We start from the raw sequence: 461,373 nt of genomic DNA, 5'->3' as shown, positions 1-461,373 counted from the left end.
ACAGATAAGCTTTTCATGGAAATAGTCACCGCAGTTTGCTGGATCAATCCTTTCTTCCACCTGATTAAACGCGAACTGGCGCTGGTACATGAGTTTCTCGCTGATAAAAAAGCTGCCGGCGAAGAAATAGGCGGATATGCCCAAACCATCCTGCAGATGGCCTTCCAGACCAAACAGTTCAGTTTTACAAACGACTTTTTCCATCCGCCAATAAAACGAAGAATCCTTATGCTCACACAATTTCACACACCCCGGTTCAGCTACCTGCGACGTATCCTGGTACTTCCACTGGCCGCATTCATTTTTTGCTCCCTTGCATTTGTGGCAGATAAGCACCCGGCCGCCATCGGGTCGCTTATCACCACTGCGCCACCTCCCAGCACGGCAACGGTTGCAGTGACCGATACTACTCCCACCAAAGCAAAAGTGGCGAAAGGAGCAGTGAAACCTCCCCCCGGCGTATATACGTTTGTAGAAACGCCACCGGTATTTAAAGGCGGTGAAGACTCCCTTGCCACTTATCTCAGCCGCAATATCCGTTACCCGAAAACAGCCTATGAAAAAGGCACCCAGGGCGTGGTTTTCGTCCAGTTTGTAGTAGATAAAGACGGTATCGTTAAAAACCCTGCTGTAGTAGGCAGAAAACTCGGCAATGGCCTGGAAGAAGAAGCGATCCGCGTGATAAAAGGCATGCCTAAATGGATTCCTGGCAAAGAGAAAGGAAAAACAGTAGCTGTACAATTTAACCTGCCCATCCGTTTTACGCTACAGGAAGATGTTACCGTCAAACCAGCTGCCAACAGCGAGGTATTCACCTTTGTAGAATATCCCCCGGTTTTTCCGGGAGGCGAAGAAGCACTGGCCAAATATCTTTCTAAAAACATCCGCTACCCTGCCGAAGCACAGAAAGCCAAAGCCGGTGGTACTGTGTTTGTTCAATTTGTAGTAAAGTCAGATGGCAGCATTTACGATGTACGTACAGTAGGCGCCAAAAAAGGTTATGATCTGGAAAATGAAGCCATCAGGGTGGTGAAAGCAATGCCCAAATGGAAGCCAGGCGTACAAAACAGCCACCAGGTAAATGTGCAGTATAACTTGCCGATACGTTTTACATTACAGGAATAACACAACATAAAACAATCAATATGGAAAGGTCCCGGTATTTACCGGGGCTTTTTTTATGGAATTATATGGCTGATTCATCTAAGGAAAAAAACGTTATGATACTTATTTCCTGTTTGATCGCTTTTGCTATTTCGTCATCAGATACCAGCAGGAAACAGGTAATGGTTGAAACAGGTAATTGTATAATTTGTTTCATGGAGGAAGATCCCCCACTTTTCCCAGGTGGAGAAAAGGCACTCACCCGCTACCTTGAAAAAAATATAAAATATCCTTCGGCAGCATTGAAAGCAAAAATCAGCGGAACCGTCTTCGTACAATTTACTGTTGCGAAAACAGGTGCTATCTGCGATGTCCACACTGTTGGTACATACAAGGGATATAGCCTGGAAGAAGAGGCGATAAGAGTTGTAAGTAAAATGCCTAAATGGAAACCAGCCAAAATGGGTGGACAATATACTGACGTAATGTTTAATCTACCTATCCGCTTTATATTTCCTCCGGAAAAAGAAAATAAAAAAAGGCAGCCCAGTTAACCGGACTGCCTCACAATTATTTCTCACAAATATTAATACACAAATGTTCCAGCCGGTGCTTTCACCGTTACCTTCTTCTCTTCTGCGGCTTCTACCCTGCCTATAATCTGTGCATCTATATTAAAGCTTTTGGAAATGCTGATAATATCTGCTGCAATTTCTTCCGGCACATACAATTCCATTCTGTGTCCCATATTAAACACCTGGTACATTTCTTTCCAGGGTGTACCGGATTGTTCCTGGATCAGGCTGAATAATGGTGGTACCGGGAACAGGTTATCCTTGATAACATGCAGCTTCTCGATAAAATGCAACACCTTGGTTTGAGCGCCGCCACTGCAATGTACCATTCCATGTATTTGCGGACGGAATTGCTCCAGTACTTTTTTAATAACCGGTGCATAGGTACGGGTGGGAGATAATACCAGCTTGCCTGCATCCACTGCGCCAAATCCCGGGATATCGATTTTTTCCGTCAACGCCTTTTTGCCGCTGAATACCAGTTCAAAAGGAATATTCGGATCAAAACTTTCAGGGTATTTTGCAGCAATATCTTTACTGAATACATCATGACGGGCGCTGGTTAAACCGTTGCTGCCCATACCGCCATTGTATTCGGATTCATAGGTAGCCTGTCCGTAAGAGGCCAGTCCTACTACCACATCACCTGCCTGAATACGGTCGTTGGAAATTACATCTGCTCTTTTCATTCGGCAGGTAACGGTAGAATCCACGATGATGGTACGTACCAGGTCTCCCACATCAGCTGTTTCGCCGCCGGTAGAGTAGATACTGATACCATGATTACGCAGTTCAGCAAGAATTTCCTCTGTGCCATTGATGATGGCGGCAATTACCTCACCGGGCAGTAACTGTTTGTTACGGCCTATAGTAGAAGATAACAGGATATTATCAGTAGCACCTACACAAAGCAGGTCGTCCATGTTCATGATGATGGCATCCTGTGCAATACCTCTCCATACGCCCAGGTCGCCGGTTTCTTTCCAGTAAATGTAAGCCAGGGATGATTTGGTGCCGGCACCATCTGCGTGCATAATATTGCAATACGCATCATCGCCTCCTAAAATATCGGGTACTATTTTGCAGAAAGCTTTTGGGAAAAGCCCCTTATCAATGTTTTTAATGGCATTATGCACATCTTCCTTGCCTGCTGAAACACCGCGCTTGGCGTAAATATTATTATCCACCGGGAATTAAATAAATATGTAAATAAAAATTAAAGTAAATAAAGATGCCTCTCAGGCTGCAAAAGTAACAGATTCCACGCAGAATGCCCGCTGAATGTGTTAGATTTGCACGGCGTTTTTGATAGTATTGAATTATATGCAGGTTCACAGGGACTTAGACCACTTACCGGAATTCCGTAATGCTGTTATCACAATAGGCACCTTCGACGGAGTACATGCAGGCCATCGCTTCATTATCCAGCAACTGGAGCAGGCTGCCAATGATTGTGGCGGCGAAACCGTGATCATTACCTTCGACCCGCATCCCCGGGAGGTATTGGCGCCTAAACCCAATAATATAAGGCTTTTGACCACTTTAACGGAAAAAATAGCCTTATTGGAGCGTGCCGGTATCGATCACCTGGTAGTAGTACCCTTTACCAAAGCATTTTCGGAAATGCCTGCCCGCAGCTACCTGGAAGACTTCCTGGTAGCACGTTTTAACCCGCACACCATCATTATCGGCTACGATCACCGTTTTGGTCATAACCGCGAAGGCGGACTGGAACTGCTGGAAGCAGAACAGCAGCAATATGGATTTAAACTCATCGAAATTCCGCAACAGGTAGTACATGATCTCACGGTAAGTTCTACCAAAATCCGTAAAAGCTTACACGAAGGCGATATCAGCCTCGCCAATGAGTTACTTGGCTATACCTACTTTTTATCCGGCACCGTGGTACACGGCGATAAAATGGGCCGTCAGCTGGGATATCCTACCGCTAACCTCCATCTGACCGACGAAAGAAAACTGATCCCGGCAGAGGGTATCTACGCCGTACAGGCCGGACTAAAAGGACAGCCGGAGCTGTTGCCCGCTGTGATGAGCATCGGCTTCCGCCCTACTTTCAATGGTACCGACCTGCGACTGGAAGTACATATTTTTGACTTTAACGAAGATATTTATGGACAGGAGCTCACCGTATACTTTGTGGAGTATATCCGTTCCAACCTGAAGTTTGACCAGGTAGATGCGCTGATTGTGCAGATGGATAAGGATTCTGCGCAGGCAAAAGAAATACTGGCAGGACTTTAGCATTCTTCTCCCAATAATTCTATTTTCTTTTGCTATCAACACCAAACCTATCACCAGGTAAATAACTGCCAATGATATCCGCATTCCCGGCGGCAGCGGCTTTTTATGCGCCAACACACCTGATGTTCTTATACGCTGAAATAACCGGTAACCAAATCGCGCCAGGAGCGCGCTGATAGCTGGAAAAGCAAGTATCGTCACTATGCTGCCCACCCATTCTCCGGCGCCTTCCAGCTCCGCAAGGTTCACGATTATAAAAAGGTTGATAATACTCACAACAATGAGGGCTGCGGTTAGCATACAAAAAAAGCCAGGATAATTTTCAGTACAGCATAGGTACGCTCCATAGGTATATGAATATAAAAATTACGGGGTATTAATGCATCACCTTAAACATCAGTTCCTTCATCAGTTCACCATCTTCCACTCCACTATCGTTCACGCCTATACTCCGCAGGTTATACTGGTGTAATAACAGGATGGCTTTTTCAGTACCTTCCGGTCCGTACTGCCGGGCTGCATTCATATAATCCTTTACAAAAAAGGGATGTACCCCCAATGCAGCCGCCACATCTTTTTCTGCTCCTTTTACGCTGAAAATAAGGTTTACTTTGGCGAAGAAATTATAAAGTGCAGGCAAGGTCATTTGCATGGGAGCCGCCTTAGGATTGGCGGCAAAATAGGCGATGATCTTGAAAACCCTGGCTGTATTTTTTTGCCCCAGGGCGTTCTGCAGTTCAAATACATTGTATTCCTTGCTGATGCCCACATACTTTTCAATATCACCTTCATCGATCTTCTTTTGCGCGGGCAGGTTTACCAGTAGTTTGTCTATTTCGTTGGCGATGCGCGACAGGTCATTGCCGATATGATCGACCAGCAGGATGGCGGCTTTTTGCGAAATGGCCAGTTCACGGCTGCTTACATAGGATTCTACCCAGGCAGGCAGCTGGTTATCATATAATTTTTTGGTAGACAAGAGCACGCCCTTGTCTTTAATAAGCTTGGCCATTTTGCTGCGGCCATCGATTTTACCCTGCTTGTGCGCTACTACAAAAACTGTGGAACTCAGCGGGTTATCGATATAAGCTTCCAGTTTGAGCAAATCGCGCATGGCCTGCGCTTCCTTGAGCAGTACTACCTGTCTTTCGGCAAACATCGGATAACGACGGCAGGCGTTGATGACGGTGCTCCAGTCGGTATCTTTTCCGTATAACACGGTAAGATTAAAGCCTCTTTCCGATTCCGGCAGCAGTTCATGTTCCGCGTAGCTGGTTACCTGGTCAATAAAAAAGTCTTCCTCACCTTCCAGCCAGTATAATGATTTAAATTTCTGTTGCTTCCAATCCCTGATAATATCCTGGTAATCCATTACTTATAACTTTTGTCATTCAGCTGTTGGCTTTTGCCTACGGCAGATGCTTATTTTACGAAAACTATATCTTCCTCTTTCAGTGCCGGTAGGCGTTTGAATTTCAACAACAACTGGGCTACTGCGAGCACATCTTTCTGGCAATAGGCAGCTATGCGTACCAGGTCTTTTTGTTCCCAGTATACTTTGGCTACCATGCTGCCATCAATATCGTCTTTTGGCGTATTGATCCCCATCACGGCGGTGAGGAGCTTCAGGGAGATATAATGTTTAAAGTCTCCGAAGCGCCATAGTTGCAGCGTGTCCAGCATGGGCATTTCCCAGGGCTTAAAACCGTGCAGCTGTAAAGGCTGGGGCAAAGATAACTGATGGATGACAGACCTCCTGCAAATAAAAGGAATATCGAACTCTTTAATATTATGTCCGGCAAACTGGAACCGGGGATGCTTCGCATAGAACTTATTGATTAATTCTAAAAAACGGGTAAGTACAACTGATTCATCGTCATCATAAAACGATTTCAGCCTTAAAGTATACCGGTTATTTTCCACACTGAAGAAGCCTACCGAAATGCACACTATTTTCCCAAATTCGGCGTAAATGCCTGCTCTGTCAGCGTATGCTGTTTCTTCGTTTCCGGAAACTGGCGCAGTTTTTGCAATTTTGTCACGCCAGAGCTGTTGCATATTGTCAGGTAGTAGCTCCATCGTTGGAGCAGCCGGGGTAGTTTCTATATCCAACAGCAATAGCTGATCTAGAGCAATATTTGGAAGCACGATTGAAAAACTGGTTTTATATCTATGATAAAATAAGAATATTAATAAGTACTTTTGAATAACGATTTTTAACCATATAACTATTAAACATAAAACTCACAACTATGACGGAGAACACATTTAACACTCCTGCACCGGGATCGCCCGGACCAGAAAAGCCACGTAGCCGCAATGGTCTAATTTACGGTATTTTAATCGCAGCATTAGCCGGCACCTGGATATATATGTTATACGACAAGAATAAATCCAGTGAGCAAATCGTACAAAAAAACACGCAGATAGATTCTATCTCGTCTTCCCGTGATGCGTTACAACAGGAATATAATGCAGCCAATGCCCGTCTGGATGATCTGATTTCACAGAACACACGTATGGATAGTCTTGTTAAAACAAAAGATAAGGAAATACAGGATATGAAAGCCAGGATCTCCAGCATCCTGTCCAACAAAAACGCTACACAGGCGCAGCTGGCTGAAGCCCGTCGTTTGATTGAACAGCTGAAATCCAATATCGACGGCTATACTCAAACGATTGAGCGTTTAGAAGGCGAAAAGATTGTGCTGGCAGGTGAAAGAGATGTAGCACGTAAAGAGCGTGATTCTGTGTCAACAGTTAAAGACAGTCTGAATAAAAAAGTGGACCTGGGTTCTGTGCTGCATGCCTCTGACATCAAGCTGTTACCGATCCGTGTAAAACACAACGGCAAAGAGGTAGAAACCAGCAAGGCAAAACGTGCGGATATGATGCGTGTAACATTTGACCTGGACGACAACCGTATTGCGCCAACCGGCGACAAAGAAATTTATGTTGCGATCACTGCACCTGATGGCGCTCCATTAGCAGTTGAAGCACTGGGTTCCGGTCGTTTCACCTTGGAAGACGGCACCGAAAAATTATATACTGCCAAGAAAACTGTTTCTTATGTAACCGGCCAGAAACAAACTGTAAGCATGGACTGGAAACAGAATTCTGATTTCAAACCAGGCGACTATGCAGTGGAAATTTACCACAACGGCTTTAAAATTGGCCAGGGTAAGGTGACACTGAAGAAAGGCGGCTTATTTTAATAACATTTAGCTGTTAAACCAGGTGGATACCTGGAACAAAAGACCAGAGCGGATATATTATTCTTCGCGCTGGTCTTTTGTTTTTACAATAACTTTCCAATATCATCTCATTTCATGATGTTTTTTTCACTTATCTAATTTGTTAATGATTAGTTATTGACAAAAACATATATATAAAAATAAAATTAAATTAACGTTCTTTGCTTGCACAATAAAAGATAGCCGGAGCCCACTGTGTTCCCAGACCAATGCTTGAGAAGAAGAATGTGACAGGCAACTTATAATGCCCGACTAACCCGCGTTTTACAGTAAAGGATGATTGATTTCAGCGCTTGTTACCTACTGAAGTCACTGATGTTCTATATGTGTAAAAGCGGTATTCAAACAACGCGATTCTTCCCTCTTAAACACCGTCTTTGTACCACTCCCGCTATACCGGATAAGATAAGAAGCCCAATTAAAACCGAAGCATGGAAGACATGAATAAAATAGTGTACGTTGTAGATGATGATGAGATTTTTCATTTCATCATCAAAAAAATGTTGGGACAGCAAAGCAATCACCTGGTAGTTACCTCGTTTCTTTGTGCAGAGGAAGCGCTTGAGCAACTTTCCAACACCCCCCAGTCTACACTACCCTCCCTTATTATTCTTGATATGAATATGCAGCGGATGAACGGATGGGAATTTATCGAGGCTTACCGTGGATTGAAAACTTCGCTGCAAAACACCATCCCGATTATCATGTGTTCCTCTTCTGTAGATGTGCGGGATATGCAAAAGGTACAGCACACACCGGAACTGATGGCCTATATCACCAAACCACTTGATAAAAATAAACTCAAAGTAATAGAAGACTATTTATAGAGAAATTACGGATTATAAATTACGAATTACGGCCTTGTAAAATTAATAGACGCGAAAACATTCGCTGCTATCTTTTTACAAGGCCGTAATTCGTAATTTATAATTCGTAATTTCTTTTACGCCAATACCGCGTTACCGTACATCTCCTCACGCAGCGCTTTCACACGTTCATCTGCCAGGTACTCGTCAAAGGTCATCATTCTGTCGATGATACCTTTAGGCGTGAGTTCTATAATACGGTTCGCTACTGATTGCATGAAGGTATGGTCATGTGTGGTGAATAAAACCACGCCTTTATAATTGATCATACTTTCGTTGAACGACTGGATAGATTCCAGGTCCAGGTGGTTGGTTGGCTCATCGAGCACCAGCACGTTGGGATCCTGCAGCATCATACGGCTGGTCATACAACGTACTTTTTCACCACCGCTCAGCACGGAAGTTTTCTTCATGATTTCATCTCCACCAAATAACATCTTACCAAGGAAACCGCGCAGGAAAGGTTCATCCACATCGGTTACGTGCGGTGGCACATACTGGCGTAACCAATCCATCAGGTTCAGATCCTTGTTGGTAAAGAATTCGGCGTTATCGTTGGGCAGGTAAGCGCTGGTTACCGTAGTTCCCCATTCGAATTTACCGCTATCAGCCTGTGCTTCATTGTTGATGATTTGGAAGAAGGTGGTAAGCGCCAGGTGATCTTTTGACAGGAAAGCGATCTTATCTCCTTTGTTAACAGAGAAAGTCGCATCCGTAAAGAGTTTGCGGCCATCCGCCAGTTTCTCCAGTTTTTCTACGTTCAGGATCTGGTTACCTACTTCACGCTGTTGCTTGAAGATAATACCCGGATATTTACGGTTAGAAGGCTGAATATCTTCCACCACCAGTTTTTCCAGCGCTTTCTTACGGGAAGTAGCCTGTTTACTTTTGGAGGCGTTGGCACTAAAGCGGGCGATAAAGTCCAGGAGGTCTTTACGCTTATCTTCCATCTTCTTGTTCTTATCTGCGATCTGACGGGCCATCAACTGGGATGATTCGTACCAGAAAGTATAGTTACCGCTGAAGATCTGGATCTTGGCGCGATCCACATCGGCAACGTGCGTACAAACCGCATCCAGGAAGTGACGGTCGTGGGATACAACGATCACAATATTTTCGTAGTCGGCCAGGAAGTTTTCCAGCCAGCCAATCGTTTCCACGTCAAGGTCATTCGTAGGCTCATCGAGCAGCAGGATGTCCGGGTTACCAAACAGGGCCTGTGCCAGCAAAACACGCACCTTCAAACTACCGGCAATATCTTTCATCAGGGTACCATGCATGTCTTCCTTTACACCCAGATCGCTCAACAATACACCTGCATCACTTTCTGCGGTATAACCACCCATTTCACCATACTCTGCTTCCAGTTCGCCTGCACGCATACCATCTTCTTCGGTAAAATCCTCCTTGGCATAAATAGCGTCTCTTTCGGCCGCTATTTCCCAAAGTTTCTTATTCCCCATTAATACGGCATTCAGCACAGTAACCTCATCAAATCCAAAGTGATTCTGTGAGAGCACACTCATGCGCTCACCCGGAGTGATTTCCACAGTACCTTTATTCGGTTCTATTTCACCGGACAATATCTTCAGGAAAGTAGACTTCCCTGCCCCATTGGCCCCAATCACACCATAACAGTTCCCTTTTGTGAAATTGAGGTTTACTTCGTCAAACAATACTCTCTTACCAAAAGAGAGCGTTACGTTTTTAACACTGATCATGCTGGCTATGTAAATTTTGAAGCTGCAAAGGTACAGATTTTATGCGGGCTTTCCAAGCCGATAGCGATCTTCGCATGAGAAGGAAAAAGCATGTGCAATATGCTTTAAAATAATTTTTTATATATTTAGTTTAACCGCGCAGGTTATGGAAAGACAGCATACGCCCAGCGCCCCTGCAACGAAAAAATCAACAACAACATTTCGTTAATTTTACCGGCTTCCTTTTTTTATAACATACCGGCTCTCAAATGTATATGCTTTCTATACGTATCTTTAACGCACAAAAAACTGATATACGATGACAGCATATAACCAGATATTTGAGAACAACAGACGTTGGGTAGCTTCTAAATTAGCCACAGATCAGGAGTTTTTCGAAAAGATGGCAGACACGCAAACGCCGGACTATCTGTATATCGGTTGCAGCGATAGCCGGGTACCCACCAACGAAATCATGGGCCTTGAAGCAGGAGAAGTATTTGTGCACCGCAACATCGCAAACCTGGTACCCAACACGGACCTCAATGTAATGGGCGTCATTAACTATGCGGTAGTACATCTGAAAGTAAAACATATCGTTGTGTGCGGCCACTACAACTGCGGAGGCGTAAAAGCCGCCATGCAGGCCAAAGACCTCGGTATCCTGAACCCGTGGCTGCGAAACATCCGCGATGTTTACCGTCTTCATATGGATGAATTAAATGCCATAACGGATGAGCATGAACGTTATAACCGCCTGGTAGAACTCAATACCCAGGAACAATGTATCAATGTCATTAAAACGGCCGCGGTACAGAAATCCTATGTAGGAAATGGCTATCCCACTGTACACGGCTGGGTATATGACCTGAAAAACGGTATGCTGAAAGACCTGAAAATTGACTTTGAAGGCGTACTGCACGAAATTCAAAAAATTTATGACCTCACAGGTTCCGGCCTGATGCAAAAAGATACCGAATAATCATGGGTCCTATTGGTGTATTTGACTCCGGTTACGGCGGCTTAACCGTACTGAAAGAAATTATCAACGAGCTACCCGGATATGATTACATCTACCTGGGAGATAATGCCCGCGCGCCTTATGGCAACCGCGGCTTTGATACCATTCACGCCTACACGCTGGAATGTGTGCAAAAGCTGTTCGACATGGGCTGTCCGCTGGTGATTGTTGCCTGTAACACCGCTTCTGCAAAAGCACTCCGCACGATACAGCAGAAAGACCTTCCCCGCATAGCGCCCGACAACAGGGTGCTTGGCGTAATTCGTCCTACTTCTGAAATGGTGGGCACACTCACACAAACCGGTGAAGTAGGCATCCTGGCCACCAATGGTACCGTATCTTCCGAATCCTATCCACTGGAAATACACAAGTTTTTTCCACATGTAAAAACCTACCAGCTGGCCTGCCCCATGTGGGTACCGCTGATAGAAAATAATGAACATGAAAGTGAAGGAGCCGATTACTTCGTGAAAGAATACCTGGATAAAATACTATCTGTTGCTTCCGATATCGATACGCTGGTATTGGGTTGTACGCACTATCCCCTGCTGATGAAAAAGATCAGACAGTTTTTACCCGGTGGCATCAATGTGGTATCGCAGGGAAAAATTGTGGCGCATAGTCTGAAAGACTATCTGAAACGGCATCCTGAAATGGAAACAAGGCTGAGTAAGCAACAGCAGCAACAATTTTATACCACCGATGATCCTGCTATTTTTGATAAAATGGCGGAGATATTTTTTGGGAAAATGGTATCATCAAAGAAGATGCTCACCAAGTGATTTTTGTCTTACCCAGGATTAACGGTGATTAGGATGATTTTCAGGATTTTTTCTTTTAGATTTTTTAAAGATTAATGAAGATATATCCGCTTATATCTCCCTTAATCTTTAAAATCAAAAAATGGAAAAAAATCCTGAAAATCATCCTAATCACCGTTAATCCTGGGCAAGACAAAAAGCTATTTGCCTTCGAGCTTCAACAAAAACGCATAATCCAACGCCACTTCCTTTAGTGCGGTAAACCGGCCGGAAGCGCCACCATGACCGGCGTCCATATTGGTATGCAGCAGCAGGAAATGATGATCTGTTTTCAGTTCCCTTAATTTAGCCACCCACTTAGCCGGTTCCCAGTATTGTACCTGCGAATCGTGTAACCCTGTGGTGACCAGCATATTTGGATAGGCTTTCGCCGTTACATTATCATAAGGAGAATACGATTTCATATAATCATACGAATCCTTATTTTTTGGATTTCCCCATTCATCAAATTCACCGGTTGTTAAAGGAATGCTTTCATCCAGCATAGTGGTTACAACATCCACGAACGGCACTTGGGCCACGATACCATTGAATAAGGTGGGCGCCATATTCGCCACTGCACCCATCAGTAAACCGCCGGCACTGCCACCCATAGCGTACAGGTGGGCGCTGTCGGTATAATGCTGATCTACCAGGTAGTTGGCGCTGGCTATAAAATCAGTGAAGGTGTTCTTCTTCTTAAACATTTTTCCATCTTCATACCATTGCCGGCCCATTTCCTGGCCACCACGGATATGTGCAATGGCAAATGCGAAACCGCGGTCCAGCAAACTTAGCAGGCCGGAGTCAAATGTGGCATCCATACTGTTGCCATAAGATCCGTATCCATACAGCAACAACGGGCTTTTCCCATTTTTTTCAAAAGTCTTTTTGTACACAATGGAAATAGGAATTTTTGTGCCGTCTGTAGCAGTGGCAAACAATCTTTCAGAGGCATAGTCTTTCGGATCATAACCACCCAATACTTCCTGCTGACGCTTTAATTCGCTTTTGCCGGTTTCCAGGTTATAATCGTACACAGAATTAGGGGTAATCATGGAAGTATAGTTATACCGTAATTCCCTGCTATCCATTTCCGGATTGGTACCCACAGATGCGGTATAGGCCGGTTCTGAAAAAGACAGGTACTTTTCTGTATGCGTTTGTTCATTGATCACACGGATCATGGTTAAACCGCCTTTTCTTTCTTCCAGTACGGTGAAGTCTTTAAACAACTCCAGTCCCTCCAGTAATACATCGGGCCGGTTGGGAATAATTTCTTTCCAGCTTTGCCGGGAAGTCTTATCCAATGCGGTTTCCATCAAACGGAAGTTAAGCGCATTCCAGTTGGTGACAATATAGAATTTATCGCCGCGATGATCGATGCTGTACAACATTTCTTTTTCACGGGGCTGAAAAATGCGAAAGGCGTCGTTTGGCTTCGCCGCATCCAGGATGCGGCTTTCAGACGACAAGGTACTTTCGCTGTTGATAACGATATATTTTCCCGACTTGGTTTTTGACACACTTACATCAAAGGTTTCATCGGCCTCATGATATACTTCCTTATCGGCCGGTGTACCCAGCGTATGACGCATGATACGGTCGGCCCGAAGCGTTACGGTATCTTTACGTGTATAGAACAACGTTTTATTATCACCTGCCCAGGTGCTGGCAGCAGTAGTTTCCGGGATCACGTCTGTAAGCAGCTCGTTTGTTTCCAGGTTCTTAATGCGGATGGTATAACGTCTGCGGCTCACCGTATCTATGCCATAGGCCATCAATGTAGCGTCAGGACTGATACTGAGGCCTCCCACGTGGCAATAGGCGTGCCCCGCAGCCAGTTCATTTACATTGAGAATTACCTGCTCGGTGGCCTCGAGACTGCCTTTCTTACGACAGTAAACGGGGTATTCCTTTCCTGTTTCATAACGGGTATAATAGTAGTACCCGTTTTTGAGATAGGGCACGCTCATGTCTGTTTCCTTGATGCGTGATTTCATCTCATCAAAGAGTTTTTCCCGCAACATTTTCTCGGGCGACAAAACCGTGTCCAGGTAAGCATTTTCCGCGTTCAGCCATGCCAGCACTTTGGGGTTTTCGCGGTCATTCATCCAGTAATAATTATCGATGCGTTTATCACCGTGGATACTGAGTTCTTTCGCTATCTTTTCCGCTACCGGAGGTTTAATATCAGCCTGATCATTCATAGTATTCTTCTTTTCATTACAAGACAAAAGCACTGTTCCCAAAAGCAACCAAAAATTACCCTGGAAGTTTTTAAACATAGGAGATAGTTTTAAATAGTATGGTTTGTGTAAATAAGCACTACAAATTACGAATTCTCTTTACACTATTTTCATCGCCACGGGATCCCAATGCATCAGCTTTTTACTAAAATAGCTTTGGTTGCTGAGCAAGGCCGGACCGGCAGCGCGGAGGCCAAACACTGCATCTTCCACCACGGCTTTGCCGGTACGCATGGAATCGAAGAAGTTGGTAAAATGCTCCAGCCGGTCGTCGTACCCCTGTGGTGCTGCATAGGCAGTGGATGACTGCACCGGGTTGCCGTTGCTGCCCGGATATTTGGCGTTGTATTGCTTTACATATGCCGCCTGCTGGGCTTTGGTGAAAGTATTATAGGTATCCCATCCGCCATAACCGGGCGCTTCAGGGAGTTTGTGTTTCTTTATTTTAAAATCGTTCCAGCCCAGTTCCAGTACGCCTTCGGTGCCAATAAAGCGGGTATATTCACCACCACCGCTGCCGTCCGCAAAATTAACGCGTAACGTCATCTGGAAGGCAGCATGTTCTTTTGTTTCAGGGTAATCGAAAATGGCTACCACGGTATCCGGCACATCGCGGCCATCTTTCCACTGCACGAGGTTACCACTGGCGTAAACAGCCGTGGGACCGAGAGAACCGGTAATGAAATGCAGGCCGGAGATGAGGTGTACGAAAAGATCGCCTGGAATACCGGTACCATAAGCCTGGTAATTGCGCCAGCGGAAGAACCGTACCGGATCAAAAGGCATTTTAGCGGTATCTTTCAGGAAGGTGTCGAAGTCAACCGTGGCAGGAGAAGCATCCGTGGGAATAGAATACTGCCAGGCGCCCAATGCACTGTGGCGGTCCATGCGGGCTTCCACCACACTCAGCTGCCCTATTTCACCAGCCTGGTAACGTTTACGCGCCTCCGCTAATGCAACGCTGCTCACACGTTGGCTACCTACCTGGAACACTGCTTTGGTACGCTGTTGCGCTTCAATCACCCTATGCCCCTCTTCTATCTGCTGCACCATCGGTTTTTCGCAGTAAACGGCCTTACCCGCCTCCATCGCCGCAATAGCAATGGTATCATGCCAATGGTCGGGAGTAGCCACGATAATAGCATCAATATCTTTTCTTTTCAATAGTTCCCGGTAATCGCGGGTGGTATATACCTGCGGGCCAAACTCTTCCTTTATACGGGCCAGATGACCATCGTACAGGTCGGCAGCGCCTACAAATTCAACGCCGGGCACTTTGATGGCGGTTTGGACATCGCCAAATCCCATAATACCCATGCCAACACAGGCAATGCGGATCTTATCGTTGGGTGAAATTCTTTTTTCGGGTTGCAGCAACTGTACCTGTTCCTTTTCTTTGGCGATAGCCGCCAGCTGGCCTATACCCAGTAATGCAGCCGTGCTGCCTATGTGTTTGATAAACTTTCTCCGTGATTGTTCTGACATATACTATTATTTAAAGGGACACGTGGAAAAAACACATGATAGTAAAAAAATTTAGAAAGATGAATTTCAAAGGATGAACGGGGACTATGATTCCTATGATTATATTGATGCTCCTGATGAGCGGAGATAAAACAAAGAACCCGTTTGATCAAATATCAAACGGGTTCTTTGCTTTTATTATTAAATATCAATCTCCGCTCATCAGGAGCATCAATATAATCATAGAAATCACAGTCCTATTTTTCAGAAGAAAGGCCTGCACCGATAAACTCCCTGTTGAGGCGGGCGATATTGGTGAGGGAAATTTCTTTCGGACATTCTGCTTCGCAGGCGCCGGTATTGGTACAGCTACCAAAACCTTCCTTATCCATTTGCGCCACCATATTGAGGGCACGGGATTGTTTTTCAGGATGACCTTGTGGTAACAGTGCCAGCTGGGATACTTTCGCAGATACAAACAGCATGGCAGAAGAGTTTTTACAAGCGGCCACGCAGGCGCCGCAACCGATACAGGCAGCAGCAGCAAATGCCAGGTCTGCTTTGGTTTTATCTACCGGGATGCAGTTTGCATCCTGTGCATTACCTGTGTTTACAGAAATATAACCACCTGCTTCAATAATGCGGTCGAAAGCGGATCTGTCTACCGTCAGATCTTTGATCACCGGGAATGCGCCTGCTCTCCATGGTTCAACAGTAATAGTATCGCCATCCTTGAAAGCGCGCATATGGAGCTGGCAGGTAGTGGTTCCATCCCATGGACCGTGAGCACGGCCATTGATGTGCATCGAGCACATACCGCAGATACCTTCGCGGCAGTCGTGATCAAATGCTATTGGTTCTTTACCTTCATTGATCAGTCCTTCGTTCACCACATCAAACATTTCCAGGAAAGACATTTCTGAAGAAATGTTTTTAGCCTGAAGGGTTTCAAATCTACCCTGATCGTTTTTGTTTTTCTGCCTCCACACTTTTAATGTGAGGTTCATGTTATAATGTTCCATATACCTTGGACAATTATTTGATTTATAATCCTGGCTAACCGTTCAACGGTTTACCAATAACCATTATTTGTAGCTGCGCTGAGTAGGTTTACATTCTACGAATTCCAGCGGTTCTTTGTGCAGTTCATACTGGCCATCGCCTTTGTATTCCCATGCAGCAACATAGCTGAAGTTAACGTCATCACGTTGTGCTTCCCCTTCATCTGTTTGAGATTCTTCGCGGAAGTGACCACCGCAGGATTCGCGACGGTTCAGTGCATCGATACACATCAGTTCGCCGAGTTCGAGGAAGTCGGCTACACGGCCTGCCTTCTCCAATTCAGGGTTGAATTCGTCTGCAGATCCGGGAACACGTACCTCTTTCCAGAATTCAGCACGCAACGCTTTGATTTCTTCGATCGCTTCTTTCAGACCTTTTTCATTACGCGCCATACCACATTTATCCCACATGATCTTACCCAGTTTTTTGTGGAAGAAATCAACGGATTTGGAGCCTTTAATGGTCATGAACTTATTGATGGTTTCCTTTACTTTATTTTCTGCTTCCACAAAGGCAGGGTGATCTGTTGGGATCGCCTTGGTGCGGATTTCATCTGCCAGGTAGTTACCTACAGTGTAAGGAATAACGAAATAACCATCGGCCAGGCCCTGCATCAGTGCAGATGCACCCAGGCGGTTAGCGCCGTGATCAGAGAAGTTTGCTTCTCCCAAAGAATATAAACCCGGAACGGTAGTACCCAGTTCGTAATCTACCCATAAGCCACCCATCGTATAGTGTACCGCGGGATAAATACGCATTGGTAATTCGTAAGGATTTTCACCGGTGATTTTGGCGTACATGTCGAACAGGTTACCATATTTTTCGGCTACTACTTCCTTACCCAGTTTAATAATGTCTTCTTTGGAAACATTGGTCATCTGGCGTTTACCCACTTCAATGTTACCATAACGTTCAATGGCTGCGGCGAAGTCGAGATATACCGCCTGTTTGGAGGTACCCACGCCATAACCGGCATCACATCTTTCTTTTGCTGCACGGGAAGCCACGTCGCGGGGAACGAGGTTACCAAATGCAGGATATCTTCTTTCCAGGTAATAATCCCTTTCTTCTTCAGGAATATCGCTGGCTTTACGGGTATCGTTTTGTTTTTTAGGCACCCAGATACGACCATCATTACGCAGTGATTCTGACATGAGGGTCAGTTTTGACTGGTGGTCGCCGGAAACCGGGATACAGGTAGGGTGGATCTGTGTGAAGCAGGGGTTAGCGAAGTAAGCGCCGTTTTTGGTCGCTTTCCAGGCAGCCGTTACGTTGGAACCCATTGCGTTGGTAGACAGGAAGAACACGTTACCATAACCACCGCTGCAGATCAGTACTGCATGGCCAAAGTGGCGCTCCAGTTCACCGGTAATCAGGTCACGTGCAATGATACCACGCGCTTTACCATCGATTTTTACGATGTCGAGCATTTCATGGCGGTTATACATTTTCACATTACCCAATGCTACCTGGCGCTCCAGCGCAGAGTAAGCGCCGAGGAGCAGCTGCTGGCCGGTTTGGCCTGCGGCATAAAAAGTACGTTGTACCTGTGTACCACCAAAAGAGCGGTTACTTAACAGGCCACCGTATTCACGCGCAAAGGGAACACCCTGTGCCACGCATTGATCTATAATGTTACCGCTCACTTCTGCCAAACGGTGTACGTTGGCTTCGCGGGCACGGTAGTCACCACCTTTTACGGTGTCGTAGAATAAACGGAAAACAGAGTCACCGTCGTTCTGATAATTCTTGGCAGCATTAATACCGCCTTGGGCGGCAATACTGTGTGCGCGGCGCGGACTATCCTGAAAGCAGAATGCTTTTACTTTATATCCCAATTCACCTAATGAAGCCGCTGCGGAGGCCCCGGCCAAACCGGTACCAATGATGATCACTTCCAGATTGCGCTTATTGGCAGGGTTTACCAATTTGCAATGTCCTTTATAGTCTTCCCATTTGGAATTTAATGGTCCGGCAGGAATTTTTGCGTCAAACATATATCCTTACTTTACAGAATTATTTGAAATAGATTACAACGGGAATAATAGCAAAACCAACGGGGATAGCTATTCCAAACAGCCATACACCAATGAAGCTAAGTAAGCCGTTGTACTTTTTATGATTTAAACCAAAGGTCTGACAGGCACTTTTAAAGCCGTGGATCAGGTGGAAGGATAAACCGATCATACCAATTACGTACAATACAACCAGCCAGCCTTGTTTAAATGTTTCCTGAGATACCAGGTACAGATCCTTCAAAGGTTCTTCCTGACCGGGATACGTGTGGAGCGGCATTTCACCATAGTGGAATTTTGCCCAGAAGTTAGTCAGGTGAATAATAATGAAGATAAGGAGAATGCTTCCCATGATCGCCATCTGACGACTAAACCAGGAAGATGTTTGGTTACCCGGATTAACGGCGTATTTCACCGGACGGGCTGCCCTGTTGCGGAATGTGAGCTGCAGCGCAATAAATGCGTGCAGTACGATCACGATTTTAAGCCCCCAGGCAATAAACTGAATCAGGCTGTTATGCCCCATGAACGCAGCATATACGTTGAAGGCCTTGCCTTCATCATTGTACAATAACTGGAAGTTACCTGCCAGGTGTACAATAACAAAACTGCAAAGAAACAAGCCGGTAGCACCTACCAATAACTTCTTACCGATAGAGGTATTAAAGAACTGTGACCACTTCATAAGTAAAATTCTAAGCTTCCTAGTATAAAAGATGATTGAAACGTCGCGCAAATTTAGCGCAGGAAAAATAAAAAAAAATGATATTTATCAGGTTTCCATATAAATGAAGTAATGCATCAATATATTAACTATTGGTTATCAAACATTCATGCATAATATCTTTCATTTTTTTCTGAAAATTAAATATTATTCCAGCCGTTTCAGCATGATATTATCCACCATGTTAAACAGATGTAAAGGTTGATATGTTCGCCATTTATCGTCATCCAGCAGATGTACGTAATGGTGTAAACGCGCGCGCTCAAACTCTTCCCGCGTTTGTGCCGGCATATTCAGGCTCACGATCCAGCCGCCGTCATCGCGGATATCTTCCCACCATTCTTCATAATAACAATCATCAGAAGAGTGGAAATTCATCACATTTTCCGTAATCAGGATAAATTTTGTGATGCCCTGTGCAATCAGCGTGTCAATAATGTTGCGCTTCATGGTCATGATGTCGTTGTCAATAGCATCATTCCATTCTCCCAATAATTCGATAATGGCAAAATTGAACTGGTAATCCGTAAACAGGATCTTCATGTATAAGTTGCGTGAACCAAATTCATCCCATTGAGGATGTATATAATAATTATATACGGAGTTGGAATATTCGAATTCACTGTACTCCCTTCCATAAAAAGGAGAGTACTCATCTTCTTCTGCGGTGTATAAATGCCGCCAGTTGTAATATGGCTCTATGTTATGCATACCTGGTTTATCAATGATCCAAAGGTCCGCCTAAATCATTTTTTCACAAAATCGTCTACTGCTTTTTTTACGCTGCCAGCCTTCAGCAGCAGTTGTTGTGCCTGTTCATAATCGGTGAGCGACAATTGTTCCATCAGCATTTTCACACCGCGGTCTACCAGTTTTTCGTTGCTGAGTTGCATATTCACCATCTTATTATCTTCCACCCTGCCCAACTGTATCATCACGGCGGTAGAGAGCATGTTCAACACCAGCTTCTGGGCGGTGCCGCTTTTCAGGCGGGTGCTGCCGGTTACAAACTCGGGGCCTACCACCACTTCCACCGGGAAATCGGCTTCTGCAGATACAGGTGTTTCCGGGTTACAACTGATGCTGCCGGTAACAATACCGTGTTTGCGACATTCATTCAGCGCAGCTATTACATAAGGTGTAGTGCCGCTGGCGGCAATGCCTACCACTACATCTTTATCCGTTACATTATAAGCCTGGAGATCTTCCCAACCCTGCGTGCGGCTGTCTTCCGCGAACTCCACTGCTTTACGTATCGCGGTGTCGCCGCCGGCAATAATTCCTACCACGAGCCCCTGCGGCACGCCAAAAGTAGGCGGGCATTCCGAAGCATCCACTACACCCAGGCGGCCGCTGGTGCCGGCCCCCATGTAAAACAAGCGGCCACCTGCCAGCATTTTATCTGCCACCGCGGTGACCAGTTTTTCTATTTGCGGAATCGCCTTTGCTACGGCCAACGGAACCGTCTGATCTTCTGTATTCATGTTAACCAGCAACTCATTTACACTCATCTTTTCCAGATGACGGTAGTGAGAGGCCTGTTCCGTTACTTTTATAAATGACATATTTATTTGTTGAAATTATTAACGATGGTATTCCAGCAAGCCTTCCATAGGCGTACGCAGCACTCTTCCCATGGGCAATTCATAGAGTTCGCACAACTCGCTGAGAATATCGCGGAAATGCCAGGCGATCCCACCGGTAAAATGCAGTGCGGTGGTCCAGCTTTCGCGGTATTTATAAATATGGTTAAAGAAGAAGTCGTTCAGCCCGTCTTCCAGGATATTCTGGATCATGAAATGTTCGCGGTTTTCCGACAGGAACTCGGCAAATCCGGCCAGGTAGCGATTGGCTAACGGTTTGCGGTATACGTTTTCCAGTATCTCGTCTTTATTGGTATGATACTTATATTCAAAGCGGGAGTGCAGATCTTCATCAAAACTGTTGTAAAGGTAGTACTGCAGTACCTTCCGGCCCAGGTAGGCTCCGCTGCCCTCGTCGCCCAGGATGTAGCCGAGTCCGGGATTATTCTTTACAATCGTTTTTCCATCATAATAACAGGAATTGGATCCGGTTCCCAATATGCTGACCACGCCTTCCTTGCGGCCGCAAAGCGAACGGGCGGCACCCATCAGGTCGTGCTGTACATCGGAAACCGCCTCTGGCCATACAGCGCGGATAGCATCGGATACCAGCTCGATATTTTTGGGCTGTGAAAGTCCCGTTCCATAAAAATACACAGCGGTAACAGGGCTGCCGGCCGGCAATTGCGGTACCAGCTCTGTATCGAGGATGGCTTTAATCTGCTCTGCAGATTGAAAGTACGGGCTAACGCCCTGTGTTTTCAACACCACTGGTTCTCCTGCGCCCAGCACGCCCCACTCCGTCTTTGTTGACCCACTGTCTGCTACCAACTTTATTCCAGCACCCATATCCGGTAATTTATGAAATTAAAGAATCCTAAAAGTTTGCACCTGATTTATGCTATTTTTGTCACAATTTAAACAAAAGGGTTTCATATAAACAAATAGCTCCCTTTAACTTTAAATGATGATGATACATGTATGCAGCAGATTGCTTTCCGCCAGGTGCTAATACTACATGGATAAAGATTGGTCATATAAATTAGCGGGATAATAATCTGATTATGTCTAACAGGAAGTTGAATGTTTTTTTACCTCTTCTATTTGCAGTAGTATTAGCCCTGGGGATGTTCCTCGGTCATAAGATGCCTGGATCGAACAATGGAGGAGCCACTGTATTTTTTAATAAACCCAACAGAGGGCCCTTGCAGGAAGTAATGGACCTGATTAAAGCGAAATATGTAGATTCACTTAATACAGATGATTTACAACAGGAAGCGATAGAAGGTTTACTGACCCACCTGGATCCCCACTCCATATATATTCCCCCGGCAGAATTACAACGGGTTAATGAGGATATGGAAGGTAATTTTGAAGGTATTGGCGTAGAATTCAACATCACGGCCGATACGGTGAATGTAGTGAGTGTGCTGAGTGGCGGCCCTTCTGAAACCGCCGGCATTCAAACCGGCGATAAGATCCTCTCCGTAAATGACAGTCTCGTTGCAGGCAACAGCATTACACCGGATAAGATCCGCAAGTTACTCCGCGGCCCTGCCGGCTCCATCGTGAATACACTGGTACTGCGTCAGCAGAAACAATTAAAGATCCCTATCAAAAGAGGCGTGATTCCTTTATATAGCGTGGATGCCAGTTATATGGCTGCGCCGGAAGTAGGTTATATCAAAATCAGTAAATTTTCTGCTACTACCTATGACGAGTTTATGAAAGCGATCCACCAGCTGGAGAAACAAGGCATGAAGAAACTGGTCATTGACCTCCGTCAAAATCCCGGTGGCTACCTCGATGCCGCCACCCGGATCGCCGATGAACTGCTGGAAGATCAGAAACTGATTGTATATACCAAAGGAAAAGACTTCCCACGTACCGATTATAAAACCAAGCGTCCGGGAATGTTTGAAAAAGGCGCACTGGCCATTCTCACTGATGAAGGATCCGCCTCCGCCAGTGAAATACTTGCCGGCGCCGTGCAGGACTGGGACCGCGGTACCATTATAGGCCGTCGCACCTTTGGTAAAGGGCTGGTACAGGAACAATACGACCTCGACAATGGCGGCGCCCTGCGCCTGACCGTTGCCCGCTACTATATTCCGTCAGGTAGAAGTATCCAGAAGCCTTATGGCAAAGGACATGATGATTATGATGATGATATCGCTGAACGCTACCACCATGGCGAGTTGGTGAACAAAGATAGCATCAAAATCATTGATACTATTCCTTACAAAACGGCTTCCGGCCGTCGCGTGTACGGTGGTGGCGGTATTACACCGGATATCTTCATTCCGTTTGATACTTCCCGCTTTACACCTACCCTCACTGCCATCTATACCCGTAATACCTTCAGCAACTTTGCCTATTACTACTATACAGGCCATAAGGAAGTGTTCGGGCCATTCAGGGATGCAGGCGCCTTTGCAAAAGGTTTCCAGCTCAGCAATGAGTTAATGAATGATTTCAAAACGTACGCTAAAAAAGACAGCGTTCCCGGGTTGGACCATCTGACTCCCCGCGATGAAATGGAAATCCGCACCCGTCTCAAAGCTATGCTGGCGCGTCAGCTGTACAGAACAGAAGGATTTTATGAAACCATCAATGCAGATGATCCAATGGTGAAGAAAGCACTGGAAGTAGTGGAGAAAGAGAAATAGGAGGGGGATCGCCTTCGGCAATTGTCTTTGGGCAGGATTAAATTGATTTTGATGATTGTACTGATTTAAGTAAGTTTTGTTATAAAGATTTGGGGAGATAGAAACGAATTCGTTTCTATCTCCCCAAAATATTTAACGGCAGTGTTGATTAGAGACCACATAAAAAACTTCGGGAGATAACAGCTTAATCTGCTGCTATCTCCCGAAATCTTTATAACAAAATTCAATTAAATCAGTACAATCATCAAAATCAATTTAATCCTGCCCAAAGACAATTGCCGAAGGCGATCCCCCTCCGCTACTGATTCTTACGCTGCATTTTCGGCAATGACTGTACGATCAGGTCGTTCATTACATTTACCGCTTCATCCAGGTAGATATCTTTTGTTCTGATCTTGATCCAATCTTTGTTACGGGCTATTTTGGAGGAGTCTCCACCAAATTTCTCCATATCAGATTTGATGTTCACGATGCTAAGTTCTTTTACTTTATCGTTTACTGCATCATACTTTTTCAGGGCAGCGGTGTTAGACTTTTGCTCTGTTTTATATGTTTGCAGATTCAGTGAATAAGTTTCCTGTTTTTCCAGTTTCTTCAGGGTGCTCAGGTTTTCGTTGAGCAGCTTGAAAGCCGGGCTGGCAGCCATTCTCTTTTCGCTGTTCTTTTTCAGCGATTCTGTATTTACCGGGTTGTACCAGGCAGTGAAGCTGGCGCGTGGTATTTCATCCCAGGCCAGGGCGTCAGAATCTTTACGTTCAGCCACTTCATAATAAGGATCCGGCAATACGATATCGGAAGCTACACCTTTCAGCTGGGTAGAGCCACCGTCTGCACGATAGAATTTCTGCTGGGTCAGTTTCAGTGCGCCGAGGCTGCCGCCATCTTTTACAGGATAGAAATCATCCAGGTTAAAGAGACGTTGTACCGTGCCTTTACCAAATGTTTGGGTGCTGCCGATGATCACGGCGCGTTTGTAATCCTGCATTGCAGCGGCCATGATTTCAGAAGCAGAAGCGCTGTATTCATTTACCATGATAGCCAGCGGACCTTCATACTGCACATTTTTATCGCGATCGCGTAATACCACAGCGTCACCGCCCCTGGAACGCACCTGTACCACCGGGCCTTCCGGAATAAACAGGCCAGCCATTTGTACTACGTCCTGCAGTGATCCACCACCGTTGAAGCGGAGATCCAGGATAATACCTTCTACTTTTTCTGCTTTCAGTTTAGCGACTTCTTTAGCCACATCTTCGGCGCTGCGGGCGCCGTTGCGGTCGTTGAAGTCGGCATAGAATTCAGGCAGATAGATATAGCCGATTTTATGCTGACCATTAATGATCGCAGATTTGGCAAAAGTTTCTTCTGTTACGATTTCATCACGCACGATGGTGATGTCTTTTGTAGTACCGTCCACGCTTCTCACGGTGAGTCTTACCGGGGTACCTTTTTTACCGCGGATCAGTTTCACGGCATCTTCTACGGGGTACCCGGTGATGTCTACCGATTCGCTGTTTCCCTGTGCTACCTTCTGGATTACATCGTTGGCTTTCAACTGTCCCTGCTTCCAGCTGGGGCTGCCGGTAACGATGCTCACCACCCTGATTTTGTCGCCTTCTTCTTTCAGCTGTGCACCGATACCAAAGAATTTACCGGCCATTTGTTCTTCGAACGCGCGTTTTTCATCCGGCGGGAAGTAATCGGTATGCGGATCCATGGTAGTGGTGATCGCGTTTACGTAGAGGTTGAAGCGATCATTATCATTCTGCCTGTTTTTCAGGCGTTCAAAATAGCGGTCGTACAGTTGTTTTACCTTTACGCGGGCTTCTGCTTCCAGTTCGGTATCGGTTTTTACTTTTCCGCTGTCTTTTCCTTTATCCTTTTCGCGCATTTCCTGCAGGTCGGTCAGCTTTTCCAGCGTGCGGTATTTTAATACTTTGCGCCATGCTTCCTTACGTGCATTCTCATCTGCGGGATAATCCACCTTATCCGGATCCAGGGTTACTTTCTCATCCACTGTAAAATCGAATGGTTTGGAAAGAATTTCAGGATAAATAGCTGCTGCTTCGGCCACCCGCTGTTTAATCAGCGTGTTGATATTGCGGAAACAATCGATGGGCGCGCCTTTCAACTCGTCATCGATGTGCGTGGATAACGGCAAAAGTTTATCCACATCTGTTTTCAGGAAAAATTTCTTTTCCGTATCCAGGCTGCGCAGGTATTTATCAAAAACTTCTGTGGAGAATTTGTCGTCGATGGGTTTAGGTTGGTAATGTCCTTCTTTCAGCATCTGCCCTACCAGGTTCATGATCACCTCATAACGGCCGGGAGGATCTTCGTTATGTCCGAGCTTATTAAAAGCCAACACCCCTGCGGAGATGCTTAACAGCACAACCGGTATAATCACTTTCAGTCTCATATGTATCTCAATTGAACTTAAACGTTGTCTAATCAAATATAAAATAAAATCACCCGTTGGTCGTGCAATTTATTTCCTTTTAACAAAAAATTGGGCCAAACGGATGCTGGGAGAGATATGCGGCTGAAAAACAGCCGGAATTACCGCTACGCAGTACCTCTGCAAGGTTTCCGCTCCGATAACGGCTAAACGACATGAAATATTGGCTGCCGCTACTCTTTCACCAGTTTATAAACAGCGCCTTTAAACCCGGCCTGGCCGGAAGTACTCGCAAGCATATACAATTCGCCCTGTTCATCTTCGCCCCAGCTGAGTATCTGCATGTTATCGGCGGGGCGGCCGGATAATTCCAGGCTACTCCGCTCCCATTTGTTGCCTTTTGATTCCAGGAAGAAAGCTTTCCCGTTGTAGTCTCCAAAAATATACAATCCCTGCAGTGCCGGGATAGCGCTGCCCCGGTACACATAACCCCCGGTGATACTTATCCCCAGATCGTGGTTATATTCGTGGATAGGTGCAATCAGTTGTGACTTATCGGCGCCGGCGGGTACATTGTAGTCGTGGTAGCCCTCCAGGATACGCCAGCCATAGTTTCCTCCTTTTATAATAATGTCCACCTCTTCATACTTATCTTGTCCTACGTCACCGGCAAACAGCATTTTGCTTTTTTTATCGAATGAAAAGCGCCATGGGTTACGGAGTCCGTAGGCCCATATTTCAGGTTTGGCCCCCGGTTGGTTCACAAAAGGGTTATCGGCCGGTATGCTATAGGGTGTGCCATCGACATTTATTCTTAATATTTTGCCGAGCAGGGTGCCAAGATCCTGCCCGTTACCAATGGCGCCGTGTTGATCGCCACCACCGCCGCCATCGCCCAGACCGATATACAGATAACCATCGGGACCGAATTGCAATTGTCCTCCGTTATGATTGGACTGGGGTTCATCTATTTCCATCAGCACCCGTTTGCTGGCGGGATCGGCCAGATTAGGATTACCTGCAGCTGCTGTAAATTCCACGAGGCGGCTGGTATGATTAAATCCTGCTTTTTTTGAAGGGGAGCTGTAATACACATAGCACTTGCGGTTATTCCTGAAATCCGGATGAAAAGCCATACCCAGCAACCCTCTCTCATCATAACCGGGATCTACACTAACCATGTCCGCGCTTACATTGAGGAAAGGGGTGGGCAACAGCTTGTTTTGCTGTACAATCCATACTTTCCCTTCTTTCTGACAGATAAATAGCCTGCCAGAACCGTCGCCTGGCACGGCCATATTTACCGGGGAAATAAATCCATCTGTTACCAGCTGCAGCTTTGCTTTGCGCACTGCCGGCGGTGGAGCCGGATCATCTTTGGAAGAATTGCCCGCACAGGCGGCCTGCATAAACAATACCGGCAATAAGATCCGGAACATGATGGAAGGTAGTTTCATAGCATTGCGGTATTTGTGCAGAATAAAGATAGTGATTAAGCTTTTAGCCGTTAGCTTTTAGCTTTTAGGAAATGCGGCGAAGATCATACCATATCTTCTCCGACGCATTTCCTAAAAGCTAACGGCTAAAAGCTAAAAGCTATTCAATTTTGTATCTTCGCAAAAAATTCATCAGGTTGGACACAACGGCACCGAAAAAGAACGACCCATACGCTTCGCTACGCTTTCCGGAATTCAATTACTACCTTGTTATCCGCTTTGCGCTTGTATTTGCGCTGGCGATGCAGTTTGCCATTATAGAGTGGAAAGTATATGAAATTTCCAAGGATCCGTTTTCATTGGGATTGATTGGTTTGTCGGAAGTAATACCAGCGGTATTGCTGTCGCCCTTTGCAGGGCACCTGGTCGACAAAAGAGAGAAGCGGGGCATGCTGTTGAAATGTGTGATCGCCTACCTTGTTATCAGTACCGGTTTATTCCTGCTTACCTGGGACCAGGCCGTAGCCGGCATTTCCAGGCACTGGGTACTGAACCTCATATACCTGCTGGTATTCCTGGGTGGGATTGTAAGGGCCTTTACCAGTCCATCTAATTTTACCCTGATGTCGTTACTGGTGCCACGGGAACTATACGCCAATGCCTCTACGTGGAGCAGTTCTGCCTGGCAGATTGGCGGTGTGCTGGGCCCGGCACTCGGGGGACTGTTTATCCACTGGTTTGGCGTGCACTGGTCTATGCTGGTAGTGGTGTTTATATTCCTTGCTCCTTTATACAGTTTGATCCGGATAAAGCCGAAGCCTGTTTATTATAAACCCAAGAACGAGAGCTTTGTGACGGGGCTTACAGAAGGGATGCGTTTTGTGTGGAAAACCAAGGTGGTGTTGAATGCGATGGCCCTGGATATGTTTGCCGTATTATTTGGCGGTGCGGTAGCAATGCTGCCGGCTTTTGCCACAGATGTGTTGCATGTGGGTTCCCTGGGGTATGGCCTTTTGCGTTCTGCGCCGGCGATAGGTGCTTTGGTAACCATGTTTATACTTGCGCACAAACCATTGGTAAACCGACCAGGCATCAAGCTGCTGGCAGCGGTTTTCGGCTTTGGTCTTACGATCATACTTTTTGGTCTTTCCACCAGTTTCTATCTTTCGATATTCGCTTTGCTGATCAGTGGTTCGCTGGACGGTATCAGTGTTATTATCCGTCAAACCATTCTTCAGTTAAAAACGCCCGATGATATGCGTGGTCGTGTAGCCGCGGTGAGCTCTATGTTTGTAGGCTCCTCCAACGAGCTGGGAGCCTTCGAGAGCGGCTTTATGGCCAGGGCCATGGGGTTGGTGCCTTCAGTAGTATTTGGGGGTTGTGTAACATTAGGTGTGGTAGTAACAACCTATATTATTTCGCCGGCGATGCGGAAACTGGATCTGAAACCGTGATCCAGCTTTTAGCCATTAGCTTTTAGCTTCTAGTAAAAATGCAGCGAAGATGATTACTCTTCGCTGCATTTTTACTAAAAGCTTCCTATAATTTCATGGACTCCTTCAGGCGCTCCAGTACATAGTAAACAGCAGGGCATACGGTGCTGTTTTCATAGGTAATTTTCGGGCGTTTAAAGAAGTCGTAACTATCTGTGTATGGATAGTTGGCGCAGTCGCCGGGGCGAACATCATAAATACCGCAGTAGTTATCAGCGCCGAGGAACGGGCAGGGCGTGAATTTCACCACATAATCTTCGTCGCTGTCGAGCCGGAGATAAGTTTCAATAAAGTCGCCTTCCTTCATCCCCAGGTGTTTGGAGATACGTCTGATATCAGGGCCTTTGAAGCGGGGACTGATGGTTTTACAGCAATTTCCGCATTCGAGGCAGTCTATTTTACTGAAAGCTTCTTCATGTAGTTCCGGCAACAGCTTTTCCACCCCCTTACCGCGGCGGGTTTGCAGTTTTGCCAGAAACTGTTTATTAGCCTTTTGCTTATCCTGGGCCTTCTGTTCCCAGTCTTCTAATATTTTGCTCATTTGCTGCAAAGATAGGTAATTCGTGATTGGACAAAATTATGACAGAGACACCTTTTGATAATACATCAATTATCACTGTTTTCCCCCGCCAGTACTCATTGTTTGGCCGTTGCTTAAAATCTGCATAGCTTTGCGCATTCTATTTCAAATTACCTGCTTACATCATGAATCTTTTTGATATTCAACAAAATGAATTCGTGCACCGTCACATAGGGCCGAATGAAGGGGAGACCAACCAGATGCTGGACACCATTGGGGCCTCCGACCTGGACCAGCTGATCAGCAAAACAGTTCCGGGCGCTATCCGTATGCAACAGCCACTGGCTATTCCTGCAGCGATGAGTGAAAGTGATTATCTCCGCCACCTGAAGGACATTTCACTGAAAAACAAGGTATATCGTAACTATATCGGACAGGGTTACTTCGATACCATTACACCCAGCGTTATTTTGCGTAATGTATTTGAAAATCCAGGATGGTATACCCAGTATACTCCTTACCAGGCAGAGATTTCACAAGGCCGGTTGGAAAGTTTGCTGAACTACCAGACGATGGTATGTGACCTGACAGGCCTGCCTATTGCCAATGCTTCCCTGCTGGATGAAGCCACTGCCGCAGCAGAGGCGATGACCATGTTTTTCAATGCGTTGAACAAGGATCATGATCATGTAACCAGACCCCGCTTTTTTGTAGACGCCAACGTATATCCGCAAACGCTGGATGTAATCTATACCCGCGCTACACCTTTGCATATTGAAGTGGTAGTTGGCGATTACAAAACAGCTTCTTTCGATGAATCTTATTTTGGTGCGCTGATACAGTATCCTGACAATGTTGGGGCTACTGCTGATTACCGCGCATTTATAGACGGCGTGCATGCAGTAGGTGCATTTGTAGGTGTGGCTACAGACCTGCTGGCACTGACGCTGCTGACATCACCCGGTGAAATGGGTGCTGATGCTGCATTTGGTTCTGCGCAGCGTTTTGGTGTTCCATTAGGCTTCGGCGGACCACACGCTGCATTTTTTGCTGTAAAGGACGATTTCAAACGTTCTATTCCCGGCCGTATTATCGGCGTGAGCATTGATGCCACCGGTGGCCGTGCACTGCGCATGGCACTGCAAACCCGCGAGCAGCATATCAAACGTGAAAAAGCAACTTCCAATATCTGTACTGCCCAGGCATTGCTGGCTAACATGGCCGCTATGTATGCCGTGTATCATGGTCCGGAAGGCCTGAAAAATATTGCCACCCGTGTTTCCCTGCTGACCAACACCCTGGCAGGCAAGCTGAAAGCGAAAGGCCTGAAACTGGCAGCAGATAACTTTTTTGATACCATCGTGGTATTGGGCGCAGCAGATGTTAAGTCTGCCGCAGAAGCAACTGGTATTAACTTCCGTTACTTCTCCAATGGCAACGTAGGTATTTCCCTGGATGAAACCACTACTGTAGCGGATGTAAACGATATACTCCATGTATTCAGCGCAGGTACTACCGATACAGCAGCTGTTTCCGCCGGCACTACCGGCGTTCCTGCTGATTTACAACGTACCTCTGCTTACCTGCTGCACCCGGTGTTTAATACCCATCATAGTGAGTCGCTGATGATGCGTTACCTGAAGATGCTGGAAAACAAGGATCTTTCCCTGAATACTTCCATGATCTCCCTGGGTTCCTGCACCATGAAACTGAATGCAGCTACGGAGATGATTCCCTTGAGCTGGGCTCACTGGAGCAAAATGCATCCTTTTGCACCTTCCAACCAGGTAGGCGGCTATTTACAGATGGCTACCGAACTGGGTGAATACCTGAGCAAGATTACCGGTTTTGACGCCTGCAGCCTGCAACCCAACAGTGGTGCACAGGGCGAATACGCCGGTTTGCTGGTTATTCGCGAGTACCAGAAAAGCAGAGGTGAAGGCCACCGTAATGTGATGCTGATCCCTATCAGCGCACACGGTACCAACCCCGCATCTGCTGTAATGGCTGGCTTCAGGGTAGTGATTGTAAAAGCACTCGAAAACGGTTATATCGATGTAGAAGATCTGAAAGCAAAGGCTGCTGCACACAGCAAAGACCTCGCTGGTATCATGATCACTTACCCATCTACCTATGGCGTGTATGAAGAAAGTGTGAAAGAGATCTGTGCTACTATCCACGAACATGGTGGACAGGTATATATGGACGGCGCCAATATGAACGCCCAGGTAGGTTTAACTGCACCCGGCCTGATCGGAGCAGACGTTTGCCACCTGAACCTGCATAAAACCTTCGCTATTCCTCACGGTGGCGGCGGTCCCGGCATGGGCCCGATCTGTGTTGCCAAACACCTGGCGCCATTCCTGCCCGGCCACGTTACACTGAACGACGGCAAACCATCTAATGCCGTATCTGCAGCGCCATTCGGTTCTGCCAGCATCCTGCTGATCTCCTACGCATATATCCGTATGCTGGGCTTCAAAGGCGTGAAACTGGCTTCTGAATATGCAATCCTGAATGCCAACTACATGAAGGCAAGACTGGAAAAAGCTTATGAAATATTGTATACCGGTGTTAACGGCACCTGTGCGCATGAATTCATCGTGGATCTTCGTCCGTTTAAAGCAACTGCCGGTATTGAAGCGGAAGATGTGGCCAAACGCCTGATGGACTATGGCTTCCACGCTCCTACCATGAGCTTCCCGGTACCAGGTACCATCATGATTGAGCCTACCGAAAGTGAGGATAAAGGAGAACTGGATCGTTTTTGCGACGCCCTCCTTGCTATCCGTGCTGAAATCAGTGCGGTAGAACAGGGTCAGGCCGACAAACAAAATAACGTACTGAAAAATGCACCGCATACCCAACAGGTGATCACTGCTGACGAATGGACCCGTCCATATAGCCGTCAACAGGCAGCCTTCCCGCTGGAATATGTGAAAGCAAATAAATTCTGGCCTTCTGTAAGCCGTATCAACAATACGTTTGGCGACAGAAACCTGATCTGCACCTGCGAGCCTGCAAGCGCTTATGAGGAAACAGTAGTAGGCGCTTAGTTTACAGCTGAAAAATTACGAATTGGGAATTACGAATTACGGAGTTGTGAGAAGAAAAATTATGTACTGCTTTCTTCTCACAACTCCGTAATTCGTAATTCCCAATTCGTAATTTCTTTTTAATCCCCGGTGGTCAGTACCGGTTCCAGTACTTCAATGTGGCCGTCGATAGGCTGTGTGATATCCAGCCCTAGTATTTTTGCTACTAACGGATACACATGTATGTTTTCAAAAGTGGCAATGCGGGTATGGGGTTTAAATGCAGGCCCCCAGGCCATAAATACGGCATTCATGCCAGTGAGATTGTTGTCATAACCATGATGCCCCGGATGCACTTTTTTTCCGTTGATACTGAAAGCGTAATTGGCTTCTGCCAATAGTATAATATCGCCTATGCGGTTATAAACATCTTCCTGTCCGTAGTGCCACCTCTCCGGTGTTTCATTTTTCAGGTAAGTTGTATAGTGTTGTTCATGTTTTTTCAGATAGTCGTAAGCAGCTTTTATTTCCTGCTCATTTTTGCCATAGAGCATTACTTTTTCATTACCGGGCATTATTTTCAGTGGTTGCAGTTCAGGCGCGTCGGGTACATGGATGGTGTTTACCGTATCAGCCTGCATCATACCATGATCAGACACCACGATATAATTTACCGGCAGGTGGAGTTTATTCACCGCTGCCACCATTTTACCGATAGCGTTGTCAACGAACTGTACGGCACTGCGTACGCTGTCGGCATCCGGTCCATAGGAATGGCCCATATGATCTACTTCCGGGAAGTAGAAAGTGATCAGGTGCGGGCGCTGCTCTTCCGGTAGCTGCAGCCAGTTTACGACCTGCTGAATGCGTTTGTCGATACTTGTTTTTTCCTGGTATTTAAAATAGTAGGTTGGCCTTACGTTTTGTATGGCGCTTTCTGAGCCTACCCAAAAATAGCTGGCGCTGATCATTTGCTGTTTCTCTGCCAGCACCCATAGCGGCTGCCCATTGTACCAGGTGCCGTCTTCCACAGCAGCCCGGTTACCTACCTTATAAACGGAGTCTCTTTTACGATCGTAGAAAAGATTATCCACCAGTCCATGGTGTGCAGGATATAATCCGGTAGCGAGGGTATAGTGATTGGGAAAGGTTAGTGATGGAAAAGATGGCTGCATGGCGGTAGCCCGCACACCGGCGCCGGATAATTGCAACAGTTGCGCTGCGTTATACTTCTCAGCATAATCATACCTGAATCCATCGATAGAGATCATGATCACGTAGGGCTTTGTTTGCTGGGTAGCGCTGTTCTTCCGTCCTTCTGTTATTAGCTGGGTCGTGTCCTGTGCATAGTTACCGGTGCTGATCAACAGCAAGGCAACGGCAAATAAAAAAGTCCTTTTCACAATTGTCGTTTTATGATTAACCGCAAATAATATGGGGAAGAATAACAGATGATGGGTTATAATGGGTCGCAAATTAGAAAACTATTTTCACTGAAAATCACCTCAGTGATTATAAATACGTTAATAAAAGCGTAGAAATATGTTATCACATATGTATACATCTTCCAAAACATGTAATAATATTTTAACACATATTTTCTAAAAATGGCTGTAAACAGGCAAAACAATAACCACTGAATAAAAAATTATATATATAAATATAATTAATTAATTGTTTATCTATATATTAGCCTACTGAAAAACCATCAACAACTATGTCTGACTACACCTTTATTACGACTGAAGAACACTTTTTATTACAGGATGCGCTGAAGAGAAACAAACAACAGTTAACCAAATTTACCCTTATCGGTTTTGGGCTATTATTGGTAGCGGCTATTATACCTCAGATTTATTTGTATACCCACAATAACCTGGGCGATGCAGATGATTCACTCCTGTCGTTCAAAAATCTTTGGTTCTGGGTATGGCTGTTAAGCTTTGTAGTGGCGTTGATATTTGCATTGATTAAAGTAACAGACATCCGTTACTGGGCGATAAAGAAGGACCTGACCGCTTTGCAGAAAGCAACGCTGCACGCGCCTATGGAAGCGGTGTACCTGGAAAACAATGATTCACAAACCAATATTATGATCCTGCTCGAGAATAAGAAAAAACGTTTATTCTACTGGATGCGGGGGGCACTGGAAGGATATCGTGCAGGCCAGGAAGTGGAGATTACCTATGCAAGATATTCCCGTGTGATTATCAGTATTAATAAAAAATAAGGTTTATTTTTTCCCTGAAACGTCCTGTACATTACACCGATGTACAGGACGTTTCAGCATTATATAATCCTGCCCGGGATGACCTCTGCCAATGGGGGAAAGCAAAGACATAACAAAACGATCTAAGACAGATAAACAAGGTAAGACTTCAGAAAAGAGCAATCTGTTTTACCAGTTATTTATCCAGAATCCACTTTTTTATAATGCATCAACCTATGCAGCGATGCATTTTTCATTTGGTGAAAACAATACCCTTAAACTCATTGAAGAAAGAAGTTATACAGACTTCAGCTATAAATTTAATAGGGTCACCAATATGATAACCGAACAAAAAGAGACCGATATTTATCCTACTGCTCCCGGTGCAGTTACCATCTGCAAGTTCAGTTATATCAAGGTACAATAGCCGAAATAGATATCCTGAATCGCTATGTCATAATTTCCAAAAATTTACTGATTTTTGTAGTCAAACACCCGACTACAAAAATCAGTAAACCGCTACACTCATGAACCTAGCTCAATTCCAGGAATATTGTCTTTCACTGCCCGGCGTTACAGAAGAATTTCCTTTCGGAGATGAAACCCTGGTATACAAAGTAAGTGGTAAAGTATTTGCACTGAGCGGTCTCACCGAATTCGAAACCATTAACCTGAAATGCGATCCGGAAGAAGCAATAGAACTGCGCGAACGCTATGAGGGCGTGATTCCCGGCTATCACATGAATAAAAAACACTGGAACACTGTTGACGTGCATTCCGGTATTCCCAACAAACTCCTCCTGGAGTGGATCAAAAACTCCTATGACCTTGTTGTAGCCAGTCTCCCAAAAAAGGAACGTGAAAAACTGGGTCAATAACCGTTCCCCATATACCTGCCGGGCTATTTACATTTTTTCACTACTTTAGCCGGTATCTAAATCTTAAATAAACCGTTTATGAGAAAATGGCTGCTGCTGGCCTGCGCCGCGCTATTCCTGTTGCCCGTTGCCTGTAAAGCCGTTAACCAGGATTCCCTCTGGATGTACGAGCATTACACGAAAAAAGAATTATATATCACCATGCGGGATGGTGTTAAGCTGTTTACTTCTGTTTACCTGCCCAAAGATCAATCGGAAAAACATCCGATTTTAATGACGCGTACCCCGTACTCCTGTGCGCCTTACGGTGAAACCGTTTTTCGCCCGTTGTATAAAAACCACTATAACCAATACCTGAAGGAAGGTTATATTATGGTGATACAGGATGTAAGAGGCACCTGGATGAGTGAAGGTAAATTTGTGAATGTGCGTCCTTTCAATCCGGCTAAAAAAGGTAAAAAAGATATTGACGAGGCCAGCGATACCTATGATACTATTGACTGGCTGGTAAAAAATCTTGCCGGCAACAATGGTAATGTTGGCGTATTTGGTATTTCCTATCCCGGCTTCTACTCTACTATGGCGGCATTGAGCGGTCATCCTGCCCTCAAGGCAGTGAGTCCTCAGGCGCCTGTTACAGATTGGTTTATAGGAGATGATTTTCACCACAACGGCGCCTTCTTTATTTCTGACGCCTTTTCTTTTTATACCGTTTTTGATCATCCTCATCCGAAGCCAACCACCGAGGGGCCTAAAGGAATTGATTACTACACGCACGACAACTACAAATACTACCTGGAAACCGGCGCGTTGCCCAACTTCTCAAAAATTATCGGTGACAGTGTAGCCTTCTGGCATGAAATGTACGCCCACCCTACCTACGACAGCTGGTGGAAAGCCCGCAATGTGCGTAACTTCCTGCAGAACGTTAAACCGGCTATGCTGGAAGTAGGCGGTGTATTCGATGCGGAAGACTGCTTCGGCGCATGGAATACCTATAAAGTTATTGAGGAAAAAAGTCCGAATACCAACAACCGAATTGTGATGGGCCCCTGGTATCATGGTCAGTGGGCATCCAACGATGGTACCCACCTGGGCAATGTTCGCTTTGGCAGTAATACCGCTGAGTATTACGCTAATAACATTGAAATTCCTTTCTTCAATTATTATCTGAAAGGCAAGGGCCAGGCGCCGGATATCGCGGAAGCCACCATCTTTTTCACCGGTGAAAACAAATGGAAACAGTTACCTAAATGGCCTCCTGCGAACCTGGAGGAAGCGCCTGTTTACCTGCAGGAAAACGGTAAGCTGTCATTCACCAAACCAACTGCCAGCAACAGTTTCAGCGAATATGTAAGCGATCCGGCAAAACCGGTTCCTTATACAGCGGATGTGCATTTTACCCGCACTATTAACTACATGACTGACGATCAGCGCTTTGCCGCCCGCAGACCCGATGTAGCAGTGTTTGAAAGTGAAGTGCTTGACCACGATGTTACTCTTGCCGGTCCTATTGTAGCTGATATCATTGCCAGCACCAGTACTACCGATGCAGACTTCATCGTGAAGGTGATTGATGTGTTCCCGGATGATTTCAAATATGAAGAAGAAGTGGGTAGCGAACATCGTCGTGTGCCTTCATCCACCTACCCGATGGGCGGTTACCAGATGCTGGTACGTGGGGAAATTATGAGGGGTAAATTCCGTAACAGCATGGAAAATCCGGAAGCTTTTGTGCCCAATCAGCCTGCTACCGTGAAATTTACCCTGCCGGATGTTGCCCATACCTTCCAGAAAGGTCACCGGATGATGATCCAGGTACAAAGCAGCTGGTTTCCCCTCACAGACCGGAACCCGCAGCAGTTTATGGATATCTACAAAGCCACCGACAAAGACTTTAAAAAGGCCACTATCCGCATTTATCACGATGCACAGCATCCGTCGAATGTGATACTGCCGGTTGTAAAATAAATTATTGATTACCTTGCAGACATCATTAAAATCCTTATTTTAATACATTATCTGACAATAATTCGTTTATGTACAAAAAATACCTATTCATAGGGGCACTGGGATGCTTGTCTGCACAAGGTTTCAGTCAAACTAAACCTACACCTAAGAAACCAGTTATCAAAACTGCCGCGAAAACAACGGTACTAAAAAACCGCCTTGATTCTGTGAGCTATGGCATTGGGGCAAGTATCGCTGAAAATCTGAAAGCACAGGGATTGGATAATGTCAATACCGCCATACTGGCCAGGGCCATACAAGACGCATTGAAGAATCAAACTTTATTACTGTCAAAAGAACAATGTGATATGAGCATAAGTAATTATCTGCAGCAGTTAAAAGCTGACAAATCTGCCAAAAACCGTGAAGCAGGACTTAAATTCCTGGCTGAAAACAAAGTTAAACCAGGTGTGGTAACGCTGCCTGATGGTTTGCAATACGAGATCCTGAAAGCAGGCGATGGTCCCAAACCTACCCTCAACAGCAAAGTGAAAACACATTACCATGGTACTTTAATCGATGGTACTGTATTCGATAGCTCTGTGGACAGAGGAGAGCCTATCTCCTTCCCGGTGAGTGGTGTGATCAAGGGCTGGACAGAAGCACTGCAATTGATGCCTGTAGGCTCCAAATGGCGTCTTTTCATTCCTTCTGAGCTGGCGTACGGCGATCGTGGCGCGGGTCCGAAAATCGGCCCCGGAAGCACCCTGGTATTTGATGTGGAATTACTGGCGATCGAGCAGTAAGCGGATGTTGTCTTTCCCAGGATTAGACTGATTTTGATGATTTCCTGAGTTTTTTTAGATTAACTAGATTAAAAAAGATTAGCGAAGACGGAAGTTTTATATGCTTCTATCTTCGCTAATCTTTTTTAATCAAAAAAATCATCAGAAAAAAATCCAGGAAATCATCAAAATCAGTCTAATCCTGGGAAAGACAAAATCCGCGGTCTGCGTTGTTCCAGCAGCATGAAATCTGCCAGTACCATTGCCGTAACGGCTTCCAGTACTACGGGTACGCGCAATGCGATGCAGAGGTCGTGACGACCCTTTACACTGAAAGTTTCCACTTCGCCACTTTTTATGTTGAGCGTATGTTGTTCTTTCGGCGTGCTGGAGGTAGGCTTTACCGCGATACGGAATACCAGCGGATTACCGTTGCTGATACCGCCAACGATACCGCCGGCATGATTGGTAGCGGTTTTGCCCGTTTTGTCGATGATGGGGTCGTTATGTTCCAGTCCTTTCATTTTGGCAGCGGCAAACCCGGCGCCAAATTCAATTCCCTTAATGGCAGGAATGGCAAATACGGCGTGTGCCAGGGCGGATTCCAGGGAGTCAAAGAAAGGCTCTCCTAGTCCGATCGGCAATCCATTTACCACGCATTCCACGATACCGCCTACAGAATCTTTCGCTGCGATAGCAGCTTCCAGGCCTTCTTCCGGGTTGGCGTAACCACCTACTTCCGTGATGGTAGCATTTACCTGTATGTTATCGCCCAGTATTTTTTTGGCGATAACCCCTGCGGCTACCAGGTTCAGGGTAAGCCGGCCGCTGAAATGTCCGCCTCCGCGGAAATCTTCAAAGCCGCCAAATTTTTCGGTGGCTACAAAGTCCGCATGTCCCGGGCGGGGAAATTCGCGCAGCTTATCGTAATCGGCGCTGCGGGTATTATTATTTTCAAAAAGAATAGTCAGGGGGGCGCCGGTGGTGTGATCGTTGAATACACCGGACTTAATAAAAGGCAGGTCTTCTTCCTTGCGGGGCGTGGTGCCTCTGGACCCGCCCTTGCGACGTTCCAGGTCCGCTAAAAAATCTTCCTGTTTTAATGGCAAACCGGCAGGTATGCCATCTATATTTACGCCAACGCTGGCGCCATGCGACTCTCCAAAAACATTTACCCTGAATAATCTGCCAAAACTGTTCACACGCTGATGATTTAAAGTGAAAAAACAGCTTTTGCTGTTAGCCTTTCGGGAGATCCCAAACGCCAACGGCTAAAAGCTAAACGCTTACTGCAACCTTGCCGCCCAGCAATTCGAGGTGATCATAAAATTCCGGATAGGATTTATTGATCGCTTCCGCATTGTCGATCACCACCGGGCCATCGGCCGTGAGCGCTGCAACCGCACAGGCCATAGCAATACGGTGATCGTTATGTGAATGTACATGTGCTCCTTTGATACCGGTACCACCATGTACCAGCATGATATCGTCCTGCAGCTCTATCCGGATGCCCATCTTACCAAATTCGGCCTGCAGTGTTAAACCGCGGTCGCTTTCTTTATGTGCCAGCCGGCTTACGCCTTTTATTTTCGTAGTGCCTTTACAGTTAGCCGCCAGTGCTACCAGCGGGGGAAACAGATCCGGACAGTCGGTAGCATCTATTTCAAATGCATTCAGTCCGCCTTTCTCAATATTCACGGTAAATACACCGGACATGAGATGTGCACCTGCCTTTTCCAGTGCTTCCAGTATCGCTTTATCCGATTGTGCAGAAGCGATGTTGAGATGTTCTACTTCTGCCTTACCTGCTACTGCAGCTGCTACCAGCAGGAATGCCGCGCCGCTCCAGTCGCCTTCCACCGTATAGTCGCAAGGGTTATATGCCTGCTTTCCGCCGAAATGGAAGGTTTCAAAATTCTTTTCTGTTACCTGAACACCAAAATGTGCCATCAGTTGCAGGGTTAACGCAATGTATGGTTTGCTTTTCAGATCGGTAACGGTAATGGTTACGTTTTCGGCAGCAGCGCCATAGGCCATCAGCAGCCCTGTGAGAAACTGTGAACTCAGCGAACCATCGATGGTAATATTTTTAGGTTGTAAAGGGCCCTGTATATGCAGGGGTAATTTACCATTTTGTGTAGTGCATTTCACATCGAGCTGCGGCAATACTTCCTCGAAGAAGTCCATGGGGCGGGTAGTCAGGCTACCATGGCCCTCGATGGTAATGGGCAGTGACGACAAGGCTGCGATCGGTGTAAACATACGAATACCTAAACCGGATTCACCGCAGTTGATTTCATCATAAAATGGGGCTACACCATTGCTGGTGATCTCAAAATAGTCGTATTCCCGTTTGATTTTAGCGCCCAGATTCTCGGCTACTTCCAATGCTGCGAGACAGTCGTTGCTGAGGCCCGGGTTACGGATAATAGTAGTTCCCTTTGCCAGCAAAGCTGCTGCCACGGCGCGTTGCATCGCGCTTTTAGAAGGGTTCGCGGTAACGGTACCCTTAATAGTAGCTGGTGATACAGTAACTTGCATATGTATATTTCGTCCGCCTTTAAATTGATTAAAAAAATTTTACAACTCCTGCAGTAACAGCTTCAGTTCTGCAATAGGTATGGGCATGGTGGTAGCCTTACCTGTTTGCTCCAGTAATACAAAATGTATTACGTCCTTCTCCCGCTTTTTATCCAGTTTGAAGATATCAAATACTGCTTCCTTATCGGAAGTAAAAGCTACCGGCAATTGATAGTCGCTGATCAGCTTTATCAAACGGATAGTTTGATCAGCAGGATAATTCATCAGTTTTTCTGAAAACCGGGCTGCTGCTACCATCCCGATGGCCACGGCTTTACCGTGTGCAATATGCTCCAGCTTTTCTACGGCGTGTCCAAGCGTATGTCCGAAGTTAAGCCAGCGGCGCGGGCCTGTTTCCAGCTCATCTTCCAGCACTACTTTTGTTTTTGCTGCCACAGACTTTTCCACCAGGTATTCCAGTACGGCTACATCGCGCGCCAACGCCTTTTCCTTGTTTTGTTCCAGGAAATCAAACAGCGCTGCATCCATGATACAGGCGTATTTGATGATTTCGGCGAAACCGTTATGCCATTCCTCTGCAGGCATGGTAAGTGGTAACGTGTAGTCAAACAAAATAAACTGCGGCTGGCGGATAATGCCCAGCAGGTTTTTATGTTTACCATGACTCACCCCATTTTTGCCACCTATCGACGCGTCTACCTGTGCCAGCAATGTGGTTGGGACAAAGCCGAAAGGAATGCCACGCATATAAATACTGGCGGCAAATCCGGCCACATCAGTGATCATACCGCCGCCAATACCTACCAGGGTGGTTTTGCGGTCGGCCTCATGTGCAGTCAGTCCGTCAATGATCATTTCTACAGTGGCCATGTTCTTCACCTCTTCCCCTGCCGGCACCACAATTTTTTTCCAGTGCTGCAGATGATGACCGTGATATCGTTCCACATTTTCGTCTATTACCAGTACCGCCCTGTTAGCGTCTACATGGTTGCCCAGCTGCAACAGGCTTTCTCCTAAGAAATAGGTGGTTTCCTGTTGTTCAAACTGGTGGAGTTGCTTTAGCATTTAGCGGTTAGCTTTTAGCTGTTAGAAAAAGAAGATTGAAAAGGAAGTGCTGATCCGCTTTCAGAAAGCGTCTTTTCGGCCTTTAGCAGTCAACTACCAGCTAACTGCTAAAAGCTAAAAGCTGTTATATCTACTTCTCTTCGTTCATTACTTTGTTCTGACGGTTGATAGACTCCAGGTGAACCGCATCGAAATACTTCACGATGAAATCTTTGGTGAGGCCCAGTTTTTCGCCCTTGGCAACTGCGCGGTCCAGGATTTCATTCCAGCGATTTGTTTGCAGGATGGTGATGTTATTTTCTTTCTTGTATACACCGATCTTTTCTGCAATTTTCATACGGTTGCCGAGCAACAGCATAATTTCATCATCTACCTGGTTAATTTGCGCGCGCAGTTTTTCCAGGGCAGAGTTGAAGTCTTTTTTATCGGTATGTTCTCTTCTCCAAACAATACCATCCAGCAGTTCTGCCAGTTTTTCAGGAGTCACCTGTTGTTTGGCATCGCTCCAGGCATTATCCGGATCTACGTGTGTTTCCAGCATCAGACCATCGTAATCCAGGTCAATGGCTTCCTGTGAAACTTCCTGGAGGATATCGCGGCGGCCGGAGATATGCGAAGGATCGCAAATCATTGGCAGTTCAGGCATACGGCGTTTCAGCTCAATAGCCAGGTGCCACATCGGCGCATTACGGTATTGGGTATTGCCATAGCTGGAGAAGCCACGGTGGATCAAACCTACTTTGCTGATACCCGCTTTCTGGATTCTTTCAACAGCACCTATCCACAACTCCAGGTCGGGATTGATAGGATTCTTAATCAATACGGTAGTGTCCACACCTCTCAGGGCATCGGCTACTTCCTGTACAGAGAAAGGGTTTACTGTGGTGCGTGCACCTACCCACAAAATATCCACACCAAAGTGCAGGGCGTCTTCTACCTGTTTAGCAGTAGCTACTTCCACGGCTAAAGGCAGGCCGGTGATTTCGCGGGCTTTCTGCAGCCATGCGAGCCCCTTGGTACCGATACCTTCAAAGGAACCAGGACGGGTACGGGGTTTCCAGATACCGGCACGTAAAACGTCCACTTTACCAGTTTTTTGCAGGGCCAGTGCGGTGGCTAATACCTGCTCTTCGGTTTCTGCACTGCAGGGTCCGGAAATGATCAACGGCTTTTTATCGGAAGACGGATCTGAGAATTTGGTTTGAGATAAAATTTGTTCCATTGTCTGTACCATAGTATTGAAGTTAAGTAGATTATCAGAATTTAATTATTTCAGGATCTTCCTGATTTTATTGGATTTTTGGATCAATTTGTAAAAGGTATCGTAGTCTTCTGCTTCGAGCAGCGTTTTCATTTGCTGCAGCTGGCTGATATGCTCATCCAGCACATCCAGCACGTTATTCCGGTTATGCTTGAAGATAGGCACCCACATATCAGGAGAGCTTTTCGCCAGGCGCACGGTAGATTCGAAACCACCGCTGGCCAGTTCAAAGATGCGGCCTGATTCTTTTTCTTTCTTCAGCACCGTTAATGCCAGGGCAAAAGAGGTGATGTGGGAGATGTGTGATACGTAAGCGGTGTGCAGGTCATGCTCTTCCGCGTTCATATATACAGTACGCATCTGCAGTTGGTCTACCATATTCTCCACTACTTCCAGGGCGTCTTCATCGCTGTTTTTCACATCGCATAATACCATGGTTTTGTGTACAAAGAGGTTGCGTACGGCCGCATCGGGGCCGGAATACTCGGTGCCGGCCATCGGATGGGCAGCCACGAAGCGACCCCTGTTAGGATGACCGGCAACGAGTTGCAATATTTTTTCTTTTGTTGAACCTACATCCATAATTACCTGGCCGGGGCGTGCCTTGTCCATGATGCCGGGCAGCGCCTGCAGCACAGCATCTACGGGGATGGCCAGGATTACCAGGTCTGAACGAAGCATGGCGTCATCCAGGCCCGCGCCCTCATCGATGATATTCAGCTCCAGTGCACGCTGCAGGTGCTCCTGGTTCTGGTCTACCCCGATGATCCGCTCCGCCACGCCTTTTTCTTTCAGCGTGATGGCCAGCGAGCCACCTATTAAACCCGTTCCTATTATCGTTGCGATCATTGTATGTTTGTTTTGATGCGATCTATCGCTTCCTGGAAAACTTTTTCATCCTGGCAAAGACTTACCCTGATATAGCCGTTACCGTTACTTCCGAAGATGCCTCCGGGAGTGATGAATACACGGGCTTTTTGCAGTATTTCGTCAGTCAGCGTATAGCCATTTTCGTTAGTAGCAGGAATTTTCGCCCAAACGAACATGCCTACCTGGTTTTTATCGTATGTGCAATGCAGCAGGTCCAGTAACTGGAATACTTTTTCCCTGCGTGCACGGTAAATATTATTCAATTCATCGTACCAGTCTTTCCCCAGCTGCAAGGCTTTTACAGCGGCCATTTGCATGGGCTGGAACATGCCGGAATCCATATTGCTTTTAAAGCGCAGTACTTCTGCAATCCAGGCGGCCTTACCAACCAGCATGCCTATACGCCAGCCTGCCATATTGGATGACTTACTGAGAGAGTTCAGTTCCAGTACCACATCTTTTGCGCCTTCAAACTGCAGCAGGCTTTCCGGTTGTTCATTTAAAATGAAGCTATACGGATTGTCATGGCAAATGAGGATATTATGCTGTTTGGCAAACGTGATCAGTTTGGCAGCAAAGTCCCTGTTTACCTTAGCGCCGGTGGGCATATGCGGGTAGTTTACCCACATCAGTTTTACACGGCTCAGGTCTTTTTTCGCCAGGGCATCCAGATCAGGCAACCAGCTGTTTTCTTCGGTAAGGTCGTAATCCACTACGGTAGCGCCGCTCAGGTTTACGGCAGAACGGTAGGTTGGGTAACCCGGGTTAGGGATCAGTGCCTCATCTCCCTCCTGCAGGTAGGTCATGCAAATGTGCATAATTCCTTCCTTGGAACCGATCAGCGGCAGTACTTCTGTATCCGGGTTAAGGGTTACGTTATAATAGCGCTGATACCATTCCGCCATTGCTTTACGCAGGGCCGGAATACCTTTATATCCCTGGTAGTTATGGGTATTGGGTAATGCAGCATTTTCGTTTAATGCAGCTACCACAGAAGGATGAGGAGGCAGATCCGGGCTACCGATACCCAGGTTGATCACCCTGGTGCCGGTTTGGTTCATTTCCTCAATCTCCCTGAGTTTTTTGGAGAAGTAGTATTCTTCTGTGCCTTGTAATCTTTTAGCAACCTGTATCTGCATAAAACTGATTAATGTGTTTTTCCTTTTTTATAAATACCCAGCACAGTGAGGTGTTCTGTGAGTGGCTCGATCTTCGACAGCGCTTTTTCAAAATGAGCTGCGTTATCGAATTCCATATCAGCATGGAAATAATAGTTCCATTCTTTTGCCGGTATTGGGAATGACTGCAGTTTTGAAAGATTGATACCGGCTACCGCAATCTGTGTCAGCACCTTGGCCAGGCTTCCCCTGTCATGGCTGGTCTGAAAGTATACGGAGGCTTTGTTGGCATCTTCCGCTGTGGCAATAGGTGTACGGGATACTGCCAGGAAACGGGTATAATTGTTTTTATTAGTATGGATATTTGGCGCAATAATGTCGAGCTCAAAGATTTCTGCGGCGAGCTTACCGGCGATGGCAGCAGTGCTTTTCAATTTCTTTTGTCTTACATGCTTTGCACTGAGGGCAGTATCTTCTGTTTCCACCAGTTTAATATGTGGGTATTTCTCCAGGAAATCCATGCACTGTAATAAAGCCATCGGGTGAGAATGTACCTCCCGCAGGTCCTCCATTGTCTGACCAGGTAATACCATCAGGTGCTGGTTGATCTGCAGGTATATTTCACCGATAATATGCAGACCTGAGTTTTTGATGAGGCTGTAGTTTGGTAAAATGCTGCCGGCTATAGAGTTTTCGATGGCCATCATACCAGCATCCACATCGGGTTGTTGCTTTGTTTTCCTGACCAGCTCTGCAAAGGAGGCGCAGCACTCAATTTCGACCTGTTTACCGAAATATCCCTGGGCTGCTACCTGGTGAAAACATCCTTCAAATCCCTGTATGGCAATTTTCATGTGTATGTGATTGATTTTATTTGTTTATAGTTGCTGTAGCAACTAGCTATTTAAAACAGAAAGGGCCCCGTTCAGGGACCCTTCTGCGTAGTACTTTTATTTGTAAGTATATTATTGCAAACGAGTCCCCTGCTTCTTCGCATAAAAGAAGTAAGAGAAGTAATAAAAAAAGTAATTGCCTAAAGCTGGCTGTAACATATACTTACTGTTTCTGTTAATGTTATAAAAAAAGCCTTCCGATTTACCGGAAGGCCCTTTTGTAGTATCTTTTATTTTGTACAAACGACCTTCCTATTTCTGGTACCAGAAATAATAAAAGCCAAAAAATCCAAGAGTCGTTTGTTTCATGTAATTATTTGTATTCCTTTTGAGTGTAGAACAAAAATACGGCACGATTTTAATTATCCAAGGGGTTACATCAAAAAATAGGCTTTTTTCAACAAAAAGCACAGTTTTTTAAATAACTTTTAACAAACCGTCATTTTCAAATCAAGCGGACACAAAAAAACCGTCCAGGCCAAGCCAGGACGGTTAATTATAAAACCTAAAGTTAAATTAGTGATGAGCAGCAGCTGAATCTACAGTTTTAGCAGCAGAGTCAACAGTAGCTTTAGCAGCAGCAGCAACTGAATCTACAGCGTTAGTGCTTGCTTTAGCAGCTGAATCGATAGCAGAGCTAGCAGCAGTTGCAGTTGAGTCAGTATTAGTTTCAGTTTTTGCACCACCGCAAGCAACTGCGAAAATACCGAAAGACAGAGCCAGGAAACCGATTTTGATTACGTTCTTCATGTTACAATTATTTAAGTTGTTTTTTGAATGATTTAACCTTTATACCGGGATCACCCAAAAGGTAACCCAAACTTTTAAAAATATTTTTTTTTGGTACTTTGGGTTACCAAATGCCTAATAACTGTATTAAGAGTGAAGCAAAATCAAGATATAACAAGAGACAGGGAATTGTTGCTGGGACTGGCAAAAGGCGATGATAAGTCATTGGAAATCATCTATTCAGAGAATTTTCCAGTGGTTTTAAGGATGATCCTTCAGCATAACGGCTCGGAAGACGATGCCAAGGATGTATTCCAGGAGGCCATTATAGTCTTATATGAAAAGGTGCAAAGCGGAGATTTTACTTTAAGCAGCAGGCTTAAAACCTTTCTTTATTCGGTTTGCCGTCATTTGTGGCTTAAAAAAGTACAACGTACCTACGGACTATACGCCTTATCTCCTGAGCTGGAAGAAGTTATACCGGCTACGGAAGAACTGGAAGAACATAATGCCAGGGATCAGGAATTCAGGATCATGGAAGGGGCTATGAGCAGTATTGGTCAGCCTTGCCAAACCATCCTGGAAGACTATTATCTGCATAAAAAATCAATGCAGGAAATAGCGGAGAAGTTTGGATATACCAATGCCGAAAACGCCAAAAACCAGAAATATAAGTGCCTGATGCGTTTGAAGAAGCTATTTTTTGATCAGTACAAAACACCATAAGCAGAAAGCAGCCATGAAAGAAGACATGATCTTATTACGTGAAATTGAACGTTACCTGGAAGGGGAAATGAGCGAACAGGAAAAAACTGCTTTCGATGAATTACGCCGTACCAATCCGCTCATAAATCAGCAGGTAGAAGAACACCAGCTGTTCCTTCAGCATCTTGGTAACTACGGACAAAGACAACATCTACAGGCCAAACTGGATAAAATTCATCAGCAGCTGGATATGCCTACCCTCCGCAAACAGGCGCAGGAAAGCAACCAAACTGCAAAAAGATTACTCATCCGCCGCAGAACCATTACCAACCTGGCTGCTGCCGCCTGTATTGCACTCGTTACCTCCCTCTCTACCATCGCGGTGATACAAAACGTAGCGAGAAACAAATCCACTGCACAATATGAAGACGTAAGAAGAGTGCTGAATAACATTCAACGCTCCCAGAACGCCCTCATCAATGATATGAACAGCAAGAGCAAGGCGCCGTTAAATCCCGGCACCTATGGCGGTACCGGTTTTGCGGTATCCGGCAATGGTTATATAGTAACCAACTATCATGTAGTAGCCGGCGCCGATTCTGTATATGTTCAAAATAATAAAGGAGAAGCTTTTAAAGCTGTCAGCATATTTGAAGATATATCCAGCGACCTGGCTGTACTGAAAATTGCCGACTCCACTTTTAAGAGTCAGCCGCTGCCCTATGCTTTGAAACCCCAGAATGTAAAACTGGGTGAAGAAGTATTCACGATGGGCTTCCCCCGCGATGAAATTGTTTACGGCAAAGGATATATCAGCGCCAAAACAGGCTTCAATGGCGATACCACTGCCTACCAGGTATCTATTCCTGTAAATCCGGGCAACAGCGGCGCACCGCTGCTCGACGGTAAAGGAGATGTGGTAGGTATCGTAACCGGCAAACAGACTACCTCCGATGGTATTGCTTTCGCCGTAAAATCGGCCCACCTCAAACACCTGCTGGACGAAATGCCGAAAGACAAACAAATCCGCAGAGACCTGAATCACAAAAGTCACCTCGAAGGTATGAACCGGGTAGACCAGATTAAAAAACTGGAAGACTTCGTGTATATGGTGAAGGTTTATAATTGAGGGTTTCGTGGCAACTGTTAGCTTTTAGCCATTAGCTTTTAGCTTTTAGCAAAAAATGCAGCGAAATTTGTCTTGCTCAGGATTAAACTGATTTTGACGATTATTTGATTTTACTTTTTGATTTAAAAAGATTTGGGAAGATATAAGCGGATATGAATTCGCCTATATCTTCCCAAATCTTTTTAAAATCAATAAAATATCAGAAGTAAAATCAGGTGATCGTCAAAATCAGTCTAATCCTGCGCAAGACAAAAATTAGTTTTTCTTATTCTTCCACGCCTTATACTTATCCGTGATCCAATAGTACAGATCGTTGGTGTTAATGGTGCGCATGGTATTATAGTCCGGGTAATTGTCCCGCATAAAGTGCTGCAACGAATCGCCGGTTAAGCCGGTTACCTTGTTTACCAAAATTGGTGTAAAGCGGGAGTCGATATACTTTTCTTTTTCCATTTGCTCATAATTCTTCTTAAACTGCCGCTTTTGTTTTTCTTTTTTGGAAAAACGGGTGATAGGGCTTATTACAATACCGGCACCTTCGGGGGTGCTGCCACCCGCCAGCTGCTGATTGGGTTTATCGAGAATATAGCCATACTGGCTACGTCTTTCAATGGAATCTATCTGGTAAGGCGTGTACTGGGAAGTCACTTCCACTCCTTTCAGGAATTTACCCGCCGACTCCATCACCACATTAATGGTTTGTGTTCCATTTGCCTGGGTGATGATAACAGTATCTGGTTTGTACCCCACAAAGGTTACCACAATACGGTCGTTACGGTTACCATATATTTTATAATATCCGCCCTGATCAGAGAGGGCGCGTTTCCCGGAGTTGAGATTGCTGACAGTAGCATAGGGCAACACCAGTTTATTGCTGTCTGAAATCATCCCTGTAACAGTAACCTGCGCGTTTACCAGGGGCGCGAATGCCATGCTGAAAATACAGCCCAATGCTATGATGCGTAATAAAACCTTCATATAGAGTATAATAAATTTGACTGTTGAATCCCTTCCTCTGCCTTACAAACATATCTGTATAGACATTGTTCATATCATCATTGAAGGTACAAATTAAAGGAAATGCTACCGGGTTTAAAAAACAAATCCTTCTGCCTGCGGCAGAAGGATTTGTGGCAATTTATTTTGAGAATATATTTCAATCAGGCAGATTCCAGTAAACTGATCACTTCTTCACGGCTTTTACCCAGTTTCTGCTGGAGTTTTCCAATCAGTTTATCTTCCTGTCCTTCCTCATATAGCAGGTCATCATCTGTTAAATCGGCATATTGCTGTTTGAGCGTACCTTTTAATTCGTTCCACTTGCCTTTGATCTGTAACTTGTCCATAATACTTTAATTTATATGGTGATATAATCTGGTTACTTACAAAGGCGGTGTGCCAAAGACTATGCCATCGGGCAATGATTTACAGGGTTATCCGGATACGGGTATCAAACACCCTGCTCTCCCCTGCAGCCAGCTGAACCAGTCCAATCCCGTTGTTGAAGGCATCCGGCGCTCCGCTAAGATTCTCTACTGCGATGCTTGTACGGTGTGGCGGAATATATATCTGCAATATCGGGTAGTTGTTACCGGGATAAAATGCGATGTTGATATTTTTCTTCGGATCGTGGATCGTAGCCTGGGGCTGTGGCTTCTCCTGGTCAAGGAGGAAGGAGTTATCGAGCTCCACCCCTTTCAGCAGTTTGCCGGATACAAATTCTGTATAAGGAAGAAGATTACCCGTAGGGAGTAATTTTTCATTAAACTCTACTATCTGTTTCGATGCAAAAGTGAGCTCCAGTTCATCTACAGGTGTACCGGTAGTGAAGTAAGGATGCCAGCCGTCCATAACGGGAATGACTGTATTGCTCTGATTCACCACCTTAGTGCTCAGCTGCAGTTCATTGTTGGCGTGCAGTGTAAATGTAGCAATACAATCATAGGCGAAAGGATATCCTGCATCATCTGTTTGTTTAAAATGATGGGTCAGGGTAATGGCAGCCTGCTGATCGTTGGCCTCCTGTGCCGTTACTGTAAAGGCGGCATCATATAATAAGCCGTGGATGGCGTTACCGGGGGCAATCGTTTTCTGAATGCTGTAGTCGCTACCTTCCCAGGAATATTTTGCATCCTTTATGCGGCATGCATAAGGACTCAATTTTACGCTTTTGAAGCTGCTGCGGAGATTTGCTTCCAGGTCGGCCAGGTCTTTATAGCTATCTATCAGGTTGAGGGTTTCCTCTCCACGCTTTACTTTGAAGGCGTGCAGCAGTGCGCCATAGGCCGGAATAATTTCAACCTGTGTACCTGTTTGCAGATCCTGGAGTGCGATGATATCAAATCCTGCCTCTTGAAAAGAACGGATGCCAAATTTCATTGTTCAATATTTTGAATTCCAGACAAAGTAATAAAATTTTCTATTTGCCACATCATCAGATGCGGGTGTTAACCCTGTTTTCCATCCCTCCTGTTTATAAGGCCCTAAGACCATTTAACCAGTTGCCGTAAACATCGCGGTACTGCGATTGCAGGGCAGCATCCGGTTCTATTACCGACAGGCATTCCATACCACGGAAAGCATCTTCAGCGGTTACATACCCGGCTCCTATAGCGGCGCCACGGGCAGCCCCCTGGGCGCCATCGGTGTTATACAATTCTATGACTACGTTGGCAGTGTTGGCGAATGCTTCCCGGAATAGGGGACTCAGGAACATATTGGCATGTCCGGCTCTTACACGGTGAATGTTCAGGTCCATTTCCGCCATGATATCCATTCCATAATTAAGTCCGAATACAATTCCCTCCTGAACAGCGCGCATCATGTGCGACCGGTTATGCCGGTTGAAATTCAGGCGGCTAACGGAAGCGCCTACACTCCTGTTTTCCAAAATGCGTTCGGCGCCGTTACCGAAAGGAAATACCTGCAGGTCTGCAGCGCCAATGGGAGCCTGTTGACCCAGGGCATTCATTTCGGGATAGGTGATGTCTCCCACCAGGTTTTTGAGCCAGCTGTTGGCGATACCGGTACCATTTAAGCACATCAGCACACCATTTCTCGTATGTGCGTCATCGTTATTCACATGTACAAATGTATTGACACGGCTCTTTTGGTCGAAGCTGTTTTTATCATGCACAGCATATACCACACCTGAAGTTCCTGCTGTAGTAGCGGCTTCTCCGGGTTGCAGCACATTCAATGAAAAAGCGTTATTGGGTTGATCGCCGGCGCGGTAGGTGACCGGGGTACCCGGCGCCAGTTTCAGGGTGGCTGCCGCTGCAGCCGTTAATTGTCCCTGTAAACCGAAAGTGGGTACGATGGCCGATAGCAGGCTTTCATCGATGTTATAATGTTTCAGCAAGGCTGTGGACACTTTATTTTCTTCGAAGTCCCAAAAGGTACCTTCGGAAAGTCCGGAGACAGTAGTGCAGGCCTCGCCGGTAAGTTTCATGGCGATGAAATCGCCAGGCAGCATTACTTTATGAATGCGTTCGTAGATATGCGGTTCATTTTCCTGTATCCAACGGAGCTTCGAGGCGGTAAAGTTACCGGGAGAGTTGAGCAGGTGCGACAGGCAATATTGTTCTCCCAGGGCTTTAAATGCGGCATTACCGGTATCTACCGCACGGCTGTCGCACCAGATGATGGCCGGGCGTAAAACCTGTTGATTCTTATCCACACAAACGAGGCCGTGCATCTGGTATGCGATGCCAATTCCTTTGATCTGTGCTGTATCCACCGGAAATTTATCCAGCAAAATACCCGTGGCATTTATAATTTCCTGCCACCAGCTTTCCGGATTTTGTTCTGCCCAGCTCGGGTGAGGCACTTCAATGGCCATCTCTTTTTCAGGGCAGGTAGCAGTAGCTACGCAAACGCCGGTTTCGGCATTCAGCAAAGCGGCCTTAATAGAAGAAGACCCAATATCATAACCTATAAAGTACATAACGTGAATAATTAACAATCGTGTAAACTAAGCCGGGTATTCCAGGATTGGTAACCCTAAAATACCCGGCAACAAAATAAGAAAATGTTTTTGTTACCAAAATACAGTATACAATGCGATCAGTAAACCAACGATGAGCAATGCACCAACAGTGAAGCCCATATTGGGTTTAAACATACTGCTGTCGATCGCCAGTCCTTTTGGATTGTTGACGCTGGCCTTATCAGAAAGGGTAATGATCACCATACCTAGTACGCACACTACAAACACCAGTCCCATACGGTCAATGAAAGCCATTTCCCACAGGCCGCTATCGGGGTTTAATGCAGAGAAACCAATCTGGTGCAACGGCTCCAGGTTTACCCAGGCCGGCATAAATTTCAACAGGAAGGAAAGCAGCAAACCACCAATCATGGCAAACATCGCTGCATTGGAGGTCGTGCGTTTCCAGAAAAATCCGAGGGCAAACATGGCGAATACGCCGGGAGATACAAAGCCGGTGTATTCCTGGATAAACTGGAAACCACCTTTTTTATCGATACCGAGGAAGTTAGAAATAACGATCGCAATAATCATGGTCACAATTACCACTGTACGCCCTACGCTTACGATCTTCTTCTCATCGGCCTCTTTGTTGTATATCTTCTTATAAATATCCAGGGAGAAAATGGTGGAAATACTATTGGCTTTACCTGCCAGAGAAGCTACCACGGCAGCTGTTAAGGCCGCGAATGCCAATCCTTTCAAACCCACAGGCAGCAGGTTCAGCAATACAGGGTAAGCATTATCAGCATTCAGGGAACCACCTTTCATCATAGATTGTGCAAAATCGCCATGGTTCTGAGAGTACAGCACATACGCCGCAATACCAGGTAACACCACGATTACCGGCATCAGTAATTTGAGGAAACCGGCGAAGAGCAAACCACTGCGCGCAGTTTTCAGATCGGCGCCCAATGCACGTTGTGTGATATACTGGTTACATCCCCAATAGTTCAGGTTCACAATCCACATACCACCCACGAGTACGCTCAGTCCCGGCAGATCCAGGTATTTTGGATTCTCCTTATACAATATCATGTGGAAATGTTCGCTGGCATGCTGGGTCATCAGCGAGAATCCTTTCAGCACTCCTGTGGTGCCAAAATGTTCTGATACCAGTTGTAATGCGAGGTAGGTAGTTGCCAAACCACCCAGAATGAGGAAAAACACCTGGATAACATCCGTATAGCCAATCACCTTCATACCACCCAGCGTAATAAGGATCGCAAAGAAGGCCAGGGCCACCATACATACGTAGAAGTTGATACCGGAGATAGTAGACACCGCCAGGGCGCCCAGGTACAGGATAGAAGTGAGGTTTACCACCACATACAGCAGCAGCCAGAACACGGCCATAATGGTACTTACTGTTTGATTATACCTTCGTTCCAGGAACTGGGGCATGGTATAGATCTTATTTTTCAGGTAGATAGGCAGGAAAAATACGGCTACCACAATCAGGGTGGCTGCTGCCATCCATTCGTAAGTGGAAATAGCCAACCCTATGTTGAACCCGTTTCCTGACATCCCGATAAATTGCTCCGCCGAAATATTAGACGCGATCAGGGAAGCCCCGATAGCCCACCAGGTAAGGGATCCCTCCGCGAGGAAAAAGTCTTTAGAATCCGTGGTCGCCTTTTTCTTCCGGCGATAGATATAGTAGCCGTAGCCCGCCACTATTACGAAATATACCAGGAATACCAGGTAATCAAAGATGTGTAAGGATTTTGTTTGCATAACGTTCAAAACGTGGTTATAAAAAATTTCGCGGATCAATATACATAATAAATGTAAAAAGTACGCTTACAAATATTTTTTTAACGTGAAATATAAAACCGCGACAGCTGCCGCGGTTTTTTCCGGGTTATAAAACTATACATTTAAATTACTTGTCATAGCCCATTTATAAAAAAAGAAACAATTAATACCCTTTACTTTCACAAAAGGTACCTGTGAACATTAATAATAATTAATCTTTCAGCTTGATTTCCTTTCCATTAGGTGGGAGGGAATGGTCAACCGAATGCCTGATAGCGTGGAAATAAAATTTAAATATAGAAAAGAGAAGTTCGCGAAACAAGGTTTTTTTTGGGGCCTTTCAATTGTTTGCTGCATCCATCGCCATCATGGCGATCTGGTCGCCCACAATTGATCCGATGGCCACTCCCATCCCGCCCATACGTACGCCCATCACCACGTTTTTTGAATGGGCTTTTACAAGGGGTTGTTTGGTTTTGCCAAAGGCCATGATACCGGTCCATCTGTCAGCGATAGTAGCTTCGCGACCGGGGAGGATCACCGTATGCAGCAACTGTTCCAGCTCGTGTTGTATGCGGTCATTAAAGTGGAATTCTGTGGTGGTTTCTCCCGCAAAATCAAGCTGCCGGCCCCCACCCAGTAATACCCGGCCATCCAGCTCCCGAAAATAATAATACCCTTCGCTGAGATGGAAGACTCCTTTAAATGGCAGGTCTTTTACAGGTGCCGTGATGAGCACCTGTCCCCGGCCGGGTGTAACTTCTTCTTCCGGCAGCAACTGTTTTGTAAAGGCATTGGTACAAACCAACACTTTACGGGCGGTGAATACGATATCTTCTTTCAGGGTATGATGGGGTACTATAACGTTTACCCCCGTATGAAAATCATCTATATGACTGACAGGGCAGCCTGTTTTGATTTCCACTCCCATGTTGATGGCGGTGTCAATCAGCGCGCGCATCATCTTACCTGTATGCAGTTCTCCTTCAAAATTGTTGCGGATAAGCGCTTTTATATGCCTGGGGGAAAAGCCAAAGGGGGCTATTTGTTTATCGGTCCTTGTAAATGCCGGTTGACCATCAAACAGGTTACCGAGCATATTATTCACAGTAGCAATTTGATGCAACGCCCACTCTTCCCGGGTGCCGATTAGTTCAAAACTTCCGTTTTCCCGGTACGCGATCCGTTCATCACCCAGTCGCCGGCGAAGCAAACGTAAACCGCTGAGGCGGAGATTAACCAGGTTAAGTACTGCCTCGGCAGACATAGTTTGCAGGTCGGCGAGAATTTCCGTCAGGCTTCCGATACAGGCAAAGCCAGCATTTTTGGTACTGGCGCCGGTGGGTAATACTTCCCTTTCCAGCACCATCACCCGGCTTTGCGGCGCTCTTTCTTTCAGGCTGATAGCAGCAGATAAGCCAACGATGCCGCTGCCGATAATGATGTAGTCGTATTGCAGTAAACTTTGTTTTTCCCAGTAACTCAGCATACCTGCAATTTACGCCGTTCCCGCCGATCCGCCATCTACCCACAACACAGGTCCGGCTAAAAGGCGGACCTTCCGGGAGGGGATCGACTTGTGCATTATTTTTTGGCGACAGATCCAATATCTCTTCCCTGATAGCACAAATTACGTAGCTTAGGGACCTAAATTTTACATCATGATTGCAACAAAAGCTTACGCTGTGCAGGATGCCGCGTCGCCGCTGGGACCGTGGAACTTTGAACGCCGGGAACCGGGGCCGCACGATGTACAGATTGAAATTTTATATTGCGGTGTATGCCATTCCGATATACACCAGGTGAAAAATGAGTGGGGCAATTCCATTTACCCGATGGTGCCTGGTCATGAAATAGTAGGTCGGATTACAAAAGTAGGCGATCACGTAACCCGCTTTAAAGTGGGCGATCTGGCCGGCATTGGTTGCTTTGTGGATTCGTGCCGGGAGTGTGATCCCTGTAAGGCGGGCGAAGAACAATACTGTGTAACCGGTGGCGCCAGTACCTACAACGGATATGAAATGGACCGTAAAACGCATACCTACGGTGGCTACTCCACCCACATAGTAACCGACGAAAAATATACATTAAAGGTGTCTGATAAATTACCGCTGGAAGGTGTAGCCCCTTTGTTGTGTGCAGGTATCACCACTTATTCTCCCCTGCGTCACTGGAAAGTCGGTAAAGGACATAAAGTGGGAGTAGTAGGATTGGGCGGACTGGGTCATATGGCTGTAAAGCTGGCTTCGTCAATGGGAGCTGAAGTAACGATGTTAAGTACTTCACCTTCAAAAGAAGCTGATGCCAAAAGACTGGGCGCACATCATTTTGCGCTGATGACCGATAAAGAACAGGTAAAACAGTTGCGGAACAAATTTGACTTTATCATTAACACCATTTCGGCGCCACATGATTATACTACCTATCTGAATTTGTTGAATCTCGACGGTGTTATGATATGCCTGGGGGTACCTCCGGAGCCATCTATAGTACCCGCTTTCAACCTGATTATGGGCCGCAGGAGCATTGCAGGCTCACTGATCGGTGGCATCCGCGAAACACAGGAAATGCTGGATTACTGTGCAGAGCACAATATTACCAGTGATGTGGAAGTGATCAATATACAGGATATTAACAATGCGTATGAGCGTATGCTCAAGGGCGATGTGAAATATCGCTTTGTGATCGATACTGCAAGTTTAAAATAACCCAGGGTTATACCGAACAAAAAACACCCGTTACGATTGAACCGTAACGGGTGTTTTTTGTTATGCATTCGTTAAGCAGCACTTCTCATTTAATTTTGTTGATACTTTTACCGCAACTATATCCCTAAAACCCCGGGTAATGAAAACAACCTCCAGTAGCCATCCCAGACCGCGTCGTCTGATACCTGTTGCAGCCGGTTTATTGCTGCTTTCAACAGCGGGCGTAATTGCCTTCTATTTTATTCATCAGCCAGTCCCTGTTACGCTGAACGACTCCATCAATATTATGCCAGATGCTCCCCCTGAAGATACCAGTGCCGGCAAACACCTGCAACACCCTATCACCGCCATGGCATTGCAGAAACGCTATCTGGCAAATGATCCTGAAACTGATGAAAAGTATACCAATCAAGTAGTGTATATCACGGGTACTTTTATTGGCACAGGGCTTAATCCTATGGGAACAACATATATGCTGTTAAAAAGCAGTGACCGGCTTCATGCCATCAAATGTTTCCCGCCGGATAATAAGGAAATTAACATTGTAAAGGGCAGCCCCCTCTTTATAAAGGGATATTGCCGGGGACAGATCTGGGATCTCAAAATTGAAGATTGTGAATTGCTGGACATATCTTTAGCTGCCACTAAATAAAACAGGCCCCGGTCAGGGGCCTTACTCATTTCCACTTCATTTTACTAAAAGCTAACAGCTAATGGCTAAAAGCTATCACACCAAATATCCAAACAAGCTATCGTCCTTATTCAGTTCTGTAAACTGGAAATTTGATTTTTTGAAATTAGCGATCAGTTTATCATAGTCTTCGCGGCACTTGAGTTCTACCCCTACAAGTGCAGGACCAATTTCCTTATTATGCTTCTGGATATATTCAAAACGGGTAATATCGTCGGTGGGGCCGAGAATATGATTCACGAATTCTTTCAGAGCGCCCGGACGCTGGGCGAAACGTACAATAAAGTAATGCTTTAAACCTTCGTACAGGAGGGAACGTTCCTTTATTTCCTGCATACGGTCGATATCGTTGTTGCTGCCGCTGATCACACACACAACTTTTTTACCTTTTATTTCTTCGGCAAAATCGTCGAGCGCGGCGATGGACAAAGCGCCGGCGGGTTCCACAACAATGGCATCTTCATTATACAACCGGAGGATAGTAGAGCATACTTTTCCTTCGGGTACCAGGTGCATTTTTTCCAGTACCTCTTTACAAATAGTAAAAGGGAGGGCTCCTACTCTTTTTACGGCGGCGCCATCCACGAAGCGTTCAATTTCATCGAGGGTAACCGGGGCGCCATTTTCCAATGCGCGGAGCATGGAGGGAGCGCCTTCGGGTTCTACGCCAATTATTTTGGTTTTAGGGCTGTAGGTTTTAAAATAAGTACCTAAGCCTGCGGCCAAACCACCGCCGCCAACGGGTACAAAAAGGTAGTCGATGGATGGCTGGTCTTCCAGAATTTCCACGGCTACGGTCCCTTGTCCTTCAATAATTTTTGGGTTATCGAATGGCGGGATAAAGGTCATCCCGTTTATTTTGGTAAAATCCTGGGCTTCTGCCGAGCAATCGTCGAAGGTATCTCCAACAAGGCGGATCTCGATGTTATCGCCGCCAAACATATTTACCTGGTTAACTTTTTGTTTCGGTGTGATGACAGGCATGAATACCACGCCTTTGATGTTCATGGCTTTACAGGCATAGGCGAAGCCCTGGGCATGGTTACCAGCGCTCGCGCAGGTAACGCCTTTAGCGAGGATCTCCGCAGACAGGCTGCTGATCAGGTTATAGGCGCCTCTCAATTTATAAGAGCGTACAATCTGCATATCCTCTCTTTTCAGATATACATCACAGTTATAACGCCGGGAAAGGTTGGCGTTATACGTCAGCGGTGTACGGTTAACCACCGGCTTCAGTTTCACTGCCGCATCCAGGATATTCAGGGAGCTGACACTATTCGTTACTTCAGACATAAAATGTAATTAATACAAATGGCAAAGCATTTCCGGTATTATCGAAATCATGGAACCTGTACTCAGTATCAGAAAGATGTATTCTTCTGTACTAAATACCAGCACCAATAATTTCAATAATTCGAAAATGCTTTGCCATTGTAATTTATAATATTAGCTATTACGCGTTGTTAGGACGCAGCTTACGTACAGCCGCACCTGCCTGCCACATTTCGCTTTCGCGCAGTTCTTTCAGTTCTTCGTTCAGTTTTTCGCGATAGTCAGGAGTGCTGTTGGAAGCGATAGAGCGTGCAGCTTCTTTACCTGCAGCAACGCTGGCGTACAGTTCATCAAATACAGGCTGGGTAGCTGTTTTAAATTTCTTCCACCAGTCGAGCGCACCACGCTGAGCGGTAGTAGAGCAGTTAGCATACATCCAGTCCATACCGTTTTCTGCTACCAGTGGCATCAGGGACTGTGTCAGTTCTTCTACTGTTTCGTTGAATGCTTCAGAAGGTGAGTGACCATTCTTACGCAGTGTTTCGTATTGAGCAGCGAAGATACCCTGGATACAACCCATCAGTGAACCACGTTCGCCGGTGAGATCGGAGTATACTTCTTTTTTGAAATCTGTTTCGAACAGGTAACCGGAACCAACACCGATACCCAGTGCTACAACGCGTTCTTTAGCGCGGCCGGTAGCATCCTGGAAGATAGCGAAGCTGGAGTTCAGTCCCTGACCAGCCAGGAACAGACGGCGGAGGGAAGTACCGGAACCTTTTGGAGCTACCAGGATTACGTCTACATCAGCCGGAGGAATGATACCAGTCTGATCTTTATAGGTAATACCAAATCCATGGGAGAAGTACAGTGCTTTACCAGGAGTCAGGTGTTGCTTTAAGGTAGGCCACAGGGTGATTTGTCCGGCATCAGACAGCAGGAACTGAATAATAGTACCTTTCTGTGCTGCTTCTTCGATATCGAATAAAGTTTCACCAGGAACCCAGCCATCAGCTACTGCTTTATCCCAGGTTTTTGAATTTTTACGTTGACCTACGATAACGTTAAAGCCATTGTCTTTCAGGTTCAGTGCCTGGCCGGGACCTTGTACGCCGTATCCGATTACTGCAATCACTTCGTTCTTCAGCACTTCCCTTGCTTTTTCCATAGGGAATTCTTCTCTGGTTACTACTTGCTCGAGTACCCCTCCAAAATTGATGGTTGCCATGTGTAGTTTGTTTTAGCTGTTAGCTATTAGCAATTAGCTATTAGCTGAGGATTGATTTGAATGAATAATGATTTATAATTTGAAAGCTTTTACTTTTTACCGGTGTAGCGGAAAAATTAAAGGCCGTTTTCTGCTTCCTGTGCCTGCAGTTCTTTCAGGTGTTCGTGAAAGCGGCGGCTCCATTTTACGATGGCTACCCTGCCGCTCTTTGAATACTCTATCAGACCGTATGGTTCAAGTTTCTTGATAAAATCTGTCAGTTCCTGCTGATGGCCTGTTTTTTCAATCACAAAGTAGTCGGCTGTGATAGTAAGGATGCGCGCATTATTTTCGCGGATCAATCTTTCTATATCGCCGGTGTGCAACGACTTTGTAGAGATTTTGTACAATGCCAGCTCCTGGTATACAACTTCGTCTTCTTCATGTACGAAGGCGCGGTGTATTTCAATGAGTCTTTCTATCTGGCCAACCACTTTATCCAGTTTTTCACGGGTAGACATCACCGTTATGATGAACTTATATACACCGGGAATCTCTGTTTCAGCTGTGGTTAAGCTGGTGATATTGATGCCCCTGCGGGTAAATATAATGGTGATACGGTTGGTTATACCTATACGATCTTCCGTATATACCGTTACTGTATATTCTTTTTGCATATACCTGTTGTGAATTACAAATGATCAATATGAATCCTTCCTGCCTGACTACTCGAGCCTGATGGCGCTTATAGGGGCACCGGCGGGCACCATGGGGAATACATTATCTTCTTTTTCCACCACTACTTCGAGCAGATAAGCGCCCTGGTGAGCCAGCATTTCGTCGATGGCAGCGGATATATCTTCCCTTGCAGTTACTTTTTTGCCCGGGATATAAAATCCTTTGGCAACCTGTACAAAGTCGGGATTGACCATTTCTGTGGAAGAATAGCGCTTGTCGAAAAACAGTTGCTGCCATTGTCTTACCATGCCGAGGAAGTTGTTATTCAGGATCACTATTTTCACACCGATCTGTGACTGGTGTATAGTGGCCAGTTCCTGCAGCGTCATCTGGAAGCAACCATCACCAATGATGGCCACTACTTCTTTTTCGGGGGTACCGGTTTTAGCACCCATGGCTGCCGGCAAAGAGAATCCCATGGTACCCATACCACCGGAGGTGATATTGGTATTTGGATTTTTGAAGCGGTAATAGCGGGAAGCAACCATCTGGTGCTGACCAACATCTGTTACCAGTACAGCTTCGCCCTGGGTTTTTTCTGAGATGAGCCGGATTACTTCGGCCATTTTCAGTTCTCCTTGCTGCGGATACAGTTCAGCGTGTTGTACTTTTTCGTATTCTTTATCATGGGCGGCGCGGAATTCGGCCAGCCATGCGTTGTGTTCAGCAGGAGTTACCTCTTGTAACAGTGCCGCCAGGGCGTCTTTTGCATCGGCGTGAACAGGTACATCCGCTTTGATGATTTTATGAATTTCGGCCGCATCGATTTCGATGTGGATTACTTTGGCATTTGGAACATAAGAGGCTACGTCGCCGGTTACACGGTCATCGAAGCGCATACCTACCGCAATCACCACATCCGCTTCGCCGGTGAGTATATTAGGCCCGTAGTTGCCATGCATGCCCAGCAGGCCCACATACAGCGGGTGATCTACCGGTACAGCGGAAAGACCGAGCAGTGTGGATCCCATCGGGATCTGTGCTTTTTCTGCCAGGGCGATCAGTTCTTTTTCTGCGCCGGATAATAAAACCCCATGTCCAACGAGCAGGAATGGTTTTTTTGCGGCGTTAATGAGTGCGGCTGCAGCAGATACAGCATCCTGGCTTAATTCGGGTACAGGGCGGTAGCTGCGGATATATTCGCATTTCTTGTATTCATATTCGAACTCTCCGAACTGTGCATTTTTGGTGATATCCACCAGTACCGGGCCTGGGCGGCCGGAACGGGCAATATAAAATGCTTTGGCCATAGCGCCCGGTATATCTTCCGGACGTGTAACCTGTATATTCCACTTGGTGATGGGCATAGTGATACCGATCACGTCTGTTTCCTGGAAAGCGTCTGTACCCAGCAGTGCAGCGGCCACCTGGCCGGTTATGCATACCATTGGGGTACTGTCCATGTAAGCATCTGCCAAACCTGTTACCAGGTTGGTAGCGCCGGGACCGGAAGTAGCAAATGCCACCCCAACCCTGCCGGAGCTGCGGGCATATCCCTGGGCAGCGTGTGTAGCAGCCTGTTCATGCCGGACGAGTATATGACGAACCTGATCCTGGAAATCATAGAGGGCATCATAGATAGGCATGATCGCCCCGCCGGGATAACCGAAGATAGTATCGACCCCCTCTTCCACGAGGGCGCGGATCACTGCTTCAGAACCTGTAATCACAGGTTTTGCAGTTAACTGTTTATCTGCTATCTCAGGCTTCATCGGTAACACATCCTTCTGTTGCATTTTTAACAAGTTTTGCGTACTTAAATAGGATTCCATTGGATGCTTTCAATGCGGGTTGTATCCACTGTGCCCTGCGGGCGGCCAATTCTTCTTCACTTACTTCCACATTGATAAAATTCTTTACTGCATCTATTTCGATGATGTCGTTGTCTTTTACGAGGGCGATATTACCGCCTTCAAAGGCTTCCGGAGTGATATGTCCCACCACAAAGCCATGGGTACCACCGGAGAAACGGCCATCCGTGATGAGTGCCACGCTTTTGCCCAATCCCACCCCCATGATGGCGCTGGTTGGTTTCAGCATTTCGGGCATACCAGGGGCGCCTTTAGGGCCTACCTGGCGGATCACGACCACATCTCCTTCTTTTACTTTACCGGAGGTGATACCGGCAATGAGTTCAAATTCACCATCGAACACACGGGCCGGGCCTTTGAAGCGTTCGCCTTCCTTACCGGTAATTTTAGCGACAGACCCTTCTGTGGCCAGGTTACCGTAAAGAATCTGGATATGAGCGGTTGGTTTCAGTGGTTTTTCCAGCGGCACAATGATGTCCTGGGTGCTGAAATCTATGTCTGCCACGTCTTCCAGGTTTTCGGCGATTGTTTTACCGGTTACGGTCATACAGTTGCCGTGTATGAATCCTTTTTTGAGGAGGTATTTCATTACCAGTGGAACGCCACCAATATTGTGGAGGTCTTCCATCAGGTATTTACCGCTTGGTTTGAGATCGGCGATCAGTGGTGTTTTGTCGCTGATGCGCTGAAAATCTTCGAGTCTGACAGGAACGCCTACTGATTTTGCGATAGCAATGAAATGTAGTACAGCGTTGGTGCTGCCACCTAAAGCCATGATGATGGTGAGTGCATTTTCGAATGCCTCTTTTGTCATGATGTCTCTTGGTTTAATATCTTTTTCGAGGAGCAGGCGGATGTATTGACCTGCAGCGAGGCATTCATCTTTTTTATCCTTGCTCAACGCGGGGTTGGATGAGCTGTAGGGCAGGCTCATACCGAGTGCTTCGATAGCGGAAGACATGGTATTAGCGGTATACATACCACCACAGGCGCCTGCACCGGGGCAGGAATTTTGTACGATGCCTTTGAAATCGGCTTCATCCAGCTTACCGGCCATTTTCTGACCGAGTGCCTCAAAGGCGGAGATGATATTAAGATCCTGGCCTTTGTATTTTCCTGGTGCAATGGTTCCGCCGTATACCATAATGGAGGGGCGGTTGAGACGGCCCATGGCCATCAGGGAGCCCGGCATATTTTTATCGCAGCCTGGTACGGTGATCAGGGCATCGTAATACTGTGCTCCGGCAACGGTTTCAATGGAATCAGCAATCAGATCGCGGCTAACGAGAGAGTAGCGCATACCTGGCGTGCCATTGCTCATCCCATCGCTGACGCCAATGGTGTGAAAAATGAGTCCCACCAGATCATTTGCCCAGACGCCTTTTTTCACGTCCTGCGCCAGATCATTCAGGTGCATGTTGCAGGTGTTACCATCGTAACCCATGCTGACGATACCCACCTGTGCTTTTTTCAGATCTTCTTCTGTTAAACCAATTCCGTACAACTGAGCCTGCGCTGCTGGTTGTGTAGGATCCTGCGTGATCGTTTTGCTATACTTATTTAATTCCATTGCTTTTAGTTATTACCGGGGCTGCCAGTGTTTATAGTAACCCTATTTTAAAACTTCTCCACAAATTACCGGGTAGGGCGGTGATATTCAAACCAACAATTTCCAATTTACCGGTCTTCAAATCTGCCTTCCGCGTCCTAAAACCCTTTACAGTAAAGGGTTCTTTCTTTTTCGATTTACAGTATTCAAGGGTAGCTGAAAGCCGAAGGCATAAAGCAAAAAGCTATTGTCTTATCTGAAGCCCATTACCGTTGCTGCCACATATGGTAAAAGATATCCGCTTCAACAGCTTTTTGCCTTCTGCTTTCCGCATTATGCTTAAGCCAATTGTGCTTCGCGGTGAAATGCTTTACCCAATACTTTGGCTTTGTAAGCCTGCTGGAGCACTTTACCGAGTGATTGTGCCCATGGTTTGCCGAAAGGCTGACCATCCAGGGAATCGAGGCCGATAACTTCAGCTGCGGTACCGCAGAAGAAAGCTGCTTCGGCTTCTTTCAGTTCAGGAATGGTAAACAATTTTTCTTCCAGTGGGATATTCAGTTCCTGGCAAAGTTCGATAACAGTGGCGCGGGTGATGCCTGGGAGGATGTTACCGGCGGGAGGAGTGTAGATTTTGCCGTCTTTTTCGAAGAAGATGTTAGCGCCCGGGCCTTCTGCAACGTATCCATTCATATCGAGGAGCAGTGCTTCATCATAGCCTTTCTCTTTTGCTTCCTGGGAGGCGAGTATCGAGTTTACGTAGAGACCGGCCGATTTGGATTCTATTTTGAAGGCTTTAGGATTTGGTCGTTCGTAAGAAGAAGTCATTACGCGTAACAGCTTTTCTCCCAGGTAAGCTCCCCACTCCCATGCGCAGATCAGGATTTGCGATTCGGAGGCGGCTTTCAGCGTCATATTTGGCGGACAGAAAACCAGGGGTCTGATGTAGGCTTCTTCCATGTTGTTCATCTCCAGTACTTTGTAACAGGCAGCGATGAGCTCCTCGTTATCAAATTTGTAAGGGATGTGGATCAGCTCACAGGAGCGCTTCAGGCGATCGAAGTGTTCTTTCGCTTTAAAGATCTTTACTTCGCCGCTGGCTGTTTTGTAAGCGCGGATGCCTTCAAATACCGCATAACCGTAGTGGAGAGACTGGCCATACAGGTCTGTTGTCGCTGCGTTTGCCTTGGTGTACTCACCGTTGATGTAGAGAAAAGTGTTGTCGTTGTAATAGCTATACATAAAATTGAAATTATACCAGGAATATACAGTCCAAAAAAAAGCCTCCCTCTTTGCGGAGGAAGGCGTTATATTTTGTGATTATATGCACGTTTACCTATCCTCCATACTGGTGGCTAATAATGACAACGACGATAATCACGACCTTCGTGATAGCCCAGTTGAGCTGAGGTACGATGTGATTAAGTTTTATGTTGTCTTTATTTACCCACATGGGAGGACTTGTTTTCTTTAGTGTTTCTACAAAAGTATTCGTGAAAAAAATAAAAAACAATAACCTCCTCAATATTTCGTAAAAAATTAATCACATTAAGTGTTTTTGAAAATATTTAAAAAAAGATGTCAATAGTTGGGCTTTTTCTAAACAAATGAACAGATCGTTATAAATTAATCTACCAATTTTGTGTACAAAACACGCGGATTTTGTCTTTGCCAAGATTTTTTTTGCCCAGGATTAAACTGATTTGGATGATTGACAGGATTTTTCTTTTTTGATTTTAAAAGATTTGGGGAGAGATAGACGAAAATAGGTGTATATCTTCCAAAATCTCCTAAAAATCAATTAAAATCAAAAACAAAATCCTGTCAATCATCCAAATCAGTTTAATCCTGGGCAAAAAAAATCCCGGTGCGGAGAGCACCGGGACAAAATGATTTCATTTCATTTACTGTTCACGTTCTAAAAATGATTTCATTTACTGTTCACTTGTTACGCTGACGAGCAGGCATTTGTTGATGATTCCCTGCAGTACAGTTTCTTTTTCCATGAGCCGCTGCAGTAGAACCAGTTGGTTTTTAGCGCGGTTGTAGTTGTGTGTCGGATACTTGATCGGGTAGTATACATCACCATTCAGATAGTCGGTGAGGAACCTTATCCCCTGCATGTAGATCATGAACTTCCCGGCAAAGAACAGTTGTTCTTTTTCTACTTTGGTTAAAGTACCGCCAATCTCTGCGAGATACCCCTGCATAAGGGCTTCGTAGTATTCTTCGCGGATAACGATCTGGCTGAAATCATTTTCCTCTTCTGAAACGGGGCAAACATAGGTGCGGACCATGTCGCCGAGATCTGAGATGATTTTTCCGGGCATCAGGGTATCCAGGTCACATACACAAATACCTTCATAAGTATCTTTGTTAAGCAATACGTTATTGATTTTGGTATCGTGGTGCATCAGATGATCCCTGAATTCGGGATTTGTTTTCAGTTGTTCATACGTTACTGCGATGTCAGAATAGCGGAGGAATTCTTCAATCATCTCTTCTGCTGCAACTTTCCTGTCGTCCTTTGCCGTACGGATGGCTTCCTGGAAGGCGCTGTACCGTAGGGTCAGGTTGTGAAAGTTTGGAATGGAAGCTTTAAACGGCTTCAGGTCAATTCCCGAAAGGTAACTGGCGAGGCGGCCAAACTGTTTGGCTGCTTCAAACGCCTGCTTTGGGTTGTCGGCCTGATCTACCGTTACGGAATCCGCAATAAAAGGGATCATTCTCCAGTATTCGTTGTCAATTACAAAGAGCTCTTCCCCGTTAACCGTGGGGATCGGCGTAATAAACAGATAGCCGGGATGATGAACTGCCAGGAAATCTGCTGCCATTCTCTGGTTGGCGGCGATCACTCCTGGTTCCTTGAATACGTTTACATTGATTTTTTGTAAAACGTATCTACTGCCGTCCTGCTTTTTTTCCAGCAAAAAAGTGTTGTTGATGTGTCCTGATCCAAATCTTCGGACATTTAATCCTTCAGGCTCAAGTCCGAAAGCCTGAAGGATCCTTGTGTTTGGTTTTATTTCCATAAATTGTCTGGATATTCTCCATTCGCAACCAGCGCTGATAGGCTGGCCTGCACACCTGGTGCATCTTCTTTGTAGGTAACACCAAACCATTTTGCGCTGGTTGGCAATACCTTCACCACGCCCTTATCACGACGGATAAATTCATCAGCCACAATCGGAATAAAGAATTCAGATTTTGGGTTGCTGAGGTTTTTATCCAGGAATTCGTTGAAAAGGTCCTGGCTCAGTTCAAATACACTCGGATGAAAACCCCAGAAGTTCATGGATACCGGCGTATCAGCAGACAACGGATGCTTGCTGCCATCGGCTTCTTCATAAACGATCTGACCATTTTCCGGGTATATTTTTGTTCTTTCATTGATAGCAGACAGGTTACCAGCCGTATTCACCGCACATACGCCGCGTGATACAGAACCGTGTTCACTAACGGTTTTACCCAGTTCATAGCCTACTACGCTGTAAACATCCGGCTTGCAGTCGTTGTTAAGGAATGCAGCCATTTTAACAAAAGAGTCGGTACCATAGAAATCATCTGCGTTAATTACCGCAAATGGTTCATTGATAGCGTTTTTTGCGCAAAGGATAGCATGAGCGGTCCCCCACGGTTTGGTCCTGTCGGCAGGAACCGCATGGTCACCTACAAATGCATCCATTTCCTGGTATACATAATCAACAGCCACGCGGCCTTTGAGCTTTGGTTCAAAGATTTCTTTGAAATCAGCTGCAAAATTCTCGCGGATGATGAACACTATTTTTCCAAAACCGGCGCTGATAGCGTCGTAAATAGAGTAATCAATGATAGTTTCACCGCTGGGGCCAAATTCCTGGATTTGCTTTAAACTGCCGTAACGACTGGCCATTCCGGCCGCCAAAATCAATAAAGTCGGTTGCATTTTTATGATATTAGTTTATAATTTCCTATTATTTACCTAAAAATATCGGCGATAAATTTAATCGATTAAAAGTATTTTCACACTTTCTTTTTGTGGAGAACACATTTTTTAAAGATTAATTAAACGGAACAATGAAGAGATTACTAGTGCTGGGAGCCTTTGCCATGCAGCTTTTTACAGCTGCCAAAGCGCAACAGAAAACAAATCCTGACGAGATCAAAGAAAAAATGCAGTGGTTTGCCGATGCCAAACTGGGCATATTTATCCACTGGGGCATTTATTCCGTCAACGGAATCGATGAGTCCTGGTCCTTCCACAACAAAAAAATCTCCTACCCGGATTACATGCAGCAGCTAAAAGGCTTTACTGCAAGCAATTACGATCCGCAGGCCTGGGCCGATCTGATCAAAGCATCCGGCGCCCGTTATGCGGTAATGACCACCAAACACCACGATGGCGTGGCTTTGTGGGATACCAAATTTGGCAAACTGGACGTCGTTAACAGCACACCGGCAAAAAAAGACGTGCTTACGCCCTTCTATGCCGCATTGCGCCGCGACAGTATCAAATGTGGTGCCTATTTTTCCCTGATCGACTGGAGCCACAACGATTATCCCCAATTTCTGAAAGACAGCAACCGCTATGATATCAAAGCCCATCCTGAAAAATGGCAGCGCTTCCTGAAATATTATGAAGGACAGATGGCAGAGGTAATGACTAAGTTCAACCCGGACCTGTGGTGGTTTGACGGCGATTGGGAACACTCTCCTGAAGAATGGGAAGCCTCCAAAATGCGGAATATGCTCACCTCCCATAACCCTAAAACCATTATCAACGGGCGTTTACAGGGCTATGGCGACTATGAAACCCCGGAACAAAACTTCCCGGTTTCCCGTCCAAAGTACCACTGGTGGGAGCTTTGCATGACCATCAACAACAACTGGGGATGGCAGCCACAGGATAACAACTGGAAAACACCGTTCGAAATCATCACCATCTTCGTGGATGCGGTGAGCAATGGCGGTAACCTCCTGCTCGACATCGGTCCTAAAGCCGACGGTACCATCCCACAGGAAGAAGTGCATATGCTCAGGGAACTGGGCGCCTGGAACCAACGCAACGGAGAAGCCGTTTTTAATACCATCGCCGGTATACCACAAGGACATTTCTATGGCCCCACCACCCTCTCCAAAGATTCCAGCACCCTGTACCTGTTTCTGCCCGCCAAAACCAGCGGACAGGTAATGGTAAAAGGGCTATCGAATAAAATTGAAAGCATCACCGTATTGGGCAGCGGTAAACAGCTGACACACAAGGTGGTAGGCAAAATTTCGTGGAGCCCTGTACCCGGGCTGGTATTCATTGACGTACCGGAAACCGGTCAGGACAAATATATAACGGTACTGAAAGTGAAGCTGGACAAGGCCGTGAAGCTGTACAGAGGCCAGGGAGGCTTTTTAACGAATGACTGAGAAGCTGTTAGCCATTAGCTGTTAGCTTTTAGTAAATGCAGCGAAAATTAACTATTCGCTGCATTTACTAAAAGCTAACAGCTAATGGCTAAAAGCTATTTAACTATGCTCTCTTACAGCAATATCACTTTGGATGCATTCCATACACAATGGTTGCCGGATCATATCCAGGCAGCTATGTTGCGTTTGGATAAGCTCCATCCTGCCATTTCCGGTAACAAGTGGTTCAAATTAAAACACAATATCGAAGCGGCCAAAGCCGATAGATGTAATGGCATACTGACCTGTGGTGGCGCATATTCCAATCATATCGCCGCCACTGCGCTGGCATGTAAACTTGCCGGCCTGGGCGCACTGGGGATTATCCGCGGAGAAGAGCATCATGGCAATATGAGCCATACACTTACAACTGCCGACGAAAACGGCATGGGCCTGGTGTTTGTATCACGGGAAGATTACCGCAACAGGACTACTCTCCAGGCCTATGAAATACTGTTTCCTGACTACCATGTAGTTCCCGAAGGCGGCCATAACGCTCTCGGCGCCAGCGGTTGCGAAGAAATACTATCCATCCTCCCCACAACAGATTTTACACATATTCTTTGCGCAGCAGGCACCGGCACTACGCTCGCAGGGCTGATCAACAGCGCAGCCCCGGCACAACAGGTAATTGGTATACCGGTACTAAAGGGCGCCCGGTACCTGGAACAGGAAGTCCGGGATCTGTTACATCCCGCTAACACTGCCTCCTGGCAGTTACTACACGATTTTCATTGCGGTGGTTATGGGAAACATCCGGCTCATCTTATAGATTTTATCAATACTTTTCATGCGGCCACGGGCATTCCAACAGACATTATTTATACCGGCAAACTTGTCATGGCTTTCCGTGATCTGGCCCAGCAGGGCTACTTTCCGGATGGCAGTAAAGTATTATTAATACATACTGGCGGATTACAGGGCAATCTTTCCTTGGCACCTGACGTTCTATCCTTTTAAAAACTGTTCATTATATCTGAACGGTAGTGTATTTTTGCCAACTTAAAGAGCTCACGGAATAATCAGTATGAAGCAAATAGTGCGAATAACTTTTGTTATTGGAATATTTTTATTGACGGCATTTTCAGGGCAGGCGCAGGAACAGGAATACGTTCCGCCTGTATTACCCGACTTCTCAGCCTCCATTAAAACCGGTAAAATACAGCTGGACTGGATATCCGGCTTTCCACAGGTAAAAGAAATAGGTATACAGCGGTCGCTCGACAGCGTGTTGAACTTCAACACCATTGGCTACGCCAGCTATCCTACTCAAACAAGGAATGCCTACCTCGATAACAAACCGCTACCCGGTAACAACTATTACCGCCTGTTTATATTATTCAACAACGGCCGGTTTATTTACAGTAAAACGGTACTGGCCTTATCTGACAGCACCATCCGTGCTGATCAGAAACTTCAATATGCCGACATCAAAGATGCCGCCCGCGGACTCAGAGGCAAAGAACAGGAAAACAAAGAGCCGGAAAGAGCACTCTGGCATCCTTCCAACTATATTTATACTACTGCCGATGGTAATATCAACATAAAATTACCGGAGGCGCCGCAAAAGAAGTATTCTGTTAAATTCTATGAGCCTAACGGCGCGTTCCTTTTCGATATAGACCAGGTAAAGGCCCCTTTCCTGATCCTGGAGAAGGCCATTTTCCTGCATGCAGGCTGGTTTAACTTCGAAATATTTGAAGATGGGAAACTAAAGGAGAAATGGAATTTGTTTATTCCACTGAACTACAAAATGTAAGCGGATTTTTTCTTGCCCAGGATTAGACTGATTTTGATGATTAACAAGATTTTATTTTTTTGATATTGAGATAAAAGAGATTAGGGGAGATATAAGTAAAATACACTTATATCTCCCCTAATCTCTTTTTAATCATACAGGAAAAAATCCTGTTAATCATCAAAATCAGTCTAATCCTGGGCAAGAAAAAATCCGCATTAAATCATCTCTGCGCCAAACACCTCTCCAAAATGCTTAGTCAGCCTGGCTTTCACTTCTTCCATACTTACCTGGCGGTTTAGTTCCTGATCCAGTGAAGCCACTTTTTTATCGGCGATGCCGCAGGCAACGATATTGTTGAAGTAATCCATGAGGGTGTTTACATTCAGGGCGAAGCCGTGCATGGTTACCCAGCGGCTGCAGCGCACCCCCATGGCGCATATTTTACGCGCTTTTTCTTTATCGTGCGGATCGAGCCATACACCTGTTTCTCCCTTGGAGCGATCGCCGGTTACGCCATAATCTGCGAGGGTAAGAATGATCACTTCTTCCAGGAAGCGCAGGTATTTACCAATATCAGTAAAGAAATTTTCGAGATCCATAATCGGATAACCGACTACCTGACCGGGACCATGAAAGGTAATATCGCCTCCGCGATTGGTTGGAACAAAGCCTATCCCCTGCTCCTGCAGCTCTTTTTCAGAGATCAGCAGGTTTTCCATATGCCCGCTTTTACCAATGGTATATACCGGCGGATGTTCACAAAACAGGAGGTAATTGGTAGTGGGTTTGGGCAACTGATCGGCCGCCCGGGACTTCAACTGCACATTTTCCTTCAACAACTGTTCCTGGTAATCCCAGGCTGCCTGGTAATCTATCACCCCGAGGTCTTTTACGACAATCTGTTGCTTTACTTTTTCCATGGTCAATGTTGGTCTTTTCAGCTGCGCAAAGGTACGCCAAATCGCCGTGATACGGAACATTTGCGCAGATGGCCGCTAAACTGCCAACTAAACTTTACCTTTGCAAAAAATTATATTGATGGCTGAAGAATTGCTGGAACTGGAAGATGAGCTGGATAACGGTGATGGCAGCGAGGAACTATACGAGAAAATTAATATGGTGGTGGACAAAGGTCAGGAGCCGATCCGTATTGATAAATTCCTCACTAACCGCATAGAAGGCGCCACCCGCAATAAGATACAACAAGCCCTGGATGGTGAGATGGTATTGGTAAACGATAAGCCCGTTAAAGCCAATTACAAGATCAGGCCGCTGGACAGGATCGTTGTGTTTTCTAACCGGAACCCGGAGAATACCGACATTATTCCACAAGAGCTACCACTGAATATTGTATTTGAAGATGAGGATATCATGGTCATCGATAAACCTGCCGGCCTGGTAGTACATCCCGGCTGCGGTAACCGCGATGGCACATTGGTAAACGGATTGTCGTGGTACCTGGGCGATAAAACCCAGGTCACGGAACCGGAAATTCCGCGATTTGGACTGGTACACCGTATCGATAAAAATACCAGCGGGTTGCTGGTTATTGCCAAATCGCCCAAAGCGATGAATGACCTGGCCAAACAGTTTTTTGACCACACCGTACATCGCCGTTACATTGCGCTGGTATGGGGTGATTTTGAAGAAGACGAAGGAACGGTAGTTGCCCACGTAGGCCGTCACCAGCGGTTACGTAAAATTATGGACGCCTATCCGGATGGAGAACATGGGAAAGAAGCCATTACGCATTACCGTGTACTGGAACGCTTTAACTATGTTACCATGGTTGAATGCCGGCTGGAAACCGGGCGTACGCATCAGATCCGCGTACATATGCAGCATATCGGCCATTCGCTTTTTAACGATGAAACTTATGGCGGTAACCGCATTGTAAAGGGAACCGTGTATACCAAATACAAACAATTTGTGGAAAACTGTTTTGATATCATGCCCCGTCACGCGCTGCATGCGCAGCAACTGGGCTTCATACACCCTACCACCCGTAAACAAATGTATTTTGAAAGCGCCCTGCCTGCTGATTTTACCGGCGTTTTGGAAAAGTGGAAGCGATATATTTCAGCAAGACCGCTGAAAGATGATGAAGGACTGTGATTAATTTGATTATTAAACTATGATTAGTTTGATCATTATGATGATCCTGATTATCAAATTAATCATAGTTTAATAATCAAATTAGTCATAGTGTAAATATTCTACATACTTTAGGTTATCTTAGCAGCAATTACCATGTCATTGCATGAGAAGCCAAATGCCAAAATCCCTTCGACTCCTATATCTGATACCGGTTTTACTGGTAAACTGCCTCCTTGGCAACGATGTTGCCGCACAAGGCAAAACGCCATTCACTGTATCTTCTACCTGTGTGAACGACAGCTCTTTTTTCCAGATTCTTGCTCCTATGGGTATTGATTCTGTAAAATGGATTTTCGGCGATCCGTTGTCGGCTGACAAAGATTCGTCCAAAAGCATACGCGGCGCCTTTCACATCTACCAAAATACCGGTACCTATGCCGACACGCTGATAGCCTGGCGCAATGGTGTTGCTGACACCACTATACAGTCCATCACCATTGTTACACCTGTTATTTTTGACCTGGGTCCGCAGGACATTACATTATGCGAGGGCGCTACCATGACGCTGAACGCCCCCGTGATACCCGGCGCCACCTACCTGTGGCAGGACAGCTCCACCGGCAGCAGCATACTGGTAGATACTTCCGCTACCTATAAAGTAAAGATCAACGGATGTCCGAATCCTGATTCCGTAAATATTTTTTACACACCCATTCCTGTTATTGACCTGGGTAAAGATCTTATTTTATGTACCGGGGAACATATTGCCCTCGATGCCACGGCGCAGAACTGTACTTATCTCTGGAACACGGGAAATACCGAGCCAACGCAGGATGTTACCACATCCGGCACTTATCATGTAGATGTGTTTCCGAAAGGCTGTCCGCAGATGTCGGACGATATCACTATTACCTTCACCGGCGCCCCCTATCCGTTTTCACTGGGGCCTGATACCCTGCTTTGCCCGGGTGAATCGATCCGGGTAGCGCCCAACATTCCGGAAGCCACCAGGTGGGAATGGAGTACCGGCGCAGTTACGCCGGCAGTAACGATCAACTCCACCACCAACCTGTGGGCGTTGGTAGAAATTAATCATATCTGCAGTGTGGTAGATACCATTTTCATCAACTATAACCGGTTAAAGAAACTGGATCTGGGAAATGATACCACCATTTGTAAAGGCAATTTCCTCGTACTCACGGCCGATTTTGGTAATGGCCTCTACCGCTGGCAGGATGGATCTGACCAGGCGACCTATTATGTTACCAAACCTGGTTACTACTATGTGCATGCGCAGATAGGCCGTTGTGAATCGGACGACAGTATTGCCGTATCGTTTGAAGATACCCTGCGGGTAAACCTGGGGCCAGATACACTGCTGTGCAGAAATGAGGTATACCAGCTGCGTGCCACAGGTGCCGGCGGAGGTATTTATAAGTGGCAGGACAGCACCAGCACACCGATGTATACTGTAACCAGGCCCGGATTATATGCCATTGTAGCTTACAACAGTTGTGGTAAAACAGCAGATTCTGTAGTGGTGCAGTATCATGACTGTGCCTGCCAGTTATTTCTGCCTACAGCCTTTACGCCCAATGGCGACGGGCGAAACGATTATTTCCGGCCGGTATACCGTTGTCCCATATACGATTATTCCATCAGCATCTATAACCGTTGGGGGGAGCGTATTTTTTATACCACGGATCCGCAGGTAGGCTGGACCGGGCGGGTAAACGGTAAAACGGCGGATGTGGCTACCTACGTATGGATAGTGGATTACAAGGAAGTAAATACCAGGTTACCGGTGCATAAAACCGGAACAGTAACACTGATCAATTAATATTTCCAATAAAAAAAGCAGGCCGGCATCCAGGTGGATGCCGGCCTGCTTTTTTTATTGGCTGCTGAATTACTGTGCCGCTGTAAAGTTGAGGAACTTTGCCACAAAAATGGCTGTTTCCCTTTTCTTGAAAGGAACGTTCCAGGTACCGTTGTAGGTAACCAGCGAAGGTATGAGCAGATCGTTGAACCGTGTCATCTGTACGTTCATCTTTACGTTAAAGTCGAACAACATTGTTTTATAGGAGAGGTCGTATTTACGACCTACTATTTCGAAGTTATCTTTATTAAACCAGGTGATCAGTTCATCGATCACCACATCGGCGCGGTCGATACGATTCAGTCCTGGTTTGGTTTTGGCGGTAAACACATAGCAGGGGGTTCCATCCACATAATTTTGTGCGGTAATGGAGAAGTCGTAAAAGCGCATCACTTCACTGTTAAAGATGGCTACTTTCTGGCCTACGATGGGTACGCCGCGAATAGGTTTTCCGGGGTTGAAGATCAGTTGTTTCAATTGAGCTTTATGCCGGGCCAGGCTGCCATTGGAGCGTTCCGGAGATTCGCCGGATTCATCAACGCAAACGGTGCCTTTGGTAAAGAACAGGTTGGCGTATAATTCTGCGGTATAATAGTTATAATTGCCTTTGCGGGTATAAAAATCGCCGGTTACTTTTTCATCAGACACCTGCATGGTTCTGCATCTTCCCTTAACGTCCTGGTGGGTCTTATTAAAAAGCGAGGCCTGTACAGCGGCTTTCTTATCGAGAATCTGTATATCATTGACGGCATCAAACCCAACGATATGCAGATTTTTAAATGCGCGGTAAAAGGTGGTGTCATCTTCCACCAGTTTTATGAAACTATTAACGTCGAAGCCTATACGTTTTGCAGCAACAATAACTTCATCCAGGTTAACCGTCATTCCTCTATAGCGGGCTGTGTCCTGGGCTGATAGCTGACAGTACTGTAACAGGCAGAGCACTACGGTTCCGGCTATACTTTTCCATACATGTGACATGGCTGCAATTTAAGGAAAAAGCAGAAAGCGGAAAGCAAAAAGCAAAAAGCCATTGTAGCGGAGATAAAAGCGGTTATACTTTCTATAATACCGCTTAAATCTTCGCTACAATGGCTTTTTGCTTTAGGCTTTAGGCCTTCAGCCCTTCAAAAATCAACCAGGGATTTTCCCGGCCACATACATTTGTTCCATAGTTGGCGCCAGGGCACCACCTTTTTTCTCCAGGGTAATGGCAAACATTTGTGCTTTGCCGGTTACCTTCATTTTCTGGAGGAGGCTGGCCGTGTCACCCATTTCGAACACGCCCATATCAACTGGTTTGCCATCTACGATAGCCCAGAGTTGATACTGTTTGTCAGCGGTTGGTTCTGGCAGTTTATTAACTTTCAGATACACCTGCTGGCTTGACGGGTTCCAGAATACGGTGGCTAATGCTTCAGGGAACGCTTTGGTACCTGGCATCGGCACTTTCAATACTTTAGGATCCTGGATGATTTCCATAGATTCCTGCATTTGTTCTAAGCGGGTTTTGTAAAGATTGCTCTTTGACAAAATGGAGTTCTGAGATACGAGTAAAGACTGGTATTTGTCTTTGTACTCTCTGAATTCCTTGTACCGGTTAAAGAACACGTAATTGAGAATGAGACTGCCGACCAGCAACACGGCGGCGGCGGCGGCAATCCATTTCCAGGATGGACTTTTAGTTTCTTGCATGGATACTACTTTTGGTTGTTGCAGGTCTTCGTCGGGCACAGGCACACCCTCCTGCAGGTTTGGTTCATTATTGATTTGAGAGAATAAACTTGCTTTGATATCCGGTTGCGGATCTATACCCTGCATGGTCACATAGGTTTCCATACTGCGGCGGTAGGCTTCTACCTGCGCGGCCACAGCCGGGTATTGCGCCATGGCGGTTTCCAGCTCCCCTACCTCTTCATCGGTAGCGATGCCTGCCATGTATAGCTCAATAATTCCGGACGATATGAAATGTTGAGGGTCCACTATTACTAAAAATATTTACTTGTTTATAATGTTTCTCAATTGACTGATAGCGTTACGCATTCTTGTTTTCACGGTGCCCAAAGGAATCTCCAGTACCCTGGAAATTTCTTCCTGGGTACAACCTTTATAATATGCCAGATCTATCAGGGTACGCTGCTCCTTTGTCAGCTTCTCCAGTATACGGGAAAATCCTATGTAGTCGGTAGATGGGTGAACAGCCAGCGGGCCGTTAACAGCATGTACGTCGTCTATAATATTTTGGATTTTTTGTTCCAGCTTATGGGATTTGGAGCGAAGAATATCGATGGCAGTGTTACGTGCAATATTCAGCATCCAGGTAAAAAGCCGTCCTTTTTCCGGATCGTATTTGTCCAGGTGGCGCCAGATCTTTAGAAATACTTCCTGTAACACGTCTCCCGCAGAAGAGTTGTCGTTCAGTACTTTTACGATCACTCCGTATAATGCCGGTGAATACTGATCATATAAATAGCTGAAAACCTTCTGGTCGCGGGCTTTCAGGCCTTGCACCAGCTCATCTTCTGTATATGTTGGAGCGTATTCCAAAACAGATTGGATATAGTTTAGTCAGTGTTTGAATTGAAAACGGTTTTCAGTGCACAATCTAACGGTACATGGACATCATGACTTCAGTCTTCACGGATATTTCTCAACAGTTGTATGGTGGCTGAAAATAAATAATCAGGGGCTTATTTAATACAAGCATATACTGATTCCTGACAATCGGCAGATGCTCAAATGATCTCTTACTGCACTTTGGCTGACATACATACCTGGTCCATCGATGGTTCCTGGCTACCGCCTTTTCTTTCAAGTGTAACCGCAAAACCCTGGGCTACTGCAACGGCTTTCATTTGTTGTAATTGTTCGGAAACTTCGGCGCCGGTATTAAATACGCCGGCATCTACCAGTTTTTTATTGACGATTGCCCAGAGCTGGAACTGTTTACCGGCGGGAGGTTGCGGCATTAGCTGCGCCTGCAGGTAAACAGCCTGTGTGCGTGCATTCCATCCCACGGATACCGATTTACCGGCATAAGTGCCACCACCTTGTATCCGGGTCCATTTAAAGTCAGGATTGCTCAATGGGTCCGGATCTGCTGCAATGGGACTGGCTTGCTTTAAACTGGTTAATGCCTGTTGCTCTTTATCGGCCTCCAGTTTTTGTTTGGTGGCTATTAATGATTTATACCGGCTTTTGTAGTCTGTAGATTTTTGGAAGAAAAAGAAGTTCATGAACACGCTGCCCAGCAGTAATAAAACGATAGCAGCAGTAGCGATTTTCCAGATACGGTCAGACGATTTCCTGTTGGCAGGTAAATGTTTAACCAGTGTCTGGACCTCAGTTACTTTTTTTACAGGTGTTTTTCGGGCAACGGGCAGGCGCAATTCCTCCGGCAGCAGGTCATTGCCTTCTTCCGTATTTTCCTGGCGAATAATTTCTACCAGGCGTTCCCTGATTCCTGATGGAGGCGGAACAGCATAAAGTTGTACAAACCTTTCCTTGTCGAGCTGTAAGGAGTCAACCGCAGCTTTCACGTCGGGATATTGTAGCACAGCTGTTTCTACGTCACTCTGCTCCGACTCCGGCAACATACCGAATACGTAGCTTTCAAGAATTCCGGATGATATGTAGCGTTGTACATCCACTATTTCCTAAAATTACACTTGTTTTAAAAGCGTTCTTAATTGTATAATAGCATTGCGCATACGCGTTTTCACGGTACCCAATGGTATTTCAAGGGACTTGGCTATTTCTTCCTGGGTATGTCCCTTGAAGTAAGCCATGTCTATAATAATGCGTTGATCTTTCTGTAATTTTTCGATGACCTTGGTCAGCCCGAGGTGATCTACCGACAAATGTACCGCCAATTGCGGTTCATACATCAGCGCCACGCTGTTTACATCCTGTACCCGTTGTTCCAGTTTGTGATTTTTTGAGCGGAGACTATCGATAGCTGTATTGCGCGTTATATTCAACATCCAGGTGAATAAACGTCCTTTTGAGGCATCATAACGATCTATATTACGCCAGATTTTTACAAAAACTTCCTGCAGTACGTCTCCTGCTGCTGCTTCCTCTCCTACTACTTTGAGGGCTACCCCATATAACGCGGGTGAATAGTGGTCATACAAATAAGTAAATATTTTTTCATCCCTGGCCAAAAGGCCCTGAATCAATTCAACTTCAGTGTATGTTAAGGTCGCTCCCAAGTTTGAGGATATGGAGGTTATACTTTATGATACCAAAATAACGGGTTTTCTTTACATTACAAAATTATTTCCTATTTAGGGAAAGTCATTTTATAATCCACTCTGATTTTGCCTTTTGTGATATCATCCAGCTTGCTTTTCAGCATTCTGCGTTTTAATGGTTTGAGGTGATCAATAAACAATACGCCGTCAATATGATCATATTCATGCAGGATTACCCTTGCCGTTACACCTGTAAAAGTTCTCTCATGTGGCGTAAAGTTTTCATCAACATAGCTCAGGGTAACGGTTTCAGCGCGGTTTACATCTTCCCTTATCTTTGGTATACTTAAACAGCCTTCGTTGTATGCCCAGTCCTTACCACCGGTTTCCACGATATGTGCATTGATGAACACGCCTTTTACGCCTTCATCGCCAGGGTAGTCGTCCTTCTCGTCTTCTTCCAGGTTATGAATAATCTGTTCGCTATCTATCACGAAGAGGCGGATGGCTTTATTGACCTGGGGAGCTGCAATGCCCACGCCACTGGAGCCATACATGGTTTCCCACATATTGGCAATTAATTCCTTCAGATTGGGATATTCAGGTGTAATATCTTCTGCTACTTTCCTCAAAACCGGGTGCCCGTAAGCTACAATTGGCAAAATCATGTTCAAATACTTGGTTTAATCCGCGAAGATAGACATTTTCAGCTTCAGGGGATCTTTTCTTCCCCAATATTACGCTGATAATGCTGATTAAGCGGGTTTTTTATATATATTTTATTATATTTTGTTTTGCAGATACTCCTGCAGGATGATCGTGGCACTGATTTCGTCGACCAGGGCCTTATTACGGCGGTCTTTCTTCTTCAGTCCGCTATCGATCATGGTCTGAAACGCCATTTTTGAAGTAAAGCGTTCATCCACTTTCACCACGGGTATTTCGGGGAAATTCTTTTTTAAGATCCGGATACATTCGATCACCAGCGGGGTAGCATCGGTAGCGTTGCCATCGAGGTGCTTAGGTTCTCCTATGATAATGGTTTCCACCGGTTCGGTGGAGAAATACTTCTTCAGAAAAGGGATCAGTTCGTGCGTAGCAATGGTAGTAAGCCCGCTGGCAATCAACTGCAAAGGATCTGTTACAGCCAGTCCTGTTCTTTTCTTTCCGTAATCAATTGCCATTAAACGGGGCATGAAATAGATTTTAGGTGTTAGGTGTTAGCTTTAAGCTGTTAGCTTTTAGCTTTTAGCTTTTAGCTTTTAGGGAATGCGGCGGAGAGTAATTTTTGCCTCTACCGGTTTATACAAAAATGAGCATATCTGCAATGGCAAACACGGCAAAAACCACGCTGGCAATACCATTGGTGGTCATAAACATAATATTGACCTTACTGAGATCATCCGGCTTTACTAACAGATGCTGTGATACCAGCATCACCACAAATACGGCGGCGCCTATCCAGAAAACCCAGTGAAAATGACCGTTTATCCCGATAGTAACCACCAGGGCCGCTGCTATCACGTGTAACAGTTCCGAGAAACGCAGCGCGCCGGAAAGCCCCAGCCAGGCCGGGATAGAGTTTAATTGTTGTGATTTATCAAAATCCTCATCCTGCAGGGAGTAAATAATATCAAATCCGGATACCCAACATAACACCAGCAATGATACCAGTACCGGTAACAGGGCAAACTGACCCGTTACAGCCAGGTAGGCTCCAATGGGCGCCAGCGATAATCCTACACCCAGTACCAGGTGACAAAGGGCTGTGAAACGCTTGGTATAGCTATATCCCAGCACCACCAGCAACGCTACCGGCGAAAGGAAAAAACAAATGCGGTTTATAAACCAGGTGGTAACGATAAACAGCACCACATTGGCAATAATGAAGAAAAGGGCATTTTGGGGAGATATGATACCCGCCGGTATTTCCCTTTTCGCCGTTCTCGGGTTCAGCTTGTCAATATCCACATCCAGCCAGCGATTAAACGCCATAGCGGCACTCCGTGCAAACACCATACACAATATCACGAGCCCGAAGGTGGCCCAGCTAAAGCTTCCGCCTCCCCTGGTCACAGCCATGAAGAAGCCGGTAAGGGCAAAGGGCATGGCAAAGATGGTATGACTGAACTTTACCAGCGACAGGTATTTGTTAACCGTAGAAATCATGCTAGCTTTTAGGTTTTAGCTGTTGGCTTTTAGTATTAAAAAGACCGGCAGCTTTGAATGAATAGTATTTATTATACTGATAGTTAATATTGCGCTGATAGCTAAAAGCTAACGGCTAATTGCTAACAGCTTCACAGCTTTTAGCCTTTAGCTGTTAGCTTTTAGTGTTTAAAAGCCCCAACCGCCTTAAACTAATAGCTTTTATTGCACTGATAGCTAAAAGCTAACGGCTAATAGCTAACAGCTTCACAAAGATATCCCAAACCACAATACCGGTGCTCACCGAAATATTCAGGGAATGTTTCATCCCCAGCTGGGGAATTTCGATACAGCCGTCCACCAGCTTCATCACCTCGCCGTCGACCCCGCTCACCTCATTGCCAAAAACCAGCGCCAGCGGCTGATCTGCCGGTGGCTGGAACGCATCCAGCATATGACTGTTTACCGCCTGCTCGATGGCCATCACCTTGTAACCGGCTGTCTTCAGTTCCTGTACGGCACTCACCGTGGTATCAAAATACTGCCACTCCACCGTATCAGTAGCTCCCAGGGCTGTTTTGTTGATATCCCGGTGTGGCGGCACCGGTGTATAACCGCAAAGAATGATGCCCTGTACTAAAAAAGCATCAGCGGTACGGAATACGGAGCCTACATTATGCATGCTGCGTATATTATCAAGTACCAGTACTATAGGCGTTTTGTCGGCAGCCTTGAACTCGTCCACCGTTTTACGGCCCAGTTCATCCATGCTTAATTTTCTCATCACCTGCAAAGATAATAGGATGGGATGAGTTTTATATATTTGCGCCATGGCAAAAAGTAAAACGGAAGAAACACCGCTCATGCAACAACATAAGGCAATCAAGGACAAATACCCTGATGCCGTACTGTTGTTCCGTGTTGGCGATTTTTATGAAACGTTTAATGAGGATGCAGTTATAGCCGCCCGGGTTCTGGGCATCGTATTAACCAAAAGGGCCAATGGGTCCGCTTCCTATGTTGATCTGGCTGGATTTCCCCACCATTCATTGGATACTTATCTGCACAAGCTCGTCAAAGCAGGCTACCGCGTAGCCGTTTGCGACCAGCTGGAAGATCCCAAAACCGTAAAAGGCATTGTAAAACGCGGAGTAACCGAAATGGTCACCCCCGGCGTAGCTATCAATGATAAACTGCTGGAAAACTCCAGCAACAATTTCCTGGCGGCCGTACATTTTGGAGCCGATACCACGGGTGTATCTTTCCTGGATATTTCCACGGGGGAATTTTTTATAGCAGAAGGCAGCGAAGAATATGTGGATAAACTTCTGCAGAGCTTCCGCCCTGCAGAAGTATTGTTCGCCAAACAGCAGCAGAAGCATTTTAAAGCCACCTTTGGCAGCCGCTTCTATACTTACACCATGGATGAGTGGATATTCACCACCACCTATGCAGAAGAAATACTGCTCAAGCATTTCCAGACGCATTCCCTGAAGGGTTACGGGGTAGACGGTTTGCCTGCAGCGATCATTGCTGCCGGCGCCACGCTCCACTACCTGAAAGATACCGAGCACCCGCATCTCCAGCATATTACCCGCATGCAGCGCATCAGCCAGGAAGATTTTCTTTGGATGGACCGTTTCACCGTGCGCAACCTGGAATTGCTGAACAGCAGCGTGGAAAATGGACATACCCTCCTGAAAGTACTTGATAATACCGTGACGCCAATGGGCGCCCGTTTGCTCAAACGCTGGATGGTATTCCCCCTGCGCGATATCAAAGCAATTAATGAGCGGTTGGATACCGTGGAATACTTTATCAGGGAAACCGATCTTTCCAAATCACTGGTACATCACCTGAAACAAACCGGCGACCTGGAAAGACTGGTATCAAAAATCCCCCTGCGGAAAATAAATCCCCGGGAAGTGATGCAGCTGGCGCGCTCCCTCCAACAGGTACAGGAAGTACAAACATTACTGGCAGGCAGCAGCAACGACTACCTGAAAAGGCTGAACGAAAAACTGGACCCCTGTACTCCACTGCTGGACCGCATTCTCAATGAAATCATGGAGAACCCGCCGGTACTGGTAAATAAGGGAGGCTGTATTAAAGAAGGGGTGAACGCCGAACTGGATGAATTGCGCAACATCGCCAACAAAGGCAAAGACTACCTGTTACAAATTCAACAAAAAGAATCGGAAGCAACCGGAATCCCTTCCCTGAAAATAGCCTTCAACAACGTTTTTGGCTATTACCTGGAAGTGACCAACACCCATAAAAACAAAGTACCTGAGCGCTGGATGCGTAAACAAACGCTGGCCAATGCAGAGCGTTATATTACCCCTGAGCTGAAAGAATATGAAGAAAAGATTGTAGGTGCAGAAGATAAAATACAGGTGCTGGAAAGCAAATTGTTTGAAGACCTGGTGCTGGCCTTGCAGGAATTTATAAAACCAGTGCAGGAAGATGCACAGGTATTTGCGCGGATCGACTGCCTGTTATGCTTTGCGCAGAACGCTATCCAGTATAAATACCGTCGCCCTAATATTACCAATGGATTTGATCTCGTTATCAAAGAAGGGCGGCACCCCGTAATAGAAAGGGGTTTACCCGCCGGTGACACCTATGTAGCCAACGACCTGCAGCTGGACAAAGAAACACAACAGGTCATTATTCTCACTGGTCCTAACATGAGTGGTAAATCGGCCCTGCTGCGGCAAACTGCCCTAATTACCCTGATGGCGCATATGGGTAGTTTTGTACCTGCCACCAGCGCAGACATTGGTCTCACGGATAAAATATTTACACGCGTAGGCGCTTCTGATAACCTGAGCGGCGGTGAATCTACCTTCATGGTGGAAATGAATGAAACTGCCAGCATCATCAACAGTATTACCGCCCGCAGCCTGGTGATACTGGATGAAATAGGCCGTGGAACCAGTACTTACGATGGTATTTCCATTGCCTGGAGTATTGTGGAGTACCTGCACGATATGACGGAGCATCGTCCCAAGACCTTGTTTGCCACGCACTATCATGAGCTGAATGAACTGGAAAACAAACATGGCCGGGTGAAAAATTTTCATATCACCAATATGGAATCCGGTAATAAAATTATATTCCTGCGTAAACTGGCGCCGGGTGGAAGCCGTCACAGCTTTGGTATCCACGTGGCGCGGATGGCAGGTATGCCGCCGGAACTGATTAACCGTGCCAACGAAGTACTGGCTAACCTGGAAGAGAAACATATTGACGCGCCTTTGCAGAAAAATGTAAAGCAGCTCAGCACCCCCTCGCAGAAATTGCAGCTGAACATTTTTGATGCCCACAGCGATACTTTCAAGGAAATCCGTGAGAAACTGGATACAGTAGATATAAACCGGTTGACACCGGTAGAAGCATTGCTGAAACTGAGTGAGATCAAGAATATGATTGGATAAACTCTTTTGAACAGACAGATAAAAAAACGTCCCGGAAAATTCCGGGACGTTTTTTTATACTCACTAACCTATACGGTTATACTATTTTTTATCCCACCATACGCGGCCGGTAAAATCATTATCATTTGCTCCGTACTCCCCGGTTTTCTGCATATCAATGATTGCATTTCTCCAGTTGGTCTGGTTGGCAATAGACGGCTGAGGTAAAGCCCAGCGGCGCGGTATAGCTACCGTTTGTCCGGAAGATACCATTGGTTCCATTGGCAGGATACCATCTACTTTGGGAACGCCTGCCCTTTTCCATGCTCCCCATGCTTCCCATGGTGATTTGAAATGGTTCAGGAAGTTCTGGATATTGATTTTCTCCAGCAGCACATCTGTAGCTCCGGTAAAGGCAACCGCAGGGGTGGCGATATAAGCCTGCAAGGCCGCTGCATCGAGTGGTGCATAGTCCTGGATTTTTGCCAGGCTGCCCATTGCATCATATGCATTTACAGAAGCGGTGATACCTTTCTCATAATAGGTTTTCGCATCTCCTTCTGCCATGCCACGTACCGCCAGTTCTGCCAGCATAAAGCATTGCTCAGCATAAGTAAGAATAGGCTGTGTGTAGCGGGCTCCGTTGTTGGATCCGTTTTCGGCATCGAGGTTAAATAACCTGCGCTGAAGCGGAGATATTGTATCCGCATTTCTATTGATTGTTTTGCCGTTGAACACCATTGCATACTTCTTAACTGTAAATACATTACTGTAAGCAGGATTGGTTCTTTTATCGGGACTGGAAGGAAGCCCTACATAGCGGCGATCCACATATTGCGCAGTAGAGCTATAGATACCTGCCAGTTTCAGACTGTCGAACAGTGCTTTGGTATAACTGTTCTTTTCAAAGAACAGGTTCAGGCGAGGATCTTTGTTATCCACCATGTAATCCACCATGTTTTTGCTGGCAGACAGTGGGTTGTTATCCATTGACCAGTTACCACCGCGTGCAAAGTTGATAGCAGCAGAAACAAATTTCCATTCATCACCGTTTGATTCAAAAAGTCCTGCTTTGCTGGCTAATACATCCTTAGCCACTGCAGTTACTTTTTCAGGAGACCTTTTCAACAAGCGCATGGCAATCTTCAAACGAAGTACGTTACCTGCTTTAGCCCATTTGGCACCATCTCCGCTATAAAAGATATCATTAGCGCCATAACTTACCTGGGTAGGTAACCCGGAAGCCAGTGTTTCTACCGCCTTCTTCAATTCCGCATCCCAGGTAGCGAACATGAGCTCCTGTGTATCATATTTAGGCGTAAAATTAGCATCGCTGCGAGCCTGCCATGCCTCAGTATATGGAATACTGCCGTTGGCATCAGACACTCTCCAGGAAGAATATACTTTCAGTATCTGCGCAATAGCCACCAGGTTACTGTATTGCGCCTGCTGATCCTGTGGTTTCCTAGCTACTACATCCTGTATTTCTACCAGGTTACGGCCAATATTCTTATATAATGCGTTATAAAAATCGTTGGTATTAGTTGGGCTGAATAAACCGGTAGGAGATGTTCCCGGTGAAGCCACGCCAAACTGCATCCACTGCAACTGGTATTGATAAGCGTCGTAGAACCAGTCAAAGTCACGGTCTACAATGCTTTTCACGGATTGTGTAATTAATAATTCCGGTGGCGGATCTTGTGTGATGACCGGACTTGTATTCAGATCAGCGAAGTTCTTCGTACAGGAGCTCAGCATTAAGCCGGCCACTGCCACACCTATCCCCCATTTATTAACAGTTTTCATTTTCATTTTTTTTGTTGTTAAACGGTTATTAGAATCCTACCTGCACAGTTACGCCCATGTTACGAACAAATGGCACGGCGCCATATTCGGAGAATGCAGAAGTTTTGTTGTTACGTACTGCTTCCGGGTTAATATGATCCGGCAGGTTATTGAACAGGTAACCCAGGTTACGACCCACCAATGATACACGGAGGCTATTGAGCTTCCAGCGTTGAATCATATCTGTTGGGAGGGAGTAACCGAGAGATACTTCACGCAATGCCACATAAGAAGCATCAAATACAGAAGCCTCGCGGATACCGATACCCCAGTCGCCGATCATACCATAGTATTGCATTGGCGTAACGGGAGAAACATAACCTTTTTCGTAAGCCTGCTGGTAGGTCATACCATCCAACGTAATATTCTGGCCATCTTTATTGATCACAGTTCCCTGTGCAAACACACCATCCGGGATCATACCATCGTTACGTTTTACACCGGAACCGTCTGTATAGGAGATACCGCCGTGTTCAGCATCGCGGCCGTTCATGGTGTTAGCAGTATTACCTCTGCCGGTACCATACTGATGGGAAGCAGAGAAGAAGTCGCCGCCTATACGGGCCTGCACCAGCACACCGAGTGACCAGTTTTTATAAGTAAAGGAGTTTTGTAAACCGAGGTTAAAGTCGGGCATGATATTACCTACTATTCTGCGGCCACGAACAAATTTGTAAGGGAAATCGGAACCACCGAAAGTGATCAGGTTATTTCCGTTAGCATCCTTGGTGTAACCGTAGTCGGTGATCAGGTCGCCATAGGAACCGCCAACTTTGGCAATAGCTTGTACACCCTGATCTTCGTTGAGCTGCATCTGGTCTACTCCAGGTGTGAGGCTAACGATTTTGTTTTTGTTGCGGCTACCATTCAGGCTTACATCCCAGGTAAAGTTTTTGTTTTGTATTGGTGTGCCGTTGATCATTACTTCAATACCTCTGTTGATCATGCTGCCGGCATTAATATAGCGGGATACTACACCACTTTCAATGGTAGTTGGCAGGTTAATGATCTGGTTAGTAATGTTGGTACGATACCAGGCGACGTCAAAGCCTAAACGATTATTCAGGAAGCGTACATTTGCACCCAATTCCCAGCTTTTGGAGATAGATGGTTTCAGGTTCATGTTAGGCAGGATATCCTGGTTAAAGATATTTACCATTGGCAGGTTTTCACCTGTACCTGAGCCTCTGAAATAGTCAGAAGTGTAATAGCCCGTATTGATCTGGTATGGATCCAGGTCGCCACCCACCATTGCGTAGGAAGCGCGCAGTTTACCATAGTTTACCCACTCGGGCAGGTTATTTTTCAGTGTCTGGGTAAATTCCCAGGCAGCACTTACAGAAGGGTAGAAGTAAGAGTTCGTGGTATTTCCGAGGCTTCCCTTAGGATAAGTCAGCGCAGAAGACCAGTCGTTACGGCCGGTTACGTCCAGGAACAATTCATTGTTATAAGACAGGCTGGCTGCAAAGAACACAGAATTGATCTGTTTGCGGAGCAGCGGGTCGTTTTTAATCACCGATGCACCTGTGCTGTTGCTGATGTCATAAAGGAAAGGTATACGTAACCCTCCGCTGGTGTAGTTGTTGTATTGTTTACCGATACCGCTGTTCCAGGTTTCAGCTCCAAGGTTCAGGTTACCGTCGAATTTCTTACCCAATTTTGGGGTGATCATCGCCATACCGGTGAAAGTATACTGAGATTTGTTCACACCTGCAATAGAGTAAAAACCATCGCCGCCTGTAAAGTTGGTACCTGTACCTGCTTCCTTGCGTTCGTCGGTGCTTTGTTCAGAGCTAAAGTTGGCTTTACCTACAAATTTCAGCCAGTCGGTTGCAGTAGCCGTCAGGGAGAAGTTACCGGTGATCAGTGATTCCTTGCGGGACCAGCTGTTGTATGCCTGCTGGAAGAAGTAATCGGCGCCCGGATTGGTACTCAGGTTAGCACGACCACCTTGCGGGCCGGTGAAATTTTCCGGTTTGCTCCAGATTGCCGGATCGTAGTTACGTGGAAATACATATACCCATTTACGGCCAATATTATAGTTGGTGTAATCACCACCCTGACGATCAGGGTTCAGTGTTTTACTGGTAGCGTAAGTAACACCCGCATCTGCGCTCAATACTTTGGAGATCTGTGATGATCCGCGGAATGCGAAGGTATTTCTGCCAAAGCTGTTATTTGGAGACACACTGTTATTGTCCAGGTGGGAGTAAGATAAGCGGAAAGTTCCTTTATCGTTACCGCCTTCCATGGCTACGTTGGTGTTAAAATATTTACCTGTCTGATACAGGTCTTTCGCGTTGTTTGGTTTGGCAGTGTAGGGTACCTGCATGCCATTGGCGAGGGTTACCATGCTGCCGTCCATTTTAGAACCGAAGCTGTAACCACCTGCCGTATTATCATATTTACCATCGAGGCCCTGACCATAGGAGTTTTGCAGGTCAATAGCGCCGCGGTATACTTTTTCCATTTGTGCGGTCTGACTAACAGTAACGCCTATACCTTTCCTGGAAGTACCTTTTTTGGTGGTGATCAGGATGGCGCCGTTAATGGCGCGGGAGCCGTACAATGCAGTAGCAGCAGCACCTTTCAGTACGGTTACAGATTCATAATCGTCCGGGTTGAGATTTTTCAGTACGTTACCGAAGTTCACATCGTTGGCACTTTCATCATTTTCGAAGATCACACCATCCAGGATGAAGATGGGCTGATCTTTACCATTCAATGATTTGGCGCCACGCAGTACGATACGCGGAGCAGCGGCAGGACCGCCTGCTGCTGCGGAGATGTCCAGACCTGCTACTTTACCCTGCAGGGCTGATACCGGGTTGATGGAGTTGGTTTTTGCCACGTCCGCTCCTTTCAATTCTGTTACTGCATAACCAAGTTTACGCTGTTCGCGTTTCATGCCCAGTGCGGTAACTACTACTTCATTCAGATTCTTGTTGTCTTCTTTTAATACGATGTTTAAAGTAGTTTGTTCTCCAACAGCTACTTCCTGGTTGACAAATCCTATATAGGAAAATACAAGTGTGGCATTCGGCGCCAGCTGTACTTTAAAGGAACCGTCGGCTCCGGTCATCGCGCCATTCGCCGTTCCTTTTTCTTTTACTGTAACGCCAGGTAAAAGCGTTCCCTTTTCATCTTTTACGATTCCCGTAATAGCTTTCTTATCCTGCGCCCGTACAGCAATGCAGCAACATAAGAAAAGCAACGTGGTGAGAAGAAGTGATCTTCGCATAGCTTCCTTTTGGTTTAGTGAAATATAACAAGTGAATCAGACACATAAGCAATAAAGACACATAGTGTCCCCGCTATCACAGTTCCTGCATTGCACAGGAATCCTGATGATAATACGTAGTTTCCGTTTCCTAAATAAAAAATACTCTGTTTCCGTTTCCGTTTTCTAAATAAAATGGAATTACTCCATTGGCATTAATTGTAACGCTGACAGTACTGAAGTAGTAAAACGTTTTAGCAAAAAATCTTAAAAAAAAACCTGCGTATCGCTTTCACTTTTCAACTCACAACAAGTCTTCTATCTACTCAGAAATATCGATTTCAAACTTAGGGATAATTATGAGAAGTGCAAAAAAGATTTAACAATTTTTTTATTTCTGGTTAACAGCTCGTTAAGAAAGGGAAAATAATACTCTTCCTTATCAAAATAGCATTACAATGAGCGGGTACAATAAATTAAAAGTTGCTTAAAAAAATAAAAGTAGTCAATACGTTTAACCATTACGTTTATACTAAAAGCGATACAAAGGATGGCTGTTCGTTAAACGAACAGCCATCTTATTACTTACGTGAGGAAGATTCCCTGACAATGAGTTCCGGCGGTAATACCATTTGCTGCAGCGAACCGGAAGGATGATTCAATTCATTCATCAATACTTCCACGATATGTTTGCCGATTGTTGCAATAGGTTGCGAAACACAGGTAATGGATGGGCTATGCAGGCGGAACAGGTCATGATCATCGAATCCAACCAGGCCTATTTCTTTTCCTATCTGCCATCCGAGAGCGCGGATGCTTTCAATACCCGCAATACCAAGATAGTTAGTAGCAAAGAAAACAGCATCCAGGTCTTTTACAGATGTCAGGAATTTTTTTATTTCCGTATTAAAGGCTTCGCGATCAAGGTCAAAGGCCAAACGCTTCACCAGTGATTTGCTGAAGGGGATCTTATGATCTTTGAGTGCGGCGGTAAAACCATCCAAACGATCCTTCATCTGGGTTTGGTCGGATGCGATAGTAACAATAGCTATTTTTTTATAGCCTTGTTTCGCCAGGTGAGCGGTGGCATCATAAGCTCCTTTGAAATTATCGAGCACAACATAGTGGCTGTTTACATGCGGAAAGTAACGATCCATCAGCACCAGCGGTTTGGCGGCCGTTTGCAGGAGTTCTATTTCTTTATCCAGATTTTTAGTAGGCGTAATAATATATCCGTCTACCTGCCGGTATTTCAGTACTTCCAGGAGTCCTTTTGCTTTTTCGGTATTATCTTCTGTACTGCCATAGAGTACTTTATAGCCGTACTTATCGGCTTCATCCTCCACTACTTTTGCCAGGGAGGCGAAGAAGTTATTGGCAATATCTTCCACGATCAGACCGATAGTTTTGGTTTTTCCAGTACGCAAACCACGGGCAAGCTGATTGGGCTTGTATTTCAAACGGGCAGCAATTTTCTGGATTTTCTTACTTACCTGCTCACTAATCCTTTTCTCCTTTGCTTTGCCGTTTAGTACAAACGATACCGTTGTAGGAGATACCCCGGCTTGTTTTGCAATATCTTTAATAGAGATCCCTTTCATAGAAAAAAATGCTATATCGATTTAGCCTGCCGTAATTTACAAAATGAAGTTGGAAATTACGTTGTTGTACTAATTATTCCAAGCAAGTACTGAAAACTTATCAGTGTGCTTGTGTCAGTTTTGTATCACATAAAAAGGTTATTTTGGGGAGAATGATATTTTTTTAACCAATTTTTAATAATTTGGCAACATTCATAGGACGATCTTAATGCTACTCACCTGTAAGCCTCCCGTTCCACGAAGGGGGATTAATGGCTATGGTAATAAAGTATAGGACTGTCGCAGTAATATAGCAGCTTAAATTAATACATGAATGAAACCCATCCTTATTAAAGTTGGGGCTTTTGCCGATAATCAGATCACGATTATAGAGAGAAGTGATCCATATTTCAATACACCATTTCACTTCCACCCGGAGTGTGAGCTGGTTTATGTTACGGAGAGCCACGGGAAGAGAATAGTGGGGGATAGCATCGAGAGCTTTGAAGAAGGCGATATGGTGTTTCTTGGGCCTCATATACCTCATGTGTGGTATAATGAAGAAGAGTATTATAAGGGAGATGATAATCTGAAAGCCCGCTCTGTAGTGATCTATTTCCCGAAGGATATATTTGGGGAGAAGTTTTACGGATTACCGGAAACAAAAGCGCTCAGCGAGCTTTTCCACCGTGCCCAGCGGGGAATGAAAATTACCGGCGCCACCCATGAGTTGCTGAAACCTGAAATACTGGCCCTGCCCCGGAAAGAAGGACTGGACCGGATCATTTCCCTCCTGCATATATTAAAGACATTATCGGAAACGCGCGACTGCTATTACCTGGCCAGCACGGGTTATTCACATGCTTATAATGTAAAGGACAACCATAAGATCGATGAAGTATTCAAGTATGTAATGAATAACTTCTCCAAAGAAATATCACTGCAGGATGTAGCCAGTATCACTAACCTGTCGCCACAATCCTTTTGCCGGTTCTTTAAAAACCGCACCAAAAAATCCTTTGTACAGTTTCTGAATGAAGTGCGCATAGGCCATGCCTGTAAACGTTTAACAGAGGAAGACTGGTCCATCGCTGAAATCGCCTATTCCTGCGGCTTCAAGAACCTCTCCAATTTCAACCGCTTCTTCAAGGAGATAGTGGGCAAAACACCCAAGGAATACAAAAACGAGTTACGGCTAAAGGAAGCATGATAAAAATATAATTATTTTATATTTGGTTATTCAGTTATTTTAAAAAGTAGCTGCCCAAATATCAAAATATCAAATTTTTCTTCTTACATTCATTTTAGTAATTATCAACCAAAACGCTTAATTACTACTGTAATTCGATGTACAGCAGTTATTCAGATAACCAGTTAATATCGCTGCTAAAAAGCGATGATTGCGCTGCGTTCAATGCCATCTACGACCGCTACAGTAAACTATTGTATTTATTTATACACAGTAAACTGGATGCCGCGGAGATCAGCAAAGATGTGTTGCAGGAGCTTTTTATTTCCCTCTGGGAAAAGCGGCATTCAATGGTGCTGAAGGAATCGTTGAAAGCCTACCTCTACCAGGTAGCCCGCCATAAAATCATCGATATTTACCGGAAAAACGCTACTTACCGCAAATACCTGCAGCAACTGATCGAACATTTCGATGCGCAGCCGCATTCTATCACGGATACGGTAGACAATAAAGCCAGGACCCAGGAACTGTTTGAGGCCATTAATCACCTGCCGGAACGCATGAAAGAAATCTTTATGCTCAGCCGGTTTGAAAACCTCAGCGTAGAACAGATATCCACCCACCTTGGGCTGTCGCAGCAAACGGTTAAAAATCAGATTACCAAAGCATTGAAGATATTAAGGGCGAACTATGCCAAAACGGACCTGATCGTTCTTTTGCTGCTCCCTTATATTTTATCATAATATCAGCATCCGCTTTGCCCGCATGCCTGCATCCGGTGCAAAAACGATTAATCAATAAAAAAGAGGCGGGTACGATGGTACCTTTTCCACGTTATTACGACTTAAGAACACATAAAACGCCAACAGGTGGACACAGAACAGATAAAAATATTGCTGGAGCGATATAATCAGGGGAACTGCTCACCGGAGGAAGCGGCGATTGTAGATCAATGGTTTGAAAATATTAATCGTCACCAGTCCACCTACGTAGAAGAAAAGGAGCTCGACCAGGAACTTGATCAGATAAAACTACAGCTGAACCAGCACATAACACCGGCACCTAAAGTGCGCCGGATGCCTGTTCGTACCTGGTATGCAGCAGCAGCGGCCGCCATATTAGTAGCCGCCGGCCTCTTCTGGTTTAACCGCAGCCATACGCCCGCTACCACCGGCAACGGATCCACTCCGCTGGCGGCATTAAACAGTACCCGTGTGGTGAAAGATGGTTTTGTGGAAATCACCACGCGTAAAGGACAACCCAAAGAAAATATCACACTGGAAGATGGCAGTACACTGGAGCTCAACGCCGGCAGTAAAGTACGCTACCCCGAACATTTTGGCGACAGCAGCCGCACCGTGATCCTGGAAGAAGGAGAAGCTTTCTTCTCTGTGGCCACCGATCCGGCCAGGCGCTTTGTGGTAAATGCCGGTGAACTGGCTACCACCGCTTTAGGTACATCTTTCAATATCAGGGCCTATGCCAGCGAACATAAAGTGGTAGTAGCGCTTGTAAGCGGCAAAGTAAAAGTAGACCAGCTCAATAATAACGACCCTCAAACTGCGTCCCTGATCCTGCTTCCCAGCGAACAGATCAGCTACGACCGGGTATCACTGCATCTCGTAAAAACAAGTTTCAGCAAACCGGAAGAAATAACCGGCTGGAAACAAGGCTACCTGATATTTAAAGATGCCCCCTATAATGAAGTGGTTACCGGCATAGAAAATCGTTATGGCGTTACCGTTAGCAATGAAAGCGACAAAACAGAATGGAATTATAACGGCTCCTTCAAGAATGAAAACCTGAAAGAAGTATTGGATATCATTTGCCTGGCTAAATCACTTTCGTATACCATTAAAAACGACACCGTTCACTTGCAAAACAAAAACTAGTCCATATGAGGGTAAAGCCATGCCCCGTGAAATGGTTTGTATCCATGGGGTTGATGCTGACACTACTGTTGGCGGGGAGCTTGAACACAACGACTAGCGCAATCACGCAAACACCCGACCCGCCACCGACCGTTGTCACTATCCAGGTAAAAAATAAAAACCTGGAAGACGTAATGACCGAAATTTCGGTAAAAACAGGACTAAACTTTCATTACGACAAAACTGATCTTAACCTGAAGAAAAAGATAACGTTAAACTGCACCAAAACACCGATCGACGAAGTGCTCACGTTAATGTCAGTTCAATCCGGATTAAAGTTTACCCGCATCAATAACAAAATAATCGTAGGCGCAGCAATTGACACCGGCCCATCACCCACTGTAGATCTGCTGAATCACGTATCACTGGAAAGAGAAATAAGAGGAATAGTACGCGATAATAAAGGCACGCCGCTTCCCGGAGTTACCATTCAGATCAAACATACCAATAAGGGTACCCAAACAAACGCCGATGCTGGTTTTACACTAAAAGCCAGCACCGGCGATATGCTTGTTTTCAGTTCTGTGGGGTTTGTAACCCGTGAAGTGCCGGTAGGCACGGAAGAAGAGATTGACGTACGGATGCAGGAAAATGTGAAAGCGTTGAATGAACTGGTAGTAACCGCACTGGGCCTGCAGAAAAAGGCTAAAGAGCTCCCCTACTCCACGCAGCAACTGGACGGCGACGATCTGCAACTGGTAAAAGATGCCAACGTGATTAATTGTCTTAACGGGAAAACTGCCGGCGCCACCATTACCCGCAGCGCATCCGGCATTGGCGGCTCTGTGAGAGTGGTACTGCGGGGCAACAAATCTACCCGCGAAAACCAGCCGCTGTATATCGTAGATGGCGTTCCGTATGCCAACTATACCCCTTCCCAGCCAGCCGATGTATGGGGACAATCGCACAACATCATCGGCGCCGGTGGCAGAGATGGTGGTGATGGCATCTCCAATATCAACCCCGACGATATTGAGAGCATCAGCATACTCAAAGGCGCTTCCGCAGCAGCGTTGTACGGCAGCCAGGCGGCCAACGGCGTGATACTCATTACCACCAAAAAAGGTAAACCCGGCCGAAGCAAAATTGATGTTTCTTCCGATTATACCCGGGAAACACCTTCCCTCCTTCCTTCGTTACAATACCGTTACGCACAAACAGATCCCCCGGGTCCGGACCGTATAGGTACACCGCAACCCGGTTCCCTCGGCAGTTGGGGAAAACCAGTCCAGGTTCCCGACCACGTAAAAAACTTCTATAACACCGGTTCTACCTTTACCAATACCATCGCCTTCAGCGGCGGCACCGAAACAGCACAGAGTTATTTTTCATACGCCAATACCACCAACAAAGGCATACTGCCTACCAATAAATTTAACCGGCACACCGTCAATTTACGCGAAACATTAAAACTGCTGAATGAAAAACTCGTAATGGATGCCAACGTATCCTTTACTGCCCAGAATACCGAAAACAGGCTTTCTTCCGGCTTGTATTACAGCCCCATTTCCGGCTTATATACTTTTCCCCGGGGGCAGGATTTTGATTATTATAAAAACGACTTTGAATACTACGATACCAACCGTAACCTGTACATGCAGAACTGGTGGAATATCCGCAACGATAAAAAGTGGATAGGGCAGGATGACCAGCAAAATCCCATGTGGGCATTGCTGCGGAATCTTCGGCTGGATACGCGTTACCGGGGACTGGCCACCTTATCGCTCACCTGGCAGTTAAATGACTGGTTATCTGTAAAAGGACGCGGGAACTTTGACAAATCGCTCGATCAGTACGAGCTGGAAGCCTATGCCGGCACACAGATTGTGCTGGCTGGATCCAACGGCCGGTATACATTGGAAAAGGAATTCAATACCCAGTTGTACGGCGACCTGATGGTGACTGCCAGCGGGAAGGTAAACAAGTGGCTGCACCTTGCCGGTAATATAGGCGCCAGCATCACAGACACCCGGGCACATGAACGCACCTTTAACGGCTCCAACCCCAATGCTGATCCGGGTTTGATCTATCCCAATAAATTTTCTGTCTCCAACATTCTCAGCACCTCTATGGATGCGCAACATAGCGTGGATCAGAAACAACTGCAGGCATTGTTTGCCAACGCACAGATCGGGTTTAAGAATTTCCTGTTTCTCGATCTGACCGGCCGTAACGACTGGTCCAGCACTTTTGCTTTTACTTCCACGCGCGATAAAGGATATTTCTACTATTCTGCCGGTTTATCGGCTGTATGGAGCGATATGTTTAAAATGCCGGCGGCCATAGACTTTCTGCGTTCCCGTATTTCCTATGCCAGGGTGGGCAACGATATTGCCGCCTACTCTTCGCGGCCCGCCTCTTTTTCTTTGCAAACAATTGCCGGGGTGAGCCGGGTAGTATTGAACCAGCGGATCCTTTACCCCGGGCTTTACCTGGAACCGGAAGATAACCGGGCTTTTGAGATTGGCCTGGAAACACGTTTCCTGAAAAACCGGATCACTGCCGACATCACCTTCTACAAAAACAACAACTACAAGCAATACATGGAAGTGCCTGCGCCCCTCGGTTACAAGTACAATACCTATTATCTGAACATGGGTAATATACAAAACCAGGGCTGGGAGGCCACACTTACGTTAGTGCCTATACGTAATAAAGCTGCTTCCTGGACGAGTAGCATTAATTTTGCTGCGAATAAAAATAAGATCGTCTCCCTCTCGAATTCCAGGATCATGGGCGCCGACACCAGCAGCATGTTTGTGCTCACCGATTTTGGCGTTAATATGTTTGGCTCCTTTATTATGGAAGGCGGTTCCTGGGGCGATATTTATTCCAACAAGGAACTGGTGCAGAACAACAAAGGAGAATACATCCTGGATGCAGCAGGCAAACTGCAAACACGGAACGCTTTTAAAAAAGTAGGCAATCCTAACCCGGATTTTACCCTGGGTTGGAATAACAGCATCGACTATAAGAATTTTAACCTGAGCTTTCTGATAGATGGTCGTTTTGGCGGTAAAGTAATGAGCGTAACCCAGGCAGTACTGGATTGGTACGGCGTAAGTGAAGTAAGCGCAAAAGCACGTGATAAGGGTGGTGTAAATATCCCGGTAGTAAATAAAGATGGCAGTGCCTACTACGGGAAAATAGATGCACAAACATACTATACCACCATTGGCAGCAGGGCAGGTATCGGTGAGATGTATATGTATGATGCCACCAATATCCGCTTACGGGAACTAAGCCTCAGTTACCGCATCCCCTTAAAGTGGAAATGGATCCGCAATATGCGCATGGGTATAGTAGGCAGGAACCTGTTCTTCTTTGAGTTACATGCGCCATTTGATCCGGAGGTTTCCATGGGTACCGGTAATGGTTTGCAGGGTGTAGATGTATTTGGGTTGCCTCCTATGCGAAGCATGGGTATCAACCTGAGATTAGGAATTTAAAATTACTCACAAATGAAAAGCTGGAAAATAACCACATTATTTGCCCTGGTGGCTGTTATGATGGGCAGTGCATGCACGAAGAGATTTGATGAGATTAATAAAAATCCTTATGATTTTGATGAAGATGAATTAAAGGCCGACTACCGCCTGATGGGGGAACCATTATCGCAGGCGCAGTTAAACCTGCTTATTTATAACGATCCGCCTACTGCACAGTTGCAGCAGAACCTGAACGCAGATGTGTTTTCCGGCTATATGATGGCGCCTACTCCGTTTGAAGGCAATATCAATAACACCAACTACGGACTGCTATATTACTGGAATAACCGTCCCTGGGAAGTAACGTATAACAACGTTATGAAAACCTGCGATTTTGCGCAGATGAAATCCAAAGATACCTTCACCGATTTTTATGCGTGGGCACAGATCATTAAAGTGGAGGCCATGCACAGGCTCAGCGATATTTATGGTCCTATTATTTATACCAAATACGGTATCATGAATGACGAAATGGGTATTGATTATGATTCGCAACAGCAGGCTTACTATGCCTTTTTTAAAGACCTGGAACAAGGTATAGATACGCTCACCGCTTATATCAACAGGAAAGCACCGCAACGTATACAGGCATTTGACCTGGTGTACAAGGGTGATTATACCCAGTGGGTGAAATTCGCCAACACCCTGCGTTTGCGCCTGGCAATCCGTATCTCCGGTGTAGATCCTCAAAAGGCTAAAGCAGAAGGCGAAGCGGCCCTTAATCATCCGTTGGGATTACTCCAATCATCGCCCGACGACAATTTTGCGGTGAACATTGCACCTGTTACGCATCCGCTGAACATCATGTGCTATACCTGGGCGGACCTGCGGATGAGCGCCCCGATGGAATCCATTCTTACCGGTTACAAGGATCCCCGGCTGTCGCATTACTTTGTACCCACCGACGACAATGTGCATGTATATCATGGTATACGCAATGGCATTAAGATTTCAGCGAAAGAAGAATACAGCGGTTTTTCTTCTCTCGTAAGATTTGATAACAAAATACTTTTTATGACAACAGCGGAAGCCTGGTTCCTCAAAGCGGAAGCAGCACTTTATGGCTGGAAAGGTGCAGGCACGGCCGCTGCAAACTATGCAGCCGGTGTAGCAGCTTCTTTCAAACAATATAATATCAGCAATGTTAACAACTACCTGAATAATGCGGTGGATAAACCTAACCCCTATATTGATCCACAAAATGCAGACAACAACATACCGGCTGGCGACAAACACTTAAGCACTATTACCATAAAATGGAATGAAGGTGATAGTCCGGAGCGAAAGCTGGAACGTATTATCACCCAGAAATGGATTGCCATGTTTCCTGAAGGACAGGAAGCCTGGAGTGAATTTCGCCGTACCGGGTATCCCCGTTTATTCCCGGTGGTGATTAACAATAGTAATGGTACTATTCCTACCGAAAAATTTATTCGCCGCTTACCTATGCCGCAAAGAGAAACGAGTACAAATCCACAGGCAGTGGCCCGTGCAGTAGCCACCCTGAAGGGTCCCGATACAGGTGGAACACCGCTCTGGTGGGACCTCCGGTAGGATCTTAAAAAAAGTTAAAAATTTTTTAAAACAGGATAGTACTATTCATAACTATATACGACTCCTTCTCTGTAGCGCAACATTTCAGCGCTGATTTTAGCTATGCTGCCTGTTAAGCGAGAACGTTATAAAAAACAACATTTCATGTAAGAAAAACACGAAACAAAGACTGCTATGACTCAACCCGGATTACACATTGCCATAAGCAGTGAGGCTTTGCACGCCCATATGAACAGGTAACCGACAGCAAACAACATGATATAAGGACGCGAAGGATGGTGCACGCCATGCTAACGGCTCCGTATTTTCTAACAATGCACGTTTTATAAAATGGTCAGTTTTATTCAACAATACAAATCCCATTTATTAACCAAAAAAAAGGCAAGTATGAAAAAAAACCTACGCCTTATGAAAGTGTGTGCTATGACCGGTCTGGCGCTCACTTCCATATTAGCAGACAGCGCATATGTGAAGGCAGCCGGCAATACCTGGTCGCCCACATCTTCATTCCGTAGCACATACCAGGAAAAAGAAATCAGCGGCATCGTAAAGGATGCCAAAGGCACCGCACTTCCCGGTGTTTCCGTACAATTAAAAGGCACCGTAAAGGGCACACAAACAAATGCACAGGGTGAATACCACATCAGCGCCAAAGCGGGAGATGTGCTGATATTCAGCTCTGTGGGATTTGAAGCAACAGAAGCAACAGTAGGCAGCAGCGCATCCTTAAATGTAAAGCTGAGTGATAATGTAAAAGGATTGAATGAGTTGGTAGTAACCGCACTCGGTGTGAAGAAAGCGGCCAAGTCACTCACCTACTCCACGCAGCGTTTAGGCAATGAAGAAATCTCTACTGTAAAGGATGCGAACGTCATGAACTCCATCAACGGTAAAGCAGCCGGTATTACGATCAGCAGGAGCAGCTCCGGCGTGGGTGGTTCCGTAAAAGTAACTTTACGCGGTAACAAATCTGCGCAGAGTTCCAACCAGCCGTTGTATGTAATAGATGGTATTCCAATGACCAACTATACCACGCAACAACCTAACAGCACCTGGGGTGGCGATGGTGTAACCACTACTTCTCCCGGTCGCGACGGAGGTGATGGTATTTCCAACCTGAACCCGGATGATATTGAAAGTCTGACTGTACTGAAAGGCGCTTCCGCAGCAGCATTGTACGGCAGCCAGGCCGCAAATGGCGTTATCCTGATCACCACTAAAAAAGGCAAATCCGGTATTTCCAAAGTAGAAGCTTCCAGCGGCATTACCCTGGATAAAATTGCCTACTCTCCAAAATTCCAGAACTCCTATGGTCCTGAAACACCTAACTCTTCCCAGAGCTGGGGTAAAGGCATCAGCGGTGGCCATGACAATGTGAAGGAATTTTTCCGCACCGGTAATACCTGGATCAACTCCGTAAATTTCTCCGGTGGTACCGATAAAGCACAAACATTCTTCTCTTATGCCAATACCAGCGCCAGTGGCGTAATGCCAGGCAATGACCTGAAACGTAATAACTTTACTTTCAGAGAAACTGCCAAATTTCTGAACGACAAATTAGCGCTGGATGGTAACGTAAATGTGATCACTCAAACGTTGAATAATGGTCCTGTAAATGGATTGTATTTCAACCCGCTTACCGGTTTGTACCTGTTTCCAAGAGGTAATGATATTACGCCATTCAAAAACCAGTATACCCGGTTTGATAAAACCCGGCAGCTGGATCTGCAGAACTGGCCTTATGACGAAGATCTGCAGCAAAATCCTTGGTGGATCGTCAACAAAAATCCAATAGAAGCCAAACGTAACAGAACACTGGCCAGCGTTTCCGGCAAGTATGATATCAACGACTGGTTATGGGTACAGGCCCGTGGTAATATTGACCGCACCAACGATACTTACGATGCACATATGTATGCAGGCACACAAGGTACTTTGTCTGGTCCCAATGGCCGCTACATTACCAGCGATCTTACTACCACCCAATTGTATGGTGATCTGATCCTGAACCTGAATAAGAACTTTGGCAACTTTAAGCTGAATGCACTTGCGGGTACCAGCATCAACGACCAGCAAACAAAAGGTATGACCGGAGAATCTTTCACCGGCGACTTATCGGTAGCAAATTTCTTCGTGTTACAGAACATGACTGCCGGCAGCCAGATTAATACCGTTCCAAATAACCACTCACAATTACAAGCTGTATTCGGCAGCGCCAACCTGTCTTTCAAAGACCTGTTGTTCTTAGACGTTACTGCGCGTAACGACTGGTCCTCCAACCTGTCGTTCACACCGAATGGTTCTTATTTCTATCCTTCCGTCGGTTTATCCGCTATGCTGCACCAGTTGTTTAACATGCCGGAGCCGGTAAGTTATGCGAAGGTGCGTGCATCGTATGCGATGGTAGGTAACACGGTTCCTATTTATGTAACTAACCCGTTGAGCAGACTCGGTGCTGTTGGTGGTACTTTCGCCTTTAACAACCGTGCACCATTCAGCGATCTGAAACCTGAAAAAACAAAATCGCTGGAATTGGGTACCGAATGGCGTTTCCTGCAGAACAGACTTAGCCTGGATCTGACCTATTACAAAACAAACACCACCAACCAATATTTCCAGATAGCCGTACCACCGGGAACCGGTTACAGCTTCCGCTTCATCAATGCGGGTAATATCCAGAACGCGGGTGTAGAAGTATTGTTAGGTTACAACGTCATTAAAACAAGTCACTTCAGCTGGAATACTACTATCAACTATTCACAGAACAGAAATAAGGTAATTGAGCTGGCGCCAAACATTGATCAGTTTGTACTTACAGAAGCAGGTACCAATAACTACTCTTCTATCCTGGCCAAAGATGGTTCTTATGGCGACATCTACGGTACTATCCTGGCCCGTGATGAAAATGGTAAAGTGATCATCAATAAAGATGGTAAACCACTTACTGTTGCCAATAAGCTGATCGGCAATCCAACTCCGAAATGGCAGGGCGGATGGAGCAACAACCTGTCTTACAAAAACTTTACGCTGAACTTCCTGGTAGACGGCAAATTTGGTGGTAAGGTAATGTCACTCACACAGGCTATGCTGGACAAATACGGCGTATCTGCCGCTACCGGTGACGCCCGCAATAACGGCGGCGTAACGGTTGACGGCGTGGATGAAGTGAGCAAAAAGCCTGTTACCAAAGTGGATGCAGCTGCCTGGTATGGTGCAGTAGGCGGTCGTGACGGCGTTACCGGTGAGTACATGTATGATGGTACTGTAGTAAGATTGCGTGAAGCATCTCTTGGTTACAGTGTTCCATCCAGTGCACTGGGTCATGGTTTTGTGAAAAGCATACGTATGACGCTGATCGGAAGAAACCTCTGGTACATTTCCAAAAAGGCGCCCTATGATCCTGAAATCACCATGTCAACAGGTAATGGTCTTGCCGGGGTTGATATATTCAGTATGCCTGCTACCCGTAGTTTTGGCTTTAGTCTGAATGTTGGATTTTAATGATGTTCACCTTTAAATCAAAGCAGATGAAAAAGATCAGATTCAAACTATATACACCTTTAGCGGCTATTGCGTTGATAGCGGGTACCCTGGGCATGAGTTCCTGTACCAAAAATTTCGAGAAATACAACACAGACAATACAGGACTCAGCGAAGAAGACCTGAAAGCGGATTTCAACTTTATTGGTGGGTTCTTTCCCCAGATACAGTCTTCCATTTATTTCAACTTTGGTAATACCACGGCCGACTTCCAGTTACAACAGAACCTGAATGCGGATGCCTACTCCGGTTATCTGACCGCTCCGCACGACTTTCAGAGTAATCAGAACAACATGTCGTATAAGATGATTGATGGCTGGAATAACTCCACTTTCAACCTGGCTTATAACAATGTGATGGCGCCTATTTATGAAATCAAACGCAGAGGAGCACAAACCATTGCGCCGGATTTCTGGGCGATAGCGCTGATCCTGAAAGTAGAAGCCATGCATCGTGTAACGGACGTTTACGGTCCGATTCCCTACAGCAGTTTCGGCAGTGGCGGTACTACTTCTGCTTATGATCCTCAGTCGCTGGTATACGACCGGTTCTTTAAAGAACTGGATACGGCTAATACTACGCTGACGAATTTTGTAAAGGCGAATCCAAGCTTAACGCCTTTTGCAAAATTTGATATGATCTATGGTGGTGATTACAAGCAGTGGATCAAGTTTGCCAACTCCTTACGTTTACGTTTGGCGATCCGTATTGCAAAAAGAGATGGCGCCCGTGCAAAAGTGGAAGGAGAAAAAGCGTTGGCAGATGCAGGTGGCCTGCTGGAAATCAATAAAGACAACGTAAAGGTTTCCGGATTTGGCTTAAGACATCCTTTATTCACCATTGTTACGGCCTGGTCTGACTGTTCAATGGGTGCGGCGATGGAATCATTCCTGGTTGGCTATAAAGATCCCCGTATTTCCAAATACTTTGATCATGCCACGGCTTATGCGGGCAAATACAAAGGTATTCGCATCGGCAGTTACATCACACCGAAGCCTGATTATACCGGCTATTCAATACCTGCCGTAAATGAAACCAAAACTTTCACCAACAATACACCTATCCAGCTGATGGTAGCTGCAGAAGTTTATTTCCTCCGTGCAGAGGCTGCATTGAGAGGCTGGGCAAAGCCCGGCGGAAGTGCACAGGAACTCTATGAAAAAGGTGTAAGTGTATCTATGGGTCAGTGGGATGCAGATGCGGTAGCTATTTCCAACTACCTGGCCGACAATACCAGCAAACCCATTGATTATGTAGATCCACGGAATGCGGTGAATAACGCCAAAGCTACCACCAGTATCACTATCAAATGGAACGAAGCCGGTGGCTTTGAAGAAAAGCTGGAACGCATCATCACACAGAAATGGATTGCAGGCTTCCCTGAAGGACAGGAAGCATGGTCTGAATTCCGCAGAACCGGTTATCCTAAACTGTTTACGGTAGTAAACAACAACAGTGGTGGCGCCGTGAATACCGATATCCAGATCAGAAGATTACCATTCCCTAACACGGAATATACATCCAACAAAGCAGAGGTAGAAAAAGCAATACAGATGCTGGATGATAAAAAAGACAGTCCGGGTTCCCGTTTATGGTGGGATAAACCGTGATATTATTCAACTTTTTATTTTGAATCGCGTGCATAAAAAAGGCCGGTCCTGTTGAGGACCGGCATTCCATAAAAGCGGTTCTTTAAATATTTCGCTTAGCATTCAATCAACAAAGGTCACATTCAAATTACATCGCCGTTGGTATTCCTGCTGACGGATTTTTTTTAGAGAGAACAAATATTTTTTTTCATAGGAATTGGGGTTAAAAAAAGCCGGTCTTTAGTAAGACCGGCTTTTCTGTGTAATATCATTTATTAAAAAACTGGTGGAAGAACAACAGCTGGTATTTAATCGCATTGCCCCAGTATTGCCAGTTATGTTCTCCGGGCCTTTCCGTATAGTCGTGGTCAATACCTGCCAGTAATAATTTCTGATGGAGGTTTCTGTTCACGTCGATGAAGAAATCTTTCACACCGCAGTCGATCATAATAGCCAGGGTGCCTTGCTTCAGCCCTTCCACCTGTTTAATAACCGTATAGTCGGTCCAGTTAGCGCCGTCGGTTCCCGGGGGGCCGAGGCGTTTAGCCAGCTCCCAGTTTTTCGGGAAAGGGCGAAAATCCACGCCTCCGCTCATGCTGCCGGCAGCGCCAAACATATCGGGATGGCGAATGGCCAGGAACAGCGCGCCATGTCCTCCCATGCTTAAACCGGTGATGGCTCTGTGTGCCGGTTCTGGCAGGGTTTGATAATGCTGATCTATATAAGCAGGAATTTCTTTTGACACATAGGTTTCGAACCGCATGGAGCTGTCTACCGGGCTATCGAAGTACCAGCTGGTAACGGCGCCATCGGGGCATACGATCATGCATTGGTAGGCATCGGCCAATTCTTTTATTACCGGAACATTGTTTACCCAGTTGGCATAATTTCCGCCTGCGCCATGGAGCAGGTATAGCACGGGGTAGCGTTGTGTCGCGTTTTTATAGGAACCGGGGGTGATCACCACACATTTGTAGGCACGGCGCATTTTGGCGCTGGGAATATTAAGGGTATCCACATTGGCGGCCCTGGTGGTTTGTGCCAGGCATACCAGTAATAAAAGACAGGCTAGTTGCTTCATAACGTATGCTTTTAAGAAAGATCGCAAAAAATAAGGCGGCTGCCATCCGGGATGACAGCCGCCACAAAATATAAAATAGCTGCTTATTTTGTATTTGCTTTCTTCATGGGGTTATCGCCGGTAGAAGCGCCCCGTACGGTTCCGGCTGCCTTAAACAGCTCAAACCTGGAAGGGGTGGCCTCCCGCGGCCAGCTGTTATTGCTTTCATCGATATCGGCGGTTTCGCGTAACGGATCCAGTTTTACGGCTACTACCTGTTTGTCTTTCGCAAACACTTTGGTCACTTCATTTTCATCTTTCCGCCAGATATAGGCAGAAATGCGATCCGTTTCTTTGGTTCCATCGGCAAATGTCCATTCAATAATGAGTGGCATCACGAGGCCGCCCTTGTTGGAAAAGGTAAGCTGGTAGAAGTTTTTCCTGCTATCGTACAGGGCTTTTTCTTCCGGGCTTAAGCTGCTGTAGAACTGGTTATAAGCAGCTTTATCTTCCTGGCTTACTTCAAAACGGTTCCATTTACTGTAGAAGTCCTGCAGACTGGTGTCCTCGTCTACTGCATATTTCACACCGGCGGCTTTATTCTTTTGCCTGGCCACATGATCCATATTTTTATCATAGGCTGCTTTCTCGGCTTTGGCTGTTTCGTTCGGGTCTTTACCATCCATCCTGTACCATTTTACGCTGTCCAGGGAGATGTCTACCGGCTCGGTACCAAAGAACCATCCGCGCCAGAACCAGTCCAGGTCTACTGCGGAAGCATCTTCCATTGTACGGAAGAAATCCGCCGGGGTAGGATGTTTGAATGCCCAGCGCCTTGCATATTCCCTGAAAGCAAAATCAAACAGTTCACGTCCCATCACTGTTTCACGTAAAATATTGAGGGCGGTAGCCGGTTTGGCGTAAGCGTTTGGTCCAAACTGCACGATGTTTTCAGAGTTTGTCATAATCGGCTCCAGCTGATCTTTCGGCATCTTCATATAGTCCACAATCTTATGGGCGGGTCCGCGGCCGGAAGGGAAATTGCTGTCCCATTCCTGTTCCGCCATAAACTGGCAGAAAGTGTTCAGTCCTTCGTCCATCCAGGTCCACTGTCTTTCGTCGGAGTTCACGATCATAGGGAAGAAATTATGTCCTACTTCATGCGTGATGACGCCGATCATACCATTTTTGGTGGCTTCGGAATAAGTACCGTCTTTATCAGCGCGGCCGTAGTTAAAGCAGATCATCGGGTATTCCATACCATTGGCCGCTTCCACGGAAATGGCCACAGGATAAGGATAAGGGATGGTATGTTTGGAGTAGGATTTTACCGTGTGTGCCACTACTTTGGAAGAATACCGGCGATAGAGCGGATAAGCTTCGGGCCCATAGTACGACATGGCCATTACTTTATTGCCTTCCACGTTGGCGGCGAGTGCATCCCATACAATGCGGCGGGATGACACCAGGGCAAAGTCACGTACGTTCTGTGCTTCGTATACCCATGTTTTGGTACCGGCAGCGTTGCCCTGCATTGCCTTCCTGGCTTCGTCGAGGGTAACTACTTCCACCGGTTCCTTGCTGGTTTGCGCCTGTTGCCAGCGCTGGTATTGCGCGGGCGTGAGCACTTCCTTATAGTTCTGGCATTCGCCGGTAGCACCTACCACGTGGTCGGCGGGAACGGTCATGCGTACACGAAAATTACCGAAAGTGAGTGCAAATTCTCCCCTGCCGGTAAACTGTTTGTTTTGCCAGCCCTGAAAATCGGAGTATACTGCCAGTCGTGGATACCACTGGGCAATGGTGTACAGGTAGTTTTTATCTTCCGGAAAATATTCATATCCACCGCGGCCACCTACCGTCATACGGTCGGAGATGTTGTACCACCAGGATACTTTGAAGCGGTATTTTTCGCCGGGCATCAGTGGTTTAGGCAGATCGATGCGCATCATGGTCTGGTTAACCGTATAAGGCAGCGCTTTCCCGTCGGCATCCGTGAGCTTTACAATCTTCACCCCCAGGTCTTTCGTGGGCGGCAGCAGGCTATTCAGTGTAGCCATCGTCATTTTATCTGACATGCGGCTACCATCAAACTGCCGGTTATCACTTTTCGGATCGTGTTCATTTTCGTCGAGCTGCAACCACAGGTAGGTCAGCGGATCGGGGGAATTATTGAAGTAGGTAATCGTTTCGGCCCCGGTGAGCTTTTGCCTGGCGTCATCCAGCTGTGCGTCTATTTCGTAGTCAGCGCGTTGCTGCCAGTATTTTGGACCTGGTGCGCCGGAGGCCGAGCGGTACATATTCGGCGTTTGCAGCATTGTACCGAGTTGTTCAAAGCGGTTGCCATGATTGGAGCCCGGGTTATTCTGCGCGTTCAGCGATATTACGCTGCAACACAGTACCCCGGCGAGGTAAAGATAATTTCTCATAAACAGTATTAAAAAAAGAGTGCTCTTACGCCTTGTATCACCATTAAAAACGCCATTCCAAATGTTGCCGATGAAAGAAACATATTCCAATCACGGCGTTTTAACTGCCCGATTTTCACGATAATGGTCGACAGGAGCAGTATACACATCACAATGATGATTTGCCCGAATTCCAGCCCCAAATTAAATCCCAGGAGTGGTTTTACGATATTTGCCTGGCTGCCCAGCAAACTTTTCAGATAATTGGAAAAACCCAGTCCGTGAATCAGTCCGAAAAACAGGGCATAGAAATAGTTTAGTTGTAACTTTTGCGGTTCCTCATCTTTCCGCAGGATATTGGACAAAGCTGTAATACAAATAGTAACCGGTATCAGGAATTCTATAATTGGTCCGGGTATCCGTATAATATGTAATACGCTTAATGCCAGTGTGATAGAATGACCAATGGTAAAAGCTGTTACTAAAATCAGCACTTTTCTCCAGTCACACAGCAGGTAAATGGCGCTCAACGCTATTACAAAGAGAATGTGATCATATGCATCCCAATTTATAATGTGTTGCCACCCCAGCTGAAAATACAACTCGTCCATTGCCCTACTTTCTATAATTTTGGTAAGTATAAAGCGTAAAAGTTAAAATTTAAAAAATTTATAGTCCAGTGGGTTTATTATTATGTAAATGGTGGATGACCTTATGGCTTACTGCCTTCCATCCCTTTTATGCAAGTGTGACGGAGATTTCCCATAATGCGGATAAAAAAGAGCTGCAGGTGAGCTGCCGTATTTTTGCCGACGACCTGGAAAACACATTGAAAGCGCAGTATAAAACAACGTTCGACATCAGCCGCCCTGCCAACCGCAAACAGGTGGAAGATTACATTGCCGCATACCTGTCGCAGCATCTTATCATTACATTGGACGGCAAAAATGTACCGCTTCATTTTATCGGCTATAAGATAGAAGAGGACGCGGTATGGAGTTTCCTGGAAGCGGAAAACGTGACTACGCCGAAGAAAGTGCAGGTACGAAATAATGTTTTGTATGAGCGCCATCCAACGCAAACGAATATGGTGCATGTGCTGGTAGGCGGTGAGCGGAAAAGCGCGAAGCTGGATAACCCGAAGGATATGGCGGTGATGGGGTTTTAGCGCAGCTATAATAACATGATAATCATTATGATACATACTGTATCAGGCTTAAAAAAAATCGAAAATTTTCTCTTCCTTTTTAGTGTAGAAAAGACGAGATTAAATGAAATTCCGTAAATTGCAGGAATGAAACCAACAATAACAGTCATATCAAGAGAGAATAAAAAAGCGCTTGAGGCCATCAAAAGGCTTCATGAAGCTAAGTCTTCGTTGCGTGACTACATTGCAAAAGGTGGTTCCGTAAAAGACTATAATCCTAAGAAAAAGAAGCTTGGTTAAACCTTACCAATTCAGCTCTAATCCTTTCCCCATAGAAATTAACGTTGATTATCAGTTTGAGACATGTAATGGCCATATCTATAAGATTACTTTTATAGAGGCCACGAGGATTATTGACATACTTGATGATCTACCTGTAATTTCAAACGCAATTTATGTAATCGTAGATCCTGTTTACATTAAAGGGGACCTTAATCTGGATATAAGAATCGGCTCAACAATAATCAGCATCATTAAAAATTACCTGATTGGAATTGACCATTTTTCTATCCTGGTGTTCAATTGTGATATCTCCGATGGGCGACAAATAAAACGACATCACAAATTTGATCGTTGGTTTCGCACCTACGCAGCAGATCTTAATTTTGAAAAAATGGATGAAGAAATACTGGAGCCAGACGCCACCGGAAACGGCTACACATCCACATTCATTTCAATACTTTTCGCGGCCAATCATCCGCGCAGAACTATTATTTTAAAAGAGTTATCGATTCTGAGGTCTTCCATCGGCGCGGATAAACTCAGATAGTTTGTCTCAAAAAATTTTGGAGTTTCTTATTTATCCTTTGCAAAAAACATAAAAAGTCTCCCATGGCAAAGCCGTGTGCCTGGATGATCTGTATGTAAAACCTGCATATCGTGGAAAAAACATCGGTACCAACTGCGACCTTCCGCCACAGTAAACCCACTAATTCCTGTTATCAAGAAACTTCACCGGCTTACGGCTATTTTCCGGGAATTGCATCCGCATTATATCCTGCTGACTGGTATACCGCACCTGTGGTATCACCCGCAGTTTAGCCTGGAGATATGATTTTATTTTGCGGTCCATTTCTTCTGATTCTTCCCTGGGCCAGAGGTGTAACAGTATTTCATCTGTTCCCAGTTCGTTGGAAAACACTTCTACTACAAATTCTTTTACATCTTCCATATCAGCTAACAGGTCAAACAAAGCTGGTGGATACAGGGTGGTGCCTTTGTATTTGATCATCTGCTTTTTACGACCTATTACGGGAGATAGCCGTAATGTATGCCTGCCGCAGCTGCAGGTATCATAATGATACTGACAGATATCGCCGGTTTTATAACGCAGCAGGGGCATACCTTCTACGCCAAGTGTAGTAATCGTTACCTCTCCTTCTTCCCCGGGCGCTACGGGCTGGTTATTTTCATCCAGCAGCTCTACATACAGTAATTCGGGATGATGATGTCCCCCATTTCCGGCACTGCATTCTGTGAACGCCGTTTGCATTTCAGTAGACGCATAAGTGGAATACAGTTTAATATTCCATTGTTCTGTAATCTTCTTACCCAATACATTCAGCGAAAAATCAGTATTACGGATATTTTCACCAATACATATGGCTTTCTTCACAGAAGTGCGGTTAATATCTATCTGGTGTTCTTTTGCGTAGGCTATGAGCTTTACAATAAAAGAGGGCACGCCTACAATGGTGGTGGGTTGTATACGTTGTATATTTTCCCATTGCATGCTGGGGACGCCAGGACCCACACGCAATACGCCTGCGCCCAGTTTGCGGATGCCGTTGTAATAAGCCATGCCGGCCATAAACTGCCGGTCGAGCGTGAGCATAAGCTGGTATATATCACTGTCGGTGCCATCGGCGCAACAGAAAGAAATGTATTCGTTATAGCTTAAACGCTGCAGGTCTTTTTCAGTTAAAGCAATGATCACCGGCCGGCCCAAAGTACCGGAGGTTGTTGTGTATTCAGCGATCTTACTTTTATCCACACACAGGAACTCCCAGTTGTGTTCCTGCAGGTCTTCTTTGTTAACAGGAGGAATCAGGGAGAATGCTTCCAGCGACTGAACTTCATCGGCAGCAATACCATGCTTTTTAAACCACGCTTTATAGAAGGGTGAAAATTCACGTAAATAGCCCAGCAGGCGCATTACCTCTTTTTCCTGGTAAGCCCTGATAGCTGTTTTCGATTGTAGTTCAATGTCGGGTATATACATCTTTTGAAAATTACGAATTACGAATTACGTAATCCCTTTTATTAACCTTCTATAATAACCATCGCCACGGCGGCATTCTTTTCATGGGATAAAGAAACCCATATTGTTTTTATACCCAGCAGGGCATACCTGTCTGCACCTTTGCCAATTAAAAAAATCTCCGGCTTCCCGGCTGCGTCGTTACGCACTTCTATTTCATCAAAATTGATTCCGCCATTTCCCCAACCTGTTCCAAATGCTTTCAGCATGGCTTCTTTAGCGGCAAAACGGGCAGCATAGCTTTCTGCGGGCACGGCCTGTTGTTCGCAATAACTGATTTCAAAAGGGGTGAATACCAGGTTACGGAACCCCTCTCCTTTTGCCAGCTTTGCGGCGATGCGCGGTACTTCTACAATGTCTGTTCCAATACCAATAATCATGTAGCTGTTAGCTTTTAGATTAAGTTACTTTTAGCCTTTAGCTTTTAGCTTTCAGCTTATCCTTACAAAGCGCCAGTTGCTTCCGGATGTGATCTTCTTCTCCTTTGGTCGCAATTACTTTTGTTAAAGCAGTTTCATAATACTGTTTTGCAACAGCATATGCTTTGCGCTTCACCTCGTAGTCACCTGCCAGCACATATGTATGGTAATAGGCCGGATTGGCTGCTATCAAAGCGCTCACGTTCACCTCCTGTCCTTCCTTGATCTCGTCTCTCAGTTTACGGTAGGTGTTAAAGGCAAGGTAATCTTTTGACAGCAGAAAGCTGTCTGCTGCAATATTCAGCGCGCTGTCGTATACTTCGTGATCTGAAGTAAGACCGTGCATGCTAAAAATCTTATTCAGATCGTATGCCACAAACTGCCCTAATTGCCAGGGCGCCGTAGACACCCATACCAGCCCTTTCTTTGGCTCAAATACAATGGAGTGATGTGCTATCAACTGGTTGATCGCTTTTTCATTTCCCATGCCAATATCAGCGTTATGCAATCCGCCTCTGTCGCGCAGAATGCTAACGGTATTTTGAACGGTATTTGGTCCCTTCTTTTTCATTAGCTCTGTAAGCCGCTCGTAGCGGTATTCGGAAGCGCTTTCTTTTATCTGCAGTTTGTTGGAAGTAAGACTGCCCAGCGAATCGCCCTGGAAGTGATTGGTACAGGTAATAAAATTTTTACCGGAGCTGTACATATCCATGCCTTCCGGCGTTTTTTCAATGATCACCGCTTTGTTGTCTTCCGCAGAACCGATCAGGAATGATTCCGAGACAAACATCTTCCGTTTCCGGGCAATATCCCATGCCTCCTGGATATTTTTTGCGTACTGTAATATTTCGCGGGCCACCAGCGATACAGGTGTAGCGGCGGCAGTAGGCACGCTGGTTTTGGCAGCGTTAATAGTTACTGTTAATCCTTTGTCATTCATGCCCGACACCACGCCGGTAAATCCACCCCAGGTAACAAACATAAAATTGTGGCCTTTCTCCGGGTGATAAAAAACAACCATTTTTTCTTTCGCAAAGTCATCTCCCATGTAGAAGTCGAAATTGCGGCCTATGATCAGGTTGCTATCCGCCGACTGGTCGTTCCAGGTACCGAACGACGTACAACCCACCAGCATCATACCCTGCAGCGCATGACCTATATCATGGGCGGCATGATAGTTCATTAAGCGTGCATAGTTGGTGCCTATATAGTCGTAGTTGGAAGAAGCAGAGAAAGACTCCCCGTAGATCTCTTCCTTGAATTCTTCCGGCACATGATCACTCAGGTCACGGTTAAACCAACCAATAAAATATTTCAGGAAATGCAGGTAAAAAGTAGAAGGCACCATTTTGCTGAACTGCGCCACAAATACATCTTCCTGGCGACGGATCAGCTCCCCGGAAAGTTTGCCGTTGATCACCCCTCTTTCAAAAGGAGCTCCTTCCACGTACATTTCATATAAGCCACTATTACTTTTCCGAAACCAGTTGTTGCCCAGCGTATAACAGGTGCTGTCCAGCTCCGTACGTTTCAGCTGCAACGCGCGCTGATCCGCAATTGCCGGTGGCGGCATCCTGCTTACAATCACCAGGTAAACAACCAGGGCGATAAACAGCACCAGGAAAACACCGATGATATATAAAAGTACGCGTCCAAGTCTTCTCCAGCCGCTTCGTTTCTTTTTTTCCACTGTTATGTATGTATTGACTGATTAATTTCATCTACCAGGAAATCCATGCCCAGCAATTCCGCCGAGGTGATCACGCTGCTGATAGTTACCCCTAAAATTCCATGCAAGTTCAGGTTTTGACCGGTAAGATACAAATTGGATAGTTTAGTACGGGCTGAAACCATGGTGCGGAGCGGATCTGCACTGTCTTTGGCGATACCGTACATACTGCCGTCGCCGGTACCAATATAATCGCGGTACGACAAAGGCGTAGCCACATACCAGGACTGTATACAATCACGAAAGCCAGGAAACTGTTTGGCTACACAATCTATCAACAGGTGGGCCTTCTGCGCCTTAAAAGCCTCATAACCGGCTCCCCTGCTGCCTGCCTGCAACACGGTGTTAAAAGTATGCTGCCAGGGTTCCATTTCCTCGTAACGCATATAGGTCATCACCGACAAACAATCTGCCCAGGTTTCATGCCGGGAACTGGCAGATACATACATCGCGTAGGTTTGCGGCCATGCGCTGGTATCATAGTCAATCCCTGCCCAGGCATTGTTTGTAGCATGATAGTAATGATTATAGTTCAGATATTTAAAAGTGCCGGGCTTCAATACCACGTTCAGCACAAATGCGCCTACTGAGTTCTCAAGACTTTGTACCCGGTTGCGATAAGCACTGCGTAATGCGTCGCTATGGGTCATGGCCATGGTTTGCGCGGGATGCAGATTAGAAATATAATGGGTAGCCTGTGCCCGGGTACCATCCTGTAATACGATGTGATCCACCGCATCTCCTGCGCCCTGTATAGCAGTAACCGCCATGTTGCGGATAATATCGCCCCCGTTGGCCCGGATCTGCCTGCAAAGCAGCTTCCCTATCTGTGAGCCGCCGTCCACACACTTCCAGGAACTTTTCATATAACTGTTTACCACCAACGCGTGTACGTAAAACGGCGTTTTATGTGCCACACCCGCATACAAGAGGTTATTCCCTGCCAACACCTGCTGCAATTTTTCGTTATTGGTAATGCTGCGCAAATAGTCGGCTGTATTTAGCTGCAGTATGCCCCGTTTTTCCTCGTAGTCGCCGGTGCGCAGGTTATACAGCGGGAATTTACTGCATACCTCATTGATCTTATCACAATAAGCCCGCAGCGCGATGGCTTCTTCCGGGAAATAGTTTAGCAATGTACGGATAAAGTTTTCTTCTCCTTGTGCCAGCCGATATATAACATCATCGCCTTCAAAGCTGATATGGTCAAAACCATCCATATCCATGCGTTTCAGGCGAAGCTTATCATAGATCCCGATATACTTAAATACTTTATACAGATTTTCTCCCGGCGCCAGTCCGCCGATGTAGTGTACACCGGAATCGAAAATGACTTTTTCGCGGGAATAGGTTTGCAGACAGCCACCTGTTTGCCTGTTTTTTTCATAGATACATACACGATAGCCATTCTGGCTGAGGATAGCGCCACATACCAGGCCGCCAAGGCCGCTGCCTATAATGATCACATCATAATTGTGCATAATTTTCCCGGGGGAGTTTTTTTATCACAAATATTACATTCGATGTGTACCGGGTATTATCTATCTCCTCTGCTACCGCACCATATTTGCTGACCAGGTTACGCACATGTGCAGCTGAGAAAAAAGATAATTGCTTATGTTTCGTTTTGTTAAATCCAATTACCCTGGTCGACATAAACTCAGAGAACCTTGTGCCTTCATGCCTTTTAGCCCGGTCACTATCTCCATCGCGTACCAGGATCACCCCATCCGGTGTTAATCTTTCAATACATTGCTGTATCAGTATTTCCTGCTCTCCTGAAGGGAGGTAGTGTAATACATCGCTTAAAATAAAAGCGTCATACTTTTCTATGTTCGTGGCAGCAATATCGCCATGTATAAATTGCAGTTGACCGGGTTTTTGAAAACAATATGCCGCAGTAGCTATTTTGTCTTCATCATAGTCAATGCCGGTAATGTTTCTTCCGGGTGCCGTCCAGGTGAGCATATACGACATAAACCCATAGCCGCAGCCGATATCCAGGATACGCCCTTCCTGGGGTAACAGCTCATGGAATAACTCATAGTTATTTTCCATTTTTGTTTTTATCCGCATATACCATTCCAGCACCGGTCCTTTGTAGATAAAGTTGTACTTCAGCTGTTCACGGAAATATTTCGGCACTTCCGTTTCCGCCCTCAATATTTCATACTGTTGTTTAAAGTAACGGCTGATCGTTTTCGTACGTGCGCTGTAGTTATCTCCCCAGGATTTGTCGGCTGGTGTGATACGCGGCAGATACTTCACCGATACGGTGCCGTCTTTTAAGAGGAAATCGCCTTTACTCATCGTATAGGCGGTACCGTGAATAACCATGGGAAGTATATCCAGGCCCAGCTGCTCCGCGATGTAAAAAGCGCCCTTATGAAAACGCTTGATAGCCGGGTCGGGCGACCGGGTACCTTCGGGGTACACCACGATCGAGTAGCCTTCTTCCACCCGCTGCCGCAATTTTTCGATGGCGCCTTCCGCACCGTCTGCTACCGGGTAATAATCGGCCAGGCGCACCACCGATCCAAATACCGGCGAACGCCATACCCACTGGTTGGTGAGCAAAATTACCTTTGGATGCAGCATAGTAGATACCAATATATCCAGGAATGACTGGTGATTACTGATAATTACCGCCGGTTTCTCCAGTTGTTCGTTAGCCGGGTTAATAATGCGCTTCTTCACATTCCCCATAATATACAATACACTATGGGTATAGGCAGAAAGAATGCGATGATATAACACCTTTCCCTTTTCTTTATTAAAAGGATTCAGGCGAATGAGTATGGTACCGATAACGGTTAACAGTAAACAACCCGTGGTGAAATAGGTAAATGAAAACACAGAGAGTGTCCATCCTTTGAAAGTCCATGGCACATAGCCTTTCCGGACACGATTGGTGATCAGCCAGTTAAACAGGAAAGGAATCATCACCTGTGAAATCAGTACTACCGTGCCTATTCCGATAATGGAAATAAGGGCGATAGATTTCAGGGAAGGATGCTGTGCAAAGATCAGCACACCTAGTCCCAGGATGGTAGTGATGGCGGAAAGGAAAATGGAGGACTTGAAAGAAGACAGGGTCTTCTTGCCGGTTCTGTATTCCTGTAACAGCCCATCCATCATAAAGATGCTGTAATCATCTCCCAAACCAAAAATAAAAGTGGAAAGAATGATGTTCACAATATTGAACTTAATGCCAAACAGGCCCATGATACCCAGTATCCATACCCAGCTTATGGCCATGGGGATAAATGTGATCAATGCCAGTTCGATACGGCCATAAGACAACAACAGCGCGAAGAACACCAGCAGGGAAGTCATCCAGGCAATGCTGTTGAATTCGTCTTTGATCACTTCTACCAGGCGATTAGCGGCATATTGCTTATCCAGCACCGTAGTGTTGGGCAAATTTTCCAGGGCGTTGTATACCGCCTGTTTGTGTGCGGGGTCTACTTTGAGTAAGGTAACAAGTGAAGTGGCGCCGTTTTTCTGAATAATGAAATCTCCCAGGCTGCCATTGCGCAATATGCTTAGTGCTTCTTCATTCAGTGGCTGAAAAGTTTTATCAAGCATTCCTCCAAAAGCATCGAATGCGGCAGCACTAAACCCAAGGCTGCTGCCCTTGCTGCGCAGGTATTGCAACAGCTGCTGCTGCTTTTCCGCCGTCCAGTATTTATTCCAGCGGTCAATGCGTGCCTGCTGCTCCTTGTTGGATAACAGCAACGCCTGTACGCCGGCGTATTTCTTTACAATGCCTTTTGCCTGCAATTGCTCCACCACCGGCATCAGCTTTTCTTCATTCTCCAGTGCGCTTTCAAGATCATGTCCGTCAGACACGACGTAGACGGATTGCGCGATGTAGGTATTTATCGAATTAAGCTGTGCTTCTGCGGCTTTCAGCTGCGGCGACATGTAATTCATGCGCATCATATCGCTTTCAAAGGATACGTTGCGGGCAGTGTAAAAAAATACGATAGTAAGGAGGAAAATAGCACCTACCAGGTATTTATTTCTCTCCGGCTTATAGGCCGATAATTTATCCAGCCAGTTATCTGTGTGCGCAGGCACCGTTTGCGGTTTATGCCCGATCACGATCCAATGCGGCAGAAATATAAGGGAAAACAAAGCAGCGCCAACGAGGCTGAGTGCAGCAAACAGTCCTACATCCCGAAGCATGGGAGAATGTACAAACTGTAAACAAAGAAAGCCGCCCACCGTGGTAAAACTGCCCAACGTCATCGGCGTAGCCAGATCGTTGATCACTTCACGTATATCCTGTGAATGACGGAAGTGATTAAAAACATGCAATGAATAGTTGACAGCAATACCCAATACCACAGCGCCTGCTCCCATGGCCATTACAGAAATATGGCCTTTAATAACGTATATCCATGCCAGTGAAAATAACCCGCCGAAGATCACCGGCAGCATCACCAGCACGGGGGAACGTTTCTTCCGGAAAAATAACCCGATCAGTACTACCAGCAATACGATGGTGATGCCCTGCGTAAGAAGGGTATCCTGCCTGAGTTGGGTAGCATTTCCTGCGGAAACAGCAGTGCCACCAAAGTAGGAAGCAGCTATTGCCGGATGGGATTGATCAAGGCTATCTTTGATTTTATCCAGTCCCTTCAGGAACTGTGCGTTGATCTTTGTAGCGCCTGGCGGATTAGCCGGCGTAATAAAGATCATCACATGCTTGTGATCTTTTGTGATCACGTAGTTATCATATAATTCAAACTGATCATCGTATTGCAGGTGCTGCAATTTCTTTACGCCGATCCAGGAAATACCAACAGGATCGACCTGGATCATTTTCTTTAACACCAGCCCTGCCGGCGATATCAGTGTGTTATAATCGTATTGCAGTGTTTTTTCCAGTTGTGCTGTTTGCAGCAAACTATCTACTTTCACGTAGTCTTTTTCTTCCAGGAAGATGGGCAGGTGTTGTTGTATGACCTGCATCAATCCCATTACCATGGAATCTTCCGCCTGCGACTGGATTTGCCGGATATAGGGCGATAGCTGCGCACTTGCCGTAGCGGCCAGTTCTGCCGCATAGGCCGTTAAACTGTCGGGCTGCGCTTCTTTTGCAGTATCTTTTTGAGAGATGGTAACAATGAGTTTATCCGCAAAACGCGAGTCCTGGAATACCTGTTGCAGTTTGTCCAGTTTCTTATCCTGGGGTAAAATCTTCGTGATATCCTCTTCCAGCTTTATTTGTGCAGCAAAATATCCCACCAGCAGAAAGCTGGCAATGGTAGAAATCCACAGCCAGCTTTTATGCTTTTCAAAAAAATTGTATATCGCTACAAAAAAACTACCCATTTTTTCTTTCTTTTCTGAATATTGACAACATCCCCCAACTCACCGCCCATACCAGCAGGCCACCGAGAACAGCCAGCGTAATGGCGCCAAACACATACTGCAACATATTATCCTTAATGGTGTCAAAGTTAAATCCGTTTTTAAATATCAGGTCTTTCGCTGTTTGTCCCATCCAGATCCTGCCGGTGAGGAAACTGGCAAAGAGTACAAACGGCGTAAGCGGTGGTGTGCTGATATGTGCTGAAAGTAATACCAGCGCCTTGTTCAATTTTAATTTAATAGACACCAATATGGCCACCAGCAGTTGGAAGCCCCAGATAGGTATGATGCCCATAAATACGCCAAATCCAATAGCGATGGCTTTGCGCATATTAGACTCATCCGATTTCAGTACTTCTTCTTTCCACATTTTCTTCCAGTTTTCCTTTTTCAGGAGAAAACGGATAAAATCACGCGGCTTTATGTACAGGAATGTGGTCAGTACCAATATGATGTTTAGTATGGTGATCCGCGTTACATCAGGAACAGGGCGGAAATGCGATACCCGCTCTTCCGGCGGCGGATAATATACTTTTACAGGGGTCCAGTCCACCTTAATACCTTTCCAGGCGCTGCGTACCAGCACTTCTATTTCAAACTCGTATTTAGTACAGAAATAGTGCATACTTCCCATGCGGCGCAGGGGATACAGGCGGTAGCCCGACTGCGTATCGGGTCCTTTTAAACCGGTGGTTACATTAAACCAGAAGTTAGATACTTTATTGGCAGAAGTACTTTTTCCAGGCATATTTTCCTGGTGCAGGTTACGGGCGCCAATGATCAGTGCACCCGGATGTTCATCTATCTGTTGCAGCATAGATGGCAGATCAGTAGCAAAGTGTTGTCCGTCGGCGTCCATGGTGATCACATAATCGTATCCCTGCTCCATAGCATAAGCAAATCCGCGGCGAAGCGCAATGCCTTTCCCACGGTTAGGACTATACGATACCAGCTGCAGCGAAGGAAACTGTTGCAATATCGCAGGCGTTTCATCCGTAGCGCCATCGTTCACTACAATGACATGATGCGTATATTCCAGCGCATCGGACAACACTCCTGCGAGTGTACCGGCGTTGTTATACGTAGGGATGAGCACCGCTGCACGGTGCCTTTCAAAATGTTCGTTATGTGTAGGCTGCCTTGTCACTTAATTAAATATACCCTGGAACTTCATAAATGTTTTGTCTTCTCGTTTCAACGTGGCATTCACTTTCCATCCACCGTCTTCTTCCTTATAGCTCACCGTTACATCTACCAACGGCTGTTTCACCGGGTCTATCATATTCAGGAACTTCATCTGGCCTGCTTTCTTCAGCGTTACTTTCTGTTTTACAGCGCTTTCCAGTACTTCCGTAATGGTTTGCATCATGCATACCCCTGGTACTACAGGCTGCTCAGGGAAGTGGCCCTGAAAAATGGGATGTGCCGCGTTCAGTTCAATGGTAACGCTTACCTGTCCGGGCTCCTGTGATTGCGTTGTTACTGTATAAAAATTACCTGCTAACATGGACTATGGTTCGTATGATTATGATGATTAGTGTGACTGTTATGATGTTATTTTTCTACTTTCTGTAAAGAGATATTGAATTTGAAATGTTCATGGCGGATATTGATGGTATCCGGTACCCCGTTGCTATAGTGCTGCATCCACACGGTTACTGCAGGTTTGCGCCGGGACGATTTTTCGATGCGTACCAACGCTGTGCAGGCCGTATCTGTAATGTAGTAGTTGTTCCCTTTTTCTGTAGGTACTACGACATAGTGGTAATGGTTATCCGCTGCTGTATGCGCACCACTTAAATCGGGATGCAGCAATACAAGCGCAAAGTCCTGTTGCAGCGTTTTCACTACCGCTTTCTTGTTCATTTTGGCCAGCAGGTAGTGTTTGGTAAAATTGCCCTGTTTATCAAATTCAAAATCAAAGAACTTAAATCCCATCTCATTGGCAAACACGATGCGGATACTGCTATCCTGCATTTGTTTGAAGAACAGCAGGCCGCTGAGGTGATGTTTTAAAATATCTACCTGCGTGCTGTACAGGGTGGAGCTAAACTGCGGGCTAAACTGACGGATGCAGTTTACATCGCCCGGCACAGGTTGTAACCCCTTATACACTGATCTGCAGCTTCCCATCAGCAAGGCCAGGCCCAATATGCTACTTAGCAGAAAATACCGCATCCGGGATGTTTGAATTCAATTGTTTATGCAAAAAACTGATGGTGGTATCATCTCCTGACAACTCCGCCATCGTAATTTTTGATACAGAATAGTCCTGTTTATCTACCAGCAGAACAATGGATTTGAAATATTCTTTCATCACCTTGTTTACCGGCGCCATTTCCAGGCGGTAATACTGTGCATTCTCGGTGGCCTTGGTGGTAAAGTCTGCGTTATCCAGCACAGTGCCACGAACACAGTCGACCGTAATTTTATTGATCTGCTCGAACAGTTTATTACTCTTACCTGATACTTTATTTTCCTTCTGGGCATCTTTGATACGGATATCTTTTCCGTTGATGACCAGCAGGTAATAAGAAGGTTGCAGGTATTCCATTCTCACTTTATTATCTTTCTTAAACCAGAACTTCCCTTTAGAAACGATCTTGTCCGACAGCATGCTCAGGTTTTTCTCCTGTACAAAATCGCATTGAATACTTTGTGTTGCCTGGGCTGCCTTTGCAAACTGCTGTTTCAGCGGCGCCATATCCGCCACTGGCTTAAAACCTGTTTGCGCCTGTACCTGCAGGCTTACAATACAACACATCAAGGCTACTATCCATTTACACATATGCACGCACTTTTAACATTTTATCAATTCTTTCCAGCTGGTATCCCTGTTCCCGGATTCCGCGGATCAGTTGTGGCAATATATCGGCGGTTATCTTACAGGTATCATGCAATAAAATAACGGCCCCTGGTTTTAACTGCGCCAATATCCTGTTCAGCAGTTGTGTTTCATCTTTGGCAACGGTGTCCAGCGAGCGGATACTCCAGCCTACCGGCAGATAATTACCCGCTTTCACGGCTCTTGCCAGGTTCGGATTGGTAACGCCGTAGGGCGGGCGAAACAGGCGCGGATACAGGCCGGTAGCATCTACTGTGAGCGCATCCATCTGCTGCATGTCCGTGAGCATGTTACTCGATAATTTCATATCAAACCAGAAATGATGTGAATAGGTATGGTTACCGATTACATGTCCTTCTGCGTATATGCGTTTCAGTAAGTGCTCATTCCCTGTGATATTTTTACCGATACAAAAAAAGGCAGCAGGCACATTTTCGTGTTGCAGGATATCCAGTATCACCGGTGTATACCCGGTTTGAGGGCCATCATCAAAAGAAAGCGCCACTACCTTTTCGGTGGTATCCGCCTTACACATCACCTTCATAAAAAAACCGGCTTCTATATTCATAGCGCCGTGGATGGTGAGGGGCAGGAAGATCAGCACCGGCAATCCATAAGCCCAGAACGGCAGGTTATAGTGCTGTATCTTGTCCAGGTACAGCAGTACCAGGAAACTTACAGCGGCTATAATATTTACGGTTCTGTTGTTTAGCATGCGGTTAATAATACCAGGGAATGATGGGTTCCCTGGTGATGATTATATATTAATATGTTCTTTATTTTCTTTGGTGCGCGGCCAAAAAACGCGGCAGCTTCCGGTACTTTCTGCTCTGCGATAATGGCGTTGGCCATCCATACGCCGAAACCTGCAGCGGTAGGATATTCGCCGCAGAGGTGTTTAAAACAGGCTTCAGCATGTTCCGGGAACAGGGCCTCGGCTACTTCTTCGTATATCTCATCCTGGTCTATATCACCATTCCTGCCGGTAACGATCAGGTCAATGTCGGCCGGGGTATAGTTATTATCTTCCAGGAATTTCATGATATGCCCTATCACTTCCCCTTCCCATAGTGGTTTATACAATGTGCTTACGCCAGACAGCATAGCTACCGTGCCTGGCCCCCTGGTGGTGCCGAGTGTAAAAAACGCGGCGCCTTCGCCGGCAATTGTACCGGTATCGGGGCTGTTCAGCAGCTCCATGGTTTTCACCGGTGTTTTTTTATAGATCCCGAAACGCGACAGCAGCTGATGGCTGTAGTTGGTGATTTCATCCAGACCGCCAGCCAGTATATGTTGTGCGGAGCCTTCTTTGAGGATCATGATGGCATCCAGCAATGCGTTTTCAAAAGAAAAGCCACGGTGTACAAAGGTATTGTTATACCCGTTGCAACCGAGGAGCAGGGCAATTTGTCCGCCCACGGTATTATGTGTGCTTTGAATAAAGGCGGTAGGTGTCAGCATTTCTTCCTGCTGATGCACCATTTTTGTTAGAAACACGCCGGTATCATCGAGGCATCCGTAAGCGGTACCTGTGATGATGGCATCCGGAGCGGTGATACCTGCCGCCTCGAGACTGAGGTTAGCGGCGCCTACTCCCATTTTTACCACACGGCTCATCCGGCGGATCTGTTTCACATCAATCCACTGTTTATAATCCGGATCCACGGTGGCCAGGCGTACCTGTTCATATTCCCGGGGAGCGGCCAGCAAAGGGCCTCCCTGCGCAGTTTCCTGCGGAGAAATACAACCGGTGCCGAGTATGAAAATAGCCATATGTACTTGTTGAGCTGTTAGCCTTTAGCGGTTAGCTGTTAGCCTGCATTGTTTTAGCGGTTAGCCTTTAGCTGTTAGCTGTTAGCCTGCATTGTTTGTTTAGCGGTTTGCTTATATTGTTTTGAAAGCATTGCTTTTTGCTTTTGCTTTATGCCTTATGCTTTATGCCTTATGCTTTTGAAAAAATCAAACTGGAACAGTTACCACCAAAGCCAAATGAGTTAGACATAACATGTTGCAGATCATGACCGGTTGAATAAGCGGTGACAGGTGCAAATGGCAGTTCTTTCATCTGGTGTTCGAAGCGTGCGTTGGGATAGATGATGCCTTCCTTTACAGCGAGGGCTGAAAAAACGGCTTCTATGCCACCGCTGGCGCCCAGCGTATGTCCTGTAAACGATTTGGTAGAGCTCATGGCCGGGAAATGCGGTGCAAAGAGCCTGTTGATAGCGATTCCTTCAGATACATCATTGTTTTGCGTGCCGGTGCCGTGTAAATTGATATAACCAATTTGTTGCGGCTGTACGCCGCTCATATCCATGGCGCCTTTCATGGCCAGGTAGTTACCTGTGCCATCCGGAGAAGAAGCCGTTTGGTGATACGCATCGTTTGCGTTAGCGAAGCCACTAAACCGGCACCAGGGCTGCAGTTGCGCCGCCAGGCTATCGGATACCAGTACCACATAACCGGCGCCTTCGCCCAGGTTAAGCCCGGTACGGGTATCATCAAACGGCCGGCAGGGCTGCTGATCCAGGATCATGAGGGTATTAAAACCATTTAGTGTAAAGCGGGTCAACGCGTCGGTGCCGCCGGCAATCACCACATCCACAATATTGTTGCGGATCAGGCGGGAACCATACATGAGCGCATTGGCGCCTGAAGAACAGGCTGTGCTGATGGTAGACACATGATGCCGGATGCCCAGCATATCGGCTACCAGTTCGGTAACGCTGCCACATTCGTGATGCACTACCTGTTGGAGGCGGCCGCCACGTGAATTGGTAAGAAATTCCGGGAAAAAGTTTTCCGTTTTATCCATACCGCCAACGGTATTGCCGGACACAAAGCCCACGCGATAGCGGGAAATGTCGTCCAGGCCGCTGGATTTCCACGCTTCCCTGGCAGCAATCATACTGAGCAGCGCGGTTCTGCTGATATGTTCCGGCATACGGGCCATATCGGCGAGCGTAGCATTATCGGCTTTTACTTCCGCTACAGGAAAGGTATTACGATGAACAGAAGGCAGGTACTGCATAGCCGCCATTCCCGGCTGCATGTTCCGGAACGACTGTAAACAGGCCTTCAGATCCAGGCCTATGCCGCTAATCACCCCGCCGCCTGCTATCCACACCTTTTCACTCATGCCTTTGCAGTTTGATTTGCAGTAATATACTCTGCCATAGACCGCACAGAGTGAAAAATCTTTGGTCCTTCTTCAGGATTGGCAATGCGGATATTATAGTGCTGCTGCAGCAGTACAATCAGTTCCAGCGCATCGATAGAGTCGAGTCCCAGCCCATCTTTGGAAAACAGTGTTTGATCGTTGCCGATGTTTTCCGGAGTTATCTCCTGCAAATTCAATTGTTCTATGATCTGCGCCTTCAGATCCGACATCAACTTTTCCACGGTGATTTGATTAAAGTTATTAACTATTTGTTTGTTTGATATAATGACGATAAAGCCTCCGCTGTTAAGGGCCGGGCCATACCATCGGGTTTATTTTCCACGAGGAATAATGCTGCCTCGTATTGTTGTTCCATTACTTCTACCCAACCACAAATACAGGCCTGCAACGGTGTTACCGCCAGCAATTGGGCCGGGTAGCTGCTCATCAGCGCCGTATCAAAAGCATCTGACACAAAAAAGGTATTTTCCCCTTTAAAACCATGCCGGATGGATATTTCGCCCATTACAATATTGGGCAATGTATACACAAATAAGGCCGGGCTGGCAAAATCCTTTACTGTAGCATAGTAGCGCAGATCCGTATCCAGGCTGCTGCTGCGGTTCGATAATACCATACCCACCTGTTCCGGCGGCAATAAAGGTACGCGGGTATCTTTCAGCAGTACTTCCGCCGCCAGCCAGCCAAGCTTGCTGAGGGCGTCCATCTTATGAAATTTCGGATATTGCCCGGAAAACCGGTCGTATCCTGCCCGCAGAAATTCCGGCAATTCCAGCTCCTGACCTGCTTCCCATAACAGGCCGCCGTTCCCGTAAACCTTATTATGACGAATGATACAACTTCCTGTAATATATGCCGACTCACTATTCAATGGCTGAGCTGCTTTTTAATTTGTCTGTTAATTCTATTGTTCTGGCCAGCCGTTTTAAGGCGGTATCATGATTTTTCACAAAGGGATTACTCATATCCCACACATAACCAGCGAGTACGGAACAAATTTGTCCTTTGATAACCGGGTCTGCATCTTTTTTAAAGAAGATGGTATCGAGGATACCTTCGTACCAGGCCATTACATAGGAGCGGAAGGTATTTACGCCCTGCATGGTAGGTTCCATGTACTCTTTTTCCCAGTCTACCGCCTCGCCTTTCAGTTTCCTGATCACCAGCTTTGCAGCCGTTTGTGCAGAAACACAGGCCAAAGTTACGCCAGATGAGAAAATCGGGTCCAGAAATTCTGTTACATTTCCGGTGAGCACAAATCCATCGCCATAAAACTTATCCGTGGTAGCGGACCAGGATTGCAGTATCCTGGGTTCAAATACCAGCTCCACATCACGGAAACGCTCCCTGGTATAGGGTTCAGCTTCCAGCAATGCGCGATATTTATCTTCATCCGTGCCGGGATATTGTTCAAAAAATTCCGGATCTCCTACAAAGCCCAGGGAAGTGACCCCGGTGGCAAAAGGAATAATCCAGATCCAAACACCCGGTTTATGCACCACTGCGGTGATCCTGTTGGGCTCATCTGCCATGGAGCGGCGTGTATCTACTGTATGGGCAAATAATGCTTTACGCGGCTGCAGGTTGGAGTTTTTCTCCAGGTTAAACAATTTGGGTATCACCCTGCCATAGCCACTGCCATCCACAATAAACCGGGCTGCAATCTCCGATTGATGACCATCTTTATCTTCTACGGTAGTAACGGAATCTGATCCATTAAAACGTATACCCGTTACTGTTGTTTCATACGATACCGGCACCCCCATGCTTTCGACGGTATCCGCCAGTGTTTTATCAAAGTCAGCGCGGGTTACCTGCCAGGTCCAGGTCCAGCCGGGCGTATATTGCTCCTGGAAAGTAAAATCGCAGAGCGCATCGCCTTTTACAAACTTGGCTCCGAATTTCTGCTGAAAACCTTTTGCTTTGATAGCATCAATAAACCCGGCCTCTTCCAGCGCTTCCATACTGCGGGGCAAAAGGCTTTCGCCAATTACGAAGCGGGGAAACTTTTGTTTCTCCACCACTTTTACTTTATAGCCTGCCTGATGAATAATAGAGGCTGCCACTGTACCCGCCGGCCCTGCTCCTATTACCAATACATCAACTTGCTCAGTTTTCATAAGAGATCGATTTTGGGAGTTTATAGATTATGTGATACGCTATTTCTTTTTACATTTCAGCAATGTATAGTTCATTCCCATCTGGTCATTTTCTTCAATAATCGTCAGACCTGCGTCTTCAATGCATTGAAAGAAATCGTCGGTATGATACATCTGGCTGTTACCGTTGGCCATTGCTGTAAAATACAGGGAGGTCTGCTGCAGGCAAAAAGCGGCAGACTTAAACTGCTGGCGGTTCCAGAATGGTTCCAGTATATAAACGATACCATCATCGTTGAGCGCTTCGCGGCAACGTTTCAGGATAGATACAATTTCAGCTTCAGAAAAACAATCGAGGAACTGGCTCATCCAGATGGCATCAAAGCCTTTAGGGAATGGAATTTCCTCGTGCAGGATGTTGGCGATATGAAAATGCACACGGTTTTCCACACCGGCATCTTTCATTTTCTGTTGTGCCAGCGCCGCCTGTCCGGGTATATCAAAAATAGTTACTTCCACCTCCGGGTCTTTGGCAGTGCATGCCAGCGCCCATTTACCGGTGTTGCCACCTATGTCGAGCAAACGTTTTGGATGTTTTTCAAATACGATTTCCAGGGCCGCCGGTGTGGCCAGGTCGGAGTAGTAGTGATCAAAATCGAACCAGCTTTTGCCTATTTCAGGCGGCAGCAGCGACAAGCCGGGGTAAATAGTATCCCAGGGGCCCAGTTCGCGCAAACCGGCGGGTTTTCCTTCTCTAAGGCTTTCCTGCAGGTGATTCATGCCTTTATAGCAGATATCCTGCGAAAAGTCCATGTTAATACGGGTAAGCGAATCATGTAAAATAAAGTAGCCTGTTTTGGTAAGGGTATACCTTTTATCGTTGACGATGATCAGCTCCATTCCCAAACCGGCCTCCAGCAATACTCTTACTGCATAGCGTGACATTTTTGTTTGTTCCATTATTTCCTCAATGGTAATACCGGCAGAGCGGCTGTTGCTTACTGCCGTTAAAATGCCCATATCGCGCAATGCCCTGGTAGCCTGAAAAGCGACAGGAGCGAATGCGAGGCGTAATGCAGCTTCTTTCGCTTCCAGTGCTGTTTTTGTTTCTTTATTAAACACAAAAAAAATTTTACTGTGATTGATGCGGGTTTTGTCTTGCCCAGGATTTAACTGATTAGTTTGATTTTTGTGATTGCTATTTTTTGATTTAAAAATTTATGAAAAAATCTTCTTTCAGACCTCGTTAATCTTTAAAAAATCATAATAATCATAATAATCAGGTTAATCCCGGATAAGATTAAAGACCATGGCTGCATTACATCCTCCAAAGCCTGAAACAGTTTTCAGGAAGTGGGCAGATGAAGTATGCAGCAGGGTATTATTAACGTTTACCGGCATGCTTACACCGGCTGTTTCGTATCCTTTTGTTGGCAATACCACCCCCTGTTTCATGGCCTGCATACTGATGATGGCTTCTATCAGTCCTGCTGCGCCGAGGGTATGGCCGTAATAGCCTTTGAGACTGTTTACCGGCACCGTTGCCAAACCGGCGTGGTGCAAGGCTTTTGCCTCCATTTCATCGTTATACAAGGTGGCCGTGCCATGTGCAGATACAAATCCGATATCTGCCGTGGTTAGCCCGCTGCCTTTCAATGCCAGCTGCATCGCGGCAGCCAGTTCTTCGCCGGTACGGGAAGGGCCTGATATATGATTGGCGTCGTTGCTGATAGCACCGGCGCCTAATGAAAAAGCAGCGTTGCTGTTATCCCTGCTGAGGATAACGGTGGCAGCTCCTTCGCCCAGTGTAACCCCGGTGCGGTTGGCATCAAAGGGTTTACAGGGAATGGCGCTTACTGCCTGGAACGACTGGAATCCGGACAACACGAAGCGGGTAAGCACATCGGCGCCGGCAACTACTACATGATCATAGCGTCCGGCTTCAATGAGGCGCTTACCTGTTAAAATGGCTACCAGCCCTGATATACAGGCGCTGCTTACCAATAACGGTTGATTAGCGGCCTTAAAATGGCCTGCTATTTTTTTTGCCGTGGTAAACAACTGCATGTCGCCCAACGGCAATACAGCTCCTTCGGGTTGTTGTTCCAGTAATTCTATATTGCCTTTGGTAGTGGAGATAATAAAGCCGGTACGCTGATCCGCCAATGAGATACTGGTTTGCTGCAGGGCGCTTCGTACAGATGCGACCAGCAGTTTTTCAAATGTCGTGTATCCATCTACGTTATCAGCGGCGGTATAGGTATCCAGCTGACCGGGCGCCATCATAGCGCCATAAAAAGGGGCAGCGGCATAGGCTGCATTTTGCTGCAATCCTATGCCACTGTTACCCTGTAATACCTGTTCAAAATTTTCCCGGGTAGTACTGCCCAGCGGCCCCACAATATTATCTGCTACTACATACACCTGTTGCATAATACCCTTTGTTATACCAGTCCGTGTGTTTTTTTCCATTCACTGAAAAAAGCGGGGGTGATCAATTGCAGGGAAGATGTTTCTTTATCCAGGAATACCTGTACGGAAGACCCTTTTGCAACGATTTCACCGGTTGCCGGATTGGTAAGTATGTATTCAAATTTTATTTTCGCCGCCATATCATCCACATACTTTGTTTCCACCACTACCCGGTCGCCATAGCGCAGTGAGCGTTTATAGTCACATTGTACATTCACTACCGGTACTGTGTACCCTTCTTCAAAAATATCGAGGTAACGCAGGCCGTATTTTTCTCCGAAGGCTTCTCTTCCATCTTCAAAATACCGCACATAATGCCCGTGCCATACTATTCCCAGCGGATCTGCTTCATTAAATCGTATCAGTATGTTGGTGCTTGCGGTCAATGTTGTCATTATCCTTTTTTCTTTGGTTTCTTTGCTTCTTTTGTAGCCACGCCTGTTTTGGCTTCTTTCTTTTCAGCCGCAGGTGCTACTACCGGTTTTGGATCTTCCGCATCTTTAGCGTCTGCGTATTTGCTTCTCAGTTTGTTGTAGTCGTCGTCTACATCATCCAGCACGCTTTTAATGGTAGCGAGCCAGTAGTTACGCCATGCAAAGCTCCATTTCTGGCCTTTACCGATATAACGTTCTGTCATCAGTACGTTTTTGCGATCCAGGTCAATGACGGTTACCCACATAGACGCGCTTTTGGAGGTTTTGCTCATACCTTCCATCACGATCATTACGCCGATGCCATGTTTGCCGCTGAAATCGTAGGATTTTACCACTTTGGTGATATCTTCCGGTTTCAGACGCTCAAAATCGGCAGATTCGTCCGATTTCATGTTTTCTCCGTTGATGGCTTCGTTGCGTTTGTTTACCAGGGTAATGCTGGTATTATATTTTTCGCGGTGAAACGCGCCTGGCACATCATATTTTTTCTGTTCGTTTACGATCACCTGGTTGAGGGCTGTCAACTCATGGTCTACAATCGCGTCTGTTTTGGCGGCAGCGTCGCCGATCAGTTTTGCCTGGGTAAAGTCCACACCGAGCCAGAGAAAGGAGGAATCTTTATTTTCCAGGAAATTTTTTAGTTTCTGTGCATGTGCGGTCGTGGCGAACATGCTTAAAACCATCAAGGGCAGTACGATAAATTTTCTACAGTTCATATTCGATTATATTATGGGATTGGTAAAAATTTTCATTTCGCATTGTGCCATTACGCGGCCTTCAAACAATACTTTGCCGGTAACCATGGTGGCGTTGAATACTTCGCCGCCTATTTCGGTAACGGTTTCAATCATCTGACCGGCAGGGGGTAATTCCAGGATTTCCAGGTCTTTCACAGCGCCGATAAAACCCAGGGGTACAGGGGTATCCTGTTGTTTTGCGATGTACCCGATGCGGGCAGCGGCGGTTTGTGCGATATTTTCCATCAGGCCGGGAGGGGTTAGCACGCCATTCTCCACAAAAATATTATCTGCAGCGATGTGTAGGCCGGTCCGGGTTACAGGACCATTTACCTCCAGGATACCGCTGATCATGACGATAGGGGTGCGCTGAGGAATATACGCGGTGATATCATCTGTATGAATAAACATCTGCACAAGTTATTATTAAAAATGAAACACGAAATAAATAGAATTATACGAAATTATTAACAGTAAAAACACGCATTATTCCCAAAAATCGTAATAATTAAACCATTGTACCGGGTAACGCTGTACTTTTTCTTCTACCCGCGCTACAAAATCATGCAGGGCGGTTTCCACTCCCTGGTTGCGGCGTCCATGGTATTGACGGGGTTCGGTAGCGTAAAAGTGGTAATGGGTCGGCGATTCCTTGAAGGCAAATACCACGGAAACCGGCACCCGGAAGGTGGCAGCCAGCAGGAAGGGGCCTAACGGGAAACGGGCCTCTTCGCCTAAAAAAGAAGTGGTTTGGGTTTTATTACCAGGTAAGAAGCGGTCGGCATGCATACATACCATTTCACGGTTATTCAATGCTTCATTAATGGCGTAGATATGGGACAAATCGTCCTTAATGACAATAATATTCATGTTACGGTCGCCCGTAATGCCAGACAGGTAATCCTTGATACGCTGGTGTTCTCCGTCGAACATGACAATATTAATCCTGGTTTGCAATCGTTTAAACAGGTGTCCGGCTACTTCCCAGTTGCCCAGGTGGGCGCTTAGTAATATCCCTCCTTTGCCGCCGGCAATCATTTCACGCAGATAATGTTCTCCTTCAAATTCAAAGGTGAATTTATTGGCCATATCGGCCATCACCACCACTTTATCGATCAGCGTCTGGCCAAATACATGATAATTACGGTACAGACTGAGCAATGAACGCCATCTGCCGTATCCTATTTTTGTACGGAAATAATGATAGAGAGGTTTTGAGGAGCTCCAGGAAAATGCAAAGAAATAGAAAGCCACAAACCTTAACAACAGATAGGCGGGCATTACTCCTCCATGATTGAGCAGGAAAACAAAACAACTGTATCCAAATTTACTTCCTTTCGACTTTCCTTGCCAGGAAGGCATTATACCAGTTCTTTTTGTTGTACACGAGTGGCTACGTAATCGTAGAAATCCTGAAAAGTGACAATTGCCTGAAAATCTTCCGGATTTACTTTAAATCCGAAGTTATCTTCTATCACTACCACCATGTCGATATAGTCCAAACTATCCAGATCCAGTGTGGACTTCATATTTGCTTCAGGCGTAATTGTGTCGGGGTTTGCTTCAAACTCCTCTACCAGAAACTTATTCGTAACAGCTATTATTGTTCTAATGTCCATAAAGTGTGAAATCAGATATAGGTCGTTTTAAAATTTTTTTGATTGCATCCAGTTGGTCTAACGATCCTGATCCAGGGGTCAAAGTTAAGAATATTTACTTTCCGTTCCACCCTCTTACAATAAGAGAAGAATTAGTGCCGCCAAAACCGAAGGAGTTTGACAAAAATATATTAAAATTTTTATTAATTGTATTGGTTACAATATTTAACCTGGCCGCGTCTTCGTCGGGATTTTCCAGGTTAATATTTGGCGCTATAAACCCATGCTGCATCATGAGCATGGAGTATACTATTTCGCTGGCGCCAGCCATCCAGCATTCGTGACCGGTCATGGACTTGGTAGAGCTGACGTAGGGCCTGGAATCGCCAAACACTTCGTGAATGGCCCTCGCTTCGCTGGCATCGCCGGCGGCGGTGGAAGTGGCGTGGGCGTTTATATATTCGATGTCGCCCGGTTGTAATCCGGCATCTTTTAAAGCGATTTGCAGGGAACGTACGGGTCCGTCTACAGTAGGATTGGAAATATGCGCACCGTTGGAGGAGAAGCCGTATCCCAGCACTTCGCCTAAAATGGTGGCGCCTCTGCGCTGCGCGGACTCCAGGCTTTCCAGTATTACGGTTGCAGCGCCCCCGCTGGGTACCAGTCCGTCGCGGTCGCGGTCAAACGGTCTTGATGCACGGGTAGGATCATTTTCTCTCACAGAAAAAGCAGCGATGGCATCAAAGTTACCCATGGCATACAAATTTACCTCCTGGGCGCCACCGCAGATAACTGCATCCTGCATACCGTTCCTGATAAACATATATCCCATACCGATAGCATGGGAACCGCTGGCACAGGCGGCGCTGACGGTGAAGTTTACGCCACGGAGCTTAAAAATAGTGGCCAGGTTCATATTCACGGTAGAATTCATGGTCTGAAACACAGACCCCGAACCTACCAGCATGGTATCTTTCTTCGCCCGCATAATATCATTGGCTTCCACCACCGGTTTGGCAGAGCTGTCGTTACCGTATAAAAGTCCTATTGGTGTGGCATCAATATATTCCGGTGTTATACCCGCCTGCGCCAGGGCTTCACGGGTAGCCATATACGCAAATTCCGCCTGCTCTGGCATCATGAGCCTGGAGCGACGATCCAGCAACCCTTTGAGCTCGGGTCTCTCTATATGGCCGGTTAACCCGGACCGGTAACCAAACGATTTTCTTTCAGGGTCCAGCACTATACCGGATTTTCCCTGGTACAACGAATCTCTTACCTCCTGCATATCCTTTCCGATGCAGGAATAGATTCCCATTCCGGTGATCACAACTCGATTCATATCTAGCTTTTAGCTGTTAGCAGTTAGCAAATTTGATAAAACAGCTTTTTAGCAGTTAGCTGTTAGCTTTTAGCTGTTAGTAAATGCAGCGGATATCAACATAATATGAACTCTGCTGCATTTACTAACAGCTAAAAGCTAACGGCTAAAAGCTATTTTCCCCCCTATGTGTGCAGCCCTCCATTAATATTCAATACTTCCCCGGTTATATAACCTGCGGCCCGCGAAGTAAGGAAAGCGACAGCTTCTGCTACTTCTTCGGGTGTTCCGAAGCGGTTCATGGGTACCTGTGCAGCCAGTTCTTTTTCATTCAGTTCTGCTGTCATATCTGTTTTGATGAACCCGGGTGCGATAGCATTTACGGTAACCCCTCTTTTGGCAACTTCCTGGGCAAGGGCTTTGGTAGCTCCTATTACCCCTGCTTTGGCGGCGGAATAATTTGTCTGACCGGGCAAACCTTTTATGCCAGACAACGACACCATGTTGATAATGCGGCCATAGCGTTTCAGGAGCATGTTATTCAACACCTGTTTGGTCACATTAAAAAAACCATTCAAACTGATATTCAATACATTTCCCCACTGTGCCTCATTCATCCAGAACATCAGGGAATCTTCCCGGATGCCTGCGTTATTCACGAGTATTTCTATCTGCTGTTCTTTATTATTCTCTACCCAGCCGCCCAGTACCTGTTGTACTTCTGCGGCATCCCCCACGTTGAACTGCAGCAGTTCGCCGGTACTTCCTTTGGCTTTTACCGCCTCCAGCGTATCCTGTGCTGCTGCTTCATTCCCTTTATAGTTGATGAGTATATGATAACCTGCTTCGGCCAACCTTATACATACTGCCCTGCCTATCCCCCTGGATCCTCCGGTTACTAATGCACATTTCATGAATTACAAATTTCGGATTACAAATAACGGCTGTTAGAACTGCACCGGCATATTTTTCAGCAGGTATTCCTTAATTTTCTGAAGGTCTTTGTAACGAGGACTGTCTTCAATAAATTTAGGAAATATTGCTCTCACTTCCTCGTACACTTTGTGCGAGAAACCAGCCAGGCGATCCTGGCAATTCAGATAATCTACCGCCTGCAACATGGTCATTAACTGTATCGCCAATACCTGGAAGGTATTCTCTATGACTTTGCTGGTCATGATAGCAGCGTTACAACCCATGCTCACAATATCCTGGTTATCGTTGTTATTTGGAATACTGTGTACATACATCGGGAATGACAATGTCTGGTTTTCAGCAACGGTAGATGTAGCTGTAAACTGAACGCCCTGCATGCCAAAATTGAAGCCAAGTTTGCCGAGGTTCATAAACGGCGGGAATTTATGGTTCAGTTTTTCGTTCAGCAGGTAGTTTAATTGTCTTTCTGCGAGCATCGACAGTTTGGTAATAGAAATTTTAATTTTGTCCATTTCCAGTGAAACATAATCGCCATGGAAGTTTCCGCCATGGAAAACGTTTTCCAGGTGGTGATCCACTACCGGGTTATCGCTCACGGAATTGAGTTCCTGTACCACCAGTTTTTCTGCCTGTGCCAGCGTATCATATACGGGGCCCAGGATCTGTGGTACGCAGCGCAGTGAATAGTATTCCTGTACTTTATCTTTAAAAATTTCTTCTTCCAGCTCTTTATAGAGATGATCCGGACGATGGCGGACCATTTTACTGCCTTTCAGGATTTCCCGCATTTTAGCGGCAATCTGCTGCTGTCCTTCATGCTTTTTCACGGCATTTAGTTCGGCAGAGAGGTGATCATCAAAAGCTTCCACTATTTCGTTGATCATGGCAGATAACACCACCGACCATCCCAGCAGTTTTTTTGCTTCGATAAGATTTACCAATCCTACGCCTGTCATAGCGGAGGTACCGTTTATAATGGCCAGTCCTTCTCTTACGTGAATATCGATAGGCTTGAGGTTTAACCTGGCAAATACTTCTGCCGCAGGCTGAAATTTATCTTCATACCATACTTCTCCTTCGCCAATCAATACCAGCGCCAGGTGGGCCAGCTGTACCAGGTCGCCGCTGGCGCCTACACCACCGTGTTCAAACACACAGGGATATACGTTTTTGTTGATCAGGTCCTTTAACAGGTGTACCACCTCCGGGTGAATGCCGGAATGGGCCTGCATAAAGCTGCTCAGGCGCGCTATCATCAATGCTTTTGTATGTAACGGCGACATACAGTTACCTGCTCCGGAGCTATGACTGCGGATCAGGTTATACTGCAACTGAAAAGTATCTTCATCTGAAATGCGGTATTGGGCCATAGGACCGAAACCGGTGTTGATACCATAAATCAGCTTCTTTGCCGAAAATTTCTCAAGAAATAGAAAACTAGCTTCCACCTGCTGCAGAGCCGCTGTTTCCAGTGTCAGCTCTTCTCCGCCCAAAAGGACCCTGTACACTTCATCCAGGGACAGCGCCTTACTTCCTATTGCAACCATTTTATCTTAAATTAAATTATTTGTATATGTAAAAAAGTGCTCAAAATTAGCATAAAGCTAGATTTATCCAAATAAATAACAACCCCTTCCCACGAATTACGGGTAATTACGCATGCGGTTATTACTGATTTTGCTGGGGTATCAGGCTTATTCGGCTGTTGTTTGCGTTGGCGGTGTCACCAGTACCTTATCGATCCGGTGTGCATCCATGTCCACTATCTCGAACGTAAAATCGCGCCAGGTGAATTTTTCCCCCGTTTGCGGGATATGTTCCAGGTGGTGCAGGATAAACCCTGCCAGGGTATCAAAATCCTGCTCAAATTCAGTCATCCAGTCTTCCTTATCGAACTCTTCCAGGAAATCATAAAACGGTATCTGCGCATCTACCAGCCAGGTGCCATCTTCCCGCAATACCATCTCATAGTCATCGCTTTCAGCAGTTTCCGGCATATCGCCTACAATAGCTTCCAGGATATCGTTCAGGGTGATCATTCCCAGGAAGGTACCATATTCATCGACTATAAACGCTGCATGGAGGTGTGTTTCCTTAAACTTTTCGAGTACCTGGTAGGCGGTATTGTTTTCCGGCACAAACAGTGGTTTGCGGATAATATCAGCCAGCGGCGCTAATTTTCCGGCCACGGTATACAGGTCTTTGATGGTAACCAGTCCCTTGATACTGTCTATCTGCCCGTCACATACAGGGTATACCGAATGCAGGCTGCCAAGTATCTTTTCCTGGTATTCGCCCGGGGCTTCATTGATATCGAGCCAGGTAATATCATTGCGGTAGGTCATGAGCGACGTAATGTTACGGTCGCCCAGGTGAAATACACGTTCAATAATTTCCTGTTCTGTTTCCTCGATAGCACCCGAGCTGGTGCCTTCGTTGATAATGGCTTTTATTTCTTCTTCCGTTACGTGCGACTCACCGGATTTGAGATTGAATAATTTTACCAGTACCGTGGTGGAGGCAGATAACAGCCAGATAAAAGGAAAGGTAAACCAGGAAATCACCTGCATAGGCTTTGCCATCACTTTGGCAATGGCTTCCGGTTTGGCCATCCCGATACGTTTAGGTACCAGTTCACCCAGCACCATAGAAAAATAGGTAATGGTTACTACAATGATGGCAGTAGCTACCCCGCTGCTGTAGGGCTGTATTGCAGGAAAGGTATTGAGCCAGGCCATCACATCAGTTTTGATGTTTTCGCCTGAGTAAATACCTGTTAAAATACCGATCAGGGTTATACCGATTTGCACGGTAGAAAGAAAAGTGTCCGGATTATTGGCCAGCTTCAAGGCGGCCTTTGCTTTTTCATCCCCTTTATTGGCCTGGTTTTCCAAACGGATCTTCCGGGCCGAGACCAATGCTATCTCGGACATCGAGAACAGGCCATTCAATAAAATAAGGATGAGGATAATGACGACTTCCATATATATAGCCTAAAAATAAAAAATTATTCAAATATCATGGTAAGAAATGCCAAAAGCAGCCCCAGTGCTATGGCCATTACCTTTTTCCGGCTGAGTTCATGATGCTTGGTGCCGCTTTCATAAAAAATGGTAGTGGAAATGTGCAAAAATGCACCTACCACCAGCGCTACCACGTATAAAAGGTAATGCTGAACAATTTCAAAACGATTACCCAGCCATCCTGCAAGAACGGCTGCCAGCGGTGTTACCAGGGCAAATACCAGCAGTATCCGCCAGAGCTCCGCCCGCTTTTTATGCGCGTGCATCATTACGGTGATCAGCGTTAATGCTTCCGGTATTTTGTGTGCGGCCACCCCCACCATCAGTGAAGGCAGCGCTGAATGGTCATCATATTTAAATCCGAGCGGGATCCCTTCCATAAAGGCATGGATGGAAAGTCCCAGCAGCAGCGGCATTACTGCAATATGATGATGATGTTCCTGCGGTACATGCGTATGCCCGTGTTCCATTCCATGCGACAGCTGTTGCAGGAATACCTGTAAAAAGAAACCCGCCGCTATATAGATGCCGGCCTGATGCCCCAGCTCCTGGTATACTTCCGGCAGGAGGTGCATAATAATAACACCAAACAAGAAGGCGCCGGTAAAGGCGAGCAGGTAAATCGAAAAATTGGCATGAATACGCTTGACTGTCATGGGAATCATCCCACCCGCAATCGTAGCTGCCAGTATTAATATCAGATAGTTCCAGTTCATGATGTGAGTTCAGACTCCAGTCTTATACGGCGTTGAAAGAAACTACCGCTGAGCAGCCCGATTAAAATGCCCAGTATAGCACCACCGGCTACATCGAGCGGGTAGTGTACTCCTACGTATATCTGCGCATAGCCAATAACAGCGGCCCATGCAAAGAACAACCAGGTATACCGGCGAAAAGCTGATTTTAAAGTTATGAAACAAAATGTAGCCAGCGCAAAATGATTCGCCGCATGATTAGAGGTGAAACTTCCGCTCATGGGGCAATACACCACCAGCACACGGGCATAGTGCGATACCACGGGATCGCGGCAGGGCCGTATTCTTCCAACAGCACTTTTCAAAAACAGGCTGCTCTGGTCTGCCACGCCAAAGCACAGCAAAAAGAACAGTATCCAGAACAGTCCTTTCCAGCCATAGTTAATGGTTACAAACAAACCCAGGAAAAGATACAGGGGCGCCCATACAAACGGTTCCCGCAGGAAGGGCAGGATTACATCCAGTAAAGCGTTATGCCATTGTCCGTTTATGTGTAAAAATAACCGGAGGTCTTCACGTAATATCGATTCAAGCATGGCTATAATTTTGTAGCAACGATGATCAGGCGTGGCGAACGCTGCTCATCATAGCTGTTAAAGTGATAGTCGCCGAATATCTCCCTTATTTTCAGTCCCTGTTTTGCAAACATGGCCTCAAAATCCTGCCTGGTAAAGGCATTCACGCTTTCGGTATAGGAAGCGCGCCGCATTTTCTCCTTATCGAGAATACTGATCTGCTTTATAAATTTATGCGCTTTCAGTTCCCGGCGGATATCAAATACCACGTTGTCTTTTTCTTTCACTTCGTCATGTACCAGGTGTGAGGCTACGTAATTACTGTTTAAATAATCAAGTACCAGTTTCCCACCGGGCTTCAGCGCATTTTTCAATGTACGCAGGGCATTGTCGTTGTCGCGTTGCGATTCAAAATAGCCGAAACTGGTGAAAAAATTAACGACAATATCAAAGTAATTTACCCGGAATGGTAGTCGCATATCATGCTGAAAAAAGCTCAGGTGATCATTTTCCAGTTGCTTGGCGGCATTAATGCTTTCTATGGAAAGGTCGATCCCTGTTACATAATAGCCTTTATCTGCCAGGTATTTGGCATGTCGTCCCATTCCACAGGCTACATCCAGCATTTCCGCACCGGCAGCCGGTTGCAGGTAGGCCAGCAATTTATCAATAAAGGCCGCTGCCTCCCGTTCATCACGGTTGTCGTACAACAGATGATAGTAGGGAGAATTAAACCAATCTTTAAACCACAGTTTATCTAGTTCCATAAAGCGATGAGCTGTTAGGCAATGCAGTGGGATGATGTAAACCGGTGTGATAGTTTACATACAGACCGCCATCAGCACTATTTCTTATTGTTAAACATCAAATATCGGGTGCTTTCGTAAAAGCCGCGTGTTAAATTATCGAGGCTTTTTGCTGTATCCGCCTGTTCTGCACGGATATTTTTCAGCGGATCGCCTTTCAGGTCGTACAGCGCCGTTGCATCTGTGACCAGGTTAATTTCATACAGGTAACGGTCGCCTATCGTTGCATAAAAAGGCATCTGGTTACGCAGGTATGTCATAAAAACATACTTATTATTTACCCGGGTGCTGTCGAACAGGTCTACGCCCAATGTATAATTCCTGTATGGCATGCCCACCAGTTTTGCCATGGTAGGATATACATCCAGCAAGCTTCCCGGTGTGCTGATCACCTGTGGCGCCAGGTGTTTGGGACTGTACATGAATGCGGTTACATGCACCCCGCCGGTAGCCAGCTCATATTCCGGCAGCGGCATAAAGCTATACGGATTGAGCACACAGTTATGATCGCCAAAGAATACAAAAAGGGTATTATCAAGATACCCGTCTTTGCGGGCCATATCAATGATATGCCCTACGTTATAATCTTCATAGCGCAACGCATTAAACTGGTCTATTGACACGAAGCCCGATTTTTTGAACTTCGCCATGTCAATATCTTTCTCTGTGAGCTTTTTAAAATCTCCGGCCCCGCTGGTGGTGGTATATGGCGGATGATTATCGGCTAACTGCAGGAAAGCGACAAAAGGTTGTTTTTTGTTGTTGTCTTCCTTAAAGATGCCGCTGGCTTCGGTGATCAGGTCATAATCGGAAATGCCCCATACATCGGCTTTGGCCGATGTATACATGCCTTCCTCGTAAATACGCACTCCTTCCACGTTATTGGTAAACACTGCGCGGATGTTGGCCCAGTTGGTATTTCCACCCAGCAGGTACAGCTTATCATACCCTTTGAACTGGTCCATCACAATGCGTTGATCCAGCATTTTAGGATGACGGCTGGCGGTTTTCACCGCGGTAATATCCGGTAAACCGGTATGCACGCCAAAAACTGTTTTGGCGGTGCTGATAGCCGGCACATAAAAGTTTTTAAAGAGAATACCGCTGTCTGCCAGTCTTTTCATATTTGGCGTAGCCTGCATGGGGTTTCCATACATACTTGTAACCGCCGCCCCGGTAGATTCCAGCATGACCAATATTACATTCAGCCGGGGTTTGGCAGCGTCGCCGGCGATAGTACGCACATAATTCAGCTGGCTCACGCTGGCGCTGTCTACTTTCAGGTAATCCGCTATATAGGGATAATATTTCCTGGTGGCTTCCGGGCTGAAGGTGTCGCCTTTTACCGAGAAGTTGGAAACGAAGTAGAGGATAGGATTAAGTCCGAGGCTGGTTACGCCATTATCGCGGGTAAACATGGCCTGGCTCCAGCGGAGCGGAAAATAGGCGATATTACCATAGATGCCGGCGGCAAAGAGCAGTACCAGCCCTGTTACATAGCCCGTAAACGGCCAGTTACGCAAATAGATGAGGGGCTGGGCCGCAAATCTTTTCCAGGTAGCTTTTTGCAGGCGGTAAACGAGGAACATGAATATAAAAATGCCCAGGGCGCCCCTTACTACCGGGTAGCTTTGCCATACCATGCGGGCATTGTCGGCCCGCTCTCCTTTGGCCAGGAACCTTAGCACAGAAGGGTCGAGGCGCTGCCCCAGGTAATCGTAATGACCGAGGTCGAGAATATAGAGCAGTGTGAGCAGTAAGTATACAATAAAGAAATATATAAAGTTAAACCTGCGTATAGGCTTTGAAACAAAAAAATTATTGCGGGTGATCAGGGCCAGCAGGAGAATGGGGATCATCCCGTAAAGGGCAAGTCGCAGGTCAAATCTTACGCCCAGGTTCCAGGCTTTCGCTATTGATGCATGGTCGGTGATGGTGGTTTTGAAGAAAAACAGGTAAAATATCGCCCTGAACATCACCATCAACAGGAAGAGGTAAAGCGTTTGAACAAACACATAACGAATATACCGGGGTATATTCTTCCACGAGTATTGCATGTAACGTATAGCCGTTTTTTTAAAAGCGTAGCTGCAAAGATATTGAAAAAGCTTAAAGCGGAAAGCAGAAAGCCAAAAGCTACCGAAGCGGAGCCGTAAAGCGGAATGACTATTATTGGCGTTCTTAACCCGCTTCAGTAGCTTTTGGCTTTCTGCTTTCCGCTTTTGGTTTTTTCGTCATCTATTCATAATTAGGATTTCTGGAATGGATTTTTTTATATTTGCCTTCCTTTAAAAACAGAATCTTGTGGCACTGATCAAATCGATATCCGGCATACGCGGAACCATAGGCGGTAAGCCCGGCGAGGGACTTTCTCCATTAGATGTGGTAAAATTCACAGCGGCTTACGGCACCTGGCTGAGCCGTGAAACAGAGAACCGTAAGGTGGTAATAGGCCGTGATGGCCGTATTTCCGGCGAAATGGTGAAAAACCTCGTGGTATCCACCCTGAACGGACTGGGTTTTGATGTAGTAGACCTCGGTTTATCTACCACCCCTACCGTAGAACTGGCCGTAACCATGGAAAATGCTGCAGGCGGTATTATTCTCACTGCCAGCCATAATCCGAGAGAATGGAATGCGCTGAAACTGCTGAACAGCAAAGGCGAGTTTATTTCCGGCGATGACGGCACCCAGCTGCTGGACATTGCAGAACGCGAAGACTTCAATTTCGCGGATGTGAATAAACTGGGTTCCTATACCGTAGATGATTCTTACCTGCAAAAACATGTAGACCTGGTGGTAAACTACCCGCTGGTAGACGTACCTGCTATTAAAGCCCGCAACTTCAAAATAGTGGTGGATGCGGTAAATTCTACCGGCGCTTTATTTGTTCCGCCCCTGCTGAAAGCATTGGGTGTGGAAGAAGTAGAAGTACTGTTTGGGGAAGTAAACGGCAAATTCAGTCATAACCCTGAACCGCTGGCTGAAAACCTGACTGCGCTCTCCAACGAAGTAAACAAGTCCAATGCAGACCTGGGCATCGCGGTAGATCCTGATGTGGATCGTTTGTGCTTTGTTTGCGAAGACGGCAGCATGTTTGGTGAAGAATACACCCTGGTAGCAGTGGCAGACTATGTATTAGGCAAAAGAAAAGGTAATACCGTTTCCAATATGTCGTCGACCCAGGCGCTGAAGGATGTAACCCTGAAGCATGGCGGACAATACACCCCTTCTGCGGTAGGTGAAGTGAATGTGGTAAAGAAAATGAAAGATACGCAGGCGGTGATCGGCGGAGAAGGTAATGGCGGTATCATTGTTCCGGACCTGCATTATGGCCGCGACGCCCTGATTGGCATCGGACTTTTCCTGAGCCACCTGGCACACAGCAAAAAAAGCATCAAAGCATTGCGGAACAGCTATCCTGACTATTTCATCTCTAAAAATAAAATAGAGCTGGACAAAGGAGTAGATGTAAAAACCATTTTCGAAAAAATTAAGGTGAAGTATAAGAACCAGCCTTTAAATACAGAAGATGGTCTGAAAATAGAGTTCGACAAGGATTGGGTACATCTCCGTACTTCCAATACTGAGCCTATTATCCGCATTTACGCTGAAAGCCAGAATGAAACCACGGCAGATAATATTGCCAAAAGGATCATGGAGGATATTAAGGAGTTTATGCATTAGGGGGGATCGCCTTCGGCGATTGTCTTTGGGCAGGATTAGAAAGATTCTCGTGATTTGATGATTTGATTACGATTTGATATTAAATATTTAGGGGAGATGAAAGCGAATTGTATCACTTTCATCTCCCCTTATCTTTTTATCAAAATAAAATCAAATCATCAAATCACGAGAATCTTTCTAATCCTGCCCAAAGACAATCGCCGAAGGCGATCCCCATCAAATAAGCTCTTTCAATTTTGCTACCACTTTATCTACTTCTTCCCTGGTATTATTTTTACAGAAGGAGAAGCGTACGGCGATCTGGTTAGGATTGCTGTTGATGGCGCGAATAACGTGAGATCCCGCATTGGCGCCGGAGGTACACGCGCTGCCGCCGGAGGCGCAGATGCCATTGATATCCATGTTAAACAGGATCATTTCGCTTTTCTCTGACTTAGGGAATGCCACGTTCAATACGGTGTATAAACTCTTGCCATACAGGTCGCCATTGAAAGCTACTTCCGGGATATGTTGCTGTAACTGTTCCGCCATGTATATACGCAGGCCATTGATATAGGCGCTGTGTTCTTCATGCTGGGCAGTGGCTATTTCCAGGGCTTTTGCGAACCCGATGATACCATACAGGTTTTCGGTACCCGCACGCATATTACGTTCCTGGCTGCCTCCCTGTATGAACGGAGTTATCTTCACATTTTCGTTAATATATAGGATCCCCACTCCTTTAGGGCCGTGGAACTTATGTCCGGCGCCGGTTACAAAGTGTACGGGGGTATTCCGCAGATCAAAAGGATAATGCCCTACCGTTTGCACGGTATCTGAATGGAAAATGGCGTCAAACTCTTTGCAAAGGTTACCTACGGCATGTATATCCAGCAGGTTACCGATTTCGTTATTGGCGTGCATGAGGGTTACCAGGCATCTTTCAGTGGAGTTCTGCAGCAGTTCACGCAGGTGGTCCATATCAACATGACCGGAAGGCAGCACATTTACAAACGAAAGGGCTACTCCATCGTGGTGATGCAGGTATTCCACGGTGTGGAGCGTGGCATGGTGCTCAATAGGTGAAGAAATGATATGCCTGCAGCCCAGGTCTTTTACGGCGGCGTTGATGGCCGTATTGCTGCTTTCGGTTCCTCCGGAGGTAAAAAAGATCTCTCCCGGATGTGCATTTAATGCTTTGGCTACTGATTTACGAGCATTTTCGATGCCCAGTCTTGTTTCCCTGCCGTAAGAATAAATAGAGGAAGGGTTCCCGAACTTTTCTGTCATAAACGGCAGCATAGCGTCCAATACCGCGGGATCCAGCGCGGTGGTTGCTGCATTGTCAAAGTATATTCTTTCCAATGTTGGTGGTTTTTGATAAAAGAATAATAATTAATGGTGGTTGGTCGGCGAAGTTCCGAAAAAATTACGAATTACGAATTATGAATTACGGGGTTATGGGTAGACCGTCAGCTCAGTCTACCCATAACCCCGTAATTCATAATTCGTAATGCTTTCCTAAGAGTTCCTGTTAATCACATCATAAAACCGGTCCCTGTAACCATCGGAGATGGGGATAGACTGGTTAGCGATCATCACGGTATTTTTCTCCACACAGTTAATTTTATTGAGAGATACCAGGTAGGAGCGGTGTACGCGTATGAATTTGTCGGCCGGAAGGCGCGTTTCGAACGATTTAAGGCTGCGCAGTGTAAGAACGGGCAGGTTATGTGTATAGATCTTCGTATAGTCTTTCAATGCTTCGATGAAAAGAATATCTTCCAGATTGATTTTAATAATCTTGTACTCTGTTTTAATGAAGATGTAGTCATTTACCCAGGTGGCATCCATGGGCAGGGCGGTATTACCGGCGCTTACCGATTTTTGCTGGCTTACCGACCAGGTTTCACTGGCTTTTGCGGCAGCTTTCAGAAACCGTTCAAACGGCACCGGCTTCAGGAGGTAGTCTACTACATCGAGATTAAAGCCATCCAGTGCATACTCGCCGTAGGCAGTAGTGAATACTACCATGGGTGGGTATTTGAGCGATTTGAGGAATTGAATGCCGGTGATATCGGGCATTTTGATATCAAGAAATACCAGGTCTACCGGTTCGTCCTGGATAAAGCGCAGCGCGGTGGCTGCATTTTCGAATTTGCCTGCCAGGGTCAGGAAGGGAACTTTCCGGATATAGTCTTCCATGATTTCCAGCGCCAGTGGCTCGTCATCCACTGCAATACACTTTATCATTTTTTCAAACCGATTTTAAGATCAACAATAAACTGGTTTTCCGTTTCCCTGATATTAATCTCATGCTCATTTTCATAAAGCAGTTCCAATCGTTTTAATACATTGTCGAGGCCTACTCCCCCTCTTTCGGCGACGCGTTCTTTAAAGTGACTGTTCTTAACTGTTAGTCTGATCATATCTTCAGTTGTGGCAATATCTATATCAATAAAAGAGTCTTCTGTATAGCTGATACCGTGTTTGAATGCGTTTTCCACAAAGGGCACGAGTAACATTGGTTCTATCTTCAGTCCATCTGCGGTTCCGTTTAACCGGTAGTTGATCTGGATATCTTTTGGTAGCCGCAGCCGCTGTATTTCTATATAATCGTGCAGGTATTTCAGTTCCTGTGACAGTAATACCCTGGCTTCATTCGATTCATAGATCATGTAACGCATAATGGTTGACAGCTTCAAAATGGCATGTTCCGTTTGTGCCGATTGTTTATGCGCCAGCGAGTAAATGGTATTTAGACAGTTAAAAAGGAAGTGAGGATTAATCTGCGATTTTAAAAATTTTAATTCCGCATTCAACTTCTCTACTTTCAGTTCCTCACGTTGTTTTTCACTTTTAAACCATTCGAGTGCAATCTTTATAAATCCGCTCATGAACAACATCAGGAGCGCAAAAAAACCGGATCTGCGAAGTACCTCCGGAAAAAAGAGGTACTCCAGGATAGTTGGCGCATCCGGTTCCATTAAAGGATTGCCGGGATAGGCCACCGCAACGGCGGTATGTACGCTGGTATCAGGAAAAGCCTCACTCTTTCCGGAAACAGGAAGGGCGGTGGCATGAACTTCTCCCTGTTCTATCATCATACGACGATGGTGAAACGGAGGAAAGCCCGGCGATGTTACTTCCGGATTGTTAAATTTTTTATCCATGCGCAACGTCATCATCGGCGGACGAAGTGCGTAATTTTTAAAAAAGTAATAGTTGAGCGCTGCCTGCTGGGCGGTAATAAAAACAATCAGCAGCGCAATGCTGCACAGGTATACCACGATCTTCTTGCCGTTGAAATAACGGGGGATCAGCACATAGATATTGAGATAAAAAATGCCAATGAGAAACAGGTTATCTATCAGTTCTTTAATAAAAAAACCGGTATGTAAAATCTGAATACGATAAATGAAAAACGGGAAAAATAAAAAGCATGCCCATCCAAGGACGTGCAGTGAAATAAGGAAGGGACGACTTTTAAGTATCCGTTTAAAATTTAGCATCACATTATTTGATGCGATAAACTTACACCAGATAGGGTTAGGCTTGTGTTAAAATTTGTTAATCCTGTATAAGGGATTGTTAAATTTAATAAAGTTCTTAAAATCACCTTAAAATTACGGACACGAGGCTACTTTACTATCCTTGTTCTCATTTGAAAAACAGGATAGTAAAGTAGCCTCATTGTCTTTATAAATTTACTCCGCTTCGGTAATCTTCATGCTGATCAACTCCTGCTGCGTCATGGAAGGAATTTTATGATGGGTTAATTTTTCCATCACTACATTTCCTACCCGCAGTGCATTTTCCTTTGTGCGAAACACCCGGTTGCCGGGAACGCCCGGAATAATATCCTGGTAGATGTAGGTATGTCCGTCTACATTCACCCGGTAACCCCATCCGTCGCGTATTTCAAAAGGTTCCACCACTACTGCCAGCATATCGGAGCCGTTCTTTTCATGGTGATTTGTTTTCCAGGCAAAGAAAGCCAGGGCCATCACCATGATGCCGGCTGCGATAATAATATTACGCTTAGTCATTTTTGTTGTACTCTGCATTTGGATCAAATTCCCACATGTCATCGAGGTTGAGGCTGGAGCTTGCGCCCAGTACTACGAAACCGCGGTCTTTCACAGCAAAGCCGGTAGCGCCGGTACGGGCCGCGCCTTCGAAATCTGTTTTCTGTGTCCAGCGGTCAGTACCCGGGGTATATTCCCAAACTGCGCCGGAGTAGCTGCCCTTGATACCTGATACGATGTAACCTTTACCTTTCATGGCAAAAGACGCGGAACCGCTGCCCGCGAAGTTGTAGGCATCATCAAAGCTATCGTCGTTTACATTGGCGATAGGGTTCAGCGTTGTCCAGGTTTTGGTATCACCGTCGAATGAGTAAAAATCTGTTACCGCAGTAGAGTTAGCGGTACCCATGCATACATAGGCTTTGTTATCGATCACGAAAACAGAAGCATCTGTTCTTTTACCACTGTTCAGGCTCTGTACCTGTTCCCAGGTGTTGGTAACCGGATTGTATTGCCAGTTATCCTTTAACCAGTTACCGTCGTAACCGGTAGCAATATAGCCCAGGTCTTTCAACGAAAAGGCTACAGCGCCATAACGGGCGGTGCCTTTGAAATCAGCCTTCCTGGCCCAGCTGTTTACTGGAGGGGGCGTATACTCGTAGAAATCGTTCAGTTTATTTAATCCGTCGTAACCGGTACCCACATAGCCTTTGCCGGCCATCGCCATGCCTACCGCGTTACTGCGTGCGGGGCCGGAGAATGGGGTCATCTGTGTCCACTGGTTCTGATCTGCGTCGTACATCCAGAAATCCTGTAACCTGTTAGTTCCATCATACCCGGTTCCTACATAGGCTTTATTATCAATTACAAAAGAAGCGGCTGAAGTTCTGGCTACGCCTTCAAATTCAGAACGTTTAATCCAGTTCCCTACCAGCGTGGTGGTGTTTGAACTTTTCGAACAGGCCGCCAGGGAAGCCATCAATAATAATAAACTATAACCTTTTAAATATCGCATTAGCATGTTCTTTTACTGCAGCCAAAATTATCCGCAGGAGCATTCCGGCAAACAGGAAATAGCTGTTCCCGTCATTTTAGCTGACGGATACCGTTATTTCATCTACCAGTAGGATTCTTTGGCGGCAAATGCCCATTGCTGCGCCATCAGCGGCATAAAGAACATATTTCGTTATTCATCGATGAATTTTGGCCGTTGGCATATTAAAGGAACTGAAAGTATCGATCCTGTCTAAAATTGCGCACCATGAACAATACCATGGATCATTTATTTTTCAGGCGTTGCTGCAGGAGTATACGGAGGTTCTTCCCCGCATTGCTGCTCCTGGCGGCTATTTCCTCCTGCCAAAAAACCGGGTTTACCTATAACAACATTGTAGATAACAATCAGGCCACAGATTATATCCTTTCCGATACGCTGACGGTGCAGATGAAAACCGTTCAGCAGGACTCCATGCCTACTTCCGGATCGGAAGTACTGCTGACCGGTAAACGGATAGACCCGCTGTTTGGTACTTCCACCCTGCAATCCTTTTTCCAGATTGCGCAACCGGCTTCGGTGGAAATTCCCGTAAACGGCTCCAGGTATGATTCTATGGTGCTCATCATGCACCCTAACGGATACATAGCCGGCGACTCCCTGCTGCAACAGGAAATACAGGTATACCGCGTAACTGAAAAAATACAAACGGCGCAGAACTTCTATTACCTGTACAACAGCAGCAACTTCAAAACAGAAAGTACGCCCATAGGCAGCTTCACCGGTATTATCCGTCCTCACACCGATAAAACGGTTACCGTACATATGTCCGATCAGCTGGGCGGCCAGTTGTTTGCCATGCTGCGCGATAAAAGCGGTGATATCACCGCCAACAATACCTGGCTGGAATTCTTCAAGGGACTGAATGTAAGAGGAGGCGCCAACAGCCAGTCAGTAAGCGGCTTTGCAGCGAACGACACCAGCCTGGTAATGCGGCTCTACTATCATATCAATGAGCAGATCACTACCGTAAAATATGTTGATTTTAAAATGCAGGCGTCCAACCTGCAGTTCAACCGCGTAGTGACTGACCGTACCGGCACGCCCATTGCCGCGCTCACCGGTAACGTAAAGGTGTTGCCTTCCGCCAGCACCGGCAACCAGGGTTTTGCCCAGCCGATAACGGGAGCGGCTGCACGAATTGATATTCCCTACATCAAAAACCTCTCTGGCCTCGGACAATTCTTTAAGGTCATGAAAGTATATATGACACTGAAACCAGTCAGCGGCAGCTATCAGAACGACCGCCTGCCACCAAGAGTAGCCCTCTGCGAAGTGAACACGCTGAACCAGGTAACAGATACCCTTACCTACGGACAACTGACCATCGACCATCAGCTGAATGAAAACACCAACTATACCTTCGACATTACCAACTATGTCATCAAACAACAAACAGTGACTGATATTAATTCACGGGGGCTGTTGCTTACACCCAGCGCCACCGACGGCAGAACAACGCTGGACCGGCTGGTAATAGGCGACCAGCAGAACCTGAAGAACCGGGTTAAAATACAGTTATACTATCTGTTGTATAAATAAAGGATACTCATGCGAATAAAAATATATAGCGGTTTTATTATACTCCTGTTGTGCGGCACAGCAGCGAAAGCACAACACGGCCTTAATTCCATTTATTCTGCCTATGGAATAGGCGACCTGGAAACGAGGGATTACAGCCGCAATTTCGGGCTGGGAAGCACCGGCATCGGCCGTCGACATTCCGGCTATCTTAATGAGCTCAATCCTGCCTCCTACAGCGCCCTGCCTACCCAGAACTTCATGTTTGATGTGTCGCTGAAAGCACAGCAGGTCAACTACAGCGGCAGCGGCATTTCACAAAGTGCCGGCGACATCAACTTTAAACGCCTCGCCATCGGGTTCAAAGCCGCCAAATTCTGGGGTATCGGCGCAGGGATCAGCCCTTTCAGTACGGTAGACTATAAACTGCTGAACCAGCAGTTTGTGATAGGTACCGGGCAGCCTGTAACAGCTACCACCACAGGTACCGGCGGATTTAACCGGGCCTATATTTCCAACGGTTTCCAACTCAGCAAAAACTTTTCGGTAGGTGTATCCACCGCATTCCTGTTTGGTCCGCTGAATACCACCCAGTATATTGGTTCTGACTCCTTACAAACACAGCATAACAGGTACGGCTTTAAACCTAATTTTACCGCAGGCGCACAATACGCCGGAAAAATCAGCAAAGACTGGCAACTGGGTCTGGGCGCCACTTACCGGTTCCAGACCAAAATGAAACTGCAGGAAAAATTAGACATCGTAGATCAGAATGGCACCTCGCTCTATTCAAAGGACCAGGACCCTTCTTTCTTTACCCTGCCGGCAGAATATGGCGCGGGCCTTACGCTCACCAATGGTACTATCACCTGGGTAGCCGACTACCGCCATCAGCTTTGGAACAGCCTGAACGAAAAAGGAGCTACCTACAGCTACCAGGATGGAGAACGCTATTCTACCGGTATAGAATATACGCTGAAGCGTCAATACTACAACCAAACATTTGAAGGCGCCGTATTACAGGCTGGCTTTGCCTATAATAAATCTCCACTGGTGGTAAGCAGCACTCAGATCAAAGATATTTCCGGCTCTATCGGCATGTCGTTGCCCAGCAAGAACGGGCAACTCAGATATTATATTGGGCTTGAAGCCGGACAACGTGGCCAAACCGGCACAGCCCTGGTGAAAGAAACGTATGTAAACGCAATATTTAATTTCAGTTTGAGGGATATATGGTTCTTTAAACGGTTATCGCAATAGGTTGTTAGCAAAAATGCAGCGGAATTTGTCTTACCCAGGATTAAACTGATTTTGTTGATTAAATGATTTTACTTTTCTGATTTAAAAAGATTTGGGAAGATATAAGCGGATAAATGGAGTGCCGCCTAAATCTTCCTAAATCTTTTTTAAAAATCACAAGGAAAAAATCTTGTAAATCAACAAAATCAGTTTAATCCTGGGCAAGACAAAATCCGCGTCAATCCGGTGTATTATCAGAGAGCAGTTCCCGGAACCAGTAGCCGGAATCCTTGATGATTCGTTGCTGGGTTTCAAAATTTACGTGAACAAGACCGAAGCGGGCGCGATATCCTTCTGCCCATTCAAAGTTGTCGGTGAGGGTCCAGGCAAAATAGCCTTCTACGGGAATGCCCTCCTGCTTTGCTTTTAACACACCGGCGAGGTACTCTTCGAAATACCGGATGCGGGCAATATCTTCAACACGGCCATCGGCGGTAGGCTGATCAGGGAAGGCAGCGCCGCCTTCCGTTACGATGAGCTTTTTTATACTTTTGTAAGCGGCAAACTGTTTGAGTACTTCGTATAGTCCGTTGCCGTTAATTTCCCAACCAAGACCTGTTAGCGGCACATTCCTCGATTTGGCCTTTACCTCCGAAATTTTTACAATCGGCATAAAGGAGTTGTACTTTACCACCAGGGGGAAATAATTCTGTACACCAATAAAATCAAAATCAAATGCCAGCCGGTCCCAATCACGCCACAGGGCATAACGGCGTTCGATGCGTTTCAGCAACGGAAAGTCGTTTACCGGGTAGCCCATACCCAATGAAGGTTCCAGGAACAAGCGGTTAAAGAGTGCATCTGCCCTGCGGGCGGCGCTTAAGTCGGCCTCATTGTTGGAATACGGAATGATCTGTGAGCAGGACAATGCGGTGCCTATATTGGCGCCTGCTACTTCTTCCCGGATAACGCGGGCTGCTTCTGCCTGGGCCAGTACCGCATGATGTACAGCCGGTAAAAACCACGACAATCCAAATTTACCGGGCGCATGTACCCCCAGCATATATCCCAGGGCTGTAAAGCCAAAAGGTTCATTCAGGATGATCCAGTTCTTCACCTTATTGCCATATTCCCTGCCGCATATTCTGGCAAATTCTTCAAAAGCAAATACTACTCCCCGGTGGCTCCAACCGCCTTTATGTTCCAGGGCCTGGGGCAGATCCCAGTGATACAGCGTAATATAAGGCTCCAATCCTAATTCCAGGCAGGCATCTATTACCCGGTGATAGTAGTCGATTCCCGCCTGGTTCACCTTACCGGTTCCTTTGGGTAAAATACGCGACCAGGAGAGGGAAAAACGAAATACGGAGAAGCCCAAAAGCTTAGCCAGCAATATATCCTGGGTATACCGGTTGTAAAAATCAGTGGCTATCTGAGCGTGGCTTTTATCTTTGATTTTGCCTTTGCGGCCGGAGAAAGTATCCCAGATAGAAAGTCCCTTACCCTCGGTATCGAAGGCACCTTCATTCTGAAAAGCGGAAATGGTAATACCCCAAAGAAAATCTTCCCCAAAATCCTTGCGTGTAAAGGGTACAGCAGTTTTTTGCATATGCGATACCGATAAAAACCGGGATACAGCGATCCCGTAACCGGGTGCAGTTTACAACAGTTTTCGGGGAAAAGTAATTATATAATTGTTAACATCAGCTTTTAGCGGTTAGCTTTTAGCTTTTAGGGAATGCAGCGGGTGGGATGGCGGAGGATAAATGCGAAGGATGGCTTTTAGCGGTTAGCGGTTAGCTTTTAGGGAATGCAGCGGATGGGATGGCGGGGGATAAATGCGAAGGATGGCTTTTAGCGGTTAGCGGTTAGCTTTTAGGGAATGCAGCGGGTGGGATGGCGAAGGATAAATACGAAGGAGAAAGTGAGGGTGACTGGTGCGTGTGAGGGCTTTTGCTTTTTGCTTCGCAAAAGCAATTTTAAATATTATTTTTGAAAGACGACTAAACAAGGGGGCAAAAAATATGCGGACAATAAACCTATTGCCTGGATTGGCGCTGCTGGTGGCTTGTGCAGGAAATCCGGGAAAGCAGGATGCTACGGGAGCAGAAAAGGACAGTCTTAATAAAATGGTGCTGATACCTGCCGGAACATTCATGATGGGTGCAGATGATTCCACGGGCATGGCAGATGAATATCCAAAACATTCGGTGGCGATAGCCAGTTTCTGGATGGATGAACATGAAGTGACCAACCAGGAGTTTGCGGCTTTTGTAAAAGCCACTGGTTATGTGACTACAGCCGAGAAGCCGATCAGCAAAGAGGAATTGCTGGCGAGCCTGCCGCCCGGAACACCTGAACCTGACAGCAGTGTGCTGGCCGATATGATGGCGCCGGGAGCGTTGGTGTTCACACCTCCTGACCATGCGGTTTCTTTCAATGATATTTCCCAGTGGTGGACATTTACGCCCGGCACTACCTGGCAACATCCGGAAGGACCCGGCAGCAACCTCGATAACAGGGGCAATCTGCCCGTTACCCAGGTTTCCTGGCTGGATGCCCAGGCTTACGCCAAATGGGCCGGGAAAAGGCTCCCTACGGAGGCAGAATGGGAGTATGCTGCCCGTGGGGCACTCTCCGGAAAATTATATCCCTGGGGCGATGAAGCACTGACCACCGGAAAACCGAAAGCCAACACATGGAACGGCAATTTCCCTTATAACAATACTAAAACTGACGGCTTTTATGGTCCGGCACCGGTAAAGTCGTATAGCCCTAACGGTTATAAGCTCTATGATATGTCCGGTAATGTGTGGGAGTGGTGTGAAGACTGGTACGACGCGAATTATTATGTACAGGGTGAAAAAGGCGCACAAAACCCTCCGGGACCGGCAGCAGGTTTTGATCCGGATGATCAGGGCCAGGCCAAAAGAGTGATCCGTGGCGGTTCTTTTATGTGCAGCGATGAATATTGCCGGGGCTACCGGGTATCGGCACGGATGAAGAGTACACCTGAATCCGGTTTATCCAACCTGGGCTTTCGCTGCGTGCGCGCTGTGGCCGCAAAATAGGCTGCTGTTTATCCTGATAAAGGACAGAAACAAAAATGCCACGGTGGCGGACCGTGGCTTTTTGGTGGGTATATAAATAACTAGTTTATTTTTAGGGTGTCGACGGTTATGGTGTGAAGATTAGCCTGCTTTGTGGTAACCAGGATGACGCCATTCTTTCCGGCAGATCCATAAATTGCTGTGGCATTCTTATCTTTCAGCACCGTGATCGATTCAATTTTATCCGGAGGAATGCTCTCCATTGTTTTTCCATCGCGCATCGGAACGCCGTCCACTACCACCAATACATCTTGTGGTATTTTGCCGCTAATCCTGTCTTTTACTATTACCAGGCCGGCTGAGTGTGATGGTTTCAATGAAATATAAACGACGCCGTTATTAGCATTTTCTCCATACTTGCTAACCAGCTCTTTTCTTTTTTCAGCGGAGAAATCTTTCCATACATCCATTGATGCAATACTATTTGTTTCCTCATACTCTTTGAGAGCTGCCTTGGTTATCACCTTGCCATCTACCAGGAAAACCGGGTCGCCCCCCTTGCCATAGCTGCGTACAGTAATACGGGGAGCAGCAGTATCCTTTATCAGTTTGCCCTCAACAACAACCGGTGCGAGCTTGGGATCTTCCGGAGATGGCGGTGGCGCAGTTTGTAACGCCAGATGTACAATCTGGGGATCTTTTGGAGGCGCTGGTACTTTTGATCCTTTTTGTACTTTAGGCGGAGCTGGTGGTGGCGGCGGTGCAGGGGGCAGCGGCGGCGGTGGTACCGTATCAGTAACAACGCTGTTCAGGTGCAACAATGCCGACGCTTTCGTATAATTCAATGATAAAACCAATCCTCCAACCAGTGTACCTAATACCAGGTAACGGGCCAGCTGATAGCGTGATGACTTTTTACTGTTCATCATGATGATCCTTTTTTTAAGATGTGAGAAATTGAAATTGTTTGCGATGGCCGTCGCATATGGGATCCCACTAACTTTAATAAGATTATACTGATAACTGGTTTTATCCACCCCCTGTTGCAACAGGTACCTGTCTGTTATAAATTCCAGGTTTTCGCGGATGGCTGTCTTCATCAGCCAAGCGCCGGGATTGAACCAGTAAAAAATCTGATTGATTTCTCCCAGCAGTGCATCGGCAGTATGCCATTGCTGCACATGCACTTTTTCATGACGCAGTATAGCAGGCAATTCATCGGGCTGATGCAGGGAGGGATTAATATAGATATGACGGAAGAAAGAAAAAGGATTTACCGGCTGTTGCAGCAGCTGCACAGGGATATTATCGATGTTGCCCCGTTGCGATTGGCGGTGAATTTTCCACAGGGAAAAAAGCTGTATGCAAAAACGTATAGCCATAAACGATACTCCCAGCCAAAAGAGATATACTAACGCTGTCCATACAGTAAATACCGGCGCTGGTGCTTCCCAGGCAGAAAAATCAGGCACATAGGTCATTACGTTGCCGGCAATTACTTCGTGTTTATTCACAAAGGCATCGATCGATATAAAAGGGAACAAGGATGAAAATGCAATGCCGGTCAACAGGAACAACCTGTTCAATGTATAGAAGGTCAGTCGGCGCAAACCAAAGCGGTATGCGAGAAAGAACATTGTTAACGCAATATTTGCCTTTAGCAGGTATATCAAAATAGCAGGTACCATGGCCAGGATTTTATTATTTACCTTTTTCTATCATGTTGATAATTTCTTTTAACTCATCGGGGCTAATCTTCTTTTCCTTTGCAAAGAAGGATACCAGTTCTTTATAGGAGTTTTCGAAATAATCTTTTACAAAACCGTTCATGAACTTTTGCTTATAGGCAGCTTCTTCGATCGATGGCGTGTATTCATATACGTTACCCATTTTCCGGCTTTCGAGAAACCCTTTTTTCTCCAGGTTTTTGATGGTAGAAGCCAGGGTGGTATACGGGGGTACCGGCGCCGGATGCGCTTCCAGGAAGTCTTTCACGAAACCTTTCCCTACTTTCCAGATAGCCAGCATGGCTGTTTCTTCTTGCTGGGTAAGTTTTTCCATAATAAAAGATTATATTGAATTACGATTCTTTCGTAAATCTACGAAATAATCGTAGATCGCCAAATTTATTTTTTTGGAGCAGAAAGCAAAAGGCTGAAAGCAAAAAGCTATTAAAGCGAATGACCTGATCGGAAGAATAGTATCCGATCAGGTCATTCGCTTTAATAGCTTTTTGCTTTCAGCTTTACGCTCTATGTCTCTTGTTCTACTTCAGTATTTCTTCCAGTTTGGAAGCGAGTTCGTCGCCGCGCAGGTTTTTAGCTACGATTTTACCTTTAGGATCCACCAGCACATTCTGGGGGATAGCGCGCACACCATAGAGGTCGGCTGCTGCATTCTTCCAGCCCTTCAGGTCGGAAACATGTGTCCAGGTAAGCTTATCGGCTTCTACTGCTGCCAACCATTTATCTTTTTTGTCATCCAGGGAAACGCCGAGGATTTCGAAGCCTTTGGATTTGAATTTGTCGTAAGCCTTTACCACATTAGGGTTTTCAGCACGGCAGGGACCGCACCAGCTGGCCCAGAAATCTACCAGTACATATTTACCACGGAAAGAGGAGAGGCTGATGTTTTTACCGTTGGCATCTGCCTGGGCAAAGTCCAGCGCCTGCTCGCCGATAGCTGTTTTCCGTGCCGACTCAAGGCGTTTGGATAACTCCTTACCAGAAGGAGAGTTCTTTGCTTCTTTGCTTAATTTCTTAAACAGTGGAGCAATCTCTGCTGGCTTCAGATCGTATCCTGCTACCTGGTTCAGTAAGAACACAGCAATTGGGGAACTGGTATTTTTAGAGAGAAAGTCATTCTCAATTTTTTTCTCTTCTGCGTCCAGGGCATCGTATTGTGCTTCCAGTTTCTTAATGCCTTCTTCGTCTTTGTTTTTTGCCAGCTCACGATATTGTTTCTGCAGTGCAGCACCTTTCTCGTTTACATCGCTGAGCAGATCGTTCAGCTTTTTATAATCATCGTTGGCTTTGGAACCGGTTACAGTGGCTTTGCTGATGGAGTCGGTGGTATTAATGCTGATAACGCCTTTATCCAGGAACACTGCGAGCATATCGCGGCTCATTGATACCGGCTTTTCTGTGCCTTTCTGTACCAGCATCAGGCTGGCCAGACCAGGTTCTTCCAGTGAACCGGTAAAAGTGAATTTACCATCTTTAATTTGTGCGCTATCTACGAAGTTTTCTCCTGCTTTACGCATTCTGAAGTAAACAGTAGCGGGATTCTGTTGTTGGGAAACAGTTCCCTCTATAGTATAAGGCTTGCCTGCAGACGAGCCCTTTTTATCCTGGGCGAACAATACTGCCGGTGCTAAAAGGGCAATACCCACAATCGTTTTTTTCATTGGTTTTTGTTTTACGAATAACAAATTTGTAGAATCGGCTGATCAATAGCAACCTGATTTTGATAAACGGCTATTGCAGTAATTCCTGCAGTTTAGCCTCCAGCTCTTCTCCCCGCAGGTTGCGGGCAATAATCTTTCCCTCCGGGCTTACCAGGAAGTTGGACGGGATGGACTGGATACTGTACTGTACAGCCACTTCATTGCTCCATCCACGCAGATCAGATACCTGTGTCCAGGTAAGGCCGTCCTGGCTGATAGCCCGTAACCAGCGGTCACGGTTATCGTCGAGGGAAACCCCCAGGATGGTAAAGTTCTTATCCTTGTATTTGTTATACGCTTTTACAACATTGGGATTTTCCTGGCGACAGGGACCGCACCAGCTGGCCCAGAAGTCGACCAACACATACTTGCCCCGGAATGAGGAAAGCTTTACCGGCTGACCCTTTGTATCTGTCTGGGAAAAGTCGTCCGCGGCCACATTTACCCCGTTTGCTTTCAGACTTTTTATATAGGCGGTTACGCTTTCTCCGTATTGGCTGCTCTGTATGGATTTGTCAAGGGAACTGAACAGTTCCTGGAATTCTTCTGCCTCCAGGCGAGACCGTAGTTCGTTCATCAGCAGCCACACGCTGGCAATATTACGCGGATGTGTTTTGATAAAGTCCTTGCCTGTTTTTACCACATCCTTACTGAATTCATCGGCCTTTTTGCGGAAAGCATTTTTGGCTGGTTCATCTTCCGGGTTAATTTCCCTGGCCGAATTATTCAACTCCTGCGCTCTTTTGATCAGCGGCTCAAAAGCTTTCTGGTATTGCTGCATTGCCTGGGTATTGTCGTTACCTTTCACCGAAGAAGCAATAGGATAAGTTTCCACGCTGGTAGCAAAATGAACCGGCTCGCTTCCTCCTGTTACAAACAACATCGGGTAATTCACATCCCTGAGTATCAACGCGTATACAACGGGTTCTTTGCCGCTTTTTACCCGGAAACTAAACTGATCATTCTTGATCACTACGGAGTCGTCCGGGTTATTGTCCTGGTCATCAAAAAGGTATATGGTTTTGCCGTTGCCTCCTTTCACTATACCCGATACCTGCTGGGCATACACACCTGCGGAAAACAGCACCACAGCGGCTAACAGGAAAATCTGTTTCATTACGAATTATTTTAATTAGTTAGAGGGGTGTAATATACGAAGAGATTTTTTAAGGAGCGAACTGCGGGCTTCGCCCGCTATTAAATTTTCTTGCCCAGGATTTTGATGATTTTGAAGATTAAACTGATTTTATTCCATTCATCTTACGGGCTTATTAGTTACTAATCATTCCGTAACAGATAGAAATAAAATCAGGCTAATCTTCAAAATCATCAAAATCCTGGGCAAGAAAATCTAATTACCGGCGAAGCCGGTCAATTATTTATGCCGCTGTTTTAACACCGATATAACATCTGACAGCTGGAACCCTTTGGCCTGCAACAGGATCAGGTAATGGAACAACAAATCAGCGGATTCGTTGAGAAATAATTCATCGTTGTTATCCTTTGCTTCGATCACCACTTCCACTGCTTCCTCTCCTACTTTTTGTGCAATTTTATTGATACCCCGTGCAAACAAGCTGGCGGTGTAGGATTTATCGGTAGGATTATTTTTCCGGTCAGCGATAATGCCTTCCAGGGTGGCGAGAAAATCGTTGCTTATATTTTGCTCATCCCAGCAGGTATCTGCGCCGGTATGACATACGGGACCAACGGGGCTGGCCTTAACGAGAATGGTATCCTGGTCGCAGTCGACCTTCAAATCTTTTACGATCAGGAAATTCCCGCTTTCTTCTCCTTTTGTCCATAAACGGTTTTTAGAGCGGCTGAAAAAAGTCACCTTACTTTCCGCCATGGTTTTCTCCAGTGCTTCACGGTTCATATAACCGAGCATGAGCACTTTGCTTGTCACAGCATCCTGTATAATAGCCGGTACAAGGCCATCGGACGACTTTTGAAAATCTATCTGCATGTTACTTTGTTTCAGGTATCACTAAAATCTTACGTTCACCCCTTTGTTATAAAGAAAGGTTTTGAGCGCGGGTATTTCTATTTCTTTATAGTGGAAGATGCTGGCAGCAAGAGCAGCATCCGCCTGTGCGTTTCCAAATACGTCTACAAAATGTTCCATGTTACCAGCGCCACCGGAAGCGATAACAGGCACATTCAGGTTTTGGGACAACTGGCCGGTAATATCCAGTGCAAAACCTTTTTTGGTGCCATCGTTGTTCATAGAGGTGAGGAGTATTTCACCGGCGCCTCGATTCACGGCCTCTTTGGCCCAGTCAAATGCTTTCACGTCTGTTTTTACGCGGCCGCCGTTGAGGTATACGTACCAGTCGCCATCCTCAAACCGGGTATCAATAGCCAGTACAATACACTGGCTGCCAAATTCACGGGCAAGCCGGTCTACCAGTGCCGGTTCCTTAAAGGCGGAGGTATTAACAGATATTTTATCAGCGCCGGATTGCAGCAGTACATTTACATCTTCTACAGACGAGATACCACCGCCCACCGTAAACGGAATATTCACATGACGGGCGATACGGGTTACCAGTTCCGCCAGCGTTTTCCGGCGTTCATTGGTAGCGGTAATATCGAGGAATACCAGTTCATCGGCGCCCTGCCGGGCATATAAGGCACCCAGCTCAATTGGATCACCGGCATCACGGATATTTTCGAAGTTGACACCTTTAACGGTACGTCCGTCTTTGATATCCAGGCATGGTATGATACGTTTGGTCAACATGTGTTAAAGATTTACAGGAATGTTTTTAATGCTTCCATGGAGATATTTCCCTCATAGATAGCTTTACCAATAATAGCGCCGCTGCAGCCTATTTCCTGCAAGGCCGCCACGTCTTCAATATTGCTTACTCCACCGCTGGCCACAAAGTTAATAGCCGGAAAGCGTTCAATAATTTTTTTGTACAACTCCGTAGATGGTCCCTGTAAAAGACCATCTTTTGCGATATCTGTACAAAAGATATTGGTGACACCGTTTGCGACATTGCTTTCCAGGAAATCAAATACAGAAAGCCCCGTTGTTTCCAGCCAGCCGCCTACTGCTATCTTTTCTTCCTTCACATCGGCGCCCAGGAATATTTTACCGGCTCCGTATTGGGCAACCCAGCTAAAAAACAATTCCGGCTGTTTCACGGCTACGCTACCAATAGTAGCTAACGCCGCGCCGCATTCAAAAACGATATCAATATCCTTCCCGGTTTTGATGCCCCCTCCAAAATCTGTTACCAGGCTGGTTTTACCCACAATGCTCTCCAGCACTTTCCAGTTTACCACCTGTCCTTTTTTGGCGCCGTCAAGATCTACCAGGTGCAGGCGTCGTACGCCGATGGCTTCAAACTCTTTAGCTACTTCCAGCGGATGCTCATTGTATATTTTCTGCTGGCTGTAATCGCCCTGGGTAAGTCGTACGCATTTACCATCGATAATATCAATGGCGGGAATAATTTCGAAATGTTTTGCTGTCATATCTGTTTGTTCCAAAGGCAGTTCCATTCTTATAAAATTGATACCGCCCTTTACAAAATAATCACCCTTTGCAGTGTATCCCAACCTGTCATAAAAACCGACTGCTGTATCACGGGCATTACACCAGAGCAATTTTATATTTTCTTTTTTGCAGATACCTGCAAGGTGCGCGAGTACAGCTTTACCATACCCTTTTCCCTGTGCAGCCGGCAGGGTAGCCAGCTTACGGAACTGGGCGCTGTCGCGTTCCAGGAAAAGGGATACCACTGTTACCAGTTGTCCGTGATCAAAAACGCCAAAGTGTAATCCGTCTTCATCATGATCTACCTTTACGGCCGACAATGATTCGTTGGGGTACAATACATCCCGGCGGAGTTGTAACGTATCGTCTGCACTGATCCTGCGGATATTCATCTCAGAGATTCAAAAAGTTTTCAATAATACGTGCGCCTGCTTCAGCGGATTTTTCCGGGTGAAACTGTACTGCATAGAAATTATTTTTTTGCAGTGCAGCGCTGTAGTTGATCACGTAATTGGTGATGGCTACGGTATCTGCGCCAAGTGCAGCATAGTAGCTGTGCACGAAATACATGTAGGCGTTTTCCGGTACATGTTCAAATACTACACTATGCAAACCCGTAATATTGTTCCAGCCTATTTGTGGTATTTTAAGCAGGTTTTCCACCGGTGACTGGAAGCGCTTTACGTTTACATCAAACACACCGATGCAATCCGTATTATTTTCTTCCGAATGCCGGCACAGCAGCTGCATACCCAGGCAAATACCCAGTACCGGCTGTTTCAGGCCGCCAATCACCTTATCCAGTTTTCTTTCTTTCAGGTATTGCATTGCCGTACTGGCTTCTCCTACACCGGGAAAAATAACCTTATCGGCCGCCATGATCTCCTCGTGATCATCAGTAACAGTACCGTTCACGCCTAAACGCTCCAATGCAAACTGCACAGAACGGATATTACCGGCGTTGTATTTTATGATAACCGTTTTCATAAAAGAATTACGAATTATGAATTGCCAATTATGAATTATGAATTACGAATTACAGTATTTGTTGATCTATTTACAGATCCGTAATTCATAATTGGTAATTCATAATTCTCATTTTATTGTTTCAATAAATGATTTTACCGTTTCATCAATATTCCGGCTGTTTTCGATGGCTTTTATAAAAGCTGTTCCTATAATAGCGCCGTTGGCATGTGCCGTTGCCGCATCAAAAGTAGCTTTATCTTTTATACCAAAACCAATTAATACCGGGTTGCTGAGTTGTAATTCTTTCAGCCTTTCAAAATAGGCCTGCTGATCGTTCATATCCTTGTCTTTCCCCGTAGTGGAAGAAGAAGATACGGCATAGAGAAACCCTTTGCTAAGGCTATCAATTTTCCGTATCCTGGCTTCGCTGGTTTCTGGCGTTACCAGGAAGATAAGATGCAGGTTATATTTTTCAAATACCGGTTTGTATTCGTTTTCGTATTCGGCCATAGGCAGGTCCGGTACTATAATACCATCTATCCCGACTTCCGCGCATTTGGCACAGAAGGCTTCCACGCCGTAGGTAAGTACCGGGTTAAAATATCCCATGAGGATAACGGGCACCTGTATGGTATTCCGGAAGCCTGCGAGTTGCTCAAAGAGGGTATGCAGGCTCATGCCGTTTTTCAGGGCCCTGGTGCTGCTGTCCTGGATTACCGGGCCATCTGCCAGCGGGTCCGAGAAAGGCATACCGAGTTCTATCAGATCCGCACCATGTTGCTGCAGGGCGGTCATTACCGGAAGGGTATCGTTTAGTTCCGGGAAACCAGCCGTGCAGTATATATTTAAAACGCCGTGTTGCTTTTTGGCAAACAGTTGATCAATACGATTTTGCATAATCCATTTTATTTATTCATGTGACGGATATAAGTTTCCAGGTCTTTATCACCGCGACCGGAAAGGCATACCACAACTACATCTTCTTTTTTCAGGGGCAGATCTTTCAATTTTGCCAGGGCATGTGCCGATTCCATAGCAGGAATAATTCCTTCCAGCAAACTCAGCTCATAGGCAGCAGCCAGGGCTTCATCATCGGTGGCAGAAAGAAACTGTGCACGCCCTGATTCGTACAGATGTGCGTGCATAGGTCCGATACCCGGATAATCGAGTCCTGCGGAGATGGAATGCGGTTCTGTGATCTGTCCGTCGCTGGTTTGCATCAGTAACGTTTTGCTGGCGTGGATAATCCCGATAGTACCCAATTGGGTGGTGGCGGCGGAAAAGCCGCTGTGTACTCCTTTACCTCCCGCTTCTACGGCCACCAGTTTCACGTCTTCCCTGTCCAGGTAGTGAAAATAAGCGCCGGCGGCGTTACTGCCACCGCCAATACAAGCCACTACATAGTCAGGATTTTCGCTACCGGTTTTAGCCAGCAGCTGTTTCTTTATTTCCTCGCTGATCACTGACTGGAACCGGGCTACCATATCGGGATAGGGATGCGGACCGGCAGCGGTGCCCAGTATATAGTGGGTATCTACCGGGTTGTTGATCCAGTCGCGGATAGCCTCATTGGTGGCATCTTTCAGCGTTCTGCTGCCGCTGGTAGCAGGTACTACGGTGGCGCCAAGCATTTTCATGCGGGCCACGTTGGGTGCTTGTCTCTCGATATCAATGCTTCCCATATACACCACGCATTCCAGTCCCATTAACGCACATACTGTAGCAGTGGCTACGCCATGCTGGCCGGCGCCGGTTTCTGCGATGATGCGGTTTTTACCCAGGCGTTTTGCCAGCAGGATCTGCCCGATGGTGTTGTTTACTTTGTGTGCGCCGGTATGATTAAGATCTTCTCTTTTAAGGAAAATATTTGCCTTATATTTTTCTGACAAACGTTTAGCGAAATACAGCGGGGAAGGCCGGCCTACATAGTCTGTAAGCAAAGCTTCAAACTCCTGCTGAAAAGAAGGGTCGCTTAGTATACTGAGGTATTGGGATTGTAATTCCTCCACGTTGGGGTATAACATTTCAGGAATGTATGCCCCTCCAAATCTGCCATAATAGCCATTCTTATCCACCTGATACCTGGAGTTGCCGGTATTAATCGCAATATCCATGACCGTTTATTTTATTATTGATGAATGAATTTGTTTTACAAAATGTTCTACCAGCGTTATGTTTTTTACACCGGGACTGTCTTCAAACTTACTGTTCACATCTGCTGCAAACAATGCCGGTAATTGCAGCTCACTGATTTCTGTTGCCTGCTCCGGGGTGATTCCTCCGCTTAAAAAGAAGGGATGATCAAATGGATAAGTGGCCAGCAGCTCCCAGTTAAAACGCTCACCGGTACCGCCATACCCTTTCACGGAAGCGGTATCGAAAAGAAAATAATCTGTTACCGGGATAAACGGCGCCACTTCCGTTTGCCAATTAACGTTTTCCCCTATACGAAAAGCTTTAATCACCGGGATTGCTTCCCGGATGGCAGCACAAAATGCCGGTGTTTCATCGCCATGCAGTTGTACAAAATCCAGTGCATAATCTGCAATGGTGCGTTGTATCTGTTCAATGGACGCATTAACAAACACCCCTGTTTTTTTGATACCTGTTGTTTCGCGTACTGATCTTGGATCTATTTTGTTCCCGGCAAAACGCGGTGATTTCTCGTAAAAAATAAAGCCTGCAAAATCCACGCTGTTAGCTACCAGCGCCTGCAAATCCTTTATTCTTGTGATGCCGCAAACTTTTACACGCATGTTGTTATTATTTATGCTGCAGATCCTGAAGCGTTTGTACAAAATTTTCGAAGGCGCGGGCAGGATCTTCCTGCTTCATGAAATGCTCACCTATCAGGAAGCCCTGGAAGCCGGCGGCTTTAAGTGTTACGATGGCAGCAGGATCGTTGATGCCGCTTTCCGCCACCTTTATTTTATCGGCCGGAATTTTTGGCGCCAGCTCACAGGAGCGGTTAAAGTCTACCTGGAAGGTAACCAGATCGCGGTTGTTCACACCTACCAGGTGTGTATGTTCGGTTACTTTTTCCAGTTGCGCTTCGCTGTGTACTTCAAGTAATACCTCCAGGCCCAGGTTATGTGCAAAAGCGGCGAGTTGTGCTACCTCAGCTGTGCTGAGGCATTCGGCGATGAGCAATATTACGTCGGCGCCAATGGCTTTAGCTTCCAGTATCTGGTATTCGTCTATCACAAAATCTTTGCGCAGAATGGGGATCTGGTTAAAGCTGCGGGCCTGTTGCAGGTCATCGGAGGAACCACCGAAATATTTTTCATCGGTGAGTACTGACAAACCGGAGGCCCCATAGCGTGTATACGCCGTAGTTACCTGTTGTACGGTGACCTCGCCATTGATCAATCCTTTTGAGGGCGACCGGCGTTTGAATTCCGCGATGATGCCGGTCTTTTCCGGCTGTTGCAGGAACTGACGGAGCGATAATGTTTCGCGGGCAAATCCGGGGGACTGCTGCAGGTCCTGTGCGCTGCGCTGCAATTTGCGTGCGGCAATTTCAACATGTTTGTGAGCAACTATTTCTGCCAGGATATTCTTCATAATAAGCTATCTGATACTATGACTGCAGGGCAATCAGTTTTTTAAATGCTGTATGTGCGTTACCAGACTCCAGGGATTCTACCGCGGCGGCGAAGCAATCGTCATACGAATTATATTTTCCGAGGCTGTACAGTCCCATTGCTGCGTTGGCAAATACAACGGAGTTCTGTGCCCAGGTACCTTCTCCTTTCAGGATCTTCATAAAGATCTTTGCTGCTTCTTCTGTGCTGTTACCACCGTAAATATCCTCCTGGTGTACTTTACGTTTACCCAGTTGTTCCGGGGTCCAGTCCTGTTCACCTTTGTTGGTGATCACTTTGGTATCGGCGGTGAGCGATATTTCATCATATCCGTCCAGGCTGTGTACAATCACAAACTGTTTATCCGTTTGCTGGAAGAGGTAGTTGTATACCCTGGCCATTTCCAGGCTGTATACGCCGATCAGCTGATGTTTGGCGAAGGCCGGATTTACCAGTGGTCCCAGCATGTTAAAGAACGTACGGATGCCCAGCTGCCGGCGAATACCGGCCACATGTTTCAGTGCCGGGTGGAACAGCGGGGCGTGGAGGAAACAGATACCTGATTCTTCCAGCTCTGCTCTCAGTTTGGCGTCGTCGCTTTTAAATTTATAGCCTACCAGCTCCATTACATTGGACGCGCCGCTGACAGAAGATACGCCATAGTTACCGTGTTTGGCAACTTTGGCGCCTGCGCCGGCCACCACAAAGCACGACAAGGTAGAAATATTAAAGGTATTTTTTGCATCCCCACCGGTTCCTACGATATCCAGCACATCATAACCGTTAAGATTTACGGGTACACAGAGTTCCAGCAAGGCATCGCGGAAGCCCAGCAGCTCGTCGATAGTGATACTGCGCATGAGGTATACCGTCATGAAAGCAGCCAGTTCGCTTTCATTGTACATGCCTTTGGAAATGCTGATGAGGATATCTTTGGCCGCTTCGCGACTGAATGTTTTATGTTCGAAGAGAAAATTGAGAATCTTTTTCATAAAGCTGTTAGCTTTTAGCTGTTAGCAGTTAAATAATGTTTCTGTGAAATTGCCCAGTAGAGACGGCTGTTAGCGGTTAGCTATCAGCTGTCTGCCATATCTTACAGCTCCAGCCAGTTTCTCAGGATTTGTTCTCCCTGCGGAGTCAGTACACTTTCCGGGTGAAACTGCACGCCACTTACATCATATTTGCTATGTTGTACCGCCATGATGTAGCCATCTGCATCTTTTGCTGTTATAATCAGTTCGGCAGGCATGGTGCTTTCATCAATTACCCAGGAGTGATAGCGTCCGACTGCTATCTGCCGGGGCATTCCTTTAAAGAGACGGCCATCTTCCGCGATGATATCCACATTGGTTGCCACGCCGTGATATACTTCTTTCAGGTTGGTCAGGGATGCGCCGAAGGCTTGTCCGATGGCCTGTTGTCCGAGGCATACACCAAATATGGATTTGGTGGGTGCATATTCTTTGATAAGCGGGATTAGCAGTCCTGCTTCTTCCGGGATACCAGGGCCTGGTGACAAAATAATTTTATCGTAGGCGTTCACTTTTTCCAATGGAATTTCATCGTTGCGGACAACGGTTACTTTGCCGTTGATGATCTTTTCCACGAGGTGAACGAGGTTATATGTAAATGAGTCGTAATTATCAAAAACGAGGATGTTCATACTAAATTTTTTGTGCCAGCAGAATGGCTTGTTTTAACGCATTGAGTTTGTTGTTTACCTCTTCCAGTTCTGAGGAAGCCACTGATTTGGCTACCACACCGGCGCCGGCCTGGTAGTACAGGGTATTCATTTTACTGAGAATGGAGCGGATCATGATGGCGTGGTTGAAGTTGCCGTTGAAGCCAACAGCGCCTATACAACCGCCATAGAAGCCACGTGCGGTGGGTTCGTACTGATCGATGATTTCCATGGCCCGGTATTTTGGTGCGCCGGACAAGGTGCCTGCCGGGAAAGAAGATGCCAGCAATGTAAATGGATTGATGGTTGGATCTACTTTACCGGTTACTTCGCTTACGAGGTGGATGACATGTGAGTAGAAGTGTACTTTCCGGTAGGAAGCTACTTCTACGTTGGTGGCGTTTCTGCTGAGGTCATTGCGGGCAAGGTCTACCAGCATAACGTGTTCCGCATTTTCCTTTGGATCTTCCAGCAGTTTATCTGCCAGCATTTTATCCTGTGCATCATCTCCGGTACGGCGGAAAGTGCCGGCAATCGGGTGTATGGTAGCTTTGCCGTTATTAATAACGATCTGTGCTTCCGGTGAGGAACCCATTAATTTGTAATCGCCGTAATCGAAGAAGAAGAGATAAGGTGAGGGGTTGATGGAGCGGAGCGCGCGGTATACGTTGAATTCGTCGCCGGTGAAGGATTGTTGGAAGGCCCTGGAAAGTACTACCTGGAAAACATCTCCGCGGAAGCAATGTTGTTTACCTTGTTCTACCATCTGCATATATTCCGCATCCGTCATATTGCTTTTCTCTTCCCCGGTAGCGGCAAAGGGATACCCGGGGGAATCTTTGTGCCGTATGAGCGACTCTACCAGTTCAAATTCGCTGTCGAGCCCCTCCACCTGGTTTTCACATAAAAAGAGTTCATCTTTAAAGTGATTGATCGCTATTACATATTGATAGTACCGATAACGCATCAGTGGGATGGTGTTATCAGTTGCCTGTTGTTTCTTTTTATTGAATTCGATGGTTTCGAAGAATTGTACCGCATCGAAGGTGGTGTAGCCGAAGAGGCTCTGTACCGCTGGTACCGGGTGTGTGCCGGTGAAGGAGTAATTACCCAGGAATTTTTGCAGTTCATCCAAAACGCTTTCCTTACTCTTTAATTCTTTCTTTTCTACAGGCTGGTTGGGATATTTGAACTCAAACTGGGAGGTGGAAGTCACTTCTATACCTGCAATTGGTTTCACGCAAATGAAGGAGTAGCTGTTTTCACTGGTCCTGTAGTCCGTGCTTTCAAGGAGGATAGAACCCGGGAATTTATCGCGGAGCCGCAGATAGATCCCTACTGGCGTGAAAACGTCTGCCAGCATCTGTTTGGATCTCGTTTTTACTTGGATGGTACGCATGATATATTGGGTGAAGTGTTTGTTTTCTTTTTGAAATGGAATGGTATAAAAAGCCGGAAGGCCCGCTGTGTAACAGCGGGCCTTCCAAATATATTTCTAAACGAAACATGGCACTGTAACACAGATCAGGAATTGATTCCGTGCCACCACCAATGTTTGTTTGTAATGATATTTTGCATAGCGAGAACAAAAATGGAATATTTTTTTAGAATATGCAAATTTTTTTTGAAAAATGGAAGGCCTTCGGCCTTTGTCTTTGTCCAGGATTAAACTGATTTTGATGATTTTGATGATTTTATTTCTTTTTGAAAGATGATATCTGATAAAACAAAATCATCAAAATCATCAAAATCAGTTTAATCCTGGACAAAGACAAGCGCCGAAGGCGCTCATTCCCGCTACAGCACTCCTTTTGTAGAGGGAAGCTGCATATTATAAGGATTGCGTTTTACCGCCATTTTGATGGCTTTGGCAAATGCTTTAAAGATGGCCTCTATTTTATGGTGCTCATTTTCTCCTTCCGCCTTGATGTTCAGGTTGGCTTTAGCGCCATCTGAGAAGGATTTGAAGAAATGATAGAACATTTCGGTAGGCATCTCCCCTATTTTTTCCCTTTTAAACTCCGCTTCCCATACCAGCCAGTTACGGCCTCCAAAGTCAATACCCACCTGGGCCAGGCAATCATCCATGGGCAGGCAGAAACCATATCTTTCGATACCGCGTTTATCCCCCAGTCCTTTGGCGATGGCTTCTCCCAGTGCAATACCGGTATCTTCTATGGTATGGTGTTCATCGATATGCAGGTCGCCTTTTGCGGTGATATTAAGGTCTATGGCGCCGTGGCGGGCGATCTGGTCGAGCATGTGGTCAAAAAAGCCCAGACCGGTGTGAATATTGGCTTTGCCTGTACCATCGAGGTTCAGTTCAATGCTGATATCCGTTTCGTTGGTTTTTCGTACATGCGTTACTGTTCTCAGCCCCAGTTTCAGGAACTCGTAGATGCGGTTCCAGTCGGTCGATTCCAATGCTATCACGGGTTGCAGGGCAGTAATATCATCACTGATCTCTGCATTGCCCAGGCCGGCTCCTTCGTTGATCCAGATGGCTTTGGCGCCCAGGTTCTTAGCCAGCTGCACATCGGTGATACGATCGCCTATCACAAAGGAATTGGCGAGATCGTAGCTGCCATCGAGGTATTTGGTGAGCATACCGGTGCGGGGTTTGCGGGTAGGCGCATTATCGGCCGGAAAAGAGCGGTCAATAAATATCTCATCAAATTTTACCCCTTCGTTTTCAAATGCCTTTATGATCATCTGCTGGGCGGGCCAGAAGGTGTTTTCCGGGAATGAATCGGTGCCTAAACCATCCTGGTTGGTTACCATCACCAGCTCATAGTCCAGCTCTGCGGCGATCCTCGCCATATTCACAAATACTTTGGGATAAAATTCCACTTTGTCCAGGCTGTCGATCTGGTATGTTGGCGGCACTTCTTTGATCAGGGTGCCATCGCGGTCTATAAAGAGCACTCGTTTCATGCGGATGCAGTTGTGGCTGTTTTCAGGTTAAAAGATTTCAATACTTCCAGCAGGCGCAGGTTTTCTGCGGGCGTGCCTATGGTAATGCGCAGGCAGCCCATACACAGTTCTACTTTGGAACGGTCGCGGACAACAATTCCCTGTTCAACCAGGTAGTTGTAAATCCCTTTTGCATCGGTGGTTTTCACCAGTATAAAGCTGGCGTCGCTGGGATAGATGTGCAGTACTTCCGGCAATTGTATCAATGCAGCAGAGAGCAGGTCACGTTCTATCACGATTTCGCGGATCCATTCATTTACCTGGTGTACGTTTTCCAACGCCTGCAGGGCCAGCTCGTTGGTGGCCTGGCTGATGTTATAGGGAGGTTTCACCTTGTTCAGGGTGTTCACTATATCTTCGCTGGCAAACGCCATTCCAATACGGAGTCCGGCCAGTCCCCATGCTTTCGATAATGTTTGCATCACCACGAGGTTCGGGTAATCCGTGAGTTCCTGTATAAAAGTTTTCTGACGGGAGAAATTGATATATGCTTCATCTATCACCACAATGCCATCGAAATTATTCAGCAGCAGTTCTATATCTGAGCGGTTGATAGAATTCCCCGTCGGATTATTGGGAGAACAGATGAAGATAAGTTTTGTATTCGCATCTATGGCCTGTTGCAGGGCAGGGATATCTAGCTGGAAATCTTCTGTCAGCGTTACTTTGCGGATCACGGCATCATTGATATGCGCACTTACTTCATACATGCCGTAAGTGGGCGGACAAAGGATCACGTTATCCACACCGGGGTTTACGAAGGAGCGGTAAAGCACGTCTATGGCCTCATCGCTGCCGTGACCGATAAAAATATTCTGCGGAGGCACACCTTTAATGTCCGCAATTTTATACTTCAGCTGCCATTGCATCGGATCGGGATAGCGGTTGTAATTCACCGGCAGCGGGGATCCGAAGTTATTCTCATTAGCATCCAGGAAGATGGAAGCTTCTCCTTTAAATTCATCTCTGGCAGTAGAATAAGGTACCAGTTTCTTTATGTTTTCCCTTACCAGGGTATCGAGATTAAACATATTACGTTGATTATTCTGTTATAACTGAGCCGGTATATTCCAGCACTTTCAATCTGACGGTAACGGCGTTCTTATGTGCCTCGAGTCCTTCGGCGGCGGCCATGGCTTCTATGGTGGCACCGATGTTCCGCAGTCCTTCGGGGGATATCTGCTGAAAAGTAATCTTTTTCACGAAGCTGTCCAGCGAAACGCCACTGTAAGCCCTGGCATAACCATTGGTAGGCAGGGTGTGATTGGTACCGGAGGCATAATCGCCCGCACTTTCAGGGGTATAATTCCCCATAAAAACAGAGCCGGCGTCCGTCACCTTGTCTGCTATATTTTCGGCTCCTTCACAGGCTAAAATAAGGTGCTCCGGTGCATAAGCGTTCAGCATATCAATAGCTGTATCCATATCTGCTACCAGGATCATCTTACTGTTTTCCAGCGCAGCGGTGGCGATGCCTTTGCGGGGCAGGTCGTTCAACTGTTTACTTAACGCGTTGGTTACATTGGTGAGCACTGTTTCGCTGGTAGTTACCAACACCACCTGGCTATCGGGGCCATGTTCGGCCTGCGACAGGAGATCGGCGGCCACAAAGGCCGGCTTACAGCTGTCATCAGCCAGCACTGCTACCTCAGAAGGGCCAGCCGGCATGTCGATGGCCACGCCGCTTTTATTGACCAGTTGCTTTGCACAGGTAACATACTGGTTTCCGGGGCCAAAGATCTTATATACCTGCGGCACCGTTTCCGTACCATAGGCCATGGCGCCAATGGCTTGCACACCGCCAATAGTAAATACTTTGTCGATCCCGATCAGCTGTGCCGTATATAAAATGGCGGGATGCAGTGAAGGTGTGCACAGTACTATTTCCTTACAACCCGCTATCATAGCTGGTATACCCAGCATCAGGATGGTAGAGAACAGCGGTGCGGAACCACCGGGAATATATAAACCAACCTTTTGAATAGCCACCGGCTTGCGCCAGCATTGCACGCCGGGCATGGTTTCTATCACCTGTACCTTTTCCTGCTGTGCGCGGTGAAAGGTGGTAATATTTTTTGCGGCTTGCTGTATCGCTGCTTTCAGTGCCGGATCCAGCGTAGCTTCCGCCGCTGCGAAAGCGGCAGGCGCTACCTGTAATTCATTCAGCGTTACCTTATCAAATTCAGCTGCAAATTTTCTAATGGCCTGGTCGCCGCCGGTACGTACTTCCTGCAGGATATCGTTTACTTTCTTTTCAAGCGCCGACGTATCCATCACAGGGCGTTGCAGCAATGTAGCCCAGGTACTTTTATCAGGAAATCTGGTTGTTTGCATCGTTTACCTCTTTTATTAAATCACCATTTTTTCGATGGGCACTACCAGGATACCCTGTGCACCAGCCTCTTTGAGGCTTTCGATAATATCCCAGAAATCATTTTCATTCAGCACGGAATGAACAGAACTCCAGCCGGCTTCTGCCAAAGGCAGTACGGTAGGACTTTTCATACCTGGCAGCAGTCCGATGATTTCATTCAGTTTATCATTAGGTGCGTTGAGCAAAATATATTTATTGTTCTTCGCTTTTTTCACGGCCTGTATGCGGAATAATAATTTATCCAGCAACAGCTGTTGTTCCGGTTTCAGGTTGTGACAGGCGGCCAGCACGGCTTCTGATTTCAATACTGTTTCCACTTCCTTGAGGCCGTTCATAAACAGTGTGGAACCGCTGCTGACGAGGTCGCAGATAGCATCCGCCAAGCCAATACCAGGCGCAATTTCCACCGAACCGCTGATTTCATGAATTTCTGCCGAAATACCGTTGCGTTGCAGGAATTCTTCCACGATCACCGGATAGCTGGTAGCAATTCTTTTGTTGTGCAGATCTTTCACGGAGGTATAGTCCACCGATTTTTCCACTGCCATCGACAGGCGGCATTTGCCAAAGCCGAGCTTCTGCACAATATTCACCTGCTTTTGTTTTTCCAGCACTACATTTTCACCTACAATTCCTATATCTGCCACACCGTCTTCAATGTATTGCGGAATATCATCATCGCGCAGGAAGAATACTTCCAGCGGGAAGTTAGTCGCTTCTGTTTTCAGCTTATTAACACCATTGTTGATGTCGATGCCGCATTCCTTCAGTAATTTGATGGAATCATCGTGCAGGCGGCCTGATTTCTGGATTGCAATTTTCAATTTCATCCCGGATAAAATAAAAAGGGGCTTACCTCTCCGGTAAGCCCCTGTTGATGATTTAATATAGTGATATACACATTATCATCCCAGCCTACCGTTGTGGTAAGAAATGATGGTGATGATGGATATGTATGTTTGTCTTCATAATTTCGAGTGCAAAAATAGCAAGTAAAATTAAAAATCAAACACTTTTTTTGGAAATTTGATATTAATTAAATATTAGCGCTTATCTATTATTTGGTAAAATGGGGATGGGAAAGGGCGAAGAGACAAACTGCGTCCCGGATTGCTTAGGCAGCGCGTAGCTTTTATTAAAAAAGCTCACATAAAAAATTCTCACTGCGCCTGTTTTACCAACCACTCCACGCATCTCGCTGATCCACTACAACTTAAGCCCCATGCACATTTCCGGCGTTTGCAAACGATCTGTTAATTGATTTTTTAAACTAATTATTTTAGCTTTATTTTGCTAATAATATTAGTAATTATATAAATGATAGTTATATGGAAGCATTGAAAATGAGCGAGTTGAATATAACCCTGCCCTTCTTTAATACCAGCATCCCTGCAGGGTTTCCTACCCCCGCACTGGATTACCAGGAAGAAGAAATTGATCTTTCCCGGATCCTGCAACCTAACCCCGCCACCACTTTCATTATCAGGGTCAAAGGCGACAGCATGACCGACGCCAGTATCCCCGATGGCTGTATGGCCGTGGTAGACCGTTCCATACGCCCCGGCACCGGCGATATTATTGTAGCGGCACTCAATGGGGAGTACACCGTAAAGCGACTGGTAAAAGCCGGCCGCAGCTGGGTATTACATCCCGAAAATGCTTTTTATAAACCCATCATTATAACAGAAGATGCAGACTTCCAGGTATGGGGTGTAGTAACTGCCGTGATTGTAGATATGCGTAAATAGTGAAAACGGCAGTTATGCATAATCCTCTCGCATTATTATCTCCTGCGCTGGTAAAAGCGCTGCTTGAAAACGGCTTTACGCTATTTGTTCGCCAGGGATTCCCGGCGGGACGGGCGGATACCGACGTCCATATCAAAGAAGTATTCCTGATTACGCCATATAAAGATATCGGGGAAGCCAATCAACACTTTCAACATATTCGTTTCGACCAACGGAAATATATTTACCAGGCACATCACCGGGAAGAAATAGTAAAACTGTATAAGGCAGCCGCACAGCCACCCGGATACAAAGTATATGCGTCCCTGTTACAGCAGCAGGTATGGGATCCACCATTGTATATGGATCCCGCCGTAAGAAAATATATTTCGCTCAAAACAAAATGGCGGCCGGAAAAATCAGAAGAAGTAAACGCTGAACTATTTCTGCATTATGGTGAATTGTATTTTTCACTGAAGTATAGAGATGAGGAAATAAAAGTACCTTTATCCGATATAGATTACGACTAAAAAATTATGTGTTACGATATCGCCTTTACCACCAACATTGAGAGCATATTTAAGTACCTCCCGCAACTGCAGGCCAACCTGGATATTGATTTTGATCCCACATGGCATAAGATCGGTATGTCGTATCCGCAATGGCCGGTGATCACCAACAATGATGGACTGAAGCTGCAGAAATTTACCTGGGGCCCTGTTCCTAAAATGCTGGATACCCTCGAAAAAGTAAAAAGACAACGACAGCTTTTCCTGAATGCACGGAGCGAAAAAGTATTGGAAAACGGTACCATGTGGAATGCCATCCGGCATCAGCGTTGCCTGGTACCCGCTACCGGGTTCTTTGAATACCGGCAAATCCCCGGGTGGAAAAATAAGGTAGCCTACTATATAAAATCAAAAGAACAGGATATCTTTTTTATTGCAGGATTATGGGCCTTCTCTAACTCCTGGGATGTGGATAAACCAACGCGCATCCCCACGTTCACACTGCTTACCCGCAACGCCAACCAGGTGATGACGCAAATCCATAATGGCGGCGACAATGCCGGCCGAATGCCGATGATGCTTACTAATGAGCTGGCACAACGCTGGTTACAGCCGGAACTAACAGATACGGATATACGTGAAATACTCCAATACGAATTATCACCGGCACAACTGGATTACTGGCCCGTAAACTCAGTCCGCAAAGTAAAGCCGGATGACGCCGCAGTCATTGCACCGGTAACATATGAAGGCTTGCCAGACTTAGTAGTATAAAAAATGGCTGACCATTAAAAAATGATCAACCACTTTTTATCATTAATGCAATATATTATTTCGCCAATACGCCCACCGGTATTTTACCATCTGTTTTTCCCAGCGACAACCCCAGCAGCTGTGCTGCCACGGGCGCCACATCTGTAACATTCATTTCCTTTACATGGCCACCGGCGGCGATCCCGGCGCCAAAGGCTACAAAGCCTGTTTGTATCTCCTTAAAATCCGGAAAATAACCATGGGTTCCTCCCTTTGCACCTTTTACCAGTTCCCCGGTAACGGCGCCACCAATGGTCACACCAGGCGATGCTGCCAGCGCAAAAGCCGCATGCGGATCAGCACCCGCTTCCTCCAGCTTTTTATGATCTATAATTTTATATAGCTGCTGTTGGTCAGCAGGTAGCGATTGCAGCAGACTTAATACCTTGTTACGGGTGGCTATATCCTTTTCATCTTTCAGATGCAGAAAGGCAGCCCCACCGGAACTATGGAACTGGGCTTTCCAGTCGCCCGCAATCACATTATTCAACAACCCGTTTTTCGCCAGCAACACATTGGGAGAAAATGTTTTGCTGATATCCACAAATCCGTGATCCCCGGTAATGATAATGGCGGTGCTATCGTATATGCCTGCACGTTTGAGCGCCTCTATAATAGTGCCCAGTGCACGGTCGGCCCCGGCTACGGCTTTTCTTACCAAAAATCCGTCGCGGCCCTGCTCATGCTCATAATGATCAGTACAGGCCAGGTGCAGCGTGGTAAACGCCGGTTTATAGGTAGCGATCAGGTAAGCCGCCATGCGGGCCACATTTTCATCCAGGATCATTTCTTCATCTTCCATGGTAAAATCCTTTAGTCCCAGTTTACCAGTGGCGTTGTCCTGTACCTCTTTCCAGAGAGAAACCGGCGTACTCAATTGCGCCATGATTTCCCTGCGGTCTTTTTTACCGATAGGCCATACATCCGGGATGTTATAATCAATCGGCGCCCCTACTGTTACCGGCCAGATAACGTTAGCAGAAGTTTTCCCGGCTTTATGCACCGCATCGAACAGGGTGGGCGACTTGATACTGTCGTAGTAAAAATACCAGGTACCGGTGCTTCCCTTTGGCTCAAACGGCGTATTGTAGTAAATCCCGTGTTTGGCCGGCGTTACACCCGTAATCAATGACGTGTGATTGGGATAGGTAACGGTTGGAAACACGCTGTTTACACCATCTGCATACACGCCTTTCTCTTTCATCATGCGCAGGTTCACCATTCCCCAGGAAGGATCGGTATAAAAATCCGGCCGGAAGCCATCAATGGTAATCAGTACCACATGATTTGCTTTCTGCGAAAAAGACATAAGTCCAGCCAGCAGCAACAGCGTTATAAGGGTTACTTTTTTCATGCCTGTATATTTTAATATTATTCCCACAAACGGTTTTGTAACAATGCAGGGTTCAGCACCAGGTCGTTATACGGGATCGGATATACGTATTTATAATCTTCCCATTTCCTGTTGATATTACCCAGCCAGATCAGATTACCACTGTTACCGGCAGATAATTTTGTCTGGTCGCCATCAATGAGGAAATAATATACGCCGGGAACCTTTGTTGCCGGAATTTTTTTGACGAATGAAACATCCGGTTTACCATCTTCATTTAAATCCATTAACACATCCATAGCAGGTACATATAAACCCACATACGGATTAGTGAGCAAAGAGCCCAGGCCCCAGCGCATCAGGTCGTAAAAACGGAACCCTTCCAGGATCAGTTCAATACCACGTTCACGACGGATTTCCATCAGCGCCACACTTTTCACACCCGGGTAATATTTAGCTGCCAGGTACGGATCAATAAGCTGCGGCATATCTGTATTTTTTAAGCCGGCACGTTGTCTTAACGGGCGAATAGTGCTGTTCCAGTCTTCCGTCGTAAAGCCATTCAGCTCTGCTTTAGCTTCCGCCTTGTTTAACAGCACCTCCGCATAGCGGATGATCGGAATTGAGTTGTTATTCTCCGCCACGCCGTCGGTTGCTTTTGAATCCATGGTGAACTTCAGCGGCTGGTAACCTGTATAGGTATATGTAAAATCAGGCGGGGCTATTTGTCCGTCGCGTTTGTAATTCCCCATACGGATGGTTTGCTGTAAACGCAGGTCGCGGTTCTTTACTTCCTGTTCAAAGTGCAGGGTATCAAATCCCGGCGTATCGGTAAAACGGCTGCCATCGATATTGAGGTAGGTATCCATAAATGTTTTTATCAGGCTGATCCTGTTACCATAGGTGGCGCTGGTAAAATACCAGTTGGCATCGTTGAATACACGTAAACTTTTATTACATACATAAGCCAGTATTACTTCGCTGGCATTCGGCGTTTCATTGATGAAGAGATTGCGGTAAGTCATGGTTTGATCGCCGGCAGTGTTCAGCGAATACTGCGCACTTTTTATCACTTCATCTGCCGCATCTGCTGCTGCCTGCAACCATTTTGCGTTATCCGGCAAACTCATTTCCGGGTGATATTTCCGGAAAGTTCCTTCAAACAAACATACCCTTGATTTAAAGGCCAGCGCCACCCATTTAGTGATCTGCGAACAGGTATTATCTTTTTTGGAACGGATATTGGCGCAGGCAAAATCCAGGTCGGCCAGCACGCTGTCCATCACCATGGTGCGCGGGTCGCGGCCCTTGTACAGATCCTGGTCGTTAATGGTCATCGTTTTGCTATACCAGGGTACATCACCAAAACGTTTCACTTTTTCGAAATAGAACATAGCCCGGAAAAAGCGCGCCATTCCTGCATAGTGATTCTTTGCTTCGTCAGGAATTTTTGCCTGCCCGTAATGCTCCAGGAAATAGTTAACATTACGCAGATCCCCCCAGCTCCATCCAGTGGATTGCGTAGCCGTATAAGCGCCTGGAATGATATAATTGTTCACATCTTTCCCTCCCATATAATCGCTCATCACATCTCCGCGGATAATGCTGCTGCCATCCGGCAATATTTTATAGAAAGAGTTGGCATACAGCTGCAGATCGGCCTCTGTATTAAACGCGTTATCAGGACTTAGTTTATCAAACGGTTTCAGGTTTAGGTCCTTTTTACAGGACACCATTGCCAGGATCAATAACAAGTAAACACTATTTTTCATCTTAATAAGCATTAATCATTAAAAAGTTACACTCAATCCAACGGTATATGTTTTCAGCATGGGATACGCCATACCGTTACCGGCGCCAATACCAGCTGCGTTGTTATTCAGCTCCGGATCGGAACCTTCAATAACTTCAGGGTCAAAAGTTTTCATGATCTTATACATCGGCGACCAGGTCCACAGGTTCTGACCAGTAAAATACAGGCGTGCGTTCTTCATCTTTATCTTTGAAATCAATGCTGCCGGCAGGTTATAGCCTATTGTCAGATTTTTCAAACGGATGTAGGCAGCATTCTGTACATATTTCGATTGCTGTACGGTAAGCTCCGCATTGGAGTTAAGCGCGGTGTATCCCCTGAAACGCGGGAAGTAAGCATCGCGGTTGGTTTCCGACCAGCGGTTATCCATAATTTCTTCCGGCATCCAGCTATAGGGGCGGTTGTATTGTCCCCAGAAAAGCGAAGCGTCCGTACCTGGCCACCAGTCGCGTTTGCCAATACCCTGGAAGAAGAAGCTCAGGAAGAAATTATTCCAGTTGGCGCTGCCGGTGATCCCAAATGCATAACGCGGTTCTGTATTACCGATGATGCGCTGATCGCCCGGATCATCTACCGTACCTTTACCCTGCGTAATTTTCTTATCACCGTCGAGGTTTTTAAAACGGATATCCCCCGGCATAAGCACATTGGCATTAGATACGCGGATGAATGACTGGTCAATATCATACTTATTGATTTCATCCTGGCTCTGGAAATAGCCATCATTTACGAAGCCCCACATATCTCCCACCTTCATTCCCTCGTAATAGGTGTTGATCAGTTTTTTAGGATTATTGAAGCGGGTAATATATGACTGGTAATCGGACAGCACCACGCCAAATGAATAGGCAAAAGGTTGATTGCCTGCCTTAAACTGATCGCTCCAGTTCACTGATAATTCCCAGCCTTTTGTTTGCAGATCAGCATAATTCCCCTTGGGTACGCTGGTACCAAATACTGCGGGAACCGGCAATCCAACGGTAAACATATTAGTGGTATTGCGGGTATATTTATCAAACGAAACCTTCAGCCGGCTTTGCAGGAAAGCCACATCGATACCGCCATTCAGCGTAGTGGACTTCTCCCAGGTAAGGCCGTTCGGAATTACATTGGGTTGCTGTGTATAGTCCGGTAAAATACCGTTAACAGACATAGGCAATTTACTCACCGACATGGTTTGCAGGAACTGGTAAGGATTCACGTTTCCATTTCCGAGCGCGCCATAGGAAGCCCGTAATTTTAAATCGCTGATGGCTTTGGGCGACACCTGCCAGAACTTTTCTTTGGATACTCTCCATCCGGCAGAAGCAGATGGGAAGAAGCCAAACTGCTGGGATTCCGGGAACTTGGAAGAGCCATCATAACGTCCGTTTATTTCCAGCAGGTAGCGGTCGTCGTAATTGTAGTTGAGGCGAAAGAAGCCGCCCATAGTACGCCATTCATAACCGCCACCGGTAAGGATATAGTTCAGTCCGTTCATCAGGGAAAAATCAGGCAGACTGGCATTGATCATGCCATCGTGCTGATAGTAACGGGATTTGAACAGGGTATTTTCGTAATTATATCCTACCAGTATTTTGAAAGTATTTTTTGCCACACGTTGCTCGTAGTCGGCATAGAAGTTCATACCCGTATAAGTGGTGCGGTCGTTTTCCTCATTCATCTTGCTTTCACCGCGTACCAGGGTTTCACCGGGCTTCCGGCTGTAAGGCACCGGCGTGTATAAACGCGTTTCCACGCTGGAAGTATACGCATAGGTGAAGTCGCCATTTACATGAAGCTTGTCATGCAGGAAGGAGGTGGTAAAACGCGAAGTATTCCTCAGCAGTAACTGTGTTTGATCAGAATAGTTCCCCCCGCTGATGAAGCTGCCGAATACGATGGCCGCATTTTCTGTAAGGGAGCCATCCGGATTTTTGAGCATGGCAACCGGGAAAGCCTCGTCGGAAATTCTTCTCCACACCGGCGTATTGCTGGGATGGTTCAGTATCGGGAAGAAATAGGTACGCTGCGAAAAGTCAAAATTGTTTTCAAGTTTTAACCAGTCAAATGGTCTTACTGCACCTTTTGCCCGGATGTTATACATTTTGAATTTATCGGGGTTATAACGGAAAATACCATTCTGCGACATATATCTGCCGGAGAGATAATATTCTGATTTGGCGTTACCACCGGAGGCCGACAGGGTTTGTTCGGTAGCAGGATTTTTATCTGCATACAATTCTTTAAACCAATCGGTATTACCATAATAAACATAATTGCCGGTAGCCGGGTCTATATCTGTTTTTGGCAGCGACGGGTCATCGTTACGGCGTTTCAGTTCGTCGAGATAATCCAGTGAAAACGGAAATACGCTGTTAGCCTTTGCCGGGTGTGATTTATAGTCGTTCCACGCGTAATATGCTTCATCAAAATTCTTCGCCCATTCGTACCCGTTTGTTATAAACTGCGGTTTGATGGTGCGGTCGTTCAGGGAGTAGTTGCTGGAATAAGTGAGCTGCGTATTATTTTTTGCAGGGGCTTTGGTAGTGATAAGTACTACGCCAAAGCTTCCCCTGGCGCCGTAGATGGCGGCAGAGGCAGCATCTTTCAATACTGATACGCTTTCAATATCATTCGGATTTAACAGGTTAGGATCTCCCGGTACGCCATCTATCAGTACCAGTGCGCTGCCGCCGGCGCCGATAGAGGTGGTACCTCTTACGTTGTAAGTGGCGCCACGGATAGGTTTTCCATCGGTCATACGTATGTTCAGGTTTGGCAGCACGCCCTGCAGGCCACGGGTGGCGCTGGTCATAGGCCTGTTTTCAAATACTTCTTTTCCTACCTGGTCAACGGCGCCGGTAAGGTTTAATTTCTTTTGGGTACCGTAGCCCACTACTACTATTTCGCTGAGTGCTGCGGAAGATTCCTTTAGCACCACATAAATAGATTGTTCCTTTTGCGGATCCAGGCTGTTTTTAGTAATCGTTTGGGTTACATATCCCACATAAGCGATAGTAAAAATAAAGGGGCCCTGCTGATGTGAATTATCAAAAACAAAAACACCTTTTTCATTGGTTACCGCAAAGCTCTTAATGCTGTCTGTTCCGCTCTTCAGTTGAACAGAAGCACCTGGCACCGGTTGTCCCTTTTCATCTTCAATTAAGCCTTTGATCCATGTTTTCTTTTGTGCCTGTGCGGGCAACAGGTTGATAAAAGCCATCAGTAACAGCAGGCCAAAAAATTTAAGGCCATACCTGGAACCTGACTGCCGGTTGTGAAGGGGCAAAGCTCCGCCCTTCGCTAGCAGGTAGCGATGTGTCATAATGCGCAAATATTTAGTTAATGATTTTTTTCTATACGGTAACCGGTACGTGTTGGTATTATTTTTAAGTCGTGCAACATGGCCATGCGATGCAGTACCTGTGCAAGTGAATCGGTGCCCCTGATCATCCCTGAAAAAGCGATATCATCAAAAGCTGCCGCGTTTTTGCTGATGCTTACGTGGTAGCCCCTGGCAATAGTATCTAATACGCCGGACAAAGGCACCTGGTCGAAGCTGGCTGTAAAGCCCCGCAGTGATCCAAACGCAATGGCCGGTGGCGCTATTACTTTATTATTTTCCGCCGTTTGTAAATGACTGACGCCGGTAAGTGTGTTACAAACCATTTGTTGCCCCGGCAACAGGTAGCGTATTTGTTCCTTTGATTTCACCATTACCTTACCCGTGTGCAGTAATACCTTTACTTCGTTGCGGATAGTGGCAATGGTAAAAGAGGTGCCCAGTGCGGTGGTGCTAACTCCTTCACTGAGTACAGTAAAGGGCAGTGGCGCACTTTTAGCCACGTTAAAAAAACCTTTTCCACGGAGCTGAATGATCCTGTCTTTCTGCCCGAACGGCGCGGCGAAACTTATGGCTGATTGTTGATACAGCACCACCTGCGAACCATCCGGCAGTTGAACGGACTTTTGCTGCCCCGTTTTATTTTCGATGACGGTAGTATCTGTTTTTGTTACTGCCACCGCCGTTGCCATTTGCCGTGCAGGCGACGGCGTAGTTCTGAACATCCATAGGCTGCAGGCAACAAGCAGTATAACAGCCGCTGCTGCTGCCCAACGCAGGTATATTATTCTGCGGCGGTTGTTGATACGGTCGGCGATCACCGTGTACATTTCTTTTGTTTCAGCAGCAGTAAACGCCGGTGTGTCACCGTCCTGCTGCTGTTGTTCATACCATTGATCATATTCTGCCAGCTCTGCGTTGGTAGCGGTTCCTTCCAGGTATTTTTCGAGTAAATATTGCAGGCGCGATGGCGTCATTAGTATGCATGTTTGCTATACTTATCACCTCAGCGATCATTTACCCCCATCTCATTTTTCCGAAAAAGCGGGAATTCATATTTAGTTAACATTGGAAAACTTGTTTACCATAACTTAACATACAAAGCTTGTTTCTGTAAATATCTTTGCTGGCAAAACCGGATTCTTATCTACTCCAGCAGCGAACATACGGGCAATAGTTTGTGGCAGCAGGCCAGGAAAGGCGATACAAAAGCGTTTGAGCAGCTGTACGCATATTCGGTAACAGCGCTGAGCAACCAGGCTTTCCGTATTCTGAAAGACCGTGAGCAGGTAAAGGATATTATACAGGATGTGTTTATCAGTTTATACCTGAGGAGAGAAGAAATAGCAGCAGATGTAAATATCAACGGTTATCTGAACAATGCCGTAAAATACAAAGTATCTAATTTATTACGCAATAAGCTGCTAAAGGAAAACCACCACCAGGTGCTGATCAGGCAAGCCTGGCAACAGGAGGTGGTACAACCTGTGCAGCTCGAACAGCATGAACTGAAAAACCAGATTGCCCGCAGTATTAATACCCTCCCACTCAAATGCAGAGAAGTTTTTATGCTTAGCTACTATGGTAATATGGGCTACAAAGCGATTGCACAGGAAATGGGCATCTCTGTAAAAACAGTAGAAAAGCACATGAGTAAGGCTTTACAGGTATTACGCAGGGAACTGAAAGCAGAACATCATCTCGGTATGCTGTTAATCGGCATGTCTGTTTACATGGGTATATAATTTCTTCCCTACCCGGAAAATTATCAACAAGACTTCTCTCTGAAAAAAAATGTTTCTTTGTGGGTTAAATGACCCGGGATGAAACATTTACTGATTTGTTGTTTGATACTGTTTCCATTTTTTGCCAGTGCGCAGGAATTATCTGATTATAAGGATACCCTTCATCACTTTTCCGTAGGCGTACCCCAGGGCTGGCGGGTATGGAAAAACAATAAAGTGGCTACGCTGAAATTTGTAGCACAACGGCTTTTAAGCGACAGCAGCCGGCAAGCGCCGGAAAACTTCAATATCAGCATCATGGAGGAGCCCGGATCCAATGTGGATAAAGTGGTAAAGAAGCTGTTAAATTATACCAGCCACAACCCTTATTTCAGGTTAATAGATTCCGGGAGTATGATGAACAACGGCAAACGGATGCTGTGGCTGGATGAAATGCACACGGAAGCCAACTATCCCGATACTTTTTTTGCCAGCATATTTGTTACTTATACCGACAATAAGGCGTACCTGTTAACCGCTACCACGCTATGGGCTTCTTCCGGCATTTATGGCCCTTTGTTTCACCAGATCGGCGGTACATTCAGGGCGGGCAAACCGGCGCGGAAAGAACGGCTTAAAATCACTTTTCCTGTCAATACCAAATGGAAGCTGATCACCGATACCGACATCGACAATTTTGCCACGCGTCAGTATATTACCAACAACGAAACGCCTGAAAAGTGGACCCAGATGCTGTATGTAATGACCATGGAAAATGTAAAGGTGCCGGATATTGGGCAGGCCATTAAAAGCTTCACGGATGCAGCAATCCGGAAATCGGCGGATGCCAGGGTGACGATACTGGGTAAAGAAAATCTGCCGGGCCGGCGCTGGGCACTGTTTAAAGTAGAGGCCCCCGCAGCGCCCGGCGACACATTGCCTGAATCACAACTCTACTATGTTATACAGGGGCCCGGGTCTTTTCATGCCGTATTTATAGCGAAGAAAGAAAAAACGTTGCCCGCGGCGTATACAAAAACCTGGGGCGACATTTTCCGCAAAAGCCGGCTGGTCAACGAATAACGCCCGGCTATACAGGCATGGACAGCTGTTTCCGGGTGAGCGGATGGGCGGAAAAATGGAAGCCTGCGGCAGCGATGACGATGAGCACAATAGCAATGATATGCGGCATGGCCGTCATCACGTTCCCGTGGGTTGCCTGCAACACCAATGTCATATCCACTACCGGGACAAAAATGCTGGAGAGCAATACCACCATTAATGCTTTCCGCTGGTTCATAGCTGCCAGCAGGGTGACAATCATACCATAACCCAGGTCGCGGATACCTTTGATATAGTGAAAGGAATAATCCCCGTTTTCCTGGAAATGTAATCCAAATCCTGCTTCTGCAGCTTCCGGCTGCAACAGGAAACGGCAGCCAATAAACACCAGTGTTAAACCGGAAACAATAGTCAGGTACTTAAAGAAATTTAAACGTGTCATATGCAATGATTTTATGACACAAATTTCCGTTCCAGACGTTTAAATTTCGTTCACCTGGGTTAATTAATGCTTCCGGGATAACCGGCTCCTGATCCGGCTGAGGGATTGTGGTTTTACACCGATAAAAGAAGCGATCATATACTGTGGAATGCGGTGTTGTATTTTATCAAACAGTTCGAAGAACTCATAATAGCGCTCTTCCGGTGTGCCGGTGTACAACGAAGTGACCTGCTTCGATGACTTCACAAAAACATCTTCGATAATGAGGCGGCCCATGCGATCGCCTTCTTTCACGGTATCATATATTTTTTGCAGGTTATCGCGGGAAGCTGCCCACAACACCGTGGGTTCCATCGCAATAATACTCCTGGTGGACGGTTGCCGGGAAAGAAAGCTTTCAAGATTACCCACCCACTCATTTTCGCCTGAAAAATAAGCGCTGATATCTTCCCCCTGATGATTCATTACATACCTCACCAGTCCTTTTTCAATAAAGGCTACCTGTGTGGATACTTTGCCTTCCTGCAGGAAGTAGTCGTTTTTTTTCAGTGTTACCCGGCTGAAAAGATCCGGCAACAGCTGTTCTTCTTCTGCCGACAGCCGGATGAGGTATTTGATGGAATCGATTAATTGCTGGCTCATACCCCTAAAATATATAATTTACGGGACCCACTGCTTTAAAAAGCGTAGTAAAGAATACCCATTCCGGTCATATATTCACCGGATATTCAGTCAGCTTTACCGTTTGCTAAGTGGATGTAAACCCGGGCATCTGATACAGATAGCTTTGGTACAATAAAATTATTGTATCATGAAAAGAACAGTTTATCTATGGTGGTTGCTCTGCCTGCCTTACCTGCTGCCGGCACAGGGCAAGCCCGGCTACTTCGCCCTGAAACCGGGCGACTGGTTTGATATGCAGATCACAAAACACAAGGATAATGACTACTACCCGGTAATGGAGCCGTTATTGCAATTCCAGCGCCGGTATGTGTTGCGTTACCGGTTGCAACAGCAGCTGCCCAATGGTAACCAGCAGTATAGTATTACCCTGGAAAGGTCGGTGCTGTATACTCCACATAGCCGGGAATTTGGCTGGCTGGCGTACGACAGCTATTATCCTTCCTATAAACAGGGGTTAGACAAAAAGCCGCCAAAAGGGATGTTCCGGTTAGAAATCACGACCAATGGGGAGATCGTGTCGCTGACCACCGATAAAGATCAACCGCCCCAGAAAGTGATGCTGGCGAGTTATAGTCCTCAAAAGCAGGTGGGCGTATCGATCAGGTCAACCTCTTCGCCGCTGCAGTCGGTGGAGCTGCGCCCTGCAATACAGGCAATGCTGAAATTACGCAGTAGTAACAATTGTATACCCGGTGCTATTCCTGCCCGAACCGTCTATGAATATGCCCAGCTGCTTACCGGCGCTTCGTTTCCGATTGCAGGCAACACCGTGATAAAAGGTACACTGGCAAATACACGTGAAAAGCAAGTGGAGATTGAACTGGGAGACAGCACGTTTACCTTTCCCATTAACAACCGGGGAGAATTTTACTGCTCACTGCTATTAACCAAACCGGAACTGAGGTACATTGCTATGGAAAATAACGGTGGTTACGTTTTCTTAAACCCAGGTGATACGCTTGTCATTAAAGCGGACGCCGATACCTCCCGGGGGCGACAACCCAGGACGTTCTCTGGCAGCGCCAAATGGAGCTCGATACTAGCAAACGACCTTAACGATATTAACTACTACGGTAACAATAGTGACCTTAACATCACAAATAGAACCAAAACATTACAAGAGGTGCTTGCCGCCCAGGAAGAAGCGACTACCAAATTCAAGGCATTGCTGCAAGCCTATGAAGGGAAGGCTTCTCCTCTAAGTATTGATTATTTTAAAACCATCTGGCAATACCGTATTGCCAATGACTGGTTAGTTTTTCTGTATACGCATAACTACAAGATTTCCTCTGAAAACAGGCCATTCCAGGGCATACCAGAAATGATCACCACAGGTATCGATACCATGCCGGTGGTAATGAATCCCTATCATGACTATTTCTATAAAAAGTACCTGGATTGGTTCCTGATCTATCAGCAGTCGCGTATTGGCCTGTCTGCCGGCGGCAGCACAGAAGGGTCCTCATTCTACAGCGATTACTTTGCATTGCTGTCTGTGTTAAAAGGCTATCCGTTGTACTATAAACTGTCGAAAGCCATGAGTGAGCGCATGAAAGAATCAAGCTTTACAAAAAACGAACGGCTCAAACCTTACTACGAAGATTTTATTCATAACTGCGACGACAGCAGCATGATCAAACCCATTATCAGAGACTGGCAGCTCATGGAACGCTGGAAGCCGGGTAATGCACTACCCTTCCCTGTTCTGTCGCTGGCCAATGGCAAAACCTATGATTTAAAAACTCAGCATGGCAAAACTACCTGCGTGATATTTGACGATGCCGGCTATTTCCAGGACAGCGCCCTGGTTAAAATAGTAAAGCAGCATCCGGAAGTGTCCTTTGTATACGCATGGATCAGCGAGGAAGGTATAAACCGCCAACGCGATCCTGCGTTCAGCAGCTTATCTAACTTTAGCAGTATCGAAATAAAAAACCGGGACGATAAGAACTATGAGATATACGGTATCTCTGAAATGGGCAAGAAAAATGTGGTGGTACTGGACCAATGGGGTAAAATCATAGCAGATCATATCTATGCTGACGACAATGTATGGAATGATCTGAATACCGCCATCGACGACGCAGCAAAAGCGCCTCGTTTTTCAGCCCTGCAAAAAGCCGGCGTGATGAACATTATCGGATGGAGCCTTGGCTCCATCCTCTTTACCGCCCTGGCAGGCATCTGGATTTACCGCGTACGCATCCGGCGTATCAAGCAGGCGGAAGCCATGAAAACCACCATCCGGGAACTGGAAATTAAAGCCATCCGCTCGCAGATGAACCCGCATTTTATTTTTAATGCGCTCAACTCTATTCAGTCGCTGATCAATACCACCCAATACAAAGCCGCCAATACCTATCTTGTAAAGTTTTCGCTGTTGTTGAGAAATGTGTTGCATCATGCGGAAAAAAATATGATCACGCTGGCCGATGAACTGGCTACCATACGCCTGTATTGCGAGCTCGAACAACTTCGCTTTAATTTCGTTTTTGAAATGGATACACCGGAAACACTGGCTACTGACCTGGTAGAAATACCCGGCATGATTTTACAACCTCTGGTAGAAAATGCCATTCTGCATGGTATTTCTTCCAAAGGCGCAACAGGGTTGCTCCGCATTTCTGTTGGGAAACAGGATGCTACCCTGCAGATTGCCGTGTACGACAATGGCGTTGGCTATCACCCGGAAGCACGTGACGGTTCGCACAAAAGCATGGGACTAAAACTGGTACAGGAAAGGTTGCAGCTATTCAGTATCGCCGGACAAACAGGGCATCTGCACATTAGTAACGGTAACGGCACTACGGCATTACTCACTATTCCAATTGAAAGCATATGAAGATAAAAAGTATTCTTGTAGACGATGAAACAAAAAGCCGGGATAACCTGCGGGTATTGCTGGGCGAATACTGCCCGGGGGTGGAGATAGTTGGAGAAGCCGATTCCGCAGCTACAGCGCTAAGGCTCATTAAGCAACTGGAACCCGATCTTTTGTTTCTCGATATTGAAATGCCCGGCGGATCAGGGTTCCAGCTGTTACAATCCCTTCCGGCCAACAGGCGCTTTGAGGTGATCTTTGTAACCGCTTACGACCACTACGGTATTGCAGCGGTAAAAGCCTGTGCCATTGATTATGTGCTGAAGCCCATTGATGTACTGGAACTCTCCGGCGCCGTAGAAAAAGCGATTGCTCAAATTGTACCTCAGCAGGAAAACAACCGTTTGAAGGAACTGGTAGCCAATATGGGCAAGCCCATGGCAGAGAACCGTATTGCCTTTCCGCTGGCAGATAAAATTATTTTTGCCTTACCGGAAGATATTATACGCCTCGAAGCCGCGGGTAACTACACACATGTATACATCTCCGGACAAAAAAAATTGATTGTTTGTAAAACACTTAAAGAATATAATGACCTGCTGGCAGACAAACACTTTATACGTACCCATCAGTCGCACCTGGTCAACAGCCATAAAATTACGGCGTGGATAAAAACAGAGGGTGGGGCCATCTCCATGGAAGACGGCAGCCAGGTCCCTGTTTCCAGGCAACGTAAAGAAGAGGTGCTGAAAATACTGATGAAATAGCTATCTCGCGTCGCCGCTGGTATCACATTCACTTTCCGGCTGCTTCACTTTCTTAAAGTCATTTTCATGCTCGCTGTTTACGAACACTAATTTTTCTTCCAGGGAAGAAGGCGAATGTTGTATCGTCCATTCTGCCGTACCCTTTTGCTGATCCAGCCATTTAAAGTCATAAGTAGCCTCTTCTCCTTTCAAACGATAAGAATGGTCACGCGCCTCCGTGGTTTTTATGATTCGACAATCATTTTTCTCCATCGGCAATACCTCATGAATAGCGGCATCCGTTATCTTCATTTTACGCAGATCCATAGCACAGGGAATGTAAATCACATACTCGTTATTGATCCGGGTAACCTGGGTCCATTGCCCCTCGTATGGCTTAGGCTGGTGACGGGCATTACAGGCAGCAAACAACAACAACGAAGGGGTTAGTTGGGATAGTAATTTTCTCATCGGAATAGCGGGTCTTTTAAATAGTTGACACCCAAAAATATCATTTTTCTGCGGATTCCATACTAATGATACTGACTGTGTATTTATTTACGCAGACACCAATTCTTTAACTGTTGAAAACCAGTGATTTTGTAATGGTGTGATGTTTGGGGTCCTTAATTTAAAAACTTATCAGTATGGCAAAACAACGTAACACCCCCGGTCCGCTTCGCGACGACGACCTGTTACCTGACGATATTATCAGCGGCCGGCAACAGCCGGTACCCCCAAAAGGTAACCAGGACGAACAGTCGCGGCAAGGAGAAGACAGCTCCGATGAATTATTTGATGAAGAAGAGGATGATCTGGAAATAGATGAACTCCTGGAAGAAGAAGGTATTACAGAGGAGGATATAGACGAGGATAGCCTGGAGGAAGATGATTCGGAACGTGGTCCCATGAAGGGATAGCGGAAGCAGCTTTTAGCTTTTAGGCATTAGCTTTTAGCGAAATGAAGCGAATTTTGTCTTTACCAGGATTAAACTGATTTTGTTGATTACAGGATTTTATTATGACTTTTTTGATTAATTAAAAGACAATTTTACTTATACCTTCCCAAATCTTTTTAAATCAAAAAAATAAAATCTTCTAATCAACAAAATCAGTTTAATCCTGGTAAAGACAAAATTCGCTATTTGTAAATCTCAACCTCAATTTTACCATCTTTTGTAATAGCGCCCCGGTACATACCTTCTGTATTAAACGACATTGTCATATTACCTTTTTTATCGAGTGCAATCAGGCCACCATCGCCGCCCATGTCGCCTACTTTTTTGATCACGGCATTGCCTGCCTGTTGTACACTGAGTCCTTTATATTCAATCAGGGCCGACAAATCGTAGGCTACTACATTGCGGATATAATACTCACCCCAACCCGTACACGAAATAGCGGCGGTTTGATTGTTAGCATAAGTACCGGCACCAATGATAGGTGAATCACCGATGCGGCCATATTTTTTGTCTGTCATACCTCCGGTAGAAGTGGCAGCAGCGAGGTTTCCCTGCTGATCCAGCGCCACGGCGCCTACTGTACCAAATTTATAGTCTTTGTTTTTGATCCCGAATTTTCCCGGGTTCGTATAGGCGTTTGATTTAGCCGCGGCAACAGAGTCCTCGTGCAGCGCTTTCTGCAAATCCTTCCACCGCGATTCTGTTCTGAAATAAGAAGGGTCAACTATTTCCAGTCCGGCTTCTTTTGCGAATTTTTCAGCACCGGGGCCTACCATCATTACGTGTTCGGATTTTTCCATGACGGCCCTCGCAGCGCTGACAGGATTTTTCACCGTAGTAACGCCGGCTACCGCACCGGCAGCCCTGGTTTTACCATTCATGATGGCGGCGTCGAGCTCGTTGCGGCCTTCATGGGTAAATACGGCTCCTTTCCCGGCATTAAAAAGGGAATCATTTTCAAGCACTTTTACAGTAGCCTCTACCGCATCCAGGCTGCTGCCACCTGATTGTAAAATCCGGTAGCCTGTTGTCAGCGCCTGTTTCAGAGAAGCTTTATAAGCGGCTTCTTTTTCCGGTGTCATATTCTTTTTAAGAATAGTGCCTGCGCCGCCATGGATCACCAGCACATAGGAAGATTTTTGCTGTGCCATAGCCGGCGAAAAAAGATGCATACCCAGCACCGCGAAAAGGAAATAACAAAACCTGCCTTTCATATCTAACGTTTATTAAGAAGTAATCAAATGGCTTTTTTCTTCAGCTCACCGTTTTCCACCCACCACCAATACCAGGCGCCACCGCTGGCTTTAGCCGGATCAAAGTCCTGAACGGAGAAACTGCCGTTACCTGTAGCGCTGGCAGGTATTTCATATACTTTTAGTGCCTGCCCGTTATGGTTCCATTGCAGCCGTTGCCGGCTTTCGCAAAGTTCAGGTTTTTTCAGACTATCTGTTAAAATGAAACAGGCTTTGCTTACACCAAATACTTTGGCCATTCCCTGTTCATCGATACAAACGGCCGTTTTTTCATCCGGGGCAATGCCGCGGGGGAAAATGCCCCAGTCTTTCGTAATGCGGCCCATAAAGGTAACATGCCGTCCTTCGCGGTGGCGTTTCAGGTAATGCTGATCGCTGATCACCGATGCCAGGAAGGGAGCATGGAGGAAATCGTTGTTATACAATGTTACCAGCGAATCGTAGGGGTTTGCCAGCACCGAATCAGAAACGGCGCTGCCGCCTTCTCCGCTGTAGTATAGTCCGCTCAGAATGGCACAACCTGCGCTGGTACCGCCTACAGGTACTTTCTTTTCGGTAAGCAGGTAATTGATGGCCGCGTTTACTTTCGTATTGCGCCATTGGTTCATATAGCGCGACTGATCACCTCCTGCAATAAACAACATTTCTGCGTTGCGGATGATATTGGCTACCGTATCGTTGTTGGCCAGTTCACGGGTGGTGATATTGAGCGTTTCCACCGAATTTACTTTTCCGAGGGAGTCGATATCCGTGTTGTAGCCGCCGTTGCCGGAAGCGGTGAGCACTACCACGTCGCCGCCACCGCTGCGGGCCATCATCCAGCGGAAGGCGCCATCCACGTTACCTCCGCCGCCAATCAGGGCTACGCCGCCCTGTACCGGCGTGGTTACATCGGCGGTATCGCCGATAATGCCGATCGATGCCGGGCGGCCGGGTACGGTTGGAAGTTGCGCTATTTTTTGATTACAGGCAATAAAGCATATAGCCGTTGCTGTTAGTACAAACAATTTTTTCATCAGGTTATTTTTGCCGGTGAATAGGTACGCCCGGCCCTTTCAGGGCCGGGGTGTTGACACATATTCAGTACCCGGGGTTTTGTTTCATGTTTTTGTTGGCTTTTGTTTCTGCGTCGGGGATAGGAAATACATATCCTTTCTGACCGGGTTTCAGGAGTATGGCTCCCTGCGCGTTAATGGCGTCTGCCGGCTCCCTGGTCACTGACAGATCTCTCCTTCTCAGGTCAAATAAACGATGCCCTTCGAAGGCCAGTTCTTTGAAACGCTCGGTGTAGATAGCGGTGATCAGCGCATCTTTGCTGTTAAAGGGCTGGGCAACATACCCGTTGATACGTGCGGCTCTTAACGTGTTCAGATCGTTGGCGCCATCGTTCACCTTATTTTTTTCTGCCAGTGCTTCCGCACGGATCAGGTACATTTCGCCTGTTCTGAAAAGTTTGATATCTGCCAGGCCGGGGTTACCGGAAGGGCCGGCATACTTATTCACCAGGTACTGCGAGGTGCCGTCGCCACGGGTATCATCAAACAGGATGTAGGAACTGTAGCGTACATCTTTGTCTTTATCAAATGAGTTAATCAGTTCAAAAGAAGGTGCATAGTAAGCAATATCACCAGCATAATAAACGGCGCCTATCGGGTCGTCGCTACCGGCCACCTGTTTGAGTTTCCAGATCACCTCGTCGTTCTTGGTATCTTTCCAGATAGCCGGGAAATTGGCGGCGCTGGCCAATGGAAGCGCATTAATAGCGGTGGTGGAAAAAGTGACGGCATCATCCCATTTTTTGGCGTACAAAGCTGCCCGCGCGCGGATAGCTGCTACCGTGGCCAGGGTGATCCGGGTGTTATCGTCGGCATCTGCAGGAATGAGGTGGCTGGCGCGTTCCAGGTCCTTTTCTATGGCGGCCATCACATCACCGAAAGACTGACGCGCAGGGAAACTGATAATGGAAGTATCCATATAGGGTACGCCCATGGCGGTTGGTTCGTATGCTTCCGCATAGCTCTGCAACAGCTGGAAATGGCAATAGGCGCGCAGTGCCAGCGCTTCGCCGCGGTATCTTTCTTTCAAAGCAATATCTGCGCCTTTCGCCGGCACGCGGTCAATGGCGCCGAGTACACGGTTAGCCCGGTCAATGGTGATATAATATTCTCCAAAAGAACCGGTGATAGTGGTACTACCCGGATCTATCTGCCAGCGGTAGGTAGCTACGCCCCTGCCCAGATTGTTCTCGTTGGGCAGGGTACATTCATCTGTTACCAGCGATACACTGTAAATGGTATTGTAAGTTAACTGTGTATAAGCACCCAGCAGTCCTCCGTTGAGGTCGGCCACATTACGAAAAGTTCTTTCCGGATCAATGATGGTATCGGTGGGTTGGAGGTCCAGTTGTTTGTTGCAGGAAGCAATACAAAAAGGCAGCAGCAACAATAGGTATTTTATATGACGGATCATCATGCGTGTTGGTTTAGAAATTAACATTCAGGCCAAAAGTGTAGGTCCGGGCGCTGGGATAGTCAAACATCCCTTCCCCATTATTATTCTCCGGATCAAAGCTTTTCCATTTAGTCCAGGTATAGAGGTTCTGCGCCTGTGCAAATACCTGTATGCCCTGTACAAACCTGATATGCGTCATGATCTCTTTTGGAAAATTGTAGCCAATATTTACATTCCTTAAACGGATATAGGAAGCATCCTGTATATCTTTGGAAGAAAAGCCACGGGCTGCGGTAATCCTTGGCAGGATGGCATTATCACCTGGCTTTTTCCAACGGTCGTACAACATACGTTTCGATTGGTTGCTGCTGGCAAAAGACGGGTTTTCGTTATAATAGTCTTCGTTAAGATAACGCATCGCTTTATCCGCAAACGTAAACAGGGCGTTCAGATAAAATCCTTTCCAGTTAACAGCGGTATTAATGCCCCCGGTAAAGGGCGGTATATAGGTACCGAATTCCGCTACGCTCAATGCCGTTTCGTTGTAGTTGGTGGTTTTATTGCCGCTGCGGTCGTAGTATAACGGATCGCCATTGGCGGGGTCCACGCCGGCCCACTTAGGCGCATAGTGCGAGCCATAAGGTAATCCTACCCTTACGATCTGCGACTGTCCCTGTGTAAATTCACCTGCGGCGCCGAGGTCGGTGATCACGTTTTTATTATAGGCGAAGTTTACGCCTACCGTCCAGGTGAAATCTTTCCGCCTGATCACATCTCCCTGTACATCCATTTCTATACCCCGGTTGCGCATGGAGCCGGAATTAAGGAACATGTTATAAAACCCTGAAGTAATGGACTGTGGCTGGTTTACAAACAGGTTATCGGTAACTTTATTATACACATCTGTTATTACGCGGATACGGTTATTCCACACACCAAGGTCGAAGCCGATGTTAAACTCCTTTGCATATTCCCAGTCATAGGCAGTGTTGCCGGGCTGAGAAGGAATGATCGCCGGCAAACCACCGTACTGGGATGTTTGATAAGTACGGAAATAAGCGAAGGGACCAAGACCGGAAAACGGATTCGCCGAAGTACCGTAGCTGGCTCGGAAGCGGAGGTTGTTGATAAAGTTGTTGTCTTTCAGGAAATTTTCCCGTTTCACTTCCCATCCCACACCCACGGAATAAAATCCATGCCAGCGGTTATTAACAGGCACCGTAGAAGCGCCATCACGGCGGTAGCTGGCGTTCAGCGTATACTTTTCATTAAAGGTATAACGCCCTACCGCGATGTAGGATGCTAATGCGCTTTTATACCTGCTTCCGCTTAATGTTGGCGCAAAAGGAGAACCGGGGGTAATGGCTGCCGGCGTAGCTGGCAGGCGGCCATCCAGGTTATAGCCGGTATAGCCGAATGAGCGGTAATTATTTTTGGTAAATTCGAAGTAACCGGATACTTCAAAGTCGTGTTTCTCTGCAATTACTTTGGAATAGGTTAGGCCGGAAGTACTTACCAGTGTAAAGTTGCGGGTAGTGCCTTCTCCGAAGCTTCCTTTCTCACCGATATCTACTTTATAACCGGAATAGGAATCGGGGTTCACATATTCTTCGGTGGTGGTTTCCCGGAAATCGAGTCCCAGTCTTGTTTTGGCCACCAGTCCTTTTGCCAGTTCATAATTCAGTGACGTACCTATAATGCTTTTCAACTGGTTATCCTTACTGGAGGTGTTGAGCATGGCTTCCAGGGCCCTGCTGCCTTCACGTGGATCCAGTGTAGGGTATTCTCTGCGATTATAGCGGGTCATGAGTGTGCCATCCGGCGCATAGGGATATTCGTATGGCATGGCGTAGTATACGGCCGACAGTGTGTTATCGCCGTTACTGGAGCCTTCGCGACGGATGAAAGATGATTCGGAATAAGCGAGCCCGATATTCAGATTAGCCGTCAACCTGCCTGCGTTGAAGTCCACATTGTTTTTCAGGCTGTAACGTTTTAATTCAGAACGACGGGCAATTCCCTGCTGATCAAAATAGTTCACCGAGCTATAAAATCTCACGTTATCATTACCTCCGCTGGCGCTCAGTTGCTGTTCCTGGAATTTACCTGTTTGCAGGAATATTTTTTTCCAGTTGGTATTCATTCCTCTCAGGCTATCCAGGATATGATCTGCCTGGCGTTGTTCTGCGGGTGTTTTGGTAGCGTATTCAGGATTTTTGGGAGAGAAGTCCCAGCCAGGCCCATTACTTTCACCGGTTTCCAACCCTACTTCTTCCTGGAACTGCAGTACTTCTGCCGAGTTCATCATCTGGTATTTCGGCGTGGTCATATTGGAAAAACCGTATTGCGATCTGTAAGAGAGCGCCACTTTACCGGACTGTCCTTTTTTGGTGGTGATAACGATCACGCCGTTGGAGCCGCGTGATCCGTACAGGGCTTTTGCAGAAGCGTCTTTTAATACGGTCACCGAAGCGATATCGGATGGATTGATTCCCTGGAACTGGCCGGCTTCAATGGGAATACCGTCCATTACGTAGAGGGCAGAGGAATTACCGTTAATGGTACCTACTCCCCTGATGGTTACTTTGGCGCTGCTGCCGGGCTGACCGGAGCCGGCGGCTACTACCATTCCCGGTACGCGTCCCTGGAGGATCTGGTCGAAGCTGGCCATGGGTACCTGGGTAATTTTATCGGCGCCTACTACGCCGGAGGCGGCGGTAGATTTATCCCTGCCATAATTCGTATAGCCGGTAACCGTTACTGCGTTCAATGTCTTCACATCTTCTGTCAGGATAACATTGATTTCGCGTTTGTTATTAATATCTACCTGCTGGCTGATGTAGCCGATCAGGGAAAACTGTAATGATTTTGTGTTATCCGGAGCGGTGAGGGTATAGGTACCGTCTGTAGCGGTGAGCGTGCCGGCGGTAGTACCCGCGGCCCTCACGGTTACGCCGGGCAGGGGCAGGTTGTCGTTGCCGCGCACCGTTCCTTTGATAACGATGTTATCAGTTGCCGCAGTGGCGGATGTGCCTGCGTATACTACCACCAGGCCGTCTTCTTTCAGCCGGTATGCCAGGTTAGTACCGGCAAATGCCTGCGCGAGCACAGCATCCAGCGAAGCCTCTTTTGCAGTTACCGTTACTTTTTTATCTTCCGGCAGTGTTTTATCATGAAACACAAAACGATAGGCCGTTTGGTGCTCCAGTGCTTTCAGCAACTGTTTTATACTTGTTTCCTTTACCTGCAGGGTAATGGTTTCCTGCCCGAAACAAATAGCCTGCACCTGAAGGCAGGTTAAAAAAAGAATCAGCGTTAATTTCATAGTTAGCAGCAGTTTGCCGGTGGGAACAGGTTTCCCCTTCCATTCCAGGAATACAAGTTTTAACATACCTTTGATGTTGGTTTAGTAAATGATCAATCCCGACATTTTCTGAACTTATCGGGGGAAGTGTGTCCAGCACTTCCCCTTCTTATTTTTGGTTGACGTATACTGTCTTTATTTGCTGATGATAATTTCTCCGTTGAGCATTTTAAAACTAAATGGATAAGATAACTGCAGGGCATCCAGCGCTTTCAGGATGGTTTCGCTTTCGAAGGTGCCTGAGTAGCGGTAATGCTTTACTTCTTCGTCGGCAAATACCACCTTGATCCCGTACCATTTTTCCAGTTTACCTGCAATCACTTCCAATGGTTCGTTCTCGATTTCCAACCTGCTTCTTACCCAGGCAATTTCTTTGGCCTTATGATTTACAGGGTCCGCATCCAGCGGTGCTACGGCGCCCGGCATTGTTTCGCCGGTGATCAGTTTCTGGTTGGGCTGTAATACTATTTTTTGTCCGTGGTTGCCCGAAGGTGTCACTTCCACCTTTCCTTTAAACAAAGCTGTTTCCGTTTGACGATCCGTATAGGCACTCACGTTAAAAACGGTGCCTAACACTTTAATATCTGCCGCAGCGGTATGCACTATAAAAGGATACTGTGCGTTTTGTGTTACATCAAAAAAGGCTTCTCCTGTTAAGGAAAGCCGGCGGTTTTCCCTGTTAAATCCGGCAGACAACTGCACGGTACTATTCTCCCGTAAAACAACGGCGGAGCCATCCGGCAGCACCACGGTTTTACGGGGATCTTTGCCGGCATTAATCACTACGTTCTTTCCGGGAACGGGATTACGCGGGTAAAAGAAGAAAATGCTGCCGGCCAGCAACGCGATGCCGGCCATAACGGCGGCATACTTCAGCAGCCGGGGAGCCCGTTTTTCCCTGAGGATGACTACCGGTTCCGGTTCCCCGCTCAAAGCCTGTTGCAGCAGGTCATACCGCGCAATACCATCTTCCAGGTGCTTCAGTTGTTCCAGCCGGTTACCCTGGCGGGCAGATAAAAGTTCCACGATATGACGGGCTTCCGCTATCACGGCATTTTTTTCCGGATGCCGGCTGATCCAATGTTGCCAGAACAGCACATCCTTGTCATGTTCTTCCAGGCAGTAGCGCTGGAAGGATTCATCACATGCAAAATCGATGGCGTCGTATTCCTGGAAATTCATGTAGTTAATGCCTTTGATTATACAGACGGCAGAATCGATCATTTTTCCTAAGGATTCTCTGATTTTTTTTTCGGGAGAAGGGAAGCCGCCTATTTCAGTAGTTTCCGGAGCGCTTTGATAGCATCGTAGATGGTGTTGTAGGCCGTTTTCACGGTTTGGGAGGTTTGGGAGGCTATCTGTTCATAGGTCAGGCCTTCAAAAAATTTCAGTCTCACCAGCTCAATCTGCCGCGGGGTAAGCGTTTTCATGGCCTGTTGTAACCGTTGTTTCAGCTCCTCATCGCGTTGCACCTGGATAATTATTTCTTCGTAAGACAACTCCCTTTCCGCTTCCTGGTCCGTCATCCGGTGTATAGCCGCATGGATTTTCGACTGATAGGCCAGCTGGTCCAGTAGTTGTCTTTTCAGGGCCGTAAACAAATAAGCCGGTACATTGGTAACCGGGCGCAGGGTGGCATGCCGGTTCCACAGCTGCAGAAACAATTGCGTAATGCAGTCTTTCACCAGTTCATCGCTGCCACATAATTTCAATCCAAATCTCAGCAGATGTGAATAGGTATTATTATACAATGCAAACAATGCCTGTTTATCGCCCGCTCTCAGGCGCTCCCAATAAGTACTATTGTCTTCTTCATAAGACATACGTCGTAATATTCCGGGTACTTTCCGCGAATCACCAGCTGATTTCGCGCATCCTGGGGTTAAGATACAGCGAAAAATTTTTATCGTTGCATTTCGTTCACACACCCAGCATGAGGCGTTCCTCTTCCAGCGCCGCTTCTTCGGCCGACAATAGCGGTTTGTCGGTTACTTCCGTGAGCAACAGGGTATATCCCAGGAGTAAAACGATCAGCAATACCTGGTAGCGTAGTACAATAGGTGCTGCCAATACGCTGAAGCCAAAATTGATCACCATAAAAGTCCAGCATAGTAAGAGGGCAATATTGAATTTGCGGCTGGTTTTCCGGATACCTTTTTTGATAAGATAACGGATGGTTTCTTCGAGGAAGAGCAGATGGCAAATCACAATCAGGGAAGGGAATAACGCCATCAGCGTGCTTTGCAGATCGTTGTATTTACCTTCCGGTTTTTCCTTATCGCCATCTTTAAAAAAGGCTTTCACATTGTCCAGGTTAGATCCCATGTAGGGCCGGTTATAAGCATTGAGTACTTCCGGCTCCGGCAGGATATATAATTTCGCATTTGCCAACAGGTAGTAACGGAAAAAATCCCCGGGATATTTTTTGATCGTATACTCCCCGTAACTTCTGAACAGCGGCGCCAGCGCTGCCCAGGCGGTATAGGCGTCCTTATTTTTGTACACTGTAAAATAATAGCGCATCATCGTTTTTTGTGGTCCGGCATTATCCCACATAAACACCGAGCCATCATACACCTGTTTCTTTTTTTTGCTCTTTCTCAAATTATCGCAGAAATGATAAACCAGGTTGTGCATGGTGGCAAACCTGGCCGGCACATCGGCGGAGTCCAGCTTCCGGTACTGTAACCCATACATGGAATTATTCATCATCTGCCAGCCGCTGAAAACAGAAAATTCCCTGATCCCGGCATGTTCATAGGAGCGCTGCCGGATAAACAATACAAAAGAAACTATCAATATCATTGGGAGCAATATGGCGGCTATTTTCTGCCATATCCTGTAACCGGACAACAAGATGGGGATCAGCGCTACCAACGGGTAAAACATAGCATTATACCGTATGGTAAACGCTGCGCCCAGCACCAATCCATGCAGGATCAGCAGCAACGTGGTGGGTTTATGCAGCATCCATAGCAGCAACGTAATCCAGGTAAGTCCCAGCGACAGGAACAACGCATCCGAAATAAAGTAATTACCCAGGAAAGGAAACAGCGGGTTTATCAGCAGAAAAGCATAAAACCCGTAACGGAAGTAGCTCTCCGCCCGGAAAATATATACCACACTAAAATAAAAGAAGAAGGCGCTCGTTTCCAGGAGGCTAAACTGCAACACCGCCAGTGCCGTTTCCGAGCGGGATACCTGGTGAAACAGCCACAGGAACTTAGAGTAGCCAACAGGCCAGATATTATGATCCAGGTTCTGCAGTGCGGTTTGCATATAGGAGCCGGTATCAGAAGTGAAATCTAGGTAAGGAAAGAAATGTTTGAATATAACCATCTTAACGGCAGCTGCAGCGATGGCCACGACCAGCAACAGGCGATTATGGCGATCGGCGAAAATAAAGGCACCAAAGCTGTTGGCAGGCATACTCGCGGGCAGGGCAGGTGATAATAACATAGCTTTACTTTTATATTTGATCCAACCGGGCAGGATCTTTTTGAGGGTAGCGATACAATGGATACAAGTATAGGGGAAGCAACTGAAGTCTGCACTCAGTAGGTGGTAATCAAGGGATTATTGACTTTTTTTGGATAAAAAGGCGGGAAAAGTTTGGTTATTATCAGAAAAGTTCTAATTTCGCGGTCCTGATTTGCTATTGCCTGATAGTATAACGGTAGTACAAGCGACTCTGACTCGCTTTGTCTTGGTTCGAATCCAGGTCAGGCAACGAGAAGAACACCGCAGATATTTGCAAAGTCAAATAGTTGCGGTGTTTTTTACTTTATGTGTCGCGTCATGTTTGTTTTGGATCAAGTTCAATTACGGAAGATTCTGTAAAATTCGAACTTCCTTAGATCTTCTAATCAACTAAATCAGAATTTAATTTCGAGAGAATAACTTTATAGGGGTTAATTACTACTAAGATGGCCTGAGAAGTCCAACATCAAGTGGAAAAGCTTCAGCTTTTTATCTTCAATGTCAGTATGTTCCGAATCATACTGAAACTCGAAATCAGCAATATGAGCAATTTTAGTGATCGGTTTAGTTGCATTTGCCTCACTAAATTCACTACTTAACAGGTAATTTATATCTTCAATATTAGCACCGATATCCATACTCTCTACTATAAAACCAAGCATCGCATTTATCCTATGATAAGCAGAGTATTTTTTACTAACAAACCTCAATATGCCTTCTTTAATGTATTTTCCATTGAGACCACTTTTTGATTTTCTACTCTTATTATTTAGCCGTTTGCATTCAATTATGTAATACTCATCTGTATTCCGAAAGATGTTTTCATTAAAAACTTTAAAATCTAAATACCCCTCAGCAGTTCCAAATTCTTTTGGTTCACATTCAAACTTATATGATAAATCCAACTCATTCCGTATAAAGGGATTATTGAGATAATTACAATACAAATGATCTCTAATGTTGTCCTCATTATTTAATACTTTATCGCCATTAACCTTTATCTTTTCATAACATGTTACAATTTTAGACATGATAGATAAAAGCTCTGTTTCATAAATAAATCCAGCCTCTAAAAACAACGAAGCATCGATTTCATCAAATAGACTCATGTGTTTTACCTGTTTTTAGAATTGCATCCATAAAGTCATTAAGATCTAGGTAGGCCAATGCCTTATGCCACACCTTTCGTTCATTGGGTTTGAAGATATAGAAATAATCTTTCTCAAATCCTCTCACATCCTTTTGAATAAATAATTTATCTGAAATCTTATCGTGCCCTAAAGATATTATTAGTTTTAATAAATCGTCATTGGCCTTATTGAGCCATTCCACACTTGATTTTTGACTTTGCAAAGAATCAACCCTAAAAAAAATTCCTATTACATGGCTTGTATGCCACACTTCAATATTAAAAGACTTTTTATTGTTGAAAATGTTTGAGAATTTGGAGTAAAAAACATTAATATAAGCTTCTAAGTATTCATCTTTGAATTGTATTGTCTTGTATAATTCTCCGCAATTCTTTTGTAGAATTGAAGGAATAGTATACTTAGTAGTAAAATCAACTAGGGCTTTTTCTATATTGCTTAAATGAAGTGCTTCATATACAGTTAAATTCAATTTTCTTCGTAAAACATTCTGCTGATTTTCTCGAAACATTCCATTTTTATGCAGTGCTAAGTCCTCTTCAATTTCTTGAACTACGCCCGTAATTTCTATCAAATCCGAAAATGGAAATGAGAACTTTTCTTCATTAAATGCTTGTTCTCGTTCAACTCCTGGGGAGGAAAATTTATGAATTGCATAATATGAAAAGAGGTCCGATTGCATTAATCCCGAAATATTTCTCAGGTCACTAAGATCCTCCTTAACATTGGCTTTAACACCAGTAACAGAATCTTTATATAGACAATCTATGTCACAGATAGCTGCAACTGACTTAAGTTCGTTTGTTAATCCCTTTTTTATAAGCAGCCTTATCCCATAGTATAGTTGTTTCTCTCGAATTCGGTGCAAATGTTTATCTTTAAACGGTTGAAGATCGTTTCTAACAAAAAAAGGTTGAATGCAATCAGGTGATAACAATTTCAATTTTGCCAAATCTCCTACAGGATTCTTATCCGAACCATTTTGAAATCCTTGCCCCTTGAGAAATTTTTTCTCCAATATTCTTTCATCAATTGTTTGGTAACCTTCTAATCGCAATAAAAAATTATAATCTAAGTAATGGCCATATAGTAAAGTTTTCCAAAGCCAGTCCTTAGACAAGAGGAGATTTTGAGATACTTTTTTTATATCAGTTCTATTAATGACGAAAAGATTGAATAAGGAAAAGAATCTATTCGGCTTTACAGAATAGTGATCTAAGTAGTTAACATTAGTTTCCGTACCAAAAGCATATTTATAAAAAATAATCACCGCTGGCGCAATTGCAGGATCGTTTGATTTGTTAAATACCTCTCTTCTAACTGGTGATAGTTCAAAAATTTTATCAACAAGATAATTAGTAAGAAAATATTTTCTAAATGATTGAGCATTTATATTATACAAAGTCTTGCTAGTAACGATTAAGCTCGCATTTGTCGACGGCGTAGAAAAGTCACTTACTCTCAACAAAAAAGCCTGCGCAATCTCATTATTACTTATGCAAATTGGAATAATTGGATGGCCTTCACTGATTTTTCTCTGTTTTATATATTTTTCAAATAAAGGTTTTCTTTCCCCGTCACCTCCTCCCCTTTTCCAGGGAGGATTTCCTAAAATATATTTGAACTCCGATTTTTTTAATACCGCATTGAACTCATGATTAGTATCGAAGAAATCAGCTGAAAAGAAATTTTTACCATAGAGCTTAGGAAATCTAAAGTTTTCAATATCTCTAGGGCTTTGATAATCTAATAATGTTAAATAAACAGAAAAAATCGCTACACTAACAGCACTTTTGTCTTTGTCTATGCCATAGATGTTATCCTCAGAAATTTTCCTTAAAATTTCTCTATACTTATCAGAATCTTTTAAAATATTGGGGTTCAAAGCATTGAACTTCTCTATGAGTACTCTAAGCGTTTCAACTAAAAATATTCCTGAACCGCAAGCAGGATCTAAGACTTTACAGTTATAGTCCGTTTTATTAATCTCAAAATATTTAGTAACTGTTTGAGATACAATGTACTCAACAAGAAACAAGGGAGTATAATATGCACCACTAGTGGCCTGTTCTTCATGTCCAATAAAAAGTTCATAGACATTACTAATAAACTCAACGGGTATTATAGAAAAATCGAATACATCAAAAAGTGATAATTGCCCAGATTGTAATGTTACACCTAGCAGAAGATCTCTAACGGTATTCAATGCTAAAGGGCCAATAGTACTTGAGTCTTCAATTTGAAATAAATCTCCATTAAACTGCTGTTGCAAATATGAGAAAAAATCGAAAGTAGCTTGTTTGTCAGATAGTATTTCACAGTATTCCGCGGTTGTCCACTCTTTAGGATCAGATTTGTATCCTATTCGAACATTTCTGTCAATGAGGTACCTAACAAATATACTTTTGCCTAACAAGGCATTCGCTGTATGATCATCTATATTACAATCATTAATCAAAATTTCCCTGGCAGCCTTGATATTTTCAAGCAACTTAAAGTCAACCCGATTCTTATAGTTCAAATTACTTGCATACTTTTCCCACGTATCACCTGTTACAAGTTTTAGGTATTCAAAATCACTTAGGCCATTTGAATTTGATATTAATGCTAATGAAGATTCAGTTTTCAAATATTCAAAGCCATTGTATATATCCACTGTTGTATCCTCAACAATTATGACAATCGGTATTTCATTAAGATTCCAAACCGCTTTAAAAAGGCCATTCCTATCCTTGGGTTTTTCATAAAACAAGATAAATGGTTTGTCCCCCATACAGAAAACTGAATGAGGCTTGGTCAGTGGATTATTAATAATCTTGTCTATTTTCCTTACTAATGCGATGTCTTTATCTTCACTTAAAACAAGACCATTAGACTTATTCAGACCTAATTTATTATGAATGCTCTTAATCGAAGCCATATTTTTTCCCACTCTTAAAATTTAGTCTCAATGATTAAATACTCTCAATACTCAAAATCTCATTCTTTAATTGAATTTAAAAATACATACATAATTTACACACAATCATTATTATGAATAAAATCAATTTAATAGCAAAATATTTTGGACTAAAATACATATTCTTCACGCAATAGATATACGTAGTATAAGGTTTCTTTTGAATGGGGATAAAATGTTATAATATTCAAACGATATTATAGCTACTTCGCAGCCGAGTTTTTTTGACGAGCAGCTTTTTCGGGGAAAGCTCGTTTATCTTCGTCATATAAATCTCCTATTCCTAAATTTCCAACAAGCTTTTTTGCTGCTTCCGGAGGTCTAGTAATCATCTCTCTTTGTTTAACAAGGTCATCTTTTGATAGTAAAAAATCAAGGATATCATACAGTAAATCTACATTCCATTAACTGTCTAATCAACAAAAACTGTTTTAAAATCAGAAAAAAAATTGCCTTACAGCTACTATTTTCGGGCACCTACATAGCCTCCAATGCCTTCTTTTTAATACCCCAGCAACCACATGATCATTTTAAACCTTTGACTTTTGGCGAGCTATCAAAATCGATAGCTCGCCAAATTTACTTACACCTAATCACCACGACCAAACAAACCTTCTACCCCAATCGATTGTTTTAATACCCCCGCATTAATTGTCATAACGACAATATGGCTTAACCCGGCAGAAAAACCGCCAACTCCCCCACCCCCGAAACAGTCAAAACCCACTCCACACAACGCTTAAACCCAATTCAGTCGCCTATCCGTAAAGAAAACCGCCCCACACAAGCACCCGGTACACTTTTATCTCCCTAATATATTTATATTTATATCACGCCACAGCACACGTTATGCTAAAGAAAACTATACTGATCTCACTGTTATTGTCTTTGCTGTTGTATGCCAATGCCCAGGAGTTTTCTTCCCTGAACGTCAACAACGGCCTCTCCAACAACCAGGTGAACTGCATCTTCAAAGATAGCCGTGGCTTTATGTGGTTTGGTACCATGAGTGGCCTGAACCGCTACGATGGCTTTACCTGCAGGGTATTCCGGCACGATGCTTCCGACCCGGCTTCCATCAGCGACGATTATGTTATGGCGATCAACGCGGTTCCCGGCAACAGGTTGTATATCCGTACCCGTAACGGCGACGTGCTGTATGACCCGGTTACAGAGCAGTTTTCAGATGCCGCAATATGGTTAAAGAGCAAGGGGCTGCCCGTTACCGGCATTACCTGTATGCAGCAAATCGACGGCTCATGCTGGATAGGCTACCAGGATGGCAGTATTTATTATTTCAATGAAAACAATAACAGCGCCGCGAAACGGTTGCAGCATCACGCAGGTATTCCTGTGGCCGATATTAATCAAACGGCGCCCAACCAGATAGGCATTCTCTATCTGAACGGAGAACTTGATATGGCTGATGCGCGCACCGGCCGGCTGTTGTCGCACTCAGATGCGGTAAGGCGCCTGGTGGACAACAGCCCCATCTCCCTGCGATTTTTTACGGATGCACAGCAGGATCTATGGGTATATATGCCGGGCAGCGATTTCGGTGTGGTATATATAAACAGTAAAACCGGCGCCAGCCGGCGGCTGTTGTCCAAAAACAGCGCGCTGAACAATGATATTGTTAACAGCATTGTGCAGGACGAAAAAGGGCAGATCTGGATAGGTACAGATCACGGGGGAATCAATGTGCTGAATAAAAGCAATTTCTCCTGTTACTATCTCCAGAAAAGAGAAGAAGATGTAAAAACGGTAGCGGAAAATGCCATCTATGCTTTGTATAAAGATAACCTGGGCATTATCTGGTGCGGCACTTATAAAAGGGGAATCAGCTATTACGCGGAAAATATGATGAAATTCCCGCTGTATATGCACAAATATGCAGATCCCAACAGTCTTAGCTACAATGATGTTAATTGCTTTGCAGAAGACCGGAACGGCAACGTATGGATAGGTACCAATGGCGCGGGATTGATTTATTTCGACAGGAAGGCCAATACCTTTACCCGGATGACGCATGCTCCCGGTAACAACAACAGCATCAGCGCCTATGTGATCCTGAGCCTGTTTGTGGATGATAATAACAGCTTGTGGATAGGATATTATTTCGGCGGCCTCGACAACTATCATAACGGTACCTTCACACACTATCGCACAGACACGGCCAACAATGGCCTGAGTAATAAAACAGTATGGAAAATTTATAAAGATAAACAACAGAACTTCTGGATAGGCACGCTGGGCGGTGGACTCGACCGGTTCGACCAATCAGCCGGACTCTTTTATCATAACAATGTGAATATACCTAACTCCGTACATTCCAACTATATCACCGACCTCACAGAAGATACCAAAGGGAACCTATGGATAAGCACCGCCTATGGAATAGATGTACTCGACAAAGCCAAAGGCGTATACGTTCATTACCTGCACAGCACACACCAGCTGAGCAACGACAACGCCAACTCCCTGCTTTGCGACAGCCGCGGCATCATGTGGGTGGGCACCCGCGACGGACTCAATGCATACGATCCCGACAAACAGCAGTTCATCACTTTCCGGATGAAGGACGGATTACCGGATAACAATATAATTTCTATACTGGAAGACAATGACCATCATCTGTGGGCAAGCACCTCCAATGGCCTGAGTAAAATAGCGGTGCAGCACCAGAACAATACTGTAACGATCAGTTGTCATAATTATGATGAAAAAGATGGCCTGCAAGGCAACGCCTTTAATATAAATGCAGCGCTCAAACTGAAATCCGGCGAGCTGTTGTTCGGCGGCGCCGATGGGTTCAATATCTTTGATCCCGCAAAAGTAAAACAGGTACGGCATGAGCCGCCCATTGTGTTTACCAGTCTCCAGCTCTTTAACCGCACCATTGCGGTCAATGAAAAACGTAACAACCACGTTATACTACCCGCTGCCATGCCGGAAACACATGAAATTATTTTACGGCACAATGAAAACGATTTTTCTATCGACTTTGCGGCACTCGATTTCACCAACACCGATAAAAACAGGTACACTTACGCCTATAAACTGGAAGGCTTTAATAAGGAATGGCAAACAACAGACGGCAAATCCCGGCGCATTACCTACACCAATATCAATCCCGGCAGCTATACCTTGCTGCTGAAAGCGGTAAGCGACGACAATACCCTGCAATGGAAAGGCATTTCCTTGCGTATCCGCATACTGCCTCCTTTCTGGGCCACTCCCTTGGCCTATGTGCTTTATTTTGTACTGGTGGTGGCCATCCTGCTGCTGCTCCGGAAAATAGTACTGCATCGCGCGCAACGCCGCTTTGCACTGCAGCAGGAACGACGGGAAGCCCGGCAGCTGCATGAACTGGACATGCTGAAAATTAAACTGTTCACCAACCTGAGTCACGAATTTAAAACGCCGGTATCACTTATCCTGTCGCCCCTGGAAGAAGTGATCTCCCACGAAGCCGATCATACCTTCCGGCATAAACTGTACCTGATACGCCGTAATGCCAAAAGACTGCTGTACCTGGCCAACCAGCTGATGGATTTCCGGAAGATGGAAATGCAGGAGCTTAAACTTAATCCGGCCAATGGAGATGTCATCGCCTTTATACGCGATGTGGTATATTCCTTTACAGACCTGGCAGAACGCAAACAGGTAGCATTTTCTTTTTATGCGGCCAATGAAACCCTGTACACCAGCTTCGATCACGATAAAATAGAAAGGATACTCTTTAACCTGTTGTCCAATGCCTTCAAGTTTACCACCACCGGCGGTTTCGTAAAAGTATTTACCAGCTTTACCCAAACGAACAACGAACAGGCTGTTCTCGAAATCAGGGTGGAAGACACCGGGATCGGTATTCCGCCGGAAAGACATGAGAAGATCTTTGAACAGTTCTTCCACAGCGACTCGCCCGGCGGTTTTGTAAACCAGGGCAGCGGGATCGGACTGGCCATTACCAGGGAATTTGTAAAACTCTGCGGGGGCAGTATCCGGGTGGAGAGTGAAGTGAATAAAGGCACTACCTTTATTTTACATCTTCCTATGGAGATATTAACCGCAGCAGCCGGCCATATAACTGCAGTGGAAGAGCCACTGCTTCCTACCTCGCCGCAGACTGCGCCTTCAGAAGATCCCGTACCTGCAAAAAAAGAAGAAAAACAAACATTGCTGCTCGTAGAAGATAATGACGATTTCCGTTTTTACCTGAAAGAAAACATGAAGGCACATTATCATATCATTGAAGCAACCGACGGTGCAAGTGGCTGGCAAAAAACCTTGTCGGCCCACCCCGACCTGGTGGTGAGCGATGTAAATATGCCAGGCATGAATGGTATAGCCCTCTGCGCAAAAATTAAAAGTGATAACCGCACAAGGCATATCCCCGTGATATTATTAACCGCCCGGGCTGCAGAAGAAGAACAGCTACAGGGACTTGAAACCGGGGCCGACGACTACATCGTAAAACCCGTCAGGTTCGAAATTATGCTTTCCCGGGTACGCAACCTGCTCGCACGCAGGGCGCCAGCCAAACAACTGGTGGTGCTTCCTCCTCCCGATGATACTACCACCGTATTGTCGGCCGACGAGAAATTTATGCAAAAGGTCCTCGAGATTGTGAATAAACATCTTGCCGATGCCGGCTTCTCCGTGGAAGAACTCAGCCGCGAATTATTTATGAACCGCGTATCCGTTTACCGCCGTATTTATGCCATTACCGGTCAGCCGCCCATCGAATTTATCAGGGGGGTACGCCTGCAACGCGCAGCGCATTTACTCACGCAAACAGAAATGAACGTCACCGAGGTGGCCTATGAAGTAGGATTCAATAATCCGAAATATTTCGCCAAATACTTTAAAATGGCCTACCAGATGCTGCCTTCAGCCTATGCCGCCGCCATGAAAAAGAAGTAGTTGCAACAAATCAACCCCTCCTTTATATACATTTGATACCCCTCGCATGCAACATAATAGCCTGAATAATACACATCCGGCTACCCTGTATTTATACCAATACCAATAACTTTATCCTCATCGTACCGAACGAACACTTTATGAAGTAGTAAACCAAAATCGACGCAGAATTTCCCTTTTTTAAAAATTTTAATTTCTCCACGTATGAAAAGAGCCAGTATTACTGGAAAGCCACGCCTATGGGTATGGTTAACGATCACTTATTGTGCCTTTGCAATAATTGCGCACGCACAAAATGCTCCTCCATCAGGAAAAAAAATCAGTGGCACCGTCACCGCGCATGAATCAGGACAACCCGTTCCCGGCGCATCAGTAGTATTTAAAGGTACCAATACCGGGGTAGCCACCGACGATCACGGCAGGTTCAGCATAGCTGCTGCACCCGGCCAGGTGCTCACCATCACCTCTATCGGGTTTACTGCGAAAGAAGTTACCGTAGGCGCCGCACCCACTTTAAATGTAGTGATCAGCGAAACCCGGAGCTCCCTGCAGGATGTGGTAGTGATCGGGTATGGCACCATGAAAAAAACAGACCAGAGCAGCGCCCAGGTATCCATTTCTTCCGCCGACATCAGCAAAACCATCAACACCACGCTGGACCAGGCTATACAAGGCCGGGCAGCAGGCGTATATGTTACCCAGAACTCGGGCCAGCCCGGCGGCGGTATCTCTGTAAACATCCGTGGAGTAAATACGCTGGGCGGTACCAATGAACCGCTATATGTAATTGACGGGGTACAGATACAACCCGCCAACGTTTCCTATGGCGCCACCAGTTCCGTAAACCCGCTGGCAGGGATCAACCCATCCGACATTGAATCGATGGAAATATTGCAGGGTCCTTCCGCCACCGCGGTTTATGGCTCCCGCGCCACCAACGGGGTAGTGCTCATCACCACCAAAAGAGGACAAACAGGATTGAAAGTAGGCTACAGCTATCTCTATACCGGCCAGCAAAAACCGGAGGCCATCAACACCATGAGCCTGCAGCAATTCGCCATTATGAATAATGAAATTGCAGGTCAGCTAAACCGTACACCCACAGCAGAATTCAAAAATCCTTCTGTTCTTGGCGCCGGTACCAACTGGCAGGAAGCGCTTTTTAAAACAGCCCCCCTGCAAAAACACCAGATCACCGTTAGCAATGGTAATAAAAACACCAACTACTATATGGCCGGCGAATATTTCACGCAACAGGGCGTAGCTATCGGCTCTAATTTTAACCGCTATTCCTTCCGGCTTAATTTAGACAACCATGCTTTCGACTGGCTTAAATTAAGTACCTCTCTTAACTTCTATCAAACAAAAGAAAAACTGGGTTCTACCAGTGAAGATGTTATCCGCAATGCCATTAACCTGGCGCCCAATATCCCGGTAAAAAATGCAGACGGTACCTGGGGAGGCGCTACTGTCAATGAATTTGGCAACAATGCACAATATGCACCGCTGAATCCCGTGGCCATCGCCAACCTGATCACCAACAACTATAAAAGAACAGGCGGACTAGGTGGCCTCAGTGCAGAAATAAACATCATCCCGGGCCTCACCTTCCGCACCAGCTTCAACGGAAATTTTGAATACGCCGACGGAAGTAAATTCACACCCACCTACCGGCTGGGATATAACGCCAACGAAAAAGCCAGTCTGAGTATCAGTACCAACAAAAATTTCTACTGGAACCTCAACGAACTACTGCAATACAATAAAACATTCGGCAAACACAGCATCGGCGTAATGGCCAGTCACGAAGCACAATCCTGGAACTACCAGAGCTTCTCCGCTACCCGCACCGGTTTTGCCAGCAACGATATTCAATCGCTTAACCTCGGCAATGCCCAGGGGCAAACCACCGGCAGCGGGAAAGGCTCCGGTGCACTGGAGTCCTATCTCGGTCGTATCAACTATGTATATAACGACAAATACATCCTGCAACTGGCAGGACGCGCCGATGGTTCATCCAACTTCGGTATTAACAACCGGTGGGGATACTTCCCTTCTGTGTCTGCAGCATGGCGCGTTTCCAATGAATCTTTTATGAAAGCAGTTCCCTTCATCAATGATTTAAAAATACGCGCCGAATATGGCACCACCGGTAATACCGGCGGCGGCGGTGCACAGTATGCACGTCTTAATCCCGTAACAACACCATGGGGAGCGGGTTTCGCTACCGCCTTATATGGTAACGAAAACATACAATGGGAATCAACAGAAACAAAAAATATAGGTTTTAACCTCAGCATCCTCGATAACAGGATACAACTGGAAGGCGACTACTACATCAAGAAAACAAATAATCTCCTGATGCCGAATCCCCTGCCTGCTTACATGGGCACACAGGGAGAAGGCGCTATCGCCCCTCCTACCGTAAACCTCGGTTCATTACAAAACAAAGGCTTTGGTATTACTTTGAACACAGTAAATATCAAGAGCGGAAGTGGTTTTGTATGGAGAACCAATTTCAACATCTCTTCCTTCAAAACAAAGATCACCAAATTCTATTCAGATGCCAGCTTCATGTCGAAATCTGCATGGTATATGAATAATTTTACGGAACGTGCCTCTGTTGGCGATGCCCCATGGCTGTTTTATGGCTATGTGGCAGAAGGACTGTTTACCTCTGTAGATGAAATCAACAAAAGCGCCATCCCGTCAAAGTCTGATGGCAGCCGCCTCGATGTATCGAAAGATGGCGGCGTATGGGTAGGCGACATAAAATACAAAGACCTGAACGGCGACAACATCATCGACTCACGCGACCAGACCTATATCGGCAATCCCTGGCCCAAACTCAGTTTCGGGTTCACCAATACTTTTTCCTATAAGGGATTTGACCTGAGCATACTGATCACCGGCGCACAGGGCAACGATATCTATAATTACCTGCGGTTTGAAAATCTAAATCCCAATAATGCCAACCTCGGACGTAACCTGCTGGTAGAAGCATTTGACTACGCGCGCATCACCAACGACGGTACCAAATCCGTGCTGGCCAATCCCGGCACCACCGTACCCAGGATTACAGGATCAGATGTAAATGGTAACGGCAACCGCTTTACCAACCTGTTCGTGGAAGATGGTTCTTATATCAGGATCAAAAATATTCAGCTGGGTTATTATCTCCCTTCTTCCCTCCTGAAAAAACAACCGGTGATCAAAGCCATGCGGTTTTCTATTGGCGTGCAAAACCTGGCCACTTTTACTAAGTACAAAGGCTACGATCCGGAAGTAGGCGCCTACCTCGGCAAGGAAGTACAACTAAACAGCCAGTTCTATGGCGTAGATGCCGGCCGCTATCCTTTAACCAGGATGTATTCCGCCAGCGTAGCAGTTGATTTTTAAAGCAGTAAAAAGAATTACCATGAACCGTCATATTTATAAAAGATACCTCATCGCTTTCATTGTACTCGTTACACTGGGCAGTTGCAGCAAAGATTTTTTAAACAGACCACCGGAAGATAATATCGTGGATGCGAATTTCTATAAGACCACCGACCAGGTGCTGGCAGGAACAGCACCACTGTACGGGCTTGTATGGTTTGCCTATAACGATAAAGCCGCCAATGGTCTCGGCGACGGACGGGCCGGTATACTTATGTCCGGCTCCTACCAGGTGGATAACATCCGCATGCAAACGACCGATGTTACACCGGAGGTATATAGTTCCTGGACTTCGTTCTTCAACGTAGTGGCGCAGTCCAATATGGCTATTACCAACATAACCAAATATACCTCCCCCGATGTGCCTGAAAATGTAAAAAATGCCGCCATTGCGGAAGGCCGTTTTATGCGGGGCCTGGCTTATTCCTACCTCGTGCAGAACTGGGGACCGGTGCCGGTCATTGTGGATAACAATGTACTGGTAACAGATACATCTATCAGCCGGAATACCGTAGAATCTGTATGGGGCTTTATTATCCGCGAATTCCGGTTTGCAGCTGCCAATCTGCCGGCCACACCCATGCAGAAAGGAAGACTGACCAAATGGGCTGCAGAAGGCATGCTGGCGAAAGTATACCTGACCCGCGCAGGCCTCGGCGCCAATAAAACACGCAAACAAACAGATCTCGACAGCGCCAAATGGTTTGCTAACGACGTAATCGTGAATAGCGGCGCATCGCTGATGACCAACTACGAAGACCTGTTCCTGATGAAAAACAACAATAACAGCGAAAGCCTGTTTGCCCTGCAATGGAAATATGATGGCGACTGGGGTACACAGAACAGCGTACAGGCATTTCTCGCCTTTGGCTCGGAAATCACAGGCTTTAGTGACGGATGGGGCAGCGATCTGGGCGCCTCGCTGAACCAGTTAAAATTATATTCTCCCAATGATAAAAGACGTAAAGGCACCTTTATGTTTCCCGGTGATCACTACTCCTACATCCATCAATCAGTAGATGATCCCAACAATCCCGGTAAAAAGATCATTCAGGAATTGCAGGTACCCTGGCGCTTTAACGGAACCGACCGGTATAATACACGTGCCTGGGTGAAGAAATATGTAGTAGGCCGTCCGGAAGATAATGATGGCAAAGTAACCCAACAGCATACTGAGATCAATACCTATATGTTAAGATTGGCAGATGTGTACCTGGTCTACGCGGAAGCCGTTCTGGGCAATGCCGCCGCCACTTCCGACGGAGAAGCGCTGAAATATTTTAATGCCATCCGCAAACGCGCCGGCCTCGCCGACAAAACAGCGATTACCTGGGATGATATCTATAAAGAAAGAAGACTGGAACTGGCCATGGAAGGACAAGCCTGGTACGATATACTGCGCCTGCATTATTACGATCCTCAAAAGGCTATCAGTCTCCTGAATGCCCAGGATAAAGGCACCTACAGGATAGTACCTAATACGGAAACCAATGCCACCAGCTGGACCATTACCTCCGACACACCAGCATTTTACCCGGTTACGGAAAGTAATTTCCTGCTGCCCTATCCTGCTGCTGAGTTAACGGCGGCGCCCAATCTGAGGAAGCCACCGGTGCCTTTTGCTTATTAATCTTCAAAACGTAATTGTATGATGCACACTCACTCTTCGCTATATAAAAAAAACGGCGGTTTGCTTACGGCCATGCTGGCAGCAATACTATGCCTGCTCCTGTCCTGTTCTAAAAACAATGAACTATCCGGGCCACCGGTGATCACCAAAGTAACGTTGCTCGATTCAACATTGCAGGACAGCAGCTTTACCAAAGCCCTGCCCGGCACACTGATACTGGTTACCGGTGAAAACCTGGGTGGTGTGGTAAGCCTCTCTTTTAACGGTTTAAATGCGTATGTAAATCCTACCTACAATACCAATACGCATATCATTCTTACAATTCCCGGCAATGCGCCTACAGAAGCCACCGACCCCAAAGTGCCTAACCAGATACGCATTGTCACCAATCATGGAGAGGTTTCCTATTCTTTTGTAATAGACATACCGCCTCCTTCTATTGCATCCATCTCCAACGAAAATGCAGTAGCGGGTGATTCATTGTTTATCTATGGTTCCAGCCTTTTCCTGATCGATAAAATCACTTTACCAGGCGGGAAAATCATCACGTCTATTTCTTCCAACGCTGCCGGCACGCGCGTTGGGCTGCTGATGCCGGATCTGGGTACAGATACCGGCCGGCTGCTGATCCATGCCAAATACGGCAGCGCTATGTCTGACGGCCCGTTGAATGATCATGCCAGCAAAGATGTGATCAGTAATTTAACCAACGACGGCGAAAGCGGTGAACCCGCTGTATTCAACTGGGCCTGGTGGGGCGCCAACAGAACCAGCGATGCCGCACTGTTTCCCGGCACCAGGGGCAGCTATCTGCAGAACATTTTCGGAGGCGTAGGCGCTAACGACGGCGGATGGTGGAATGGCAACCGCTCCGGCAATTTCAATGATGTGGCCATGTTTACCACAGATGTGTTGACAAAAGAAGCATCCCAGTATGCGCTCAAATTTGAAATCAACACCAAAGAACCCTGGACAGCCGGTATCAACGTTTTACGGTTCAACGACAAATATGCCTTCCGTTTTATGCCCTGGCTAACTGCCGATAACAAAACCTTTGACACCAAAAATAAATGGCAAACCGTTACTATCAAACTGTCGGACTTTAAGCTAAGCGACAGCGGCGTTGAAGGCACCGGTGCCAGCGCCACCGTGATGGGCGATCTGCTGAAAAGTGATGGCAAAGTAATGTTTGGCTACCGCATCATTACCGAAGCCGCCGGTGTAGAAGTATACAATACCGCCTACGATAACTTCAGGATCATTAAAATAAAATAATTTCTAAGCCGGTCAATTCAACCGGGCATCTGTAAAAAGATGCCCGGTATTCATAGGCTGCAAATCTGATCAGATGAAAATGATAAGCGATAGCACATTGATTTGCCTGATGCTGGCTTCACTGGCTGCATGCGGTAAAAAATCTTCCACTCCGGCAGATAGTACCGGTAAACCGGATACGGTCATTACCGTAGTTACGCCACCAGATCCGGCCACGGCAGTTACTGAAGGCTTTTTTAAAGATGGGTGGACTGCAAAACGATTCACAGCACCGGCATTCAACGAAGCCAACGCCCCCGCCAGCGTTAACGCTACTGTTAACGTAGACGCATCTACGACTGTAACAAAAATTTCGCCCGCCCTATTTGGCAACAACGCCAACCTGTATATGACACAGATGGTGACAGCACCGGCGTTACTCAGCCATATCACCAAACTGCATCCCGGCATTATCCGTTTCCCGGGCGGTAACATCAGCAGCGTTTATTTCTGGAATGCCGCTCCTGGCAATGCCCCCGCAGATGCGCCCGCCAACCTCCCCGACATGAACGGCAACATGGCCGGCGCCGGATATTGGTATGGCCGGAATAACGACAGCTGGACGCTTTCCCTTGACAACTATTACAACATGCTGCAGCAAACAGGCAATGAAGGCATCATTACCCTTAACTACGGCTACGCCAGGTATGGCAACAGCGCAAATCCCGCGGCAGCAGCCGCACACCTGGCAGCTGATTGGGTGCGATATGATAATGGCCGCACCCAATACTGGGAAATAGGTAACGAAAGCAACGGCACCTGGCAAGCCGGCTACCGCATTGACCAGTCCCAGAATAAAGACGGGCAGCCCATGCTGATTACCGGTGAGCTATATGGCCGCCATGCAAAAATATTCATCGACTCCCTCCGCAAAGCAGCCACCGAAATCGGAAAAACTATTTATATCGGCGTACAACTACTGGAACAGGAACCGGCTTCCTGGGCCACCGCTACCGACAAAAGCTGGAACAGCGGCGTATTACAGCAAACCGGCAATGCCGCCGACTTCTTTATTGTACATAGCTATTATACGCCTTTCAATACCAATTCCACTCCACTGGAAATATTGGCCACCGCCAATGCCGTCACTAAAAAAATGTATGATCACGTGAACACCGCCGTGCAAACCGCCGGCGTAAACGCCAGGCCCATTGCGCTGACCGAATGGAATATTTTTGCTACCGGTTCCAAACAAATGGTATCGCAAATAGCAGGCATTCACGCCGTGCTCGTACTGGAAGAACTGATGAAAAATAAATTCGGTATGGCCAGCCGCTGGGACCTCGCCAACGCCTGGGATAATGGTAATGATCACGGTCTTTTCAGCACCGGCGATGCCGCCTCCGGCGAATCAAAATGGGAGCCCAGGCCCACCTTCCACTATCTTTATTTTCTGCAAAAAACATTGGGCGACAGGTGCATCAACGCAACCTCCACCGATGCAGACATTCTTGCCTATGCCTCTACCTTCAGCTCCGGTGAAATATCGACCGTGCTGGTAAACAAAGGCAACATGCAAAAAGATGTACAACTCACCTTCAAAAATTTCAATACAGGTACGCGGTTTTACTGGTATACACTCACCGGTGGCGAAGGCGTTACCGGCTTTGGCAGAAAAGTATTTGTAAATGGCAGCGGTCCTTCCGGACCTGCCGGTGGTCCGCAAAATTATGAGGCCGTAAAAGCCAATGCCGCCAATACAAACAACGGCGTCAAAGTATCCCTGCCTCCCATGTCGGTAGTGTATGTTGTGACAGAAAAAAAATAACAACAGTTATGAATAGTTGGACAGAAAGCGTTATTCAGCAATGGAAAAACGCCGGCATCACCCTCAATAAAGGCGCCCTGATAGAAATGATCACCGAAACAGAAAATGCACTGGGATTCAGGTTCCCCGGAGAATTTATGGAACTATACCTGCAAATGGATGGATTCAGCCATATGGAATCACATAGTAACATGTATTCCATATGGCCTATACACCGGATATTGCATGAGTACCTGAAAAGTGGCAGCAGAAATTTTATTGGCTTCGCCTGTCTGCCTGGGAATAATTATACCATTGGTTTCCTCAAAAACAACACCGGCATATTCGGTAGTGCTGATCAGCGTCGTATTGCGGAAACATTTAAAGAGAGTTTACTGCTGATCAGCAGGGATCCGCAGTTGTTGTATTGAGTGTATTGAAAGCAGCGGATAAAATAAGCGGTACTAAAAATTCCTATATTTGCCGGTACTTATTTGTTAACCGGCAACATCACTATATGATTCACTATGTTACAGGAGATGCTACCAGCCCCATTGGCGAAGGAAATAAAGTTATTACCCATGTGTGTAATGATATAGGGGCCTGGGGAAAAGGATTTGTACTTCCCCTCGCAAAAAAATGGCCACAGGCTAAGGCAACCTACCTTGCGTCATTCGCAACCAACCCTCACCCTCAATTGGGAGATATTCAAGTCATTGCAGCGGAGCCTGGGTTGTGGATTATAAATATGATCGGACAACATAAGATCACTACCCGTTATAGTAAAGAGGAAATTCCGCCGGTAAGATATGAGGCCATTCAAAAAGCGCTACACCAGGTAGCCCTCTTTGCCACCAGGGAAAAAGCAGCGGTACATATGCCCAGAATCGGTTGCGGGCTTGCAGGTGGCACCTGGGATAAGATAGAACCGCTGCTCCACGAGGCGTTTGATAAAAACGGTATACAGGTATATGTATACGATCTGCCCGTTTGAACTATCCAATATATACCGCAATTAAAAAATTATTGTTTCGTTATCTATTCATATTATATTAAAAAATATTTTTCGAAGCTCAATACAGTGGCAATTTCATGTAAATAACTTATTTTTGATAGTATCATATGATACTATCATTGTTTAAAAATGAAACCGCCGTACCAGATAACTAATGAGATATTAGCATTAATTGCTTCTATTTCCGAAAAGATCGGGGAGATAAACGCTACCCATTTGCAAAAAGCTCCCGCGACACTGCGAAAAAGCAATAGGATTAAAACGATACAGTCTTCTTTGGAAATAGAAGGGAATACCTTGTCTGTGGAGCAAATAACAGACATCATCAATAATAAAAGGGTATTGGCTCCGCAAAAAGACATCCTGGAAGTAAAAAATGCGATTGCACTTTACGATGATTTAAATCAGTTTAACCCGAGGGCCTTGAATTCATTCCTGCAAGCCCATAAAATATTAATGCATGGTTTGATTGATGCACCCGGAAAAATCAGAACTAAAGCTGTCGGCATCGTGAAAGGCTCAAAAATTACCCATGTAGCCCCCCCGGGAGAAATGGTAAAAGCCCTCCTCAATGATCTGTTTGCATACTTAAAAAATGGGAAAGACCTGGTTTTAATTAAGAGCTGTGTTTTTCATTATGAGATAGAGTTTATTCATCCATTTATAGATGGGAATGGAAGAATGGGGCGTTTTTGGCAAACATTAATTCTTAAAGAGCAATACCCGCTCTTTGAATACCTGCCTATAGAAACGGTAGTAAAAAGAAGGCAAATCGATTACTACAAGGCGCTGAGCATTTCAGATAAATCAGGGCATTCCACTCCCTTTATCGAATTCATGTTAGCAGTAATAGAAGAATCTTTAGAAGAATTATTAACAAGTCAAAACACTTCAGTCACGTCTGTTGACAGAATCAGCTTATTTAAACAGAAAATAAAGGATGCGCCGTTTACAAGAAAAGACTATCTCCGGGAAAATAAAGATATCTCAAGTGCTACCGCCAGTCGTGATCTGAAAGAAGCCATAGAAAAAAAACTGTTGAACAAAACCGGCGACAAACGAGTTACAGTCTATAACTTTCTGTAAATTACCGCATGCGCTCACTGACCCTCTATATATTTTCTATGCTCCTTACCGCTACCGTTATAGCCCAAACGGCCAAACCGGAGATACTCGGCAGCCTCTCTACAGACAAAGTAACGGAAGCTTCCGGCATCGCCTCCAGTATACCCTTAAAAGGCTGTTACTGGACCCATAACGATAGCGGTAACAAACCGGAAGTATACCTGCTCAACAGCAAAGCGGAGCTGATCAGCACGTTCAGGCTAACAGATACGGGCAATCGTGACTGGGAAGATATTGCTGAAGGCATTGGGCCGGAAAAAGGCAAATCTTATGTGTATGTAGGAGATATAGGCGATAATTCTGGAGTCAGAAAACATATCCGCATATACCGTTTTCAGGAACCGGAAAAATTACCCGCAGAACATGTGGCCGTTACCCCCGATGTGCTGACACTGAAATTTCCAAACGGACCACGCGATGCAGAATCCTTGATGATAGATCCCATCAGCAAACAAATTTATATTGTGAGTAAAAGAGAAAGAGAAGTCAGTTTGTACAAAACAAACCAACTCTTCTTTAACAACGGCGATAAAGCCACGCTCGAAAAATTAATCAAACTCCCCTACACCTGGGTTACCTCCGGAGATATTTCCAAAGATGGCCACCATATTGTTATAAAAACACTTACCACCATCTACTACTGGCACCGCAACAGCAATGAAAGCGTAGAACAGGCCATGGCAAAACCCGCTAAGGAACTCCCCTATGTAATAGAAAAACAAGGCGAAGGCGTTACCATTACTCCCGGTAACGATGGCTATGTAACCATCAGTGAAGGAAAAAATGCACCGATCTACTTCTATCGGTGGAAGTTTCTTTAGCTTTTAGCCATTGGCTTTTAGCTTTTAGCCTTGCGTTCTGCTTTTCGGTTTCTGCTTTTCGCTTTTCACCCAAAGCGGCTCGCTGCCTTCTCATTTCAGTAACATCTCCTATAATTGTATAGTGCGGGCAGCCCTCATGATCTGCTGCTAACCCAAAAATATATACACCCTCAAAACAGGTACTTCTTTTAACGGAAATACCTGCATAAAACCATTTTGCTATGCCAACGTTTAACAGCTACCACCATTTTTATGTACGGGGAATGCCACTCCGACCCTTTATCACAGACTATTAGGTAACCACAACATTCCATCGCTGCATTCATTTATTCAACAACCTCATTCGCTCATGCAAAAGAAAGCTATTATCATTGGCGCCGGTCCGGCCGGCCTGACTGCTGCCTATGAACTATTACAGCGTACCAGTATCTTACCGGTAGTACTGGAAAAAAGTACCGACATCGGCGGCATCTCCAAAACAGTAAACTACAAAGGCAATCGCATCGACATCGGAGGCCACCGGTTCTTCTCCAAATCAGATCGCGTAATGGACTGGTGGATGACCATGATGCCGCTCGACAAAGAAGCCGCAGAAATTTTCTCTATCAGCTATCAGCAAAAAACCAGGGAAATAAAAACACCCCGCAACAATAACAACACTGATACGCTCGTTGCCCCTGATCCTGATCTTATTATGCTGGTCAGAAAACGCCTGTCGCGCATCTACTTCCTGCACAAATTCTTTACCTATCCCATACAGCTGTCTGTAGACACCCTGCGCAAACTGGGACTCACCACCACCGTCAGCATCATGTTCTCGTACCTGTGGGCACAGGTGTTTCCACGGAAAAATGAAAAATCCCTGGAAGACTTCATGATAAACCGCTTTGGAAAAACACTCTATCATCTCTTCTTCAAAGACTATACGGAAAAAGTATGGGGTATTTCCTGCAGCTCCATTTCTGCAGAATGGGGCGCACAAAGAATCAAAGGCATCTCCATCGGCAAAGCCATCGCACATGCCGTAAAATCCGCCATCGAAGCCGGAAAGCCCAAAGACCTCAAACAAAAAAATGTTGAAACCAGCCTGATAGAACAATTCCTCTATCCCAAACACGGACCCGGCCAGCTATGGGAAGAAGTAGCCCACCAGGTAATCAATAAAGGCGGTACAGTATTAATGCAGCATGATGTAAAAAAAATTCATACTTCAGGTAACCAGATTACTGCCATTGAAGCACTGGACCGCAGCACCGGGGAAGTAGTTACACTGGAAGGTGATTATTTTTTTTCCACCATGCCCATCAAGGAACTGGTAGCAGATATGGATGCCAATATCCCCGCCAACATCAGGGAAATCGCCGCAGGATTACATTACCGCGACTTCATCACCATTGGTATTCTCCTGAAAAACTTAAGCTTTGCAGATAAAAAAACAGGCGAGCATAAACCGCTGGAATTAAAAGATACCTGGATCTATATACAGGAAAAAGATGTGAAAGTAGGGCGCCTGCAGCTGTTCAATAACTGGAGCCCCTACATGGTGAAAGATCCCGATACTACCTGGGTAGGCATGGAATACTTCTGTAATAAGGGAGATGATTTCTGGGAACTCACCGATGAAGCTATCCGTCAAACCGCCATCACAGAACTCTGCAAAATAGGGCTGGCACAACAGTCAGATGTATTGGATGCCACCGTACTCAGAATGGAAAAAACATACCCTGCTTACTGGGGTACCTACGAACGTTTTGATGAACTGAAAACCTATATCGACAGTTATGAAAACCTGTTCCTGGTAGGCCGCAACGGCATGCATAAATACAACAACTCCGACCACTCCATGCTCACCGCCATGGTGGCGGTAGATAATATCGCCAATGGTATTGTGACCAAATCAAATATCTGGTCAATTAACACCGAACAGGAATATCACGAAGAAAAAAAATAGCCCATTAATTCATCTGGATATTTTGTTTTGAAAGACGGACTTCAGAACAAAATATCCAGATAAAAAACCCGTTAACGTTGCTCGTTGTACACCCCAAACTCAGCTACTGCCGGGGTTTCAAATTACTCATCTGCCAATATCTGCAATTTTTATCCCGCTGCCCCGCACAAACGGGTGAAGCTGTACACAGCCGGTAACAATTGATTAACAACTACCAGAAAGGTGTTATTTTTTATCCTATCAGGAATGCCTATCTTTACATCCTACATCGACCAGAATCAGCCCAAAAGGGAACGTTTTAAAACATATTTTGAATACCGTGCAATTAGATAGTGAACCAGATTTACTATTCAGGGTATCGCAAGGCGATGAAGCTGCTTTTGCGCAGTTATTTCATACTTATCAGCCCAGGCTGGACGCTTTTGTGATGCAGCTGACCGGTTCCCGGCCGCTGTCGGAAGAAATTGTGCAGGAAATCTTTATCAGGATCTGGGAAAAGCGGGAGAAGTTAAACCGGGTGGAGCACTTCCATCCCTACCTGTATGCAATAGCAAGGAATTACAGCTTATCATTTCTTAAAAAGATTGGCCGGGAACTGGCCAGGAAACAGGCATGGGAAGCCAGTATGGCAAATAACCAGGGCCAGGAAGATGATACCGCCGTTAAAGACTACCATCGTATTATAGATCAGGCAATATCTGAGTTACCCGCCCAACGGCAGAAAGTATACCTGTTAAGCAGAGATGAAGGACTGCGGCAGGCCGAAATTGCCGAGCGGATGGCTATCTCCCTCGAGACTGTTAAAAAGCATATGGTGCTGGCGCTGCGTTCCATCAGGAACTACGCCATGGCACATCCGGAAATCAATATATTATTACTGATCATGGGGCATTCTCTCCCGTTTTAAAATTTTTTTCTACCCCGTTACCTCTTTTTGATACTTCCTGCTGTCTTATAGTATAGATCAATCTATACCAATGGATAATACCAGGTTGCGTTACCTACTAAGCCAATATGCCAGTAAAATGCTCACTGCTGCGGAACAATCCGAGCTAAGTGACTTTTTAAACGCAGCCGACAACCAAACGCAATTGGAATTGTTAATAGAAGAGGCCTGGATCCAATCTGCCGATGAAGAAGAAACGACTTTTCCCTTTCCCAAACTGGAGGAAGAGCCGACCGTAAAACCGCTGTATATATGGCGTTGGGCAGCTGCAGTATTATTATTGGTGGTTGCCGGTGGAACCTGGCTGTTGACTACCCGGGACAAGAAAGGTGCTGCGGCAACAAAGGTGCCGGCAGCAGCGCTGAAGAAAGATATAGCGCCGGGCGGCAACAAAGCAATGCTTACCCTGGCCGATGGCAATGTGATTACACTGGACAGCACTTTAAAGGGTAAACTGGCGCAGCAGGGCAATGTAAACTTACAGGCGAGCCCGGGGCTGTTGAAATATGATCAGGGACATGTTCCGGCAAATAGCGGCGTAGCCTACAATGTACTGAGAACACCAAAAGGAGGACAATACCGGCTTGAATTGCCAGACGGATCAAAGGTGTGGCTGAATGCCGCTTCCTCCCTAAAATTTCCGACGGCTTTTACCGGGAAAGAACGCAGGGTAGAACTGAGTGGAGAAGCTTATTTTGAAGTAGCGAAGAACGTTGGTCAACCTTTTTACGTATCTGTAAATAAGGCCAATATAGCCGTACTGGGAACCAGTTTTAATGTCATGGCCTATGCCGACGAAGCAGATATCAGAACCACGCTACTGGAAGGGGCAGTAAAAGTAAGCCAGGAAAATACTTCCAGTTTATTAAAGCCCGGAGAGCAATCCCTGCTTGCACCCGATGGCAAAATTAAGGTGATAGAAAAGGCCGATATCGATCTGGCCGTTGCCTGGAAAAACGGACTTACTTCTTTTAAAAGTGCAGATATCAAAACAATCATGCGGCAGGTAGAAAGGTGGTATGATGTAGAAGTGGTATACAATGGCACAATACCCGCACGCAGTTTTACGGGAGATATTCCGAGAGATGCAAACTTGTCTGAATTATTACGATTACTGGAAATCAGCAAAATCCACTTTAAAATGGAAAATCACAAACTAATTGTGATGCCATAGCTTGTTATTCATGGACTTATTAATATATCGCTTGTTATTCGATTTGACTTTGTTTTCCACTATGTAGCTTGTGATTCAAAATAGCTTGTTATTTAATAATATCAACCAAATACCTAATAATGAATAAAGGTCCCTAATAGTGTAAGGAACCGGCATAAAAAACCAGGAGCGATCTCACCCGCCCCTGGTAAAAAGCCTGGTCAGTTACTGACATCAATAGTACCAGAAATCAGATTATCTAAACCAAACACTACAAATGTATGCAATCTAATTGTCATGCAAAGCCCATTTATGTACCCGGGCTTGTATCAACCATCAAAGAGCGCGTCGCCGCATTCCGTCGATCCGGCGCCCCTCAGAAGCTTAAAAAACAACTGATAATGCAAATAAAACTGGTAACTATCCTCTTAACGGTAGTTTGTTTGCAAATCAGCGCCAAAACTCTGTCGCAACAGATAACCTTGTCGCAAAAAAATGCGCCTATCCAGAAGGTGTTTGAAGAAATCAAAAAGCAATCAGGTTATAAATTCTGGTATGAAGATGCCATGCTTGCTAAAAGTGAGCCGGTAGACATCTCCATCCGGAATGCTTCGTTGGAAGAGGTATTGACGCTGCTTTTCAGAAATCAACCATTCAGCTACGAAGTGATCGGCAAGATCATCGCTGTAAAAGAGAAAGATATAAAACTATTAAATGCTGCCCCTTTCATTCCCATACCGGAAGTGGTTATCCGGAAAGTAAGCGGGGTAGTAAAAGATAATACCGGGGCGCCGGTTCCAGGCGTAACCATCCTGCTAAAAGGAACCAAAACCGGTACCACTACGAATGTACAGGGCCAGTACAGCATTGATGTACCGGACGATAATGCCACACTGGTGTTCTCTTCCGTTGGATTTGATCCCAAATCAGTTGTTGTAGGCACAGCTACTGTATTAAACGTAACACTTAACATTGCCTCCAGCGGCTTAAATGAAATGGTGGTAACTGCATTGGGTATCAAACGTCCGAAAGGAACCCTGGGATACGCTATCAGCACTATCAAGGCCGACGAACTCACCAAAGCCGGTACTACAATGAACCCTTTCCTGGCACTCTATGGTAAAGCTGCCGGTGTGGGAGTTAATACCGGTTCCGCTGGCCCTCAGGGTGGTATCAGGATCAATATCCGTGGTGCATCCAGTATGAACCCTAACCAGAATACAAGGCCACTGTTTGTGGTAGACGGTGTAATCCTCAGCGACCGCAAAACACAAATAGGTGGTAACCTTGGACAAGGCTTCGACTATGGCGCAGGCATCAACGACATCAACCCCGATGATATCGAGTCCATCGACATCCTGAAAGGCGCAAAAGCAACCGTATTATATGGTAGCGACGCCGCCAATGGTGTAATGCTCATTACCACCAAGAGTGGTCGTAATGTAAAAGGATTTGGTATGACCGGTAACCTGCAATACTCTATAGAACAGCCCATATCTTACCTGAAATTGCAGGATAAATACGGCCTCGGCGACAACCTGTATGACACTACGTATGCCACTGTCAATGGCGTAAAAACCAGGATGCTTCCCATTAAGCGCTTTAGCTTTGGGCCTGCATTTGACGGTGCAGATGTAATGTTTTACGATAGCTCTATCGTAAAGAACTCACCGCACAACGGCAACTTCCTTTCCCTGTTCCGGAGAGGTCATTCTACTACTGCGAACGTATCTATTGCAGGCAGCAATGAAAAAGGTAGTATGAGGGCGTCTTATACCAACTATAACTACCAGGACATCGCTGAAAATGGCTGGCAGAAAAGAAACTCTTTCAGTTTTAATGGTAACTACAAAGCTTCTGACCTCGCCACCTTTGAAGTGATTACCAATATCTACAATATCACTACGCAGAATCGCCGTTCTCTGAACGACGGACCAGTAGCATGGGGATACCCGGTAGACTTTGATTACGATAAGATCTACCCCTATTTCACCGACGCTACCGGTTATCAGCGCGACCTTACGAATGCAGGTGTATCCCAGGCGTTCTCAAAGCTTGGCCAATATCTCTGGAGTCAAAAAGAGAACCGTTACAAGGATGACAAGGTACATATGATCACCTCTGCCAAAGTAACGCTCAACTTCACTAAAAATCTGTTCCTCGTAGGACAGGCAGGACTGGACTACGACAACACCAATTATACCACCGAAGAAAAGATAACCAGGATTGTACCTTCAGTGGCCGGAGGTTCTTTTGGTGTAGCCAAACAGAACTCCACTGTTCAAACATACCAGGCACTATTGAACTATAATAAAACCTTTCTGAACAACGACCTCCGGTTGTTTGCATTTGGCGGTGGCGTATACAGGCTTCGTACAGTAGACTATTTCGGTACCACCACCGTAGGAGGGTTAAACTTCCCGGATTGGTACTCCTTCTCCAATCAGCTTGGCGTTGCTAATGCCGATAACCAGGATAAGCTGAGAAATTACACCCGTGGATCAGATGTATTATATAGCTTACTGGCATCGGCCGCCTTATCATGGAAAAATGAATTAACAGTTGAAGTACAGGGAAGACAGGACTGGAACTCTACGCTTCCTCCGGAAAATAATAAATATTTCTATCCCGGCGTTGCCGCCACCTGGAACTACACAGAGCGTTTTGCCCTGAAAGGTGTAAACACCGGACAGTTGAGATTATCCTGGGCTGACGTAGGTAATGGTACTGACAGATATTTTGCCAATAATCTCTACGGGTTTAACCGTTTATCCGGCACCAGTGCCAACGCAGTTTCTTCTCCCAGCAATCTATTGCCAGGGGCATTGAAACCGGAACGTAAGCGCGAGTTTGAAATAGGTATCAATAACACTTTCCTGCCACAGGACAGAATTATCCTGGACTTCTCCTTCTATACCAATCACAGGTATAACCAAATCATCAGCCTGCCAATTTCATCTGCGTCCAGCTCTACCGGTTTAACCGTGAATGCCGGCGACGTAAAAGCCTGGGGCTTTGAACTGGCAATAACCGGAACGCCACTGATGGGCAAAAATTATCGCTGGAACCTGACACTGAATGCAGCGAAACAGGCTTCTAAAGTGATCAGTCTCTATCCCGGTGTCATCTACAATCCTTTCAACAACCTGATCAATGGTTCTGCCGTTTCCGTAAATGCCGATGAAGGCCGTCCTTACGGAGAAATTATGACATACGATTTCAAACGTGATGAAGCCGGTAACAAAGTGGTAAATGCCAACGGCGCCTATATCCTCGACGATCAGAAAAAGATTTCAGCGGGTAATGTGATGCCTAAATTATATGGCGGTTTTATCTCTGATTTCCAATACAAAAACTTCAACCTGCGCATTGGACTGGATTATAAATACGGCGGTACTATCTTCTCCTATACCAACAACCGTTTGACCGGTGTAGGACAACTGGAAAATACCATGAAATACCGCGATGAAGAAAACGGCGGTCTGGCGTATTATCTCAACGCCAATGATCAGAAGGTGCCGTGGCAGCATTCACAACCGGCGCCGGCACAGTCAAAGGATGGAAAAGTATATCACGATGGTCTGATTCTTCCTGGTGTTAAACTGGATGATAATGGTAAATATGTTACCAATGATATTATGACCACCGCTGCCCTCTACTATGAGGGATATGCAAATGACCTGGCGACTTCCTTCCCACCTGACCGTTTATTTGAGAACAACTACGTTAAAGTAAGAGAAGTTGCACTTTCTTATACATTACCGGCATCAATGGCCAAGAAGATTAAGATGCAAAGGCTGACTGTTACTGCAGCTGCACGTAACCTTTTCTACCTGTACAAATCCATTCCCAATATCGATCCGGAAGGAGCATTGGGTGCAGATGTATTCGTAGAAAATACCATCTACCCAACACAAAGGACTTACTCCCTGGGATTAAATGTGGCTTTCTAATGTATAAAATGAAAAAAATGAAAAAAGCATATTTATATATATTACTACTGTCCGCCTCGTTCCTGGGCGCCTGTAAAAAAGACCTGTCAGACCGGTTCTACGACAAGGATAAGCTTACCGGCAGCGATGCCGATATAGTCCCGGGATTATTCACTGACATGCTCACCAATAACAAAATTTTTGCGCAGGACTATGGCGAATGGTATTACCTGCTGAACGGCGGTACCAGTATCACCGGTTATTCACAGATAGCACAGCGATATGTGTCTTATCGATACGACTGGTTCTCCAGCTACAATGACCTTACCACTGGTAATGGCTTTGATGATTTTCCTATCAACGGTCAAAATTTCTTTCAGAACAGCTACACCCGTCTGAAAAACTATGAAACACTTCAGAATACGCTTGCCGCACGTTCCGGACAGGATAAAACAGATGGAGAACTGTATCTAAAACTGGCTGGTTTGATTAAGTGTTACCAAACTGCCAAGCTGGTAGATTTCTTCAATTCCATTCCTTACTCCGATGCCTTCCAGGGTTCCAAAGGGGGGGCACAATACCTGTTTCCTAAATACGATGATGCAAAAACCGTATATCAATCCATCATCGCGGAATTGGGAACATTGGTAGATGGACTGCCGGGCGCTTACGCCCAGATGTCTGCCTCTGCACAGGCTGTTTTCAAACAACAGGATGTTGCCTTCAACGGTGATATCAACAAATGGACAGCCTTTGCCAATTTCCTCCGTTTGAAAATGTTGGTGCGTATTGCCGGCGTGGAAGAAGCATATGCTAAACCACTCATCCAGGCAGCATTGGCAAAACCATTGCCGCAAACCGACTATTACTGGTTTTACTGGTATGACATCGATCCAACTGGTGGTGGTACCTGGATCCGGGGCGTGTATGAAAACTCTTTCGCCTCCTTTATCCCTAATATCATCATGAAAAGGCTGAACTACGGTACTCCTGCCTATGAAGAAGGCATTGATGACCCGCGTTTGCCGGTGCTGGCTATGCCTACCAAATACATGGACTACCGCGGCGTATCTGCCAACATTGAAGAACAGACCGCATTGTATACCAGTGGAGAAAAATACTATCCGTTCGCAGACAATATCGCCTCTACGTTCTCTACCAATGCTAAATCTATGTACAACCATGCTACCTTCCACCGCAACTCCAAGATGCCGGTTTATATGAGCACACTGGGCGAACAGGATCTCCTGCTGGCGGAAATTGCATTGAAAGGTTTAGCTAATACAGGTAAATCTGCCGAAGAGCATATCAAAGACGAAGTAACACATTCTATTGCCTTCTGGTATACCATCAACCAGTTGAGCAGCTACGCCAAAACTGAGATGACGCCTGCACAAATGGCGCTGGTATATCCTGCCCGCCCATCTGCCACAGTAGTGAATGCCTGGGGCGATGTAGTGAAAGGTAAATTTACCGCAGCACCAACACTCGATGACAAAATGGAAATCCTGATGCAGCAGAAGTACCTGCACCTGAATCTCTATCAGCCATATGAACTGTGGGCAGAACTGAGAAGAACCCGTCACCCGAAACTGGAGCCCTTCACCTGGCATACCTCCGTATGGAAACCAATGCCGGAAAGAGTGCGCTACCCGGCTATTGAGCTGACTAACAACTCAGACAACTTTAAGAAAGTAGCACCGGAGAATAATTTAACTTCTCCCATTTTCTGGGTGCCTGCTGCTGCAAGGGCAAAAAATCCGTACTGGGATAACTATAATTACCAATAACAGCGAACATGGGAACGCTAAAAGGGATGTCTCAACAGGAGACATCCCTTTTATTTTACATGCAGTTTCAGCAGATTATGCAGTGGCCGCACGGGCTACAATAGCCGCCTGCGGTACCTCCACCCGGTCTTCTTCAACAGGCACCTCATCTCCTACCTCCGGTCCGTTCTTTGCCAGCTCGCTGCCTTCTTTCTTTGATTTAAAAATAGGCCACAGCAACTGTGCATACCATTCTTCCTCTTTATAATGTTTCAAACCATATGCCGCCGGATACTGGCGCGTAATAATACCGGTGCCAAAAATCAGGTCCCAGATAAAAAACATATTGCCAAAATTACCCTTGTAATTGCCAATGCCATCATCCGTAGTATCGGCGTGATGCGCATGATGCGTAGCCGGTGTTGAAATAAGCCGCTCCATCACCCACCCCACCGGATGCAGCCAGCGGATAGTATAAAACGGCTTATCCCATTTTATACTGGAATGCGCAGCGGTAGTGATGAGCGACTTGATACCGCCCACAAAAAGGGCAGCATATCCCAGCCCAAAATAAGTAAGGGTAACAGTGAGGTATATCTGCGAAAAAAACATCGTATAAATAATATTCTGCCGGCCGGTCATGGCCATACCCATATACGGCGCTGAATGATGCGTACGATGGAACCTCCATAACAGCGGCAGCTGATGATGCAGCCGGTGATACCAGTACTGGGTCAGATCATCGGCCACGGCCATAATGGCAAAAGCCCACCAGAACGGCACCCACACAAACGCATCTTTTGCATTGGGTAATACCAGCGGTAAAAGCTGCAACCCGAAATAAGCAATCATAGGGCGTAACACCAGCTTCGGCAAAATGAAACATACTACATCCAGGATACGCTCATTCTTTGTCCATTTATTTTCATATAACCCCACGGAAAATTCTACAATACCCACCACCAGCATAATAGCCGGCAGCCCCCACGTTTTCAGATTGTTAAATATCGCCTCCACAAAAGCCGGCGCGCGGAACGAAAGCTGCTCCGCAGCCGGATGAAGCCAGGGCTTGCTGCCGCTGAGATAAAACCACGCGAACATAAGCGCTATCGGTGACACATAAAGCAGCAGGCTAATCAGGGAATCCCTTCCAATTACCTGCAAGGGCGTTTTTGCGGTTGTTGCCATGATAATTATTTTTTTTGATCAATGATTTTGATGAAGGAGATAATGTAAAAACCAAATACTACCCGCTACTATTAGCAGCGGAACCAAGAATATGATGATCCCGATAGCAATTTTTTTCGTCAGTAAAACAAGATCTGCGAATGTCATAATCCAGGATTTAATAATTAAGGATGTATAATTTCAATATGATGCAGCTTACCGGTAAAATTGTAAGGCGATGTGTATAATGGCGACACTGCGGATCCCTGATCCCTGCCCACATCCAGCCCTTCATCGTATGGCGAGATGGTGGCATCAGCTTTAGTAATGGCTCTTTCCGCCACTTTTTCATCGTTGATATATAATGCCTCGGTACCCGCCGGGTCCGTCAATTTTGCAGCGCGGGTATACTTCAGTTCATAACGGAGTATCGCTTTACCCACCGGCACAGTTTTACCGGAAGTGAGATCCGTTAGCTTGCCGTTATTATTATGCACCGCTTTTAATTTTCCCTGCTGCACAAAAAATGTAAACCCTGAGAAACGGCCACCCACGCTTAGTAACACGCCCTCATTGCTGACGCTGCTCAATTCTACATCCGCCTTAACGATAAATGATTGTTCCGAAAGAAACGGCGCTGAGCGTGTAGGCACCTGCGTTAGGCCGGGGTACAAAATGGCCGAAGATCTGCTATCCAGCGGCCCCCTGGTAAGTATAGCGGGGGTAAGACGCGTAGTATCTCCCAGCAAAGGGTATACGTTATATTTCTTCGCCTCCCTGTCAAAAAGGGCCTGCAGTTCCTTCAGTTTAGCCGGGTTGCCGGCAGCCAGGTCGTGCTGCTCGTTGAAGTCTTCATCCAGGTGATACAGCTCCCACTTATCAGCAGAGAAAGGAGTACCGCGCTGATGACTGACCGCAGCCTTCCAGCCGTCTTTATACACTGATCTGCCGCCGGCTATTTCATAATATTGTATATGATGCCTGCCAGCCGCTGCGGCATTATTAAGGGTGTAAGCAAGACTTATCCCTTCCAGTGTATCCTGCGGATAACCATTAATAACCTTTGGAATACTTAAACCGGCAATTTCCAGCACAGTAGGCGTAACACTGTTCACATGCGAATACTGCGTACGAATGCCTCCTTTCCTGATCAGCTTCGGATAAAAAATAATGAGCGGGTTACGTGTACCTCCTTCGCTGTTGGCATCCTGCTTCAGGTAGCGGAAAGGTGTATTGGCAGCCTGGGCCCAGCCCACCGGATAATTGGGACCTGATGCGGCGCTGCCGATTCTATCATACAAGCTGTCGATATCTTTTATCCTTTGCTCGTAATTTTCGCTAAACAAACTACCGTCGATATACTCATTAATACCATGCACATGGCCACTCAAGCCGCCTTCCTTACTCGCGCCATTGTCGCCGATGATCAATACAACCAATGTATTATCCAGCTGTTTGGTATCACGCAGATAGTTTATTAGTCTGCCTACCTCATAATCGGTATGCGATAGGAAGCCTGCATATACTTCAAAGAAGCGGGCAAATACTTTCTTCTCTGTGGGAGAAAGCGATTCCCACGCTTTTACACCGGGGTTGCGTGGCGGTAATGTGGCATTAGCCGGTACCAGCCCCAGTTTTTTCTGGCGGGCCAATACCTGCTCCCGGTAAGCATCCCAGCCGGCGTCAAATTTCCCTTTATACTTGTCAACCCAGGAGCGGTCTACCTGGTGCGGACCATGTGTAGCGCCAGGGGTAAAATACAGGAAGAAAGGTTTATCCGGGGCCGCGGAGTGTTGTCCGGCGATATAGGAAATAGCTTTGTCCACCAACACCGTAGTCAGGTGTTTTCCCTGCAGATCAGGCTCTACTTTTATCGTATTTTCCCACAGTGCAGGGGTATACTGGTCTGTTTCTCCAGCCATAAAACCAAAAAAGGCATCAAACCCCCGACCGGTAGGCCAGCGGTTAAAAGGCCCTGCCTGCGTAAGATCCGGGCTGGGAGTTACATGCCATTTGCCAACAGCGTAGGTGTTGTAACCATCTTCCCGCAGGATTTCCGCGATCGTACCTTTTTCAAAAGGCATATAACCATTATGCCCGGGCAGGTTCACGGCAGCGTCAATAACAGTAGGTACATTCACCGAATGGTGATTACGTCCTGTCAGTAGAGAAGCCCGCGTGGGGGAGCAAATGGCAGTAGTATGGAAATTCGTATATCGCAGCCCGTTATTAGCCAGGCTATCAAACACCGGTGTTTCCACGAGGCCGCCAAATGCACTGCTGGCACCCCAACCCACATCGTCCAGCATAATATACACAATATTGGGAGCGCCTGCAGGCGCAACAGGATTAAAGGTTACAGGCGTAACAATGCTCTGTGAAAGAGTAGGCCCTACATTACCTTTATAAGGCTTTTTCGGGCTATACTGGGCCAATACAGCGGTATTGATACCCAGCAGGGTCAATGAAATAAAAGGTCCGGAAAGCAGTGAAAATTTCATTTTGATAATAAGTTGTATTGACCGATAAATTATTTATCCCACCATAGGGCAGGTGTTTGATAACCCGATCCCCCAGGAGTATTTCTATTCAGTGATTGTTCATTTTGCGGATACGGTATTCTCCGGGGTATTTGCCCGTTCGGGTTAGCCACACTGGTAGCATTTTTTGCCAGCGGCAGGGCGGGATAACCGGTACGACGATAGTCCGACCAGGCCTCCGGCTGCAGGAACAACGCAATGTATTTTTGTGTGATCAGCGTATTCAGGTCAGTTGCAGCAACACCACTGAGTGTAGTCTTTGCCGTTATATAAGCTGTTTGCTTATCTGGTGTGGCATATGGATCGGCAGGATTACTGACTACACGGGAAAATGAAGAACGGATGGCCGCGTCGAAGGCTGTTTTCACCAACGGGTCGGCAGGATTGATTCGCCACCGCGCTTCTGCCTCCAGGAACTTGGCTTCTGAAAAGCTGCTGATAATAACCGGTGATGTAGCAGTGCCATAAAAGCTGCCGATCACCGAAAATGCGCCGGGTACGCCGGGTGCACTGCCCCTGTAGGTGTTGCTGCCGGCCGGATAAGTCGTTGCAAAGTAAGCCCTTCTCGGGTCTACCAGCGGCCCTTCCGGTTTGGTGGCGGCATCCGTAACTTCGTTTCCGTTCAGCAGGTTTACAAATGAAGCCCCCAGTCCTATCCATCCCGGCCTGTTGGTATTTTGCTGGTAAAACGGATTGGCATTGGTGGTGGCAGCACCGAATACTACTAACGCATCCGCAGAATTATCCGCTATTCCCCGGTAACGGGTACCATCATACAACGCCTTTAGCACCTGTTGCGCGGCATCTGTGCTGTTGATTTTTGAGAGATGAATAGCATACCGCGCTTTCAATGTATACGCCAATGACTTCCAACGTTCCACATTACCGCCGTATATCACATCGTCAGCAGCCGGCAATGCGCCCTGGTTGTCGGTCGCAGGCACGGAAAGATCGAGTATGGCCGAATCCAGCTGCTCCTGCAATGCTTTGTAAATATCTTGTTGCTTGTCGTACGCCGGGTTGGTAATATTATTACCATACAGCGATTCCTTATAGGGTATATCTCCAAAAAGGTCTGTTAATGTGCCATAGGAGTAAGTGCTGAGGATGCGCGCAATACCGCTGTAGTAAGGCAGTTTCTGCTGTGCAGCGGCAGTTTTTACAATCTTCAGTTCATCCAGCACATCTCCATAGAACCCGCGCCATGTCTGGTTAAAATACTGGATCGACGAAGTATAGTTGTCAAACGAAGCGGCATCGCCGTTGGCGCCGGAAGCCTGCTGTATGTAGATGTTGGCGACCAGGCCGGCGTTAACGCCCAGGTTAAAGCCCAGCGATACTTCGGCACCGGTCAGTACTGCACTGACAGACACCTCCGTAGAGGCGTTTGGGTTAACATTGGTATCGGACAGCGAGCAGGATGCCGGCATCAGCAGCATACTAACTGCAACGAATAAACGCACATTGATTTGATTAAATATTTTCATGTTGATAAGTGCTTTATTAATTAAAAGGAAACGTTTAGCGCTATGCCATAGCTCTTCGTGTTAGGTGTTGTCCAGAAGTCAATACCGGCGGCGTTAGACAAACCATTTCTGCTGCCCAGGTCCGGATCACTGCCGGTGTAGTTGGTCGACAATAAAAAATTCCTGGCAGTGAGCGTAACGCTGGCGGCGGCAATATGTGCAGGTTTTAATAGCTGCTGTGGCAAAGCATAAGTGAGATTAACATCCTTCAGCTTCACCCAGTAAAGATCATGTTCTACGTAAAGCCCTTGTATGTTGAAAGTATTGCGGTACCATGCCTGCGACAGCTCAGCTTCAATAGTATTGGGTGCTCCTTTGGAGGCAGTTACGCCATCAAAAACAGTTTTGGTGCCTCTGGCTACCGTCGACGCATCTACGCCATTAAACACCATCTGCAGCCTCGGCGCATTGAAGATGTCGAAACCAAAACGCCCATCCAGCAAAAAGGAGAAGGTAAAGGACCCATACCTGAATTCGTTGCGCAGCCCCACATTAAAGTCCGGGTTGGGATCACCGATCCTGGTAAAGTTGCTGTTCACCAGTGGATAACCATAGCTGGCACTGGAAGGATCATCATTGATGATCGGCTTTCCTGCTGCATTCCGTTTCACATCTGTGCCGTAAAACACGCCATAGGGCTGCCCTGCCTGCCCGCGCGCTTCCATCCAGATACCGCCCAGGCTTACGTTGGAAATATTATCAGTGATGTAGTTAACACGACTCACATTTTTATTAAACAATGCGGTAGCTGTCCAGGAAAGTTTTCTGCTACCCAGAATGCGTTGCTGCAAACTGGCTTCCAGACCCCGGTTTACAATATTACCTGCATTGGTAAGCGTGTAGGCGGCGCCGGTAGAATAGGGCAATGTAACGGGTATGATCTGGTCCTTGCTGCTGTTGTTATAGTAAACAATTTCCAGTTGCGTTTTGTCATGGAAGAAATGCAGGTCCAGTCCGGCTTCCCAGGTGCTGATGCGTTCCGGCTTCAAGTTGGGATTACCGATGGTGGAACTGTAACTAAGACCTTGTTTGCCATTAAAAGGAAAACTAATGGCGCTTTGTATCCAGCCACTGCTGGTAGTAGGCACATAATAGGTTTCAAGTGAATATGGATCAGCATCATTTCCTACCTGTGCATAGGTAGCACGTATCTTACCAAAATTCAGGATACTGTGATTCCAGTGAAGCGCATCTGTAAATATAAAACTGGTGCTGGCAGAAGGATAAAAGAAAGCGTTCTTTCCTTTGGCCAGCGTAGAGGTCCATTCATTTCTTCCGGTCAGCTCCAGGTATAACCATTTCCTGTAATCCAGCTTTATATCGGCATATCCTGCTATGAGTTTTTTACGGATAGTTTGATTAAATGTTTGAGTAGAAGAAGCATTGGAAATATTAAAGTTACCGGGAATAGTCAATCCGTCACCACGGGTATTAACCTGGTTTCGCCAGGAATTATAATAGTTATACCCTCCTACTACCGTAAGATTCAGATCACTGCTCAAGCGTCTGTCAGCCACCAGTAATACATCAAGATTATTATCCCTGCGGGTGTAATTCACATCGTTGATGGTACCGGTGGCTACGCCGGAAGTACCGCGGCTGAAAGCGCCTTTTCTTACATCGGTATAATAATCGATACCATACCGGGCAGTGGCTTTTAACCAGCTGGTGATTTCAAGATTGGCTTCTGCAAAGGTGATAAAGCGGTTTAATTCATCCGTTTGCGGATTCATATTAAGCGACCAGTAAGGATTGTCCCATCCAATACCGTTTGCATATGAGCGGCTGTCGCCCCAGGGTTTTGCGCTGGTAGGCGGCAATTTATACGACTCGGGGTGATCCCAGGGATTGGAGTATCCGTTGGTGATGTCAAAGTTTACAGCAGAATTCATCAATGCCCGCACTACGTTGGTATTAAATCCGCCCATTAGCGCACGGTTACCCGCGCCGTCTTTGATATAATTCAGTCCACCGGACACTTTCAGCCGTTCATTTACAGCGTAGTCGCCGTTAAAACGGAAAGTATGTCTGTAGAAATCGGTAGTAGGAATGATCCCGGTTTGTTTCAGGTTGCCATAGGAAAAATAATACCCGGCATTACCTGTGTTACCATAGAAGCTGATGTTATGATCGTTCGTATAGCCGTTCACGAAAAACCGATCAATATTATCATAACGGTTTACAGGTATGCCGTTGGAGCTGGGATCGCTCTTGCCTACAATTGTTCCGTTTTTATCGAAGTTGCCGGGAATGGAACTATAGGTCAATGTATCCAGCAATGCGCCCCAGTTTTCATCGGAACCGGTGATACCGGGTTTCACATATTGCCCGCCGATACCATTGGAGAAACTGGTTTGCCGCGGTTGCATGCGACGGTTAATTTTATCAACGGTAAACGAGCCGCTGTAGCTCACACCAAAAGATTTATCGGTGAGTGAACTTCCTCTTTTTGTGTTGATTACCACTGCGCCGTTGGCAGCCCTGATGCCATACAACGCAGCGGCAGCCGGGCCTTTTAATACAGTCAGACTGGCAATATCTGCACTATTGATATCGATGCCCCTGTTAGACGGAGTAGCGAGCGAAACACTGTTGGAGATAGGTGATATATCCTGGATAGAATTGTCGACCGGTACACCATCTAAAATAAATAAAGGTGCATTACTTCCCAGCAGGGAACTATTTCCCCTGATTTTTATAGTAGAAGATCCACCGGGAGATCCACCGGAATTATTGATCTGCACACCGGCTACCTTTCCGCTGAGCGCTGCTACCACATTAGGTTCCCGGCTGTCTTTCAGCGCAGCGCCTTTTATTTCACCCACGCTGTAACCCAGCGACCTGGTAGCACTTTTGATGCCAACGGCTGTTACCACTACTTCCGACAGCGCCTGTTGCTGTTCCAGTTTTATCGTACTGTTAAGATCATTTTTTGTGATGACCAGCTCCCGCGACTGGTATCCTACAAAGGTGACAATAATTGTTTGCGGCAGTTGCGTAAGCGACAACTCAAAAGAACCAAGTGCATCGGACTGAGTGCCTGAGTGACCGCCCTTAACGCGTACAGATGCGCCCGGCAGGGCTTCCTGCGTTTTGTTATCAATAACTTTTCCTTTTAATAAGGCAGGCGCCTGTGCAAATGCGCTGCTGGCAATGAATAATAACGCAGCGCACCATACTGCCTGTTGTAGATATTTAAGCATACAAATGAAATTAGATGTTGGATAGACAGGGCAATAAATGGCCATTACGGCCGCTTTACGCGCCATGGAGATGACCGGATATATTAATCTGGAATGTTCAGGAAGTGCCTAACAGCAACAACAGCAGCAAACGGAAAGTCTTTTGCCAGCTCTGAGTGATTTACTACGCCTATTGTTGTGCAATAGCTGATTCATGGTTGAAAATATTTATAAATGGAAGCCTGCGTCGCTTCAATGAAGCAACTTCAATAAAGAATGATAATTTCAACTTGCTTTGTATGGTGGGACAAAGACTTGTTGCCGGAGGTACCGGCGTTTGGTGGTGGTAAATTCTATTAGTCTACTATAATTGTAGACAAATATACAACGGGGTTTTCGAAAACGCAAGCCTTTACTGAAAAAAATATGCAGCGGCCACTTCACTTCTTAATTTTGATATTTATTTTAATTCATTAATGCAACATTGTTGCATTAATGAATTAATGCTTATCTTTGCCCTTACAATGAAAACACCAGCAGACAAAAACAAGTCCGAGGCAACAAGTTTCTGGGAATCGGCTTTTGTGGAAAAGCAAGCCATGTGGGGATTTGAGCCTTCTGAATCCACCATTCTGGCGAAAGACTTCTTTCTCCAAACGGGTATTAAAGACCTCTTGATCCCCGGCATCGGGTATGGCAGGAATGCAAAAGTATTTGTGGACAACGGCATCAAGGTAACCGGCATAGAGATTTCAAAAACCGCCATTGATATGGCCATTACCCATTACGGAACCGGTATGAAAATTTATCATGGCTCCGTAACAGATATGCCGTTTGATGATCATCTTTATGATGGAATTTTTAGTTATGGGCTGATCTATTTATTGGATAGCGAAGCGCGGAAAAAATTTATCAGGGACTGTTATGATCAGTTACAACCCAACGGCTATCTTTTTTTCTCCGTCATATCCAAAACATCTCCTAATTATGGCAAGGGGAAAGAGATCAGTAAAGACCGGTTTGAAGCAACAAAGGGCGCTGAAATATTTTTCTATGATACGGCATCTGTACAAGAGGAATTCGGGCAATATGGATTGGTTGATTTCTTTGAAATTGAAGAGCCTAATAAAATGATGGCCGGTAAGCCTTCATTCAGATTCATTATTGTAAAATGTAAGAAGGCGTAATGGCAGCCAGGCAAATTTCCGTCATAGAGTCTAAAAAACAAAAAAAGAGAATGGAAAATTCCATTCTCTCTAATTCAGTTGCCCAACCTGGATTCGAACCAAGACAAACAGAACCAAAATCTGTCGTACTACCATTATACTATTAGGCATCGTTAAACGGGATGCAAATGTAGTTTTTTTCTCAAATAAAACAACATCTGCAAAAAAAATACAGTTATTTCCTCACGGCCAGCGATGCAATACCCAATGCTACGGCATCTTCCACACCGCCCACAGCCGCGTCTTTCACCCCTAACCTTTTCCCCGTTTCCCTGCGCAAATAAAAAAATGCATAGGCTGCAGCCACTGCTGCTACGGCGCCTATAAGGCCGCCTTTCCAGGCTTTGCTGCCTTTTGCCTGGTAGAGGGTAGCGCCGGCCAGCGCCCCTGACAATGCCCTGCCGGCTATACCGGTAGCGGCTATACGATCACCAATGCCTGGTGCTTTGTCCATCACCAGCTCACCCGCCGCCATCGTTTTTAAAAAACGGGCTGTAACCGGCTTTTGCATAAAGCCCAGTGGCGACTTTCTTAGCTTGTCGGAAGGATGCTGGTTAACAAAATAACTGGTGAATGCAGGCCCCATAGCACTACGCATTCCGGTGACCACACCTAAACAAACTGTCTGAACTAAGGAAGGTATAATTGCTTTTTTCATACCAGCAGGGCAACAATCATTGTGCCATGCATGCCAGCCATTTAATAGATACTTAATAAAATAATTTAATACCTAACAATTTGCTTATTAGTTGACAATAATTTCTGTAGCGACTTTGTAGTTGCTTTATTTCCACCGTGTAGACATCGTGTAGTACGCACATTTCCACAACTGCTGTCAGCGCATCCTACTTTTGCCGCACATCATTTTAAATCAAAAAAGCTATGAAAACAAAACAATGGGCCATGATTGCCTATATCACTGTTATAGGATGGATAATAGCCTATGTAAAAAGTAAAGAAGAAAGGAGCGCCCTGGTAAATTATCACCTGGAACAAGCCCTGGGACTTATTATCGCCAGCATCGTCTGGTCTGTAGCCATAGGTATTGTAGTGGCCGTGTTACCGGCTTCATTAGCAGGGATACTCTCTGTTGCAGGTTTACTCCCACTGGTATTTATGATTTTTGGGATCATCAACGCCAGCAATAACGCGCAACAACCTATACCGTTGATAGGAAAATTGTTTGAAAACAGGTTTGTTTTCCTCCGGGGTTAATCCAGGTAAGTGCCCCGTGAATAGAAGATGTAAATAAGCCCCAAAGCGCCCGTTGTAAGTAACATCCCGGAATGCGGCCGGCAGGAAACAGTCAGCCGCATTCCTTTATTGCACAATACTCATCAGGTAAGCATCCAGCCCTTCTTCCTTACCCAGACCGAGTTTCTGCTTGATCCGGTAACGCGACATGAGGATACTCTTTGGCGCCACACCCATACGGGAAGAGATCTCTTTAGTCGACAACCCCATCGATATATAAGAGCAATGCTTCAAATCGAGCCGTGTAAGGGTATTCCCTGCCTTCTGCTGCAACCGGCTGAAAAATTCAGGATGAACATTTTCCAGCACCGTTTTCGCGGTTTCAAAATCTTCATCCATGCGGCGATGCTGATCTATCATACGGGTAATTTGTCCTACGATATTACCCTCGCCCGATTTCGCGGCCAGCTTCTCCTGTAAGGTCTGCAACAGTTCATTCTTCTGCTCCACCTGTAAAGTACCCGCCAGCAGGTCTTTCTGCAACTGCTCTTTCTGCGCCTGTATCAATTGTTGCTCCACCTGTAAACGGGCAGCCTCCTCACTTTTCAACCTTGCCTGCAGATCGGCTTCCTGTTTTTGCAGTTCCAACGTTCTGGTTTCTTCTTCTTTCAACCGCATATGTAATACCGCATCCTGTTTTTCCTTCTCCAGCAATGCCTGCTGCTGCATGGTGGATTTCAAACGGAAATGATAAGCACGGAAAAGGAATAGCAACAATAGTATACAGGCAACGATCAATATCACATATACAATATTCAACTTTTTATTAAAGGCAGCTTTCTCCTGCAGTGCACTTAGCTGCTGCTCCCGTTCTCTGGTCTGGTACTGCGCTTCCAGCCTTTTGGCAATCGACATTTTCTCTGCATCAAAAACAGCCGCATGATACCTGTTGTATTCACGGGAATAGTTCAACGCTGCTGCCAGGTCGCCCTTCTTTTCTGCTACTTCCGACAGGGAACTCATAAAATGCGCCATCACGTTATTGTCGGGAGAAGTAGACCGCTGCAGGGTTTCCAACCCTTTTAATAAAAGTGCGGAGGCCCTATCGTAATGTCCGTCAGCTATTTCAAAGCTGCTCATCATCCCATAACTGCTGGCAATAATTTCCTGCTGATCCGTTGCAATCCCTATCTCCAGGGATATGTCCAGGTAATGCAGCGCAGAATCGCGGTAACTGCGTGGAAAATATGCGGCATACAGGTTGGCCGTGTTTAACGCCACCAGCCCTAATATACTCGGAAAACTGATCCTGTTTTTATTTTGCTGGTAATAGGCAATCGCTGCCCGGTTGTAGTAGAGCGACGAATCCAGCAGTTTACGTGCGCTGGTATCGGCTGCAAACCGGTGCTCATAGCTTCCTCCGATAGCCTGGTAGGCATTACACATATCATCCGGATCGGGGAAACGCCTGCTGGCATCCAGACTTGCAAATGCATAACGCGACTGGTTTTCCAAATCATCCCAGTCAGCATAAATAGAAGAAAGATTATAATAAATACTGGTTTCAAAACTGTTGGGCGGATGCCCTGCACCATATTTCAACGCCTGCTGAAAACTCTTCACAGCATCATGCGGCTTACCTGTTCTGTTCTCCAGCCAGCCTTTCCGGTACCACACATTCTCCAGGGTCAACGGATCACCCGACTGCTCCGCCAGGGCAAATGCACTGTCCAGCTGCAACCGCACTATCTTTACATCTTCCTGCCCAAACATCAGCGACACCAGCGACGAATGCGATTGTGCGGCATACTTACTATCCTTTAAGGAACGACTCATCGCTAAAGCCACCTGTGCATTGGCAAGCGCTTCCTTATGATCATGGCTTAATAACGCACGGCTCAGTTTTAATCTTGTTAATACCTGTTCTTCCGGTGTCAGTGAAGGCTGCCTTAATACCTGTTTTAACGAATCTACCACCGTTTGGGCAACAACACCTGTCATAAATACCCCGTTAACAAGGGCACAAAACAAAAATACCAGCTTCCATTTGATACAGTTCATCCCGCAAAAATACTATTTGTAGTTGTTTTGTAGATATAAAAAAAGAAGGTCTGTAGTATCCTTGTAGATATGGCAAACACCTGAAATCCACTACAGCATTATACTTTTGCCATAACGTTCATTTTTTCCGGAGCAGTGTATGGAAATATTAAAAAACCGGCATCCTGAGTCTGAACTTGCCAACGCATATATACGGCCTTTCTTCCTTTGTTAGTTATCCCAAATTCTTTTTTTACTTCATCATAAAAAAAGAAAATGCAGTAAACCGGGATAAAACCGGTTTACTGCATTTTAAAACAAAACTCCTTTACTATTGCTCCAGGTGTTGCTGATCTTTTAGTAACTGCTGTTTTAGTTGTTCATACTCCACCTCCTGCACCGCTTTCCGGCTATTAATGGCCAGTACCGCCGCCGTAGCAGCACTTTGTCCAAGGATCATAAATACCGGCTCCATCCGGATAGATCCATATGCAATATGCGATGCCGACAGGCATACCGGTACCAGCAGGTTACTGCATTCCTGCTGTTGGGGTAATATCGCTCCAAAAGCAACCGGGTATGGATCTTTAATATCCACCCCTATATCTCCCTCATTCTGTACAAATCCATCTTTTTTCACATAGCGTTGTGCGTTATGAGCATCGAGCGTATAGGATCCCATGCCGATCGATTGAGGCACCCTGCTCTTCCCCAACACTGTTTGTTCGGTCATTACAAACATTCCTTTCATACGCCTGGCTTCACGGATATATAACTGGTGCGGCCAATGGCCATTGTCAGTAAATTCATCGGCCGACAAGCCCCATGTTTTCATACGGGCCTGTACAGCTGCCGGTACCCGGGGATCATTGGCCAGAAAATATAAAAGCCCCTGCTGGTATACTTCATGTTCGTGGATAATTTCTTTGCGGCGGGCGTAGCTGGCCTCCGGGTAGTCGTAATTCATCCCGATGTTATCCATGCTGAACGGGCCGTGATTATTCACATCGGTTTTATGGTTGGGGATCAGGTCAAATTTATTAAACACCTCATTCCAGCCACTGTCCAGCACCCGGGTCAGCAGTTCATACTGACCGGCATCATAACCTTCCGGTTGGGGAAAAGGGATACGGTTGGCGGCATGATCGGTCAGGCATAAACGAAAACAATAGGCCTGTATCCTATGGTCTGCCCCTCCTTTCACACCGGGATCCCCCCCTGAAACACGGGGCAGCAGCCCGCTCCGCGGATCGCCGGCAATCCGGTAAGGACTGATGTTTTGCTTAAAATAATGCCCGTGATGTAAAACACCCGTTTGCACGCCGTTCCAGGTTTCGCCATAGGTGGCATTCGCTTCGCGCCCTGTGGTATAGCTCACACCGGCAGCAGCCATCAGGTCTCCTTCGTAGGTGGCGTCAATAAATACTTTTCCGGTATAAGTACCACCGCTTAAGGTGGTGATCGTTTGCACCTTGCCCGCTTTCTTTTTTACGCCCTGCTTCCTGTCGAGCCATTCGTCCCGGTATACACGGATATTGTTTTCGCGTACATAATCTTCAAACACCTGCTCTGCCACATGTGGCTCAAAAATCCACATAGTGCGGGCAGCACCATCAATCGCCGGCGTGCCCTGCCCCTTATTTCCATACTCCGATGGCTTTTGCCAGTTCCAGGTATCGGCCAGTTGATAGCGCTGCCAGATACGATGATAAAAATCCCTTGCCAATCCACCGATCACCGATTTATTACCAGTATCTGTATAGCCAAGTCCACCGGAAGAAAGGCCGCCCAAATGTTTATCCGGAGACACTACGATCACCGATTTTCCCATTTTGTGTACCTGCACGGCGGCAATTATGGCCGCAGAAGTACCACCGTAAATAATTACGTCGGCCTCATAAGCAGGCGCATTTTTTCCATTGGAAAACAGGTAAGAAATTAACAGCACCGCTGTCAGTACAGATATTTTTCTCATGCAAACAATAGTTTTTTAAGATATGCAGGATAACTTTTCCCATCTGTTCCCCCGTCGCCAAAAGTGATACTGTCGCCGAAGCACACCACCCGGTTTACCGGCAGCTGCTTCAGCCGGATATATTCAAAAAGAGCCACTGCCATAGTTCTGTATCCTGCCGGTGTGGGATGTACGCCATCCGTTTTCTTACTGTTCACTACATTCTGAATAAGACTTTCTTCTCCTTCACCTATATCACCCACCTGCTGAAAAATAAAATGCATATCCAGCAGCTCCTGCCTGTAATCCGCCGCCACGCTGCGGATTACCTCATTCACCCGCCGCTTCCGCTCCGCATGGCCCTCCGGTGCATAAAAGGCAACAGGATGACGGGTATGCAGGTAAGGTTCATAAACCGGCAGGATAGTCATCAGCAAAACCCGGCTCTTAATCGCCACCAGCCGGCTTACTATCTCCCGTAAATTCTTTTCATACTGTGGTAAAGGAATATGTTTGAGGGAATTCATATCGTTGGTACCAATTTTCAGGATGGTCAGATCCGGTTGGTGCGACAGGCAATCTTTGTCCATCCTGGCCAACAGGTCTGCCGTATTATTACCGCCAATTCCGGCATTAATAATGGTTCCATCTTTTTGGGCGGCATAGGCCACTGCAGGAAAATATTTGGTTTGTACAGCAACGGTAGCAGTGAGCAATCCTGCCTGTAAAAAGTTTCTGCGATGCATTGGGTAATGTTTTATATCCTGTCATGAACAGCCATTTCGCCTGTATTTTTATAAAATACCATAGGGAGAAATAACATGGCATTATTGGCGACATAAAATACAATACACAACGCATGTTTCCTATAGTCAGGATCGCTTTTTGTCATGATAGCTTCGCTTCCTCCTGTTTTTTTCTTTAAAAAAATAAAACATCTGATGTTTAAATAAACATCATACCTTTATGTGGTAAATCAGTGTTTATGGATCAAACATCCAAATTATCCGACCGTGTCATCAGCGCCATACAGAAGGATATTTCCCAGGGAAAATATAAGCCCGGACAGAAAATACCGGCGGAACCTGAATTGATGGTACAGTATTCCGTGGGCCGCTCCACTATAAGAGAAGCCATTAAAACCCTGGCCATGTCAGGCATTTTACGCGTACAGCAGGGCGCCGGCACCTTCGTGAACGAAACCGTTAAAGCCGAATCGCTCGACCAGCGCCTGCGGCGGGCCGACTTCGAAGAAATTAACCAGGTGCGACGGATGCTGGACTACGAAATAGTGAAGCTGGCAGCCGAAAACCACACCAAAGAAGATATACAGCAGATGAAGCACCTGCTGGAGCAACGCAAAAAAGCCATCCTTGAACAACAATACCAGCAATGCCTCGATGCAGACATTGCCTTCCATATTGCCATCGCCAAAGCTTCCGGCAATAATGTCCTGGCCGATCTGTTCCGCAGCTTCAGCGTAGTGATACGCGACTTTTTCACCAAACGGGATACACAAAGTATCAGTCATTTTGCCATCAGTCACCATATGCATGAAGCCCTGTATAAAGCCATCAAGAGCGGGAATGCAAAGCTATCAAAACAGGTAATGGAAGATATACTGGACAACAACTATTAATTTTTGAAAGATGAATATTCTGATCTTTAGCCTGATCCTGCTGGTAAGCGCTTACATGGCAGGATTGCTGGGCTCATTAACCGGGTTGGGAGGCGGCGTGATCCTGATCCCTTTGCTCACGCTGATATTTCATGTTGACATCCGCTATGCCATCGGCGCTGCATTGCTGGCTTCTATTGCCAATTCCTCCGGGGCCGCTACGTCCTATATAAAAGAAGGTATTACTAATATACGGTTGGGCATGTTCCTGGAAATAGCCACCACCACGGGTGCCGTAACAGGCGCACTCATCGCCGTATTTATGCCAGTAAATGCCATCGCCATTCTGTTGGGCGTAGTACTCATCTTCTCCGCCGCCATGACGATCCGCAAAAAACATGAACACCTGGAGCAAACAGGTAGTAAGCTATCCTACCTTTTAAAACTCAACAGCAGCTACCCTACTGCCACCGGGGAAGTGAATTACAAACTGAAAAATGTGGGCGGTGGCTTTTCTATCATGCTGCTGGCAGGCGTGCTGTCGGGCCTGCTGGGTATCGGTTCCGGCGCATTAAAAGTACTCGCCATGGACGGCGCTATGCGTATACCCTTTAAAGTGAGTACCACCACCAGCAATTTTATGATTGGTGTTACTGCTGCTGCCAGCGCCGTGGTATACCTGCAGCGCGGCTACATTGAGCCAGGCATTGCCTTTCCGGTGGTATTGGGCGTATTAGGCGGCGCCTTCACCGGCGCGCGGTTACTCACCATGATGAACCCGCAAACATTGCGGATTATTTTTAGTGTAGCCATCACCTTTGTAGCCATAGAAATGATCTACAACGGATTTAATCACCAGTTCTAATTGACGGTATCATGAAACAGATAAAGAAATTATTGGTTGACCGCGACATTGAATTATTTATCGGACAGGTGCTGAGAACCGGCGTGATCACCGCCTGTTCTATCGCCTTAGTGGGCGGTATCCTTTATCTCGCCCAACAAGGCGCAGCCAGCGTTCCGGACTACGCGGCATTTAAAGGAGAGGGAGCAGAATATACTTCCTTTGGCGGTATCTTCCGCGGAGTAGCCAGCGGCAGTGCTACCGAAATTATACAGCTGGGCGTACTTGTAATGCTGGCTACACCCCTGTTACGTATTTTCTTCTCCGGAATTGCATTTGCAATGGAAAGAGACAAGCTCTATGTAATGATTACCACGCTGGTGCTGGGTATTATATTGTTCAGTATGTTCGGCGGACTAAAAGTATAAATGCTATTCTTCTCTCAATCGTTCATCCGTATACGTTATTTCGGTTTTACCATGAGGTACAGGTTTACCGCTTTCATCCACACTTACAAACACCATTTTATCTACGGTGAGAATAGTTTTCTGGGTGATCTTGTTCCTCACCTGGCAGGTAAGCGTAAGAGAGGTACGGCCAAAGTGAGTGGCCTTTATACCCAACTCCACAATATCGCCTTGTTTAGCAGAGTTGATAAAGTTGATTTCAGACATGTATTTTGTTACACAACGGTTGGTGCCCAGCTGAATAATAGAATAAATCGCCGCTTCTTCATCGATCCAGCGCAGCAGGCTGCCACCAAATAAAGTACCGTGAGCATTCAGATCCTCCGGCTTTACCCATTTCCGTGTGTAAAAGTTCATGACAACAAAATTTTGGGCAAAGCTATTTCTTTCTTACATACCATACATCATTTTTCAGGAAGATGTAATACCTACTTATCTTTTTCCGGTAATTCAGGCTGATGCAGCTTTACCGGCTTCTCTGAGCGCGACCTCATTTTCAGGTTCAGTACTTCTATAAATACGGAGAAGGCCATCGCGAAATAAATATACCCTTTGGGAATATGCTGATCAAAACTTTCGGCAATCAGCGATACACCGATCAGTAAAAGGAAAGACAACGCCAGCATTTTCACCGTTGGATGTTTGTTCACAAAATTACTGATCGATTCAGCCGCCAGCATCATCACCGCCACCGCTATTACTACCGCCGCAATCATAATTTCCACATGATCGGCCATCCCCACCGCGGTAATCACGGAATCCAGCGAAAACACAATATCCAGCAACAATATCTGTATAATCACCTGCCCAAATCCAAGCGCTTTTCCTTTGGTTTCGGCATGCTCGCCGCCCTCCAGCTTTTCATGTATTTCAGCAGTGCTTTTATAGATCAGGAAAAGTCCGCCGATCAGCAAAATAAGATCACGGCCGGAAATAGCCGTCTTTTCCAGCCATTCCACATTTTGCACCCCTATCCATTCGCCTATATTAAAAAGTGGCTTGGTAAGCGACATGATCCAGCTGATCGACAACAACAGCAAAACACGTACAAACATCGCCAGGCCCAGCCCTAAACGGCGCGCCTTTTTTTGTTTGTCGGCCGGCAGCTTCGCTGCCAGGATAGAAATAAATACAATATTGTCGATACCCAACACTATTTCCAGCACCGTCAGCGTTAAAAGACTGATCAATGCGTCGACGGTAAGCAGGTGTTCCATAATTGACAGTTATATAGGTGATTGCATGTGCAAACCCCAATATACTTTGTTTTTTACTAGCGGTGAAATCTGCAGGAATTTATAACCTCAATACGCATCAAAAAGAATCAGGACGCCTGTACCTGTTCCCGGTAAGCCGAAGGACTCACGTCATGATATTTCCGGAAAAATTTATTCAGGTGGCTCTGGTCGTTAAACCCCAGCTCATAGCTGATTTCCTTTAACGAAAAATTGCTGTAATGCAGCCTGTTTTCCAGCAGATGTAATTTATACCGGTTCACATACTCCCGCAAGGTACTCCCCGTTTGTTCTTTAAAGAAAGTACCCAGGTAGTATTTGGAGTAACCAAAAATATCTGCGAGCTGTTCTATCTGTATTTCTTCCGTTTGATGTATATGTTCGTGGATATAGTGCAGGATTTCGGTTACACGCGCGCCTCCCGCCGGCGCCGGCGATGGGAGTTCAGCGTCGCCCGCTTTTTTTATCATCGTAAACAATGCCTGCAACAGGAAAAAGATCGTTTCGTTATTTTCTTCTTTTGCATCCTGCCACTCTTCTGTTACAAGCTCTATCAATTGTTCCATGCGCTTTGTTTCCGGGATAAATGCCCTTTTCTCCCGGGCCTGCACCAGCAACCTGTCCAGCTCCTGGTTCCAGCTTTGCTGCAGCCGTATGCTACCGCTGCCATGAAGATATACATTGGTGAATTTGATAAAAGTAAAAGCAGTAGCAGCAGCAATTTCAAAATGATGCGCGTCGCAAGGCGCCAGCAGGAACAAACACGGGCCGTTGTACGGGTAATTCATTCCCGATATACAATGCGTGCCACTGCCGCGATGTATAAAAATAAGCTCGAAATGATTGTGATTATGCACCGGGTGCGTCCACGCTGTGGCCGTAAAGTGCGATATTTTCAGGTATTCATGTTGTATGTATCTCTTCATCCTTTGAAATATACCAATTAACCCCCTCGATGTACAAGTATAGTAAAATGCGGGGACCGACCTTTGTGTTATCAAAATCAAACTAAAATTACAAAACGGATATGGAACAGCATAATAATCGGAAAGTGGCGCTGATCGCAGGCGCACAGGGAGTAATAGGACGTAACTTATCAGACTGGCTGCTGGCGCAGGGCACCTGGGATATTATTGGTTTGTCGAGAAGAGGTGGCGACGACGGTCCACACATGAAACATATAGCGGTAGATTTAATGAGCCGGGAAGACAGCCAGGAAAAACTGGGTGTGCTGACTACGGTAACGCATATATTTTATGCCGCCTACCAGGACCGCGACAGCTGGGCCGCGCTGGTAGCGCCTAACATGACCATGCTCCGCAACGTGATAGAAGCAGTGGAACCGGTAGCCAAACAATTACAGCACATCAGCCTGATGCAGGGATATAAAGTTTATGGCGCTCACCTCGGTCCTTTTAAAACACCTGCCCGCGAATCCGATGCCGGCACCTTTATGCCGCCGGAATTCAATATCGAACAACAACATTTCCTGGAGAAAGCACAGGTAGGGAAGTCCTGGACCTGGTCGGCCATACGGCCTTCTGTAGTGGGTGGTTTTGCACTGGGTAACCCTATGAACCTGGCCATGGTGATTGCCGTGTATGCGGCTATCTCCAAAGAACTGGGACTGCCGCTCCGGTTTCCCGGTAAACCCAGCGCTTACAATAAGCTGATGGAAATGACGGACGCCGGCCTGCTGGCGAAGGCCACCGCATGGGCGGCAGAAAGCCCTGCCGGCGCCAATGAAGCTTTTAATATCAACAACGGTGACCTGTTCCGCTGGTCCGATCTCTGGCCACGAATTGCCCGTTATTTTGGCCTCGAAACAGCCGATCCCTTACCGATGCAACTCGATGTGGTGATGGCTGATAAAGAACCTCTCTGGAATGCCATGATGGAAAAGTATGGACTTAAATACAGCTATGCGGAAGTTTCTTCCTGGAAATTCGGCGACTTTGTATTTTCCTGGGACTACGATTTTTTTGCGGATGGCTCCAAAGCCCGCAGGGCAGGGTTTCACGAGTTTGTAGATACAGAAGCCATGTTTATGGAGATCTTCGATCATTTCAGGAAAATGAAAGTGATTCCCTGATTACAAAAGCCTGCGACAAGCCGGGCGCTTATTGCTGAAATAAAATATAAAATGTGGATCCTTGTCCAGGCTCACTTTCAAACCAGATACGGCCACCATGTGCTTCAATGATCTGCCGGCAGATATAAAGGCCAAGGCCAAAAGACGGCTCTCCGGATGTTCCTTTTCGCTTAATGGTAGTTTCAAATGGCTCAAATATTTTCGCGGCCATTTCACGGGGAATACCGATACCATTGTCGCGAACCGATATCATAACGGTGGTTGGTTTACCTGTCGCTACTGCGGATGTCCTTTTCACCTCGATCTCAATAGTGGCTCCCTCCGGGCTAAATTTGATAGCATTTCCCAACAGGTTATCTACTACCCGCGAAAGCTTTCGCCTGTCTGCGGATAAAAAAATGGCAGCAGCATCCGGGGTAATCAGCGTTTGTTTTTTTTCCGTGGCGCGATAAGCCAATAACTGCGCCGATTCCTGCGCCAAAGCAATCACGTCTACCTGTTCCTTCTGTAGTGGTTGATTGCCGATATCGAAATCTGTTTCCAGTAACTCCGTAATCAGCTGCAAACATCCTTTGCTGGCATTATCGATCAGGATCATCCATTCTTTGTCCCAATCCGATGGCGGGCTGTCCAGCATCATGCCCGTGAAAGCATTGATAGCGCCTATGGGATTCCTCAGGTCGTGAGCAACTACCCTTATAAGCCGGGCATAATTCTTATTACTGCCCTCAAGCGCGGCTGTTATAGTGGCCAGTTGTTTATACTGCCTTTCTAAAGTGGCATGAATGCGTTCATCTCTCTTTTTGTTCCGCCAAAGCAAATAGATGATCACGCCTGCCAGCGCACATGCAATGCCCACCAACAACAGCAAACGGTTGGCATATACTTTTTCTTCCCGGATAGCCTCCAGCTGCTGATCCTTCAGGGCATAGGTAATATAATCAATACCCGATTGGTTGTCTATTCCCTGTTTTTCCCGGTAAAGCGCAACTAACGCAGCGCTGTATTCATCCGCTTTTTGCTTGTCTTTTCTGGCGAGATAAAATTCATACAGCTTGTTATTGATATCCAATTCATAACCGCTGTAGTTCTTTTCTTTTGTAATACTTAATGCCTGCCGGTAGAAGCCCACCGCTTTGGCAGGGTCTGTGCCGGCATACAGATCCCCCAGTTCGATCAGCACATCGAGACTCATATAATACAGCTTTTCATGCAGGCATCCCGACAGCACACGCTCCAGCAGAACCATACCATTTGCCGTATCCTTCGTCTGAAAGGACCTGTTGGCCTGCAACTGGCCCATTGCCAGCAGAACGCGGGTATCATGGTATTTCCGGGCTATCGTAATGGCTTTGTTGATGTAGCGGTCCACTGAATCGGCGGCCAGCTGTTGCGGGTATTGGAGAATGAAATTATAAATGACCAACGACATAATGGAATCCTCTCTTAACCTGGCGCCCAGCTTCATGGCCCTGTTAAAATGATCCAATGCCTTTTCATTATTACCATTGGTACTATAAACCATGGCAATGTTCATCAGGGTTTGCACAAGATTGGAAGAATCGCTGATCGCAGTGTATTGGTTATAGGCATCGCCATAATAACGAAGGGCTAGTTCAAAGCTCCCTTTTATATCAAAATATATAGCCAGGTTGTTGGTGGCATCTGCTCTGCCTTTTGCATAGTCGATCCTGTAAGCTATTTCCCGGGCTTTGTTGGCATAGATCAATGTACTATCGGCGTCCTGCTCATAAGATATTAAGCTTAATTTGTTCAATACATCCACGTATTGAGCACTGTCGGTAACAGTCGGAAGCACTTTACGGAGGGATTGAACAAATTCTTCCTGGCTTTGGGCAGTACCGGACAATAGCAACAACATAACAAGGCCGGCAAATATTTTCAAGATATTCTGTTTCTAACAAATTAATATTTATAATGATTAACTCAAAAAAGAATATGTAACGTGGGTGCGGGGACTGTGCAGAAATTTATTCCGCTAAAAATAAAAAGAGAGAATGGAAAACGCCATTCTCTCTTTTTTTGTTGCCCAACCTGGATTCGAACCAAGACAAACAGAACCAAAATCTGTCGTACTACCATTATACTATTGGGCACTACCCTTGTTGTTTGGGATGGCAAAAGTATAACTTTTTTTATTTCTGCAAAAAAAACTTGCAATATTTTTAAAATATCCTTTAGAATCCTTTACAGTCAAGCATTACAAAACAATCCTATTTACCTTTTCCACTATCTGTAAGGGTTTGATCCATTCCATACAGGCGTGATCTCCTCTGAAACAGGGTTTGTTGCCAAATACAGAACAGGGCCTGCAGGAAAGATCATCCAGCTGTACCGCATTATGTGCCGCCTGGGCATATCCCATAAAGCCCGCAAAAGGGTGGGTGGCGCCCCAAACAGATACTACCGGTACCCCAAACAGCGAAGCCAGGTGCATATTGGCAGAATCCATGCTGATCATAGCGTCCAGCTGACTGATAATGGCCATTTCTTCTGCCAGGGAAAAACGCCCCGCCACCACAATTGCCTGCGGGTAGCGCTGCGACAGCCCCGTCAGCAGCTCCACCTCCTGTTTTCCTCCCCCCATCAGCAGCACCTGTTGTCCCGGCTCCTGTAACAATATCTCCAACACAGCGGTCATTTTCTCCAACGGGTACATCTTTTCGCGGTAAGTGGCAAATGGAGCCATTCCTATCCACTTTTTGCTCCCTTTGGCGCCTGTAACAGCAGTCACGGATGCAGGCAAAGGACGGGGCGGGAAAACGGGTTTATTGCCCATTTCACAACGCAGCCCCAGTTGCCTGAACACAATCGCATATCTTTCTATAGTGCTGGTAAGCGGTTGTAATACCTTATTCTCCCGCCGGGTGAGGGCTTTTTTTTCCGCACGGCCTTTATCAATCGCTGCCACCGGCGTTCCTGTAAAGCGGAAGAATGTCCGGATAATCTTTGATCTTAATACGTTATGCAGATCAGCCACCGCATGAATGGAATGCGCTTTTTCTATTTCGCGGAACAAACGGTAAAGGCCTTTTACGCCTTTATGGATACCCTTTACATCTGCCGGAAAAAAGGTTAACCGGGGAATGTTGGCGCATAATGCTCCCCAGTTCCGGTTGGTTACAAAAACAATCTCCACATCCGGGTTATCATCCAGTACCTGTTTCATAACGGGTATGGTCATGGCTACATCGCCCATGGCCGACAACCGGGTAACCAGTATCGTTTTAACAGTGCCCAATGATGGTGTTTATTTTTCGGTTTTGTATAAAACAGGATTGAGAGAAGGATCGTTGTACATCTTCATCTGTTTGTATACTTTCATAAACTTTCTGCCTGCTTCAATATCTGCCAGCAGGCCTTCTATGGCTGATCCCAGATCCTGTCGCTGCTCCAGCAGAATATCCAGTTTTTTCTGACAGGCAGCCCTGTGTTCAGGGGTGGCGTCCGCGCGGGTAGCTTCTTCCTGCATATGATAGATCTTCAGCGCCAGGATAGAGAGCCGGTCTATTGCCCAGGCGGGACTTTCAGTGTTAATGCTGGCATCTGCCGCAGTAACTACTTTGCTGTATTTGTCAAGAAAATAGCTGTCGATATACTCCACCACATCGGTGCGCTCCTGGTTGGAGCGGTCAATCCAGCGCTTAATACCCAATGCTTCCACCGGGTCAATTTTAGGATCACGGATAATATCTTCCAGGTGCCATTGCACCGTGTCTATCCAGTTTTTCAGGAAAAGCAGGTGTTCAATGCTGCTCTTTTCATAGGGATTGGAAATGGCCTGATGCACATCGTTGTGCTCGTGGTAGGCCGCGATACTCTGGTTAAATATCTTATTGCACAATTGTGTAAACATGGCGCGAAGGTACAAAAAACAGCTATTAGCTGTTAGCTATTAGCCGTTAGTAAAAGTCAAAGCCGCTCCATACACTTAATAAAAAAATCTCCTGCATTTCCCCTAAAAGCTAGCAGCTAATGGCTAATAGCTAAAAAGAAGCGCATGGTAGAAACCATACGCTTATTGTAAAAGATTGTCATGTGAATGTTCGAGAATGCAAATCGTGAAGGCTTTTAATGGTTATCTTGGGGTTGAGATGCCGTCAAGGTTATACCACCTTATTTCCTTTTTTACCCTAAAAATGATGCTGTAACACACCATAGTTGGCAATAATATTTTTGTAGTTGCTTATGTTATCTGAATATTTTTTATGAAGTACATATCAATCAATCACTCTAATGGCTATACGTTTGTTTGAGGGCAATAAATAATAAATAGTTTGCTGCAATTGTTAACAAAATCCAAGGTCACAAATTACAGGGCCAGATCACAGACGTTGAATTCATAAATGAGAGCGGTCTCTTACCACCAGTTTTATGGGATTTCCTTCGCTGACGTTGACAATTTTCTTTGTTTAATTATTCTCTATAGTAACGGGTTTTCTAATTAATCAGGGTTCATTCGGCGACTTCACGACTTCCGTGTGTCTTAGTGCAAATTAAATGTGCCCACTGCAGTTTACATCGCAGTGGGCACATTTTTTTATACAACGTTCGTGCTAAATATCGTTTTTATTTGTCCATTTTAGCATACCTACGCCTTTGGCTGACGCGCCATGGCGATATAATAGAGCGGAATACCCAATAAAATAATACCAAGCCCCGGCAAAGTGTAGTTGGTTTCGAATACCAGCAACAATGCAGCCAGCGATAATGCCACGATAATGTAAATCAGCGGCAACACAGGGTATCCAAAGGCTTTATAAGGTCTTTCTATTTCCGGACGCTTCTTTCTTAAAATGAAAATACCCAGGATCGTTAATACATAAAATATCAGTACCCCGAATATCACCAGCGCCAGCAGGTCATTGTAGCGGCCCGTTAAACAAAGCATGGAAGCCCACGCACATTGTATCCACAAACCATAGGCTGGTACGCTGTGTTTGTTGAGCACCCCCGCCCGTTTGAAGAACAACTTATCTTCTGCCATGGTATAGTAGATCCTCGCACCGGATAATATCAACCCGTTATTACAACCAAAGGTGGAGATCATGATCATGATGGCGATAATATAAGCACCGTATGAACCAAATATTTTGGCAGCAGCAGCCACGCCTACACGATCGTTGGCAGCAAAAGCTATTTCATTCAGCGGCAAAACCGCCAGGTACATCAGGTTGCAGCTTACATAAATAATGGTAACAATCAGTGTACCCAGGAAAAGGGAACGGCCGATATTCTTCGCCGGGTTCTTGATTTCGCCGGCAATGAAGGTCACATTGTTCCAGGCATCGCTGGAAAACAGCGACCCTTTCATGGAAACCGCTATGGCGCCGAATAACGCCAGCCCCGATAATGCTGCTGTGGTAATATCCCCGTTTTGTGAGGTAATTGCGGCAGCATCCCAGGCATGCTGCCAGTTAGCGTTCCAGATCTCCTGTTTCGCCCCTACCGTAAAGCCAAAAATAATCAGGCCGAATAACGATAACAACTTAGCCAGTGTAAATACTGTTTGTATCACCTTGCCATGATGAACACCACGGGTATTAATAAATGTTAGCAAGATGATAGATACAATCGCCACTATCTGTGCCGCGGAAATCTGGACAATACCCGCATCCAGCAGGATGTTTTTTTCGCTGAAACCCGGGATAAGATAGGCGGTAAACTTGGCAAAAGCCACTGCCACTGCGGCAATGGTACCGGTTTGAATAACGCCGAACTGCGTCCATCCAAATAAGAAAGCAATAAAAGGATTGTAAGCTTCCCGCAGATATACATACTGCCCGCCTGCTTTGGGATACATGCCGGATAACTCTCCGTAGCTCATAGCGGCAATTAATGTCACTACGCCTGCCAGTACCCACATGGCAGTGATCCAGCCGGCGCCGCCTACACTACGCGCTATTTCGGCTGTTACAATGAAAATACCGGATCCTATCATGGAACCGGCCACAATCATGGTGGAGTCTAACAGCCCCAGGGATGGCTTGAAAGATTTAGTTTGGTTGATTTCCATATGGTAGTTTATAAAAAATCCCGGCTCATTAAGGAACCGGGACTATAAGATAGAAAAAAAATCGATGGTTTTAGCGCTTATTTTGACGCTGCTGCACCATTCTCATTCATTCCTTTAATAACGTCCGGCGTTACATCGTATGCCGGATCTTTATAAAGAATGTTGCTCGCAGTACTGCGGTAAGAGAAGATGTAAGCAAAGCGCTTGTCAGCGTTGTAAGATTTCAGGAAATCATCCAGTCTTTTCTGTAGTTCTTCGTTAAACTTGGTTTCCTGTTCAGTGTAAGAAGCACGGAGGTTCTGCGCTTCCTGCTCCAGCTGCTGTTGTTTAGACATCAAACTCCGCTGCGCTGATTCGCCCTGTTCCTGTGTAAGGGTAGATGCTTTGCGCTGCAGATCTTCATACTCACTCTGTAAAGCGCGGGCCTTACCCTTCAGCTGATTGTCCATCTGCTGCTGTTTTTGCTCCAGTAACGCTCTTTTTTCCTTGAAATACTCGAAATGCGCTTCCAGTGAATCCAGATCTACATACGCTATTTTGAAGCTGCCTGCTGCTGGCGTACTGTTGCTTGCTCCGGAAGTGGCGGCTGGTGTATTGTTACCAGCTTGTTTTCCCTGGCAAGAAATCAATAATCCGGCTGCTAATGCCGCTAATAATCCTTTAGTCACTAATTGTTTACGAGTGCGCATGTTAATAGGTGGATTTGCTTCTTTAAGTACATTTTAAAAATGGAACGGCTAAAATAACGTTTTTACCGGATTTTCATATTCCGATTAGCTTTTTTAGCGAGGTTTTAACTAATATTATTGCCTCACCTTCTCTAAAAGGATTTCAGGCTCATTGGTTGTAATATAATCAATGCCCTCTTTCAGCAATCCGTCCATTATTTCCGGATCATTGATAGTCCACGCGTTGGTGGTGATCTGCTGTTGCTTTGCGGTAGCGATCAGCTGCGGATCCTTCTTAAACTCCTGCTGGTTGTAGTCCAATCCCCATATGCCATCCGCCCGTAATTCAGCAGGCGTTTTATCGCCGTTCAGATAAGCTACTTTGGCGGTCGGATCCAGTGCCTTTATCCGCTTACAGATATTATAGTCGAAGCTGATATAAAACATCCAGGCCTGTGCTTTTTTTGCATGCACCATTGCCACTGCCTGCGTAGCCAGCTGCTCTCCCTTTCCTTTGCCGGAGGGCTTCAATTCCAATACCAGCCTGGTTTTATGCTGCTCCATAATCACGGCAATATATTCTTCCAAGGTAGGTACCCGGTCCCCGTTTTTTAGCTGTACTGTTTGCAGATCAGCCAGGGTAGACTCTTCCACCTTCTTGCCGCCGATCTCCGGATCATGCGATATCACCAGCTGGTTATCGGACGATAACCAAACATCAAACTCCGATCCTTCACAACCCAGTCTGATGGCATCTTTCAAGGCAGTAATACTATTCTGGCTACCTTCATGATGTTTCCAGGCGCCACGATGCGCCACCACTTTGTTACGGATAAAATTGTCGGGCACCAGCAGAAAATCGGCGGTATCTTTCCCCGCCTGTATACGTACCGGGTAGGTAATATGGTCGGTACCATTAACAATCGCCTTCTTTTTCAACGTGAGTACCCCGCCACCGATGGTGAATAACCCCGATTTATCTTCCAGCAAACGGGCGTTTCCCACCTTTCCATTGCTGTCGTATATCCTTCCTATTACCGCATTCTTTTGTTTAACGGGAATCGTATAGCTATCCAGGTAAGGCGCTGCAGCTTCCTGTGCAGCAGCGTTTATTCCAAACAAACTCATTCCTGCCATCAGTAATATCTTTTTACAATTGTTCATGTTACCAACGTTTATCTCTAAAAATAACGTGCAATTTATCTATTTCCACCTCTTTCCGGGAAAAATCCAGGGTTAAATTAAAATAAAGCTTTAATAAACGGTACAAAAAAAGCTAACGTATAAGCGTATACGTTAGCTAAGCGTGTCATTATGATCACATTATTTTTAGGGAGATGAATAACGGTTATATAGTCTCCTGTTAATTATGCTGTATAGTCAATACCTCCATCCTGGCGGGATCCAGCGGATAACCGGTGGTTATGAGGGTATACACCTTGCCTGCCTGGGTAGGTAGTTTCATGCTTTTCAACACCAATTTGCTGGAGTCCACATAGGTGAAGTTGATGGTGTGAACCTGGTTACTATCTGCACGAAGTGGCGCAAAATATGTTTGTGCCGGGAAAGTCAGTCCTCTGAAAACACGGGCGGTGTCCCTCCATAAAATATCGAGAATATCAATTCCCAATGGAGTCCGGTTTGCTTTAAACCCTTCACTGAAATCAATTACCCGGAACTTTGCCTTATCCGGCCCCAGGGAAGTCATATCATCTTCCGTAACAATCAGCGACAACAACCTTTTGGTACTGTCGGCACCCAGGAAAGCGGAATAATAACGATTGTTACGCAGGAAAATTTCTCCGTTGTAGAGGATATTGGAAGGCTGGCTGGCACTGGTAATAATAAGGTTGTACTTCTGCGCACGGTAGGATTTATACCCCGTGCTGGTTTTATAGGTCACATTGCTGGCGAAGTTGATCGTATCCAGCTTTACGTTGAATACAGCGGCCGGATCAGGTACCGCATTTACAAACATGAAGTTGCCGTGGGTATCAGGCACCGCGCTGTCGCTGTTTTTCTTACAGGCGCCCAGCAATGCCAGCACAATGATAACAGGAATGATCAGATATTTCATGAAATCCGCTACGTTTTACGGACCCAAATGTAGTAAAATAAAGTAACTACCCGGGGTTCCCTATATACAAAAAAAACGCCCGTCGGTACGACGGGCGCTCTTCTTATCAATATCTGTGAAAACTATTCTTCTTCATCAAACTGGAACACTTCCTTGGAAGAGGCCAGGATGTCGTATTCTTCCTTAGAACCTACGATCATGTTTTCAAACTCACGTAAACCGGTACCGGCAGGGATCAGGTGACCTGTGATCACATTCTCCTTCAGACCCATCATATCATCGGTTTTACCGTTGATTGCAGCCTGTGACAGTACTTTAGTGGTTTCCTGGAACGATGCAGCAGAGATCCAGCTGCGGGTACCGAGAGACGCCTTGGTAATACCCTGCAGCAACGGACTTGAAGTAGCCGGTTGTGCATCGCGGAATTCTACCAGTTTCTTATCGGCACGACGCAACAGGGAGTTTTCTTCACGAACCTGGCGCAGGGTCACTATCTGACCGGCTTTCAGGTTAGCGGATTCACCAGCCTCTGTTACCACCTTCTTATCGAAGATCATATCGTTTTCTTCAAAGAAGTCAAACCTGTCTTCAGTATCACCTTCGAGGAAGCGGGTATCGCCCGGATCTTCGATGTTTACTTTACGCATCATCTGACGAACGATCACCTCAATGTGCTTGTCGTTGATCTTCACACCCTGTAAACGGTATACTTCCTGGATTTCATTTACCAGGTATTCCTGTACGGCAAACGGTCCTTTGATAGACAGGATATCCGCAGGCGTAGTAGAACCGTCGGAGAGGGAAGTACCGGCCTTCACGAAGTCACCGTCCTGTACCAGGATATGACGTGTTAATGGCACCAGGTATTTCTTGATCTGACCTTCACGGCTTTCGATGATGATTTCGCGGTTACCACGTTTGATGTTACCAAATGCAACTACACCATCAATTTCAGAAACGATAGCAGGGTTGCTTGGGTTACGGGCTTCAAAGAGCTCGGTTACACGTGGCAGACCACCCGTGATATCTCTCAGTTTACCGATAATACGTGGGATCTTCACAATTACCTGACCTGCTCTCACCTTATCTCCTTCGGAGATCACGATGTGGGAACCAACCGGTAAGTTGTATGATTTCACTTCTTTATTACCTTCTACGAAGATAGACGGGATCTTATTCTTGTCTTTTGTTTCAATTACCACTTTCTCACGGTGACCTGTTTGTTCGTCTGCTTCTTCACGGAAGGTGATACCTTCTATGATGCTATCGAAACGAATGCTACCGGGGATTTCAGACACGATAACCGCATTGAACGGATCCCAGGTACAGAGCATATCACCTTTGGTTACTTTCTGTCCGTCTTTCACCAACAAGGTAGAACCGTAAGGGATGTTGTTGGTTACCAGCAGACGATCATTTTTCACGTCCATGATACGCAACTCACCGGTACGACCGATAACGATCTGTACTTTATCACCTGTGTTGTTTTCATAGGTGGTAGTACGTAAGCCATCGAATTGTACGGTACCATCAAACTTAGCTGGCATACCGGATTCAACGGAAGTAGAACCGGCCACACCACCCACGTGGAAGGTACGCAGTGTCAACTGTGTACCAGGCTCACCGATTGACTGTGCAGCGATGATACCCACGGCATCACCTCTCTGTGCAGTATAACCGCTGGCCAGGTTTTTACCATAACATTTCACACACACACCACGACGGCTTTCGCAAGTCAGTACGGAGCGGATTTCTACGGTTTCAATGGCACTTTCTTCAATTCTGTGTGCAATTTCTTCAGTGATTTCAGCACCCGCTGCTACGATCAGTTCATCATCGTTATGAGGATCAAATACATCGTGCAGGGAAGTACGGCCAAGAATACGGTCATACAGTGTTTCAATCACTTCTTCATTATCTTTTAACGCAGAAGTTGCAATACCACGGAGTGTGCCGCAATCTTCCTCGTTAATTACCACATCCTGCGCAACGTCTACCAGACGACGGGTCAGGTAACCCGCATCCGCCGTTTTCAACGCCGTATCCGCAAGACCCTTACGGGCACCGTGCGTAGAGATGAAGTATTCCAATACGTTCAAACCATCTTTAAAGTTGGACAATACCGGGTTTTCGATGATCTCGGAACCGGTAGATCCACTCTTACGCGGCTTGGCCATCAGCCCCCTGATACCAGCCAGCTGCTTGATCTGTTGCTTGGAACCACGGGCACCGGAATCCAACATCATGTATACAGAGTTGAATCCTTGCTTGTCTGTTGCCAGCTCACGGATCAGGGTTTCTGTCACCTTCGTATCCACACGTGACCAGATATCAATGATCTGGTTGTAACGTTCGTTGTTGGTGATCAGACCCATGTTATAGTTATCCCAAACTTCATCCACTTCACTGGAAGCTCCGTCAATCATATCCTGCTTAACATCCGGGATGATCAGGTCATTAATGTTAAATGACAGACCACCGCGGAATGCCATGCGGAATCCTAATTGTTTGATGTCATCCAGGAACTTGGCTGTTTGCGGGATGTTGGTTGCTTTAATGATATCACCGATGATTTCACGCAGCGACTTCTTGGTCAGCAGGGCATTTACATAACCGGCTGCTTTAGGAACGAACTGGTTGAACAGTACGCGGCCTACAGTAGTCTCGATCAGTTTTCTTTCCAGCTCGCCATTTGCATTTCTTACATCAGCTTTAACACGGATGTGAGCATGCAGGTCGATACGATCTTCATTCAATGCAATGATTACTTCCTCAGCAGAGTAGAAAGCTTTACCTTCTCCCCTTACCACTACATCACCCATTGTTTTCTTACCCTTGGTAATGTAATACAAACCAAGCACCATGTCCTGTGAAGGCAGGGTGATAGGCGTACCATTCTGCGGGTTGAGGATGTTGTGGGAAGACAGCATCAGCAGTTGGGCTTCCAGGATTGCAGCGTTGCTCAAAGGCACGTGTACCGCCATCTGGTCACCATCGAAATCCGCGTTGAACGCAGAACACACGAGCGGGTGCAACTGTATCGCTTTACCTTCCACCAGTTTAGGCTGGAAAGCCTGTATAGACAAACGGTGAAGGGTCGGAGCACGGTTTAACATAACCGGGTGACCTTTCAGTACGTTTTCCAGGATATCCCAAACCACCGCTTCTTTACGATCTACCAGCTTCTTCGCTGATTTCACGGTTTTAACGATACCTCTTTCAATCAGCTTACGGATAATAAACGGTTTGAATAACTCAGCCGCCATATCCTTGGGCAAACCACACTCATGCAGTTTCAGTTCAGGTCCTACCACGATTACAGAACGTCCGGAATAATCCACACGTTTACCGAGGAGGTTCTGACGGAAACGACCTTGTTTACCTTTCAGTACGTCTGACAGTGATTTCAGTGCACGACCACCTTCCGCTTTTACCGCGTTGGATTTACGGGAGTTGTCGAACAGGGAATCCACCGCTTCCTGCAGCATACGTTTTTCGTTACGAAGGATCACCTCAGGCGCCTTAATTTCGATCAAACGTTTCAGGCGGTTATTACGGATAATTACCCTGCGGTAAAGGTCGTTCAGGTCGGAAGACGCGAAACGGCCACCATCCAATGGAACTAACGGACGCAGTTCCGGTGGTACCACAGGAATATATTGCATTACCATCCATTCAGGACGGTTTTCTACACGACCATTGGCTTCACGGAAAGCTTCCACCACGCTCAGACGTTTCAGCGCTTCCGCTTTACGTTGCTGGGAAGTTTCAGTAGCTGCCTGGTTACGCAGCTGATAGGAAAGGCTGTCCAGGTCAATACGGGCCAGCATCATTTCTACCGCTTCAGCACCCATCTTGGCAATAAACTTGTTAGGATCTTCATCCGGTAACAGCTGATTGTCTTTTGGTAAAGTATCCAGGATATCCAGGTATTCTTCTTCAGTGAGCAGGTCACCATAGTTCATACCTTTCTCCTGTTTCATACCCGCCTGGATTACTACGTATCTTTCATAGTAAACGATGGTTTCCAGTTTCTTGGAAGACATTCCAAGCAGGTAACCGATCTTGTTAGGCAGGGATTTGAAATACCATATATGTACAACGGGCACCACTAAACGAATGTGACCCATTCTTTCACGACGTACTTTCTTCTCCGTTACCTCAACACCACAACGATCACACACAATACCCTTATAACGGATACGTTTGTATTTTCCGCAATAGCATTCGTAATCCTTTACAGGCCCGAATATTCTTTCGCAGAATAAACCATCACGTTCCGGTTTGTAAGTACGGTAGTTGATGGTTTCAGGTTTCAGCACCTCACCGTATGAACGCTCCAGGATAACATCCGGAGAAGCCAGACTGATGGTAATACTGTTAAAATTTGATTTAGGACGATTTTCTTTCTTGATAGCCATCTGTTATTAGCTTTTAGCTGTTAGCCGTTGGTGATAAGCCAGCGACAAAAATTTTATTCCTGCGAAATATCCAAGCTATCAGCCATTAGCACTGCTGCTAATGGCTGGTAGCTAAAAGCTCTTAGTCAAATTTCAGATCCAGACCCAGACCACGCAATTCATGGATCAATACGTTGAAGGACTCAGGCACACCGGCTTTCGGTATGTTATCGCCCTTAACGATAGATTCATATGCCTTGGCACGACCAACGATATCATCTGATTTAATGGTAAGGAGTTCCTGCAGGATGTTGGATGCACCATATGCTTCCAGTGCCCACACCTCCATCTCACCAAAACGCTGACCACCAAACTGGGCTTTACCACCCAGCGGCTGTTGGGTAATGAGACTGTACGGTCCAATAGAACGGGCGTGCATCTTATCATCCACCATGTGGCTCAGTTTAAGCATATAGATAACACCCACGGTTGCTTTCTGGTGGAAGCGGTCGCCCGTTTCACCGTCATGCAGGTAAGCGTGACCAAAGCTAGGTAAACCTGCTTCGTTGATATAACCGGCAATTTCTTCCGTAGTAGCACCGTCAAAGATCGGTGTCGCAAAACGTACGCCCAGTTTCAGACCAGCCCAACCTAATACGGTTTCGTAGATCTGTCCGAGGTTCATACGGGAAGGTACCCCGAGTGGGTTCAGTACGATATCCAGTGGTGTACCATCTTCCAGGAAAGGCATGTCTTCATCACGCACAATCTTGGCAACGATACCCTTGTTACCGTGACGTCCCGCCATCTTATCACCCACTTTCAACTTACGCTTGCTGGCCAGGTAAACCTTCGCCAGTTTCAGTACGCCCGCTGGTAACTCATCACCGATAGAGATGTTGAATTTCTCACGTTTGTAACGACCCAGCTCTTCGTTGAACTTGATGTTATAGTTATGCAACAGGGTATTGATCTGATCGTTCACCACCTCGTCTGTTGTCCAGCCCAGTGGGTTTACGTTCATGAAGTCAATATTTACCAGGTTCTTCGGAGAGAACTTGGAACCCTTGGAGATCAATACTTCACCGTAAGTGTTGGTAATACCCTGGGAAGTTTTATCCTTCAGTAATACCAGCAATTTGCTCATCAGCACTTCCAGCAGATCTTCCGCATTCTTCTGGTGGATTTTCTCCAGCTTCTCAATCGCTGCTTTCTCACGGGTTTTGGAGTTCTTGTCTTTCTTCGCGCGGCTGAACAATTTCTTGTCAATTACCACACCTTCTGTTGACGGAGGCGCTTTCAGGGAAGCATCTTTCGCATCGGAAGCCTTGTCACCGAAGATCGCTCTTAACAGTTTTTCTTCAGGAGAAGGATCAGACTCACCACGTGGTGTGATTTTACCAATCAGGATATCGCCTTCCTTAATATGTGCACCAACACGGATAATACCGTTCTGGTCAAGGTCTTTGGTAGCCTCTTCACTTACGTTAGGAATATCCGGAGTCAGTTCTTCTTCACCCAGTTTGGTGTCACGAACTTCCAGTTCATATTCATCGATGTGGATAGATGTAAACAGATCCTCACGTGCAACACGCTCAGAGATTACGATCGCATCCTCAAAGTTGTAACCTTTCCATGGCATGAACGCTACCTTCAGGTTGCGTCCCAGCGCCAGTTCACCACCGCGGGTAGCATAACCTTCTGTGAGGAAGTCGCCATCCTTAACGCGCTGACCTTTCTTAACGCAAGGTCTGAGGTTGATACAGGTGCTCTGGTTGGTTTTAACGAATTTGGTCAGTGTGTAAACGATCAGATCGTCTTCAAAGCTCACCAGTTTCTGCATTTCATCCCTTTCGTAACGAACATGGATTTCATTTGCATCCACGAATTCAACCACACCATTACCATCTGCGGTGATCTGCAAACGGGAGTCGCGCGCTGCCTTGCCTTCCAGGCCGGTACCTACGATAGGCACTTCCGGATTCAGCAGTGGCACGGCCTGACGTTGCATGTTTGATCCCATCAACGCACGGTTGGCATCATCGTGCTCCAGGAACGGAATCAGCGATGCACTCAAACCTACGATCTGGTTAGGCGCCACGTCCATGAATTCCACATCATCTCTGTCGAGGATAGGGAAGTCACCGGTTTCGCGGGATTTTACTTTATCGTTTACAAAATGTCCTTTATCATCCAGTGGGGCGTTCGCCTGTGCAATCTTCACAGAATCTTCCTCTTCAGCACTCAGGAATTCCACTTTATGCATATCTACTTTACCGTCTCTTACTTTACGGTAAGGTGTTTCAATGAAGCCCATCTCGTTCACCTTAGCGTGTACGCAAAGGGTGGAGATCAGACCGATGTTTGGTCCTTCCGGTGTTTCAATGGTACACAAACGGCCATAGTGGCTGTAGTGAACGTCACGCACCTCAAAGCCGGCTCTTTCACGACTCAAACCACCGGGTCCGAGTGCGGAGATACGACGTTTGTGTGTGATTTCAGACAGCGGATTTGTTTGATCCAGGAACTGTGACAACTGGGAAGTACCGAAGAAGGAGTTGATCACGGAAGACAAAGTCCTGGCGTTGATCAGATCTACCGGCGTAAATACCTCGTTATCACGTACGTTCATTCTTTCACGGATGGTACGTGCCATACGTGCCAGACCAACACCAAACTGAGCATATAACTGCTCGCCTACAGTACGTACACGACGGTTAGACAGGTGATCGATATCATCGATTTCCGCTTTACCGTTGGTGAGTTGTACCAGGTACTTGATGATGGAGATGATGTCATCCTTCGTCAGCACCTTCATGTCTAACGGTGTAGGAAGACCTAATTTTCTGTTGATCTTATAACGACCAACGTCACCAAGATCGTAACGCTTGTCGGAGAAGAACAGTTTATCAATGATACCCCTTGCGGTTTCATCATCCGGCGCATCAGCACCGCGCAACTGGCGGTAGATGTGCTGAACGGCTTCCAGCTCGGAGTTAGATGTATCCTTATTTAATGTGTTGTAGATGATGGAGAAATCGCCGCTCACCTCTTCTTTCTGAACGAAAACGCTTTTCAATCCCATGTCTACGATGGTTTCGATATTCGCTTCATCCAGGATGCTATCACGCTCCAGCATAATTTCATTACGCTCGATGCTCACCACTTCACCGGTATCCTCATCCACAAAGTCTTCCACCCAGCTTCTTAAAACGCGGGCTGCCAGCTTCTTGCCGGCATATTTATCAAGACTCTTTTTGTCTGCTTTTACTTCATCTGCCATGCCAAACAGCTGCAGGATATCCTTGTCTGTTTCATAGCCGATGGCACGTAACAGGGTGGTAACCGGGAATTTCTTCTTACGGTCGATGTAAGCGTACATCACGTTGTTGATGTCCGTTGCAAACTCCATCCATGCGCCCTTGAACGGGATCACTCTTGCAGAGTAGATCTTGGTTCCGTTCGGATGTACAGATTGACCAAAGAAAACACCAGGTGAACGATGCAGTTGGGATACAACCACGCGCTCAGCACCATTAATAACGAAAGTACCTCTCGGAGTCATGTAAGGAATGTTTCCTAAAAACACATCCTGGACAATCGTCTGGAAATCCACATGCTCCTCATCATTACAGCTGAGGCGGAGTTTCGCTTTCAACGGTACGGAATAAGTAAGCCCACGCTCAATACACTCCTCGATGGTATAACGCGGAGGATCCACGAAATAATCGAGGAACTCCAGATTAAAGATATTTCTGGTATCAGTAATCGGGAAGTTCTCTTTAAATACTTTAAAAAGGCCTTCGTTGTTTCGCTTGTCTGGTGTGGTTTCTAATTGGAAGAAATCCTTGAAAGATTGGATTTGGATAGCCAACAGATCCGGTGTCTCAGTAACTTGTTTGATCTTTCCAAAATTTACTCTTTCGTTTGTTTGGGCTTTTTTTAGAGACATATTCGAAGTTAGCAGTTATATGACTTGTAAGAATTAGGGAAATTAAGATTTCTTTGCCAATACCATCCCAATTTATTTATGCCTTCTGCGCGTGGTCAAAGTCACCTTAGAGTGATTCCCCGTTTTGACTCTCTGAAAAAGACACTTTCCCAAAGGGAATAAGGCCAAAAGTGCAAAAGCACTTTTGACCTTTAAAAGATGTATACTTAAGCAAAGAATTACTGAATTTCAACTTCAGCACCAGCTTCAGTCAGCTTAGCTTTCAGGTCTTCAGCCTCAGCTTTGCTTACGCCTTCTTTTATAGCTTTAGGCGCACCGTCAACCAGTTCTTTCGCTTCTTTCAGACCTAAGCCGGTCAGATCTTTAACGATCTTAACAACGTTCAGTTTGCTTGCACCAGCAGCTTTCAGTACTACGTTGAAGGCAGTTTTTTCTTCAACAGCAGCAGCTTCGCCACCACCTGCAGCTACTACAACTGCAGCAGCAGCTGGTTCGATACCGTATTCTGATTTCAGTACATCTGCGAGTTCCTGTACTTCCTTAACAGTTAAACCTACTAATTGTTCAGCTAATGCTTTTACGTCTGCCATTTTATAATGTTTTAATGTAATGTTTGTAATGTTGTTATTAATTATATTGTGACTTGGAAGCCAATTTTGCGAGCTTCTGGCTTTTAGCTCCTAGCAGTCAGTTAAACTAACAGCTAATGGCTAACAGCTGATAGCTATTCTGCTGCAGGTGCTTCCACCCCAGCTTCTTCTTTCTTGCCTTTTTCCAGCAAAGCAGCGATAACGCGTTTTGCAGGAGATTGCAACAGACCGATAACTTCGCCGATGAGCTCGTTCTTGGTCTTGATGTTGGTCAGCGCAGTCAGCTGGTTGTCGCCTACGAAAACCTCGTCAGCAACAAATGCAGCTTTCAATACTGGCTTTTCCAGTTTACCGTTTGCCTTACGGAAGGCAGAGATGATCAGAGCCGGCTCTTTAGGGCTGTCAGAGAACATCAGGGCAGTTACACCATGCAGACTGTCAAAAACACCTGCATATTTTTCGCTATCCAGAGATTCTAAAGCCTTACGGATCAGGGTGTTCTTTGCCACCTTCATTTCCACTTGCTTATCGAAGCACACTTTCCTCAGGTCGTTTACCTGCGCTACCGTTAATGATTCGGTATTAGTGACATAAAAGTTGCTGTATTGAGAGAACTTACTTTTCAGCAGTTCGATCGCATCATTTTTTTGATCTTTATTCATATTATAACGTTTGTAGCAAGCCCCATCTTTACAGATAACGGCTACAACTCGTGATCAATTAGTTTTGAACAGATTTAGTATCGATAACAATACCTGGACTCATGGTGCTTGCCATAGACAGCCCTTTCAGGTAAGTACCTTTTGCAGTAGCCGGTTTCAGCTTAATGATAGCATTGATCAGCTCCAGAGAGTTCTGCTCAATTTTATCAGATGCAAAGGATACACGACCAATAGAAGCGTGGATGATACCAGCTTTATCAACCTTGAAAGTGATTTTACCGCCTTTAACATCGTTTACTGCAGCTGCAACGTCGTTTGTAACAGTACCGGTCTTAGGGTTTGGCATCAGGTTACGAGGACCTAAGATCTTACCCAGTTTACCGATTTTCGGCATTACAGCAGGAGTAGCTACGATTACATCAACTTCAGTCCAACCAGCTTCGATTTTCTGGATAAATTCGTCCAGACCAACGAAGTCAGCACCTGCTTCTTTCGCAGCAGCTTCTTTATCAGGGGTGCAGAGCACTAAAACCCTTTTAGTTTTACCAGTACCGTGTGGAAGCGTTACGGAACCACGGATAGCCTGATCTGCTTTCTTAGGATCAACGCCTAAGCGGATATGTAAATCGACAGAGCTGTCGAATTTAGTACAGTTAATATCTTTAACCAAGGTAGAAGCTTCTTTCAGGCTGTAAACCTTATTTTTTTCCAGCTTCGCGTCAGCTACTTTTCTCTTTTTAGTTGCCATTTGTCAAAATGATTTTAAGATCCTGCCTTAACAGGGTGAAACAATTAGTTTTCCCAAGGAGCTTTACCATCAACAGTAATACCCATGCTACGTGCAGTACCAGCTACCATTTTCATAGCGCTGTTCAGCGTAAAGCAGTTCAGGTCAGCCATCTTGTCTTGCGCAATAGCTTCTACCTGAGCCCAGGAAACTTTACCCACCTTGTTACGGTTAGGTTCTTTGGAACCACTCTGTAATTTAGCAGCTTCCAGCAGCTGTACAGGTGCCGGAGGAGTTTTAATTACGAAGTCGAAAGATTTGTCAGTGTAAACAGTCAGCAATACAGGCAATACTTTACCCATTTTATCCTGGGTGCGGGCATTGAACTGTTTGCAGAACTCCATGATGTTCACACCTTTGGAACCCAGTGCGGGACCAATTGGAGGTGCAGGATTGGCCTGGCCGCCTTTCACCTGCAATTTCACGTACGTTGCGATCTCTTTTGCCATGTTTTTTGATTTAATTTGGTTAAACGTCCCCTGCTAAACAGAGAACTCCCAAAACTAAAAGGAACTAAAATAACCTTTTAAAGGGGATGCAAAGGTATATATTATTACGAAATTGTCAAAAAGTATTTGAATTTGGGCATCCTTTTTGCTTTGGAAAGGATTTTTTTTACAAATCCATTGCATTTCCCGGAAATATTCCTTATCATCCAAAGCGGGCAAAGTTACAATTTCTCCGCCACTTGCACATAAAACAATTCCGTTCGTTTGCCCTTCTCAGTTTTGATATATTTATTGACGAAAGCCTGCTCGCTCTCCACCTTTCCCTTCATCTCCGTAATCGCCTGTAACAACTCATCCATATTATGCCTGATCGTATCATCCCGCAACTCCATCCCGGCAAGCGATTGCTCTGCCGCCTTTAACCGGCCGGCAATTCCCTCAATCATCTTCTTCAACGCTTCATCCTTCACCTCCGGCATAAACCGGCTGTTCTTGAAGCTCACATACTCATTATATAACTTCACTACTGCTGTATAGTCGCGGTTTATCTCGTTAAAACGGTCTACCCGCCTGTTCCTGGCCTCTATTTCCTGGTTGGAAGCCAATACTTGAATGGTCTGATCCATCCAGTCCAGCTCTGTCATAATAAACGGATTGGCGCCGCCGCCAAACCGCCTGATCCTCGCCGCTGCCAGCTTTAAGCGCTCCAGGCGTGGCATCCGCGACCAGGCATTCAGGGTATCGCTAAAGGCGAAAACCGGTCTTCTCGCAGCTGCCGCAAATCCCTGGCTGTTCAGCTCATCATGCCGCAGGGGAAATGCCAGCATCTGCCACATCGGGTCATAGGGCATATGCGTTTTCACCGCCAGCTGTGGCAGGGCCTGGAACCAGGTCCAGTTGATTTTCCGGGTAAACCGGCCATTGTCTGTAACGCCGGCTCCCCAGGTAGGATCTGTAATGGTCCACTGCGATCCGTTTTTCACCACCACCCAGTCATGCGATCCGGTGGGGATCATCATATCATTCTGTAAACCATAACCGGTTACCACTACGGCGTTAAGGCCTGCCTCCCGGCATATCCGGGCATATAATACGGCATAATCGGTACAAAGGCCCTTCCTGGTGCGCAGGGTATTAAGCATAGCTGCAGTGGAATCCCGGTAGCTGTTTGGCCTGTTTATATTATCCACATCGTAACTGATGTTATTGGCTATCCAGTTGAACAGCGCCTGCTGCAACGCCATAGCATTGCTGGTATGTGCTTTCAGCCATTTGGCGATAGATTCCGGTGAGCCGGTCGCGGCTTCCGGGATTTGTACAATGGCTGCAGTAGTAGTCGGTTTAACGGATTTGCCGGGCTGTGCATCAACCTGTATAAACAGCAGCAGGCCGAGCAAAACAGAGATCACTGATTTCATGATATAGCTTGATATAGGGAGAACCTGGTGATTCGCGATTCGTAAAACAAGAAAAAGCGTTCCGGATAATCGGAACGCTTTTCAATAAAGATGTTTATAAAAGAAACTATGAAAGCTTTTCTACCTGCATAAAGTTCAGCTCTACCGGTGTAGCGCGGCCAAAGATTTTTACAGTCACTTTCAGTTTTTTCTTGTCTTCAATTACTTCTTCGATCACCCCGTTGAAGTCGTTAAACGGTCCATCGATAATCTTAATGGTTTCGCCAACAATGAAAGGTTCGCTCATGGTTAATCCCTGATCGCTCAGTTCATCCACTTTACCTAACATTTTATTTACTTCTGCTTTACGGAGTGCGATAGGTTTTTCCTTTCCGAGGAAATGGATAACGCCGGATACGTTACGTATAGCCTGTATCACTTCATCGGTCATTTTACCATCTACTGCTTCGATCATCACATATCCGGGATAGAAGTTCTTTTCGCGCATCACTTTCTTACCAGCCTGCACTTTATAAACTTTTTCCACCGGCAGGAAGATCTGGCTGATTACGTTACCCCAATCGGAGCGACGTACTTCAATATCCAGGTATTCCTTCACTTTTTTTTCCTTGCCACTAACAACGCGGAGTACATACCACTTTGTTTCCTGAGCAGGGAGATTGGCTGCATCCATTTATTTAGCTTTGAATAATTCGTAATAATGTGTTAACACGAAATTGGAAGCGGCATCCATACCCCAAACCAGCGCGGTAACAAATATTGTTGCTATCAGCACAATCATGGTAGATGACTGGAGTTCTTGCCAGGTAGGCCAGGACACCTTGTAAACCAATTCATGATAAGACTCGCGGAAATAATTTCTGATCTTATTCATTCTGTAAAGTTAACTATTTGTGGTCAATTGTTTAAAGCCTAAAAAATGGTTGACTTGTTTTATTTTGTAATAACAACAATTCAACCATTTAATTATTTATTTAAACCTTGCACGGGTACTAGGATTCGAACCCAGATCAAAGGTTTTGGAGACCCGTATGCTACCGTTGCACCATACCCGTATATAAAGCCATTAGCAGTAAGCTTTCAGCAGCCAGCAAATCTATATAAATTTTCTGACATTTAATCGCCAAAGCTAATGGCTTTTTGATATTATTGAGTTGCTTACTTCAGGATTTCAGTAACCTGACCAGCGCCTACTGTACGACCACCTTCACGGATAGCGAACTTCAGACCTTTATCCATAGCGATAGGCTGGATCAGTTTAACTGTCAGACTAACGTTATCACCAGGCATAACCATTTCAACACCTGCTGGTAATTCAACTTCACCGGTTACGTCAGTAGTACGGAAGTAGAACTGAGGACGGTATTTGTTGAAGAACGGAGTGTGACGGCCACCTTCTTCTTTGCTCAGTACGTATACTTCGCATTTGAATTCAGTGTGCGGAGTGATGGTACCTGGCTGGCAGATAACCATACCACGACGGATCTGTGTTTTCTCAATACCGCGGAGCAACAGACCAGCGTTATCACCTGCTTCACCTTCGTCGAGGAGTTTTTTGAACATCTCAACACCAGTACAAGTAGATTTCAGTGGTTCTTCCTGCAGACCTACGATTTCAACGTTCTCACCAACTTTGATGCGACCGCGTTCGATACGACCTGTAGCAACTGTACCACGACCTGTGATAGAGAATACATCTTCTACTGACATCAGGAACGGTTGATCAACCGGACGTGGAGGCAGTGGGATGTAAGTATCAACAGCGTCCATCAGTTGGTCGATAGCGCCTACCCATTTTTCGTCACCAGCAAGAGCGCCGGTTGCAGAACCCTGGATTACAGGAACGTTATCACCGTCAAAACCGTTAGAAGACAGCAGATCACGGATTTCGATTTCTACCAGTTCCAGCAGTTCCGGATCGTCTACCAGGTCAACTTTGTTCATGAAAACCACGATACGAGGTACACCTACCTGGCGAGCCAGCAGGATGTGCTCTCTGGTTTGTGGCATAGGACCATCCGTAGCAGCAACCACCAGGATAGCACCGTCCATCTGGGCAGCACCAGTGATCATATTCTTCACATAATCCGCGTGACCAGGACAGTCAACGTGAGCGTAGTGACGAGCAGCTGTCTGATACTCAACGTGAGCTGTATTGATAGTAATACCTCTTTCTTTTTCTTCAGGAGCAGCATCGATCTCATCATATCCTCTCTTCTCTGCCAGACCTTTATTTGCCAAAATTGTGGTAATGGCAGCAGTCAAAGTAGTTTTACCATGATCCACGTGGCCGATGGTACCAATGTTTACGTGGGGTTTATCCCGCTTGAAGGTTTCTTTTGCCATTGTATTTTCTTTTTAGATGGTTTGTAAAGATTGTATTGATTGTTGTTTTAAAAAAACGGTTTTACAAACTTGTACCGTTGATGAGAATTGAACTCATGGCCTTCCCTAAATAAAAATGGGTTGCTCTTCCATTGAGCTACAACGCTAAGTTTTAATTTCGGAGTGCGGAATTTACAAATTCGAATTCCGAAATTCGAATTTTATGGAGTTTGTTGAGGCGACTAAAAATTCACTACAACTATTCTTCTAAAATTCATTGAGCTGTTGAAGAGAATTGAACTCTCGACCTCTTCCTTACCAAGGAAGTGCTCTACCCCTGAGCTACAACAGCTTGAAAAATTGCTTAAAATACGAGCGGGAGACGAGGTTCGAACCCGCGACCTACAGCTTGGAAGGCTGTCGCTCTACCAACTGAGCTACTCCCGCATTTTTAATTCACAAAGCTTCCGGCAAACAACACACTGCAACTTTCCACTTATAGAATTATAGAATAAAAAAAAGAGCTTTAAAAGGCTGTTGTACCACAGGGCTAGGGTAATTTCTATTTCTTCTGAATTACTCACCTTTCACTCAACAACTATGTTCCGCCTCTGCTAAGGCAAAAGCGGAACACGCTGTTTTGGTGGGCAGGATAGGATTCGAACCTATGAAGACGTAGTCAGCGGATTTACAGTCCGCCCCATTTGGCCGCTCTGGAACCTGCCCTAACATTTTTTTGATTTTGTCATTCAGTCGTTAATTAAACAACCAAATGAAAACCGATGAGCCAGCAGAGGGATTCGAACCCCCGACCCACTGATTACAAATCAGTAGCTCTGGCCAACTGAGCTATGCTGGCATCTTTCAAAAAACATTCTTTCAATAAAGTAACTCGTTGAAAGAGAGCGCAAAATTAAGAGATTTTTTCAATTCTCAAAATCTTTTTTTCAGTTTGTTACAAATATTTAAAAATTTATCTGCTTCCCTGAAAACGCCCTACCATAAAGAACTTTGCTACCTTTACCGACCCTCTTTTTGAATCGGGATGGCAAAGGTAGCAAAGAGATTAATATTTCCAAAATTATTTCAGAAAATTATTGAAATTTCTTTTCCTTCTTTCTTTTCACCTGCTCAACAAGGGATTCGAAGGCTAGGTCGAAAGATTCTTCGAAGGACTTGGACTCGTGTTTGACAAACAGGTCCTGGCGGGGTATTCGAACTCTGATCTCGGCAATTTTGTCTTTAATTTGGTGTGCTAAATTATCCACTTTTAAAAATACATCTACGCTAATGATACGGTCATAAAAGGTGTTCAACTTCTGAACTTTTTTGTTCACATGATCTATCAATTTGGAATCAGCATCAAAATGCACAGTTTGAATTTGTACGTTCATAGCACTAATTTTTTAAATATTTAACAATCTAGGTTCTAGTTTGTAAACTATGGTCATAGGCATCCTCGTTTAGTGTAAAAGAACTTGATTACTAATATAGTCACTTTTGCAATGCAATGCTGAATAGCCGCATAATATTTTGTTAAAAGCCAAAAATAACTGCTAAGCCTTTGGGTGTGCCTGCTTATATACCTTCTTCAACTGCTCTATGGTATTATGCGTGTAAACCTGTGTGGCAGCCAGGCTCGAGTGCCCCAACAATTCTTTGATGGCATTCAGATCTGCACCATTGTTTGCCAGGTGCGTAGCGAAAGTATGACGAAGAATATGCGGACTTTTCTTTTTTAAAGTAGTGATCTGATGTTCTGTGAGATACTTCCGTACCGTTAAATACACATATTTGGGATATAACCGCTGACCGCTGTGCGGATGCACCAGTAATACACCGCCTTCAAACTCCTCCAGGTGCCGGCGCTTCTGATCCATATAGTCACCTATTTGCACCAGCAACCCTTTGCTGACAGGAATAATCCGCTCCTTACCGCCCTTGCCCATTACCTTAAATGACTCGCTGCCGTGGTCAACGCGGAGCTCCTGCAGGGAAATCAACTCTGATAAACGAATGCCCGTCTGGTAAAAGATTTCGAAGATGAGCCGGTGGGTAATCCCCTCAAAATCGCCTGCAAAAATCTGTGGCGAATTAACAAACGGGCTCACATTATCCTCCAGGGCACGCATCCCCTTTTCCTCAATATACCCCGGCAGGCGGCGGCTTATTTTGGGCGCGGTAACCTTTATCATAGGCGACTGTTTTATCAGGCCCTGACGCAGGCAATATTTAAAAAAGGATTTGAGCGTGGAGATTTTCCGGTTTACACTTTTGGCCGTCATGGCATCTTCCATTAAACGGGCCAGCCAGCTACGGATCATTACATGCGAAAGCGCTTCAACAGGTGTATTGCTATAGCTCAGGGTTACATAATCTATAAATTGGAAAAGATCGTTGCGGTAGGCTGTACAGGTGTGCGCCGAATATCGCTTTTCAAGCTGGATATAGGCTATAAAGCGCTCTGCTAAGGAATATAATGGTTCGTTCAACACAAAAAGATTGATGATTGTAAAGTTATAAAATAACCTTACAATCATCAAATATTTTGAGTTGCAATCAGCTTATTGCTAATGCAATATTAATCTTCAAATTTACCGGTAGCCAACTGTTGCTTGTAAACGGCTTTTAACACCTGGTTACGACGTTTAACAGATGGTTTAGTAAAAGACTGGCGCGTTCTCAGCTGCAGTAAAATGCGAGCTTTCTCAAACTTCTTTTTATATTTTTTAAGCGCCTTGTCTATGTTTTCGCAATCTTTAGAATCAATGATCAACATAATTTTTGCCTCTTATTTTTAGGAACGCAAAGATAATACAAGATTTATAAAAAAACAAAAGACGATCAGAATTATTCTATCTCCCCTCCTTCCGGTCCATAAAATATCACCCATAACAGCAGATCAGCTGTAAAATTCCGGAACTGATGCACGCTGCCGGCGGGCACAAACAGGAAATCACCGACCCCTACCGTCACCACCTTTCCTTCCAGCTCAAATTCCCCGCTCCCTCTCATCACCAGGTAAATTTCGTCCTGGATATGAGGTTCCTGCCCATCTATCTCATCGGGGCCAAAAATAATACCCCTCATGGAACCGTGCTCAAACAATACCGCGAAATCATCATCGCTTTTCTGTAATTGTCCTAAAGACTCGGCAAAAGAAACATGAAACCTCATACCATGGTTGATTTAACGTGTTCTGAGATACCCCGAAATTAAGAAAGAATCATGAATTTGAGATATGTTCGGGTAGTGTTCGCCTGGGCAGATCCTGTAAAATGGCCGGCACAAAAAGGTAAGACCCATGGCAGTTTCCGGTAAATGAACTATCGGCAAACAAACAGTCGCCGACACAGGTATGGTGGTCTAACAAACGGGACAGGTGAAGGACGAAACGAACGGGGCATCTCCGTTTGTCGTTCCTATATGATGGTCTGACAAACGAGACAGGGAAGTGAAGGGAGATACGAACGGGGACATCCCCGTTTGTCTTCCTTCACTTCCCTGACGCTTTATCTTTTATCAGTCTTTCAGTTTCTTTTTCAGCAGGCTCACCTGGTCCTGCAGGTGGCTCACCATATCAGCTAGGTGGTTGACGCTCATACGGCTCTGTTGCCCTGCTTTGCTGATCACGGCATCAGACTGCCATAATTCCAGCACTTCTTCCATTTCCACCCCATATGGTTCAAACTGCGGGTTATCGGATACCAGGGTGATCTTTGATTTGGAACGGTTATTTTTCAATATCCTTTTAAAAACGATGCCTTCCCGGGAAGTAATCACCACATAGGTTTCATTGTTTTTAATTTCGTCCCATCCGTCTACCTTGTGGCAAACGATCACAGAGCCTGAGGTTACCGGCAACATGGAATCACCCGCGATTTCGAAGGCCCGGTAGTCGCCTGCGCCCAGCATGGGCAAGGTAAATGTATTCAGCTCTTCGATAAATTCTTCATCATTATAACCGGCAAGATAACCGGCGGCCGCTTTTACCGGCACAAAATGTATCGCTTGCCGGGCATTGCCCAGCTTGAGCTGACGGCGCTTTTCCAGGAAGCTGTCTTTCTGGGAGCCAAGATCACGACGGAGCAGATCATCGATGGATACCCGGAACATATCGCTTACCTGTTCCAGGATTTCTGTACGGGGTTCTGCACGTTCTTCCTCATATGCACCCAGCAGGGAACGCTTAATACCGAGCTTATCGGCAAACTCCTGCTGCGTCCAGGCTTTTTGCTTACGCAGATATTTCAAATTCTGACATACTACGGACATAACCTAAATAATTTAGTACCTTGCTAACAAAATTAGCAAATATTTTTAAGAATTACCAAATATATTCGGGGCGCTTCACTTATTTTTGCCCGGTAAAATCCAACTCGATATGTTACATCTACACTCGTTTTTAAGATGGGCTATAGTACTGGCTGGGATTTGGGCGGTTATCCGTTCACTGAAAGGCGTTACCGGCAAAACACCATTTACTGCAGCTGATAGCAAGGCAGGTCTCTTTTTCATGATCCTGTGTGATCTGCAACTATTGGTCGGACTAGTCCTCCTTTTCTTTGTAAGTCCGCTGGCCAAAGCCGGCTTAGCTGATATGGGCGCTGCCATGAAAAGCCCCGCATTGAGGTTCTTTACCGTAGAACACGAGGTGATGGCCGTTATTGCCATAGCTCTTGTACACATCGGTAAATCCAAAATAAAGAAAGCCGCCTCTGACGCTCAAAAACATAAACTGGGCCTGATCTTTTTTGGTCTTGCCCTGGTAGTGATATTGGCCCTGATCCCCTGGCCTTTCCGGGAGGCGCTGGGCAAAGGGTGGTTCTAACACCAGCTGTTAGCTTTTAGCTGCCAGCTTTTAGGTTTTAGGTTTTAGGTTTGAAAGCTAAATGCTAATGACTAAATGATAAAAAGAGCAAGAAAAAGCCTCCTGGTCGGGAGGCTTTTTTCTTGCTCTTTTTATCGATTGACCACTAAATAAAACATGATATACGTACCTATCCCTTATCCTTGTTGTACAACCGGAACGAATAGATATAGGGCAGCGCTGCCAGTACAATGGCAACAAAAAATATAATGAACACCCCTGTGATCAGCGAGAGGAAAAATCCCGCCACAATAATCACAATTCCTGCACTTACCCACAGATTGCTCGCCATCAGGTGTGTTTGCGTCCATACTTCCGCACTTTGCAATGTCCAGGGCGTTCTTACCCCCACATAATTATTGGGCTTAAGTTTTCGCAGGTAAAAGCCAATCCCCGTTATCAGCAACCCTACCCCGATAAATGCCCAGCGCTCCATTATAAACGGTTGTCCCTGGCTCACCAGGAAAATAATGATGCAGGTAAAAATGGCCTGGTAGGAATGTATCATAAAACGAATACGATAGTATTCTTTGTGTTCTACTTCGATGGCAGAAGGTGTGATCTGCTTTTCTCCCGCAGCGGGAATATATCTGAACAGGAAATAAATCAGTGCGTTGGTAAAAAACAGGAAGATCATCAACAGCAAAAAATCGCTTCTGGAACCAATTTCCTGCATTCCAGCTGCGTTTTTGCCGGTGGGGATCGTTACCGGTAAAGCATTCCAGATAATAGCCAGGTACACCATGGGCACCAGTAACAAGCCGAGGATAAGCAACTCTTTGGTAAAATCCGGTTGTTTCATTGGAGATAAGTTTAAAGGTAAAACCATTCACAGACTCCTTTGTCCTTCATTTTCATTCTCTTAGCTCGTACATATCGGATAACGCTCAAGTACTGTTAAAGTTACGAAAATTGGGCCTTAGAGAAATCTTAATAATATTTTGCTAATTTTATTAGTATTACTAAAATAATTAGTAATTTAGCAGTCACAGATAAAAGTGATTCCGGCTGGCAGGCCTGCTGCTATACTATCCTCCCTTTGCCCGGTCCGCCATCCGTGTATCGCTTTTATACGGTCTTGCTGTTCCGTCCTTTATTTATCCACAAACCGTTGTCATTATGATTACTTTACAACAGCGTACCATTGCGCATTTCGACCTTGACTGCTTTTTTGTATCAGTCGAATGCCAGCGGGATAGCCGGTTAAACGGTCAGCCACTGCTTGTAGGAGGCAGCAGCGACCGTGCAGTGGTGGCGGCGTGCAGCTATGAAGCCAGGCGTTATGGTATTCATTCCGCCATGCCCATGAAAACAGCGCTACGGCTTTGTCCGCATGCAATTGTGCGCAGCGGCGACATGGAACTGTACAGCACAAAATCCAGGGAGATTACAGAGATCATTGCCGGCAAAGCGCCGTTGTATGAGAAGTCATCTATCGATGAATTTTACCTCGACCTTTCCGGCATGGATAAATTCTTTGGCTCCCTGAAATGGACAACAGAGCTGCGGAAAGCCATTATGAAAGAATCGGGACTACCCATCTCCTTTGGACTGGCATCCAATAAACTGGTGTCTAAAGTAGCTACTGATGAGGCAAAACCAAACGGCCAACTGGAAATACTGTTTGGCGAAGAAAAAAGTTTTCTGGCACCGCTGGCGGTGGAAAAGATTCCGATGGTAGGTCGTGAAACCGGCGCCCAGCTGAGGCGCCGTGGCGTAGAAACCGTGAAAACACTGAGTGAAGTGCCCATCTCCCTGCTTGAAGCATGGATGGGGAAAAACGGGATAGCGCTCTGGAAAAAAGCCAACGGAATCGACGACTCCCCGGTAGTGCCTTTTTATGAACAAAAATCTATTTCTACGGAAAGTACCTTTCCTGCAGATACTATTGATATGGAATTCCTGCATGCAGAACTGGTACGGATGACAGAAAAAATTGCATTTGAGTTGCGGCAACAAAACAAACTGACCGGCTGTATTACACTCAAATTACGCTATTCGGATTTTGAAACTGTTACCAAACAAATGTCGATACCCTACTGCTGCTCCGACCATGTGCTGCTGGAACATGCAAAGGATTTATTTAAAAAACTGTATGACCGCCGGCTGCTGGTGCGCCTCATAGGCGTACGTTTCAGCCACCTGGTACAGGGGAATTACCAGATCAGTTTATTCGACGACAAACAGGAAATGATTGCCCTCTACCAGGCGATAGACCAGATCAAAAACCGCTTTGGCTGGGAGTACCTGATGAAAGGCACCAATGTAGTCCCACCCGGTAAAAGAGACGGGCAAACCCATAAAAAAGATATCATGCCGTATTTTAAAGTGAAGTAGAATTGGCGGTGAAACAGGCCGAAGGATGTACGGCCCGCGGGGATATCGGGGTACAGCATTTCCCCAAGAAATCAGGTTTAAACACCTGCTGAAAATGATCAGCATTCAACCCAACACCAGTTTAAAATATGTATCTCAACTGCAAAACATTTTTCAGCCTGCGCTATGGCACCATGCATGCGGAAATGCTGATAACAAAGGCGCGTGAACTTGGGATCGTTTCACTGGCGCTCACGAATATCAACATGACTTCCGACGCATGGGAATTTGTAGCGCTTTGCAACAAACATTATATCAAACCCATGCTGGGACTGGAATGCAGGAATGGGAATGATTTTAAATACCTGTTGCTGGCACGCAACCAAACCGGCTGGCTGGAAATCAACAAATTTTTGTCCGACCATTTGCAACGGGAAATCCCTTTTCCCGACCAGGCTCCTGTTATCCCTCATACCTTTGTTATTTATGCATGGGGAAGCCGCTCTCCTGCATTATTGGCGCCTCATGAACTGATTGGCATAAAACCCTGGGAGCGCAATAAATTGTTCAGAACAGATACGTTATCGATCCGCGATAAACTTGTGATACTGCAACCGGTTACCTTCCAGGACGAAGAACATTATGAACTGCATCGGCTCCTGCGGGCCATCGATCAAAACATTCTCATTTCACAGCTCACGCCAGAGATGACAGGACACCCCGCAGAACAATTTGTATCTCCCGCAAAAATGGTAGATCATTTTTCGGAGTATCCGCATATCGTACAAAACACGCTGGAAATAATGGCCGCCTGCCGGGTGGAAATGGATGTAACACCTAATATTCCCCGCAACAAAAAAACCTTCACCGGCAGCCTGGAAGGGGATCGTATGAAGCTGCGGGAACTCGCCCTGGAAGGGATGTATTACCGTTACGGCGATGATCATGCAGAAGCGCTTTGCCGTATTGAAAAAGAACTGGCTATCATAGCCCAGATGGATTTCGAAGCATATTTTTTGATCACCTGGGATATTATCCGGTACGCGCAGGAACGGGGATTTTTCTATGTAGGCCGTGGCAGCGGCGCCAATTCAATTATTGCTTATTGTACAAAGATTACGGACGTAGATCCGATAGAACTTGATCTGTATTTCGAGCGGTTTCTTAATCCCAGCCGGTCTTCCCCACCGGACTTTGATATTGATTTTTCATGGCGCGACCGTGACCAGATCATTCAATATGTTTTTGATAAATATGGTGCAGCGCATACCGCGCTGCTGGGTACTGTTACCACTTTCCAGACAAATGCAATTATACGCGAGTTGGGGAAAGTGTATGGCTTACCCAAAAAAGAAATTGACAAAATACTGGAGAACGGTTTTAATATACAACTTGAAGACGACGGCATTCACCGGAAGATAGCACACTACTGCCAGCTGATGGACAGGAAGCCGGCTTTCCCCAACCATCTGAGCATTCATGCGGGAGGGATCCTGATCAGCGAAACGCCGATCCATCATTACTGCACAACCTATTTACCTCCCAAAGGCTTTCTGACGGCACAACTGGACATGTGGCAGGCAGAGCGCATCGGGCTTCATAAGTTTGATATTCTCAGCCAGCGCGGACTTGGGCATATACGCGATGCCATTGACATCATCAAAGAAAACCGGCATACGGATATTGACATCCATAATGTAAAAGCATTTCAGATCGATACCCGTGTAAAAAATAACCTGGCAACGGTTAATACCATCGGATGTTTTTATATAGAATCACCCGCTATGCGGCAGCTGCTGCTAAAACTGCGCTGCGACAATTACCTCGCGCTGGTGGCCGCCAGTTCTATTATACGCCCCGGAGTAGCGCAGTCGGGGATGATGAAAGAATATGTACAACGATATCGTGCACCGGATAAGGTGGTATACCTGCATCCCATCATCGAAGAACTGTTGAAAGAAACTTTTGGTATCATGGTGTACCAGGAGGATGTAATCAAGGTAGCACACCGGTTTGCAGGGCTTGAACTGGCGGATGCAGATACGCTGCGCCGGGCCATGGGTGGGAAATACAGGGACTCCAATGATTTTGAGAACATAGAGAGCAAATTTCTTCAGAACTGTGTTGCCCGCGGTCATTCAGAACAGGTATCCAGGGAGGTGTGGCGACAAATAGCCAGCTTTGCGAACTTCTCTTTTTCCAAAGCCCATTCTGCCAGTTTTGCGGTAGAGAGCTATCAGAGCCTGTACCTGAAAACATATTTTCCGGCTGAATTTATGGTGGCGGTCATCAACAATTTCGGAGGATTCTATAACCGGGAACTATATTTCCGGGAGTTACAAAAAACGGGGGTAACGCTGCATCCACCCTGTATCAATAACAGTGACTATGTTACCAATATCAGGGGAAAGGATGTATATGTGGGACTCATCCATGTAGAAGGGCTGGAGCAACTGCTGGCAGAAAGAATATTGGCCGAACGAAAGGACTACGGCCCGTTCCGGCACCTGGAGGATTTTACCAACCGTATCTCACCCGGACCGGAACAACTGGAAATATTGATCCGTATTGGCTGTTTCAACTTTACCGGTTACACCAAAAAAGAGTTGTTGTGGAAAAGCAGCCTGCTGGTAAAAAGTAAAGAAAGCAGTAATACGCACAGTCTCCCGCTGTTTGGGCGCGCTCCTGTAGATTGTGAATTGCCCACACTTGCCTATCACGCGCATGAAGATGCGTTTGATGAAATTGACCTGCTGGGCTTTCCGCTGCAATCACCTTTTAGCGTATTGCAACATAACCAAAGTACGTATATGCCTGCCCGTGAGTTCGAAAATTATGTGGGACGGCCGGTAACTACCCTGGGGTACCTGGTTACCACAAAATATCTGCGCAGCAGCAAAGGCGAGCCAATGTGTTTTGGTACTTTCCTGGACCGGGAAGGTACATTTGTTGATACCGTGCACTTTCCGGATAGTTTGCGGCAATACCCTTTTCAGAAACACGGTTTTTATGCATTACAGGGGAAGGTGGTAAAGGAGCATGACGTGATCACACTGGAAATCAATAAGATGCGGAAGATTGGCTATTTTGAAGATAAAAAATCGTAAATCACGACAAATTGTTGTATTTTTGTGACAAATGTCGGGTATTATGAAACATGTAAAAGGATACCGCGTGCAGGAAAATGCGTTATTAATAGTAGAAGCACCTGGAGCGGCCTTCATTGCCGATAGCGGCTATTTTGATTTTATACAGTTGTCCCGTAGCGGGATCATTAAGCAGGCGTTGCTGAATCTGAGCAGACAGCTGTCCTTTTCTTTGTCAGAACTGGCACAGGTGGTACATGTTTCAGAAAGAACGCTGCAACGCTATGCGGACGACGCCAAACTGTCTGCCGACACCTCTGAGCGCGCTATTCTGCTGTCTCAGCTTTACCAGCGCGGTACCGAAGTATTCGGTCAGCTGGAAAACTTCAAGGAATGGATGAGAACACCGTTACCTGCTTTCAACTATCAATCCCCTATTTCGCTTTTAGATACCACTTTTGGGTTTCAGCTCATACAAGATGAGCTGGGGCGCATTGAGCATGGCATCTTTGCATAAATCAACGAAACTATCGACATGGAAGTATACAGGATCAGTAAGTGCGCTTACATTAATGACCTGAGCGGAACCGGTGCGCGTTTGTACGGAGGACGCTGGAACAGTCCGGGGCATTCCATTGTGTATACTGCTGGCAGCAGGGCATTATCGGCATTGGAGGTGCTGGTGCATATTCCCCTGAAAAACATTGTACAGGATTTCTGTATCGCCACGATTCACATTCCGGATAACATTGCCATTAAAGTACTGACCAAATACGATCTGCCTTCAGGCTGGCAATCGCTGGCACCGGATCCGCAATCACAGGGCATCGGAGATGAATGGATAGATACTGCTAAATATGCTGTACTGAGAATTCCCTCAGTTATTATAGCAGACGAATCCAACTACCTGATCAACCCGCTGCATCCGGATGCAGCCAGTATCACGGTGAGCAACACCCAACCGTTTGTGTTTGACCAGCGATTAAAAAAGTAAAAGATCATTTTATAAAAGAAATGCCGCGAAGAAATTCTTCGCGGCATTTCTTTTTACAGATTATTTCAGTTACAGACCGAATAAACCTTTATTCAGCACCTGTAATGTTTTTTCTTTAAACTGACCATTGATCAGGATGGATATATTATGTCTGCTGCCACCATAAGAGATCATGCGCAACGGAATTTCTTCGATGGCATCAAATAATTTGGTGATAATAGAAGGCGTAGCAGCTACTTCGTTACCTACAATAGATACAATGGTCTGGTGATAATCCAGTTCTACAGTACCAAATGGTTGCAGTTCTTTCAGGATCTGATCCAGGTATTGCTGATTATCGATCGTAACGGATACCGCCACTTCAGAAGTAGTGATCATATCGATCGGGGTACGGTATTTTTCGAATATTTCAAAAATCTTGCGGAGGAAACCATATGCCAGCAACATGCGGCTGGATTTGATTTTGATAGCAATGATACCATCTTTTGCAGCAATGGCTTTTACCCCGTTGCCATTAGGCAGTTCGGTAATGATGGTACCTTTAGCTTCCGGCTGCATGGTATTCAGCAGCTTCACCGGGATATTGAAATGCTGCGCAGGCCAGATAGATGCAGGATGCAGGATCTTGGCGCCAAAATATGCCAGCTCTGCTGCTTCATCAAAAGAGAGCTGTTCAATGGGGAAGGTTTTATCCACTACACGCGGATCATTGTTGTGCATACCGTCTATATCCGTCCATATCTGTACCTCAGCAGCCTGGATAGCCGCACCGATCAGGGATGCAGAATAATCGCTGCCACCCCGTTTCAGGTTATCTACCTCACCACGGGCATTGCGGCAGATATAACCCTGTGTAATAAACACATGCTGTCCTTTATGCTGGCTGATGAGATTGGCCAGTTTGATTTTTATTTTCGGGATTTCTGGCTCTTCATATTCGTCAATGCTCATGAAATCCAGTGCTGGTAACAGTACTGCCGGAATACCCGCTTCTTCCAGGTATACGCAGAACAGGCGGGTAGACAATAATTCTCCCTGTGCCAGGATATCTTTATTCAGCGCCTCGTTAAAGGATATCTTCAGAATAATATTCAGAAATTCGAAGTGTTCATCAACAATCGCCTTCGCTTTTGCGCGTCCGGCTTCCTGTTTCACCAGCTCTTCACAAAAGGTACGGTAGTGGCTTTCCAGCTTATCGATCTGCTGCTTCGCCTGTTCCTTCTTACCTTCCGACAGTGACTGACTAATTTCCACGAGGGAATTTGTGGTGCCTGACAGTGCAGACAGGACCACAATTTTCTGATCATTATCTGCTGTGATCAGTTGCGATACCGACTGCATACGCTCTGGTTTCCCCACGGAGGTGCCACCAAATTTTAACACTTTCATCTGAATGTTTTGTTTTTGCTTTAGCTACCTGAAACTCAGCCCTGGCTTTATTCCGGGTGTTTTTTATGAACGATTACGATTTAAAAATTCAAATTAAACTTTGCGGCTACTTCCTGCATATCCTTCACCACCGGGGCTATTACGGGAATACCATTCTCCAGCCTTTCGTGGTGCATTTCTCTTTCAGGGTCGCCTGGTATCAGCACTTTTTTTCCTGTTACCGGCTCAGCAGCTCTGAAGCGGCCGATCCAGGTATCCATATTGGCTTTAAACTCCTCTGCCGGACGGAAGGCGTCTACACGCATAGCTCCGAAGAAATGCCCGAGTCCCTCTCCTACCGGATCAGGAGATAACGGCAGAAAACTCACAAAAGGAGGCGCCCATGGTCCATAATTGGCCCCTGAAAGAACGGCCGAAAATATATCAACAATTGCTCCCAAACAATACCCCTTATGACTTCCATGCTCACGATCGCCTCCAAGCGGCAGCAAAGCACCGCCATCTTTGAGTTCATGAGGATTTTTACTTGGATGGCCTTCTTTATCCTGGATCCAGCCATAAGGCGCTTCTTCATTTTTACGTTGAAGGATCTCCAGTTTACCGTTTGCTGCAGTGGTAGTGGCGAAATCGGCCACAAAAGCCGGCTGCTCCTTTGCCGGAATGGCTACTGCTATGGGATTGGTACCCAACATACGTTCTGTGGAAAAAGTTGGCGCCACCAGTGGACTGGCATTCGTCATAGCCATACCTATCATGTCGCGCTCCAACGCCATCATGGCGTGGTAACCGGCAATACCAAAATGATTGGAGTTTTTCACGCTTACCCAGCCGGTACCCACTGCAGCAGCTTTCTGCATGGCTATTTCCATAGCAAACGGCGCCACTACAAGGCCAAGCCCGGCATCACCATCAATTACTGCAGTACTGGGCGTTTCATGTACCACACGAATATCAGGTCGCGCATTGATGCGCTTAGCCTCCCATAAACGAACATAGCCCGATAAACGGGCTATTCCATGAGAATCGATACCACGCAAATCCGCCGATACCAGTACCTCGCTCGCCAATGCAGCATGTTCCAGGCTGCAACCCATATGAATAAAAACCTCGCGGGTAAACTCCCTCAAATGATGATAAGAAAAAATATGTTCCATCTGATAACGAGTTAAGCCTGAGCGGTAGGTCCACCAAAATTCAACGGTACAGACACCTGCTCCTGATCCTGGATAGGACCATGCACAGATTCATACTTCTTAATATTATCCAGCATGGCCTTCATAAACCGCTTGGCATGCTGTGGCGTGAGGATTATACGGGATTTTACTTTCGCTTTGGGCAGACCGGGCATCACATTTACAAAGTCGACTACAAATTCTGCGTTTGAATGAGTAATGATAGCAAGATTCGCATATTGTCCTTCGGCGATTTCTTCATTTAACTCTATATTAAGCTGATTCTGTTCTTCCTGATTTTCCATGTTGTATGATTTTGCCGTACAAAAATAGAAAAAGAGGACTCAAATGAGCCCTCTTTTTTTATAAACAGCGGATTAGGCCTGTTTAATAGTCGTCGTCTTCAGATTTTGCACACCAACTCCCAGCTGCCACGCCCCGCTTCCGGGGATTTGAAGATCCCTGTAACTCCAGGCAGATACTGTCTGTTGCATGGTTTGACCGATACTTCCCTGACGACCGGGAAACACTTTTCCACCATTAATGGTAATAGTTGCATTGTTGTTGATGTGTTTGGAATTGGCAACATTGATGCGGAGGTGAATCGTATCTACATTACTTCTGGCCTGGAAACAAAGTCCAGGCGCAGATCCGGGTTCTCGACACAAACTTCTTCCGCAGAAGAAATTCGCTCATAAAGCAAGTTAGATTTAGATTTCGGTTGACAGCCACAAGTTAGAAAAAAATAAGACGCTGTGTTGCATCTAGTTAACATTATTTTAACAGAAAGTAAAAATATCGATATAATTAACTGAAAAGCAATTCATTGCAACACAAAAAAAATAAAATAAAATTTTGCGTCATCTTCTGATTAGATACTGCAGTTGAAATTGCAGCAGTGTTTTTTTATTGCCGGCAACCTGGTCATTGCCGCTGCCTATCTTATCAATACCCGGATAAATAGTTTGATGAAAACGCGCCCAACAGGATAATCGCCTGTTTGTTTTCCATTTTATGTTCAGGTAATATTGCCAGCCGAGGCCATAGAGCTGAGATACCGCGTTTTCATACAACACGCTGCTTTCCGATGCATAGATGCGGGAGTCGTAACTGCTGGTTTGAAAACGTGCCACTCTCCCGCTTAGCACAAATGGTAAATGTTTGAAATGATAACCTACGTCCTGGTAAATCATCCATCCCTGCTGAGCGCCCGCAGCTGATTGATAGCTGGTATATTCCAACCTGGTTCTGGCCTCCAGCTGTTTATTCCATTGCCAATTACATTGAAGCCGTATATGCCGGGTAGTTACGAGCATCAACATCTTAATGGGATTATCGGGCAACAGGATATTTTCACTGGCCTGCCGGTAGTTGTATCGAAGCAACATCGTTATTTTTTTTCCAGGAATAAAAGTGCCCTGCATAAAATATTCCTGTCCGGCAGACGGCGCATTAACGCGGTACTTCAGCCATGGGAACCGGAAAAAATCGGCATAGGCATCCAGCTTAACACGCGCAGTTACTTTAACTGTTACGGCTGTATATAATCCCTGTTCGTTGACAGTACGATAGCCATCACCAAAACCTTTTGCATAGAGCGATTGGTAAGCCTTGTCATAGTAACGATAAACGATCGCCATATCCGCGGATGGTGCCACACTCATTAATAACCCCTGCACAATGGCCGATTTACCATTGTTACTTACAGCAGCTTCTCCGAATAAGTGTACATTTTTCCAGCTACCGGCATAGTCGATGCTTGCAGCGGAGAGTTGACTCCCGTTAAAATCAAACTGGTTATATGGTACAATTTCCTTCTGCAGGGCGGGCGAAAAACGATGACAGATGACATTTGCTCCCAGTTGCCAGCGGCGGATATTGTAACGGATATTTCCTCCCGCGCTGATTAGCTGTACACGTCCGCGCTTTGCCGCTTCGCTGGCGGTACGGTGATAACCACTGCTGATCACGGTTGCCGCTGTCACTTCATCCATTAAAGTGTCAGTACTGGCATCCTGTTTCCGTTCTGATACAAAAGCAGTAGCCTCCCAGTGCTGATGCTGCAGCGTTATAGCGGCGCCTCTGAAAAAATAGAATTCTCCCGGCGAAGTATAGGGCCTCAATACTTCTCCTTCGCGCTTTACCTGCATTACTCCGGCGCCTTTACCCAAAGCCTGCGCCTGCCAGTTTAATAATCCCTGCCCCATATTCACCGTATAGTCGCCCAAAGCCAGTGCTTTAACTTTCCGGTACTGCCTTATAAAAACATGCGCGCTGTAAAAATCAAATCCCTGTTGTTGGGCACCTTTAAAAAATGCTTCGCCGGCATCTTTTTCCATGACAATTCCCCAACTGATATAACGTGGAAAATTATAACGGTAACGCATAAACAATTTTTCCGGGCCGCCCATGTAGGCAGGCAAGGTGCTATCGGTATGTAAGAAGCCTTTCGCTTTCTCCAGTGGCCTGGCATACCGCAGCAGGAGGCTATGATCGCCTTTATGCAGGTAGTCATGCAACGTATAATGTGGTGCGAGATCGTTACCCACCATCACAAAAGGCAGGATACGCCGGATTACGTCTGGCTCAAACCCTGGAACTGCCTGTAATTCATAGATGCTTAAGAGGTCCCCGAGCAATAACCGGTATTGCAGGAAATTACTGATCTGCAGCGGCGTTAATAGCCCGATAGATTGCAACGTTGCCTCGTCTGCCGTATTCAGCTGGATTTTGTGTCGCCCCAACGCATTGAGCCGCTGCCATTGTGCATCATCTTCCGATACACTTTCTGTACCCGCAGCTTCCCGCTCCAGGTTATTCTCTATCACTGCTGGTTGTGTTTCTTCCTGCTGCCGGGCCATCACCCGTTTGCTGACCGACAAGAGCAGACAACCCACTATTCCGCAACAGATAAGGTAGCCGGTTGCCATATCAGCGAGGTTGAAGGTGTGATACCCAGTTGCGGATGAAACCCAGCGGCAATATCGATCCGAAGAGAGCGCAGGTAAAAGATGACAGCAGCGTTGTTATACGCCGGCGCCGTAGCGATCCCTATTTCCAGGGCCAGTGCGGGAACAATGCGGTAGTATGCGGCAGCAGTTACACTGGTGACCGCACCTGTATTGATGATTCCCGCGGTCAGCAAACAATCGCGCGATGCTTCGAAACCAGCACCGCCACTGTAGATGGGAGATGTTCCTGATAGCTTGTATGCCTGTACACCCGTGTGTAGTTTTTCGCTGACGTGCCATAGCAGTCCCCCTGTAAAACCAATACCACTACTGCTGCCCACGCCCTGCGCTGCAGTGGTTTCGTAATTAAACTGCAACCCTATTCCCAGTTTGCGGCCAAGGCTGCGGCCATATGCTCCGCTGATACGTTGCTGATACCAGGCGCTGTTGCCCAGTCGCATAATACTCCCTCCAAAAGCACCCGCCTGCACCGGCACAGCTGCCATCACTGCATATAAGGAGGCAGCCTTTAACAGGAACCTGTTTTCAGCGTAAATACCGGCGCCGAATTCCGGTAAACAGGATAAACCCGCTGGGTTATTCCATGCAGCTATCACATTTTGAAAATGACGGCTATAACTGCCTACTGTGGTATTCTTTCCTACAGGCATCAATAGCGGCTGTGCAGGCAACAGCGCAATCCACCACGTGGATATAAGGGTCAACAACAACTGTTTCATCCGGGAATTGGGTTTAACAATAAAAATTCTAACCGATAGCTGATGTGTTTGGGTTAACAAAAATGCTATCTACAGCATCAAATATAGAAATCACATAACAACCAAACGTTAATGAAACACAAACAGGACTATGATTAAACTGATTAAGAGGATGATCCTGATTTTGTCTTTACCAGGATTAAACTCATTTCGTTGATTAGCAGGATTTTTTCAATGTGGTTTTATATGACAAAAAAATTAGCGAAGACTGATAAGTGTTTATCTTATCTATCTCCGCTAATTTTTTAATCTTTTAATATTAGTAAAAAATCAGAACAATCAATGAAATCAGTTTAATCCTGGTAAAGACAAAATCAGGATCATCATTCTAATCAAACTAATCACAGTCTAAAATAATCCGTACAGCTGGGAATCAATCTTGGAAATAATCTCTCCCAGGTCTTCATCGCTTTCCGGGAATTTATTTTTATCGATATCGATAATCAGCAACGGGCCTTCTTTATATTTCTCAATCCAGTTGTTATAATATTCGTTCAGGCGTTTCAGATAGTCGAGCCGTATATTTTCCTCGTACTCTCTTCCTCTTTTCTGAATCTGCGCTACCAGGGTAGGCACCGATGCCTGCAGATAGATCAGCAGGTCCGGCGGCTTCACCATGCTTTTCAGCGTTTCAAAAAAGTTGAAATAGTTGTCGAAATCACGCTTGGTCATCAGTCCCATTTCATAAAGATTGGGCGCAAAAATATGCGCATCTTCATAAATGGTGCGATCCTGTATCACCGTTTCCTTGCCATTCTGCACTTCCAGCAGTTGCTTTAATCTGCCGTTCAGAAAATATACCTGCAGGTTAAAGGACCAGCGAGGCATATCTTCATAAAAATCATTCAAATATGGATTGTGCTCAACATCTTCATACTGCGGATGCCATTTATAATGTCTGCACAGCATCTCTGTGAGCGTGGTTTTACCAGCGCCGATATTTCCGGCGATGGCGATATGTTTGATCTTGTTCTGTTTTGCCATGCGATGATAGGTCTAACATTGAAAATAGCTACAGTTGGCGACTTTTTCAATAATAATTTATGCCAATAAGTTTTTTCGCCTGTTGCAAAGTTTGTGCCGCATTCGCCCTGGCCTTTTCTGCACCGGATTTCATAATCTTCTTCAGATAGTCTGTGTCCCGCTGTAGTTCTTTTGCCCGTTCACGGATAGGCGCAATAAATTTCACCATATCTTCTCCCAGCTGCTTTTTCATATCACCAAAACGGATACTTCCATTGGTGTTCCATGTGTCTTCGTAAAACGGCGCGAGGTCAAGAGCACACACCAGTTTCATCAGATCCAGCAGGTTCCTGACTGATTCCGGCATAGGAGAGCCGGGTACGCCAGTACCTGTATCGGTCTTAGCTTTTGCTATTTTCTTGATGATCTTATCGTCGTCGTCGGCCAGGTATAATGTAGCCATTTCATTTTCACTCTTGCTCATCTTACCTTCTCCGTCCAGGCTGGGAATACGCACCAATCCATCACCATAGTTGAAGGCTTCCGGTTCAGGAAACAAATCACCATAACGATGATTAAAACGCTGTGCAAAATTGCGTGCCATTTCCAGGTGCTGCCCCTGGTCTTTACCCACCGGCACCTTTACTGCACGCTGGATCAAAATATCCACGCTCATGAGCACCGGGTAGGTCAGCAAGCCTGCGTTCACATTCTGCGGTTGTAACCGCACCTTGTCCTTGAAGGTGGGTACCTTTTCCAGCTCACCAACATAGGCAAGCATATTCATCAGCAGGTACAGTTCCGAAATTTCCGGAATATCGCTTTGCACATAAAGGGACACCTTTTCAGGATCCAGTCCCGAAGCAATATTTTCTGCCAGTACCCGCATTACATTACCCGGCAGATCCTTCGGATCAGGATGGGTAGTCAGTGAATGCCAGTCTGCCACGAAAAAATAGCAGTTAAAGTCTTCCTGCATCCGGATATAATTACGGATTGCGCCAAAATAATTGCCTAAATGCAAATAACCGGTGGGGCGTATGCCGCTTACCACAATTTCTTTTTCTGTAGCCATAACAGGGCGCAATTTAATGAAAAAGCGGAAAGCTTAAAGCAAAAAGCGGTTATTGTGCGCTGCCGCCGCCGTTTTGCTTTATGCTTTAAGCTTTCCGCTTTTTCTGGCCGTTTATCCCTAATTTTGCGGCACTATCATATTTACCATTTATATTTCATTATCTTTTGATTTATTTTGATTATGGAAGTCAACGAAGCACTGGTGCAACAACTGGCAGATCTGGCCAGACTGGAATTTAACGACCAGGAAAAGGTGGAGATACGCGGTGAGCTCCAGCGGATGATTACCTTCGTAGAGAAGTTGAATGAACTGGATACTACTAACGTGAAACCATTACTTCATCTGACAGATGATTATAATGTTTTCCGGGAAGACAGGGTCATGCCAGGTACTACCCGTGAAGAAGCCCTGCGGAACGCACCATCAGCTACTGAGGAATACTTTAAAGTGCCGAAAATTATAAAGAAATAACCCACATGCAAAAGTCCGTCATCCATCTGGAAGAAATCAGGAAAAGCTATTTTCTCGGAAAAAATGAACTCCCGGTGCTCAAAGGAGTAACGCTCGACATTTTCAAAAATGAATATGTAGCACTGATGGGACCCTCCGGTTCCGGTAAATCCACCCTGATGAATATCCTCGGATGCCTGGACACGCCTACCAGCGGCAGGTATATCCTGAGCGGACATGATGTGAGTAAAATGGAAGATAATGACCTCGCCACCGTTCGTGGCAAGGAAATCGGCTTCGTATTCCAGCAGTTTAACCTGATGCCCCGGCTTTCCGCACTGGAAAACGTGGCCATTCCGCTGATCTACGCCGGTATCAACAAAAAAGAACGGACCGAAAGGGCCATTGCCATGCTGGAAAAAGTAGGGCTGGGCGAACGCTATAAACATAAACCCAATGAACTTTCCGGCGGCCAGTGCCAGCGTGTGGCCATTGCCCGCGCCCTGGTAAATAACCCCTCCCTCATACTTGCCGATGAGCCCACCGGTAACCTGGACTCCAGAACTTCTGTGGAAATCATGGAGATCTTTGGCGCCATCCACGCTTCCGGCAACACTGTTGTGCTGGTTACACATGAGGAAGATATTGCCGATCATGCCAAACGTGTTATCCGCTTGCGTGATGGGATAATAGAATCGGACCGTGTCAACGAAAAAGTGGCTGTACTCTAATAAAAATATTCATCATACCCGACGGCGTTATAGGAAGGGACCCTCCCTGCTTATAACGCCGTATTTCGTAATTTGCAATCGCACAAAACTGTAATAACCATGTCATTCAAAATATATACTAAAACAGGCGATAAAGGAAAAACCTCCCTTATCGGCGGTACCAAAGTACCCAAAAGTGACGTGCGCATTGATGCCTATGGTACCGTGGATGAGCTTAACTCCTACATAGGCCTGGTCAACGACTATATCGCCGATCCGGGCACCAAACACCTGCTGCGCGAAATACAGGACCGCCTCTTTACGATTGGCGCCGCTTTGGCCTGCGATCCCGATAAGGAAACCAAACTGAAAATACCCGACCTCCATGAAGCAGATATCGCACTGCTGGAAAACAGCATCGACCAGATGAATGAAGAATTGCCGGTAATGAAATCCTTCATCCTGCCCGGCGGCCACGTAGCGGTATCTACCTGCCATATTGCACGCTGCGTTTGCAGGCGTACCGAACGCCTCTGCGTAGGCATGAAGGAACATGATATGTTCATCGAACCACTGGTACTAAAATATATTAACCGTCTCAGCGACTACCTTTTTGTACTCGCACGCTGGGTAGGACACAAGCTGGGCGCGGACGAAATTCCATGGAAACCCCGGGTATAGAAAATTGCTTAAATTCGCTTCATGTTTACAGGAATCATAGAAACACTAGCAGAAGTAGTATCTACCAGGAAGGATGGTGGTAACCTGGTAATAACGATACAAACGCCCCTCGCAGGCGAATTGAAAATAGACCAGAGCGTGGCACATAATGGGGTATGCCTGACCGTGACCAACATACAGGGCAACACCTACGAAACCGTTGCCGTAGCAGAAACCCTGCAAAAAACCAACCTGGGGCAGCTCACCCCCACACAATTTGTAAACCTCGAAAGAGCCATGGTATTTAACGGCCGCATTGATGGCCACCTGGTACAAGGACATGTAGACAGCGTAGGAGAATGCATTTCCTGTGAAGAACAGGATGGCAGCTGGTTGTACCGCTTCCGTTATCCAAAGGAATTTGCTGCACTTATCGTGGAAAAAGGGAGTATTTGCCTGAACGGGATCAGTCTCACCGTGTTTGATGTATCCAACGATGAGTTCTCCGTCGCCATCATTCCTTACACCTACGAACATACCAACGTTTCCAAAATAAAACCCGGCTCGCTGATCAACCTCGAATTTGATATTCTTGGTAAATATGTAGCCAGACAAATGGCTGTTAGAAATTAATGATCTGCAGTCCTTACTATACAAAACTAAAGCCGACAGCTGCATGCTAAGATCGTTCCTGCTCTGCTTCGTCATTTTTTTCTCCCTGCGGGCAAATGCCCAGCAGACTGGCATAATACGGATCCAAGGCAGTTACGATTCCTCGGCGGTAACGGAGCTATATAACAGCGCTCCTATTGGCATACAGTTGTTTTACAGTGATAGCTCCACACAACAAACCACTGGCTACCTCCGGGGTAACTATCGCTGGAATAAACTGGATATCAGCAGCAGTAATGGTAGTATCCGTAATGGTATACTCTACTTTAACAGACCTCAACTGGTAAAAGATCATTATCGTATTACCCTGACCGTTAGTACCGGCAACAATAAACCTTTGCAAAGCACTATCACCCTGCCCTACCTGACAGGTATCCGCTTTAATCACTATGCCGACAGCATTAAGCGGGATATCCGTTTTTACCTGAATGTGGAAGGGAAATTCAGCAGTGGAAAAGTATTTCCGCTGGATACCGCTTCAGTAAAATTTGCGGCATCTGATGGGGAAATATTAGGACAGGATTTATTATTACCCAAAAACGATACTATAAAAACGGTGACCGTGGAAGCATGGTATAAACACAACAACCGCATGTACCTGCGCTCTGTTATCCCCGTAAAACAAGCGCCGGACCCGGATTCCCTGATTACAAAACCTTCTCCCGAAGGGAATAAAAGAAAACGGAGACAGTAATTATATCAGCATCCGGGATTTCAGCTCCAGGTATTTGTTGACTACATTCAACGTTAACTGTTCCGGTGGGCTTAACAACGACATGATCCCGTATTTTGCCAGCTCCTTTACAATCAGCTTCTTATCATACGCAAACTTCTGCGCAATGGTTTGTTTATAAATCCCCTCGATGTCATAAGCCGGCTGCTCAGTCACCTTCTTCAACTCCGTATTCTCAAAAAACACCACCAGCACCAGGTGATAACGGGCCAGGCGCCGCAGGAAGGGAAGCTGCCGCTGCAAACTGGACATCGACTCAAAATTGGTATACAACATCAGCAAAGAACGGGTAGATACACTGCTGCGAAGCTGTACACTCAATGCCTCATAATCACTTTCCTGCCAATGCGTTTCCTGCGCATACAAGGTATCCAGGATCTTATTTACCTGTACTTTTTTATTGCTGGCAGGCAATACCTCCACCTTATTCTCAGTAAAGGTTACCAAACCTGCTTTATCACCTTTATTAATGGCCACATTGCTAAACACCAGCGACGCATTGATCGCATAGTCCAACAGGGATAACCCGTTAAAAGGCATCTTCATGGTACGCCCCTTATCAATAATAGAATATACCTGCTGAGATCTTTCTTCCACATAATTATTAACCATCAGGTTACCTGTCCGGGCAGATGCCTTCCAATTCAGCATCCGCACGTCGTCACCCTTGGTATAAGGCTTGATGTGATCAAACTCCATACTATGCCCGATTACACGGCGCTTATGTACCCCCAGTTCGTTTAACCGGTTCATATAGGAATACAGCTCGAAATGCCGCAACTGGTGAAAACTCGGATATACGCTAACCGACTGTTCGTTATTAAATACAAAACGACGGCAGATAATCCCCAGCGCGCTTTTTACAAATACATTGCTGTAACCAAAATCATAAACACCCCTTTCTACCGGTCGCAGTACATAGCGAAACACATGCGCCCCTCCCCCGCCAACTTTTGTTTTCAACGAAAAATTCCGCTCCTGGAACTGGAAGGGCACCTCTTCAATCACAGATACAAACACGGGGAAAGGATACCTGTTATGAAAATCAAGTAATACTTCATTATCATCACCATTGCTAAAACGAGCGCTGGTTTTACGTTCCAGCGATACGATATCCGCAGGACGCAACAACAACAAAACCATGTCCAGCAGCATAACGCCCACCAGCACAATAAAGGCGATGATCGCCACATTATAAAGATGTGGAATAAAAAATGAAATGATGAACAACAGGATATTTACTCCCAACAGGAGATAAAACCTGTTGGTAAAAAAAAGCAGCTGATATAAATTATTCTTTACTGTTGCGGACATAAATTGTGTTAGCTTTTAGCTGTTAGCGATTAGCTGTTAGCTTTAGTTGCCAGCTTAATTGTGTTAGCTTTTAGCTGTTAGCGGTTAGCTGTTAGCTTTAGTTGCCAGCTTAATTGCTAGCTTTTAGCGGTTAGCGGTTAGCTGTTAGCTTTAGTTGCCAGCTTAATTGTGTTAGCTTTTAGCTGTTAGCGATTAGCTGTTAGCTTTAGTTGCCAGCTTAATTGCTAGCTTTTAGCGGTTAGCTTTTTGACGGTTAGCTGCATAATATCGGTAAACTAACAGCTAAAAGCTAACCGCTAAAAGCTATCTCGGTACTTCTACCATCTTAATGATCTGTGCAATCACATCATCGGTCTTAATACCTTCCATTTCCTTTTCAGGCGTAAGAATAATACGATGGCGTAATACATGCGGCACCATTTCCACTACATCATCAGGAATTACGAAGTCCCTGTTTTTCATGGCTGCCAAAGCTTTGGCGCAGTTCATAACGGCAATGGACGCACGGGGAGAAGCGCCGAGGTAAAGCGACGAGTTCATACGTGTTTCATTGATGATAGCCGCAATGTAATGAAACAGCTTATCATCTACCACCACCTGTCTTACCTGGTTCTGGTAGTCAATAATCTGTGTGGTTGTTACCACTTTACTGATCATCTTTGTAAGATCTGTTTCCCCGCTGAAATGATGGATGCCACGTAATACGGCCACTTCTTCCTGCAGATCAGGGTATTTTACTTCTATCTTAAAAAGGAAACGGTCCAGCTGGGCTTCCGGCAGGCGATAAGTGCCTTCCTGTTCTATCGGGTTCTGCGTGGCAATCACCATAAACGGACGATCCAGCGACCAGGTGTTGCCGTCATTGGTAATCTGCCTTTCTTCCATTACTTCAAACAACGCCGACTGCGTTTTTGCCGGGGCGCGGTTTATTTCATCAATCAGCACCAGGTTGCTAAAGACAGGGCCCTTCTTATATTCAAACGCTCTCGTTTGCGGATTAAAAACAGAAGTGCCCAATACATCGGCCGGCATCAGATCAGGCGTAAACTGTATACGGCTGAAATCAGCATCCACACATTGCGCCAACAGCTTTGCCGTAAGTGTTTTAGCAACACCGGGAACGCCTTCTATCAGCACATGACCCTGTGTAAGCAGGCCTGCAATCAGGAGATCCACCATCTGATGCTGCCCTACAATTACTTTTCCTATTTGCTCCCTGATAGCTTCCACACCTTGGTGCAGCGCAGAAAAATCAGTCCGGGGTTGAAATGTATTGGTGTCCATTATTTATTTCGTGTTTAAATAAAATAGTTGAATACGTTTATAAAATTCCTTCAGATAGTCGTCGCTGATATTTTCTTCCAGTTGTACATGGTGCATCATTTGCAGTAATTGTCGTATATCCGTTTCCGGTATAGCCGACTTACGGGACAATGCCGCCACAAATTCTTCGTTCAGAATATTGGTATTAAGGTAGTAACGGTTACGTATATACTCCAGCAAATGGAGAATCATTTTATGAGCCAGGTTGTAGTTGTTATGCTGCTGGTAATACAGCTGCCCGATAGCATCTACGAACTCAAGCGAGGTATTATTGAATGCCGGTTTATCGGGAATGATGCGCTGACGGCGTTTGCTTTCGAATAAAACATACAGTAACAACAATGCTACTCCCAGCCAGAGCGCCCACCGCATAGACGGGTAGCGCATCAGTACCTGCCACTCGCTGAAATCGCCCGATTGCGCACTATGCTGGCTGCTGTAAAAATCATCCCAGTATACATTACCGGCGCCGTATTGCAGGTAGGATAATTGTGTTTCCAGGGCCTTTACATTGCGCTGATGCAGCACAAAATAGTTCGTGAAAGTGTAGGGATTCAGCAACAGGTAAATATATCCGCGGCTATACGATATACGTATAAAGTTGGGTTTGTTTTTATAGTTGCTGCCCAATACAGTTGTTGTGCTGCTGTCGGTACCTGAAAAATAGTTTCCGCTGATCATACCAGGGTAGGAGAAATTGGTATCCACGGGTACGGCTTCATCTTTATAATACTGCACCAGGCTCTCCTTTTTCTGTTGCAGGTTACTGCTTTCCACTACCGCAAATTTTAACTGTTTGGCGAGATAAGGATCCGGCATATTTACCGCAATAAATAACTCGTTTCCTACTGCCGCATATTCCAGCATGGCATCCACATCTTTTTCTGTGGTAAACAATTCATTCGCCACAAGGATATAGGCGTTACCACTATATTTCAGCTGGGCTTCTTTTTCGTAGGTACGCGCAAATGGTTTGGTGACCACCTGTATGGAGTTGCTGTAAAAAAGTTGTGGCAGCATTTTAAAGGCGGCATAAGCGCCTCCGGCTTTTTTGTCTTTGCTGTAAAACGATGAACGCTGCATATCGGTGGTTTGCTCTTCCCTGTTGGTGGTAAGATTTCCCCCGGCAATAATCAGCACTATCAACAACAGTGCAACCGATCCGATGATATATATGGGTTTGGTATTCACGAAGCTTTTCCTATTGCGTTATTAAAATCCCTGAACTCCTGGTTGATATTCCTGAAATTGTCTTCACTCACGTCAAAGCCTCCGTACCAGATGTATTCATAATCCAATGTCAATGCAGCAAATTTTTTATAATAGGGAGAACTCCTCATATTACGCAGGTAATCGTTGTTGGTTTTCTCTCTTCCCGGCACAATCATTTCGCGGCCGGCCAGCTGAAACAAGGTATACAGGTACCACCAGCGTATGGCCTGCCTCATATCTCCGGCAGCTACTGCTGCGTTTATCTTCTCCTGGTATTCGCCGGCACTGTGTAATTCTTCTTCCTGTATCTCTTCTAATCCTTCTATCAGCTTAGGTTTGCGGAAAAAGCTCATACCGTTTGTTTTCATATACCAGTATACGAGCAGTCCAAGTCCAATCAGCAACAGGATCATCACAATAAAACGGATGGCGGCAATAGACCTGAATAGCGCTACCATCAGGCGTTCAAGCCAGGTATTGCGTTTGGGCGGCGCTTTCTCTATATCATAATATTGCAGCTTCTTATTGGCCTTCAACTCTTTTAGCAGCGAGTCCTGTATATGCCGCATTTCATAGGCGGCAGCCTCTTCTTCATATTCGGAAGACTCACTGATACTGTCTGTATTCATGTTGACTGCACTGTCGGCCGTCGCTTCGATAACATCCGGATTATTTTGTTGCCTGATAAAGTCCGCTTCATTTATTTTTATACTATCGTATTGCGCCATACTTTTTAATGGCAGCCAGAGCAGCAACAGCAGGCATATTTTCAACCAAACATATTTTTTCATACTACTGCTTTGACAGGATAAATGGGGTGAGTACTTTCCCTTCCGCACTTAAACGATATCCTTTTTTATGCAGGTAGATGGGATAAAAAACAAAGTAACCCAATATAAAGGCGAGCGAACCCAACAGGATAAAAAGACTCAGCGGCAGCGGCATTCCGGTGTGACGGGTTACGAAACTTTCCAGAAAAGCGGCGACAATAAATATGGGCACTAAAGTTACCATGATCTTGATGCCGTCTTTCGCAGCTTTTCGCAGGGAATCGATCCGTTTCCGGGTACCCGGAAAGAGAATTCCCTTCCCCATGATAATCCCGGCGCAACCGGCGATAACGATGCTGGAAATTTCCAGCGTACCATGTATCCAGATCACCAATATAGATTTCCAGCCAAGGCCGTGGGTAAAAAACAGGTATTGAAAAACACCCAGCATTACACCATTCCGCATCAGCAGGTACAAAGAGCCGATACCCAGGAAAATGCCACCCACGTAGCAATAGAAGGCCACCTGGATGTTGTTGTAGGCAATGCTGAAAAACATCAGCAGCGGATTCCCGTCTTTGTAAACACCAAAGGGATCATGATTGGCAATATTCCGTTCCGTCATATTTACATATTCGTCGCCCAGTACGCCGCGCACAAAAGTTTCATCATGCGCCGATGAAAAGGCGCCGATAATACAGAAAAGCAAAAAGAATGACAATGTAAACAATAGCAGGCGGTGATACCGGCGGAATAACAGCGGCAATTCGTATTTAAAAAACAGCTGGAAGCGGCCTACATCTTCTTTACGGTTCTGGTAAATACGATGGTAGATACCTGCGGCCAGGCCGTTGATATAACGGGTTACTTTACTGAAGCTATAAAATGTTTTGGCGTAAGACAGATCATCCAGTACAGATACAAATCTTTCCGCCATTTCATCAGGGTCATCTGTGGGCTCCTCCTGGTATTGCTTCCAGCGGGACAAATTTTTCTTGATAAACAGCGATTCTCTCATAGTGAGTTCTTCTTTCCCTTTTAAATACGGATATTACCTACAGTAATGGGTTACTAATGGGGGAATACCGGCAAACATACTAAATCGTTTAACAATATATAAACAAATATGTAAATTTGAGTATGGCAGATATAAAAATACCAACTTCTTTCAATATAGATCTTGAATTCGAGTCGGCAGATATCGTGAAACGTTTTTTAGCCTGGCTGATTGATTTTGCCATACGGCTATGTTATTTCCTGTTATGCTATTCGGTGCTTACCTCGTTCCGGATGGATATGGACGCGCACCTGACGATTTATATGCTGCTGGTTTTCCTGCCGATCATATTCTACTTTCCTATTATGGAAATCAGCATGAATGGCCTTACACCAGGGAAAAAGCTGTTGCATATCCAGGTGGTAAGCATGATCGGAAATTCGCCGGGCATCAGCCAGCACCTGATAAGATGGATATTCCGCATTATTGAAACGCCGCTGTATTTTATGTTTCTTGTGCCGGTGGTGGTACCACTGGTGTCCATTGTACGTACGCCTTACAACCAGCGTTTGGGCGATGTGATTGCGGGCACCCTTGTGATCAGTACCAAACGAAAAGGCAGCATTGAGGAAACCATTTTCCGCGATATTTCCAATACAGACTATAAACCGCAGTTTCCGCAGATCATGAAATTATCCGACCGGGATATGAACAAGGTAAAGGAGCTGTTGGACCGCGCACTGAAAGCCAGGGATGAAGAGCTGGCGTCAAAGGTAGCCTATCGCGTAAAGGATGTGCTGCATATTGAATCGGATCTGCCGCATACGCATTTCCTCGAAACGGTGCTCAACGATTACAACTACTATACTACCAGGAACTAAAAAAAGGCGGCCTTCAACGGGCCGCCTTTTTTAATGGTTATTTATCCGCTTATCAGATAGTTTTACCTATCGAATTTAAATCGTCGTTCACATTGTTAAAACGGGCTGGGTCGCCGGCCGGGCCTTTGTATACAATAGTGCGGTCAAATGCCAGGATCGGGTAAAACACGATACTCAGCAATATCAGCCCTACTGTAAAGCCTTCAGATTTACCAAAACTCTTACTGAGCAGGTTGGTAGCCCAGATGCCCCAGATAATGCCGATGTAGGGAATGCACATCAGGATCAGCCACCACCATGGTTTACCAATGATCTGTGTGTAAACATAGAGGTTGTAGATAGGCACAATTGCCTTCCAGCCCTCCTGTCCGGCCTTCTCAAATATTCTCCACATACAGAATGCAAAGAAAACGATGATGACCAGGAAGAAAATAAGAAATACGCCACTGAATAAGGCACCAAAGGCGCTGCTACCTTCATACGTAGTTGTTTCCATAAAAGAGGTTTAAGTTGTTTGAGTACAGTTTATAATTAACAATCCGGGGGGTATAACCCAATATATCCAAATATATATATTTTCCCGCTATATACATAGCCTATACATTATTAACCTTAAAAGAATGCGTATAAATACGTTTTGAAAAATAATTTCAACTTTTTCCAAGCTAATATTTGGAGATTCAACTCATTATATTACCTTTGCAACCGGCAAGTCTTATACGACCAGCTCCTACTGAACTCCCCCAGGACAGGAATGTAGCAAGGGTAGGTGGTTGTAGCGGTGCGATATAAGTAACTTGCCTTTTTTTCTTTTTTTATTGTCATTAGTTGCTTGTCAATAGTATCTGGTTGCTATTTTCTCCACCTCTTTCACTAATGACACAGCATCTTCCACAAACCGTTCATTTCCTGACAACTAATTTAATATAGCATGAAATTCTTTATTGATACAGCTAATCTGGCGCAAATACAGGAAGCTCACGACCTCGGCGTTCTCGATGGTGTAACCACCAATCCATCCCTAATGGCTAAAGAAGGTATTAAAGGTGAAGCCGCTATCATCAAACATTACGAAGACATCTGCGAAATAGTAGACGGTGATGTAAGTGCGGAAGTACTTTCCACAGATTTCAAATCTATCATTGAAGAAGGTAAGAAACTGGCTGCTATACACCCGAATATTGTGGTGAAAGTACCTATGATAAAAGACGGTGTAAAAGCCATCAAATGGTTTACTGACAACGGTATCAGAACAAACTGCACGCTGGTATTTTCTGCTGGTCAGGCTATCCTGGCAGCTAAAGCCGGTGCCGCTTATGTATCTCCTTTTATTGGCCGTATTGATGATACCAACTGGGATGGCGTAGAACTGATCGCTCAGATTGCGCAGATCTACAGCTTACAGGGTTATAAAACTGAAATCCTCGCAGCCTCTATCCGTAGCGCACTCCACATTGTAAAATGTGCTGAAGTAGGTGCTGACGTATGTACCTGCCCGTTAGATTCTATCCTGGGACTGCTGAAACATCCGTTAACAGATATCGGTTTGGCCAAGTTCCTCGAAGATGCCAAAAAAATGTAGTTTTTAAGATATTTTTTAGATGGTGTATCCCCGGTGCAGTAATTGCATCGGGGATTTTTTTTGTGGCAGCCGGTACGGATATTTTGCTGTTGGGGAGATGATCACGTTTTGTTGGATAATTTAATTAAATTCAAAGATAATATCCACGATACCCGAACACGCAATAAACAGAGAACCTAATGGGAAAATATATCCTCTCGCTGGATCAGGGCACCACCAGCTCCCGCGCGATTATCTTCGATCATGATGGCAGCATCAAAGCAGTTGCCCAGAAAGAATTCAAACAAATATTTCCTCAACCCGGATGGGTGGAACACGATGCCATGGAAATCTGGACTTCCCAGGCCAGCGTGGCTGCCGAAGTAATACTCAAAGCAAGGATCACCGGGCAGGACATCGCCGCCATCGGTATCACCAATCAACGGGAAACCACTATCGTCTGGGACAAAAAAACCGGTAAGCCTATTCACAATGCCATTGTATGGCAGGATCGCCGTACCGCTTCCTATTGCGATGAACTGATCAAACAGGGAAAAGAACAACTCATCAAAGATAAAACAGGCCTGCGCCTGGATGCCTACTTCTCCGGCACCAAAATAAAATGGCTGCTGGATAATATTCCCGATGCCCGCAAAAAAGCCGAAAACGGAGAACTGGCTTTTGGTACGGTAGACAGCTGGCTGGCATGGAATTTCTCTAATGGCAAACTCCACATTACAGATGTGAGTAACGCCTCCCGCACTTTGTTGTTCAACATCCACAACATGCAATGGGACGAAGAGTTACTATCTCTTTTCGATATTCCCGCCTCCATGCTACCGGAAGTAAAACAATCCAGTGAAGTATATGGTTACTCCGAAGCCAATCTCACCCCCTACCGCATACCTATTGCCGGTATTGCCGGGGATCAGCAGGCCGCTCTCTTCGGACAGCTATGCACACAACCCGGGATGATCAAAAATACCTATGGCACCGGTTGTTTTATGGTGTTGAATACGGGCGACAAACCCATTCCTTCCAAAAATAACCTGCTCACTACGGTAGCCTGGCAAATCAACGGCAAAACCAGTTATGCACTGGAAGGCAGCATCTTTATCGGTGGCGCCGTAGTGCAATGGCTCCGCGACGGCCTTGGCATTATCCGCCATTCTGCCGATGTGGAGAAATTAGCCGCCACCGTACCACATAGTGATGGCGTTTACCTCGTACCGGCCTTTGCCGGCCTGGGCGCCCCTTACTGGAACCAGCATGCACGGGGCACTATGGTAGGTCTTACAAGAGGATCCTCCGCTGCACATATTGCCCGCGCGGCGCTCGACAGTATCGCCTTCCAAACCATGGATGTACTCAAAGCCATGGAAGCGGATGCAGGCATGCCTATCAGCGAAATACGGGTAGACGGCGGCGCCACAAAAAATAACCTGCTCATGCAATTCCAGGCAGATATCACCCATCTTCGTGTAGTGCGTCCCGTTATAACAGAAACCACTGCATTAGGCGCCGCCTACCTGGCAGGGCTGGCTGTTGGCTACTGGGATAGCATAGAAACCATCGCCAAACAATGGCAGATAGACGCCACCTTCGATGCTGCCATGGAACCCGCAGAAAGCAAAAGACTATGCGGCGAATGGAAACGCGCCATCAGGGCAGCACAGGCATGGACAGAAGAAATATAGTATTATCCACGTTTATTAATATCTCGTTTTACTATGTCACCTTATTTAGCAGAAATTATAGGAACGGCATTTTTAATCGTACTGGGCGATGGTGTGGTAGCAGCCGTGATTCTCAGCAAATCAAAAGGTAATCTTGGCGGCTGGATGGTGATCACCATGGGCTGGGCCATGGCCGTGTTTGTTGGTGTGTATGCCACGGCCAAACACAGCGGCGCTCATCTGAATCCTGCGGTTACTTTTGCGCAGGCGCTGCAGGGAAACTTTCCATGGGAAAAAGTGCCCGGATACGTAGCCGCCCAAATGGGTGGCGCCATGCTCGGTGCACTGCTGGTATGGCTTTCCTATAAACAGCATTTCGATGAAACCTCCGATCCCAATACCAAGCTGGGCGTATTTTGCACAATTCCTGCCATCCGCAACAGCAAATACAATTTCCTCACAGAATTCATTGCCACCCTCGTATTTATACTGGCTATCCTCTTTATTACCGGTCCTGCTTCCAGTCTGGGTTCGCTCGACGCGCTGCCGGTAGCCTTTGTGGTGCTGGCAATCGGGCTCTCCCTCGGCGGCCCTACCGGCTATGCCATCAATCCCGCCAGGGACCTTGGCCCCAGGCTCATGCACTACCTGCTGCCTATTCCCGGCAAACGCGACAGCGACTGGAGCTATGCCTGGATACCAATACTGGGACCGCTGACGGGTGCCGCCGCAGCCGCGTTTCTTTATAAATACCTGTTGCAGTAATTTTTGTCTTGCCCAGGATTAAACTGATTTTGATGATTTACAGGATTTTTTCTTAATAATTTTTTGATTAAAAAAAATTAGGGGAGATATGAGCGAATTTTATCCGCTTATATCTCCCTTAATCTTTTCAAATCTTCCAAAAATCCTGACAAATTCATCAAATCATCAAAATCAGTTTAATCAATTTAATCCTGGGCAAGACAAAACTTTCATTTTTTTCTGAAAGTTTCGTAACTTTGGGAATCTTTAGTACTGGTATACGGTTTGTCAAACAATACCGGAACCATTTACTAAAAAAATAGGACCACCATATCATCGTAATTGCTGCAAAATATAAAAAGACGAATTATGATTCAGCCCAACATCCCGGAAACGAAACAACCGCGAATCGTTATTGTAGGCGGCGGATTCGGCGGCGTAAACCTGGCCAAACAGCTTAAACATGTGCCCGTTCAGGTAGTGTTGCTCGACAGAAACAACTATCACCTTTTTCAACCCCTGCTATACCAGGTATCTACTGCTGGCCTGGAGCCGGATAGTATCGCTTTCCCCTTACGTGGCATATTCAAAAAACAAAAGAACCTGGTATTCCGCATGGCCGAAGTAACCGGACTGCGCTCAGAAGAAAACATCCTGGAAACAGGCATCGGTGAAATTCATTACGACTATCTCGTGTTTGCCACCGGTAGTAACACCAATTTCTTTGGCAATAAAAATATAGAAGAAAATGCCATCGGCATGAAATCCCTGATTGAAGCAGTGCAGATCAGGAATTATGTGGTGAAACAATTTGAGGAAAGTTTGCTGCTGCAAAATCCCGAAGAAATTAAACCTAAACTCAACTTCGTGATGGTTGGCGGCGGCCCTACAGGAGTAGAGCTGGCAGGCGCTTTCGCCGAATTACGCAAGTATATCATGCCCAAGGATTATCCTACTTTACCTCAGTCGTTGATGAATGTTTATCTCATTGAAGCAGGACCAAAATTACTCGCCTCCTTCAGCGAAAAAACATCACAAAAAACATTACAGGCCCTCCAAGATATTGGCGTGCGCGTACTCACCAACACCGGCGTAAAAGAATACGACGGCAAAACAGTCACCCTCAGTACAGGAGAGCAGATACAAACACAGTCGCTCCTCTGGTCTGCCGGTGTAAAAGGTATTCCCGTAACAGGTATTCCTGCCGATATCGTACTCCCTAACGGTCGTATCCTGGTAAATGAACTAAATGAGGTGAAAGGCTTTACCAATATATACGCCATAGGCGACATTGCACAAATGACCAATGATCCGCGGTTCCCTAAAGGTTACCCTATGGTAGCCCAGGTAGCCATACAACAAGGGAAAAATGTGGCGAATAATATCCGTCTTTCACTGGAACACAAACCTACGAAAGGCTTTAATTATAAAGATCTTGGCAGCATGGCCACCATTGGCCGTAACAGGGCCGTAGCCGAAATTGCCGGTATACGCCTGAGTGGCTATCTCGCCTGGATGGTATGGATGGTCGTCCATCTTATGAGCCTGCTGGGATTCAGAAATAAACTGGTGGTATTTATCAACTGGTTTTACCGCTACTTCACCTACGAACGCGGTACCCGCATTATCATTAAACGCGGTGCTGCCAACATCGTAAAACTTCGACAAAGCGTAAACGGATAACATAAAAAAGAGAGGCCACACTGCCTCTCTTTTTAATATTCAATCGCTTTGTTCTTCTTTCATCAGGATAATCACATACATCACATGAATCAAAGTCCTACTTGCGATTCAGGATAGAGTTCAATGTAATGGATGACACCAGTTCATCAGATCTTCCACCCAATGGACGGTAATACAATAAAATGGTGTAGTTGTTTTCTGTTTCCCAGTAATCACCTTCCGTCAGATCTGTCTGGAATTTTGCATTGGGTACTGTTTTATCCACCAACCCATAAATGTAGTTATAGTAGCCCTGCTTCAGGAACAAGGTACCCTCATATGCGCGGCTGGCGCCATTATATGTCAACTTATTTTTATTGTTGCATTCATAATCGGTCAGCTCTCCAAATATATACATATCATATCCGGCATATGGCTCCGGAGCTGCAAATGAGAAATGTACAGATGCATAATCTCCTTCAAAAGTAGGATCATAATCATCCAGCGTAGCCAGGTAATATTTGCCGTTAATATCTTTAATAAACTGGTATACCTTATCTGCTCTTTCATGGTCCGGCACCGCAAATACATCTGTGCTGTTATTGTGATATTCGGAACGCTGTACCCGCTCGGTTTGCAACCGGAAACTGCGCAGATCTATCCACCGGTATTCTTTTCCCGCCGGCATCACACAATCCTGTTCCGCATTGTACTTTAAGATATTGCCGTTGATAAACTGGGGCCTGAGCGTTGTCAGCGCATTATCCCAGCGATAGTTCTGTAACACCACCACTTTTATCTGGTCAAATGGGTTCTGGATATTTAATGAGCCGGTATTTACTTCGAAGTTGATCTTCTGATAAGTACGGAATAATTTAGGCGCTATCGGCTGCTGTATAAAACCGGATATTCCAGCCTTGTTTTCCACCACAAACATGCGCCGGGTGAAGGCCAGTTGCGATGTATCACTATCCAGGTATACTTTCAACAGGTAGTTGCCCGACTTCACAGGATAACTATTGGTACCCGGTAACTGCACACTGTAGTGAGTATAACGTTGCAGGGAAACACTGGATAACTTGTAATTCAGTATCCTTGTTTCAGAAAAACCACGCATATAATCAAACTGGTTCACCTGCGCCGGTGTCCAGTCTGCATTACACAAAACAAATGAATAATAGTAGTTCTTCACATCATTATCCATGTCGTCAAACTGCAGCTCCAGCTTCTCTCCTGTACCAATGGTGTACATCGGCAAACTAAGCTGGTCGCCGGCCTGGTTAAACTTTACAGATCTGATATTATTAAAGTACACATGATCCGGGGTAATAGCGTTTACCTGTGCCGCTAAGTTGCTACCAAACAGGCAGGAAGCGAAGGCCATTACAAAAAATGCTGCTGTACGCATACAAGATAATTGATTATTTAAGATACGACTATTAATGGAAAGCATAAAGCCGAAGGCATAAAGCAAAAAGCTATTACAGCGAATGATCTGGGCGAAGATAAAACATTTAACCTCTATAATCATCCGCTGTAATAGCTTTTTGCTTTATGCCTTCGGCTTTATGCTTTTCCCTATATTTGTTCCATGCGTTTATCATTTTTCATTGCCAAAAGGATTGCTTTCAATAAGGGATCTACTTTTTCAAAATTCATTATTAATATTGCAGTAGCCGCAACCGCGGTGAGCGTGGCGGTAATGATCCTGGCAACAGCATTGGTAAACGGTTTTCAACAGGTAATACAGGAAAAGATATTCAGTTTCTGGGGCCATATCCATATTAATCAGTACCAACCCAATGCCGGACCACTCACCGAAGAAATTCCCTTTACCGGCAGAAACAGCCTGGTAGACAGTATTAAACTGGCTCCAGGAATCAAAACCATCAGTAACTACGCTACCAAATCGGCCATCATCAAATCCGAAAAGGAAATTGACGGTATCATTTTCAAGGGAGTAGACAAAGGCTACGACTGGCCGCAACTCAAGCGTTTCCTGCAGTCGGGCAAAATGTTACAGTTTAACGATTCGGCTTATGCACCGGAAATCATGATCTCCGAATACCTCGCCACAGAATTACAGCTGAAAGTAAATGATAAGGCGATCATCTATTTTATCCAGGGAGGCGGGCTTCCACCCCGCGCCCGCAAACTAACGGTAACGGGTATCTTTAAAACAGGTATAGAAGAATATGACAAAACCTATATCATCGGCGATCTTAGCCTCGTACGTAAGCTCAACGACTGGGAACCTGACCAGGTAGGCGGTTATGAACTCACTCTCAGCAACTACCGGAGGATGGACTCCACCGCCAGGTACCTGGATAATAACCTGCTGCCCGACCAGCTGTTTACCCGCACCGTACGCGACATCTATCCCAATATTTTTGACTGGTTGCAGTTACAGAACCAAAATGAACTGATCATCATTATCATCATGACGATAGTAGCGATCATCAATATGATTACGGCCATCCTGATCCTGATCCTGGAACGCACCAACATGATTGGCATCACCAAAGCATTGGGGATGCGCAACTGGAATATCCAGCAGGTATTCGTTTTCCAGGCCGGCTATATTATCATCATGGGCATACTGATCGGCGATTTCTTTGGATTGGGCATTGCTTTCCTCCAGCAAAGCACCGGCATCTTCAAATTACCGGAAGAGTCATATTACATGTCGGTAGCAGCCATTTCTATACATTGGACAGATATAGTGCTGATCAACTTAGGCACTTTCCTGATCTGTATATTGGTACTGCTGCTTCCATCACTAATCATCTGCCGCATAACGCCGGTAAAGGCCATACAGTTTAAATAACTATTTCTTTCGGGTACTTTTTACATAGTCTTTCAGGTAACTGCACTGGTCATATACCTGCTGATAAAACTTTGTTTGTGCAAAATTACCGGATAATAAAGGGAAGTAACGGTTATGTATCAACGCTGAAACATACTTGTTGTTGTCCTCATTTTCAGCAGTGTGTTTTTGTGAGCAACGTGCAGCCATAAACGCACACCGGGCTCTGAACTCCCTGTCAGTACTGGCCTGCGCCGCCTTCTGATAATAACTCTCAGCGGCATAACAACCGAAGTACTGTTTTTCAAAAGGATCTTTATCACATTTAGTGGAATACCATTCAGTAGATGGGCGATAGTCTTTTACAAAGTACCAGGTTTTGCCATAATAAGAAATACTGAATAACGCAGACGCATAATCGTAGTATACTTTGGGTGATACAGGCGCTGTTTTCATTTTGTCCTGTAACTGTACCATACGTTCGCAAAACTGTTGCTGTGTAATCGTCTTATTGTAATGCAACTCAGCGGTATCTTCCCCAAAATCCTGCAATTGTTCCCGGAATACCTGGTAAGAAACCGCCGGCGTACCCGCCGGCGGTTTTTTGAACCAGTCTCGCGCATTGGCAAAATCATGTACCCGCATATAACTCACCCCAATCACATTATTCATATTCAGACCTTTCGGGAAAAAGCCCGCCAGGTACAACTCATACGGCGATTTAACCGGTTGACGCAAAAAATCATTCAGCCGGATCAGCGCTGCGGATTTCATCCCGTTGGTGATCTGGGATATGGCCGTTTCACCGGAAACAAAATAATCATTCATGTGCAGGGAATCACAACGGCCCCTGATCAGCGCTTCCTTAATAACATCTCCCTGCTGATGATAATGCGGCGCCAGTACAGCGAACAACAGGTTGCGGTATATTTTTTTAAACGAATACACTTCATCGGGCATACCCAGGTATTCGCCATATTGACGGCCTTGCCCTGCAGGTGTTTTCGTATCCAGCCATTTAAAAGAAGTCAGCAAGCGGGATTCAAAGGCGCTGTCGATCACCTTCTGCTGATTGATATTCACCAGCAGGTTCACAATCTCCCATTGATCCTTTATGGCAGGATCTTTTGTTTTCACTTCATCCAGCCGGATCTTTGCTGCCGGATAGTCTTTGCGGATACAGGAAATATAGGCAGATGAAATCCGCCACAGATCCATATCTTTTAATTTGCCCTTAGCCAGAAGATCATCCGCCACAGTTTGCAGTTCCGTTAACCGGGAAACCAGTTTATTCTTTTCGGCAGCTGAATAATCCTGCATGCTGACCAACCCCGTACCCTGATCTTCTCCCAGATACGGGCTGAAATATTTATCTTCCAGCTTATTAATTTCCCTTCCCAGTAATATATTCAGCGCAGGAGAGGCAGGATCAAAAGCATATACCTGGCGGATGGCAGCAACATCCGGTTCTGCATTGGCAAAGCCATAAATAGCGGCCACCATAGCTTTTTCATGATTATCCTTACAAAGCGGGTATACCTGGTCGCCTGTGGTATTGGTCCACATTAAACTCGTGAAACAGGAAATACGCAATGAGGGCGCATTTTCAAAAACACGGGAAAATAGATAAGCACTTTGTACAGAATCCTTTAAACGCAATAAAGCGCCGGCTTTCAGGGCCATGGCCTTGAAATATACCAGCGACTGTTTATCCCGTTCTTCAAAAAATTTATCAAACGTAGTAACTGCTTCACGGTATTGCTTGCTGTAATGTTGCAGCCGCACCAGCTGGAAAGCGTAACGTTCACGGATATCCTTATCTTTTGTTTTATTGTACAGTTCCTCACCTTCTGTATACAGGTTTCCCAGCAGGGCATTGTTCCTTTCCGGCACTGACCAGGGATCAGCATTGATCACAGCAGGCTCGCAGGTTTTGGCGAACAACAGGTACCGGGCAGCTTCCCTGTTTTTTTCTTTTGATAAAAACTGTGCAAAAGAATTCTGCTTCACGCTGTCCGGCAATATATTGCTCCCGGTGGCAATGACGGACAACTGCTCCTGTTTATAGGAATAGATACATTCCCGTATAGCCTTTGCCGTTACTTTGCTGCCGGTATATTTCTGCCAGTCGTTCACATTTGCCGTTTCTTCCGATGGAGTAGGATCACCATAGAAACTGGTAAGGGAAGTATAGTAAAAAGGTTCATACCCGCCTCCTTTGGCAAAAGGGGAGAAAAAGGAAATATAATAATCATAAGGATCCGGTGTAGGACCACACGACAAGGTGTAAATGATATTACCAAAGAAAACGGCGAAAAAGCTAATTAAAAAAACGAATAATTTCCTGTAGTTCATCCAATGGATAATTTTGTAACGTCAGCGAATCAAGATGATAAAATATAACGGCCGGATCTTTTGTCTGCAGCTGTTTTGCCACCAATTTTGCGGCAGCATTCAATGTTAAGGGATCTATTGTTTCCCGCCGGATCACATTACCTTTTTTCAATGAATAGCCATTCAGCAAGGTATCCTGTTGCACAGTGTACAGGCGGTGGGGGCCTGGGGTAAACAGCTTTGTTTGCTTCAATTCCGTTTCCCCAACATTCCTTAAAATACCCGCATACCCTATATCGTTGCGGAATAAAACACTCCATCCAAACAGTGGTAAAGCGATGTCCAAAGGTAAGGGATATCTGGCAATACGATGCTCTCCCAGGTAGGATTCCATTACATCCACGTCGAGAATAGAATTATGCGCACCGGGCTTCCGCAGATCGCCCATGTTGTAACACATCAGCAATCCTCTGTCGACCGGTGGCACCCCGGTCTTTCCCACATATTTCACCTGGTACAGCCGAATGGTGGCCGACAACCGCCGTTGCCGGAAAAAAGGGGTTTGTTTCACTTGTTTTATAAAAGAGAAATAGGCATCCCGGCTGCTTTGCGTCCAATCGCAATCCAGCTGTATTTCCGGTATGCGCGCGGCAGGAATGCTGTCGCATAATTGTTCCAGCAGTTTAACAACATTGCCGGCCAATGCGCTATCCGGACGGGCCCATACCTCGTTCATCAAAAATATTACGGGTACAATATCCACATTGGCAGGCAAGGGGGCCGCCTGCCGGAAAACAGCCACCGGCACCGGCGTTTTCGTGACCTCGTCTGTGGTCACATCAAAAAACTTAACATAGAGTTTTTTTGCAGGCAGCTGCTGTATATATTGCTGCTCAGTGGTGTTTCCGGTCCAGGTTTGTTTCCAGAAGTAAAATGCCGGTGTTATTGTGCGCTGCACCGGGTGGCTACAGGCAACAATACAGCACATCAAACTTATTAACAGTACACGGGGTATCATGATCAATCAGATGAGGAGTCGTCCGCAGATAATTCCTGCTGCTACAGCAGCATTCAACGATTCAGCGCCACCGATCCGGGGAATGGTGATCCGGTGGGTCGCCAGCGCAGTTACTTCTTCCGTTAATCCCCTTCCTTCATTCCCTATCAGTATAATGCCCTCCTTAATAGCAGGAAACCCGGCAATATTTTTACCATGCAGGGTGGCGGCATAGGAAGGCAGCGTAGTTTGCTGTAATAATTCCTTTATACCGTATTCGGCTATACGTACCCGTACCACACTACCCATGGTGGATTGTATGGTTTTGGGATTGTATACGTCTACACAATCGGGGGAGCAAATGATCTGCGGGATACCAAACCAGTCGGCTATACGAATCAGCGTTCCCATATTACCGGGATCCTGTATGGCTTCCAACGCCAGCACTACCGTACCTGCCGCCGGCAACGGATCTATGGCGGGCGGCATATCCAGCAAAGCCATCGCCCTGTTGGGGGTAGTAAGCGACGACAGTTGTTTGAGTACAGCAGTATCTACTTCCACTACGGCATTTGCAGGTAACCCGCTCAGTAGAGAAGTATGTTGCTCCAGCCAATCGGTGGTGGCAAATACTCCTTTTACCGGCATCCCCGCCTGTAGCAGCTCCTGCACGATCTTGTCACCCTCTGCCACATACTGGCTGGATTTTTGCCTGTTTTTTTTGTGCTGTAATGATTGAATATATTTAATTTGCGCCTTTGACAACATGGGACCAAACCTACACGATTTCTTTTAATCAGCCAAGAATAGGCGTGGTATCAGGTTCGTCAGGAATAGCTTTTAAAATTACTAACAACGTTTTTGCCCGTGATGCAGCTGCTTCCCAAATCCAGAATTTTACTGCTGAAACAATTGCTGCTACTGGCTGTAATATTCACGTTGGCGGCATGTTCCAATACCAGGTATCTTCAGAAAGATCAGACGCTGTATACCAGCAGCAAAGTAGAAGTAAAAGGCGAAATCCTCAATGCCGAAAAACAGGATCTGCGCAGCTCCCTCGCTTCCAAATCGCTGATGACCCAACAGCCGAACAAAAAATTACTGAACTCCCGTATAAAGGTCTGGCTCTACAACCAGAAGTATAATGAGAAGAAATCAAACTGGTTCTGGAACCTGGTCCTTGCCAAAAGGAACCTGGAAGAACCCGTAGTATACGATTCCACCAAATCGAAAGAATCTGTGGAACGCATGACCAGCTACCTCCGCAACCAGGGATTCTTCTACGCAGCCGTAAACTACAACGCCAATACAAAACACCGGAAAACAAGTGTCACCTACCACGTGAACACCGGCAGAAACTTTGTTATCGATAAAATCACCTACGTAATCCCCGACTCAGCGATTTTAAGCATTGTAAAAGCTAATGAAAATTTATCGCTGATCCAGAAAGGCATCGTGTTCAAATCAGCCACCCTCGGCAGTGAAAGGGAAAGACTTACCCGCCTCATCAAAGATGCCGGCTATTATAAGTTTAACCGCGACGCGATCGAATACAGCGTGGATACGCTGAACAAGGCACTCTTCCGCAATACCCTCAATCCTTTTGAGGGATTTGTAAATATCTTCAACGAAAATAAAGGAAGAGATAAACTGACCATGGATGTGGAAATCCATATCAAAAATCCGGAAGACAGTATCTCCCGCTGGGAACAGTATCACATCGGTAAAATATACGCCTATCCCGACTTTTCGCTGAACGGCAATCCGAACGACAGCACCCTGCTGCATGACGACCGTAAATATATTAACATCCGTTACCACCAGGAAGTACTGAAACCCAAGATCCTTTCCAGGTCTATTTTACTACGGCCGGGCGAAACCTATTCCCTGCAGCAGTATAACAATACGGTCAACAAACTATATGACATCGGTGTCTGGCAATTTGTGACGCTGCAGTATAAGGAGCGCAAAGATTCTGTGAAAACGCTGGATGCTTACGTGTTCCTCACTCCGCGCCGCAAGCAGGAAATGGGACTCACTTTTGAGTTAAGTAACAGTTCCGACTATACGCTGGGGTCCGGGATCACGCTAAACTACCGGCATATTAACCTGAACAATACTGCCACACAGCTGGGCATGGCCCTCAGTACGGGTATTGAGCTGGTGCGCCCCCAGCAGTCAGGCTGGGACCTGCAGTCCAAACAGTTTGGCGGCGAGGTAAGTCTTACCTGGCCCCGTTTTGCCCTTCCTTTCCATATCAAACAGTCCGCCAGATCCAATGTAAAAACCCGTTTAACACTGGGCGCCAACTACCTGTCGCGTGTGGAAAAATTTGATGTCACCAGTATCAATGCCTCCTACGGCTACGACTGGAACGAAACGCTTTATAAACGCTGGATTATCCGGCCCATCACCCTGAACTATGTGGGTGTAAGCCTGAATCCTACTTTCCGCGACAGCGTGGTAAATACCAATCCTTACCTGAAACGCAGTTTCGAACCGGCGTTGATTGGCGGGGAAAGCGTTTCGTTTATCTTCAGCAACCAGGACCTGCTGCACCAGCGCCATTATAGCTATTTCAGGGTAAATGTGGAAGAATCGGGCCTCTGGCTGAGTGGGATCAACAGCCTGATGAACAGCATCAGCGGGCATAAAACCAACCTCGAAACGCTGACCAGTGTTAATATTTCAAATTTTGTAAAGATAGAAGCAGATTACCGGCACTACTGGAAACTCGGGCTGCATAGCGGTCTTGCTACCAGGGCATATGCCGGCGTAGGTATCCCGTACAGCTACTCACAGGTATTGCCCTATGTAAGACAGTTTACTTCCGGAGGTCCCAACAGTATACGCGCATGGCGTTTACGTACGCTGGGCCCCGGCTCCTTCAAGGACTCTTCCGCTACAGCACAGGCATTCCCTGATCAAACGGGCGATATGAAGCTGGAAGGTAACCTGGAATACCGTTTCGACCTGTTGCGTATGTTTGGCGGCACCATCAACCTGAAAGGCGCCACTTTTCTCGATATGGGTAATATCTGGATGATCCGGAAAGACTCCTCCAGACCCGGCTCCGAATTCCAGTTCGGCCAGTTATATCATGATCTGGCCATGGGTACGGGCGCGGGTCTGCGCTTAGACTTCTCTTTCTTCCTCATCCGCCTGGATTGGGGCATTCCGCTGAAAGTACCCTACTTTACCGGTAATAAAAACGGCTGGTATGTAGGGGAATGGGATTTGAAAGACAGCAAATGGAGACGTGAAAATATTATCTGGAATATTGCTATTGGTTATCCGTTTTAGGAACAGTGTTGGCTGCAATGAAATCAGCCATGTCTGTAGCATCCGACAGTTTAAAGTCACCGATGCGGGTTCTGCAAAGACTGCTCAGGTAAGCACCGCACCCCAATTCAGCACCATAGTCATTTGCCAGCGAACGTATATACGTACCCGTGCTGCATACGACCCTGAAATGCACTTCAGGCAAGGCTATTTTAGTGATCTCAAATGCTGAGATGGTTAATTTACGGGGTTCCACTTTTACATCCACACCTTTTCTGGCCAACAGGTAGATGGGTTTGCCATTTTGTTTAATGGCAGAATGAATAGGAGGCAGCTGCATGATTTCACCGATAAAAGGCTTGGTGGCGGCCAATATAGCAGCGGCATCAAGATGACTGATATCTTTAAAATTTTCAGGCTCAGATTCCTTGTCAAAGGTTGGTGTGGTAGCACCCAGGGTAAAAGTGCCGGTATATTCTTTTTCCTGTGCCTGGTATTCGTTGATTTTTTTTGTCATTTTCCCGGTGCAGCAAATCAGTAACCCGGTAGCCAAAGGGTCCAGCGTGCCGGCATGACCTATTTTTGCTTTGGTGGTATTTCTTATCTTACGCACTACATCGAAGGAAGTCCACGTTAATGGTTTGTTGATCAGTATCACGGCTCCCTCCTGGTAATTGATATTTTCGTTCGTTTGCATAGGGCAAAGATAGGGTTTAACAGTAGCTTTTAGCCTTCCGCTGTCCGCTTTTAGCAAAACAGCAACCCTGCCTTTAAACGTTTTTTACTAAATTCACGCAATTTTCAAATACATGGCATTAGAACATCATTTAGACGCAACACTACGGCATAAACAGCAGGTCGATAATTCGCGCGACTACGTGCTGCCATTCATACAGCAGGAGTTTCCTCAACTGGAAGGCCTGCGCGTGATGGAGGTAGGATGCGGGGAAGGCGGAGTGCTCACCCCGCTGCTGGAAAAAGGCTGTAACTGTGTAGGCGTGGATCTTGCTCCCGACCGTATCGAGCTGGCAAAAACCTTCCTTCAGAAATACCTGGACGGCGGACAGCTGAAGCTGATCGCCAAAAACATTTACGACCTCGACTTCCTCGGAGAGTTCCGTCATTCTTTTGATGTAATTATTTTGAAAGATGCCATCGAACATATTCCTGACCAGGAAAAAATCATCGGACATCTGAAACAGTTGCTCACTCCCCGCGGACAGGTATATTTTGGGTTTCCGCCCTGGTATATGCCTCACGGAGGACATCAGCAGATATGCGCCAATAAGTTCCTCAGCATGGTTCCCTATATCCACCTGTTGCCACGGCCTTTATACAAAGGTTTACTCCGCGCATTCGGAGAGGGCGATGATGTAGTAGTGGATCTGATGGATGTGAAGTCTACCGGTATTTCCATTGAGCGCTTCGAACGTATTCTTAAACGTCAGCAGTATAAGATCACGCAGCGTCGTTTCTACCTGATCAACCCTATTTATAAATATAAATTCGGCGTAAGTGCCAGGGTACAATGGAAGCCTATTGCGGCGATTCCATTTTTCAGAAACTTTGTTACCACCTGTGTTTATTATATGGTGAAGCCGGCTGTTAGCCATTAGCTTTTAGCTGTTAGCAAAAAAATGCAGCGTAAACGAACATGATATAATGTGTTCATTTACGCTGCATTTTTTTGCTAACAGCTAAAAGCTAATGGCTAAAAGCTCTTCCGTTCCATATCTCCCACGAAGCTTCCGCTTGCAGGATCAGCATTTCATGCCCGTTTTTTATAACCGCACCTTGTCCGGCGCCTTTTTCTAAAAAGGCGGTAGTAGCCGGGTTATACACCAGGTCGTACAGCAGGTGCCTGGAAGTAACATATTGGTAAGGTATTTCAGGGAAGGTATCTACTTTGGGATACATGCCTAAAGGGGTGGTGTTTACAATAATGGTATGTGCTGCCATGACAGCTTCGTCCAGCGCATCATAAGAGATGGCGCCGTTAACGGGCGACCGGCTCACCACCGTATAGGTGATACCCAGTTGTTCCAGCGCATACATAATGGCTTTGGCGGCTCCGCCGGTGCCCAGTACCAGGGCATGGGTATGATGCGGTTGTAACAATGGGTGTAATGATGCCGTAAACCCGATTACATCTGTATTATAGCCGGTTTTTTTTCCGTCCTTAAAATCGATGCAGTTTACCGCTCCGATCTGTGCAGCAGCTTTGCTGAGTTCGTCCAGGAAAGGCATCACTGCCTCTTTATAAGGAATGGTAACGTTTAGCCCGTTTATTTGCGGATGCTGTTCAAGCAGGTGGGTAAATTCAGAAATGCCTGGTATCGGGAAGTTCTCGTATTGGCAGCCGGTGATATTTTCTCTTTCAAATTTTTCTTTAAAAAATCCTTTTGAAAAAGAGTGGCTAAGCGGGTAGCCGATCAATCCATACATCTTCATGAAATGGTAATTGTGGGTATGATTATCCTGACAAGGGAAGGTGTTTCGCATCAATCAACGCTCATCAGGATAATCACATGAATCATATAAATCACAGTCCTATTCCCTGTCGAGGAACAGGTTAAAGGTATCGCCCCTTAATCCTATACGCATAGCTTCCAGTGAAATTACTTCATTGGGCGCCAGGTTGCCGAGGTTGGCATTGCAGCCTACCAGTTCCAGGAAGTAGAGCTGTTGGGCTTTCTGCGGTGCTTCCCATATAATTTTTTCGGCGGGGATCTGTGTCAGGATTTCCTGTACCAGGCCTTCGCGTACTTCACCGCTGCCGCGATAGATACCAACGTTACCGCTTTCGCGGGCTTCAGCGATCACATACGTAGCGCCGGCAGACAATTCCGCACTCATCAGTTCAATCCACTTATAAGGAGGGATAATGTGTTCGGCATCTTTAGAGCCAACTTCGCTTAATACCAGTCCGATCTTAGCGAGTTTTTCAATATAACCGCATTTCTCGGCATGCGGGATGGTAATAGAGCCATCAGATACTTCCATGTAGCTGATACCATAGTCCTTTACCACATTGATGTATTCCTCAAACTGGTTGCGGATAGCAAAGGCTTCAAACAGGGTTCCGCCAAAGTATACCGGGATGTTTGCCGACTGGTAAAGTTCAATTTTTGCGCGCAGGTTAGGCGTAACGTAAGCAGTGCCAAAACCCAGTTTCAGGATGTCGATGTGCGGACCTGCTGCGGATAAAAAATTTCGTGCTTCTTCCAAACTTAGCCCCTTATCCATTACCATGGTCAATCCATGAGTCCGGGGCTTCTTTGTCCTTTCCGGGATTTGTGTCAGATTAAAATTCATTTGAAATATTTTTATCTTCTTATTGGTCAGTAAAACACATACTAATGTTCGCCAGGCACTTCGGGATAGCGTAGATGCAATTTTAGTAACCGGAAATACTGTTGACTTTTGTCCATGACAATTAAAAGCCGGCGCAAAAATAAGAAGTATACTTTATTTTATTAAAGTAAATAACATTGGTTAACGTTTGCGGCGGTATTGCGCAATCAGATCCACCACACTCACATGCTGTAACACAGCAGGGTCAAGTTCTACCAGCTTTTTAACAATTTTGGGCGCCTGCTGTAAAGCGGTTTCCAGGTGCAGTAACCCCTCTTTAGTTTTCCCCATGGCAATCAGGATAGCCGCCCGGTAGTACACAAATATGGGCTTGCGGCCTGCCTTTTCTTCGGCAATTGACAGCTGTACCAGCGCCTCTTCCAGGAATCCGGACACATACAACCCTTTCAGCAGCTCCTGCCAGGTAACTGCGCTCTTAGGCCGGGTACGTACCGCATTCATGAAATGCACCAGGGCTTCCTTGTTTTTTCCGAGCTCCAGGTAACATTCTCCCAGGCTCATATTATACTCTGCGTTGGTTTTATTTATTTTCAGGGCACTCAGCAACGATTTGGCCGCATTCTCCCAGTTGGCCTCCATCATGTAAGCTACCGCGATCTTGTAATACAATTTATCATCGCTGGGACTCAGGTGCGACGCTTTACGGTAGTAATAGCGCGCCTGGGTAAATTTGCGCTGCCTTTCATAACAGTGGCCAATAGCCTCATAGATTACATCCTCCGGTTTGGCTATTTCCAGGTGTTTCTGCAGCACTTCTATGGCTTCGGCATACTTACGCAGGCGGATATACGCATCGCCCATATTCCGGTACGCATAATCGAATTTCTCATCAATAGCTACCGCATACTGATAGGCATCGATCGCCTTTTCATACAGCTTCAAACCCTGAAAAGCCGTTCCCAGGTTAAACCAGGCCAGCTGGTTATAGGGATGCTCATCTATAATAGCGTTGTGCAAACGGATACTTTCTTCATTGCGGCCGGTAAACTCTGTCCAGAAACAGATTTTATGCAACGCCTCTTCACTGTTGGGATCATGTTCCAGCGCCATTTTCAGGCAATCAAACACTTTCTCAAATTCCTCCCAGTCATCATATACATCGGCCAGCTCCAGCAACAATTCTGTCCTGTCTTCTCCCGAAAACTGCTCAATTTGTTCTTCCAGCACACTGGCTGCCTTCTGGTGCTGGTTCAGCGCCAGGTAAACATCCGTCTGCAGTATATAAAGATTAATATCAGTGCGGTCCAGTACTTCTGCTTTCTCCAATAAATTCAGTGCTTCCTTATATTTCTTGGTTTCTATCAGTAAGTTGGCCTTTTTGAGTAGTAGTGTAGAAGAGTAGGGGAATTGTTCGATGGCTAGTTCCGCAGCCTGCAACGCGATCGGCATTTCGTCATGCTCGTCATAATAGTCTATGATCTGCTCAAATGAATCTTCGTCCAAAAAAGAATGAGACTTACCAGCCCTGAGATTTTCAAACTGCTGCAACAAGTCTCTCAGATCATCAAAATCTTCGTTTAAAAAGGAAAAGTCTTTACTCATTAGTGTAAATATAGTACTTTTATCTATGACCAAATACGGGTGGATTTTAACCTTTTAAATATTTTTTAACATTTCTTTGTGATTTAATCGTATCTTGCGTTAAGAATATGTTATATAATATATCAAAAAGTTTGTACATTTGTGTTACAATGAAAGCGAAAACATACATATCACGCACTTTTTCATTGTCTTGCTTGTTAGCGGGCGCCATGGCGTTTTTTGCTCTCAATGCGCTGGCGAATAATAGCTTTTTGCCCTCTGATAATAACAAAGACAAAACGAAAAAAGCGGCTGACAATCAACACTTTGTGTTGAATACTGCCATGCCTAAAACCAACCTGGGCCTCGACGCGGCTTACCGGTATTCCGGTACCTTCAGCTCAGACTTTAAGTTTAAAACAAACACAGAGAATAACTACAATAACGTTATAAACCTTAAAGCGGTAACTACCTATACAAAAGGTAATGTTACCTACGTAGTTCCTTCTAATTACCAGGTGCAGTCACAACCACCGGGAAACATGAACTTTCAGAAACTGCAGATCATTCTGCCACTCAAGAAAGGGTAATAAACTTAACGTTTCTTCAATTACAATATGGGCCGGTTAAAAAGTTAAACAACTTTTTAACCGGCCCTTTTTTTTGCCCAGGATTAGGCTGATTTTGATGATTTAGATGATTTTTTATCTTATGGATTTAAAAAGATTAGAAGGATATAGGCAAAAATCCGCTTGTATCTTCCCCAATCTTTTAAATCAAAAAAGAGAAAATCATCTAAATCATCAAAATCAGTCTAATCCTGGGCAAAAAAAATCCCAGGCAGGAAAATCACAATTACATGTTTTTCAACTCCTCCTGGCTTACTTCCTTATAGCCCGTTTTAGGCACATCAAAATAAGAAGCAGGAATCGGATACAAATCTACTTTGGTGGCAATAACCCGCGTTTTAGCGCCGGTTTTGGTGAGAATTTCAAACTCCAGCGGGATGCCCTTCAGGTTTACAAAGCGACGGTTATACTGCCTGTTTTCAGGCACCAGGTCCGTAGCATAAAACACCTCGAATGTTTTACCATCCGGCATGGTACCAATTGCCTTTCTGCAGGTATAACCCGCTATCTGCTTGGTTTCCGTTTGATCGGTAAACTGTATGTTTTCATACTGCTTCAAATCCTTGTTATATTGTTCTTTTCCCGCACGGATCAGGTATTTATTCCCATGCTGATCAATCAGCGTGGTCATAGTTTCCGTTTTGCTGTTAATGAGATAGGTATAGTGCACAATATTGAAATTCATGTCTATCCTGCTCAGCGGTCCGCGCATATATTGGGTAAAGGTGCTGCCTTCCAGCATGGCATCCATTTGCAGCTGCTCTGGCGGCAGCTCCATTTTATAAATAATCTTTGCGTCTGAAACGGTACGCTGCGCCAGCGCTGTGCCGGAGAAGCATCCCAAGATAAAAGTTAATAGCAACCGGTACGACATAGTGTGGTGTATTAGTTTAGTGGTGGTATAGTGATGGTCGGTCAACTAACTACCAGGTAAGCTTTTCTTTATTTAAAAAGGCGGCAATACCGCGTTTACAATCATCATGTCCACGGGTAGCTGCGTTTAGTTCTGACGCGTGCAGCAGCCCTTCTGCCAATGGTAAGTCCAACACTGTGCCAATCAATTTCTTGGTTACTTTCAGCGAGTTAGCTGATGCCTCTTTACACAGGCTCATGGCCACTTTGGCCACGTGGGCATTTATTTCCCCGGCTGGTACCACTGCGGTAATAAGACCATCGGCAGCCGCTTTCTCAGCAGTCACCAGTTTCCCGGTCAATAGTAACTCCCGGGACCGGCCCTCTCCTATCTTACGTACCAGGAACACCGCTACCAGCGCTGGTATAAAGCCAATTTTCACTTCGGTATATCCCAATAAGGCCTCCGGCACGGCGTAGCTCAGATCGCATAAGGTTACCAGCCCGCAGCCACCGGCAACCGCATGCCCTTCCACCCGGGCAATCACAATCTTATCAAGTTCATATATCTCCCGGAACAGCTGCATCAGCTCCCGGGAATCAGTGAGGTTTTCTTCATAGGTGTTTTTCTGCAGTTGCTGCAGGTATTCCAGGTCGGCACCAGCGCAAAAAGCTTCACCGTTTCCCGCCAGCACCACTACTTTCACCGCCTCATCGGCCGCGGCAGCCTGAAACGCTTCGCGTAATTCCGCTACCAGCTGCCCATTCAGCGCATTCCTTTTTTCAGGACGATTGAGGGTAATAGTAGCGATCCGGTCTGCTACAGTATATAGTAAAAAAGAAAAAGCCATAATTGAAGAATTACGAATTACGAATCAGGGATTACGGAGTTGTATGGAGATGGTGCAGAAGGTCGTTTGATCTTTTCCACAACTCCGTAATCCCTAATTCCTAATTCGCAATTTTCCTTATGGCAATCTAAGCAAAAAAAATTTAATGAGTAACCTCCTGTATTACCTGCCCTACATTACCGCTGGGCATCTGGATATGCAACAACGCTGCCAGCGTAGGCGTAATATCCGTCATACCGATGGTGCGGTTGGTTTTACCCGGGTGAATACCCCATCCCATCCATACCAGCGGAATATGCGCGTCGTAAGGATACCATAAACCGTGTGTGGTACCGGTTTTACCACCATCAATATAACCCGGTGTCAGTATTACCTGGATATCGCCGCTTCTTTTGGTATTAAAACCATTGTTAAGCATCGTCCGCATGGGTTCTGGCAACAGGGTGGTCATAAGTTGCTCTATAGGAAAGGCCTTTGAGATTGCCGGCAATTTCAATAACCGGGCAATGAGGAATTGCCGTATCTCCGCCTCGTTTTTACCTCCCTGGGCAATAGCATCATGATCCAGCCAGAACTGGTAATTATCTACCGCTTTGATCACGCCTCTCACACCAAACTTGGTTGCAGCCTGATCATTCAGATCTTTAACGGTTGCCTGGTCATCCCAGGTACCACCCGGCAGTTTGTTTTCTTCCATAAAACCCGGTACATGGGCTACCCCATGATCTGCAGTGATAAAAAACAGGTACTGTCCTTTTCCGACCTTCGCATCGAGGTATTTGAAAAGTGTGGCCAGATCCTGGTCCAGGCGCAGGTAAGTATCTTCAATTTCCACAGAATTAGGACCAAACTGATGGCCCACGTAGTCGGTGGATGAAAGACTTACGGCCAGAAAATCCGTTACATTGCCTTTCCCCATATCGTAGGCCTCCAGGGCTTTTTTGGCAAATTCAAGGGTCATGGTATTACCGAAGGGGGAAGCCGAAATAGCAGCACTGGATATATCTGCCAGGTTATGCGGGAATGAGGTGTTGGCCGCATTTTTATACTTTCCTTCGTAAGGTTTTTCATCGGCGGTGCTGAGGGTGTAGGTAGATACCGGGTACAGGGTTGTCCACGGTTTGCTCAGGTATTGTTGCGGAAACTGCTGTTTATTAAATTCCTGTGCCCATCCCGGCAGCTCCTTCATATAATAGGTGCTGCTCACCCAGTTACCGGTGCTGCCATCATACCAGAAAGCCGCGTTGGCACTGTGTCCGGCGGGCAAAATAGCGCCGCGGTCCTTAATAGCCACACCCACTACCTTGCTCTGGAAATTATTGGATAACCGGAGCTCATCGCCTATCGTGGTTACCAGCATGTTGCGCGGACTCATTTTGCCGGCGGCAGAAGTACTGCCAACGGTGCTGACGGTGGTATCTTCCGCGCAATACATGGTACGTCCAAGTTCCGGACTATACCAGGTGTTGCCGATAATACCATGGATGGCGGGCACAGAGCCGGTATACACACAGGTATGGCCACAGGCGGTAATAGTGGGCGTATAATTGATCAGGGTATTTTCGCAGGAAAATCCCTCCTGCAGCAGTCTTTTAAAACCACCGGCGCCATACCTGTTACCATAGCGGTAAAGATAATCCCAGCGCATCTGGTCTACTACCACTCCTACTACCAGTTTAGGTCTGGCAGAAGTTTTGCTGTTTTTCGCAGCGGTAAGATGATTAAAGGGTTTGGGGGAAGTTGCTTTTTGCGCCCGGGTAACCGTTGTGGAAAACAAGAGAGCAGCTGTCAGAAAATGTGTAAATTTCATCAGATCTTAAATATTTAAAAGTCACTGTAATACAACAACATAAGCCGTTGTAACCTCGCAAAAAAAGTGCATTAGAAGAGGCCTCAAATGTAAACCAAGTTTACAAAAAGTAATATTTTAATACCTTTGTGTCCATTTTAAATGGAATGAATTAACCATTACATAATATATCGTATGGATATTTTCGAGAAACTGCTGAAACATCTGGGCCCGATCGGGGAACATTCAGACAGAGCCCATGGCTATTTCGCATTTCCTAAGCTGGAAGGAGAAATAGGCCCCCGCATGAAGTTCCGGGGCAATGAAAAAATTGTCTGGAGCCTGAACAACTACCTCGGGTTGGCTAACCACCCGGAAGTACGTGCTACAGACGCACAGGCTGCCGCCGACTATGGAATGGCCTCTCCCATGGGAGCGCGTATGATGAGCGGTAACACCAACTACCATGAGCAGCTGGAAAATGAGTTGTCCGACTACATGGGCAAAGAAGCCACCACGTTATTAAACTATGGTTACCAGGGTATCATGAGCGCCATTGATGCCGTTGTAGGCCGCAGGGACGTAATCGTATATGATGCAGAGTGCCACGCCAGTATCCTGGATGGTTTACGTTTGCACCCCGGCAAGCGTTATGTGTTCAAGCATAACGACATGGAAGATTTCGATAAACAGATGAAGCGTGCAACTGAACTGGCTAAAACCCAGGGCGGCGGTATTCTCGTGGTAACAGAAGGCGTATTCGGTATGGCCGGTGACCAGGGTAAACTGAAAGAAATTGCTGCATTCAAAGATAAATATGAGTTCCGCCTGCTGGTAGATGATGCCCATGGCTTTGGAACAATGGGTAAAACCGGCGCCGGTACCGGTGAGGAACAGGGTGTTCAGGACAAAATTGACCTGCTGTTCAATACCTTCGCTAAATCCGGCGCTTCCATCGGCGCTTTCATCAGCGGCGAAAAAGCCATCATCAACTACCTGCGCTATAACATGCGCTCCCAGATCTTTGCCAAATCCATTCCTTTGCCTATCGTCATCGGACATTTGAAACGTGTGCAGCTGATGCGCCAGCATCCTGAAATGAAGGCAAAACTGTGGGATAATGTAAATAAACTGCAGAACGGACTGAAAGCCCGCGGCTTCAACATCGGCAGAACCAATTCACCGGTTACGCCTATCTACCTGCACGGCGATATTCCTGAAGCAACCGCTATGTGCCTCGATCTGCGCGAAAACTATAACATTTTCTGCTCTATCGTGGTATACCCGGTTATTCCAAAAGGACAAATCATCTACCGCCTGATCCCTACCGCTGCCCACAGCGATGAGGATATTGAGCTTACACTCAAGGCTTTCAGCGAAACCAAGGCTAAACTCGACGAAAAAGTTTACCAGGTGGCTGAAATTCCGATGGTATAACAGTCACACCCAACATATTAAAAGCCTTCCTGCTTTCCAGGAAGGCTTTTCTATTAAAAATGGGAAAAGGCCAGAGGGGTTATGGCAATAAGGTAAGCCAATCCAGGGGTAAAAAACAAAAGGGCTGATGTTACTCAGCCCTTACAACAAATCGTTCTTTCACTAGGTGTAATTTTTCATTAGATTTCATCAGGACATGGTAGAGAACAAATGGTTTTCATAGAAATTGGAATAACCAAGTGATTCCAAATATTTTATAAAAAATATTTTATTTTAATTTTGGTTTTCTCTTCATCGATACTTATCAAAAATAGGTGAGATTTTAGCAAAAAATCTAACACATAAGTTGTATTTTGTTAACAGCTTGTTAAAGATAAATACTGCGACCTCATATCATCCCAGTGTAAAAAGCCCTTGTTTTTCCCCATCTGATCGATAAATTTCCCTTTTGCGTAAACACTAACCAGCGATATGGCGATACCTTTGCGGCGGAAGCAAAACATACTCAGGCTTTTATCCGGTTATGGCAGGTAAAGGCAACATACAGATCCACTCCTATAGCACTTTCAGTGGACAGGCAGTTGGAACGCTGGGTACAAGGTCAAACTGATATTAAACGACAGGTATTGAAAATTCAATGGAGTAAGCAACTTTTCCGGGTACACCGGATTACTGGCTTAATAGCCGGCATTATGCTGTTGCTGTTAAGCATCACCGGCAGCATGCTGGTTTTCAGCGATGAAATAGATCATGCCCTCTATGCCGACGCCTATCATGTTCCCCCGCAAACCCAGCCCAGAACATTACAACAGCTGATGCAGGACGCGCGGCAAACCCTTCCCGGCAATCCGTATCTTTTCTTTACCCGTCTCCCCCAGGCGCCCGATGAAAGTATCGTGCTGAGGGCCGAATATGCAGCAGATCACAAGGTATATGTCTTCCTAAACCCATATACCGGGAAAGTATTACAACAATACTCCAATACAGACCATTTAACGGGCAATGTGCTTTACCTGCACTTTACCCTTATGGCAGGTAAAACAGGGGCTACAATCGTCCTGATTACCGGTATAGGCCTGTTTTTATCTATTCTCACCGGCATCTTTATTTACCGGAACTCCATCATCAAAGTACTGACCTTCCGGGTAAAACCGGAATGGCATAACCGGACCCGGCGCTGGCGTAACCTGCACCGCATACTCGGTGTGTGGGCACTGCTGTTTAACCTGCTCATTTCCTTTACAGGCTTTATGATGGAATTGAAAGTGCTGGACAGCCGGAGCACAAAAAAAGCCGGATATGCCTCCCTCCCCTTCACCGGCGAATATGAACCGCTCATCGCCAAAGCCCGTACCAGCATACCTGGCTTCCAGGTAATGGGTGTACGTCCTCCCAAAAAAACAGGTGACCCCGTAAGGATACTTGGGCATGCACACGAACCATCCTTCTTTGGAGAATATGCTTCTTCCGTTTTTATCACCGCTGACGGCAACATCAAAAAGAAGGTGGATTTCAGCAAGGCTTCCTTTAGTGATCAGTTCAACGCCTGTATAGCGCCCCTGCATTTCGGCAACTATGGCGGTATTATACTAAAGATCATTTATTCTCTTTTGGCCTTAACCCCGGGCGCATTATCCATTTCAGGCTTCCTGATCTGGTATCGCAGAAAATATATTATTAAAGTACACAACAGGATATAACATATACATGAAGAAGATATTTATTTGGGGGTTGGTGGCAATATTGGCCACATTGGAGGTAGCAGCACAGCAAATACCAGGTACGGCAAAGGATACGGCGCGCACTTCAGAGGTAGGACTGAATGAGATAATAATCACCGCCGGCCGTAATAAGGAAACATTAGGTACAGTACCGGCTTCCATTACTATTATTTCCGGGAAACAGTTACGCGAACAAAGCGCCATCACTACAGATATTAACCAGTTGCTGAGTATGAATGTACCCGGACTTACGCTGGGAACCAATACCTCTACCAACAAAGGCCAAACACTTCGCGGTCGCGGCATGCTGATCATGATCGATGGTATTCCACAGTCTACCCCGCTGCGCAACGGTGATAAAGACATGCGCAGCATAGACCTTTCTGTGATAGAGCGTGTGGAAGTGATTAAAGGATCCACTGCTATCTATGGCAATGGCGCCGATGGTGGTATTATTAACTTCATTACCATCAAAGCCAATCCCAATAAACGTTTCAGCGGCAATACCGATGTGAGCGGATTGGGTTCCCTGTTCCACCCATCGAATACCCTGGGCGGCCGCATTTCCCAGAATTTCTCCGGCAAAATCAACAAGTTCGATTATGTGGCCAGTGGTACTTATGAACAAACCGGCGTGGTAAAAGATGCAGATGGCGTAATCGTTGCGCCTTTCCAGTCGCTTGCACAGAACAAAAATCTAAACCTCTTTGCAAAACTCGGTTATGACATCAACAGCAACAACCGCATTGAAGTGATGTATAACTACTACCGGACTATGCAAAACGCCACCTATGTGGATTCCGTTACCGGGAAGTTTGGAGAAGCACCGATTATTGGCGTAAAAGGTACTAATCCCGGCGACAAACAGGGTACTCCCTACAACCACAACGCCTATGTTAACTATACCAATAAACGTGTTTTCAAAAACACATCACTGAATGTAAACCTTTACTACCAGCGGTTTTACACAGTTTTTGAATATTCCGATTTTTACGCGCCTCCCGGAAATTCTGCCATTGTTTCCAAAAAAATGGGGGCAAGGGTAAACTTCAATACCGTATTTAATTTTCATCCCAACTTATTCGGCGACGTCACCTGGGGTGTGGACATCCTGAATGATAAAACCTCCCAACCCCTGACCGATGGCCGTCCTTTTGTACCGGAGATGAATATGAAAAACTATGCACCGTATGCACAGTTGAAAACCTATTTGTTTAAAGACTTCCTGGTAAAAGCAGGGGTGCGGTACGAAAATATCTCCCTGAATATTCCGGATTATACTACCATCAAGTTTGGCAACTATGCCGGTGGCGTATTTGTAAAAGGCGGCAACCTCCCTTATGAAGCCCTGGTGTTTAACGCAGGCCTGCGCTATACAAAATTCCCGGCCTTTAACCCGTTTGTGAGTTACTCACAGAGTTTCTCCCTGTATGATCTTGGCCGCACACTGCGACTGGCAAAAGCGGTGAGCAATGGTACTACCAGCATCAATACCATCGAAACCAAAGCTATTATCACCAACAATTATGAAGCTGGCTTTAACAGCAATATCGGCAAATTCAATGCTTCCGGCGCTTACTTTATCAGCACCTCCGACCTGGGTACCAGCTTGAAAGATGTAAACGGCGTAGCCGTACCGGAACGCGCCCCGGAAAGAGTACAGGGTTTTGAAATTACAGCAGGTTACCAGGTACTGCATAACCTGTCGGTCAGCGCAGCATACGCCCACGTGGAAGGGAAAAAAGACGTGGGTGGCGTGAAAACATGGTTACCTACTACGCGCATCTCCCCGGATAAAATGACGGTGAATGTGAATTACTCCCCGCTGAAACAATGGGACCTGGGAGTATACTATATTTATTCCGGCGTGCGTAAACGTTTCGACATCAATCCTCAAACAAAGCAATATGATCTGGGCGCCGGACCTGTGAGCGATTTCTCCCTGGTGAATTTCTATACCGGCTATCGCTTCAATTCCTCGTTTGCGGTTCGCCTGGGTGTGGATAACCTGCTGAATGCCGACTACTACCCTGTTGCCTCACAGGGAAGAGTACGCACTGATTCGTATATCAAAGGCAGTGGTGCAAGGTTTAATGCAGGATTCAGATATAGATTTTGATAGCTGTTAGCCATTAGCTGTTAGCTTTTAGCTGTTCAACGCCATAGCTGTTTATGATAGCTTTAACTGGATATAAAAAGGGCTCGCATAGTGTTTATGCGGACCCCTTTTTTATAAGCTCATTAGCTGTTAGTTGTTCAACACCAGAGCTGTTTATGATAGCTTTAGCTGGATACAAAAAGGGCCCGCATAGTATTTATGCGGGCCCTTGTTTATAAACTTAACAGCTAACTGCTAATAGCTAATAGCTATTTCTTCATATTCTCCTCAATAGCGGTATTATATGATTTCTTCCAGGTGCTGACGTTGCCCCAGTCTTCACCGTTTACCTTGATGTGTTCACCGGTAACAACACCGAGTTTCTCATGGCGAACAGAAACATCGGAGGCATCTACCAGGCCGTGCATCAGTGCTTCAAACTTCTCTTTATCTTCCGGTTTAACGGTTACTACTACGCGGCTCTGGCTTTCACCGAACAGGTAGGCGTCTTTACGGAATTTGTTATTGGTGGTCAGTTCAAAGCCCAGTCCATTTGGCATAGCGCTTTCCAGCAGGGTTACGAATAATCCGCCATCGCTCACGTCGTGCGCAGAGCGGATCAGGCCGGCTTTATTCAGTTTGGCGATAGCCTGGTGTACGTGCAGTTCTTCATCGAGATTGAAGTGAGGCGCAGGGCTATATTCTATGCCGATGATTTTGTGCAGGTATTCGGAGCTGTTGATATCGTTACGGCTGCGTCCTATCAGGTATACCAGGTTGCCTTCTTCCTTGAAGTCGAGGGTAATGCGCTGGTCGAGACTGTCGAGGATACCCACCATACCAATGGTAGGAGTTGGATATACCGGACCGTCGGGCGACTGGTTATAGAAGCTTACGTTACCACCGGTAACGGGTGTGTTGAATTTGCGGCAAGCTTCACCCATACCTTGTACAGCGTGTACAAACTGGTAGTAAACTTCCGGATCGTAAGGATTACCGAAGTTCAGGCAGTTGGTAATAGCTACCGGTTCACCACCGGAGCAAACGATGTTACGGGCAGCTTCTGCTACAGCGATCTGACCGCCTTTATGAGGATCGGCGAATACATAACGACCGTTACAGTCGGTAGTCATTGCCAATGCTTTCTTTGTTGGTTTTACCAAAACGATGGCGGCATCGCTTGGGGCGTTGGTGCTGGCATTTGCGGTACCCACCATGCTATCGTACTGGTTGTAGATCCAGCGTTTGGAAGCGATGTTTGGCAGGGCCACCATTCTTTCTGCTACGAACTGCGGATGTTCTGTATCAGGAATGTTGTGGATATCAAATGCTTTTACCTTAGCAAAGTAAGCTGGTTCAGTGTAAGCGCGGTGATATTGCGGAGCGCCGCCACCCAGTACCAAACTTTCAGCAGGAACGTCTGCTTCCAGTTCGCCGTTCATATAGAACTTCAGGCTTTTATCTTTGGTTACTTCACCGATCTGTACGCAATGGAGATCCCATTTCTCGAAGATATCCAGTACCGGTTGTTCTTCTCCTTTCTTCACCACGATCAGCATGCGTTCCTGGCTTTCGCTCAGCAGCATTTCCCATCCTTTCATATCTTTCTGACGGGTAGGTACTTTATCTAACCAGATATTCATACCGTGTTCGCCTTTAGCACTCATTTCAGCGGTGGAGCAGGTAATACCGGCGGCGCCCATATCCTGCATACCAACGATAGCATTGGTTTTGATGATTTCGAGGCAGGCTTCCAGTAATTTCTTTTCCTGGAAAGGATCACCTACCTGAACGGCCGGCAAATCTTCCACGCTGTCTTCCGTGATATTGGCAGAAGCAAAGGAAGCGCCGCCAATACCGTCTTTCCCGGTAGCAGAACCAACAATGAAAACAGGATTGCCTTCACCATAGGAGGTAGCGGAAACGGTTTGTCCTACTTTTACGATACCGGCACTGAATGCATTTACCAGCGGGTTGGTACCGTAGCAATCTTCAAAATAAACTTCACCACCCACGGTAGGTACGCCGAAGCAGTTACCGTAGTGGCCTATACCATGTACAATACCTTTTACCAGGTGTTGTGTTTTCTTATCATTAATATTACCAAAGCGCAGGGAGTTGAGAGCGGCAATGGGCCGGGCGCCCATGGTAAAGATATCGCGGTGAATTCCACCTACGCCTGTCGCAGCACCTTGAAAAGGCTCAATAGCAGAAGGGTGGTTATGCGACTCTATTTTAAATACAACCGCGTAGCCATCACCAATATCTACCAGGCCGGCATTTTCTTCTCCTGCTTTTACCAGCAGTCTGTCACCTTCGCGGGGCAGGGATTTCAGCCAAACGATTGAATTTTTGTAAGAGCAGTGTTCACTCCACATTACAGAATACATACTTAATTCTGTAAAATTGGGTGTACGGCCTAAAATGGATTTAATTCGTTCAAACTCGTCAGCGGTAAGTCCTAGCTGTTCAGCAATTTCTACGGTGGTTTGCATGTATTAAAGTATAAAAAACGAGTAATTTAAAAGAAGTCGCAAAAGTACATGTTTTTCCTGCAAATGCCAAGAAGTCGGCCGCTGGCTCCGGCGTGCAAATTTTTGACCTGCCATGTCATATTATTAATTTTTAAATTCATCAGATTAAAGATGAGCGAAGCACAAATATTTAATCAAATGACAAAAAAAGGGCGATTTTAAAGCCCTAAATGTAATTTTTCAGTTAAAATGAACAATTTATTTGCATTTATAGCTGCGGTTGCGTTCTTTTGTGTAAAATATTTTACAGCATGCAATCGTTACGTTTCAAAGCGCTGGAAGGATTAGCTGGCGTAGACTCCACTCTCACCGAACATAATGGTAAAATCACCGAAGTGTTTGGCAGCAATGTTTTCACTGGTAAAGTTGTTCGGGAATATCTGAGCGATGAGGCTTATAAGAGCCTGATGAATTCTGTTAAAAATGGCACCAAGCTGGAACGTAAAATGTCCGAGCAAATTGCATCCGGCATGAAAGCATGGGCTATGAAAAAGGGTGTGACTCACTACACACACTGGTTTCAGCCATTAACCGGTACTACCGCCGAAAAACATGATTCATTTTTCACTTTGAAAGGTGATGGTACTGCACTGGAAACTTTTGATGGTGATGCATTGGTACAACAGGAACCAGATGCTTCCAGTTTCCCTAACGGTGGTTTGAGAGCTACCTTCGAAGCCCGCGGCTACACTGCCTGGGATCCTTCCTCTCCTGCCTTCATCCTGGAACAGGGTTATGGTAAAACACTCTGCATACCTACTATCTTTGTAGCCTACACCGGTGAATCACTGGATTACAAGGCTCCATTGCTGAAAGCATTGGCTGCTATGGACAAAGCTGCAGTAGACGTATGTAACTATTTCGATAAAAACGTTACCAAAGTAACCGGTACCCTGGGTTGGGAACAGGAATACTTCCTGGTAGACGAAACAATGGCTAACGCCCGTCCTGACCTGATCATGACCGGTCGTACCGTTGTTGGTCACGCACCTTCCAAAGGTCAGCAGCTGGAAGATCATTACTTCGGTGCCATTCCTGAGCGTGCTTACGCTTACATGCGCGATTTCGAAGTAGAATCTTACAAACTGGGTATTCCTTTAAGAACCCGTCACAACGAGGTTGCGCCTTCCCAGTTCGAATGTGCTCCAATATTTGAAGAAGTAAACATCGCAGTAGACCACAACTCCCTGCTGATGGATGTGATGAATAAAGTGGCTAAACGTCACAAACTGAAAGTGTTACTGCACGAGAAACCTTTTGCAGGCATCAACGGTTCCGGTAAACATAACAACTGGAGCATGTCTACAGACACAGGTGTAAACCTGCTGGCTCCCGGTAAAACACCGAAGACCAACCTGATGTTCCTCACTTTCTTTGTGAACACCATTAAAGCGGTACATGACTACGCTGACCTGATGAGAGCCGCTATTGCTTCTCCAAGCAACGACTTCCGTCTGGGCGCTAACGAAGCACCTCCGGCAATTATTTCCGTATTTACCGGTAAATACCTGTTCGATGTACTGCAGGAAGTTAAAAATCGTGTTAACAACAAATTCGACGAACAGGACGAAGCTATCCTGAAACTGGATCTGCACCGTCATATTCCTGAACTGTTGCTCGATAACACCGACCGTAACCGTACTTCTCCTTTTGCTTTCACCGGCAACAAGTTTGAATTCCGCGCGGTAGGTTCTTCTGCAAACTGTGCTTCTGCAATGACTGTGCTGAATACTATCATGGCTAAAACCCTGGTTGACTTTAAAGCAGAGGTTGATGCACTGATCGAAAAGGGCGAGAAAAAAGAGATTGCAATTATGCAAACTCTTCGGAAATATATTGTAGATTCGGAAAAAATACTGTTTGAAGGCGACGGATACAGTGAAGAATGGGAAAAAGAAGCTGAGAAGAGAGGTTTAGCTAACGTAAAAACCACTCCGAAAGCACTGGATGCCATGGTTACTCCTAAAGCAACCAAACTCTATGCTGAGACCGGCGTTTACAACGAAAAAGAACTGCACGCACGCCACGAAATACTGCTGGAAGATTATGTGAAGAAAGTGCAGATCGAAGCCCGCGTTATCGGCGACCTCGCTACCAATACTATCCTCCCGTCTGCTATCAGCTACCTGAACGACCTGGTGGCTAATATCAACGGCCTGAAAGGAATTGGTCTGGGCGAAGAATCCGTTAAAGCTCAAAAACAAATTGCTGCTAAAATAGCTGAACATATTAATGTAATCAGTGAGAATGTACAGGCTATGATCGAGGCACGTAAGGTAGCTAACAAGCTTACCGACAGCCGTCAGAAAGCGATTGATTACTGTGAAAAGATTAAGCCGTACTTTGATGTGATCCGCTACCACTCCGACAAACTGGAGTTCCTCGTGGATGACAAAAAATGGGCACTGCCTAAATACAGAGAGCTGCTTTTCTTGCGATAAAACCGTAAGATTGTTTTGGTGTATGATTAGCCCCGGATTTTCATCCGGGGCTTTGTTTTTTACCCCCGCTACAGGAGAGTTACCACACATAAAAAAATCCTCCGGGCAATGAAGCCGGGAGGATGCTCAAAATAGTATATCCGTTACCGTTATACCAACTTAAACGTTTCTGTAAACTTGGTGGTAAAGTTACCTTTACGGAAGTTTTCATCACGCATCAGCTGCTGATGGAAAGGAATCGTTGTTTTAACACCTTCGATCACAAACTCGCTCAATGCGCGCTCCATCGTATTGATGGCCTCTTCGCGGGTTTGCGCCATAGTAATAATTTTCGCTACCATGGAGTCATAATACGGCGGAATAACGTAACCGGCATAGATGTGGGAATCCACACGTACGCCATGACCGCCGGGAATATGCAGCGTAGTGATTTTACCGGGAGAAGGACGGAAATCGTTGTAAGGATCTTCCGCATTGATACGACATTCGATGGCATGCATCTGTGGCGTATAATTTTTTCCGGAGATAGGAATACCTGCTGCAATCTTGATCTGCTCTTTTACCAGGTCGAAATTGATCACTTCTTCCGTAACACCGTGTTCTACCTGGATACGTGTATTCATTTCCATGAAATAGAAATTGCGGTGTTTATCTACCAGGAACTCAATGGTACCAACACTTTCATAGTTGATCGCACTGGCTGCCTTGATAGCTGCTTCCCCCATTTTCTCACGCAGCTCAGGCGTCATAAACGGAGAAGGCGATTCTTCTACCAGCTTCTGGTGACGACGCTGGATAGAGCAATCCCTTTCACTGAGGTGACATACTTTACCGTATTGATCACCTGCTACCTGGATTTCAATATGACGGGGTTCTTCCACGAATTTCTCCATGTAGATACCATCGTTGCTGAAAGAAGCACGCGCTTCATTTTTAGCCATGTTGTAGGCAGTCTCTATCTCACTTTCTTCCCATACCACACGCATACCTTTACCACCACCGCCGGCAGTGGCTTTGATGATTACCGGAAGTCCCATGCCTTTTGCAATTGCCTTGGCTTCTTCCACGCTTTGCAGCAGTCCTTCAGAACCTGGAATAACCGGTACACCGGCAGCAATCATGGTTTCCTTAGCGGTCATCTTATCTCCCATTCTGCGGATCATATCCGGAGTGGGTCCGATGAACTTAATACCATGCTCACCACAGATTTCAGCAAAACGGGCATTTTCAGCCAGGAAGCCGTATCCGGGGTGGATAGCGTCTGCATTCGTGATTTCAGCAGCAGCCATCAGGTGAGGGATGTTCAGATAAGACTCCGTGCTTTGTGGTTTGCCTATGCATACTGCTTCATCGGCAAATTTCACATGCAGGCTGTCTTTATCTGCTGTAGAATAAACTGCCACCGTTTTGATACCCATTTCCTTACAGGTACGGATAATCCGAAGGGCAATTTCACCGCGGTTGGCAATCAATATTTTTTTGAACATTGTTTTCCTTATAAGTTAATAATAGCTGTTAGCTTTTAGCTGTTAGCCTTTAGCGGTTCAGTCCTGACCTCAGTAAGGATTGAAAAGCTAAAGGCTAACGGTTAAAGGCTATTATTACGGTTCAACTAAGAATAAAGGCTGGTCGTATTCTACCGGAGATGCGTCATCTACCAGTACTTTCACAACTTTACCACTTACTTCACTCTCTATTTCGTTGAATAACTTCATTGCTTCGATGATGCACACCACTTTACCGGGAGCTACTTCGTCACCAACGTTGATGAAAGGTGCTTTGTCCGGACCGGCGCTGCGGTAGAAGGTCCCGATCATGGGAGATTTGATAGTAACCAGGTTGCTTTCTTTGGAAGGAGCTGGCGCAGCAGCTGCGGGTGCTGCGGGAGCGGGAGCTGCTGCAGGAGCTACAGCGGCTACTGCCTGTGCGGGTGCCATGGTTGCAGGAACGGTGATTACCTGTTGTACTTCGTTATCCTTCTGTTTTATTGTAATCTTAAACTTGTCCTGTTCAATGCTCAGTTCACTGATATTTGATTTGTTGATCATTTTTACCAGTTCCTGAATCTGTTTAAAGTCCATGTAGACAGTTTTTGGTTTAGAAATATAGAATATGATGGCTCGCAAATTTCACGCATTCAGGAATATTGCTTCAGAAAGAATTATCCCTCAGAAACAAAATTCCCACCCGGAAACCCACAATGCCAAATGATTTATGCTTTTACTCTCTCGATGTACTCACCATTCTTGGTATTAACACGGATCAGCTCTCCCTCGTCCACAAACAACGGCACCATCACAGTTGCTCCGGTCTCCACAGTAGCGGGTTTCAAAGTACGGGTAGCAGTATCACCTTTCACACCTGGCTCGGAGTAAGTTACCAGTACCACAATTTTGTCTGGTAATTCTACTGCCATATACTGCTCCGTTTCTGTATTGATCTGCACACTTACTTCCTGTCCTTCTTTCAGGAATTGCGGAGCATCTATCGCTGTTTCCGGCATAGCTATCTGCTCAAACGTTTCATTATCCATGAAGTTGTAGCCGGTATCATCTTTATATAAGTATTGGAAAGCTTTCTTTTCAATGCGGATAGGGAAGATGGTGTCTCCTGAGTTCCATGTGTGCTCTATAGAACGGCTATTGTCAACGCCCTTCAATTTAGCCCAAACCTTTGCGGCTGCACGGGCGGTTTTGTTCTGACCAAACTCTACAACAGAATACAAACTGTTATCCAGCTTGATAATTAATCCTGTTCTGATATCTGCGGTGGTAGCCATAAATAGGTTACTGATTTTAAGTTAAAAATTTATACGGATTGCAAAAGTAAAAATTTTCGCATATGAACAAGCAACTAATTCCCAAAATTAGATAGATTAGTCCCTTTTCGGCTCAATTTTCGTCATTTTTATTCAATAAATGACATTTATCCGGTAAATTTAAACTCAAATCAAGAAACTTTTATAAGTATGCGCTACGTGTTTTTAGTTATTTTAGGCTGTTTACCCGTGTTTTTGAAGGCTCAAACCAATGCTAATCCTCCGGCAAAACCACCATATTTACAGTATCCGATCATTCCAGCCTTCCCACTTACGCTCGTGGATGGCCATTCAATTACAAAAAACGATCTCAAGCGGAACGAAAAAACGATGGTGTTTGTGTTCAGTGTTGACTGTGATCACTGTAAGCACCTGACCGAAGAAATGTTGAAGAATATTGACAAATTTAAAAAAACACAGATCCTGATGGTCACCCCGTTTAAGGTAGAACAAATGAAGGAATATTATGATCAGTATAAGATCAAAAACTATCCAAACATCATTATGGCCAGCGAACCTACCCGTCAGATCATGTATTTTTATGACCTCCGTTACTTCCCCGGATTATACATATATGACAGGAAACAGCAGTTTGTAAAGGGCTTTGAAGGAAGTGCCAAGATAGATTCCCTGCTGTTTTATCTGAACAAATAATCCTTTGGAAAATGTGCCTGTATGACCGGTTATTCTAAAGCCGAATCATTACATTTGTTTAATCACAATCATTCTTCACTTTTAAAGCTATAGACAAAATGAAAGTTACAGTAGTAGGAGCCGGGAACGTAGGCGCAACGTGTGCCAATGTGCTGGCCCACAAAGATTTTCTGCAGGAGGTGGTTTTATTGGATATTAAAGAAGGAACGGCTGAAGGTAAGGCCCTGGACACATGGCAACAGGCTCCCATTGATTATTACAGTACCAAAATTACAGGAGTGACTAATGACTACACCAAAACCGCTAACAGCGATGTAGTAGTGATCACGTCAGGACTTCCGCGTAAACCTGGAATGAGCAGGGATGACCTGATTTCCACCAATGCCAACATTGTGAAATCGGTGACTGAAAATATTACCAAACATTCTCCGGATGCCATTATCATCATTGTGAGCAATCCTTTGGATGTAATGACCTATTGCAGTTATCTCAGCGCCAAAAAAGACAGCAGTAAAGTATTTGGTATGGCCGGTATACTCGATACCGCCCGTTACCGCGCTTTCCTGGCAGATGAAATTGGCTGCTCACCGAAAGATATACAGGCAATCCTGATGGGTGGCCATGGCGATACAATGGTGCCGCTGCCACGTTATACTACCGTAAGTGGTATTCCTGTAACAGAACTGGTAGCCAATGATAAACTGGAAGCTATCATCCAGCGTACAAAAGTAGGTGGCGGCGAAATCGTAAACCTGCTCGGCACTTCTGCCTGGTACGCTCCGGGAGCTGCCGCCGCGCAAATGGTGGAAGCGATAGTAAAAGATGAAAAACGTATTTTCCCCGTATGCGCCTGGTTATCCGGTCAGTATGGCCTCAAAGATATCTACCTCGGCGTACCTGTAGTACTGGGTAAAAACGGAATAGAAAAAATTATCGAACTGCAACTGAATGCAGCAGAAAAAGAATTATTGAATACCTCTGCCCAACATGTAAAGGAAGTAATGGACGTACTGGATAAAATGCAGTCGGCTACAGCATAAGTATTTTTGTCTTACTCAGGATTAAACTGATTTTGTCTTACCCAGGATTAAACTGATTTTGATGATTTCAGGATTATACTTTTACAGGATTTAAAAAGATTAGCGAAGATATAAGCGGATTTCCGCTTTTATCTTCGCTAATCTTTTTAAAATCATCAGAGAAAAAATCATCGGGTCATCAAAATCAGTTTAATCCTGAGCAAGACAAAATCCAAATAATCGGCAAAAATGGTCGAATCCTCGACAAGACAAACCCGGCAATTCTGTTTTTATTCGTAATTTTACCACGACTCCGACAGGAGCTAAAGCAGTATAAATGAAACAGTTCTAAATCGTTCCGTCAAATTTAGTTTAACTCTGAATGTATGTCTAACCTGGAAAAACTGATTACACAGAAAACATTTGAAAGCGAAAATCAGCGTGGCCTGATCAGCCTGATTTTTGTCGGTAACTGGATAACGTCCCGTCACCAGCAGTTCTTCAAGCAATATGGCATTACTATGCAGCAGTACAATATACTGCGCATTCTTCGCGGACAACATCCCAAAGCGGCTAATATCAACCTGCTGAAAGAAAGAATGCTGGACAAAATGAGTGACGTTTCCCGCCTCGTGGAACGACTCCGCAAAGCTGACCTGGTAGAACGCAAAAACAGCGAGATGGACAGACGCGCAGTAGATGTTCGCATTAATGACAAGGGCCTCCAGCTGCTGAAAGTAATCGATGACGAAATCGGCCAACTGGATAATACCCTGAAATCATTAAACGAAAAAGAACTCATACAGCTGAATAAGCTGCTGGATAAAATGCTGGAAAGCTATCATTAAATTTCTTCCAGGTAGTTCAGATCTTTACCAAATGTTTCTTCCACCTTCCACGCGGTTACCAGTGCAATACCAATGCAGACAACTGCAACAACAGCACCGCTTTGCAGGAAAGTAAAGTAGTCCTGTACTTTTATAAACAACAGGGATATCAGGGGCAACATCCCCCTGGCGAAGTTAGGAACAGTAGTAGCCACCGTAGCCCTCAGATTGGTACCAAAACTCTCTGCTGCAATTGTTACAAAAATAGCCCAGAAGCCAACACTGAAGCCAAGTATAAAACACACAGTATAAAACACCCAGGTTTCCACACCATGTAAATTCAAATACACGGCAACCATCACGCCCGTTAGTACCAGGAACAGCAGCATCACCTTGCGGCGGCTTTTCCATAACTGGCTGACCAGGCCGGTAGTAAAATCACCCAATACCAGTCCTGCATAACAAAAGGCTACGGCATCGCCGGGACTGATAGCCCCCTGTACGTTCATAACGGCAGCAAACTTATTGGAAAAAGCAATAAGTATCCCTACTACAAACCAGGTAGGAGTACCCAGCAGCATACATTTCAGGTATTTAATAAAACGCTCCCTGTTGTTAAACAAAGCCATAAAACTTCCCCTGGAAGCGGTGGAAGCCTTTACCGCGTTAAACATATGCGACTCCATTACACTCACCCGCAGGATCAGCAAAGCCAGGCCCAGCCCACCGCCAATAAAATAACAAATGCGCCAGTCACCCACCAGTTTGGCAATCAGGTTGGCTGCCACGGCGCCGGAAACGCCTACAGTAGCCACTATCATAGTGCCATAACCTCTTTTTTCCTTTGGCAGAATTTCAGACACCAGGGTAATACCCGCACCCAGCTCCCCTGCCAGGCCAAAGCCGGCCACAAAACGCCATAGCACATATCCGTTGATGCCGTGCACAAAACCATTGGCAATATTGGCGATCGAATAAATAAGGATGGATCCAAACAACACGCTTAAACGACCTTTTTTGTCGCCGATAATCCCCCAGAAAATGCCGCCCACCAGCAAGCCCACCATCTGTATGTTGATCAGTAACATCCCTGCGCCGGCATCAATTTCACTCTGAGGCAATCCAAGTGATTTTAAACTCGGTACTCTTACAATGGTAAACAGCAAAAGGTCATAAATATCCACGAAATAGCCCAGTGAAGCCACTATTACAGCTATATTGAAAATAGAAACAGGACGATTGTCGGTTTTCATTTTTGTTTGGTTGATGATAATAATAACGGGAATTAATAAAAAAAGGGCCTCTTACGAGAGCCCTTTTAAAGATATAAAAAATTATAATGGAGAATCTGTTTTTTCTACTTCCGTGTGTGGGTGGGACGACTGGTGCTTTACTTTTCCAAAAACCACTTTGATCAGTACCGGTAAAGTGGTGATCAGCACAATTACCAGGATAATGAGTTCCAGGTGCTCTTTCAGATTCGGGAACAGTTTGTCGAGGTAATGACCTGCCAGCATCATCGAAAATACCCAGGCAAAGGACCCAATGATGTTAAAGAACATAAACTTTTTGCTTTCCATTCCCACAATACCTGCCACTATCGGAGCAAAGGTGCGGATAATGGGCAGGAAGCGGGCAAAGAAGATAGCGCCGCCACCATACTTTACAAAAAACTCGTGGGCCTGGTGCAGATGCTTCTTTCTAAAAAAGAAGGTGTCCTTCTTCTTAAATAATAAAGGACCCGATTTTTTACCAAACCAGAAGCCTACCATGTTACCCAGTACGCCGGCAACAGCAATTAAAAACATAATCACTACAAAAGGCATATCAAAAAAGCTGCGGCAAAGGTCTTCACTATAGATCCCCGCCACAAAGAGCAGCGAATCTCCCGGCAGAAAGAATCCGATAAAAAGGCCTGTTTCTGCGAAGATGATCGCCAGTAACAGGTAAAGGCCACCGTGTTCAATAATCCACGAGGGATTAATGAGGTGTTTAAAAAACTCAATAATCTGGTCCATGCTAGTACGCTATTTCTTTTTCTGAATTGGTAAAATAAACATTAATCTGTTAGGCATTTGTTAAGTTAGGCATTCGTGGCATCTCCGGGCGTAAGTTTATTTTCCCATTTGGACACAACAGCGGTGGCCATGGCGTTTCCGATTACATTGGTAGCAGAACGGCCCATGTCAAGCAAATGGTCTACCCCTAGCAACAGGATAAGCCCCGCTTCCGGAATATGGAACATGGACAGGGTACCGGCAATCACCACCAGGGAAGCACGCGGTACGCCCGCAATCCCTTTACTGGTAATCATCAATACCAATAACATCGTAATCTGCTGATCAATGCTCAGGTGCATACCATACGCCTGCGCTATAAATAAACTGGCAAAGGTCATATACATCATAGAGCCATCCAGGTTAAAAGAGTAGCCCAGGGGTAATACAAAGCTAACAATACGGCTGTCGCAGCCAAATTTTTCCAGTTCTTCCATAGTCCGTGGATAAGCCGCTTCGCTACTGGCAGTACCAAAAGCCAGCAACAACGGATCTTTAATGACGCCCAGCAAACGGAATACCGGCTTACCCAGTATCAGCCATCCAACAAAGGCGATCACCACCCACAAACTAAGCAAACCTATATAGAACTGTACAATGAACTTACCATAAGTAACCAGCACTACAGGGCCTTTTACAGCAATAATACCGGCCATAGCACCGAATACGGCGAAAGGCGCAAAATTCATTACAAAACCGGTTACCTTCAGCATGATATGCGCCACGCTATCCAGGAATTTCACCACCGGGTAAGCTTTTTCGCCAATGGAAGCAGCTGCCACACCAAAGAAAATAGCAAATACCACGATCTGCAGTATTTCATTATGCGCCATTGCATTCACCACACTATCGGGCACCACGTGCTGAAAAAAGCCTTTCAGCGTCATATCTGCTTTGGCAATACCGGAAGAAGCATGTTCATCGGGCAAAGGCAACTGCAGCGATAAACCCGGTTTCATCAGGTTTACCAATACCAAACCAAGAAACAATGATACAAAGGTTGCACTGATAAACCACAGCATGGTTTTTCCTCCAATACGGCCCACTGCTTTTATATCGCCCAGTTTGGCCACCCCTACCACCAGGGTAGAGAATACCAGCGGAGCGATGATCATTTTAACCAGGCGGAGGAAGATATCGGTCAGAATGGAGATATTATCGGCGAAGATCTGCGGAGTGTCTTTGGTACCGGCCGGAGGGGGAGGTACCTGGTTGCCGTAAATCAGGAATACGGCATAGCCGGTGCCTATTCCGATTAACATGGCAATGAAAATATAAAGGGTAAGCAGATTCGACGATTTCTTCATGCGGAGCGAGAATTTATCTTGTAATAATTAAAAGTTGTAACCGGAAAATTTCCCAAAAATAAGGTTAAGCAGCTAAAAACGCGCGTTAGTGGCCAAAATAAAAGTGTCCGTTTTTGATTTTAGATATTATATTTGGCGACTAACAACAACATAACTAAACTACCTTAAAACATCAACCACAATACCATCGCGTATGAGCAAACTTTTTGCTAAAAAACAACTATCCGTTTTAATGGCCGAAGCCGGAGAATCTGAAAAGGGTCTGAAAAGGACACTTGGAGCAGGATCCCTGGTAGCACTGGGTATCGGTGCTATTATCGGCGCCGGACTTTTTGTAAGAACAGCTGCTGCTGCAGGACAACATGCTGGTCCCGCCGTTACCATCTCCTTTATTATTGCCGCTATAGGCTGTGCACTGGCGGGTTTATGCTATGCCGAATTTGCCTCCATGATTCCTATTGCAGGAAGCGCCTATACTTATTCTTATGCCACACTGGGAGAATTCGTGGCCTGGATCATCGGTTGGGATCTGGTGCTGGAATACGCGCTGGGAGCTGCAACCGTAGCCATTGGCTGGTCACAGTACCTGAATAAGTTACTCACAAGCGTTTTTCACGTTACAATACCATATGAATGGTGTCATAGTCCCTTTGAAACATCCGACGCGGGTGTGCAGGGTATTATGAACGTTCCTTCCCTGTTTATCCTCCTGGCGCTTACTATGCTGCTGGTTAGAGGTACCCAGGGCTCCGCAATCGTTAATAATATTATCGTAATCACGAAGGTGGCCATCGTAATGCTATTCATCTTCCTGGGATGGAAATTTATCAATCCTGCTAATCATACACCTTTTACCATTCCAGCTACCGCTGGCAGCGTAAAAATGCACAATGGCCAGATCGTTGATTATTCTCACTTCTGGAATCACGGATGGGCAGGCGTGCTAAGGGGCGCCGGGGTGGTGTTCTTTGCGTTCATCGGGTTTGATGCGGTATCTACTGCAGCCCAGGAAACAAAGAATCCTAAGCGGAACATGCCTATCGGTATTCTCGTATCACTGGCCGTTTGTACATTATTATATATCCTGTTTTCATACGTATTAACCGGTATCGCACCCTTCACCGACTTCCTGAAAGCAGGCGGTGAAGCATCTGTTGCTTATGCTATTGATACCTATATGCCTGGTTATAGCTGGTTATCGCTTTTCATTACTGTAGCTATCCTGGCTGGATTCTCTTCCGTTATCCTGGTAATGTTACTCGGACAAACAAGGGTATTCTACTCCATGAGTAACGACGGACTGGTACCGGCTGTATTTGCCAAATTGCATCCTAAATACCGTACGCCTTACCGCTCACAATGGATGTTCTTCGTATTTGTATCCTTGTTTGCCGCCTTTATCCCGGACAATGTGGTGGGTGAAATGACCAGTATCGGTACCCTGTTTGCCTTTGTGCTGGTTTGTATAGGGGTTATTGTAATGCGTAAAAGCAACCCGGAAACTCCCCGTGCGTTTAAAACGCCGCTGGTACCATTTGTACCATTGCTGGGCGCTGCTTTCTGCCTTACTATGATCATCAGCCTTGGAATTGAAAACTGGACCCGCCTGTTTGTATGGCTGGGAATTGGCTTTGTGGTATACTTCGGCTACAGCGTAAAACACAGTAAAGCCCGTAAGGCACTGGATGAAATTAAGTAGTCCTGCTGCATATAAATTATAGTGAAAGCGGAGAACAAAGCGGAACATTACCTGTTCGTTTTGTTCTCCGCTTTCGTTAAATCCTAAATCCCGCTACGCCTAAATCTGAAAATCCTTATTTTTGCGTTCTATTTTTACAAGTCACTATAATTATATACCACCAAAATGGGAAGAATATTTGAAGTAAGGAAATCGACCATGTTTGCCCGCTGGGATAAGATGGCGAAAGCATTTTCAAGAATAGGAAAGGAAATAGCCATTGCTGTAAAGGCTTCCGGCCCTGATCCTGACAACAACCCCGCCCTCCGTCGCTGCATACTCAACGCCAAGAGTGTGAACATGCCGAAAGACCGTGTGGATGCAGCCATCAAACGTGCGATGGGTAAAGACAAAACGGATTACGAAGAAGTTGTTTACGAAGGTTATGCTCCCCATGGCGTAGCCGTAATCATTGATACCGCCACTGATAATACCACCCGCACGGTAGCCAACCTGCGTATGCATTTCACCAAAGGCGGAGGCAGCCTGGGCAACAGCGGATCCGTTGGTTTCCTGTTTAACCGGGTAGGTGAGTTTAAAATAAAGAACAAAGGACAAGACCTGGAAGAACTGGAACTGGAGCTGATTGATTTTGGTTTGGAAGAAGTAGGGGAAGACAGCGAAGGCAACATTATTATCCGGGCAGCATTCGGCGAATTCGGTAATATGGCCAAGGCCCTGGACGATAAAGGCATCGAAGTAATCAGTTCTGAACTGAAACGCATCCCCACCACTACAGTGGAGTTGAACGATGAACAGGCGAAAGAAGTGCTGGAACTGGTAGACCGCCTGGAGCAGGATGATGATGTACAGCAGGTTTTCTACAATCTGAAATAAATGACTGATGCTGTACCTATACCGGGACAGTATGTATAAAATAAAGAACGTCCGCCTTACAGGCGGACGTTTTTCCATTGGTTAACTTTCTAAACCGAAAAACAGCTAGACTTTAGCAATGGTGTGTGAACGGTCCAGGTCATCTGCAATAAACATAAGCCCTTTGCCATGGTAGGTTTCAAGCTTTACGGCTGGGTCTTGAGCGATGTGTTTACGGAGTCTGGTCAGGTAAACGTCCATTACACGTGATGCGAAGAAATCGTCCTGTCCCCAGATACAGGCCAGGATATCGTCTTTCTTCAATTTCTTATTAGAATTCTCGCACAGAAAGCGAAGCAGCTCCGCTTCTTTTGGGGCCATACGAACATGGGAATCGGCGCTTTTATGCCTGATATGATACTGAGAGTAGTCAAATACAAGGTTGCTGATGGTATACACAATACGGCGTTCACTTTTCAGCAAACGGCTGCGTTTCAGGTATACTTCCACCCTGCACAACAATTCCTGCATATTGAAGGGTTTCACAATGTAATCATCTGCCCCGGATTCGAAGCCCTGCAGCCTGTCCTGCTCCATATAGCGGGAAGAGGTAAAGATGATAGGCACGTTCACATCCATGGAGCGGATGTCTTCTGCCAGTGCGAAGCCATCTTTTTTGGGCATCACCACATCCAGCAGACAGAGATCGAAAACATGTTTTTGAAACTTTTCCCAGCCTTCAAGGCCGTTCTCACAAAGGGTAACGTTGTAGCCGGCACGTTCCAGTTGTCTTTTTACCACCTTGGCAAAAAAGATATCGTCCTCTGCCAAAAGAATGCTTGGTTGCATGTAACATTGGTTTTAAGCGAGTAAATAGATTTTAGTTGTAGGTACCTTAATAATGAGCGTATCAGGTACGTTTATTCAAAAATAAATAACATAATCATAACCCTGGTCGTTCATCCCTATTCACTTCTTCAGTGAACATTCATTTTAACCATTGTAACTGGTTTTATACCCCAGGAGTAATTATTTTCTGTTTGGTACGCCTTACTTATTAATAACCTATTTATTCGCTTAACGGGGTATTCCTAATTAATAATATTTTGCGGAATCCCTTCCAGGAAGGCTTTTACATTTTCAACCGTTGTGAACATTAATCGTTTTCTGGCGGCCTGGGTTGCCCAGGCAATATGTGGAGTGATAATAGTATGAGGTGCTTTTACCAGCGGATTATCCGCAGATGGAGGCTCTGATGATAATACATCCAGCGCGGCGCCGGCAATAATGCCTTCCTGTAATGCCGCCGCCAGGTCGGCCTCCCGGATCAAAGGCCCGCGGCTGGTATTAATCAGGAACGCCGTTTTTTTCATGATATGCAGCAAAGCAGTATTCACAAACTCTCTATTGGCCGCATTCAACGGGCAATGCAGGGATACAATATCCGCTTCGCGAAAACAGGTAGCCTGATCCACAAAAGCAACGCCACTCATAGCATCCCTTTCCGGATGCTTATGGCAGGCGATCACCTTCATGCCAAATGCCTGCGCAATACGCGCAACTGCCTGCCCTATCTGCCCCAAACCTACTATACCCAGCGTGCTGCCAGCCAGCTCTGTTAAAGGCGTTTTCCAATAACTGAAATCCCCGCTCTTAGCCCACTCCCCTGCCCGCACACTATCAGCATGCAAACCCGTATGATGGCATAATTCCAATATCAGGGCAAATGTTAACTGCGCCACGGAGGCGGAACTATAAGCAGGTACATTGGTCACAGGAATCTGACGACTTCTGGCAGCAACCGTATCTACCACATTGTAACCGGTAGCTGTTACGCCAATGTATTCCAACCGGGTCGCCTCCCGGATAGCCGTTTCATTTACAATGGCCTTATTGGTTAATATAATATGCGCATCCTTTATCCGCTCCGCCACTGTCGCTTCCGGCGTTCGATCATATAAAGTTACATTGCCCAATGCCTGCAACGCACGCCAGTCAAGATCTCCGGGATTCAACGTATAACCATCCAATACTACAATATTCTTCATGCGCATTATTTTTTAAGCATACATTTTTTCAAACTTGTCCAGCGTCACCTGTTCTTCGGGCTCATAGATATGATAGTAAGGCTTGTCACCCATATAACTCGCCCATAAGGAAAAGCGGCTGGGCGGACCAATAATATAATCGCATTGCGACATGAGGTAATGGTCCGTCTTTACATTATTGCGGGAAATAATAAGGTTACCGAAATGACTGCGATATACCGCCTCGTTCAGCACCGGGTCATTCGTAAAAATAATCAGCTTATAATCGCGGCCCAATGCGTTTACCAACTCACCAACCTTATCGATATATAAGGCATCGTCATAAAAATACCTGCCATCCAGGTATTCTTTATAATCACCTCTTCTGATATGCACAGCGATCAATAACTGATCATTTGTTTTAGTGAGATAGCTCTTCTGCATCTCTGCCTTATCTACATCCGGTGCAAACAAATGCTGGTATACTTTCCGGTATTTTATCATCAGATCAGTATGCCTGAAATACCAGCCCTCGCAGTACAACGTTGTTTCCCTGCTGTTTAAAATATAATCATCATAGGCCGGTACCTTGTCGAGATCATCAAAATCAACCGACTTAATCATTTTCCATTTCAACTTTTTCTTCAGCAGCTTACGGGTCAGATAATCCATCAGTTTACTGCGCCCATGTTCATTCAGATGCGGATAATCCTTATAATAGGATTGCATATAAGGATTCACAAACTTTATCTCATGCTCTCTGCAAAACGCATCAAAGTAAGCATGCTGAAAAAAAATATTGCTGGTTTGTCCGTATGGACGCGTTAAAATAATTTTCTTGTTAAGCATTGTTTTCTTTACCTGATCATAAATATATAGAATTAAAATCTGGCGTTATCCTATATTCATTGTCCCGTTATCAACTATATTTATTCTTCATACACTATATCCATGTTAAAATTTATTTCAAAATCCCATTCATCCTTAATGGACTCAGCGTCTCTCGGCGATTTAATCGACAACCTCGATGCACGTATCAGCAGCCCTGCATTGAATAGCCTGGTAGATACGCTTAACAAACATTACAGCAAAATAAGGTGTTCCAGCCACAAGGATGCAGTAGTAACCGTACAGGTAGATTATTTGGGGCTTGGGGAAAAGCAGCTGACGTTTAAAATGATAGCATGCTGTTGCGATAAATTTGAGGCAGAGTTGCAGGAGAAACTGGGAGACATAAAAATGCGGGAGTAGATAACCTGGTGTGAAATAATCATTAACTCCAATTCTCTTCCTTCTCACATCAAAAAAATACTCCCACCTTTGCTGCGCCATAATAGCAAAACACTACTAAGCCTACCAACTGCTTAATTTTAAAGAAGCCATCATTTCAGCAAACACATGCTGTGATGATGGCTTCGCCTATTGTGAGCACCCGCAAAAAAAAGCCGGCTTCTGCTGAAGAAACCGGCTCCTTTTATATTAATCAGCTGTTATTCCTGCATCATTTCCATAACTGCTTTTACCACCTGTTCCGTATTAGGTTTAGAGAAATAGTCTCCGTCGGAGCCATAGGCAGGGCGATGCGCCTGTGCACTCATGGTACGCGGAGCCACATCAAGCCAGCGGTATCCGCCCTGGTTTTCGATCACCTGCTGGAACATATAAGCGGTGCCACCACCCGGTACATCTTCATCTATAAAGAGGATGCGATTGGTTTTCTTTAATGATTCCACAATGCTGTGGTGAATATCGAAAGGCAGCAAAGTTTGTACATCGATCAGTTCACAGGAAACCCCCATTTCAGCCAATGTTACCATAGCTTCTTCAACAATGCGCGTCATAGAACCATATGTTACAATAGTAACATCTGATCCTTCCTGCAATATTTCAGGGATACCTAATGGTACGGTGAATGTTTCCATATTGGCAGGTACCTTTTCCTTTAAACGATAACCGTTTAACGATTCAATTACCAGTGCTGGTTCATTCGCCTGCAGCAGGGTGTTATACATACCTGCCGCCTGTACCATATTACGTGGCACGCATACATACATACCGCGCAGGGAATTAATGATCATGCCCATCGGAGATCCGCTGTGCCAGATACCTTCAAGGCGATGCCCGCGGGTACGTACAATGATCGGGCAATGCATGATGCCTTTGGTGCGGTATTGCAGGGAGGCAACATCATCACTGAGTGGTTGTAAACCATACAACAGGTAGTCGAGATATTGTATTTCCGCAATCGGGCGAAGACCACGTAATGCCATACCAATACCCTGTCCCATGATAGTGAGTTCACGTATACCGGTATCGGCTATACGATCTTTTCCATGTTTCTGCTGTAAGCCGGCGAAGCCCTGGTTTACGTCACCAATTTTACCAACGTCTTCCCCGAAAGCAAATACCTTCGGATTGTTGGTAATCAGCTGATCAAAATATTTATTCAGAATTTCATAGCCGTTTACCGTGATGCTGTCTGCGTCGTAAGCAGCGTCAACAACAGGAACATTCAGTGCAGAGTTTACACCGGTAGCATATAGATAGGAGTTGTAATTATCCTTTTCGCTTTGCAGATACTCATCGTAATACTGCTGTAAAGCGGCTATGGCAGGATCCTGTTTGAGGTGCCCATGCTTCAGCAGGATGGTGGCAGCGGCCTTCAAAATATCCCGGCGAAGTGGTTCGCGGTTATGCTGAAGATCACGGATAGCAGTACTGATCATACTTACATCAACGCCTGCAGTTGACAGCAGCGGCGTTGCCAGTGATATGAAAGACTGTACATGTTCCTTAATAGGCGTAATATATTTTTCCCAGGCCGTCTTGCGGGCTTCCTGTGCTTTTACTTTTGCTTCCGCCTCTACTGCCAGCAATGTTTCCTCATCGCACAAAGCGTTTTCAATAATCCAGGAACGCATTTTAACGTTACAGTCGAATTCCCTTTCCCAGGAAAGGCGTTCCTTACTTTTATAACGCTCATGAGAACCACTGGTAGAGTGACCCTGGGGCTGCGTTATTTCCTCTACGTGAAACAGCGCCGGGATATGTGTTTCGCGGATTTTGCGGATGGCTGCTTCAAACACTTCGCACATGCCTGCGTAATCCCATCCTTTAACATTGTAGATATCAAAACCGTTCGAATCTTCCGTTTTCCGGAATCCTTCGAGGGCAGCACTGATAGAGTTTTTAGTGGTCTGGTATTTACGGGGAACAGAAATGCCGTAGCCGTCGTCCCATACAAATACTGCCAGTGGCACCTGCAGAACGCCGGCTGCATTCATGGTTTCCCAGAAATGACCTTCAGACGTTGAGGCATCGCCGATGGTAGCGAAACATATTTCATTCCCGTTATTAGACAGTCCTTTATATTGATGGAGGTTTTCTACCTCACGAAACATTTTGGAGGCATATGCCAGGCCCAATGCACGGGGCATTTGTGCGGCCGTTGGCGCCATATCCGCGGCAGAGTTTTTCATTTGCGCCAGGTCCAGCCAGTTGCCATCTTTACCCAGGTTGGGCGTGGCATAGTGGGAATTCATCTGACGGCCGCCCGAAAAAGGATCATTTTTCAGGTCCGGATCTGCGTATAACTGCGAAAAAAATTGTTCAGGGGTAGCGATACCTGTGGCAAATGCAACGGTTTGGTCGCGGTAATAACCGGAACGAAAGTCCCCTGGCTGAAAGTATTTTGACATTGCGATCTGCGCCACTTCCTTTCCATCTCCAAAAATGCCAAACTTTGCTTTACCTGTAAGCACTTCCTTACGGGCCAGCAGACTAATCTCCCTGCTATCACAGGCCAACCTGTAATCATTTAGCACTTCCTTACGGAATTCTTCGAATGACAACCGGCTTTCTAAATTCATAGCTAGTTCGTTATTTTCTATCATGCCTCATGGTTAAAGTACAAAAGTAAGGTTAATTATACAGTAGAAAAATGGCATGAAACCTTCATTTAAAATAATCTGATTTTTTTTAATGGGAATTTAATAAATTGTAAGGTTTATAATGCTTTTTGGCCGTAAATTTGTTCTTACCAAGAAAGATATCAATATTTTTTAACCGGTCGCTTTAAAACCATCATATGAAAATGAAAAAGTTTATCTTATCCCTGTTTGCGAGCATGCTGCTGACTACAGCGTTGTGGGCTCAGACCACAACGACCCAGAATCCGGCAGATACAAAAGTAAAATTTGTAAAAGAAACCGTTGATTTTGGCAAAACTGAATTAAACAAACCGGTAACTGCTGATTTCGAATTCACCAACATTTCAAAAGAACCAATTCTGATTGAAGCTGCCCGTGCCAGCTGCGGTTGCACTACTCCTAAATGGACACAGGAACCTATTCTGCCTGGTAAAAAAGGTAAAGTTACCGCGACATACAGCGCTAACGGTGTAGGTCAACAGAATAAAACCATCTGGGTTAAGTTCAGAGGCGTGGATCAGGATAAAGAACTGCACCTGACAGGTACAGTTGGTTCCAACAACAAGTAACAGTCCACACTTTCAACATACTAAGACCTTACAGCACAATGTGCTGTAAGGTTTTTTGTTGCCCATACGATCCACTATCTTTGCACACCAAGAATCAAAACAATTTTATGCCTACCATTAGCCAGAGGGGTGAGCAAATGCCACCTTCTCCCATCAGAAAACTAGTACCATTCGCCGAAGCAGCCAAGAAAAGAGGTGTGAAGGTATACCACCTGAACATCGGCCAACCGGATATCGAAACTCCCAAACCAGTATTGGATGCGGTGCGTCATTCCGATTTTAAGATCCTGGAGTATAGTCACAGCGCCGGAAACGAGAGCTATCGCCGGAAACTGGTGACTTACTATGAAAGATTCAATATCTCCCTTCACCACAACCAGATCATTGTTACCACCGGTGGCTCCGAAGCAATTGTGTTTGCTTTCATGGCCTGCCTGGATCCGGGAGACGAAGTAATTGTTCCCGAACCATTTTATGCCAACTACAATGGCTTTGCTGTTGAGGCAGAAGTAAAGATTAAAACCATTACCGCCAGTATCGAAACCGGCTTTGCGTTACCTGCTATGGCTGATTTTGAAAAAGCTATTACACCGCGTACCAGGGCTATCCTTATCTGTAACCCCAATAACCCAACCGGTTACCTGTACAGTAAGGAAGAAATGGAAGTATTGAAGCAATTGTGCCTGAAATATAACCTGTTCCTCTTCTCTGATGAGGCTTACCGGGAATTTTGCTACACCGGCCAGCACTTCTCTGCTATGAACCTGGAAGGTATGGACGAAAATGTGATCCTGATGGATACCATTTCCAAAAGATACAGTGCCTGCGGTGGGCGTATAGGCGCCTTCGTAACCAAAAACCAGTCAGTGCTCGATGCTGCCATGAAATTTGCTCAGGCCCGTCTGAGCCCGCCTTCCTTTGCCCAAATAGCCGGCGAAGCCGCGGTAGATCTGCCGGCAGACTATTTTGATGGTATCAAAGCCGAATACCTGAGCCGCAGGGATATCCTCGTCAGCATGCTGAATAAAATTCCCGGTGTGTTTTGCCCTAATCCCGGTGGAGCATTCTACGCGATGGCCAGTTTGCCGATTGATGATTCGGATAAATTCTGCCAATGGATGCTGGAATCCTTCTCCCATGAAGGCCAAACTGTGATGATGGCGCCTGCTACCGGCTTTTATGCCACGCCTGGACTGGGTAAAAACGAAGTCCGGCTGGCTTATGTATTAAATACAACCGACATTAGTCATGCAATGGTCTGCCTGGAAAAAGCGCTTGAATTGTACCCGGGTAAAATTTCCAAATAATTTTTGCCTGGATGCAAGAGATAAAATTCAATGGGAAAGAGCAAAAACATATTATAAATAATTTAATGTTTTGTTTTTATGTCAAAAACACAATTATTTAATATCGATTGCTTGGAATTTTCATATTTTGTTTCGTATATTTGATACATAAATAACAACAACGATCGAAAAAATCAAATAATAAAAATATTTACATATACGATGGACTGCAAAATCTAAACTTGTTTAAGAAAAATTTAACCTGCATTATTTCTTAGAACGTTTATTTGGTCCGACCTTTGAAATGTTATACAAAAGGAGATTTATCAATCTTCTGTAAAACTCAAAGATTAACTAAAACGTTTTAGCAAAATATCGTATTTTTGTATCAGTTTTTCATAACGTGGAATTTATAAAGGCAAACGGCTCTGATCACAGAGCCGTATTTTTTTGCCCTAAACCTTCGATTTTCTTTTCAAAACGGAAAAAACACCCTTTTCGGGTTGCAACACCTAAAAATATTCACTCAATCGTTTACCTTTTTTCTATAATATTGTTATGTAATAAAACGGGCGGAAGAACTAACACTATGTGTTATGGTAATTTCGTTTGTTTTCATAACGTGGAATTTTAAAATGCAACGGTCCCGATTCCTCGGGACCGTCTCGCTTTTATAGCTTTATGCTTTCGCCTTTAAGCCTTGTGCTTCTTAATCATTTCAAAAAAGTCGTCAAACAGGTAACGGCTATCGAATGGACCGGGAGTTGACTCCGGGTGATACTGCACGCTGAATGCCGGTTTATTCCGGATGCGGATACCTTCTACAGAATTGTCATTCAGGTTAACGTGAGTTATTTCCACGTTTTCGCTGGCAGCTACTGCTTTAGGGTCTACGGCAAAACCATGGTTCTGGGTAGTGATTTCGCACAACCCGGTTTTCAGGTTCTTTACCGGGTGATTTAATCCACGGTGGCCATGGTGCATTTTATATGTTGGAATACCATTGGCCAAGGCCAGCAGCTGATGCCCGAGGCAGATACCAAACATTGGTCTTTCTGCTGCCAGGATCTGCTTTACCGTATCCACCGCATAAGTGAGTGGAGCCGGATCACCAGGACCATTGGAGATAAAATATGCGTGGGGTTTGAACTCCTCACATACTTCAAATTTTGTATCAGTTGGATATACCTGCAGGTAAGCTCCTTTATCGGACAGGCATTTCAGCATATTTCTTTTTACGCCATTGTCCAGCACTGCAATGCGGATCTCTGCTGCCGGATCGCCTACATTGTATACCTCCGGGGTAGTTACCTCTTTGCATAATGCCAATCCTTCCATGGACGGCACTTTTGCCAATTCGGCTTTTAGCTGATCGATATCCAGGATAGCGGAAGAAATGATACAGTTCATCGCACCTTTACTGCGGATATGAGAAACGAGCGCGCGGGTATCGACATCGTATATCGCCACCAGGTTATTATCGGCCAGGAACGTTTCCAGCGACTCATCGGCCATTTTCCTGGAATAGTTATACGCGATATTCTTTGCGATCAAACCATTGATCTTAACGCTGCTGCTCTCTACGTCATCCTTTTTGGTACCGTAGTTCCCGATGTAGCAGTTGTTCATTATAAGCACCTGTCCTTTGTAAGAAGGGTCCGTAAACACTTCCTGGTAACCCGTCATACCGGTATTGAAAGCTAATTCACCGGCAGCAGTGCCAATTTTCCCAAAAGCTTTTCCCTGAAAAACCGTACCGTCGTCTAACAGCAGTATGGCAGGTTGGATGGTTCTTGTCTGAGGCATTTCTGGTATCTGTGTTGTTTTATATTTTAAAAAAAACCTTCAAGGGTACAATAAGCCCTGAAGGTTCGGATAAAAAACCGTGCAAAGGTATGAAATGCAACAGTTAAATACAGATTTTTTTTACCAGAAAAGAAGATCTTATTTAATTTTTACTGATTTTAGGATTCTTTGTGCTACCTGGTGGCCCACCTGATCATCTTCCCGATAGTTAATCTGTATTTGCCAGCGGCTGCTTCCTTTCGTCATCACGAGATTACAAAAAGCCAGGCGGATTCCGCCTTTGTAAAGGTAGCTTCCTTCTTCGAGTACGCCCCTCATGCCGGAAATCAGTACGGGCACGGACTTGCAGTCCATTTCCGTGGCTGTTTCGCTCAGTTGCATGCTATTATGCGAAGCAGCTACTGCTTCTTCCAGGCTGTTGGCCACATTGGCCAGGTAACTAAACATATTCACCGCGATGCGGATGCCACCACCATCTTCATTTCTATAGCTTTTGGCATATTCTATCACTTTTGCTTCCTCCCCTTCCATAGGCTGATCATGCACCCACAACTTTACCGGCGTGCTGATTTCAAGTGCCTGCCGGCCTATTGTAGCGGTTTGCCAACTATTATACAGGGAGCTGGCGGGTACTTTCGGATATATAAAAGTGAACACGGCCCGTTTACCGAATAATGTCCCGGTTACAGCGAGCAACAGCATAAAAACTGAAAAAAACAGTATCACCTTTCCCCTGTTCACAGGCTGCAGCTGTTTTTTCGCCCAGGCAAGCAGGAAGTTTGATTTTTCTGTTTTGGGAGAGATGCCCACCTGCCGGGTATACTCCTGGAATGAGGCCATGGGATAGCGCTTCCGCCAGTCTGCAAAATTTTGTGGCAGTTTTTTACCGCAGTCATTACAAAAGGTAAGGTATTCTGATTTTAGTGGGTTGGCATGTCCGCAGCCATCACAGTGCAGGTATTTCATAGGAGTATAATTCTAACGACTGTAATATTACGAAATTTATGTATCTAACAGGGCATAAAAAAGGACAAAGCTAAGCTTTGTCCTTTTTTCGTATCGATCAGAATAAGATTACTCAGCAGATTTTTCTTCTGTTGCAGTATCAGCAGCTTTAGTTTCAGTTGCTTCTTCTGCTTTCTTCTTAGCACCACCGGCACGACGGGTTTTCTTAGCAGCAGCTTTTTCTTCTGTTTTACCATAGATTTCGTTGAAATCTACCAGTTCAATCAGTGCAACTTCTGCGTTATCCCCATGACGTTTGCCCAGTTTAATGATACGGGTGTAACCACCAGGACGGGTAGCTATTTTCTCACTGATCGCACCGAACAGTTCCTTGATAGCTTCTTTATCCTGCAGGTAGCTGAACACGATTCTACGGTTATGGGTAGAATCAGTTTTTCCCCTTGTCAGCAGCGGCTCAACATACACACGCAGGGCTTTTGCCTTTGCCAGTGTAGTGGTGATACGTTTGTGGCTGATCAGTTCGCAAGCCAGATTGGACATCAGGGCTTTACGGTGGGAAGCAGTTCTGCTTAATTTGTTTAATTTAACTCCGTGACGCATGACATTTTTGTTTTAACCCTTACACCGTGTCAGGAATTGTAAGGTATGTTGAAATGTTAGCTATTAGCCGTTAGCTTTTAGCCTTTAATTGTTTGATAAAAAATTTTAGCCTTTGATAGTTAGCTTTAGCAGCTAAAGATCAAAGGCTAAATATTTTGAAATTATTCTTCTTCCAGTTTCAGCTTGGATAAGTCCATACCGAAGTGCAGACCTCTTTCGCCTAATACTTGTTCAATTTCGCTGAGGGATTTCTGGCCGAAGTTTCTGAACTTCATCAGTTCTTCCTGTTCGTATTGTACCAGTTCGCTGAGGGAATTGATTTTAGCTGCTTTCAGACAGTTGAATGCACGCACACTCAGATCGAGATCTTCCAGTGGTGTTTTCAGGATCTTACGCAGTTGCAGTGTTTGTTCGTCCACTACATCTTCTTTTTCAGTGTCTTTTGTATCAAAGCTGATGTTTTCATCAGTAATGATCATCAGGTGCTGAATCAGGATGCGGGAAGCTTGTTTAACTGCTTCTTCCGGATGGATAGTACCGTCTGTGATCACCTCCATTACGAGTTTCTCATAGTCAGTTTTTTGTTCCACACGGGTGTTTTCTATACTGTACTTTACGTTTTTGATCGGCGTAAAGATAGAGTCGATCGCGATGTAGCCGAATACTGCATCCTTGGGTTTGTTTTCCTCAGCCGGAACATAACCACGGCCTTTACCGATAGTCAGTTCGATATCCAGCTTGGCAGAAGGATCCAGGGTGCAGATTAACAGCTCTGGATTCATGATCTGGAAAGCGCTGGTGGCTTTTTCAATCATATCCGCACGAAATTCTGTTTTACCCTTGATCGACAGCGTGATCTTTTCGTTCGTTACATCGCTCTCAGAGATTCTTTTGAAACGAACCTGTTTCAGATTCAGAATGATCTCAGTAACGTCTTCCGTAACACCTTTCAGTGTAGCGAACTCGTGATCAGCTCCTTCAATTTTAATACCCACAATGGCATAGCCCTCCAAAGAAGACAACAGTACGCGACGTAACGCATTACCGACAGTCACAGCATAACCTGGTTCTAATGGACGGAATTCGAATTGAGCTTCAAAGTCGGTAGACTTCTGCAATACGATCTTATCAGGTTTCTGGAAATTTAAAATTGCCATTGATATGATAGATTTATTTGTTAAATATGAGGTTAGTCCATGACCTTTGGCCATGGACTAATTATTTATTACTTAGAGTACAATTCTACGATCAGTTGTTCCTTGATATTTTCAGGAACGCTCTCTCTCTCAGGATAAGCAATGAATACACCTTTCATTTCTTTCTCGTTCCAATCCAACCAGCTGAATTTTGGATTTTTTCCACGAATAACGCTGGTCAGGGCAGAATTGTTTGCTGTTTTATTTTTCAGGCTGATAACGTCTCCTGGTTTCAGTTGGAAAGAAGGAGTGTTAACAACAATACCGTTAACGGTAACGTGTTTGTGAGAAACCAGCTGACGGGCAGCAGGGCGGGAAGGTGCGATACCCAGGCGGAACACGGTGTTATCCAGACGTGCTTCGAGCAATTTGATCAATACTTCACCGGCAACACCTTTTCTACGGGTAGCTTCGTCGAACAGGTTACGGAACTGACGCTCCAGCAAACCGTAAGTGTACTTAGCCTTTTGTTTTTCTCTCAGCTGCAGTGCGTATTCGCCTAATTGTTTACGTTTACGGTTTGCACCATGCTGACCCGGAGGGTTGCTGTTCTTACTTAAATACTTACCATTACCGAGAATGGGTTCACCAAAAATTCTGGAAATTTTGGTCTTTGGTCCTGTGTACCTTGCCATGTTTTAAATATACTTTAGATTTTTTAGTTAATGATGCATGCTCTTCAAAAAATCTGAAAACCTGATCATGCACCCATTTATGAATACAAAATTACAACGTCCAGATACCAAACTTCTAATGAAATCTGGTATCTGGATGCTGTAAATATATATTACTATACTCTTCTCTTCTTAGGAGGACGGCAACCGTTGTGAGGTAAAGGCGTAACGTCTTTAATCATGTTCACTTCGATTCCGGAGTTAGCGATAGCGCGGATAGCACTTTCACGACCAGCTCCAGGGCCTTTCACAAAAACGTCTGCTCTTTTCAGACCTGAGTCCATAGCAACTTTAGCAGCATCCTGTGCAGCCAGCTGAGCTGCATACGGAGTGTTCTTTTTAGAACCTCTGAAGCCCATTTTACCAGCAGAAGACCAGGAAATAACCTGACCATGCTTGTTGGTGATGCTGACAATGATGTTGTTAAAGCTAGCGGAAATATGAACATCTCCGTAGTTATCTACTTTTACTACCCTCTTTTTGCTAGCAGCAGTTTTTGTATTATTTGCTTTTGCCATAATGATTTAAATTCCAAATATGAAATTCCAGAGCCCAAATTTACACGACTCTCGGTCATTGAAACCCCTCTGATTCGGAATTGGGATTTCAACCTGGGATTTTATTTATTATTTCTTAGTTGCTTTTTTCTTACCAGCCACTGTCTTACGCTTACCTTTACGGGTACGGCTGTTGGTACGTGTACGCTGACCTCTTACCGGTAAGCCTTTCCTGTGACGCAGACCGCGGTAGCAAGCGATATCCAGCAGACGCTTGATATTCATTTGTACTTCAGAACGCAGTTGACCCTCTACCTTAAACTCACCATTGATGATGTTACGGATGGCGGCTTGTTCGTCGTCATTCCAATCCCGCACCTTTTTATTGAAATCAATTTCCGCCTTGTTCAGGATATATTGGGCGGTAGAACGGCCTATACCAAAGATATAGGTGAGGCCAATTTCTCCTCTTTTATTTTTAGGAAGATCTATACCGGCTATACGTGCCATATTTCTATTTTAGATTTTATGATTCTGATTAAAAAATCAAATTCCGTTAGGGGAATCGATTAACCCTGGCGTTGTTTAAAACGAGGATTCTTTTTGTTGATCACCAACAAAACACCTTTTCTACGAACTATTTTACAATCCGCGCTTCTTTTTTTGATTGCAGCTCTTACCTTCATGATTAATACTTTATAAAAGGTTATGATATTTGTTTAATTATACTTTCAACCACCCCTGTCCTTTTCCGTTCTACTTGTATCTGAAAATTATACGGCCTCTTGACAAATCGTACGGGCTCATCTCTACGCCAACCTTATCTCCTGGCAGAATGCGGATATAGTGCATTCTCATTTTTCCAGAAATGGTGGCCAGGATCTCATGCCCGTTTTCCAGTTTTACACGGAACATAGCGTTCGACAAGGCTTCTAATATAATTCCATCCTGTTTAATGAGTGCCTGTTTTGCCATAAAAATTTTTAGGACTGCAAAGATAGCATTTATCTTTTGAAATAGAAAAATTTACCTGTATTATTATTAATATTGCCAGTTTTCTTACTAAAACCTGTCTTTTTTGTTGCTAAAACCCCTATTCTATTAGACATTTCCAAACACTGAAACTAGTAATTTGAGTTCAATTCAGGGTTATTTTTTTCCTCCCGCTCAATGTCCACGTAGGTAGACAGTACATCAGGCTTCCCCTTTCCTACGGCAACGGTATGTTCAAAATGAACAGAGGGGCTGCCATCGCGGGTGGCTACGGTCCAGCCATCTTCCAGGTATTCAACGTCTTTGGAGCGGAGGTTGATCATCGGTTCGATAGCTATTACCAATCCTTCCTTCATTACGGGGCCGCTTCCTCTTTTACCGTAATTAGGCACCTGAGGATCCTCATGCAGGTTACGGCCGAGGCCATGTCCTACCAGTTCCCTCACCACGCCATAACCGCGTTCCTTTTCGGTATATTCCTGTATTGCGTAAGAGATGTCACCAATCCTGTTACCCACAATTGCTTTCTCAATGCCCTTATAGAGGGAGGCTTTGGTAGCAGTCATTAACCGGAGCACATTTTCGGGTACATTCCCGATGGCAAAAGTATAAGCACTATCGGAATGGTAACCATTCATATAAACACCCACATCTACTGTCAGGATATCACCGTCTTTCAACACATACTTATTTGGAATTCCGTGTACGACTTCTTCATTCACAGAAATGCAGCAGGCATTCGGAAAACCTTTGTAATTCTTGAAAGAAGGTGTTCCGCCGTTTTCCACGATAAACTTATCTGCAACCGCGTCCACTTCCAGCGTGCTCATCCCTGGTTTCAGGGTTCTGGCCACTTCGGCCAGGGCAGCGCTCAGGAGCAGGGCGCTTTTGCGCATCAGCTCTATTTCTTCCTTCGTCTTATAATGAATCATACGTTGCGCTTTTAGCTTTTGGCGGTTAGCTGTCAACTAACTGCTATTGGCTGCTAATAATCAAGGCTCTTAACTATGACTGGCAAGCTAAAAGCTAATTGCCAGTGACTAACGGCTTCCAACAGGCTGCAATAATCAGGTTTTTAGCGATAGATGCCAGGATAAAAGCTGATGGCCAACAGCTAACGGCTGTTAAAATAATATAGCCACTAAAGCGTAGAAGCTTCTGTGGCTATTTTATTGTTATTGTAACATCCTTTTATTCAATTACTTATGCGTTAGCCGGGGCAGTTCTGCCTTTGATTCGGCCGGTGCTCATCAAACCATCGTAATGACGCATGAGGAGCTGGCTTTCAATCTGTTGCAGTGTATCCAGGATAACTCCCACCATGATCAACAGGGACGTACCACCGAAGAAGGTAGCAAAGTTACTGTTAACCTTGAAGGCAGCAGCCAGGCCTGGCATGATACCCACTAATGCCAGGAAGAATGCACCAGGCAAAGTGATACGGTCCATTACTGCACCGATATAATCGGCAGTAGCTTTACCAGGTTTAATACCCGGAATGAAACCGTTATTACGTTTCATTTCATCCGCCATTTGTGTTGGATTGAAAATCAACGCGGTATAAAAATATGTGAATACGACAACCAGTACAGCATAGATCAGGTTATACCAGCCGTTAGTGTGGTCACTAAAGATGCGGATAAAGCCGGAAGCACTTTCAGAAGAAGTAGCAAAGCCTATTGCAGTAGCCGGGATAAACATGATCGCCTGGGCAAAGATGATCGGCATTACACCGGCAGCATTTACCTTGAGGGGAATAAACTGGCGTACACCGCCATATTGTTTATTACCTACGATACGTTTGGCGTAATTCACCGGTATTTTCCTGGTACCCTGAACGAGCAGGATCAGGCCCACCGTGATTAAAATAAAGATAGCAATTTCAATGAGGAACAGGATCGGTCCACCCGCTTCACCTGCAACCTTACTGGAGAATTCAGCGACTAAAGCCTGTGGCAAACGGGCAAGGATACCCATCATGATGATGATGGATGTACCATTACCAATTCCTTTGTCTGTGATCTTTTCACCGAGCCACATTACAAACAGGGTACCTGCTGTAAGTACTACGGTTGTAGAGAGCCAGAAGAAAAAGGTGCCATACTCGGGGATAATAGCGCCACCGGATTGATTACGCAGATAAGCTACGTAAGCGCTCGCCTGGAAACCTGTTACTATTACTGTGAGATAACGTGTAAACTGGTTAATTTTTTTGCGGCCGCTTTCACCTTCTTTCTGCAGTTTCTGAAAATAAGGAACCGCTATCGTTAATAACTGGATAGCAATTGATGCAGAGATGTAGGGCATGATACCCAATGCAAATATGGAGGCCCTTGAAAACGATCCGCCCGCAAACATGTTCACCAAACCGAGGATACCCTGATTAGAATTCTTCTCAAAGTTAGTCAGCGCGTTTGCATCAATGCCAGGCAAAGCGATATAGGATCCTATGCGGTAGATGAGGACCAGGAGCAGGGTGGTCAGGATGCGGTTACGCAAATCCTCAATACTCCAGATATTCTTAATCGTTTCGATAAATTTCTTCACAGGAAGATAAAGGTTTAATAGCGCTATTAAATATGAAAAGACGCACTACTCCGTAGGCGTCTCCTCAGTCGTAAAGTCTTATACCAGTTCTACTGATCCACCTGCTGATTCGATGGCCTGTTTAGCTTTTTCGCTGATAGCGTTTACTTTAACAGTAACCTTAGTCTTCAGTTCTCCGTTAGCGAGAATTTTAACTTTAGCTGTTCTGTTAATCAGACCGTTCATGAACAGGTTTTCCAGATTAAACTCCTGGAGGCCATATTTTTCAACTAATTGATCCAGCTGGCCCAGGTTGAAGATTTTATACTCTTCACGGTTATTGTTGATGAAACCGCGTTTAGGCATACGGCGTTGGATGGGCATCTGGCCACCTTCGAAGCCTCTTTTGCTGGAGTAACCAGCACGTTGCTGGATACCTTTGTTACCTTTTGTAGAGGTACCACCTTTACCGGAAGCCTCACCACGTCCAAGACGTTTCTCTTTATGTACAGCGCCTTGTGCAGGCTTTAATGAATGCAGATTCATGTTTTAATTGTTTTACTTGCGCGGAAATTAACCGCTCGCTTATTCTAAAATAAAAATGGTAAAGTCACAAATGTAAAGGTAAGATTATCAGCAGACAATCCCACAGCAGTGTTACTTAAAATTAAGCATTTACTGTTTCTACCGTTACAAGGTGATTAACCTTACGGACCATTCCCAGGATCTGAGGAGTTGCTTCCACTTCAACAGTAGCATGCATCTTAGTCAGGCCCAGTGCCTTCAAGGTCAGTTTCTGCCTTTCCGGACGGTCTATACCACTTTTCACTTGAGTGATCTTAATCTTTGCCATAAACCCCTATCCGCCTAAGGCGGAGTAATTTAATTGTTAATGAATTATTTTCAAAATTTCCGCGGGGAAACACCTTCATCTCCGTGGAGACGGGAGGCATTACTTACCCGTTGAAAACTTTCTTCAGGGAAACGCCTCTGGTTTTAGCGATGCTGATTGGCTCACGTAATAAACCCAGTGCCTTGAAAGTAGCTTTCACCACGTTGTGTGGATTAGCAGAACCTAAAGATTTAGCCAGAACGTCTGTTACGCCAGCGCTTTCCAGCACTGCACGCATAGAACCTCCTGCGATCACACCGGTACCATGGGCAGCTGGTTTGATCAATACTTTGGCAGCGCCTTCTTTAGCAAACTGATCGTGAGGAATGGTGCCGTGCATAACAGGAACCTTGATCAGGTTCTTTTTTGCATCGTCTATACCTTTGGTGATAGCCTGCTGCACTTCTTTCGCTTTACCAAGACCATGACCTACAACGCCGTTTTCGTTACCAACTACTACCAGTGCGGAGAAACTGAATGTACGACCGCCTTTAGTGGTTTTAGTAACACGGTTGATCGCCACCACTTTTTCTTTCAGCTCCAGATCACCAGCCTTTACTTTATTGAATGAATTCTTTGCCATTTTATTTTATAAGAATTACTTGTTCAGAATTATAAGATTCGGACCTCGTGATTAGAACTGAAGACCGCCTTCTCTTGCTCCGTCAGCTACGCTTTTCACGCGGCCATGATATAAATAACCACTTCTGTCGAAAACGCAGGTGGTCAGACCCAGTGCCAGTGCTTTAACAGCCAGCGCTTTACCTACCAGTGCAGATTTTTCGATTTTAGTACCTTGCTGGGCTTTGATGTCCTTATCACGGGAAGAAGCTGAAGCCAGGGTAGTGCCATTGGTATCATCTATCAATTGCACATAGATATCGCTGTTGCTGCGAAATACAGATAATCTTGGGTGCTTTGCAGTACCGGAGATTTTCTTACGGATGCGGTAGCGGATTTTCTGTCTCCTGTTAACTTTTGTGCTCATTTTGAGTTTTATTTTATTACCCCGATGCTGCCGGGATATCTGTTAAAATCAGCTAACCAGCTTTGAAAGCTGATTAGCCAATTAAAAATTTTATTTACCAGCTGATTTACCAGCTTTCTTACGTACCACTTCGTCACTGTAGCGAACACCTTTACCTTTATAAGGCTCTGGTTTACGCAGGCTACGGATTTTAGCAGCCACCTGACCCAGTAATTGATTGTCGATACCTTCCAGCATGATCTTAGGGTTCTGACCTTTTTCAGTCAGGGTAGCTACCTTCAGTTCTTTCGGAATTTCGAAAATGATATTGTGAGAATAACCTAATGCGAGATCCAGTAACTGACCGTTGTTTGCGGCTTTGTAACCCACACCCACCAGTTCCAGTTGTTTCTTGAAGCCTTCAGTCACACCTTCAACCATGTTAGCCAGCAAAGCGCGGTATAAACCGTGGAGCGCTTTATGACGAATCTGTTCAGTTGGGCGGATTACTGTTAACACGCCGTCCTTCACTTCTATCTTCATTTCCCTGTCGATGCTTCTTTTCAGTTCACCTTTTGGGCCTTTTACAGTTACTTCGTTGGAGGGGGAAACAGTAACTGTTACACCGCTGGCCAACTTAATAGGACTTTTACCTATACGAGACATAACTTTAATTTAAAGTTGTTTGATATTGATTTACCGGTTATCCGTGTTCAGCGCCGTATAGAGAGCTTAATTGTCAGATAACTTAAGTGAATGACCGGTTGAGCAACAACCAGTCATTCAATATATTAATATACGTAGCAAACTACTTCGCCACCTACGTTTTGAGCTTTTGCTTCCTTATCGGTCATTACACCTTTGGAAGTGGAGATGATCGCCACGCCTAAACCGTTCTTCACGCGCTTAAACTCTTCTGGTTTAGCGTACTGACGCAGACCTGGACGGCTGATGCGTTGTATTTCCTTGATAGCGGGCTCTTTAGAGATCGGATCGTACTTCAAAGCGATTTTGATTACGCCTTGTTTAGTATCTTCTTCGAATTTGTACTTCAGGATATAACCTTTGTCGTACAGAATTTCTGTAATGCGTTTTTTCAGCTTGGAAGCCGGAATTTCCACAATCCTGTGGGTGGCCATTTGCGCGTTCCGGATGCGTGTCAGGAAGTCTGCTATTGGATCAGTAACCATTGTTGAAATAGTTTGATAATGTTTACAATGCGATATCCAATCGTAATAAGATGGGAATCAAATAACTTACATTCAGAGATTTACAGATCTGATTATTTGTTCATGGAATAAATAATCAAATGCGATCCTCTTTTTTAATTACCAGCTGGCTTTTCTAACGCCAGGGATTTTACCTGCGAGTGCCAGGTCACGGAACATGTTCCTGCAGAGGCCGAAGTGACGCATGTATCCTTTAGGACGACCGGTCAGCTGGCATCTGTTTTTCAGACGAACAGGAGAAGCATTTTTTGGAAGTTGGTCCAGTGCAGCGTAGTCACCGGCAGCTTTCAGGGCAGCACGCTTTTCTGCGAACTTTGCCACCATAGCTTCTCTTTTCCTTTGTCTGGCTTTTACGGATTCTTTTGCCATAATTAAATTATCGTTTCGATTTACTGATTATCTTTTTTCATTCCCTTAAACGGCATACCCATTTCTTTCAGCAGCTCGTAAGCTTCTTCGTTGGTGTTTGCAGTTGTAACGAAGGTGATATCCATACCGGACATTTTCGTTACTTTATCGATATCGATTTCAGGGAAAATGATTTGTTCGGTGATACCCATGGTGTAGTTACCACGACCATCAAAAGCTTTTTCGTTCACACCTTTGAAGTCACGTACACGAGGGAGAGATACAGCGATCAAACGATCCAGGAAGTCATACATATTTGTGCTGCGTAAAGTTACACGTGCACCAATAGGCATGTTCTTTCTCAGTTTGAAGTTGGAGATATCCTTTTTAGACATAGTAGCGATAGCTTTCTGACCAGAGATACGGGTCATTTCGTCTACTGCAATGTCTACCAGTTTCTTATCACCTACTGCACCATTAATACCCTGGTTCAGGCAGATTTTTACCAGGCGAGGAACCTGCATAACACTTTTGTAGTTGAATTTCTTCATCAGTGCAGACTTAACTTCCTCGTGGTATTTTTTCTGCAGTCTCGGAGTATATTTTGTGTTTGCCATTATTTAATTTCCTCCCCTGATTTTTTAGCGATACGAATTAATTTACCGTTTTCTCTCTTCCTGTTAACTTTAGTTGGTGCACCAGTTTTGGCGTCCCACAGCATTACATTGGAGATAGCGATAGGAGCTTCCTGCTTAACAATACCACCTTTGGTATTCTGAGCGGTTGGCTTCGTGTGCTTGGTAATAATGTTAACGCCTTCCACAAGAATGCGGGCCTTATCAGGCTGAACTTCCAGCACTTTACGTGCTTTGGTCCTGTCTTTGTCATCACCGGCAATTACCGCAACCAGGTCGCCCTTCTTAATGTTGAATTTAGGCTTAAATCTAGTTTTCATTACTTTGATTTATTTATAAACGCCAAGCGAAACAGTTGTTTCGCTTGATTAATGTTTTTTCTCGTTTTGCAAACGGGCTGCAAAGATAAGAAATATTTATGAATTTTGGGATTCAGGAAATTTATTGTAAAAATCCTGAATCCCTCCATCGATAATATCTTATAATACCTCAGGAGCGAGGGAGATAATTTTCATATATCCCTTGTCTCTCAGCTCACGTGCAACCGGACCGAAAATACGGGTACCGCGAGGTTCGTCTGAGTTATTGAGCAGTACCACTGCGTTATCATCGAAACGGATATAAGAACCGTCTTTACGACGTAATTTGTTCTTAGTTCTTACGATTACCGCTTTAGTAACCATACCCTTCTTTACGCCGCCACCTGGCATTGCATCCTTCACGGTTACTACAATCTTATCGCCTACGCCAGCGTAGTCCTGACCGGAGTTACCTAACACGCGGATGCAAAGTACTTCTTTAGCACCGCTGTTGTCAGCTACACTCAGTCTTGATTCTTGTTGTATCATCGAAATGAGATTTGATATTGTTTAGTCAGCGGCTGTAACCGGGATTGCCGGATACAGCTTGAAACAAATAAATAATTATTTTACTTTAGCGATTACTTCTACCAGTCTCCAGCACTTGTTCTTGCTCAAAGGACGAGTTTCCGCGATTTTCACGGTATCGCCAATGCTGCACTCGTTCTTATCGTCGTGTGCCATGAACTTGGTAGTTTTTTTCACGAATTTACCATAGATCGGGTGCTTTACCTTACGCTCCACCTTAACGGTGATGGTTTTATCCATTTTGTTGCTGGCAACCACACCAATCCTGGTTTTTCTTAATTTTCTTTCGGTCGTCATTGTTGAAAGTATTTAACCCTCCGTGAGGAGGTCATAAATTGTGTTATACTTATGCTATGTCAGCAGTCCCGGTGTTGCCGGGACTGACGGATCAGAAGCCCAGTTGTCTTTTACGCAGTTCGGTGTTCATCCGAGCGATATCGCGTCTTACGGCGCGGATGCTCATTGGATTTTCGATTGGCGTAATTGCGTGACCAAAGGTCATTTTTTTCAAGCGGAGTTCTTCTGCAGAGATTTTCTCTTTCAGATCTTGTTCGCTCAGGCCTTTCAGTTCCAGCTTTTCTTTTGCCATTGTATTGAATTTGATTCGGTTAGCTGCCGGGGCAGGTTTACCGGATTTTAGTTATTGTGTACCTGTAATTAAGCTACGAAGTCGCGGCTGGTTACAAATTTTACTTTGATGGGCAGTTTCTGTGCTGCGAGTTCCATTGCTTCTTTTGCTACCTGTAAGGAAACGCCATCAGCTTCAAATAAAATTCTACCTGGCTTTACTACTGCTGCCCAATGGTCAGGGGCACCTTTACCTTTACCCATCCTCACTTCCAAAGGCTTAGCAGTGATAGGTTTGTCAGGGAATATGCGGATCCACACGTTACCTTCACGTTTCATGTGTCTTGTCAGCGCCACACGTGCAGCTTCAATCTGCCTGTCGGTGATCCACTTAGGTTCTAATGCTTTAAGACCGAAAGTACCAAAGGAGAGGGTAGCGCCTCTTTTAGCGTTCCCTTTGATGCGGCCTTTGTGCATCTTCCTGTGTTTCGTTCTTTTTGGCTGTAACATCGTCTATGTTGTTAATGTTAATAGTAATTGTTAATGTCTGCTCTACCGCCAGATACTATCTGCGGCCGCCGCCACGGTGTTCTCCACCGCCTCTTCTTTCGCCACCACCGCGGTTATCTCTACGTTCACCGTGATGTTCTCTTCTTTCACCACCATGACCAGTGCCACGGTTATCGCCTTCTTTACCGGTTAAAACGTTCGGGTTAAGATCGCGTTTACCCAGTACTTCACCTTTACAGATCCATACTTTGATACCGATTTTACCATAAACCGTTAAAGCGAACAGGGAAGCGTAGTCGATATCCATACGGAAAGTATGTAAAGGCACGCGACCTTGTTTCATTTCTTCGGAGCGGGCAATTTCAGCACCACCTAAACGGCCGCTGATTTTAACCTTGATACCTTCGGCGCCCATTCTCAGCGCAGTAGCAATTGCCATTTTGATAGCACGTTTGTAGTTGATACGGCTTTCAATCTGTTTTGCAATTGTTTCAGCAACGATGTTAGCATCCATTTCGGGACGACGGATTTCGAGGATGTTGATCTGAACATCTTCTTTACCTGTCAGTTTCTTCAGTTCTTCCTTGATGCGATCAACTTCGTTACCGCCTTTACCAATGATGATACCAGGCTTAGAAGTATGAACAGTGATGATTAACTTACCTAAAGTTCTTTCGATCACAACTCTTGAGATGCCACCTTTGTTGATACGGGCATTCAGATAAGTTCTGATCTTGTTATCTTCGATCAGTTTGGTAGCAAAATCTTTTTTGCTGCCATACCAATTAGAGTCCCATCCTCTGATGATACCTAACCTGTTACCAATAGGATTTGTTTTCTGACCCATGTTCTGGTTATTTGTCTATTAATTTAATAGTTTTGTTTCTGTTTCGTTTCCGATGTGCACGGATTACTGTGCTTTACCGTCAACTACAATCGTTACGTGATTACTTCTCTTGCGGATACGGTAACCCCTTCCCTGTGGAGCTGGGCGCATTCTTTTCAGTGTGCGGCCACCATCAACAAAAACGGTTTTTACGATCAGGTTAGCATCTTCTACCCTTGCACCTTCGTTTTTAACTTTCCAGTTAGCGATAGCGGATACCAGCAGTTTCTCTAAAGGTACGCTTGGGTGTTTCGGATGGAATTTCAAAATATTCAAAGCCTTTTCTACATCCAGACCACGGATTAAGTCTGCCAGCAAACGCATTTTGCGGGGAGATGTAGGATTATTATTCAGCTTAGCTACTGCTTCCATTGTAATTAATTTCTTTTATTATTAAGTGTCTGACGCCTGACGTTTGATGTTACAGGTTTGAAACTGAATACTTCAAACCTCAAACCTCAGACTATAATTTACATTTTCTTGTTAACGTGTCCTCTGAAGTTACGTGTAGGAGCAAATTCGCCCAGTTTATGACCAACCATGAATTCTGTTACATAAACAGGAATAAATTTGTTGCCATTGTGAACAGCGAAAGTGTGACCAACGAAATCAGGTGTGATAGTAGAACGACGGCTCCAGGTCTTGATAACAGAACGCTTGGTACCGGTATTCATCTTCTCAACTTTTGTTTCTAATTTCAGGTCTACGTAAGGACCTTTTTTTATGGAACGAGCCATGTCTTACTGATTTATGATTTTTCAAACCCGGGATCCGGTACTGCTACCGGAGCCCGAATTCCGAAATATTATAATTTTTTACCGTTTTTTCTGCTAATGATCAGCTTATCAGAACTCTTATGCGGTTTTCTGGTTTTCAGACCTTTCGCATATTTACCAGTTCTTGATCTTGGATGGCCTCCGGAAGATTTACCTTCACCACCACCCATCGGGTGATCTACAGGGTTCATAGCCACACCACGGTTGCGGGGGCGGATACCTCTCCAACGGTTAGCACCTGCTTTACCGATGGATTGCAGGGCGTGATCGGAGTTAGAAACAGTACCTACAGTAGCTTTACAAGTACTTAATACTTTGCGGAGCTCACCGGAAGGCATTTTCAGAACGGCATACTTTTCTTCCTTGTTGGACAACTGTGCATAGGCGCCGGCGCTTCTTGCGATCGCACCACCTTTACCAGGCTGCAGCTCAATGTTGTGTACAACAGTACCCAGTGGCATATTCTTCAAAGGCAAAGCGTTACCTACTTCAGGAGCTACGTCAGCACCGCTGATAACGGTACCGCCAACCTGTAAGCCCTGTGGAGCAATGATGTAACGTTTTTCACCATCTGCATAGTTTACCAGTGCGATGAATGCGCTACGGTTAGGATCGTATTCGATTGTTTTAACTGTAGCTGGTACATTTTCCTTATCACGTTTGAAATCAATTACACGGTATTGTTTCTTGTGACCACCACCTATGTAGCGCATGGACATTCTTCCTTGCGCATTTCTACCGCCGGTTCTTTTAATTGGTTCCAGCAGGCTTTTTTCCGGGGTATCCGATGTCAGCTCAGCGTAAGCGTTGCCTATTTTCCAGCGGGTACCGGCCGTCATTGGTTTGAACTTCTTCAGTGCCATTACTTCCTAAAAAGTTAAATGTTATTAAATATAAATAGTGATCTGTATATACATCCACATCCCGGCTGTTCAGGCCGGAACGGCACTACATGTTAGCATACAGATCTATAGTTTCACCACTTGCAACGGTAATGATCGCCTTTTTGTAAGACGGTTTTTTACCTGCGATGAAACCGGCTTTAGTAAAGCGGAATTTAGCTTTACCTGGCATTACAGCAGTGTTTACATCTGCTACGGTTACGCCGTAAAATTCTTCTACTGCTTTTTTGATCTCCAGTTTGTTGGCTTTTTTGTCAACAATGAAGTAGTAGCGGTTGAATTTTTCGGTTGCTTTATTAACCTTTTCGGATACCACCGGTTTGATTAAAACGTCAGAAAGTTTCATTTTCTTTATAACTTTTTGCTATTCGCCTCAGCTCTTAGCTTGTTTTGTTAATTGGTTTTGACATCCTAAGCTTCTGCAGGCTCTTCAGTGAAGATTTTAGCAGCGCTTTCTGTGAACACGATATAGTTGCTGTTCATGATGTCGTAAGTGTTTACGTCGCTCAGAACAGTACCGTCTACAGTAGGGATGTTTCTTAAAGACAGGTAAACATTGTCATTGTATTCAGGCGTGATGAACATAGTCTTTCTGCCTTCTACATTGATGTTCAGGTTCTTCAGGAAACCAACAAATTGTTTGGTTTTTGGTGTTTCCAGCTGCAGATCTTCAACAACGATGATGCTGTTTTCTTTAGCTTTTACTGACAGGGCAGAGATCTTAGCGAGATCTTTCACTTTTCTGTTCAGTTTGAAACCCCAACCGTGTGGTTTTGGTCCGAAGATGGTACCACCACCTTTATAAAGTGGGTTACGGATGTTACCTTTACGGGCGCCACCTGTACCTTTTTGTTTGTGCAGTTTGCGGGAAGCACCTTGTACTTCAGCTCTGGTTTTTACCTTGTGGGTACCCTGACGCTGAGCAGCGAGGTATTGTTTAACAGCCAGGTAGATTACGTGGTTGTTAGGCTCAACACCAAAGATCTCCTCAGGAAGTTCAATTGACCTTCCGGTTTTCTTACCTTCTATATTTAAAATATCGATTTGCATGTTACTTCTGGATTAAAACGATTGAACCAATGTGGCCGGGAACGGAACCACTTACTAGGATATAATTCTTTTCAGGGAATATTTTCACGATCTTCAGACCTTTCACTTTCACTCTTTCGTTACCTGTCTGGCCGGCCATACGCATACCCTTGAAAACGCGGGAAGGATAAGATGATCCACCAACAGAACCAGGAGCCCTGCTTCTATCGTGCTGACCGTGGGTAGCTTCACCCACACCACTGAATCCGTGGCGTTTTACAACACCCTGGAAACCTTTACCTTTGGAAGTGCCTACAACGTCAATTGTCTCACCTTCTGCGAAGATTTCGCAGGTGATAGATTCACCGAGGGCTTTCTGTACGTCCGGATTGCGGAATTCTTTTACAAAACGTTTGGGAGAGGTGCTTGCTTTCGCGAAGTGACTGCTTTCAGCTTTAGTAGTGTGTTTTTCTTTCTTCTCACCGAAAGAAACCTGAATTGCATTGTAACCATCTGTTTCCAGGCTTTTTACCTGGGTTACAACGTTGGGACCCGCTTCGATAATGGTAACGGCTGTTTGCTTACCATTAGACTCGAAGATGCTGGTCATACCAATCTTTTTGCCAATAATACCTTTCATTTTTTATATGATTTTACCCAGCGCCTGGGGGATTTCGTGCTATCCCCAGGATGGGCGGTTTAAATACATTTATTGGGCGGCCGCCCAGAAGGCGCGACCTATGTTTGCTTGTTAAAATTGTTATCTTGCTGATAATCAACAGGATAACCATAAATCAATAAAAGGCCGGCCTTTCGCCCGCCTTGCTGTTGTCCTATGCTTTAATTTCAACTTCTACTCCGGAAGGTAAATCGAGCTTGCTCAGCGCGTCTACAGTTCTGGAAGAAGACGTGTAAATATCCAGTAAACGTTTGTGTGTACACAGTTGGAACTGCTCGCGCGCTTTCTTATTTACGTGCGGAGAACGTAATACTGTAAATATTTTCTTCTCGGTAGGTAAAGGAATTGGACCTGTTACCACGGCACCCGTGTTACGCACGGTTTTAACGATCTTCTCAGCAGACTTGTCTACCAGGTTATGATCGTAGGACTTCAGCTTGATTCTTATTCTCTGAGACATATGCAATGAACTTCTTCTTGTTTTTTCCCAATACAATTTGGGAGGGCAAAGGTAACCCGTTTTTTCTATTTGGCAAATAAATCTCAGGAAAAAATAAAAGATCCCGGGCAAAGGAACAGCACCGGCGGCAGTTGGGAGGAGGAGAAAAGGAAATTATTTAATCATAAGGCCTCAGAAAACATTCATTGTGTGTGTGTTAAGCCTTAAGGTAACTTCACATGCTCATTTTGACAAATATAGGAAAACAAATTTCAAAACCAAAAAAAGGAGAATTTCTTTACAATTTTTTTTGGGAGAAGTTGGAATCAGGGAGGATTGCTGTCACCACTTCCGGGGAACGGCTCAAAATTAAAGTCATAACCAGGTATGCGTTACGAACGATACGGCACAGGCCGTAATTAATGATAGGTGGACCGGAGAATCTGCCGGCGTACAAACGGGGAAAAGACAAAGGGTTGCTCCCTCTTTCCAGGAACAACCCTTTGCTGAATAATTAAAGTGGTTTAAATACACCTATGGTCGAACGACCATCCGATTAAAGCGGTAAACCACCCAATAATGATTTAATTAATCCTAAGATTAATGCCAGCAGTTGATTCAGTAAGTCCATGGAAAAGGTTTTTATAAGATACTGCCTACTCTATTTCCTGGTTTTCGGCATCCCCAGTTGTTATTCAGTTAACAGGTTTAAAATTAAAAGCTATCATTCAATAAGCAGTCGTTCATTTTGTTCATTCTGCAACCATACAGGCGTCCTGTTCATTACGCCGCCATGGCAGGTTTCATCGGAAATCGATTGATAAAAAAAGGCTGTTCATGTTATGAACAGCCTCTGGATGATGTGCGTAAGGGAAATAGCATCACTTAGTATGGATCCCTTACCGGGGAAAATCTTCTTACAGACCTCCCAGCAGAGATTGCAGCAATGCAACGATAGTTGCCAGTAATTGAGACAGTAAAGCCATAAGATAGTTTTTACTACGGGTGATACCTACTCTCTTGATTTGGTTTTCGGCAATCCCAGTACACTTTCTTTTTTAAGTGTTGGCCGAAATTAATGGCTATTCATCTAATTTCATTCGTTCATTTTGTTCAGTTCGGCGTCCTAATATATTGTTGTTCATTTCGCTATCATGGCTCATTTTATTAAAAATAAAAAAGCCCCGGTATTAATACCGGAGCCTTCGCGATAAAAAGGACGAATTGTTCATAGCAGACAATTCGTGGGTTTCTTTCAATGGAAGCTATCCAACAGATAGCTTAAAAGTCGTGATATTGACTTTCCTTTACAAACAAGGTTGAACGGCTATATTCCGCCCAGGGCTGATACCAGCAACGCCAGTAACCCTTGCAGAAATGTGTGTAAGGCATCAAGCATCATGTGCTGATTTTTTTAACTACGCCTACTCTGTTAAATGGTTTTCGGCAATCCCATAGGGAAATTATTCCCACGTGATGAGGTAACAATTAAAGCGCGCCTGCAACAGTGCTCAGGAACTTCAGGACTGCCAGGAGTATGGTGTTGATCATAACCGGAGTATTGATGGATGAATGCTTACTCTATCCCGGGTTTTCAGCAATCCCCTTTCTGCACGGGCAGATATAATACTAAAATAACAGGTTCCTCTCTAAAAGCCTTCGTTCAATTAATTCATTTTGACCGCACCTGTTCATTTTGTTCAGACCGCCATCCTGCGGTTAGGATTGCCAATAAAAATGGTTACAGCGAACAGAATGTCGCTGTAACCATTACATTTTTTTATCTTATGCGATTTTATTTACCTCTTTCTTCTCTATAAATCTGCTTGGCTTTGGCAGATGGCAGGTAGATCTGGAAGCCTACCCCCAGGCTCAGCCTGTTAGCAGTCGTTGAATTTCCTCCACCTACAGTAAGGTCGTATTTAAACAATCCTTCCAAACCAATATTTGGTGTAATAAAATAGGAAATACCTGGGCCTATACCCACGTTAAAACCGTTGGTAGAAGCACCGCTCGCCGGATTGGTACCCGCAAAGCCGGCATTCGCCTCTGCAAAGAACCGCACCCTCTTGGAAAACTCCATTTTCCGGACATTTTTATCTTCCACAAAATAGCGGGCAAAAGCACCTACGCCGTAATTGGTATTGGAAGCTCTTGTGTCTGTGACTTTATTTTTGGTGGTATTGGCTCCGAATTCAACGTAACCACCAATAGCCAGACCATCTTTGATAAACCAACCAACCTTTGGTGTAAGATTAAAATTAAATGCTGTACTCTCTTTCTGGAAAACCACATTGATATTGGTAAGATCGGCGCCTACCATAATATTTCCTTTCTGAATTTGGGCGTTAGCAGCAGAACCAAACAATACAGCTGAAATTGCAAGGGCTAATAGACGAATTCTTTTCATAGTCTCATTTTTAGTTTTAACAAATTAACCTATTGAATGAATAAGAAATTACCGGGCAAATGCTTCCATTTGCATTTAAGCTGTTCAAATCAGCTATTAAAAGTAAGCGGCAGGGGGATAATGGGGAGGTAGTCAACATCGTCGTTCAACAAACATCACGTGACAATAGTACTTGTCTTCCACAAAACTACTGAAAATGAACCTAATAAGTATTCATCTTTATAAAAAAATCTGAAAAAACATTACTGTACAGTTCGAAAATTCTCACAACATGAATACTTATCCTTATTCATTATAACTATAACATTTATAACGTTCATGTTGTTGCATAAAAGAGGGCTGTTTCTTGTCTGACTGCACAAATCATAAGGAAATCTGACGGGAAACACAGTACTACTGCGACTTTAGCAGGTCCAGGTGTGTGCAGAAAGTTCCGTGTTTTTGTAAAAAACTCAGGAATCCGTCCATTTTCCGTTGCATTTTTTCCCCGGAAACCCGGCGAATATAGGTAGGTAAAGTATATGCATTGATATCGATGAGCTCCCATGGATGGAAATAGAAAGAGAGATAATTATCTTTCTTCAGTACCTGCTTGCTAAAATGCCGGGTGAGCCACAATGGCATATTTTTAACGCTCAGCCAGAATATGGGGTACCTGATCAGGGGAGATACGGAAGAGGGAATAATCCACGTATTATTTTCCTTAAAAACGGTTCTTGGCAGATGCCAGTTGTTATATCTTCCCGGGAGCCAGGTGGGGTTCACGGAGGCGTCATAAAGATATCCTGCATCTTTGAGCGCCTGCATATTCACTTTCCGCAAACGGGGCATGCGGAAGCCCTGGACTGTTTGTCCGCTGATTTCCTGCAGGGCGATCCTCGACCCTTCCAGGTCGGCATCGTTAAATGAGCTATGATAATAAGCGTGAGAGGCTATTTCGTGCTTTGCGGCTACCTGCCTGATTAATTCGGGGTAGTGTTGTGCCCAGTAGGCTGTTACAAAAAAGGTAGCCCGCACATTATATTTTTCAAATAGCGCCAGTGTGGCCAGCAATCCGCTTCTGGAGATTTCCAGCTTCTCCTGCAGCGATACCTGTTGACCGAATTCTTCCGGAATATCAAATTCCTCCACATCCACACTGATCAGTATCCTGTTCGTTGGTTCCATAAAAAATTAAGCGGCTTTAGAGCCGATGATCCTGCAATAGTTCACCATTTCCTTCAATAAAAGCTTTATACGGAAGGAGGAGAACTGTATTCCCGGGCGGCAATATACTGCGATTGCACCAATTTTGGCCTGGGGGCGCCGTCCGGCGTGATAGAGGAATTCGCTGTCGTACAGAAAACCATCAATACGGGTTTTCAGCAGTATATTTCTGCCATAGGCATTAAAGCCCTTCAAGCCTGCTTGTGCGTCGTCAACTTTGAGGTCGAGTACTATTCTGTTTAAGAAGCGGCTGATGCGGGTAATTACCCGGCGTTTGCGGGGCAATTCACGCAAATAGGCGGCCCCTCTCTCCCCTGCCACTACATCCAGCCCCTGTTGTAACCGGTCGTAGGCTTCTTTAACTGCATTCACCCCGAATGGGAAATCGAGGTCAGTATATATCTGAAAAGCGTGCTGGGAGCGTTTTACCCCTTCTCTGACCGCATAGCCCTTGCCCCTGTTCCGGCTGTAGCTTACAATGATGATACCGGGAATGGCGGCTTCCAGCCATGCAATATGTTGTTGTGTAAAATTTTTCACGGAACCATCATTCACCAGTATGAGCTGCACCGGTACCTGTCCCATCAGGGTGGTTACTTCATGATAGTGCCTGATGAGTGATTCCACCCATGGTCCCGAGGGATTCCAGCAGGGCAGAATCAGGTCAAGGCCGGAAGTAAGTTTAACCATTTCTCCCGATATAGATACCACAGTTGTAGGAGGTGCTTGTAATAACGCTGTTGACATATTGAATCTGAACTATCCGTAAAAAATATAGGTTACGTGGATTACATTCCATTACAATGACGCCAAAAGAGAAAACTCCCCCTATCGTGGGCATAAAAAAAGGTCCTGTAGAACAGGACCCTGGCAGTTAGCAAAAAGTAAATTGCAGTTGTAGGTTATTATTACTGTAATAATATCGAATATTCTTTTCATGGCAATAGCATTTTCATGTCAGTTAGTGCTATAAAAGCAAAAAGGTTGTCCCGCTTTGGCAGGACAACCTTTCTGATATAAAAAGCTATGATTAAGCGTTTACTTTGCCTTTCACTTTAGCTATCACTTCTTCAGCTACGTTATTTGGAGCCGGAGCATAGTGAGAGAATTCCATGATAGAGCTTGCACGACCTGAAGACAGGGAACGCAGCTGAGTTACGTAACCGAACATTTCGCTCAACGGAACTTTTGCTTTGATTACCTGTACTCCATTTTTGGAGTCCATACCTTCCAGCATACCACGACGGCGGTTCAAGTCACCTGTAACATCACCCATGTATTGATCCGGAGTAAGTACTTCCACTTTCATGATAGGCTCGAGCAATACTGGTTTAGCTTTGCGGGCAGCTTCACGGAAGGCAGATTTAGCGCACAACTCGAATGACATGGCGTCGGAATCCACCTGGTGGTAGGAACCGTCGAACAAGCGAACTCTTAAGCTGGTCAGCGGGAAGTTAGCGAGCACACCTTGGTTGAGTGACTGTTCGAAACCTTTCTGTACAGCCGGGATGAATTCTTTAGGGATGGAACCACCAAAGATATCGTTGATGAACTGCAGGGATTTACCTTCATTTTCTTTCAGCCATTCAGCATCTGCAGGTCCGATTTCGATCTGGATATCAGCAAATTTACCACGACCACCGGTTTGCTTTTTAAATACCTCACGGTGTTCAACTTTGGTAGTCAGCGCTTCCTTGTAAGCAACTTGCGGAGCACCCTGGTTAACTTCTACCTTGAACTCACGACGCATACGGTCAACGATGATTTCGAGGTGAAGCTCACCCATACCGCTCAATACGGTTTGGCCGGTTTCTTCGTCAGTTTTTGCTTTCAGGGTAGGATCTTCTTCTACCAGTTTAGCGATAGCCATACCCATTTTATCAACGTCTGCCTGAGTTTTAGGCTCAATAGCGATGTGGATAACCGGTTCAGGGAAGGTCATAGATTCCAGGATAATCGGTGATTTTTCATCACACAGGGTATCCCCGGTTTTGATATCTTTAAAACCAACAGCAGCACCGATATCACCGGCTTCGATGAAATCGATAGGGTTCTGCTTGTTAGCGTGCATCTGCATGATACGGCTGATACGCTCGTTTTTACCGGTACGGGTGTTCAGTACATAAGAACCTGCATCCAGGTGACCGGAATAAACCCGGAAGAATGCCAGGCGGCCTACGAAAGGATCGGTAGCAATTTTGAATGCCAGTGCAGCCAGAGGTTCCTTAGCAGAAGGTTTACGTTCCAGTTCTTCACCGCTGTCCGGATCGGTACCTTTAACAGCTTCCACATCTATTGGAGAAGGCAGGTAACGGCAAACCGCATCCAGCATTTTCTGAACGCCTTTGTTTTTGAAGGAAGAACCGCACATCATTGGGATGATAGCGATATCGATGGTTGCTTTACGAATAGCTTCGTGGATTTCATCTTCAGAGATAGAATTAGGATCTTCGAAGAATTTCTCCATGAGGGTGTCATCGTATTCAGCAACTGCCTCTACGAGTTTAGCTCTCCACTCTTCTGCTTCAGCCACCATATCTTCCGGAATAGGAATTTCCTGGTAGGTAGCACCTTTACCTTCTTCGTCCCAGATAATACCTTTCATGGTAATCAGGTCTACAACACCTTTGAAAGTGTCTTCAGCACCGATTGGCAGGGTTAAAGGAACGGGGTTGGCACCCAGCATTTCTTTTACCTGTTTAACCACGTTCAGGAAGTCGGCACCGGAACGGTCCATTTTATTTACGAAACCGATACGTGGTACACGGTAGCGGTTAGCCTGGCGCCAAACGGTTTCAGACTGAGGTTCAACACCGGATACAGCGCAGAACAATGCCACCAGACCATCCAGTACACGCAGGGAACGCTCTACCTCAACGGTAAAGTCCACGTGACCCGGGGTATCGATGATGTTGAATTTATATTGCTTGGTATCAGGTAAGGCTTTACCTTGTAAGGTTGGAAAATTCCAGAAACAAGTGGTTGCCGCAGATGTGATGGTAATACCTCTTTCCTGCTCCTGTGCCATCCAGTCCATTGTAGCAGCACCCTCGTGCACCTCTCCAATTTTGTGGGATTTACCTGTATAATACAGGATACGTTCTGTGGTAGTGGTTTTACCCGCATCGATGTGCGCCGCAATACCAAAGTTCCTTTGAAATTTTAAGTCTGCCATAATATTAAAGTGACTAAATAATGCAATTTGGGGGGCAAAGGTAATTTATTTTTGACAATAAATAAAATGAGCAGCTTTTCCAAATTGTTATTTCTTTTAAACGGGCGCAGGCGTTTTATTACATTATAATTATGCTTTATAAATACCTCACCCAAAACCAGTTTTAAGTTCGTATCTACCATTTTTTTATCAAATACAACCAAAAGTTAAATTATAGTTTTCCGGCTCCCATATTTCGATCAGATTTGTAGTGAATTGTTAAATAGACGAATACACGCCCCCGGAAAAAATGAAGAACCATCAGCGCATCATTCGGCCATCAGTTTTCCCTAAATAAACATCACAAATGAAAAACTGTACACTTATACCCTAACACAGGTAAATGTATTACTGTAGTGACATTCCCGGCATAGCGTTGTTGTAGCATCATTCCCGCATCTTATTTACTGATTAATACTTTTATATGAGAACATTTGTACTCAGCTGCACCTGTGCGCTGTTGTTACTGACCTGTACCTGTATGTCATCAAAAGCCCAGTTCATCCTTAACCGGCAGGTGGTGGCTACAGCAGGCGGCAGTGGCGTAGTTCAAAACATCCAGATCCAGTACACCGTGGGAGAGGCAATTGTATTGCCCATCACGAATGGAAAGGTTCTGCTGACACAGGGATTCCAGCAACCGGAAGAATTTCCCAAACTCCCTCCCGGTGTCAGCGCGGTCAAGAGCTATATTATATTCCCCAACCCGGCTGTTACCAATACAAAAATCCAGTTTGACCTGCTGGCCAATGTGAATTTAACCATTGAGGTTATCAACCCTGCCGGACAAAACGTTTACCATCAATTCCTGAAACTTGGTGCGGGTAAAAACACGGTGGTATTGCCTGTGAATCATTTTGCAGCCGGCATTTACACGGTTATGCTCAATGTTGACGGCAGTATCTTCTTCGAAAAGCTCATCGTGCAGTAATCCCGATCACTATTTAACTGATGACACATGAAACATGGTTATACAATTTTACTTCTTACAGGTGCGCTGACAGCAGCTACTACTTTATCGGCGCAGAAAACGACCCAGAAACCTCCTAACATCGGCGCAAGTTTTTTGCTGGTGAACCCTGATGCCAGAAGCAGCGGCACGGGCGATGCATCAGTAGGATTAACCCCTGATGCCAATTCCCTGTTTTCCAATGCCGCAAAAATAGTTTTTGCAGGCGACTGGGGAGTGAGTGCCAATTACTCGCCATGGATGTGGGAATTAAATAACAATAAGTCGAATATGGGCTACGTATCCGGCTATAAAACCTGGAATGGAACAGAAGGAATAGGCCTTTCCATGAAATATTTCAACTATGGCACGGTGACTTTCCGCGATGAAAACGGCACCGTACTGCAGGATTATAACCCCAAAGAATTTGCAGTAGATGGCGCTTATGCACGGAAACTGGGCAACCACATGTCGCTGGCAATAGGCCTGAGATATATACGCAGCCAACTGGGGCAGGGCTCCTACAACAACCTGCAGCAGAAACCTGCATCAGCCATGGCCGGCGATATCAGCTATTACTATCAGAACAGTGTGGACCGTCTTGATTTTGGCAACCGCTATTGCTTTGGCGTGAGTATTACCAATATCGGTACCAAGCTGCAATACACCGATGATAATACGAGGAAGAGTTTTCTGCCGATGAACCTTCGTATCGGTGGCGGCTATACGTTTGTGCATACACATGAGCATGAATTCACACTCTCAGTGGATATCAACAAATTGCTGGTACCTACTCCCCCATTGTATGCGCTGGATTCGAACGGTATTGAAACCAGCCAGATCCTGAAAGGTAAGGATCCTAACCGGGGTGTGGTAGCTGCTATGTTTTCCTCATTTGGAGATGCTCCTGATGGCTTTCATGAAGAGCTGCGGGAGTTTACCATCGGCTCCGGTATTGAGTATGCTTACCGGCAGGCATTTTTTGTACGGGCAGGTTATTTCTATGAACATCCCAATAAAGGTTACCGGCAGCATTTCTCAGCGGGTTTAGGTGTACGTGTGTCCAACCTGGCGCTCGACATTGCCTACCAGATGCCTACCGGGGAAACCCTTATGCAAAAAAGAACCCTGAAATTTTCGCTGGTCTATAACATTGGTGGATCGCGGGATGAAGCCGTGCAGCCATAAGGCAGCCATATAAGGGATGAAACAGGAAAAGCACAAACATCCATACCAATCGATAAAACAATTATTCATTCATGCATCCATAATTCTCATTCATATGAAATCACTGATTTTACTCTTCTTTTTCCTGGTAGCAGGATTTACTTATGCAAATGCGCAGGCGCGGTTTGAGCAAACAGGCGGCGGAACCGGCAAGGTCCGGGATGCCTTATTTCCCAGTCTGAAGAAGGACATTGCTGATATGCAGTCCCGGTCTGTGCAAACAAAGCCTGATCCTTCAGTTATATCTACTCCCACCAAGAAGCGGCTTTTTACCGATTACCAGCCTTCCCATAGTACGCTGAAGGCGGCAGCGGCCAGCAAAAAAACCACTCCGATACCATCAGATGTCAGTGCAAAGGAGGCCAGCAATAATTTAAAACAAGACAAGGCCCTGCAGCCAACTCCAACTTCGGTGCCTAACCAGGATGGAAGCGGTGCTCCGGCTCCTCATAAAAAGAATTAAGCGCACTATAAACTCAAAAAAATGATTATTATGAAAAAGATATGTTACCTGGCTATAGTGCTGTTAACGGTATCATTTCAGGTTGCAAAGGCTCAAAGCGGACTTACCGGCACCAACTACCAGGCGGTAGCCCGCAATGCCAACGGCACGATACTCGGCAATCAGTCGCTAACAGTGCGCTTTTCAATATTGGGTGGGTCTGCAGCAGGGCCCGTACAATACCAGGAAACGCATAATGCCTCCACCAATAACCTGGGACTGTTCACTTTACAAATTGGTAAAGGTACCCCTTTAACCGGTACCTACAGCGCCGTTCCATGGGCCAATGCCAATCAATACTTAAGGGTTGAAATTTCTGTGAATGGTAGCAATTTCAGTGAACTGGGTGTTTCCCAGTTGATGAGTGTTCCTTATGCTTTGTTTGCGGCCAATGCACCGGCGGGGCCACAAGGACCAGCAGGGCCTGCAGGACCTCAGGGTACTAAGGGCGATCCGGGTGCAGCAGGACCAGTGGGACCGGTTGGACCAGCAGGGGCTGTAGGGCCACAGGGGGCCAAAGGAGATGCGGGTGTAGCAGGTCCGGTGGGACCGGTTGGACCAGCTGGTGCTGTAGGACCACAAGGTGCCAAAGGCGATCCGGGTGTGGCAGGTCCGGTGGGGCCAGTGGGACCAGCTGGTGCTGTAGGACCACAAGGTGCCAAAGGCGATCCGGGTGTAGCAGGTCCGGTGGGACCAGTTGGACCGGTTGGACCAGCGGGTGTGGCAGGACCACAAGGAGCAAAGGGCGATCCGGGTGTAGCAGGAGCAGTAGGACCAGCCGGTCCTGCAGGACCACAGGGACCAGTTGGACCTATTGGTCCGGCCGGCCCGCAAGGCATACAAGGCCCTGCCGGCAATATTAACGGTATTGCTGCCGGCGGCGATCTTTCAGGTAACTATCCTAATCCATCAATTGGCGATGGAAAAGTAACCCTGGTCAAAATTGCGCCTGGTGTTATCCCAACAACTTTACCTCCTAATGGCCCGGCGGGTGGAGACCTAAGCGGCAACTATCCCAATCCCGGTGTAAAGGCCTTACAAGGACAACCAGTGAGCAATGTGGCACCGGCGGCCGGACAAATACTTAAGTACGATGGCGCACAATGGGTAGCCGGCGCACCTCCGGGTGGCGGTCTTACGCTGCCTTTTATAGCAACAGAAAATAATGCGGGCACCCTTTTCAGCATCACCAATGATGGAGACGGGACCTCCCTGGAAGGCGTGAACAATACGGCTACCAGCAACATATCCGCTGTCAGGGGTATTGTATCTTCTGCTTCACCGGGTGGGTTTTCAAGTGCTGTAAGAGGTATCAATAACGGCACCGGTGGACTGGGTGTAGGGGTGTATGGATCTCAGAATGGCTCCGGATGGGGGGTGTATGGCGTAACGCCTAATGGATTGGGCGTGTATGGTAATGCCTCTGCCAATGGTTACGGGGTATATGCTAATAGCAATACCGGTACCGGGTTAAACGCTACCAGCAATAACGGTATACCTGCCAACATGTCTATTTTCAACAATGCCAATAACAATAGTGTGTTAAATGCCAACACGGTTGGAAACGGTACCGTTATAAATGTAACTACTTCTGGTAATGGCGCGGGTGTACGTAGTAGCACAGGCGCGGGTTTTGGCGTACATGGTATTAGCTCCATGCAAACCTCCGCAGGCGTGGTTGGTGATAACAACGGTGGCGGAGAGGCGGTGGTAGGACGTACTACCAGTGATATTGCCGGCGCAGTGGTAGGCCGCAATGATGGCGGTGGTTATGGAGTGAGAGGGTTTATATCTACTAACACCAGCGGTACGGCTGTAGGCGTACTGGGCCAGGTAGGGTTAAATAACAGCACAGGCCGGGCCGGACGTTTTGAAAATTTCAATAATACCAATACAACCGGTAATATCCTGGAAGTAGAAACAAACGGTAACGGAAATATTCCTGATAATACCCAGGGTAATGCCTCTTCCTTCTTCGTAAATAACACCAATAGTGTGGGCGCCGCTGTAAGAGCTGAAGTAAATACCATTTTTGGCAACTTCGGCGCAGCCGGTGTCTTTGGTGTTTCCTCCGGTACCGGCGGACGTGCGGGCTTGTTCTATGCTTCCAACCCTGCGGGTAACGGGGCATCACTGATAGCGCTGACGGATGGTAATGGTAATGCCATTACTGCCAATGCCGGCAAAGATGGTAATGGGGTGGAAACAAATATAGATGGCGCGGGTAACGCGTTATATGCCTGGGTTCCGACCTTTTCAACCGGTAAGGCGGGCAGGTTTGAAATTTTCAACGAAAACAATGACAACGAGGTGATTTCGGTTAAAACTATTGGTAACGGGATTGGCGGTAATTTCAAGGTGGATAGGACTACCGGCACTTCTCCGGCTATAAAGGGAGAAGTGAATTCCATGTTCGCCAATTTTGGAACAGCGGGCGTTTTCGGTCTTTCGTCTGGTACAGGTGGATACGCAGGTTTATTTTATTCTTCCAACCCGGCGGGCAATGGTCCTGCTGTCGTGGCGCTTACCGAAGGCTCTGGTAATGGCATCACTGCCAATGCCGGAGGCAACGGGGATGGTGTTGAAGCTTCATGCGATGGAGGCGGGAATGCCATTTCTGGTTTTATACCCAACTTCGGAACCGGTAAAGCCGGCAGGTTTGCCAATTTTAATAATGCCAATGGCCAACCGGTGGTACACATTACTACAACAGGTACCGGCAACACGATGCTGATTAATCACCAGGGGCCATCCGGCAGTATTGCGGTATTCCAAAGCGCCAGTGTAAATGTGGCCCGTATTAATAAAGCCGGACGTGGCTTCTTCAATGGCGGTACACAGAACTCCGGTGCCGACGTAGCGGAATCTTTTGCGGTATCAGGACAACGGGATGCTTATGAAGCCGGCGATGTGCTGGTGATTGCCACACATGCTGACCGCATGGTAGAAAAATCATCTGAGCCTTATTCTACCCTGGTAGCGGGCGTATTTGCTACTAAACCAGGTGTGTTGTTAACCGAAAGTGATATTGAGGCAGATCTTTCTGCAGAGGTACCGATGGGTGTGGTTGGTGTGATTCCTACCAAGGTATGTAACGAAAACGGCGCCATTAAGAGGGGCGATCTGTTGGTTACTTCCAGTAAAGCGGGTTACGCGATGCGTGCTGATATAGACAAGGTAAAACCCGGTCAGGTAATAGGTAAAGCTTTACAGGAATTTAGCGGGGAAACAGGTAAGATCAAAGTATTGGTAAATGTAAAATAGTAACTAACCGATCACCAGCATAAAACGGCAGGCATCTACGGGTGCCTGCTTTTTTTATGCCTGGTGGCGAATGAGGGTAAGTTATTGTTGCGTTTCCTGTATGAAACGTATTGTTTTCTTTGAACCTGATTAAAGTATAGTACTAACACAAAAAGGCAAACAGCTCCAAAGGAACTGTTTGCCGAATATATTGAGTTGCCGTTAAGGCTATAACTAGATTCTGAAGTGAGAGAAAGCTTTGTTCGCTTCTGCCATACGGTGAGTATCCTCTTTCTTCTTGAACGCTGCGCCTTCACCTTTGCTTGCTGCAACGATTTCGTTGGCCAGCTTGTCAGCCATGCTCTTACCGTTTCTTTCGCCGGCAAAGCGTACCAACCATTTGATGCTCAGGGAGATCTTTCTATCAGGACGAACTTCCGCAGGAATCTGGAAGGTAGCACCACCGATACGACGGCTTCTAACTTCTACACCAGGAGTAACGTTAGTTAATGCTTTTCTCCAAACCTCGTAACCGTTTTCACCGGTCATCTGGCTTACCTTATCCACAGCATCGTAGAAAATTTTATATGCAACGCTCTTTTTTCCTTGTTCCATTACGTTGTTAACGAAGCGGGTTACCAGCTTGTCATTGAACCGAGGATCCGGAGCCAGAGGCAATTTCTTTGCAGCTTGCTTTCTCATTTATTGAAAATTACGACTATTTATAATTATTATTTTTTAGCCTTTTCCTTTTTAGTACCATACTTGGAACGGCTCTGCTTTCTGTCTTTCACACCTGCAGTATCCAAAGAACCGCGAACGATGTGGTAACGAACACCTGGTAAATCTTTTACCCTTCCACCACGGATCAGTACGATAGAGTGCTCCTGCAAGTTGTGACCTTCACCAGGGATATAGGCAATCACCTCAACTTTGTTGGTTAAACGCACTTTCGCTACTTTACGCAGAGCGGAGTTCGGTTTCTTAGGCGTGGTAGTGTATACACGAGTACAAACGCCACGACGCTGAGGGCAGCTATCTAATGCCCTGGACTTAGACTTAGCCCGGATAATTTCTCTTCCTTTTCTTACTAATTGTTGTATAGTAGGCATTCTTTACCTAGTTTTTTTATGTCGGTTTACAATGACATCCAAATTCCCCACAAAGGGATTTTGGGACGGCAAAGGTAAAACTATATGTGTGAATAACAAAATTGTTTCGAAAATATTTTTGCCGGGATGATCTCCTGTTGTCAGGGAAAGGTCTAATTATTCTGGTAGCAGCTCAGGATTACCAAAAACCGGATTGCAAAGGTATGATTTCCCTTAGAAACTACCATAAAAAAATAGGGCCTTTTTATCGGCCCTATTCTTACCCTGATAATAATATATAAAGCGCTTAGTGCTTGTTGATTATATAATTCCAGTGGCGGGTATCGGTAGCACGTCCGGTGCGGATATCATCCAAACGGCGGATTACTTCGGCTCCGATTTCATATTTGGTGGTATCCAGCTGAATCCTGGTATCCAGGTAATCGAGCTGTTCTACGTAGGCCACGCTGGAGGCGGTGCCGGTACCAAATACTTCCCTGAGGGTACCATCTTTATAGGCTGCTACTACTTCATCGATAGAGATCGGTCTTTCCTCTACTTTGAGGCCCATATCAATGAGTACATCCATTACACTGGCCCTTGTTACGCCTTCCAGGATGGTGCCCTGCGTGAGGTCCGGGGTAACAGCAGTATTGCCGATAATGGCGAAAACGTTCATGGTACCGCATTCCTGGAGGTATTTATGCTCATATCCATCTACCCATAATATTTGGTCATAGCCTTGTTTCCTGGCCTGCATGGTAGGATACATGGTACCCCCGTAGTTACCTGCCGCTTTAGCAAAGCCAACGCCGCCGGGAAAGGCGCGTACATATTTGTCCTGCACCAATAATTTAATAGGCTTATTAAAATAAGGACCTGAAGGAGAATTGATGATAGCAAACTTATAGGTATCAGAAGGGCGCACACCAATAAACTCATCTGCAGCGATCATAAACGGACGAAGGTAAAGGGAACAGCCCGCTCCGGTAGGTACCCAGTCGCGGTCCATGTCTATCAGTAAATCCATGCCGCCAATGAACAGCCATTCAGGTACCTGGGGCATGCCCATTCTTTCGGCAGAGGTATTAAAGCGTTTGTAGTTATCGTATGGCCGGAAGATCATGGGCTGGCCCTGCGGATCTTTGTAGGCTTTGATGCCTTCGAAAATCGCCTGTCCATAGTGCCAGGCGGCGTTGGAAGGACTAACAGACAAATTTTGAAAAGGCAGGATTTCGGCCTTTCCCCACTCTTTACCATCAAAATCGGCTACCAGCATATGGTCGGCATACATTTTACCAAATGCGAGGTTATTGAAATCCACTTCACTCAACCTGCTTTTCGTAGTTTTGGTGACTTTGATCTTCTTTAGCGCCTCTTCCGTAACTGTTGATTTATCTACCATCATGGTTAATCAATTTTATCTCAATATTTTTACATTTTAATCGCTGTGTCGCCGTAACCTTGCCGGTCCGGCCGTGCAAATAAACTGATTTTTCCCCAGCCGGGGTTTTTATATTAAATTAAATAATAATAAACATGTCGCTTGAGCAATTCCAACTTGATCCGTACTTTCTGGCTAAAATCTTTACCCAGCCTATCATTCCCGGGGAAAGCATGCCGGCCGCGGTCGTGGAAAAAGTGGTGCCCAAAGTCAAATATTTAGGAGAAAATCAAAAAAACATTGCGCTCTTCATACAAAACGAAAACGAAGCGTACTTAAACGACGAATTATTCAACCTCCTCACCAATATATTAAATGCCTGTAAACTAGGCATGCAGGATGTATCCCTGTTGAACGTGTCGCACTACCCTTCGCTGGCATTTCCAGACTGGCAGGCAGCGGTGAAAATAATGCGGGGCGTTGTATTTGGGATCGCACCGGAACAGCTTGGGCTCAGTGATATTCCCCTTTACCAGCTGGTGACAGTAAATGGCACTACGCTCCTGTTTTCCGATGAGTTATCGCTTATCGGCACAGACAAGGTGTTGAAGGCGAGGCTTTGGGCAGGATTAAAACAATTATTAGGCATTTAATACAATAAACAGCTTTTTCATCCGACTATATGAAATTGATATTTGCTACCAACAATCAGAACAAGGTAAAAGAGTTCCGGTCATTATTGGGGGATCAGTTTGAGATCGTTACCCTGCAGGAAGCGGGGATAGACATTGATATTCCTGAGCCGCACGATACGCTGGAGGCTAACGCCACTGAAAAATCAACGACTATTCACCGGATGACCGGCGAAAACTGTTTTGCAGAAGATACAGGACTGGAGATTAATGCACTGAATGGTGCACCGGGGGTTTTATCGGCCCGTTATGCCGGTGAGCAGAAAGAGGCTGCCGACAACATCGTTAAAGTATTAAAGGAACTAACGGGTAAAACTGATCGCAGCGCACAGTTCAGGACGGTTATTTCGCTGATACTGGAGGGTAAAGAGTACCAGTTTGAAGGTGTAAGCAAGGGTCAGATCACTAACGCCGCAACGGGTGGAAAAGGATTTGGCTACGACCCTATTTTTGTTCCTGAAGGAACAACGCGGTCTTTTGCAGAAATGGAGCTGACAGAAAAAAATAAGTACAGTCACCGTGCCAGGGCTTTTGAGAAATTCGTGGCATTCCTGAAACAAACAACAAACGTTTAGCATCTACCTAAAAAATAATAATGGCAAGGATCAAGATAGATTTACCGGAAGTATTTCCTTTTACGATACAGATACCCGTACGCATCCAGGATGTTAATTATGGCGGTCACGTGGGCAATGATGCTATTCTGTCTATCATGCACGAATCCAGGATACAATTTCTGAGCAGTATCGGCTACAAAGAACTCGACCAGGAAGCCGGCACCGGTTTGATTATGACGGATGTGGCAGTGGCTTATAAAGGAGAAGGGTTTCATGGAGATATTTTTGAAGTAGCTGTAGCCGCAGGAGAATTCAATGCCCTGGGTTTTGAATTATTTTATCGCATTACCACTAACAGGGATGCACAAACGATTACCATAGCCGAAGGCAAAACAGGCATGATCTTTTTTGACTACAACCGTCGTAAGGTAGCAAAGTTACCGGCCGATATGAAGGCCAGCCTGGAAACAGGGAAATAAATATAATATATGATGGATACAACAACATTAGCCACTTCTGTGGAACAGGTGATTATAGCCCGTCGTACGGTGAAACCCACCAGTATGAACGGGAGGAAGATACCAGATGAAACCGTACAACAATTGCTCCAGCTGGCCGACTGGGCGCCTACCCACGGGTATACAGAGCCATGGTATTTTGTGGTGTACAGCGGCGGCAAGGTGCAGCAGTTTTGTACAGACCATGCGGAGCTGTACAAGCAATTTACGCCTGCCGACAAATACATTCCCGGCAATTATGATAAATTAAAGAACCAGGGAAACCTTGCCTCGCATGTACTGGCCATTTGTATGAAGCGGGGTGACAATCCAAAGATCCCGGCTATAGAAGAAATTGCGGCGGTATCCTGCGCTGTGGAAAACATCTGGCTGGGTGCTACTGCTCTTCACCTGGCTGCCTACTGGGGTTCCGGTGGGATGACCTACCACCCTGCCATGCAGGATTATCTGGGTTTGGGAGATGAAGACCTGGTACTGGGTTTCTTTTACCTCGGTTATACAGACGAGCCTGCACAACCGGGAAGAAGGACCAAACCACTGAGTGAGAAAGTTACCTGGAAGTAAGCATAAAGCGGAAGGCAAAAAGCAAAAAGCTATTGAGGCGAATGATCAGGATATGTTTTTTTTCGTTGATCATTCGCCTCAATAGCTTTTTGCTTTTTGCTTTTTGCCTTCTGCTTTATGCTTTTTGCTTCTGCTTTATGCCTGTTCCAATTGATATCCTTTCGCCTCGGCTTCGAAGCTGCTGATTTGGGTGGCAACCCAGTGTTCATCTTTATGTAGTTCGGCAGCCATAATCCTGGCTACGGCGGGGGCTATACGCATCGCCTCTTTTGCGTCGAGGAAAAGAAGGCGGGTACGACGGGCCAGGAAATCTTCGATATTGCGGGCCATTTCCTCCCTGACTGCCCATACTACCTGAGCTTTAATGATATGGTATTCCTGGCTCAGCTCCTCCTGCAGGTCTGGCTGACGGGCCACCATCTGGTGGATATGCAGTGCATCGCTGCCATAGAAATACCAGGGATCTTCCCAGTTTATATTATTTGTGGCCCCGTGAATTTTCAGATGCGGGGTGGCTGAAGTTGTTTGTTTCCATCGCAGCACTTCTTCCAGTTTATGCACCACATCTTCTCCCATGCGGCGATAGGTGGTCCATTTTCCACCAATAATTGTAATGAGCCCTGATTGGGAAACGATGATCTTATGGCTGCGGGAAATTTCCTTGGTTTTATGTCCTTCTGCTTTGGCGGCCGCCAGCGGTCGCAGTCCGGCCCATACGCTGCGAACATCCGTTCGCTGAGGAGGCCGGGAAAGATATTGTCCTGCTGTGGCGAGGATAAAACGGATTTCATTTTCCAGGGCCCGCGGCTCAAGGCTGATATGGTTTACCGGCGTATCTGTAGTGCCCACTACCACTTTGTTGTGCCAGGGTACTACAAACAGCACACGGCCATCGCTGGTAGCCGGGATCATCAGGGCATTATGCCCGGGCAGGAATTCACTGTCCAACACCACATGCACGCCCTGACTGGCCGCAATAGACTTAGGAGCATCCGGGTTATCCATCTCCAGCACATCATCCGCAAAAACACCGGTGGCATTAATCACTGCCCTGGTATTAATATATATATCATCGCCGCCATTCAGTGTGTCCTTTACCGTTAGTCCGCTGATCTTTCCTTCCTCATCTTTACGGAGGCCGGTTACCCGCATATAGTTTAGCACGGTACCTCCTTTATCAGCGATTGTTTGTACCAGGTTAACGGCAAGACGGCTATCATCAAATTGTCCGTCGTGATACAGCACCCCACCGGCAAGTTTATCCTGCTTCAGGGTAGAGAGGCGCTTTAACGTTTCCGCTTTGGAGATATGCACGGACTTCCCGAGGCTGAGCCTACCTGCCAGCCAATCGTACATTTTGAGGCCAATGGTGTACTTTAAATTCTCCCAGAAATTAAAAGTAGGAATAACAAAAGCAAGGTTACGTACCAGGTGTGGTGCATTGGCTGCCAGCAACCCGCGTTCCACACTCGCTTCCCTTACCAGGGCTACATCGCCCTGTGCGAGGTAGCGTACCCCTCCATGTACCAGCTTAGTACTTTTACTGGATGTTGATTTTGCAAAATCCACCTGCTCCAGCAGCAGGGTCCTGTATCCTCTTGTTACTGCCTCCAGTGCAGCACCCAGGCCAGTGGCCCCACCACCAATCACTACAATATCCCAGGGTTCGAGATCCTTTCTTAATGCAGCAACGAGCAATTCTCTGTTCATAAGCTAATTTTCTTGGTATAGCATTTACTTACAAAATAGTGCGTAATCGGCTACTGAGCAAAAGTTAAAGCACTGTTCCAAAAAACTTAACGGCCGGCCGCCGTAAAAGTTTTAAATTCAGGAACATTTAGATGGAAATAAATGTTCCTCCTTAGAGATTACCTGTTTCTGCCTCGTGCAGGAAATTATACGCCGGATTATATGATTACCAGGATCAGATTTTTGTTACAGACCATATTACTGCTGACCATTATTGGCAGTATGTTACCCGTGACCGCGCAAAACCGCAAGAGTGGAAAAAAGCAGGACACCATTCAAATGGTGGCGGTAGACAGCGCCGCCATCCGGAAAAGCATAGCCGCGCTGGCCAAAGACACTGTCCGGATGAAGAAGTCTGATACCTCTGTAGCCATCCTCATTAACCGTATAGAAAGTTATACCCTGATGATGAATGAGCTTATGAGTATTCTCCGCCGGGGATTTGACACAAGCAGCATCAGCACAGGACTCCCACTGGCAGATACCTCACTGGCACTGATCAAATATAATATTGCCAGCCTGGGTCGTACGCCCAACATCAACGATATTTACACCAACAAGGTAATGCTGGAGCAGTTACAACGAAGACTCAGCTCCTGGCAAAATACGCTCGTTTCATATTATGGTAAGTTGGTTAACATCAACGATACCATTCATTCCCTCCGGAACGATACGGCCATGCGGAATATACCCGCCGAAGATGAATTGTACGGCTTTTATGTGGGACAGGTTACTAACCTGATCCTGAAATTCCATGCAGTTGACAGCGCCAACAAGCATCATCTTATTAAAATGGGGTTACTGCAGAACAAGGTCGCCAACCGGTATATAGACGTGTCGAATTTATATGAAGACATGGACTACCGGCTCCAGCAGCATTCCGCCAATATGTTTAAACGGGATTCCCGTTACCTGTGGAGACCGCACCGCGACAGTATTAATCCGCTGGAGTTTTTCCCGGTATTAAAGAACTCGCTGCATAAAAGCACGAAGGTGCTCGTCATCTTTTTTTCTATCCAGTGGCCGGTCTTTTTTGTGTGGCTGTTGCTGGCGCTCCTGTTTGGCTGGTGGGTGTACAACAATATCCGGAGAATCCGGCAGAATCATGCAGCGCAGGAAGGCGAAACGATCCTGCAACACGCCAGGTACCTCTACCGGTTCCCGGTGGCCAGCATCGTGGTGTTTATCACTACGTTGTCGTCCGTACTATCGGTGCGTTATCCCATTCTTTTTACCGAGATGACCTGGGGACTTGCTGTGATTGCCTTAACGGTGATATTCCGTTCCCATTTCCCAAAAACATTATTCAACAGCTGGTTAATGTTGGTGGGGTTGTTATTTGTTTACAGTCTTAATAACCTGCTGATAGAAGTAACTTACGCAGAGCAATGGGGCCTGCTGATAGGCGCCGTATTATCCATAATACTGGCGTTCCGGTTGTTAAAGGAATCATCGCTCACCACCTTTGCGCAGCCCAAATACACCCAGCCATTATTACAGCTGTTTCTTGCCACCAGCATATTTTCCCTGTTGCTGGTATTGTTTGCCCGGGTAGGCACCGCCAAAATAATGGGTTCCAGCGCTGTAGTCAATACCGTCATGGCACTCAGCCTGTTTACCCTTGTTAAAATACTGATGGAAGCCGTATACCTTCAGGTGGAGGCCAATAAAGACTCCAGTACCTTCATCTCTTTTATGGATTACCAGGATGTACAGAAAAAGCTGAAAACATTCCTGACCATATTGGCCACCCTGGGCTGGCTGGTGATTGTTACCCGCAACGTTTATTTATACGACGCCATTTATGAAGCGACCACCGACTTTCTTTCCTCCCGGCACCAGATAGGGAGTTCCGACTTTACCTTCAGCAGCATAATTATTTTTGTACTGGTAATATGGGTGGCCACCATCGCCTCACAGCTGATTGCCTATATGTTTGGTAACATTGGTCAGAGCGCCAACCCTTCCAAAAAAACAAAGTTTGGTTCCGCCCTGCTGCTTTTACGTTTGGCAGTACTGGCCGGCGGCGTGTTGCTCGCGTTCGCCGCCTCAGGAATCCCCATGGACAAGCTAACCATCGTGATAGGCGCATTGGGAGTGGGTATCGGCTTTGGCTTGCAGAATATTGTTAATAACCTCGTTTCGGGAATCATACTTGCCTTTGAAAAACCGCTGGAAGTAGGCGATGTAATAGAACTTGGCCCCCGTTCCGGTGTAGTAAAGGAAATCGGCATCCGCTCCAGTAAAATCAGCGCCTACGACGGCTCAGAGATCATAGTACCTAATGGCGACTTTATTTCCCAGCAGCTGATCAACTGGACGAGAGCCAACCGGAATAAGCGAATCACCTTTACGCTTGGCGTTGGTTACGGCAGCAATATTGACCAGGTCACTGATATTATTAAATCTGCCTTTACTGACCGGAAAGATATACTCTCCGCTCCTGCTCCTTTTATTCAACTCACTGATTTTGGGGATAACGCCGTGAATTTCAAAGTATACTTCTGGATAGGCGACCTGGATAATGCCGGACGACTTCAAAACGAGGTGATGTCGTTCATTTACGCTGCCCTTAACCAGGCGGGTATCGAAATGCCTTATCCACAACGGGATCTGCATATACGATCAGTAGATGACAGCCTGCTGAAAAAGTGGGATAAACCCGCTCCCGATGGCAATGTTTAAAAAAAAATCTAAAAAAACGCCGGATACATTTTGAATTTTCATTTATAAGCCGTTATCTTTGCACTCCCGTTTTGGGGCAGCAACCGCTACTGATAGTGGTTACAGCGGTCAGAATGGTAAGAAAAGGCGAGGTAGCTCAGGTGGTTAGAGCGTTGGATTCATAACCCAAAGGTCTCGGGTTCAACTCCCGATCTCGCTACAGATAAAAAGCCGCAAACACTTTACAGTAAAGGGTTTGCGGCTTTTTCGTTTGGGCGTGGTGGTGGGTTTGGTGGTCAGAAACACCTCCGTGTCCGGCACATTTTTCTCCAATAGTTGAAGCATTTCGTCAAGTTGTTGCTCAGTGCCATCCGCAGCAGCGATTCTTCTTACTAGCTAGACTAACTGATTTCTGGTCATAATTAATAAGATTATGTTCTGCTGCACATCGAAGAATTCCATAATCTTGGCTCACCTCTTTAGCAATCTTTGCTCGGGGTTGTCTATCTCTACAACCGAAATAAGATGATCAAAAGCTGGCGGGAAAACTGGGAAGACCTCACTGTCTTTTTTGACTTCCCCATGGAGATCAGACAGATTATCTACACGACCAATCTCATCGAAAATCTGAACGGCAAAATTAGAAAATATACCAAAAACAGGCTATCCTTCCCTACTGACGAAGCTGTCCTTAAATCAGTATACCTGGCCCTATGGGAAGTATCAAAAAAATGGACCATGCCCATTAGAAACTGGGGCATGGTCCTAAATCAGTTTTTAACTATTTTTGATAAAAGAGTAAGAATCTAAATATTATTTTGATCCCCGATCTTTAAGTTTACACACTTACTGAAATAGTCCCGTTTAATCCAACCTGAGAAGTATTTGCCGCAGCTTTTATGTTCATTTTTCTTTTAATAGATAGCTTGTGCTTCTTCCTCCTGCGTCTTCTTTTACTAGTAAGTCGCGTTCTATTAAATCTTGAATATCGCGAATGGCTGTATCTTGTGAAACCTTCGTGATGATTCCCCATTTGGCCGAAGTTAATTTTCCCTCAAACCCGTCAAGCAATTTATTCAACATAAGTTTTTGCCTGTCATTGATTGTTTGGGTTGTAGTGCGTTCCCAAAACTTTGCCTTCCTCTTAACGGTCGCTAATGTCGTGTCTGTTGCAGTAATCGAGCGATTTAGACAGGCAAGAAACCATTCCAGCCATTCTGTGATATCAAGTGATCCTTTTTGCGTGTTTTCCAGAATATCGTAATACGCTTTTCGCTCGGCCCTGATTTGTGTTGACATGCTGTAAAAACGTTTGTTGCTATTATCAGCCCGAGCAAGCATCATATCTGTGATGGCGCGGGCAATACGTCCATTACCATCGTCAAACGGGTGAATTGTCACGAACCATAAATGCGCTATTGCTGCTTTTAACATGGGGTCTATGTTTTCCCCTGAATTGAGCCACGTAAAAAAAAAGTCCATTTCATGTTGAAGACGCTCGGCATCCGGTGCTTGAAAATGCACCGTTTCGCGGCCCATCGGACCGGAGACAACTTGCATTGGATCTTCTCTGGTATTGTTTCGCCAGGCTGCGACGACAATCTTATGTATACCACTGTATCCCGTAGGAAATAGAGCCGCGTGCCAGCCAAAGAGCCGTTCTTGGCTTAGAGCGATGGAATAACGTTGCGTAGCATCCAACATCATTTCGACAACACCCTCAACATTACGATCCGCCGGAACCAATCCTGCAATATCAATTCCAAGGCGTCGCGCAATGGATGAGCGTACTTGGTCAGTGTCCAATATTTCGCCTTCGATTTCACTGGACTTTAAGACATCCAACGTCAGCGTTTGTAAGTTGGCTTGTTCCTGTAACGCAAAACCAAGTCCTTCCATTCGGCCTAAAAGTCGTCCCTGCTGATAACGAACTTCCGCTAAGAGAGGGGTGATTATATTGTTATCCCATTGAAATTTGGGCCATTTTTTTAATAGATGAATATACATTCTACGCATTTTTTGCGTCGAATATAGCACATAATCTCCGCATTACAAGGTTATTCTACGCAAAAAATGCGGAGAATATATACTCTATTCACCGCATCATATATTCCAAAGGGGATTCTTAACGTGTAATGTTGAAGCTAAACAGGAATCGGTTCAACCATTCTCTCCCTCTCCCTACGAAAGATTAAGAAAACCCATAGAATACAAGTTCTATGTTTTTTTTGTCTTTTATACCTGCTGCATAAGCCATATTTGGCCAATAACGCGAAGAATTGATACCCGCTTCAAACTCTCAAAAACTATATCAGCTCCAGCCTTGTTGCCTCGGAAATTAGTTCTGCCACATTCTTTACTTTTAATTTCTGAAGCAGGTTTTTACGGTGATTATTTATAGTAAACTTACTTAAAAATAATTTCTTGGCTATCTGCGAGGAGGTAATGCCCGATGCAATCAACAATAGTATTTCTCTCTCCCTGACTGATATGCGCACTGCTTGCTCATCTGAAGAAAGTTGTTTTTCAGATTTGACAATATACTCTACTTCCGGGCTTAGGGCCAATTGACCTTCGAGCGCCCTGTAAAGACAACGAATGATTTCCATAGGCGGCGTACTTTTCGATATGTAGCCGTTTACACCTTTCCCAAGCATCTGCGTGATAGCGCTGCGTTCAATATAATTACTAAAGGTCAGAATGATAGTACCGGGAGCAAGCATCTTTATTGAGTCGAATAATTCTAATCCATTGATGTCAGGCAAACCAATGTCCAGCAGGATAATATCAGGTTGATTGTTCTTCAAAAAGTCCAGCAGGAATTGTCCCTTGGTAAAGCTGCCACTTACTATAAATCCATCTTCGCTGTCCAACAATTGCACCAGTCCATCCAGCACAATTGGATGGTCATCAACGATTGCTATCGTTTTTTTGCTATGCGACATACAACTGTATATTTATAGAGGTTCCTTTACCTGCTTTCACAGGACCAATATCAATAGTCCCGTTCAGATAATGCACGCGGCTTTCAGTGCTTTTCATACCAATCCCCGTTGTGTTGTTGGCATTGTTCATGCCGATACCATCATCTTCCACCGTTATTAAAAACATATTGGACTGGCGTGCGCATTGGAAAAATACGGTGGACGCCCTGGCGTGTCTCACAATATTGCCAAAAAGTTCCTGCACAATGCGATAAATGACTACTTGCTTATCTAAAGCAATGGTCTGCTCCAGGTTAATGAATTCACGTTGCACAAGAATGCCTGCAGATTCCAACAGGTGACAAAGATCTTTCAATGCCGCTTCCAGCCCCAGACGCAACAACATTTCAGGCATCATATTGTGTGCAATATGTCTCAGCTCCTGGATGGAGTCGCCCAATTGGCTGGCCGAACGGGTAACAGCAATTTTGACATCACCGTCCACCTGTTTATAGGCTATCATGGCCAAATTCATTTTAATTCCGGAAAGTGAGCCTACCAGGCCATCATGCAGATCCCGCGCAATCCGTTCTCTTTCCGCCTCCTGGGTGCTGAGTATCATTTCTGTTATCTTTAATTTTTCTCTTTGCGCTGCGGTGCGCTTTTTATTCCGGTAAAAGAAGTAGAAGAGGGTAAGCACAATGAACATTAACAGACATGTTGCTCCCAAAAGGATATTGGTCAGTCTTTGATTTTTGATTTGAAGTGATGTTCTCTTTTTCTCCAGTTCCAAACGGACGATCTTTTCTTCTTTTTGCGAGGTGCGCAAATGAGTTTCAAGCTCATTGATCCGCTGTGTATTTTGTTGCGACTGTACGCTGTCTTTTATCTGCTCATATTGCTTCATGTACAGAAACGCGGTTTTGTAATCACCTAAGTCGGCGGAAAAATCGGCGATATATCCTGCCGCGCTAATCATCATCTCTGTATAGTGATCTTCCTTGCTCATTTCAAACAGCTGCTGCGCTGCAGTCCGGGCCTTGTCGTAATGCTTCATAGAGTCCTGGACCGTACGAATAGCCTCATAAGCCATATAGATATTGGATCGTTCCGGGTACTCCTTCGATAGGTCTAATGCTTTCTGAGCGCCCGACATAGCTTCACCATATTGCTGCGTATTGGCATAGTATGTCGCTTCAAAAGCGTAATATCGCCCCCAAAGCGGCGACTCGCCCAGATCCTGCAATGCTTCTTTGGCTTTATCCAAATACTTTTTTTGATCGTCAAACTTTTTAAGATTACTACAAACAAGCGCTGCGTTGGTATATGCATAGACCCTGGCCACTAACGACATCCCCGGCTTTTCTACCAGCTCGATGTCCTGTAACATATATTTATAGGCGTTGACGTCATCCCTCGTCATCGTAAAACTTGCCGAGATGTTATTGATGGTAGCCTGGTAAAGATTATCGTCCCCGGTAGCTTTGATAAGCGACAAGTTAGCAATCAGCACTTCAATGGCTTTTTTCATATTTCCACTGGTAGAAAAGGAAACAGCCAGGTTATTATTGGCCATAACTTTTAGCTTTATGGCCCTTATCCCCCTGGCATTCTGCAATACACTGAGCGCCTTCCCCGCGTAATACTGTATGCTGTCTGCATTGGCCTCCGACGCATATACATAGGAACCTGTGTTGTAAGCTGATCCCAGGTAGATGCTATCACCGGATTTATTCGCCAAAGGGAGCAGTATATGCAGTGTTCGTTTGGCCTCGTCAATCTGCCCGGTTTTGATATATTCTTTGATCAGTCTTGTCAAGATGGTGAGCTTGGCCGTATCGGTTTTCTCCATATTAAACATTGATACCAGGCTGTCTGCAACATGTTGCTGTTGCGCATTAGCAAAACTATTGCACACCACAACATAAAGTACCACCAATAATCCTGTTTTAAACTTCATATACAGCTATTTCATTAGCTCCTTTTTGTTCTTATAAAAATATCAAAACAATAGCAAATGAACCACATGCAGAAAAAAAATGATGATTTATAGCTATTGCCAGGGAGGTTCCCCATCAATAATTTTGATCCATCTTTAATCACTAAAAATATTCCGATGAAACGTATATTGTCTTTATCGCTATCCATTTTACTGGTCGCAGCGTTATTCACCGCCTGCTCAAAAAACAATAACGGAGACGACACGCCCGATCTGCCCAAAGGCAAGACTATGAAGTTAACCATTACAGCCACTGGCCTTACCCCAGCTGATTATTTAAAGACCACTATTTCCGGGGGAACCATCAATGGTACCGAGCCAACACTTTACAAGTTAAATGGCGTTGCCCAGACTAACCAAAAAGGTTTTGCGATAGATCAATCGACGCTGATATCCGGGCCGGTAACAATCGAAACAGTAGTTCCTGTAGCTATAACCTCTATTTCAATGGGCGGATTCAGCGCAGCAGGTCATAGCTTTTCTATTAAAATAGCGTCCGTAATTGACGGGAAAGAGCAAACAGCGATTCAGCAGGCCTACACTACTACGACTTTTACTAAAGTTTACGATTTTCAATAGATGAAAAAACATACTGGGCTGTTGGCAGATATTCCCTTTTTACCCACTTATTTGCCAATATAGTTTCCATAAATTTACTTGTTTTAAACGCTACAACTTATGAAGCGGGTATGGCCTCTTTTCACGCTGCTCTTTTTTCATTGCGCCGTTGCAAATGCGCAGAATGATCCTAAACCAATTCTTCCCGGCAGCACTTTTAATGAGACTGAGGCCAAGCGCCTGCTGGAACCAGGCACCTGTACAATTAACGGAGTGGTTAAAAAGCTGAAAAAACGACCCGATAATACCTATTTGGGAATCGAAATAACACTTTTCCCATGCACGGCCTATTTCAATGAATGGTATGAGCTTCAGAAGAAGAATAAAAAAGGTAAGACATTCGCAGTAATGTCGCCGGAGGCATATTCATATCGCATCCTTGCCAAAGCTGCTGACAAAGATGGGACTTTTTCATTCAGGAATTTGAAGCCGGGAAAGTATTATTTGCAAACCATGGTAAGACAACAAAGGATGAAAAAAATGCTGAACCAGGTAGGAGAAAGCGATACTTATACTTTTAACGTTATGGGCCAAACGCTCTCGCACTACCGGGAACCCATTTATGAAGAATTTAAGCTGTTCTATGAAACCAATGACCTGGAAAAAGCTTTCGTGGAAATTACAAAGGAAGGTGAGGTGGCAACCGTTAAGCTGTAAATCGAAAACCAATATCCTTATGATTTCTAAAATATATATAACAGGATTGCTATTGACGCTGCTCGCCATCTCTTCTTCAGCACAGGTGGTGAAAATCACCGATCCGCATTTCAAAAATGCGCTCATTCAAAATAAAGTGGATATAAATGGAGATGGTGAAATACAGGTATCTGAAGCCCAAAAGGTCACTAAACTATATTTGGAAGCAGTACCATTCGCCTCTCTGGAAGGCATCAAAAGCTTTACCAACCTGGTAGAGTTCGGAACTTACCAAAACAAGATAAAGCAGGTAGATCTTCAGGGAATGAAGAGTCTTAAGTCCCTGTACCTGCTCGATGGAGATATTGAATCGGTCAATCTTAAAGGTTGCACGAATCTTGAACTGCTCGGTTTTACCAAGAACCACCTCACTAGTATAGATCTCTCAGGGCTTAAGAAACTGAAGGACCTCGACCTGAGTTATAACCGGTTTACAAGGCTTGAAATTGATGGTTACCCCGAATTGAAAAAGCTGTTGATCGATGATAATAACATCAACACATTCAGTATATCCCAGTGTCCTAAGCTTCAATGGCTGGATATCAGCACAAACAATATTGCAATGGCTTTGGATCTTACTGTTTTTCCCGAATTGGTCTTTTTTGATGCCAGTAAAAACCATCTCACTTCTGTAGAGATCAGGGGCCTGAATAAATTAAAAGCATTTTATTGCCTGTATTGCAGCTTAACCAATCTCAATTTAGCAGGCACGAAATCACTTGAAGACCTGATATGGTAGGCTACCTAAAAACTATTCTCTTCCAGGTAAATATGGGATAATAGATCAACTGAACTGTGTATGTCTATTCACAGAAAATTAATATCTTGGAATATGAAAAAAATTACGTTGATCTCTTTTTTAATAGTGGCGGCTCTTTCCCTGAACGCGCAGCTATTGACCTATAACAATCCCCTGGCTGTTGATTTGGGTGATCCTTACGTACTGCATGTCAAAAACGATAAGTATTATATGTATGGAACCGGTGGCGCCACGAACGGCTTCGCAGCCTATTCTTCCACCGACCTGGTTAACTGGAAAAACGAGGGCCAGGTGTATTTTTACGATAACAAAAATGGCTGGAGCAATCCGAAAGCCGCCTGGGGAGGCGCTTATTGGGCGCCGGAAGTATATGCTATCAATGAGAAATACTACATGTTTTACAGTGCTCAATGGAAAGACAATCCAACCGGGGAACTCGAAAACTTTCGCATTGGCGTTGCAGTGGCAGATAAACCAACCGGACCATTTACAGATGTAAATAACAAGCCCGTTTTTGACCCCGGCTACCCCATCATCGATGCAAACGTGCTATTTGAAAAAAATGGGAAAGTATACCTCTATTATTCCCGTTGTTGCTACAAACATCCGGTACAAAGCCAAGTAGCTACGTGGGCGAAAAACAAAGGCTGGTTCAATGAAATCGAAGAGAGCTGGGTATATGGCGTAGAACTAAAACCAGATCTCAGTGGCGTAATCGGCGAACCGGTGCTGCTATTGCGCCCGCCGGTCAGCATGAAAGATAAACAGGCTGAGTGGGAAAGCCGCTCGGTTACCTCGAAAGAAGTGAATCGCCGCTGGACCGAAGGTTCCACCATCTTCAAAAAGAAAGATACTTATTACATGATGTATTCTGCCAACTATTATGGCGGTAAAAATTATGCGGTGGGTTATGCCACTTCTAAAAGCCCTTTAGGCCCTTTTAAAAAGGCTGCAAACAATCCCGTGCTACAAAAAAACATTGAGCAAGGCGGCGTGGTAACAGGCACCGGTCATAATAGCATCACGTATTCACCGGATGGTAAAGAAATGTTCTGTGTATACCATGGCCGCACGTTGAAAACGGGCGATAAGCGGGTCGTTTTTATAGACCGGATGAATATATTGTCAGATGGAAGATTGGTGGTGCAAGGCCCAACAACCGCGGCACAGCCGTTTCCCAGCGGAGTTAAATAGCATAAAGACGGGCGCCATTTTCTCCACAAATACTGCGTAGAAAATATTGACTTGTTTTGAAATCAGCAGATCTTCTGAACAATTCTAAAATAATTTGCTCCTAAAAATCCGGATATTTGATGCCCAAGAACTGATACCCTTATGAAATACATTTCCATTATACTTATTGCTTTCCTCTGTTTCCCCACCGTATTCTTCGGACAAGAGATGAAGGGAGTTGCCATGCTCTCAAAAGAGCAAATGCTGGACGTTGACGCCTATCACGTATTCAGGACAAACAAATATCTTGATTTCAAAGATATGGTTGAGATCAATAAGTTTATTGACGGAACGCTTTACCAGGCAACAGATCTCAGAAAGAAATACGGATCAACGGATTGGAACAAAATTGAAAATGAAAACGCATCTACTTACCAGGTAAAGAATAATCCCGGGATAAAATATGAGTTTTCAAACGGAAACATGACTGCGAAATATACCTATGATGATTCCATGATAAACCTCCACGGGGAGGTAAAAACCGTATATAACGCAAAAGGTTTTGTACTCCTCCTCGAAAAGAAAAGAATGTTCGCTGCAGACGGTCGGACTGAAACGGAATCTGTTATTAACGAGTTTGACAGCAGCAACAGGGTGAAAAAAATCATCAATCGTTTTGAAAACGATAAGGATAAATCCAAAAATAAAGAGGCGGTAATTAATGTTGATTACAAGGAGCATGAGATTCTCATTTGTAGTAACAATGGTACCATGAAATGTGAACTTATTCCGTCAAAAGAACCAGGATTATTTTATTCAGACCTGTCGGCCAGGGAAACAGCCAGTCAGTTCGGATATATCCTGGGAAATAATGCTCCTGAAAATGCCCGGAAATACTGTACCGGCAAAGCCCTGGATAAATTATCCATGCCGGTTTTAAAGAAACAGGTAAACAGCATTTCTTTTGTCAGTGGAACCGGAAGGATTTCCAGTGAAAAAGAAAGCGAGATCGAGGACCAATGGAAAATACATTATGCTGATGGCAGCGAAGCTTCGATGAGTGTTAAGTTCAGTTTGATCCAGACAGAAAACGGATGGCGTATCAGTGACTTTATTCTTCCGGAATAATGAGATTTTTTTGAGTAACAGTTGCCGGCAGCAATATTCAGATTTCCGTTTTCGGCAATCTTACATGGAAAGTCCGCAAGAATTTCAAGGTGCCTTTGCTTTCCAATTTCCCGGCTTCAATGAGGGCCTTCATTCTTCCACCCACCAAAAGTTCGCTCAAGCTATTCTTGGGGTCATGCAGCCCCAGGGTTTGCCCCATCACCCTGACAGCTGACGTCCATCGCCTGCTACAATAGCTCATGATCTCCGCATCGTGTGCCGACAGGTCGAGAAACTGCAACTGTCCCCGCTCATCACATTCTCTTAGCAGTCCGGGATGAGCAACGATGCGCATATATTCCTCTGCCAGCGTTTTACGTTCTGCCAAATTCAGTGGTTCAGCGTCGGTAATAAACGAAGCCAGCTCGTAGAACGAATACACTGAAATGCTGTGATACCCATGATATGGAGGCACCTTTACCAATGAAACCTCCACAGGAATACCTTCCAGCCAATAACAAGCCATCCGCGTAAACACATAATCGCTTCCATCTGTACCTGACCAGATTACCAGGCGGTTAACCGGCACATCGCGTAACCGCACCTGCAGGCTGTGCCAGCACTCAAAGGCATCTGTTTTATGTTCGTATAAAAATTCCCGCTGATCATCAAAACATAATGCTTTCAAAAATGCTATCCGTTCTTTCCCATCATCCAGGGGCCCTATGGAAGGAATTTCATCAACTGCGATGGCTTCTCCCGTCAGCATTTTTTCATTGATAGCCCAGCGAAGAACGCCTGCGGTACTAAAGGTTACTGCAAGATGTAAATCAGACATACTATCTTTTATTAGGGTTACTTCTTCCCTCCCTGCTTATACCGTATCATCACTTTCAACAATATCTTAAACACAAAATAAGCCGTCACCTTATTCTGATGAAGCATAAATGACCGCATCGCCTGTTCCAGCGCCCGGCGGGGGCTGTTATACTTGTGATAGGTCATATCCGCTGTGCGGGCAAAATACACGGACCAGTTGTGCTGCGCTTTTCGTTTCAGCCGCCGTTGTTGTTGTGCCGGGAGATAGGCTTGTATGATGTTGATCACCTTTACAACATCTTTGATATGCTGACACGATTGAAAATAACGGCTGGTAATGTTCGTGGTATGCACCCGGTAAGCAGCAAGCTCGCGGGGCGTGTAGGCCACGGGATAATGCGCGGCTATTCTCACCCACATCTCCCAGTCTTCTCCATAATGAATGCCAAAAAAGCCGCCAAGGTGCTCGTATACGGATCGCTTTACTACTACTGCGGGGGGCTGCAGTTTTTGTTGTTCGGCGATGGCGGGCAGCCAGTTGCTGATGATACCGGGGGTAGGCAATAACACATTTCCACCCCATAAATAATTGCCTTCCTCGTCTATATATGAATAGCCGGTACACACGGCGCCGGCTTCGGGATATTGCTCAAACAGTTTGGCTGTATCTGCATATAATCCATCACCCGCCATATCGTCGCCATGCAACAGGTGTATATATTTTCCCCGGGCACGGTTTAAACATGTTTCAAAATTCCGCAGACTGCCGCGGTTTTCCGGTTGCCGGTAAAATGCAACACGTCCTTTGCCAATAGCGGCTACGAGCGCTTCTACATCGGCATCAGTACTGCAATCATCTACTACTTCAATCTGCATCAGCTCCGGACCGGGATCCTGTCTCAGCACACTTTGCAGGGTAGCAGCGAGATAATGACTGCAATTATAAGCAGGTATCATCACCGACCAGAGCGGACGATGTACGCCGGAGGGAACAGGTTGTATTAATGGAGGTGTTCCGGGTGTCCGCTCATTTATCTTCATTCATCCTTGTTTTAGTGTAATACAATTTCCAGTTGTTAAGACCCTGCTGCAAAGCAAGCCTTTCTTCTTCATTCTGCAATACGGGTACCTGTTTGTTTAATACCCGCCGGACCCATTCCAGCATCCGTTTTTTATCGGCAGACATATTCCTGTCATGAATACGATAAGCACAAATTCTATTATTATGATGAAAAACGGGCAGATACCGGGCGATTCTGAGGTTGATGTCATAGTCTTCACATACTTCTAGCCGGGTATCAAAATGAAAATGGAAAAAGAGGTCGCGACGATACAGGATACAAGATTCCATGCCAATATAATTGCCCTGTAACAACGACAGATAGCCATCTCCGTTATTGTACACGGTATTCAGAAAAGCGCCGGCTTTATCTACACGGTCATGAGCACCGGAAATAAATCCTGCGAGCGGGTATAATCCAAAGAAAAAAAGTTGTTGCTCCGCCGCTCCGGGATATAAGTAATCGTCCGCATCCAGGAAAATAAGGAATTGTCCTTTACTATGCTGTACGCCTATGTTCCGGGCTGCCGACAGCCCCACACGTTCTACCCGTCTGTATACAATCTGTTCTGAATAAGATGCACAAACGGCTGCAGTATCGTCGGTTGATCCGTCATCTATCACGATCACTTCCATATGCGGCCAGGTTTGCTCCAGTACACTGCTGATCGCCTGTTTTAAATATTGTGCATGATTATAACAGGGAATAATAACAGAAACAATGCTATGCTCATCTGTACGAACAGCCTGGTGCAGTTCCGATGGGAACACCTTAATATCCTGTCGCTGCAATTGCTTATGCTGTTTATAAAACCGCAGACCGGAGTAGCAACCTTTCACTTCCATCATAATATGACGAAGGTTTTCATCATGATTACGCTGTACCCATTGTTTTAGCCGTTTAAGATAATAATGCGGCAAGCCCCTGTACAAACGCCGCAACTCTCCCCGCTGCCCGTAATTTTCATGTTGTACCAGCAGGGCGCTGACATGCCCCCGCATATAACCGAACAACTGTTGACGCAGACCGGTGTCGGAAGCGCGATGCTCGTGAAATACGTATAGTTCGGGTACATAATAACAGTTCCAGCCTTCGGCGAGTATACGGTACCACATTTCAGAATCGCCGCTGCAGCCGGAGGCACCCACATCCAGTCTTTCGTCAAAAAAGCCAGCTAACAGGAAAGCATCTTTCCTGAAAGCCATATTGGCGCCGGCGCCCACATCCCATGCGGGTACGCCATAAGGGCTGTGGTCAAGAAAGTAACGATGATCAAACCGGCGGGGCAGATATCCTTTATTAAATCCCCATTTTTTTTCAAAGATGTATTGTGCATGCGTATCCAGAGAAGCTGGTATAACCAGCCCGGTAACCGCCATCGTTAACGGATCGCTGAAACAGGCTTTGAGATTGGTGATCCAGCCGGCAGGAATCTGCACATCATCGTCGGTATAGGCTATAATATCGCCGGTAGCGGTACGGGCGCCGGTATTGCGGGCAATGTCAAGTCCTTTCCTTTTTTCACGCACGTACCTTACCGCAGGAAATTTACGTGTAACCTCGAGGGTGGCATCATCATCCGGTGCATTGTCTATTACCACCAGTTCAAAATCCTGGTCTGTGCATGACAGGAGGGATTGCAGACAGGTAGCCAATGATGCCGGCCGGTTGCGGGTGCATATCACTACAGACAGTCGGGTTTCCGACCTCACGGTGTGCAGCGGCGATCCATGCTGCCGGTAATAGTCAAGTGCGGGCTGAATAGCCGCCCGGAGCTTTTCGCGTGCATCCTCCTGCCCCGCTATCCAGGCATGGCCCAGCGGAATGTTGTTCCGCCACACCACCACATACTGCTGACTGGTAGCTGGTACCAGGTCATCCAGTGATGCAAGCTGTATATGAGATATTTTATATAGCATTTTGCTGATTTAAAATCACCGGAAAATCGGGGCGTACATAGCCCATCCATTTCCCGAACCAGGCAGTGTTTTCACGATAATCTTCCACATTAAATGAAAGACAGCCTTCAAAATAAAAAAGGCGTGTAGTGGTGTCTTTTACGAATACCACAGAGAGATAATAAGCGCCATCGTTAAGGAAATTACCGGGTATGCGGCATTCGCCGCTGATGACCCCGGGTTGTAACAAATCTCCTTTAGAAGCTACATCAAAAATACATTCTCCTGCCATATTAAACAGGTGTATACCGGCGATCAGCTTACCCGGATCGGGGTCTGTATACCAGCATTCAAACCTGACAACAAAGGGAGTCCGGATATCAAACAGTGCGGTATCGTATTGCAGGGATACTTTTTTTATCCTGATATAATCGTTGCCCGGAGCTGCATCCGGGGAATCGTATTCCTGGTGGAGGTAATCATCCTGCAGGTTTTTCAGATAACTGCCAATAACATCTGCCGGATTGCCCTGATCAATGATCTGACCTTTATGCAGTGTGATTACCTGGTCGCAAAGGTTTAGCAGTGCCTGGGTATTATGACTTACGAACAATACTGTTTTTCCTTTGCGGTCAGAAATTTCCTTCATTTTTCCCAGGCATTTCCGCTGAAACTCTACGTCGCCCACCGCCAGCACCTCATCAACAATCAGGATTTCCGGGTTGAGATGAGCGGCCACTGCGAAGGCCAGCCTCATGTACATACCGCTGGAATAACGTTTTACCGGTGTATCGATGAACTGTTCAACACCTGAAAAAGCAACAATTTCGTCGAAGCTGGCCTGGATTTCACGCTTTTTCATCCCAAGGATGCTGCCGTTGAGAAAAATATTCTCCCGCCCGGTGAGTTCTCCGTGGAAGCCCGAGCCTACTTCCAGCAGGCTTGCTATGCGGCCATTACCTAATACACGTCCGGAAGTGGGAGCAGCTATATGGGAGATGATCTTTAACAGGGTTGATTTGCCGGCGCCGTTATTGCCGATAAATCCCATTACTTCGCCCTGCTTTACTTCAAAGCTCACGTCTTTTAATGCCCATATCAGGGAAGCAGTAACAGGCTGTTTTTTCAGCCAGTAGCGGATATCTTCCCGCAATCGGCCTGCACCGCTCGTACCAAGGCGATAAGATTTGGAAATATTTTCTGCTTTGATAGCGATCATATCACATCCATTACTTTTAATTCCTGTTTTTTAAATAGGGTGATACCCAGCAACAGTAACAACAACACTTCTGCACAACTAATAAGCAGCGGCAGCATGTAAATGGGTTCATTTGAAAAGAAGCCTGCCCTGAAAGTTTCTATCACTGCTGTAAGCGGGTTAAGCCAGAACAGAAACCGGTATTGTTCCGGTACTATCGACGTTGGATATACCACAGGTGTAGCGAACATAAAAAGCCGCAACAGGAACTGAAGGGTATAGTCCAGGTCCCTGTAGCGGGCGGTGAGCACGCTTACAATCAAACCTGATCCCAGACCAAACCCTGCCGTAATCAGCAACAATAGTGGTGTTAGCAGGACATAAAAAGTACCTGTGATGTTCGATGTAACCAGGTAGTATCCATAAATAAACAGGAACAGGAATAACTGTATGCCGGTTCTCACGGTATGGGAGATCACACTGCTAAGCGGAACAATGAGGCGGGGAAAATACACCTTACTGAAAACGTTGGCATTTTGCAGAAAGGTATACATGGTACCATTCAGGCAATCCGAGAAATAGCTCCAGAAGAGTATACCGGAAAGATAAAAAAGTATGGGCGGAATACCGCCGGTGGATATTTTCACTATTCTTCCGAAAATCAGATAGTATATCAGTGTAGTCAACACGGGTTGCATAAATACCCAGAAAGGGCCCAATAATGTTTGCTGATAACTGGCAATAAGGTCTCTTCTAACAAACCGCAGCAGCAGGTCTTTGTAGTGCCAGAGCTCCGGCAGGTTCCACTGAAACCATTTTGTGCCGGAATTGATTTCCCAGTCCCAGGCGTCGTTATTTTCCATTGTTGAGGCTTTATATCATTAACAAGCTGTCGAGGCGGTGGTTTATACCCTGGTTTTGCGATACAGGATCATTTCATCGATCCGGTCCAGTATCCGGCTATCTACGGTCGGATCAAATTTTCTGGCAAATAACCTGCTACTGGACCCCAGCTTGCTCAGATCGGCCATAGTAAGTATTTTGGGATGTGCGTCGCCTGTTAACCGGTCTAAATACCGGTAATTGTCGTTGATAATATGGTCCCGGAAATGGCTGTTCATCAGGATGGTATTGACCAGGAATTCATCAGGCGCCCAGGTATGTTTAAAAAAGAACCGATCGCTGCTCTCCGCCAGGGCTTTATGCAGGTAAACCGCCGCCTCCGCGCTTATTGTCCAGTAGGCGGCCAGGGGGCCTCCATAGAGTTGCAGTGGCACAGAAGGCTTTCTTTCGGGAAGAAACGCTGACAGCAGTTTTTCCAGCCGGTGTTTCCCTCTGAAACGGTAATCAATGAGATGATACCTGGTAATCCGCTGTATGGCCTCGTCCCACCAGGGCGATGGCGGTGTTTCCGATGCAAGAAAGGAGTAGCCGGTATGCTCCTCGAAAAAAGCGTATATATCGCCTGTTGGCTTAATCGGATAATCCTGTCCACTCAGGAGATTGATGTAGTCGTAAGAGCGGCCGCTGGAAAATATTGTACTGAGCGCCGCTTCTATCGCCTCCAGTTGGCTAAATCCGGCCCAGGTCACCCTTTTCCGGCCTGTAACAAACCGGGTATTGGGCAGTTTCGCCAGGTATTCGAAAGGCGTTATATCTACCTTTTTATCCAGGTGCAGGTAAAAATCAAACTTCGGGTGATGCAACGTTTTGATCATTCTCTCTGCCAATCCCGGATATTGATGCAGGACAATTATATTGGCCATTCTCATGGTAATGCATATTGTGGACCCACCATTCTCTTTATTTACTTTGACTATAAATATAGTAAGTAGGTTAAATGTACTAAGATTATCTATATATAACCAGCATTTGCTAAGAGCAACAAACCCGGGAGGGAAAAAGTTCAGCCACCACACCCGCATAGGACGACCCCGGGGTTAAAACCAGGACTTACAAAACATACCTCATCGCCTGGAAATATCCTTAAACTGCCTGGTATTCAGGTCGTATTTAGCGTTGTAGGTCTTGTTAATTATTCTTTGGAAATCGCCTGTTATTTTCCATCTGTAGGTCATCTCCAGGAGCTTCGTTTCCGGCTGATAATTATACCTGAAGCTTCCACGATAAAAGCCCATTCCTATATTCTTTTCCTTTCTTTCCACCTGTTCCTTATCCGATCCAGGTATTACTTCTGCAATAAACTTGTCCTTTACAGCCTTTCCATCAAATTCGCTGTAATCCAGATCTATTAGCTCATTGTTGTTAACGCGGAAAAAATTGATCGGACTACCTAATTCGTCCGCTCTCACAAAATAGGTGAAGGCCGAATCCCGGAAAACCTGTTCTATGGTTGTTGGGCCCCACTTTTTAGATGTATCCCTTTTTCCGAATTCTGCCGTGTATTCTATAAATTGTTTTACCGGATAGAGATAGGCAAATTCGAGGTGTTGCCCTTTTTTTATCCCTGAGATATCCAAACGGGTGATTGCGCGAAAAGCAGCTATGCTCTCCTTCTTGGCGTTTTGCCCCCAACTTTCATAGCTGATTAACGAAATGAACAGGGATATTATTATTGTACATCTGAACATATTGCGATAGTTATAGTGAGTGGTACGGAGGCGGATCAGGATATCCGGCCAGTTTCAAATTTAAAATACTGAATTATTCCAGACAGATAAAAGAACTGTTGCACAAGGAAAGATCAGAGCACACAAATGATGGGTATGGAAATGCAGAAAAGAATCACGTAGATATGATAGGTGAGATTATCTTCCCGGGGTGTTTTAAACCGGAGAATACGAAATGCGATCAGCCAGTGGGTGGCAATGGAAATAACCAGGATGGCCACGGGGATGCCGGAAGTGATAATGATGATAAATGGTAACTGCGTGAGTAGCAGAAGAAGAAATATTATCGGGCAAACCAGGGCGAAGTTTATGAAGAGTATTTTCCGCGCCTGGTGATCGCCATAAACCAGCGGCAGGGTTTTACGCCCCATCTCCCGGTCGCCTTCCTGGTCTCTCATGTCCTGGATAGGCAGGGCCACGCCGGCCCAGAGACTGATGATGAAAATGTACGCAATGGTGCTGATGGACAGATGAACACTTTCTGTGGCTATATTAAACTGTGCATTCAGTAAAATGATGGTTCCCAGGGTCATTCCCAACACATTTTTCGTAAACCAGTGATGACTCCAACCCCGGAAATTCAGCAGGTAAGTAACTATCTGCCAGGCCAGCGACCACCATAATATATCATATAGTCCACCAACCAGGAGGTAAACGACATTATAGAACAGGAGTCGTTTTCGTGTGCCCGGTAACGTTACATATCCAGTCGGCAGCGCCCTGTAGGGTTTGTTAATTTTATCTTCCTCAATTGAGTTAATCTGGTTGCTGATACAAAACGTATAGATATAGATGACTGAATAAACCAGGCAGCGTAACAAAGGCAGGGTAATATCCCTGAATGGCTGACTGCTGTATATCCACGCCGTAAAAAAAGCCAGGAGGTTTGGTAAAATGGCATCTACTATATCGTTGAAATAAATTTCCACATGATAGATATCTCTTTTAACGCAAAGAGCAATAATGATTTCGCAAATAGTTGCATACCCGATGTGTACCCGCGAAAATATAGGAATATGGCTGAAATTAGATAGCGGTTATTTTTAATTCGTTTTTGCTGTTACGGGTATATGAACAAAAATAACTTATTATGTTATATAATTTCGCCTTTGAAGAGTATGCGATGCATGATCAGTTGCAGCTCCCTGTAATCTATCGGTTTCCGGATAACGGCTGCTGCGCCGGCTTTCATCAGAGCGTTGTCATTTTGAGTAAAAGCATCGGCTGTTGCTATTATTACGGGGATGTTACGGAAGTCCGCTGCATCCTGCAGGTACTTCAGCGTTTCATTACCCGACATAACGGGCATGTGCATATCGAGAATAATAATATCCGGGATCTCTTTTTCCACGAGGTGCAGCAACTCAACGCCATTGGCAGCAGCAGCTACTTTGCATTCCATATTCTTTAATGCCCCTTTCAATAACGCCGCATTAATTTCGTTGTCCTCCGCAATAAAAACGCTGATGTTGGCCAGGTCTATATCTTCTGTATTTTCCTCCACATCTGTATGCGGTGCGATATCCTCCAAGGTTCCCGGTTTGAGCGGCAAGGTAGCCGTAAACGTAGTGACACCGGTATCAAGACTTTCGGCTTTGATGTTACCTCCCAGCGCGGTTACTTTATTTTTAGCGATGGCTAATCCCAGCCCTGTACCTTCCACCTGGTGATCTTTCCCGGTAATGAACGGATCGAATATGATCGCTAATTTCTGGGGTGGAATGGGCGTACCCTTATTAACCACTTTTATATACCATTCCTCTCCGTTACCGGTGATCGATAAACACACCGTGCTCTTACCTACGGCATACTTAATGGCATTGGCCAACAGGTTGGTAAGCACCTGGTTTATTTTAATCTGGTCACAAAAAATTACTTCAGGCATGTTTGCTATATCCAGTGTGATAGTGATACCCCTGGACCTGGCGAGAACTTTATAGGCATCTGCGATACTTTGGAAATATGCCACCGTTTGTATCGCCGTTTCTTCTATTTTATCAATTTTACCGGCTTCAATTTCAGCCATATCAAGCACGCCGTTAATAATATTTCTTGCATTGATGCTGGAAGTCAGCAAAAGGTCAATCAAAGGCGCCACGCCTTTCAGATCCGGGTTGAGTTTAGTTTCTCTTTTTAACAGTTGCGCAATACCATAAACCGCATTCATCGGTGTTCTTATTTCATGCGAGATCTCATTTACATAAATTGTTTTCTGCCGGGATTCCGCCATTAATAAATCGTTTTCGCCCACATAGGAGATGTAAATGATGGTAATCAATACAATCATTCCTACCGTGCAAAAAAACTGGAATAGCGCCGTGTTCTTTTCACTCATTACCACCGGGTGCATCCAGTGGTAATAATCATTCAAGGCTACCATACAAATGAGGATCAGCGTGGCAACAAGGCAAATCATCCGCTGCGCTTTCTTCCTGTAAATAAGAAAGGAGCCGGATATCAGGAATACCAGCAGAAATGCCGCCACCAGGTTTACGGGCAATGCCGGGCCGAGGTATCCGCCCCAGTATACGGCCGATGCGCAATGGATCAGGAACATCGCCATATTGGCCGCGGTATGCCGGTTGTAAACATTCAGCACAATCACTCCTGCAAACAGCAGCGATTCCACCAACACCGGGAGCAGGATCGATAAAGTTGGAATAAGGAAATAAAAGAATAACCCGATACCCAGCACCATCACCGCCATTAGCAATGCCAGTGAGTTAATGAGGGTGATAGATCTGTTCTCAGATGCTGTTGGCCTGTTTGCACCCGAGGTTAATAATTTCTTCAGTTGTAGGTAGATCATCTTTAACGGTTGAGGGCATAACGCTGCTCGCATGAAAATACTGATATATTTCCATTGATCCATTACCCATATTGATAAAGTGAACTATTTTATCTTGTATATGAGGCGGTGGGGCATTAACATCGGTATTCGTTTCCAATAAAAAAAGAGGGTGATGCCACCCTCTTTTTTTCAAACACCTATCACCTTACTATTAATTCTTTGTACTTGTTATCTGTCCTCTTATTTCCCCATTTCCATAAGCAGCAGTATGAATATTAACATACCATTTTCCGGCTATCAGATCTGCGCCTTGTGCGGCAGTAATCACGGTTGTTCCATAGGTGCTGCCGGCGGTAGCGGCAGTAAAGCCAGTTATAGCAACGGCCACCGCGGCATTTTGTCCTGAGGCAGCCGGACCATGAAAGTGCATGCCGGTGGGTACACCTGTGATGCCTGTCCATGAAAGGGTGTAGGTAATGGTATATGACGACGGATCATAGGTACCTGTGAGCATTCCAGAACCGGTAGTGGCATTAGCCGGTACTTCCTGTGTCCCGCTGAGAGAAGCGCTGATGCTATAATTGGTATTTCCCGGTGGCGGGTTATCTCCGCCATACCCGTTTCCTTTACCACAAGCGGCCAGCCATGCAGCTATCCCCACTAAACTGTATGCCAGCAACTGCTTCCTGCAAAGGTGAAAAAAAGATGCTTTTTTCATAACAGTTGTTTCCTGTTAATACGTAGCATCGGCCCGGATAGTTGCCTGTTACCGGAGTTGCCAAAAAGCATTCCCATCCATAATAGTGCAGTTAATTCGCCGGTTTTTGTCCAAATATCCGCTCATGCAATGCCCGGAATACCACAAATAGCGCGGGAATCACCAACAGGCCCAGTACCACGCCAAACAGCATTCCTCCTATAGCTCCGGAAGCAATAGCCCTGTTGCCCTGTTCGGAAGCTCCCCGGGCAAACAACAAAGGCAACAGTCCTGCTACAAAGGCCAGTGATGTCATCAAAATAGGGCGTAAACGAAGCCTTGCAGCCTCCAAAGCAGCATCGACGAGTCCTTTACCCGCTCGTCGTCTTTGCAGGGCAAATTCCACTATTAAAATCGCATTTTTGGAAAGCAACCCAATCAGCATGATCAGTCCTATCTGTACATAAATATTGTTGGTAACGTCCATCAGGCGGATGAATGCAAATACGCCGAAGATGCCTGCTGGCAATGATAACATCACGGCCAGCGGTAAAACATAGCTTTCATATTGGGCCGACAGCAGGAAATAGACAAATATCACGCACAACCCGAATATAAATACCGTTTGCTTACCGGCAGCCTGCTCTTCCCTGGCCATACCGATAAATTCGTGTGAGAAGTCGACCGGTAAAACGCCGGCCACTTCATTCACTGCTTTCATCGCATCGCCGGAGGAAAAGCCTTTCTTCGCCTGCACACTGATGGTAATGGCGTTGGCCTGGTTCAGGTGGTTGATGACCTCTGGTCCGAATACCCGTTGCAAACGGGCCATAGACCGCACCGGTACCATTTCTCCATATATGTTTTTAACATAGATATAGCCAAGACTGCTTTCATCTACCCGGTAAGGAATATCGGCCTGCACTACTACCCGGTAATACTTGCCAAAGCGGTTGAAATCGGATGCATATACGCTGCCATAATATGCCTGCATTGTGGATAACACCTCGCTTACTTCCACGCCGAACTGTTTGGCCTTTACTTCGTCTACTTCCAGCTGAAACTGCGGGAAGTTGGCATTGAAAGATGTATACGCCACGCCTATTTCCTTACGCGCCAGCAGATCAGCTATGAACATATCGGCCTGTCGCGCCAGTTTTTGGATATTACCGCCGGTATTATCTTTCAGCACAACATCCAGTCCATCGATCGCACCGAATCCAGGTACCGTGGGCATCGTAAAAGTAAACGAGTTACCTTCCGGGAAACTGTAAAAGATCTTATTAATGGAATCCGCGATCTGGTTGATATCTGCAAAATCACCTCTTTCTTTTTTAGGCTTCAGCACAATATACATAGAGCCGTAAGAGGGGGAGATGCTGGCGCTCATGAGGTTTTCGCCCACTACAATTTCGGTAAATTCAACTGCGGCGATGTGGTTCACCTCTCTTTCAACACGGTCCAGCAGTTGCTTCATCCGCGCATAACCTGCTCCGGGCGGAAGACTCACCGTAGATATCAGGTTTTTCTGGTCCTCCGTAGGAATAAAAGCCTTTGGCGTAGTTTGCACCAGGAAAAAAGTAGCAGCGGTAACAATCGCCAACCCGCCAAATGCCAGCCATTTTTTTTGTATAAAAAACCTGGCGGCTTTCAGGTATTTCCCGGTTGCTGCTTCAAAACCGGCGTTAAACAAATCAAAGAAACGATGGCCTGCTTTCTTATCGGGGGTATGTGTTTCTTTCAGCAGTATGGCGCTTAATGCGGGGCTCAACGTTAAAGCGTTAATCGCAGAGAGCACAATGGCGATGGCCAATGTAAATGCAAATTGCCGGTAGAACACACCTACCGGGCCTTCGGTAAGACCAATCGGTAAAAAAACAGCCGCCATCACCAGTGTAATAGAAAAGACCGCGCCGGTAATTTCGCTCATAGCGCTGATAGTGGCAGAGCGGGGCTTCATGCCCTGCGCCAGTTTGCTGTGTACAGCTTCCACTACCACCACGGCATCATCTACCACAATTCCGATGGCCAGGATCAGTGCAAAAAGCGTGAGCAGGTTAATGGTTAGTCCAAACAACTGCATAAAAAAGAAGGTCCCTATAATGGATACGGGTACGGCTATTGCAGGGATCAGCGTGGAGCGCCAGTCCTGCAGAAACAGGAACACCACTATAAACACGAGGATAAATGCTTCCACCAGGGTATGAGTTACCTGGTCAATGGCTTCGTCCAGGAAATCTTTGGTGCTGTAACTCATGTTATATTCCAGGCCACTGGGAAAAGTTTTGCTAACACGTTTCATTAAATCATTGATAGCTGTTTGTATTTCATTGGCATTAGAACCCGGCACCTGGTAGATGAACATCCCTGCGTCGGCCTTTCCCATGGTAGATACCGCCGATGCATATACGTGATCAAGTGAGCCCAGTTCAATACGCGCCACATCTTTTAACCGCATTACTTTACCTCCGGGCGTTGCGCGGATCACAATGTTTTCATAGTCTATTTCCTTGTTGAGTTTGCCTTTGTATTTGATCGCATATTCAAAGGCTACGTTGCTCCCCTCTCCAAGGCGGCCAGGTGCCGCTTCCAGGTTCTGGTGGTTGATAGCAGCGATCACTTCCTGCGGAGTTAGCTGGTAAACCGCCAGCTGTGCGGGGTTCAGCCATATGCGCATCGCATAGTCTTTATAGCCATAGAGCGCCACTTTCCCCACCCCTGGAATCCGTTGTATCTGTGGAATCAGGTTAATCAACGCATAGTTATTAACAAATTCTCCGTCGTATCGGCCATCGGTGGCAAATACATCCACAAACATGATCATGCCGTTTTGCTGTTTTGCTGTAACAACACCCGCCTCTATCGCTTCTTTCGGCAATTGGTTCATGGCCTGCGCCACACGGTTCTGCACATTTACGGCTGCCTGGTCGGGATTGGTACCCTGTTTAAAAAATATGGTGAGGGTGAGGGTACCATCATTGGAGGAAGAGGACGACATATAAGTCATGTTTTCCACACCATTGATCACCTGCTCCAACGGAGCGGCAATAGCACGGGCAATGGTTTCTGCATTGGCGCCCGGATACCGGGCAGTTACTGTCACAGAAGGCGGAGCAACATCAGGAAAGGTTTCCATGGGCAAACGGTTCAATGCCAGCAACCCCAGTATCAACAGGATAACGGATACCACTGTGGCCGCAACAGGACGGTCAATTATTTTCGTAAGCATAAAATAGTCAGTTATAAAAACCGGGCGGCCGCTCCGTATGTAATTGTTATTATTTACCGGGCAAAGGTCCCTTTAATTGAAAGTGGAAACAATACCCGGGGAAATATTCAGGTAATGATAAATTTATCACTATGGCATGGTTCGGCGCCTTCCTGGAAATGGAATATATTTGAAACATAAAATGGTGCCTTATGTACGTTAAAAAGCTCCCGGAAATCGGATATGGCGTAAATATTACGATCAAAGCCCTTGGCGGCAAATGGAAGCCTTGTTTACTGGATTGTATACAGATGGGCATACGCCGGCCCAGTGAAATGTGGCGTGCCATTCCCGGATCTACCCTGCGGGTGCTGAGCCAGCAGCTCAAAGAAATGGAGGAAACCAATATTGTTTATAAAAAAATATACGCGGAAGTACCGCTCAGGGTGGAATATTACCTGACCGGGTGGGGTACAAGACTCATTGACGTTATCTCCATCATGAACAAATGGGGAAATGATTATGCCGATCGCGACTGTGTGGAAGATGGTTGTTTGATAGAAGCCGACGGCAGCTTAAAGGACAATTAAATACCTCCTCTCTGCCCTACTGGTGATCCCGGCATTCCCGGGCATACTCCTGGGGCGTTTTCCCGATAATCATCCGGAAATCCTTTATAAAATGTGCCTGGTCGAAGTATCCCAAACCTGTTGCCAGCTGCGCCCAGTTCATTTCCAGGCTGGCAGCGATCTGTTCTACAATTTCATGGAACCTGAAAACTTTGATCATCCATTTGGGATTGGTGCCGGCATATTTACTAAAAAGTCTTTCGAGGGTGCGTACCGTCAGGTGGAACTGCGCCGCCAGCTGGTTGGCGGAAATAATGGTATGGTCCGCCATTACCGCAGTAGTAATCTGTTGCACCAGTTCCATTTTTTCATCTTTTTCCGGGAGAAGGTCCAGCAACAGGGACTCAATTGCTGCAAGCGGTACACAGTGCTCTCCGCACAATTCGATTCGTATAGGCGGCCGGGTGATACCCAGTAAGGCATAGGCATTCGCCTCCCGCTGTGCTATGGTATTAACAGGTCTTTTAAGAAAAGGATAAAAGCTGCCTGGCTTGAACTTCACTCCTACAGCCCTTTCAGTGCCGGAGAGATGCCGGATAAAACGCTTCTTCATGACCCCGTAAATGCTGGCATCATCATGTTGAAATACCAGTTGCACCGACAGGGTGGGCAGCACCTCCTGTATATGGGTCACCCCTGCCGGTAAATCCCATTCCACCACCCAGTAATGTTCTACAAATCCGGCTAATAAAGGGGAAGGAAAATAGCGGTTTAACTGAAAGAAGGGTTCCCCTTTCACCCGGCGAAGAATTCCCGTGGAAATATCCCGTTTTAGTTCAAAATCTGGCATGCTGCATATTGTCGTGTTTTTACAATACTGCCAAAATTTTATGAGAGAGATTTGTAAAAAAAGTATGAACGACTTCAAAAGCACGGTAGCAGCGTTTCACGGGCTGATAGGACAAGGGAAATTTATGGAAGCCCTCGATTTATATTATGATGAAAGGGCAAGCTCGTCAGATAATGACGGACCGCCTGTGAGCGGCCTGGAGGCGCTCCGCAAAGCATCTCTGGGTTTTTTAAATAATACGCAAAATTTGACCGCGGTACTGGAAAACAGCCTGGTAATTGATAACTATTCCGTGGCACAATGGCATTACCGGTTTACCAACAGCAAAATAGGCGTGGTAGACTACCGGCAGATTTCCATCGCTTACTGGGAAAACAGGAAGATCGTCAAAGAACAGCATTTACACAATATAAAATACTAGGTGAACAGCGCGGTTTCCGCCCTGTTCACCCTTCCGGTTAAAATTTCACCGTTATATTGCCGGTGACCCTTGTTGGATGCTGAGCGGCCAGCCGGTTTGACCAGTATTTCTCATTAGTAAGATTATCTACTTTCAAACCAACACGGTATTTTTTCCGGTCATAAAATACAGAAGCATCCATAACGGCGTAAGCCGGTATAGTGAATGCAAAGGTGCTGGTGTTGGTTTGGAATGACTGGCTGCCATAGTTTCCTCCAAAGGCAAAACCCAGGCCTTTCACCGCACCTTTCACCAGGCGGTAGCTCACCCATAAATTGGCCATGGTAGCAGGCCCCGCAGCACTTGGACGCAGTCCTTGCAGTTTTGGCGCAGCCTTATCCATTTTACTTTCGTTATAGGTATATCCTGCTACTATGTTCAGGCCGGGTATAGGGTTAGAGATGACTTCCATCTCAAATCCTTTACTGCGTTGTGTTCCGTCCTGCAACTGATAACCGCCATGATCGGGATCATCATAGGTGGAATTGGTAACAGCGATATTGTAATAGCTGAAGGTGGCATTTAATTTTTCGCGGAAAAGGTCCAGTTTCACGCCTCCTTCCAGCTGATTGGCCTGCTGCGGTTTAAAAGTATTGCCGTTAAAATCGGTTCCGCTCTGGTTCTGAAAGCCATTCATATAATTGGCGAATAAGGACAGGCGGCTTTTTATGACCTGGTAAACTGCGCCAAATTTAGGTGACAGGGCGGTTTGGCTATATGCTCCTGCTGTAGAATCCTTGCCGGGGTAATAGGCGCCCAGGTTATGATAATCATCTACCCGTAAGCTGGCCATTACCAACAGTTGTTCCGTTATATTAATTACGTCTGAAAAGTAGGCGCTATAAGTATTTTCGCGGTTGCTGTCAAAAATGGTAAACGATGCTTTATTAAAGAGGGGCGCTACGTTCGTTCTGTTAAAATCAGCGTAGGCGGGGCCGGGTGTCCGGAAATTTACAGGCGGCATCCCAATGGTAGCATCGTTACGGGAGGCTCTCAGCCGGTAAAAGTCAGCGCCGATCACGATCCTGTTACGCATGTTGCCAATATGAAAATCGCCGATAAAGTTTTGTTGTATATCGGTACCGCGGTAAGGATAGGTTTGAGAAGTAACTGCCTGGCTGAGGGTGGTATCGCTTACCACGTTGAGCTGGGTGGTAAATCCTTCCGAGGAAGAGCGGGTCCAGGAGAATATCGTTTGAGACGTCCATTTGTCTGACAGTTTATACTTCACTTGCCCGAAAATATTCAGTTGCTGGCTTTTATAGCTAATGGAGTTGTTGGCAAAAGAAAGTTTATAGGGCACGCCCATGTCGGCTACACTATGCGCCTTACCTTTGGTGTAGGTGTTCATCCTGGTGGGTGATGTAGCTTTATACCCGCTCATTTCCGCATCAACTAACACCGTTAGGCGGTCGTTTACCTTGTAGGAAAAGCTGGGGGCCAGCAGGAAGTTTTTGCTGAAGCCGGCGTCCTGGAAACTCCGCTCGGTATGCGCGGCCCCGTTGAAGCGGAAGAGGGCCGTCTTCTTTTCATTCAGTGGGGTATTGATATCGAGTGTAAGCCTGTTCAGGTCCCAGCTGCCGGCAGAATAGGATACTTCTCCCTTGAAGCTCTCAAAAGGTTTTTTGGTAACGCGGTTAAACAGGCCGCCATAGGACGATAAGGTGCTGCCAAATAAAGTAGCGGAGGGCCCTTTAATCACTTCAATCCGTTCCAGGTTAGCCGGATCTACGTTGGTATAAACAAAGCTACCTACGCCGTTGCGCACCAGGTTGGCGGTAGTAAAGCCTCTTGATATCGCAGAGCTTCTGCCCTGGTTGTATACGATGGGGATGCCTGCCCCGGGAATATTCTTAAATGCGCTGTTATAGTCGGTAATAAGTTGTTCTTTCATCAGCTCCTTCCCTACTACGCTATATACCTGGGGATTTTCCAGGTTTTTCAGGGGAAGTTTGGATACGTCGTCGCTTTCCTTCTTTGCGAAGCGGTTACCGCCGCTGGTTACAACTACTTCTTCCAATTTTTGGGAGGAAGTGGTCATGATGATCTGCAGCTGCACATTTTTACCATTTTCCATAGTAACGGCCTGCTTTATTGTTTCAAAACCCACCATGGATACTTCCAGCTGGTAGCGGCCATCACGGATATTTTTAAACAGGAATTCCCCGCTCTGATTGGTAACGGTACCTTTTGAAATTCCTTTCAGCAGTACGGTGACGTTGGCTGCAGGGTGTCCGTCTGATGTGGTGACGGTTCCCTGGATGGTGTTATTGGCGCCCTCGTCGGGGTTGCCGGCATAAGTGATAAAGGGAAGTATAAAGAAGGCAAGAAAAAGATATACCCTTGTCATTTTTGGTCTTTGTTTAGCTGTTTTGCAGGATGCAAAGAGAGGCTATAAAAGGCAAAAAGCGATTACGCAATCCGGAAAACGATTTACGCAAATGGGAATAATTTATTTTCCGGGGCCAGGCCGCTGTGAGCGCGGCAGCCCGGGATTGTGCAGGTCATCCTGGAACCCGGATCAATATATTTTCCGGCGTACAAGGTCTGCTACCCATTGAAGGGAAGAGGAGAACAAAGCATATGCACGTAACAATTTATGAGAGGTTTACCTGGTTTACAGGTGGGCAAGACTAAAATGACCACGTAAAATTTTGACAGCAGTTCCGATCTGGTTTTTGACGGTTTGAATGCTGGTATTCATTTCTTCGGCTATTTCTTTATGACTTTTCTGGTCATAGTGCCTTAAACGGAAAGCAGTAGAGGATTTGGGCGGCACCTTCCTTTTCAGGGCGGTATTCACCTGGTAATAGATCTCTTTACTTTCCAGGGGATCCCGGGGCAGAAAAGCTTCATCCGGTATGATGCTGGTAAACTTCTTTTCGCGCGTAATTTTGTTCAGGCAGCGATTACGCACGCTCGCATACAGGTAACACTTCATAATGGAAGCACTGTCGCGGTTTTGATAATTAGCATCAATTTTCAGAAACAATTTCTTTTGCCAGAAATCAATAAAAAATTCCTGTAGCAGGTCTTCTGCTTTGTCATCGTCCTTCAGCATGTCTACCGCCAGCATCATCAGCATGCGATGGTACTTATTGTACACGGTGGTAAACGCGTCTGTACTGCCAATTTTCAGCAGTTCCAGCAGAACGGCATCCTGGTTGTTTTGTTGCATTCTCATTTCCTTTTGAGAGACTGGTTTAGGAAAAATAATTACCCGATTTTTTAAGCTGTATGTGTTAGAAAGCTAACTTCCTAATGGTTTAAACACGGTGGTTGAAAATGGTTTATTTTGCATTTCTCTTTAAAACTTAACTTAAAAGTAACGCTATAAAACGAGTGAATTGGTTAATACATTGTTAAGCACGAATGTTTAAAAAGTGTGCAGATTCAATACCATGGCCAATTAAGATAGAAATGCATTGGTTAACAAACCACCTGAATAGTAACCGAATGGTTACGTAAAAAACGGACAATATTTACACGCGAAAACATAGGGATAACGACCTGGTAATAAACATTTCTTCAAGGTATTCGTCTTCATAAAAAAAACGGAAATAAGTAGCAATCCTACCTATTTCCGTTTATGTTTAAAAGAATAAGCAATGTTATGGCTTCAGGAAATCACCGTCTACTATCAGCAATTTCACACCGGTGGCCGACACGGAGCGATGGGAGCTGAGTTCATCTGACACCACATAACTCATACCGGCAGACAATTCAACGCTGCCGCCGTTTTCGAACTCGCTGATAAAAGCACCCTCTAAACAATGAACAACATGCCCTTTCTGACACCAGTGGTCTGCCAGGTAGCCCGGTGAGTAGGTTACCATCCTTATCCGGAGTCCCGGCAGCTGCAGTGTTTGCCACCAGGCCGTTCCGTTTTCACCGGGATGGACTGTTTTCTCTACAGCCGACCAGTCTATTGTCTGAAAGGGAATATGTGCACTCATGTAAAAATGATTTTAACGTAAACGAATATACGCTTCTACGATTTCGTGGTTTACATTCAGGCTATCGATTTTTTCGATACCGCGCTGTATCAGCGTATCATTGTGTATGGTGAGCGTAAAAGAAAAGTGCTGATCTTCCCATCCCCTGTGGTTACAATACTGCAGGTGTTCTGCATACTGATCGCCGGATAAAGTATAGGTACCGGCGCCGGAGCCAAAAGTGGCGTTGGCACTGTCGTTTCCTTTTGTCAGATCGTGCTGGAAGAAAGCAAAATGGCTACCATTAAACATTTTAATCATTTCCGTTGTCTTCCCGGGCACCGGGTAGGTGCTGGTGGTATCGCCATTTTTAATCAGCTGGCTGTAGGCCAGTTTCCAGGTGCCTGTCAGCGGCGACTCAGACGGCACTGCCGCCTTTTTGTTTTCTCCGCAGGAAGCAAAGGCAAATGCTGCCATTATAACGACAACGGGTAATCGTAGATTCATATCAATTTTATTTAAGTATAACGTGATCATAAAAGGACGACGGGTATGCTACACTACTTCATCCGACGGGAATACAAGGTTAACAAAAACAATTTGATTTTAATATACGGGAGATAAAAAAGACAAGGGGCAGCATTTTTTCAAATACTGCCCCTTGTTGTAAAAAACCAGGTATAACTATCTTATTACCTGTAGTTTATTGCTGCCAGCGGGCCTGTGCAACAACAGGCTGTATATTTTGTATTTATTATCAGAAATCCCTGTCATCGCCGATTCACTTCTCAGCTCATCATCTGTACGGATCAGGCCCACTACTTTACCATCTCCGAAATACCGGAGTTCATAATGTTCCAGGGGCAGCATCTCCAGCTGATAGGATTTCACTTTGGCAAACCGGTTCCAGGTGTCGGCTGCATCGGAAGGTTTGTTCTGGAACAAGGCCTGCTCTACTTCCACTTCACGGTTGTATACCATTCCTGCTATTTCATCCATATTGCCATCTGCCAGGAGTTTCCGATAGTGACTATAAAAAGCAATTACTTCTTTTTCCAGCTGTGTTTTATCTTCCTTTTTCAGGTCCTGGCTCTGGCTCCATCCTTTCAGGCTATTGGGAGTCACCGCTTCAAAAACACCTTTGAACTCCACATAGGGCACGTTATCCAATTGAATTTCGGGCATTTTATACTGAAACAGCTGTTTGTATTCCCGGGGAGTTTCTTTCTGGTCGTCGCCGGCCACCACCTTTACTTCCAGTCCGCAATTCTTTGCCAGTAAAAAGTGATCCATCTTATCATCGTCGTCTACTTTAGGATATACCCGGATAGTAATCGTTTGTTTCCCGCTTTTCAGGATCAGGGGGGATACGGGAAAAACCGTTCCTCCCTGGTTACCGGAGCCGTAAAATGAAAACGCCGGCATATCGTTTACCAGGATTTCGTAAGTACAGTTATAGCTATTGAAGTCGAGGTAAAAGCGTGGGTTATAATCATATTTTTTTACCAGTTTATAGCTATCCAGATATTTTTCTTTTATACCCTGATTCATGTTTTCATTTTTTGCATTGGTTCCCTGCCCGCAACTTTGCAGGGCAATCATCAATATTAGTGAGCATACTATGGATAATTTTCTCATCCGTTCGTTTCTTTTTTTGTTAGATATATTTTCTGCAGCGATATTTTCTTTTCATCGATCCCCACTTCAAAGGAAGCTTTCGGATGCGCATCTGCCACGTCTTTGTATTTATCAGGTTTGGCTTCCGCTATTTCTGTGGCCGGTGTCTTTTTCTTCTTCACTTCTTTCGTTTTCTCGCTGTAATTGAAATCAACGCTGATGTACACCTCAATTTTTATGCCCTCAAAAATCAAATCCAGTGCCATATAAAGACCGGCATCATCAGAACCCAGGCTGGCCTGCAGTCCTAAGCCGGCGGAGCCTTCCAGGCCAAGCCCCAGCGCCACCATCACTTTTGCCTGGAATATCGTGGTCGTTTTGGCGATATACAGTTTACATTCCACCTTCACAGAAACAGACGCATCTCCTTTTATCAATTCCTCTTTCTTTGCGGAACTGCCTTTAGCCCGGGTAAATACATTGCCCCCTACCGTATTGTGTTTAAAGCTGGCAGCCAGTGATATCTTACCGGTTACGGTTACACTGAGATCCACGGAGCTTTTGTTATCTGCAAAAATATACAACAAGCCGTCTATCGCTTTCAATACAATATAGGCAACCGGATGCCGGCGACAAAGCAGCTCAAGAAAATCCCATTTCAGGTTAATGCCCACCAGCGGCTTGGCATCCAGCTTTATCAGCACTGTTCTGCCGGCGCCCCACAGCTGGCTGTCGCTGTTCAGCGGAGGCATGGTTTCATAATACCAGGAGGCTGCAAGTCCTATTTTCGGAAATTCGAGTTCGTATTCAAAAGGTTTACGCTGCATTTTTTCTATCAGCCCCTGGATATTCTTATCTTCCGAACCTTTGTTTTTGGTAATAAATTCGTCGGGGTCTTTTCCATCGTCCCCGCTGGTATCGGCCTTACCGGTGTAGTTGCCACCAATGATATTTTGCCCTTCTTTTAATAATTTGATGGCGCCTCTCAGTATGCGGAAATATTTCATCACCAGGTCTTCGACCGGGTCTATGCTTTCGGTATCGTTATTCCATTCTGCCTTAATGGAAAAATCGAATTCCTTTGCCAGCTCCATCAGTTCTGCCAGCTTGCCTTTTGCTTTGGTGGGTGCAGGTGGTTTGGTTTTGTCTTTGGGCAGTGCGAACAATTTACCCAATCCTTCTCCCAGTTCTTCGTTGGCGCTGTCTAATTCGGGGGTTGGCTTACTCCATTTGTCTTTGGCTGCCTTTCCAAGCCCTTCTACGGATTCCAGCCGTTTCATGGTAAAGCGTTGCAGGGCATTCTTGATGCCTTTGCCGTTATTGTCTGCTGCAAACTTTTCCTTGAGTGCGTCGAAATCTGCCTTATCCATGTTAAAGGCCAGTGCGGCGGTCCATTTAATATCCGGGTAAATGGCGAAGTCGATATTATGTTTCCAGCGGCAGGTTTGCACGGTTACCGGGAAATGATCTACCTGGGCGGCAGGAATCCAGATATACCCCAGTACTCTTTTGGCCAGCTCCACCTGATCGAGCCCTTCAGGCATATATTTATATTCCGCATCAAACTCCAGTTCCTGGTCGGATGATTTGATAATACCGGAAAACGAAGTACCGGTTTCTCTTTTCAGTTTATAGTTGTTCACTTTTACTTCCACCTTCCCTTTGGCCGCGCTTTCGCTTTCCGGGTCGCGTTTTAAACCGGCCTTTTCATCTTCCTTTTTGTAGCCTTTCGCCAGGAAGCTGCTCAGGTCTATCACATGATCTTTATGCTTAGGCGACGCAGTACATTCTTCCACATGGGTAACAAGGCTGTCTACACTGAGTTTAATGGTTTTCCGGGCCGGCCCTCCGCCGGCTACAATATTAAAGGTGAGATTTTCCTGCGGTTTAAATTCCAGCACATTTTCATCAAAAATGGTTTGTATACCATCTTTACTTTCTATCCTGATCATGCTGTATTTACAGGGCTGGAACTTTTGTGTATTTGTGGGTATATCGCCTACCACCACGGGTTTATTTCCTCCGTAGAGCAATGGTGATTCTTTTACTTTTTCATCTTCCGTTACGGTAATAAAAGTATTCTTCAGCGTTTTAGAGATCTTGCCATTCTTTGTTTTTACAACCGGATAAATTTTCAGTTCTGTACCGGCGCCGGGTTTCCACAGGTCGTCGATAAACACGTCTATCACGGCTTTTTGCACACATGCCTCGTAGGTGATAGTGCCGGGGGCATCTTTGGCCTGCTTGCTTCTTTTATCTTTCACTACATAGTCCGACACCTGCAATGCAGCCCCACGGGTTGTTTCATCATCCAGTATACGGGCGATGTTCACCTGTCTTGTAAAATGTTTGATGGCATCATCGGGTGTCTGTTTCCCTTTCTCAATGGTAGCTTGTCCGTTGGTGCGTTCCCAGGGCGGCAGGTCATCATCAGACGAAGCGGTATCATGATCCATCAGGAAGATCTTTATTTCCTCTCCATACATGGCCTGGGTGTAAATATGCAGTTGAACGCTTTCCCGGAACTTTTTTGCTTTGCCGGTAATACGGGCCCCATCGTTATTGGGCGAGTACTCCCGCCATTCGGCCGACAGGATCGCCGGTTTTCCTCTTGCAGCAACAAAGTAGCCATGGGCCGCCGAATTGGTGGGCTCCTGTTCACCCGGTACCGGTTCCAGCCAGGCCAGCCCGCCACCTTCAACTATCTTCGGAAAATTGGGATATACCAGCGGTCCTGTTAATGCCTTGTTGAGATCTGTTTTTTTAAACGTAAGCGTGCGCAACAGGGACCAGATCCAGCGATAGGGTGTTGCATCCGGGCTTGGCCCTTTCAATGGTACTTTTATTTTGGTGGCTACCGGTATCTTTTCCACCAGGGTAACAACCGGCTTCATCTCCGCACGCACCGTTCCTGCTTCATTTAACACAGCGGTGGATCGTTTTTTATCTATTGTTCCTTTGGCAGTGGGAATGGTAACCACCAGCTTTTTGCTATCAGACATGGCAACTGTTTTAGAATGGCTGACCCTGGGGTAGCTGGATCAGGAATAAGTCTTCTTCCACTTTTTGTACATCCACCATCGGGTTAAGATGGGTTTGTACTTCTTTATCAGCTTTTTCTGCGTCTTTCTTTGTCATATCGGCTGTTTGCCCATGGAAAGTAATTTCTATGCAGTCTTTACCTCCAATCGCGCAGGTAGCTTTACTGTCTTCCAGTAAAATATTACTCCCGCCGGGCAGCACCACCTTATCATAAAATCCGCTCCAGGCGGTTACTGCCGGCTTGCAGGGACTGCTATTCATCTTTTTGCAGCTGCCAAAAGTATTGGCTTCAAATGGCTGACCAATATCTTTGGTATTGGCCAGCGGTTTTTCGGCGCCATCTTTATCGTTGATGTAATGGACCTGCTGACTTTTAACTTTTAACTTATCGGGAGCAGTACCAAATTTGCACATACAAACAGCTCCCTGGCACACTAAATGTTTTTCGCTCATACGCGCTATGTTTTTTTCAGCGTTTAAAAAATGCAGCAAAGAAGCCCTTCTTCTTCTCTGCGGTTCCGGCGTCGGGCATTACTACCTGCATAACAGGGGCCGGCGCTTTATCCTTTTCCCGCAAATGATATAGGGAGATATTTATTTTCTTTTCCTGGCCGGCGTCCAGCGATAGCCGGCATTCGCCGATGATGGCATTGATGGAAAAATCCTTATGGTATAATTTATAGGTAAGATCAAGACTTCCTTTCAACGGGGTATGAATGCCATACAATTGCTGCGACAATGGAATATCCTTGTCCTGCAACAGGTCTTCCAAACTGCGGGGATCGTCGCAACTCCCTTTTTGTTGCAATATCAGGCAGCCGCTATCAGTATTATGCTGTACCGGTTTCTGGCTTACTTTAAATGTTACCGGCGTACCATACGGCATTACCGGTAAAGCCGCTGCAATGCTGCGTTCCATAATATCGCTTCCCGGCTGGTATATGTTGGAAAAGTAGAGGGCCATGAACCAGTCGCGACACAGTGATTGGTAAATATGTGCAGCGCTGCTAACAGCCAGATCCATGTAGGCCACAATATCCGCTGTTACGACGCCGGTATAATACTGTAATACGCCAGGTTTGGCAGCCTCCCACGCAGCTGCAATCTGTGGCTGGTTTGCCACGGCTGTAAACTGTCCATCTTCGTTTACTGCCACCTGCAATGGATAGAGCACTTTACCACAGGTTTCCGCCAGTTTATCGATCATTTTCTCCGGCGCCTCATTGTCGATATATACCTGGCCTTTATTGATTTCAAACAAAAACTGTGATCCGTTATATTTCCGGGTACAGCAAACCGTTATTTCATAGCTGATGGTTTGCAGTGAGCCCGCAGTTTCAATGGCGTAGGTAACGCCATAGCTCCTGTTGAGGTGCACGGGGTTAAAACGAAAAGTGTTTGCGGAAGATGAATTCATCATGTCTCTATGGCTGCTTTTTTTTATTTGCTACGTCGATTAAACGGGAGGTTTGTTCCATAATATCCATTACATACCTGCGAATAGATGCGGGGATGCGGATGGTATCTGAATCGATATGATAATACATGGCGGGCTGCTTGTCTTTGAACCCCACTTCCACCATTACTACCGGCTGATCGTGGCAATGCAGGCATCCCCAGCTGCTGGTAGTAGTGCCGGCTGTTAGCAGCAATGCGGGAATGGAGTCGATCACAAAACGGCTTTGCCGCCATTTCTCTGCCGGCAGTTTCTTCCGGGCGGAGTCAACTTTACGGCTGTTATCATCAAACCAGTAACGTTCCAACACATCCGGGGTGATATGGTATTTCACCCTGATGCCTTGTGACAGTACGCCAAAGTTCACCCAGGCCACCTTATTGGCAGCGGGCATCTCCTGGGCGGTTAGCAGCGTGTTTACAGTCAGCAGCCATAGAAGGGTAAGCAAACATCTGCTCATACTAATAATTTAAAATTAAGCTTCTGTCCTTCCTCATGATATCCCACTGGAATTTAAAGAAGGAACGTAAATTGTCTTTTGCCACAAATGGATTGCGGTTACCATTGGTTTGCCAGGTATAATCCATGATGTTATCTGTATGTCCCTGGAAGAAGGTGTAGGGAGGGGCAGGCAGGCCGCTTAAAGGATCGCCGGCGCTAAAGGTGTGCTGCAACCCCAGCGAGTGGCCGGCTTCATGTAAGAGGGTGGCCCTGTCGCCCAATCCTTTCTGGAATATCATGTAGGCATTCCCCCATTCAAATTCGTTCGCCAAGTCTCCCTGACCGGAGGTGGTACCGTAGAGGTTACCCGCGCCTATATCTGAAAGAAAAATATAGGTACGTTTATTCGCGTCGCCATCGATGCTGCCGCCTGTTGGTTTATGCTCTCCATACTTTTCGTATAGCCGTATTACATCCTGCAGATACTGATGGGGATCAAACACTTTTTTGACGCTGTACAGGTTATCCAAACAACTGGTAACATCTTTATCGATAAGCGGCAGCGTACTGATATCAAAAGAAGTGTCTGTTTTCAGTTCTGCCCGGATGAGCGCCTGGTTAAAGGAATTCCGTTTAAACTGGTATTCAAAATCTTTTACATGTTGTTGATCAATAGTGGTAATACTGCTGCCCTGGTGGCTTACTTTTACCAACGCGAGTTCCATTTTCGGAATTACATTGTTGAGATATACCATTAGTTTTCCCACTTCTTCTTTCTTATCTCCCAGTTTTGCAAACACTTTAATTTCTTCGTGATTTTGCAGTGGCGCATCTTTATTTACTACGTTCACCGCACCTTTCAGCGTATAGTATTTTACTTTTACGCCATTAGGTAAAAACCTTGTTTGTTTGCCGCTGCCCATCAGGGCGGCTATATTTATTTCCTGTGGGGTGATTTTCAGGTGGGGATTCTTTGATTCGAATATCAATGTGGTTCCATCGCTCACTACTTCTTCAATTTCTTCCAGCTCAAGGTCCAGCTGTGCGCCGTTCTTGTTCATATCAGATCCATGCTTAAATTGCCGGGAGTTCGTATGCGGGAAAATAGATAGCCAGGCAGGATAATAGTCCTTCCCATATGGTTTTACGGGATTTTTCACGTCTTTGAGGTAGGTTGCTTTTACTGCCGCTACGTCGCTGGCCAGCGGCAGGGTGCTCATACAGGCGTGACTGTTATTATCGCGTTCAATAAAATAAAGGGCATGGATATATTCATCCCGGATCCAGTCGAAGCCGTATTCGCCCATATAACCGGCGGGGCGTCTGAAGTGCACCAGGAATTTTTTTAGTTGCTTTTCTTTTTTCTCCGGCGCTTTGTATTTATCGTAGATAATTTTGTCGGTACTTTTCAGCTTTACGAGGCTGGCAGCATTCAAGCTAAGATCACCGTCAGTAGCATATATAGTTGACTGCTCCGAGTTTTCAACAATTGTTTTCGCTATTGAAATCATGTTTCCCATCTGATCAGGATATTAGTACGGGTTAAAACATTTTTGCCTTATCGCCGCTTTTATTTACAATCTGTTTGGCGCTGTGCATCTCTATATTTTCTTTGGTGCTGTTCATGCTTACTTTCTCCGCTGTTTTCTCCATATTCTTTGCCGTGCGTTGCAGCGTATCATCCGCCACTTCCTTAATATTGGCGGCGAGAAGGCTAAAGTCTTTCACCGCAGTTTGTGACAGGTTCTTGCCTGCGCTGACCTGGATATTTTCTTTGGCAGTGAAGCTGATATTTTTTGCGTTGACGGTAATATTTTCCGGAGCGGAGATATTAATACTTTGTGCGCTGGTATCGAGGGTAACAATATTACCGGCTTTATCGGTGATGGTAATGCTTTCGGCGCCATCGGTATCGTCCAGCCGGATAACGTGGCCGCTGCGGGTTTTAATTACTTTCAGGTTATTTTGTCCGTCGCCGAAACTCGTTTTTGCGTTACCGTTATACACGGTGCCTAATACCACCGGGGCTTCCGGGTTGCCCCCTTCAAAATCCACCCATACTTCCTCCCCGGTTTCGGGTATAAAATAAAACCCTTTATCGGCGCCTCCATGTGGCGATACCAGTCGAAGCCATGGTGTGCTGCCTTGTTGCTGCCATTGGAATTTCACCCGTATCCTGCCCAACCCTTTCGGGTCGTTGTTATCAGTTACCACGGCGCTTTGCGGCTCGCAGACGGGAATACGCTTCAGATCTACCTGTGGCATGGCAGCAGCGGCCGGAATGGCTTCAAAAGTATTTTTATATAGTCCGTTCTCAGTGCAATGGTGGGCCAACCGGGTGATCACAAATTCGCCATGATGTTCCTGTGAAAGCACGGATTCGTTGACTGCTATGATATCGCCGATGCGCAGCGCGCTCTGCTGACTGGTGCCTTTCAACACTGCCATTTGCGACAGCTTCCCTTTTTTTTGCAGGGCGGTATATTTATCTACCTGTGATTTAGCACTGCTTCCCAGGGCCTGGTTTAGATGATAGAGAGAAGTTTTTTTATACAATCGTTCACTCACATCTTTCAGATGGCTCGTATATACATCAAGGTTACCCGTTGCAGCGTTTTGCGTATCGGTGCTCACCGCCTGATTTTGCCGGTAATCGTAACCATGCAGGCTGCTGTTATTGGATTTTACCGTGAGGTCCAGGTTAAAATCGATCAGGTCTACCTGGTGCGTCAGCGTTGTTTTCTGTGGCCGGTAGTTACCAAATACCACTTTCTCTCCATCATAAAAGAACCATTCACCGTAACGGGCTGCCAGTCTTTCTATAAACTGGTAGGTAGTTTCCTTGTATTGAACAATATATTTCAGCGCTTCGGTATTGACAGGATCCACTGCCGGCGATTTGGCATAAGGTCCGCAGCCTTTCAGCGCTTCGGTAACAATGGCTGACAGGTTCTTTTGTTCAAAACAGGCGATGTGTTCATCATCTTCCAACAGTATGGTAACACTATGCCCCTGGATCACGCAAAATCCGTGGGTGCCGTCGCTTGCTTTCCCCATGCTGATGCCATCAACGATGCCGTTAAAAATAAGTGGCTTGTATACCGCATTTGTTTCTACCGGTTTTATGGAGATAGAAATTTCTTTGCCCAGGAATTCCTTACTGGCGCTGAACAAACCTTTACCCAACTTTGTAAGCCAGTCGTATCCGATCATGATTTTAAAGTCATGATGCCCATTGATTGTCTGATTTAGTTCGAGCGAGTGAAAGGAAGTAAACTGGTGATTGTTGATAGAAAATGAGGTGTGCGTATACAATGACATTTCGCAGCTTTTACGGTTTTAAATATGGTTCTGAACAAAAAATATCTTTTATCAACACAGGTATCTGCGGGTAAACGATATTGGGTTACTCTTTCGAAAATTGGAATTAATACTTAAATATCTGTTGTTGATATAAGCGGGTTGAACACGCAACAGCAGATAGATATGGTTACAAGATAACATTTCGGCTATCAGGAACTAATATACAACAAGTGTCAGAATTTCAAGCAACTGGATGTAAAAATTACCGTTGGTCATAATTAACCCGCAAAAGAGCTCTGCCATTGAAATAATATGCCGTTGAACCCTTATGTTTACAACCTCAAAACTTCACTATGTCCCCTACCGTTACCGGCTGTTTATTAACTGCCCTGATGCTGTTTACGATACCGGGCAGCAGTCAGCAACTGATCCCGGCAAAAAGCATCGCCGAAATAAAATCCATTGATCCCGCGGATACAGACTATACAGATCTTAAATGCATCAAATCCGCCATAGGCAATGCCCGGATCGTTTTACTCGGAGAACAAACGCATGGCGAAGGATCAACTTATCTAGCCAAAATAAGATTGATCAAATACCTGCATGAGCAGCTTGGATTCGACGTACTGGCATTTGAAAGCGGCTTTTATGATATGGCCCGTATCTGGGAAAACACCCGTAACAACGGCAGTTTCAAACACGAGATTCCGGGCAGTTTATTTTATATGTATGCCGGCAGCAAGCAAATGATTCCTTTATTTGATTACATCCAGGGTAAAGTGAACCAGCCCGACTCTTTGGTGGTTACGGGATTTGAGAGTCAGCATTCAGGCGAAAAATCAAAAACGCAGCTATTGCCCGATTTCGAAAAATTCCTGCAACATAGGAATCCTGACTTGTTGGGCGCCGACTGGGAAGTATTCAGGAAGGTATCTATTGCTACGATGGCCTCCCGTCCATATCGTCCTTCTGCTGAAGAGAAGACGATTTTTTTCAGGGAGTTGTCCGCGCTTAAAAAGATACTATCGCCAGATGATGTAACGCCGGAAAATCATTTTACCGCTTCCGGCGGATTCTGGTACCGGGTGGTATGCAGTATAGAATCGCAGGCGATGCGTTACTGGGAAATGGTGCCAGGCAATGAAATGAGTGTGCGGGATCTGCAAATGGCCGAAAACCTGATATGGCTGGCAGACAAAGTGTATCCGGGCAAAAAAATAATTGTGTGGGCGCATAACCTGCATGTTTCCAAAGCCACCAGCGGCCTGAAAGCCGCTGACCCGGGGCTCAACGGGTTTCTCACCTCGTATGTGCCGATGGGCGCCGCGATTCATCAACATTTTGGCAAGGCTGCCTATACCATCGGATTCACCGGCTACAGCGGTACGTTTATAGACTTTAACGATGGAAAGCTGCAAACCATTCCACCGGTGCCTGCGGAAAGCGTGGAAGCACAACTGGCAAAAACCGGCTATAACTATAGCTTTACCGATTACCGCACTTTGACAGGAGAAATACGCAAGCCGCAACAGGCGATGGTGTTGGATTATATCAATAGCACCGGAATATGGACAGATGTATTGGATGGGGTATTTTTTATAAAGACACCGGGTCCGGTGGATAGGTAAGAGCGGAAATCATTTCCTCTCCTGCATCTCCTTCAACATTTTCAGCGCAATAAATACCAGGAATGCGGCCATCGCAATAATTCCAACCCATATCCACCATTTGCTTTTAAACACGGTAACAGTACCTGCAGGCGTCTTTACAGCTGTTGCTGCGATGCTAACCGGCGCGCCGGGTTCAATCACCGGTATACTTACCGGCACGCTGTCCTTAAAGTAGCCCAGGTCGTAGATGGGTGCCGGTATTGCCGCATTGCCGCCTTTCAACAGGTAAGACTGTCCCTGTTGCAGGTTAGCCGTCAGCCAGATGGTTTGTTGCCAGGCATTAACAGCACTGATCTGCAACGCCGGGTTGTCATCATTCTGTACAGTGAGTAAAAGCGTGTCGTAGTTACCGGGGGCACTCAACTCTACTTGTGACGGCTGGTCTGATGAAAGATTAAAGGTGGCAATCTCCCTGTCGTGCCCTGATATCCGGGCCGAAATAACAGCGCTACGGCGATACAATGCAGGTGCGGTGATATTAAAAGATAACTTCCTGATCAGGTAAGGCTGATCAAAAGCCAGCTGCCATCTTGATTCATGCCGGCTGTTTCCCGGCCGCACACTTATTGCAGGAGCCGGAACAGCGGTATATTCCGTGGCCCGGCTGTTGGTTTTGTAACGGCCAATCTTTTCTATAAACACCGGGGCACTGGCAGAATCGTCGATAATGAGCTGGTACCAGGCGTAGTCTGAAGAAGGAATCGGGATTGTTTTTACCAACGTAGTGCTGGAGGCATCCGGAATGGCACTGGCGGGGTCAAATACAAATGCATCTGTTACACCGTACCAGTTCTTTTTGTCGTTACTCCCGCTGATACGCATCGTTTTCATGACGCGGGCATTTTTGAAAACCAGCTCAAAGTGGTCCAGCGTGTGCCCGTTTGCGTTATGAAATACAATGGTGGAACGCTTTCCCGGCTCGCTTATGTTGCCTGTTATGGGAAAAGACTCAAAACTGGCCACACTGTATCCGCCCGTCTGTTCCTGCAGCAGGTAGGGAACTTCCGTATCCCCCTGGTATATGCGAAAATCCGGTGGCATATTGTTATGCAGCTTCGCTGCCACCGCCGGCGTCAATGCTATATGATAGAATCCCGATACAGGCACCGCCGGTAAAGGCGCCTGCCAGGTGAACCCCGGAACAGGCTGTTGTGCGCAAGCTATACTCCCCGTCGTCAACAGCACCAGCCCGCCCAGGAGCACCCGTTTACTCATTGCTTTCAGGAACATTGCTTTGTTGTTGATCATCTGCAAAAAATATTTTTTTCAAACGCTGATACATAAACGAAATTACCAGCAGGAGAACACCCAGCGAAATGAAAGCCGCTATCTTTCCTCCTTCTCCCAATCCTGAAAAATCAAACAGGAAAAGCTTTAGTAAGGTAAGATCGAATACCGAAATAGAAATAATACGTATGGCTTTCGACTTCCACCGCAAGCCCAGGTAAATAAGAATAAAAGCAAAGGCGCCCCAGAGGATGGCATAACCCACCCGGTGCGTATTATACAATATCGCATCCGCATCTGCAGGGGTACGGCCGCCTATAAACACCATGAGATGGTCGAGGCTGGCGCTGATCAGGAACAGGATTACGGCTGAACTAATCCACTGGAATATCAGCTCATAGTCCTGGCGTTTAAAGCTGGCCATCATTTTCCATGCCTGGTAAATAACCGTCGCCAGTAATGCCACCAAAACGTACTGCAGGAAAAAATATGCCGTAGGCGCCTTACCTGCCAGCACTTCTGATCTTATATCTATGATCGCCGGGTTGTAATACAGGGGGAATGCCAATATAACTATCAATGCCAGGCCCAATAACGGCAACCGTATAGCGGTAAATCTATGGCGACCCAGGTACAGCAATATCCCTGCAAACAGGTAGTTGTAAATACCCGCCACCACTGGTGTGAGTATTGGGAAATAATAATTGCTCTGGAACAAACACTCCAGCAATACGCCCACGTATATAAAGAGAACCGACAACGACAACAAGGCTATACTGTAGAAAGATACTGACAGATCTATCACAAACGGCTTCCCGGGATCTTCGTTTTTGCATAACCTTCTCAGCAAAAACAGCGAGGTAACCGCCACCGCACTGGTGACAAAGGCTTTATTAACAAAAGGAATAAAGTGCTGATGAGCGCCATCATACAGTTGCGACCAGTCTATCAACAGGCTGATAGTCATGAGCAGTAATACAATTACAGATACATACTTCATCAGTACGATACCCGACTTCTGCCACAACCACAACAGCAGTACCGTTTCTGCGGCCCAGAACAGGGTAATATAATTACCGTGCAGCTGTATTGGAGCGGTCAGGCTCACAAAACTCAGCACCAGGCCTATGAGCAAAAATATAAGGGTACGGTCGGCCCGCTCATTACGGTAAAGACCATACGCAAAAATACAGTTAAACACCGCCATCAGTGCTGTAAATACTCCTTGCCATGTGTCACCGTTCATCTGGTGCAGGATCAGCATTCCCGCAGCATAGTACAGGAATGTATTGCTCAGCAGGATGCTGATATCAAGGAAGTTAAAGGTTTTCCTGTTCCGCACGTTGTTAATAACATTCATGGCAAAGAACACGAAGTAATACAGCGTGCCGAATACCAGCGCAGTACCATAAGGTACCGGCTTCGCCGGATGCTGCTCATTTAACCGGTATATCACCCAGCCGCCATAAATCATGATGGTGGCCAGGTAGCAAATGATATTGACAATATTCCACTTCTTATAAAACGCCAGCACCAGCATACCGATATTCAGGATCAGTATATAACTGAACAGTACCAATATATTCCCTTCGCCGCTGCTTACCATAAACGGCGCTGAAAATCCGCCGATAATGGCAATTACAGCCAGCTCTTTACGGTTATAGTTCAGCGAAAGTAATACCGTAAAGGCGGTGATCAAAATGGTTAATATAAAAGCCAGCGTTTGACTGATCAGGTGATATTGATGAAACGCAATAGTGATCGTAAAATAAAGTACGGATACGCCGCCGCCTACCAGCACGGAACTAAATGCCGCAAAGGTTTTACGCATTTTGTAAGATAGCCCGATCAGCAAACCGCCACAGATGATACCAATAAATGTGCGGCCAATTTCATTGATCCAGTCTTTATCAATAGCATATTTCAGGAAAAATCCGATCCCCAGCACCAGTACGGCGATACCGATTTTGTTAAACAGGTTTTCGCCAATGAACTTTTCAATATCCGGGTTTCTTTCCCAGAAACCAGGTTTTTCAGGTTCCTCGTTTACAGGTGGTACATGAGCCAATACTTCCGGCGATACCGACCAGCTATTGTCAGCTACCGCAGCCACAGGAGGCGCCACAGCATCCGGTTCGGGCATATACACCGGTTCCGGCTCCGGTGGGGTTACGGGTGCCGGCGTTTCCAATATTACTTCCGGTTTGGACAGCTCCGGTTCCGGGGGTTTTACCACCGGAATGGCAGTTGTCCATAGAGGTGCTTCCTGCACCTTTTCTTCTATAGGAGGCGGCGGCGGGGCCTGGGACCGATACTGTTCCAACTGTTTTTGCAGGTCCACTATCTGACTCTTTAAAATGAGTATGGCAGATGCAGTTTCTCCCTTAAAGACTAACAACACAATGAAAATGGCCACCAGTAACAAAAAAACGATTGTTTCGTACATAATCAACCGATAGGTATTGGATGAACAAAAGCTAAAACGCCCTAAATATATATTATAAATCCAGATCTCCGGCACTTTGCTTAACATTAAAATAACCTTGCTGATTAGTCATTTATAATTCACTTTGCAGAATCCTGATCCATAAATTGCTGCAATATTTATATTTAAATGCTCAACATTTCACTAATAAAGGATGGAAACGAACAAGCGTTTAAACAGCTGTATGACCTGTTTCACCTCAAACTATTTCACTACTTCCTGAAAAGGAAACAACAACACGAAATAGCCCGGGAGCTCACCCAATGTACTTTTATCAAGATATGGCAATACCGGTTGTCCTTAACAGAAACCTGTTCCATCGACACCCAGGTATTCACTATTGCCAATTCCATTTTAGTAGACCATATACGCATGCAAACCCGGCAACACAGTTTGCAGGAAACATTTCTTAGTCATACCGAAACCCTGCAACAACAGGAAACAGTTCCCCAGTTCACCTTCGAAAAGAATAACTGTATCCACACTTACATCTCCCAACTTCCACCGGTAAGAAAAAAAGTAATTGAACTGAAACTGGTATATGGTTACTCCAATAAGGAAATCGCCCGGCAGCTGAGTATTGCCGTTAAAACAGTGGAAGACCATGTGACCAAGGCATTGCGTACCATCAAATCATTGCACCTGCTACTCTGATATTAAGTAAATGTTAACAGCAGGGGTTACCTTACCGCCTATACGTAAACAATAGCATACGTTTATTACCGTAGCTATTCATGCAGATAACAAAACAACAAATTCAACAATTTCTGGATGCCGCCTGTACCGGAGAGGAAGCATCAGCAATAGCTGCATACCTGAAAAATAATCCGGAAATACTGAACAGCTATCTGCAGGAGGAATGGAACGCAAGCACAGATGAAGGGCGCCTGACACCTGCGGAAGGTAAAATGATGTACCAGGAAATCCTTCAACAGCTGCCAATAAAAAAAACGCCGGTATTCACCCTGAAAAAAACAAGATGGGTGGCCGCAGCGGTGGTGTTGTTCCTGGCGGGCATCACAGCGTTATCAACAAAAAAACAACACACGGCGAAAATGGCGCAAGCGCTCCCGGTACAACCGGATAGTGCTCATACTGAGCAGGAATGGAAAGTTTACCTCAACGCTACCGGCCAAAAGAAAAAAATAACGCTGCAGGACAGCACCATTGTTGTGCTGTCGGCCAAAAGCCAGATCAGTTGTAAACAACCCTTTCCAGCCAATAAACGGGAGATAAAAATGAAAGGACAAGTGTATTTTGATGTGCATAAAAATCAGTCGAAGCCATTTACCGTATACGCCGGAAATACCGTAACCACGGCGCTTGGCACTTCATTTTGCATCAACATGTGCGAAAAGGAAGTCACCATTAAACTCTTCACCGGGAAGGTAATGATCAAACCCGTACATGGGTCCGCCAGGGGTTGGGACAGCACCATTTTCCTGCTGCCGGGAGAGCAAATGCAATATCATATTTCTAAAGACAATATCGCCATATCTGCTTTTAATAAAAAAGCACCGGATCATACACCACTGCATTCAACAATACTTTCATTTAATAATGAACCTATCGGAACCGTATTAGATAAACTGTCGGAGCAATACAATGTTGCTATCCATTATAATAAAAAAGAAATCAGCGGAATAGCCTTTACCGGAACAGTACTGCCAGGCGATTCACTTCCTGTGATATTGAAAATTATCGGAAAAATGAATCGGTTTGACATTACCCAGGCAAACGGCATATTCACCATCAGTAAACAACGATAAATCAACATCCGGCTTCATGCTACTGGCGGGCAATACCCGCCAACGGGCTTGCTATGCGTATTCACCAATATCATTTTAAATTTTATGTACTTAAAAAACAAACTACTCCGGAAGAAAACCGGGCTACTGCTTTTCCTCTTTTTATGGCTGTCCGGGCAGGTAGCTTTTTCACAGGACAAAACCGCTGAACTAACCGGTACGGTGATGAGCGAAAAAGGCGAAATACTGCCGGGCGTAAGCGTAATAGCCTCAGATCAAAGCACGCATCAGCATTTTTCCGCTGTAACAGATGGCGCAGGCATTTTCATCTTAAAAAAATTAATACCAGGAAATAAATATGATTTCACCTTTACATTTATGGGTTACCTGCCAGGTACCTACAAAAATTTCGAAGTAAACACCGGCGCCGCCGGCAACAACCTGCTCATGCGTTTACAGGAAGACACAAAAGCGCTGAGCGAAGTGGTAGTAACCGCACTGGGTGTTAAAAAAGAAATAAAAAAGATCGGCTATGCCGTACAGGAAGTAAAAGGCGCAGACCTGGTGAAAGCAAGAGATGCCAACCCTATTACCGGTCTTACCGGTAAGGTAGCCGGCCTTTCCGTAGCCTCCAATACTGAAATGCTGGGTACTCCTTCTTTAGTGATGAGAGGTAACCAGATCACCCTGTTTGTAGTAGATGGCGTACCTATCAGCTCCGACACCTGGAACATCAGCCCCGACGATATTGAAAGTTACAGTGTACTGAAAGGACCCGCTGCCGCCGCATTATACGGCAGCCGTGCACAATATGGCGCCATCCTGATTACCACCAAAAAAGCCGGCAGTAAAAAAGGCATGTCCGTAGAATTCAACTCCACCAACTCCGTCGATAAAGGCTTTATTGCCATGCCACATACCCAGCATGAATATGGCGGTGGTATGTACGGACAATATGCTTATGCAGATGGATTTGGCAGCGGTGTACAGGATGCGCAATACCAGCTCTGGGGACCAAAATTCCGGGGACAGCTGCTTCCGCAATACGATGGCGAATATGATCCCAATCAAACCTATACTACTGTATTCGGGGATCTTATTTATAAAGGGCATATCAAACCAACCCCTTATGTAAACCGCGGTTATGTAGATGGGAAAAGCAACCTGGAAAGGTTCCTGAAACCAGGCTTTCAATCCACCAACAACCTGTCGCTGTCGGCCACCGGCGACAAATACGCCTTACGCTTTTCGGTATCACAATCCCATCAAACCGGGATAGTGCCGAATACCGGCGTAGATGTGGTGAACTTCAACACCACCGCATCTTATAAGATCAGCCCCAGGTTAACATTTAACTCAGATGTGAACTTCAGCAGAACCTATACTCCCAATATCCCCGATGTTACCTACGGCCCCAACAGCCTGATATATAATCTTTCTGTATGGACAGGCGACGAATGGAACGTAGATGCACCGGATATCCGTGGAAAATGGCAGCCGGGTCAGAAAGATGTGAAGATCGTTTTCCCCGAACACGTACACTATAACAACCCATGGATGATGGTGGAAGACTGGCTGAGAGGACACTACAAAACAGATATCAATGGCTACTTATCCCTGAACTATAAACTAAACGATCACCTGGATGTAACCGGCCGTACACAGGTAAGTACGTATAGCCTGTTCCGTAGTGAAAAGATGCCATGGGGTGCATACACTTATGCCAGAACGTTAGGCCAGGGCGATTACCGGGAAGACAGGCGGAATATGTTCGAGAGCAATACCGATATTCAGCTGAACTACAACTACCGGATCAACCACCTGATCAGTGTTTCCGGTTTGGCCGGTACCAGCCTGAGAGCATTTACCTATAACTCCAACTTCACCTCTACCGATTACCTGGTAGTGCCTACCGTGTATAATTTCAGCAACTCGCTGAACACGCTGATGACAAACAACTTCAGCTCTGACATGCGTGTGCTGAGTGCCTACGCCTCTATGGATGCATCTATAGGCCGGTATGCCACCCTTTCCGCCACTGGCAGGGTAGATAAATCTTCCGCACTGCCAAAAGGGAGTAACGTATATTTCTACCCTAGTGTATCCGTGGCTTCCGTTATCTCCGATTATGTACACCTGCCGGATGTGATCTCTTTCCTGAAAGTAAGAGGGTCCTTTGCCACAGTACATGGCGACGCCACGGCCACCTATATCGGCGCTACGCCCTATAATGTATACAGCCAGTTAAACGGTTCTACCGCCAATAGCCTGAACACGAACTTCTCTCAATATGGTAACAATTATTTAAGCCCTTACGGTGGTCCGGATTACTCACTGCAATCCGCTTTCTCTACCGCTAAAAAATATAATAATGTTACCGCGGCGTTCTCTACCAACAGCATTTTTGATCCGAACATCAAAACGTTTAACCGTGTTAACTTCGAAGAAGGGCTGGATGTAAAGGTGCTTAAAAACAGGCTGGGCCTGAGTGCTACCGCATTCCAATATATTGATGGTCCGCAGATCCTGCCCAATCCCATCTCCCCTTCTACAGGCTACACTACGTACTACATCAACGCACTGAAAACAAAGAAAACCGGCTATGAGCTATCACTGACCGGCACCGCCGTGAAAGCTAAAAACTTCAGCTGGGATGTATTGGTGAACTGGTCTACTTTCAAAGAAGTATATGATGAATTGCCTCCGGGACAAACCAACTACAATACCTACTTCCAGAAAGGTGACCGGACCGATAAGCTATACTCCACCGGTTTTGTAAAAACAAAAGAAGGACAGATTGTATATGATGCCGGCGGCAAGCCGCTGAAGAACCCTTATCCCCAATTCCTCGGTTATATGAACGCAGATTACATGTGGTCGTTCAGCAACAATTTCCGTTATAAGGATTTCAATTTCAGCTTCCAGTTTGATGGCAGCGTGGGAGGTGTGATCAGCAACCGGCTGTATTCCCTTACCATGCAGGGAGGCGCCAATATCGCCACCGTGGAAGGCGCAATTGGCAAATCAAGACTTGATGACGATGCCAACGCCGGCGTAGGTAGCTACAAAGGCACCTATGTAGGCGACGGTGTACAGGTATCCAACGGGGTTCCCATCATGTACGATAACTATGGCAATATCACCAACTATAAAGACCTTCAGTTTGCGCCCAACAAATCTACCAGTACCGTACAAAGCTGGGCTACACAATACTACGGGCAGATACAGGAAGGTATGCTCACCAGCAAAACATATGCAAAGCTGAGAGAAGTGGTGATTGGCTACAACCTACCGCAACAATGGCTGAGCCGCACTTTCATCAGCCGCTTAACCTTGTCGCTGGTTGGAAGAAACCTCCTTTACTTCTACAAAGACAATAAATATAAAGGTATTGATGTAGAACAGTATAATACTGCTATTGCTTCTTCAGGTTTGCAAACGCCTACCACCCGCAGATTCGGTTTTAATGTTAATGTGTTATTCTAAATCAAGTACAATTTTTATGAAATCAGTTATCAGAAATATATTCACTGCCGGCATTGCCTTATTGCTGACGGCAGGTTGCAAAAAAAGCTTCGACGACCTGTATACCAATAAGAACAAGCCGCTCTCCGTACCTGCGTCACTGTTGTTCAACGGTATCCTGAGCAGCATGATAGATCCTCCCGGCGGGCAAATGGACAGGACCAACCAGTTCCAGCTCCAGAACAATTCCTATTTCGGGAATAACCAATACCTTTTTGGCGCCGGCGATAATCTTTATGCTACACTCACCAACGTGGTGAATATGGAAAACCAGGCAAAGGTGTTTGGCGCCAAAGATCAAAATCCTTACCGCGCGTTGGGAAAATTTTTCAGGGCCTATCTCTTTTCGAGGATGAGTTTACAAATGGGTGATATCCCTATGTCGGAAGCGCTCAATGGGCTTGGTAACCTGAAGCCCAAATATGATGCCCAGAAGGTGGTATTTCAAAAGGCGTTTCTGTGGCTCGACAGCGCCAACACCGACCTTACGCAACTGATCAGCAACAACGATCAATCATTATCGGGAGATCTCTATTTTTCCAATAACCTGAAAAACTGGCAAAAAGTAGTAAACACTTTCCGACTCAGGTTATTGGTGCACCTCAGCAGAAAAGCTGCCGGCGATGCCGACCTTAATGTTGCCGGACAATTTTCCGATATTGTGAATAACCCGGCTAAATACCCGGTCATGGAAGGTCCTGCAGATAACCTGCAATACGTATGGCTCAATCCTACCAACAAATATCCGATGAACAGGGAAACTTTTGCCGACGGCGCCCTCAACAACATCTCTGCGACATATGTTAGCCTGTTAACTACCCTGAAAGATCCAAGGGTATTTATTACAGCAGATCCCGCACCGGGCATCGTAGCGGCGGGTACCAGCCCTGGCAGTTTCGCCGCATTCCAGGGCGGGGATCCCGGGCTGGACATGGGTGTGCTGGCCAGCCAGAATGGTGGCGGTAAACTGAGTTACATTAACCGTTACCGTTACTTCCTGGGATATACCGGCGAAACCACCCCCATTATCGGTTACACCGAAATGTGCTTTAACATCGCAGAAGCCATCAACAGGGGTTGGCTAAGTTCCGGTCCGAAAGGCAATGCGGAAGCATATTATAATGCCGGCATTAAAGCATCTATGGCATTTTACAACATTCCTTTAAAAGGCACCATTACTGCTTATTCCCTACCTCCCGGCGCCAAGTTAACCGATCCTAATCCATTTGTGGCCACACCCGTTAATGTGGACTATGATACTTATTACAGCCAGTCGACCGTGAAATACGCAGGCAACAACGACAACGGACTTACCCAGATCCTGCAGCAAAAATACCTGGCGTTCTTTCTCAACAGCGGACTGGAACCTTATTACAACTGGCGTCGTACAGGCGTCCCCGTATTTACTACCGGTGTTGGTACCGGTAACAATGGTAAAATTGCTTTGCGTTACAAATACCCTACTGCTGAACAGTCGGCCAACACCGCCAACTATAATGCAGCCATTGCTCAATACAATAATGTGGATGATATCAATGGTAAAATGTGGTTATTGAAATAACTTTAAAATAAATCACCGTTTATATGAACCGTAGTATCACCTTAGCTTTATTTGGCGCCCTGATCTCTGCCAGCGCTGCAGCACAACAATCGATCGATGTGCAGGCACACCGGGGTGGCATGGCGCTGATGCCGGAAAATACCATTCCGGCTATGCTCAATGCCGTAAAACTGGGCGCCAGAACACTGGAATTGGATTGCATCATTACGGCCGATAAAAAGCTAGCTGTATCACATGATGCTTATATGTCGGCAGAGTTCATGCGCAAACCGGATGGATCAGATATCACCAAAGCGGAAGAGAAAAGCCTGGCTTTGTATAAAATGACTTACGACAGCATCAGCAGGTATGACGCTGGGACGAAGCCTCACCCGCGATTTCCGCAACAGGAAAAAATGATGGTGCATAAGCCTTTGCTCGCAAACCTGATCGACAGCGTAGAAGCCTATGTAAAAGCACATCACCTGAAACCGGTATATTACAATATGGAAACCAAAAGTTCTCCGGATGGTGATGGCATCTACAATCCGGCACCCGCCGAATTTGTAGAACTGCTGATGCAGGTGATAAAGCAAAAGAAGATCACCGACAGGGTTATCATCCAGTCTTTCGATGTGAGAACGTTGCAGGTATTGCACCAGTCATTCCCAAAGCAGAAAACAGCCTTGCTGATTGGCAATAAAGACAGTTTCAGCGCCAACCTGGAGAAGCTGGGGTTCACTCCTTCCATTTACAGTCCCTACTACCTGCTGGTAACAGCTGACCTGGTAAAGGAAGCACACGCTAAAAAAGTAGCGGTGCTGCCCTGGACAGTAGACGAAGACAGCGACTTCAAAAAACTGATCGCTGACGGAGTAGATGGTATCATCACCAACGCACCGGATAAACTGATCAAAATAGCGGGAAGCTACCAACGATAGCTCATCAATAAAAAAAGGGTTTGATAGTTACCACTATCAAACCCTTTTTTTATTGCCGAAAAACTAGGCAGCTTCTTTAAATTCTTCCAGTACTTTCCCTATTTGCTTCATATATTTTCCATAATAACTATTCACCCAAAATGTAGTAATAGCCATCAGCAATAATAACATCGCTAAAAAAACGGACACCATTGTAATGGCAATTGCCTGGTTGGTTACAGCCGCCTGAAAAACTGCTTTCATCTTGCTATCCTGTCTGCTCGCCATATGCATGGCCATTTCCAGCAAGGCAAAGGGAATCAGCGTATAGGCGTAAGATTTATACATTTCAATACTCAGCTTAGCCTCATAGTACAACGCGTACAACCTGTCTTTCGAACGTAATGTAGCCGTATTCAGCTGTTTATAAAAAAGGTGAAATTTGAAAAAGTAATAAACAGAGATGGCCACTGCTACAAAATATACTACATAAAAAGGTATGATCAGCACCGGGGCGAAGTAAGTATACCTGGGTAAAAATCCTATAAGAATAAGACTGAACAACTGTACATAAAATTCGATCTTCATATTGGAACGAAGCTTCTCCACCGGCAGCTGCAGTGTTTTCAGCTGGTCCACACTGGAAGGCACCACCACATTATCGTCGTTGTCGTTGCTCCAGGCTGATTTTATATCATCAAAATTCATAACCTTGTTGTTTAATAAGTTCTTTTAATTTGTCTTTTGCCCTGCTGAGCTTCGTTCTTGCATTCCCTTCTGAGATACCGAGGTTCTCTCCTATTTCCTTATGCGAGTAATTTTCGAGATGAAGAAAAACCAGCGCCTTCTCTATTCTTTCCAGCTTTTGTACTGCCTTATAAAAATGTGCCAGTTGCAGTTCTTTTGCAGCGGCTACATTATCCTCTGTCGCAATATGCTCCGGCATCATATCAGTAACCGCCAATTTTCTTTTTTCTTTTTTGAAGAATACCAATGCCGTATTTAGCGCAACCCGGTACATCCAGGTAGAAAAACGACTTTGTTGCTGGAAGGAGTCAAAAGATTTCCATAGCTGGTAAATGATTTCCTGGGTTAAGTCCTGCTGATCATCTTCCGCATCCATATACATTTTGGAAATCTTGTGGATAATCCCTTTATGTGTTTCAATGAGGTCAAGAAATTCTTTTTCCCTGCTTTTCAAGTTTGGTTGCTTTAGTTCATAATGGGCCTAACGGTGTATCCTTTTGCTCTTAATTGTATGATTAAACCTATAGGTCCGGGCAGGTGAGCTGCACCTACTGCGAAGAAAGAACTTTGCTGCTTCATTATCTCCGGCATTTTATTTACCCAGTTACCGTTCCTTACTTCCAGCATCCAGTGCATCGCGTTTTCATCCATACGGTTGGGCGCCGTTATGTTGGCATATACTCCCATCAGATCTTCTTCCTTATACTTTGAAATCAAATCCAGGCTTTCTTTCTTTGAGTTATCAAAATCCCTTACCTGTGATAAAATCTGTTCTTCTGTAAAAGATTTATTTAGATAGTCTACCTGTTCGGCCAGTCCTTCCAATGCCATGATAGGCTTGTTGCAGCCTTTCGCCATTTCCAGGAAAGTGGCTTCATAGGATTTGGTAACTGCGCAAGGGAATGATTTCTGCGCTATCACGGACACTACAGCGCTCAGTTTATAATTGTCCAGTAATTTGAAGGGGATACCACATTTTAGTTTTAAGATAGAGTCTACCATATTATAATCGGCGGGAGATAGCTTCTGATGCTGGGGTATATCGGACGTCATGGCTTTTGTCAGGATCTCGTTCATATTAGGGTCGAGGATATTGGCTTCAATGACCAGCTGGGTCGACTTTTCAAACGCGTGTTTTACTTTGTCTCTCACAATAAAATCGGCTTCACAGATCATGTGGGTGGTGCCATATATATAAGAAGGCTTATCCAGTCCGTTGCCGCTAACTTCCCATAGCAGGGATTTCTCCAGGGCGGGCTGCGCTTGTTGCGCGGTAGCTCTGCCCGCAAATAAACCCGTTACTACTAATGCTGCAATACTTTTATAGATGTTTTTCATATGCTTTGTATTTTCTTTTCAGGATTAGTAGCTGGTGGAGGGATTTCGTTACAGGGTTTTTAAAGTTTTTTTGAGATTTTTTTGAAATACACTGTGAATAAGGGTAAAACAGCCCGGCATGGCAAGCTGGATGCTTCTCCATGCCGGGCTGCTATCATTAATGCTACTCAAACGGTAACTCCGTTCTTTTTCTCACCACATGATTCAGGTTATAGTGAATCATCTTCTCCAGCAAATCATACCCGGCATTGGGCCTGAAATGTGCAAACTCGCGTTCCAGCTTTGTAATAGGCGATAACCAGTACAAATTCACCTTATCGCCATATACCTCCGGCAGATTAATCACCGGCCCGTTATATAAAGCGGCAGATAATACTACGCTTTCAAATGGGGCCGGCAAATCTTCCCCGCTAACGGTATGCCCTTCCCCCAGCCAGGTAACTTGTTTCCAGGGGCGGTCAGACAAGCCGGACATGAGTCCTGCCATGGCCATAATCTCTTTATCGGTAAAATCGCTCTTACTAACCGCCATCGCTAGTTCCATGCGGCGGAAACCAGGCGACCGGTCGCTATACAGCAGTTCTACCCAAGGCATGGGCCGTATACCCATCCCCAACGTAAAGAGGTATACGATGTCATCTTTTTCAAACTTACCCAGGGCCATCGGAGGCCACTGACCACCATCTATGGCATAATATTGCAGGATGGGACCATATACGGCTTCATAAGACTGGATGTACTTATCCTGTAAAACACTCCAGGCCTGGGAGGTTTCGTCTGTCCATTCATTCCAGAATGCCACGGCCTGGTCTACGCGTTCGTGCATTACATTCCCGCCACGCTTGCCCAGCGGCATCAGGCGATCGGTTTCACCGGCATCGATACAATCAGCGGCGTAGGCCACGGCATGTTCGTCATTATATAAACTCCAGCCGGGAATTACGCCGAGTATTTCGCCGTCATACAATACCGCTGCGCCATCGCCTTCTTCCATCCATATAATGGAAATACGCTCTTTCTCCAGTGGCTCCTTGCCCTGCGGATGATTACAAAACGCCGCCTGCAACATAGGAGCCATTCCTTCCTTCATAGCGGCCACATCTTTTTTTTCCGGCGCCGGCTGCAGGTTACGGAGCCAGCAGGGACGCGGAGAATATTTGGAGGTAAGCAGTTCCGATGGGTACAGGTAAAAATAAGCCACTCTTTCATCCTGCTCTACCACGGCGTATAAAGTTCCCCTGTTATTGGGTTGGTCTATCAACATTACCGGCTCAGACATAATTACATTTTTTTTAAGATCCTTCAAAAATACAGCATTCAGGCCTCACTATAAATCCTGATTTATTTGCAGTATTTTGTCAGTTATACAATTAATATTTATATGAAACATTCCACTTTATTATTGGCACTCATCATGACATTATCCACCACACTGTTTGCAAAAGAACGACAGTTTTACCAGATCAAAATCTATCACCTGAAAACAACTGCACAGGAAGCGGTGATAGACAATTACCTGGAAAAGGCCTGGCTGCCGGCAATACATCGTGCGGGCATCAAAGAGGCGGGCATTTTTAAACCGGTAACCGCAGATACCGCCGACATCAGGATCTACGTGCTCATCCCTTTCCAATCGCTGGAACAGTTTGCGGGCCTCGATAAAACACTGCAGGCAGATAAAACGCTTCAGGCTAACGGTCAGGAGTATACGAACGCTGCCTGGAACAATATTGCCTACAGCCGCATAGAATCCATACTGCTCCAGGCATTTCCCGGAATGCCTGTGCTGGAAGCGCCTTCACTGCAAGCGCCAAAAAACGAACGGGTATATGAATTGCGCAGCTATGAAAGCCCTTCAGAAAAATATCATGTCAATAAAGTGAAGATGTTCAATACCGGCGACGAAATTGGCATCTTCAAAAATCTTCACTTTAATGCGGTATTTTATGCTTCTGTGATCTCCGGTCCGCGTATGCCCAACCTGATGTACATGACTACCTTTAACAGTAAAGAAGACCGGGACGAACACTGGAAATCTTTTGGGGCAGATGCTAAATGGAAAAGTCTGTCGGCCATGGAAGAATATGCACACAATGTCTCTAAATCGGATATTCTCTTTTTAAGGCCCACCAACTACTCCGATCTATAACTGCCGCGCCGGATAGATAGCTGCGGTCAGTTATCTATCCGGCCTGGTCAGCAGCCACCGTTACCCCCTCCCCATATTACCTCTTCTTTAATTAATATGCTGATTTCAGCCACGGGGCGCCCAAGCCAGAAACGATGAATGATTAACGTGGAATTTTAATCAAAAAGCCTTAATTTAAACCTTATAACACCCACCGCCGGGAGAAAAATGAGCCACCACACATTTTCCCTCCCGGTCAGCTAAACTTCATTTCTAAAATTTCAAAAACTGACTTCCCATGGCAGATGAAATTCAACACAAAGTTCAGACGGCCCTCGGCGACGTAGCCGCAAGACAACTCGCCATTGCCACCCGCACGGTGCCGCAAATGTCTACCATTACACCACGCTGGCTCACTAAGCTGATGAGCTGGATACCGGTAGAATCAGGCGTATATCGCCTTAACAAAGTAAAGGACGAGAGCAATGTAACGGTCGATTGCTCCGGCAGGGATGAACGCGAGCTGCCGCAAACCTTTGTGGACTATATTGATAATCCCCGCGAGTACAACCTCAGTGCTGTAAACACCGTACTGGACGTACATACCCGTGTATCCGACCTTTACAGCAAACCTTATAACCAGATCAGCGAACAGCTACGGCTGATCATTGAAACAATCAAAGAAAGGCAGGAAAGCGAATTAATTAATAATAAGGAATATGGCCTGCTGCACAGCGTGGCAGCTTCCCAGCGTATTAAAACACGCACCGGCGCTCCCACCCCGGACGACCTGGATGAGCTCATCACCAAAGTGTGGAAAGAACCTGGCTTCTTTTTACTGCATCCCCTTACCATAGCTGCGTTTGGCCGCGAATGTACCCGTCGTGGCGTACCGCCTCCCACCGTATCGCTGTTTGGCTCCCAGTTTATTACCTGGCGTGGCATTCCGCTGATTCCATCTGATAAAGTACCTATCGAAAAGGGCAAATCAAAGATCATTTTACTGCGCACCGGTGAAAGCAGGCAAGGCGTAGTAGGCCTTTACCAGCCTAATCTTCCCGGGGAACAGTCGCCGGGATTATCCGTACGCTTCATGGGTATTAACCATCAGGCTATCGCCTCCTACCTGGTTTCCCTCTACTGTTCGCTGGCTGTGCTGGTAGATGACGCTATTGCTGTATTGGATGATGTAGAAATAGGCAAGTACCATGAATACAAGTAATTTCAATACCGATGGATTACCGGATATTGCCGCCCTGGAAAAACTGGCCAACCAGTTATTTTCCTCGCTGCAATCCGGTAATGAAGCCATGCCCCCGGCATACGCTTCAGCTGCCCCCATCCAGGACCCGCTGCTGCAACAGGGTAGTGTAACGGATGTTACGCAGGCGCCGACCAGTTTACCAGATCCTCATTTTTCTGATAACGGCGTACCTGCTTCTGTGGCTGGCAGTGGCATATCGCCCTCGGCCCTTTCACAGCAACATCCTACCGCCTATGATCCTTCTTTTGAGCAGCAACTGCAACAGGCGCTGAAAAGCATTCCGGCATCCTCGTATACTTCGCAGTTACCAGGTCCGGGCAGCACCTCCTACTATTTTCTGCCGGAAAAAACAGTTGGTATCACCGGCGCCAGCCAGCCACCGCTGGATATTAACCGCGTCCGGGCCGATTTCCCGATCCTGCAGGAACATGTAAACGGACGACGCCTTATTTGGCTGGATAATGCTGCCACCACACAAAAGCCACGAGCGGTGATAGACCGTATCAGCAGTTTCTACGAGCACGAAAATTCAAATATCCATCGTGCCGCACACGAACTGGCTGCACGCGCCACCGATGCATATGAAGGCGCCCGCGAAAAAGTGAGATCCTTTCTGAATGCCTCGTCTGTCAACGAAATCATATTTGTTCGTGGCGCCACAGAAGCTATCAACCTCGTCGCCAAAAGCTGGGGCGAACAGTTTCTGCAGGCCGGCGATGAAATTATTCTCAGCCACCTCGAGCACCACGCCAACATTGTTCCGTGGCAACAGCTGGCTAACAAAAAAGGACTGCTGATTAAAGTGATCCCGGTAGATGACGACGGACAAATTATATTAGCCGAATACCAAAAATTGCTCAGCCCAAAAACAAAACTGGTATCGTTTACCCAGGTATCCAACGCACTGGGCACCGTTACACCTGCGCAACAAATAGTGGACCTGGCACATCAGGCCGGCGCCAGGGTGCTGGTCGACGGTGCACAGGCAGTATCGCATATGCGCGCCGATATGCAACGCCTGAACTGCGACTGGTATGTATTTTCAGGGCATAAAGTTTTTGGTCCTACCGGTATCGGCGTGCTTTACGGCAAAGAAGCATTGCTCAACGAAACGCAGCCCTGGCAGGGCGGCGGCAATATGATCAAAGATGTTACTTTCGAACATACCCAGTATCATGCAGCCCCTGGCCGCTTTGAAGCCGGTACCGGTAATATAGCCGATGCCGTAGGCTTAGGCGCAGCCATCGACTATGTAAATCATATAGGCATTGATGTTATATATCAATATGAACATTACCTGTTGGCATATGCTACACAACTGCTGAAAGATGTACCAGGCTTACGTTTAATCGGTACCGCACCCGACAAGACCAGTGTGCTGTCTTTCGTATTCAAAGACTTCACTACTGAGCAGGTAGGCGCCGCATTAAACCAGGAAGGTATCGCAGTACGGTCGGGTCACCATTGCGCACAACCCATTCTGCGCAGATTTGGCGTGGAAAGTACGGTGAGACCGTCGCTGGCGTTCTACAACAGTTGCGCCGATATCGATACGCTCGTAAACACCTTATTACGGTTACGGCGGAGCAGGATTTAAACACTTTATAAAGATGATGAAATGATAAATGACTTTCTTTTTAATAAATTATTTATCATTTCATCATCTTAAAAAAATATTTTTCAACTCTTTACTGTAAAAAGCACGCACCCTAACCATTCTCTCAAACACAACGCCACAGCCTATTACAAGGCAGCACATCCGCAACAGAAAACAACAAATCGCCCGAAACGCGCAGCTGCGTTGAAAAAAAACAACACTTAAATTTTGTAGTTTAAATTATTTACCTACATTTGCAACCACATTGCGAGGTAGAGCAGAGGTAGCTCGTCGGGCTCATAACCCGAAGGTCAGTGGTTCGAATCCGCTCCTCGCTACAAAATGTTAAAAGTCCTGGACATCTTGTTCAGGACTTTTTTTATATAAAATAAATTGTATTATTACAACAGGCCATCATTATGCAGATCGCAATCTTGTTAGCCATCAACCCGGATCAAGTTGAAAACTTGGGGGATTGGGTAAATTTTAAGCATATAGTTTGGTTAATCTGTAGAGAAAAAACTCCACGTCCCTGACGCCTCGTAAGGCATTTCTAAAGGACTTAATCTTGGCATTAAATGATTCAGCAGCGGCGTTTGTAGCCCTGTTGTTGAAGAAATTGAGAATACCCAGATAATGAGTTCTAATAGTCCTTGCAACGGTTTTAAAAGATAATATTCCCGCTTCTTCTACATCATTATACCATAGGGCCAGTTTCTTAAATGCTTCTTCTTTGCACTTACAATGCCTGTAAACCTCACCCAGTCGCAGAGATAGCTGATACGATTTGTGAATGAGAGGATAATGGCTAAATAATAATTCGGCTCTTTGCTGTTGTTCTCTGGTCCATAGCCTGGGATGCTTAAAGAGCAAGTATCGGCTTCTTGCCAGCAGTTGCTTAGCTGTATCGCCGTTAGCGAGCCTGGCAGGCTCATACTTCACTGCTACTCGTTTTGCCTGCTCAAATTCCAGATTCTCCTGTTCCAGAGCCTCCCAACGATGTTTAATTCTTATCTCCTGTACCGCGTCAAAAGCCAGGTGTTGCACATGGAAGCGATCTATCACCCGATGGGCGTTAGGGAAACAGGCTTTGACAGCGCTATTGAGGCTGCCAGACATATCGATGGTAACTTCTTGTACTCTCCCACGCAGGCGCTTTGGGATTTTAAACAGTATTTCTTTCAGAAATTCAGACTGAGTACCCTTGATCATAGCCACCATTGAGCCTTTGCGCC

The 461,373-nt window shown here is 45.8% G+C and carries 393 protein-coding genes, 10 tRNA genes and 1 other RNA gene (1 of these 404 only partly in view); 127 read left to right on the top strand and 277 right to left on the bottom strand.

Going from position 1 to position 461,373, the window contains the following annotated elements; genetic code table 11:
- Both KE626_RS06150 and KE626_RS06145 read left to right on the top strand, forming a co-directional pair.
- On the top strand, positions 1–1,125 hold the 3' portion of the coding sequence (locus tag KE626_RS06150; protein WP_211971980.1) for a M56 family metallopeptidase. It extends 537 nt beyond the left edge of the window; 1,125 of the gene's 1,662 nt are visible here — the last part of the coding sequence; its start codon lies beyond the left edge, outside the window; the stop codon is at positions 1,123–1,125.
- Positions 1,126–1,145: 20 nt separating this feature from the next.
- Positions 1,146–1,658: an energy transducer TonB gene (locus KE626_RS06145; protein ID WP_211971979.1), complete on the top strand. Its 513-nt coding sequence runs from the start codon at positions 1,146–1,148 to the stop codon at positions 1,656–1,658.
- Positions 1,659–1,690: 32 nt separating this feature from the next.
- Here KE626_RS06145 and KE626_RS35010 read toward each other — a convergent pair whose 3' ends face one another.
- Positions 1,691–2,866: an AIR synthase related protein gene (locus tag KE626_RS35010; protein ID WP_211971978.1), complete on the bottom strand. Its 1,176-nt coding sequence runs from the start codon at positions 2,864–2,866 to the stop codon at positions 1,691–1,693.
- A gap of 136 nt (positions 2,867–3,002) precedes the next feature.
- Here KE626_RS35010 and KE626_RS06135 point away from each other — a divergent pair, with 136 nt between their 5' ends.
- Positions 3,003–3,941 carry a bifunctional riboflavin kinase/FAD synthetase gene (locus KE626_RS06135; protein WP_211971977.1) on the top strand — a complete coding sequence of 313 codons (939 nt, stop codon included), beginning with the start codon at positions 3,003–3,005 and terminating at the stop codon, positions 3,939–3,941.
- Positions 3,942–4,317: 376 nt separating this feature from the next.
- Here KE626_RS06135 and holA read toward each other — a convergent pair whose 3' ends face one another.
- The gene (gene holA / locus KE626_RS06130) at positions 4,318–5,313 is read right to left on the bottom strand and encodes a DNA polymerase III subunit delta (RefSeq protein WP_211971976.1); all 996 of its coding nucleotides are present in this window, start codon (positions 5,311–5,313) and stop codon (positions 4,318–4,320) included.
- A 50-nt stretch (positions 5,314–5,363) separates the two neighbouring features.
- Positions 5,364–6,020 (bottom strand): ribonuclease H-like domain-containing protein, encoded by a 657-nt coding sequence (locus KE626_RS06125; RefSeq protein WP_249207296.1) that lies wholly within the window; start codon positions 6,018–6,020, stop codon positions 5,364–5,366.
- 173 nt (positions 6,021–6,193) lie between these two features.
- Between KE626_RS06125 and KE626_RS06120 the strand changes: the two genes are divergently transcribed.
- Positions 6,194–7,156 (top strand): hypothetical protein, encoded by a 963-nt coding sequence (locus tag KE626_RS06120; protein ID WP_211971974.1) that lies wholly within the window; start codon positions 6,194–6,196, stop codon positions 7,154–7,156.
- A 470-nt stretch (positions 7,157–7,626) separates the two neighbouring features.
- Positions 7,627–8,022 (top strand): response regulator, encoded by a 396-nt coding sequence (locus KE626_RS06115; RefSeq protein ID WP_211971973.1) that lies wholly within the window; start codon positions 7,627–7,629, stop codon positions 8,020–8,022.
- 116 nt (positions 8,023–8,138) lie between these two features.
- Here KE626_RS06115 and KE626_RS06110 read toward each other — a convergent pair whose 3' ends face one another.
- On the bottom strand, positions 8,139–9,782 hold the full coding sequence (locus KE626_RS06110) for an ABC-F family ATP-binding cassette domain-containing protein (RefSeq protein WP_211971972.1): 1,644 nt from the start codon (positions 9,780–9,782) through the stop codon (positions 8,139–8,141).
- A 298-nt stretch (positions 9,783–10,080) separates the two neighbouring features.
- Between KE626_RS06110 and KE626_RS06105 the strand changes: the two genes are divergently transcribed.
- Entirely contained in the window at positions 10,081–10,743 is a 663-nt protein-coding gene (locus KE626_RS06105) for a carbonic anhydrase (RefSeq protein WP_211971971.1), read from the top strand.
- A 2-nt stretch (positions 10,744–10,745) separates the two neighbouring features.
- Positions 10,746–11,564 (top strand): glutamate racemase, encoded by an 819-nt coding sequence (gene murI, locus KE626_RS06100; RefSeq protein WP_211971970.1) that lies wholly within the window; start codon positions 10,746–10,748, stop codon positions 11,562–11,564.
- Between the two features lie 179 nt (positions 11,565–11,743).
- On the opposite strand, the gene KE626_RS06095 is transcribed toward murI, so the two are convergent.
- The 8 genes from KE626_RS06095 to KE626_RS06060 form a co-directional block, all read right to left on the bottom strand.
- Positions 11,744–13,792 (bottom strand): S9 family peptidase, encoded by a 2,049-nt coding sequence (locus KE626_RS06095; protein ID WP_249207295.1) that lies wholly within the window; start codon positions 13,790–13,792, stop codon positions 11,744–11,746.
- Positions 13,793–13,930: 138 nt separating this feature from the next.
- A complete protein-coding gene (locus KE626_RS06090) occupies positions 13,931–15,316 on the bottom strand; it encodes a Gfo/Idh/MocA family protein (protein ID WP_211971968.1) in 1,386 nt (461 codons plus the stop codon).
- 236 nt (positions 15,317–15,552) lie between these two features.
- The gene (locus KE626_RS06085) at positions 15,553–16,317 is read right to left on the bottom strand and encodes a succinate dehydrogenase/fumarate reductase iron-sulfur subunit (RefSeq protein WP_211971967.1); all 765 of its coding nucleotides are present in this window, start codon (positions 16,315–16,317) and stop codon (positions 15,553–15,555) included.
- Between the two features lie 63 nt (positions 16,318–16,380).
- Positions 16,381–18,354, bottom strand: a complete 1,974-nt coding sequence (locus KE626_RS06080) for a fumarate reductase/succinate dehydrogenase flavoprotein subunit (RefSeq protein ID WP_211971966.1) — start codon at positions 18,352–18,354, stop codon at positions 16,381–16,383.
- Positions 18,355–18,373: 19 nt separating this feature from the next.
- Complete coding sequence (locus KE626_RS06075; protein ID WP_211971965.1) at positions 18,374–19,057, bottom strand: succinate dehydrogenase cytochrome b subunit; 684 nt, start codon at positions 19,055–19,057, stop codon at positions 18,374–18,376.
- 186 nt (positions 19,058–19,243) lie between these two features.
- A complete protein-coding gene (locus KE626_RS06070) occupies positions 19,244–19,807 on the bottom strand; it encodes a hypothetical protein (RefSeq protein WP_211971964.1) in 564 nt (187 codons plus the stop codon).
- A 35-nt stretch (positions 19,808–19,842) separates the two neighbouring features.
- Positions 19,843–20,661, bottom strand: coding sequence for an N-acetylmuramic acid 6-phosphate etherase (gene murQ, locus KE626_RS06065; RefSeq protein ID WP_211971963.1), 819 nt, complete (start codon positions 20,659–20,661; stop codon positions 19,843–19,845).
- A gap of 18 nt (positions 20,662–20,679) precedes the next feature.
- Positions 20,680–21,528, bottom strand: a complete 849-nt coding sequence (locus tag KE626_RS06060) for a BadF/BadG/BcrA/BcrD ATPase family protein (protein ID WP_211971962.1) — start codon at positions 21,526–21,528, stop codon at positions 20,680–20,682.
- Between the two features lie 215 nt (positions 21,529–21,743).
- On the opposite strand from KE626_RS06060, the gene KE626_RS06055 reads away from it, so the two are divergent.
- Positions 21,744–23,348, top strand: a complete 1,605-nt coding sequence (locus KE626_RS06055; RefSeq protein WP_249207294.1) for a S41 family peptidase — start codon at positions 21,744–21,746, stop codon at positions 23,346–23,348.
- A gap of 298 nt (positions 23,349–23,646) precedes the next feature.
- On the opposite strand, the gene KE626_RS06050 is transcribed toward KE626_RS06055, so the two are convergent.
- A complete protein-coding gene (locus KE626_RS06050; RefSeq protein WP_211971961.1) occupies positions 23,647–25,767 on the bottom strand; it encodes a carboxy terminal-processing peptidase in 2,121 nt (706 codons plus the stop codon).
- A 212-nt stretch (positions 25,768–25,979) separates the two neighbouring features.
- On the bottom strand, positions 25,980–27,203 hold the full coding sequence (locus KE626_RS06045) for a PQQ-dependent sugar dehydrogenase (protein WP_211971960.1): 1,224 nt from the start codon (positions 27,201–27,203) through the stop codon (positions 25,980–25,982).
- Positions 27,204–27,379: 176 nt separating this feature from the next.
- On the opposite strand from KE626_RS06045, the gene KE626_RS06040 reads away from it, so the two are divergent.
- Positions 27,380–28,636, top strand: a complete 1,257-nt coding sequence (locus KE626_RS06040) for an MFS transporter (protein ID WP_211971959.1) — start codon at positions 27,380–27,382, stop codon at positions 28,634–28,636.
- An 85-nt stretch (positions 28,637–28,721) separates the two neighbouring features.
- Here the strand turns inward: KE626_RS06040 and KE626_RS06035 are convergent, their stop codons facing one another.
- Entirely contained in the window at positions 28,722–29,216 is a 495-nt protein-coding gene (locus KE626_RS06035; protein WP_211971958.1) for a YkgJ family cysteine cluster protein, read from the bottom strand.
- A 164-nt stretch (positions 29,217–29,380) separates the two neighbouring features.
- On the opposite strand from KE626_RS06035, the gene gcvP reads away from it, so the two are divergent.
- The gene (gene gcvP / locus KE626_RS06030; RefSeq protein ID WP_211971957.1) at positions 29,381–32,251 is read left to right on the top strand and encodes an aminomethyl-transferring glycine dehydrogenase; all 2,871 of its coding nucleotides are present in this window, start codon (positions 29,381–29,383) and stop codon (positions 32,249–32,251) included.
- 119 nt (positions 32,252–32,370) lie between these two features.
- On the opposite strand, the gene KE626_RS06025 is transcribed toward gcvP, so the two are convergent.
- Complete coding sequence (locus tag KE626_RS06025; RefSeq protein ID WP_346344345.1) at positions 32,371–33,633, bottom strand: alkaline phosphatase family protein; 1,263 nt, start codon at positions 33,631–33,633, stop codon at positions 32,371–32,373.
- Between the two features lie 314 nt (positions 33,634–33,947).
- Between KE626_RS06025 and KE626_RS06020 the strand changes: the two genes are divergently transcribed.
- From KE626_RS06020 to bamJ, 5 genes are all read left to right on the top strand, one after another.
- On the top strand, positions 33,948–34,460 hold the full coding sequence (locus KE626_RS06020) for a hypothetical protein (protein ID WP_211971956.1): 513 nt from the start codon (positions 33,948–33,950) through the stop codon (positions 34,458–34,460).
- Between the two features lie 223 nt (positions 34,461–34,683).
- Complete coding sequence (locus KE626_RS06015; RefSeq protein ID WP_211971955.1) at positions 34,684–34,866, top strand: hypothetical protein; 183 nt, start codon at positions 34,684–34,686, stop codon at positions 34,864–34,866.
- Positions 34,867–34,966: 100 nt separating this feature from the next.
- Complete coding sequence (locus tag KE626_RS06010) at positions 34,967–35,317, top strand: MmcQ/YjbR family DNA-binding protein (protein ID WP_211971954.1); 351 nt, start codon at positions 34,967–34,969, stop codon at positions 35,315–35,317.
- 78 nt (positions 35,318–35,395) lie between these two features.
- Positions 35,396–37,288, top strand: a complete 1,893-nt coding sequence (locus KE626_RS06005; RefSeq protein ID WP_211971953.1) for a CocE/NonD family hydrolase — start codon at positions 35,396–35,398, stop codon at positions 37,286–37,288.
- Between the two features lie 68 nt (positions 37,289–37,356).
- Positions 37,357–38,073, top strand: coding sequence for a BamJ family beta-barrel-assembly machinery protein (bamJ, locus tag KE626_RS34840; RefSeq protein ID WP_211971952.1), 717 nt, complete (start codon positions 37,357–37,359; stop codon positions 38,071–38,073).
- Between the two features lie 170 nt (positions 38,074–38,243).
- Here the strand turns inward: bamJ and KE626_RS05995 are convergent, their stop codons facing one another.
- The 8 genes from KE626_RS05995 to KE626_RS05960 form a co-directional block, all read right to left on the bottom strand.
- Positions 38,244–39,254, bottom strand: a complete 1,011-nt coding sequence (locus KE626_RS05995) for a chorismate synthase (RefSeq protein WP_211971951.1) — start codon at positions 39,252–39,254, stop codon at positions 38,244–38,246.
- A gap of 76 nt (positions 39,255–39,330) precedes the next feature.
- Positions 39,331–40,593, bottom strand: coding sequence for a 3-phosphoshikimate 1-carboxyvinyltransferase (gene aroA / locus KE626_RS05990; protein WP_211971950.1), 1,263 nt, complete (start codon positions 40,591–40,593; stop codon positions 39,331–39,333).
- Between the two features lie 39 nt (positions 40,594–40,632).
- Positions 40,633–41,658 (bottom strand): 3-dehydroquinate synthase, encoded by a 1,026-nt coding sequence (gene aroB / locus KE626_RS05985; protein ID WP_211971949.1) that lies wholly within the window; start codon positions 41,656–41,658, stop codon positions 40,633–40,635.
- A 130-nt stretch (positions 41,659–41,788) separates the two neighbouring features.
- Positions 41,789–42,892 (bottom strand): chorismate mutase, encoded by a 1,104-nt coding sequence (locus KE626_RS05980; RefSeq protein WP_249207292.1) that lies wholly within the window; start codon positions 42,890–42,892, stop codon positions 41,789–41,791.
- A gap of 33 nt (positions 42,893–42,925) precedes the next feature.
- Complete coding sequence (locus KE626_RS05975) at positions 42,926–43,768, bottom strand: prephenate dehydrogenase (protein ID WP_211971948.1); 843 nt, start codon at positions 43,766–43,768, stop codon at positions 42,926–42,928.
- The gene (locus KE626_RS05970) at positions 43,765–44,928 is read right to left on the bottom strand and encodes a pyridoxal phosphate-dependent aminotransferase (protein WP_211971947.1); all 1,164 of its coding nucleotides are present in this window, start codon (positions 44,926–44,928) and stop codon (positions 43,765–43,767) included. The genes KE626_RS05975 and KE626_RS05970 overlap by 4 nt, the downstream gene beginning before the upstream one ends.
- An 8-nt stretch (positions 44,929–44,936) precedes the next feature.
- Positions 44,937–45,761: a prephenate dehydratase gene (locus tag KE626_RS05965; protein ID WP_211971946.1), complete on the bottom strand. Its 825-nt coding sequence runs from the start codon at positions 45,759–45,761 to the stop codon at positions 44,937–44,939.
- 555 nt (positions 45,762–46,316) lie between these two features.
- Positions 46,317–46,550 carry a hypothetical protein gene (locus tag KE626_RS05960; RefSeq protein WP_211971945.1) on the bottom strand — a complete coding sequence of 78 codons (234 nt, stop codon included), beginning with the start codon at positions 46,548–46,550 and terminating at the stop codon, positions 46,317–46,319.
- A gap of 132 nt (positions 46,551–46,682) precedes the next feature.
- Here KE626_RS05960 and KE626_RS05955 point away from each other — a divergent pair, with 132 nt between their 5' ends.
- Together KE626_RS05955 and KE626_RS05950 are read left to right on the top strand one after the other, a co-directional pair.
- On the top strand, positions 46,683–47,255 hold the full coding sequence (locus KE626_RS05955) for an RNA polymerase sigma factor (protein WP_211971944.1): 573 nt from the start codon (positions 46,683–46,685) through the stop codon (positions 47,253–47,255).
- Entirely contained in the window at positions 47,233–48,363 is a 1,131-nt protein-coding gene (locus KE626_RS05950) for a S1C family serine protease (RefSeq protein WP_211971943.1), read from the top strand. Before KE626_RS05955 ends, KE626_RS05950 begins: the two co-directional genes overlap by 23 nt.
- A 255-nt stretch (positions 48,364–48,618) precedes the next feature.
- Here the strand turns inward: KE626_RS05950 and KE626_RS05945 are convergent, their stop codons facing one another.
- The 6 genes from KE626_RS05945 to KE626_RS05920 form a co-directional block, all read right to left on the bottom strand.
- Complete coding sequence (locus KE626_RS05945) at positions 48,619–49,341, bottom strand: carboxypeptidase-like regulatory domain-containing protein (RefSeq protein ID WP_211971942.1); 723 nt, start codon at positions 49,339–49,341, stop codon at positions 48,619–48,621.
- Between the two features lie 182 nt (positions 49,342–49,523).
- A complete protein-coding gene (locus tag KE626_RS05940) occupies positions 49,524–49,709 on the bottom strand; it encodes a CsbD family protein (protein WP_211971941.1) in 186 nt (61 codons plus the stop codon).
- Positions 49,710–49,788: 79 nt separating this feature from the next.
- Entirely contained in the window at positions 49,789–50,742 is a 954-nt protein-coding gene (locus tag KE626_RS05935; RefSeq protein ID WP_211971940.1) for an aldose 1-epimerase, read from the bottom strand.
- A gap of 94 nt (positions 50,743–50,836) precedes the next feature.
- Positions 50,837–52,309, bottom strand: a complete 1,473-nt coding sequence (locus KE626_RS05930; RefSeq protein WP_211971939.1) for a xylulokinase — start codon at positions 52,307–52,309, stop codon at positions 50,837–50,839.
- A 93-nt stretch (positions 52,310–52,402) separates the two neighbouring features.
- Complete coding sequence (locus KE626_RS05925; protein WP_211971938.1) at positions 52,403–54,088, bottom strand: sodium/sugar symporter; 1,686 nt, start codon at positions 54,086–54,088, stop codon at positions 52,403–52,405.
- A 361-nt stretch (positions 54,089–54,449) separates the two neighbouring features.
- Complete coding sequence (locus KE626_RS05920; RefSeq protein WP_211971937.1) at positions 54,450–55,598, bottom strand: NAD(P)/FAD-dependent oxidoreductase; 1,149 nt, start codon at positions 55,596–55,598, stop codon at positions 54,450–54,452.
- A 172-nt stretch (positions 55,599–55,770) separates the two neighbouring features.
- Here KE626_RS05920 and KE626_RS05915 point away from each other — a divergent pair, with 172 nt between their 5' ends.
- Positions 55,771–56,817: an NAD(P)-dependent alcohol dehydrogenase gene (locus KE626_RS05915; RefSeq protein WP_211971936.1), complete on the top strand. Its 1,047-nt coding sequence runs from the start codon at positions 55,771–55,773 to the stop codon at positions 56,815–56,817.
- Between the two features lie 139 nt (positions 56,818–56,956).
- A complete protein-coding gene (locus KE626_RS05910) occupies positions 56,957–57,469 on the top strand; it encodes a hypothetical protein (protein WP_211971935.1) in 513 nt (170 codons plus the stop codon).
- A gap of 75 nt (positions 57,470–57,544) precedes the next feature.
- Here KE626_RS05910 and ilvA read toward each other — a convergent pair whose 3' ends face one another.
- The 8 genes from ilvA to KE626_RS05870 form a co-directional block, all read right to left on the bottom strand.
- The gene (gene ilvA, locus KE626_RS05905; RefSeq protein WP_211971934.1) at positions 57,545–58,801 is read right to left on the bottom strand and encodes a threonine ammonia-lyase IlvA; all 1,257 of its coding nucleotides are present in this window, start codon (positions 58,799–58,801) and stop codon (positions 57,545–57,547) included.
- 160 nt (positions 58,802–58,961) lie between these two features.
- A complete protein-coding gene (gene ilvC, locus KE626_RS05900; protein WP_168741410.1) occupies positions 58,962–60,008 on the bottom strand; it encodes a ketol-acid reductoisomerase in 1,047 nt (348 codons plus the stop codon).
- Positions 60,009–60,124: 116 nt separating this feature from the next.
- Positions 60,125–60,664: an acetolactate synthase small subunit gene (ilvN, locus tag KE626_RS05895; protein ID WP_211971933.1), complete on the bottom strand. Its 540-nt coding sequence runs from the start codon at positions 60,662–60,664 to the stop codon at positions 60,125–60,127.
- Between the two features lie 48 nt (positions 60,665–60,712).
- A complete protein-coding gene (gene ilvB, locus KE626_RS05890; protein ID WP_346344343.1) occupies positions 60,713–62,461 on the bottom strand; it encodes a biosynthetic-type acetolactate synthase large subunit in 1,749 nt (582 codons plus the stop codon).
- A complete protein-coding gene (gene ilvD, locus KE626_RS05885; protein ID WP_211971932.1) occupies positions 62,427–64,106 on the bottom strand; it encodes a dihydroxy-acid dehydratase in 1,680 nt (559 codons plus the stop codon). Before ilvD ends, ilvB begins: the two co-directional genes overlap by 35 nt.
- Before the next feature lie 318 nt (positions 64,107–64,424).
- Complete coding sequence (locus KE626_RS05880) at positions 64,425–65,327, bottom strand: branched-chain amino acid transaminase (RefSeq protein WP_211971931.1); 903 nt, start codon at positions 65,325–65,327, stop codon at positions 64,425–64,427.
- Positions 65,328–66,019: 692 nt separating this feature from the next.
- The gene (locus tag KE626_RS05875) at positions 66,020–67,117 is read right to left on the bottom strand and encodes a phosphotransferase enzyme family protein (RefSeq protein WP_211971930.1); all 1,098 of its coding nucleotides are present in this window, start codon (positions 67,115–67,117) and stop codon (positions 66,020–66,022) included.
- Positions 67,108–68,010, bottom strand: coding sequence for a sugar phosphate nucleotidyltransferase (locus KE626_RS05870; protein WP_211971929.1), 903 nt, complete (start codon positions 68,008–68,010; stop codon positions 67,108–67,110). The genes KE626_RS05875 and KE626_RS05870 overlap by 10 nt, the downstream gene beginning before the upstream one ends.
- 131 nt (positions 68,011–68,141) lie before the next feature.
- On the opposite strand from KE626_RS05870, the gene KE626_RS05865 reads away from it, so the two are divergent.
- The 3 genes from KE626_RS05865 to KE626_RS05855 all read left to right on the top strand — a co-directional run bounded on the left by KE626_RS05865 (position 68,142) and on the right by KE626_RS05855 (position 71,280).
- Complete coding sequence (locus tag KE626_RS05865; protein ID WP_211971928.1) at positions 68,142–69,482, top strand: alpha-L-fucosidase; 1,341 nt, start codon at positions 68,142–68,144, stop codon at positions 69,480–69,482.
- Between the two features lie 84 nt (positions 69,483–69,566).
- A complete protein-coding gene (locus KE626_RS05860) occupies positions 69,567–70,481 on the top strand; it encodes a 1-aminocyclopropane-1-carboxylate deaminase/D-cysteine desulfhydrase (RefSeq protein ID WP_211971927.1) in 915 nt (304 codons plus the stop codon).
- A gap of 112 nt (positions 70,482–70,593) precedes the next feature.
- Positions 70,594–71,280, top strand: coding sequence for a hypothetical protein (locus tag KE626_RS05855; protein ID WP_211971926.1), 687 nt, complete (start codon positions 70,594–70,596; stop codon positions 71,278–71,280).
- Positions 71,281–71,477: 197 nt separating this feature from the next.
- Here the strand turns inward: KE626_RS05855 and lipB are convergent, their stop codons facing one another.
- Positions 71,478–72,242 (bottom strand): lipoyl(octanoyl) transferase LipB, encoded by a 765-nt coding sequence (lipB, locus tag KE626_RS05850; RefSeq protein ID WP_249207291.1) that lies wholly within the window; start codon positions 72,240–72,242, stop codon positions 71,478–71,480.
- A gap of 58 nt (positions 72,243–72,300) precedes the next feature.
- On the opposite strand from lipB, the gene KE626_RS05845 reads away from it, so the two are divergent.
- Both KE626_RS05845 and KE626_RS05840 read left to right on the top strand, forming a co-directional pair.
- Positions 72,301–73,377 (top strand): RluA family pseudouridine synthase, encoded by a 1,077-nt coding sequence (locus KE626_RS05845; RefSeq protein WP_211971925.1) that lies wholly within the window; start codon positions 72,301–72,303, stop codon positions 73,375–73,377.
- 145 nt (positions 73,378–73,522) lie between these two features.
- Positions 73,523–75,199 carry a T9SS type B sorting domain-containing protein gene (locus tag KE626_RS05840; RefSeq protein WP_211971924.1) on the top strand — a complete coding sequence of 559 codons (1,677 nt, stop codon included), beginning with the start codon at positions 73,523–73,525 and terminating at the stop codon, positions 75,197–75,199.
- Positions 75,200–75,268: 69 nt separating this feature from the next.
- Here the strand turns inward: KE626_RS05840 and KE626_RS05835 are convergent, their stop codons facing one another.
- The 9 genes from KE626_RS05835 to KE626_RS05795 all read right to left on the bottom strand — a co-directional run bounded on the left by KE626_RS05835 (position 75,269) and on the right by KE626_RS05795 (position 82,366).
- Entirely contained in the window at positions 75,269–76,219 is a 951-nt protein-coding gene (locus KE626_RS05835; protein ID WP_211971923.1) for a LolA-like protein, read from the bottom strand.
- 153 nt (positions 76,220–76,372) lie between these two features.
- Positions 76,373–77,176, bottom strand: coding sequence for an anti-sigma factor (locus KE626_RS05830; protein WP_211971922.1), 804 nt, complete (start codon positions 77,174–77,176; stop codon positions 76,373–76,375).
- Positions 77,177–77,236: 60 nt separating this feature from the next.
- A complete protein-coding gene (locus KE626_RS05825; protein ID WP_211971921.1) occupies positions 77,237–77,785 on the bottom strand; it encodes an RNA polymerase sigma factor in 549 nt (182 codons plus the stop codon).
- Positions 77,786–77,985: 200 nt separating this feature from the next.
- Complete coding sequence (locus KE626_RS05820; RefSeq protein ID WP_211971920.1) at positions 77,986–78,888, bottom strand: anti-sigma factor; 903 nt, start codon at positions 78,886–78,888, stop codon at positions 77,986–77,988.
- A 12-nt stretch (positions 78,889–78,900) separates the two neighbouring features.
- The gene (locus KE626_RS05815) at positions 78,901–79,374 is read right to left on the bottom strand and encodes an RNA polymerase sigma factor (protein WP_249207290.1); all 474 of its coding nucleotides are present in this window, start codon (positions 79,372–79,374) and stop codon (positions 78,901–78,903) included.
- Between the two features lie 149 nt (positions 79,375–79,523).
- A complete protein-coding gene (def, locus tag KE626_RS05810) occupies positions 79,524–80,102 on the bottom strand; it encodes a peptide deformylase (protein WP_211971918.1) in 579 nt (192 codons plus the stop codon).
- Between the two features lie 114 nt (positions 80,103–80,216).
- Positions 80,217–80,630, bottom strand: a complete 414-nt coding sequence (gene ruvX / locus KE626_RS05805) for a Holliday junction resolvase RuvX (RefSeq protein WP_211971917.1) — start codon at positions 80,628–80,630, stop codon at positions 80,217–80,219.
- A gap of 106 nt (positions 80,631–80,736) precedes the next feature.
- Positions 80,737–81,603, bottom strand: a complete 867-nt coding sequence (locus KE626_RS05800; RefSeq protein ID WP_211971916.1) for a UbiA-like polyprenyltransferase — start codon at positions 81,601–81,603, stop codon at positions 80,737–80,739.
- Positions 81,604–81,826: 223 nt separating this feature from the next.
- Positions 81,827–82,366 carry an RNA methyltransferase gene (locus tag KE626_RS05795; RefSeq protein ID WP_249207288.1) on the bottom strand — a complete coding sequence of 180 codons (540 nt, stop codon included), beginning with the start codon at positions 82,364–82,366 and terminating at the stop codon, positions 81,827–81,829.
- A 46-nt stretch (positions 82,367–82,412) separates the two neighbouring features.
- On the opposite strand from KE626_RS05795, the gene mutS reads away from it, so the two are divergent.
- On the top strand, positions 82,413–85,022 hold the full coding sequence (mutS, locus tag KE626_RS05790; protein ID WP_211971915.1) for a DNA mismatch repair protein MutS: 2,610 nt from the start codon (positions 82,413–82,415) through the stop codon (positions 85,020–85,022).
- 81 nt (positions 85,023–85,103) lie between these two features.
- Here the strand turns inward: mutS and KE626_RS05785 are convergent, their stop codons facing one another.
- The 3 genes from KE626_RS05785 to KE626_RS05775 all read right to left on the bottom strand — a co-directional run bounded on the left by KE626_RS05785 (position 85,104) and on the right by KE626_RS05775 (position 91,667).
- On the bottom strand, positions 85,104–86,807 hold the full coding sequence (locus KE626_RS05785; RefSeq protein WP_211971914.1) for a SusD/RagB family nutrient-binding outer membrane lipoprotein: 1,704 nt from the start codon (positions 86,805–86,807) through the stop codon (positions 85,104–85,106).
- A gap of 28 nt (positions 86,808–86,835) precedes the next feature.
- Positions 86,836–90,087, bottom strand: a complete 3,252-nt coding sequence (locus KE626_RS05780; protein WP_211971913.1) for a SusC/RagA family TonB-linked outer membrane protein — start codon at positions 90,085–90,087, stop codon at positions 86,836–86,838.
- A gap of 560 nt (positions 90,088–90,647) precedes the next feature.
- Positions 90,648–91,667, bottom strand: a complete 1,020-nt coding sequence (locus KE626_RS05775; RefSeq protein WP_211971912.1) for a LacI family DNA-binding transcriptional regulator — start codon at positions 91,665–91,667, stop codon at positions 90,648–90,650.
- A gap of 313 nt (positions 91,668–91,980) precedes the next feature.
- Here KE626_RS05775 and KE626_RS05770 point away from each other — a divergent pair, with 313 nt between their 5' ends.
- The 7 genes from KE626_RS05770 (at position 91,981) to KE626_RS05740 (ending at position 104,958) form a co-directional block, all read left to right on the top strand.
- Positions 91,981–92,856, top strand: coding sequence for an AraC family transcriptional regulator (locus tag KE626_RS05770; RefSeq protein ID WP_211971911.1), 876 nt, complete (start codon positions 91,981–91,983; stop codon positions 92,854–92,856).
- 137 nt (positions 92,857–92,993) lie between these two features.
- Entirely contained in the window at positions 92,994–93,578 is a 585-nt protein-coding gene (locus KE626_RS05765; protein WP_211971910.1) for an RNA polymerase sigma factor, read from the top strand.
- A 126-nt stretch (positions 93,579–93,704) separates the two neighbouring features.
- Positions 93,705–94,727, top strand: a complete 1,023-nt coding sequence (locus KE626_RS05760) for a FecR family protein (RefSeq protein ID WP_211971909.1) — start codon at positions 93,705–93,707, stop codon at positions 94,725–94,727.
- Positions 94,728–94,732: 5 nt separating this feature from the next.
- Positions 94,733–98,215, top strand: a complete 3,483-nt coding sequence (locus KE626_RS05755) for a SusC/RagA family TonB-linked outer membrane protein (protein WP_211971908.1) — start codon at positions 94,733–94,735, stop codon at positions 98,213–98,215.
- Positions 98,216–98,227: 12 nt separating this feature from the next.
- Positions 98,228–99,808, top strand: coding sequence for a SusD/RagB family nutrient-binding outer membrane lipoprotein (locus tag KE626_RS05750; RefSeq protein WP_211971907.1), 1,581 nt, complete (start codon positions 98,228–98,230; stop codon positions 99,806–99,808).
- A 387-nt stretch (positions 99,809–100,195) separates the two neighbouring features.
- Positions 100,196–103,309: a SusC/RagA family TonB-linked outer membrane protein gene (locus tag KE626_RS05745; RefSeq protein ID WP_211971906.1), complete on the top strand. Its 3,114-nt coding sequence runs from the start codon at positions 100,196–100,198 to the stop codon at positions 103,307–103,309.
- Between the two features lie 26 nt (positions 103,310–103,335).
- Positions 103,336–104,958, top strand: a complete 1,623-nt coding sequence (locus KE626_RS05740; protein WP_211971905.1) for a RagB/SusD family nutrient uptake outer membrane protein — start codon at positions 103,336–103,338, stop codon at positions 104,956–104,958.
- 247 nt (positions 104,959–105,205) lie between these two features.
- Here KE626_RS05740 and KE626_RS05735 read toward each other — a convergent pair whose 3' ends face one another.
- The 3 genes from KE626_RS05735 to KE626_RS05725 all read right to left on the bottom strand — a co-directional run bounded on the left by KE626_RS05735 (position 105,206) and on the right by KE626_RS05725 (position 109,016).
- A complete protein-coding gene (locus tag KE626_RS05735; protein ID WP_211971904.1) occupies positions 105,206–106,018 on the bottom strand; it encodes an alpha/beta hydrolase in 813 nt (270 codons plus the stop codon).
- An 83-nt stretch (positions 106,019–106,101) separates the two neighbouring features.
- The gene (locus KE626_RS05730) at positions 106,102–108,426 is read right to left on the bottom strand and encodes a M1 family metallopeptidase (RefSeq protein ID WP_211971903.1); all 2,325 of its coding nucleotides are present in this window, start codon (positions 108,424–108,426) and stop codon (positions 106,102–106,104) included.
- 8 nt (positions 108,427–108,434) lie between these two features.
- Positions 108,435–109,016 carry a HupE/UreJ family protein gene (locus tag KE626_RS05725; protein ID WP_249207286.1) on the bottom strand — a complete coding sequence of 194 codons (582 nt, stop codon included), beginning with the start codon at positions 109,014–109,016 and terminating at the stop codon, positions 108,435–108,437.
- Positions 109,017–109,084: 68 nt separating this feature from the next.
- Between KE626_RS05725 and KE626_RS05720 the strand changes: the two genes are divergently transcribed.
- The 3 genes from KE626_RS05720 (at position 109,085) to KE626_RS05710 (ending at position 110,381) form a co-directional block, all read left to right on the top strand.
- Complete coding sequence (locus KE626_RS05720; protein WP_211971902.1) at positions 109,085–109,573, top strand: DUF6702 family protein; 489 nt, start codon at positions 109,085–109,087, stop codon at positions 109,571–109,573.
- Between the two features lie 126 nt (positions 109,574–109,699).
- Positions 109,700–109,852 carry a hypothetical protein gene (locus KE626_RS05715; RefSeq protein ID WP_211971901.1) on the top strand — a complete coding sequence of 51 codons (153 nt, stop codon included), beginning with the start codon at positions 109,700–109,702 and terminating at the stop codon, positions 109,850–109,852.
- Positions 109,845–110,381 carry a DUF6169 family protein gene (locus KE626_RS05710; RefSeq protein ID WP_211971900.1) on the top strand — a complete coding sequence of 179 codons (537 nt, stop codon included), beginning with the start codon at positions 109,845–109,847 and terminating at the stop codon, positions 110,379–110,381. Before KE626_RS05715 ends, KE626_RS05710 begins: the two co-directional genes overlap by 8 nt.
- 159 nt (positions 110,382–110,540) lie before the next feature.
- Here KE626_RS05710 and flxY read toward each other — a convergent pair whose 3' ends face one another.
- The 30 genes from flxY to KE626_RS05560 form a co-directional block, all read right to left on the bottom strand.
- The gene (gene flxY / locus KE626_RS05705) at positions 110,541–111,833 is read right to left on the bottom strand and encodes a flexirubin biosynthesis putative acyl-CoA ligase FlxY (protein WP_211971899.1); all 1,293 of its coding nucleotides are present in this window, start codon (positions 111,831–111,833) and stop codon (positions 110,541–110,543) included.
- Positions 111,834–111,874: 41 nt separating this feature from the next.
- Positions 111,875–112,252 carry a holo-ACP synthase gene (gene acpS, locus KE626_RS05700; protein WP_211971898.1) on the bottom strand — a complete coding sequence of 126 codons (378 nt, stop codon included), beginning with the start codon at positions 112,250–112,252 and terminating at the stop codon, positions 111,875–111,877.
- A 37-nt stretch (positions 112,253–112,289) separates the two neighbouring features.
- Positions 112,290–113,981 carry a C45 family autoproteolytic acyltransferase/hydrolase gene (locus KE626_RS05695; RefSeq protein ID WP_346344341.1) on the bottom strand — a complete coding sequence of 564 codons (1,692 nt, stop codon included), beginning with the start codon at positions 113,979–113,981 and terminating at the stop codon, positions 112,290–112,292.
- Between the two features lie 2 nt (positions 113,982–113,983).
- On the bottom strand, positions 113,984–115,501 hold the full coding sequence (locus KE626_RS05690) for a phytoene desaturase family protein (protein ID WP_211971897.1): 1,518 nt from the start codon (positions 115,499–115,501) through the stop codon (positions 113,984–113,986).
- The gene (locus KE626_RS05685) at positions 115,488–119,363 is read right to left on the bottom strand and encodes a trifunctional MMPL family transporter/lysophospholipid acyltransferase/class I SAM-dependent methyltransferase (protein WP_211971896.1); all 3,876 of its coding nucleotides are present in this window, start codon (positions 119,361–119,363) and stop codon (positions 115,488–115,490) included. Before KE626_RS05685 ends, KE626_RS05690 begins: the two co-directional genes overlap by 14 nt.
- Entirely contained in the window at positions 119,356–120,549 is a 1,194-nt protein-coding gene (locus tag KE626_RS35005; protein ID WP_211971895.1) for a DUF2062 domain-containing protein, read from the bottom strand. The genes KE626_RS05685 and KE626_RS35005 overlap by 8 nt, the downstream gene beginning before the upstream one ends.
- The gene (locus KE626_RS05675; RefSeq protein ID WP_211971894.1) at positions 120,550–120,909 is read right to left on the bottom strand and encodes an ApeI family dehydratase; all 360 of its coding nucleotides are present in this window, start codon (positions 120,907–120,909) and stop codon (positions 120,550–120,552) included.
- Positions 120,910–120,956: 47 nt separating this feature from the next.
- A complete protein-coding gene (lolB2, locus tag KE626_RS05670) occupies positions 120,957–121,580 on the bottom strand; it encodes a flexirubin biosynthesis protein LolB2 (protein WP_211971893.1) in 624 nt (207 codons plus the stop codon).
- A complete protein-coding gene (gene lolA2, locus KE626_RS05665) occupies positions 121,558–122,190 on the bottom strand; it encodes a flexirubin biosynthesis/transport protein LolA2 (RefSeq protein ID WP_211971892.1) in 633 nt (210 codons plus the stop codon). The genes lolB2 and lolA2 overlap by 23 nt, the downstream gene beginning before the upstream one ends.
- Entirely contained in the window at positions 122,183–122,962 is a 780-nt protein-coding gene (locus tag KE626_RS05660; protein WP_211971891.1) for a polysaccharide deacetylase family protein, read from the bottom strand. Before KE626_RS05660 ends, lolA2 begins: the two co-directional genes overlap by 8 nt.
- Positions 122,956–124,020: a beta-ketoacyl synthase N-terminal-like domain-containing protein gene (locus KE626_RS05655; RefSeq protein WP_249207284.1), complete on the bottom strand. Its 1,065-nt coding sequence runs from the start codon at positions 124,018–124,020 to the stop codon at positions 122,956–122,958. Before KE626_RS05655 ends, KE626_RS05660 begins: the two co-directional genes overlap by 7 nt.
- Before the next feature lie 169 nt (positions 124,021–124,189).
- Positions 124,190–125,383: a beta-ketoacyl-[acyl-carrier-protein] synthase family protein gene (locus tag KE626_RS05650; protein WP_211971890.1), complete on the bottom strand. Its 1,194-nt coding sequence runs from the start codon at positions 125,381–125,383 to the stop codon at positions 124,190–124,192.
- Positions 125,380–125,646 (bottom strand): phosphopantetheine-binding protein, encoded by a 267-nt coding sequence (locus tag KE626_RS05645; protein WP_211971889.1) that lies wholly within the window; start codon positions 125,644–125,646, stop codon positions 125,380–125,382. Before KE626_RS05645 ends, KE626_RS05650 begins: the two co-directional genes overlap by 4 nt.
- Positions 125,647–125,669: 23 nt before the next feature.
- The gene (locus KE626_RS05640) at positions 125,670–126,296 is read right to left on the bottom strand and encodes a hypothetical protein (RefSeq protein ID WP_211971888.1); all 627 of its coding nucleotides are present in this window, start codon (positions 126,294–126,296) and stop codon (positions 125,670–125,672) included.
- Positions 126,289–127,545 carry an NAD(P)/FAD-dependent oxidoreductase gene (locus KE626_RS05635; protein ID WP_211971887.1) on the bottom strand — a complete coding sequence of 419 codons (1,257 nt, stop codon included), beginning with the start codon at positions 127,543–127,545 and terminating at the stop codon, positions 126,289–126,291. Before KE626_RS05635 ends, KE626_RS05640 begins: the two co-directional genes overlap by 8 nt.
- Positions 127,546–127,584: 39 nt before the next feature.
- Positions 127,585–128,646 (bottom strand): SAM-dependent methyltransferase, encoded by a 1,062-nt coding sequence (locus KE626_RS05630; RefSeq protein ID WP_346344340.1) that lies wholly within the window; start codon positions 128,644–128,646, stop codon positions 127,585–127,587.
- 162 nt (positions 128,647–128,808) lie between these two features.
- Positions 128,809–129,957: a beta-ketoacyl-[acyl-carrier-protein] synthase family protein gene (locus KE626_RS05625; protein ID WP_211971886.1), complete on the bottom strand. Its 1,149-nt coding sequence runs from the start codon at positions 129,955–129,957 to the stop codon at positions 128,809–128,811.
- Between the two features lie 11 nt (positions 129,958–129,968).
- Positions 129,969–130,391, bottom strand: coding sequence for an acyl-CoA thioesterase (locus tag KE626_RS05620; RefSeq protein WP_211971885.1), 423 nt, complete (start codon positions 130,389–130,391; stop codon positions 129,969–129,971).
- Entirely contained in the window at positions 130,391–131,146 is a 756-nt protein-coding gene (locus tag KE626_RS05615) for a hypothetical protein (RefSeq protein WP_211971884.1), read from the bottom strand. Before KE626_RS05615 ends, KE626_RS05620 begins: the two co-directional genes overlap by 1 nt.
- A gap of 6 nt (positions 131,147–131,152) precedes the next feature.
- Complete coding sequence (locus KE626_RS05610) at positions 131,153–131,578, bottom strand: hotdog family protein (protein ID WP_211971883.1); 426 nt, start codon at positions 131,576–131,578, stop codon at positions 131,153–131,155.
- Positions 131,579–131,653: 75 nt separating this feature from the next.
- Entirely contained in the window at positions 131,654–132,529 is an 876-nt protein-coding gene (locus KE626_RS05605; RefSeq protein ID WP_211971882.1) for a lysophospholipid acyltransferase family protein, read from the bottom strand.
- Complete coding sequence (locus KE626_RS05600) at positions 132,529–132,786, bottom strand: phosphopantetheine-binding protein (RefSeq protein ID WP_211971881.1); 258 nt, start codon at positions 132,784–132,786, stop codon at positions 132,529–132,531. The genes KE626_RS05605 and KE626_RS05600 overlap by 1 nt, the downstream gene beginning before the upstream one ends.
- A gap of 94 nt (positions 132,787–132,880) precedes the next feature.
- Positions 132,881–134,107, bottom strand: a complete 1,227-nt coding sequence (locus tag KE626_RS05595) for a beta-ketoacyl-[acyl-carrier-protein] synthase family protein (protein ID WP_211971880.1) — start codon at positions 134,105–134,107, stop codon at positions 132,881–132,883.
- 164 nt (positions 134,108–134,271) lie between these two features.
- Positions 134,272–135,000: a flexirubin biosynthesis SDR family reductase FlxB gene (flxB, locus tag KE626_RS05590; RefSeq protein ID WP_211971879.1), complete on the bottom strand. Its 729-nt coding sequence runs from the start codon at positions 134,998–135,000 to the stop codon at positions 134,272–134,274.
- Positions 135,001–135,033: 33 nt separating this feature from the next.
- Positions 135,034–136,569, bottom strand: a complete 1,536-nt coding sequence (gene flxA / locus KE626_RS05585) for a flexirubin biosynthesis tyrosine ammonia-lyase FlxA (protein WP_211971878.1) — start codon at positions 136,567–136,569, stop codon at positions 135,034–135,036.
- 147 nt (positions 136,570–136,716) lie between these two features.
- On the bottom strand, positions 136,717–138,006 hold the full coding sequence (locus KE626_RS05580) for a hemolysin family protein (RefSeq protein ID WP_211971877.1): 1,290 nt from the start codon (positions 138,004–138,006) through the stop codon (positions 136,717–136,719).
- A 23-nt stretch (positions 138,007–138,029) separates the two neighbouring features.
- Positions 138,030–138,761 (bottom strand): ZIP family metal transporter, encoded by a 732-nt coding sequence (locus KE626_RS05575; RefSeq protein ID WP_211971876.1) that lies wholly within the window; start codon positions 138,759–138,761, stop codon positions 138,030–138,032.
- Positions 138,758–139,336 (bottom strand): phosphatase PAP2 family protein, encoded by a 579-nt coding sequence (locus tag KE626_RS05570; protein WP_211971875.1) that lies wholly within the window; start codon positions 139,334–139,336, stop codon positions 138,758–138,760. Before KE626_RS05570 ends, KE626_RS05575 begins: the two co-directional genes overlap by 4 nt.
- 2 nt (positions 139,337–139,338) lie before the next feature.
- A complete protein-coding gene (locus KE626_RS05565) occupies positions 139,339–140,082 on the bottom strand; it encodes a class I SAM-dependent methyltransferase (RefSeq protein WP_211971874.1) in 744 nt (247 codons plus the stop codon).
- A 77-nt stretch (positions 140,083–140,159) separates the two neighbouring features.
- A complete protein-coding gene (locus KE626_RS05560; RefSeq protein WP_211971873.1) occupies positions 140,160–142,178 on the bottom strand; it encodes an LTA synthase family protein in 2,019 nt (672 codons plus the stop codon).
- 247 nt (positions 142,179–142,425) lie between these two features.
- Between KE626_RS05560 and glmM the strand changes: the two genes are divergently transcribed.
- Positions 142,426–143,808 (top strand): phosphoglucosamine mutase, encoded by a 1,383-nt coding sequence (gene glmM / locus KE626_RS05555; RefSeq protein ID WP_211971872.1) that lies wholly within the window; start codon positions 142,426–142,428, stop codon positions 143,806–143,808.
- Between the two features lie 216 nt (positions 143,809–144,024).
- Here the strand turns inward: glmM and KE626_RS05550 are convergent, their stop codons facing one another.
- The 5 genes from KE626_RS05550 to KE626_RS05530 all read right to left on the bottom strand — a co-directional run bounded on the left by KE626_RS05550 (position 144,025) and on the right by KE626_RS05530 (position 148,830).
- Complete coding sequence (locus tag KE626_RS05550; RefSeq protein ID WP_211971871.1) at positions 144,025–145,152, bottom strand: cysteine desulfurase family protein; 1,128 nt, start codon at positions 145,150–145,152, stop codon at positions 144,025–144,027.
- Between the two features lie 156 nt (positions 145,153–145,308).
- Complete coding sequence (locus KE626_RS05545; protein WP_211971870.1) at positions 145,309–146,040, bottom strand: LytR/AlgR family response regulator transcription factor; 732 nt, start codon at positions 146,038–146,040, stop codon at positions 145,309–145,311.
- A complete protein-coding gene (locus tag KE626_RS05540) occupies positions 146,037–147,299 on the bottom strand; it encodes a sensor histidine kinase (protein ID WP_211971869.1) in 1,263 nt (420 codons plus the stop codon). The genes KE626_RS05545 and KE626_RS05540 overlap by 4 nt, the downstream gene beginning before the upstream one ends.
- A gap of 195 nt (positions 147,300–147,494) precedes the next feature.
- Complete coding sequence (locus KE626_RS05535) at positions 147,495–147,836, bottom strand: DUF4907 domain-containing protein (protein WP_211971868.1); 342 nt, start codon at positions 147,834–147,836, stop codon at positions 147,495–147,497.
- The gene (locus KE626_RS05530) at positions 147,829–148,830 is read right to left on the bottom strand and encodes a Kelch repeat-containing protein (protein WP_211971867.1); all 1,002 of its coding nucleotides are present in this window, start codon (positions 148,828–148,830) and stop codon (positions 147,829–147,831) included. The genes KE626_RS05535 and KE626_RS05530 overlap by 8 nt, the downstream gene beginning before the upstream one ends.
- Positions 148,831–149,076: 246 nt before the next feature.
- Here KE626_RS05530 and KE626_RS05525 point away from each other — a divergent pair, with 246 nt between their 5' ends.
- Both KE626_RS05525 and bamG read left to right on the top strand, forming a co-directional pair.
- Positions 149,077–150,411 carry a DUF4270 family protein gene (locus KE626_RS05525; protein WP_211971866.1) on the top strand — a complete coding sequence of 445 codons (1,335 nt, stop codon included), beginning with the start codon at positions 149,077–149,079 and terminating at the stop codon, positions 150,409–150,411.
- A gap of 9 nt (positions 150,412–150,420) precedes the next feature.
- Entirely contained in the window at positions 150,421–151,650 is a 1,230-nt protein-coding gene (gene bamG / locus KE626_RS05520; protein WP_211971865.1) for a BamG family beta-barrel-assembly machinery protein, read from the top strand.
- Between the two features lie 217 nt (positions 151,651–151,867).
- On the opposite strand, the gene KE626_RS05515 is transcribed toward bamG, so the two are convergent.
- The gene (locus KE626_RS05515) at positions 151,868–153,238 is read right to left on the bottom strand and encodes a GH1 family beta-glucosidase (protein ID WP_211971864.1); all 1,371 of its coding nucleotides are present in this window, start codon (positions 153,236–153,238) and stop codon (positions 151,868–151,870) included.
- Positions 153,239–153,653: 415 nt separating this feature from the next.
- Between KE626_RS05515 and KE626_RS05510 the strand changes: the two genes are divergently transcribed.
- Positions 153,654–154,700 carry a formylglycine-generating enzyme family protein gene (locus tag KE626_RS05510; protein ID WP_211971863.1) on the top strand — a complete coding sequence of 349 codons (1,047 nt, stop codon included), beginning with the start codon at positions 153,654–153,656 and terminating at the stop codon, positions 154,698–154,700.
- An 80-nt stretch (positions 154,701–154,780) separates the two neighbouring features.
- Here the strand turns inward: KE626_RS05510 and KE626_RS05505 are convergent, their stop codons facing one another.
- The 19 genes from KE626_RS05505 to hisG all read right to left on the bottom strand — a co-directional run bounded on the left by KE626_RS05505 (position 154,781) and on the right by hisG (position 174,046).
- Positions 154,781–156,367 (bottom strand): M56 family metallopeptidase, encoded by a 1,587-nt coding sequence (locus tag KE626_RS05505; RefSeq protein WP_211971862.1) that lies wholly within the window; start codon positions 156,365–156,367, stop codon positions 154,781–154,783.
- Positions 156,368–156,380: 13 nt separating this feature from the next.
- A complete protein-coding gene (locus KE626_RS05500) occupies positions 156,381–156,740 on the bottom strand; it encodes a BlaI/MecI/CopY family transcriptional regulator (protein WP_211971861.1) in 360 nt (119 codons plus the stop codon).
- Between the two features lie 205 nt (positions 156,741–156,945).
- Positions 156,946–158,085, bottom strand: a complete 1,140-nt coding sequence (locus KE626_RS05495; RefSeq protein WP_249207282.1) for an AhpC/TSA family protein — start codon at positions 158,083–158,085, stop codon at positions 156,946–156,948.
- Between the two features lie 70 nt (positions 158,086–158,155).
- Positions 158,156–159,241, bottom strand: coding sequence for a TlpA disulfide reductase family protein (locus KE626_RS05490; protein WP_211971860.1), 1,086 nt, complete (start codon positions 159,239–159,241; stop codon positions 158,156–158,158).
- A 258-nt stretch (positions 159,242–159,499) separates the two neighbouring features.
- On the bottom strand, positions 159,500–160,093 hold the full coding sequence (hisIE, locus tag KE626_RS05485) for a bifunctional phosphoribosyl-AMP cyclohydrolase/phosphoribosyl-ATP diphosphatase HisIE (protein WP_211971859.1): 594 nt from the start codon (positions 160,091–160,093) through the stop codon (positions 159,500–159,502).
- A gap of 21 nt (positions 160,094–160,114) precedes the next feature.
- Positions 160,115–160,870: an imidazole glycerol phosphate synthase subunit HisF gene (gene hisF, locus KE626_RS05480; protein ID WP_211971858.1), complete on the bottom strand. Its 756-nt coding sequence runs from the start codon at positions 160,868–160,870 to the stop codon at positions 160,115–160,117.
- A gap of 11 nt (positions 160,871–160,881) precedes the next feature.
- Positions 160,882–162,027, bottom strand: coding sequence for a 1-(5-phosphoribosyl)-5-[(5-phosphoribosylamino)methylideneamino]imidazole-4-carboxamide isomerase (gene hisA, locus KE626_RS05475; RefSeq protein WP_211971857.1), 1,146 nt, complete (start codon positions 162,025–162,027; stop codon positions 160,882–160,884).
- A 1-nt stretch (position 162,028) separates the two neighbouring features.
- Positions 162,029–162,622, bottom strand: coding sequence for an imidazole glycerol phosphate synthase subunit HisH (gene hisH / locus KE626_RS05470; RefSeq protein WP_211971856.1), 594 nt, complete (start codon positions 162,620–162,622; stop codon positions 162,029–162,031).
- A 108-nt stretch (positions 162,623–162,730) separates the two neighbouring features.
- Positions 162,731–163,501, bottom strand: coding sequence for a tryptophan synthase subunit alpha (gene trpA, locus KE626_RS05465; protein WP_211971855.1), 771 nt, complete (start codon positions 163,499–163,501; stop codon positions 162,731–162,733).
- An 8-nt stretch (positions 163,502–163,509) separates the two neighbouring features.
- Entirely contained in the window at positions 163,510–164,718 is a 1,209-nt protein-coding gene (gene trpB / locus KE626_RS05460) for a tryptophan synthase subunit beta (protein WP_211971854.1), read from the bottom strand.
- 6 nt (positions 164,719–164,724) lie between these two features.
- Positions 164,725–165,360 carry a phosphoribosylanthranilate isomerase gene (locus KE626_RS05455; protein WP_211971853.1) on the bottom strand — a complete coding sequence of 212 codons (636 nt, stop codon included), beginning with the start codon at positions 165,358–165,360 and terminating at the stop codon, positions 164,725–164,727.
- A gap of 7 nt (positions 165,361–165,367) precedes the next feature.
- A complete protein-coding gene (gene trpC / locus KE626_RS05450; protein ID WP_211971852.1) occupies positions 165,368–166,168 on the bottom strand; it encodes an indole-3-glycerol phosphate synthase TrpC in 801 nt (266 codons plus the stop codon).
- Between the two features lie 16 nt (positions 166,169–166,184).
- The gene (gene trpD, locus KE626_RS05445; protein ID WP_211971851.1) at positions 166,185–167,180 is read right to left on the bottom strand and encodes an anthranilate phosphoribosyltransferase; all 996 of its coding nucleotides are present in this window, start codon (positions 167,178–167,180) and stop codon (positions 166,185–166,187) included.
- A 101-nt stretch (positions 167,181–167,281) separates the two neighbouring features.
- On the bottom strand, positions 167,282–167,851 hold the full coding sequence (locus KE626_RS05440; protein WP_211971850.1) for an anthranilate synthase component II: 570 nt from the start codon (positions 167,849–167,851) through the stop codon (positions 167,282–167,284).
- A gap of 1 nt (position 167,852) precedes the next feature.
- Entirely contained in the window at positions 167,853–169,268 is a 1,416-nt protein-coding gene (locus KE626_RS05435) for an anthranilate synthase component I family protein (protein ID WP_211971849.1), read from the bottom strand.
- A gap of 398 nt (positions 169,269–169,666) precedes the next feature.
- Complete coding sequence (gene hisB, locus KE626_RS05430; RefSeq protein ID WP_211971848.1) at positions 169,667–170,803, bottom strand: bifunctional histidinol-phosphatase/imidazoleglycerol-phosphate dehydratase HisB; 1,137 nt, start codon at positions 170,801–170,803, stop codon at positions 169,667–169,669.
- Entirely contained in the window at positions 170,800–171,873 is a 1,074-nt protein-coding gene (hisC, locus tag KE626_RS05425) for a histidinol-phosphate transaminase (protein WP_211971847.1), read from the bottom strand. The genes hisB and hisC overlap by 4 nt, the downstream gene beginning before the upstream one ends.
- Before the next feature lie 10 nt (positions 171,874–171,883).
- Positions 171,884–173,176 (bottom strand): histidinol dehydrogenase, encoded by a 1,293-nt coding sequence (hisD, locus tag KE626_RS05420; protein WP_211971846.1) that lies wholly within the window; start codon positions 173,174–173,176, stop codon positions 171,884–171,886.
- Between the two features lie 15 nt (positions 173,177–173,191).
- Positions 173,192–174,046, bottom strand: a complete 855-nt coding sequence (hisG, locus tag KE626_RS05415) for an ATP phosphoribosyltransferase (protein ID WP_211971845.1) — start codon at positions 174,044–174,046, stop codon at positions 173,192–173,194.
- A gap of 498 nt (positions 174,047–174,544) precedes the next feature.
- Here hisG and KE626_RS05410 point away from each other — a divergent pair, with 498 nt between their 5' ends.
- The 3 genes from KE626_RS05410 to KE626_RS05400 are packed head-to-tail and all read left to right on the top strand — an operon-like array spanning position 174,545 to position 176,226.
- Complete coding sequence (locus KE626_RS05410) at positions 174,545–174,964, top strand: LexA family protein (protein WP_249207280.1); 420 nt, start codon at positions 174,545–174,547, stop codon at positions 174,962–174,964.
- A 14-nt stretch (positions 174,965–174,978) separates the two neighbouring features.
- Positions 174,979–175,473 carry a hypothetical protein gene (locus tag KE626_RS05405; RefSeq protein WP_211971844.1) on the top strand — a complete coding sequence of 165 codons (495 nt, stop codon included), beginning with the start codon at positions 174,979–174,981 and terminating at the stop codon, positions 175,471–175,473.
- A 6-nt stretch (positions 175,474–175,479) separates the two neighbouring features.
- Entirely contained in the window at positions 175,480–176,226 is a 747-nt protein-coding gene (locus KE626_RS05400; RefSeq protein WP_211971843.1) for an SOS response-associated peptidase, read from the top strand.
- A gap of 55 nt (positions 176,227–176,281) precedes the next feature.
- Here the strand turns inward: KE626_RS05400 and KE626_RS05395 are convergent, their stop codons facing one another.
- From KE626_RS05395 to KE626_RS05380, 4 genes are read right to left on the bottom strand one after another with little or no spacing between them, the layout of a single operon-like run.
- Positions 176,282–177,619, bottom strand: coding sequence for an alkaline phosphatase family protein (locus KE626_RS05395; protein WP_211971842.1), 1,338 nt, complete (start codon positions 177,617–177,619; stop codon positions 176,282–176,284).
- A gap of 17 nt (positions 177,620–177,636) precedes the next feature.
- A complete protein-coding gene (locus tag KE626_RS05390; RefSeq protein WP_249207278.1) occupies positions 177,637–179,370 on the bottom strand; it encodes a RagB/SusD family nutrient uptake outer membrane protein in 1,734 nt (577 codons plus the stop codon).
- An 18-nt stretch (positions 179,371–179,388) separates the two neighbouring features.
- Complete coding sequence (locus KE626_RS05385) at positions 179,389–182,718, bottom strand: SusC/RagA family TonB-linked outer membrane protein (protein ID WP_211971840.1); 3,330 nt, start codon at positions 182,716–182,718, stop codon at positions 179,389–179,391.
- 17 nt (positions 182,719–182,735) lie between these two features.
- Positions 182,736–183,713, bottom strand: coding sequence for a FecR family protein (locus KE626_RS05380; RefSeq protein ID WP_211971839.1), 978 nt, complete (start codon positions 183,711–183,713; stop codon positions 182,736–182,738).
- Positions 183,714–183,914: 201 nt separating this feature from the next.
- Here KE626_RS05380 and KE626_RS05375 point away from each other — a divergent pair, with 201 nt between their 5' ends.
- On the top strand, positions 183,915–184,481 hold the full coding sequence (locus KE626_RS05375; protein WP_211971838.1) for an RNA polymerase sigma-70 factor: 567 nt from the start codon (positions 183,915–183,917) through the stop codon (positions 184,479–184,481).
- A 78-nt stretch (positions 184,482–184,559) separates the two neighbouring features.
- Entirely contained in the window at positions 184,560–185,543 is a 984-nt protein-coding gene (locus KE626_RS05370; RefSeq protein WP_211971837.1) for a hypothetical protein, read from the top strand.
- 7 nt (positions 185,544–185,550) lie between these two features.
- Here the strand turns inward: KE626_RS05370 and KE626_RS05365 are convergent, their stop codons facing one another.
- Together KE626_RS05365 and KE626_RS05360 are read right to left on the bottom strand one after the other, a co-directional pair.
- Positions 185,551–185,964, bottom strand: coding sequence for a DUF4267 domain-containing protein (locus KE626_RS05365; RefSeq protein ID WP_211971836.1), 414 nt, complete (start codon positions 185,962–185,964; stop codon positions 185,551–185,553).
- Between the two features lie 63 nt (positions 185,965–186,027).
- The gene (locus KE626_RS05360; protein WP_211971835.1) at positions 186,028–186,606 is read right to left on the bottom strand and encodes a Crp/Fnr family transcriptional regulator; all 579 of its coding nucleotides are present in this window, start codon (positions 186,604–186,606) and stop codon (positions 186,028–186,030) included.
- Positions 186,607–186,775: 169 nt separating this feature from the next.
- Here KE626_RS05360 and KE626_RS05355 point away from each other — a divergent pair, with 169 nt between their 5' ends.
- Both KE626_RS05355 and KE626_RS05350 read left to right on the top strand, forming a co-directional pair.
- Complete coding sequence (locus KE626_RS05355; protein WP_211971834.1) at positions 186,776–189,490, top strand: sensor histidine kinase; 2,715 nt, start codon at positions 186,776–186,778, stop codon at positions 189,488–189,490.
- Positions 189,487–190,236, top strand: a complete 750-nt coding sequence (locus KE626_RS05350; RefSeq protein ID WP_211971833.1) for a LytR/AlgR family response regulator transcription factor — start codon at positions 189,487–189,489, stop codon at positions 190,234–190,236. The genes KE626_RS05355 and KE626_RS05350 overlap by 4 nt, the downstream gene beginning before the upstream one ends.
- Here the strand turns inward: KE626_RS05350 and KE626_RS05345 are convergent, their stop codons facing one another.
- Positions 190,237–190,686 (bottom strand): hypothetical protein, encoded by a 450-nt coding sequence (locus tag KE626_RS05345; protein ID WP_211971832.1) that lies wholly within the window; start codon positions 190,684–190,686, stop codon positions 190,237–190,239.
- 176 nt (positions 190,687–190,862) lie between these two features.
- Here KE626_RS05345 and KE626_RS05340 point away from each other — a divergent pair, with 176 nt between their 5' ends.
- A complete protein-coding gene (locus KE626_RS05340; protein ID WP_211971831.1) occupies positions 190,863–191,135 on the top strand; it encodes a hypothetical protein in 273 nt (90 codons plus the stop codon).
- A 221-nt stretch (positions 191,136–191,356) separates the two neighbouring features.
- Here the strand turns inward: KE626_RS05340 and KE626_RS05335 are convergent, their stop codons facing one another.
- The 10 genes from KE626_RS05335 to KE626_RS34825 form a co-directional block, all read right to left on the bottom strand.
- Positions 191,357–192,391, bottom strand: a complete 1,035-nt coding sequence (locus KE626_RS05335) for an isoaspartyl peptidase/L-asparaginase family protein (RefSeq protein WP_211971830.1) — start codon at positions 192,389–192,391, stop codon at positions 191,357–191,359.
- Positions 192,392–192,414: 23 nt separating this feature from the next.
- Positions 192,415–193,446, bottom strand: a complete 1,032-nt coding sequence (locus KE626_RS05330) for a cyanophycinase (RefSeq protein WP_211971829.1) — start codon at positions 193,444–193,446, stop codon at positions 192,415–192,417.
- Between the two features lie 64 nt (positions 193,447–193,510).
- On the bottom strand, positions 193,511–194,902 hold the full coding sequence (locus KE626_RS05325; protein WP_211971828.1) for a RagB/SusD family nutrient uptake outer membrane protein: 1,392 nt from the start codon (positions 194,900–194,902) through the stop codon (positions 193,511–193,513).
- Between the two features lie 10 nt (positions 194,903–194,912).
- Complete coding sequence (locus KE626_RS05320) at positions 194,913–198,272, bottom strand: SusC/RagA family TonB-linked outer membrane protein (protein WP_211971827.1); 3,360 nt, start codon at positions 198,270–198,272, stop codon at positions 194,913–194,915.
- Positions 198,273–198,380: 108 nt separating this feature from the next.
- Complete coding sequence (locus KE626_RS05315; RefSeq protein ID WP_211971826.1) at positions 198,381–199,427, bottom strand: FecR family protein; 1,047 nt, start codon at positions 199,425–199,427, stop codon at positions 198,381–198,383.
- An 89-nt stretch (positions 199,428–199,516) separates the two neighbouring features.
- Positions 199,517–200,068 (bottom strand): RNA polymerase sigma factor, encoded by a 552-nt coding sequence (locus KE626_RS05310; protein ID WP_211971825.1) that lies wholly within the window; start codon positions 200,066–200,068, stop codon positions 199,517–199,519.
- Positions 200,069–200,165: 97 nt separating this feature from the next.
- Positions 200,166–201,704 carry a hypothetical protein gene (locus KE626_RS05305; RefSeq protein WP_211971824.1) on the bottom strand — a complete coding sequence of 513 codons (1,539 nt, stop codon included), beginning with the start codon at positions 201,702–201,704 and terminating at the stop codon, positions 200,166–200,168.
- Between the two features lie 452 nt (positions 201,705–202,156).
- Positions 202,157–202,834 carry a hypothetical protein gene (locus KE626_RS05300; RefSeq protein WP_211971823.1) on the bottom strand — a complete coding sequence of 226 codons (678 nt, stop codon included), beginning with the start codon at positions 202,832–202,834 and terminating at the stop codon, positions 202,157–202,159.
- Positions 202,821–205,793, bottom strand: coding sequence for an N-6 DNA methylase (locus KE626_RS05295; protein ID WP_211971822.1), 2,973 nt, complete (start codon positions 205,791–205,793; stop codon positions 202,821–202,823). The genes KE626_RS05300 and KE626_RS05295 overlap by 14 nt, the downstream gene beginning before the upstream one ends.
- Before the next feature lie 242 nt (positions 205,794–206,035).
- Complete coding sequence (locus KE626_RS34825) at positions 206,036–206,164, bottom strand: hypothetical protein (protein ID WP_283093126.1); 129 nt, start codon at positions 206,162–206,164, stop codon at positions 206,036–206,038.
- Between the two features lie 517 nt (positions 206,165–206,681).
- Between KE626_RS34825 and KE626_RS05290 the strand changes: the two genes are divergently transcribed.
- The 14 genes from KE626_RS05290 to KE626_RS05225 all read left to right on the top strand — a co-directional run bounded on the left by KE626_RS05290 (position 206,682) and on the right by KE626_RS05225 (position 231,620).
- Positions 206,682–210,758 (top strand): hybrid sensor histidine kinase/response regulator transcription factor, encoded by a 4,077-nt coding sequence (locus KE626_RS05290; RefSeq protein WP_211971821.1) that lies wholly within the window; start codon positions 206,682–206,684, stop codon positions 210,756–210,758.
- A 204-nt stretch (positions 210,759–210,962) separates the two neighbouring features.
- Positions 210,963–214,157, top strand: coding sequence for a SusC/RagA family TonB-linked outer membrane protein (locus KE626_RS05285; protein WP_211971820.1), 3,195 nt, complete (start codon positions 210,963–210,965; stop codon positions 214,155–214,157).
- Positions 214,158–214,176: 19 nt separating this feature from the next.
- Positions 214,177–215,826, top strand: coding sequence for a RagB/SusD family nutrient uptake outer membrane protein (locus tag KE626_RS05280; RefSeq protein ID WP_211971819.1), 1,650 nt, complete (start codon positions 214,177–214,179; stop codon positions 215,824–215,826).
- An 18-nt stretch (positions 215,827–215,844) separates the two neighbouring features.
- Positions 215,845–217,101, top strand: coding sequence for a glycan-binding surface protein (locus tag KE626_RS05275; protein ID WP_211971818.1), 1,257 nt, complete (start codon positions 215,845–215,847; stop codon positions 217,099–217,101).
- A gap of 73 nt (positions 217,102–217,174) precedes the next feature.
- On the top strand, positions 217,175–218,908 hold the full coding sequence (locus tag KE626_RS05270; RefSeq protein ID WP_211971817.1) for an alpha-L-arabinofuranosidase: 1,734 nt from the start codon (positions 217,175–217,177) through the stop codon (positions 218,906–218,908).
- Between the two features lie 8 nt (positions 218,909–218,916).
- Positions 218,917–219,318 carry an SMI1/KNR4 family protein gene (locus KE626_RS05265; protein ID WP_211971816.1) on the top strand — a complete coding sequence of 134 codons (402 nt, stop codon included), beginning with the start codon at positions 218,917–218,919 and terminating at the stop codon, positions 219,316–219,318.
- Positions 219,319–219,404: 86 nt separating this feature from the next.
- Positions 219,405–219,881, top strand: coding sequence for a macro domain-containing protein (locus KE626_RS05260; protein WP_211971815.1), 477 nt, complete (start codon positions 219,405–219,407; stop codon positions 219,879–219,881).
- Between the two features lie 150 nt (positions 219,882–220,031).
- Positions 220,032–220,988: a Fic family protein gene (locus tag KE626_RS05255; protein WP_211971814.1), complete on the top strand. Its 957-nt coding sequence runs from the start codon at positions 220,032–220,034 to the stop codon at positions 220,986–220,988.
- A gap of 8 nt (positions 220,989–220,996) precedes the next feature.
- Positions 220,997–221,848, top strand: coding sequence for a hypothetical protein (locus KE626_RS05250; RefSeq protein WP_211971813.1), 852 nt, complete (start codon positions 220,997–220,999; stop codon positions 221,846–221,848).
- A gap of 349 nt (positions 221,849–222,197) precedes the next feature.
- Positions 222,198–223,799 (top strand): NAD(P)/FAD-dependent oxidoreductase, encoded by a 1,602-nt coding sequence (locus tag KE626_RS05245; protein WP_211971812.1) that lies wholly within the window; start codon positions 222,198–222,200, stop codon positions 223,797–223,799.
- Positions 223,800–224,118: 319 nt separating this feature from the next.
- The gene (locus KE626_RS05240) at positions 224,119–224,706 is read left to right on the top strand and encodes an RNA polymerase sigma-70 factor (protein ID WP_211971811.1); all 588 of its coding nucleotides are present in this window, start codon (positions 224,119–224,121) and stop codon (positions 224,704–224,706) included.
- A gap of 70 nt (positions 224,707–224,776) precedes the next feature.
- Positions 224,777–225,919 carry a FecR family protein gene (locus KE626_RS05235; protein WP_211971810.1) on the top strand — a complete coding sequence of 381 codons (1,143 nt, stop codon included), beginning with the start codon at positions 224,777–224,779 and terminating at the stop codon, positions 225,917–225,919.
- A gap of 380 nt (positions 225,920–226,299) precedes the next feature.
- Positions 226,300–229,851: a SusC/RagA family TonB-linked outer membrane protein gene (locus KE626_RS05230; RefSeq protein ID WP_211971809.1), complete on the top strand. Its 3,552-nt coding sequence runs from the start codon at positions 226,300–226,302 to the stop codon at positions 229,849–229,851.
- Between the two features lie 17 nt (positions 229,852–229,868).
- Positions 229,869–231,620: a SusD/RagB family nutrient-binding outer membrane lipoprotein gene (locus tag KE626_RS05225; protein WP_211971808.1), complete on the top strand. Its 1,752-nt coding sequence runs from the start codon at positions 229,869–229,871 to the stop codon at positions 231,618–231,620.
- Positions 231,621–231,695: 75 nt separating this feature from the next.
- On the opposite strand, the gene KE626_RS05220 is transcribed toward KE626_RS05225, so the two are convergent.
- The 4 genes from KE626_RS05220 to KE626_RS05205 all read right to left on the bottom strand — a co-directional run bounded on the left by KE626_RS05220 (position 231,696) and on the right by KE626_RS05205 (position 240,035).
- Positions 231,696–232,787, bottom strand: a complete 1,092-nt coding sequence (locus KE626_RS05220; protein WP_249207274.1) for a sterol desaturase family protein — start codon at positions 232,785–232,787, stop codon at positions 231,696–231,698.
- A gap of 164 nt (positions 232,788–232,951) precedes the next feature.
- The gene (locus KE626_RS05215; protein WP_211971807.1) at positions 232,952–235,267 is read right to left on the bottom strand and encodes an arylsulfatase; all 2,316 of its coding nucleotides are present in this window, start codon (positions 235,265–235,267) and stop codon (positions 232,952–232,954) included.
- 29 nt (positions 235,268–235,296) lie between these two features.
- Positions 235,297–236,793 carry a SusD/RagB family nutrient-binding outer membrane lipoprotein gene (locus tag KE626_RS05210; protein ID WP_211971806.1) on the bottom strand — a complete coding sequence of 499 codons (1,497 nt, stop codon included), beginning with the start codon at positions 236,791–236,793 and terminating at the stop codon, positions 235,297–235,299.
- A 20-nt stretch (positions 236,794–236,813) separates the two neighbouring features.
- Positions 236,814–240,035, bottom strand: a complete 3,222-nt coding sequence (locus KE626_RS05205; RefSeq protein ID WP_211971805.1) for a SusC/RagA family TonB-linked outer membrane protein — start codon at positions 240,033–240,035, stop codon at positions 236,814–236,816.
- 503 nt (positions 240,036–240,538) lie between these two features.
- Here KE626_RS05205 and KE626_RS05200 point away from each other — a divergent pair.
- Positions 240,539–241,201, top strand: coding sequence for a class I SAM-dependent methyltransferase (locus KE626_RS05200; RefSeq protein WP_211971804.1), 663 nt, complete (start codon positions 240,539–240,541; stop codon positions 241,199–241,201).
- Between the two features lie 78 nt (positions 241,202–241,279).
- Here KE626_RS05200 and KE626_RS05195 read toward each other — a convergent pair.
- A tRNA-Gln gene (locus KE626_RS05195) sits at positions 241,280–241,350 on the bottom strand.
- Positions 241,351–241,415: 65 nt separating this feature from the next.
- Positions 241,416–241,898: a DUF4126 family protein gene (locus KE626_RS05190; protein WP_211971803.1), complete on the bottom strand. Its 483-nt coding sequence runs from the start codon at positions 241,896–241,898 to the stop codon at positions 241,416–241,418.
- Positions 241,899–242,122: 224 nt separating this feature from the next.
- On the opposite strand from KE626_RS05190, the gene KE626_RS05185 reads away from it, so the two are divergent.
- On the top strand, positions 242,123–242,455 hold the full coding sequence (locus KE626_RS05185; protein ID WP_211971802.1) for a magnetosome magnetite crystal formation protein family: 333 nt from the start codon (positions 242,123–242,125) through the stop codon (positions 242,453–242,455).
- 105 nt (positions 242,456–242,560) lie between these two features.
- Here KE626_RS05185 and KE626_RS05180 read toward each other — a convergent pair whose 3' ends face one another.
- The 3 genes from KE626_RS05180 to KE626_RS05170 all read right to left on the bottom strand — a co-directional run bounded on the left by KE626_RS05180 (position 242,561) and on the right by KE626_RS05170 (position 247,174).
- Positions 242,561–244,495, bottom strand: a complete 1,935-nt coding sequence (locus KE626_RS05180) for a helix-turn-helix transcriptional regulator (RefSeq protein WP_211971801.1) — start codon at positions 244,493–244,495, stop codon at positions 242,561–242,563.
- A gap of 310 nt (positions 244,496–244,805) precedes the next feature.
- A complete protein-coding gene (locus KE626_RS05175; RefSeq protein ID WP_211971800.1) occupies positions 244,806–246,449 on the bottom strand; it encodes an FAD-dependent oxidoreductase in 1,644 nt (547 codons plus the stop codon).
- A complete protein-coding gene (locus KE626_RS05170) occupies positions 246,446–247,174 on the bottom strand; it encodes an SGNH/GDSL hydrolase family protein (RefSeq protein WP_211971799.1) in 729 nt (242 codons plus the stop codon). Before KE626_RS05170 ends, KE626_RS05175 begins: the two co-directional genes overlap by 4 nt.
- Before the next feature lie 239 nt (positions 247,175–247,413).
- Here KE626_RS05170 and KE626_RS05165 point away from each other — a divergent pair, with 239 nt between their 5' ends.
- The 3 genes from KE626_RS05165 to KE626_RS05155 are packed head-to-tail and all read left to right on the top strand — an operon-like array spanning position 247,414 to position 249,318.
- Positions 247,414–248,067, top strand: coding sequence for a FadR/GntR family transcriptional regulator (locus KE626_RS05165; RefSeq protein WP_211971798.1), 654 nt, complete (start codon positions 247,414–247,416; stop codon positions 248,065–248,067).
- Positions 248,068–248,077: 10 nt separating this feature from the next.
- Positions 248,078–248,911: a sulfite exporter TauE/SafE family protein gene (locus KE626_RS05160; protein ID WP_211971797.1), complete on the top strand. Its 834-nt coding sequence runs from the start codon at positions 248,078–248,080 to the stop codon at positions 248,909–248,911.
- Positions 248,912–248,922: 11 nt separating this feature from the next.
- Positions 248,923–249,318: a DUF1634 domain-containing protein gene (locus KE626_RS05155; RefSeq protein WP_211971796.1), complete on the top strand. Its 396-nt coding sequence runs from the start codon at positions 248,923–248,925 to the stop codon at positions 249,316–249,318.
- A 3-nt stretch (positions 249,319–249,321) separates the two neighbouring features.
- Here KE626_RS05155 and KE626_RS05150 read toward each other — a convergent pair whose 3' ends face one another.
- The 3 genes from KE626_RS05150 to KE626_RS05140 all read right to left on the bottom strand — a co-directional run bounded on the left by KE626_RS05150 (position 249,322) and on the right by KE626_RS05140 (position 251,518).
- The gene (locus KE626_RS05150) at positions 249,322–249,714 is read right to left on the bottom strand and encodes an acyl-CoA thioesterase (RefSeq protein WP_211971795.1); all 393 of its coding nucleotides are present in this window, start codon (positions 249,712–249,714) and stop codon (positions 249,322–249,324) included.
- A gap of 71 nt (positions 249,715–249,785) precedes the next feature.
- Positions 249,786–250,574, bottom strand: coding sequence for a TerC family protein (locus tag KE626_RS05145; RefSeq protein WP_211971794.1), 789 nt, complete (start codon positions 250,572–250,574; stop codon positions 249,786–249,788).
- Between the two features lie 107 nt (positions 250,575–250,681).
- Positions 250,682–251,518 carry a helix-turn-helix transcriptional regulator gene (locus KE626_RS05140; protein ID WP_211971793.1) on the bottom strand — a complete coding sequence of 279 codons (837 nt, stop codon included), beginning with the start codon at positions 251,516–251,518 and terminating at the stop codon, positions 250,682–250,684.
- 101 nt (positions 251,519–251,619) lie between these two features.
- On the opposite strand from KE626_RS05140, the gene KE626_RS05135 reads away from it, so the two are divergent.
- On the top strand, positions 251,620–252,684 hold the full coding sequence (locus KE626_RS05135) for an SDR family oxidoreductase (RefSeq protein ID WP_211971792.1): 1,065 nt from the start codon (positions 251,620–251,622) through the stop codon (positions 252,682–252,684).
- Between the two features lie 28 nt (positions 252,685–252,712).
- On the opposite strand, the gene KE626_RS05130 is transcribed toward KE626_RS05135, so the two are convergent.
- From KE626_RS05130 to KE626_RS04990, 29 genes are all read right to left on the bottom strand, one after another.
- The gene (locus KE626_RS05130; RefSeq protein ID WP_211971791.1) at positions 252,713–254,590 is read right to left on the bottom strand and encodes an ATP-binding protein; all 1,878 of its coding nucleotides are present in this window, start codon (positions 254,588–254,590) and stop codon (positions 252,713–252,715) included.
- 140 nt (positions 254,591–254,730) lie between these two features.
- A tRNA-Gln gene (locus KE626_RS05125) sits at positions 254,731–254,801 on the bottom strand.
- A gap of 104 nt (positions 254,802–254,905) precedes the next feature.
- Positions 254,906–255,946: a glycosyltransferase family 9 protein gene (locus tag KE626_RS05120; protein ID WP_211971790.1), complete on the bottom strand. Its 1,041-nt coding sequence runs from the start codon at positions 255,944–255,946 to the stop codon at positions 254,906–254,908.
- Between the two features lie 9 nt (positions 255,947–255,955).
- On the bottom strand, positions 255,956–256,561 hold the full coding sequence (locus KE626_RS05115; RefSeq protein ID WP_211971789.1) for a DUF4254 domain-containing protein: 606 nt from the start codon (positions 256,559–256,561) through the stop codon (positions 255,956–255,958).
- Positions 256,562–257,296: 735 nt separating this feature from the next.
- Positions 257,297–258,721 (bottom strand): APC family permease, encoded by a 1,425-nt coding sequence (locus KE626_RS05110; protein WP_211971788.1) that lies wholly within the window; start codon positions 258,719–258,721, stop codon positions 257,297–257,299.
- A 77-nt stretch (positions 258,722–258,798) separates the two neighbouring features.
- Positions 258,799–259,410 (bottom strand): OmpH/Skp family outer membrane protein, encoded by a 612-nt coding sequence (locus KE626_RS05105; protein ID WP_211971787.1) that lies wholly within the window; start codon positions 259,408–259,410, stop codon positions 258,799–258,801.
- Between the two features lie 114 nt (positions 259,411–259,524).
- Complete coding sequence (locus KE626_RS05100; RefSeq protein ID WP_211971786.1) at positions 259,525–260,553, bottom strand: glycerophosphodiester phosphodiesterase; 1,029 nt, start codon at positions 260,551–260,553, stop codon at positions 259,525–259,527.
- A gap of 199 nt (positions 260,554–260,752) precedes the next feature.
- Positions 260,753–261,466: a DUF4397 domain-containing protein gene (locus KE626_RS05095; protein ID WP_211971785.1), complete on the bottom strand. Its 714-nt coding sequence runs from the start codon at positions 261,464–261,466 to the stop codon at positions 260,753–260,755.
- 122 nt (positions 261,467–261,588) lie between these two features.
- Positions 261,589–265,887: a DNA-directed RNA polymerase subunit beta' gene (gene rpoC, locus KE626_RS05090; protein WP_211971784.1), complete on the bottom strand. Its 4,299-nt coding sequence runs from the start codon at positions 265,885–265,887 to the stop codon at positions 261,589–261,591.
- A 121-nt stretch (positions 265,888–266,008) separates the two neighbouring features.
- Positions 266,009–269,818 carry a DNA-directed RNA polymerase subunit beta gene (gene rpoB, locus KE626_RS05085; protein ID WP_211971783.1) on the bottom strand — a complete coding sequence of 1,270 codons (3,810 nt, stop codon included), beginning with the start codon at positions 269,816–269,818 and terminating at the stop codon, positions 266,009–266,011.
- 218 nt (positions 269,819–270,036) lie between these two features.
- Positions 270,037–270,408, bottom strand: coding sequence for a 50S ribosomal protein L7/L12 (gene rplL, locus KE626_RS05080; protein ID WP_211971782.1), 372 nt, complete (start codon positions 270,406–270,408; stop codon positions 270,037–270,039).
- 134 nt (positions 270,409–270,542) lie between these two features.
- Positions 270,543–271,070 (bottom strand): 50S ribosomal protein L10, encoded by a 528-nt coding sequence (gene rplJ, locus KE626_RS05075; protein ID WP_211971781.1) that lies wholly within the window; start codon positions 271,068–271,070, stop codon positions 270,543–270,545.
- A gap of 58 nt (positions 271,071–271,128) precedes the next feature.
- Entirely contained in the window at positions 271,129–271,818 is a 690-nt protein-coding gene (rplA, locus tag KE626_RS05070; RefSeq protein WP_211971780.1) for a 50S ribosomal protein L1, read from the bottom strand.
- Between the two features lie 44 nt (positions 271,819–271,862).
- A complete protein-coding gene (rplK, locus tag KE626_RS05065; RefSeq protein ID WP_079470671.1) occupies positions 271,863–272,306 on the bottom strand; it encodes a 50S ribosomal protein L11 in 444 nt (147 codons plus the stop codon).
- A 221-nt stretch (positions 272,307–272,527) separates the two neighbouring features.
- The gene (locus tag KE626_RS05060; protein ID WP_211971779.1) at positions 272,528–273,724 is read right to left on the bottom strand and encodes a transglutaminase domain-containing protein; all 1,197 of its coding nucleotides are present in this window, start codon (positions 273,722–273,724) and stop codon (positions 272,528–272,530) included.
- Positions 273,725–273,830: 106 nt separating this feature from the next.
- Positions 273,831–274,397, bottom strand: coding sequence for a transcription termination/antitermination protein NusG (nusG, locus tag KE626_RS05055; RefSeq protein ID WP_089902937.1), 567 nt, complete (start codon positions 274,395–274,397; stop codon positions 273,831–273,833).
- On the bottom strand, positions 274,398–274,598 hold the full coding sequence (gene secE, locus KE626_RS05050) for a preprotein translocase subunit SecE (protein ID WP_211971778.1): 201 nt from the start codon (positions 274,596–274,598) through the stop codon (positions 274,398–274,400).
- A 110-nt stretch (positions 274,599–274,708) separates the two neighbouring features.
- Positions 274,709–274,779: transfer RNA gene (locus tag KE626_RS05045), tRNA-Trp, on the bottom strand.
- Between the two features lie 103 nt (positions 274,780–274,882).
- Positions 274,883–276,070 (bottom strand): elongation factor Tu, encoded by a 1,188-nt coding sequence (tuf, locus tag KE626_RS05040; RefSeq protein ID WP_211971777.1) that lies wholly within the window; start codon positions 276,068–276,070, stop codon positions 274,883–274,885.
- Positions 276,071–276,142: 72 nt separating this feature from the next.
- Positions 276,143–276,216 (bottom strand) — tRNA-Lys (locus KE626_RS05035).
- 113 nt (positions 276,217–276,329) lie between these two features.
- A tRNA-Thr gene (locus KE626_RS05030) sits at positions 276,330–276,401 on the bottom strand.
- A 22-nt stretch (positions 276,402–276,423) separates the two neighbouring features.
- Positions 276,424–276,496, bottom strand: a tRNA-Gly gene (locus tag KE626_RS05025).
- A gap of 194 nt (positions 276,497–276,690) precedes the next feature.
- Positions 276,691–276,775: transfer RNA gene (locus KE626_RS05020), tRNA-Tyr, on the bottom strand.
- Positions 276,776–276,834: 59 nt separating this feature from the next.
- Positions 276,835–276,908 (bottom strand) — tRNA-Thr (locus KE626_RS05015).
- A gap of 235 nt (positions 276,909–277,143) precedes the next feature.
- Positions 277,144–277,443 carry an HPF/RaiA family ribosome-associated protein gene (locus KE626_RS05010; protein WP_079470676.1) on the bottom strand — a complete coding sequence of 100 codons (300 nt, stop codon included), beginning with the start codon at positions 277,441–277,443 and terminating at the stop codon, positions 277,144–277,146.
- A gap of 162 nt (positions 277,444–277,605) precedes the next feature.
- Positions 277,606–278,544, bottom strand: coding sequence for a tyrosine-type recombinase/integrase (locus KE626_RS05005; RefSeq protein ID WP_428845022.1), 939 nt, complete (start codon positions 278,542–278,544; stop codon positions 277,606–277,608).
- Between the two features lie 86 nt (positions 278,545–278,630).
- Positions 278,631–278,828: a 30S ribosomal protein S21 gene (gene rpsU, locus KE626_RS05000; protein ID WP_079470678.1), complete on the bottom strand. Its 198-nt coding sequence runs from the start codon at positions 278,826–278,828 to the stop codon at positions 278,631–278,633.
- Between the two features lie 71 nt (positions 278,829–278,899).
- Positions 278,900–279,226 carry a cupin domain-containing protein gene (locus KE626_RS04995; protein WP_211971775.1) on the bottom strand — a complete coding sequence of 109 codons (327 nt, stop codon included), beginning with the start codon at positions 279,224–279,226 and terminating at the stop codon, positions 278,900–278,902.
- Between the two features lie 345 nt (positions 279,227–279,571).
- Positions 279,572–280,324, bottom strand: a complete 753-nt coding sequence (locus KE626_RS04990) for an XRE family transcriptional regulator (RefSeq protein WP_211971774.1) — start codon at positions 280,322–280,324, stop codon at positions 279,572–279,574.
- Between the two features lie 109 nt (positions 280,325–280,433).
- Here KE626_RS04990 and KE626_RS04985 point away from each other — a divergent pair, with 109 nt between their 5' ends.
- Complete coding sequence (locus tag KE626_RS04985; protein ID WP_249207271.1) at positions 280,434–280,880, top strand: hypothetical protein; 447 nt, start codon at positions 280,434–280,436, stop codon at positions 280,878–280,880.
- A 169-nt stretch (positions 280,881–281,049) separates the two neighbouring features.
- Here the strand turns inward: KE626_RS04985 and KE626_RS04980 are convergent, their stop codons facing one another.
- Positions 281,050–281,721 carry an SdpI family protein gene (locus KE626_RS04980; protein WP_211971773.1) on the bottom strand — a complete coding sequence of 224 codons (672 nt, stop codon included), beginning with the start codon at positions 281,719–281,721 and terminating at the stop codon, positions 281,050–281,052.
- 317 nt (positions 281,722–282,038) lie between these two features.
- Here KE626_RS04980 and dinB point away from each other — a divergent pair, with 317 nt between their 5' ends.
- The 4 genes from dinB to KE626_RS04960 all read left to right on the top strand — a co-directional run bounded on the left by dinB (position 282,039) and on the right by KE626_RS04960 (position 287,315).
- Complete coding sequence (gene dinB, locus KE626_RS04975) at positions 282,039–283,256, top strand: DNA polymerase IV (RefSeq protein WP_211971772.1); 1,218 nt, start codon at positions 282,039–282,041, stop codon at positions 283,254–283,256.
- A gap of 128 nt (positions 283,257–283,384) precedes the next feature.
- On the top strand, positions 283,385–286,342 hold the full coding sequence (locus tag KE626_RS04970) for a DNA polymerase III subunit alpha (protein WP_211971771.1): 2,958 nt from the start codon (positions 283,385–283,387) through the stop codon (positions 286,340–286,342).
- Positions 286,343–286,385: 43 nt separating this feature from the next.
- Entirely contained in the window at positions 286,386–286,838 is a 453-nt protein-coding gene (gene parS, locus KE626_RS04965; protein WP_211971770.1) for a type II RES/Xre toxin-antitoxin system antitoxin, read from the top strand.
- Between the two features lie 18 nt (positions 286,839–286,856).
- Complete coding sequence (locus KE626_RS04960) at positions 286,857–287,315, top strand: RES family NAD+ phosphorylase (RefSeq protein WP_211971769.1); 459 nt, start codon at positions 286,857–286,859, stop codon at positions 287,313–287,315.
- Between the two features lie 69 nt (positions 287,316–287,384).
- On the opposite strand, the gene KE626_RS04955 is transcribed toward KE626_RS04960, so the two are convergent.
- From KE626_RS04955 to trpS, 8 genes are all read right to left on the bottom strand, one after another.
- Positions 287,385–288,704, bottom strand: coding sequence for an aspartate kinase (locus KE626_RS04955; protein WP_211971768.1), 1,320 nt, complete (start codon positions 288,702–288,704; stop codon positions 287,385–287,387).
- An 80-nt stretch (positions 288,705–288,784) separates the two neighbouring features.
- Positions 288,785–289,858, bottom strand: coding sequence for an Ldh family oxidoreductase (locus KE626_RS04950; RefSeq protein WP_211971767.1), 1,074 nt, complete (start codon positions 289,856–289,858; stop codon positions 288,785–288,787).
- An 11-nt stretch (positions 289,859–289,869) separates the two neighbouring features.
- Positions 289,870–290,181, bottom strand: a complete 312-nt coding sequence (locus tag KE626_RS04945; protein WP_133808729.1) for a DUF3467 domain-containing protein — start codon at positions 290,179–290,181, stop codon at positions 289,870–289,872.
- Between the two features lie 72 nt (positions 290,182–290,253).
- Positions 290,254–290,544: a hypothetical protein gene (locus KE626_RS04940; RefSeq protein WP_211971766.1), complete on the bottom strand. Its 291-nt coding sequence runs from the start codon at positions 290,542–290,544 to the stop codon at positions 290,254–290,256.
- Positions 290,545–290,736: 192 nt separating this feature from the next.
- Positions 290,737–292,806, bottom strand: a complete 2,070-nt coding sequence (locus KE626_RS04935) for a ComEA family DNA-binding protein (protein ID WP_211971765.1) — start codon at positions 292,804–292,806, stop codon at positions 290,737–290,739.
- Positions 292,773–293,567: a hypothetical protein gene (locus KE626_RS04930; RefSeq protein ID WP_211971764.1), complete on the bottom strand. Its 795-nt coding sequence runs from the start codon at positions 293,565–293,567 to the stop codon at positions 292,773–292,775. Before KE626_RS04930 ends, KE626_RS04935 begins: the two co-directional genes overlap by 34 nt.
- 387 nt (positions 293,568–293,954) lie before the next feature.
- A complete protein-coding gene (locus tag KE626_RS04925; RefSeq protein ID WP_133808723.1) occupies positions 293,955–294,590 on the bottom strand; it encodes a deoxynucleoside kinase in 636 nt (211 codons plus the stop codon).
- A 46-nt stretch (positions 294,591–294,636) separates the two neighbouring features.
- Positions 294,637–295,644, bottom strand: a complete 1,008-nt coding sequence (gene trpS / locus KE626_RS04920) for a tryptophan--tRNA ligase (protein WP_211971763.1) — start codon at positions 295,642–295,644, stop codon at positions 294,637–294,639.
- A 180-nt stretch (positions 295,645–295,824) separates the two neighbouring features.
- On the opposite strand from trpS, the gene gatC reads away from it, so the two are divergent.
- The 5 genes from gatC to KE626_RS04895 all read left to right on the top strand — a co-directional run bounded on the left by gatC (position 295,825) and on the right by KE626_RS04895 (position 298,830).
- Positions 295,825–296,115: an Asp-tRNA(Asn)/Glu-tRNA(Gln) amidotransferase subunit GatC gene (gene gatC, locus KE626_RS04915; protein ID WP_211971762.1), complete on the top strand. Its 291-nt coding sequence runs from the start codon at positions 295,825–295,827 to the stop codon at positions 296,113–296,115.
- A gap of 5 nt (positions 296,116–296,120) precedes the next feature.
- On the top strand, positions 296,121–296,825 hold the full coding sequence (locus KE626_RS04910; RefSeq protein WP_211971761.1) for an ABC transporter ATP-binding protein: 705 nt from the start codon (positions 296,121–296,123) through the stop codon (positions 296,823–296,825).
- Between the two features lie 99 nt (positions 296,826–296,924).
- Positions 296,925–297,485, top strand: coding sequence for a cob(I)yrinic acid a,c-diamide adenosyltransferase (locus tag KE626_RS04905; RefSeq protein ID WP_211971760.1), 561 nt, complete (start codon positions 296,925–296,927; stop codon positions 297,483–297,485).
- A gap of 21 nt (positions 297,486–297,506) precedes the next feature.
- Positions 297,507–298,097 carry a riboflavin synthase gene (locus KE626_RS04900; protein ID WP_211971759.1) on the top strand — a complete coding sequence of 197 codons (591 nt, stop codon included), beginning with the start codon at positions 297,507–297,509 and terminating at the stop codon, positions 298,095–298,097.
- Positions 298,098–298,140: 43 nt separating this feature from the next.
- Positions 298,141–298,830 (top strand): hypothetical protein, encoded by a 690-nt coding sequence (locus tag KE626_RS04895; RefSeq protein ID WP_211971758.1) that lies wholly within the window; start codon positions 298,141–298,143, stop codon positions 298,828–298,830.
- Here KE626_RS04895 and KE626_RS04890 read toward each other — a convergent pair whose 3' ends face one another.
- The 5 genes from KE626_RS04890 to KE626_RS04870 form a co-directional block, all read right to left on the bottom strand.
- Positions 298,831–300,183: a DUF58 domain-containing protein gene (locus tag KE626_RS04890; protein WP_211971757.1), complete on the bottom strand. Its 1,353-nt coding sequence runs from the start codon at positions 300,181–300,183 to the stop codon at positions 298,831–298,833.
- A gap of 303 nt (positions 300,184–300,486) precedes the next feature.
- Entirely contained in the window at positions 300,487–301,467 is a 981-nt protein-coding gene (locus tag KE626_RS04885) for an AAA family ATPase (RefSeq protein ID WP_211971756.1), read from the bottom strand.
- A gap of 3 nt (positions 301,468–301,470) precedes the next feature.
- Positions 301,471–302,697 carry a DUF4350 domain-containing protein gene (locus tag KE626_RS04880; protein WP_211971755.1) on the bottom strand — a complete coding sequence of 409 codons (1,227 nt, stop codon included), beginning with the start codon at positions 302,695–302,697 and terminating at the stop codon, positions 301,471–301,473.
- Positions 302,694–303,509: a DUF4129 domain-containing protein gene (locus tag KE626_RS04875; protein ID WP_211971754.1), complete on the bottom strand. Its 816-nt coding sequence runs from the start codon at positions 303,507–303,509 to the stop codon at positions 302,694–302,696. The genes KE626_RS04880 and KE626_RS04875 overlap by 4 nt, the downstream gene beginning before the upstream one ends.
- A gap of 1 nt (position 303,510) precedes the next feature.
- Positions 303,511–304,506, bottom strand: coding sequence for a stage II sporulation protein M (locus tag KE626_RS04870; protein ID WP_211971753.1), 996 nt, complete (start codon positions 304,504–304,506; stop codon positions 303,511–303,513).
- Between the two features lie 122 nt (positions 304,507–304,628).
- Here KE626_RS04870 and KE626_RS04865 point away from each other — a divergent pair, with 122 nt between their 5' ends.
- Positions 304,629–305,366 (top strand): RDD family protein, encoded by a 738-nt coding sequence (locus KE626_RS04865; protein WP_211971752.1) that lies wholly within the window; start codon positions 304,629–304,631, stop codon positions 305,364–305,366.
- 52 nt (positions 305,367–305,418) lie between these two features.
- On the opposite strand, the gene KE626_RS04860 is transcribed toward KE626_RS04865, so the two are convergent.
- Positions 305,419–305,862 carry a DUF5684 domain-containing protein gene (locus KE626_RS04860; protein ID WP_249207270.1) on the bottom strand — a complete coding sequence of 148 codons (444 nt, stop codon included), beginning with the start codon at positions 305,860–305,862 and terminating at the stop codon, positions 305,419–305,421.
- Between the two features lie 210 nt (positions 305,863–306,072).
- Here KE626_RS04860 and ffs point away from each other — a divergent pair.
- The 5 genes from ffs (at position 306,073) to KE626_RS04835 (ending at position 311,030) form a co-directional block, all read left to right on the top strand.
- Positions 306,073–306,172: signal recognition particle sRNA small type (ffs, locus tag KE626_RS04855), an RNA gene on the top strand.
- Positions 306,173–306,297: 125 nt separating this feature from the next.
- Entirely contained in the window at positions 306,298–306,948 is a 651-nt protein-coding gene (gene fsa / locus KE626_RS04850; protein ID WP_211971751.1) for a fructose-6-phosphate aldolase, read from the top strand.
- Positions 306,949–307,127: 179 nt separating this feature from the next.
- Complete coding sequence (gene glpK, locus KE626_RS04845; protein WP_211971750.1) at positions 307,128–308,624, top strand: glycerol kinase GlpK; 1,497 nt, start codon at positions 307,128–307,130, stop codon at positions 308,622–308,624.
- Between the two features lie 33 nt (positions 308,625–308,657).
- Positions 308,658–309,368: an MIP/aquaporin family protein gene (locus KE626_RS04840; protein WP_211971749.1), complete on the top strand. Its 711-nt coding sequence runs from the start codon at positions 308,658–308,660 to the stop codon at positions 309,366–309,368.
- A 348-nt stretch (positions 309,369–309,716) separates the two neighbouring features.
- Positions 309,717–311,030 (top strand): NAD(P)/FAD-dependent oxidoreductase, encoded by a 1,314-nt coding sequence (locus tag KE626_RS04835; protein WP_211971748.1) that lies wholly within the window; start codon positions 309,717–309,719, stop codon positions 311,028–311,030.
- Between the two features lie 97 nt (positions 311,031–311,127).
- On the opposite strand, the gene KE626_RS04830 is transcribed toward KE626_RS04835, so the two are convergent.
- Positions 311,128–312,417, bottom strand: coding sequence for a type IX secretion system plug protein (locus KE626_RS04830; RefSeq protein ID WP_211971747.1), 1,290 nt, complete (start codon positions 312,415–312,417; stop codon positions 311,128–311,130).
- A 183-nt stretch (positions 312,418–312,600) separates the two neighbouring features.
- Between KE626_RS04830 and KE626_RS04825 the strand changes: the two genes are divergently transcribed.
- Positions 312,601–313,836: an ABC transporter permease gene (locus tag KE626_RS04825; protein ID WP_211971746.1), complete on the top strand. Its 1,236-nt coding sequence runs from the start codon at positions 312,601–312,603 to the stop codon at positions 313,834–313,836.
- On the opposite strand, the gene KE626_RS04820 is transcribed toward KE626_RS04825, so the two are convergent.
- The 3 genes from KE626_RS04820 to KE626_RS34615 are packed head-to-tail and all read right to left on the bottom strand — an operon-like array spanning position 313,837 to position 317,914.
- Positions 313,837–316,170: a hypothetical protein gene (locus KE626_RS04820; protein ID WP_211971745.1), complete on the bottom strand. Its 2,334-nt coding sequence runs from the start codon at positions 316,168–316,170 to the stop codon at positions 313,837–313,839.
- Positions 316,136–317,137, bottom strand: coding sequence for a hypothetical protein (locus tag KE626_RS04815; protein WP_211971744.1), 1,002 nt, complete (start codon positions 317,135–317,137; stop codon positions 316,136–316,138). The genes KE626_RS04820 and KE626_RS04815 overlap by 35 nt, the downstream gene beginning before the upstream one ends.
- Positions 317,138–317,173: 36 nt before the next feature.
- Positions 317,174–317,914 carry a TrmH family RNA methyltransferase gene (locus KE626_RS34615; protein ID WP_428845021.1) on the bottom strand — a complete coding sequence of 247 codons (741 nt, stop codon included), beginning with the start codon at positions 317,912–317,914 and terminating at the stop codon, positions 317,174–317,176.
- 102 nt (positions 317,915–318,016) lie between these two features.
- Between KE626_RS34615 and tamL the strand changes: the two genes are divergently transcribed.
- Positions 318,017–320,449 carry a translocation and assembly module lipoprotein TamL gene (gene tamL / locus KE626_RS04805; protein ID WP_249207311.1) on the top strand — a complete coding sequence of 811 codons (2,433 nt, stop codon included), beginning with the start codon at positions 318,017–318,019 and terminating at the stop codon, positions 320,447–320,449.
- Here tamL and truB read toward each other — a convergent pair.
- Positions 320,430–321,125 (bottom strand): tRNA pseudouridine(55) synthase TruB, encoded by a 696-nt coding sequence (gene truB / locus KE626_RS04800; protein ID WP_211971741.1) that lies wholly within the window; start codon positions 321,123–321,125, stop codon positions 320,430–320,432. The genes tamL and truB overlap by 20 nt on opposite strands.
- A gap of 112 nt (positions 321,126–321,237) precedes the next feature.
- On the opposite strand from truB, the gene KE626_RS04795 reads away from it, so the two are divergent.
- The gene (locus KE626_RS04795) at positions 321,238–322,044 is read left to right on the top strand and encodes a class I SAM-dependent methyltransferase (RefSeq protein WP_211971740.1); all 807 of its coding nucleotides are present in this window, start codon (positions 321,238–321,240) and stop codon (positions 322,042–322,044) included.
- Positions 322,045–322,132: 88 nt separating this feature from the next.
- Here the strand turns inward: KE626_RS04795 and KE626_RS04790 are convergent, their stop codons facing one another.
- From KE626_RS04790 to KE626_RS04780, 3 genes are all read right to left on the bottom strand, one after another.
- Positions 322,133–322,879 carry a shikimate dehydrogenase family protein gene (locus KE626_RS04790; protein ID WP_211971739.1) on the bottom strand — a complete coding sequence of 249 codons (747 nt, stop codon included), beginning with the start codon at positions 322,877–322,879 and terminating at the stop codon, positions 322,133–322,135.
- A 99-nt stretch (positions 322,880–322,978) separates the two neighbouring features.
- Positions 322,979–323,743 carry a phosphosulfolactate synthase gene (locus tag KE626_RS04785; protein WP_211971738.1) on the bottom strand — a complete coding sequence of 255 codons (765 nt, stop codon included), beginning with the start codon at positions 323,741–323,743 and terminating at the stop codon, positions 322,979–322,981.
- Between the two features lie 180 nt (positions 323,744–323,923).
- Positions 323,924–325,345 (bottom strand): tetratricopeptide repeat protein, encoded by a 1,422-nt coding sequence (locus tag KE626_RS04780; RefSeq protein WP_211971737.1) that lies wholly within the window; start codon positions 325,343–325,345, stop codon positions 323,924–323,926.
- 149 nt (positions 325,346–325,494) lie between these two features.
- Here KE626_RS04780 and KE626_RS04775 point away from each other — a divergent pair, with 149 nt between their 5' ends.
- On the top strand, positions 325,495–325,914 hold the full coding sequence (locus KE626_RS04775) for a hypothetical protein (protein WP_211971736.1): 420 nt from the start codon (positions 325,495–325,497) through the stop codon (positions 325,912–325,914).
- Between the two features lie 265 nt (positions 325,915–326,179).
- Here KE626_RS04775 and KE626_RS04770 read toward each other — a convergent pair whose 3' ends face one another.
- From KE626_RS04770 to pafA, 3 genes are all read right to left on the bottom strand, one after another.
- Positions 326,180–326,827, bottom strand: coding sequence for a hypothetical protein (locus KE626_RS04770; RefSeq protein ID WP_211971735.1), 648 nt, complete (start codon positions 326,825–326,827; stop codon positions 326,180–326,182).
- Between the two features lie 49 nt (positions 326,828–326,876).
- Complete coding sequence (locus KE626_RS04765) at positions 326,877–327,656, bottom strand: enoyl-CoA hydratase/isomerase family protein (protein WP_211971734.1); 780 nt, start codon at positions 327,654–327,656, stop codon at positions 326,877–326,879.
- A gap of 142 nt (positions 327,657–327,798) precedes the next feature.
- Positions 327,799–329,466: an alkaline phosphatase PafA gene (pafA, locus tag KE626_RS04760; RefSeq protein WP_211971733.1), complete on the bottom strand. Its 1,668-nt coding sequence runs from the start codon at positions 329,464–329,466 to the stop codon at positions 327,799–327,801.
- 174 nt (positions 329,467–329,640) lie between these two features.
- Here pafA and KE626_RS04755 point away from each other — a divergent pair, with 174 nt between their 5' ends.
- The 3 genes from KE626_RS04755 to KE626_RS04745 all read left to right on the top strand — a co-directional run bounded on the left by KE626_RS04755 (position 329,641) and on the right by KE626_RS04745 (position 334,722).
- Positions 329,641–330,882: an aminotransferase class I/II-fold pyridoxal phosphate-dependent enzyme gene (locus KE626_RS04755; protein ID WP_211971732.1), complete on the top strand. Its 1,242-nt coding sequence runs from the start codon at positions 329,641–329,643 to the stop codon at positions 330,880–330,882.
- A 569-nt stretch (positions 330,883–331,451) separates the two neighbouring features.
- Complete coding sequence (locus tag KE626_RS04750) at positions 331,452–332,582, top strand: PepSY-associated TM helix domain-containing protein (protein ID WP_211971731.1); 1,131 nt, start codon at positions 331,452–331,454, stop codon at positions 332,580–332,582.
- 7 nt (positions 332,583–332,589) lie between these two features.
- The gene (locus KE626_RS04745) at positions 332,590–334,722 is read left to right on the top strand and encodes a TonB-dependent receptor (protein ID WP_211971730.1); all 2,133 of its coding nucleotides are present in this window, start codon (positions 332,590–332,592) and stop codon (positions 334,720–334,722) included.
- Positions 334,723–334,970: 248 nt separating this feature from the next.
- Here the strand turns inward: KE626_RS04745 and purL are convergent, their stop codons facing one another.
- Entirely contained in the window at positions 334,971–337,196 is a 2,226-nt protein-coding gene (gene purL, locus KE626_RS04740; protein ID WP_211971729.1) for a phosphoribosylformylglycinamidine synthase subunit PurL, read from the bottom strand.
- A gap of 290 nt (positions 337,197–337,486) precedes the next feature.
- Between purL and KE626_RS04735 the strand changes: the two genes are divergently transcribed.
- A complete protein-coding gene (locus KE626_RS04735; protein ID WP_211971728.1) occupies positions 337,487–339,676 on the top strand; it encodes a glutamine synthetase III family protein in 2,190 nt (729 codons plus the stop codon).
- A 149-nt stretch (positions 339,677–339,825) separates the two neighbouring features.
- Here the strand turns inward: KE626_RS04735 and accC are convergent, their stop codons facing one another.
- From accC to efp, 3 genes are all read right to left on the bottom strand, one after another.
- Positions 339,826–341,163, bottom strand: a complete 1,338-nt coding sequence (gene accC, locus KE626_RS04730; protein WP_211971727.1) for an acetyl-CoA carboxylase biotin carboxylase subunit — start codon at positions 341,161–341,163, stop codon at positions 339,826–339,828.
- Positions 341,164–341,277: 114 nt separating this feature from the next.
- The gene (accB, locus tag KE626_RS04725) at positions 341,278–341,757 is read right to left on the bottom strand and encodes an acetyl-CoA carboxylase biotin carboxyl carrier protein (protein WP_211971726.1); all 480 of its coding nucleotides are present in this window, start codon (positions 341,755–341,757) and stop codon (positions 341,278–341,280) included.
- 131 nt (positions 341,758–341,888) lie between these two features.
- Entirely contained in the window at positions 341,889–342,455 is a 567-nt protein-coding gene (gene efp, locus KE626_RS04720) for an elongation factor P (protein WP_089903140.1), read from the bottom strand.
- A 189-nt stretch (positions 342,456–342,644) separates the two neighbouring features.
- Here efp and KE626_RS04715 point away from each other — a divergent pair, with 189 nt between their 5' ends.
- The 3 genes from KE626_RS04715 to KE626_RS04705 all read left to right on the top strand — a co-directional run bounded on the left by KE626_RS04715 (position 342,645) and on the right by KE626_RS04705 (position 345,015).
- A complete protein-coding gene (locus KE626_RS04715) occupies positions 342,645–343,148 on the top strand; it encodes a peroxiredoxin family protein (RefSeq protein ID WP_211971725.1) in 504 nt (167 codons plus the stop codon).
- 98 nt (positions 343,149–343,246) lie between these two features.
- Complete coding sequence (gene mdh / locus KE626_RS04710) at positions 343,247–344,188, top strand: malate dehydrogenase (protein WP_211971724.1); 942 nt, start codon at positions 343,247–343,249, stop codon at positions 344,186–344,188.
- Positions 344,189–344,553: 365 nt separating this feature from the next.
- Positions 344,554–345,015 (top strand): MarR family winged helix-turn-helix transcriptional regulator, encoded by a 462-nt coding sequence (locus tag KE626_RS04705; protein ID WP_211971723.1) that lies wholly within the window; start codon positions 344,554–344,556, stop codon positions 345,013–345,015.
- On the opposite strand, the gene KE626_RS04700 is transcribed toward KE626_RS04705, so the two are convergent.
- The 3 genes from KE626_RS04700 to KE626_RS04690 all read right to left on the bottom strand — a co-directional run bounded on the left by KE626_RS04700 (position 345,012) and on the right by KE626_RS04690 (position 348,358).
- Complete coding sequence (locus tag KE626_RS04700) at positions 345,012–346,247, bottom strand: MFS transporter (protein ID WP_211971722.1); 1,236 nt, start codon at positions 346,245–346,247, stop codon at positions 345,012–345,014. The genes KE626_RS04705 and KE626_RS04700 overlap by 4 nt on opposite strands.
- Positions 346,248–346,328: 81 nt before the next feature.
- Positions 346,329–347,012, bottom strand: coding sequence for a DedA family protein (locus tag KE626_RS04695; RefSeq protein WP_211971721.1), 684 nt, complete (start codon positions 347,010–347,012; stop codon positions 346,329–346,331).
- Positions 347,013–347,077: 65 nt separating this feature from the next.
- On the bottom strand, positions 347,078–348,358 hold the full coding sequence (locus KE626_RS04690) for a dicarboxylate/amino acid:cation symporter (RefSeq protein ID WP_211971720.1): 1,281 nt from the start codon (positions 348,356–348,358) through the stop codon (positions 347,078–347,080).
- Positions 348,359–348,551: 193 nt separating this feature from the next.
- Between KE626_RS04690 and KE626_RS04685 the strand changes: the two genes are divergently transcribed.
- Both KE626_RS04685 and KE626_RS04680 read left to right on the top strand, forming a co-directional pair.
- Entirely contained in the window at positions 348,552–350,057 is a 1,506-nt protein-coding gene (locus tag KE626_RS04685; protein WP_211971719.1) for an amino acid permease, read from the top strand.
- Positions 350,058–350,222: 165 nt separating this feature from the next.
- Positions 350,223–350,933, top strand: coding sequence for a YebC/PmpR family DNA-binding transcriptional regulator (locus tag KE626_RS04680; protein WP_211971718.1), 711 nt, complete (start codon positions 350,223–350,225; stop codon positions 350,931–350,933).
- A gap of 105 nt (positions 350,934–351,038) precedes the next feature.
- On the opposite strand, the gene KE626_RS04675 is transcribed toward KE626_RS04680, so the two are convergent.
- The 3 genes from KE626_RS04675 to KE626_RS04665 form a co-directional block, all read right to left on the bottom strand.
- Positions 351,039–351,761: a response regulator transcription factor gene (locus KE626_RS04675; protein WP_211971717.1), complete on the bottom strand. Its 723-nt coding sequence runs from the start codon at positions 351,759–351,761 to the stop codon at positions 351,039–351,041.
- A gap of 242 nt (positions 351,762–352,003) precedes the next feature.
- Complete coding sequence (locus KE626_RS04670) at positions 352,004–352,960, bottom strand: D-2-hydroxyacid dehydrogenase (RefSeq protein ID WP_211971716.1); 957 nt, start codon at positions 352,958–352,960, stop codon at positions 352,004–352,006.
- A 12-nt stretch (positions 352,961–352,972) separates the two neighbouring features.
- Complete coding sequence (locus KE626_RS04665; RefSeq protein WP_211971715.1) at positions 352,973–353,788, bottom strand: alpha-1,2-fucosyltransferase; 816 nt, start codon at positions 353,786–353,788, stop codon at positions 352,973–352,975.
- Between the two features lie 138 nt (positions 353,789–353,926).
- On the opposite strand from KE626_RS04665, the gene KE626_RS04660 reads away from it, so the two are divergent.
- Positions 353,927–354,190, top strand: coding sequence for a hypothetical protein (locus tag KE626_RS04660; RefSeq protein WP_211971714.1), 264 nt, complete (start codon positions 353,927–353,929; stop codon positions 354,188–354,190).
- Positions 354,191–354,429: 239 nt separating this feature from the next.
- Here KE626_RS04660 and KE626_RS04655 read toward each other — a convergent pair whose 3' ends face one another.
- On the bottom strand, positions 354,430–356,808 hold the full coding sequence (locus tag KE626_RS04655) for an alpha-ketoacid dehydrogenase subunit alpha/beta (RefSeq protein ID WP_249207269.1): 2,379 nt from the start codon (positions 356,806–356,808) through the stop codon (positions 354,430–354,432).
- A gap of 224 nt (positions 356,809–357,032) precedes the next feature.
- Between KE626_RS04655 and KE626_RS04650 the strand changes: the two genes are divergently transcribed.
- A complete protein-coding gene (locus tag KE626_RS04650; protein WP_211971712.1) occupies positions 357,033–357,437 on the top strand; it encodes a DUF1573 domain-containing protein in 405 nt (134 codons plus the stop codon).
- A 107-nt stretch (positions 357,438–357,544) separates the two neighbouring features.
- A complete protein-coding gene (locus tag KE626_RS04645; protein ID WP_211971711.1) occupies positions 357,545–358,744 on the top strand; it encodes a pyridoxal phosphate-dependent aminotransferase in 1,200 nt (399 codons plus the stop codon).
- Between the two features lie 672 nt (positions 358,745–359,416).
- Here KE626_RS04645 and carA read toward each other — a convergent pair.
- The 36 genes from carA to fusA all read right to left on the bottom strand — a co-directional run bounded on the left by carA (position 359,417) and on the right by fusA (position 385,518).
- Positions 359,417–360,529 (bottom strand): glutamine-hydrolyzing carbamoyl-phosphate synthase small subunit, encoded by a 1,113-nt coding sequence (carA, locus tag KE626_RS04640; RefSeq protein WP_211971710.1) that lies wholly within the window; start codon positions 360,527–360,529, stop codon positions 359,417–359,419.
- 138 nt (positions 360,530–360,667) lie between these two features.
- Positions 360,668–361,495, bottom strand: a complete 828-nt coding sequence (locus KE626_RS04635) for a hypothetical protein (RefSeq protein WP_211971709.1) — start codon at positions 361,493–361,495, stop codon at positions 360,668–360,670.
- Positions 361,496–361,603: 108 nt separating this feature from the next.
- Positions 361,604–362,095, bottom strand: coding sequence for a 50S ribosomal protein L17 (gene rplQ, locus KE626_RS04630; protein WP_211971708.1), 492 nt, complete (start codon positions 362,093–362,095; stop codon positions 361,604–361,606).
- A gap of 161 nt (positions 362,096–362,256) precedes the next feature.
- Complete coding sequence (locus KE626_RS04625) at positions 362,257–363,252, bottom strand: DNA-directed RNA polymerase subunit alpha (protein WP_079470750.1); 996 nt, start codon at positions 363,250–363,252, stop codon at positions 362,257–362,259.
- A 68-nt stretch (positions 363,253–363,320) separates the two neighbouring features.
- Positions 363,321–363,926 carry a 30S ribosomal protein S4 gene (gene rpsD / locus KE626_RS04620; RefSeq protein ID WP_079470751.1) on the bottom strand — a complete coding sequence of 202 codons (606 nt, stop codon included), beginning with the start codon at positions 363,924–363,926 and terminating at the stop codon, positions 363,321–363,323.
- Positions 363,927–364,081: 155 nt separating this feature from the next.
- Positions 364,082–364,483 (bottom strand): 30S ribosomal protein S11, encoded by a 402-nt coding sequence (rpsK, locus tag KE626_RS04615; protein WP_168741537.1) that lies wholly within the window; start codon positions 364,481–364,483, stop codon positions 364,082–364,084.
- A 108-nt stretch (positions 364,484–364,591) separates the two neighbouring features.
- Positions 364,592–364,972, bottom strand: coding sequence for a 30S ribosomal protein S13 (gene rpsM, locus KE626_RS04610; RefSeq protein WP_211971707.1), 381 nt, complete (start codon positions 364,970–364,972; stop codon positions 364,592–364,594).
- Between the two features lie 59 nt (positions 364,973–365,031).
- Complete coding sequence (gene rpmJ, locus KE626_RS04605) at positions 365,032–365,148, bottom strand: 50S ribosomal protein L36 (RefSeq protein ID WP_073083232.1); 117 nt, start codon at positions 365,146–365,148, stop codon at positions 365,032–365,034.
- 70 nt (positions 365,149–365,218) lie between these two features.
- Positions 365,219–365,437: a translation initiation factor IF-1 gene (infA, locus tag KE626_RS04600; protein WP_012789309.1), complete on the bottom strand. Its 219-nt coding sequence runs from the start codon at positions 365,435–365,437 to the stop codon at positions 365,219–365,221.
- Positions 365,438–365,586: 149 nt separating this feature from the next.
- Positions 365,587–366,387 (bottom strand): type I methionyl aminopeptidase, encoded by an 801-nt coding sequence (gene map / locus KE626_RS04595; protein WP_211971706.1) that lies wholly within the window; start codon positions 366,385–366,387, stop codon positions 365,587–365,589.
- Between the two features lie 271 nt (positions 366,388–366,658).
- Complete coding sequence (gene secY, locus KE626_RS04590) at positions 366,659–368,002, bottom strand: preprotein translocase subunit SecY (RefSeq protein WP_211971705.1); 1,344 nt, start codon at positions 368,000–368,002, stop codon at positions 366,659–366,661.
- Between the two features lie 78 nt (positions 368,003–368,080).
- The gene (rplO, locus tag KE626_RS04585) at positions 368,081–368,527 is read right to left on the bottom strand and encodes a 50S ribosomal protein L15 (RefSeq protein ID WP_211971704.1); all 447 of its coding nucleotides are present in this window, start codon (positions 368,525–368,527) and stop codon (positions 368,081–368,083) included.
- 121 nt (positions 368,528–368,648) lie between these two features.
- The gene (rpmD, locus tag KE626_RS04580) at positions 368,649–368,834 is read right to left on the bottom strand and encodes a 50S ribosomal protein L30 (protein WP_079470757.1); all 186 of its coding nucleotides are present in this window, start codon (positions 368,832–368,834) and stop codon (positions 368,649–368,651) included.
- 103 nt (positions 368,835–368,937) lie between these two features.
- Positions 368,938–369,456 carry a 30S ribosomal protein S5 gene (rpsE, locus tag KE626_RS04575; protein WP_089903199.1) on the bottom strand — a complete coding sequence of 173 codons (519 nt, stop codon included), beginning with the start codon at positions 369,454–369,456 and terminating at the stop codon, positions 368,938–368,940.
- A 51-nt stretch (positions 369,457–369,507) separates the two neighbouring features.
- On the bottom strand, positions 369,508–369,861 hold the full coding sequence (gene rplR, locus KE626_RS04570) for a 50S ribosomal protein L18 (RefSeq protein ID WP_211971703.1): 354 nt from the start codon (positions 369,859–369,861) through the stop codon (positions 369,508–369,510).
- A 90-nt stretch (positions 369,862–369,951) separates the two neighbouring features.
- Entirely contained in the window at positions 369,952–370,506 is a 555-nt protein-coding gene (gene rplF / locus KE626_RS04565; RefSeq protein ID WP_211971702.1) for a 50S ribosomal protein L6, read from the bottom strand.
- 125 nt (positions 370,507–370,631) lie between these two features.
- Complete coding sequence (gene rpsH / locus KE626_RS04560; protein WP_133808653.1) at positions 370,632–371,030, bottom strand: 30S ribosomal protein S8; 399 nt, start codon at positions 371,028–371,030, stop codon at positions 370,632–370,634.
- Between the two features lie 138 nt (positions 371,031–371,168).
- Positions 371,169–371,438: a 30S ribosomal protein S14 gene (gene rpsN, locus KE626_RS04555; protein WP_142685981.1), complete on the bottom strand. Its 270-nt coding sequence runs from the start codon at positions 371,436–371,438 to the stop codon at positions 371,169–371,171.
- Between the two features lie 20 nt (positions 371,439–371,458).
- On the bottom strand, positions 371,459–372,034 hold the full coding sequence (gene rplE, locus KE626_RS04550) for a 50S ribosomal protein L5 (RefSeq protein ID WP_211971701.1): 576 nt from the start codon (positions 372,032–372,034) through the stop codon (positions 371,459–371,461).
- The gene (gene rplX / locus KE626_RS04545; RefSeq protein ID WP_133808650.1) at positions 372,034–372,372 is read right to left on the bottom strand and encodes a 50S ribosomal protein L24; all 339 of its coding nucleotides are present in this window, start codon (positions 372,370–372,372) and stop codon (positions 372,034–372,036) included. The genes rplE and rplX overlap by 1 nt, the downstream gene beginning before the upstream one ends.
- A 159-nt stretch (positions 372,373–372,531) precedes the next feature.
- Positions 372,532–372,900, bottom strand: a complete 369-nt coding sequence (gene rplN / locus KE626_RS04540) for a 50S ribosomal protein L14 (RefSeq protein ID WP_079470765.1) — start codon at positions 372,898–372,900, stop codon at positions 372,532–372,534.
- A 75-nt stretch (positions 372,901–372,975) separates the two neighbouring features.
- Positions 372,976–373,236 (bottom strand): 30S ribosomal protein S17, encoded by a 261-nt coding sequence (gene rpsQ / locus KE626_RS04535; RefSeq protein WP_079470766.1) that lies wholly within the window; start codon positions 373,234–373,236, stop codon positions 372,976–372,978.
- 91 nt (positions 373,237–373,327) lie between these two features.
- Complete coding sequence (rpmC, locus tag KE626_RS04530; RefSeq protein WP_079470767.1) at positions 373,328–373,528, bottom strand: 50S ribosomal protein L29; 201 nt, start codon at positions 373,526–373,528, stop codon at positions 373,328–373,330.
- Between the two features lie 68 nt (positions 373,529–373,596).
- Positions 373,597–374,016, bottom strand: coding sequence for a 50S ribosomal protein L16 (rplP, locus tag KE626_RS04525; RefSeq protein ID WP_106527847.1), 420 nt, complete (start codon positions 374,014–374,016; stop codon positions 373,597–373,599).
- A 55-nt stretch (positions 374,017–374,071) separates the two neighbouring features.
- Positions 374,072–374,863: a 30S ribosomal protein S3 gene (gene rpsC, locus KE626_RS04520; RefSeq protein ID WP_089903224.1), complete on the bottom strand. Its 792-nt coding sequence runs from the start codon at positions 374,861–374,863 to the stop codon at positions 374,072–374,074.
- Positions 374,864–374,926: 63 nt separating this feature from the next.
- Positions 374,927–375,274, bottom strand: coding sequence for a 50S ribosomal protein L22 (gene rplV, locus KE626_RS04515; protein WP_106527845.1), 348 nt, complete (start codon positions 375,272–375,274; stop codon positions 374,927–374,929).
- Positions 375,275–375,372: 98 nt separating this feature from the next.
- Positions 375,373–375,639 (bottom strand): 30S ribosomal protein S19, encoded by a 267-nt coding sequence (rpsS, locus tag KE626_RS04510; RefSeq protein ID WP_079470771.1) that lies wholly within the window; start codon positions 375,637–375,639, stop codon positions 375,373–375,375.
- 68 nt (positions 375,640–375,707) lie between these two features.
- Positions 375,708–376,541, bottom strand: a complete 834-nt coding sequence (gene rplB, locus KE626_RS04505; protein ID WP_211971700.1) for a 50S ribosomal protein L2 — start codon at positions 376,539–376,541, stop codon at positions 375,708–375,710.
- Between the two features lie 85 nt (positions 376,542–376,626).
- Positions 376,627–376,926 carry a 50S ribosomal protein L23 gene (rplW, locus tag KE626_RS04500; protein ID WP_211971699.1) on the bottom strand — a complete coding sequence of 100 codons (300 nt, stop codon included), beginning with the start codon at positions 376,924–376,926 and terminating at the stop codon, positions 376,627–376,629.
- Positions 376,927–376,991: 65 nt separating this feature from the next.
- Positions 376,992–377,630 (bottom strand): 50S ribosomal protein L4, encoded by a 639-nt coding sequence (gene rplD, locus KE626_RS04495; protein ID WP_211971698.1) that lies wholly within the window; start codon positions 377,628–377,630, stop codon positions 376,992–376,994.
- A gap of 1 nt (position 377,631) precedes the next feature.
- Positions 377,632–378,249, bottom strand: a complete 618-nt coding sequence (rplC, locus tag KE626_RS04490) for a 50S ribosomal protein L3 (protein ID WP_142685974.1) — start codon at positions 378,247–378,249, stop codon at positions 377,632–377,634.
- 193 nt (positions 378,250–378,442) lie between these two features.
- Positions 378,443–378,748, bottom strand: coding sequence for a 30S ribosomal protein S10 (gene rpsJ, locus KE626_RS04485; RefSeq protein ID WP_012789286.1), 306 nt, complete (start codon positions 378,746–378,748; stop codon positions 378,443–378,445).
- Between the two features lie 1,774 nt (positions 378,749–380,522).
- The gene (locus KE626_RS04480; RefSeq protein ID WP_211971697.1) at positions 380,523–381,137 is read right to left on the bottom strand and encodes an outer membrane beta-barrel protein; all 615 of its coding nucleotides are present in this window, start codon (positions 381,135–381,137) and stop codon (positions 380,523–380,525) included.
- A gap of 393 nt (positions 381,138–381,530) precedes the next feature.
- Positions 381,531–382,304 carry a polysaccharide deacetylase family protein gene (locus tag KE626_RS04475; RefSeq protein ID WP_211971696.1) on the bottom strand — a complete coding sequence of 258 codons (774 nt, stop codon included), beginning with the start codon at positions 382,302–382,304 and terminating at the stop codon, positions 381,531–381,533.
- A gap of 6 nt (positions 382,305–382,310) precedes the next feature.
- A complete protein-coding gene (locus KE626_RS04470) occupies positions 382,311–383,033 on the bottom strand; it encodes a glycosyltransferase (protein WP_211971695.1) in 723 nt (240 codons plus the stop codon).
- Positions 383,034–383,373: 340 nt separating this feature from the next.
- Positions 383,374–385,518 carry an elongation factor G gene (gene fusA / locus KE626_RS04465; protein ID WP_211971694.1) on the bottom strand — a complete coding sequence of 715 codons (2,145 nt, stop codon included), beginning with the start codon at positions 385,516–385,518 and terminating at the stop codon, positions 383,374–383,376.
- Positions 385,519–385,981: 463 nt separating this feature from the next.
- Between fusA and KE626_RS04460 the strand changes: the two genes are divergently transcribed.
- The 4 genes from KE626_RS04460 to KE626_RS04445 all read left to right on the top strand — a co-directional run bounded on the left by KE626_RS04460 (position 385,982) and on the right by KE626_RS04445 (position 391,499).
- Complete coding sequence (locus KE626_RS04460) at positions 385,982–386,488, top strand: T9SS type A sorting domain-containing protein (RefSeq protein WP_211971693.1); 507 nt, start codon at positions 385,982–385,984, stop codon at positions 386,486–386,488.
- A 27-nt stretch (positions 386,489–386,515) separates the two neighbouring features.
- Positions 386,516–387,694 (top strand): type IX secretion system outer membrane channel protein PorV, encoded by a 1,179-nt coding sequence (gene porV, locus KE626_RS04455; protein ID WP_211971692.1) that lies wholly within the window; start codon positions 386,516–386,518, stop codon positions 387,692–387,694.
- A 94-nt stretch (positions 387,695–387,788) separates the two neighbouring features.
- Complete coding sequence (locus KE626_RS04450) at positions 387,789–388,196, top strand: hypothetical protein (protein ID WP_211971691.1); 408 nt, start codon at positions 387,789–387,791, stop codon at positions 388,194–388,196.
- 30 nt (positions 388,197–388,226) lie between these two features.
- Positions 388,227–391,499, top strand: coding sequence for a collagen-like protein (locus tag KE626_RS04445; protein WP_211971690.1), 3,273 nt, complete (start codon positions 388,227–388,229; stop codon positions 391,497–391,499).
- Positions 391,500–391,712: 213 nt separating this feature from the next.
- On the opposite strand, the gene rpsG is transcribed toward KE626_RS04445, so the two are convergent.
- From rpsG to KE626_RS04430, 3 genes are all read right to left on the bottom strand, one after another.
- Entirely contained in the window at positions 391,713–392,180 is a 468-nt protein-coding gene (gene rpsG / locus KE626_RS04440) for a 30S ribosomal protein S7 (RefSeq protein ID WP_211971689.1), read from the bottom strand.
- Positions 392,181–392,209: 29 nt separating this feature from the next.
- Positions 392,210–392,590 carry a 30S ribosomal protein S12 gene (rpsL, locus tag KE626_RS04435; protein ID WP_012789278.1) on the bottom strand — a complete coding sequence of 127 codons (381 nt, stop codon included), beginning with the start codon at positions 392,588–392,590 and terminating at the stop codon, positions 392,210–392,212.
- 286 nt (positions 392,591–392,876) lie between these two features.
- Positions 392,877–393,977: a branched-chain amino acid aminotransferase gene (locus KE626_RS04430; RefSeq protein ID WP_249207268.1), complete on the bottom strand. Its 1,101-nt coding sequence runs from the start codon at positions 393,975–393,977 to the stop codon at positions 392,877–392,879.
- A gap of 131 nt (positions 393,978–394,108) precedes the next feature.
- Here KE626_RS04430 and KE626_RS04425 point away from each other — a divergent pair, with 131 nt between their 5' ends.
- Genes KE626_RS04425 through KE626_RS04410 form a run of 4 tightly spaced genes read left to right on the top strand, consistent with a single transcriptional unit; the run spans position 394,109 to position 396,284 of the window.
- A complete protein-coding gene (locus tag KE626_RS04425) occupies positions 394,109–394,606 on the top strand; it encodes a hypothetical protein (RefSeq protein ID WP_211971688.1) in 498 nt (165 codons plus the stop codon).
- A 29-nt stretch (positions 394,607–394,635) separates the two neighbouring features.
- The gene (gene rdgB / locus KE626_RS04420) at positions 394,636–395,220 is read left to right on the top strand and encodes an RdgB/HAM1 family non-canonical purine NTP pyrophosphatase (RefSeq protein WP_211971687.1); all 585 of its coding nucleotides are present in this window, start codon (positions 394,636–394,638) and stop codon (positions 395,218–395,220) included.
- 20 nt (positions 395,221–395,240) lie between these two features.
- Positions 395,241–395,681, top strand: a complete 441-nt coding sequence (locus KE626_RS04415; RefSeq protein ID WP_211971686.1) for a thioesterase family protein — start codon at positions 395,241–395,243, stop codon at positions 395,679–395,681.
- Between the two features lie 9 nt (positions 395,682–395,690).
- The gene (locus KE626_RS04410) at positions 395,691–396,284 is read left to right on the top strand and encodes a nitroreductase family protein (protein WP_249207267.1); all 594 of its coding nucleotides are present in this window, start codon (positions 395,691–395,693) and stop codon (positions 396,282–396,284) included.
- A 135-nt stretch (positions 396,285–396,419) separates the two neighbouring features.
- Here KE626_RS04410 and KE626_RS04405 read toward each other — a convergent pair whose 3' ends face one another.
- Positions 396,420–397,994, bottom strand: coding sequence for a glycerol-3-phosphate dehydrogenase/oxidase (locus KE626_RS04405; protein WP_211971685.1), 1,575 nt, complete (start codon positions 397,992–397,994; stop codon positions 396,420–396,422).
- 201 nt (positions 397,995–398,195) lie between these two features.
- On the opposite strand from KE626_RS04405, the gene KE626_RS04400 reads away from it, so the two are divergent.
- The 3 genes from KE626_RS04400 to KE626_RS04390 all read left to right on the top strand — a co-directional run bounded on the left by KE626_RS04400 (position 398,196) and on the right by KE626_RS04390 (position 401,507).
- Entirely contained in the window at positions 398,196–400,718 is a 2,523-nt protein-coding gene (locus tag KE626_RS04400; RefSeq protein ID WP_211971684.1) for a mechanosensitive ion channel family protein, read from the top strand.
- A 125-nt stretch (positions 400,719–400,843) separates the two neighbouring features.
- A tRNA-Met gene (locus KE626_RS04395) sits at positions 400,844–400,917 on the top strand.
- 305 nt (positions 400,918–401,222) lie between these two features.
- Entirely contained in the window at positions 401,223–401,507 is a 285-nt protein-coding gene (locus tag KE626_RS04390) for a transposase (RefSeq protein WP_428845020.1), read from the top strand.
- 93 nt (positions 401,508–401,600) lie between these two features.
- Here KE626_RS04390 and KE626_RS04385 read toward each other — a convergent pair whose 3' ends face one another.
- From KE626_RS04385 to KE626_RS04375, 3 genes are all read right to left on the bottom strand, one after another.
- Positions 401,601–402,704, bottom strand: a complete 1,104-nt coding sequence (locus KE626_RS04385; RefSeq protein ID WP_211971683.1) for a Fic family protein — start codon at positions 402,702–402,704, stop codon at positions 401,601–401,603.
- 299 nt (positions 402,705–403,003) lie between these two features.
- A complete protein-coding gene (locus KE626_RS04380) occupies positions 403,004–403,642 on the bottom strand; it encodes a response regulator (RefSeq protein WP_211971682.1) in 639 nt (212 codons plus the stop codon).
- The gene (locus KE626_RS04375) at positions 403,632–405,581 is read right to left on the bottom strand and encodes a histidine kinase (protein WP_211971681.1); all 1,950 of its coding nucleotides are present in this window, start codon (positions 405,579–405,581) and stop codon (positions 403,632–403,634) included. Before KE626_RS04375 ends, KE626_RS04380 begins: the two co-directional genes overlap by 11 nt.
- A 156-nt stretch (positions 405,582–405,737) precedes the next feature.
- On the opposite strand from KE626_RS04375, the gene KE626_RS04370 reads away from it, so the two are divergent.
- The 5 genes from KE626_RS04370 (at position 405,738) to KE626_RS04350 (ending at position 409,995) form a co-directional block, all read left to right on the top strand.
- The gene (locus KE626_RS04370; protein WP_211971680.1) at positions 405,738–406,199 is read left to right on the top strand and encodes a hypothetical protein; all 462 of its coding nucleotides are present in this window, start codon (positions 405,738–405,740) and stop codon (positions 406,197–406,199) included.
- A 99-nt stretch (positions 406,200–406,298) separates the two neighbouring features.
- Positions 406,299–406,895, top strand: a complete 597-nt coding sequence (locus tag KE626_RS04365; RefSeq protein WP_211971679.1) for a hypothetical protein — start codon at positions 406,299–406,301, stop codon at positions 406,893–406,895.
- Between the two features lie 19 nt (positions 406,896–406,914).
- A complete protein-coding gene (locus KE626_RS04360; RefSeq protein ID WP_211971678.1) occupies positions 406,915–407,673 on the top strand; it encodes a leucine-rich repeat domain-containing protein in 759 nt (252 codons plus the stop codon).
- 93 nt (positions 407,674–407,766) lie between these two features.
- The gene (locus KE626_RS04355) at positions 407,767–408,888 is read left to right on the top strand and encodes a glycoside hydrolase family 43 protein (protein WP_211971677.1); all 1,122 of its coding nucleotides are present in this window, start codon (positions 407,767–407,769) and stop codon (positions 408,886–408,888) included.
- A 141-nt stretch (positions 408,889–409,029) separates the two neighbouring features.
- Positions 409,030–409,995, top strand: coding sequence for a hypothetical protein (locus KE626_RS04350; RefSeq protein ID WP_211971676.1), 966 nt, complete (start codon positions 409,030–409,032; stop codon positions 409,993–409,995).
- Positions 409,996–410,032: 37 nt separating this feature from the next.
- On the opposite strand, the gene KE626_RS04345 is transcribed toward KE626_RS04350, so the two are convergent.
- The 11 genes from KE626_RS04345 to KE626_RS04295 all read right to left on the bottom strand — a co-directional run bounded on the left by KE626_RS04345 (position 410,033) and on the right by KE626_RS04295 (position 424,297).
- On the bottom strand, positions 410,033–410,812 hold the full coding sequence (locus tag KE626_RS04345; protein WP_211971675.1) for a DUF3658 domain-containing protein: 780 nt from the start codon (positions 410,810–410,812) through the stop codon (positions 410,033–410,035).
- A 17-nt stretch (positions 410,813–410,829) separates the two neighbouring features.
- Positions 410,830–411,834 (bottom strand): glycosyltransferase family 2 protein, encoded by a 1,005-nt coding sequence (locus KE626_RS04340; RefSeq protein ID WP_249207265.1) that lies wholly within the window; start codon positions 411,832–411,834, stop codon positions 410,830–410,832.
- The gene (locus tag KE626_RS04335) at positions 411,821–413,773 is read right to left on the bottom strand and encodes a glycosyltransferase family 2 protein (RefSeq protein ID WP_211971674.1); all 1,953 of its coding nucleotides are present in this window, start codon (positions 413,771–413,773) and stop codon (positions 411,821–411,823) included. The genes KE626_RS04340 and KE626_RS04335 overlap by 14 nt, the downstream gene beginning before the upstream one ends.
- Positions 413,763–414,971 carry an ABC transporter ATP-binding protein gene (locus KE626_RS04330; protein WP_211971673.1) on the bottom strand — a complete coding sequence of 403 codons (1,209 nt, stop codon included), beginning with the start codon at positions 414,969–414,971 and terminating at the stop codon, positions 413,763–413,765. The genes KE626_RS04335 and KE626_RS04330 overlap by 11 nt, the downstream gene beginning before the upstream one ends.
- Positions 414,968–415,813 (bottom strand): ABC transporter permease, encoded by an 846-nt coding sequence (locus KE626_RS04325; protein WP_211971672.1) that lies wholly within the window; start codon positions 415,811–415,813, stop codon positions 414,968–414,970. Before KE626_RS04325 ends, KE626_RS04330 begins: the two co-directional genes overlap by 4 nt.
- A gap of 42 nt (positions 415,814–415,855) precedes the next feature.
- Entirely contained in the window at positions 415,856–416,722 is an 867-nt protein-coding gene (locus KE626_RS04320) for a beta-1,6-N-acetylglucosaminyltransferase (RefSeq protein ID WP_211971671.1), read from the bottom strand.
- 195 nt (positions 416,723–416,917) lie between these two features.
- A complete protein-coding gene (locus KE626_RS04315; protein ID WP_211971670.1) occupies positions 416,918–417,541 on the bottom strand; it encodes a hypothetical protein in 624 nt (207 codons plus the stop codon).
- A gap of 113 nt (positions 417,542–417,654) precedes the next feature.
- Positions 417,655–418,509, bottom strand: a complete 855-nt coding sequence (locus tag KE626_RS04310; RefSeq protein ID WP_211971669.1) for a UbiA family prenyltransferase — start codon at positions 418,507–418,509, stop codon at positions 417,655–417,657.
- A 164-nt stretch (positions 418,510–418,673) separates the two neighbouring features.
- Entirely contained in the window at positions 418,674–420,389 is a 1,716-nt protein-coding gene (locus tag KE626_RS04305; protein WP_211971668.1) for a hybrid sensor histidine kinase/response regulator, read from the bottom strand.
- A gap of 193 nt (positions 420,390–420,582) precedes the next feature.
- A complete protein-coding gene (locus KE626_RS04300; RefSeq protein ID WP_211971667.1) occupies positions 420,583–421,089 on the bottom strand; it encodes a CHRD domain-containing protein in 507 nt (168 codons plus the stop codon).
- Between the two features lie 91 nt (positions 421,090–421,180).
- The gene (locus KE626_RS04295) at positions 421,181–424,297 is read right to left on the bottom strand and encodes an efflux RND transporter permease subunit (protein WP_211971666.1); all 3,117 of its coding nucleotides are present in this window, start codon (positions 424,295–424,297) and stop codon (positions 421,181–421,183) included.
- 191 nt (positions 424,298–424,488) lie between these two features.
- Between KE626_RS04295 and KE626_RS04290 the strand changes: the two genes are divergently transcribed.
- Complete coding sequence (locus tag KE626_RS04290) at positions 424,489–424,866, top strand: winged helix-turn-helix transcriptional regulator (protein WP_211971665.1); 378 nt, start codon at positions 424,489–424,491, stop codon at positions 424,864–424,866.
- A 16-nt stretch (positions 424,867–424,882) separates the two neighbouring features.
- Here the strand turns inward: KE626_RS04290 and KE626_RS04285 are convergent, their stop codons facing one another.
- Positions 424,883–425,695: a helix-turn-helix domain-containing protein gene (locus KE626_RS04285; RefSeq protein ID WP_211971664.1), complete on the bottom strand. Its 813-nt coding sequence runs from the start codon at positions 425,693–425,695 to the stop codon at positions 424,883–424,885.
- 40 nt (positions 425,696–425,735) lie between these two features.
- Between KE626_RS04285 and KE626_RS04280 the strand changes: the two genes are divergently transcribed.
- On the top strand, positions 425,736–426,116 hold the full coding sequence (locus tag KE626_RS04280) for a nuclear transport factor 2 family protein (protein ID WP_211971663.1): 381 nt from the start codon (positions 425,736–425,738) through the stop codon (positions 426,114–426,116).
- Between the two features lie 37 nt (positions 426,117–426,153).
- Here KE626_RS04280 and KE626_RS04275 read toward each other — a convergent pair whose 3' ends face one another.
- From KE626_RS04275 to KE626_RS04225, 11 genes are all read right to left on the bottom strand, one after another.
- Positions 426,154–428,505: a TonB-dependent receptor gene (locus tag KE626_RS04275; protein WP_211971662.1), complete on the bottom strand. Its 2,352-nt coding sequence runs from the start codon at positions 428,503–428,505 to the stop codon at positions 426,154–426,156.
- Between the two features lie 267 nt (positions 428,506–428,772).
- Entirely contained in the window at positions 428,773–429,333 is a 561-nt protein-coding gene (locus tag KE626_RS04270) for an RNA polymerase sigma factor (protein ID WP_211971661.1), read from the bottom strand.
- A 433-nt stretch (positions 429,334–429,766) separates the two neighbouring features.
- Positions 429,767–430,111, bottom strand: a complete 345-nt coding sequence (locus KE626_RS04265) for a DHCW motif cupin fold protein (RefSeq protein ID WP_211971660.1) — start codon at positions 430,109–430,111, stop codon at positions 429,767–429,769.
- Positions 430,112–430,123: 12 nt separating this feature from the next.
- A complete protein-coding gene (locus KE626_RS04260) occupies positions 430,124–430,597 on the bottom strand; it encodes a hypothetical protein (RefSeq protein WP_249207263.1) in 474 nt (157 codons plus the stop codon).
- Between the two features lie 177 nt (positions 430,598–430,774).
- A complete protein-coding gene (locus KE626_RS04255) occupies positions 430,775–431,641 on the bottom strand; it encodes a hypothetical protein (RefSeq protein WP_211971659.1) in 867 nt (288 codons plus the stop codon).
- 83 nt (positions 431,642–431,724) lie between these two features.
- On the bottom strand, positions 431,725–434,709 hold the full coding sequence (locus tag KE626_RS04250) for a hypothetical protein (RefSeq protein WP_211971658.1): 2,985 nt from the start codon (positions 434,707–434,709) through the stop codon (positions 431,725–431,727).
- A gap of 10 nt (positions 434,710–434,719) precedes the next feature.
- The gene (locus KE626_RS04245) at positions 434,720–435,202 is read right to left on the bottom strand and encodes a DUF4280 domain-containing protein (RefSeq protein ID WP_211971657.1); all 483 of its coding nucleotides are present in this window, start codon (positions 435,200–435,202) and stop codon (positions 434,720–434,722) included.
- Between the two features lie 16 nt (positions 435,203–435,218).
- A complete protein-coding gene (locus KE626_RS04240; protein WP_211971656.1) occupies positions 435,219–436,169 on the bottom strand; it encodes a hypothetical protein in 951 nt (316 codons plus the stop codon).
- Positions 436,170–436,173: 4 nt separating this feature from the next.
- Positions 436,174–436,665 carry a hypothetical protein gene (locus tag KE626_RS04235; RefSeq protein WP_211971655.1) on the bottom strand — a complete coding sequence of 164 codons (492 nt, stop codon included), beginning with the start codon at positions 436,663–436,665 and terminating at the stop codon, positions 436,174–436,176.
- A gap of 1 nt (position 436,666) precedes the next feature.
- Positions 436,667–438,166 carry a zinc metalloprotease gene (locus KE626_RS04230; protein WP_211971654.1) on the bottom strand — a complete coding sequence of 500 codons (1,500 nt, stop codon included), beginning with the start codon at positions 438,164–438,166 and terminating at the stop codon, positions 436,667–436,669.
- A 22-nt stretch (positions 438,167–438,188) separates the two neighbouring features.
- Positions 438,189–439,967: a type VI secretion system Vgr family protein gene (locus KE626_RS04225; RefSeq protein WP_211971653.1), complete on the bottom strand. Its 1,779-nt coding sequence runs from the start codon at positions 439,965–439,967 to the stop codon at positions 438,189–438,191.
- 335 nt (positions 439,968–440,302) lie between these two features.
- On the opposite strand from KE626_RS04225, the gene KE626_RS04220 reads away from it, so the two are divergent.
- Positions 440,303–441,577: an erythromycin esterase family protein gene (locus KE626_RS04220; protein ID WP_211971652.1), complete on the top strand. Its 1,275-nt coding sequence runs from the start codon at positions 440,303–440,305 to the stop codon at positions 441,575–441,577.
- 9 nt (positions 441,578–441,586) lie between these two features.
- On the opposite strand, the gene KE626_RS04215 is transcribed toward KE626_RS04220, so the two are convergent.
- Positions 441,587–442,867: a hypothetical protein gene (locus KE626_RS04215; RefSeq protein WP_211971651.1), complete on the bottom strand. Its 1,281-nt coding sequence runs from the start codon at positions 442,865–442,867 to the stop codon at positions 441,587–441,589.
- Entirely contained in the window at positions 442,827–445,292 is a 2,466-nt protein-coding gene (locus KE626_RS04210; protein WP_211971650.1) for a DUF2339 domain-containing protein, read from the bottom strand. Before KE626_RS04210 ends, KE626_RS04215 begins: the two co-directional genes overlap by 41 nt.
- Positions 445,293–445,460: 168 nt before the next feature.
- On the opposite strand from KE626_RS04210, the gene KE626_RS04205 reads away from it, so the two are divergent.
- The 5 genes from KE626_RS04205 (at position 445,461) to KE626_RS04185 (ending at position 453,085) form a co-directional block, all read left to right on the top strand.
- Positions 445,461–445,985 (top strand): RNA polymerase sigma factor, encoded by a 525-nt coding sequence (locus KE626_RS04205; RefSeq protein WP_211971649.1) that lies wholly within the window; start codon positions 445,461–445,463, stop codon positions 445,983–445,985.
- A gap of 80 nt (positions 445,986–446,065) precedes the next feature.
- The gene (locus tag KE626_RS04200) at positions 446,066–447,100 is read left to right on the top strand and encodes a FecR family protein (protein WP_211971648.1); all 1,035 of its coding nucleotides are present in this window, start codon (positions 446,066–446,068) and stop codon (positions 447,098–447,100) included.
- A gap of 84 nt (positions 447,101–447,184) precedes the next feature.
- The gene (locus tag KE626_RS04195; RefSeq protein ID WP_211971647.1) at positions 447,185–450,565 is read left to right on the top strand and encodes a SusC/RagA family TonB-linked outer membrane protein; all 3,381 of its coding nucleotides are present in this window, start codon (positions 447,185–447,187) and stop codon (positions 450,563–450,565) included.
- A 16-nt stretch (positions 450,566–450,581) separates the two neighbouring features.
- Positions 450,582–452,165: a SusD/RagB family nutrient-binding outer membrane lipoprotein gene (locus tag KE626_RS04190; protein ID WP_211971646.1), complete on the top strand. Its 1,584-nt coding sequence runs from the start codon at positions 450,582–450,584 to the stop codon at positions 452,163–452,165.
- Positions 452,166–452,188: 23 nt separating this feature from the next.
- A complete protein-coding gene (locus KE626_RS04185; protein WP_211971645.1) occupies positions 452,189–453,085 on the top strand; it encodes a glycerophosphodiester phosphodiesterase family protein in 897 nt (298 codons plus the stop codon).
- A 63-nt stretch (positions 453,086–453,148) separates the two neighbouring features.
- Here the strand turns inward: KE626_RS04185 and KE626_RS04180 are convergent, their stop codons facing one another.
- From KE626_RS04180 to KE626_RS04165, 4 genes are all read right to left on the bottom strand, one after another.
- Positions 453,149–453,772: a hypothetical protein gene (locus KE626_RS04180; RefSeq protein ID WP_211971644.1), complete on the bottom strand. Its 624-nt coding sequence runs from the start codon at positions 453,770–453,772 to the stop codon at positions 453,149–453,151.
- Positions 453,762–454,265, bottom strand: a complete 504-nt coding sequence (locus tag KE626_RS04175; protein WP_211971643.1) for an RNA polymerase sigma factor — start codon at positions 454,263–454,265, stop codon at positions 453,762–453,764. The genes KE626_RS04180 and KE626_RS04175 overlap by 11 nt, the downstream gene beginning before the upstream one ends.
- An 11-nt stretch (positions 454,266–454,276) precedes the next feature.
- Positions 454,277–455,149, bottom strand: a complete 873-nt coding sequence (locus tag KE626_RS04170; protein ID WP_211971642.1) for a TraB/GumN family protein — start codon at positions 455,147–455,149, stop codon at positions 454,277–454,279.
- Between the two features lie 163 nt (positions 455,150–455,312).
- A complete protein-coding gene (locus KE626_RS04165; RefSeq protein WP_211971641.1) occupies positions 455,313–456,428 on the bottom strand; it encodes a suppressor of fused domain protein in 1,116 nt (371 codons plus the stop codon).
- A gap of 102 nt (positions 456,429–456,530) precedes the next feature.
- Here KE626_RS04165 and KE626_RS04160 point away from each other — a divergent pair, with 102 nt between their 5' ends.
- The 4 genes from KE626_RS04160 (at position 456,531) to KE626_RS04145 (ending at position 460,476) form a co-directional block, all read left to right on the top strand.
- The gene (locus tag KE626_RS04160) at positions 456,531–457,298 is read left to right on the top strand and encodes an NIPSNAP family protein (protein WP_211971640.1); all 768 of its coding nucleotides are present in this window, start codon (positions 456,531–456,533) and stop codon (positions 457,296–457,298) included.
- A 277-nt stretch (positions 457,299–457,575) separates the two neighbouring features.
- A complete protein-coding gene (locus tag KE626_RS04155) occupies positions 457,576–458,499 on the top strand; it encodes a family 2A encapsulin nanocompartment shell protein (protein ID WP_211971639.1) in 924 nt (307 codons plus the stop codon).
- Positions 458,486–460,138: a family 2A encapsulin nanocompartment cargo protein cysteine desulfurase gene (locus KE626_RS04150; RefSeq protein ID WP_211971638.1), complete on the top strand. Its 1,653-nt coding sequence runs from the start codon at positions 458,486–458,488 to the stop codon at positions 460,136–460,138. Before KE626_RS04155 ends, KE626_RS04150 begins: the two co-directional genes overlap by 14 nt.
- A 266-nt stretch (positions 460,139–460,404) precedes the next feature.
- Positions 460,405–460,476: transfer RNA gene (locus KE626_RS04145), tRNA-Met, on the top strand.
- A 148-nt stretch (positions 460,477–460,624) separates the two neighbouring features.
- Here KE626_RS04145 and KE626_RS04140 read toward each other — a convergent pair.
- On the bottom strand, positions 460,625–461,373 hold a 749-nt coding region (locus tag KE626_RS04140), incomplete at its 5' end, for an ISAon1 family transposase (RefSeq protein ID WP_211971637.1).

Origin of the sequence: Chitinophaga hostae, from assembly GCF_018224885.1 — a bacterium.
GTDB lineage: Bacteria > Bacteroidota > Bacteroidia > Chitinophagales > Chitinophagaceae > Chitinophaga > Chitinophaga hostae.
This window is presented reverse-complemented; position numbering and strand designations above follow the sequence as displayed.

Coding starts and splice junctions, on each gene's coding strand:
- accB (WP_211971726.1), bottom strand. CDS start 341,757: ATGGACTTTAAACAGATTCAGGAACTGGTAAAAATGATCAACAAATCA.
- nusG (WP_089902937.1), bottom strand. CDS start 274,397: ATGGATGCAGCCAATCTCCCTGCTCAGGAAACAAAGTGGTATGTACTC.
- ilvD (WP_211971932.1), bottom strand. CDS start 64,106: ATGGAATTAAATAAGTATAGCAAAACGATCACGCAGGATCCTACACAA.
- KE626_RS05910 (WP_211971935.1), top strand. CDS start 56,957: ATGAAAACAACCTCCAGTAGCCATCCCAGACCGCGTCGTCTGATACCT.
- KE626_RS05740 (WP_211971905.1), top strand. CDS start 103,336: ATGAAAAAGATCAGATTCAAACTATATACACCTTTAGCGGCTATTGCG.
- KE626_RS04990 (WP_211971774.1), bottom strand. CDS start 280,324: ATGTCCGTAGTATGTCAGAATTTGAAATATCTGCGTAAGCAAAAAGCC.
- KE626_RS04270 (WP_211971661.1), bottom strand. CDS start 429,333: ATGCAACAAAACAACCAGGATGCCGTTCTGCTGGAACTGCTGAAAATT.
- KE626_RS05605 (WP_211971882.1), bottom strand. CDS start 132,529: ATGCCTTCCTGGCAAGGAAAGTCGAAAGGAAGTAAATTTGGATACAGT.
- KE626_RS05690 (WP_211971897.1), bottom strand. CDS start 115,501: ATGCACAATTATGATGTGATCATTATAGGCAGCGGCCTTGGCGGCCTG.
- KE626_RS05160 (WP_211971797.1), top strand. CDS start 248,078: ATGAATATTCTGATCTTTAGCCTGATCCTGCTGGTAAGCGCTTACATG.
- KE626_RS06110 (WP_211971972.1), bottom strand. CDS start 9,782: ATGATCAGTGTTAAAAACGTAACGCTCTCTTTTGGTAAGAGAGTATTG.
- KE626_RS05165 (WP_211971798.1), top strand. CDS start 247,414: ATGGATCAAACATCCAAATTATCCGACCGTGTCATCAGCGCCATACAG.
- KE626_RS05360 (WP_211971835.1), bottom strand. CDS start 186,606: ATGAGCCAGCAATTAATCGATTCCATCAAATACCTCATCCGGCTGTCG.
- KE626_RS05210 (WP_211971806.1), bottom strand. CDS start 236,793: ATGAAAATATTTAATCAAATCAATGTGCGTTTATTCGTTGCAGTTAGT.
- KE626_RS06125 (WP_249207296.1), bottom strand. CDS start 6,020: ATGGAGCTACTACCTGACAATATGCAACAGCTCTGGCGTGACAAAATT.
- KE626_RS04340 (WP_249207265.1), bottom strand. CDS start 411,834: ATGAAGATAAATGAGCGGACACCCGGAACACCTCCATTAATACAACCT.
- acpS (WP_211971898.1), bottom strand. CDS start 112,252: ATGATTATTGGTATTGGAACAGACATTGTAGAAGTACCGCGCATCGCC.
- rpoC (WP_211971784.1), bottom strand. CDS start 265,887: ATGGCTATCAAGAAAGAAAATCGTCCTAAATCAAATTTTAACAGTATT.
- secE (WP_211971778.1), bottom strand. CDS start 274,598: ATGAATAAGATCAGAAATTATTTCCGCGAGTCTTATCATGAATTGGTT.
- hisB (WP_211971848.1), bottom strand. CDS start 170,803: ATGAAACGAGTGCTCTTTATAGACCGCGATGGCACCCTGATCAAAGAA.
- KE626_RS05170 (WP_211971799.1), bottom strand. CDS start 247,174: ATGCATCGCAGAAACTTTTTACAGGCAGGATTGCTCACTGCTACCGTT.
- KE626_RS04635 (WP_211971709.1), bottom strand. CDS start 361,495: ATGAAATACCTGCACTGTGATGGCTGCGGACATGCCAACCCACTAAAA.
- KE626_RS04280 (WP_211971663.1), top strand. CDS start 425,736: ATGAGAGAGATTTGTAAAAAAAGTATGAACGACTTCAAAAGCACGGTA.
- KE626_RS05615 (WP_211971884.1), bottom strand. CDS start 131,146: ATGAACTGTAGAAAATTTATCGTACTGCCCTTGATGGTTTTAAGCATG.
- KE626_RS05530 (WP_211971867.1), bottom strand. CDS start 148,830: ATGCGATATTTAAAAGGTTATAGTTTATTATTATTGATGGCTTCCCTG.
- rpmJ (WP_073083232.1), bottom strand. CDS start 365,148: ATGAAGGTAAGAGCTGCAATCAAAAAAAGAAGCGCGGATTGTAAAATA.
- KE626_RS04375 (WP_211971681.1), bottom strand. CDS start 405,581: ATGAAGTTTAAAACAGGATTATTGGTGGTACTTTATGTTGTGGTGTGC.
- KE626_RS05205 (WP_211971805.1), bottom strand. CDS start 240,035: ATGCTTAAATATCTACAACAGGCAGTATGGTGCGCTGCGTTATTATTC.
- KE626_RS05095 (WP_211971785.1), bottom strand. CDS start 261,466: ATGAAATATCTGATCATTCCTGTTATCATTGTGCTGGCATTGCTGGGC.
- KE626_RS05560 (WP_211971873.1), bottom strand. CDS start 142,178: ATGCAATACTCGTGGAAGAATATACCCCGGTATATTCGTTATGTGTTT.
- KE626_RS04190 (WP_211971646.1), top strand. CDS start 450,582: ATGAAATCAGTTATCAGAAATATATTCACTGCCGGCATTGCCTTATTG.
- KE626_RS05735 (WP_211971904.1), bottom strand. CDS start 106,018: ATGAAGCAACTAGCCTGTCTTTTATTACTGGTATGCCTGGCACAAACC.
- KE626_RS04835 (WP_211971748.1), top strand. CDS start 309,717: ATGATTCAGCCCAACATCCCGGAAACGAAACAACCGCGAATCGTTATT.
- KE626_RS05320 (WP_211971827.1), bottom strand. CDS start 198,272: ATGTTAAAACTTGTATTCCTGGAATGGAAGGGGAAACCTGTTCCCACC.
- KE626_RS04925 (WP_133808723.1), bottom strand. CDS start 294,590: ATGGCAAAACAGAACAAGATCAAACATATCGCCATCGCCGGAAATATC.
- KE626_RS05570 (WP_211971875.1), bottom strand. CDS start 139,336: ATGCTTGAATCGATATTACGTGAAGACCTCCGGTTATTTTTACACATA.
- hisC (WP_211971847.1), bottom strand. CDS start 171,873: ATGTTTAATCTCGATACCCTGGTAAGGGAAAACATAAAGAAACTGGTA.
- KE626_RS34615 (WP_428845021.1), bottom strand. CDS start 317,914: ATGTTGTCAAAGGCGCAAATTAAATATATTCAATCATTACAGCACAAA.
- KE626_RS06120 (WP_211971974.1), top strand. CDS start 6,194: ATGACGGAGAACACATTTAACACTCCTGCACCGGGATCGCCCGGACCA.
- rpmC (WP_079470767.1), bottom strand. CDS start 373,528: ATGGCAAAAGAAAAGCTGGAACTGAAAGGCCTGAGCGAACAAGATCTG.
- KE626_RS05010 (WP_079470676.1), bottom strand. CDS start 277,443: ATGAACGTACAAATTCAAACTGTGCATTTTGATGCTGATTCCAAATTG.
- KE626_RS05490 (WP_211971860.1), bottom strand. CDS start 159,241: ATGAAACAGATTTTCCTGTTAGCCGCTGTGGTGCTGTTTTCCGCAGGT.
- KE626_RS04235 (WP_211971655.1), bottom strand. CDS start 436,665: ATGAGCAGATGTTTGCTTACCCTTCTATGGCTGCTGACTGTAAACACG.
- KE626_RS05845 (WP_211971925.1), top strand. CDS start 72,301: ATGGCTGAAGAATTGCTGGAACTGGAAGATGAGCTGGATAACGGTGAT.
- KE626_RS04625 (WP_079470750.1), bottom strand. CDS start 363,252: ATGGCAATTTTAAATTTCCAGAAACCTGATAAGATCGTATTGCAGAAG.
- rplR (WP_211971703.1), bottom strand. CDS start 369,861: ATGAGCACAAAAGTTAACAGGAGACAGAAAATCCGCTACCGCATCCGT.
- KE626_RS04305 (WP_211971668.1), bottom strand. CDS start 420,389: ATGATCTACCTACAACTGAAGAAATTATTAACCTCGGGTGCAAACAGG.
- KE626_RS05675 (WP_211971894.1), bottom strand. CDS start 120,909: ATGTTAGCAGGTAATTTTTATACAGTAACAACGCAATCACAGGAGCCC.
- aroA (WP_211971950.1), bottom strand. CDS start 40,593: ATGCAAGTTACTGTATCACCAGCTACTATTAAGGGTACCGTTACCGCG.
- rplW (WP_211971699.1), bottom strand. CDS start 376,926: ATGAAACTTTCTGACGTTTTAATCAAACCGGTGGTATCCGAAAAGGTT.
- KE626_RS04160 (WP_211971640.1), top strand. CDS start 456,531: ATGAAACATTCCACTTTATTATTGGCACTCATCATGACATTATCCACC.
- KE626_RS04985 (WP_249207271.1), top strand. CDS start 280,434: ATGTTACATCTACACTCGTTTTTAAGATGGGCTATAGTACTGGCTGGG.
- KE626_RS04460 (WP_211971693.1), top strand. CDS start 385,982: ATGAGAACATTTGTACTCAGCTGCACCTGTGCGCTGTTGTTACTGACC.
- KE626_RS04745 (WP_211971730.1), top strand. CDS start 332,590: ATGAAGAAGATATTTATTTGGGGGTTGGTGGCAATATTGGCCACATTG.
- KE626_RS06095 (WP_249207295.1), bottom strand. CDS start 13,792: ATGAATGATCAGGCTGATATTAAACCTCCGGTAGCGGAAAAGATAGCG.
- KE626_RS05505 (WP_211971862.1), bottom strand. CDS start 156,367: ATGGTACCTGCTATTTTGATATACCTGCTAAAGGCAAATATTGCGTTA.
- rpsL (WP_012789278.1), bottom strand. CDS start 392,590: ATGCCTACTATACAACAATTAGTAAGAAAAGGAAGAGAAATTATCCGG.
- KE626_RS04860 (WP_249207270.1), bottom strand. CDS start 305,862: ATGGAAACAACTACGTATGAAGGTAGCAGCGCCTTTGGTGCCTTATTC.
- ruvX (WP_211971917.1), bottom strand. CDS start 80,630: ATGCCCCGTTTAATGGCAATTGATTACGGAAAGAAAAGAACAGGACTG.
- KE626_RS05715 (WP_211971901.1), top strand. CDS start 109,700: ATGAAACCAACAATAACAGTCATATCAAGAGAGAATAAAAAAGCGCTT.
- KE626_RS05280 (WP_211971819.1), top strand. CDS start 214,177: ATGAACCGTCATATTTATAAAAGATACCTCATCGCTTTCATTGTACTC.
- KE626_RS04425 (WP_211971688.1), top strand. CDS start 394,109: ATGTCGCTTGAGCAATTCCAACTTGATCCGTACTTTCTGGCTAAAATC.
- KE626_RS04840 (WP_211971749.1), top strand. CDS start 308,658: ATGTCACCTTATTTAGCAGAAATTATAGGAACGGCATTTTTAATCGTA.
- rplX (WP_133808650.1), bottom strand. CDS start 372,372: ATGAAAACTAGATTTAAGCCTAAATTCAACATTAAGAAGGGCGACCTG.
- KE626_RS05930 (WP_211971939.1), bottom strand. CDS start 52,309: ATGTACTTTATAGGTTATGATATTGGGTCTTCTTCTATTAAGGCCGCT.
- ilvC (WP_168741410.1), bottom strand. CDS start 60,008: ATGGCAACCATCAATTTTGGAGGGGTACTCGAGCAAGTAGTAACCAGA.
- KE626_RS04355 (WP_211971677.1), top strand. CDS start 407,767: ATGAAAAAAATTACGTTGATCTCTTTTTTAATAGTGGCGGCTCTTTCC.
- flxA (WP_211971878.1), bottom strand. CDS start 136,569: ATGGTTGCAATAGGAAGTAAGGCGCTGTCCCTGGATGAAGTGTACAGG.
- KE626_RS04785 (WP_211971738.1), bottom strand. CDS start 323,743: ATGAATTTTAATCTGACACAAATCCCGGAAAGGACAAAGAAGCCCCGG.
- KE626_RS04970 (WP_211971771.1), top strand. CDS start 283,385: ATGTATCTCAACTGCAAAACATTTTTCAGCCTGCGCTATGGCACCATG.
- rpsG (WP_211971689.1), bottom strand. CDS start 392,180: ATGAGAAAGCAAGCTGCAAAGAAATTGCCTCTGGCTCCGGATCCTCGG.
- KE626_RS04405 (WP_211971685.1), bottom strand. CDS start 397,994: ATGAACAGAGAATTGCTCGTTGCTGCATTAAGAAAGGATCTCGAACCC.
- KE626_RS05515 (WP_211971864.1), bottom strand. CDS start 153,238: ATGCAAAAAACTGCTGTACCCTTTACACGCAAGGATTTTGGGGAAGAT.
- rpsS (WP_079470771.1), bottom strand. CDS start 375,639: ATGGCTCGTTCCATAAAAAAAGGTCCTTACGTAGACCTGAAATTAGAA.
- KE626_RS04320 (WP_211971671.1), bottom strand. CDS start 416,722: ATGAGAATGGCCAATATAATTGTCCTGCATCAATATCCGGGATTGGCA.
- KE626_RS05625 (WP_211971886.1), bottom strand. CDS start 129,957: ATGCAACAGGTGTATGTAGTAGCAGATAATATTGTGGGGCCGCTGGGC.
- rpsH (WP_133808653.1), bottom strand. CDS start 371,030: ATGGTTACTGATCCAATAGCAGACTTCCTGACACGCATCCGGAACGCG.
- hisA (WP_211971857.1), bottom strand. CDS start 162,027: ATGAATATCCGCAGGATCAGTGCAGACGATACGTTACAACTCCGCCGG.
- KE626_RS05185 (WP_211971802.1), top strand. CDS start 242,123: ATGAAAACAAAACAATGGGCCATGATTGCCTATATCACTGTTATAGGA.
- KE626_RS04400 (WP_211971684.1), top strand. CDS start 398,196: ATGATTACCAGGATCAGATTTTTGTTACAGACCATATTACTGCTGACC.
- KE626_RS05795 (WP_249207288.1), bottom strand. CDS start 82,366: ATGAGAAAATTAAGCATGGATGAACTGGGCCGTAAAACGGTGGACGAG.
- ilvN (WP_211971933.1), bottom strand. CDS start 60,664: ATGCAAAAAGAATATACAGTAACGGTATATACGGAAGATCGTATAGGT.
- KE626_RS05730 (WP_211971903.1), bottom strand. CDS start 108,426: ATGAGAAATTATCTTTACCTCGCCGGGGTACTGTGTTGCAGCGTAATA.
- KE626_RS06135 (WP_211971977.1), top strand. CDS start 3,003: ATGCAGGTTCACAGGGACTTAGACCACTTACCGGAATTCCGTAATGCT.
- lolA2 (WP_211971892.1), bottom strand. CDS start 122,190: ATGTGTAAATGGATAGTAGCCTTGATGTGTTGTATTGTAAGCCTGCAG.
- KE626_RS04680 (WP_211971718.1), top strand. CDS start 350,223: ATGGGAAGAATATTTGAAGTAAGGAAATCGACCATGTTTGCCCGCTGG.
- KE626_RS05200 (WP_211971804.1), top strand. CDS start 240,539: ATGAAAACACCAGCAGACAAAAACAAGTCCGAGGCAACAAGTTTCTGG.
- KE626_RS05110 (WP_211971788.1), bottom strand. CDS start 258,721: ATGGAAATCAACCAAACTAAATCTTTCAAGCCATCCCTGGGGCTGTTA.
- KE626_RS05535 (WP_211971868.1), bottom strand. CDS start 147,836: ATGACTAAGCGTAATATTATTATCGCAGCCGGCATCATGGTGATGGCC.
- KE626_RS05285 (WP_211971820.1), top strand. CDS start 210,963: ATGAAAAGAGCCAGTATTACTGGAAAGCCACGCCTATGGGTATGGTTA.
- murI (WP_211971970.1), top strand. CDS start 10,746: ATGGGTCCTATTGGTGTATTTGACTCCGGTTACGGCGGCTTAACCGTA.
- KE626_RS04240 (WP_211971656.1), bottom strand. CDS start 436,169: ATGATGAATTCATCTTCCGCAAACACTTTTCGTTTTAACCCCGTGCAC.
- rdgB (WP_211971687.1), top strand. CDS start 394,636: ATGAAATTGATATTTGCTACCAACAATCAGAACAAGGTAAAAGAGTTC.
- KE626_RS05400 (WP_211971843.1), top strand. CDS start 175,480: ATGTGTTACGATATCGCCTTTACCACCAACATTGAGAGCATATTTAAG.
- KE626_RS05435 (WP_211971849.1), bottom strand. CDS start 169,268: ATGCGTACCATCCAAGTAAAAACGAGATCCAAACAGATGCTGGCAGAC.
- KE626_RS04215 (WP_211971651.1), bottom strand. CDS start 442,867: ATGATCAACAACAAAGCAATGTTCCTGAAAGCAATGAGTAAACGGGTG.
- KE626_RS05525 (WP_211971866.1), top strand. CDS start 149,077: ATGAACAATACCATGGATCATTTATTTTTCAGGCGTTGCTGCAGGAGT.
- KE626_RS04180 (WP_211971644.1), bottom strand. CDS start 453,772: ATGAATTTTGATGATATAAAATCAGCCTGGAGCAACGACAACGACGAT.
- rplB (WP_211971700.1), bottom strand. CDS start 376,541: ATGGCACTGAAGAAGTTCAAACCAATGACGGCCGGTACCCGCTGGAAA.
- KE626_RS05800 (WP_211971916.1), bottom strand. CDS start 81,603: ATGATTTCTACGGTTAACAAATACCTGTCGCTGGTAAAGTTCAGTCAT.
- rplD (WP_211971698.1), bottom strand. CDS start 377,630: ATGCAAATCGATATTTTAAATATAGAAGGTAAGAAAACCGGAAGGTCA.
- KE626_RS05915 (WP_211971936.1), top strand. CDS start 55,771: ATGATTGCAACAAAAGCTTACGCTGTGCAGGATGCCGCGTCGCCGCTG.
- KE626_RS05660 (WP_211971891.1), bottom strand. CDS start 122,962: ATGCTAAACAACAGAACCGTAAATATTATAGCCGCTGTAAGTTTCCTG.
- KE626_RS04380 (WP_211971682.1), bottom strand. CDS start 403,642: ATGTCGCATAGCAAAAAAACGATAGCAATCGTTGATGACCATCCAATT.
- KE626_RS04155 (WP_211971639.1), top strand. CDS start 457,576: ATGGCAGATGAAATTCAACACAAAGTTCAGACGGCCCTCGGCGACGTA.
- KE626_RS05785 (WP_211971914.1), bottom strand. CDS start 86,807: ATGAAAACTGTTAATAAATGGGGGATAGGTGTGGCAGTGGCCGGCTTA.
- KE626_RS04225 (WP_211971653.1), bottom strand. CDS start 439,967: ATGTCATTGTATACGCACACCTCATTTTCTATCAACAATCACCAGTTT.
- KE626_RS05310 (WP_211971825.1), bottom strand. CDS start 200,068: ATGTCTTATGAAGAAGACAATAGTACTTATTGGGAGCGCCTGAGAGCG.
- KE626_RS05345 (WP_211971832.1), bottom strand. CDS start 190,686: ATGAGAAAATTACTATCCCAACTAACCCCTTCGTTGTTGTTGTTTGCT.
- gcvP (WP_211971957.1), top strand. CDS start 29,381: ATGAATCTTTTTGATATTCAACAAAATGAATTCGTGCACCGTCACATA.
- rplN (WP_079470765.1), bottom strand. CDS start 372,900: ATGATACAACAAGAATCAAGACTGAGTGTAGCTGACAACAGCGGTGCT.
- glpK (WP_211971750.1), top strand. CDS start 307,128: ATGGGAAAATATATCCTCTCGCTGGATCAGGGCACCACCAGCTCCCGC.
- KE626_RS04255 (WP_211971659.1), bottom strand. CDS start 431,641: ATGAATCAGGGTATAAAAGAAAAATATCTGGATAGCTATAAACTGGTA.
- KE626_RS04430 (WP_249207268.1), bottom strand. CDS start 393,977: ATGATGGTAGATAAATCAACAGTTACGGAAGAGGCGCTAAAGAAGATC.
- rplL (WP_211971782.1), bottom strand. CDS start 270,408: ATGGCAGACGTAAAAGCATTAGCTGAACAATTAGTAGGTTTAACTGTT.
- KE626_RS05355 (WP_211971834.1), top strand. CDS start 186,776: ATGAAAAGAACAGTTTATCTATGGTGGTTGCTCTGCCTGCCTTACCTG.
- KE626_RS05230 (WP_211971809.1), top strand. CDS start 226,300: ATGCAAATAAAACTGGTAACTATCCTCTTAACGGTAGTTTGTTTGCAA.
- KE626_RS05060 (WP_211971779.1), bottom strand. CDS start 273,724: ATGAAATCAGTGATCTCTGTTTTGCTCGGCCTGCTGCTGTTTATACAG.
- KE626_RS04330 (WP_211971673.1), bottom strand. CDS start 414,971: ATGATCGCTATCAAAGCAGAAAATATTTCCAAATCTTATCGCCTTGGT.
- KE626_RS05840 (WP_211971924.1), top strand. CDS start 73,523: ATGAGAAGCCAAATGCCAAAATCCCTTCGACTCCTATATCTGATACCG.
- KE626_RS04910 (WP_211971761.1), top strand. CDS start 296,121: ATGCAAAAGTCCGTCATCCATCTGGAAGAAATCAGGAAAAGCTATTTT.
- hisG (WP_211971845.1), bottom strand. CDS start 174,046: ATGAAATTGAAAATTGCAATCCAGAAATCAGGCCGCCTGCACGATGAT.
- KE626_RS04645 (WP_211971711.1), top strand. CDS start 357,545: ATGCCTACCATTAGCCAGAGGGGTGAGCAAATGCCACCTTCTCCCATC.
- KE626_RS05370 (WP_211971837.1), top strand. CDS start 184,560: ATGAAACATTTACTGATTTGTTGTTTGATACTGTTTCCATTTTTTGCC.
- KE626_RS06055 (WP_249207294.1), top strand. CDS start 21,744: ATGTCTAACAGGAAGTTGAATGTTTTTTTACCTCTTCTATTTGCAGTA.
- bamG (WP_211971865.1), top strand. CDS start 150,421: ATGCGAATAAAAATATATAGCGGTTTTATTATACTCCTGTTGTGCGGC.
- KE626_RS05290 (WP_211971821.1), top strand. CDS start 206,682: ATGCTAAAGAAAACTATACTGATCTCACTGTTATTGTCTTTGCTGTTG.
- KE626_RS04890 (WP_211971757.1), bottom strand. CDS start 300,183: ATGTCCGCAACAGTAAAGAATAATTTATATCAGCTGCTTTTTTTTACC.
- KE626_RS05775 (WP_211971912.1), bottom strand. CDS start 91,667: ATGAAAGGGATCTCTATTAAAGATATTGCAAAACAAGCCGGGGTATCT.
- KE626_RS04335 (WP_211971674.1), bottom strand. CDS start 413,773: ATGCTATATAAAATATCTCATATACAGCTTGCATCACTGGATGACCTG.
- KE626_RS05540 (WP_211971869.1), bottom strand. CDS start 147,299: ATGCTAAATTTTAAACGGATACTTAAAAGTCGTCCCTTCCTTATTTCA.
- rplF (WP_211971702.1), bottom strand. CDS start 370,506: ATGTCTCGTATAGGTAAAAGTCCTATTAAGTTGGCCAGCGGTGTAACA.
- KE626_RS05395 (WP_211971842.1), bottom strand. CDS start 177,619: ATGAAAAAAGTAACCCTTATAACGCTGTTGCTGCTGGCTGGACTTATG.
- KE626_RS05255 (WP_211971814.1), top strand. CDS start 220,032: ATGAAACCGCCGTACCAGATAACTAATGAGATATTAGCATTAATTGCT.
- mutS (WP_211971915.1), top strand. CDS start 82,413: ATGGCAAAAAGTAAAACGGAAGAAACACCGCTCATGCAACAACATAAG.
- KE626_RS05440 (WP_211971850.1), bottom strand. CDS start 167,851: ATGAACATCCTCGTTTTTGATAATTACGACTCATTTACATATAACCTC.
- KE626_RS34825 (WP_283093126.1), bottom strand. CDS start 206,164: ATGATTACTAGACCTCCGGAAGCAGCAAAAAAGCTTGTTGGAAATTTA.
- KE626_RS04825 (WP_211971746.1), top strand. CDS start 312,601: ATGCGTTTATCATTTTTCATTGCCAAAAGGATTGCTTTCAATAAGGGA.
- KE626_RS04260 (WP_249207263.1), bottom strand. CDS start 430,597: ATGAATCTACGATTACCCGTTGTCGTTATAATGGCAGCATTTGCCTTT.
- KE626_RS05225 (WP_211971808.1), top strand. CDS start 229,869: ATGAAAAAAGCATATTTATATATATTACTACTGTCCGCCTCGTTCCTG.
- KE626_RS04230 (WP_211971654.1), bottom strand. CDS start 438,166: ATGGGAAACATGATTTCAATAGCGAAAACAATTGTTGAAAACTCGGAG.
- KE626_RS06010 (WP_211971954.1), top strand. CDS start 34,967: ATGAACCTAGCTCAATTCCAGGAATATTGTCTTTCACTGCCCGGCGTT.
- KE626_RS05575 (WP_211971876.1), bottom strand. CDS start 138,761: ATGAACTGGAACTATCTGATATTAATACTGGCAGCTACGATTGCGGGT.
- KE626_RS04780 (WP_211971737.1), bottom strand. CDS start 325,345: ATGAGTAAAGACTTTTCCTTTTTAAACGAAGATTTTGATGATCTGAGA.
- KE626_RS04980 (WP_211971773.1), bottom strand. CDS start 281,721: ATGAAACAACCGGATTTTACCAAAGAGTTGCTTATCCTCGGCTTGTTA.
- tuf (WP_211971777.1), bottom strand. CDS start 276,070: ATGGCAAAAGAAACCTTCAAGCGGGATAAACCCCACGTAAACATTGGT.
- KE626_RS05945 (WP_211971942.1), bottom strand. CDS start 49,341: ATGAAGGTTTTATTACGCATCATAGCATTGGGCTGTATTTTCAGCATG.
- KE626_RS04650 (WP_211971712.1), top strand. CDS start 357,033: ATGAAAAAGTTTATCTTATCCCTGTTTGCGAGCATGCTGCTGACTACA.
- KE626_RS06060 (WP_211971962.1), bottom strand. CDS start 21,528: ATGGGTGCTGGAATAAAGTTGGTAGCAGACAGTGGGTCAACAAAGACG.
- KE626_RS05175 (WP_211971800.1), bottom strand. CDS start 246,449: ATGAGAAAAATATCTGTACTGACAGCGGTGCTGTTAATTTCTTACCTG.
- KE626_RS04245 (WP_211971657.1), bottom strand. CDS start 435,202: ATGAGCGAAAAACATTTAGTGTGCCAGGGAGCTGTTTGTATGTGCAAA.
- rpmD (WP_079470757.1), bottom strand. CDS start 368,834: ATGGCAAAGATTAAGATCACTCAAGTGAAAAGTGGTATAGACCGTCCG.
- KE626_RS04385 (WP_211971683.1), bottom strand. CDS start 402,704: ATGTATATTCATCTATTAAAAAAATGGCCCAAATTTCAATGGGATAAC.
- KE626_RS04775 (WP_211971736.1), top strand. CDS start 325,495: ATGAAAGCGAAAACATACATATCACGCACTTTTTCATTGTCTTGCTTG.
- KE626_RS04170 (WP_211971642.1), bottom strand. CDS start 455,149: ATGAAAAACATCTATAAAAGTATTGCAGCATTAGTAGTAACGGGTTTA.
- KE626_RS05965 (WP_211971946.1), bottom strand. CDS start 45,761: ATGAAAATTGCCATACAGGGATTTGAAGGATGTTTTCACCAGGTAGCA.
- KE626_RS05545 (WP_211971870.1), bottom strand. CDS start 146,040: ATGATAAAGTGTATTGCAGTGGATGACGAGCCACTGGCGCTGGAAATC.
- KE626_RS05140 (WP_211971793.1), bottom strand. CDS start 251,518: ATGAAGAGATACATACAACATGAATACCTGAAAATATCGCACTTTACG.
- KE626_RS06090 (WP_211971968.1), bottom strand. CDS start 15,316: ATGTCAGAACAATCACGGAGAAAGTTTATCAAACACATAGGCAGCACG.
- KE626_RS05870 (WP_211971929.1), bottom strand. CDS start 68,010: ATGCAACCGACTTTATTGATTTTGGCGGCCGGAATGGCCAGTCGTTAC.
- KE626_RS04445 (WP_211971690.1), top strand. CDS start 388,227: ATGAAAAAGATATGTTACCTGGCTATAGTGCTGTTAACGGTATCATTT.
- ilvA (WP_211971934.1), bottom strand. CDS start 58,801: ATGTCTGAAGTAACGAATAGTGTCAGCTCCCTGAATATCCTGGATGCG.
- KE626_RS06085 (WP_211971967.1), bottom strand. CDS start 16,317: ATGGAACATTATAACATGAACCTCACATTAAAAGTGTGGAGGCAGAAA.
- lipB (WP_249207291.1), bottom strand. CDS start 72,242: ATGTTCCGTATCACGGCGATTTGGCGTACCTTTGCGCAGCTGAAAAGA.
- KE626_RS04715 (WP_211971725.1), top strand. CDS start 342,645: ATGCGCTACGTGTTTTTAGTTATTTTAGGCTGTTTACCCGTGTTTTTG.
- KE626_RS05410 (WP_249207280.1), top strand. CDS start 174,545: ATGGAAGCATTGAAAATGAGCGAGTTGAATATAACCCTGCCCTTCTTT.
- holA (WP_211971976.1), bottom strand. CDS start 5,313: ATGGATTACCAGGATATTATCAGGGATTGGAAGCAACAGAAATTTAAA.
- lolB2 (WP_211971893.1), bottom strand. CDS start 121,580: ATGCGGTATTTTCTGCTAAGTAGCATATTGGGCCTGGCCTTGCTGATG.
- KE626_RS06015 (WP_211971955.1), top strand. CDS start 34,684: ATGCATTTTTCATTTGGTGAAAACAATACCCTTAAACTCATTGAAGAA.
- KE626_RS04470 (WP_211971695.1), bottom strand. CDS start 383,033: ATGGTTAAACTTACTTCCGGCCTTGACCTGATTCTGCCCTGCTGGAAT.
- KE626_RS05500 (WP_211971861.1), bottom strand. CDS start 156,740: ATGGAAAAACTTACCCAGCAAGAAGAAACAGCCATGCTGGCTATCTGG.
- KE626_RS04220 (WP_211971652.1), top strand. CDS start 440,303: ATGTCCCCTACCGTTACCGGCTGTTTATTAACTGCCCTGATGCTGTTT.
- KE626_RS05105 (WP_211971787.1), bottom strand. CDS start 259,410: ATGCGCACTCGTAAACAATTAGTGACTAAAGGATTATTAGCGGCATTA.
- trpC (WP_211971852.1), bottom strand. CDS start 166,168: ATGAAGAATATCCTGGCAGAAATAGTTGCTCACAAACATGTTGAAATT.
- KE626_RS05250 (WP_211971813.1), top strand. CDS start 220,997: ATGCGCTCACTGACCCTCTATATATTTTCTATGCTCCTTACCGCTACC.
- rpsC (WP_089903224.1), bottom strand. CDS start 374,863: ATGGGTCAGAAAACAAATCCTATTGGTAACAGGTTAGGTATCATCAGA.
- def (WP_211971918.1), bottom strand. CDS start 80,102: ATGATTTTGCCAATTGTAGCTTACGGGCACCCGGTTTTGAGGAAAGTA.
- KE626_RS04960 (WP_211971769.1), top strand. CDS start 286,857: ATGGAAGTATACAGGATCAGTAAGTGCGCTTACATTAATGACCTGAGC.
- KE626_RS05135 (WP_211971792.1), top strand. CDS start 251,620: ATGGAACAGCATAATAATCGGAAAGTGGCGCTGATCGCAGGCGCACAG.
- KE626_RS06075 (WP_211971965.1), bottom strand. CDS start 19,057: ATGAAGTGGTCACAGTTCTTTAATACCTCTATCGGTAAGAAGTTATTG.
- KE626_RS05600 (WP_211971881.1), bottom strand. CDS start 132,786: ATGGACATTAGAACAATAATAGCTGTTACGAATAAGTTTCTGGTAGAG.
- KE626_RS04365 (WP_211971679.1), top strand. CDS start 406,299: ATGAAGCGGGTATGGCCTCTTTTCACGCTGCTCTTTTTTCATTGCGCC.
- KE626_RS05565 (WP_211971874.1), bottom strand. CDS start 140,082: ATGGAACTAGATAAACTGTGGTTTAAAGATTGGTTTAATTCTCCCTAC.
- KE626_RS05725 (WP_249207286.1), bottom strand. CDS start 109,016: ATGGACGAGTTGTATTTTCAGCTGGGGTGGCAACACATTATAAATTGG.
- bamJ (WP_211971952.1), top strand. CDS start 37,357: ATGTACAAAAAATACCTATTCATAGGGGCACTGGGATGCTTGTCTGCA.
- KE626_RS05495 (WP_249207282.1), bottom strand. CDS start 158,085: ATGAAAAAAACGATTGTGGGTATTGCCCTTTTAGCACCGGCAGTATTG.
- KE626_RS05980 (WP_249207292.1), bottom strand. CDS start 42,892: ATGGTACAGACAATGGAACAAATTTTATCTCAAACCAAATTCTCAGAT.
- rplV (WP_106527845.1), bottom strand. CDS start 375,274: ATGGAAGCAGTAGCTAAGCTGAATAATAATCCTACATCTCCCCGCAAA.
- KE626_RS04795 (WP_211971740.1), top strand. CDS start 321,238: ATGGCATTAGAACATCATTTAGACGCAACACTACGGCATAAACAGCAG.
- KE626_RS05455 (WP_211971853.1), bottom strand. CDS start 165,360: ATGCGTGTAAAAGTTTGCGGCATCACAAGAATAAAGGATTTGCAGGCG.
- KE626_RS04735 (WP_211971728.1), top strand. CDS start 337,487: ATGCAATCGTTACGTTTCAAAGCGCTGGAAGGATTAGCTGGCGTAGAC.
- rplO (WP_211971704.1), bottom strand. CDS start 368,527: ATGAATCTGCATTCATTAAAGCCTGCACAAGGCGCTGTACATAAAGAG.
- KE626_RS05155 (WP_211971796.1), top strand. CDS start 248,923: ATGAAACAGATAAAGAAATTATTGGTTGACCGCGACATTGAATTATTT.
- KE626_RS05300 (WP_211971823.1), bottom strand. CDS start 202,834: ATGAGTCTATTTGATGAAATCGATGCTTCGTTGTTTTTAGAGGCTGGA.
- hisD (WP_211971846.1), bottom strand. CDS start 173,176: ATGCAAACAACCAGATTTCCTGATAAAAGTACCTGGGCTACATTGCTG.
- KE626_RS04705 (WP_211971723.1), top strand. CDS start 344,554: ATGTCTAACCTGGAAAAACTGATTACACAGAAAACATTTGAAAGCGAA.
- rplP (WP_106527847.1), bottom strand. CDS start 374,016: ATGTTACAGCCAAAAAGAACGAAACACAGGAAGATGCACAAAGGCCGC.
- fusA (WP_211971694.1), bottom strand. CDS start 385,518: ATGGCAGACTTAAAATTTCAAAGGAACTTTGGTATTGCGGCGCACATC.
- KE626_RS04755 (WP_211971732.1), top strand. CDS start 329,641: ATGGATATTTTCGAGAAACTGCTGAAACATCTGGGCCCGATCGGGGAA.
- KE626_RS04165 (WP_211971641.1), bottom strand. CDS start 456,428: ATGTCTGAGCCGGTAATGTTGATAGACCAACCCAATAACAGGGGAACT.
- accC (WP_211971727.1), bottom strand. CDS start 341,163: ATGTTCAAAAAAATATTGATTGCCAACCGCGGTGAAATTGCCCTTCGG.
- KE626_RS05190 (WP_211971803.1), bottom strand. CDS start 241,898: ATGAAAAAAGCAATTATACCTTCCTTAGTTCAGACAGTTTGTTTAGGT.
- KE626_RS05685 (WP_211971896.1), bottom strand. CDS start 119,363: ATGGGTAGTTTTTTTGTAGCGATATACAATTTTTTTGAAAAGCATAAA.
- KE626_RS06105 (WP_211971971.1), top strand. CDS start 10,081: ATGACAGCATATAACCAGATATTTGAGAACAACAGACGTTGGGTAGCT.
- KE626_RS04830 (WP_211971747.1), bottom strand. CDS start 312,417: ATGCGTACAGCAGCATTTTTTGTAATGGCCTTCGCTTCCTGCCTGTTT.
- KE626_RS05275 (WP_211971818.1), top strand. CDS start 215,845: ATGATGCACACTCACTCTTCGCTATATAAAAAAAACGGCGGTTTGCTT.
- KE626_RS05875 (WP_211971930.1), bottom strand. CDS start 67,117: ATGGAAATAAAACCAAACACAAGGATCCTTCAGGCTTTCGGACTTGAG.
- KE626_RS04370 (WP_211971680.1), top strand. CDS start 405,738: ATGAAACGTATATTGTCTTTATCGCTATCCATTTTACTGGTCGCAGCG.
- KE626_RS05235 (WP_211971810.1), top strand. CDS start 224,777: ATGGATAATACCAGGTTGCGTTACCTACTAAGCCAATATGCCAGTAAA.
- KE626_RS04690 (WP_211971720.1), bottom strand. CDS start 348,358: ATGAAGAAATCGTCGAATCTGCTTACCCTTTATATTTTCATTGCCATG.
- KE626_RS04655 (WP_249207269.1), bottom strand. CDS start 356,808: ATGAATTTAGAAAGCCGGTTGTCATTCGAAGAATTCCGTAAGGAAGTG.
- trpA (WP_211971855.1), bottom strand. CDS start 163,501: ATGCAAAATCGTATTGATCAACTGTTTGCCAAAAAGCAACACGGCGTT.
- KE626_RS04415 (WP_211971686.1), top strand. CDS start 395,241: ATGGCAAGGATCAAGATAGATTTACCGGAAGTATTTCCTTTTACGATA.
- KE626_RS04345 (WP_211971675.1), bottom strand. CDS start 410,812: ATGTCTGATTTACATCTTGCAGTAACCTTTAGTACCGCAGGCGTTCTT.
- rplC (WP_142685974.1), bottom strand. CDS start 378,249: ATGAAAGGTATTATTGGCAAAAAGATTGGTATGACCAGCATCTTCGAG.
- KE626_RS06050 (WP_211971961.1), bottom strand. CDS start 25,767: ATGAGACTGAAAGTGATTATACCGGTTGTGCTGTTAAGCATCTCCGCA.
- KE626_RS06045 (WP_211971960.1), bottom strand. CDS start 27,203: ATGAAACTACCTTCCATCATGTTCCGGATCTTATTGCCGGTATTGTTT.
- KE626_RS05265 (WP_211971816.1), top strand. CDS start 218,917: ATGAATAGTTGGACAGAAAGCGTTATTCAGCAATGGAAAAACGCCGGC.
- KE626_RS05750 (WP_211971907.1), top strand. CDS start 98,228: ATGAAAAGCTGGAAAATAACCACATTATTTGCCCTGGTGGCTGTTATG.
- KE626_RS04695 (WP_211971721.1), bottom strand. CDS start 347,012: ATGGACCAGATTATTGAGTTTTTTAAACACCTCATTAATCCCTCGTGG.
- KE626_RS05220 (WP_249207274.1), bottom strand. CDS start 232,787: ATGGCAACAACCGCAAAAACGCCCTTGCAGGTAATTGGAAGGGATTCC.
- fsa (WP_211971751.1), top strand. CDS start 306,298: ATGAAATTCTTTATTGATACAGCTAATCTGGCGCAAATACAGGAAGCT.
- KE626_RS06005 (WP_211971953.1), top strand. CDS start 35,396: ATGAGAAAATGGCTGCTGCTGGCCTGCGCCGCGCTATTCCTGTTGCCC.
- KE626_RS04390 (WP_428845020.1), top strand. CDS start 401,223: ATGATCAAAAGCTGGCGGGAAAACTGGGAAGACCTCACTGTCTTTTTT.
- flxB (WP_211971879.1), bottom strand. CDS start 135,000: ATGAAATGTGCATTAGTAACCGGAGGATCCAGGGGGATAGGCAGGGCA.
- KE626_RS05390 (WP_249207278.1), bottom strand. CDS start 179,370: ATGAAAAATAGTGTTTACTTGTTATTGATCCTGGCAATGGTGTCCTGT.
- rpsM (WP_211971707.1), bottom strand. CDS start 364,972: ATGGCACGTATAGCCGGTATAGATCTTCCTAAAAATAAAAGAGGAGAA.
- KE626_RS04950 (WP_211971767.1), bottom strand. CDS start 289,858: ATGGAACATATTTTTTCTTATCATCATTTGAGGGAGTTTACCCGCGAG.
- rpsQ (WP_079470766.1), bottom strand. CDS start 373,236: ATGACGACCGAAAGAAAATTAAGAAAAACCAGGATTGGTGTGGTTGCC.
- KE626_RS04325 (WP_211971672.1), bottom strand. CDS start 415,813: ATGGAAAATAACGACGCCTGGGACTGGGAAATCAATTCCGGCACAAAA.
- rpsD (WP_079470751.1), bottom strand. CDS start 363,926: ATGGCAAGGTACACAGGACCAAAGACCAAAATTTCCAGAATTTTTGGT.
- murQ (WP_211971963.1), bottom strand. CDS start 20,661: ATGTCATTTATAAAAGTAACGGAACAGGCCTCTCACTACCGTCATCTG.
- KE626_RS05975 (WP_211971948.1), bottom strand. CDS start 43,768: ATGATCGCAACGATAATAGGAACGGGTTTAATAGGTGGCTCGCTGGCC.
- rpsU (WP_079470678.1), bottom strand. CDS start 278,828: ATGTTGATCATTGATTCTAAAGATTGCGAAAACATAGACAAGGCGCTT.
- hisIE (WP_211971859.1), bottom strand. CDS start 160,093: ATGCAGATAGATTTTCAAAAGTCGTCCGATGGCCTTGTACCGGCTATT.
- trpS (WP_211971763.1), bottom strand. CDS start 295,644: ATGGCTACAGAAAAAGAAATTGTGGTAAGCGGCATACGCCCCACCGGT.
- rplJ (WP_211971781.1), bottom strand. CDS start 271,070: ATGAATAAAGATCAAAAAAATGATGCGATCGAACTGCTGAAAAGTAAG.
- rpsE (WP_089903199.1), bottom strand. CDS start 369,456: ATGGCAAAGAATTCATTCAATAAAGTAAAGGCTGGTGATCTGGAGCTG.
- KE626_RS05595 (WP_211971880.1), bottom strand. CDS start 134,107: ATGAATCGAGTTGTGATCACCGGAATGGGAATCTATTCCTGCATCGGA.
- KE626_RS05770 (WP_211971911.1), top strand. CDS start 91,981: ATGAAACCCATCCTTATTAAAGTTGGGGCTTTTGCCGATAATCAGATC.
- KE626_RS05745 (WP_211971906.1), top strand. CDS start 100,196: ATGAAAAAAAACCTACGCCTTATGAAAGTGTGTGCTATGACCGGTCTG.
- KE626_RS04945 (WP_133808729.1), bottom strand. CDS start 290,181: ATGGAAAATCAGGAAGAACAGAATCAGCTTAATATAGAGTTAAATGAA.
- carA (WP_211971710.1), bottom strand. CDS start 360,529: ATGCCTCAGACAAGAACCATCCAACCTGCCATACTGCTGTTAGACGAC.
- infA (WP_012789309.1), bottom strand. CDS start 365,437: ATGGCAAAACAGGCACTCATTAAACAGGATGGAATTATATTAGAAGCC.
- KE626_RS04820 (WP_211971745.1), bottom strand. CDS start 316,170: ATGAACTACAGGAAATTATTCGTTTTTTTAATTAGCTTTTTCGCCGTT.
- KE626_RS05315 (WP_211971826.1), bottom strand. CDS start 199,427: ATGAATTTCCAGGAATACGACGCCATCGATTTTGCATGTGATGAATCC.
- KE626_RS04770 (WP_211971735.1), bottom strand. CDS start 326,827: ATGTCGTACCGGTTGCTATTAACTTTTATCTTGGGATGCTTCTCCGGC.
- KE626_RS05510 (WP_211971863.1), top strand. CDS start 153,654: ATGCGGACAATAAACCTATTGCCTGGATTGGCGCTGCTGGTGGCTTGT.
- KE626_RS04195 (WP_211971647.1), top strand. CDS start 447,185: ATGTACTTAAAAAACAAACTACTCCGGAAGAAAACCGGGCTACTGCTT.
- KE626_RS04685 (WP_211971719.1), top strand. CDS start 348,552: ATGAGCAAACTTTTTGCTAAAAAACAACTATCCGTTTTAATGGCCGAA.
- KE626_RS04210 (WP_211971650.1), bottom strand. CDS start 445,292: ATGTACGAAACAATCGTTTTTTTGTTACTGGTGGCCATTTTCATTGTG.
- KE626_RS05755 (WP_211971908.1), top strand. CDS start 94,733: ATGAGGGTAAAGCCATGCCCCGTGAAATGGTTTGTATCCATGGGGTTG.
- KE626_RS04475 (WP_211971696.1), bottom strand. CDS start 382,304: ATGGAACCAACGAACAGGATACTGATCAGTGTGGATGTGGAGGAATTT.
- KE626_RS04265 (WP_211971660.1), bottom strand. CDS start 430,111: ATGAGTGCACATATTCCCTTTCAGACAATAGACTGGTCGGCTGTAGAG.
- KE626_RS05215 (WP_211971807.1), bottom strand. CDS start 235,267: ATGAAATTTTCACTGCTTTCCGGACCTTTTATTTCATTGACCCTGCTG.
- porV (WP_211971692.1), top strand. CDS start 386,516: ATGAAACATGGTTATACAATTTTACTTCTTACAGGTGCGCTGACAGCA.
- KE626_RS05655 (WP_249207284.1), bottom strand. CDS start 124,020: ATGGCTATTTTCATACTCGGCACCGGTTGTATTTCTCCGCAGGAAACT.
- ilvB (WP_346344343.1), bottom strand. CDS start 62,461: ATGCAACAGAAGGATGTGTTACCGATGAAGCCTGAGATAGCAGATAAA.
- KE626_RS04815 (WP_211971744.1), bottom strand. CDS start 317,137: ATGTGCTGTATTGTTGCCTGTAGCCACCCGGTGCAGCGCACAATAACA.
- KE626_RS05150 (WP_211971795.1), bottom strand. CDS start 249,714: ATGAACTTTTACACACGGAAATGGGTAAAGCCGGAGGATCTGAATGCT.
- KE626_RS06035 (WP_211971958.1), bottom strand. CDS start 29,216: ATGAGCAAAATATTAGAAGACTGGGAACAGAAGGCCCAGGATAAGCAA.
- KE626_RS05610 (WP_211971883.1), bottom strand. CDS start 131,578: ATGTTTATTCATACAGATGATATCACCGCGTATATTCCTCAGCGCACC.
- KE626_RS06020 (WP_211971956.1), top strand. CDS start 33,948: ATGTCTGACTACACCTTTATTACGACTGAAGAACACTTTTTATTACAG.
- KE626_RS05325 (WP_211971828.1), bottom strand. CDS start 194,902: ATGATGATCCGTCATATAAAATACCTATTGTTGCTGCTGCCTTTTTGT.
- KE626_RS04670 (WP_211971716.1), bottom strand. CDS start 352,960: ATGAAGAATATTGTAGTATTGGATGGTTATACGTTGAATCCCGGAGAT.
- rplA (WP_211971780.1), bottom strand. CDS start 271,818: ATGGCAACTAAAAAGAGAAAAGTAGCTGACGCGAAGCTGGAAAAAAAT.
- KE626_RS04150 (WP_211971638.1), top strand. CDS start 458,486: ATGAATACAAGTAATTTCAATACCGATGGATTACCGGATATTGCCGCC.
- KE626_RS05635 (WP_211971887.1), bottom strand. CDS start 127,545: ATGAAAACTGAGCAAGTTGATGTATTGGTAATAGGAGCAGGGCCGGCG.
- dinB (WP_211971772.1), top strand. CDS start 282,039: ATGATTACTTTACAACAGCGTACCATTGCGCATTTCGACCTTGACTGC.
- KE626_RS04315 (WP_211971670.1), bottom strand. CDS start 417,541: ATGTTCAGATGTACAATAATAATATCCCTGTTCATTTCGTTAATCAGC.
- KE626_RS04450 (WP_211971691.1), top strand. CDS start 387,789: ATGAAATCACTGATTTTACTCTTCTTTTTCCTGGTAGCAGGATTTACT.
- KE626_RS04995 (WP_211971775.1), bottom strand. CDS start 279,226: ATGAGGTTTCATGTTTCTTTTGCCGAGTCTTTAGGACAATTACAGAAA.
- KE626_RS04905 (WP_211971760.1), top strand. CDS start 296,925: ATGTCATTCAAAATATATACTAAAACAGGCGATAAAGGAAAAACCTCC.
- KE626_RS04665 (WP_211971715.1), bottom strand. CDS start 353,788: ATGCTTAACAAGAAAATTATTTTAACGCGTCCATACGGACAAACCAGC.
- KE626_RS05335 (WP_211971830.1), bottom strand. CDS start 192,391: ATGAAAGGCAGGTTTTGTTATTTCCTTTTCGCGGTGCTGGGTATGCAT.
- rpsJ (WP_012789286.1), bottom strand. CDS start 378,748: ATGTCTCAGAGAATAAGAATCAAGCTGAAGTCCTACGATCATAACCTG.
- KE626_RS04955 (WP_211971768.1), bottom strand. CDS start 288,704: ATGAAAGTGTTAAAATTTGGTGGCACCTCCGTGGGGAAACCAGAGCGT.
- KE626_RS05940 (WP_211971941.1), bottom strand. CDS start 49,709: ATGGACAAGTTACAGATCAAAGGCAAGTGGAACGAATTAAAAGGTACG.
- pafA (WP_211971733.1), bottom strand. CDS start 329,466: ATGAAATTTACACATTTTCTGACAGCTGCTCTCTTGTTTTCCACAACG.
- KE626_RS05330 (WP_211971829.1), bottom strand. CDS start 193,446: ATGAAAAAATTGTTTGTACTAACAGCAACGGCTATATGCTTTATTGCC.
- purL (WP_211971729.1), bottom strand. CDS start 337,196: ATGCAAACCACCGTAGAAATTGCTGAACAGCTAGGACTTACCGCTGAC.
- KE626_RS04290 (WP_211971665.1), top strand. CDS start 424,489: ATGTACGTTAAAAAGCTCCCGGAAATCGGATATGGCGTAAATATTACG.
- KE626_RS04935 (WP_211971765.1), bottom strand. CDS start 292,806: ATGGCAACCGGCTACCTTATCTGTTGCGGAATAGTGGGTTGTCTGCTC.
- KE626_RS05405 (WP_211971844.1), top strand. CDS start 174,979: ATGCATAATCCTCTCGCATTATTATCTCCTGCGCTGGTAAAAGCGCTG.
- KE626_RS05245 (WP_211971812.1), top strand. CDS start 222,198: ATGCAAAAGAAAGCTATTATCATTGGCGCCGGTCCGGCCGGCCTGACT.
- KE626_RS05830 (WP_211971922.1), bottom strand. CDS start 77,176: ATGGCAGGCATCGCTACCGATGAAGAGGTAGGGGAGCTGGAAACCGCC.
- KE626_RS04870 (WP_211971753.1), bottom strand. CDS start 304,506: ATGAGAGAATCGCTGTTTATCAAGAAAAATTTGTCCCGCTGGAAGCAA.
- rplE (WP_211971701.1), bottom strand. CDS start 372,034: ATGGCAAACACAAAATATACTCCGAGACTGCAGAAAAAATACCACGAG.
- KE626_RS05350 (WP_211971833.1), top strand. CDS start 189,487: ATGAAGATAAAAAGTATTCTTGTAGACGATGAAACAAAAAGCCGGGAT.
- KE626_RS05970 (WP_211971947.1), bottom strand. CDS start 44,928: ATGCAGATACAGGTTGCTAAAAGATTACAAGGCACAGAAGAATACTAC.
- KE626_RS05880 (WP_211971931.1), bottom strand. CDS start 65,327: ATGTATAGCTATTACAACGACAACACTTTTCTCTACATCAACGGTGAG.
- rplK (WP_079470671.1), bottom strand. CDS start 272,306: ATGGCAAAAGAGATCGCAACGTACGTGAAATTGCAGGTGAAAGGCGGC.
- rpoB (WP_211971783.1), bottom strand. CDS start 269,818: ATGTCTCTAAAAAAAGCCCAAACAAACGAAAGAGTAAATTTTGGAAAG.
- KE626_RS04250 (WP_211971658.1), bottom strand. CDS start 434,709: ATGTCTGATAGCAAAAAGCTGGTGGTTACCATTCCCACTGCCAAAGGA.
- KE626_RS06080 (WP_211971966.1), bottom strand. CDS start 18,354: ATGTTTGACGCAAAAATTCCTGCCGGACCATTAAATTCCAAATGGGAA.
- KE626_RS04865 (WP_211971752.1), top strand. CDS start 304,629: ATGGCAGATATAAAAATACCAACTTCTTTCAATATAGATCTTGAATTC.
- KE626_RS04765 (WP_211971734.1), bottom strand. CDS start 327,656: ATGGCTTTTTCTTTTTTACTATATACTGTAGCAGACCGGATCGCTACT.
- rpsK (WP_168741537.1), bottom strand. CDS start 364,483: ATGGCAAAAGCAAATAATACAAAAACTGCTGCTAGCAAAAAGAGGGTA.
- KE626_RS04275 (WP_211971662.1), bottom strand. CDS start 428,505: ATGACAAGGGTATATCTTTTTCTTGCCTTCTTTATACTTCCCTTTATC.
- KE626_RS04480 (WP_211971697.1), bottom strand. CDS start 381,137: ATGAAAAGAATTCGTCTATTAGCCCTTGCAATTTCAGCTGTATTGTTT.
- KE626_RS05340 (WP_211971831.1), top strand. CDS start 190,863: ATGGCAAAACAACGTAACACCCCCGGTCCGCTTCGCGACGACGACCTG.
- KE626_RS05580 (WP_211971877.1), bottom strand. CDS start 138,006: ATGGAAGTCGTCATTATCCTCATCCTTATTTTATTGAATGGCCTGTTC.
- KE626_RS05920 (WP_211971937.1), bottom strand. CDS start 55,598: ATGCTGAGTTACTGGGAAAAACAAAGTTTACTGCAATACGACTACATC.
- KE626_RS06115 (WP_211971973.1), top strand. CDS start 7,627: ATGGAAGACATGAATAAAATAGTGTACGTTGTAGATGATGATGAGATT.
- KE626_RS04790 (WP_211971739.1), bottom strand. CDS start 322,879: ATGAAGATGTATGGATTGATCGGCTACCCGCTTAGCCACTCTTTTTCA.
- KE626_RS05145 (WP_211971794.1), bottom strand. CDS start 250,574: ATGGAACACCTGCTTACCGTCGACGCATTGATCAGTCTTTTAACGCTG.
- KE626_RS05650 (WP_211971890.1), bottom strand. CDS start 125,383: ATGAGTGAAAAGGTGTGGATAGCAGGCGGCGGGGTGATTAGCGGCATA.
- KE626_RS05115 (WP_211971789.1), bottom strand. CDS start 256,561: ATGTTTACACAATTGTGCAATAAGATATTTAACCAGAGTATCGCGGCC.
- KE626_RS06145 (WP_211971979.1), top strand. CDS start 1,146: ATGGAAAGGTCCCGGTATTTACCGGGGCTTTTTTTATGGAATTATATG.
- KE626_RS04930 (WP_211971764.1), bottom strand. CDS start 293,567: ATGAAACAGTTGTTGTTGACCCTTATATCCACGTGGTGGATTGCGCTG.
- KE626_RS04285 (WP_211971664.1), bottom strand. CDS start 425,695: ATGCCAGATTTTGAACTAAAACGGGATATTTCCACGGGAATTCTTCGC.
- KE626_RS04300 (WP_211971667.1), bottom strand. CDS start 421,089: ATGAAAAAAGCATCTTTTTTTCACCTTTGCAGGAAGCAGTTGCTGGCA.
- KE626_RS05860 (WP_211971927.1), top strand. CDS start 69,567: ATGGCTAAAAGCTATTTAACTATGCTCTCTTACAGCAATATCACTTTG.
- map (WP_211971706.1), bottom strand. CDS start 366,387: ATGATTCATTATAAGACGAAGGAAGAAATAGAGCTGATGCGCAAAAGC.
- KE626_RS04295 (WP_211971666.1), bottom strand. CDS start 424,297: ATGCTTACGAAAATAATTGACCGTCCTGTTGCGGCCACAGTGGTATCC.
- KE626_RS04675 (WP_211971717.1), bottom strand. CDS start 351,761: ATGCAACCAAGCATTCTTTTGGCAGAGGACGATATCTTTTTTGCCAAG.
- KE626_RS04660 (WP_211971714.1), top strand. CDS start 353,927: ATGGACTCAGCGTCTCTCGGCGATTTAATCGACAACCTCGATGCACGT.
- efp (WP_089903140.1), bottom strand. CDS start 342,455: ATGGCTACCACCGCAGATATCAGAACAGGATTAATTATCAAGCTGGAT.
- KE626_RS05270 (WP_211971817.1), top strand. CDS start 217,175: ATGAAAATGATAAGCGATAGCACATTGATTTGCCTGATGCTGGCTTCA.
- KE626_RS04895 (WP_211971758.1), top strand. CDS start 298,141: ATGCTAAGATCGTTCCTGCTCTGCTTCGTCATTTTTTTCTCCCTGCGG.
- KE626_RS05835 (WP_211971923.1), bottom strand. CDS start 76,219: ATGTCACATGTATGGAAAAGTATAGCCGGAACCGTAGTGCTCTGCCTG.
- KE626_RS05620 (WP_211971885.1), bottom strand. CDS start 130,391: ATGACAACATTGACCGCAAGCACCAACATACTGATACGATTTAATGAA.
- KE626_RS05380 (WP_211971839.1), bottom strand. CDS start 183,713: ATGACGCCATCGCGCCTGCAATATTTACTCGAAAAATACCTGGAAGGA.
- KE626_RS04205 (WP_211971649.1), top strand. CDS start 445,461: ATGCTCAACATTTCACTAATAAAGGATGGAAACGAACAAGCGTTTAAA.
- KE626_RS05260 (WP_211971815.1), top strand. CDS start 219,405: ATGATTCACTATGTTACAGGAGATGCTACCAGCCCCATTGGCGAAGGA.
- KE626_RS04885 (WP_211971756.1), bottom strand. CDS start 301,467: ATGGACACCAATACATTTCAACCCCGGACTGATTTTTCTGCGCTGCAC.
- mdh (WP_211971724.1), top strand. CDS start 343,247: ATGAAAGTTACAGTAGTAGGAGCCGGGAACGTAGGCGCAACGTGTGCC.
- KE626_RS05365 (WP_211971836.1), bottom strand. CDS start 185,964: ATGACACGTTTAAATTTCTTTAAGTACCTGACTATTGTTTCCGGTTTA.
- hisF (WP_211971858.1), bottom strand. CDS start 160,870: ATGTTGACCAAACGTATCATACCATGCCTGGATATCAAAGACGGACGT.
- parS (WP_211971770.1), top strand. CDS start 286,386: ATGAAACATGTAAAAGGATACCGCGTGCAGGAAAATGCGTTATTAATA.
- KE626_RS05295 (WP_211971822.1), bottom strand. CDS start 205,793: ATGGCTTCGATTAAGAGCATTCATAATAAATTAGGTCTGAATAAGTCT.
- KE626_RS04700 (WP_211971722.1), bottom strand. CDS start 346,247: ATGAAAACCGACAATCGTCCTGTTTCTATTTTCAATATAGCTGTAATA.
- truB (WP_211971741.1), bottom strand. CDS start 321,125: ATGCAAACGAACGAAAATATCAATTACCAGGAGGGAGCCGTGATACTG.
- KE626_RS04200 (WP_211971648.1), top strand. CDS start 446,066: ATGCAGATAACAAAACAACAAATTCAACAATTTCTGGATGCCGCCTGT.
- KE626_RS04185 (WP_211971645.1), top strand. CDS start 452,189: ATGAACCGTAGTATCACCTTAGCTTTATTTGGCGCCCTGATCTCTGCC.
- KE626_RS04360 (WP_211971678.1), top strand. CDS start 406,915: ATGATTTCTAAAATATATATAACAGGATTGCTATTGACGCTGCTCGCC.
- KE626_RS05180 (WP_211971801.1), bottom strand. CDS start 244,495: ATGAACTGTATCAAATGGAAGCTGGTATTTTTGTTTTGTGCCCTTGTT.
- KE626_RS04410 (WP_249207267.1), top strand. CDS start 395,691: ATGATGGATACAACAACATTAGCCACTTCTGTGGAACAGGTGATTATA.
- trpB (WP_211971854.1), bottom strand. CDS start 164,718: ATGGATATTGCGATTAATACCGGCAACTCCAGGTATCAGGTGGATAAG.
- KE626_RS04350 (WP_211971676.1), top strand. CDS start 409,030: ATGAAATACATTTCCATTATACTTATTGCTTTCCTCTGTTTCCCCACC.
- flxY (WP_211971899.1), bottom strand. CDS start 111,833: ATGTATATACCCGACATTGAACTACAATCGAAAACAGCTATCAGGGCT.
- KE626_RS05865 (WP_211971928.1), top strand. CDS start 68,142: ATGAAGAGATTACTAGTGCTGGGAGCCTTTGCCATGCAGCTTTTTACA.
- KE626_RS04875 (WP_211971754.1), bottom strand. CDS start 303,509: ATGAAAAAATATGTTTGGTTGAAAATATGCCTGCTGTTGCTGCTCTGG.
- KE626_RS05960 (WP_211971945.1), bottom strand. CDS start 46,550: ATGAAGAACGTAATCAAAATCGGTTTCCTGGCTCTGTCTTTCGGTATT.
- KE626_RS05100 (WP_211971786.1), bottom strand. CDS start 260,553: ATGAACAATTGTAAAAAGATATTACTGATGGCAGGAATGAGTTTGTTT.
- KE626_RS05765 (WP_211971910.1), top strand. CDS start 92,994: ATGTACAGCAGTTATTCAGATAACCAGTTAATATCGCTGCTAAAAAGC.
- gatC (WP_211971762.1), top strand. CDS start 295,825: ATGGAAGTCAACGAAGCACTGGTGCAACAACTGGCAGATCTGGCCAGA.
- aroB (WP_211971949.1), bottom strand. CDS start 41,658: ATGCTAAAGCAACTCCACCAGTTTGAACAACAGGAAACCACCTATTTC.
- KE626_RS05780 (WP_211971913.1), bottom strand. CDS start 90,087: ATGCGAAGATCACTTCTTCTCACCACGTTGCTTTTCTTATGTTGCTGC.
- hisH (WP_211971856.1), bottom strand. CDS start 162,622: ATGAAAACGGTTATCATAAAATACAACGCCGGTAATATCCGTTCTGTG.
- KE626_RS04900 (WP_211971759.1), top strand. CDS start 297,507: ATGTTTACAGGAATCATAGAAACACTAGCAGAAGTAGTATCTACCAGG.
- rplQ (WP_211971708.1), bottom strand. CDS start 362,095: ATGCGTCACGGAGTTAAATTAAACAAATTAAGCAGAACTGCTTCCCAC.
- KE626_RS05385 (WP_211971840.1), bottom strand. CDS start 182,718: ATGACACATCGCTACCTGCTAGCGAAGGGCGGAGCTTTGCCCCTTCAC.
- KE626_RS05305 (WP_211971824.1), bottom strand. CDS start 201,704: ATGTTATTATCACCTGCCCTGCCCGCGAGTATGCCTGCCAACAGCTTT.
- KE626_RS05935 (WP_211971940.1), bottom strand. CDS start 50,742: ATGAAATTTGGCATCCGTTCTTTTCAAGAGGCAGGATTTGATATCATC.
- tamL (WP_249207311.1), top strand. CDS start 318,017: ATGCAGCTGCTTCCCAAATCCAGAATTTTACTGCTGAAACAATTGCTG.
- KE626_RS06070 (WP_211971964.1), bottom strand. CDS start 19,807: ATGCATAACATAGAGCCATATTACAACTGGCGGCATTTATACACCGCA.
- rpsN (WP_142685981.1), bottom strand. CDS start 371,438: ATGGCAAAAGAATCCGTAAAAGCCAGACAAAGGAAAAGAGAAGCTATG.
- trpD (WP_211971851.1), bottom strand. CDS start 167,180: ATGAAAAAGATTCTCAATTTTCTCTTCGAACATAAAACATTCAGTCGC.
- KE626_RS05925 (WP_211971938.1), bottom strand. CDS start 54,088: ATGCAAACAAAATCCTTACACATCTTTGATTACCTGGTATTCCTGGTA.